The following is a 461,373-nucleotide window of genomic DNA, read 5'->3' on the forward strand; positions in this document are numbered from 1 at the left end:
GCAGTTGCCTCCAACGCCATCTCGGACGTGCCGCGCCAACAATCGGCCTCGACCCCGATGTCAAACAGGGCCGCTTCATCACCGGCACGCGCCGCCCGCCATGCGGCACAAAACAACACCGCATCAATCCGCCCGGCCCCGAATTCCAGAACCCCTTCAACCCAGTTGATCAGGCTATCAGCCGACGTCACCCTGCCATCTTCGACGGCATATTCAACGCCATGCGAATAGGTATAGGCACCAACCGGGAATGACGGGCTTAGCCACGTCATCAACCGCATCAGGCCAGCCGGGTTAAGGGTCAGGTCATCCGTGGTCATGGGAATGCCCGTGGTGATGACTGTGCTTGTGATCATGGTCATGATCATCATGGTCGAAATGATCGTTGCCATGGCTGTGACCATGCGCGCCGCCCAGCCCGTGATAGGCCCCGTTCAGCGGATCAAACGGTGCGATTTCGTTTTCCACCACACCGCCAAGTCCCGTGATCATGTCGCGCATGACATGGTCATCAATGATGCGCAAACGCCCGTCATTGAGAACCTGAACCGGGGTATGCCGGTTGCCGATATGCCAGGCCAGTTTGGCGGTTGCAATCGGACCGGCCGCCGTGATGGTCAGAACCGGCTCCTCGGCTGCGCGGACGACAATCACCCCGCCATCAGCAAGGCGCAACCGATCGCCATCCGCCAAACGCACCGCATGCGGCAGGTCGAGCAGGAACGGCTCCCCCGCGTCATCATGCAGACGAATACGGCGGCGATGCCGGTCGGAAAAGGCTAGGGTCACCGTGCCGCGCACTTCGGACGTGTCGGCACGGTCAACCGGGATATGTTCAATGGCGTGACGCATGGAGTTCGCTACCACCGATATCAGAACAGGAAGTAACGCTGTGCCATCGGCACAACATCAACCGGCTGACAGGTCAGAAGTTCACCATCCGCTGTCACCTGATAAGTTTCCGGATCAACTTCCATCACCGGCAACGCATCATTCAGCTTCATGTCCTTCTTGCCGATATTACGCGTGTTCGACACCGCCAAAAGCTCTTTCGACAGCCCGAATTCGGCGGCAATACCCGCATCAATGCCCGCTTGCGAGACAAACGAGAAGCTCGATTTCGCAAGCGCATTGCCATACGCACCAAACATCGGGCGGTAATGGACCGGCTGCGGGGTCGGGATCGACGCGTTCGGATCGCCCATGGCGGCGGCGGCAATCATGCCGGCCTTGATCACCATGTCGGGCTTGGTGCCAAAGAACATCGGCTTCCAAACCACAAGGTCGGCAATCTTGCCAACTTCGACGGAGCCGACATGCGCCCCAATACCCTGCGCAATCGCCGGGTTGATGGTGTATTTCGCAACGTAGCGCTTGGCACGGAAGTTATCGTTGCCCTTGCCAGAATCCTCGGGCAACGCACCGCGCTGCTTTTTCATCTTGTCGGCGGTCTGCCAGGTCCGGGTGATGACTTCACCAACGCGGCCCATCGCCTGACTGTCTGACGAGATGATCGAAAATGCGCCAAGATCATGCAGGATATCCTCGGCCGCGATGGTTTCACGGCGGATACGGCTTTCGGCAAAGGCGACGTCTTCGGGGATTTTCGGATCAAGGTGATGGCAAACCATCAACATGTCCAGATGCTCGTCAATCGTATTGACCGTAAACGGACGGGTCGGATTGGTCGAGCTTGGCAGAACGTTGGCTTCGCCGCACAGCTTGATGATGTCTGGCGCATGGCCGCCACCGGCACCCTCGGTGTGGAAGGTGTGAATGGTTCGGCCCTTGAACGATGCACGGGTGTGCTCGACAAAGCCGCTTTCATTCAATGTATCGGTATGGATCATGACCTGTACATCAAGGTCGTCGGCAACTGATAAGCAGGTATCAATCGCCGCCGGGGTCGTGCCCCAGTCTTCATGAAGCTTCAGGCCGCACGCACCCGCCTTGACCTGCTCGATCAGCGATCCGGGCAGGGTCGCGTTACCCTTGCCAAAGAAACCGATATTCATCGGAATGCCATCAGCTGCCTGCAACATCCGGGCAATATGCCACGGACCTGGCGTGCAGGTGGTGGCGTTCGTACCCGCCGCCGGGCCAGTGCCACCGCCCAGCATGCTGGTCACGCCGGAATAAAGCGCGTCTTCAACCTGTTGCGGGCAGATCCAGTGAATGTGGGCATCAATACCGCCAGCGGTGATGATGTTGCCTTCACCGGCAATAATCTCGGTGCCCGGACCGATGATGATATCGACACCGGGCTGCACATCCGGGTTTCCGGCCTTGCCGATCCCCGCAATGCGGCCATCGCGAATGCCGATATCGGCCTTGATGATGCCGGTGTAATCCAGGATCAGCGCATTGGTGATCACGGTATCAACCGCACCATCAGCACGCGTTGCCTGCGACTGCCCCATACCATCACGGATCACCTTGCCGCCACCGAATTTGACTTCCTCGCCAAGGGTGGTGAAGTCTTTCTCGACCTCGATGATCAGGTCGGTATCGGCCAGACGGACCTTGTCCCCGACGGTCGGGCCAAACATGGCCGCATAGGACGGACGATCAATTTCATAAGCCATTTATTCCATCCCCCCGCTTAAAGCTTGCCGTTGATTTTGGCGTTAAAGCCATAGACCGTGCCGGTACCGGCATATTTCACCAGATTGACTTCGCGCGACTGGCCCGGCTCAAAACGAACAGCGGTACCGGCCGGGATATCAAGGCGAAAGCCACGTGCGGCTTCACGATCAAAATCAAGGCCCGGATTGGTTTCATAGAAATGATAGTGCGACCCCACCTGCACCGGACGGTCCCCGGTATTGGCAACGGTGATGGTTTTGGTTTCACGCCCCTCGTTCAGGATGAGGCTGCCTTCCTTGGTAATGATTTCACCTGGAATCATAACGCGCTCCTCTTTCCTTAACGGATCGGTTCATGAACGGTCACAAGCTTCGTCCCGTCCGGGAAGGTGGCTTCGACCTGAATTTCGTGGATCATTTCGGCAATGCCATCCATCACCTGATCGCGCGTTATCACGGTTGCCCCGTCGCGCATCAGATCGGCAACAGATTTGCCATCGCGCGCGCCTTCAACGACATAGTCGGTGATGATCGCGATCGCTTCGGGGTAATTAAGCTTCACCCCCCGTGCAAGGCGATTGCGCGCCACCATGGCGGCGACCGAGACCAGCAGTTTGTCCTTCTCGCGTGGCGTCAGATTCATGCCTGCCTACTCCTTGGCTTCATCAATTAAATCTCCCACAAACGCGGCAAGCGTGCGGGAAGCCCCCTTGTTTGATGGCGGAACGTTTTCCACCACGCGCCATACACCCGGCGCAATTTCATCGGATCGCGTGCCATGAAACGCGCTATCACAATCCCCTTCATCGCGGTCGCGGCACATAGCACATCGCGCGCCTCAAGCCCCTCGGTCGCCTGCGCCAGACAATCACGCGCGGCTTCAAGCTGATCTTCCGCGTCCTGCCCGACCAGAATGGCAGTCGCATTGGCACGTGCACCGTCAAAGGCGGCCGCATGATCAAGCATGCGCAACACATCGCCTTCCAGATGCAGCGCATCGCGCCAGATCGGACGTCCATCAATCGACACATCCCACGCATCGCGCGCAAGTCCGGTGGTAAACACCTCGCCGCGTGCAAGGCGGCCAAACACCATCATCTCGCCGGCCATGACCATGCCGCTGCCAGATGCGCATACTGTGGTTTTGCGTTTCAGGCGGGCCTGATCAAACAGGATGCTTTCATGGGGCAACCATTCAAGCCAGCCGCCATCAGCGACATCCAGATCAACCGACATCTCGCAATCCGGTCCGACCGACCGGTAAATCTTTTCTGCTGCCTGTGCAGTAAACAGGGCGGATGCGCCCGCCTCCACCTTGCCGGTAAAGGCCAGCTTATCGCCACCGACCATGCCACCCGATGTCGTGACCAGAACGGCCGTCGCCAGATCCCCCGCAACCGGGCGCGGGAACAGGATTTTCATCGGGTCACGGTAATAAAGATGATCAAGGGCTGCATGCCCGCCCTGATGTGCTGCACCCTTGCCCTGACGAAACGTCACCTCGGCCCGGCCATCGGTAATGATGCGGGCGGGCGTTACTGGCGTTTCCATCTCCGCATTCGAAATTGCGGATGTTGTCGGTTCAAGTTTGCGAAGCTGCACAAAGTCACCTGATTAATGCGGCCCACTGACGGGACCTTAATACCAAGGGTCATTACAGCAAGATGCGGGCCAACCGCCAACACCCTGCCGATACAGGGAGTTTGGCGGCATTTGGCCCGATTGACAGCATCCAGTTTGCGCAAAATTTTGGCAAATGCCGATCAAACAGTCAGATAGGCACGGACTTTTTCACGATCGAGTGTTTCCTTTGCGCCCGACAAAACAACCTCGCCACGTTCAAGTACGACAATCTCGTCGGCCAGTTCATGTGCGAATTCAAAGTACTGCTCCACCAGCAAGATCGCCATATCACCGCGATCGGCCAGCTGTTTGATAACGCGCTGAATGTCCTTGATGATCGATGGCTGAATGCCCTCGGTCGGCTCATCAAGTACCAGCAACCGCGGTCGGGTGACAAGCGCGCGCCCAATTGCAAGCTGCTGTTGCTGCCCACCCGAAAGGTCACCACCGCGACGCCCCAGCATGTCACGCAGCACCGGGAACAGTTCGAAAATCTCGTCCGGGATATGGCGCAGGGCACGCGGCAAGGCGGCAAAGCCGGTCTCAAGATTTTCCTTCACCGTCAGAAGCGGGAAAATCTCGCGCCCCTGCGGGACAATCGCGATCCCATTGGCCGAACGACGATATGACGGATCGCGCGAGATATCCTTGCCTTCCCATTTAATGTTGCCTTCCGTTATCGGGTGCTGACCAACAACGGCGCGCATCAGGGATGTTTTGCCAACCCCGTTACGGCCCAGAACCGCGGTAACCTTGCCGGTTTCAGCACTCAGCGACACCTTGCGCAACGCATGGGACGCCCCGTAAAACAGATCAATATTGCTGACATCAAGCATGTTCAATTCCCCCTAGCGGCCCAGATAGACTTCAATGACCCGCGGGTCTTTCTGCACGTGATCAAGGCGCCCTTCGGCCAGAACCGATCCTTCGTGCAAAACGGTCACCTTGCAATCAAGGTCACGGACGAATTCCATGTCATGCTCAACCACCACGACCGAATATTCCTTGGAAATCGACCGTAAAAGTTTCGCCGTTTCCTCGGTCTCGGAATCGGTCATCCCGGCAACCGGTTCATCGACCAGAAGAAGTTCGGGTTCCTGCATCAAAAGCATGCCGATTTCCAGCCACTGCTTCTGCCCGTGCGAAAGGTTGGCGGCCATCTCATCACGCTTGTCTTCAAGCATGATGGTCACCAACGTCTTTTCGATCTTGATCTTTTCCGCATCACTTAGTCGATGGAACAGGGCCTGAAACACGCCGCGTCCGCCCGAACACGCCAAAAGCAGGTTGTCGAACACCGTATGGCTTTCAAACACCGTCGGCTTCTGGAACTTGCGCCCAATGCCCAGATTGGCAATCTCGGCCTCGTCCAGCTTGGTCAGGTCGATCTCGCTTTTAAACAGGACATCACCGGTATCAGGCCGCGTTTTGCCGGTGATGATATCCATCATGGTTGTCTTGCCCGCCCCGTTCGGGCCGATGATGGCGCGAAGTTCGCCCGGCTCGACATAAAATGACAGGTTATTGAGTGCCCGGAACCCGTCAAAGGTCACCGACACGCCGTCGACATAAAGGATGGTTTCCGACCGCGCGGATTTGACCTGTTCCTCGTCCGAGGCATTCTTTTGAATGGCGGCTGCTTCGCTCATGCCTTGCCTCCTTCATTCGCGCGTCGTTTACGCCAGGTCGTGAACAATGATTGCCGGTCGGCCGATCCGAATGCCGGTACCGCCCCGATCAAACCTTTTGGCAGGAACAGGGTCACCGCAATGAACAACCCGCCCAGGAAGAACAGCCAGAAATCCGGCATCGCCCCGGTAAAGAAGGTCTTGGCATAGTTGACGATAAACGCGCCAAGCACCGCCCCATAAAGCGTGCCACGCCCGCCAACCGCAACCCAGATGACGATTTCAATCGAAAGGGCCGGGGCAAACTCGCCCGGATTGATGATCCCGACCTGCGGCACATAAAGCGCACCGGCGATCCCGGCCATGACGGCCGAAACGGTAAAGACGAACAGCTTGTAATATTCAACCCGGTAGCCTGTGAAACGCACCCGGCTTTCGGCATCGCGAATGGCAATCAACACCTTGCCCAGACGCGACTGGGTAATGCCGCGCGCCACCGTATAGCAGATGCCAAGAAACACACAGGACGCGACAAACAAGCCAGCCCGTGTGCCATCCGATTGCAATGAATAGCCCAGCAGATCCTTGAAATCGGTCAGACCGTTATTGCCGCCAAAGCCCATATCGTTGCGGAAGAAAGCCAGCAAAAGCGCATAGGTCATGGCCTGCGTGATGATCGAAAGATACACACCCGTCACACGCGACCGAAAGGCAAGGAAGCCAAACACAAAGGCCAGAAGCCCTGGCACAAACATCGCCATAACGATGGCAAACCAGAACATGTCAAAGCCATACCAGTACCATGGCAATTCCTGCCAGTTCAGGAAGACCATAAAGTCCGGCAGGATCGGATCACCATAAACGCCACGATCCCCGATCTGACGCATCAGATACATGCCCATGGCATACCCGCCGAGCGCAAAGAACGCCCCGTGGCCCAGCGACAAAATCCCGCAGAACCCCCAGATCAGGTCGACACTAAGTGCCAGCAGCGCATAACAAAGATATTTGCCCAGCAGACTGACCATCCAGGTCGGCACATGGAAGGCGGAGCTTTCGGGCAACAACAAATTGCTTGCCGGCACCAGAATGGCGGCCGCAATCAGGATACCCAAAAGGATCATCCCGCCGCGGTCTTTCAACAGCCAGCCGATAACCGGCGTCATTTGATATTTTTGACGATAATCGGTCATGGATCAGGCCTCCACCGCGCGACCTTTAAGGGCAAACAGCCCCTTGGGTCGTTTCTGGATAAACAGGATCAGCGCAATCAGGACAAAGATTTTGGCCAGAACCGCACCTGCCATCGGCTCAAGGAACTTGTTCACAATGCCAAGGCTGAACGCACCCAATACCGTGCCCCAAAGGTTCCCGACCCCGCCAAACACGACGACCATGAAACTGTCGATAATGTAAGTCTGACCAAGGTTCGGGCTGACGTTTGAAATCTGGCTGAGCGCCACACCAGCGATGCCTGCAATCCCCGACCCCAGGCCAAAGGTCAGCGCATCGACATAACCGGTGCGAATACCAACCGATCCGGCCATGCGCCGGTTCTGGGTCACGGCGCGCATCTGCAAACCAAACGCGGTGTAACGCAGCACGGCTGCAATACCCGCAACAACGATGATGCTAAACAAAATGATCCAAAGCCGGTTATAGGTCAGCACCAGACCGGTCGAAAATTCAATCGCGCCACTCATGAAATCAGGTGCAGTGACCTGCTGGTTGGTCGCCCCGAAAATCGTTCGGATCGCCTGCTGCAAGACAAGGCTGACCCCCCATGTCGCCAACAGGGTTTCAAGCGGCCGGCCATAGAGGAAACGGATCACCGATCGTTCGATCACAACCCCGACCGCCCCCGCGACCAGAAAGGCGGCAGGCACTGAAATCACCAATGACCATGCCGACCCGGATGGCAGAATAGATCCAAGCGCCTGCTGCACCATAAAGGTGGTATAGGCGCCGATCATGATCATTTCGCCATGCGCCATATTAATCACGCCCATCACGCCAAAGGTGATGGCAAGACCAACCGCCGCCAGCAACAAAACCGACCCCAGACTGATACCGCGATAGACATCCCCAATCGTCTGCCAGGTCGACAGGCGCCCCTCGACGGATTCAAGCGCATCCTCTGCGGCGGCAACCACTTCGGGCTCGTAACCTTCTGCCTCGGCACTGGCGACAAATTGCGACAGCACCGCACGGATTTGCGGCGTGGTTTCGCTGGCCAGAACATCAATCGCGCTTAGGCGTTCTTCGGTGGTTTCACCGGCCGCCAGCGCCATGGTGGCCTGCGCCAGTTCCATCCGTGCCAGAAGCGTTTCATCCTCTTCGCGATCAATCGCGCGCAGAAGCAATGGCAACATCGCCGGATCACGGGCATCCATGATCTGCTCGACCGCAGCACTTCGGATATTGAGATCCGGGCTAAACAGGTTCAGCGTCGCCAACGCATCGCGCAGCGCACCCCGCAAACGGTTGTTGATCTTGATCTTGGAGAGTTCCTTGGATGAACTTTCACCGATTTCTTCGCCGCTGACGATGTCGATATGGGTAAAAACCTTGCCCTTTTTGGTGGCGATGACGACATGCTCGTCGCTGTCGCGAACATAAAGGTCACCCTCAAGCATGGCCTTGAGGATCGGGGCGACACGTGGATCACCGTCCGCTGCCATTTCTTCGATCACCGCGACCTTCTTGGTCGCACTTTTATCATTTAACTGTTCGGCGATGTTTCGCAGTTCTTCGTCGCTAAATGCCTGTGCGCTATTGGGTGTCGCGACCACAAGCACGACCAGACACGCGATCAAGGCACCCAGTCGAAGGGCTATGTCACGCGTTTTGGCCAATGAGAACGGAGAACGGCGCAGCACTGAAAACATGTCATTGCGCATGATCACCAAACCTTTGAATTCAATATGGAAAATTGGATAAAGAAACCGCGGACAGCAGGCAGATGCTGATTGCGTTGAAAATGAACAGGCCGGTCGCGTTGCCACGACCGGCCCATCCGAAACCAATTAGTACATCGGTTTTTCACAGTTGCCGCAGACCCACGGATAGGTCCAGTCGGCGGTCAGCTTTGCACTTTCCGGCAGGAAGTCCGACCATGCATCGCCAACGACGGTGCCTTCGGTTTCCCAAACGATGTCAAACTGGCCATCATCCTGGACTTCGCCGATCAGAACCGGCTTGGACAGGTGATGGTTGGTGTTCATGACAGCGGTACCGCCGGTCAGGTTTGCAACTTCCTGGCCATACATTGCCTGACGAACCGCATCGACATCGGTGGTGCCAGCCTGCTCGACAGCCTGTTTCCACATGTTAAAGCCGATATAGGTTGCTTCCATCGGGTCGTTGGTTACGCGCGACTCATCACCGATGAAGGCGTGCCATTTTTCGATGAAGGCCGTGTTGGCATCAGACTCAACCGACTGGAAGTAGTTCCAGGCAGCAAGATGACCAACCAGCGGCGCTGTATCGATACCAGCCAGTTCTTCTTCACCAACCGAGAAGGCAACAACCGGAATGTCTTCGGCTTTGATGCCCTGGTTTGCCAGTTCCTTGTAGAACGGAACGTTCGCGTCACCGTTAATGGTCGAAACCACGGCCGTTTTCTTGCCAGCAGATGCGAATGCTTTCACGTCAGCAACGATCGACTGCCAGTCAGAATGACCGAACGGGGTGTAGTTCTCCATGATGTCTTCATCGGAGATACCCTTGCCGTTCAGATAAGAACGCAGGATCTTGTTGGTGGTACGCGGATAAACATAGTCGGTACCCAGAAGAACGATACGCTCGGCAGAGCCGCCATCTTCGCTCATCAGGTAATCAACAGCCGGAATGGCCTGCTGGTTCGGGGCTGCACCGGTGTAGAACACGTTGCGCGAGCTTTCCTCACCTTCGTACTGAACCGGATAGAACAGCATGCTGTTCAGTTCTTCGAAGACCGGCAGAACCGATTTACGCGAAACCGACGTCCAGCAACCGAAGACAACAGCAACCTGTTCCTGTTCGATCAGTTCGCGGGCTTTTTCAGCAAATAGCGGCCAGTCAGAAGCCGGGTCAACAACAACGGCTTCGACTTGTTTGCCAAGCAGACCACCATTCTTGTTCAGGTCATCAACCAGCATCAGGACAGTGTCCTTCAGCGTGGTTTCGGAAATCGCCATCGTCCCGGAAAGAGAGTGCAGCACACCAACTTTGATGGTTTCTGCTGCTTGTGCGGCTGACATTGCCATTGCAGACACTGCCATGGCCCCGGCGCCAATGAGCGCCTGAAGCTTCTTATTCATTTATAGCCTCCACTGAGTTTTTATTGCACCGCCGTTGCACTTGCTAAAACCGTGCCAGACTCAGAGGCCATATCGAATAAAATCGCGAATCGAGGGATTCTCACGCAATAAGAAACCATTTTACAGCTATTTCGGGGAAAATATTTGCGTAAGCCGTGTTTTGAATGACTATTTTTCAATCATTGATTACATTTTGATTAATTTTTGATCATGTTGACGTCAGGGTTTTCACAGCCTATCTGGAGCACGGAAGTTTCGCCTGCGCTGAGCTTATTGCACCACAATCTGCCCTGTGTCGGCCAGCTTCCCGCCCCGTCGGGAGACCGGCGGGGCGTTTAGATTTCTGGGCGTATTTGGCCGGGATTACTCGGCCGCCTGCAATTCGCGGTCCGGCGCGATCGCGTTAATTGCTGCGCGAATTTGATCCCGCAACCAGATCAAACCAACATCCTTGTCTGTCCAAACAGCCCAGTTCATCCTCACCGGCGGAAACGCCACATCAATCGGCATCGGACAATAAGACAACCCGAATAACGGCGCATATTGGTTGGCAATGCGACATGGCACAGTGGCAATCACGGCACTGTTTCGGGCCGCTGCCAGAAGCGGCATGAAATCAGGTGCCGCCAGAACAACATCAAGCTCGATGCCCATCCCCTGAAGCGCGACGCCAACACACCCGGCGACATTCTCGGTCTGGGACAGAACCGCATGCCGCGATGCCAGATATTGCGCACGCGACATCGGCAGCGGCAAATCCAGAATATCGGGATTAAAACAGCACGCGACTTCCGAGTTGAACAGAACTTCTCCGAAATGGCCTGTGGTGAGTTGGCTTTTGCAGCCAATCGCAAGATCGATCTCGCCGCCATTGATCATTCCATCAACCGTTTCAGATGTGATGGTACGACTCAAAATCTTGATACCCGGTGCCTGCTGCTGCAAATGCTGCATCAAAACCGGCAGCAAAATCATGTCCATTTCACCGGTCACGCCCAACCGGAAAACACGTTGGGCGGTTTGCGGATCAAAAGAATCCGTCGCATGAAGGGCGTTCTGTGCCTGCGAAAGGGCGGTGCGCACCGGCCCGGCCAGCGCACGGGCTTTTGCTGTCGGCTGCATCTTCTGACCGACACGTACAAACAGATCATCGGCCAGCAACATGCGCAAGGTATTGAGATTGTGGCTCATTGCCGACTGCCCGATACGCAGTTTCTCGGCCGCCTTGGTCACGCTCATTTCCTGCATCATGGCGTCAAACGCAATCATCAGGTTGAGGTCAAATGACCTTAAATTGAAATGATCAATATTATCCATGACTGGTATCGATTTGATTACTGACTGATCGCACTATAGCCTTTCCCCATCAGCTTACAACCCGCCGGTGCACACCGGCATGATTTGAGGGAAAAGAAAAATGCTATCACGTCGTGATTTGCTTAAAAGCACACTTGCCGCCGGTGCCGTTGGCGCGATTGGCAGCACCGTCTTTGTGCCACTTGCTGCAAAGGCAAAGGCACCATTGGTTGGCACACAGGCACCGGGCTATTACCGTGTCATGGTCGGCGATGTCGAAGTCACCGCCCTTTCGGATGGTGCGGCCCAGTTCCCCATCGCCGATCTTTATGTCAACACCACACCCGAACAGGCACGCCTGGCCCTTGCCAATGCGTTTCAGGGAACCCCAACCTATCTTTCGGTTAATGCCTATTTGCTGAATTTCGGGGATCGTCTTGTGTTGCTCGATGCGGGCACCAGCGATCTGATGGGACCGGCACTTGGCAAACTTCCGGCCAACATGATTGCCTCGGGCTATCACCCTGATCAGGTCGATGATGTCGTGATTACCCACATCCATCCCGACCATACCGGTGGCCTGACACTGGCTGGCAACAAGGTCTTTGCCAATGCCACGGTGCATGTTCCAGAGGCAGATGCCGCGTTCTGGCTCAGTGCCGAAAACAAGGCAACCGCGCCTGAAGACGCCAAGGCGTTCTTTGATCAGGCGGTTGCGGCCCTGACCCCATATATCGATAGCGGCAAGCTTGCGAAATATGCACCCGATGCCCCGGCCATCGAAGGCATGGTTAACACCACTTTCCGCCCCGGACACACGCCGGGCCACAGCGCGCTTTGGATCGAAAGCAAGGGCGAGAAGTTTGTTTACTGGGGCGACATTACCCATGGCGATGTCGTGCAGTTTGACGATCCGAATATTGCCATCGCCTTTGACGGCGACACCGACATGGCAATCAAATCACGCGAAGCGGCCTTTGCCGAAGCGGTACAGGAAAAATACCTGGTTGCCGGCTGCCACGTCGCCTTCCCGGGATTTGGTCATGTGCGCGAAGATGCCACGATGTATGACTGGGTACCGATGAACTATCGCGCTGACGTTTAGGTTGGAATTGATCCCCCATCCCCGCCGACCTTAAAACAATCCGTCAACGCAAAAGAGCGGTCGTACATTACGACCGCTCTTTCCTTTGGATTTCGTCCCTGTCTGCCTATTCCGGCATGCCTGCCCGGATCCACTGACCAAGCTGCGCGCGTTCCTCGTCGGTCATTTCCGTCATATTGCCAAGCGGCATGGCCCGGCCAATAACCGCCTGTGCCAGAACACGCTGCGCATTGGCTTCGATCTGGGCCAGATCATCAAACATCACGCCTGCCGGGGCTTCGTCAAAGCCCTCGTCACTCGGGTTCGCCGAATGGCAGGTCGAACAACGGGTCTGAACGATGGCCAAGGCATGATTGGCGGTAATCACGTCTTCATCGGCAAGCTTGACCGCATTCGGATCATAGGATGCAAACATCGCAAGGATCGCCATACCGACCGCAGCCGACGGCAGTTGCCAGGCAATCGCCTTGCCGGTGCCGCCAGCATTGCGCGTGTTAAAGAAATGGCGCACCAACCCACCGATGATCAGGATCAGACCGACAATCAGCCACGACTGATCATGGGAAAACAGCATCGAGTAGTGGTTGCTGATCATCATCAGCAACACCGGAAGCGTCAGATAGTTATTGTGCGTTGAACGCTGCTTGGCCTGCAGACCAAGTTTCGGATCGGGCTTTTCCCCGGCCATCAGGCTGGCCACAACCTTTTTCTGGTTGGGAATAATGATGCGAAACACGTTGGCGGCCATGATCGTACCAATCATCGCACCGACATGAATAAACGCACCGCGCCCGCTGAACACATGGGTAAACAGATAACTTGCCGCCATGATCAGGATGAATAGCGCGACCGCCAGCGTATCGGTGCGTTTGCCAATCGCACTTTTGCAAATGATGTCATAGATCACCCAACCGGCAAACAGGCTGCCTAGACCAATCAGGATCGCATCCATCTTGGTCAGCGCCAGAACGCTTGGGTCGATCAGATAGCTCTCGGCACTCCAGTAATACATGGTGACCAAAAGCGCAAAGCCGGTAATCCAGGTGAAATAGGCCTCGTATTTAAACCAGTGCAGTTCGGGCGGCATGGAACTGGGTGCTACCATCCATTTGTTCACATGATAGAACCCGCCACCATGCACCATCCAGGCTTCGCCATAGACACCTTCATCCATGTCCGGGCGCTTGCGCAAACTAAGGTCAAGCCAGACGAAATAGAACGAAGACCCGATCCAGGCGATGCCCGTAATCAAATGCGCCCAGCGCAGGATCAGATTGATCCAGTCCTGAAACAGAATATCCACGGTGCTTGAAACCTCCGTCTCGCCTGTGCGCGGTTTCCGGCGCGCTGGCAGCCCTGCCTTGATGATTGCCCCGGGACGCATGAATGGCTCTGATGGCAGCATTTTGCCCGGATTTAATTCAGTCGATCTGTTTCCTGTCCTAGCACAGTCGCCCGACCGCCTCTATTATTTAGGGGCTGAGCATAATCGAAATGACTTTCAAAATAATCTTTAAAATGGCAGAGTGTGGCCGCTAATCTGCACATATAATGATTTAAAACGCCCACCAGAAATCAAGAAACAGCCCTCAGACATCAGGAGCTTCCCGCGCCATGTCCGACTTTGAGGACATCCAGATTTTTGTCCGTGTTGCCGAACTTGGCAACCTTTCTGCTGCCGGGCGTGAATTGCGCCATTCGGCGGCTGTGGTGTCAAACCGGATTGCCCGCCTTGAAGAACGGCTTGGAGTGCGTTTGCTGAACCGCACAACGCGCCGGGTCAACCTGACGACCGAGGGGGATGTTTATTACCGGCACTGCCTGCGCATTCTTTCGGAAATGCAGGAAGCCGAAAACGCCATCGCCAATCAGAAAAACACCACCCGTGGCCCGGTCACGCTGACCTGCCCGGTGGCATTCGGCAACAAGTTTGTCGCCCCGATCATTCCGAAATTCGTCGAACAAAACCCGGATGTGCAAATCCGCCTGCATCTGTCTGATCGGTTGCTGGATCTGTTGCAAGACAAGGTCGATCTTGCCATCCGCATTGCCGAGCTTAAGGAAAGCTCGCTGATTGTCCGCAAGCTGGCCACCAACAAACGCATGCTGGTCGCAAGCCCGGATTACCTTGCAAAGAACGGCGCGCCCAAGGTGCCCGCAGACCTTTTGAACCACAATTGCCTGCTGCTGCGCTTCCCGGGATCACAGCAATATCAATGGACGCTGCAAGGGCCGAATGATGAACCGCCGGTCACGCTGGCTGTCGCTGGTTCGATGGATTCCGATAACAGCGAAGTCCTGACCCGCTGGTGCCTTGACGGGCATGGTATTTCACTGAAATCGAACTGGGAAGTCGACGAATATCTGCGCGACGGACGCCTTCAACGCGTCCTGCCCGATTACCAGCCACCGTCACATGCCGTCTATACGCTCTATCCAGAAAACCGCTATCTGCCGACGCGTGTCCGCGCCTTTGTCGATTTTCTCGTCGCGGAATTTGGCGGCACACCGCCCTGGGAACGTTGAACAAAGGCAACGCTAAACAAAAACGCCCCGAACAGATGCCGGGGCGTTTTTTAGTATTCGACTTGGGTTAACCTAGTTTTTGGCAAGCGCCAGATACCCGCTTAAAACCGCGGCGACGTTTTGCCCAATCACATCATGGGCATAGCCGCCCTCCATGGTGAACATGGTTTTAAGCCCCATCCGCCCGATCATTTGCCCGATGCGGTTGAAATCGTCGGTCTGGAGTTTGAAGTCGCAAATCGGTTCGGCTTCGTGCGCATCAACACCAAGAGCCACCACCAGCGCATCGGCCTGCCAGGTCAGAAGTTTCTGCATCGCCTTGGCAAAGCCAGCCCCCCAGCCCGCGAAATCCGTACCCGCCGGCAGCGGAATATTCAGGTTGGCTCCCTGCCCGTCATTGCGTCCGGTTTCATTGGCATAGCCCATGAAGAACGGGAACTGATGGGTTGGATCGGCATGGATCGAAATCGTCAGAACATCGCCACGTTCATAGAAAATGTCCTGCGCACCGTTGCCGTGGTGGTAGTCGATATCAAGGATGGCGACCTTTTTCGCCCCCTTGGCAATCATGTGCTGGGCTGCGATGGCGGCATTATTCAAGAAGCAATATCCGCCATAACGGTTGGCATGGGCATGATGCCCCGGCGGACGGGTCAGGGCAAAGGATGCTTCGCCTTCGCTCCAGGTTGCCTCGGCTGCCGATATCACGGTCTGCGCCCCCCAATAGGCCGCCTTCCAGGTCCCTTGCGTGATCGGTGTATCAGATGAAATGGCATACTGCCCCAGACGCGCGCTGATATGTTCGGGCTTGCCACCGGAAAATCCACCCGTCGGCCAGACATAGGGAAAGGCGTCACCGCTTTTCCCTGCCTTGGTCCATTCACTCGAGGCATTTTCCAGAAAATCAATATAGTCCGGCTCATGGATCGCGCGGATCGGACCGAGGCCGTGATCGGTCGGATCGACCAGCTGCGCCTTGATCGCGTGCGCGACGGCATCGCGAATGATCGGAATACGCCGGGCATTCTCGAAACATGGCACCATGCGTCCGTGATGCATTTCGCCTGCCCCGTCATGGGCATCGTGGCGCGAATTGAAGAAAACCCGCATGGCACCGCTCTCCTGACTGAAAATCCTGACCGGGTACCATCATGACGCCCGACGCATCCTGTTGCACGCAGAAAGCGGCTATTTCTTGGCGGTATAAAGCAGCTTTTCGATGGTATCGAGGAACACACCCAACTGATTGCGCAGGCTTTCCGACTGATCGGCAAGACGACTGGCCATGTCGCGTGTGGTGTCGGCCGCCTCCCCGGTACGCCCGGCCATATCGGAAACCACGGTGATATTGTCGGTGACTTCCTGTGCGCCGCTTGATGCCTGTTCGACATTGCGCGTGATGTTGGTCGACAAGTTAGCCTGGGTTTCGACATTACCCGAAATCGTATCCGAACGTGCCGCCAGATCATCGATCACACCTGCAATTTCGCGGATCGAACCGACCGACTGCTCAATCGCGGTCTGAATGTCCTGAACCTTTTCCTCGATGCTTTCGGTCGCCTTGCTGGTCTGGTTGGCAAGTCCCTTGACCTCGTTGGCAACAACGGCAAAGCCCTTGCCGGCTTCACCGGCGCGCGCAGCCTCGATCGTCGCATTCAGTGCAAGCAAGTTGGTCTGAGCCGCAATGTCACGGATAAAGCTGACCACTTCAACGATCTCGCCAGCCGCCGCTTCCAGCTGTCCGATACGACCATCGGTTTCCTGGGCAAGGCCGTTCGCCCGGTTGGCGATCTCAACCGATTCACGTGCCTGTTCGGACACATTGCGGATTGCCTCGTTCAGCTCCTCGGATGCGGCCGAAAGTTCGCTGACATTGGCCGCCGTCTGGCGGGCCGCGGCGGCAACGTTGGTTGAACGTGAACTGGTTTCGTGCGCGATGGAGTTGGCATCGCCGGATGCCTCGGAAAGGGCGGACGCGGCATTGGCAATGTCATCAACCGCGGCAAAGGAACCGCTTTTGAATTCATCAAGAATGTCGGCAAACCCGGACAGTTTCTTTTCGATGGAGGCACTTGCGGCATTAATCCGCTTGGCCGAAGACAGGTAATCCCCGACCAGCCCGGTTTCGACAATGCGTCGATAATAACGGTTTTCGGAAACGGCGCCCATCGATGCCGCACTTTCGCGCAAGAACGCATCATTGCGGTCAATCAGCCGGTTGATCGCAATAAACAGTTCGCGCATGTCAGGATGACTGTCGACATTGGTAATGCGGGCTTCATAATCACCGTCCGCTGCGGCCAGAACCACATCCAGTGCCTTTTTGATACCCGATTTTGAACCACCGAACAGAGACATTAGAACCTCAAACCTTGCATTTTCGGGAACCGCTTTGCGATCCTCTAGAGACTTTGGATAAACTCGTCGTACGACATGCCCATATCAGAAAGCTTCTGTGACAAGGCCTCGGATGCGGCATTCATGCCGTCCTTGCGATTGGGCAGACTGTCCTCGATCTTGCGGAGTTCCGCATAGAGAGGAATGATCGTTTCGCTCAGAACCTTTGGATCGGGCACCCGGCGGTTGGAATGGTATCCAATCACCTTGTGACTGGCATCAAAGGTCGGCGTCACATGGGCATAGACCCAATAATGATCCCCGTTGCTGGCCATATTCACGACATAGGCAAAAATCTCGTGACCGGATGAAATCCGGTCCCACATAAGCTTGAAAACGCTGCGCGGCATATCCGGATGTCGGATCAGCGCATGCGGCTTCCCCAAAACCTCACCTTCCGAATAATCAGAAAGGCGCAAAAACACCTCATTGGCGTAGGTAATATGCCCTTTGAGATCCGTCTTGCTGACGATCAACTCGTCCGGTTTGAAATGACGCTCCCGCCCAGAAGGCTGAATGCCTGAAGGCTTTTCACTCACCTTTAAGACCCCGATACTTTATTTTTATTTCCAAACATGCCCGCAATTTCGGGCTGCGGGCAGGATGAATTACTCGATTATCATGTGAAAATGGTCGTGCGAAGCTAAATATTATTTTTCCACACGTTTCATTCTCAATACCTAACACAGTAATCTGGAATTATTATTGGATAAAGTATTATCCGATTAGTAGATATTCAACCTGCGCTTACCATTTTTCTTTCTGCGCCAATCACGGATTTCCACTATCGGTAATCCACGCGACATGCGCGAAACCGGACACAACCCCCTTCATGAATTAAGCAACTTTGTAACGATTTCATGTATCATCGCTGCAAACGGGAACCGTCAGGGACACACCGATGTCGAAAGATCTTCGGAATTTTCCATATCGTGTCGTTATTCACGAGAAACATTCCGCCCAAGCTGTGCTGGACTGGCTCGACATCAATGTCATGAGCAAGAACTGGACGATGGGTATTCGGAATATCGAACTCCCGCGTGGCGACCAGAATGCCCCGATTGTCGATATGGTGATCTATTTCAGTCGCCGTGAAGATATGGAACGCTTCCGCGACAAGTGGGCCGGTAAAACCCGCGAACACAAGGTCAAGCTGCATGGCTGGCGCGCAGCACTCTATGCCCTACGGCATCCAAAAACCGAAATGATCGCCTATGAAAAGTCAGATGAACCAAGTCGGCCCAATTCCAAGAAGCCATCCTGACAAACCGTCATAAGAAAAGCCCCGCGCAAGCTAATGCACGGGGCTTCGTCATTGAACCGATCCGGATGGATCGGAAATCCGACTTATTTCGGCAGTTCGGCATCGATGCCTTTGATGTACCAGTCCATGCCAAGCAGCATGCCGTCATCAGCAACTTCGCCTTCTGCAACGCGCAGTTCGCCAGCCTGATCATAGATCGGGCCGGTGAACGGGTGGAATTCACCCGAAGCAATCTTGGCAGCGGTTTCTTCTGCCAGTGCTTTCACGTCGTCAGGCATGTTGGTGTACGGTGCCATTTCGACCATACCGGTATCAATGCCACCCCAGGTGTCTTTGGATTCCCAGGTGCCATCGGCAACGGCCTTGGCGCGGGCAACATAGTAGCTGTCCCAGTTATCAACGATCGCGGTCAGCTGTGCCTTCGGTGCGAACTTGATCATGTCAGATGCCTGACCGAAACCAAGAACGCCACGGTTTTCAGCAACCTGAAGCGGTGCCGGGCTGTCGGTGTGCTGAACCATGATGTCTGCACCCTGGTCAATCAGGGCCTTGGCAGCATCGCCTTCCTTGCCCGGATCATACCAGGTGTTGGCCCAAACGATTTTGACCTGCACGTCCGGGTTAACCGACCATGCGCCCATCATGAAGGAGTTGATACCACGGACAACTTCCGGGATCGGGAAGGAACCAACATAACCAACGATGTTCGACTTGGTCATTTTACCGGCGATCACACCAGCAACATAACGGCCTTCATAGAAACGTGCGGCATAGGTCGACAGGTTGTCGGCACGCTTGTAACCGGTTGCATGTTCGAATTTGACATTCGGGAACTGCTTGGCAACTTTTTCGGTCGGGTTCATGAAACCGAACGAGGTGGTGAAGATCAGGTTGTGGCCGGTCTGGGCCATCTGACGGATCACGCGTTCAGCATCGGCACCTTCCGGCACGCTTTCGACATAGCTGGTCGATGCGGCATCGCCGAGTTCAGCTTCGATGGCCTGACGGCCAATGTCATGACGGTAAGACCAGCCGTGGTCACCAATCGGACCGACATAGATAAAACCGGCCTTAACGTCTTCGGCCTGGGCTGCACCCATGCCGGTTGCGAGGGCACCAACAGCCGCAACGGCGGCAAGTGTGCGCTTCACGAGGCTTGCATTCATAGTTTCAGTCTCCCTGTTAGACACTCAATCAGGATTTATACGTAATTCCTGATCGCAATCAATGACGCGTTCCTGCACAAACCAAATCTCAGACAAACCGGCCAAGCCCTGCCCGGTTTGTGTGAGGTTTGGCAAGCACAGTCTTCCTCCCGTCGTCGGGCCGAAACATCATTTAACGTGTTCCGGTCCCGCGGTTAAGGCCACCGAAACCCTATTGGGCGGCCCTGAACGCCTGACCGATACAGGCCGGCGCATTCAGTCTGATTTTCGCACGGTCGCTGGAAATAATCACCAGCACGATTACGGTCGCCAGATACGGCAACATCGACATGAACTGGCTGGGCACATGAATGCCCGCACCTTGCGCATGCAACTGCATCACCGAGATCAGGCCAAACATATAGGCCCCGGCAACCAGACGTCCCGGACGCCACGTGGCAAACACCACCAGCGCCAGCGCAATCCAGCCGCGACCGGCTGTCATGTTTTCCGCCCACATCGGCGTATATGACAGCGACAGATACGCGCCACCAAGGCCCGCCATCGCCCCGCCAAACATGGTGGCCAGATAGCGGATCTTGATCACCGAATAGCCAATCGCATGCGCCGAATGATGGGAATCCCCAACGGCCTTAAGAATGAGGCCAGCACGCGATTTGGACAGGAACCAAGCAATCCCGATCACAGCCGCGATTGACAGATAAACCAGGAAATCCTGCCCAAACAGGATCGGACCAATGATCGGAACGGCACTGATGCCCGGGATCGAAAGGGCTGGCAGCGGATCAATCGCAAAGCCGACAAAGCCCGATCCGACGAGGGCCGAGAAGCCTACCCCGAAAATCGTCAGCGCAAGACCGGTCGCCACCTGATTGGCCATCAGCGTCAGGGTCAAAAATGCAAAGATCAGCGACATCAATGTGCCCGCCACAACAGCGGCCAGAATACCAAGAGAAGCCGATCCGCTTGATGCCGTCACCGCAAAACCGGCAATCGCGCCCACCAGCATCATGCCTTCAACACCAAGGTTAAGCACACCGGATTTCTCGGTAATCAGTTCACCCGATGCCGCCAGCAAAAGCGGGGTCGAGGCGGTGATCACGGTCAGGATAAAGGGAACAATCCATTCCATTATGCGGTTCTCCCTTTTGCCGCGATGGAGCCGAAACGAATGCGGTATTTGGTCAAAACGTCACTGGCCAGCAGGAAGAACAGCAAGATCCCCTGGAAAAGTCCGGTCACAGCATTGGGCAGGCCGAGTGTAATCTGCGCCAGTTCCCCCCCCAAATAGGTCAGTGCCATGATCAAACCGCCAAACAAAATGCCCACCGGATGCAAACGCCCAAGGAACGCCACGATGATCGCGGTAAAGCCATAGCCCGGCGAGATCGATGGCTGAAGCTGCCCGATGGGGCCGGACACCTCAAACAAACCGGCCAGACCGGCCAGCGCACCACCCAGAAGAAGCGTAAACCAGACCATACGTTTTTGACGGAACCCGACATGGCGGGCGGCCTGCGGGGCCTTGCCGACAACGCGCAACTGGAACCCGATCACCGATTTCGACAGCAACAACCAACCGGCGATTACGACAAACACGGCAACGGCCGTACCAAGATGCACACGCGATCCTTCAAAGATGATCGGAAGCAAACCGGCATCCGGGAACGGACGGGATTCCGGGAAGTTGAACCCTTCCGGGTTCCGCCAAGGACCATGCACCAGGAAGCTTAGAAACAGCGTCGCGACATAGGTCAGCATCAGGCTGGTCAGAATTTCATTGGCATTGAACTTTGTCCGCAGCAATGCCGGGATCGCCCCCCAAAACGCACCGCCCAGCGCGCCCAGCACAAACATCGCCGGCAGCAAAAGCACGCTTTCGCTGTCATGGAAATAAAGCGCCAGACCACCGCCGAAAATCGCCCCCATGGTCAACTGGCCTTCCGCCCCGATGTTCCAGACATTGGCCCGGAACCCCATGGCAAGACCGACCGCAATGATGACAAGCGGGGTCGCCTTCACGAACAGCTCGGAAATGCCATAGCTGTTATTGATCGGCAGAATGAAGAACGTATAAAGCGCGTCAAACGGGTTCTTGCCCATAAAGGCAAAGATGATCCCGCCGACGACAAGCGTCATAAGGATTGCCAGAACCGGCGACAGATAAACCATCGCCTGTGAATGCTGGCGGCGGGGTTCAAGCCTGACCAACGCGACCTCCCTCTACTTGCGTGTTGTTCGCCGGGGTCGCGTTGCCTTCAAGATCATGAAGCCCCCCCATCAACAGACCAATTTCCTCGATGCTGACATCGGCCATCGGACGCGGTTTGGACATTTTGCCCTCCGCCATCACCACCACCGAGTCACAGATGGCATAAATCTCGTCCAGATCCTGCGAAATCACCAGAACCGCTGTGCCTTTGGCCGCCAGATCCAGCAATGCCTGATGAATGGCACTGGCCGCCCCGGCATCAACACCCCAGGTCGGCTGGGAAATCACCAGAACCCCCGGGTCCTGCAAAATCTCGCGCCCGACGATAAATTTCTGAAGGTTGCCGCCCGAAAGCGATCCGGCTTCGGCCCCCGAACCAGTGGTGCGCACATCAAAAGTCTTGATGATGTTATCGGCAAAGGACTTGGTCGGGACTTCGCGGATCAACCCACGGGCCGAGAGCGCCATACGGCGGAATGCGGTCAAAAATCCGTTTTCCGACAGGCTCATGTCCGGCACAGCCCCATGACCGTTGCGTTCTTCGGGAACAAACGTCGCGCCAAGTCGACGACGGCGGCGCGGGCCGAAATGCGCAACCGACTTGCCATCGATCTTGATGCTGTCCGGGGCTGCTTGCTGTTCGGTTTCCCCGGCAAGGGCGCGGAACAGTTCGTTCTGACCGTTGCCGGCAACCCCGGCAACGCCCATGATTTCACCACCGCGCACCTCAAGATTAATCCCCTTAAGGTCGGTACCGAACTGTTCATCACTTTCAAGCGACAGATTGGAAACCGCAAGCCGCACATCCCCAAACTCGCGGGATTTACCCCGATCCGGCGCGGTCAGTTTCTGGCCGATCATCATTTCGGCCATCGATTTTGCGGTTTCTTCGCGCGGGTCACAGCCGCCAACAACCTTGCCACCGCGCAGAACGGTCGCCTTCTGGCACAGCGCCTTCACTTCATGCAGCTTGTGGCTGATATAAAGGATCGCGCAGCCTTCATCGGCCAAACGACGCAGCGTCTCAAACAGCTTTTCGACTTCTTGTGGCGTCAGGACCGAGGTCGGCTCGTCCAGGATCAGAAGTTTCGGGTTCTGCAACAGACAACGCACGATCTCGATGCGCTGACGTTCCCCAACCGACAGCGTGTAAACATGACGATCCGGATCAAGCGGCAGGCCATAGGTCTTTTCGACCTCAAGCACCTGCTTGCGCAGCGCATCCATATCGCGCACGTCATTCATCGCCAGCGCAATGTTTTCAAGAACCGTCATGGTTTCAAACAGCGAGAAATGCTGGAACACCAGACCGATCCCCATTTCGCGCGCATCATGCGGGCTTGCAATCGTGACCGGCTTGCCTTCCCAGATCAGCTCGCCCTCATCGGCCTGCAGCACGCCATAGATGATTTTCACAAGCGTACTTTTGCCAGCACCGTTTTCCCCCAACAGCGCATGGATTTCACCAGGCTCGATACGGAAACTGATATCGTCATTGGCCAGACAGCCCGGAAAGGCCTTGGTTACGCCGCGCACTTCCAATTGCGCAGGCCCACCAGCCCCCTTCACGGTATTTGCCCCGGCTTCACCGGTCGTTGACGTCACTGTTGCCACCCCCATTTAGCGATATGTCTTGCATCCAGCACGCGGTTTTACCGCATAACGCATTGCAGTCAAACGGTCTCAATATTCGATCTTGTCGGCTTTGGCATCCCAGGCGGCAAACACTTCGCGCGCTTCGGGCAAATCGACATGCACGATTGGCAATGAACGATCTTTGATCGGCTTTGCCACCTCATCATAAAGAAACTGATCATCAAATCCGATGGCAGCAGCATCTTCGCGGCCATTGGCGTAATAGATCTTGTCAAGGCGGGCCCAATAGATCGCAGACAGGCACATCGGGCAAGGTTCGCAACTGGTATAGATTTCACAGCCCGACAGATTGAACGTCCCAAGCTTGGCACAGGCTGCGCGAATGGCGCTGACCTCGGCATGCGCCGTCGGGTCGTTCTGGGACGTTACATTGTTCCATCCTTCTGCAATCACTTCGCCATTGCGAACGATGATTGCCCCGAACGGACCACCGCATCCCTCATCCATCTTTTGCCGCGACAAATCCACGGCATGGCGCATATGGCCCTTGGCGTCACACACAGCCAAACTCTCCTCTACGAAACCTCTGGTCCGGTTGCCCGAACCGCCTGACAGGCCGTCATTGCGCGGCCCTTTATCATTAATATTGCCCTCAAAGAAGGCTTTAGGGTCAGGACCTACTAATTTGGTTCGAATGGTCGCTCAGATTTGTGCGGATACGCGAAGCAAAACCGCAGGAAGATATTTATCTTTCAAGGTTCTGCGACAAAGTAGTCCGTGCAAATCTGAGTGATCCGAAGGACAGAGCTTATATTTGCAAACTCCTGCGTCAAATCCCTTGAACGGGATGCCGACCCGTTCAGCGGTATCTTCCTTGTATTTCACAAATATAAGCTCTGCCATTCCAATCAAATTAGTAGGTCCTGACCCTAGCCGTCGCCCAACCCGTCTGATGCGGATTTTGGCATTTGCGTTTGCGTCATCTGTGCTTCACGCACCGATAACACCTGTGCGGCAACCGATGCCGCAATCACCACCGGCTGTTTGCCGGTAATGCCTTGAATTCCAATCGGAGTGGTCAGACGACCGATTTCAACCGGGCTCAACCCCCGATCAGAAAGACGTCGGATAAAGCGTGCACGCTTGGTTTGGCTGCCGATCATGCCAACAAAACCAAGATCATCGCGCACCAAAGCCGCCCGGCAGATCTCGAAATCAAGCGCATGGTTGTGCGTTAAGATCAAAACATGCGCCCCGGCCGGTATATCGGCAACCTCAGCTTCGGGCTTATCACTTTGACAGACCTGAACATTTTCGCCTTCAACACCCGCCAGAAACTCTTCACGCGAATCGATCAGGTGAATATCAAACGGCAAAGGTGCCAACGCCTGTACAACCGCCTTGCCAACATGCCCGGCACCAAAAATCCACATCGGCGTGCGCGCGTCATCAAGGCGCAAACAAAGGGTTTCCACCCCGTTTAACGTAACAATCCCGCCACGGGCCGCACCAAAACTGCCTGAGAGCATCTTGGCATGCGCGCCACTTACGCGCCCGATGTCACTGCAATCGGTCGGTATGGTCACCCAATGGCCATCCGCACGGATCGGTGCAGTTTCGATTTCGTGCAAAACCGCGCGCAGCGTTTCTTTGGCAACCCCGCGCAACAGATGAAAACCAACCTCGACCGATCCACCACAACATTGCCCAAGACCGGGACCCAGCGGGAACCGCGCGATCTCGGCAACGGCCATCTTGTCGGCACCCGCGTCAAAACCTTCACGCACCCGGCGTGTGACCTGATGTTCAAGGTTGCCACCACCAATCGTGCCCGAAATTGCATCCGGCGTGATCAGCATAAAGGCACCCACTTCGCGCGGGGTCGATCCGCGAATGGCCGCAACACTGACCAGCATCACCGGACCGGGTTGGGACAACAGCCTGATATGATCGCGCCGCGACAGGGTCATGGCCTATTCCCCCGCCATTGAATGGGCTACATCGGCCGAATGCGCGTTCTCGATCATGCGCTTGGCGCAATCGGCCACGGCATGCAAAACCGCCTCGGGCGTTGCCGGGGTATCAAGGGCCGGGACAACCTTGTGATTGGCAACCGATGCCACCGCATCGGCAATCGCACGATGCACCGAAATTGCCAGCATCAAGGGTGGCTCACCAACCGCCTTGGACCGGTGAATGGTTTTTTCAACGTTTCGTCCGGACGACCATAGCTCCATACGGAAATCTTCCGGTCGATCCGAACATGCCGGGATTTTATAGGTCGACGGCGCATGGGTACGCAGGCTGCCTTTGTCATCCCACCACAGTTCTTCGGACGTCAGCCAGCCCATGCCCTGAATGAAGCCGCCTTCAATCTGGCCAAGGTCAATCGCCGGGTTCAACGACCGGCCGACATCATGAATGATATCAACCCGCGTCACCTTGTATTCGCCGGTCAGTGTGTCGATCAAAACTTCGGAACACGCCATGCCATAGGCAAAGTAATAAAACGGCCGTCCCGATGCGCTTTCGCGGTCATAATGGATTTTCGGCGTGGCGTAATAGCCCGTGGCCGACAGCGACACACGCGCCAGATAGGCCTGCTTGATCAGATCGGCAAAGGCGAGCTCTTCCTTGTCGCCGACAATGACCTTGCCCGGCACAAAGCGCACCGCACTTTCCGCCACACCATATTTCTCGGCGGCAAAGGCAATCAGGCGGTTCTTGATCGTCATCGCCGCATCGCGTGCGGCCATGCCGTTCATGTCCGCCCCGCTTGAGGCCGCGGTTGCCGATGTGTTGGGAACCTTGCCGGTATTGGTGGGCGTGATCTTGATCTGATCGAGATCGATCTGGAATTCCTCGGCCACGACCTGGGCGACCTTGATAAACAGGCCCTGCCCCATTTCCGTCCCACCATGGTTCAGATGCACAGACCCATCCTGATAGACGTGGATCAGCGCGCCCGCCTGATTCAGGAACGTGGTGGTAAAAGAGATCCCGAACTTCACCGGCGTCAGGGAAAGCCCCTTTTTCAAAACCGGGCTTTCGGCATTGAACGCCGTAATCTCTTCCCGGCGCTTGCGATAGTCGCTGGCTTTCAGGATATCGTCGGTCAGTTCCGAAAGGACATTGTCTTCGACCACCATATGGTATGGCGTCGTGTTGCGATCCTTGGTGTCGTAATAGTTGGCAATGCGGACATCCAATGGATCACGCCCGACGGTCATGGCGATTTCATCAATGATGCGTTCAATCGCAACCATGCCCTGCGGCCCGCCAAACCCACGAAACGCCGTGTTGGACACAAGATTGGTTTTGCAGCGGTACGACCGAATTTCGACATCGCCAAGGTAATAGGCATTGTCGGTATGGAACATCGCCCGGTCGGCAATCGCGGCTGACAAATCAGCGGAAAAACCGCAATTGGCAGCGTATTGAAGATCAAGGCCGCAAATCCGCCCGGCATCATCAAAGCCAACATCATAATCGACAATGAAATCATGACGCTTGCCGGTCATGACCATGTCGTCATCGCGATCAAGACGGAACTTGGCCGGACGTCCGGTTTTGGTTGCAACGATGGCGGCCAGCGCTGCCCATTGCATCGCCTGCGTTTCCTTGCCACCAAAGCCCCCGCCCATGCGGCGCACTTCGACCGTGACCGCATTGGCCGGACGGCCCAGCACATTGGCAATATTGTGCTGCACTTCCGATGGATGCTGGGTGGAGCAATGCAGCAACACATCGCCATCCTCGCCCGGAATGGCAAAGCTGATATGGCCTTCAAGGTAAAAATGGTCCTGCCCGCCAATCTCCATCCGCCCGCCATGGCGATGCTTGGCGCGTGCCAATGCCGATTTAGCATCGCCCTGCTTCATCACATGCGGGGGCGCGACAAAAAGCTGCTTTTCTAGGGCCTCGGCAACATCCAGAACCGCGGGCAGTTCTTCATATTCGATTTCTGCCAACTTGGCAGCCGCACGGGCCTGTGCCCGGGTTTCCGCCGCCACACAAAACACCGGCTGGCCATAAAACTGCACGATGCCATCAGGCAGGACCGGCTCATCATAGGTATGCGCTGGTGAAACGTCATTCACACCGGGAATGTCATCGGCGGTCAGAACACACACCACGCCGGGGGCCGAGCGGACCTTGGACAGGTCCATCTTGGTAATCTTGCCATGTGCAATGCTTGATGCACCCGGCGCCAGATGCAGTGTTCCGAACGGCTCATTGATGTCATCAATATAGACCGCCTCGCCCGCCACATGTTTCGGGCCGCTATCATGTTTGGAACTTGATCGAACACCACCGCTCAGTCCTGCGGTCGGTGCAACAACCTCGTCCATATCGGCTTTCAAAGCTTGATCAGACATGGGCCGCCTCCTTGCCAACAAGGCGGGTGGCAACGTCCGGCGCATTGGTTTCAATAAACAGCTTGGTCAAAAGATTCTGCGCCACCAGCATGCGGTATTCCTTCGATGCCCGCATGTCGGTCATCGGGGAAAACTCGCTGGCCAGTGCCATTTGCGCCGCATTCAAATTGGCTTCATTCCAATCCTTGCCAATCAGGGCCGCTTCGCACTTCTTGGCCCGCATCGGGGTGCCCGCCATGCCACCAAAGGCTGCGCGGAATTCAGAAACCTTGCCGTCATCATCAACCTTGATGGCAAAGGCCCCGAGAACGGCCGTGATATCCTGATCAAACCGTTTGGAGATTTTATAAGCCTTGAACACCAATCCGCTGTGCGGTTTGGGCACAATCACGCTTTCAACAAACTCGCCCGCAACCCGGTCCTGCTTGCCATAACTGATAAAGAATTCTTCGAGCGGCACTTCACGACGCACATCGCCCATGCGCAACACAATCTTGGCCCCCAGCGCAATCAAGGCTGGCGGCGTATCGCCAATCGGTGATCCGTTGGCGATATTACCGCCGACAGTCCCGGCATTACGGATTTGCCGTGAGCCAATCCGGCGCACCAATTCACCAACATCGGCGGCCACCCGACCCAGCGCCTCATGCGCCCGGCTATAGGTGACACCGGCCCCGATAATCAGCGCATCTTCGGTTTCATAAACCGATTGGATATCGGCGACATCGCCAATGTAAATGATCGGATCCAGACGCTTCAGCATCTTGGTCACCCAAAGCCCGACATCCGTGCCCCCGGCCAGAACCGTGGCATCCGGGTGCGCCACCAAAAGGGCGGCTAACTCATCAGATGTGCGCGGTGCGAAATAGCGCCCGGCGGGATGTTCAAGCGCCAGCGTGCCTTCGCCTTCGACCATGGCGGTCAGTTTGGCGGCAATATCCGCACGGCGTTTTTGCTCCGCACTGTCGTTGGCTGCCACACCACCCGCCTTGCGCGCGGCTTCGATAATCGGGCCATAGCCAGTGCAACGACACAGGTTCCCGGCCAGCGCATCATTGATCGCACCGCGATCATCCTCGCCACCATCCAGCCACAGCTGATACAGGCTCATGACAAAACCGGGCGTACAGAAACCGCATTGCGATCCGTGGGTATCGACCATCGCCTGCTGCACCGGGTGCAGGGTACCGTCCGTCGATTTAAGATGCTCCACGGTCAAAAGCTGTTTGCCATCAATGGTCGGCACGAACTGGATGCAGGCATTGACCGTGCGATACGCAATGCCGCCCTTGCCATCCGGTTCGCCCAGCAAAACTGTGCAGGCACCACAGTCACCCTCGGCACAGCCTTCCTTGGTTCCGGACTTGCGCTCGGAAAGGCGGAGATATTCAAGAACTGTCATCTGCGGATCAATATCGCGCAGGCTGCGTTCCTCGTCGCCGAGCAAAAAACGGATATCAGAACGGAAGGATCCGGTCGCACTTGCCATGTCTGTCCTCAGCTGCCGCGATAGGTGGAATAGCCGAACGGCGACAGCAACAGCGGCACATGGTAATGCGCCTGCCCATCAGAAATGCCGAACCGGATCACGACCTGATCGAGGAATTTCGGATCGGGAAGTTCCGTACCGCTGGCATCAAAGTAATCACCGGCATGGAAAACAAGCTGATACTGGCCGGGTTTGAAAGAGGCACCCTCAAGCATCGGGCCTTCGGTGCGGCCATCGGCATTGGTCACGGCTTCGGCAACCATGTCGTCATGGCCGTTACCAAAGCGATGCAGCTCAATGCGGATTCCGGCGGCCGGGCAGCCTTTTGCCGTATCCAGTACATGGGTGGTCAGTCGTCCCATGCCGGGCCTCCTCTCTCGTTCTTAAATTTTATGAGCGGTCGCTTCTCCCCGGGAACAGCATTCTGTTTATGAAGTTTTGTGCCGAACCATTTTTAAGCGATCTAAAATCGTCGCATTACACCCCGTCCGGGGGAAAGAGGCGATAACGTGAAACTATATCAACAAATCTTTGAAAAACGAATAGAACCGTTTCAGGCATTATGAACGGAAACACAGGCAAAACGCTGTGAAAGACCGCGAAAAACGTGGCCCCGATCTGATCCCGTCCAGGAACATTATCAAAACAGCCTTGATAGTGCGGCACGTCGTTGGCCTAGCATCCGCAGGTTTCTTTCTTGCTGCGCTGCGGCCGATGGTTAATGCTACACCAAACAGGCCCGACAACAAAGCCGGGCGTACGGGATCAATCCCACAGATTTCAGGAGAAGGTTCGCATGAACGACCAGACATATGCGCGTGATTTGATTGGTTATGGTGAAAACCCGCCCAAGGCCAACTGGCCGAACAAGGCGCGCGTTGCTGTTCAGTTCGTGCTGAATTACGAAGAAGGCGGCGAAAACTGCGTCCTCCATGGCGATCGCGCATCCGAAGCTTTCCTGTCTGAAATCATCGGCGCTGACATGCGCGAAGGTGTCCGCCATATGAGCATGGAGTCGATCTATGAATATGGCTCGCGCGTGGGTGTCTGGCGTATTCTGAACCTGTTCCGTGAACGCCAGATCCCGATCACCATCTTTGCCGTCGCCATGGCGCTGGCCCGCCACCCCAGGGTCGGCGAAGTCGCGATGAAGGATGGTCACGAGATCTGCTCGCACGGCTATCGCTGGATTGATTACCAATACATGCCAGAAGATCAGGAACGCGAACACCTGCATAAGGCGATCGAGATCATCAAGAATGTCACCGGCGAACGTCCGCTGGGCTGGTATACCGGCCGCACCAGCCCCAATACCCGCCGTCTGGTGGCTGAGGAAGGTGGCTTCCTCTATGACGCTGATGATTACAGTGACGAACTCCCGTTCTGGAGCACCCAGACCGAAACCCCGCACCTCATCGTGCCCTACACCCTTGATGCCAACGACATGCGCTTTGCCGCCATGCAGGGCTTCAATTCCGGCGAACAATATTTCCAGTATCTCAAGGACAGCTTCGACACCCTTTACGAAGAAGGGACCGAAACCCCGCGCATGATGTCAATCGGCCTGCATTGCCGCCTGGTCGGGCGTCCGGGCCGGTTCGCGGCCCTCAAGCGCTTTGTTGATTATGTCCAGAGCCACGACAATGTCTGGTTTGCCCGCCGCATTGATATCGCCCGTCACTGGCGCGAAAATCACCCGTTTAGCGGCGAATAAAGAAACACAAGGTCCCAATGACAGAAACCACCCAATCCCTGTTTGAAACCCGCCCGCCCAGCACACTCGCCGAGAGCGCGTTCGTGTCGCTTTATGGCTGGGTTTATGAACATTCACCGTGGGTTGCCCATCAGCTTTATGAACGCGGTATCGCCAAAAACCTCGATAACCCTGCAGCCCTTGCCGATGCCATGGCGGCCATCGTGAATGGTGCTGTTGATGCCGACAAACTCTCGCTTCTGCGCGCCCATCCGGATCTTGCAGGCAAGCTTGCGCTGGCCGATTTGACCGAGTCATCGCAAAGGGAACAAAAGGGTGCCGGGCTTGATCAATGCACCCCGGGTGAACTTGCCCGCTTTACCGAGCTTAATGATCTCTATAAACAGAAGTTCGGCTTTCCGTTCATCTTTGCCGTCAAGGGGTTCCATCGCACCGATATCCTCGAAGCGTTCGAGCGGCGCGTGAAAAACGACCCGGAAACCGAATTCAATGAGGCGATCGCACAGGTTCACCGCATTGCGAAATTGCGGCTCGAAGCGCTGTAGATTTCACCACAGCACCACGAGCAGCAAGCACCTGTGACCGCCAGATAATAAACGACCATTTCAGGATAAAAAGACCATGAGCCATCAGGAAAACACCGACGCGCCGGAATTTGCACGGCGCTTTGTCAATCTGGCCGATGAACGTCTGGGCGCAGAAGCAATCTTTGCGACCGATGATTTCTTCGCCGACAAGCAGCGCATGCTGCAAACCGCTGACGCGGTGTTTTACCCTGACCGGTACGACGATCACGGCAAATGGATGGATGGCTGGGAAAGCCGCCGCAAACGGGTCGAAGGCCATGATTACTGTGTCGTCCGCCTCGCAACTTCGGGCCGTATTTACGGTGTCGATATCGATACCAGCCACTTCACCGGCAACTTCCCGCCGGCCGCATCGCTTGAAGGCTGCTATTGCCCAAGTGGCGATCCGACCGACGACACCAAATGGCATGAAATCGTTGCCCCATTGGGCCTTGGTGCCAGCGCACATCACTATGCAGACGTCACGTCCGAGGCGATCTATACCCATGTGCGCCTGCACATCTATCCCGATGGTGGTGTTGCACGCCTGCGCGTCTATGGTCGCCCGAACCGCGACTGGACGGAAATGGCCGCCAAGGGCGAACAAGTCGATCTCGCCGCGATGATCAATGGCGGCGTCGTTGTTGGCTGGTCGGATGCCCATTACGGCAACCCGAATGCCATTCTGGCCCCGGGTCGCGGGGTCAATATGGGCGATGGCTGGGAAACCCGTCGCCGTCGCGAACCGGGAAATGAATGGCTGATTGTCGAACTGGGTCACCCGGGCGAGATTGAAAAAATCATCGTCGATACCTGCCATTTCAAGGGCAACTATCCCGACCGCGTTTCCATTCAGGGTGCGTTTGTCGACGGCGAAAAGGACAAGTCGCTGCGTGCACGTTCGATGTTCTGGTCGACCATCCTGCCGGAAAGCAAGATGCAGGCGGACCATATCCATGAATTCGATGCATCCGCACTTACCGTCAATGGTCCGGTCAGCCATCTTCGCGTCAACTCGATCCCCGATGGCGGCATCAGCCGTTTGCGCATCCTTGGCAAACCGACGACGTAACGGGGCAGGATGATGCAACTTCCCATCGAACACCTGACGCCAGAGGCCTTCGCACCCTTTGGCGAGGTCATTTCGACCGACACCGCGCGCGATACCTACAAAATCAATCAGGGAACCACCACACGGTTTCACGATATCTCGCGCGTAGATGTCGGGGACGAAGGTGGCGCGCCGATCATCAGTATCTTTCGCGGAACGCCGCGGCCCAAGCCGATTGAAATCAAAATGATGGAACGCCACCCGCTGGGATCGCAGGCCTTCATCCCGCTATCGGGCCAAAAGTTCCTGATTGTCGTCGCGTCAGGCACCGAAACGCCAAAACCCGGAGACCTGCGCGCGTTTCTTTCTGATGGCACACAAGGTGTTACCTACGCCAAAAACGTCTGGCATCACCCGTTGCTCGTGCTTGAAGAAGACAGCGATTTTCTGATCGTGGATCGCGCTGGCCCGGGCAACAACCTCAATGAAGTCGACCTGCCACTGGTCGACGGCGAGGTCATCACGCTGGATTGGGCGTAACCCGCCCTAAGCAGAAATTAGACCAAGACCTTGCAGGTAACGGTGCAACTCGGCGCTGTTACCTGCAACATACTCTGCCCCGGCATCGCGCAGGATGTCGGCATCCGCATCACTGCGATGCGCCCCACCCAAAAACCCGACAGACTGCATGCCTGCTGCCTTGGCTGCCACGATGCCGGATGGACTGTCTTCGATTACCAAACAATGTCCTGGCAGCCAGCCGCACGAACTGGCCGCCAACAGGAAAACGTCCGGTGCCGGTTTGCCCCGCGCCACTTGCTCGGCGGAAAACACCCGATCTTCGAAGAAGTCTGCAAGATTGGTCAGAGCCAGGCATTGATCAAGCCGCGCCAGATCACTGCCCGACGCCAAGGCAATCGGCACTGACAGCTTGGTCAAAAGGTCCAGAATACCGGCAATCGCCCGCAGATCGGTTTGAAAGGTTCGGGCCAGCTCCGCTTCACACCGTTCCTGATAGGAAATCGCATCAATATCGGCAGAAAACCGGGTATTGAGCGCGGCAATCATCTCACCATAGGTCACACCGCCAAAATCACGCGCCAATTCGCTTGCCGTGATCGTGACGCCATAATCTGGCAACAGCTTTTCATCGACAGCAAAAGACAAAATCTCGCTATCGATCAGAACACCGTCACAATCAAAGATGATGTGTTGGATCATGCAAACCTACTGCGCCGGGGCCGCCGCCCCGCCATTCAGGTCCAATGCCAGCAAGCGCTTCTGAATGGTCTGGGACAGAACCGGACCAGCCCCCGCCTCCAACGCGCGCTGATAGGCTGCACGTGCCATTTCAGTCTTGCCCATCGCCAGCGCATTGTCGGCGAAATGCGCGATATGCTCGGCCGTGGGCATTGCCTTGTTGGCACGGATAAACACTTCTTCGGCTTCCTGATAGCGGCCTTGGCGATACAGGATCAATCCATAGGTATCGAGGGCACCGGGATCATCCGGGGCCACCTGCAAGGCCTGCTTTGACAGGCGTTCGGCTTCCTGCAGGTTTTCGCCGCGCACCGCATAATGATAGGCCAGCCAGTTGGCCGCCCCCATATTGCCCTGTCCTGCCGCCTGATAGGCCTCGGCCGTCATGGTATCGCGGTAAGATGTAATCACGCTTTCAATCGCACTTTGATCAAGCCCATCCACCCAGGTCAGCCCGACCCGCACCGCCTTGCAGCCTTGCGCATTGGCCTGCTGGCACATGGCAACCGCTTCCTCGACCGCGCCAATCACCGTGGCGTTCGGCCCGGCGGCATATTCCTTGCCCGCCGCATCGCGCGCCATGGCCTTGAAATCAATCATCGCCCGATAGCGGTCATCAACCTTTTGCTCGGTGGGCGCGGCAAACATATCCTGCGCCTCCCACTTCGGGGCAGTTTCCCCGCAGGCGGCAAGGCCAAGCATCATGCCGGCAACCATTACGAAACGCGTTGATCTGAAATGAAACGGGTGGCGGTCAAACAAGGTTGTCATTCCCATACTGGTGCAGAAAGCCAGACGCCATCATAACGTATTTGGGTAATTGTGGGGTTAACATCATGCGACCAAAAGAAAAAGCCGCCGGGATCAATGATCCTCGGCGGCTTTAGCGTGCTGGCGTTAAACGCCAATATCAGGGCAACAAGCCTGCGGCTTTACGCGCGGCGTTCTGCGATCATCTTTTTGATTTCGGTGATCGCAAGCGCCGGGTTCAGGCCTTTCGGGCAGGTGTTGGTGCAGTTCATGATCGTGTGGCAACGATACAGGCGGAACGGATCTTCGAGCGCGTCGAGACGTTCACCGGTATATTCGTCACGCGAATCTGCCAACCAGCGATATGCCTGCAACAGAACAGCCGGGCCGAGGTAACGGTCGGAGTTCCACCAATAAGACGGGCACGCGGTCGAGCAGGAGAAGCACAGAATGCATTCCCAAAGACCATCAAGCTTGGCACGTTCTTCACGCGACTGCAGACGTTCGCCATCCGGCGGGGTCGGGCTGTCGGCCTTGAGCCACGGCTCGATGGAGGCGAGCTGCGCATAAGGCTGGGACAGATCCGGCACCAGATCCTTGACCACCGGCATATGCGGCAGCGGATAGATCTTTACTTCGCCCTTGATGTCTTCGATCGGCTTGAGACACGCAAGCGTGTTACGGCCATCGATGTTCATCGCGCACGAACCGCAAATGCCTTCACGGCAGGAACGGCGGAAAGTAAGGGTCGCGTCGATCTCGTTCTTGATCTTGATCAGCGCATCGAGAACCATCGGCCCGCACTTGTCGAGGTCGATGTCATAGGTGTCGGTACGCGGGTTGTCGCCACTGTCCGGATCAAAACGGTAAATCTTGAACGCACGGACATTCTTCGCGTCAGCCGGCGCAGAGAACGTTTTGCCCTCTTTGACGACCGAATTGGCGGGAAGATTGAATTCTACCATCTCTCAAATCCTCTCTTGCCGCGCCTTAATAGACGCGCTCTTTCGGCTCGATATACGACACTTCATCGGTCAGGGTGAAGTTGTTGACCGGACGATAGGTCAGATCAACGCCATAGCCCTTCTCGGTGTCGACCGTCGCAATCGTGTGCTTCATCCAGACTTCGTCATCACGCTTCGGGAAATCTTCGTGGGCATGTGCACCACGCGATTCATGACGCGCTTCTGCCGAATTCATGGTTGCAGCGGCACAGGTCATCAGGTTCTCAAGCTCGAGAGTCTCGACCAGGTCCGAGTTCCAGATGAGGGATCGATCCGAAACACCGACGTCGGGAAGCGTCTTGGCGGTTTCAGAAAGCTTGTCCTTGCCTTCTTTAAGGATTTCCGAGGTCCGGAACACGCCGCAGTTACCCTGCATGACGCGCTGCATTTCCAGACGGATATCAGCCGTCGGACGCGAACCTTTTGCCCAACGCAGACGGTCAAAGCGTGCAATCGCCTCGTCGCCATCGGTGGTTTTAAGCTCCTTGAAGGATGCCTTGGAATCGACCACTTCGGCGGCATGCATGCCGCATGCACGGCCAAACACAACAAGGTCAAGCAGCGAGTTCGTACCCAGACGGTTCGCACCGTGGACCGAAACGCAGGCTGCTTCACCGGCCGCCATCAGGCCCGGAACGATTGCGTTCGGGTCTTTGGCGGTCGGGCGCAGAACCTCGCCCTTATAGTTGGTCGGGATACCGCCCATGTTGTAATGGACCGTCGGCAGGACCGGGATCGGTTCCTTGGTCGCATCAACACCGGCAAAGATTTTTGCGGTTTCGGTAATACCCGGCAGACGTTCCCACAGCACTTCCGAACCAAGATGTTCAAGGTGCAGGTGGATGTATTCACCGTGTTCGCCAACACCACGACCATCACGGATTTCCTGTGCCATACCGCGCGACACAACGTCACGCGATGCAAGGTCCTTAACGGTCGGCGCATAACGTTCCATGAAACGCTCGCCTTCGGAGTTGGTCAGATAACCACCTTCACCACGGGCACCCTCGGTAATCAGGCAGCCTGAACCGTAAATGCCGGTCGGGTGGAACTGAACGAATTCCATATCCTGCAGGCCAAGACCCGCGCGGGCCACCATACCATGACCGTCACCGGTGCAAGTATGGGCCGAGGTGCAGCTAAAGAACGCACGGCCATAACCGCCAGATGCCAGAATGACCATCTTGGCGTTAAAGCGATGCAGTTCACCGGTATCGAGATCCCAGGCCACCAGACCTTTGCACGAACCGTCTTCGTCCATGATCAGATCAAGGGCGATATATTCGACAAAGAATTCTGCTTTGTGCTTCAGGCACTGCTGATAGAGGGTGTGCAGCATGGCATGACCGGTACGGTCAGCTGCGGCACATGCACGTTCAACCGGCGCCTTGCCGTGGTCACGGGTGTGGCCACCGAACGGGCGCTGATAGATTTTGCCATCTTCGGTCCGCGAGAACGGCATGCCGTAATGTTCAAGTTCATGAACCGCCGGAACGGCGTTACGGCACATATATTCGATGGCGTCCTGGTCACCGAGCCAGTCCGAACCCTTGACGGTGTCATACATATGCCACTGCCAGTGATCCTCGGACATGTTGCCAAGCGATGCACCAATACCGCCCTGGGCAGCAACGGTGTGCGAACGGGTCGGGAAGACCTTGGTGATACATGCGGTTTTAAGGCCGGCTTCAACCGTACCCAGTGTCGCGCGCAAACCCGCGCCACCCGCACCCATAACAACGACGTCGTAGTTATGATCGATAATTTTATAAGATTCACTCATTGGCTCAGGCTCCGGCAAAAACGATACGCAGGACTGATACGATGGCCGCCACAGACAAGAACGCTGCGACCGCCTTGATCAGCATCAGCGAGATCACTTCTGCTTTACGGTTATGCACATAATCTTCGATCACAACCTGCAGGCCGTGCGTGAAATGCACGGCAACACTGACGATCATCAGGATCATCATGGTTGAATGGAAATACGAGCTCAACCAAGCGTGAACGGCATCGTAATTCGCCGTGTGCCCGGCAAGTATAGAAACAATGAACCAGATGCCGAGCGGAAGGTTTGCAGCAGCCGTAACGCGCTGGGTCCACCAGTGCGACGAGCCACTTTTGGCAGAACCGAGACCGCGGACACGGCCCAGATCGGATTGCATCTTCATGACAAGTTGTCCCCTCTTGCCCGGCCTTAGGCCAGACCGATGATCCAGGTGAGAATGGTCAGCACGACTGCCGCGCCAAGGACGATCGGGTTGCCTTTGGCAGCACCCTCATTCGTCAGGCCGCGACCGGTATCCCAGACAAGGTGACGGATCCCGTTGCAGGCGTGGTAATAAAACGCCGCCGTCCAACCGAACAGCAGCAGCAGACCAAACCACGAGGTGAAAAATCCGTGATAGCCGTTAAAGGCTTCACGACCAGCGCCGGCACCAATCAGCCAGGACGCCAAAAATACGAAACCAATGGCAAGGCCGACACCCATCACGCGGAAGGAGATGGACATCTTTGCCGTCATCGGAAGCCGGTACACCTGCAAGTGCGGAGACAGCGGCCGATTGGCTTTGCTCATAGCGGAATTGCCTCTTCTCAAAGTAGCTGGCGGGAAAGCAGGGTTTATTTACCCATGCAGCGGGTTTGAGTCAATCTGAACCCCTTTGTAAACCAAAGAAATCAGTGACAAAACGCCTCAACTGCCTCCGTTAAACTACGTAGGTTGACCTCTCAGACACCGTAAACACCCTGCGGGAAGGGCGCTGCGAAGGACACGGGTCATTCACTTACGGCGTAACGTGCTTTTAGCAATCGCACAATTAGACCTTCTTACGCAAGGAAACTGCCAGCGGATCGGGTCTTATTTATTGCAAACACATATGAATGCGCCCTCACCCGATCAAGACCGGGTCCAGGCGCGCGGCGAAATTACCCTGGCGCAGCCAAACGAAAAGTTAAGCCACCCCAGGATTTATGACGAGTCAGCGCGGTATCAGCACCGTGTAGTCGAAATCAAGCAACACATCAGACTGATATTTGCCATCCGCGTCTTTGAGCGGGAAGTCACTGGCCTGACGATCGCGGACCGCCACAAGGCGCAGGCGAAGCGCGCCAAGGTCACGACGACCGGGCACCTCGAACTTGCCCAAGACTTCCGACCAGGCAAAAATCGTATCCCCGGCAAAGGCCGGATTGGCATGCGCCCCGGCATTGATCGCGGCAATCCGGAACGCATTGCCAAGCCCGTTGAATGAAAGGGCCCGGCACAGCGAAATGATATGCCCGCCATAAATCAACCGCTTGCCAAACCGTCCGCCATTGGCCGCGACCTGATCGAAATGAACCTTGGCGGTGTTTTGATAAAGCCTTGTTGCGATCTGATGTTCGGCTTCTTCCAGGGTCATGCCATCGACATGGTCGATCTTCTCGCCGACATAATAGTCATCCCAACGATGCGGCGATCCGGAAAGCTCGGTCGAATAGCCCGATACATCAAGGCCAACCGGGATCTGAAACGCCTCGGGCGCGACCACGCCGGGCAATTCCGGCAGGACCGTTTCCGGGGCCGGGGCACTTTCATCGCGTTTGCGCACCATGACCCAGCGATTGTAATCAAGCACCATCTCGCCGCGCTGATTGCGCCCGACGGAATTGACGTAAACAACACCGGTCTTGCCGTTGGAGTTTTCCTTGATCCCGGTGACGGTGGAAACCGAACTCACCGTATCGCCGGGATAAACCGGAACACCAAACACGCCCCCGGCATAGCCAAGATTGGCCACCGCATTGAGCGACACATCGGGCACCGTTTTGCCAAACACCATGTGAAACGCCAACAGGTCATCGACGGGTGCGGCCTTATAGCCGATGCTTTGAGCAAACTCGTCAGACGACTGCACGGCAAAGCGCGGGCCATAAAGCCCGGTATAAAGCGCCACATCCCCGCTTGTGATTGTGCGCGGGGTGGCATGGCGGATTTCCTGTCCGATCTGGAAATCCTCAAAATAATTGCCGGGGTTGGTCTTTGACATTCGATTGCCTCCCTGAAAGGCCGGATTTTCTGTAAAACACCGGTGCGCGCCAGTTTGGCTGTCTTGAATGCAGCCATTTTCATTTTTCGGCGCGACCCGTTTTATCTGATGTTGTTACTGCGCTTAGGCGGCGTCCATTTCCGCGATCAAATCGGCCATCGCGACCAGCTTCTTGGCCGACACCACATGCAGATTTTCAATCAGTTTGCCATCGACCACGACCACACCCTTGCCCGCGGCACTGGCTTCTTCATGGGCAGCTATGATTTTACGCGCCCATTCGATCTCTGCCTCTGCCGGGGCAAAGGCTTCGTTGGCCGCTGCAATCGTTTTGGGATGAATAAGCGTCTTGCCATCAAAGCCAAACTCGCGCCCCTGCTTGCAGGATGCGGCAAACCCGGCATCATCAGACAGATCAAGATGCACACCATCAAGGATCGCAAGCCCATAAGCACGTGCCGCCAACAGACACAGACCAAGGCTGGTCACCATCGGCAGACGGTCCGGGGTATGCGCACATTTCAGATCCTTGGCAAGATCGGACGTCCCCATCACAAACCCGCCCAGACGCGGGTGCGCCCCGGCAATTTCCTTGGCATTGAGCATCGCAAGCGGCGTTTCCATCATGCACCAGATGGTCATGCCCGCATGCGCGCCTTCGGCCTCCATGATATTGGCGACCTGTCGCACCGTGTCGGCACTTTCGACCTTGGGCAGCAGGATGGCATCCGCCGATGTTTTGGATGCCACGACAATATCAGCATACCCCCACGGGGTGTTCAGGCCATTGGTCCTGATCTGGATTTCGCGTTTGCCATAGCCGCCCTCGGAAAGCGCGCTTACAATCTGACCCCGCGCGGCATCCTTGGCGTCGGGGGCCACCGCATCCTCAAGATCGAGAATAAGCCCGTCGGCCGGAAGGCTTCTGCCCTTTTCAAGGGCGCGCGCATTGGAACCCGGCATATACAAAACAGAACGGCGCGGACGTGGGGCAGCAGCCATCAGGATTCTCCCATTTGATAATATTCGTACAATATTTGATATTTATTTTTACGAAAATTACCCAAACTCGCTTTTCACTGCAAGTCACTTTTTGCGGTGCGGCATAGTGAGCCCGCCGCAGGCAGGGAATCATTAGCAACGCAGCGAGGTGGCCCTATTCCGGCTTGCCGAACAAACCGGTCATCAGCATGCTGGTGACTGATGGCACCTCATTGAGCGCCCGGCCATTGGCCAGAAACACCACCACCGTGTCCTGTTCAGGGAACCAGGAAAACTCGGCGGAATAGCCGAAATAGATCCCGTCATGGCCCCAAACCGGGCCCCAATCACTTGAACCGATCATAAGCCCATAGCCATAAGACCCGTCACCGGCAAAAACGGTATCGGTTGTTGCCCGTTCAATGGCGTTCGGGCCCAGTAGCACACCCTCAACAAAAAGCGCACGGGCGAATTTGACCAGATCTTCCGTCGTTGAAATCACCCCGCCATCGGCCAGTTGATCACCAACGTCATAATCCGTGACGTCTTCAAGCTGCCCGTCGCCATTGGCATCATCAAAGCCGCGCGCCAGCGATGCGGGCCGGGGAAACCGGCCAAAGGATGTATTGATCATCTCGGCCGGTTCGAAAATCCGGCGATTGAACACTGCCTCGATATGATCCCCCTCAACCGCCTCGATCATGACGCCAAGCAGGATAAAATTGCTGTTGGACGGCGCATAGTTTGTTCCCGGCGCAAAATAGGCTTCCCGATCGGCAATCAACGGCAACAGCTCGACATTGCGCCAGCCATGCTGCGGGTCGCGCCCGACCAGCTCAAAAAAGAACTCGCCATCAAGGTAATCGGGAATGCCCGAACTGTTGCGCAGCAAATCACGAATGGTCGCACGATCGGCATTGGCAATGCGATCGCGGAAGGCCTCGGGCAGGTATTTGCCAATCGGATCGGCCAGATCAATCCGCTTCTCGGACGCCAGTTGCAGGGTCACAACCGCCGTCATCATCTTGGTCAGCGATCCGATATAAAACTGCCGATCCCGCGTCATGCCGGTTTCGGGCCGGACACTGGCATAACCGGTCGCGGCATAGCGCACATTGCCCTCGCCATAGCCAATCGCCACTACGCCACCCGGCAGACCAGCATGCTCAACATATTGATGCAGGAATTTTTCCAGCGGATCAGATGGCGCTTCCTTGGTGCTTGCGCTTTGCGCCCATGCAGGATGGCTCGCGGACATGACAAACGCCACCGCCAATATCGCCATCGCACATGCGGAAATACGCCAGAATGCCGGGTTCAAATCGTTTTACTCATCCTGTCCAACCATGCCCAGCGTCGGGCAAATTGCTTTCCGCCCGGTTAATCCGGACTTTCCGAGAGCTTTGATATCCAGGCCCTCAGCGCCGCCTCAAGGTCATTGGTGCGGACCGTCACCGGGCTTTCACCCGCTTCGTCATAAACCGGCGCGATCTCGGTTGTGTCCGGCCCGACATTTATGATGTAGGCATTCATCGCCATTTCCCAAGAGGGTTCAAGACCTTGGCGCACCCGGCCAACCTGCAAAAGCACCTCAGCCGCCCATTGGTCCGCACGCCCGATATCCATCACAAGACAAGCCGCAATCCGGTCATGCCCCGGATCGTCAGTCACCTTGCCCGGCCAATCGGGCAGCGGAAAATCACCGGCTGTCATTATAAAAAACTCTCATCACCTGCCGCTTGCCACCCATGATCAATACAATGGAAAGGCCGTGTTGATATTGCCCGCATTCGCCCCATGACTGAGTGTGGCAAAGGCGATGTAAAAACGCACATCTTCCGATGGGCCAACGCAATATCCATTACTCGATCCGCCCTCGGGTCGATTGAACCCGCAAGATGCCCAATGCGGCGCGCCGGTCGAGCAGGCCACCTGATGGTCATAGGCATGAATAATGGATTTCTCGACCTCCGCCTGACTGCATGTATCCGGGTACATGGTCGAAAACTTCGATGGGTTGGTGCCATCGGGATTCACCAGCGTGATGGTCGCGCCATACACGCCACTGGCATTGGGTTCTTGCGTGATCTTCACATCCGCAACGCTTGCCGGATTGATGCCATCCGGGCGGGAATGGAAACCCTTCGCCCGATTGCCATCGACCTCGCCACAAAAGACATGCTCGATATTGATCGGCGGTGTGGTGTTACTCCAATGCGGATTGGCAGGGCAGGCAACCTGTGCCTGCGCAAACGCAATCGCGGGCCAAGCCATCCCGGCAAAAAAGCAGAGGCAAATCCGTAAAAGCCCAGTCATCAAAGACCTCCTTCCCAGCACACCAAATCAAAGCTGCGAAAATTCAAGCCCGATCCGAAGGGCCAACACACTGGCCGGCTCAAAGCGCATCGGCACCCCGCCAAGCTTCCCGCCATGCCATTGCGCCTTGGTCAGGACAAACGCGCCCAGCGGCAGGGCATGACTGCCCCGGAAATTGACCAGGGCTCTGATTTCCTTGGGCTTGCGGATCGCCTCATCGCGCCACAGGCAATGATAGGCAAAAAGCGGCGTACCGGATCGGCGATCAAGGAACACAAACGGCACCTCATATTGTCCCCAGCGCGCGTAATAAAGGCTTTCCATCCCGACACTTGACGTCAGGAACTGGGTCTGGATCGCAGTTTCCGCCAACCGTGTGATCGTCGCACTGTCAGATGCCCGAACGCCTATCAAACCGGTGCGCAAGCCCGGATGGATCAGGTGCACCTTGAACGCCACCGCGCGCTGAAACGGTTTGGCATCCTGATCGACACGTTCAAGACGGCGCACCAGCCAGGCACTTTCAAGATATTCAAGATACCGCCGAAGCGTATTCTTGGCGATATCAAGCTCGCGCGCCAGCCCCTCGATCGAAAATTCCGAACCGGTGTTATAGGCCAGAAGCGCAAACAACCGATGCAGGTCCGACGGGCTTGAAATGCCATGCAGGCCGGGCAAATCCGAATGAAGCGATCGATGAATGGCCCCGGCCTCGCCATTGGCGGCATGAAAGCCGCCTTCATTGATATAGTCCTCAAACAGGTCATTCAGTTCAATCAACCCGTCGGGCACATCGGCGGTATAGCGCCCGACATTTGGCGTTTCCGGCAAAACATCACTGGGCGCGATGCCCTTTTGCTCAAGATATTCGGCAAAGCTGAAAGGCGGTAAAAACAGGCTCTGGATATATTCCGCATTATCCCCGGCCGGCGCCAGCGCACTGACCGCCACCACGCGCAACATCGGATCGGCGGCCAGCAGTTTGATCAGGCTGGCTTCCCAGTCGCGCTGATAGGATACCTCGTCAATAAACAGCCAAAGCGGATGATCGGCCGAAATCCCACGCATGGAGCGCAGCAGCTTCGGCAACCGCGGCAGATCAACCTCAAGAAACAGCGGATGTTCAAGCGAGATATAGCAAACATGGCGTCGCGGCGTGTCGGCATTCAAAAGCTCTGCCACGGCCTGACGCATCATCACGGTCTTGCCCACCCCGCGCGGGCCGGTCAGAACAACCGCCTTCTGGCCGTCATTCTTTTCAATCGCCGCCCAGAACCGCTTGAAAAACGCGCGTTGCGGCAGGCCCTGCACCTGATCATCGGTAACGCCATCCCACCACGGGTTATCAAGCATCAAACGATGCAGAAAATCCTGTTCGCCGGGATGCTCGATCATGGTCGTCATATGGTGCTCCCCAAAAGCTGCCTGCCCTATAGCGCACTATATGGGCAATTTTTCCGACTTTGCCGGAAAAACCTTTAAATTAGGTATAGTGATAAACGCTATTTGGGGGTTTTGCCGCAAGGAACTGCAAACAAAAAGAAAAACCGGACTGCATCTGCAATCCGGTTTAACTGTTTGACGACGGTTCTTCGGGTCAAGACCCGTGCTAACGCGAGGGGGGATTGGGGGGTAGCTGATAAAACCGCCGTCAATCTCGTCAAAATGCTCGGCTCGTGCTTAGGCCTTCGGCCCATCCGTTTTGGTATCGTCCGGCTTGCTGTCTTTATCGGACTTACCGGCTTCGTCATCCTCTTTCATCTTTTTGAATTCGGATGCCATGCGGTAATCGCCAGATGCGACAAAGCCTTCCATCGAACCGGTGCGCCGTTCCAGATCGTCAAACTGCTCGCGCAGGTCTTCCATCCAGCTTTCTTCATAATCAACACCAACCGTCGGGCGCTCGTTTGCGGCATCCGCCGTACTGTTGTTCTGGCGGGCGGCACGTCCGGCCGATGTGCTTTGACCGGCACCGCGTACTTTGCCGCGCAGAGCATCAAACCACTGCGGATGATGCACATAGGCCCATGCCAGACCAAACAGCATCACACCGACCGGGAAGCTGAAGATCAGAACCAGAATGAAGGCAATCAGCACCCCTTTGCGCGGAATGCCAAAGGCTTCTGAAATGCCGCGCGTGGTACGGCCGATCACACCATGACGCCTGGAACCGTCCGGGTTGTGCCGTGAGCCACATCCACAGCGCGAGCGTCTTTTGTGACTGCGCCCAAAACCGTCTCCAGCAGTAGCTTGCTGAGCAGTCATATCCTGTTCCTCCATTCGGCAACCTCGGCATCTAACAGGCGTTCAAGTGTTTCGACACGGGTTTCGAGTCGCTTTGCCCGTTGTTTCAGACCCGCCACCGTTTCCTTTTCGCGGGCTGTCTGTTCCGGGCTTTGCGGGCGTTGCTCGGCCTTCATGCGTTTCCAAACCGTGATGTAATGAAACACCACCCAAACCGGGCCAACAACGGTGATCAAAACGATAAGAGGTACGGCAATCGCCCACATATTCGACATCTCGTTCTTTCAAGCAGATCAACGTATCGAAACACGAAAACCCGTTACTTATTTGTCTTTTTTCGCGTCGCTTTTTACGCGTGCTTTCAGTTCCTTAAGATCATCCTCGATCCCGAGCTCGGCCTCAAGGTCTTCGAACTGTTCCTCAAGGCTCTGTCCGCGACCAAGGTCCCAGGAGTCCGCACTCGCTTCAAGTTCGTCAATCCGGCGTTCCATCTGCTCATAACGCAGAAGTGCTTCGTCAATCTGACCGGAATGCAGCTTTTCTTTCATTTTGACACGCTTTTCAGCCGTCTGCATGCGGATTTCAACCGTACGCTGTTTCGCCTTGGCTTCGTTCAGCTTGTTCTGAAGCTTATTGAGGTCCTCGTCATACTTGCCAAGGGTTTCCTCGATCACTTCCAGCTCCCGCTCAAGCACAAGGCTCTGATCGGCCAGACGACGGCGCGCCATCAGTGCGCCCTTGGCCAGATCATCACGGCCCTTGGAAACTGCAAACTCTGCCTTGGTGTCCCATTCGACCTGACCGTCATGAAGTTTCTTGAGCTTGCGCTCGACTTCTTTCTTGTCGGCAATCGCCTTGACGGCGGCGGAACGCACCTCAACCAGGGTGTCTTCCATTTCCTGGATCATCAACCGCACCATTTTCTCCGGATCTTCGGCACGATCCAGAAGCGAGTTGATGTTGGCATTTACGATATCGGACAAACGCGAAAACACGCCCATTGTCTGATCTCCTTAATTAATCGGGGGACGCTACAAATTCTGCACTCTCTGTTTCAAATGCCGTGCCAGTTTTGAAATCCCATCAAATCAATAACTTAACCAATCATCAGACTTTTTACTTAACTTTTATCGCGACAATAATGACGTTTTTCGATAACGTTTTCCGCGAAATGGATAGCTTGCAACCGATATTGGGCGAAGACCCCGTTTTTCTGGCCGCCCTTGAACATGTTTCACGTCTGGCGCCGATTGAACGCCCCTGTCTGGTGATTGGCGAACGCGGCTCGGGCAAGGAACTGATTGCCGCCCGCCTGCACTATCTTTCGCGCCGTTGGGGTGGACCGCTGATCAAGGTCAATTGCGCCGCCCTGTCTGAAACCCTTCTTGATACCGAACTTTTCGGGCACGAAGCCGGGGCGTTTACCGGCGCGACCAAACGCCATATCGGGCGGTTCGAACGCGCGCACGGGGGCACCATCATTCTTGATGAAATCGCCACCGCCAGCCCCGTGGTGCAGGAAAAGCTTCTGCGTGTTGTTGAGTACGGCGAGATCGAGCGTGTCGGCGGCTCGGAAGTCATCGAAGTCGACACCCGCGTCATTGGTGTGACAAATGAAAACCTGCGCGAACTGGCCAAAACCAACAGGTTCCGCGCCGATCTGCTTGATCGCCTCGCCTTTGACGTGATCGCTGTGCCGCCGCTGCGCCAACGGTCTGATGATATCCTTTTGCTCGCCGAACAGTTCGCGCTTGAGATGACCAAACGCCTGGGCCGCAGCGTCTTTCCCGGTTTCTCGCGCAATGCTGCCGAACAACTTCTCCGCTACCCTTGGCCCGGCAACATCCGCGAACTGCGCAACGCGGTTGAACGCAGCATCTACCTGTCCGAGGACGACGAAACCCCGCTGGCCCACATCACCATCGATCCGTTCGAGGAGATCTGGTCCGAGACCGACCGTGACACGCCCACATCTGCGCCAGAAGTCGACGCCCCGGAACCAGACACAAATATCGACTTCAAATCACAGGTCGCCAATTTCGAAATCAAGCTGCTTGAACAGGCCCTGCGCCAAAACGCCAACAACCAGACCGAGGCTGCAAAGGCGCTTGATCTGAACTATCATCAGTTCCGCAGATTGTTGGAAAAGCACGGGCTTTTAGCCCGCCGCTAGGTTTGCAACCTTTGATATCCTGACGATTTATGACGAGCGCCAATTTTCTTAGTGCTATGATCAACCCGAACGCTTACATTCAGCAAAACTGATCAATTCACTTAAGTCATTAGGATACATGTTAATGTTATCACATTTGCTGCCAGTGAAAGGCTACAGATTAAGACGCGGGCCCGCTGTGGTCGCCACCCTGCTGGCACTTGGTTTTGCCGGATTAAGCAACTCAGCAACCGCGGAGGAATGGCTACTCACCCCATACCTGCGTGCTGACCTTGGCTATTCCATGACCATTGATGATAAAGACGACTTTTTCGACAGCGCTGAGCGCGACACAGTCGAATTGACAAGTTATAAAGGCCAGCGTTACCAGATCGGTGCCGGACTGAACCTTACGGACTATCTACGGACCGATATCACGGTATCGTATGGTGCCCGACTATCCGCAGCAGATGACTATCGTGACGCGGACGGTATTGCGAACAAAACAGCAAATAAGCTAAATGACGGCGCTTTCGAGACGTCCAACTGGTCGACGATGATGAATGTTTATGTCGATCCGTTGAGCATTGCCGGTGTTGATGTCGGCGCCTTTTCCCCCTACTTGCAAGGCGGCATTGGTTGGGCGCGGAACAAAACAGAAAAGCTTTTTTTCCCTGACAGCACTTTCATTCGTGGCGATACGCATAACGACCTTGCCTGGCAGATTGGTGCAGGCGTCGGATACGCGATATCCGATCAGTGGACGCTGGATCTGTCCTACCGCTACCTCGACATGGGAGAAGTGCGCGGCGGTGATACTTATATCAATGGCGCGACCGCGACCAAAGTTGAAGCAACCCGGTTCGACCTGCGGGCGCATGAAATCATGATCGGCCTGCAATACCAGTTCTGAGACCGCCATCCGGCAACATCCTGAAATCATCTAATCTACGCAAATACCCCGGACCACGATATTCTCGTGGTCCGGGGTATTTTGTTTTGGCATGCCCGCAAGCGGACACGCTGCCTCGTCAATCCGCCAAAGCCCGGGCAATCACCATCCGCTGGATATCAGACGTGCCTTCATAGATCTGGCAAACCCGCACATCGCGATAGATGCGCTCGACCGGGAAGTCCTTGAGATAGCCGTATCCGCCATGAATCTGGATGGCGCTTGAGCACACTTCCTCGGCAATTTCAGACGCAAACATTTTCGCCATGCAGGCCTCGGTCAGACACGGCTTGTGATCATCGCGCAAGACAGCGGCGCGATGGACCAGCAACCGGGCGGCATCGATCTTGGTGGCCATATCGGCCAGACGAAACGCCACTGCCTGATGTTCAATGATTTTCTTGCCGAAGGTTTCGCGTTCGTTGGCGTAATCGCGGGCGGCCTCGAACGCCGCACGCGCCATGCCGACCGACTGGGCGGCAATGCCGATGCGTCCGCCTTCAAGGTTGGCAAGCGCGATCTTGTAGCCCTGCCCTTCCTCGCCCAGCATGTTCTCGGCAGGCACCCGGCATTCAACAAAGGTGATCTGGCAGGTGTCCGAGGCATTCTGACCAAGCTTTTCCTCAACCCGGGAAACAACATATCCCGGCGTGTCGGTCGGCACGATAAAGGCGGAAATGCCGCGCTTACCCGCATCCCGGTCGGTGACGGCAAAGACGATGGCGACATCGCCCTCCGACCCCGATGTGATGAATTGCTTGGCGCCATTTAAAACCCAGTGATCTCCATCGCGGACCGCCCGGGTGCGCAGCGCACTGGCATCTGATCCGGCCTGCGGTTCGGTCAGGCAGAACGCCCCGATCTTTTCGCCGCGCGCCATCGGGATCAGAAATTCCTGCTTTTGTGCCTCTGTCCCGAATTTCAGGATCGGCATGCAGCCGACAGAGTTATGCACCGACATGATGGTCGAGGTCGCGCCGTCGCCAGCGGCAATTTCTTCAAGTGCCAAAGCATAGGCGACATGATCCATGCCCGCCCCGCCATACTCGTCAGGCACCAGCATGCCCAAAAAGCCGAGCTCGCCCAGGCCTGCAATCGCCTCGGCCGGGAAGGTATGGTGGATGTCCCATTTTGCGGCATTGGGTTTGAGTTCGTTTTCGGCGAACTCGCGCGCGGTATCGCGCACCATGATCTGATGTTCTTCCAACCGCATGACGGCCACCCTCCCACGTTAGGTTTCATGGGCGATGTCCGGTCCTGCGATCAGAAGATCGTTATCATCAGACCGGGCTTACTCTTCGCCCTGAACAAATTTGTCCTGCGCGGCATCAAAGCGCCACAGGATCCCTTCTTTCATGCCGTACCACCAGCCATGCAGCTTGAGGTCACCGGCCTCGACCCGTTCCTTGATGAACGGGAACGACATCAGGTTTTGCAGCGAGTTACGGATCGAATGACGCGATACCTTGTCGACATCCGGGCCATGTTCGAGACAGCATTTCGAAATGCTGACCCACTCGCCGATAAAGTCGCGGTCCGGCACCTTGCCCGCTTCGCCGTGTTCGACTAGAGCCTCCATGCCACCGCACGCCGAATGGCCCAGAATGACGATGTCCCTGACCTTCAGATCACGCACCGCAAATTCGATCGCCGACGACGTCCCGTGGTAATTCTCATCGGGCTCATAGGGCGGGACAAGGTTTGCCACGTTACGGATGACAAACATCTCACCCGGTTCGGCATTGGTCAGGATGGCGGGATCAACGCGGGAATCAGAACAGGCAATCAGAAGAACTTCCGGTCGCTGGCCCATATTGACCAGGTCCTCGACGCGTTCCGGGCGCTGATCATAATACATCGCCTTAAAGCTCTTGAACCCGGCAAGCATCCGATCAACGGTTGGCTTTGACATCTCGCGAAGTCCCCTATTCTGTCATAACGCTGTCGACAAAATAGGACCAAATTGCCCAAGTTGATAGCCCCCATTCCAACCTTTTGAACCGTTCTAAACGTGCGATCTCCTTTGTTTCGCAGACAACCAAACCCTGACGTTCCTAGAATCGATCCGCGCGCAGCACCTGACAGTCACTGATCGTGACAACACCGATATGACGATCCACCACCTCGAACGCGGCCTCAAGCATCCGGTCAAGCTTCTCAGGGCGGATGATGCAGATCACCTGAACCATGCCGCCGCCCCGCGACACGGTATCATCGCGGCTCCAACTGCCTGACCGCCCCGATCCGCCAAGTACTGGCAGCACGGAAAAGCCGGTAACCCCCGCCCCCTCAAGCGCCTGACGCAGGCGGCTTTCCATAATGGCTTCGATAATGATCGCCACACGTTTGGCATCATGCTTTTCCATGGGATTAACCTCCGTGAACGGCGCTGGCCATCGCAAGATAAAGCGGAATGCCAAGCGTCAGGTTGAAGGGGAACGTCACGCCAAGCGACAGCGTAAGATAGACCGACGGATTGGCTTCTGGCAGGGCAACACGCATGGCCGCAGGCACCGCGATATAACTTGCCGAGGCGGCCAGCACCATCAACAGCACCGCTCCACCAAGCGACAGGCCGATAATCAGCGCAAACGCCAGTCCAAGGCAGGACCCGATCACCGGCATCAACATCCCGAAAACAAGCGGCCCCGGGCGCAGCACCGCACGCCCCTGTTTCAGGCCACGTCCCGCAACCAGCCCCATATCCAGCAGGAACAGGCAAAGAACCCCCTGGAAGGGCGAGACAATCAGGGCTTCGATCTTGGCCATGCCCTCGGCACCGGTGATCCAGCCGATAAAGAAACTGCCAACCAGCAGGACGATGGAACCATTGAGCAGGATTTCACGGATCAACGCGCCATCCATCCGGCCCTTGCCGCCCGATGACACCAGCAACAGGGCCGAAAAGATCGCAGGTGCCTCCATCGCGGCAGCCACCGCAACCATGTAACCCTCTGCCACGATGCCCGAACTTTGCAGGACCGAGGTTGCCGCGACAAACGTCACGATCGAGATCGAGCCATAATGCCCTGCCACCGCAGCGGCATCTGTTCTGCTCAGTTGCGAGATCCAGCGCAAAAGCGCAAAGGCAATGAACGGCAAGACAAAGGACAGGATCACGCCCGCCATCAGGGTCATGCCAAGTGTCAGGTCGATCCCGTTATTTGAGACCGCCACCCCGCCCTTGAAGCCAATGGCAAACAGAAGATAAAGCGAAATGCCTTTGGCGACGGCTTCCGGGATCGTCAGATCCGATCGCGCTAGGGCAGCCCCCACCCCCAGAACAAAGAAAAGAACGATGGGCGACAGAAGATTTTGCGCCGCCAGGCTCAACACATCTTGCATGGCTGTCCCTTGACTATGATACCCCGGTGTTGGTGTCGCGCAAGCAGCCTCGCCCCTGCGCCAAAACCGCAATTCCGATAGCAGGATCGCGGTTTTCTGTCATCAGAAAGCCGACCCCTCCGATCACAGGGGCGTAACTTCGTTCACATAATTTACCAAAAACTTAAAGCAGCTCGATGGCAACCGCCGTGGCCTCACCGCCACCAATGCAAAGCGACGCCACACCCTTGGTCCCGCCATGGGTTTTAAGCGCATGGATCAGGGTGACCAGCAACCGCGCACCAGTCGCACCAATCGGATGGCCGAGTGCACAGGCACCCCCATGGACATTGACCTTACCGTGATCAAGTTCGAGATCACGGATCGCGGCCATCGCCACCACGGCAAAGGCTTCGTTGATTTCCCAAAGATCGACATCGTCCTTGGACCAGCCGGTTTTGCCCAGCACCTTTTTGATCGCATCAATAGGGGCGGTCGTGAACCAGCAGGGTTCTTGCGCGTGGGTCGACTGACCAACGATCTTGGCAAGCGGCTTAAGCCCGCGCTTTTCAGCTTCCGACGCGCGCATCATCACAAGCGCCGCAGCGCCATCGGAAATCGATGCCGAATGGGCGGCAGTGACCGTGCCATCCTTGGCAAAGGCCGGGCGCAGGGTGGGGATTTTTTCTGGTTTGGCCTTGGGCGGCTGTTCGTCGGCGTCAATCGTGACTTCGCCCTTGCGGGTGTTAAAGGTCACCGGGGTAATCTCATCGGCAAAATGGCCGGACGTGGCGGCATTTTGCGCCCGCGTCAGCGAGGTAATGGCATAGTCATCCTGCTCTTTGCGGGTAAAGCCGTATTTTTCGGCGGTCGCCTCGGCAAAGGTGCCCATCGAACGGCCCTTGTCATAGGCATCTTCCAGACCATCGAGTGCCATGTGGTCATAGACCATGTCATGACCATATTTGTGGCCCGACCGCATTTTCGGAAGCAGGAACGGCGCATTGGTCATGCTTTCCATGCCGCCCACCACCATGACATTGGCGCCACCGGCGACCAGCGTATCATGGGCAAACATCACCGCTTTCATGCCCGATCCGCACATCTTGTTGATCGTGGTCGCGCCCGCCGCACGCGGGATGCCGGCATGCCAGGCAGCCTGGCGGGCCGGCGCCTGCCCCTGACCGGCGGGCAACACATTGCCCATGATGACTTCATCAATATCATCGGCGCTAATACCGCCACGCTCAAGCGCTGCCTTGATGGCAACACCGCCCAGTTCGGCGGCGGTCACGCTGGCAAAATCCCCCTGCAGGCCACCCATCGCGGTGCGGGCGCAGGAAACAATGACGATCGGATCAGAAGTGCTCATGGTATGGGTCCGTTTGTTCGTGGGACGAAGTTTCGGGTTTCAGCTCAGAACTCAGGCGGTTTCGCCAAACAGTTCGCGGCCAATCAGCATGCGGCGGATTTCACTGGTGCCGGCACCAATTTCATACAGCTTGGCATCGCGCAGCAAACGGCCGGTTGGATATTCATTGATATAGCCATTGCCGCCCAGCGCCTGAATGGCTTCAAGCGCCATCCAGGTTGCCTTTTCGGCAGCATAGAGGATCACACCGGCCGCATCCTTGCGCGATGTTTCCCCGCGATCACACGCCTTGGCGACTTCGTACACATAGGCACGACACGCATTCATCGTGGTGTACATATCGGCGATCTTGCCCTGCATCAGCTGGAACTCGCCAATTGCCTTACCGAACTGTTTGCGTTCATGAATATAGGGCACGACCACATCCATGCAGGCGCGCATGATGCCCGTCGGGCCTGCGGCCAGAACCGCGCGTTCGTAATCAAGACCGCTCATCAAAACCCGCACACCGCCATTCAGCTGCCCCAGAATGTTTTCCTCGGGCACTTCGCAATCCTGGAATACGAGTTCGCAGGTGTTGGAGCCACGCATCCCCAGTTTGTCGAGCTTTTGCGCGGTCGAGAAACCCTTGAACGTCTTTTCAATGATAAAGGCCGTAATGCCTTTGGGCCCGGCATCGGGATCGGTTTTGGCATAAACCACCAAGGTATTCGCGTCCGGGCCGTTGGTGATCCACATCTTGTTGCCATTGAGGATGTAACGATCCCCCTTTTTCTCGGCCTTAAGCTTCATCGACACGACGTCTGAGCCTGCGCCCGGCTCGCTCATCGCCAGCGCCCCGATATGTTCGCCGCTGATCAGTTTGGGCAGGTATTTGGCCTTCTGTTCGGGCGTGGCGTTGCGTTTGATCTGGTTGACGCACAGGTTGGAATGCGCGCCGTAAGAAAGCGCGACCGAGGCCGAAGCACGGCTGATTTCTTCCATGGCGATCACGTGTTCAAGGTACCCAAGGCCGGTGCCGCCGTCTTCTTCGGACACCGTCATACCCAGCAGGCCAAGATCGCCGAATTTGCGCCACAGATCATTGGGGAACTGGTTGCTGGCATCAATCTCGGCCGCGCGCGGGGCGATTTCGGCCTCGGCAAAAGACGAGACGGTTTCGCGGATGGCCTCCGCGGTTTCGCCAAGATCGAATTTCAGTCCGGGGAAGTCGAAAAATGCCATGTTACTGTTCCTGCCCTGCGCAATTTGGTTATTTGATAAAAGTGAATAATCAGCCCGATTATGCGGCGCTGGTGAGTAATTCCGGCGGCAGCTTCATCACCTTGAGCGTCTGAAGCGATGTGGCGCAAAGGACCGTTTCGGTATTCCTCATACCAAAGACATCGATGCGGGTGACGATGATCGACCGACCGCGTGAAACCACCTCGCCAACCGCGCGCAACTGATCGCCCATACCGGGTGCAACGATGTTGAGTTTGTATTCAATCGTCAGCATGCCCTGATCGGCCCCGACCAAACTCCAGCCGGCAAAACCCCCGGCGATATCGGCAAGACCCGCGATCAAACCGCCATGGAAATAGCCGTTATGCTGCAACAAATCGGGCCGCGTTGGCACAATCACCTCGACCCGGCCCGGTTTGACATCAGAAACCTCTGCCCCGATCGACAGATTGTAGGGCTGCTGCGCGAAACGCCGGCGCACTTCGACGACGTAATCGGGATTTTGCGGTTCAAACGAGGCCATGTCGCGATCCTGTGGTGAAACCGGCGCGATGAGGATCAAACACACCGGGATATGACGCGACTCTGTTGTAGTTGACGTTAACGTTAACGTCAAATTAAATCCGCATAGCTATACCGGTTTTTTGATGCGGCGGGCAGCATAGAGACAAAATCGGCGTGAAGCCGCGGATATTCAATGGGTTTGGATTGCAGTTCGCGCGCCGGGCGCGGAAAAGTCCGATGATTTCAGAGGTATAAATAAAATGTGAGGAACCCTCACATTGCCAGTGCCGCAATTATCGGGAGAGTTCGTCCACGGGTGCGACAGAGGCATCCCGCGTAGGCGCGGCAACAATCCGCAGTCAGTCTGACCTTGGTTAGCCTGACCGCAGTTAGCCTGACCCCAGTGGGTCTGACCCTGGTTGGCTTGGCCCCAGTTGGTCTGACCCCTAGCTTGTCTGACCCCTAGCTTGTCTGGCCTCGGTTGGTCTGGGCTCAGTTGGTCTGGTCGCCCCATTCCTGGATGCTGGCTTCGAGCATTTCGGTCATCACATTGCGGGAGACGAGATCGAAGACGGCACGTGACAGGCGGCCGCGCAGTTCGCCGGTGTTGCATTCCGATTTGTGCGACATGGTCAGATAGAGATTTTCGGTGCTGACCGGGGTGTCGTAGCTGCGGATATTGGTGATGTTTTCATGGGCGGCCACGGCCTTGCCGGGGAATTCTTCGTAAATCAGGTATTCCGCCCGACCAAGCGAGAGCATCTGCAAGCCCTGTTCAAGGCTTGGTACTTCGCTGATGGTCAGATTGTGGCGGGCATAGGTGTCAAACGCCTGTCCGAAACTGTTATTGATCACGGTCAGGCCATCGATCCCGACCAGATCGGACCACTGGCTGTAGCGCAGATCAAGATTGTCATGCGTCCAGATCACGGTGCGCGTCCCCTGAAAGGCCGGATAGAAGTAATCCATATATTCGAGACGCGGCAGGGTCAGGAAGGCACCGGCGATCAGATCGATCGTTCCGTCGCGCATATGTTGCTGCACCCGGCCCCAGTTGCCCGAATAGACGACGTCGACTTCAACACCAGCCAGTTCACCGGCCCGTTTGATGAAGTCGGCAGCAGCACCTTGCAGGGTATGGCCATCCTTGGCCACCCAGAGATAGGGCGGGTAATCCGGATTGCCCGACGCAACCAGACGCGAACAATCGCGCTGCCCGTCGGCATCGGAAACAGATCCGCTTTTGCCCGACTGTGCACGCACAGATCCCGAGCCAACAACGGTCGCCAAAAGCACGGCCAGAAATGCAATTCTGATGCTCATCATTACCACTCTTCCTCTGCCTGCATTTCGGAGCCCTGAGGCACACAGGACAGATACCTTACGCTTAGGTTTAGTAAATTTAGACCAATTCCCCACTTCAGGATAGGTCTAAACAGGTTTACGCAACAAACCCGTGCGCGAAACACAGGCCAAAATAGCAAGGGACCAGCTGTTTCCAGCCGGTCCCCCTTTAACAATGTCCCTGTGAAGTGCTGCGCACCGGCATGACGTAAACGTCTATGCCGTTCCCCGGCGCAGCCCCCATACAGTACCCGCAATACAGCGGGGCAGAATTATGCCGAACGGCGTTTCATGCCCTGGTTGCCACCGCGGCCTTCGCTGCGACCACCTTCGGCACGACGCGGACGGTCGTTGAAGTCACGACGGGCACCGTCGCGCGCACCGGCACCATCACGGCCACCATCGCGACCGCGGAAGTTACCACCACGATCACCACGCGGCTTGTCGGCAAAGCGACGTTCATCACGGTTGCCACCTTCGCCACGACCTTCACCACGGGGACGGAAGTTGCCACCGCGGCCGCCACTGCGCTCTTCACGATCGCCGCGCGGTGCACGGTCATCGTTGTCAAAGCGCGGCTTGCGGTCATTGCGGAAATCACCGCCATCACGACGCGGACGATCATTGAAGTCACGACGTGCGCCATCACGGCCACCATCGCGTGCCTCATCGCGACCACCGAAACCGCGGGCTGCGCGATCACCTTCGGCGCGGGCACCGTCACGCGGGCCGCCGAAACCACGACCGCGACCACCGTCACGATTGTCACCACGGGCACCATCGCGGCCGCCATCACGACCACCGCCGAAGCCACCACGGCCACGACCGCCATCACGGCCGCCATCACGGCCGCCGAAACCACCGCGACCGCCGCCGCCAAAGCCACGACCACCGTCACGGCCACCGCGACCACCACGACCGCCAGCACTCGCACCGGCACCGAACGAACGGGGCGGCGGGGCAGCATGGAATTCGTGATCTTCGTCGATATTAACGTCCTGTTTGATCAGGCGTTCGATGTTGCGAAGCAGGCGAATGTCGCGCGGTTCACAGAATGAAATCGCAATACCTTCGGCACTGCCACGACCGGTACGACCGATACGGTGGACATAGCTTTCGGCATCTTGCGGCAGGTCATAGTTCACAACGTGGGTAATACCCGGAACGTCGATACCACGTGCAGCAACATCGGTCGCAATCAGAACCGGGAAACTGCCATTGCGGAAGTTCCGCAGGATTTTCTGACGGATGCGCTGCTGTTTGTCGCCATGGATGGCATCGCTGTCGATGCCTTCATCGCGCAGCTGGAACGACAGTTCGTCGGCATCTGCCTTGGTTTTGGTAAACACCAGAACGCGTTCGGATTCGTCACGTTTAAGCAGCTGAACCAGAAGCTTGGTCTTGTCGTGACGTTTCACGAACATGCCAACCTGGGTGACACGCTCGGTCACGCTGGACTGCGGTGCGGTTTCAACCTTGACCGGGTCTTTAAGCAGACGGTCGGTCAGGTGTTTGACTTCCGGCGGCATGGTTGCCGAGAACATCACGGTCTGATGCGCGTTCGGAAGCAGTTCAGCAACGGTCAGAACGTCTTCGGAGAAGCCCATGTCAAGCATACGGTCGGCTTCATCAAGGATGAAGACTTCGACATCGTCGAAACGAACCGTGTTGCGCGACATATGATCCAGCAGACGACCCGGGGTCGCAACCAGGATATCAACGCCACGGCGCAGTTCCTGAATCTGCGGGCCCATCGGGGAGCCACCAAAGACAACAGAGGAAAACAGGCGGATGCCTTTTTTGAAATCACGCAGGCACTGGCCGATCTGGGTCGCCAGTTCGCGGGTCGGTGCCAGAATAACCGCGCGCGGCTGACCCGGTTTCGGGCGCTGCGGGTTTTCGGCAAGACGCTGCAGCAACGGCAGGCAGAATGCAGCGGTTTTACCGCCACCCGTATGGGAAATACCCATCAGGTCCTTGCCTTCGAGAAGTGCAGGAATCGTCGCGGCCTGAATTTCGGTCGGCGCGGAGAAACCGGCAGCTTCAACATTGCGCAGCAGGGGCTCGATCAGGTTGAGCCCATTAAAATTCGTCATAAAGGAAAGTCCTTCGTTTATCCGGTCGGCGCCATGTTAACGCCTGTGGGTGCCTGCCCAAACGAAGTCATGACCGGTGCGCGGCAAAGAGCAGCCACTGCGTCGGACCCTGCATGAGAGGCAAATGATGTGAGGCATCGACGTCATCACGCCGAACCCGCCCTCGCCTTTTCATACAGTTCCTGACAGCTCATTCTGTCTTTGCAAGCGAAGGAATGAGCGGGGTGATACAGGGCATTTGACCATAAGTCAATCAATCCCCGCGCCGATCAGCCATGCAAAAACGCATTCCCCCGGTTATTGGGGTTTGTGACCGTCATAACCATGTAACAAATATCGCACGCAATATTAATCATTTGGTTCTCAAATCATGTGCATATAGTGCGATCACTACAATCGCTTGGAAGGGGATAATCATGCGATTTCGGGTCGTCACGGGGATATTTTCCATTCCCGCCATATGCCTTTTGGTGCTGCTGGCAATTATCGCCACAGTCGCCCTGAACTATCAAACCAGTCTTCGAAATGCGAAATTTGAACAGATTTCGAATTTGACCGAGGGTGCGGTCACGATCGTCAATAATTATATCGCCAAGGCCAAAAGCGGCGAGATGACCGAAGACGAAGCCAAGGCTGCGGCCCTGGATGTGCTCAATGCATACCGGTTTGACGGGCAGAACTATATCTATGCCACCGATTATAATTACTGCATGCAGCTTGATCCGCTCAGCCCGGAAGATGTTGGCAAGTGCAATCCCGACAGCAAGGTGCGCAACATGATTGTTGCCGCAGCCAAGGCGGGCGGCGATGTGATCCTGTATGAAACCAAGAAGCCGGGTGAAGGTGACAAACTGATCGAGAAAGCCGCCTATGTGCGCCCGATCAAGGAATGGAACTGGGCCCTTGGCGCTGGCGTCTATATGGATGATGTTCAGGCAGAATTCATTTCTGTCATGCAGCGCATCGCGATCATTTCCGTCATCGCGATCATCATTGCCGGTGTTTTGTCCTGGCTTGTCGGCACGCGCATCACGCGCAGCATCGTAGGCCTGAACAGCAGCATTCGCACGATTGCCGATGGCGATTACAAGGCACCGGTCGAAACCGATTCCCGGTTCGTTGAAATTGGCGACATGGCAGCAGGTGTTCTGGCACTGCGTGACAAGTCGGCACAGGCCCAGCAGCTTGAAGCCGATGCCGCGGTTCAGAAACAGAAGGCCGAAGAAGAACGCCGCAGCAATATCCGGGCAATCGCCGAAAAGCTTGAAAGCGAAGTCGGTGGTATCGCCAAGGCCGTTGATCGTTCGGTTCAACGCAGTGCCGATCTTGCGGTGAGCATGTCACAGAGTGCAGATGGCATTCTGGGCCAAAGCCAGCAGGTGGCATCCGCCGCCGGTGAAGTTTCCCAGAACGTCGATGCGGTTGCCGCCGCGACCGAGGAACTTTCATCCTCTATCACCGAGATCAACGTTCAGATTTCGCAGATGTCGAACACGGTGGAACGGGCAACCGATGAAAGCCAGAGCGCGTCAAATGACGTTGCCGGCCTGTCCGAGACCGTTGAGAAGATCAAGGAAATCATTGGCCTGATCAACGATATTGCCGGTCAGACCAACCTTCTGGCGCTGAACGCCACCATTGAGGCTGCGCGTGCCGGTGAAGCGGGCAAAGGCTTTGCGGTTGTGGCAAACGAGGTCAAAAACCTTGCCACCCAGACGGCCAAGGCGACCGATGAAATCGCCGCCCAGATCAATGACATTGTTGACGGCACAGAACGTGCGGTCACCGGCATTTCGCGGGTTTCGGAAACCATCGAACAGGTCCGAAGCGCATCAACCGCAATTGCGGCGGCCATTGAAGAACAGGGTGCAGCAACGCAGGAAATTTCGGGCAATGCCAACCGCAGTGCGGATGGCGTGAAACAGATTTCCCAAAGCGTTGATGAAACCATGAAGAACGCCCAGGGTACGACCAACGATGCCGATGAACTGAAATCAGCATCGGCTGAGCTTTCTGATCGCTCGGCTGAGCTGAGCCAGATCATTCAGCGTTTCTCGATCGACTTGAAAAACCAGGCCGGGTCGTAAGAACCTGACACCACAAAGGGCCGGACATTGAGTTGTCCGGCCCTTTGTGTTTATTGCGTGTTCTTCGGGAAAACCGAGGTCGCGATCATGCGTTACACCGAACGCGTAATCCCGCCATCGACCCGGATATTCTGACCGGTAATGTATCCGGCACCGTCAGAGGCGAGGAATGCAATGGTAGCGGCAATTTCATCGCTTTTACCATACCGCCCCATCGGCACGCGATTGCGTCGTTCGTCCGTTTCGGGCAGGCTGTCGATGAAGCCGGGAAGCACGTTGTTCATGCGGATATTTTCCGCGGCATATTTATCGGCGAACAGTTTGGTAAATGCCGCAAGTCCCGCCCGGAAAACACCGGATGTCGGGAAGACCGGATCCGGTTCAAAGGCGGCAAATGTTGAAATGTTGATGATCACACCACCACCCTGCTTTTGCATGATCGGTGTTACGAGACGGGTCGGGCGCACCGCGTTCAGGAAATAGACTTCCATCCCCGCATGCCAGTCTTCGTCTGTCAGGTCGAGCACGGGTTTGCGTGGACCATGACCGGCAGAGTTGACCAGAACGTCAATGCGCCCCCATTCTGCCATCGCCAGATCGACCAGTTTCTGAAGGTTATCTTCTGACTGGTTTGAGCCGGTGACACCGATGCCACCGAGCTCCTTTGCCAGTGCTTCACCCTTGCCCGACGAGGACAGGATCGCAACTTTATATCCTTCGCCGACGAGCTTGCGGGCAGCATCCGCACCCATGCCACTGCCACCGGCGGTGATAAGTGCCACTTTTTCTACTGTCATGATGATTCCTTTCCTTGGCATTTTCCGGCCTGATAAACTATGATACTTTCGAAAAATAAAGCCTTACAGCATGCCACACCAATCAGAATTTCATCGTCGAGACTGTAGAAAAACTATTCGATGGATATATCAGAGACACCAACACCGCCCCTGAATGGTCTTCGGGCATTTGATGCCGCAGGACGATATCTGAACTTCAGGCTTGCGGCAGAAGAACTGGGTGTGACGCAAGGCGCGGTTGCCCAGCAGGTTCGCGGACTTGAGGCCTTTTTGGGGATTACCCTTTTGGATCGCCTGCCACGCGGGCTTAGACTGACGGAAAACGGGCTTCGGTTTCACGCCGAAATCAGCCGTGCCTTTGACATCATCCGCAATGCAACGCAAACACTTCAACCGCAATCCAAGCATCTGACGATCAGTGTCACACCGACCTTTGCGGCAAAGTGGCTGATCCCGCGCCTGCCAGATTTCACGGCGAAAAACCCGCATATCGATTTGCGGATTGTTGCGACGGAAAAGACATCCAATTTCCATTCGGATGGTGTTGATCTTGCCGTTCGACAAACAGGTTCGTCGTTTGCAGCGGGACTGTCTGCGGATTTTTTGTTCGCACATGACATCGTTTCGATTTGCAGTCCCGCACTGCAATCAAAATTCGCTCAAACCCCCGGGATCGACGATCTGGATCAGCTTGTACTTATTCATGACTCGCACAATTTGTGGCCGGAATATCTGGAAATGGTTTTCGGGCGGAAAATTTCAGACAAGGCAAAAGCCGTGCGCCTGAACCAGACCAGTCTGGCAATTGATGCGGCCCTGTCGGGCCAAGGCATTGCCCTTGCCAGCCGGTTTCTGGTGGAAAATGATTTAAAGGAAGGCCGGCTTGTCCAGCCCTTTGCCGAGGCCCTGCATGGCGGGTCTGATTTCCATCTTGTTATTCCGCGCCAGAGCAAAAAGGCTGATGCCTGCCGTCAGGTGCGTCAATGGATGCTGAGCCAAGCCGGGCGCAGTTCCCCCGATAGATGACAAAAGGGCCGCCCGTTAAAATGGTCGGCCCTTTGGCATTGGGTATGTGGCTTCGAGTATGTGGCTGCGCGCCTATTCGGCCGGAAGATTATTTTCCTTGCGGAAGGAGTGCGCCGGATAAACACCCAGAATGCGGACTTCGTGCGAGAAAAATTGCAGTTCTTCAAGCGCGTGGCGCAAGCCAAGCTGTTCGGGGTGGGCTTCGACCTCGGCAAAGAACTGGGTCGCGGTGAAGTGGCCTTCGACCATGTAGCTTTCCAGCTTGGTCATGTTGATGCCGTTGGTGGCAAAACCACCGAGTGCCTTATAAAGGGCGGCGGCGACGTTGCGCACGCGGAAGACAAAGCTTGTCACCACCGGAGTGCCGTCATTTGCTATATCAAGCGGTTCGCGGGCCAGGATGATGAAGCGCGTGGTGTTATGTTCGGCGTCTTCGACCTCGGTCCGGAGCACATCAAGACCATAAATCTCGGCGGCCAAAACCGGCGCGATGGCGGCAATCGATTTATCGCCGCGATCAGCGACTTCCTTGGCACAGCCCGCGGTATCCGGGCCGACCACGGCATTCACACCGAGTTCCTTGCGCAATTTGCGGCATTGGCCAAGCGCGTGAACGTGGCTGTGGATTTCCTTGATGTCTTCGATCCTGGTGCCCGGTACGCCAACCAGCGCATGGTTAATGCGCAGGAAGGTTTCACCGATGATATGAACACCCGATTCCGGCAGGATGTGGTGCACGTCGGCCACACGCCCGGCCAAGGTATTGTCAATCGGGATCACGGCCAGATCGACATCGCCGTCTTCGAGTGCGCTAAAGGCGCCTTCAAAGGTCCTGTACGGTACTGTCGTTGCACCCGGAAAGGCGCGACGGGCTGCCTGATCTGAATAGGCACCGTGCATTCCCTGAAAAGCGATCCTTTGTTGCGCAGTCATCTGGCTGTTTCCTGAATGGTCAAATTGTTGTCGTTAAGAACTTAAAGCACTTGATGCCAAGAACCGCAACTATGCACCCAGCACTTCGCGCGCGCGTTCAAGGTCTTCTTGTGTATCGACACCGAGCGGCACGCCATCCACCAGCGCCACCGCAATCACCATGCCGTTTTCAAGCGCGCGCAGCTGTTCAAGCTTTTCACGTTGTTCGAGTTCTGCCGGGGGCAGGGAGACGAACCGATCAAGGGCGGCACGGCGATAGGTATAAAGACCGATGTGATGATAAAGCGGCCCGTCACCATAAGGTGCGGTTGCCCGGGTGAAATAAAGTGCGCGCGCGACACGCCCGGTGCCAAAGGCCGCGACGGCCTTGACCACATTGGGGTTGGTGCGTTCTTCGTCGCGTTTGATTTCAGCGGCCAAAGTCGCGATATCGACATTCGGGTCACTGAGCGGTTCAAACACCGCGCGGATGTCGGCGGCATCAATCGTCGGCAGATCCCCCTGCACATTGACCACCGCATCAAACTTGCCTTCGGGGTCGAAGGTCTGGAGCGCCTGATGCACGCGGTCCGATCCGCTTGGCAGGTCGGGATCGGTCAGAACGGCGATACCCCCGGCAGCCGTGACTGCGTCGGCAATTTTCTGTTCGGCGCAAGCAACCAGAACCGGACCGATTCCGGCCTCGGTTGCGCGACGCCAAACCTGAACGATCATGGGTTCGCCACAGATATCGGCCAGCGGTTTGTTGGGCAAACGCGTGGACGCCATGCGGGCGGGAATTACAACAACAGGATTGCGCGGGGTCGACATTTCTTCACTCCGGCCGGGCATAAGTTATGGGGCACAAATCACCTGTTCTTTGATCTTGCGCAAAGCGTGGTGTGAACAAGCAATGGCAGAACACAGGTTCTTAATCGGCGCGACATTAGCCGGTTTTGGTGCGGCGACGAAAGACGGAATCGCGTTTTGCAGAACACTAGACGAAAGTTCTAAGGCAAGCTTGTTCGCCTTGGTGTTTAAGAAAGGTTGATGCAAATCGCTGAAACGTATAGTTTCCCACCAACCAGTTTTGCCTGCGGTTACACGTGTGTTTCTCTTGATCGAGGATTGCCGGGGACGCATGGGTAGAACATAAAGATAAAACCTGAGAGTGATTAGGCTGTAACGGGGTCCCGTCATGAACACGATGGAAATCAACAAGATCGTCGCCGGCGTTATTTGTGCTGTGCTTCTGGTAGTGGTTGTCGGCAAGGTCGGCAGCGCACTGGTCAGTCCTGAAGAACTGGAAGCACCGGTATATCCGTTCTCCGAAGATGTGATGGCGGGTGCAAATGCCCCTGCTGCTGCACCGGCAGAACCGGCAGGCCCGGAACCGATTCTTGCCATGCTGGCCTCGGCCGACATGGGTGAAGGCGAGAAAGTCTTCAAAAAATGCGCATCCTGCCATGACGCCGAAAAAGGCGGCCCGAACAAAACCGGCCCGAACCTTTATGGCATCGTTGGTGCCGCATTCGCGCACAAGGATGACTTCTCCTATTCTGACGGGATGGCCAACCATGGTGGTTCCTGGGGCTTTGAGGAGCTGAACGAGTTCCTTTACAAGCCGCGCGATTACATCGATGGCACCAAAATGAGCTTTGGCGGTCTGAAAAAGGCCGAAGATCGCGCCGCGGTTATTGCCTGGTTGAAAACCAAGTCTGACAACCCGGTCGCCCTGCCCGATCCGGCAGCGGTTGAAGCCACCCAGGCCGCAGAAGAAGCCGTTGACGAAGCCGCCGAAGCGGTTGAAGAAACTGTTGATGATGCCGCAGCCGCCGTTGAAGGCGCAGCTGAGGAAGCCGGCGACGCTGTTGACGCGGCCACCGCGCAGTAAGCACGCAAGCCAAAGACATCGCCTGACCGAGATTTATGGTCAGCACCAAATACGCAGGGGACAGGAAACTGTCCCCTGTTTGCGTTTGAGGGTTTGTCGTTTGGGACTTTATATATGGCGTCATATATGGCGTCCTTGCCTTCTGGGCCCAAAGCGGAAATAGTACCGGCCATAACCATACCCCGCCGCCAGACATCAACCGCCTGCAGGAATGCCTTTATGGAAAATCTCGATCCGTTTTTGGAAATCGCCCACAAACTGGCCGATGCCGCACGCCCGGTCGTGCGCAAATATTACCGCACCCCGGTCGCGGTCGATGTGAAGGCCGATGACAGCCCGGTGACGATTGCCGACCGCGAGGTCGAACGCACCATGCGCGATATCCTGAATGCCGAACTACCCGATCATGGCATTCTGGGCGAGGAGCATGGCCGGGAAAATACCGATGCGGAATATGTCTGGGTGCTCGATCCGATTGATGGCACCAAATCGTTCATTTCCGGCAAGCCGAGCTTTGCGACCCTGATCGCACTTTGCCACAAGGGCACCCCGGTTCTGGGCATTATTGATCAGGCGATTACCGATGAACGCTGGGTCGGCGTGATGGGGCAGGCCAGCACGATGAATGGCGTTGAGATCAGTGCGCGCGAATGCGAAGACCTTAAGAGTGCGACCTTCTTTACCACCGCGCCCGAGCTGTTCAAGGGCGATGCCGCCAAGGCCTATCAGGCGGTTTCGAAAAACTGCCGGGTGCCGATGTATGGCGTCGATGCCTATGCCTATGGCCTGACAGCACTCGGTCTGGCCGACACGGTGGTTGAGATCGGGCTTCAGGCGTATGATTTTTGTGCGTTGGTGCCGGTTGTCGAGGGTGCAGGCGGTGTGATGACCGACTGGGCCGGCAAGCCGCTTCATATCGATAGTGCAGGTGATGTTGTTGCCAGCGGGGATGCGCGTTGCCATCAGGATGTTCTGGCGACGATCAAGGCCGCGATGGCCTGACAGACTTCATTGCCCAGACGCCCCACCGCAAAATTGACCTTGCCGACACAGGATATCCGATGACCAACAATGCCCCGTTTCTCGATATGGCCCACAAGCTTGCCGATGCAGCGCGCCCGGTGCTGCAAAGCTATTACCGCAAGCCGCTTTCTATCGATGAAAAGGGCGATGCCAGCCTTGTGACCGATGCCGACCGGGCGATCGAGCGCACCATGCGCGATCTGATCAATGCGGAGCTGCCGGATCATGGCATTCTGGGCGAGGAATACGGGCCGGAAAACCTTGATGCCCAATATGTCTGGATCCTTGATCCGATTGACGGCACCAAATCATTCATCACCGGCAAGCCGAGCTTTAATACCCTGATTGCGCTGTGTCGTAATGGCAAGCCGGTACTGGGTGTGATTGATCAGGCGATTTTGGATGAACGCTGGATCGGGGTCGAAGGGCAACCGACGACACTCAATGGCAATGTGGTCACGGCACGTGAATGTGCCCACCTGAAAGATGCCACCATTTTCACCACCGGGCCGGACCTTTTCGTGGAGCCAAAGGCGATTGCCGGATATGAGGCGGTCTTTGGGGCCGCCAAGCAGCCGATTTACGGTATTGATTCTTATGGCTATGGCCTGATTGCCATGGGGTTTGGCGATGTGTTGGTGGAATCGAACCTGCAGCCCTATGATTTCTGTGCCGCCGTGCCGGTGATCGAGGGTGCGGGCGGGATCATTACCGATTGGGCGGGCCAAGCCCTTACGATGCACAGCGGCGATCTGGTGATTGCCAGTGGTGACAGCCGCGCCCATGCCGAGGGGTTGGCGGTTTTGCAAAAGGCCATCGCGTAAGGCCGTGTGATACCTTAAACATTTGGCGATCCGCGACCTTTGGGGCAGACTACCCCGGATCAGGGCAACAGGTTGGGCAGCGCCATGTTTGAATGGGTGATCATTCTTTTTCTCGGCTCCGGGCTGGTGTACGGCCTGCAATCGCGCCGCCTGCAACGCCGCAATATTTCATCACCGATGATGATGGTCCTGACCGGGATGCTGGTCGCCTTGCCGCTGGGCATCTGGCACAGCGCACCGATGGATGCGCTTTCGGGCAGCATTCATTTTGCCACCGGCTTTGCCGAGATGACGCTGGCGATCATTTTGTTTCTCGATGCGGCGGTGCTCGATTACCGCAAGGAAAGTGCGGCGCGCAATATCGCGATCCGCTTGCTTTTGATCGGGTTGCCCCTGACCATCGGGGTGACGTGGGCGTTTATTGTCGGGCTTGATGCCTCTATCGGGTTGGTTCCGGCCCTGATCCTTGCGCTTATTGTCAGCCCGACCGATGCCGCCCTTGGCCGACCCGTCCTTGAAAACAAGGGCGTGCCCGAACCGGTGCGCCAGAGCATCAATATTGAAAGCGGGCTGAATGACGGGTTGGTCCTGCCGGTATTTACCACCGCGGTTTTGCTCGAAGCCAATCTTCTGAGCAACGGACATCAGGGCTGGGTCGCCGAGGCGGTGCTTGAGATTTCAATCGGGGCGGTGATCGGGGTGGTCAGTGGCTATGTCATTGGTCAGGTGGTCAATCACGCGGTCAAGAACAGGACCATCGTTGCACGGTTTGAACGGTTACTCGGCGTTCTGGCAGCCCTTTTCATATTCCTGCTGGCCGAGGAATTGGGCGGCAATGGCTTTGTCGCGGCCTTTGCCGGCGGGCTTGCGCTTAATATTTCGAGCGACAAGGTCAAGGACGCGATCGAAAGCTTTGGCGAGGCCGAGTCAGAGCTTCTGACCATGCTGACATTCTTTGTCTTTGGCCTGATCGTTGTGCCGGCACTTTATGAAAGCTGGACCTGGGCGATGCTGCTGTTTTCGATTGCGAGCCTTGCTGTCCTGCGCCCGCTTTGTGTGTGGATCTGCATGATCGGCAGTCCCTATAGCCTGGGCGAGAAGCTTTATATCGGCTGGTTCGGGCCGCGCGGTATTGCCTCGGTGATTTATATGCTGATTATGGCGACGATGATTGATCCCGGCGCGTTCAAACCACTGTTTGCCGCCGGAACCATGATTGTTTGCATCAGCGTGGTTGCCCATGGCATTACCGCCGCCCCGGCATCGCGGGCATTGGTCACCTATCTGGCGCGGAAATCCTGAGCAAGGCTGATTTTTGCAGGCTATTGCTGGGAAATGGCAAGACGGATGCCAAGGGCGATGAACATGCCGCCAAGGGCGCGGTTCAACCAGGCGCCCAGCTTGCGACTGCCCTTGATCCGGCCCGCAGCCGAGGCCACGGCCAACACCAGCATGCCCTCAACCACAAAGGCGATCAGAAGCACCATCAGGCCGAGTACGAGAAACTGCACCGCGCCATTGCCACGGGTTGGATCAATGAATTGCGGCAGGAAGGCCATGAAGAAAATCGCCACCTTGGGATTGAGCACATCAATCATCACCCCCTGACGCCAGGCGCCAAAGGCAGTCATCGGTTTGGTCGAAATCGGGGCTGCCGGTTCAGCCGATTGCCCATCAGTTTCGGATTTGGCAAAGCTGCTGCGCAGGGCGCCGATACCCAGCCACACCAGATAGGCCACTCCGATCCATTTGACGATGGCAAAGGCCAGCGCCGAGGTGGCAAGAATGGCCGACAAACCAAAGGTGGCCGCCAAAACATGGACAAAGGCACCGGAAATCACGCCAAGCGATGAAAACAGGCCGATCTTGCGGCCATGCACCGCAGTTTGCCCAACAATATAGGCCATGTCCGGCCCCGGAGAGATATTGAGCAACAGGGCGGCAATCAGAAACGGCGTATAGGCAACGAGAAGCTCGATCATCCCAACTGATCCCGGGCGAAAAAGACCAGATCAATCTCAAGCGGGCCCAATCCGGCCTCGATCAGCATATTGGACAGCTGCCCGCGATGATGGGTCTGATGATTGAACATATGCGCCAAAACCAGATCGCGCGGCATGGTGTAGGCATCCCCCGCGACCGAGTGATAGGTCAGATCGGCGGTTACTTCGGCGTCGGTCAGGCCGTTGGTGAACTCAATGATCGCCTGATCTTCGGCCACGCGGGCGCGGCGGAGTTCATCGAACTTTTCATAAAGCACAGTATCAAGCGGCATGGCCACGGGACTGCCGAGCAGGCGGCTCATCCAGATGCGATCAGCCACCAGAATATGATTAAGCGTGCGCAGGATTGAGGGGAAGAAGGCCGTGCGCGGGGCATCCAGTTCGGCCACTGGCAATTTCGCGCAAAGCCCGTAGGCACGCGTGTTGGCCCAGAGATTATATTGCGCCATGCGTTCGAAATAGGCCGCACCGTTCATCTTGTTACTCCGTCTTCAGGTCTGCGATCAGGGCTTCGCTGTCGGGTTTGTTGCGCAAGTTGGCGGTACCGGTGCGACCTGTTCGAGAACCTTGGTCGCCGGTTTGGGAACCCGTTTGGTCAGAATAACCACGTTGCCGACCAATGTCAGCGCCACACCCCAGATTATATTGCCCGTCCAGTGGAAATCCTCAAACCAGGTCGATAGCAACAGCGCAACAATCGGGAACATCACCGAACTATAGGCCGCACGATCCGGCCCGATCTTGCCCAAAAGTGTCAGATAGAAGCCAAAGCCCAGAACCGATCCGAACAGGGCGAGATAAACCAAAGCGGCCAAGAAGCTGGCACTGGTATCAACGGTCACCGGGATCCCGGCAAGGGCGATATAGCCAAACAGCAAGACCGTGCCATAAAGCATGCCGTACGCATTGGCCTGGATGACCGGAACCCCGCGCGCATGGTTGCGTGCGGATGCCATATTGCCAAGCGATGCGATGTAACTGCCCGCAAGGGAGACCAGCAGACCGATGCTGCCGCCTGTGGTCAGATCGAAGGCGGCCAGATCATTGGCAAAGACCATGGCGATCCCGGTAAGGCCGATCCCGGCCCCGATCAAAGTGCGGGTTTCGGGACGGCGTCGGAAAAAGATCACGCCATTAATCATATTCATGATGACGATGGTTGAAAACACCACCGCCAGAAGCCCGGACGTCAGATGGATACTGGCGACATAGATGAGGACATAGTTCAGCGAAAACAGACAGACGCCCAGAACCGCCATGAAGAAATGATCGCGCAGCGTAAAGCGCATCGGCAAGCGGCGCAGGCCACACCAGGCCATCAAAATCAGCGTTGCCAAGGCAAAGCGATAGGCCACGGCCACTTCGGGGGCGACCGAAAGCTGATACTGAATGGCGATCCAGGTCGATCCCCAGATCAAGACAACTGCTGCGTAAAGACCGAACATGGCCCAAGGACTCCAAAAGAATTGAAGCCACAATTTAGGGCAGTTCAGAACCGGCGCCAAACCAGCTTTTTTGATCCTGCCATTAGCTAAACTAATCCAAAGACCGGAAATCTAATGCATAGCCAATCAGGATTTTTTCGACCGGCCTGCTTTGCCGGGCTTTTTGCCGCTGTCTTCTGGTTCGGGGGTTTCGTCGCCGTCTTCGGGGTTGTCACCAGCCGTGTCGTTAACCGCGTCGTCAGCCACATCTTCGATCATGGCATCGGACGTGTCAGGTACGTCGGGTGCCTCCGTCACATCGGCCTCGTCTGAGCCATGTTCGATCTGATTGGCCGTCGATGATGTCTGATCGCTCAGCGCCGCGTTCTTTTCGGCGCGTTTGCGTTTCTGCCAGTCTTTCCAGATTGCCAGCAATTCGCTGCGCGACTGGAAGATCGGAATGCGGCGTTTGGGTTTGGCTTTTTGTTGTTCAACCGCCAAGCCGACCTCGAGCACGTCGTGCTCATCATCGGTGCGACGCACGATCAGCTCCACCGTGCCATAGGGCATGCGATCACCGAGTTCGAGATCGCCGGGCAGATCGCGTTCGAGGATTTCGGCCACGGTGAGTTCGGTGTCATCAGCGTCGACGGCAAAGCCATACAGACGACCAATATCGGCAATTCGGGTATCGGCCGGGAAGCTGAAATCGCCAAACAATTCGACGTCATTGGCCCCCTCGGCCGGACCGGCAAACAGTTGGTCGAGCAGGTCGACATGCTTGGGCGGGGTGATGATATAGACCTGATCACCGCCCTGAACCGGCCCGGCGGAATGCGGACGCAGTGATGCGCCATCACGCAGGATCAGGCTTGGCCGTGCCCAGCGCGGAATACGATGGCCGGTGGCAACCGCACTGGCTTCGTGAACGCGATAGACAACGATTTCCTGATTGGCATTGCCGGGCAGTTCGAGATCAATACGATCCACCGGACCATGGCGGGCTGGCACAATAATGCCCAGCCAATGCGCCATCCGCCGGATCGTCCAGCCCTGCAACAAAAGCGAGGTGATCACGACAATAAAGGCGGTGTTAAACAACAGCTGCCCTTCGGGCACGCCTTCGACCATCGGCACAATGGCAAGCAGGATGGACACCGCCCCGCGCAAACCGACCCATGAAATAAAGGCGGTATCATTGCGCGAGAAGTTAAAGAACATCAGGCACAGCCAGACCGCCACCGGACGGGCGACAAACACCAGAACCAGCGCCAGAATGACGCCCGGAAGGACAACCGTGCCAAATTCGGACGGGGTGGCGAGCAGGCCCAAGGTGACAAACATCGCGATCTGGGCAAGCCAGGTGGTGACATGCTGAAAACGCCGGACGCCGACGCTCATCTTCATGTTGCTGTTCCCGGCATAAAGACCCGCAACATAAACCGCCAAAAAGCCACTGCCGCCGAGAATACTGGTCGCGCCAAACAGGCTGAGGGCAAGCGCCATGGTAATGATCGGCACCAGGCCCGGTTCAAGTTTGACCCGGTTGATCATCCAGACCAGCGCATAGCCACCCGCAAGACCAAAAATCGCGCCAAGTCCGATCTGAAGGATGAAGCGTTGCAGAAGTTCAAGCGCGATATTCTCGCCACCGCCGAGAATGATCAGTTCGACCAGCGAGATGGTCAGAAACACCGCCATCGGGTCGTTTGAGCCAGACTCAACTTCAAGCGTGCTGCGCGTACGATCACGCAGATTGATCCCGCCAACGCGCAGAAGGAAAAACACCGCCGCCGCATCGGTTGAACTGACAATCGCCCCAAACAAAAGGGCGACCAGCCATGGCACATCGAGCACCAGCCAGGTTACGCCGCCAATGACCCCGGTGGTGATCAGAACCCCGAAAGTTGCCAGAACAAGTGATGGACCGGCCGCGATTTTTAAGGTTCGGAGCTGGGTTTCAAAGCCACTGTCAAACAGGATCAGGGCGAGCGCGATGGAGCCGATGAAATAGGCAAGCGGCGCATTGTCGAACATGATGCCGCCAATGCCATCCTCGCCCGCCGCCAGACCGACAAACAGAAACACCAGAAGCAAGGGGGCGCCGACCCGGAAGCTGACCAGACTGGTGAAAACAGCCACCACCACCAGAATCGATGCAATCAGGATCACCAGATTCATCGATTCAATCATTTCGGGGGCTCCTATGTCGGGACATCAGAATGGGTTTGGCGGGTTACGCGCGCAGTACTATCACATAGTGATACTTAGGAAATGATGACCGGCAATGCCATCACCCCCCGATGACTGATCAAAATTATCCTGAAACTGTAAAGTCAGGCACGCCCCCCTATTCGTGATCGGCCTGTGCCGGAACAAATAGGGTTTCCTTGGCCGTGGACAAGGCGATTTCCGGCAGAACTTCGACGACGCCGGGCATTTCCTTGATCGTGTCGGAGATAAACGATTCCAGATGGCCGGTATCGCGCAGGCGCAGTTTGACCAGAAAATCAAAGCGCCCGGTCATGTGATGACATTCCAGCACTTCATCGGCCTTGATCAGGGATTTGACCAGTTTCTTGTTGCCCTTGGCCGGATCGGTACGCAGCCAGACCATTGCGGTCAAGGCACGGCCAATGGCGTGCGGATCGACCGAAATGCGATAGGCCTGAATAATCCCCTGTTCGCGCAGCTTGCGCACACGATCATTCACCGCAGAAACAGACAACCCGACCTTTGTTCCCAGAACCGAATAGGACAGTGATGCGTCTTCCTGCAGGATGTCGATCAGTTTGCGATCAATAGCATCCATTTTATCTTCCCCCTGAATGGATTTTGCTGATTGCCTTGATCTTACACGAAAAACGGGTGTGCGCGAACTGTTCGCCAAATTTGCCGGGTTATGCCCCCGGAAGGCTTAACCATGAAAGTGTGGTTAGACTGGATTTTTTCCAGAGAGCTGCGTAAAGCTAGGTAATAATGAATTCGCCCCGTGTCACGTCTGATAATGCAGCCCTGATGGGCGCCCTGTTGATGATCAGTGCTGCAATGTGTTTTGCGGTAATGGCGGTTTTTATCCGCTATGTCACAGCAGACCTGCATCCGTTCGAGGCATCGTTTTTCCGTAACCTGTTCGGGTTATTGCCGATGGTGCCGTGGATGGTGCGCCATGGCGCGAGCGGATTAAAGACCGAGCGGTTCAAGCTGCATTTCCTGCGCGGGGTGCTTGGTTTCGGGGCGATGTCGTGCATTTTCACTGCCCTTTCGCTGTCACCCGCGGCACAGGTCATTGCGATCAACTTTACCCTGCCGATCCTGACCACGGTGCTGGCCGCCGTGGTGGTACGCGAAACCGTGCGTGCGCGTCGCTGGAGCGCGATTGCGATTGGCTTTGTCGGGGCGATGATTGTGATCCGTCCGTTTGGCCAAAGCTTTGAGACCGGTGCGATCCTAGCACTTGGCGCGACGGTTTTCATGGCGTGCGCGATGACCACGGTTAAAATGCTGTCACGCACCGAAAGTGCCAATGCCATCGTAACCTGGATGGGCCTGATCATGACGCCGCTGTCGCTGATCCCGGCCCTGATATACTGGCAAGGACCGACTGCCTGGCAATTGTTCATCCTGTTGATCATTGCCGTGACCGGAACAGCGGGACAGCAATTGCTGGTGCGCGCCTATCGCACGGCCGATCAGTCCTATGTCATGATCTTTGATTTCCTGCGCCTGCCCTTTGTTGCGGCCTTGGCCTATGTGATGTTTGGCGAGGTGGTCGATTTCTGGACCTGGGCCGGGGCGGCCCTGATCATTGGATCAGCACTTTATATCGCGCGGCGTGAGGCGGTTCTGGCCAAACGGGCCAAGAGGGAAGCCAGCATGCCGACCACAGCACCCGCCGATCCGCAAGCCATCCCGGTGACCCGCGTTGATCGGGATGCCCCCGCAAAGGACAAGCCCGATGCGTAGCTGGTTTAACGGACTTCCGCCCTATTTGCAGGCAACCGCCTTTGGCCTGATGGCATCGATCAGTGCGGCGATCTTTTCGGTGTTTGTCCGCCTTGCGACCGAACATATCGATCCGTTACAGGCAGTGTTTTTGCGCAATTTCTTTGGGCTTTTGTTCATCGCACCGATTGCGTTGCGGGCCGGATTAACGCCGCTTAAGACCAAGCGTTTTCCGATGTTCTGCCTGCGTGCGGTTCTGTCGATGGGAGCGATGAGTTTCTGGTTTTCGGCGATTGCCTATATGCCACTGGCCGAGGCAACGGCGCTTAATTTCACCGTACCGCTATTTGGCACCATCCTTGCCGCGATTTTTTTGGGTGAGAAAGTTCGCAAATACCGGATTGCGGCCTTGTTGGTCGGTTTTGGCGGGGTGCTGGTGATCATCCGGCCGGGCAGCGAAACCGTGCAACTGGCAAGCCTGTTTCCGATTGCCGCCGCGATTTGCATGGCCAGTGCGGGATTGACGATCAAGTCACTGTCGCGAACAGAAAACCCGACTGCCATCATCCTTTACATGATGATGCTGACAACGCCGCTGACCCTGATCCCGGCACTGTTTGTCTGGGAGACACCGAGCCTTGAGGTGCTTGGCCTGATGGTGGCGGGCGCGTTCATGGCCAACATCACCCAGCTTTGTAATACCAACGCCTTTCGGGTTTATGATTACAGCTTTGTGATCGGGTTTAATTACCTGCGCCTGCCCTTTGTTGTCGGCATCGCACTTGTGATGTTTGGCGAGGTTCCAGAAATCTGGCTGGTGCCCGGTGCGGCCCTGATTATCGGGTCAGCGCTTTATATCGCGCGGCGCGAGGCGAAATTGAACCGCGAAGCCAACCGGATCAAGCGCGGGCTTTCAGCCACGGCAAGCGACCTTGACCCGCCGCCTTCCAACAGGAAGTCGTGACAGCATGCGGACATGGTTCAACACCCAATCCGATGTGATGCGGGCAAGCTTTTTTGCGCTGTTTGCGGCCATTCTGGCGGCGTGTTTTACCCTGACCATCCGCTATGCCACCGAGGAATTGCATCCCTATCAGGCGGTGTTTTTACGCTTTGCCTTTGGCCTGATCCTGATTTTGCCAATGGTGATGAAGCGCGGGATTGGCAGCCTTGCCACCAAGCGCCTGCCTTTGTTTGGCTTGCGCGGGGTGTTGTCGGCAGCAGAGATGTGTTTGTGGTTTATGGCGGTGTTGTATTTGCCACTGGCAGAGGCGACGACGCTTAATTTCACGGTACCCCTGTTTGGTACCATTCTGGCCGCGGTGATTTTGCGCGAACAGGTGCGCATTCACCGCTGGCTTGCGATTGTTATCGGGTTTGTCGGTGTGGCGCTGATCATTCAGCCCGGGACAGACACCATGCAAGCGGCCAGCATTTTGCCGATTGCGGCGGCGATCTGCATGGCCAGTGCCGGGTTGATCACAAAGCGGTTGGTGGCAACTGAGTCCACCACATCGCTTTTGTTTTATCTGATGATCATCACCACACCGGTTTCCCTGATCCCGGCATTGTTTGTTTGGCAGACGCCAAGCTGGTCTGCACTTGGCCTGATGGCGGTTGCCGCGTTGATGATGAATGTGATGCAGGTTTGCAATGTCAAAGCCCTGCAACTGGCTGATTACAGTTTCTTTGTCGGGTTTTCCTATTTGCGTTTGCCGATCATTGCCGTGCTGGCGCTGATCCTGTTTGGCGAAGTGCCCGATATCTGGATATTGCCCGGCGGGGCGATGATTATCGGGGCTGCGATCTATGTCGCACTTCGGGAACGCAAGCTTGCCAAAGCCAGATAAGGGTCGACGACGCGTCACCCATCACCCGTCATAACCCCGCAAACTGTTATAGCGTGCGATTTGATCGGGGCTCAGGATTTCCGGGGTCTTGAGGTGGGTCGACAGATGGACAAAGCGCAACCGGCCGAGACTTTGGGTGATGGTGTTTATCAGCCCTTCGAGTTCTTCTGCGCTCAGCCCCCCGGCCCTGAATGCCGCGTCCAAGGCGATTTCAGCCTCGATCAATCTGTTGCCGGCAATGATCGCGTTTTCTTTCATGTCGGCATAAAGGGCGGTGATGGCGGCATGCTGGTCTGTGGATAGCGGGATTTGATCAGAGAGTTCGAGTAAATGGGCCGGCCCCGGCACGCCATTCAGTTCGGCGGCCTTGGCCAATCCCCAGCCGCCGCCCTTTTGCAATTCAGCCATATCCTTGGCCGACAGGCTTTTGATCGGGCGATGCTGTTGGCCGACATAGGGGGATGGCGTGTTTTCATCCTCTGTCCTGTTACCCCCATGCTGAGCATTGTCGGTGCGATGCATGTGGGCATTTCCCTGCGCATGGGCGGTTAACGGGATGGTCGTTCCAAGCAGGATCAACGCGGCAAACGCGGCCCGGCATGCTGTTTGCGACAGGCGGGGGAGAATAAACATGGCAACACCTTTTGGTTTGAATGGACGCCAAGCTTGAAACAGGTCAGTCAATTGCCACATGATAGATATCATGTCGGTATCAATCTTTGATCTTCTCAACCGTTTTCATGGCAGGTTGTATGATTACAGCCCGCCCAAGGTCCTGTTTCGCAAGGGCGACCCGGTCGAGCATCTTTTCCTTGTTCTCAGCGGGGAGGTGCGGCTGGCGCGGTTTTTGGAAAACGGCGACGAGATTGTTTTGCAACGCGCGGGGCCAAACAGTGTTTTGGCAGAGGCATCACTGTTTTCGCATTACTACCATTGCGATGCTGTCTGCCATCAGGATGCGCAGGTTAAAATGATCCGCAAACATGATGTTGAAGCCCATCTTGCCGATAACAATCAGATGGCACTTTCGCTTGCCGCGCATCTGGCGCGCGAGGTGCAGGCAACCCGCCAGCGTGCAGAGATTTTGCGGCTTCGAACTGTGGCTGAACGGCTTGATGCCTGGATCGCCTGGCATGACGGGGTGTTGCCCGAAAAGGGTAATTGGTGGGTGATTGCCCTTGAAATCGGTGTCAGTCCGGAAGCGCTTTATCGCGAGATCGCCCATCGCCGTTAACCCTGATCTGAGGTGTCAATTTCGCACAGCCGACAAGGTTAAATCGACGCTTGCCCGTTAAAGATATAATTTGGTATACAAATACCAAATTAATCAGAAGAACGCGCGTCGGGAGGCTTCACGTCATGCAAATCAAGGGTTCGATTGCCATTGTTACCGGGGCTGCGTCCGGTCTTGGCGCAGCAACCGCCGAGACACTGGCGAGTGCCGGGGCGCGGATTGCGGCATTTGATCTGAACGAAGAGGGTGCCAAGGCCACAGCCGAGAAATTGGGTGGTGTTGGCTATGGCGTTGATGTTTCCAATGCCGAAAGTGTCGAGCAGGCGGTTGCAAAGGTGCAGGCGGATATCGGCACGCCATCGATCCTTGTGAACTGTGCCGGGATCGTACATGGCGAACGGATTGTCGGGCGCGACGGCCCGGCCGATCTGGCCGCGTTTTCCAAGGTGATTACGGTCAATCTGATTGGCACATTCAACATGATGCGGGTTGCCGCCAATGCGATGAGCCAGAATGACCCCAATGATGCCGGCGAACGCGGGGTGATTATCAACACCGCATCGATCGCCGCCTTCGAAGGGCAGATCGGGCAAGCCGCCTATGCGGCGTCCAAGGGTGGGGTGGCATCCCTTACCCTGCCCGCCGCACGTGAGTTGGCCCGCCATGGCATTCGGGTGGTGTCAATCGCACCGGGTCTGTTTGGCACGCCGATGTTAAAGGGCCTGCCTGATGAGGTTCAGGAAAGCCTGGCTGCCAATACGCCGTTCCCGAAACGCCTTGGCGATCCGTATGAATATGGCCGTCTGGCGATGCATATCTGTGAAAATGAAATGATCAATGGCGAGACCATTCGCATAGATGGCGCGGTCCGGCTGGAACCGAAATAGTCCCACACGATTTCGATTCTTTATCCCGCAGCCAATGCGCCCTGCCGTCCCCCAGCGGCAGGGCGCAATTCATTTGGCAGGGCTTATTGACCAGAAGCCTTTTGGCAGAAGGTTGCCAGATCAATGTCCTTTTGCGTCACACCCCTGGCGTCGTGGGTGGTCAGGGTCATTTCGACCTTGTTATAGACATTGAACCATTCGGGATGGTGATCCATCTTGTCGGCCATGAGCGCCACCCGCGTCATGAAGCCAAACGCGGCATTGAAATCGCCAAACTTGTAGACGCGCTTGATCGAAAGCCCGTCATCGGCAAGCGCCCATCCCGAAAGATCGGTCAGCGCCTTTTCGATGGTGGATTTTTCAAGTTTGCTCATATCTTGTGCCTCCTTAATGTTGGCCGCTTGTCTTATGGACGCAGTCTTCTGGGCGCATTGGAACATAAAAACCAGCGCAACCCAAATCGGTCTATGTCAGCAAGCCTTGCACACGTGATTGCAGCACCGGCAAAAGGTCGGCCTCAAACCACGGGTTCTTTTTCATCCAGGCGGTGTTGCGCCAGCTTGGATGGGGCATGGGGAGGATGCCGTCGGGCAGGAAATCGGCAAAGTGATGCACGGTTTCGGTCATGGTTTTGGCCCGGCGCGGACCAAGATAGCGTTCTTGCGCATATTGCCCGATCAAAAGGGTCAGGCCGATATCGGGTAAGTGTTGGCGCAAGGCATCATGCCATGTCGGCGCACATTCCGGACGGGGCGGCAGATCACCACCACGATCAAAGCGGCCGGGATAGCAAAACCCCATCGGCATGATGGCAAGTTTGGCCGGATCATAAAAATCATCGACCGAAAGTCCCAGCCAATCACGCAGCCGATCGCCGGACGCATCATTCCACGGCAGACCGGTTTCATGCACGCGCGTGCCCGGCGCCTGCCCGATCACCAGAATGCGCGCCGATTTTGCCATGCGCACCACCGGGCGCGGCCCAAGTGGCAACTGTTCGGCACAAATCCGGCACGCCCGGACCTCAGACAGCAACCGATCAAGGGCGGCGTCCCCGCCCATTGGATCAATTTCGGGCAGTTTTCCGGGTAAAGCGTTCTGCATTTAATCTGCTCCATTTTGCCGGAGATAACCTTTTGTCCCGCGAGGAAAGGTTCGTAGGACGTAGCGGGGCTACGTTCAAGGACCTTGACGCTGCTTCGTAGGACGTAGCGGGGCTACGTTCAAGGACCTTGACGCTGCGGGGCAGAAGGCTATCCCGGCCCGAAGGGTTTGATTTTGGCGGCGTTTCGCAGCGTTACACCGTTTGACCGATGCGCCGCATCGCTCTGCACGCTGTGCCTTGCCAAACGACACGCCAAAATCAAACATAATGGAACAGATTAAATGCAGAACGCTTTAGCCCGGCATGGGTTATTTCACCTCAGCGTCGTCAATCACCCATTCCTCGGCTGCGGCATCGGCGTACCATTCCTTCATTTCCGGCAGGGCAAGGATGGTTTCCATATAGGCATTGCCGATCGGATCAAGGCTTACGCCATAGGTTTTGAACCGCGTTACCACCGGTGCATACATGGCGTCCGCAATCGAGAAATGCCCAAACAGGAAATCACCGCCCTGCCCGTACTGGGTGCGGCACATTTTGAAGATTTCAGTGATGCGGGTGATGTCCTTGTCCACGCCTTCATTGCGCCCCAGACCGGGCAGGCTTTTGCGGCAATTCATCGGCATGGAGCTTCGCAAAGGTCCAAACCCGCCATGCATTTCAAGCGAGACGGCACGCGCAATCGCCCGCACGTCGATATCAAGCGGCCAGAGCATGGTGTCTGGCTGGCTGTCGGCGATGTATTCAAGAATGCCAAGCGCCTCCCAGATGGTTTTGGTGCCATCAAAGTAGGCCGGGACCTTGGCCGTGGGGGAAAAGATCGGGGCCTTCGCATGCCATTCTTCGCAGCGGAGCGGGACGAGCTTTTCCTCAAACGCCACACCGGCAACCCGCAGACCAAGCCAGGCGCGCAGCGACCAGGAGGAATAGTTTTTATTGCCGATATAAAGCACAGGAAGGTTTTGCATGCTGGGACCTTTGGCGGTTGGCGCGATTGGCACATTTGATGACGGCGGCGAATACTATCTGGCCTTTGGCCGCCGGGTTCAAGCCAGACGTTCAAGCGTGGCTTTAAGCACAAAGCAATGTTCGATGATGTGAATGAGTTTTGACCGCGGGGGATGGCAGCCGTAAGATCGGGTCACATATCTTGTGAACACATATTGCCGGTTCGTTTTGCTTGGGCAGTTGGTCTTTGGCCGCTGCCCTTTCAGTCGACCGTCACCTGTCACCTATCACCCGTCACCAGCAGGGATGCCTTAAATTGTACGACCACATCATCGCCAACGACCCTTCTGCCAATCCGACCCCGATCACCCCGATTGCCGAAAGCGGTTTTGAAAGCTGGCTTGCCCAACAGCCGGACGCGACCAAGTCATGGATTGCCGCCAACAGCTTTGAGGGCAAGCGCGGCACGCAGCTTTTGCTTCCCGGGGCCGATGGCGCGGTTGGCACTGTTGTGGTCGGGTATGTTGATGATGCCAAGGCGATCTGGGATTTTGCCGGTTTGCCAAATGCGCTTCCGGCCGGGACCTATGCGCTTTCCGATGATTTGACGGATAAGGACGATCTTTATGAAAAGGCCGCCCTTGGGCTTTATCTGGGCGGCTATCGGTTTGATCGCTATCGCAAGGATGACGGCAAAAAGGACAAGCGCGCCAAAATCGCCCTGCATGACATTGAGGCCGCCAAGCGGGCCGAAAACATTGCACGCGGCATCGGCCTTGCGCGCGATCTGATCAATGTGCCGGCCAATGACATGGGCCCGGCCGAACTTGAAGAAGCCGCCAGAGGCCTTGGGGCCGAATTTGGTGCCAATGTCAGCGCGATTGTCGGCATGGATCTTTTGGCCCAGAACTACCCGGCCATTCACACGGTTGGCCATGGCAGTGATCGCGACCCGCGCCTGATCGACCTTACATGGGGCGATGAAAGCGCGCCGAAAATCACGCTGGTGGGTAAGGGTGTGTGTTTTGACACCGGCGGCTATGACCTTAAGCCATCAAGCAACATGCTTTTGATGAAAAAGGACATGGGCGGTTCGGCTCAGGTTCTTGGCCTGGCGCGCATGATCATGGCGGCCGACCTCCCGGTACGGTTGCGCGTTCTGATCCCGGCGGTTGAAAACATGGTGTCGGGTCGGGCCTATCGCCCAAGTGACATTCTTAAAACCCGCAAGGGCATTACCGTTGAGGTCGGCAATACCGACGCCGAAGGACGGATCGTTCTTTCTGATGCCCTGACCGAGGCGGCATCGGAAGACCCGGACATGCTGCTTGATTTCGCGACCCTGACCGGGGCGGCACGTGTTGCCCTTGGTCTTGGCCTGCCGGCCCTGTTTTCCAATGATGATGATCTGGCCAACGGATTGATGGAAACCGGGATGGCCGAAAACGATCCGCTGTGGCGTTTGCCACTGTGGGATGATTATCGCAGCCAGCTTGATAGCAAGGCGGCTGACATGAACAACATTTCCGGCAGCCCGTTTGGCGGGGCGATCATTGCCGCCCTGTTCCTAGATCGTTTTGCCGAAGGCGCCAAAAGCTGGGCGCATATCGATCTGATGGCCTGGAACCCGTCTGACCGTCCCGGTCGCCCGACCGGCGGTGAAGCACAGGGCATCCGGGCCGCCTTCAAGCTGATCAAGGATCGTTACGGTAAGTAAACTAACCGTAAATTCAATTTTTTGGTAATTAGGCCTTTGACATCATGGCAGGGGTCAGGTAGAGATTACGTATTCGTAACAAATAAATTGTTGGGCACGAACATGTCGATCGAGATCAAACCGTCTCAGGCGCTTGACCTTTGGCGTATCGCGATTGTTGAGAGTGTGCGTCGGGACTCCCCCGACCTGTCGGCCCGACAGATGGCCTTGTTGCTAAGCGTTTACCTGACCCCGGCGCCGCATACGGTGCGCGGCCTTTCCGAGGCGCTTAATATCTCCAAACCGGCTATTACCCGTGCACTTGATCGCCTGAGCTCGCTTGGCATGGTCAAACGCAAGGTCGATGAAGAAGATCGCCGTTCGGTTCTGGTTCAGCGGACGGTCAAGGGATCGGTCTTCCTGCGCGAATTTGGCGATATCATCGTCGGTGCCGGTCTCGAGAGCGAATAATCCGGCCCCAGAAACAACCAAGAACAAATCGACAAGCGTCTGGTCCCAGACCACAATTAACGCCCAAAGCCCGTTTCCAAGGTCACGTTTCACAAAATCGGCCAATTAGGGCAGCAAAACTTCCCCATTTTAAATGCAGCAAATCTGATATGGCAAAAATTCGCTATATACAGACCAGTTGGTTTGTATCTGCGCCAATTGGCATGTTATGCGATTTCGATTTTCCAAAATGATATCAATGGTTTATCTGAAATTCTAATACAAAAGACCGGGCAAAACGACGTTATGGTGCCGTTGGCTGGTTTATCGCCTGTGCCGGCACCTGGTGGGTGTCAGCCATGGTTTCGGGCACCTCAATCAGCGCCAAAAGCCCCGCAGCAACGATCAAAACGCCACCTGACAGCCGTGCGATGACTTGATTGCCGCCGCGGCGCACCAGCCACGGTATCAGTTTTGCAGCCCCCATCGCGTAAATCATTACGAAACTGTAATCAAGTGTTACGAAGGTGACGCCAAGGATCAACAATTGCGGTGCGAGCGGTTGGGCTGGATCGACAAATTGCGGAAACAAGGCCCCGAAAAAGGCAATCGCCTTGGGATTCCCCGCCGCGACCAGAAAGCCTTCGCGGAACAGGCGTAGTCCGTTTACCGGTTCAAACCGTGCCTGATTATTCGTTTCGATACCGGTCTTGATACTGATTTCCCTGGGCTTGCGAAGGAATGACATCAACCCGATCACCAGAAGAAAACCAACACCGCACCATTTAACAATGGCAAAGGCGGTCGGCGATGTCGCCAGGACAGCCCCCAAACCAAGGGCCGCAATCAGCATCTGGATCATGTTGGCGGTGACATCCCCCAAGGCCGTCATCAAGGTCGGGCGCGCACCATAACGCAGCGCATGTGACATGCCGATCAGGATGCTGGGTCCGGGCGACATTACGACCAGAAAGACAAGCAGGGTGAAACTGAGCCAGATTTCAAACGACATGGTGGGGCAACTTCAGGGGCAACTCTGATGACAACTTTGGTGACGTTGCCCCCCGATATCACAGCAGCAAGGATCGACAAGTGCCCGTTTGACAATGGCCCATGCGCAGGCTGCGACGCATGAGCAGTGATAGGCTTATCCCGGTGGGATTTTGGTTATTTGCGTGGCTTGGCGTCACCCGGCCAGAAGTCATAAAACATGCGGATCTGAACCGAGCGCAGGGTATCAGACGGGAGAACGCCCTGACCGGTACGCAGAAGCTTGTTTTGCAGGGCGGCGAAATAGCGGTTTGAAACCGGCTGGAACGGGCTGAAGGGTGGTTCCTTGGCAATTTCCTCGCCATTTTCTTCTGCCAGTTTGGCGGCTTCGGCCTCGGCGGCGAGTTCTTCCTCGGTCTTTGGGGGTGGTGGCGGCAGAAGGCCGGGGGCTGTATATTTAAAGCCGCGCTTGCCCGGTTCGCGGTTTTCAAAGCGTTGCTCGGTATCGCGATACATCAGGCGTTGCAGATCGACCAGAAAGGCATTGATGACCTTGGGCAGGCGTTGTTCGATAACGTCCACAGCCTGCCTGTTGGTGGCTTCCAGCCAGATGTTGAAAACGATCTGACGAATGGTGCCGCTTTTGCGCAAGACAATCGTCAGCGACACCGGATCAGGGACAACAACCGTATCGGGTATTTCAGGAACGGCAGGTTCTTTGGGTTCTTCGGTGTTGGCTTTGTCCGCAGACGCCGTGCTGGCGCGGGCCGAAGGGATCGCCATTGAAAATACAGCAAAGCACAGAGCCATGATCAGCACATGGCCGCAAAGACGATGTCCGGTTCGATTTTTGATCGCACGTGACAACATATTCAACCTTAAACCTGCCTTTATAGTCCTGTTATTATTGCCTTTTCATATGTTGTACCCGATCTCGATCAGGAATGCTGCCCCTAGTTTCTGACAAATTCCTTACCGGCTGCTTTGAGATCAAGGGCCGCGGCCAGCAGCGCCTTGGTGTAGGGCTGTTGCGGGTTATCAAACACATCGGCAGCCGCCCCGCTTTCGACCAGTTTACCATTCTTCATGACCATGACGCGGTGCGACAATGCACGTACAACGCGCAGGTCATGACTGATGAACAAGTATGCCATCTTATGGCGTGCCTGCAAATCACGCAGCAGTTCGACGATCTGGGCCTGTACCGACATATCAAGGGCCGATGTCGGTTCATCGAGTACGATAAAGCGGGGTTTTAAGACCAGTGCACGGGCAATCGAAATGCGTTGACGCTGCCCGCCGGAAAATTCGTGCGGATAACGATCCATGGCATTTTGCGGCAGGTCGACTTCGTCAAGCGCCTCGGCAATGCGGGCTTCACGTTCGGCCTGGGACAGGTCGGGCGCGTGGATTTCAAGGCCCTCGCCAACGATCTGGGCGATGGACATGCGCGGGCTGAGCGAACCGAACGGGTCCTGAAACACCACCTGCATGTCGCGGCGGAGCTTGCGCAGATCAGCACCGGAAAAATCGCGAATGTCCTGCCCGGCAAAGCGGATGTCGCCGGTTGATTTCAGAAGCCTGAGGATCGCCATGGCGAGCGTGGTTTTACCCGATCCGCTTTCGCCGACGATGCCAAGTGTTTCGCCCTGCTTAAGGGTCAGCGAAATCTGATCAACCGCGTGCAAATAATGATCGGGCCGCCCCAGGATGCCCTTGCGGCCAATCGGGAACTGCACATGGATGTTGCTGGTTTCAAGCAGCTCGGTGGCGTTTTCGGGCAATGCCGGGGCTTCGCCACTCGGAACGGCCGACAGCAGCTTTTTGGTGTAATCGTGTTTGGGATTGTCAAACAGCGCGCGCGCCTGCCCGGCCTCGACGATTTCGCCGTCTTTCATGACACAAACGGTTTGCGCCATTTTCTGAACGATCTGCAGATCATGGGTAATCAAGAGCAGCGCCATGCCAAGCTTGCTTTGCAGATCCTTGAGCAGTTCAAGAATTTGCGCCTGAATGGTGACATCAAGGGCCGTGGTCGGTTCATCGGCAATCAGAAGTTCCGGTTCGTTGGCAAGTGCCATGGCGATCATCACGCGCTGGCGCTGCCCGCCGGAAAGTTCATGCGGCAGGGCTTTCAGCCGAGACGCCGGATCGGGAATGCCGACAAGTTCAAGCAATTCAAGGATGCGGGCACGCGCCTTGGCGCCGCGCAGGCCTTTGTGGAGCAACAATACCTCGCCGACCTGCTTTTCGATATTGTGCAGCGGGTTCAGCGAGGTCATCGGTTCCTGAAAGATCATGGAAATCCGGTTGCCGCGGATCGCACGCAGCGTGCGCTCCTTGGCCCCGACCATTTCCTGCCCGTCAAAGATGATCGATCCTGACGGGTGGCTGGCGCGCGGATAGGGCAGCAATTGCAAAATCGACAGGGCCGTGACCGATTTGCCAGAACCACTTTCCCCGACAAGCGCCATGGTTTCACCGCGATCAAGGGTAAAGGACACATCCTTTACCGCCGTGACGTCGGCGAATTTGACCGAGAGGTCGCGAATAGCAAGGAGCGGCTGATGGGCGGATTGCGCTGTCATTGTCCTACTCCTTAAAACGTTTTACGCGGGTCAAAGGCATCACGCACTGCTTCGCCGATGAAGATCAGAAGGCTGAGCATGGTTGCGATAGCAAAGAAGGCGGTAAAGCCAAGCCAGGGCGCCTGAAGGTTGTTCTTGCCCTGTGACAGCAGCTCGCCCAAGGACGGGGAGCCCGGCGGCATGCCAAGCGACAGGAAGTCGAGGGATGTAAGTGCGACAATCGAGCCATTCAACACGAACGGCAGGAAGGTGATGGTTGCGACCATCGCATTGGGCAGAACATGGCGATACATGATCCGGGTGTCGGTCATGCCAAGGGCGCGCGCAGCCCGGACATATTCGAAATTACGTGCGCGCAGGAACTCGGCACGGACGAGCCCCGTCAAACTCATCCAGCTAAACAGCACCAGAATGAACAGCAACGTCCAGAAACCCGGCGCAAACAGGCTGGCCAGAATGATCAGGATGAAGAGTTGCGGCAGGCCCGACCAGATTTCGATGACACGCTGGAAGCCAAGATCGACCCAGCCGCCGAAATAGCCCTGCACCGCGCCAGCCGCAATGCCGATCACGGAACTGACCGCGGTCAGTGCCAGACCAAACAGGATGGAAATCCGGAAGCCGTAAATCAGGCGTGCGAGAACATCGCGGCCCAGTTCATCCGTGCCCAGCAAATGGCGCATTGAGGGCGGGGCCGGTTGCGGTTCGCGCATTTCAAAATCTATGGTGTCATAGGAAAACGGGATCAAAGGCCAGATGGCAAAGCCGTTTTCGGCGATCTTGCCCTGAATATAGGGATCATAGAAATCCGTCTCGACATCGAAATCGCCGCCATAGGCCGTTTCGGGATGGTCGGAGATGATCGGTACATACCAGTCATCGCCATATTTGACAAAGATCGGTCTGTCATTGGCGACCAGTTCGGCCACCAGGCAAATGACAAACAGGATGGTAAAGATGACAAGCGACCAATAGCCGCGCTTGTTGGATTTGAAGTTCGACAGGCGGCGACGGTTGAGCGGTGAGAGAACAGCATTGAACATGATCAATTCCCCCGCCCTTCGAAGTCGATCCGTGGATCAACCAGATGATAGCTGAGGTCACTGATCAGGTTCATGATCAGGCCAAACAGCGTAAAGAAATAAAGGGTTGCAAACATCACCGGATAATCACGCGTCATCACTGCGTTAAAACCAAGCAGCCCCAAACCATCAAGCGAGAAGATCACCTCGATCAGGACCGAACCGGTAAACAGCATGCCAACCAGCGCACTGGGGAACCCGGCAATGATCAAAAGCATGGCGTTACGGAAAACGTGGCCATAAAGCACACGCTTTTCGGTCAGGCCCTTGGCACGGGCGGTCACGACATATTGCTTATTAATCTCATCAAGGAACGAGTTCTTGGTCAGCATGGTCAGGGTGGCAAAGCCCGAAATCGTGAGTGCAATGATCGGCAGGGTCAGATGCCAGAAATAATCAACGATCTTGCCCCACAGGGACAGCTGTTCCCAATTTGACGATGTCAGCCCGCGTAACGGGAACCAGTCAAGATAGGCCCCACCGGCAAACACCACGATCAACATGACGGCAAACAGGAAACCCGGAATGGCAAACCCGACAATGATGGCGGCTGATGACCAGATATCGAAGTTCGAGCCATCGCGCACCGCCTTGGTAATGCCAAGCGGGATCGAGATGATGTAAATGATCAGCGTTGACCAGATGCCCAGCGAGATCGAAACCGGCATCTTGTCGATCACGAGATCGACCACATCGCGATCCTGAAAATAGCTTTGGCCGAAATCGAAGGTCAGATAGTTCTTCATCATCATCCAGAAGCGTTCATGGGCCGGCTTGTCAAAACCGAACTGTACTTCGAGCTGTCTGATGACTTCGGGATCAAGCCCCTGCGCGCCGCGATAGTTGGACGTCGAGGAGAAATTGTTACCAGATGCCGATGATGAAGCAGTACTTCCGCCGCCGCTATCGCCGCCCTGATTGGTGATGCGTGCGGTTGATGAAACAGCCGTTCCCTGAAGTTGGGCAATCACCTGTTCGACCGGGCCGCCGGGGGCAAACTGAATGATCGCGAAGTTCAACAGCATGATGCCAAACAGCGTGACCGGGATCAGAAGCAAACGCCGAATGATATAGTTCAGCATGGCCTAGAATCCCCCCATCTGCAGTTTGGTGGCCTTTTCAGGGTCAATCCACCAACGCATTATCGACATCCCCTTAAGCGGAACCGTGTCCGGGCGACCAAAGATGTTCCACCAGACCATGCGGTCCCCACCCAGATACCATTGCGGAATGACGTAATTCCCCCACAGAAGTACGCGATCCAGTGCGCGGGTCGCAGCCACCAGTTCTTCCCAGCTGTCGGCAGATGCAACATTTTCGATCATCGCATCGACCACCGGATCCTTGATGCCGGCAAAGTTGCGAGAACCGGGTTGATCAGCGGCCTCGGAACTCCAGAACACGCGCTGTTCGTTGCCCGGTGTCAGGGATTGCGTCCACCAGTGGGTGGTAACTTCGAAATCAAAGGCCTGAATACGATTGACCCACTGGCCGGTATCAATCAGGCGAATATCCATTTCCACGCCAAGCTGTTTGAGGCGCGATTTGACCACCAGCGCGATCTTTTCAAGCCCCGGCTGGCGAATGATCAGCTCGAACCGGAACGGCTGCCCGGTTTCCTTGTTGACCAGAACCTTGTCGCGTACTTCCCAGCCCGCTTCGTTCAGAAGCGTCATGGATTCACGAAGGGCCTCTCGGCGCCCGTTCGGGGCATCAAAGTTTGGCAACTTATAGGGTTCGGTGAACAACCTTTCGGGCAATTGATCGCGATAGGGTTCAAGCAGTGCCAGTTCAGCACCGGTCGGAATACCTGTCGCCGCCAGTTCGGAGTTGGCAAAGAAACTGTCGGTGCGGTGATAGGCCCCATAGAACATTGCACGATTAAGCCACTGGAAATCGAGGCCGTATTGCAGTGCGCGGCGCACGCGCTTGTCGGCAAACAGCGGATTGCGCGCGTTCAGAACATAGGCCTGCATGCCTGTTGGCAAATGATCAGGCATGAATTCCTTCTGGATGTCACCACGCTGAACCGCAGGCGTGTTATAGGCCGTGTTCCAGTCCCGTGATGAATGCTCGGACCGGATCATGTATTCGCCAGCCAGAAATGCCTGACGCTGCACTTCCATATCAAGATAGGTGTCATAGCGGATGGTATTGAAATTGTTCTGCCCGCGATTGACCGGAAGGTCGGCGGCCCAGTAATCCTTGACCCGTTCATAGGTGATGCGTCGGCCAGCTTCGATGCTGGCAACCTTATAGGCCCCACTGCCAACCGGAATTTCAAAGGTGGTTTTGGCGAAGTCCTTACCTTCCCAGAACTTTTTCGGCATGATCGAAATGCCCGCCACCGTCATCGGCGTTTCGCGATTGTTGCCCGGCTTGAAAGTGAATTTGACGGTGAGTTCGTCAATCACCTCGGCCCCTTCGATCTGGGAAAAATACTGGCGGTAGACGGGACTTCCCTTTTCGACCAGCACTTCGTAGGAAAACACCACGTCTTCGGCGGTGATGTCGCTGCCGTCCTGGAAACGCGCACGCGGATCAAGATGGAAGATGGCATAGGACCGGTCGTCCGGCACCTCGATCGAATGGGCAATCAGGCCATACATGGCGTAGGGCTCGTCCGCGCTGGAAACCATCAGGCTGTCATAGATCAGACCAAGGCCCGCAGCCGGATTGCCCTTGAGCGTAAAGGGATTAAGGGTATCAAAGGCAACGATGGAGGATTGCACCAACGTGCCGCCCTTCGGCGCATCGGGGTTCACATAATCGAAATGGTGGAAATCCGGACCGTATTTCAGATCGCCATACAGCGAAATACCGTGTGAGCGGGTGGTCAGCGGCGCCAGATCGGTCTCGTCAACAGCCACCGTCGGTGCCGGGTTCATCACCGGCTTGTCGCCGTCTTGCGCAATTGCGTTATGTAAAGGCAGTGCGACCGAAAGCAGGGTCAGTGCACTGGCAAAAAGGATGGATGTCATGGCGCCCCCGCGCCGCTTCCTGCCCGGCATTGTCATGCTGGCTGCATACGAAATCATGTGATTGTCGTCTTTCCCTGATGCAAGCTGATCACTGTTCCATTATGTGGACTTAGGGTCAGGCCCTACTAATTTGGTTTGAATGGTCGATCATATTTGTGCGGATACGCGAAGCAAAACCGCAGGAAGATAAATATCTTTCAAGGTTTTGCGACAAAGTACCCCGTGCAAATACGATCGATCCAGAGGACAGAGTTTATATTTGCAAACCCCGACGTCAAACCCCTTGTGCGGGATTCCAACCCGCCCAGCGGGCTTTTCCTTGGATTTCACAAATATAAACTCTGCCATTCCAATCAAATTAGTAGGGCCTGACCCTATTCCACGCGGCGCAATCAACGGTCACTTCGCGATGCCCCCTGCCCGCGTTGTCTGTGAATGATGCCACACTAGAACCACCTGATAGTCACCGTTAAATCGTTCAATTTCAAGGCACCATCACGTGAGTTTGGTTTATCGCGCATCTTTTTGCGTCAGTTTTCGCCGCGCAGTTTCAAGCTTGATCTCTGACATCAACCAGTCACGGAACGCCTTGACCTTGCGCCGTTCCAGACGTCCGCGCGGATAACACAGCGAATAGGCATAAGGACTGTCGACCGGCAGATCAAACGGCACGGTCAGGCGATTGGTCACAACATATTCCCCGATCATGGCCGGATCGGACACCACAACGCCAAAGCCACTTGCCGCGGCCTCCATCGCCATATCAAGGGTGGCAAAAACCGGCCCCTTGGTACCATCCACCCCCTTGATACCGGTTCCTTCAAGCCAGATGCGCCAGTCTTCGCGCTGGGCAGAGCAGTGCAGAAGCGTCACACCCGCAAGATCTTCGGGGGTTTTGAGTTGCTTGGCCAGATCGGGATGACAGACCGGCAACAGCCGTTCACCGGTGAGAAATTCGTGCACCAGCTGTTCGTTGCCATGATCGGCAAAGCGGATGGCGATATCGACCTCGTTGAAGTCAACCGATGCCAGATCATCATTGTAGGTGCCCAACTGGACCTGAAAATCGGGATATTCCATCTGAAACCGCCCAAGCCGCGGCACGATCCAGCGCATGGAAAATGTCAGCGGTGCCGAAACAGACAGGTGCGTGTCATCGGCACGGTCTTCGACCTTGGCAACCGCGTCTTCGATGGCGTCAAAGGCCGGGGTGAGGGCTTCAAGAAGGTTGCGACCGGCGCGCGTCAACCGCAGGCTTCTGTGGTGGCGTTCAAAAAGCTGGCGACCCAGAACTTCTTCAAGATGCTGCACCTGTCGACTGACCGCCCCTTGGGTCACGTTAAGCTCATGTGACGCTTTGGTGAAACTTTCGAGACGTCCGGCCACTTCGAAGGCACGGAGCGCATTTAACGGCAATGGACGGCGTTTCATGACAGTGACTTTGCATGATGAAAACTCATGCAATGATGACAAAAGGTGGTTTGAGCGCAAGTATTTTTTCGGGTAACTCTGGGTTTAACGAGATTAGTACAGACGCATCGTGGATGCGCGGGCCGCTGAATCGCTGAGAGCAGGCCTGATTTAAAGAGGATTAGAATCATGGTTGCTATCACCAAAGAAGCTGGCGCATTTGTCGCCACCCGCCGTAACCACACTGCCACCAGCCTTCTGGACTTGGCGCGCACTTGGCTTAAACGCCACGACCTGCGTCAGAAGCTGGCCGACATGGACGCACACATGCTGCGTGATATCGGCTGGACCGTCTATGACGCAAAACGCGAAGCCGCCAAGCCGTTCTGGAAAGCTTAACCCGCGCAACAGCGCACCAACTGAGTATTCTGTCATGCAGAACAACGTATCGCCGCTTCACAGCGCAATTACCTTCCCGCTTCAGGTTCTGATTGAAGCCCTGATGGACGCGTGGAAAGGCATCAGCCTTAAATAAGGCGTTGCACCCAAGATCCCTGAGCGCAATTCCAGCTCCCCCCGCTGGAAAGTGCGTATTTAAATGTCGGTCGCACCCCCTGTGACCGACATTTTTTTTTGCTTTGGGCTATTTCTTTTCCGGGTGGCGCAGATACATCAGGTTTGCGGCATTGAGCACCGAATACATCACGGCAAACTGGGCATTGAATTCGAACTTTTCCGGTTTGGGATCAAACAGTTCGTAGATTTCACCGATCGAGCGTTTGCCATCAATCCGCGACAGGATCGCAGGCGATGCCGAGGGCATGGTGCGGGTCACCGAAAGGCCGGTAAAGGTGATCTTGATATTGCCGGTCTTGGCGACGGATCGCGCGAGTGCCGCACCATCAACACGGGTGAAGGTCGGGATCAGTTCCGGCGACGGGACCGGTGGTTTGATCTTGTTCTTGGCCTTGACGACATAAAAGGTGTGCTTGGTGATGTTGCCCGCCATCAATTCGGCCAGGGCGGCGCGTTCGCGAAATGGTACGTGCATCGCCTTATCAAGCACATCATGGCGCGAACAATAGGTGGTCGGGTCGTAGCGCATCGGTTCGATAAAGTTTTGCAGCCTAAGGCCAGCTGCCTCGACAAAATCAAACACCTCGTCGACGCGATAGGCGCGGTCCTGTTGATGCAACAACAGGTCATAAAACCCGGCATCGCCGCCATGGATGTGATCACCGACAAACGGGTTGCGTTTGAGCCAGTTGGTCCCGGGCAGTGAATTAAACAGCGCCTTGCCGAAATTCAGGCGCTTGGCCCCGCCGGCCTCGGCATTGAGGCGTTCCATCATTTCCTGCATGTGATAGACGCCTTGACGACCCAACTCGCCATAGACCATCAGGCCCATGCCACCATTGGGTTTCAGTGCATCGGCAAGTGCCTTGAGCCCGGCATCCGGATCAGGCAGGTGATGAAGCACCCCGCAGCAATCGATATAGTCAAACGGGCCGTACTCAGATGCCAGATCGACAAAGGATCCGGTCACGAACGTGACGTTCTTTTCCAGACTGCGGCGTTTGATACGCGCCTCGGCAATGGCGCGCGAGCTTTCGGACAGATCGATATAGACGATCTCGGCCTTGGCTTTGCGGTCACGGGCCTGCTGGGCCAGCATGACCAGCGCATCGCCAGTGCCGCCACCCGCGACGAGGATTTTGATTTTGCCACTTTTGGTCTGCGCCGATGGATCGCGCCCGCCAAAGACAAAATGAACGACCTCGTCCCAGTTGCCCGGTGATCCGGTGATCAGGCGCTTGTCCTCATCCTCGGGATTGCGGGCCGGATAGGGATAGGTTTCATACTGATCACGGGTCTTTGCAGAAGACTGGACGTGATCGGGCCTGTTTTTGTCGTCGGGCATTCGGCGATTTCCGGCAGAGAAGTGGTTGGGACGGGGTCATCCTATACCAGCAATGTGCGTATTGAAATCCGCCTATTTACCTGTTTGGACGGCAATCAATCACGAGCTTGCCGGTCACCGTGCGTTCGCGAATGGCCGTCAGGGCATCCATTGCATCTTCAAGCCGATAAACCGCGGAGATCATCGGCCGGATCGCCCCGGATTGCAGGCGTTCCAGAAGCTCTGCCATGCCCGTTTGCGCAATATCGGGATTTTGTTCGAGATAGGCGCCGAAATAAAAACCGATTGCGGTGACATTCTTGACCAGCAGGATATTGGCCGGGATTTGCGGCACGGTGCCGCTGGCAAAGCCAATCAGAAGCATGCGCGCACCGGGCGCAACGCAGCGCAGGCTTTGATCAAAGACATCACCGCCAACCGGATCATAAACAACATCGACACCTTTGGGCTGACCGAGGTTTGCGGTGATTTCGCGCACCCGGTCGCGGATGTTTTCTGATTTATAGTCAATGACATGATCCGCACCATGGTCGCGCGCGATATGGCATTTGTCCGCGCCACCGGCCGTGGCAATGACGGTTGCGCCCAAAAGCTTGGCACATTCGACGGCGGTCAAACCGACGCCACCAGCCGCCCCATGCACCAGAACAACCTCGCCCGACTTGACATCGGCGCGATACTTCAATGCAAACCAGCTTGTGCCATAGGCGATCTGAAAGGCTGCTGCGCTTTTGAAATCAACACCAGCGGGCAATGCGATGACAAGGCGCCCGTCGGCCACGACCTGTTCGGCGTAACCACCCCAATCGGGCATGGCCATCACCGCATCGCCCGGTTTGACATGACTGACATCATCGCCAACCGCACGCACCGTGCCACTGACTTCAAAGCCGGGGGAAAAGGGACCCTCGGGACGTTTTTGATATTTGCCTTGCAGGATCAGGGTATCGGCGAAATTGACCCCGCAGGCGGCAACATCAATCAGGACCTGACCGGGTTGGATGACCGGGTCCGGAGCATCCACCCATTGCGTTACTTCGCCAAATGCGTTGCACACCCATGCCTTCATTCCGGTTTTCCTGCCTGCTGCCATGTTGATTGCTGGCAGTGTGCCGCCTGCACCGCGTGCCGACAAGGCGACAAAGGACTAAACCGGGCAACACCCCGTTAAGTGAAGAGCTCTGGCGAATGGGAGATCAGAAAATGCGCTGACGCTTGCGCTTGCGGGTCAGCAGAAGAAGGATGGCGGATGGCACAAACAAGACAACCAGGGCCGGTGCCAGCAGGATCGGCACAAAGATGGTATCCCATGCCCAAACGGAAATGTAGCGCTGGATCACGGATTGCAACAGGTTCAGGCTGCCGGTATCAAGGCGATACCAGAGCTCGCCGGCGGCGACCAGACGAAAACTTCCTGTTTGAAGCGCGGTAATGGAATCATCGACCAGCACAGCAATGCTGGCAAAAAGCAGTAACCATCCCAACGCCCGGAAAAACCACATTATCCGCTCCAAGCGACCTGTCAGGGTCGGTATATTAGAAAAACAACAACAAGCCCAATGGTTTGCACATAAAGGGTAAAGGGATGCATTTGTATAACAAAACATTACCCATGAGTTGCAAACACCTGACACCAAACCTTACGGATCAGACATCAACAAGAAGTAAAGATGCCGACAACGCCCCGTTTACCAAGGGTTTGCGGCGATTGAATGTCAGAAACACAGGCCATTTTACAGGCCAATCAGTGGGATTTGCGCAAAGTGAAAAAAGAGGCTGATTGGGCCTTGTCAAGCGCGGGCGTCTCGGCTAATGTCCGCCCGCTTTCGCGATATATCAAAGATCGCATGTGGAGAGGTGGCCGAGTGGTTTAAGGCGCACGCCTGGAAAGCGTGTTGGGGTGTAAGCCCCTCAGGGGTTCGAATCCCCTCCTCTCTGCCACTGACATAAAAAGCATTTTTCCAAGACATACAGACAAGATCAACCAGCACATATCCACGTGTCAGGTTCTGATTTGTCGCGTGTTTTGCACGGCTCCTGACAACAGGCTGTCAGGGCGTCTTGATCATAATGTGCTTTTGCAAGGAAGCATGATGATCAAATACCTTTATCCAGACGGCAGCCACTGTTACCGCGCCCTGCATACAGCACATGCGGTCTTTCGCAATGCGGATGGCAAGCTGATCGCCCGCGCCGAGAAGGCGGACGGATCGGGCATGTATGAGTTTGAAATCGCAGGCTTTGAGCTTTTAAGCCCAGGGATCGTTTATGACTGACCTAGCTGTCTTCTGAATTCTCGGCAGAATTCATTGCCGCCAGCCATTTGCGCAGCAGGCCATCAAGCTGCTCGAGTTCCTGTGCGTTTAGTGCTTCGAGCATCTGATGCTGGTTGGCGACATGCTCGGTAACGGCAGCATCAATCAGCTCAAACCCTTTGTCCGTCAGGGCGATGACAAAGCCGCGCCCGTCCTCCGGGTTGCGTTGACGGGTGATCAGCCCGGCCTTTTCCAACCGGTCAAGCCGGTTGGTCATGGTGCCCGATGTCACCATGGTCCAGTCGATGAGCTCCGACGGGCTGAGCGCATAGGGTGGGCCAGACCGGCGCAAGGTCGCCAGAACGTCAAAACTTGCCAGCGACAGATCGTATTTTTTGAAAACACGTTCGTGTGCGGCACTTAGATGACTGCGCAGTCGTCCTATCCGGCCAATGACGCCCATTTGGGTGACATCAAGGTCGGGTCTTTCACGGCGCCACTGCGCAAGAATGCGGTCAACTTTATCCATGGCTCGGATTCTTTTCAGAATTTTATCTTGACGTCAAGATTTCTGAATATATCTTGATGTCAAGATAAATGGAGATGCCACCATGAACCGAACAACCGATTTATGCCTGACTGCTCTTGCCCCGATCATCTGGGGCAGCAGCTATATCGTCACCACGGAAATGCTGCCCGATGGCTTTCCGCTGACCGTGGCCCTTCTGCGTGCCTTGCCTGCCGGCTTGATCCTTTTGCTTGTTGTGCGGCAATTGCCGCCGGCCGGCTGGCGCGCCCGCGTGTTTATTCTGGGCGCGCTGAACTTTGCCGTTTTCTGGTCGATGCTGTTTGTCGCGGCCTATCGCCTGCCGGGCGGGGTGGCAGCGACACTTGGCGCGATCCAGCCGTTGCTGGTGTTGTTTTTGGCGCGCTTTGCGCTGGGATCCGGGATTACGATGCTGGGTATTATTGCCGCCATTTCCGGATTGATCGGGGTCGCGATGCTGGTCCTTGGCCCGACCAGCAGCCTTGATCCGATTGGCATTGCAGCCGCCCTTTTTGGTGCGGCATCCATGGCCGCCGGCACGGTGATGACCCGCAAATGGCAGCCGCCGGTATCCCCGCTGACTTTTACCGCCTGGCAATTAACCGCAGGCGGGATCCTTATGATCCCGGTGGCCCTGATCCTTGAGCCCGGCTTCCCGGTGCCGACCGTAACCAATCTGGCCGGTCTGGTGTGGCTCGGTCTGATCGGGGCGGCCCTGACCTATTACCTGTGGTTCCGGGGCATTGCGCGCCTTGGCCCGACGACGGTGACAAGCTTTGGCTTTTTGAGCCCGACCAGTGCGGTTTTGCTGGGCTGGATCATTCTGGGCGAAGCGCTCAGTCCGCTTCAGATGGCCGGTGTGATTGTTGTGCTGGTCAGTATCTGGCTGGGTCAGCGGGCGGCGCGTCCTGCGCCTGCACCAGTGGCCACACCAGAATCTGCCGCGATCAACCAACCTGCCCCACGCACCACATAAAAACAAACCGCCCCACATATATAAGGAAACGTCCAATGAAGATTGTTCTGTTTGGTGCCACCGGTGATGTCGGTACCGCCACCCTGCACGAAGCCCTAAAACGCGGCCATAGCGTTACAGCGATTGCGCGCAACATCCACAAACTGGCTGATGTGCCAGACAGCGTGGCGCGCGAAAGCGTTGATGTGCTGGCCAAGCCCGATCGCGTTGCCGAGCTGATGGCAAGCCATGACGTGGCGATCAGCGCGCTTCGCCCGATCAGTGGATCAGAAAGTTTGCTGGTTGAGATGAGCCGGGTGTTGCTGGAGGCGGCGCGTCAAACCAAAGCCCCGATTTACCTGACCGGTGGGGCTGCGACCCTGAAACTGGCCGATGACAGCGGACATACCGTCCTGAGCGCGCCAGACTTCCTGCCCGATGCTGTGCGCCCGATTGCCGAAGCCTGTGCGAAGCAGGATGCGCTTTTGGATCAGTACGAGGACGTGCAATGGACCTGCCTGCGCCCGCCCGCGATGCTGTTTGACGGTGCACTGACCGGCCAATATGTGCGCGGCACCGATACGCTGGTACCCGATCATGACGGGATGGCGCGGATCAGCTTTGCCGATTTCGGCTATGCGATGATCGATCTGATTGAAGCCGGCAATGGCGGGCAGCAGCGTCTGACGGTGGGATATCAGAACAAAGCTATTTAACTCACACATCCTTCTCCAAGAGAATGTTCACTCGGTAATCTTGTTGATGTGTGAAACCAGTTGATCTTTATCCATCACCGTTGAAGCGGTTTTAGCCTGATATTGTTGCTTCAACGCGTTATCAACGATCGTGGGGTACTTCTGATGAATGAGAGTCAAATCTTCATGAGAGAGAGCATTTTCCAAGATAGATATCTCTTCATCTTTTTGAGCATTTTCGGCCAGAACTCTTTGATACTGGCCATAAAGATTCTGGTACGCATCCACGGCAGCTACCAGCTTCTTAAAATTCACCTCACTATGATAAAGGGCAGAATCTCTCTCTTTTTCTATTCTTTCAGCCTGCTCCTCAAGTTCTAAATAGGCAGCTTTCACCTCTTCCATCTTGGAGCTAAACAGTTCCGTTTGCTCTGCAAGTGCTTGCTCTAGTTTCTGAGCATGAGCTTTCCAGGATTTGTAGTTACTTCTTAAAGTATTACTATTTTCCCTTTCTCTTTTTAAGGCTTTTGACAAACCATCAGCGGTTCCCCATGCTGCGTATGCATCGCTGTCATATCCTCCATTAAATTCATTCATCTGCTGAAATCCTTATTCTATTTCTATTATTTGTAAGTATATCGCACCTAGAATAGGCTTACCGCTACAAACACGAAACAGCCCTTCATGCAAACTCATCGGCACATTCTCTAACATAGGGAAATGTGCTTTCACTTTAAGGGAATTCTAGTCAAGCTCGAACTATTTTCGACAATAGAACTTGATGATAGAAATCTAGAGTTGAAATTTACTCTGGCAGCTGTTTCCTCAGATGAACAACGACTCAATCACCAACATGCTTTGAAGTGACTAAGACGACGCCTTGATCCGGGCAAAGACTTCATCAAGGGCGGTGTGGATAGCATCCGTGCCCTTTTCGCGGATGAAGGTTTGCGCGACCTGTTCGTTGAGGCCGCCTGCGGTGACGTGGCCTTCATAGAGATCGGTGAAGCTTTGATCCGGCGCCTTGTCGGTATTTTGGGAAAGGCCGGAAAACAGGGCGGCGAGATAACGACGCGCATCGGCATAATCGGAACCCTGTTTGACCATCCACTGGGCGGCACTTTCAAGCACGGTGAAATAGGTCGCCATCAGGGCGCTGCCCGTCGCGTAGCCATCAAAGGCATCGATGGTTTCGGCTGCCACCGCCCCGCCCAGCTTTTCAAACAGGGCCATGACATCGGGTGAGCCCGGGTAAACCGCCGTGACACAGGCATGATGTTCGACTGGTGGTAACGGAATGGCGCGATCACATTGCGCGTTGGTGCCAAGCCAGACTTTGAGATCAGAAATCGGGATGGTTGCGATCAGACTGACAATCTGTTTGTCGTCAGGCACGCGAAGGGCGGACAGCACATCACCGGCAATCTGCGGCAGGACCGCCAGAAAAATCATATCGGATTGGTCAATGATCGCCTGATTGTCGTCTTCGACCCGGACCCGGTCAAAGTCGGCGGCGAGCTTTGTCGAGATATGTTCGCTTCGGCGTGAAACGATGATTTCATCTACGCGATAGTCAGATGTCAAAAGACCACGAATGACCGCATCGCTGATTGCGCCGGTTCCGATAAAGCCAAGTTTCATTGAAAATCCTCTGTGACAAAGGCGTCAGTCAGGTCCGGCTCCTTGATCGGGCCGTCCTTGCCGTCATAGGCGGCGATCACGCGAAATTCGGGACCGTCAACTGTGGAATGGCTTTCATACAAACAGAAACGATCAACGGTGAACACCCGTGATGACAGATCGCCATGATCGACAATCGCCTGTTCGATGGACGCGCGCGCCGCATCGCGGTTACGCCCCAGTGTGATGTGCGGGGTGAATTTGCGCATATCCATATCCGGGCATTCATCAAGCGCAAGAAGCGCGTTTTCCACCCGATTGGCAAGGGTGCGCAAAGCTGGTTGATCCTTTACCCCGGCCCAGAAAATGCGGACCTTGCGGTTGGATGCAAACATATCAAGGCCCGATACCTGCAGATCAAAGGGCTCGAACGCCACTTGTGACAGGGCCTGATCAATTTCGCTGGCAAGGCCGGGATCGACATTGCCGATGAATTTCAGCGTGATGTGCATGTTTTCCGGGGTCTGGGCATCAAGCCCCTTGATCGCACGCCCCAGCGGATAAAGGTCGGTCGCAATATCGTGGGGAATTTCCACACCAACAAACAAACGCATGTCTTCAATCCAATTCTGATGCGGTAATTAGCCGGTCGAACGTTCAGGCAGCGGCAAAGCATCCTCTTCGCCGTCAATCTGCGGGAACTTTCCCGCGGCCCAATCGGATTTGGCCGCCTCGATCCGTTCCTTGGTGCTGGCGACAAAGTTCCACCAGATATAGCGCCGACCGACCGGCAGGCCGCCCAGCAACATCACCCGGCAATCGGTTTTGGCAACGATATCGGGGATTTCTTCGGGCGCGACATAGATAAAGCTTTCAGGCTTATAGCTTTCGCCGTCAATCAGAAGCGTGCCCGATACGACGTAAATCGCCCCTTCCTGATTTTCACCGGGCAGAAGGAGCTGCGCGCCTTCGTCCATTTCGACATCAAGGTAATAAAGCTTGGATTTGACCGGGACCGGGGCGGTTTTGCCAAAGGCCTCACCGGCGATCAGGCGCATGTGAAGTCCGGCATCCTCGATCACCGGCAGGTCATTTTTGGGCACGTGATAAAAGGCGGGATCTGATTCCTCTGCCTCATCGGGCAGCGCGACCCAAAGCTGCAAACCATCGAGTTGATGAACGGAATTGCGGACCTCATCGGTTTCGCGTTCGGAATGGGTAATGCCGCGCCCAGCACTCATCCAATTGAGATCGCCCGGCGTGATTTCCAGATCACTGCCCAAACTGTCGCGATGCAGGATCGCACCCTTGAACAGGTAGGTCACGGTCGCCAAGCACGTATGGGGATGCGGCGGTACATCAATGCCCTGACCGGATTGGAATTCGACCGGCCCCATATGATCGAAGAATACGAACGGACCGACAGAACGCACATCGCGATGGGGTAAAACGCGACGGACAGAAATACCCCCCAGATCGGATTCCTTGCCAAAGATCAGCTTAACCATTTGTCGCCTCCGTTCTGGTGGTGGGAAAAGCGGCGGAATAAACCGCCGCCTTTCATAAGTCTTTGGTCAAATTCTGCGAGCAAAATCTGACCATCCTGTGACCTTACGGGCAGGGATAGGTGTAGACCTGATGGATGTTTTCGATTTCTTCGAGAACGCTGTCCGACAGGGTGATGTTGGCCGACCCGATATTGGATTTCAGCTGTTCCATGCTGGTCGCGCCAATGATGTTGGACGTCAGGAACGGGCGCGAATTGACATAGGCCAGCGCCATCTGGGCCGGATCAAGACCATTGTCCTTGGCAAGCTTCACATAGGCTTCGGTTGCCTTTACGCCGTTTTCGGTCAGGTAGCGGCCAAAATATTGCGGCCAGACTGAGGAACGCGCACCTTCGGGACGCGCACCGCCCAAATATTTGCCCGACAGCGCCCCGCCGCCCAGCGGCGAATAGGCCAGAAGACCGGCATCTTCGCGGATCGAACATTCCGCCAGACCAACTTCATATTGCCGGGTCAGAAGACTATAGGGGTTTTGAACCGAGACCACGCGCGGCCAGCCGTTCTTTTCAGCCAGTTCAAGGAACTTCATCAGGCCCCACGGGCTTTCATTCGAAAGGCCGATATGGCGAACCTTACCGGCCTTGACCAGCTCATCAAGTGCTTCGAGGCTTTCCTCGATCGGGGTGAATTCCTCGTCCGGCTCGTGGGTATAGCCAAGCTTGGAGAAGAAGTTGGAATTCCGATCCGGCCAGTGAAGCTGATAAAGATCGACATAATCGGTTTTAAGGCGACCAAGTGATGCGTCAATCGCCTCAAAGATCTGCCCGCGGGTCAGACGCGGCCCGCCACGCACATACGGGAAACGATCGGCCGGACCGACAATCTTGGTGGCGATCACCAGATCATCGCGTTTTCCGCGCTTTTCAAGCCAGTTGCCGATGATGGTTTCGGTCGCGGTAAAGGTCTCTTCCATCGCCGGGACCGGATACATTTCGGCGGTATCGATGAAATTGACTTCGTTGGCAGTGGCGTAATCAAGCTGTTCAAAAGCTTCTTCCTGGGTGTTCTGCTGGCCCCAGGTCATGGTGCCAAGGCAGATGACGCTGACATCAATGTCTGTACGCCCCAGTCGACGATATTCCATGTGAAATTCCCCTGTCTTATGCCGCCCGCACTGTTGGATCGGGGCGGCACATGATTTTGCAATGGTATGAATATATCCGCTTGGCCGCGCGATGAAACCGTTTGCGGGCAAATTTCTTATGATTTGAAATTTCGCGGCCTTAGATAAACAGGGTCAAAACCCCGGTATAGCCATAGAACCGGTCATTGCAGATTTCGCCATTGCCGTAAAAACCGGTCAGTGGCAAATCACCCAATTCATCACGGATGATCATCATTTCGCGGCTTTCGGTGCCAAACAGATGCGGGCCACGGGCGACACAGCTGCAATAAAGCGCCCCGCGTGGCTTGCCCGGCAGACGTTTTTGCAAATCGCTTAGCATGCGACGCAAATCCTGTTCGGCGGCGGCCCCGTCACGGCGGACAAAACGGATGGCGTCCCCCGCCTGCACATCGCCACTGATCGCGATCATATTGTTATGGGGATCAATCCCCATCAGATTGCGCACGACAAAGTCGCCGGTATCGGACCCGGGCACCATCAGTGCCGCGTGATAGCGCCCGGATGCCATGGATTGTTCACCGCCGTCTGCTTCGAGTTCTTGCTTAAGCACATCAAGGGCGGGGCGATCATCAAGGGTGGAAATGATGCCTTCGCGTCCCTCGGTCACGCGGTGGACCGGGCCGATTGGCGTGCAGGCCTGACTGATGCCGACCTGAACACTGGTTTTGCCATCAAACAAAACGCCCGACAGGCCCCCATTCACAACCCGGTCGGCAATCTGCGGCGCGCCGCGTTCCCCCGATGCGATGCCGCCCACCAGATAGGTCGAGCCCAGTCTTGCCAGCTCGGCCAGTTGGGCAAGGCTTTCGGGGGCAGCGGGATCGCCATGAACAAGGCCAAAGATCGGCTGCAGGCGATCAATCGCGCTTTGCAGATCGCGCGCATCCAGATCGGCCTCGGTCTTGAGCGGCTCAAAAATATGGAATTCATCACGGGCAAAGGGGGCCACCATGACAGAGGCCGCTGGAACGCCGAAATAGGCCCGGCCCGATCCGCAGACGCCAACGCCGGATGTTCCGATCCAGTGTTCAATCGACAGACGGGAGCGCAGGAAGGTCAGGATACTGCCAAGATCATCGGCCAGCGGTTCGGAGACATACAAAAAGGCCAGCGCCTGTTTGGGCAGTGGTTCTTTTTCGAGAAGTTCTGCAAGCTCGGATGCGACCGAAGCCCAGTTTTCGCCGCTGGCATGTGCCGCCCGAAATTCCGCCGTCATGCTGTCTCCCGTTGCTGACTGGTCAGGATGCCCGGGTCTTGTGCCCGGTCGATAACCAGAAATCTGATGCCTACATCCAAGCCCAGATAAATCTAAGCCCAGTTACATCTAAGCATTGGCCCACCCCTTCGACAAGGGCTTGGGCGGCGGTTCGTGATTCGGATCGATCCAACCGATCAGGAAACATGTTTGCGCAGGATCTCCATCGCGGCGTTCAGCTGCGTCATGCGCTGGTGGGAGCCATAATTGCTGTCGGGGTGGTGGATGGCGGCAAGAACGCGGTATTTGGCGCGGATGGCGCGCAAATCGGGCCGCGCACTTGGCGCAAAGCCCATGACATGCAGGGCCTCGTTAAAGGTGGTCACACCGCGATCGAGCGGATCAAAGGCAAGGTTATCAACAATCTGGCGCAGACGTTCGAGTTCTTCACGCGATTGCAGAAGCTCGACAGGTGGCTCTGCCTGACGTTTTTTAAGCGCGCGGGCTTCTTCGAGGGCTGCACGTTCGGCGGCGAGAACGTCGGATTTCTCGACCCTCATATTGACATCGCCCGCATCAAAATCGATCGCCATCTGAAGCGCCTTGCGCACGGTGATCACCGAAAAACCCGGTGGCAGGCGCAATTGCAGCCGGGGTTTGCGCCGCCAGGGGCGTCCCTCGGCCGGGCCGGACTTCAAGACAATGGTTTCGCGATCGCCCTTGGGCGGGTCGCCGGGATCCTGATAATCCTCAATCGCCTTTTCGGGCACAATCAACATGACCGAGCGCGCCAGATCAGCCGCATTCACCCCGCGCCGTTCTGCCAGTTGCAGCACAGCGTCACGAAAGATCGAAGAACAGGGAATGGTGTAGGACTGTTTGACGGTGGAAGAAGACGACACTGAACAATCCCTTTAAGGCATTGAAGTATATAACTTAAATTCGAAATCGCCGGACACACAAAGCGCAGATCAAACGCACCTTTCCGCCCGATGGCATGAAGTGTATCGACGGATTTGGCCCCCTGCAACTGCATTTGCAGTCAAAATTGAATCGCTTCCGATTCATTCACAGGCCTATCGGCGACTCGTTGGGAATCCAAGGAGTCGCCAGAACAATGCCAACACATTGATATGACGGGATATTTGTTTGAAGGCGTGCATTTCAGGCACCCAGGACACCTGTTTGGTTTCCCAAGAGTTATCCACAGACCATAAGTGTCGCCTGATTTAGGGAAATTCGATTAAGTTATTGATATTATGTGATTTATCACATGGTGCACTTGCGATGCCCCACCCCTGCCGGAAAGGCAAAAAAGATCGGAAACCCGATAATTGGATAACAGCCTTGGAAGAGGCGTTTTGAAAAACAACATACGCAGTAGCAGAAACGCTGTTCGAAACAGAACCGAAAGTAAATGAGGTGTTAATTTTACACCAAACCGCGTGTTTTGGTCCTCAAACGAGGGTTTTCAGGCGAAAATCACGGTGCTCGCAAGACACTCGAATCTAACATAACTTATTGATATTTATGATATTTTTATCTTCTAGACGCGTTGACTTCGCCTTCTGAAGATCCGGCAGCTTAATCATTTCGGGTTGTTGACGTTTTCTATCTACATACGTAGTTTTTTATGCGCCACAAGCGTCGAAATTGCGTCAATCTGTGCCTTTGTGAAATTTTATAACCTGTCGGGAAGTTCACAAGCCCTTGGAAAACCGACGGTTTTGCGCCCGAGGTCATGAAGCGCCGGTATATACCCAGGCAGGTGCTTCGCGCTTAGCTGGCGTCAGAGGTTTGCAGCAGGTCGACGACATCAGGCAGGATGCCCTTGACGATCACGTCCACACCATCGGCATTGGGGTGCATGCCATCATCCTGATTAAGCTCCGGCTCGGCGGCGACGCCTTCAAGGAAAAATGGATACAGATCAACCTGATAGCGGCTGGCGAGATCGGGATAAATGCTGTTGAATTCATCGCCGTAGGCCGTCCCCATGTTGGGCGGGGCCATCATACCGGCCAGCAGGACATCAACATCCATGCCGCGCAGCTTTTCAAGGATTTCTGCAAGATTTTCCCGGGTCTGGGATGGCTCCATCCCGCGAAGCGCATCATTGGCACCAAGTTCGAGCAACACGGCATCGGGCTTTTCAACCAGCGCCCAGTCGAGACGCGCCAGTCCGGCCGCCGTGGTATCGCCCGAGACGGAGCTATTGATCACCCGGACATCGTGGCCTGCTTCCTTAAGGGCCGCTTCAAGCTTGGGCGCGAAGCCGTTTTCATGATCAAGGCCATAGCCCGCCATCAGGCTATCGCCAAATAAAACAAGGGTTTTTGGCGTCTGGTCGCCATCCTGTGCCTTGGTTTCATAAGCAAACCCGGCCATCCCAAGGGTTGCAAGGGCAAGCGTGGCAAGGGCCAAACCGGCGGATTTGCGGAGGCGTGGTACCAACTTATGCGTGAACTTGATTACAGTGCGACCTTGCCCAAACGCCAAATTCATTACAAATCTCACCTTTACATGCTGCGAACTTGCCGGAGCGGTTTCCGACCGTTTACCCTTAAAGAAGTTATTCAGATCAAAAGAAGTCTGAACCAGAAACGTCCTGATCCGTAAGCTTATGTAGCCTGCTTTGTTGATCTTGCAACGGACAACCCGATAGGACCCGAAATGAGTGTGACCGAAACCACCACGATACCGGAACAAAATGTCGCCGCATCTGGTGAAGCGCCAAAACAGACAATTGATGTGCAAAACCTGAAGCTGCGGCTCCAGGGTCCGGCCGGGATTGTCGAGATCCTTAAGGGGGTTGATCTTGCGATTGGTGCGGGCGAGCGCGTCTCGCTGGTCGGTCCGTCCGGGTCCGGCAAGACATCGCTTTTGATGGTGATCGCCGGACTGGAACAAGCCCAGGAAGGTGTGGTGAAGGTTTGCGGCAAGGACCTGCGCGCCCTTGATGAAGACGGCTTGGCGCTTTATCGCCGCCATCATGTCGGCATCGTGTTTCAGGACTTCCACCTGATCCCGACCATGAGCGCGCTGGAGAACGTTGCGCTTCCGATGGAGTTCGCCGGACGTGCGGATGCCTTTGAAAAGGCGCGCGAAGAATTGGAACTTGTCGGGCTGGGTCATCGCACCGATCACTATCCCGGCCAGCTATCAGGCGGGGAGCAGCAGCGCGTTGCGCTTGCACGTGCACTTGCCACCGACCCGGAGCTTTTGCTGGCCGATGAGCCGACCGGCAACCTTGATGGCACGACCGGTGAAACGATTATCGAATTGCTGTTTGACCTGACCAAGCGGCGCGGCTCGACCCTGCTTTTGATTACCCATGATCCTGCCCTTGCCAAGCGGTGCGACCGTACGGTGATGCTGCGTGACGGCGAAATCGTTTCGCATCTGGAATCGCAGTCATGAGCACATCTGTTTCCCCCTCTGACGGCGCAGACCGCCTGTGGTCCATTGCCTGGCGGGTCTGCCGGCGCGAGTTGCGCGGCGGGCTTTCGGGCTTTCGTATTTTCCTCGCCTGTCTGGCGCTTGGCGTCGGGTCGATTGCCGCTGTCGGAAACGTTTCGGAATCCGTTCTTTCGGCGCTTGAGCGTGACGGGCGGAAGCTTTTGGGTGGTGATGTTGAACTGCGCTTGACCCATCAGGAAGCCACCGGCGATCAGATCGAGTGGCTAACCGCGAACACTGAACGCGTTGCAGAATTGGCAACCATGCGCACAACGGCCTATGGCCCGGACCAGCGCCGGTTGGTGGAGCTTAAGGCGGTTGATGATGCCTATCCGCTGTTTGGCGAGATGGAGCTTGCCGATGGGGTTCCCTTTGACGGGATCCTTGATCAGAAGGATGGCGTCTGGGGGGCCGTGACCGAGGCCGGATTGCTTGAACGGCTTCGCATCGATGTCGGGGACACGGTTGCCCTTGGCGATATTGATGTTCAGATCCGTGGTGTAATTGCGACCGAGCCCGACAAGGCGGTTGGCTTTTTCAACTTTGGCCCGCGCCTGATGGTGTCGATGGACGGATTGATGGACACCGGGCTGGTGCAGCCGGGCAGTCTGATCCGCTATTATTACGCATTGGATATCAATGATAATGAAACCCCGACCGCGTTTCGCGAACGGCTTGAAGAGCAGTTTGAAGATGCGGGCTGGCGTATTCGTGATACGGCCAATGCCAACCCGGGCCTAAAACGCTTTATCGAGCGCCTGACCCTGTTCCTGACGCTTGTTGGCCTTTCGGCGCTTCTGGTTGGCGGCATCGGGGTGGCCAATGCGGTGCGCAGCCATATCGAAAGCAAAACATCCGTCATCGCCACACTTAAATCGATTGGCGCGTCGCATGGCTTGGTGCTTCGGATTTACTTCCTGCAGATCCTTGTTCTGGCCCTGATCGGGATTGCCATCGGGCTTTTGATCGGTGCAGTGACACCGGCATTGATTGCGCCGGTTCTCGCTGGGCGGTTGCCGATTGATGTGACGCTTGGCCCGGCATTGCCGTCCTTGATCATTGCAACAAGCTTTGGCGTTTTGACCACCCTGGTCTTTGCGCTGCCGTCGCTTCTGCGGGCACGCGAAATTCCAGCAGCGCGATTGTTCCGTGCCAGTGCTGGCCTGTTTAGTGGCAGTCCTGTGCGCAAGCGTGACCTGCCCTATATCGCGGTGCCGCTGGTGCTGTTGCTGATCCTGACGGTGCTGACCGCGACCGATAAGGCGATTGCCCTTGGCTTTATTGGCGGGTCGGCGGCGGCAGTGGTGATTTTCACCTTTGCAGGACAAGGTATCGTATCCCTTTCGAAACGGTTGATTACGGGCCGCAGTGCCTTTTCCAGACTGGCGCTCGCCAACCTGCATCGTCCGGGCGCAAGTACCGTCCCGGTTGCGTTGTCGCTTGGGCTGGGCCTCACACTTCTGGTGACGATTTCCGGGATCGAGGGCAACCTTGATAACGAGATCAACGAGAACCTGCCGGACTCTGCCCCGGCCTTCTTCTTCCTTGATATTCGCCCCGATCAGATCGAGCAGTTCCGAGGCCAGCTTCTGGCACAGGACAACGTTTCGGATATCGAACAAACACCGATGCTGCGTGGCCGGGTAACGGCGGTTGACGGGGTTAATTCCAACGATGTCGGTCCGGGTGATGATCGCTGGTTCCTGCGCGGGGACCGTGGCCTGACCTTTGCCGCCACCCCGCCGCCTGAAACCAAACTGGTCCGCGGCGAATGGTGGCCGGCTGACTACAATGATGCGTCCAAGCCGCTGGTGTCGATCAGTGCGGATATCGGTAATGCCTTTGATCTGGAGCCGGGCGATACATTGACCGTCAATGTGCTGGGCCGTGATATCACGGCCGAGATCGCCAACTGGCGCGAGATTGAATGGCAAAGCCTGCGCATGAATTTCGCGATGGTGTTTTCACCGGGCCTGATCGACAAGGCGCCCTACAGCCTGATCGCCACCGCCCATATGCCGCGCGAAATGGAAGAACCGGTTGATCGCATGATCGGCATGGACTTCCCGAATGTCTCGGCCATCCGGGTACGTGAAGCGCTGGAAGCGGCCAATGCCATTCTGGCGGGGATCGGAACGGCGCTTAATGCGACCAGCATGATTGCGATTGTCGCCGGTGTACTTGTCCTTGGCGGGGCGGTTGCGGCCGGTCGGCGCAAGCGGATCTATGACGCCGTGGTGCTCAAGACCCTTGGCGCGACACGGGCCAACATCCTTTATGCCTATGCGCTGGAATACGGGATCCTTGGCCTTGCCACCGGGGTGATTGCCGCCGTCGTCGGATCGGTTGCCGCCTGGTCGGTGCTGGTGCTGATCATGGAAGCCAACTGGGTACTGTTGCCAATGACCATTCTTGGTCCGATTGCGATTGGCCTGTTTGCCACACTGGCGGCGGGCTTTGTCGGCACCTGGCAGGCATTACGCAGCCCGGCAGCACCGTTGTTGCGCAACGAGTAAGCCCACAACTCCAAAACTTGAAACAGACAAGGCCGGATCCAGATGGACCCGGCCTTGTTTTTTGCAAAAACCGTTTCGAAAACGATCTGAATTGACTGATTGAGGATCAGGCGATGTCGCGCAGTGCCCGCCTGACGACCTTACCGGTGGTTGTCATGGGCAGCTGATCAAGGAAGGCGATCTCGCGCGGGTATTCGTGTGCGGCCAGACGGGTTTTCACGAAGTCCTTGATTTCGCTTTCAAGCGCCGGGCTTTGGGCAAAGCCATCGGCCAGCACGACAAAGGCCTTTACGATCTGGCCGCGCTGTTCGTCGGGTTTGCCAATCACACCGGCCATGCGCACAGCCGGATGACCAATCAGGCAATCCTCGATCTCGCCCGGACCGATGCGATATCCGGCCGAGCTGATCAGATCATCGTCACGCCCGACAAAGCGGATATAGCCATCGGCATCGACACAGCCCATATCGCCGGTCAAAAGCCATTCACCGACAAACTTGTCGCGGGTGGCTTCGGGATTGCGCCAGTATTCCAGGAACATCACCGGATCGGGTGCACGCACAGCAATGCGGCCCATTTCACCGGGTTCAAGCACCTTGCCGCTCAGATCAATCACTGCGACATCATGGCCGGGCACCGGACGGCCCATCACACCGGGTTTGGGTTCCATGATCGACTGACAGGAACTGACCACCATGTTGCATTCGGTCTGGCCATAGAACTCGTTGATGGTCAGGCCGAACACTCGACGCCCCCAATCAAGAAGTTCCGCACCCAATGTTTCGCCACCGCTTGCAATGGAGCGGAGTTTAAAATTGAACCTTTGCGCCATATCATCGCCAGCCGCGCGCATCATCTTGAGCGCCGTTGGCGGCAGGAAGGTATTGCGCACGCCATATTCGGCCATCAGACGAAAGGCATCCTCGGGCGTGAATTTTTCAAACCGGTGGGCGACGACAGGCACGCCGTGATGCCAAGCAGGCAATAGCACATCCAAAAGCCCGCCGATCCAGGCCCAATCGGCCGGAGTCCACATGACATCACCGTCTTCGGGGAAGAAGTCATGCGACATTTCGACACCGGGCAAATGGCCAAGCAACACCCGATGCGCATGCAGCGCGCCTTTTGGCTGACCGGTGGTGCCGGATGTATAAATGATCAGGGCCGGTTCATCGGCACGGGTATTGACCGGTTCGAATTCGTCGCTGGCTTCTGATGACAGGGCCTTGAAATCAAAACATTGATCGGGCGCGCCATCAATCACATAGACATATTCAAGGGCCGGCAGCAGATCGCGGATTTCAGCAATCTTGGCGGCCCCTTCGCGGTCTGTCACCAAGGCCTTGGCCGCGCAGTTGCCGAGCCGGTATTCCAGCGCATCCACCCCAAACAGGGTAAAGAGCGGCACGGCAATGCCGCCCATTTTATAGGTCGCAACGTGGGCAATCGCCGTTTCCGGGCTTTGTGGCAACAGAATCCCGACCCGGTCACCACGCCTTATGCCATGACGGCGCATAACATTGGCAAAGCGGTTCGACAGGCGTTTGATCTGTGCAAATGTGTAGTCGCGGCGCGACCCATCACGCCGGCGATGCATCAATGCCAAACGATCCGGGTCATCTGCCCATTTGTCGCAAACATCGACACCGATATTAAAGTGGGTTGGCACGTTCCAGGCAAAGCGTGAACGTACCGCCGCATAGTCTGAACGACTGCCCAGCATGTTTCCTCCCTGAATTCGCCGCTGTTCTTTGTTTTTGGGTGCGGCAAATGTTGCGGAGCATGCTAGTGGCAATCGGTGGAAATTGGAAGGTCTGTCTGCGCTGCCCCGATGGCAGGTATTTAGCTGCCCGGATCAAGCAGGAAGGCGAAGTTGGCGTTCTGTCCGACGTCGGTCGTTGCACGGGCATGACAGCCAAGGCAGGTGGCATCAGACTGATCCTGCATGAAGCTTTCAAGCGTGCTGTTGGTCAAAAAGCGCGGCACCTCGCCAATACCGAACGGTTCACCACCGGGATTGCCGATCCATTGCGTGCCGAGCAGCATATAATTTGCAAGGACGCTGCCATTCAGCTTGGTCTGCCAGACAAAGTTGCTTTCAGCCGTGCCTGAAAACAGTCGCCAGCAACGCACAATATCGGGCGGGGCAGGATGATCCCCGGAAGCGAGCCGAGCATAGGGTGGGTTATCTGCCCATTTCAGAATCCCGGATATCGGTTGATTGGCCGGGCTGCCGGCTGGCAGTTGGCCGCCGTAAAAGGCGAATTCCCCTTCGACCGCTTCGGGCACGAGACAGCCGTTTTCAAACGGTTGTTTGGTGATGATGCTGTTGGGGCGCCGGGCATTGGCGGCCAAGGGCACGTTGTCGATATGTTCGAAACTCGACCAGATCCAGCGATCCCCATTGCCGCTGGCAACCCGCTGAACAAGATGCATGCCCACCAAGCCGACCGTGACATCAAGACATTTCGCCCGGCCATCAATTGTCTGATCACCCGCAAGCGATATTCGCGCCGGGCGGGTGAAATAACGATCCCGACTTTTCGCATCCGCATTTGGCAGAATACGCCAGGAAAACTTCAGAAGCTGTGCCCCCATCATACCGGGGGCAGAGGCTGGAATGGCCGGGCCAGATGCGTTTGACGCATCATTGGCAGTCGCATCGGCGGACGCGAATTTTACCTTCGTTGCGACATCGGCCTGCAGATGCCCGGTGGGAAAATCGATGTTTTGCCCGGAGGTGGCAAAGGCGGCACGCCCTGCTGGCGTTTGCAGGTTGTTTGCGATGATATAGTCGGCAGCGACCGGATTAATGCGGGTTTCGAAAAGAACGAAATTGCCCGCCTGATCAATCAGCACATCACCGGTAGATTGCAGATAACTTGCCAGCAGCAAATGCCCGTCGGAAAGATCATCAGCACAGGCCGGATTCGGATAGGCCACCTCGGAAAACAGGTCGCGCCGGTTCGGGAACCTTTCCCATAAGGCGGCCTGATCGGGATGATCAAGCGGCGCCATCAGCGATGTGAATGCCTGCCAGGAGAAACGGTCAAACGGGCGCTGGGCGTGATAGGCAAGGAAACGGTAAACAAAGCTGGCGTCAAATTCCGGCACATCGACCGGCGCGATAGCACACGGCCCCGTCTCACTGCCATCGGCACAAAATTCTGCATTGTCATAGGTGTCGGTAAAAACCGGAATATCGCCATCACCGGCCGCACGTTTCAGACTGGCATTTTGCGCATGCCCGACCGTCGCGGCAGTCAGCACACACACAATGACCAGGCCCAGTTTTGCCACGGCATGCGCCAACACCCCGACAGGGGTCAATATGGGCATATCGAGTGCGATGGAACGTGACATGATCCAGGGCCTGTGCAGGTTTCACGACGGTTTTGTTCATCCCGTAAGGGCACCATCATAGACCGGTTTACAGAACGTGTCGCCAATATGCGATTTCACGATAGCGTCACATCCAGGGTGAACAAGTTCACATCTGACGGCGGCCCGGAGTTGCACAATCTGTCAAAACGTTGCTTTTCCCGGAAATCCTGCCATATTTTGATCATCGCAGAATTGTATACCTATGTTCTGCTCACAATTGGATCAAAGAGGGATTTCAATGGCTTTTGAAACGCGTCAACGCGGCTATGACGTCTCGGTTGGCCGGTCGGCGGCCGAGATCGATGAAGGTCTCCGCGCCTATATGCTGCGTGTCTATAACTACATGGCATCCGCACTTGCCCTGACCGGTATCGTGGCAATGGCTGTGTCGACCAGCCCGACCCTGATGCAGGCTATTTTCGGTACCGGACTGCACTGGATTGTCATGCTGGCCCCGATCGGGCTTGTGTTCTTCCTGAGCGCGCGCATCCACAAGATGAGCTTTGGTGCCGCACAGGCGACATTCTGGATCTACGCCGCAATGATGGGTCTGTCCCTTGCGTCGATCTTCCTGGTTTACACCGGTGAGTCGATCGCGCGCACGTTCTTCATCACCGCGGGTACCTTTGGTGCGATGAGCCTGTTTGGCTATACCACCAAGAAAGACCTTTCGGGCTGGGGCAGCTTCCTGTTCATGGGCCTGATCGGTATCATCATCGCAATGGTGGTGAACATCTTCCTTGCCAGCACGATGCTGCAGTTCGTCATTTCGGCGGCTGGTGTTCTGATCTTCACGGGCCTTACCGCCTATGACACCCAGCGCATCAAGGAAGAATATCACGAGCATGACGATGCAACGACCGCAGGCAAAAAGGCCCTGTTCGGTGCGCTGCGTCTGTATCTCGACTTCGTGAACCTGTTCATCATGCTGCTGCACTTCTTTGGCAATCGCGAATAGAAGTTGCCCGGCAGTCGCAGTCAAAACCCCCGCAGCATCCGCTGCGGGGGTTTCTTTTTGTCTTGTCTTTGCTCAGTATGGGCTCAGGACGCGTTTGCAGTGTCTTTGCCAAGGCCACCGGTTGCGTCCATAAGCGTCTTGCGATGCCCAAGCTGCGACAGAAAGTTTTCCGAGCGGGTAAAGCCGCCCGACGCAGCACGCGCAGCCCCCTTTGCACCGGCTTCGTTGAATGCCTCGTAGGCCTGTGAATAGCTCATCCGGGCGTGGGTGAGCATTTCGATATCCTTGTGCAGATTGCCGTTGGTCAGATAGACGGTGGCAAGCGCGAACATGATCCGACCCCAGATATAGGGATGATCGCGCCGTGTGCAGACTTTAAGGGCTGCCTGAAAAACCGGGACAACCTGCGTATCAGGGATGGTCACGTCGCGAATGGTGGCAGACGATACAATCGCATCCGCCAGACCATAGGCGATCAACGCATAAAGTGGGCCGTGAACGCGCGCATTGATCATGCCAAGCGCCCGGCGGTAATGACCAGCGCCCTTGTCGACGATCTGGGCATTTTCCTTGTCCTTCCCAGTCAGGACCATGGCTTCGCCAAGTTTGCAGATCGAAAGTGCACGATCGACCGGCGAACCCATCGAAAGTTCGATCCTGCGTTCCAGCATCCGCCAGATCGCAATCGACAATTCGCCAGAGCGCGCCTTGAGGTTTGCAATCAGTGACCAGTTCACAAGCGATCCATAAAGGGCGAGTGCGGCCGTTGTGCGGGGATCGACCTTGGAAAAATCCGTGACGCGATCAAGCAATTCCGAAAGCTGGCTGGTCGGCGCACCCGGATCATTTTCCGACAGGGCTTCGCCCTTGAGCCCGGTTGGTGCAGCGGTTTTTCCGGTGGCGGCCACCGGTTTTTCGGCAATGTCGGCCACCATCTGGCGGATATAGGGTTCCATGACACGAAGCGCACTTGCGCAATAGGAACGATCACCGGTTTCCGACAGGACAAACGCCCCGAACCCATAGGCCAGCGCCGCACCGGCACCAGCGTGCGAAAAGACTTCTCCGCCCAGAACGCGGTCCTGAAGGTCTTCCATGATCGCCGCCAGACGCGCAATCTGAAGGGCGCGCTGTTCGCCGCCCCGGGATGTCAGGACAAGCTGTGCGTTCAACAGCACCCGCAATGCCTCGGCAACGTCGGAATGGGTCGGCTGACGGAAGATATAGGTCTGGGGCAGCATCAGGTCATAAAGCGACGATGTCAGGGCATCGCTGACCAGATAGAGGTTGAGATACCCGGTGCTGGCATCCTGACGCCCCCAGAAGACCGTATCGGCATCCTTGCGATGCGCCATATTAAGAACGCTTAGCTGTGCTTCGCGTATGGCCTGAAACGGATCGGCTGCATCGGGATTTGGTGTAAAGAACTGATCAATCCGAATCCCTTCGCTTTCGGGGACGGACGAGACAGCAGCTGTCACGATATCTGAAATATCATCAACGGAACTTGCACCGATATGGGCGTTGGTATCGGCAGGCGTGAAGCGGGCGATGGCATATCGGCACAGGACATCATCTGTCGCCAGAATATCTCTGGGAGCACCCCCCGTATCATCGACAGTATCGGCACCTGTGATCAAAGATTTGAACACAAGGCCAACCATTGACCAGAAACCAGCCATTCTTGTCCTTATCTGTTCCCTGCTTCTCGGAGCCTGAACAGCAGGGATCTCAAGACTTTAGTAGGGACATTTTCGTCCTACAAATCAGGTTGGTCAATGGCGTGGGTTGTCATTTCACTCATACCGAAGAATAGGGTGCACGATCCCAAAAAGGGTGAAATGACATCCAACAAAACAGTGTTTTACCGGGTTCAGGACTCCCAGGGCCGTTTGCGCTGTCGCGATGTGTTGGGCGTGGAAGAAGCGGATTTTGATGAATTTCGGCCCCAAGGACCGCGGGATCGTGCCGCCTTGGCAACACCGGCCCCCTGCCCTGCCGGACGGCCCGATGCATTGCTTGCAGACGTGCCTGACATTTCCTTCAGGCGCGCGATGCGGTTGGCCATGTTGGGGTGGGTTGAAAACAAATTATCAACACCTTTGCCCGACAGCGGGTTGGCAATGTACATGTGGGCCATCGCCGGGTTGCGTTCGGCATCCATGTTCGGGATGGCGTGAACACCCTTATCGAGTTTGTTCAGCGCACTGGCCAGCCACATCGGATGGCCACAGATTTCAGCCCCGATCTTGTCGGCTTCATATTCGCGGGTGCGCGAAATTGCCATTTGCACGATCATCGCACCCAAGGGTGCCAGAATGGCAATCAGGATCATTCCGATCCCGCCCAGCGGATTGTTGTTGTCGCGGTTGCCGCCAAACATGCCGGCAAACATTGCGAAGTTGGCCAACGCGGAAATCGCCCCGGCAATGGTCGCGGTGATGGTCATGGTCAGGGTATCGCGGTTTTTGACATGGGCCAGTTCATGGGCCATGACGCCAGCGATTTCGTTGCGATCAAGCAGTTTGAGCAACCCTGTGGTCGCCGCCACCGCTGCGTTTTCCGGGTTACGGCCCGTGGCAAAGGCGTTTGGTTGCGGGTTTTCAATCACATAGACCTTGGGCATCGGCAGATCGGCATTGCGCGCAAGGTCGCGCACCATCGCCACCAGTTCGGGTGCTGTTTTGTCATCGACCTGCCGGGCACTGCGCATGCGCAGCAGCATCGCGTCCGAATTCCAATAGGCGAACACATTCATGGCCGCTGCAAACAGCAGCGCGATAATCATGCCCTGTTGGCCGCCAATCATCATGCCGACCGCGCCAAACAGCGCCGTCAATCCGGCCAGCAACAAACCTGTACGCACATAGTTCATGGTCGAAAACCCTTATCGACAAACATTCCGACCGAAAGATAAGGCGAAGTCCGGCCAAGGCAAGGGCCATCAGACCAAACTGAGATATGGCTCACATCAGAAAAACCAAAACGGGGCCGACTTGCGTCAGCCCCGTTCGGGAATTTAAAACAGCCGGACCGGCGGGGTCGGGGGAAAAAGACGGTCCGGCTGTTTATGCAACGATATCGGTCACTCCGCAGGCTGGTGTGTTTCAGCCTCATCAAGTGAACGAACGTCGTTGCGCCGGCCAATCATGCGTACAAGAACATAAAAGACCGGGGTCAGAATCAGGCCAAATATCGTCACGCCCAGCATGCCCGAGAACACGGCAATACCAATCGCGTGGCGCATCTCGGCACCGGCACCACTGGACAGAACCAGCGGGACGACACCCATGATAAAGGCCAGAGAAGTCATCAGGATCGGGCGCAGACGAAGGCGGCTGGCCTCGATCGCGGCCTGAACGGTGCTGCGGCCCTGATGTTCAAGTTCTCGGGCGAACTCGACAATCAGGATGGCGTTCTTTGATGCCAGTCCGGCCAGCACAAACAGGCTGATCTGGGTGAAGATATTATTGTCACCCCCGAACAGATAGACGCCAAAGATGGCTGACAGGATGCTCATCGGGACGATCAGGATCACCGCCAATGGCATGGTCAGGCTTTCATATTGCGCCGCCAGCACCAGGAACACGAGCAGGATACAGATCGGGAAAACAAAGATCGCTGTATTGCCTGCCAGGATCTGCTGATAGGTCAGCTCCGTCCATTCATAGGACATGCCCGGTGGCAAGGTTTCATCAAGGATCTTGGTGATCGCCGCCTGTGCATCGCCACTGGAATATCCCGGTGCCGCGTTACCATTCAGATCGGCAGAACGGAACGCGTTATAGCGCATTGCCGTATCCGGCCCGAATGTTTCGGAGACCGACAGCACAGAACCAAGCGGCACCATGTCGCCGTCCGCGTTGCGGGTTTGCAGGCGCAGGATGTCATCGGGGCTTGAACGATATGGCTTGTCTGCCTGTGCGATCACCTGATAGGTGCGGCCAAAGGCATTGAAGTCATTAACATACATCGACCCCAGATAGACCTGCATGGTCCGGAAGATTTCATCAACCGGGATGCCAAGCTGCTGGACCTTGGTACGGTCAAGCGTTGCCTGAAGCTGCGGCACGTTGATGTTGTAGCTTGAAAACACACCGGTCAGTTCCGGTGCGGCCCATGCCTTGGCAAGGACCTGTTTCATCGCATCATCAAGCGCACGATAGCCCTGATCGGAGCGATCCTGTACCTGAAGCTTGAACCCGCCAACGGTACCAAGCCCCTGTACCGGCGGTGCCGGGAAGATGGCGACAAAGGCCTCGTCAATCGCGCCAAATTTCTGCTGGAGCTTGCCGGCGATGGCAAGACCCGACAGATCATCGCTTTTGCGTTCGGCAAAATCCGTCAGCGTGACAAAGACGATGCCCGCACTTGAGCTGTTTACAAAGCCGTTAATTGAAAGCCCCGGGAAGGCCACAGCACTTTCAACACCGGGTTCGCGAAGCGCGATGTCAGACATTTCACGAATGACGTCTTCGGTCCGGTCCAGTGTCGCGCCCTGCGGAAGCTGGGCGAAGCTGACAAGATACTGCTTGTCCTGAAGCGGCACGAAGCCTGTCGGCAGGATCTGGAAGCCCTGATAGGTCAATGCCAGAAGACCGACATAAAGCACCATCATAATGGCCTTTACACCCAGCAGGCGTTTCACACCACCGGCGTAAAGATCGGTGCTGCGATTAAAGAATCGGTTGAAGGCGCGGAAGAACCAGCCAAAGACAAAGTCCATACCGCGTGTCAGCCAATCTTTTGGCGCGTCGTGACTGCGCAGAAGCACAGCCGACAAGGCCGGGCTCAGCGTCAGTGAGTTGACGGTGGAAATGATCGTGGCAATCGCGATGGTTAGGGCAAATTGCTGATAGAACTGGCCGGTCAGGCCGGAAATAAAGGCAATCGGCACAAACACACCGGTGATGACAAGCGAGGTCGCAATGATCGGCCCGGTCACTTCGCGCATGGCAGCAACCGTTGCATCGCGCGGCGAAAGACCACGTTCGATGTTTCGTTCAACGTTTTCGACGACGACAATCGCATCATCGACCACGATCCCGATGGCCAGGATCAAGCCAAACAGCGACAGCACGTTGATCGAAAAGCCCATCAAAAGCATCAGCGCAAAGGTACCGATGATCGATACCGGCACGGCCAGCAACGGAATGATCGAGGCACGCCATGTCTGCAAGAACACTGTCACCACGACAACCACAAGGGCGACCGCCTCAAGCAATGTCATGATGACCGACTTGATCGAACCACGGACAAACACGGTCGGGTCATAGACAATCGAGTAATCGAGATCGTCCGGGAAGTTCTGTTTGAGTTCTTCCATGGTGGCGCGGACGTTGCTGGAAATATCAAGTGCGTTCGAGCCCGGCGATGCAAAGATCGGGATCGCCACCGCCGGTTTGTTATCAAGCAGGGAACGCAGCGCATATTGCTGGGCTTCCATTTCGATGCGCGCAACATCGCCCAAACGCGTAATCGTGCCATCAGTTTCGCGTTTGATGATGATGTTTTCGAACTCTTCGGGGCTTTCCAGACGACCGCTGATATTGATCGGCAACTGGAACTGCACACCAGTGTCATAAGGTGCACCACCAATGATGCCGGCTGCGACCTGAACGTTCTGGCTTTGAATGGCCGAAACCACCTCGCCCGCGGTCAGGTTACGTTCGGCAACCTTGTCGGGGTTAAGCCAGACACGCATGGCATAATCGCCCGAGCCAAACAGCCCGACCTGTCCGACACCGGTGATACGCGCCAGACGGTCACGGACATTCAGCGTCGCGTAGTTCCGCAAATACAGCATGTCATAGCGTTCATTGGGTGAACGCAAATGCACGACCATCGTCAAATCCGGCGAACGTTTGGACACTGTAACGCCAAGCTGGCGAACAATATCAGGCAGGCGTGGTTCAGCCTGCGAGACGCGGTTCTGGACTTTCTGCTGGGCAAGATCCGGGTCGGTACCAATTTCAAACGTCACGGTCAGGGACAGATTGCCATCGGTGGTGGCCAGTGAGTTGATGTAAAGCATCCCCTCAACCCCGTTGATCTGCTCTTCAAGCGGGGAGGCAACGGTTTCGGAAATCTCGGCCGGGTTTGCACCGGGGAATTTGGCTTCGACCACGATCGAGGGCGGCACGACTTCCGGATATTCGGAAATCGGCAAACGCCACATGGCAATCAGGCCCGCCAACAAGATCAGGACGGACAGGACGCCAGCAAAGATCGGGCGATCCACAAAAAAGCGGGAAAGATTCTGCATGTTTTTCAGCCTTGCTTTAAAGCGCAGTCACACATCGATTACGATGCGGAGGCCTGCAGAATTTCCGGCGCGACAGGCATACCCGGCCGAACCTTCATGATGCCGTTGACGATCACCAGATCACCTTCGTTCAGACCCGACGTCACAATGCGCATGCCATTGATTTCCGAACCCAGCGTTACCTGACGATAGGCAACCGTATTGTCGGGTTCGACAACATAGACAAACTTGCGGTCCTGATCGGTGCTGACAGCTTCTGGCGAGACCATGATGACGTTGCTTTTGGCCAATGTGCCGACCTCAAGGCTGGCAAAGGTGCCGGGCAGAAGACTGCCATCAAGGTTATCAAACAGCGCACGGGTCCGGATGGTACCGGTCCGCGGATCAATGCGGTTGTCAAAGCTGTGCACGTGACCGGACACATGACGACCATTCGACAGCGTCATATTGACCGGAATGGTTTGGGCAGCAGCATCGACTTTGCCGCTGTCGCCAAGACTTGCAAAGAAGGTCTGCTCATCCAGGTCGAAGTCGGCATAGATTTTACCGGTGGAGACAATCGTGGTCAGGACCGGGGCATTGGGGCCGGCATTGACCTGGTTGCCGACGGTCAGCTCAACCCGGCTGACACGGCCATTGATCGGCGCTTTGACATAGGCGTGATCGAGCTGGATTTCGGCCAGTTCAAGCTTGGCTTTGGCGCGGCTGACGTCACTTTGGGCAACCTGATGGGTGCTGAGACGTTCGTCATAGACGCGCTTGGAAACCGTGCCGTTGGAAACGAGTTTCTCGGCCCGTTCCTTTTCCTTTTTCGCCAGCGACAGGTTCTGCTGGGCAGCCGCCAGTTCGGCGCGGGCTTCGTCGACCGCGGCCTGATAACTGCGCGGGTCAATCACGGCAAGGATATCGCCCTCGTTGACCAATTCACCGTCTTCAAAAAGGATTTCGACAATCGCACCACTGACCTGCGGGCGCAGTTGCACTTCCTCGACCGCACTCAGACGGCCGGAAAAGTTGCTCCAGAGGCGGACAGATTGCGTTTTGACACCCGATACGGTGACCGGGGTTGCCGGAGGGGCTGCTTGTTCGGTTTGAACCGCGACCTCATCAGCGGCGGATCCGGTGATATGCAGACCATATCCACCGGCGGCAGCAACCAGCGCCAAGGCGGCAGCTGGCAGCAAAATTTTGCGTTTTGATCGAGACTGCATCATTCCATCTTCCAAATAGGTTACGCCGCGCACAGGCAGCACGTTTGGAAGAAAAATGGATACCGATCGGTATGTTTGCAAGTGAATTTAGAGAAAAAAGTGAACTATTTTCTCTGGACAACGAAACTTACAGAGGATTTACGCGGCTGTTTCCGCGTCTACATCCCTGTATTTGCACTGCAAATTAAGGATTCGGCAGATGCCGTTGCGAATGTCAGACCGAACGGTATCAAGATCATTGAAAACCTGGCCATAGGTCAGCAAACCGTGAACATACTGGAAAATCAATCGCGCCAAAGTTGTGGCGTCGCCATCTTCACCCAGCATGCCCTCGCCCTTCAGGCCGCGCACCATGGACGCCAGATATTTGATCTGCTCTTCGGCAAGTTCGCGTGAACAGGCCTGGATCGGCTCATCTTCCGGGCCGACCTGGCCACCGGCGGTGAAAATCGGGCAGACACAGACTTCGTTTTCCCCGGGAACGGCATAGCGTTCCTGCTTGTTGCAAATGAGTTCGATATAGCTGTTAAGCTGTTCAAGCGGCGGAACATCCGGGGAAAAGATAGCGCGAAGCTCGTCCTTGCCCTTTTCCCAGTGATGGCGGGCGGCTGCGGCAAACAGCTCCGCCTTGCTGTCAAAGTGATGATAGAACGCACCCTTTGTTACCCCGGCATGCTTGCATACATCACTGACGCCAACGTCGTGGTAACTGCGTGTTGCCAATAGCTCCATCGCCGTTTCAAGCAGCTTGATCCGGGTTTCTGTAGCGTTCCTCATAACATTAACCTGTTTTGTTTATATGTCTCAGATATACATACCGGTTGGTATTTTTCAAGGAATACACCGGCAATATTTTGATCCCATCATATAATAATGGCAGCAGAATGACAGGATTTCCCATTGATTTCCGTGATCTAGCGCAAATCGCGCTGCATCGCCTTTTTTGCCAATCGGCGGTATGTTTTCTCAACGACGCGCTATGAGCACAGGCCATTGATTAAGAATAAAAGAAGGGCGCCCGTTGCAGGCGCCCCTCCAGTTTTTAAAACAAGGTCTTTCGACCTGTCAGACGTCAGGCCCCGATCAGGGCCCGGATCTGACGGTTGGCCACCGTGATCATGGCAAGATCGATCTGACCGGCCGAACGCAGTTCGTTGATCAGATCATCACAGCGGGCACAGCCACGCTGACGATCTTGCACCCAAATATCGACAAGGTCGGAACCGGACGAGCCCTTTTTGCCCGCAGCCAGAACCGAACGGGTCAGTTCGCGCTGATGCCCGAACAGATCGTCGATCACTGCCGCACGTGCCAGTTTCTGCCAATGGGTATCGGCTTCGATCGACTCGGCGGCGGAGCGCATGAGGCCCAACTGGAAACGTGCACCGACTGCGAAATAGGTGGCCGACACTTCGATGACATCGCGACCGGTTGCCTCGGCGATACGAACCACGTCACAGATCGCCACCAACTGGGTCGCAGACGCCACACGCCATGCGAGGTCGTCGGGGACACCTTGGGCGACCAGCGATTTGGCCTTTTGTTCCAGCGCCTTGCGTGCAGCAGCATCCTCGGGGACGATTTCATCAAAGCTTTCAATCACCTTGGAAACCGCGGGACGGAACATCTCGATCTTTTCACCGACATTAAGCTCCTCGCAATTGCGCAGGAACCACTGGGTAACATCGTTCACCATGCGATTGATTTCGCGGAACATGCTGGTCTGAAGCTTCGCCAGCACGACATTATCAAGCGCTTCGATGCCTTCCCACATTTCCCGCAGCCCAAAGACAGACCGCGTGATCAGATAACCGCGTGACACATCAACTGCCGACATGCCGGTGGCTTCCATCATGTCATGGACGAACGTGCCGCCAACCCGATTGACCAGACTGTTGGTCGCAACGGTCGCAATGATTTCGCGTCTCAAGCGGTGGTTTGAAATCGCGTTTGCGTATTTCTTGCGAAGCGGTGTCGGGAAATAGCGCACCAGTTCCTCGACCAGAACCGGATCGTCCGGCAGGTCGGATTCAAGGATTTCGTCATAAAGCCACAGCTTTGCATAAGGCATCAGAACCGAGACTTCCGGGCGGGTCAGGCCTTCATGCGCGTTGGCACGACGGCTGAGTTCCTCGTCATCGGGAAGGTATTCAATCTCGCGGTTCAGGCGCCCTTCGCGTTCGAGCATGCGGATCAAACGGACTTGTGCATCCAGAATATCGGCCTTTTCCGCATCGGCATTCGAGATGGCCTGGCTTTGCAGATAGTTATCGCGCAGCACCAGTTCGCCGACTTCGTCGGTCATGTCGACAAGCAGCTTGTTGCGTTGCTTTTCGGTCATGTCGCCGGCAGCAACCACTTCGCCCACGAGGATCTTGATATTGACCTCGTGGTCCGAGCAGTTGACACCCGCCGCGTTATCGATCGCATCGGTATTCAGGCGACCACCGGCATGGGCGTATTCGATACGGCCCCGCTGGGTCGCACCAAGGTTTGCCCCCTCGCCAATAACCTTTGCGTGGACTTCGCGACCATTGATGCGGATGGCATCGTTGGCACGGTCACCGGCATCGGCATTGGTTTCAAGACTGGATTTGATATAGGTCCCGATCCCGCCAAACCACAAAAGTTCGACATCGGATTTCAGGATGGCCTTCATCATATCAGCCGGGGTGACCTTGCCACTATCCAGCCCCAGAACCTTGCGGACCTCTGGCGACGGATCAAGGGTCTTGGCCTTGCGATCAAAGATGTCACCACCCTTGGACAGGACCTTTTTGTCATAATCGGTCCAGCTTGAACGCGGCATGTCAAACAGGCGTTTGCGTTCCGCAAAGCTTTTGGCCGGGTCCGGGTCAGGATCGACGAAGATGTGCATGTGGTTGAAGGCCGCAACGAGTTTGATCTGCTCTGACAGCAGCATACCGTTGCCAAACACATCCCCCGACATATCGCCGACACCGGCCACGGTAAACGGCGTGGTCTGGATATTCTTGCCCATTTCGCGGAAGTGACGTTTGACCGACTCCCACGCACCCCGGGCGGTAATGCCCATTTTCTTGTGGTCATAGCCCTGTGAGCCGCCCGAAGCGAATGCATCGTCAAGCCAGAAGCCATAATCGCGGGCGACGCCATTGGCGATGTCCGAGAAGGTCGCCGTGCCCTTGTCAGCCGCAACAACCAGATAGGGATCATCGTCATCGAGACGCACCACGCGTTTTGGCGGCACGATTTCACCGGCAACGATATTGTCGGTGATGTCGAGCATCCCGCTCATCAGCGTTTTGTAGCAGGCAATGCCTTCCTCAAGGAACGCTTCACGCGTGCCATCGACCGGCGGACGTTTAACGACAAAACCGCCCTTGGAGCCGACCGGGACAATGACCGCATTCTTGACCATCTGGGCTTTGACCAGACCGAGGATTTCGGTACGGAAATCTTCCTGACGGTCTGACCAGCGAATGCCGCCACGGGCCACCGGACCACCGCGCAAATGGACGGCCTCGACCCGCGGGGAATAGACAAAGATTTCGCGCCACGGACGCGGCAGTGGCAAGTCTTCGATCACGGCCGAATTGAACTTGACCGACAGATAGGACTTTGGATTTCCATCCGCATCATGCTGGAAGAAGTTGGTGCGAAGGGTCGACTGCACCAGATTGAGGAAGGCGCGCAAGATGCGGTCTTCATCCGGGTTCATCACGTCTTCGAGGCGACTGATGATATCAGCTTCTATCGCTGCGACCTCGTCGCCCTTGGCCGGATCGCGATCCGGATCAAAGCGCGCAATAAACAGCGACACCAGGGCGGAGGCCAGCGCCGGATTGTTGGCGAGCGTCTTGGCCATATAAGCCTGCGAGAAAGCTGATCCGGTCTGGCGGGTATAACGCGCATAGGCCCGCAGGATCACCACTTCGCGCCAATTCAGATTGCCCAGCAGCACAAGGCGGTTAAACGCATCGTTTTCAACTTCGCCATGCCAGATACGGACAAACAGTTCCTGGAACTTGTTGCGCACATCATGGAGGCTGAACTCGCCATCAACTTCGACCCCGAAATCATGGATGCGAACATCAATACCGACATCACGCGGACTGACCGTGAAGGGATTTTCGGTAATGACCTTGAGCCCCATGTTTTCCAGCATGGGCAGGACATCCGAAAGCGGTACTGGCGCACCGGGATTGTAGATCTTGAAGCGCAGTTCATTCTCGGCAGCTTCGATCGGGCGATAAAGGTTTACCCGCAGGTCATTGGCATTGATGACCTCCTCGATGCGTTCGATATCAAGCTCTGCACTCTCGACCGTGAAGCGTTCACGATATTCCGTCGAGAAGCTTTCACCATAGCGACGATGCAGCGCAAGACCACGTTCCTCACCCAGTTCACGCACAAGGATCTGACGCAGGGTATCGGACCAGTCACGCGCCACCTCGACCAGTTGGCGCTCGATATCAGCCACACTGTATTCGGGCAATTCACCGGGATTGGTTTTGACCAACAGGTGCAAGCGCGCAAGCGGACTGTCGCCGATCAGGGTGTAGTGCGCCGTGACTTTGCCATCAAAGGCGTTTTCAATCACGGTCTGGAACTTCAGGCGCAGCTTGGTGGTAAAGCGATCACGCGGGCAAAACAGCTGACAGGAGACAAACCGTTCAAACGCATCGCGGCGCACGAACAACGCGATGCGTTGACGTTCCTGCAAATGCAGGATGCCCATGCAGGTGTGATAAAGATCGTCCAGATCGACCTGGAACAGCTCGTCACGCGGATAGGTTTCCAGGATATTTACCAGCGCCTTGCCATCATGACTTGCTGGCGGGAAACCGGCACGCTTGACGGTTTCGGCAAGCTTCATACGCAGAAGTGGGATCAGGCGTGGGGACAGGTTATAGGCGACCGAAGTAAACAGGCCGACGAACAGATGCTGACCAACGACCTTGCCCTTGGCATCGAACTGTTTGACGACAATCGTATCAAGATGCACTGGACGGTGAACCGTCGACTGTTTGTTGGCCTTGGTCACCATCAGAAGGTTCGGTTTGGCAACGAAATCCTGCACCTCGGCTGAAAGGTTGCCAATCTGGCGCAACTCATCAAAGACGTGGGTTCCTTCGCGCGACAGAATGCCGAGCTGATTTTTGACCTCAACATCCACCGGGCCCTTTTTGCCAGCATTCTTAAAGCTGTATTCCCGATATCCCAGGAAGGTGAAGTGGTCATTGTGCAGCCATCCAAGGAAGTCCTGCACCTCGCGGCGGTCCTCGTCTGGCGCGCCTGCCTTGACGTCGCCAATCTCATCAAGAACTTCGGTGACCTTTTTCAGCATCGGCTGCCAGTCGCGCACAGCAAGTGCGACGTCGGTCAGACTGTTTTCAAGTGCTTCATGGACCTTGGCCAGAACGTCCTTGTCGGTCTGCTCGTCGATTTCGACATGCATGACCGATTCACGCGGATCATTGGTTTCTTCAACGCTGGCAACGCTTTGCAATTCACCCTTTTCATCACGGGCAATGCGCATGATCGGGTGGATGACAAGATGAACGGTCAGATCAAGCTCATGCAGGGCGGCTGTCACCGAGTCCACCAGGAACGGCATATCGGTATTGTTGATTTCGATCACCGTGTGATCAGACGTCCAGCCATGTTCTTCGAGATCGGGGTTATAGACCCTGATTTTGGCCGTATCGGCAGAGGGGCGCTTTTGCGCGAATTTGTATAGTGTAAGTGCCGCGCCATAAAGCGAGTCGACCGAGCGACCAGCCATGTCGTCAGGCGGAACATCCTTATAAAAAAGGCGAACGAATGCTTCTGCACCCTTCGCCGTTTCACCAGACATCCGTTGATGGATCTTTTCGACAACCTTGTCGATGACTTCACGCTTTGGGTCGCCGTTTCGGGCTTTCATGACCAATTTCCCTTTTTCCCGGCTCTGTTTACCAGAACCGAAACACCGATCTTTGCGACCGGTGCCACACACCACTGATTCAGGGTCTGAACCCTTTCATTATTTGGGAAGGAAAGCAGGAATTTCCACCATAGACCCACCTGGAAATCCCCTGTGTCCCTTCACGCTTACACATAACGGATCATCTGCCTAAAAACTATGCTTCTGCACAAAAAAAATTCATTTAACCAATAAGCTAGCCTTTGGTTGCCAGATCGTCGGCGGACATGAACTGTCACAGAATTTTGCGCTTTTTTGCGACGCAAAACCCGCTACACTTTGAAATACGCCCCTATTTGAGAATTTCTTCGCACTCGCACATGATCCGGAAGGAACCACGGCATGCTTGAAGGCAAAAAAGGGCTAATCGTCGGAATTGCCAATGAAATGTCCATCGCCTGGGGCTGTGCACGCGTTTTCAAGCGCGAAGGTGCCGACATCGCAGTGACCTATTTGAACGACAAGGCCAAACGCTTTGTCGAACCATTGGCCAACCAAATCAATGCCCCGATCTTCGTACCACTTGATGTCCGCAATGAGGCACAGGCAGACGCTCTGTTCGCCGAAATCGAACAGAAGTGGGGAAAACTTGATTTCGTGCTGCATTCGATCGCCTTTGCCCCGGCAGATGACCTGCACGGTCGGGTAACCGATTGTTCACGAGACGGGTTTCTGGCGGCGATGGATATATCGTGCCATTCGTTTGCGAGACTTGCCAAGCGGGCAGAGCCATTGATGCGGGGTGGCGGTGCGCTTTTGACCGTGACCTATATGGGATCTGAGCGCGTGATTGATCATTACGGGGTCATGGGGCCGGTCAAGGCAGCCCTTGAAAGCACGACTCGCTATATGGCGGCTGAACTGGGCCCGAAAGGCATTCGCTGCCACGCAATTTCACCCGGACCGCTTTTAACCCGCGCGGCTTCCGGGATTGCCGAATTTCAACACCTGATGGACCAGGCCACAGACCGCGCGCCGTCGCGTCGTCTGGTGACAATTGATGAAATTGGCGAATTGGCGGCGTTTTTGGCCAGTGACCGGGCAAAATCATTGACCGGTGATGTGGTGCATATTGATGGTGGCTACAACATCATGGGCTGAGCCACGGGTTAGCAACGCAGGCTAGCGTCGCTTGATTGCATCCTCGGCCCTGGGGGCGACGCGTTTGATCTGGCGCGCCAATGCCAGTTTGGCTTCGGCATCCGGGTCGGGTGCGGCGGCAGCAAACAGATCGGGGACATCCCCACCATTGATTGCGATCATGCGGGCATCGGTTTCCGCCTGGCTTTCGACCCGGCCATCGACCAGATGGCAAAGATCAAACCCGGCATCTTTCAGGGCTGGCGCAATCAGAAGCGTGCGATGACAGTCCAGCGGGTCCTTTTCGGCACACATCAGGCAGATGCGATATTTCTCCGCCCCCGAAACCAGCCGATCAATCCCCGATTTGAAATCAGGCCGATCTGCCATCAGGCCATAATCAAGCTGCCCATCGGGGTAAAGTTCCGGAACTTGCGGTTTTCCGCCCATCACATCGCCCATGAACACATAGGCAATACCGTTTTCCCGAAGGGACGGCCCGAAGCTGTCAGAGTCGAATGCGGTCCAATAACTTGATCGTTTGAAGGTCCGAATATCGGCGACCGCCGTGATGCCGTGGGCCTTGAAAAGCGCAAGCAGGCTTTCACGGTCATGGCCCGCATAGCCGACTGTGTAGATCAGGCGCCCCGATGACGTGGATTTTGTATTATTCGGATCAGACATTACAGAAGCACACGACAATTTGCATTTGCTTGCAAGCGCGAAACAGTCGACAGCCTTGGTCCAAATGCAAAAAGACCGCCCCGAAGGACGGTCTTTTAAAACTTTCATCATGGAGCGGGCGAAGAGATTCGAACTCTCGACCCTAACCTTGGCAAGGTTATGCTCTACCCCTGAGCTACGCCCGCATCATCATGAAAGCGATGATATGTGAAACCGGTCTGATGGAGCGGGCGAAGAGATTCGAACTCTCGACCCTAACCTTGGCAAGGTTATGCTCTACCCCTGAGCTACGCCCGCGTTCATCAGATTGTTTCTGCCCCTGTGGAGCGGCGCGGATAATAGCCCAACAAAGAGCGATTGCAACCCTTTTTTCTTTGAAATCGCGACATCAGGAATTTTGGCGGTTTTCCTTGACTTTAAGCGTCCCAATTGTCGAAATCCGACCCGATTTATGCAAATTTGCGTCCGGTTTTGAACTTGGTTATCTTTTGGCGCACAGCCACAAGGGAAAGAGCATGAGTGATCCATCAACCCCGCTTTTCGATCATCTGGCCAAATTGGGTATCGAAACGAAAACACATGAACACGAACCGTTGTTTACGGTTGAGGATTCGCAGGCACTGCGTGGGGACCTGCCGGGGCTTCATTCCAAGAACCTGTTTGTCAAAGACAAGAAGGGCGCATTGTGGCTGGTGGTTGCCGAGGAAGAGACCGAAATCCGCATGAACCACCTGCACAAGCGGCTGGGATGCGCGCGCCTGTCGTTTGGCAAGCCGGAGCTTCTGATCGAAACGCTTGGCATAAAACCGGGTTCCGTCACCCCCTTTGCATTGCTCAATGATCGGGACCGCAAGGTCAACTTGGCCCTTGATGCCAAGCTTGCCAACGGGGACCTGTTGAACTTTCACCCCTTGCGAAATGACCGCACCACGACAATTTCCTCGGCAGACCTGTTAACCTTCATCGGCTCACTTGGTTATGAGGCGATGATCATTGATTTTGATGCCGAACCCGCCACGGCCAATGATAAATGAACCACGGACATCTGAGGTAAGCCCTTAAATCTTCTTATATTCAAGTATAAGTGACACGCAATATCACATGGCTGCCTCTTGTCGTCCGGGCATGGCGGTATCATCTAGAATTCAGAATTAGCGAGTGAACAATAATGTCGATCATTCTTGATGCGAATGCGCCGGATGGCGCCACCACCCAAAATCAGAATTCTGACCTGATCAAGGACAGCAGTGTCGAAACCTTCGTCCAGGACGTTATCGAACCGTCGATGGAAGTGCCGGTGGTTGTCGATTTCTGGGCGCCATGGTGCGGTCCGTGCAAAAGCCTGACGCCGGTGATCGAAAAAGTCACCCGTGAGGCTGGCGGACGCGTGAAACTGGTCAAGGTCAACATCGACGAAAACCAGGAACTGGCGATGCAGCTTCGCATTCAGTCGGTACCGACGGTGTATGCCTTCAAGGGCGGCCGCCCGGTCGATGGTTTTCAGGGTGCGCAGCCCGAAAGCGAAGTGCGCGCGTTCTATGAAAAACTCGCCGGTGGTCCGATTGAAAGCCCGATTGAGGGACTGCTTGAACAGGCAAGTGCCGCACTTGCAGAGGAAAACTTTGAAGCAGCCCATGGTCTTTATGTCAGCGTACTTGAGCGCGAACAGGACAATGAAACCGCAATTGGCGGCATGATCCGTTGCATGGTGGGCATGGATGAAGTTGAAGAAGCCCGCCACTTCGTTGACAACATGTCCGATGTTGATCGCCTGAAGGCACCGATTGCAGCCGCGATCAGCGCGCTTGAACTGGCCGAGACCGGGGTTTCGGGTGAAGACCTTGAAGCCGCGCGCGCCAAGGCAGAAGCCAACCCGAACGACCCGCAGGCACTTTATGATTACGGCATGGCCTGTTTTGCCAAGAACAAGCGCGAAGAAGCGGTCAATGCCATGATCACCATCATTCGCACCAACCGCGAATGGAACGAGGACGCAGGACGCACCCAGCTCCTGAAGTTTTTTGAAGCCTGGGGTCCGATGGACCCTGCCAGCGTCGCCGGACGCCGTGCATTATCGACGGTATTGTTCTCATGAGCATATGCGGCCCCTTTGATCCTGAACTTTCGGACCTTCCGGAAACCATGCCGGTGTTCCCGCTAAGCGGTGCCCTTTTGCTGCCGCGCGGGCATTTGCCGCTCAATATCTTTGAGCCGCGCTACATGAATATGATCACGGATGCGCTTGGACAGGACCGGATGATCGGGATGATTCAACCCCGACCGGATCAGCGTAACGCCTATTTCATGGACCCGGATCGCCCGGAGATCTTTTCGACAGGATGTGCGGGCCGCATTACCGCCTTTAGCGAAACCGACGATGGACGGTTTCTGATCACGCTCACGGGTGTCTGCCGATTTACCGTGATCGAGGAATTGCCCGAAAATTCCGGTGGATATCGCCGGGTGCGTGGCGATTTCGCGCCGTGGAAAAAGGATCTGACCACACCCAAGGATGACGATACGCCGATCAATCGTGATCGCCTGCGCATGGCGCTTGACGCCTATTTCGCGCAACATTCGCTGCAATCATGCTGGGACACACTGGCAGATAGCGATGATGAAATGCTGATCACCACCATTTCCATGGGCTGTCGCCTCAGTCCGCTTGAAAAACAGGCTTTGCTCGAATGCACAACGCTGTATGATCGCGGTGATATGCTAACGTCGTTGCTTGAAATGGCGGTCCATGCCGATCCCAAGCACGCACACAGCAATGCCAACTGAACATACTTGCCGCCGCACACGGCAAATCCAACCCGAAGGCTGAATTGATGACCGCGACCCATAGCCCGGTAGACCCGAAACTTCTTGAAATCCTTGTCTGTCCGGTGACCAAACAGGCGTTGGAATATGATCGTGAAAATAACGAACTGATCAGCCCAAAGGCCGGTCTTGCCTATCCGATCCGCGACGGCATTCCGATCATGCTGCCCGACGAAGCCCGTGCCATCGAAGACTAAGGCAAAGGTTGCCTGTCACCATGCCCAGCGACGGTTTTACGCCTGCTTTCACCCCGGTTGAAATCAACTATCTGCGTGATGAGCGCATTCTGGAAATCATCTGGGATGACGGTGTTCAAACGCGCCTTGGCGCCGAGCTGCTTCGGGTGGAAAGCCCGTCCGCCGAAGTTCAAGGCCATCATCCGTCAGAAAAGAAGATCATCGCCGGCCGCCGCCACGTTGGCATCATCGATATCGTGCCGGTCGGGAACTATGCCGTGCGCATTACCTTCGACGATTTGCATGATAGCGGCCTGTTTAGCTGGCAATATCTGCGCGAATTGCACGACAATCAGGACAAGCTCTGGAACGACTATCTCGCCGCACTCAAGGCCCGCGGCCTGTCACGCGATCCAACCAAGCGCTGACGCCTCCCTTTTCTTTCCAGAAGTCCCAAAACAAAAACGGCCCTGCCAAAGACAGGACCGTTTTTAGTGTCTTGCTGTCCGGAGAGGTTATCCTCGGACGTACGCTTTATTAGAAGCGATAGCCAATACCAACACCGAACAACCACGGATCAATATTTGCGTCCGCCTTGACCGTACCGTTATCTACAGAAACGTCGGTTTCCAGATAGATTTTCTTGACGTCAACGTTCAGCGACCACGGACCAGAAATCGCATAGTCGAAGCCAGCCTGGAAGGCATAACCAAAGCCGTCATCATAGTCGACGGAGCTAAACTGGCCTGGTTTGGAGTCATAGAAGAAGGTGTAGTTGATACCTGCACCGATATACGGGCTCCAGCGGCTTTCCGGCATGAAGTGATACTGCAGGGTCAGAGTCGGCGGCAGCAGACGGACGCTCCCCAGATCCTTGCCGTCGCTCCAGGTTACATCATGCTTCGACGTACCCGCGATCAGCTCAAGCGCAATGTTGTCCGTCACGAAGTAAGAGAAATCGACTTCCGGAATGACGTCATTGTCAATTTCGCCTTTACCCGGAAGGGTATTGCTATCGACGTCTTCATCAGGAACGACACCAACGACACGGCCACGAATCAAAATATCGCCAGCCTGTTTGGTTTTGAATTCGGCGGTCTGTGCGGAAGCCGGTTTGGCAGCAACAAACGAAGCCGCCATCATGCCACCCAACAATGCGGCACCAAGGAGTTTGGATTTGAATGACATTATCTGTCCCCTGTTAGTTTGATCAACTCGACGGGGACATTGCGCTTTTCTGTTTGCTGACTTGTTGACACAAATCAACAATCACTCACAAAAAACGACATGTTTTTGAATGGTTTTAAATGACCTTTGATCACCTATCGCAATTTTTCGACCGGAAGATCTGGCTATAGTCCCCGGTTGCGGCAAAAGGCAATCCGGTTACAGCCGCTTGCCCTGCATCAGTTTTGGCAAGGTACCGGCATAGCCCATCGCATGCGACATGAAGGTCTTTTTTAGGGGCGGGATTTTCTCGACAATTGCCAATCCGATATCGCGCGCCCAGCGGATGGGTGCAATATCGTTCGAGAACAGGCGCGTGGTGATATCGGTTACTGCCAGCATCACTGTATTATCGAAACGCCGCCATTGTTCATATTCTGCCAGCACATCCGCACTGCCGATATCACGACCGAGACGACGGGCATTGACCAGAATTTCTGCCAGAACCGCAACATCGCGGATCCCCATATTCAGCCCCTGACCGGCAATCGGATGCATGCCGTGCGCCGCATCACCAATCAACGCCAAGCGATCCTGGGTGTAGTGATAGGCGTGCTGCAGCCCAAGCGGATAGCAGAAGCGTGGCCCGATAACTTCAAGATCACCGAGATAGCCGTCAAACCGGCGATGCAATTCATCAAGGAAGGTCTGATCATCAAGATTGACCAGATAATTGGCCTGATCCGTGCCCTCGGTCCAGACAATCGAGCAACGGTTATCGGTCATCGGCAGGATTGCAAACGGGCCTGCCGGCAGGAAATGCTCGACCGCCAGCCCATTGTGGGGCTGCTGGTGCTTGACGGTGCAAACCACCGCACTTTGCTTATAGCTCCAGTTATAGGTCTTGATGCCGGCCCATTCGCGCAACATGGATTTGCGCCCTTCGGCCCCGATGGCAAGTGGTGCACGCACGACTTGCCCGCCGGCCAGCTTGATGGTCATGGCACCCTGATCACGTGCAATCGTTTCGACCTTGGCCGGTGCAATCATTTTGACCAGATCGGTTTTCTCGATGGCACGATAAAGCGCACTTCGGGTCACAAGGTTTTCGACGATATAGCCAAGTGGCTCGTTACCGACATCATGATGGTCGTAATGCAGGAAAAGCGGGCTTTGACCATCGGCAATGCGGATATCAAGGATCGGCTCCGCGCCATCGGCCATGTTTTCCCAGGCACCGATCACTTCCAAAACCGATTTGGAGGCGGCGGCAATCGCACAGGTACGGCCATCGTAATTGGCCGTCAGGATGGTTTTGGGGTCTGCATAATCAATCACCACCGACTTGATGCCGCCATGGGCCAGCGCCAAGGCCATAGAGGCACCGTTCAAGCCGCCCCCAAGAATAATGACATCGGTTTGAAGTGGCTGCTGATCATGCATATCGCAATTTCCTGTGTCGTTTGGCCTTTGCCAGTGATGCCGGTTTACAGTGCAGCTTGGCATCCTGCGTTGACCTGACGCAATAGGGCGTCGTGAAAGCGTTGTTTGCACATCTTTACCCTGCCCGATACGCAGCCACAACCCGCACCGATCATCGACGCGCAGTTATCACGACCTTTGCCAGCACAACATCGGGGCAAAACCATCTTTGAAAGCCGTGAATGCGCCATCGCCACCTGCCAAGGCATATCACCCCTTGGTTGCGACAAGTCCCGCGGAACCAGAATGCCAATTGCCACAGAGCCTTGAGCTGTAAGCGCTTTTCAATTACGCGACAGGTTGATTAAAAAATATGCATATTTTTTGAACAGCCACAGATTTTGTGCAGATTTTAATCCGGTCATGACAGAACGAAGTCATAATTTCGTCGGATCGATTCATCATTTTGTGCAACAAAAACAGTAATTTAAGATTTTTATTCTGAGTCTGGCACGATTCTTGGTTTGGAGACTGCGACTGCGAAATCGTGATTACCACGTTGGTACTCAACGGATATGCCGGGAGGTCGCATTATTATGAAACTTGTTACTGCTGTCATTAAGCCGTTCAAACTGGACGAAGTCCGTGAAGCGCTTAGCGCACTGGGCGTCCAGGGTTTGACGGTCACCGAAGTTAAAGGTTTTGGTCGCCAGAAAGGTCAGACCGAAATTTATCGTGGTGCTGAATACATGGTCAGCTTCCTGCCGAAGGTGAAGCTGGAAGTCGCCATCACGGATAATCTGGTTGATCAGGTTGTCGAAGCCATCACCAAAACTGCTCAAACCGGGAAAATCGGGGACGGTAAGATTTTCGTTCTTGATGTGAATCAGGCGGTTCGTATCCGTACTGGTGAAACCGGCGACGACGCCCTGTAAGTCCAGAGACAAGGGGAGACATTATGACTATTTCCATGAAGAAAACCGGCCTTGCTGCGGCTGCAGCTACCGCCCTTCTGGCAATCGCTTCTCCGGCTTTTGCTCAGGACGCAGGCGTTCCGGCTGAAACCCAGTTCATTCTCAACAGCTTTAGCTTCCTGTTCAGTGGCGCAATCGTCATGTTCATGGCGGCTGGCTTTGCTATGCTTGAGAGCGGCCTGGTTCGTACCAAAAACGTTACCACCATCCTGCTGAAGAACATTTCGCTCTTCGCAATCGCGGGCATCATGTACTACCTCATCGGTTACAACCTGATGTACATGGATGTATCTGGCTGGATCGGCTCGCTGAGCCTGTGGAGCGCAGATGACTCCGCTGCCCTTGGTGGTGATTTCTCTGGCGGTTATTCCGCAACGTCCGACTGGTTCTTCCAGATGGTCTTCGTTGCAACCGCAGCTTCGATCGTATCGGGTACTGTTGCCGAGCGTATCAAACTGTGGCCGTTCCTGATCTTCGTCGTTGTTCTGACTGGCGTTCTGTATCCGATCACCGGTGCATGGACCTGGGGCGGCGGCTGGCTGTCGGAAATGGGCTTCTCTGACTTTGCCGGTTCCACCATTGTTCACTCGGTCGGCGGCTGGGCTGCTCTGACCGGTGCGATCATCCTTGGTGCACGTAAAGGCAAGTACGGCGAAGACGGTTCCGTTCACCCGATGCCGGGTTCGAACCTTCCGCTTGCAACGCTTGGTACCTTCGTCCTGTGGCTCGGCTGGTTCGGCTTCAACGGTGGTTCTCAGCTTGCTATGGGTACCGGTGCTGACGTCATCGCCATTGCCAACATCTATGGCAACACCACCATGGCAGCTGCCGGCGGTGTGGTTGCAGCAATGATCCTGACCCAGATCCTTTACAAAAAGGTCGACCTCACCATGGCACTTAACGGTGCACTGGCTGGTCTGGTTTCGATCACGGCTGCTCCGGACACCCCGACCATTGGCTCGGCGATCATCATCGGTGCCATCGGTGGTATCCTGGTTGTTGTTGCAGTTCCGTTGCTCGACAAACTGAAAATCGACGACGTTGTCGGCGCTGTTTCGGTTCACCTTGTTTGCGGTATCTGGGGCACGCTTGCTGTTCCGTTCACCAATGACGGTGCTTCCTTCGGCACGCAGATCACCGGTATCGTTGCAATGGGTGCCTTCACCATCGTTGCCTCGTCGATCGTGTGGCTGGCTCTGAAGTTCACTGTTGGTATTCGCCTCTCCGAGGAAGAAGAAGCCAACGGTGCGGACGCAACCGAACTTGGCATGGAAGCCTATCCGGAATTCGGTAAGGGTTCCCAGCGCTTCTAAAAATGACTTTCTGACAGGTGCCGTGTTCGCACGGCACCTGATCGATCAGATCAAAAGCCCGTCCGGGGAAAACCGGGCGGGCCTTTTTTTGTTCCATGCTGCCTTTTTGGGCAGCGTTTTGATCACTTGGAAGGCAAAGGCGTTTTTTGCCCCTAAAACCGAATGCCTCACCCCGACAGTCAAATACCGAGCAACAGCCTTGGCATTTTACGCTTTGCTGCCCGGTTTTGCGGCATTGGCACGAAAATTGATCTTGGCTGCCCCGAACCAGAGTCCGGCTGCCCCGACAAGACCGGACCGAGAGGAAACGCTATTTGAAAAGGGGACGCCTTATGGGGGCCTTCCAGACTGCCTCGGACGTATTTTTCGTCCTGATGGGCGCTATTATGGTGCTCGCGATGCACGCCGGTTTTGCCTTTCTTGAAGTCGGCACGGTTCGCAAAAAGAATCAGGTTAACGCACTGGTTAAGATCATTGTTGATTTCGCTGTTTCGACCATTGCCTATTTCCTTGTCGGCTACAGCGTTGCATATGGCGTTGATTTCTTTGCCAATGCTGGCGTTCTGAGCGGTCAGATCACCCCCGAAAACAGCCCAGCCTTTGCTGATAGCGGCTATGATCTGGTCAAATTCTTCTTCCTTTTGACGTTTGCAGCTGCGATCCCGGCCATTATTTCTGGCGGTATTGCAGAACGCGCGCGTTTCTATCCGCAGCTGTTTGCCACCGCTATTCTGGTGGGTGTTTGCTATCCCCTGTTTGAAGGCATGGTCTGGAACAACAATTTCGGTTTCCAGGACATGATCGAAGCCACTTTTGGCGCACCGTTCCATGATTTTGCCGGTTCCATCGTCGTTCATGCCGTTGGCGGCTGGATCGCCCTTGGTGCTGTGATCAATCTCGGCGTTCGTCGCGGGCGATACACCAAAACCGGTGGCCTCGTCGGTATTCCGCCGTCAAACATTCCCTTCCTGGCTTTGGGGTCTTGGGTTCTTTGTGTTGGCTGGTTTGGCTTTAACGTCATGTCCGCACAATCAATAAGCGGTATTACCGGACTGGTTGCGGTTAACTCGCTGATGGCGATGGTCGGCGGCATTCTGACGGCATTGATTGCCGGTCGAAATGATCCCGGTTTTGTCCATAACGGCGCACTTGCCGGACTGGTTGCCGTTTGCGCCGGATCAGATGTCATGCATCCGTTGGGTGCACTTGTGACCGGCGGTCTTGCCGGTGCGCTGTTTGTCTGGGGCTTTAATCAGTGTCAGGCAAAATGGAAAATCGATGATGTCCTCGGCGTTTGGCCGCTGCACGGCATGTGCGGTCTTCTTGGCGGGATTGCCTGTGGCATCTTTGGCCTTGAGGCCCTTGGCGGTATGGGCGGCGTTTCGTTCAGCGCACAGCTGGCAGGGTCGCTGATTGGTGTCGTTTTTGCGACCGTGGTCGGCTTTGTTGTCTATGGCGCCCTAAAAGCCACCATTGGCATCCGTCTGTCCGAAGAAGCCGAGTTTGATGGTGCGGATATCTCGATCCACAACATCGGCGCATATCCAGAGGACGATCTCCGCGCGAGCTAGGTTGCGCGACCAGCAACAGAGTTAATACTCTTTCAAGCCCGGAAAGCGCATCTTTCCGGGCTTTTTGCGTTGGCTTACCCGTGCTCTTAAATGTTTCTTTGCACTTTTGGCATAGGGGTAAAGTCAGGGGATTTTACCCATCTTCCGAATAACGGGACCGCGAACGGCGGACCACAGATCATGCTGGATTGACGACGACCATGTTTAACGCGCGCCTGGATCAATTGCCTGCCTATCCGTTTCCGCGATTGGCAACCCTGCTTGACGGGATCGAACCCGGTCAGCCGCCGCTTGTTATGTCGATCGGCGAGCCACAGCACGAACCGCCCGCCATGATCACCGAGGCAATGGTCAAACATGCCAGCCTTTGGCACAAATACCCGCCCGGCACCGGTACGCCGGAATTGCGCGACGCCATCAAAAACTGGCTTGATCGCCGCTATAACCTGCCCAAAGACATGATCGACCGTGATGATCACGTCCTGCCGGTCGCAGGCACGCGCGAGGCACTTTATCTGATTGCCACCACCGTCATTCCACAGGATCAACCGGGTCCTAAACCCAAGGTCTTGCTGCCCAACCCGTTCTATCAGGTCTATTGCGGCGCAGCGGTTTTGAATGACGCGGAAATGGTGCCGCTGGCAGCAGAGCCGGAAAACGGGTTCCTGCCCGATCTTGATCAGATTGATGCCAAGGATCTTGATGCCTGCGCGCTGTTCTTCCTTTGCTCGCCGGCCAACCCGCAAGGGGCGATTGCATCACGTGCGTACCTCGAACAGATCATTGCATTGGCGCGCAAGCATGACTTCGTGCTGGCCATGGATGAGTGCTATGCCGATATCTATGACAGCACCGCACCGACCGGCGCGCTTGAAATCTGTACCGCACAGGGTGGAAACATGGACAATATTCTTGTCTTCCACAGTCTTTCGAAACGATCCAGTGCGCCGGGTTTGCGTTCAGGCTTCGTTGCCGGTGATGCAAAGATCATCAAACGCTTTACCGCACTGCGCAGCTATTGCTCGGCCACCATTCCGATGCCGGTCATGGCCGCATCCACCGCACTTTGGAACGATGATGCCCATGCGGAGGCCAACCGGGATATCTATCGAGCCAAAATCGACATCGCCGAGGAAGTCTTTGGCAACCGGTTTGGCTTCTATCGCCCGCCCGGCGGATTTTTCCTGTGGCTTGATGTCGGCGATGATGAGGCCGCCACCCGAAAAATCTGGAAAGAATCCGGGGTAAAGGTCATTCCGGGCAGTTACCTGTCATTGACCGATGCCAATGGCGACAATCCGGGCAAACGGTTCATCCGCATTGCCTTGGTGCATGATCTTGAAACCACGCGGGAAGGACTGACCCGCATCGCTAAGGCATTGGAAAGCTAAACCGACGCTTCGCCCGACCAGAACAGCAGGACTTAACCAGAACGGATACCCAGATGAGCAGCCAGTCAAACACTCTTGGAACCGCATTCATGCCCGGCAGTCTCGTGACACTGCTCAAGCGCAGTGGTTTGCGGTTTTGCGGCCTGGGGCTGGTATTGCTGGCCATGGCCCTGTTCATCATGCTGATCGGTTTTCATCCCGGCGACCCATCGTTTAACCATGCCACGGACCGCACGACGATTTTTAATCCGTTGGGGATTGTCGGGGCCTATGGCGCGGATTTGATGCTGCGGACCCTTGGTCTGGCATCCGCACTGATTACCGTTTTGCTTGTCGCCTGGGGCCTGCGCCTGATTGCGGTCAAACCGTTCCGTTGGATGTGGGCACGTTTCCTTGTCTTGCCGCTGGCACTGCTTCTTGTCGCGGTTTCGGCAGCCGCCATTCAGCCGGGCATGCATTGGCCGCTGACGGTTGGTCTGGGCGGCTTTGCCGGTGATTTGCTGCTGGGCAAGCTTCAGGCCGGTTTTGCGATGATTGGGGTTCCCGGCGCACGGGCCCTGATCGCATTGGCATCCATGATGCTTGGTCTGGCACTGACGATCTTTTGTATGGCCTATTCCCTGTCTGAATGGGGACGGTTGGGCACGGCGCTGTCCTTTGCCGGCGGCAAGGTGATTGCAGGCATTCGTGCCATTATCCCGACTGGCAGCAACGATGAGCCGCTTGCCAAGCGTGCCCCGGGCTCGCGTCAGGAACCGTCGATGGACACAGGCAAGTCCAAGCTTGGCACGGCCATTTCAACCCGGAAATCTGAACCGGATGTTGCCGCGGATGATTATGACGAGTTTGACGACGATGACGATCACGAACCGCCGGTTCATATTGTCGCCGCGCCAGCCGCCAAGCTGCAACCAAGCCAGAAGGCCGCAGCGCAGCGTCAGGCATCGTTTGATCTGGGCTCGGATGAGTATCGTTTCCCACCGCTTGATCTGCTTGGTGAACCTGATCCGGCCGATGCCAACCAGATCGATCAGGAAGCCTTGGCACAGAATGCCCGTTTGCTTGAAACCGTGCTTCAGGACTTTGGCGTTAAGGGCGAGATCGTTCAGGTTCGCCCGGGCCCGGTTGTCACCCTTTATGAGCTCGAGCCCGCCGCAGGCGTCAAATCATCGCGCGTGATTGGCCTGGCAGATGATATTGCGCGTTCCATGAGTGCGATTGCCGCCCGTGTTGCCGTGGTGCCCGGACGCAACGTCATCGGGATCGAACTGCCAAACTCGCGCCGTGAAACCGTTCATCTGCATGAAATTCTGGCATCGAGTGATTTTGAAAAGAATACCGGCAAGCTCAATATGAGCCTCGGTAAGGATATCGGCGGCACACCGGTAATTGCCGATCTGTCCAAAATGCCGCACTTGCTGATTGCCGGTACCACCGGTTCGGGTAAATCGGTGGGTGTGAACGCGATGATCCTGTCATTGCTCTATCGCCTAAAGCCTGAAGAATGCCGCTTCATCATGATCGATCCCAAGATGCTTGAATTGTCGATCTATGACGGCATTCCGCATCTTCTGACCCCGGTCGTGACCGACCCGCACAAGGCGGTTGTTGCCCTGAAATGGGCCGTGCGCGAGATGGAAGACCGTTATCGCGCCATGAGCCAGGTCGGTGTGCGTAACATTGCGGGCTATAACAAACGCATCAAGGAAGCCGCCGCCAAGGGCGAACAGCTTACCCGACGTGTTCAGACCGGCTTTGATCCGGAAACCGGCAAACCGATCTTTGAAGATCAGGAACTGCCGATGGAGCCGCTGCCATTTATCGTCATCATCGTCGACGAAATGGCCGACCTGATGCTGGTTGCCGGCAAGGATGTTGAGGCCTCGATCCAGCGATTGGCACAGATGGCCCGTGCGGCTGGTCTGCACCTGATCATGGCGACCCAGCGTCCGTCAGTCGACGTGATCACCGGTACGATCAAGGCCAACTTCCCGACGCGTATTTCCTATTCCGTGACCTCGAAAATCGACTCGCGCACCATTCTGGGTGAAATGGGCGCCGAGCAGCTTTTGGGTCAGGGGGATATGCTTTACATGGGTCAGGGCGGCCGTTTGCAGCGTGTCCACGGCCCGTTTGTTTCCGATGAAGAAGTCGAAAGCATCGTCAAGCATCTGCGCGATCAGGGCGACCCGGCCTATCTTGAAACCGTTACCGAAGAACCCGAAGAAGACCCGGTCGCGGCCTATATGGCCGGTGGCAATGCCGGGGCTGGTGGGGGCGGATCAGATGATGATCTCTACAATCAGGCAGTTGGTATTGTCCTTCGCGAGAAGAAGGCATCGACCAGCTTCATCCAACGCAAGCTTTCAATCGGCTATAACCGCGCAGCCCGCATTATCGAGCAGATGGAAGAAAACGGCGTCGTTTCGGCCGCCAACCATGTCGGCAAGCGTGAAGTGCTTATGGAAAATATGGATGGGACCCCATACGAGTATTAGGGAAGCGTGCTTTAAACCGGGCAAAGAAAAAGGCGGGCTGAAATTCAGCCCGCCTTTTTAATTCAATGATCCGATGAAGATCAGATCGACTGGTTGATCCAGTCGACAAGAGCGCTTTTCGGAAGTGCGCCGACTTTCATCGCAGCGACTTCACCACCCTTGAAGATCATCAGGGTCGGGATGCCACGAACACCGTATTTCGCCGGGGTGTTCGGGTTTTCATCGATATTCACCTTGGCGATCTTGAGCTTGCCGCCCAGTTCACCGGCGATTTCATCGAGATATGGGGCAATCTGTTTGCACGGACCGCACCACTCAGCCCAGAAATCGACCAAAACCGGGTCGTTGGAACCCAGAACGTCGGTATCGAACGAACCGTCGGAAACTTTAATCGTGGTCATACTTTCAGATCCTAGTTGTTACGAGGCAAGGCGGGCGAACCCGCAAACCTCGATCCGCTTTATGAGGCCAAGGTAGGCAGCACTGACGCAAACGTCAAGCGCATTGGGCGATCCGCGCGAAAGCGATCTGCGTCAAAGCAGGCGTTCTGCAGAGTCGGTTCCCTAACCAAATGTCAGAATGTGATCGGGCAACTCTACCATCCACGGTCCATTGGTCCAGAGAATGAAACACCTGACCTTTTTGCCGGGATACATTTGCGCCAAGGCCGCACGATAGATCGACATCTGGCGACGATAGGCACGCGGCGTGTCTTCGACATCGCGGGGCGGCGGACGGTTGGTTTTGTAATCGACAATCATCACTTCATCGTCGCGAACGACAAGCCGGTCAATCTGGGCCGAAACCACATCCCCGCCGACAATGCCGACAAGCGGCACCTCTGCCCGGGATCCGGGCGCAAAGACCGGGGCAAAGGCCGGATTATCGAAAATACCCAGCGTTTCATTGGCGATTTCAACCTGGAGATCGGGATCAAGCGCATGAACCGGTTGGGCAAGGAAGCGTTCGGCTGCCTTCAGGCGGGCCTGCTCCGGCAGATCTGGCAACAGTTCCAAAAGCTTATGGATCAGAAGACCACGTTTGAAGCTTTGTCCCTGATCGCCACCCAGCGGTGATTGAACAGCCGGTTCGTCTTCAAGCGGCCGACTGGGCGCCAGTGGCTTGGGCGGGAAGGATTCTTCTGGCGCAACGGCCCGAATTAACTGGCGTTTTATAGATTGTTTTGAATCCGAAATATCATCGGCGCGGTCCGGTTTGGGCGCCTGACTTTGATCGGTTTCCCAGACCCAGCCTTCCCCTTCCCATCCTGATCCGGAATAGGTCGAAAGATCAATCTGCGCCGGTTTGGCGTAGCCTTCCATCGCTTGGCTACACAGATTGTACCAGCAATGCTCTGGCGCCTTGCGCCGCCCCTGCCAGCCACAAATGTAAAGCCGGTCTTCGGCGCGTGTCAGGGCGACATACAGCAGGCGGTTATATTCCTGATCGCGTTTAAGTGCGATGTCATCGCGCAGGCGGGCAACAAGATCGGTTTCAAGCGCCACACGCGGCAACCAGAACATCAGATTGCGGTCTTCCTGCCAGAACAGGTTCGGGGCCTGTGTCGGCACCTGCATGGTATCGGGCAGGAACACAATGGGGGCCTGAAGCCCCTTGGCACCATGCACGGTCATGATGCGGACTTCATCACGCCCGCTTTGTTCAAGGTCACGCTTGATCTCGGCATCGCCCGCCATCAGCCAGTGCAGGAAGCCCTGAAGCGTCGGAGCATGATCAGCTTCATAGCCCATCGCGAGGTTGAGGAATTCGTCAATGGGGTCGTTGGCCTCGATCCCCAGACGACCAACCAGACGGGCACGGACTCCACGCGCTTCCTCCCCGCGACCGCCCAGCAATTCGGCATAAAGTTCAAACGGGCGTTCGTAATCAACCCGGCCCAGCCACTTGAACAGGAAGGCATAGGCGCGCGCAAACGGTGATCCGTCTTCAACCAAAGCCGCCTTTTCACGCAGCGCATGCCAAAGAGTTCTGGGGCGGTTATGGGCAATTTCAAACAACTGATCGTCATCAAGACCGATCAGCGGACTTTTAAGCACCTCGGCCAGTGTCAGGTCATCTTCGGGCATTAACAGGAACCGCCCGAACGCCACCAGATCCATCACCGCAAGCTGATCGGTGATCTGCATGCGGTCGACCCCGGCGACGGGAACGTTGCGTTCCTTAAGTGCCTTGACGACCTCATCGACAAAGGCGGTACGCCGCCGCACAAGGATCATGAAGTCACCTGCGCGCACCGGACGGCCACGCGATGTCAGGATTTCCTTTTCATCAATCGCATGACGGATGCGCCCGGCAATGACGCGGGCAAGGCGGATTTCCGGATCTTCAAGGCGGACAATGCGGATCGGTGGTGTCCAGGGGTCTTCGGGTGCGCGCTCTTCGGGCTCGACGGCCGGCCAAAGTTCAATCCGCCCGGCCTGCCCGACCCGAAACGGGCTGTGAAGCACATCAGCACCATCATCGCCTACACCCTGCTTGGCGACCGGACCGGCAAAGACACGATCCACCGTGCCCAGAACGGCATCGGTGGATCGGAACGAGATGTTCATCGGTACTTCACGCCAGTCGGCGGCGATTTCACGCGCCCGTTCGCGGAAGTAGCGGCGCATTTCGGCGAATTTTTCGGGATCGGCGCGCTGGAAGCTATAGATCGATTGTTTGGCATCGCCGACGGCAAAGATTGTACGCGGCTTATCGGCATGGCGCCCGGCATCGATAAAGAATTCCTCGGCCAGAATACGCACAACTTCCCACTGTTCGGGGTTGGTATCCTGCGCCTCGTCAATCAGGACGTGATCAAGGCCCTCGTCCAGTTTGAACAACACCCAGCCGGCAATCCCGGCCTGGCGTTGCAAAAGCTGCAAACTGGTCAAGATCAGGTCATCATAATCAAGGCGGGCATGCAGGGCCTTTTTGGTGGCATAGCGATCAAGCATCGCATTGCCGATGGTGATTAGCGCCGATGTCGCCCCGGCCATTGCGGCGGCCTTGCGTTGGCGGTCGACCTCGACCAGACGCGCGCATTCCTGTTCAAGCGCATCGGCCCCCATCGGGTGATTTTCTGCTGCCCCCTTGGTGATCAGTTTGGCGCGCGGTTCACCCGCCGTGGTGAAGAAGACGCTGCGATATTCGCTAAACACCGCCAGACGGTCTTCGACATTCGTCTTTTCAAGAAATTGCGCCAATGCCGGCACGCGTGCGGTATCGGTTTTGGTTCCGGCCTCGAGCGCTGCCAACCCGCGCATCAAGCCATCGCGATCAAAGGCATCATCGGAAAGGGCCTTGGTCAGGATGGTTTCATCATCAAGTCCGACCGGCACACCAAGCGCCTTATAGACCGCATCACGCATGCGATTGGCCCCGCCCAGATTGGCTAGCATGCGCTTCAGGCGACCACGTTCGCGGGCAAGCTCGCTCATGACCTCACCAAAGGCACCTTCGCGGACTTGACCGGTGACGACAGACAGGGCATGGGCGAGATCATCATCGCGTCCGGTTCGGGCGAATGCCAGAACCTCTTCCTGCACATCGGCCATGGTTTCAGCGGCCGTGCGATCATCCATGATTTCAAAATGCGGCGCCAGACCGGCTTCCAGCGGGAAACGGCGCAACAGCGACTGACAGAAGGCATGAATGGTCTGGATCTTCATACCGCCCGGCGCATCCAGCACACGGGCAAAAAGCTGGCGCGCGCGGATGGTTTCATCGGCACTCGGTGCTGCACCGGCAAGGTTGGCGAGATCGGCCTGAAGGTCGCGATCCTCCATGGTGGCCCACAGACCCAATCGTTCATTCACACGGTTGGCCATTTCCGCCGCCGCGGCCTTGGTAAAGGTCAGACACAGGATACGATGTGGCTCGGTGCCCGAAAGCATCAGGCGCAAGACGCGATCTGACAGCACCTTGGTCTTGCCCGCGCCTGCCGAAGCCGACACCCAGACCGATGCTGTCGGATCGGATGCATTGCGTTGCAGGACGTTGGGATCAGTTCCGCGCATGTCGGTCATGATATATCCCCTTCACCAACATCCTGTTTTTCATCGATGTTAGCGCTATCATCCACATCCTCGCTGCCCATCCATTCACGCAGGCGGGCAAGATGGACATAGTCGGAATATTTCGGCGCGTGATCGGGATGCGGCACACTGAGATAGGGCGTTGCAGGATCGGCAAAGGCGGCGGCCAGACCATTCACACCCTCCACCGCCGCATGGGCAAGTTCCGCTGGCGTGGTTTTCATCCGGCCTGTGTTGATTTCAACGATCTCACCTGCCGGGTCCCCGCCCGAAAGCTTCCAAAATGCCATGCTGGCCGGGGGACCTGCGGGCACATCGCCAAAACCGCCCTTTTCGGCGATGGCGGCTTCAAGGGGTAATTGCGGGGCAAAGCCGTTGGCAACATCGCCCTGACTGGGTGGTGCGCCGGTTTTATAATCAATGATCGCAATCCCGCCATCGCGCAGCTGATCAATGCGGTCGGCACGGGCATAGACCTGAAAACCGCTGCTGGTATCAAGGGTTCCGGATTGTTCGGTATAGGATTTGCGCACCGCATCGCGCCGCGCTGCTTCGGTCTGGATGAACCATTTGGCGATGCGCTCGAACCGTGGCCACCAGAAGGCCCAAAGACCGGGACGTGCCGCAAGCGGTTCGAACACTTCGCGACCAATGATCAGCAATTCATGTTCGCCATCCGGTGGCAAATGTTCGGGATGGCGGGCAATGAACTGATCAAGGGCGTCGTGAATCAGGTTGCCGTAATCCGCGGCACCGGGATCTTCGTCGATCCCGTCAAGCTTGCGCAGGCCAAGGATATGACGGGCATAGATAGCGTAAGGATCACGCATCCACGTTTCGATCTGGGTCACCGACAGGCGATCCGGCCTCGCCGATGCAGGCGGTTTGGGGGCCGGGCGTCCGATCTTGATCCGCATGCTTGAGGCCGGTTCATCAATAAGATCAGCCAACGCACGCCACTCGGCCGCATCGGGCTTTTCCATCGACACGCCCGATTTGCGTAGAATGTTTTCAATCCGTAACAACCAGCGTGACGGCACGGTTGGCGTGCCTTCGATACGCAGCGCACGGGTCATCACCACGTCGGGCGAACAAAACAGTTGCTGAAAATCATGGGCCGATTGCCCGACCCGGTGTTCGGGGGCGGGCAAGCCGAAATTACGGCGCATCGGGCGGCTCATCCACGGATCGGCACCGGCTTCGGGCGGCCAGACACCTTCATTAAGCCCGCCAAGTATGGTCAGATCGGCCTGCTGCATCTGGGCTTCGACCGTGCCCCAGATAAACAGGCGCGGATGTTTACCGTAGCGCGGACGCACCGCGCGATCCGCCATAAGGGCATCAAGAAACGCGCTATACCGATTGCCCGGCATCGGCGCAAAATCCGTCAGCGCATTCAGCAATTCATGGACGAAATCCGCCAATGCCTCGCCCGCTTCGCCGCGCCACAGGCGATCCGCGCCGGTTTGGGTATCACTGGCCGCCAGTGCCTCAGCCGCCGTAACATGACTGCGCAGCAGATGAACTGGCGCGTGCGTTTTATCGCTGGTCAGATCATCAATCGGATCAAGGCAGGTTTTAATGCGGGCGACCAGATCACTAAGGCGCGCATGATCATCGCGGATGCGTTCAATCCGGCCAATGGCGCTGTTTGCCCCGGATGTGCTGAGGCGGGCGACCGTATCCTCGCACCAGCCATCAAGAGCCGTTTGCAACCCATCCAGCCCCGGACCCGGACGCGCACCGCGCAGGACTTCCTTTTCCAGAAGGCGGGTCAGGACGCGGAATTTCTCCGGTGACAGACCCGCCGCCGAGAGCGGATGTTTCAGAAGTTCCAGCAATGGGACAGGCGCAAATTCCTCCTGCACGGCACGCACCACAAGGCGCAGATAAATCGCCGGTGCGGTGTCATGCAGCGGGATACCGGCCGAGTCATCAATTTCGACCTCCCACCGACGCAGTTCGGTGGCGACACGCCGGGCAAGGCCGCGATCCGGGGTGACCAGCGCGCAGGTTTTTTCGGGATGCTCCAGCGCCTCGCGCATCATAAGGGCAATCGTGGTTGCCTCTTCACGCGCACCCGAACAATCCACACGCAAAACGCCATCCATCACATCCGGGATAAATCCGGTGATGTGACGCCAGTGATGGGTGGTCTTGGCCGGTCGTAACGCTTCGCGGGCCAGACGTCGGCGCTCAATCGTGGCATCGTTTTCGGGATCAAGGGCGGGCCAAGGCAGAACACTGTCAGCATGACGTCCGATATGGCCGAGAGTCTTGCCCAGAAGATGTTGTGGATGGGCGGCATCATCGGCAATCGCCGCCCAGTCTTCGTGGCTAAGCCCTGTCATAAGGCCGGGCAAAACCACACGGCCCTGCGGCATTCTAAGCACCGCCGCCATCAAATCGCGCAAGGCGGGGAACGGGCCGGTTGAGCCGACAATCAGCACCGGCGTTTCTGGCGGGTTTTCTTCCCATAGATCAATCTGTGCGGCAATCAGGGCATTGCGCCGCATGGCACGGTCACTGACATCCTGAGAAGCCAAAATACCTGGCCAGTGAATGGTCAGGATTTGCAGGAATTCAAGGGTGAGCTGCCAGTGTTCGGCGAATTCTTCGGGGACCAGGCCCTTAAGATCGTCAAAGGCGCAGTTTTCAGTTTGCACCTGATCCAGAAAGCGTGCGAGTTCGCCGGCAAGACGGGCGGCCTGATCGGCAGTTGGTTTTTCACCGCGATGATCGGGGCGGCCCATGATCAGCTGGGTTAACAGCAATTTGCGCTGCAGATCGGGGATGGCGGGCGGCAGATCAAGGGCGGCCTGTTCACCACCCGCACCATAAATCGCCAATTCATCCTCATCCGCCTCGCCCAAGGGACGAATGGTCGGAAGCAGGGTCACCGCGCCTTGCGACTGCCGCAAAAAGGCATCGCGCATCACCTTGGCGGATCGGCGATTGGGCACCATCAGGACATAGTCGGGCAATGTATCTGGCTGATCGGCGGTTTCCGCCATCAGTTGTTTGGCGATCAAATCGGCAAAGGCAACGCCGGGCGGAATGAAAAACAGGTTTGAGGGCGGCGTTGCCTCCCCCGCGAAGGAAGCTTCGTCATATTCGGGCGCGTCCATGTAATCAAACAGGTCGGCCATCAAACTCCCCCGGATGCGGCTTTCTTGGTACGCTCAGTTTCAAGCGCCTTTGCGATGACGGGTTTGGACTTCTTGAGCGCCTCTGGCGTGCCGATATGGAAATATCCGCCATCATGTACCAGACCATAACACCGACCAGCGGCAAGCGCCTTGTCATAAACGACATTCAGTGACCAGGCGCCATCGGGCGTATCTTCAAACAGGTGCGGTGCCAATATTTGCACCCCGGTAAAAAAATACGGGGCCTCGGGTGCTTCACCGCGCCGTTTCAGCCGCCCATCCACCTGCCAAAAGAAATCCCCTGCCCCATCATAGCCATAGCCATCTGCCACCGGATAGAGGGCCAGAAGCGCATCCATGTGATCGGGGTCAAAGGCATTGATCAGGCGATCAAACAGCGGTTCTGCCCCCTCGGTCCAAAAAACATCGGCATTGGCAATCAGGACCGCGTCTTCGGCGAGTTTCGAGAGCGCATTTTTTACCCCGCCGCCGGTTTCAAGCAGGTCTTCCTCGGGCGAGGTGATGATGGTGGGTGCAGTTCTGGTGGCGACATGATCAATGATCTGTTGCCCAAGATAATGGGAATTGACCACCGCCTGCGTGACACCGGCGTTTGCCAGTTTATCAAGCACATGATCAAGCATCGGCTTACCCACGACCGATATCAACGGCTTTGGCATGATATCGGTGATCGGGCGCATGCGTTTGCCAAGCCCAGCTGCCAGAACCATGGCCTGTGCCTTTGCGTTTGGTGCGCTCATGATTGTGCCTCTTTGCCTGACAGGTTCTGGGTTTTGCCGATTGCCGGGGCGCTGCGCGCATCGGACGGAATATGGACATCCACCCAATCCTGAAGGGCTGGCAGTTTTTCTGCCGCCCCGCGCAGGATTATGTCCCAGCAGCGCGGGATGTATTCGAAATAGCGCGTCTTTCCGGCCTTGATCGCAAGCCAGCCAAACCGGCCAAGGATGCGGAAATTGCGTAGCATAGAGGTCGCGATATAAGCCGTTTCGAAATCAGAACGATCGATGTTGGAGAACGCAGCGAGATAGAATTCCTTCATCCGCGCTTCAAGGTCCGGGCCGATATCATGGCGCACATCGCGCAGAAGCGACGCCAGATCATAGGGCCGCGGCGCAATCGCCGCGTCCTGAAAATCAATGATGCCGCAATCATCGCCGCCATCACCATTTTCAACCAGCATCAGGTTATCAACGTGATAATCACGGTGAATGATCACCTCACCCACCTGCCAGCAAAGTGGCAGCACGATTTCAAGAAGCTGATCAAAGGCGATGCTTGCCGCATCACGCTTGGCCGCGTCCGGGATGATGAGTGGCAAGTAATCGGCCTTGAAGCTGGCCAGCATCCGGCGCAGGTTTTCCGGGCCATAGCGCACCAGACCGCAATCATTCATCCCGCCCCCGTCGCAGAAGCGATGCAGGGTGATCAGCTGTTCGATAGCACGCAGATAAAGCGTATCCTGCGTTGTGCCATCCAGCATCGCACTGCCCATGAGCGCCTCGGTAAAGGTGATGTCACCAAAATCCTCGATCAGGACCAAGCCGCGCTTTTCATCCGCCTCATAGATTTCGGGTACCCGCCAACCGGCCTGTTTGAACAGATTTGTGGTTTTCAGAACTGGTGAAACAGAGGCCGGACGTTCGGGATTGTCATAAATGCCATGCGGATCGACATGAATGGCCGTCGGCGGAAAATCCATCAGAAGGGCGGTGTCATGGCGCCGTTCAAGGCGGAAATATTTCCGCGCCGAGGCATCATCGACAAGTGGCATGACCTGCGCGGTCTGCCAGCCACAGGTGACGAGAAAATCCTGCCGTTCAGCGTTGCGGCGTTCCTGATCGGGGCTTGCGCGGTTCATGACGGGCTTACCACCAGATCATTGATCCGTGCATCCCAGTCTTCACCATGCGGCTCAAGCTTGAACACACGGCCATCAGGGCTCGATCCGGGTTCGACATGAATATCAAGACGATTTTCCGGGGTCAGATATTCCAACCGATCCGGCCATTCGATCAGGCTGACGGCATCGGAAAAGGCGTCCTCGATATCAAGTTCGTGGACTTCTTCGGGATCAGACAAGCGATACAGGTCAAAATGCCAGACCGGCACACGATCAAGTTCATAGATCTGAACCAGTGTGAAAGTCGGACTGGGGACTTCTTCGTTCGGGTTATCGGCCACCGCGCGAATGAAGGCACGGCAAAACGCACTTTTGCCCATGCCGAGTGTCCCATGCATCAAAATCACGTCCCCTGCCCTGGCAACAGCGGCAAGTTTGGCGGCAAGGGCTTCGGTCCCGTTCTGATCGCTGACAGTGACTGTCCTGGTCATGATGTCCGTCTTTTGAATGGCTCTTGCCTTCTGTTTTAGGGGGTTGATGCGGCACTTCGCAATGATTTTGCGAAGCCGATTGGGACGTGTGGTTCAAATCACGGCGCAAACCCGGAAAAAGGCCGGTTTACATTGCGATATCGTGTTCCAGATGCTATCTGGCTGCATAAGAAATCCCGCACACCGCCGGGCTTGGGGGCAGCCCCCTACCCAAATTTGATTTTATTTGGATGGAATAAGTATGTCAGACGCATCGCATAGCACAGATATTGCCATTATTGGCGCAGGCCCGGTCGGGCTTTTTGCGGTTTTCGAAGCCGGTATGCTGGGGCTTAAATCCCATGTGATTGACGCGCTTGATATGGTCGGCGGCCAGTGCAGCGCACTTTATCCGGAAAAGCCGATTTTCGACATTCCGGCCCATCCGCAAATTGCCGGTCAGGATCTTATTCACGAGCTTGCCAAACAGGCTGACCCGTTCGAGCCGACCTATCATCTGGGTCAGCAGGTCACCAAGCTTGAGAAACGCGATGATGGCCGTTTCACGCTGGTCACCACGAAGGGCACGGTCATTGATGCTGGTGCGGTTGTGATTGCGGCTGGTTGCGGTGCCTTTGGCCCGAACAAACCGCCGATGGATGGCCTTGAAGAGTATGAAGGATCGGGTGGTGTTCAGTATTACGTCAAACGTCGTGCCGACTTCGCTGGCAAGAACGTCGTGATTGCCGGTGGCGGTGACTCGGCTGTCGACTGGGCCCTGTCGCTTCATGACATCGCCGCGAAGGTGATGGTGGTTCATCGTCGCCCGAAATTCCGTGCGGCCCCTGACAGCAGTGCAAAACTGCAGGCGCTCGCCGAGGCGGGCAAGATCGAGATGGTCATCCCCTATCAGCTTAAGGGGCTTAAGGGTGAAAATGGCATCCTGTCGCACGTGGTTGTCGCGACGCTCAAGGGCGAAGAGCGCGAGCTTGAAGCCGATCACCTTCTGCCGTTCTTTGGCCTTGCCATGGAACTCGGTCCGATTGCCGATTGGGGCCTTAATCTTGAGAAAAACCATATCGGCGTGAAACAGGCGACGATGGAAACATCCGTCCCCGGCATCTTTGCCATCGGCGATATCGCGACCTATGAGCACAAGCTTAAACTGATCCTGTCGGGCTTTGCCGAAGGTGCAAGTGCGATCCATGCTGCACGCGCCTATATGTTCCCGGACAAGGAATTCCATTTCGAATATTCGACCACGACGGGTGTTCCGAACGAATAACCCGACATTTGGTCAAAGTTTTCAAGGAAGCGCACCATGGCCACAAAACATCCCGAACATCCTGGGGGTTGTCTTTGTGGCGCGGTGCGCTTTGTTGCGTCCGGGGAGCCGATTGGCGGCAATCACTGCCATTGCGGCATGTGTCGCAAGGATAGCGGTTCGGGTGTTTCGACCTTTGTCGCGTTCCCGACCAATGCCATCACATGGGATGGCAAGCCGCGCGAATATGAAAGCTCGCCTGGCAAATATCGCGGATTTTGCCCAACATGCGGATCGAGCATCACCTGGTGCAAGGGCGATGATGACAGCTTCATCGATTTCCGATTGGGCACCTTTGATGACCCACGCCCGTTCAAGGCCAAAAAGCATCTTTGGATGAGCTCGGCACTGCCGAGCTTTGCTGTCATTGATCCGGAGATCGAGCATTTCGATTAAGCGCGACGATCCCTGGCCCTTTTTAAAGTACTGAAGCTTGTTCCTGCCAAACTGGTGACATCACAGGTACCGGACAAAAGAAACTTGTCTCTGGCCCTCGGGGCTCAATCATGACAGGCTGCAAAATTCTACCAAGAGTAGAATTCGCACAGATCATCATCAGGGGAACGAAATGAGCGACCAGAATGAGGGCGACCAACCGAACAGCCGCTGAAAGATGAATATGCGCAAACTGATGCTGTTTGGTTCAGGTACGCTTCTGCTTGGCACGTTACTGATGATGGTGACATTCCAAACCACCTTTCAGATGATGATGCATGGACGCTCTGCTGGCAGCTTCATCATTGTCATTGGTACAGCCGTTGCGATCGGCCTTTTGGTCGCCGGTTCGACCATCATATCAAAATGGGTATCCCGCAAGGTTGAGGCTATTCTCGAGGAGTAAGCCTGGCCTCTTGCGCGGCTTCGCCGTTTGACGTCAAGTATCTCACAAATATAGCGTCTAGAAGTTCGGCTGTGTCTTAGAGCTTCACCGACACGCCAAGGTGCTCGGCCAAAACGCTCACGATCATGCCGTGATCTTCGTGCGATGCGAGTCCGGATACTGTAATCGCGCCAATCACGCCGACACCGGCGACACGGACCGGGAAGCTGCCGCCGTGATCGGCATAGTCGGCAAAATCGATCCCATGATCGGCAAGGGTTTTGCCCTTGGCTTTCAGTTCCGCACCAAAAAGCATCGAGCTTTGATGTTCGCGCAGCACCAGATTGCTTTTGCGGCGCGCCCACGCATCATTTGCCGGTTTCGCACCGGCAAGGGATGCGTGAAACAGGGTACGGTCCGGGGTGCGGATATTGACCGCGACCGGGGCATTTTTCGCCTGCGCGACGCCCACCAACTTGGAGCCGATTGACCAGGCGGTGTCTTCATCAAAGCGGTCAAACACCAGAATTTCTTCCTGCTTGGCGAGCAATTCCAGATCCATCGGGGCCTCCTTGGGCAATTGGTTGGGCTGCGTCCATCCATAGCGCAGCAGGTTAGCCTCTGAAAACAGCAAAGAAAAAAGGCTGCATCAACAATGTGATACAGCCTTTGTTTAGAAATCGTAATTTCGACTTACTTGTCGTCGCCCATCTTGAGCGCGTTAATAAAGGCCGATTGCGGAATTTCGACCTTGCCGAACTGACGCATCTTTTTCTTACCGGCCTTCTGTTTTTCAAGAAGCTTACGCTTACGCGAAACGTCACCGCCGTAACATTTTGCCGTCACGTCTTTGCGCAGCGCCGATACGGTTTCACGGGCAATCACCTTGCCACCAATGGCGGCCTGAATGGCGATGCGGAACATCTGGCGCGGGATCAGGTCCTTAAGACGCTTACAAATCTCACGACCGCGATATTCAGCCGCCGAACGGTGCACCATCAGGGCCAGTGCATCGACCGGCTCTTCGTTCACAAGGATGGAAACCTTGACCAGATCGCTTTCATCGTAACCCGCGATCTCGTAATCGAAGCTGGCATAGCCGCGAGAAATCGACTTCAGACGGTCATAGAAATCAAACACCACTTCGTTGAGTGGCAGTTTATAAACCGCCATCGCGCGGTTACCAACATAGGTCAGGTCAAGCTGAACACCACGGCGTTCGGTGCAAAGGGTCAGGATACCGCCAAGATATTCGTCCGGCACCATGATCGATGCCTTGATCCATGGTTCTTCAATGGCCTTGATCTTGGTAACGTCCGGGAAATCAGCCGGGTTATGCAACAGGATTTCTTCGCCCTTGCTCAGCGTGATCTTGTAGGACACCGACGGTGCAGTGGTGATCAGATCAAGCTCGAACTCGCGCTCAAGACGTTCCTGAATGATTTCAAGGTGCAAAAGACCCAGGAAACCACAACGGAAACCAAGACCAAGTGCGGTCGAGTTTTCCGGTTCGAACTGGAAGGACGCGTCATTGAGATGCAGCTTTTCAAGCGCATCGCGCAGCACTTCATATTCACTGGTATCAACCGGGAAAATACCACAGAACACAACCGGGATGGACGGCTTAAAGCCGGCCAGCGGCTTGGCGCAGGGGCGTTTTTCCTCGGTAATCGTGTCACCGACTTCACATTCGGCCACGGTTTTCATACCGCAGTTGATAAAGCCGATTTCACCCGGCCCCATTTCATCAATCGCAAGCGGCTTTGGCGTGAACACACCAACGCGTTCGATCTGATGGGTGACCTTGGCGTTCATGAAGCGGACTTTCTGACCCTTTTTCAGGGTGCCTTCCTTCACGCGGACCAGAATCATCACACCGAGATAGGTGTCATACCAGCTATCAACCAGAAGCACTTCAAGCGGTGCGTTCGCATCACCTGTCGGCGCCGGAAGACGGTGCACCAGTGCTTCAAGCACGTCAGGCACGCCCAAGCCGGTTTTGGCCGAGATCATCACAGCATCAGACGCATCGATGCCAATCACTTCTTCGATCTGTTCCTTGACCTGATCGGGTTCGGCTGCTGGAAGGTCAACCTTGTTCAGGACCGGTACGATTTCGTGATTGTTTTCAATCGCCTGATAGACGTTGGCGAGGGTCTGGGCTTCCACACCCTGTGCGGCATCAACCACCAGAAGCGACCCTTCGCAGGCCGCGAGAGAGCGTGACACTTCATAGGCAAAGTCAACGTGACCCGGCGTGTCCATCAGGTTGAGCGTATATTCCTGCCCATCCTTGGCGGTGTATTTCAGTCGCACGGCCTGGGATTTGATGGTGATGCCACGTTCACGTTCGATATCCATCGAATCGAGAACCTGATCGGCCATTTCACGTTCGGTCAGGCCACCGGTCAACTGGATCAAGCGGTCGGCCAGGGTCGATTTACCGTGGTCGATATGGGCGATGATCGAAAAGTTACGAATGTTCTTAAGGTCAGTCATTTTTGGCTGCTTCTGGCACTAAAATTGGCTGGCATTTCGCCGCGTGGCACATTGTTTCGAAACGGTGTGATCACCAGATACCCGGTTGATACATAACGCGCAAATCGCATTCTTTCCAATATCCCCTGCCCCGTCAGCCAGCCAATTTCGGCAGCGACATCAGGCCTTATCGCATCACGGATGCGAAGGGCATGATCGGAAAAACCTGCATTGCGTGATCATTGCATCGTTCGGGAAATCGGTTCTGATATATCCCGGATCAATCACCAGCGGGTTTATAGGGGTTTTTGCACGGAATTAGAAGCGTTGTGTTATGTTCACGGCGTCTGTGAAGAACCCGCAGTCTGGCACGGCCATCACATGTCGGAACGTGATCACATTAAGGGCCTTGGTCACGAGATGTCGGGTGCATCACAAAACAGGCCTTTAACGCTTACATTCATTTGTTTGCATCCTTTTCAACCGCGCGAAAAGGTCTTAAATTTCAAGGTTGAGGAAACCATAACTCTGTCTGGCAGGGGCACGCCAATAACATGTTCATAATGTCAATCGAGCCATCCCTGTCCCGGCGCAGTCTTGTCAAGCTCCGCAAACGGCTTGCCGCCTTGACGCTGACGGGTGTGTTTGTCCTTCTGTTTTCCTTCTTTTTCATTCAGAAAACGCTTTATGACAGCGCGGTCGAGCACGCCAGTGCCCAACTTGAAGCAACCGCCTTTCGGTTGGGATCGATGTTGTTGCTTCATAATGATGTCGACCTGCAAAAGATCGTGGCGGACAATTCCGACATTACCGTTGGGCTGCTTGATAACCAGCTTAACCAGATCAAGGGCTTTATCCCGCCGCATCTGATCGGCGATCTGGGCGACTATATCAGCACCCAACAAACTGATCGCGATTCCCTGGTCTGTGTTCACAGCAGCGAAGTCATGGTTCTGGCTTATAGCAAACTGCCACAAATCGACCGGATCGTGGTGGCCTATACGCCGCGCAGCGCGCTTTTGAATAACTGGCGCGATGCTTTTATCCTGCATGCGCTGATGTTTGTCATGGCGATGACCATTCTTTGTGGCCTGGCGGTCTGGTTATGGCATCGCCTCAAACGACAGCACATGCGTGCTGCCCATCTTGCCGAACATTTCAGCGACACGGAAAATACCCTGGCGGAATGCGGCTGTGCCGTGATCAGCTGGCCGGTGGAGACCACCGACGGAAAACTGACAGCGCAACTGAACTGGCCGGAAATCCTTGGTCCGACAGCCGAAAACATCGAACCAACCATGACGGATTTTCTTGACCGGTTGTCATCGGAATCCCGCACAAAGCTTCGCGGACCGCTGATTGACAATGTCTGGCAGGATGCCCGGATTGGCACCATGGTCGATATCCACACTGCCAAAAACCAGATGCAGCGTTTCTATCTGATGGCGCATCGCTATAGCGAAGACAATCGGGAATTTATTTCGGTTTTGCTTCTGGAAACTGCGGCCCAACAGGAACTGTGCCATCCGTTTGAAACCTACCTTCGCCATACGCCGGAACCGGCCATTGTGGTCAATCAGGACGGCATCCTTAAGGGGTTTAGCCCTGCCTTGGAAGAGCTGATGGGGTTGCCGGTGCATGACATCGTCAACAAACCTTTCTTTATGCTGTTTGTTCCCGAGGACCAACAAACCGCGATGACGGCGATGCGCCAGAAAAACGGTACTGCGACGATCAGTGATGGCAAATCAATCCTGCGCGTACTCGACCGCAAGGGCAATGTTCGCTGGCTGGCGTGGCATTGCGTGGGCCCGTTTGACGAGATGATCTTTTGCAGCGCGCGTGATGTGACGGAGTTTGTCGAAAATGCCAACAAGCTGCGCGATACACTTGATCAGCTCAAGCGCAGCAACGAAGACCTCGAACAATTTGCCTATGTGGCGTCCCACGATCTGCAGCAGCCGCTGCGCATGGTTGCCAGCTATACGCAACTTCTCAAGCAGCGTTACAGTGGCAGCCTCGATCAGGAAGCCGATGAATATATCGATTTTGCCGTCGATGGTGCCAAGCGCATGCACAAGCTGATCAGCCACCTGCTTGAATATGCCAAGACCGGAACGCGCGAAGATTTCGCACCGATTGACTGCAATCAGGTGCTCAACGAGGCGCAAGCGGACCTCAAGGACGTGATTGGCCGTGAACATGCCACCATCACCCATGACGATCTTCCGACGGTCAAAGGTGACCGGATTGCCCTGTCGCGGCTGTTCCAGAACCTTTTATCCAATGCCATCAAGTATCGCCGACCCGGCGTATCACCGCATATATCCATCACGGTCGAACCAGACCCGGTGATGCGCGACTATTGGCGTTTTTCGGTCCGCGATAACGGCATTGGCATTCACCCCGAGCATGCACAACGGATTTTCCGCCTGTTCCAGCGCCTGCATAAGGACGAGTTTTCCGGAACGGGACTTGGCCTGTCTCTGTGCCGCAAGATCGTTGAACAGCATGGCGGCCGCATCTGGCTTGATACCAGCCGACCGCTCAGTGACCCGGGCACGACCATCATCTTTACGCTTCGGGTTTACCACGCCGAGGCATCACGCATTGGGCAAAACAATCCTTAAACGTCTCAGCACATGGGAGCATGGCAAGCATATTGCTTGAGACTGAGAGTTAGACGGGCAGACAGGTAAAAGCTGCCCTGTGCCTGTTATGGAGCGTTAGATGTTCAAAACCATGATCCTGTCCCGCCCTGTATTCAAATCTGTTCCGGTGATGCTGGGCCTTTTGGCGCTCAGCGCATGTGGATCGGATATGCGCACCATGAATGACAGCCACATGCAGAAACTGGCTTATTACTTCGCCGAACATGAACCGGGCGAACCGCTGCCGCGGGGTTGGCGCCGGCTGGATGGGGCAGAAATCAATTACCGTTTTGCAAACGAAACATATGCCGTCTATTCAATTGACGAGGACGAGCAGATTCTGGTCATGCATCTTTATGACGATGGTACAGGTCGACTGGAAGCCGATGATGATCGTGAACGTTGTGAATGGAACAGCATGGTCGATCAGCTGACCATCGAATGCGACGACACCGATATGGAATGGCATGTCTTTACCAATGGGCCGGATCTGATCGCGCTTGATCTGGATGAGGACGAATACGCCATCCTGCGCAAACGCCCCGGTCGGTAAATTTGACCGATACCCCAAAAACAAAACGGGCTGCACCAATGTTGGGCAGCCCGTTTTTATTTCGTATCTTTGGCGAAAGATCAGGCGCGCAGAGAGCCACCCGTGGCTTTCTCAACCGCTTCGACAACCTTTTTGCAGACCGCTTCAATTTCTTCTTCGGTCAGGGTTGCCTTGGTCGGCTGCAGCGTGATCGAGAAGGCGAGTGACTTCTTGCCATCCTCAATCCCCTTGCCTGCATAAAGGTCAAAGATCGTCACATCCGTGATCAGATTACGATCGGCACCTTTGGCGGCCGTAATGATCGCCTCTGCCTTCACACCTTCATCAAGCAGGAAGGCAAAGTCGCGTTCGACCGACTGGAAGCTTGACGCGTTCAAGGCCGGACGGGCTGTACCCTTTTTCTTGGGGCTAGGAACGTTTTCAACAAACAGTTCAAATGCCACAACGCGGCCTTTGACGCCAAGCGCCTTAAGCACCTTCGGATGCAATTCGCCGAAATAGCCCAGAACATTTTTCGGACCCAGCTGCAGGGCTGCCGAACGGCCCGGGTGATACCATTCCGGTGCACCATCGGTATTGACCTGAACATTGGCGGCACTGGTACCCAGTGCTTCGATCAGGGCTTCGGCATCGGCCTTAACATCAAACACGTCGACATCACGGCGTGAACCGGTCCAGCTGCGCGGGGTTGTTGCACCGGAACGCAAACCTGCGGCCACCAGACGCTGATCGCCCGGCTGATCGCCAAAGAATTCCGGACCAACTTCAAACAGCGCCAGATCGGAAAAACCACGGGCCTGGTTACGACCGGCCGCCGCTATCATATTGATCAGGGCGTTCGGGCGCATGATATCAAGGTCGGAACTGATCGGGTTCGCCAGATACAGACCGTCTTTGAGTTCACCAAACAGTTTGGCCCAACGCGAGTCGGTAAATGACCAAGTCACGGTTTCATAAAGACCGCGCGATGCCAGAACGCGGCGGGTCAGACCAACGCGTTTCTGGAACGGCGACAAGGCCGGAACCGGCAAGCTGGTTTCACGTTCCAGCGGGACAGTCGGGATTTTGTCATAACCGACAATGCGCAGGACTTCCTCGACCAGATCGGCTTCACCGATGATGTCCGGACGCCAGGTCGGTGCGACGGCGTTAATAACCGGTGCAGAACCACTAACCTCGAAGCCCAGAGATTTCAGGATTTCAATCGCACGATCTGCTTCAACTGCAACGCCGCCCAGCTCACGAATACGATCAATGCGCAGATCAAAGGCGTTGCGCGGATTTGGTACTTCGCCCGCCTTGACGACATGGGATACTTCACCCCCGCAGATCTCGGTGATCAGATGGGTGGCAACTTCCATGCCCCAGGCAACCGACTGCGGATCAACGCCACGCTCAAACCGATAGCGCGCATCCGAATTGATCTGAAGCTTACGACCGGTCTTGGCAATGCTGATCGGATCGAACAGCGCGCATTCGACAAACACATTGGTCGTTTCTTCAAGGCAACCAGTTTCTTCGCCACCGATAATACCACCAATGCCCAGTGCCTTTGCCTGATCGGCAATCACCACCATGGAGTCGGAAAGTTCGTACTCCTTGTTATCAAGGGCTGCGATCTTTTCACCACTGGTCGCATAACGCACATTGATATCACCTGACAGTTTGTCGGCATCAAACACATGCAGTGGACGACCAAGGTCATGAGTTACTAGGTTGGTGATATCCACCAGTGCGGAAATCGGACGCAGACCGATGGCTTCCAGACGGGCTTTCAGCCATTCCGGGCTTTCAGCATTTTTCACACCACGGATGTAACGGCCATAGAAGGCCGGAACCGCATTATTGGTGGCAATATCGCTGCTGATCGTAACGCCAATCGGGCTGTCAAACGCACCAGTGACCGGCTCTTGGCGCGGATCGGCCTTAAGCGTTCCGATGCCCGCAGCCGCCAGATCGCGGGCGATCCCGCGAACACCGGTACAATCCGGGCGGTTCGGCGTCAGGCCGATTTCAAGGATCGGATCATCCGCACCAAGGACAGACGCAACCGGCGCACCGATTTCGGCATCTTCAGGCAGTTCGATGATGCCGTCATGGTCTTCACCAAGGCAGAGCTCACGGGTGGAGCACATCATGCCCTGACTTTCGACACCACGGATTTTGCCAGGCTTGAGTTTTGAGCCATCAATCGGAATGATCGCGCCCGGCTGTGCCAGTGCGACCTTAAGTCCCGTACGGGCATTCGGCGCACCACAAACGACCTGAATGATCTTCTCGCCGGTATTAACGCGGCAAAGCTTCAGGCGATCAGCATCGGGATGCTGGCCGGCTTCTTCAATGTGGGCGACACGGATGTCGGCAAGGGCTGCCGCGCGGTCGGTCACGCCTTCGATTTCAAGACCGATATCGGTCAGTTTTTCTGCAACCACCTCAATCGACACATCGGTATCAAGGTGCTGTTTCAGCCAATTCAGTGTGAATTTCATAATCTCAGCCCCTTACCATGTTCGGTACATCCAGCGGCACGAAACCATAATGTTTCAGCCAGCGCAGATCGGTATCGAAGAAGGTGCGAAGATCAGGAATACCGTATTTCAGCATGGCGATACGTTCGATCCCCATACCAAAGGCAAAGCCCTGATATTCTTCGGGGTCAAGGCCACAGGCGCTAAGCACGCGCGGATGAACCATGCCGCAGCCAAGAATTTCCAGCCAGTCGTCGCCTTCACCAATCTTGAGCTCCCCACCTTTGCGCGAACAACCGATATCCATTTCGGCACTCGGCTCGGTGAACGGGAAGAAGCTTGGACGATAGCGGACCGGCACATCATCAAGTTCGAAATAGGTTTTGACGAACTCAAGTAGACAGCCCTTGAGGTGACCCATGTGTGTCTTCTTGTCGATCACCAGACCTTCGACCTGGTGGAACATCGGCGTATGGGTCATATCGCTGTCAGATCGATAGGTACGACCCGGCGCAATGATGCGGATCGGCGGGGTTTTCGACTGCATGGTCCGAATCTGCACCGGCGAGGTGTGCGTTCTCAGCACAAGGCGCGAACCATCTTCCTGTTCGGGCAGATAGAAGGTGTCCTGCATTTCACGCGCGGGATGTTCCGGCGGAATGTTCAGTGCGGTAAAGTTATGGAAGTCGTCTTCAACATCCGGGCCTTCGGCCAGTGCAAATCCCATTTCGCCAAAGATCGAGACGATTTCATCAATCGTCTGGCTGATCGGGTGAATGCGGCCCGCGGTTTCATCCGGACGCGAGGACAGGGTGACGTCAATCCGCTCGCCCGACAGACGCGCCTCGAGGGCATCATCCTCAAGGGCAGTTTTACGGGTTTCGATTGCGCCAGCGACCTGGTCCTTGACGGCATTAAGCGTCTGACCAAATTCACGACGCTGGTCAGGGTCCATCTTGCCAAGGTTTTTCATCAGGCCGGTAATGCGGCCTTTCTTGCCAAGGGCGCTGATGCGGACGTCTTCAAGCGCGGTCAGATCCGCTGCCTTTTCGACTTCCGCCAGAACCTCTTCGCGCAATGCTTCGATGTTTTCCATAACTTCCGACGCTTTGGCTTGGGTTTAAAAATCACAAAAAGAAAAGGGACGGCCAATATGGCCGCCCCTGATCAAATCAGGCAAGTGCCGATGAAACCTTTTTACAAAGGTTTATCAGTCCAGTGCAGCCTGCGCCTGGGTGACAAGAGCTTTGAAAGCTTCCGGCTCACGCACTGCGATGTCGGCAAGAACCTTACGGTCCAGTTCAACACCAGCCTTTTTCAGGCCATTCATGAACTGGGAATAGCTCAGACCGTTCTCACGTGCGCCAGCGTTGATACGCTGAATCCAGAGCGAACGGAACTGGCGTTTCTTAACGCGACGATCGCGGTATGCATACTGCAGACCTTTTTCCACAGCCTGAACGGCGGTGCGGAAAGTATTGTTGCGGCGACCGCGGTAACCCTTGGCAGCCTTAATAACCTTGCGGTGACGAGCGTGTGAAGACACGCCCCCTTTTACACGAGCCATTTAACTCTCCTTCAACCTTAACCGTACGGCAGGAATTTTTTGACGATGCGGGCATCTGCGTCACAGAGGATCTCCGTGCCACGTGCCTGGCGCTTCATCTTGGTCGGTTTCGCAGTCAGAAGGTGGCGCTTGTTTGCCACGTTGTGACGGACTTTCCCGCTGGCGGTCAGGCGAAAGCGTTTTTTCGCACTCGCTTTGGTCTTCATCTTGGGCATTTTTCTATCCTTGCAAAAGCAATGAAAACGAAATCCCCTACGGCGGCTGGGCATGCCCTGAAGGATCTATATAAACCTTCCAGCCTCACCACCTGTTTTGGGGACGGGTGGTTATAGACTCCGACTTTACCTTTTTCAAGGGCCAATTCAGCCCTTTCCCCTTGCTTTTTGGGACATTGAGCCGCCATTGTGCGCAGGCACCACTTTTTCAGACCTAATCCATCATCGCGCATTTTGCCATCTGACTGATCACATGTCGCAAATCACATCAATCATTTTGCCATTCTTTGCACTGATCGGCCTTGGCTGGATTGGCGGTAAGTTCAAGATCGTATCACCCGACGGGATGCGCGGCATCAACGGGTTTGTGTTCTATTTTGCGCTGCCCGCCCTGTTGTTCAAGGCACTTGCAACCCGAAGCCCGTCAGAGATTTGGCAGCCTGACATCATCCTCGCCTATGGCGGTGGTACTCTTGTGGTTTATGGCATTTCGCGGCTCATCGCCTCGCGCGTGTTCCATCTTGATACGGCCAGCCAGACGCTGTTTTCCTTTGCCGGAACCATGGGCAATGTCGGCTTCATGGGGCTTCCGCTGATCATCGGGCTGCTTGGCCCTCTGGCGACTGTGCCGCTGATTGTCGCGCTTGCAGTTGATTTGATTGTGATGTTGCCGCTCTCGCTTTTGTTGCTGGAAGGGACAAAGCACGCCAAGGGCAGCAATCCGACAGGCAAGATCATAAGAGGTACCCTGACGAACCCGGTTGTCCTTGCAATTATCATCGGTGTGCTTGCAAGTTTGCTTGATCTTGATTGGCCCGACGGCGTTGACTACTTGCTGGACTTGTTGGGGCAAAGTGCTGGCCCGGCGGCATTGTTTGCCATTGGCGTTGCGCTGGTTGGGCGACCGATTGCCGAAAAGCGCGCCGAACTTGCCACCATGTCGGTTGCCAAACTGATTGTGCATCCGATTGCGGTATTTATCGGGTTTTGGATTGTTGGCTCAGCAAGCGGACTTGAAACAAAGGCCGTCTTGTTACTGGCAGCTCTTCCGACAGCGGGAAATGTGTTCGTGATAGCAACGACCTATGACCGTTATATCGTGCGAAGTTCCTCGATCGTGCTGGTGACCACCGCACTTGGCGTGGTCAGCTTTTCTATCTTCTCGGTCTATATCGAGACGGTTGTCGGGTGGCTTGGCCATTGAAAGGGCCATAGCGGCCTGAGATCAGAAAGAATGGCCAAAACACAATTAGGCTCTCAGCCGCAGTCAGATTGCTGTCTTGATGGTATGCGCCCGACCGATCCATTTTTCGATTCGGCTCATCAGTTTTTCGCGATTGATCGGTTTCAGGACGAAATCATTGCCGCCGGCGGCAACACCACCCCGCAGATCCTCTTCACCCTGTCGCGCCGTGACATAAATGATTGCACAGGCCAGATCGGGGAACTGGGTCCGGACATTGATCGCGGTCTCGAACCCGTTCATGTCAGGCATCATGATATCCATCAGGATGATGCGCGGACGTTTGGTCTTGAGAAGTTTAAGAAGATCCTTGCCAGAGGAAACACCCTGAAACGTGAACCCGCCGCTTTCGACGATTCGTTTCAGAAGAACCAGACTTTTGGGGTCATCATCGACGCCCACGATCAAAAGATCATTTCCGACTGGCATGGCATTCCCTCTTTGGCTTGAACCTTGGGGTAAAAAGGCAAAACGCCGCGTCTTAACGCGGCGCCAGTACCATAATCATAACACGGCCTTCCATCTTTGGCATCATCTCCGGTTTTGCGAGGTCCTCAAGGTCCCCCGAAAAACGCTGAAGCATGCCAAGACCGAGGTCCTGGTGAGCCATCTCACGTCCGCGGAAACGCAACGTGACTTTCACCTTGTCTCCACCGCCAAGAAACTTCTGCGCAGCACGCAGTTTGACGTTGTAGTCATGGATATCGATGTTCGGACGGAGTTTGATCTCCTTGACCTCGATAACCTTCTGTTTCTTTTTGGCCTCGTTCTGCTTCTTGCTTTGTTCGTATTTGAACTTGCCGTAATCAATCAGCTTGCAAACTGGCGGCTCGGCATTCGGAGCGACTTCGACAAGATCAAGTCCAGCTTCCGCTGCCATTTCAATGCCTTCACGCACCGTCATCGGGTCGGACATGTTGCCTTCAGAGTCAACAACACAGATGGAACGGGCTTTGATATCCTCATTGACGCGCGGACCTTCCTTGGTCGGCTGCATCGGTTTGCGTGGTCGTGCTATGGATAATCTCCTATGGTCATCAAACAAATCGGTTAGAAACAGAAAAACACGCAAGGACGTTCAGGGATGTTTTCCTTGAAACCTGACCTAGCATATCCACGTGCGTTCAGAAAGCAATGATTTTAGGCAATTACAGCGCCCTCAAAGCGCCATTTTCCGCGCCTTTGTCCGAGATCGCCAAATCAAACAAATCCTGCAATCCTAGTCGGTGAGATCAAGGCGCTCACGAATGACATCCATCACCCGGTTTACCGTCAATTCTCGCAGATCACTCTCGCGTATAATACTGACTGCATTAGGAGCGTGCCCGCGGGGTGCACAGCGCTTTGGATCGGACTCACGTGAAAACAAAACCACTGACGGTGCACCGGCCGCGGCGGCGATATGCATCGGACCGGTATCATTGCCGATTGCCAGAACCGAACGCGCTGCAAGCGATGCAATATCAAGAAACCCGGTACGCCCCATCAGATTGCGTGCCTTGGGGCACATCTGATCAATCCGGTTCAGAACATCTGCTTCACTATCGGTTCCGATCAGAACCGGGGTCAACCGATAGTCTGCCAGTTTCTTGGCAAGAAGACCGAACCGCTCAGCCGGCCAGCGTTTCGCCGGACGGTGTGGTGCGCCACCTGGGCAGATCAGAACAAACGGGCTTCGAATGCCAAATCGGTCTAGGTCTATATCGGGCCCTGAAATGTATGGTGCTGGAACATCCTTGATACCGGCATCAGCGAGCTGGTCCGCATGCCGATCAATCGTATGCATATTTGAGCGCTCAGGATTGGCATGTGGATGAGAGCACCCACTCGCAATCCCTGACCATTCCGGCTTGGGTCCTGGCCAAAACAGTTTATAATAAAAGCCGGTCCGGTCGGACGTCTGCAGATCATAAACCCGGTCAAAATTACCGTTCCGAAGAAAGCGTCGCAGCGCCAAGACTTCACGCACTTGAATCAGTTTTGGGCGACGGTCGATAGCGATCGAATCAAAAAATCCGCTGGCCTTCATCAGATCAACATAAGGCCGCGTGGTCAGCACCGTGATATGCGCATCTGGATGGGCGGCACGGATGGCCGCAAACGGACCCATCGCCAAGACAACGTCGCCAAGCGCAGAAAGTTTGATGACAAGTATGCGTTTGCGCTTGGACTCTTCCGTCCCTTCCACAGGCTGTTCATCAACCCAGAAATCATCAGGATTCACGGACATGCTTTCGGTTTTATTGTCGGTCATGCGGCGTTCCCGATGACCCGTTTCAGCGCCTTGGCATAGACATTTAGTGTCCGCTCAGCCATTTGTTCCAAAGAGAATTCTGCAATCACATGATCCCGTCCCTTTATCGCCAACTTGGCGCGCTTTTCAGGTGTCAGGCTAAGAACCTGAACCAAAGCACGGGACAGTTGATCAACCTTGCCTGGACTTACGAGCCAACCAGTTTCGCCGGGCAGTACAGTTTCCATCGCCCCGCCATGCGCCGTAGAAACAACTGGCCGCCCCATTGCCTGCGCTTCAGAGGGGATACGACCAAAAGCCTCCGGCTGAGTTGACGGACAGGCCACGACATCAGCAAGCATGTATGCTGCTGGCATATCGTTGCAGTGGTCTACAATGTGCACAACATCCTCAAGACCCAGCTTATGCGTGATCTGCAAGACCTCTTCGCGATAGCCTGTGCGGCCCTGATCGGATCCAACAATCAAACAGCGAACCTTCCGGTGTCCAAGTGCCTCAAGAACGGCCGGCAGTGCCTTTATCAGGAAACCATGCCCCTTCCAGCGCGTGATACGCCCCGGCAACATGATGACATATTCCTCACCATTCAAACGCCATTGGTTGGAAAGCGCAATCAGGCGTTCCTGACTGACATTTTCCGGATTGAACAAATCAACATTCGTCCCACGCGGGACGATATTGAGACGATCCGGATCGACCTTGTAATATTTGTTGATGTGATTGGCGATGTGCTTGGAAATCGCAATCACCTGATCACCCATGGTCATGATCGCGTTATAGCGACGCTTGAACGGGTTGTTGTATCCTGAATAGGTGCCGTGGAAGGTCGTCACAAACGGAATGCCGGTCTTGCGCGCCGCAAAATACGCACTCCAGGCCGGGGCACGCGATCGGGCATGAATGATATCAACACCCTCTTCACGGATCAGCTTGACCAAAGCATCGATATTCTTGCGCATGGTCAGAATATTCTTTGATTTAAGCGGCAGGGTGATGTGCTTGGCACCAAACCGATCAAGTTCGCGTTCGAGCCGACCGCCTTGGGATGCGACAAGTGCCTTGCCACCGCCATCGACAATAGCGCGCGCGATATCAACCGTGCCGCGCTCCACACCACCTGCATCAAGTTCGGGAAGCACCTGTAAAATAACGGCAGGCCGATAGTCCCCACCTTGCGCTTGGGGCTCTGATCGATAGACTGTTTCTGTCATTACTTCTGACGCGCTCATGCAACTCCAACCATCAACACCCAAGGACATACGCCCCGGATGACCCATGACCTGCCAACGCCACAGCCTGAAAAGCCCGAATATCTCAACCGTCCAGATGGTTTAAAAATCGCATACCATCACGTGCCGGGCAAGCCATCTGACGTACAGGTGCACAATACACCCGGTGTAATGTTTCTCGGCGGGTTCATGTCAGACATGACCGGCACCAAGGCAACCCACCTTGAGGCGCACTGCATTCGGCAGGGGGTGGCTTATACCCGCTTTGATTACACTGGTCACGGACAATCGTCGGGCAAATTTGCCGATGGCACCATCGGTCAGTGGGCACGTGATGCCATTGCAGTTCTTGATGAAATCACCTCCGGCCCACAGATTCTTGTCGGTTCTTCGATGGGCGGCTGGATCATGCTTCTCGCAGCCCTCGCCCGACCGGAACGCATTGCCGGATTGGTTGGCATCGCCGCTGCTCCTGACTTTACCGAAGACCTGATGTGGGCGCAGTTCAGCGAAGAACAGAAAAACACGATTATGGATGAAGGAGCGCTGATCGAACCGACCGAATACGGTGATGATCCTTATACGATCACTCGCGATCTGATTGAGGATGGCCGCAATCAGCTTTTATTGCGCAAGCGGATTGATCTGAAATGCCCGGTCCGGCTGGTTCAGGGTATGCAGGACCCGGATGTGCCATGGCAGACAGCGATCCGCCTGACCGAGGCGCTGGTATCTGAGGATGTCCGCGTGGATTTGATCAAGACCGGCGATCATCGGCTTTCGAAGCCAGATCAGCTTGACGTGATCACCAAGCATATCGACGAAGTGATCGCAAAGACGGTAAGGTAAGTCGCCGTCTTTGCATCAATTTCGGGTACGGCAGACGATCAGGCCAGAACGACCTGATCGCCTTTTATTTTCACCGCAACCGGTTCAAGCGCATCGCCCGTGCACGGACCTGAAACGCATTCGCCATCCTCGATGCGAAAGCGTGCGCCATGAGTTGAACAGATGATTTCATCGCCAAAGTCGCTGATGAATTCATCCGGTTCCATATCCAACGGCACACCGATATGCGGGCAGCTGTTGATATAGCCAAAGACCTCGTCACCACTGCGGACAACGAAAATACCGGTACCACCGAGATTAAGACCCTTGGCACCAGTAGCATCGAGATCGCTGAGCGCACAAAGCACCGTGCCGGGCGCAGGCAAATCACTCATGGATCGACCCCGCCCATCTCGCAGATCGCCGCCCAAGACGCGTCATCAATCGGCATGACAGACAATCGTGATTGTTTGAGCAGGGCGAGATCGGCAAAGCGCGGATCAGCCTTGATATCGGCAAGGGTCACTGGCGTTTTCAACGGTTTGACCGTTTCGAAATCAACCTGAACAAACTTGCCCTTTTCGTCGGTCGGATCCGGGTAATATTCGCGCACCACTTTAACAATCCCGACAATGCGTTTTTCATTCACCGAGTGATAAAAGAACGCCTTGTCGCCGATTTTCATCGCGCGCAGGTTCTTCGCTGCCTGATGGTTACGCACACCATCCCAGCCTTCGACACCCTTCTTGACCTGATCGTCCCACGACCAGCTTCCCGGTTCGGTTTTGACCAGCCAATACGCCATGGATCAGAAGACCTTCTTGAACGGACGAATAACAACGGATTCGAACAGGCCAGCCTTGGAATAAGGATCATTGGCAGCAAATTCGCGCGCATCTTCGATGGCATCAAACTCGATGATAAAGACCGAGCCGTTCATGCCTTCCATGTCGGGATCAAGGGTCGGACCAGCTGCGACAATGCGATCAGCAAAACCGCCTTTGATATAGGCCAGATGGTCTTCGCGATTGGCCTTGCGCACATCAAGGTGGCCGGGCTTGTCAACACAACGGATGTAGAAATGCATGAACGGTTTCCTGCTTCTTTATGGGTTCAATATCCATAAATTGACAGAAGCCCCGCGCATTCTCAAGCCGAACTGCGCGGTCAACAACCACAAGGCCAGAATTTAATCGGCGTTTTCAAGCTCATCACGGAACGGGCGCTGCAACAGGGCATTGATCGTGCTACGCAGATCCGCATCGTGATTGGCGACCTGATCAACCGCCGCACAGATCGGCATTTCCACACCATATTTGCTGGCGACGGCGGTGATGGATGCCGCGGTATGCACGCCTTCGGTCACGGACCGGCGTTCGGCCAGAATGTCCTGTGCCTTGCGGCCTTCGCCCAGCGCAACACCAAAGGTGTAATTGCGTGATAACGTCCCGGTACAGGTCAGGGTCAAGTCACCAAGGCCGGCCAAGCCCAGCATGGTTTCAACCCGGCCACCCATGGCAACCGCCAGACGCGACATTTCGGCAATACCACGGGTAATCAGGGCTGCACGAGCGTTATCACCCAATTTCAGTCCGGCCACCACGCCACTGGCAATCGCCAGAACGTTCTTGATCGCACCAGCCACCTCAACACCAGCGACATCGGTACTGAAATAGGGACGGAATTCCGGCGTGCCGATCAACTCGACCAGGCGTTTACCCAGGGCACGATCTTCACAGGCCAGCGTGATTGCGGCTGGCAGGCCGATTGCAACCTCCTTGGCAAAAGTCGGCCCCGAAAGGACCGCCACCGGCACGTTTCCAAGGGTTTCAGAAACGACCTGTGCCATCAGCGCACCAGTTTCCTTTTCAATCCCCTTGCAGCAAATTACCGCCGGAAGCTGATCTGGCCAATGCGATGACAATTTGATCAGGGTTTCGCGCAAATGCTGCGCAGGTGTCACCAGCAAAACCGCATCAGAATCACGCAGGCCTTCGTAATGTGTGGTTGCGCGCAAGGCTCCCGGAAGCTCGACACCCGGCAGGTAAAGATCGTTCTCACCTTTGGTGTTGATCCGGTCGGCCAGTTCTTCGTTGCGCAAAATCAGTTCAACGTCTTCACCGGCCCGCACAGCCTGAACAGCCAGAGCCGTTCCCCAAGCACCGCCACCCACAACTGTAATGCGCTTTTTCATGATGTTTGTCCGGCAAAAATGAAGTTGTTTCGAGGATCGGCAAATACGTCAAACACGCTGGATGGGCCTTACGCCTTGACCCCGGCACCCGGGCGTTTGGGGGCCTCAGGATCCAGTGGCCAGCGCGGACGCGGCTTGAAATCAAGATCATCGCGCTCACCCAAACGAAACCGCTCCAGACCGGCCCATGCAATCATCGCTGCATTGTCGGTGCAAAGATGAAGCGGCGGTGCGACCAGTTCCATCCCGGCCTGATCGGTCAGTTCCACAAGACGCCCACGCAGATACTTGTTGGCCGCAACCCCACCGGCAAGCACCAGCGTTTTGCCACCGGGGTAATCGCGCATGAATTCAAACACGGCATTGCGCGCGCGATCAATCAGGGTATCACCCACCGCGCGCTGGAAAGATGCGGCAAGGTCGGCTTTGACCTCATCTGTTTGTTGTTCGACCGGAAAGCCATCAAGATAAGTCCGAACAGCTGTCTTTAGACCCGAGAAGGAGAAATCGCACCCCGGCCTTCCACGTAATGGGCGCGGCAAACCGAACCGGTTCGGATCACCCTTGGCGGCAATCTTTTCAAGCGCCGGACCACCGGGATAACCAAGCCCCATCATCTTGGCGGTTTTGTCAAACGCCTCGCCGACCGCGTCATCAATGGTGGTGCCGATGCGCTTGTATTTGCCAACACCCTCGACAATCAGGACCTGACAATGACCACCGGACACCAGCAACAGCAGATAGGGAAATGCGACGTCGTCGGTCAAACGCACAGTCAGCGCGTGACCTTCCAGATGATTGACGGCAAGGAACGGTTTTTGGGCGGCAAAGGCAATCGCCTTGGCCGTCATGGTACCGACCATCACGCCACCGATCAGCCCCGGCCCCCCGGTGCAGGCAACGGCATCAAGATCATCAAAATCAACACCGGCATCATCCATGGCCTCGGCCACCAGACGATCAAGATGTTCAAGATGGGCACGTGCGGCAATTTCCGGCACCACGCCGCCATAGGGTCGATGATCGTCAAGCTGAGACAGCACACGGTTAGCCAGAATTTCGCGCTTGTCGTTCACGACAGCGGCGGCCGTTTCATCACAGCTTGTTTCGATACCCAGAACGATCATGATCCTGATCCGTTTTACCAACTCTGCCGACACGGACGGCAATCGGAATCCTATTACAGGTGTGACGATGATGTAGCGGAAAGTTCCTGCGCTTTCCACCCCCGTGCAGCGCAAGTGCCATATGCAGTTATCGCGCTTCACGAAGGCAGCGAAGATTTTGAACCGCGACCTAAATCAATGCAGCCCAGTTTCGAGCGATTACAATAACCGAAAATTCAGCCTTTTGCCGATGGTAATAGGCTGCCCGCAGACCTTGTTTTTAAACAGTTTTAAGACTAAGACTTCACTCATGACAGATACAGCAAAACTTCGCATCGGTACCCGCGGTTCGCCCCTGGCTTTGGCACAGGCCCACGAGGTTCGTGACAAACTGGCAAATGCCCATCCGGAACTCGCCGAAGAAGGCGCAATTGCCATCACCGTGATCACCACAACTGGCGACAAGATCCTTGATCGAGCCTTGTCGGAAATCGGCGGCAAGGGACTGTTTACCAAGGAAATCGACGATGCCCTTCTGAGTGGCGAGATCGACCTTGCTGTTCACAGCATGAAGGATGTGCCAACTGTTCTGCCCGATGGCATGATCCTGCCAACCATCCTGCCACGCGAAGATGTCCGCGATGCATTTATTTCGCTGAAATATAAAAGCTTTGCCGAAATGCCAGCCGGGTCCGTGATCGGATCGGCCAGCCTTCGTCGGCAGGCCATGATCCTGAATAAATTTCCCGACCTCAAGGTCGTGACATTCCGCGGGAATGTGCAAACCCGTTTGCGCAAACTCAGCGAAGAACAGGTTGATGCCACACTTCTGGCAATGGCGGGCCTGAACCGTTTGGGGCAGCCTGACATCGCCACAGCCCCGATTTCAGAAGACGATATGTTGCCAGCGGTTGCGCAAGGCGCCATTGGTATTACCATCCGCGAAGATGATGCACAGTGCAAAAAATGGCTGGCTGCGCTTCATTGCGAAACCTCTGCCATTCGTGTGGCAGCAGAACGTGCAGCGCTTAAGGCACTTGATGGATCATGCCGCACCCCGATCGCAGCGCTGGCAGAGTTTCAGGATGATGGCGGTCTGCGCCTGCGTGTATCGATTGTGCGTCCGGACGGCAGCGAACGCCTTGATACCGAACGCATGATCGCCAAACCGGATATCGCAACGGCAATGGCGGCTGGCACGGATGCCGGTGAAGAACTCAAGCAACGTGGCGGACCGGACTTCATTTCCGCCTGATCTTGGTAACAGACTGGGACGCAGATGGGACCCTTGGTGCTAAATACCCGGCCCGATACCGACTCTGCCGACCTTTTGGCAGCACTTGATAAGCGCGGCTATCGTCACCTGTCTGCGCCAATGCTGAATATTACCTTTCCGGTGCCGACAGGCCCGCTTGATATCAAGAAATACCAAGCAGTGATTTTCACATCGGCGAACGGGGTCCGGGCATTTGCCAAACTGACCGGGGATCGGTCGCTTCCGGCCTATTGTGTTGGCGACGCGACAGCCAGAACGTGCGCCATATTTGGCTTTGATGATGTTTATTCGGCAAATGGTGACATCAACGATCTGGCAGCCTTAATTCGCAAAAAAGTTGATCCCGCACATGGACTACTTTTCCATCCGGCCGCGCGTAAAACGGCGGGTGATCTTGGCCAGATGCTTTTGGCTGATGGATATGAAGTCGATCGGCAAACCGTCTATGAAGCACAAGAAAGCAAGTCGTTCCCAGAAGACGTTTTAGAGGCGCTTCGTAATCATCATATTGAAGCTGTTTTATTTTTCTCTCCCCGCACTGCGGAAACCTTTGTTAAGCTGGTCCGCAGCTATAAGCTGGAAAGAGACTTGTCCGGAACAAGCGCGATTTGCCTAAGTCCGGCGGTGCAATCGAAGATATCCGATCTTACATGGTATAGAACACGCGTTGCATCACAACCGACACAAGAATACCTTCTTTCCGAGCTAGGGTCCCTGTCGTAATGGCTTCCTGCGCCTGACGCCGTCTTGGGAATAACCGCAAACTGCAATGGTCTGATCGTGAAAACACCAGAAACGCCAAAAACCAATGCTTCCGCAAAATCGGCCGACACCAAAGAGTCGTCCGACACCATTTCCGTAGATAGCAAAGGCAATGCGAAATCGTCGGCCAAAGCGGCCGATACCGGCACAACTGCCAAATCCAGCGTGCCAAACTCAGGCACGGTCAAATCTGGTGACACCACTGCGAAAAAGGACGGCAGCCCTGCGGACAAAACCGCAAGCAGCACAACTACCGCAGCAACCGGCACGTCAAAATCCGACACCAAAGCCGGTGACGATAAAAAGACATCTTCAGCGAAATCGAGTGCGCCCGCAAAACAGAAAAGCGGTGGCGGCAAAGCGCTGTTTTTGTTTGTGATCATTATCGTCGGTGCCCTGGCAGCAGGCTGGCTGACACGCGCAATCTGGTGGCGCGATGCAGAACCGGTTCTGACCCAGTATGTACCAAGCGATATTCTTGCCGAAATCGCACCTGAGGGCTACGGCCCGGATGCGACCAATGGCAGCGAGATTACAGTCACCAACACCCCGTCAGACAATGGTTCATCTGATGGTACAACGCCTCCGGCCCCCAACGAAGATGCCGCCATGGCCGAAAAGGATGACGGCGTGTTGGCGACCGAGGGGATGCTTCCGACTGTTACGGATGAAAGCGCCTCGACCGCGAACTCCAACCCCATCCCGGATGGATCCGTTGTCATCGACCCAGACCTGACCGAACGCCTTTCGCGTTTGGAAGGCACGATTGATGCCCTTCGCGAACGTCTGAACAATGAACGTGGCGATACACTGAACAACACGGTTGCACGCCGCATGGCAGAGATCGAAACCCGTACTGCCCCGATTGAGGAACTGGCACGGGTCGAGAGCGAACTGGCTGGTGTCGCCAATGAAATGCGCGAGCTGTCTGCCCGCCTGTCGACCATGGAGGAAGAAATCCGCGCGACCAGCGGTCTGCGGGTTGAAAGCCGCGGTCAGGCCATTGCCATGGCTGTTACCATTCTGCGTGATGCCCTTCAGCGTGGCGGGCCGTTTGTCATTGCGCTGAACCAGCTTGAACGCAGTGCAGGCGATGACGAAGTTATTGCAGAACAGATCGCAACCCTGAAACCATTGGCAGATCAAGGTGCACCGACCCTTGAAAAACTGCGTCAGTCTTTCCCGGTGATGGCACAGGAAGCAGTTGCTGCTGCCACGGATGATCATTCGGGCAGTGTCCTTGATGCGACTTGGGCGAACATCAAAAAGCTGGTCCCGATCCGGCGTGTTGATGCCGCAGGCGAAGAGTCGCTTGAAGGCCGTCTGGTTCTGGCGGAAAACGCGTTGGCGCAGGATGATCTTGATGCCGCCGTTGCCGCCCTTCAGGGTATAGAAGGCGATCACGCCGCAGCCGCGGTAAGTGATTGGCTTGAGGCTGCCGAAAACCGTCAGACCCTTAACCAGGCAATTGCGACGCTGAGTTCACACGCGATTACCATTCTGACCAGTACCAGTTCGGAGGGCAGTCAATGATCCGCCTTCTGATCTTTATCCTGATTACAGCAGCACTGGTTTTCTGCACCGTCTGGTTTGCCGATAATCCGGGCCGCATGACGATTGTCTGGCTGGGATATCGCTTTGACGGATCGATTGGCATGGTCGCCTTGGGCCTCTTGGCGCTAACCGCTGTGCTCGTCCTGCTGTGGCGCGGCTGGACAATCATTGCCAATTCCCCGGGCTGGCTTGGCCGCCTGCTGGGCAGCCGCCGCCGCAAGAAAGGTCAGCAAGCCCTGACCATGGGATTGCTGGAACTGGCGTCAGGCGATGTGCGCCAGGCGCTGAAACATACGCGTGCGGTCGACCGGTATCTTGAAGACGATACCTTGACCCGGCTTTTGACAGCGCAGGCGGCAGAATTGGACGGCAATAATGACGCCGCCAAGCGCCAGTTCGAAGCCATGCTGGAAAAACCCGACTCCGCATTCTTTGGCCTGCGCGGCCTTTTACAATTGGCGTTGAAGTCTAATGACCGCGAAGCCGCCCTTGATTATGCCGAACGGGCACACCGTCTGCGTCCACGCAATCCGGCGGTCATCGTGACACTGTTTGACTTGCTGCTGACCTCAAGACGCTGGGACCGGGCGCTTAGCCTGTTGGTCGATGCAGAAAAGGCCGCCGTCTTTAGTGAAACCGAACTGATCCATCGCCGTGCGCTTTTGATCACGGCCAAGGCAGAAGACGCGATTGCCGAGGGCGAAAATGCAGAAGCCACCAAGCTTTTGCGCAAGGCGCTGAATTCTGCACCCGATTTTACCGGTGCGGCTGTGCTTCTGGCCGGGCTCTATCGTGATCTGAAACAGGATAGCAAGGCACGCGACGTTGTGATGCAAAGCTGGCGCACAGCCCCGTCGGCAGCACTAGGTGCGATTTTCCGCGAAACGCTGACCGGCGATCCGTTGGCAAAAGTCAAAGCGGTCGAAAAACTCGTCGCGACCAACCCCGGTCATGTCGAAAGCCAGATCGTTCTGGCCGAAGCAGCGCTTGAAGCCGATCTTTGGGGGATTGCGCGCGGCAACCTTGAAAAGGCCATGGCAACCAAGGCCGAAGCCCGGCATTACCGGCTGTTGGCCGATCTTGAACTGCGTGAAAATCAGGATGGCGCGAAGGCCCGTGAATTGCTGATCAAGGCAAGCCATGCCAACCCGGACCCGGATTGGCGTTGCGGGGCCTGCGGGGCCGAAACTGACCGCTGGGTTGTTTCCTGCCCGTCCTGTCATTCATTTGGCAGTGTCGACTGGCGCGCACCGCTTCGTGTTCATCAGGATGACGCCGCCAAGAAAAACGCAGAAGCGGAAACTGCAAAACCGTCTGCGATTACCCAGACTGGCGTCGTTATTGATCAGGATACAGATTCGGATGGCGCCAAAGATGGCAAGGCAACCGTCCGAGGCTGATGTTTCGTTCTGATGCAATCAACACAAAACCCCGCAAGGCAGCCTTGCGGGGTTTTGCTTTTAGAGTCCAAAGCGCCTAGTGGCGGAAATGACGCATGCCGGTAAAGACCATGGCAATGTCATTTTCATCGGCTGCGGCGATGACTTCTTCGTCACGCATAGAACCACCTGGCTGGATCACTGCGGTCGCACCCGCCTTGACCGCGGCCAGAAGGCCATCGGCAAACGGGAAGAACGCGTCCGACGATACCACTGATCCCTGTGTGCGCAGATCGCTCTCACCGGCATTCTTGCCAGCTTCTTCGGCTTTCCACGCGGCAATGCGCGAGCTGTCGACACGGCTCATCTGACCGGCACCGATACCGACGGTCTTGCCGTCTTTGACATAGACAATGGCGTTTGATTTGACGTGCTTGCCAACGCGGAAGGCAAACAGAAGGTCATCAAGCTCTGCCTCGGACGGCTTGCGCTTGGTCACGACCTTAAGCTCTTCGCGTTTCACACGACCCGCATCGCGGTTCTGAAGCAGGTAACCGCCTGCCAGCGAACGCAGGGTCATGTCTTCACCTTCCGGATCGGCCATGCCACCGGTGACCAGAAGACGCAGGTTTTTCTTCGCTGCCAGAACTTCCTTCGCCGCGTCATCGGCATCCGGGCAAATCACGACTTCGGCAAACAGTTTGGCGATTTCTTCGGCCGTCTGTTTATCAAGGGTACGGTTGACCGCAATGATGCCGCCAAATGCCGATACCGGATCACAGGACAGTGCCTTGTGATAGGCATCAATAAGGCTGTCACCCTCGGCAACGCCGCACGGGTTGGCATGCTTGATGATCGCAACAGCCGGCTTTTCATCGAACTCGGATACCAGTTCGAACGCGGCGTCGGTGTCGTTCAGGTTGTTAAACGACAGTTCCTTGCCCTGAAGCTGGGTTGCGGTTGCTACACCCGGGCGGTTTTTGCCGTTGGTATAGAACGCAGCCTGCTGATGCGGGTTTTCACCGTAACGCAGCGTCTGTTTCAGTTCGGCAGAAACATTCAGGCGCTGCGGGAAGGTTTCACCAAGTTCACCAGCAAACCAGCTGGAAATTGCCGAGTCATAAGCACCGGTGCGGGCGAACGCCTTGGCGGCGAGAACGCGGCGGGTTTCAGCCGTGGTGGCACCACCATTATCATTCATCTCGGCAACGACGCGGTCATAATCGAACGGATCAACAACCACAGTCACGGACTCGTGGTTCTTGGCCGCAGAGCGGATCATGCTTGGGCCACCGATATCGATGTTTTCGATGCAGGTGTCGAAATCGGCACCCTTGGCAACGGTTTCTTCGAACGGATAAAGGTTCACACAGACCAGATCGATCGGGGAAATGTCGTTATCTTCCATTGCCTGCATATGGCTGGAAAGAGAACGGCGACCCAGAAGGCCGCCGTGAATCTTCGGATGAAGAGTCTTGACACGACCGTCCATGATTTCGGGAAAACCGGTGTGATCGGCAACTTCCTTGACCGGTACGCCAGCGGCTTCAATCGCCTTGGCAGAGCCACCGGTTGACAGGATTTCAACACCCTGTGCGTGGAGGGATTTGGCAAATTCGACCAGACCGGTCTTGTCGGAAACGGAAATAAGCGCGCGCGCAATACGAGCAGTCATTGGGTTCGCTTTCATGCATCAATGTGATGAAGGTTGCGGACCCATTGATGATATATCGGCCCACAAAATCAGGAATTCGCATGGCTGCTCGTGCATGCGAAATGACAGTGTGCGGGCAAACCGGCCTTCGAACGGGACCGGACAACAATGCATCCGATCCGGGCCGACACATGATCAATGAGTCCGAACCATGTTTCGCGCGGAGCTTTAGCATGTGCGACGCAAAATGTGGACCCCGAATTCTTGCATGGCGGGTTTTAACAATCAGGCCAGCAAACCTTATCGCCCAGCAAAAAACGGGGCGGCATCGCTGCCACCCCGTTCCGGTTTTACCAAGTGTCGGATCAGGCAACGTTTTTACGCACACCCAGTGTTTTGAGCGCCTCATTAAGTGAGGCCTGCTCGAGCCCGGCATAAAGTGCAAGTTCGTCACGAACCGGCGCACCAAGGCATTGTTCGAACACGTCCTGGTTGGATTGTTCTGAATAGTTTTTCTGCTCGTCACTACCAAGATTCGATTGGAAAATCCCTGCAGCACTGACCGGCAGGAAGTCCTCGTAGATGATCGGATCGGCGCGCAGATAGCCCTGATCGACCAGTTCATTGATCGCAGTTACCGGATCAAGATCGCCTTTCTTGGCCGCATTCAGACCAGCCTTGGTCGGGCTATAGCGGAAGAAGGCCAGCTTTTCGACGCGCAAGGTCTCATAATCATCCGGGAAAGCGCGGAAACGCTCTGCCAGTTCTGTTTCGTAATCACGTGCGTTGGATCCACCGGCATTGATCTGCACCGCATGACGGGTCGCGGCCAAGAGCGTGTCATAAAGCTTGCGACCCTCGGCGGTCAGGGCAATCCCGCGCTGCTCGATCTCGCCAAAGCGGGCGGTATGGGTGCCAACCGTTTCATCATGACGATCACCGATAAAGTTCACCCGTTCTTCAAGCGCCTTGAAGCTGGTCTGGCGCAGCAAGATCGGGCAAGACCGCGCGGGCGGGCCTTCGACAATTGCCTTTGGCGTGATGCCGCGTTTGGGCATGTCTTGCTGCACCGCATCGATATCCAGGGTGCGCGGCGTCAGGTGATTGATATGCGGCCCCTTGAAGCAGACCACATCGGCAATCAGGCGATGGGCGTCATGAAGCTTCTGGTAGGTTTCAAGCGTGACGGTCGCATCGCTATGCCAACGGAAAGTTTCCAGTGCCTCGGCAACGAACTGTTCGGCCTGTATACGGGTCAGGCCGCCGTTTTTCTCTGCCAGATAAATCAGCTTAGTGGCATCCGCGGTAAAGATGTTGCGCTTGGCAAGGATGCTTTCGGCTTGATGACGCAAATCCTCGTCCTCGATCAATTCAAGACGCAGGAGCGAGGTAAAGACACGGAACGGATTGCGTTTAAGCGCTTCCTCGTCTATCGGGCGGAAGGCCGTTGAATGTACCGGCACACCGGCAACAGACAGATCATAATAGCCCACCGGATGCATGCCCATGACCGCAAACAGGCGGCGCATATTAAAAAGCTCTTCTGGTTTGCCGAGCCGGATCGCGCCGTGGCGTTCAAGGTCGATACGCTCAAGCTCGCCATTATATTCAAGGCTGTCGGCAAGTTTGGGATTGGCTTCCAGTTTGTTCTGATTGATCTCGTAAACCAGCTCCATCAGGGTGCCGTATTGTGGCACTTCACTGCGATACATGTCGGACATCGCGCTTGAAAACATCGAACGGATTTCATCGGGATGGACAAAGGCGTCTGTCGACATGGGGCCTCCAAAAGACGGAATCACATTGAACCTGTGGAATGGCCTTACTCGGCAAAATCATTCCCATTCATCATCAGGATGGCAAAATATGATCCGGTTTCGGGCATGACAAACGACAATTTGGCACGAATTCATTCCATCAAAGAATGAACGTGCAGATCATTGAAACAACAATTGGAAATGCAGTGAGAAGCAGCTTTTAAGAGGCTGCCTCGGTTTCACTGCCGTTGCTACCTGCAAAGATCGACTTCACACCGATCTCGGGCGGCTGGAATTCCGGCACCAATTGGCTGATCAGCTCCAGCGTTTTGGAAGTGTTGCGGTTGGTGGCACTGTCTTCCAAAGCATCAAAGACCTGCTTGATCAGGCCATAATCCACCACACGCGGGGCAGCCAAAAGCACCCCATCGGTCTCGGTCTGGACAGGCGGTTCGGAATCGTGGAAAAGCTCTTCATAAAGCTTCTCACCCGGGCGCAAACCGGTGACCTTGATTTCCACGTCCTTGTCCGGCTGTAAGCCAGACAGCAGGATCATCTGTCGCGCCAGATCGATGATTTTGACCGGGCGGCCCATATCAAGGACGAAGATCTTCCCGCCCTCGGTCACCCCGTGGCGCCCAAGTTCAGCTGATTGCAAAACAAGTTCCACCGCCTCGGCAATGGTCATGAAGTATCGGGTGATGCCTTCATGCGTGACAGTCAGCGGCCCACCCGCCTCAAGCTGGCGCTTGAACAGGGGCACCACAGACCCGGTAGAACCCAGAACGTTGCCAAAGCGCACGGTGACAAACCGGGTCGACCCGCGCTGATCAAGCGGCAGGGTCTCCAGCGCCTGACAATAACATTCCGCCAGCCGCTTTGATGCGCCCATGACATTGGCGGGGTTCACCGCCTTGTCGGTTGAAATCAGAACCATTGTGCCCACACCGGCGGCACGACAGGCCTCAGCCACATTACGCGTGCCCAGCGTGTTGGTCAGAATGCCTTCATTGGGGTTGTGTTCGACCAGCGGCACATGCTTGTAAGCCGCCGCATGGAACACTATTTCGGGCTTGTAGAGATCAAAAACCTGACCGATGCGGGTTTGATCGCGGACATCCCCTAGGATGCTCTCACGCGGCAAATCCGGATATTTTTCCGCCATTTCCATATCGATGGCGTAAAGCTGGAATTCCCCGGCATCCAATAAGGTCAGGCTGTCCGGGCCATAAGATGCGATCTGACGCACCAGTTCCGAACCAATTGATCCGCCGGCACCAGTCACCAATACCCGCTTACCAGCAATCATTTCTCGCACACGATCGCGATCCAGTCGCGCCTGCGGGCGACCGAGCAAATCTTCAATCGCCACCGGGCGGATTTGCAGCGGATCGGCCAAGCCTTCACGCAGATCGCCCAGCTTGGGCAAACGGGCCAGGGTCATGCCATAGCGATCAGCAATCTCGACCCACTTGGCATTGTCTTCATGACGCAGTGCATCACCACTCAGCACCAATCGGCGCGGCAAGCCATGCCTGCCCTTTTGTAATTTCTGAATGACATCTTCAAGCTGATCGACAGTCGCCAGAACGTCAACACCATGCATGTTGCGACCAACCCGGCCCTGAGTCAGCGAAACGATACCAATGACCTTGAACGGAGTATTAGCAGATCGTTCGGTTTCACGGATGAAGGCTTCTGCCTCATCGCCCGCGCCGATCAACAAGACCGAAACACGTGCTGTTCCCTGACGCACCAGTGCGCGTGCGGTCGATTTGTCCTTGGTAATCCGATAGGTCAGGCGTGCCCCGCCAAGCAAGGCCATCAGAAGGAACCACTGAATGATTGGCGCCGAACGTGGCATCCAGTCCAGACGTGTGGTCAGAAACAGAACAATAAAAAGAACCGCGACAGCAACCGATACGGCCTTGGCAATACGGATCACATCGTTGAGCGATGCATAGCGCCAAATGCCACGATACAGACCGAAATACCAGAAGGACACGGCTGCGATCAGCGTGAAAATGCCAGACGAAAACAGAATATTTTGCGTCGCATAGTAGACCACACCGTCCCCCACCCGAAGATAGAGCGCCAACGGGAAGGAAAGTGCCGCCATGATGATGTCATGGACAAAGGCAATATGGCTTCGCTGAAATAATCGCAGCATGCGGTCCCTTACCGGCAGATTTCTGTTTTTATAAGGATATACCCGCTTGGCGACAGACGGATAAGGGTTTCTTTTCGCGCTCTGCTCACATCAAGTCAAGCAATGCACGTAATAGTCTGATCGATCAGGTGCCGGGTGTTTCGCGAACCGGCATTCTCACCATCATACCGACAAGCCCCAACACAACGATCAGTGCTGCAATCACCCGCATCCAGTCCGGCGTATCACTTTGGGCAAAGCAAACAGCAATCAGAATAAGGTTGCTGGCAAGGATCATGATCGACACCCGGGCATGCGAAAACCCACGCTGGGTGGCTTTCTGATAGAAATGTTCGCGATGCGCTTGCCAGATTTTCTCGCGCCGCAAGGCGCGTTTGATCAGGGTAAATGTTGCATCAAACAGATAATAGGATGGCAAGATCAGTGCGATGGCCCATGCCCCTTCGGAGGCGACCTTTAACAACAGCCATCCCAGAATAAAGCCAAGCGGGATTGATCCGACATCTCCGAGAAACAGCTTCGCCGGATGCCAGTTCCAGATCAGGAACCCGATCATGATCGCAAGAATGCCAAGCCCGATATAGCCAAGCCCGATGAATTGCGGCAACGGCACAAAAAGCGCGAGCACAAAAATCCCAAGGCCGATTGACCCGGCCTCGACCCCGGTAATCCCGTCAATCCCGTCCATGAAATTGAACAGATTAATGAACCACACCCAAGCCAACACCACCAACACGTGATCCAGCCAGATCGGCACCAGTCCACCCAGAACCGGCTTATCAAGGGCCAATATGCCAATGATCACCGCAATAAATTGCACAGCAAAACGCTTGGCCGCGGAGAGGTCATGACGATCATCAAGCCAACTGAGCAACGCGAGCCCGGCACAGGCCCCCAGCATCAGCCATTCACCAATAGCCGAAACACCGGTAAAGGCAAAAACGACCGCAACCAGCACAATCAAAAGCGGCGTCACCGCAAGCCCGCCGCCACGCGGGGTCGGTACAGCGTGACTGGAACGGTGATTTGGCATATCAAGGATCGCCTTGCGCCGCAGATAGTTCAGAACCACCCACGTCAGCAACATCGAGCCGATCAGAAAGATGCTTGCAAAGGTCGCAAGTCCGGCAAAAGTCATCGTTGGATCGCCCTTGTCCCTGTCCCCATCAGATTGATCCGTCTGGATTAGCCGGACCCATTCCCTATCGCAAGGCTTTTCACCCTGCCCCGCACCATCCTGCCACCATTCCCGACACAGCCGCACAGAGCAGCCATGCCACGCAAAACCATGGTTGATGCTTTACAGTTTGCCATGCTGCGCTTAACTACAGCACATAAACTAAAACCGGAGATATCCCTTTGGCAGAACGTCGTTCCCGTCCATCCCAGCGCAATGCCCCCCGCAAACAGGCGGTTGAGGCACCCGATCCGCGTATGCTTGCGCTTAAAACCCTGCAGGAATTGCGCGGCGGTGAAGTGACGTTGGACGAACTTCTGTCAAAGCATGGCTATGGCCTGCCGTCGCTTGATCGCAATTTCCTGCGTCAATTGCTTGGCACCACGCTGCGCCATCTGGGCGAAATTGATGCCGTACTTGCCCCGCGTTATCAACCACCACAGGACCGGGTCGCAGCACGCTTGACCAACATCCTGCGGCTTGGTGTAGCGCAGCTGTTCTTTATGGATACGCCTGACTACGGTGCGGTCGACAGTACGGTCAATCTGGCGCGTGATGCGGGTTTGCATAAATACACCAAACTGATCAATGCCATTCTGCGTGGCTTGCAGCGTGATGGCTTTGAATGGCCGGAAGGCGTTGAGGACTGGCAGCTCAACATCCCGGCATGGCTGCGCGGATCCTGGAAAAAGGCCTATGGCGCCGAGATCGCCCAAGGCATTGCCGAAGCAAGCCTTGGCCACGCGATGCTGGATCTGTCGATCAAGGATCGCAGCCAGACCGCCGAGTGGGCCGAAAAGATGGATGGCATTGTCCTGCCGACCGGATCGGTGCGACTTGAACCGGGTCGCCGTATCCGTGATCTTCCGGGTTACAAGGATGGCGACTGGTGGGTGCAGGACGCAGCAGCAGCCATTCCGGCAACGCTGTTTTCGGCTTACAAGGACAAAACCATCTATGACCTGTGCGCGGCACCGGGTGGCAAGACCATGCAGCTTGCATCCCTTGGTGCGAGTGCAATTGCGGTCGATAAATCCGAAGGTCGCCTGAAACGCGTGTTTGAAAACCTAGAGCGTGTATCGCTTGGTGCGGCTGTCGTAACCGGCGATGCCACCGATCTTGCGCCTGATACGCCGCGCGCCGATGCGGTTCTTTTGGACGCACCCTGTTCAGCCACAGGCACCATTCGCCGCCATCCGGACATTCTGCTGCGTCAGAATGACAAGCTGATGCAATCGCTTCTGCCGATTCAGACCAAGCTGCTTAATCAGGCGGACAAGCTTTTGAATGTCGGTGGCGAGCTGATCTATTGCACCTGTTCGCTGCAACCCGAAGAAGGTGAATATCAGGTCAAATCGTTCCTGGCGGATCATCCGAACTATGAACGCAAAGCCATCACCGCCGACGAACTGGGTGGCTGGGATGAGGCAATCAACGATGCGGGTGAATTGCGCATTCTGCCCATTCACATGGCCGATTTTGGCGGCATGGATGGCTTTTTCTGTGCGCGACTTGTCAAAAAATCCTGATTTCCGGACAGAAGACTCGGGTTTGGCGCACACAGAGCTGCCATGAGTCCCATTCGGGTGACATGTGGGGTAATCTGGGGTATGAGAAGCCCGAATTTCCCGTATCCCATATCGCTTCAGGACCTGTGACGCATGACCACGTCAAATATTAAAATCGCACCTTCGATCCTTTCGGCTGATTTCGCCCAGCTTGGCGTTGACGTCCGCGCTGTTGACGAAGCCGGTGCTGACTATATCCATATCGATGTGATGGATGGCCACTATGTACCGAACATCACAATTGGCCCGGACGTGGTCAAGGCTCTGCGCCCGCACAGCGACAAGGTCTTTGACGTGCATCTGATGATCGCGCCGGTCGATCCTTATATCGAGGCATTTGCCAATGCCGGTTCTGACATCATCACCATCCACGCCGAGGCCGGCCCGCACCTGCATCGCTCGCTTCAGTTGATCAAGTCACTGGGCAAGAAAGCCGGTGTCTCGCTCAACCCGTCGACCCCGGAAAGTGTCATTGAGTATGTCATGGACATGGTTGATCTGGTTCTGGTCATGACCGTGAACCCGGGCTTTGGTGGCCAGAAATTCATCCCGAGCCAGCTTGAGAAAATCAAACGCATCCGCAAGATGATTGATGCCACCGGCCGTGATATCGACCTTGAAGTCGATGGTGGCGTAAACCCGGAAATCGCCCCACAGGTAATCAAAGCCGGTGCGAACGTCCTGGTGGCTGGTTCCGCCACCTTCAAGGGTGGCCCGTCTGAATATGCCAACAACATCAAGGCCATCCGCAGCGCGTAACGCGCTGCCTTGCTGATCGCAAAAACAAAAAAGGCCGGGGCACAATGCTCCGGCCTTTTTCGTATCTGCTTTAAGCGCGCTCAGATCAGAAATCGATGCAGCGGCCCTTGTTTTCCCAATCGCCAAAACGGGTCGGCTCAGGGCCCTTGGGACCACCAATCTCGCGGGCCTTGGCGGCAGCTTCGTTGGCGGCCTTGGCTTCGGCAAGCGCATTGATCGCGTCCTGAGAAAGTTGTGGAGCGGCTTCTGCCCCCGCAATCTCGTCAGATGCCGTATTTGTTTCGGGCTGCGGCTCTGCCTTTTCCTTGGGAACTTCGTGGATGACGGTTTCGCGGAATTTTCCAGCCATCTTTCCTTATCCTGCAATGCTTCTGAGTTTGGAGTTTAGTGCAGCCAGTCTGTTCTGCACACCATACGGAAGCAATTTCACGATAGACTTCCGGAGCTTGAAGATCGGAGGTGCAATATCCGGAATTTTAGCATTCGCATCGACCTTGGTTGCCTTGATGGCTTCCGGCAATTTGTTAGCAACTGTCTGCTTCACATATAGAACGATGTTGTAGCGATACCAAAATGAAACATCGTGAAAGCCCTTCAATTTCGGGCGGATACAATCATATGCTTCATAGCCTTCGTCACGGAAGAACGAGCGCCACTCGTCATACTCCCGCTCGTTCATATGAAATTCCCCTCCCTGCCCAGGGGGAGCGGCCGAGAAAATCACAACATCGGAGTGGCGGGTCAGGGATTGCACGAATTGGCGAGAGCTCTCAGGGCTGAGATGCTCAGCAACCTCCAGACTGCACGCCACATCGAAACGGCGCCCAAGATCAACTGCTTCATCCAGATTGCGTGCAAAAAACGCCTCTTTGGAAATGTGAAGAGCCTCAGTATTGACGTAATCACCATCAACACCGACAACATCTTCAACACCATTTAGTAACCAGCATTTCAGCCAAACGCCCTCAGCACAGCCAAAATCGGCAACACTTTTACAAAACGGCAGAAGTTCTCTGAAAACCGGAACAACCTTTTGTGCTGATTTCCATGAGATCCCTGATGTATAGGCGAAGAAATCATCGTCATATACGTTTTTGTAGTTCTCGGTGCCCGACATTAACTGTTCACCTTATTTTTGGCGTTAGTGCAAAGCACAGGAATAGCGCCCCGATGCAAAATCGGCAAGCTTCAAGCTGATCAGTACGACATGCGCAAACCCACATGATTTCAGGCCTTTGGAATCAAACAGTGGATGCGGACAAAAATTTGGGAAAAACAGACTCTTTCCCGGCGCGCCCAAAGCCGCTATTCCAAGCGTACGAGCAAAACAAGGAGAAACCATGCGTCCAATTCCCCAGCGTATCGCCGAAGAACTTTCGGTCCGTCCGGAACAGGTCATTGCCACCATCGAGATGCTTAATGAAGGCTCCACCGTTCCGTTCATCGCCCGTTACCGTAAAGAAAAAACCGGCGGGCTTGATGACACCCAACTTCGTACGCTGGAAGAACGCCTGCGCTATCTGACCGAGCTTGAAGAACGCCGCGCATCCGTGCTTGAGAGCATCCGCGAACAGGAAAAGCTGACGCCGGAACTTGAGGCCGCAATCAACGAGGCAGACACCAAGACTCGCCTTGAAGATCTTTACCTGCCTTACAAGAAAAAGCGCCGCACCAAGGCCCAGATTGCCCGCGAAGCTGGGTTGGAGCCGCTGGCCGATAGCCTGTTTAACGACCCGACGCTTGATCCGGAAACCGAAGCCGCCAAATTCGTTGATGCCGAAAAAGGCGTTGAGGACACCAAGGCTGCCCTTGATGGTGCGCGCCAGATCCTGATGGAACGCTTTGCCGAAGATGCCGACCTTGTCGCCAAGCTGCGTGACCACTTGTGGAATGAAGGTGAAATCACCGCATCGGTGATCGAGGGCAAACAGGCAGAAGGTGCCAAGTTCTCGGACTATTTCGAGCATTCCGAAAAAATCAAAACCTGCCCCTCACACCGTGCGCTGGCCCTTTTCCGGGGTCGCAACGAGGATATCCTTCAGCTTAAACTGACCCTTGGCAAAGAAGACGAAGACCGTCCGCGCAGCCAGCCGGGTCGGGCCGAGGTGATGATTGCCGCCCATGTCGGTATTGCCGACAAGGGACGGGCAGCGGATAAATGGCTGATGGATACCGTGCGCTGGACCTGGCGCGTCAAACTGTCTTTGTCGATTGAGCTTGATCTGTTTGGCACCCTTCGTGACTCCGCCGAGGAAGGTGCGATCAAGGTCTTTGCCGACAACCTGAAAGACCTGTTGCTGGCGGCCCCTGCGGGGCAAAAAGCGACCATGGGTCTTGATCCGGGTGTACGTACCGGGGTCAAGGTCGCGGTGGTTGATGCCACCGGAAAGCTGGTCGATACCGCAACGGTTTATCCCTTCCAGCCGCGCAATGACGTCGAAGGCGCGATCAACACCATGGCCGCGCTTGCGGCCCGCCATCAGATCGAACTGATCGCGATTGGCAACGGGACGTTTTCACGTGAAACCGACGAACTTGCCGGTCAGATGCTTAAACGCTTCCCGGCGCTTAAGGCGACCAAGGTGATCGTCAACGAAGCCGGTGCGTCTGTTTATTCCGCATCGCAGTTCGCAGCCGAAGAATTCCCCGATCTTGATGTGTCGCTCCGTGGGGCGGCATCAATTGCGCGCCGCCTGCAAGACCCGCTGGCAGAACTGGTGAAGATCGAACCGAAATCCATCGGTGTCGGACAGTACCAGCATGATGTATCGGAAACCAAACTGGCCCGGTCGCTTGATGCCGTGGTTGAGGATTGCGTGAACGGTGTTGGGGTTGACCTTAACACCGCCTCCATCCCGCTTTTGACCCGTGTGGCAGGCCTGACCGAGACGCTGGCGCGCAATATCGTTGGGTATCGCGACTCCAACGGGGCGTTCCAGTCCCGTGCGGATCTTAAAAAGGTCGAGCGTCTTGGACCAAAGGCGTTCGAGCAATGCGCGGGCTTCTTGCGTATTCGCGGTGCCAACAATCCTCTTGATGCATCGGCCGTGCACCCGGAAGCCTATCCGCTGGTCGAAAAAATCAGCGCCAAGGCCGCCAAGCCGTTGGCAGAACTGATCGGCGATTCGGCCTTTATCAAGACACTCCGCCCCGAAGATTTCGCCGATGACACATTTGGTGTCCCGACCATCCGCGACATCATCGCCGAGCTCGATAAGCCCGGCCGTGACCCGCGCCCGGAATTCAAGACCGCCAAATTCACCGAAGGTGTGAATGAGATCAAGGATCTGCGCACCGGCATGAAGCTTGAAGGCACGGTCACCAACGTCACCAACTTTGGGGCGTTCGTTGATATCGGCGTGCATCAGGATGGCCTGGTTCATATTTCCCAGCTTGCTGACAAGTTCGTCGAAGATCCCCGTCAGGTGGTCAAGGCCGGTCAAATCGTTTCCGTTACCGTGATGGAAGTCGACGCACCGCGCAAACGTATCGGCCTTTCGATGAAATCCGCACCGGATTACGAAGCCACGCGTGAAAAGCGTGCCGAAAATCACGGCGATGCACCGCGCGGCAACCGTCCGCAGCATTCATCAGGCCCGCGCCATCAGGGCGGCCAAGGTCGTGGCAATGCCGGTGGTAACGCTGGCGGCGATGGCGGTGCGATGGCTGCCGCACTCAAGGCCGCGATGGAACGTCGCAAGTAACCTATCGCAAAAAGGCTTCGAAACGGCGGGATGGCATATACCATTCCGCCGTTTTTCTTTTGCCCAATCATGCCGATCGGATGAATTGACAGAAGACAGTTTAAAACCCATGTTGAGCACTCACCAAGGGGAGCCCCGACAAGGGGGCTGAGAAACTGCCGCGCAGTGACCCTTTGAACCTGATCCAGTTCATACTGGCGTAGGGACGGTGCGAACGCGGATTACGACGTTCTCCATCATTCCGACTTCGAACTGGGTCTCCATACGCAAAGTTTCTGCATTGGAGCCTCGACATGACGACCGAAATTTCCCGGACCGCGACTGATCTTTTTGAACGCATGCGTGCGACCAATCCGTTGGTCCAGTGCATCACCAACTATGTTGCGATGAACTATGCCGCCAATGTTTTACTGGCCGCTGGCGCCTCACCAGCGATGGTTCACACACCAGAAGAATCCGGTGAATTTGCCGCGATTGCCGGTGCGCTGACGGTCAATATCGGCACCCTTTCGCCCAACTGGGTCGAAGGCATGATTGCCGCGGCCAAGTCGGCCAATGCTGCGGGCAAACCTTGGGTGCTTGATCCAGTGGCGCATTTTGCCACCGGGTATCGCCGCGATGCCGTGGCAGCGCTTTTGAAATTCAAACCCACCGTCATTCGCGGCAACGCATCGGAAATCATTGCGCTTGGTGGCGGTCAAAGTGCCGGTCAGGGTGTTGATAGCGGCGATCCGGTCGAACAGGCCGAAGAGGCCGCACGCGGCCTTGCCATCGCACAAGGTGCCATTGTTGCCGTTACAGGCGAGGTTGATTTTGTCACCGATGGCAAACGATCCGTGCGCATTGCCGGTGGATCGGACCTGATGCCGAAAGTCACCGCCACAGGCTGTTCGCTGACGGCGCTTGTTGGCGGCTATCTTGCGGTTGCACCGGATCAGGCGTTTGAAGCCACCGTTGCCGCCCTTGGCAATTTTGCCGTGGCGGGCGAAATCGCCGCCAATACGGCAAACGGCCCGGCATCCTTCATGACAGCCTTTATCGATGGCCTGCATCGCCTTGATGCCACGACTTATGCCAAGAACCTTCGGATCAATGTTCTATGAAGTCGTTTGATCTGTCGCTTTATCTCGTGCTTGATCCCGATCTGTGTCGCGACCATTCGATGGTGGAAACCACGATGGCCGCGATTGCAGGCGGTGCCACCCTCATTCAGCTGCGCGATAAAAAGGCCGGGACCGAGGGCCTCATTCGCGTTGGTCGGGAATTGATGAAGGCGATGGAAGGCACAAACGTGCCACTGATCGTGAATGACGACATTGATGCCGCCATTGCCATTGGCGCACATGGCCTGCATGTCGGTCAGGATGATCTGCCTTCGCAGATTGCCCGCGACCGCCTTGGCCCGGACAAGATCATCGGCCTGTCGATTGAAAGCGAAGATGTCGCGCAAAAGGTGGACCGCACGATTGTCGATTATGTCGGCATCGGCCCGATATTTGCCACCGCGACCAAGCCCGACCATAAACCGGCAATCGGATTTGACGGGCTTGAAAAGCTGGTGCGGATGGTCGGATTGCCATCGGTTGCGATTGGCGGGCTTAAGGGTGAACACGCCTTGCCGGCACTTGAAAGCGGTGCGAACGGTATTGCCGTTGTCTCGGCGATTTGTGGTCAGCCCGATCCAAAACAGGCCACCGCATATATCGCCCAAAAACTCAAATCAGCGCGGGCTTATCTGTCGCAGTAACCTTGGGCTTTCGCGGTTCCGATCTGCAATGATCAGGGCTGTTATAGGGCGCAAAACGCATGGCTGTTGCGCCCAAACAACAATGACCGGCACGGAAATGCCCCATTTGCGCCGTTAATTTTTCGGCTTCGTAGCGCAAGTTATCAGACATCAACCAAGAACAACCGCGCGAGGAAGCCATGCTGAGATCTCTGCGTAGTAAGCCGGTTGCCATTGCCCTGATTGGGCTTATGACGATCACGACAGCCGGGCTGGCTGCAATCAAGGTCGCACCCAAACCGACCACCGACAGCGTTACTATCCATTCCGAAATGGTTCGCGGTGAAGTGACGCTGCGCCACCCGGATGGCACCATCGCCATCAGGCGTGATTGCGTCCGGTTCCCGTGCAAGATTGACATCTCGTCGCTTAAACGCGGGGACTACGATGTCACACTGACAAATGGCGACGAAAGCCAGAAGATGGTAGGACTCTACAAAGAGTAGGCATCCCGCCTGCCCCACGACCCAAACCGTTCAAATTTTTCCGGAAAATCCGGGAACGTTTTGATGGCCTGAATGTTCATCATATATCGAACCATTCAAAGGTAATGTGGCGATGCGTTGCATAAACGCTCGTGCGTGCTAGATAAAGTAGCACGGGTAACGACCCGGATGCGCCAGTCGGCCCGGCAACAAAGGTTTCCAAGATGTTGCACGGGATTTTCACTTTTATCGACGGCGCAAAAAGGGATATGTTGCGTTACCGCACAGATTAATAATGAAAGTCGAGGAACTGTATCATGGCATTTGAACTCCCAGCACTTCCGTATGCATATGACGCGCTTGCGCCGGTCATGTCCGCTGAAACCCTTGAGTTTCACCATGACAAACATCACAACGCCTATGTTGTGAACGGCAACAAGCTGCTCGAAGGTTCGGGCCTTGAAGGCAAGTCGCTTGAAGAAGTTGTTGTTGCATCTTACGGCGACGCTTCCAAAGCAGGCCTGTTCAACAACGCTGCTCAGCACTGGAACCACATTGAGTTCTGGCAGATGATGAAGGGCAATGGCGGCGGCGCCATCCCGGGTGAACTCGAAAAGAAAATCGTTGAAGATTTCGGCTCTGTCGATGCCTTCAAAGAAGCCTTCATTCAGGCTGGCGTAACCCAGTTCGGTTCTGGCTGGTGCTGGCTTGCGATGGACAAGTCCGGTAAACTGGTTGTCACCAAGACCCCGAACGCGGAAAACCCGCTTGTTCACGGTCAGACCCCGCTGCTCGGTTGTGATGTTTGGGAACACTCCTACTACATCGATTACCGCAACGCGCGTCCGGACTATGTCAAAGCCTTCCTCGACAGCCTGGTTAACTGGGAATATGTTGCAGAGCGTTTCTCCAAAGCTGGCTAATCAGCCGACGCTTTGAGACTTAATTACAAAAGCGGCTCCTTCGGGGGCCGCTTTTTTGTGCGCGCAACACAAACAAAGAAAAACCCCGCCAGCGAGCCGGCGGGGTTTGGATCGAAACCGATCAGACGCGTGATCAGATGTCGAATTTGATGCCCTGAGCGAGCGGCAGCTCGCGGGAATAGTTGATGGTGTTGGTTGCGCGGCGCATGTAGCCTTTCCATGCATCCGAACCGGATTCTCGACCGCCACCGGTTTCTTTTTCACCACCGAAGGCACCACCGATTTCCGCACCGGACGGACCGATATTGACGTTGGCAATACCGCAATCGGACCCAACCGAGGACAGGAACAGTTCGGTTTCGCGCAGATCGGTCGAGAAGATGCACGATGACAGACCCTGCGGGACGTCATTCTGAAGCGCGATGGCTTCTTCAAGGGTCTCGTAGGTCATGACGTACAGGATCGGTGCGAAGGTCTCGTGCTTCACGGTCTCGGTCTGGCCCGGCATTTCAACCACTGACGGGGTAACATAGAACGCATTCGGGTATTCCGGTTCCAGGGTACGTTCTCCGCCATGCACAGTGCCGCCGTCTTTCTTGGCATTGGCAAGGGCGGCCTGCATGTTGGTAAAGGCTTCTTCGTCGATCAGCGGACCAACCAGAACACCATCGGCCAGCGGATCGCCAATTTTCACAGACTTGTAAGCCGCAATGATTTTCGGCAGCAGCTGATCCTTGACGTCCTTGTGAACGATCAGGCGACGAAGCGACGTGCAACGCTGACCACAGGTGCCAACAGCGGAGAACACAACCGCACGCACGGTCATGTCCAGATCGGCCGACGGGGTGACGATCATGGCGTTGTTGCCGCCAAGCTCAAGAATGGTGCGGCCAAAGCGCTGCGCAACACGCGGGGCAACTTCGCGGCCCATGCGGGTAGAACCGGTGGCTGAAATCAGCGCGACGTCACGGCTGTCGGTCATGATTTCACCGATGGCGCGATCACCCACAACGACCTGATGCAGGTTGGCCGGTGCATCACCGAATTTGGCAATCGCCTTTTCGAGGATCTTCTGGCAGGCAAGGGCAGTGACCGGCGTTTTTTCCGACGGTTTCCAGATCACGGCATTGCCGCAAGCCAGTGCAAGCGCTGTGTTCCATGCCCACGGCGCAACCGGGAAGTTAAAGGCGGTGATCAGGCCAACAACACCCAGCGGATGCCAGTTTTCCATCATCTTGTGGCCTGGACGTTCGGACGCGATGGTCAGACCGTAAAGCTGGCGCGACAGACCGACTGCGAAGTCGCAGATGTCGATCATTTCCTGAACTTCGCCAAGACCTTCCTGATAGATCTTGCCGCATTCAAGCGACACCAGACGGCCCAGCGGTTCCTTGGCTGCGCGCAGTTCTTCACCCAGAAGACGGACCAGTTCGCCACGACGCGGACCGGGAACCTGACGCCATGCGCCAAATGCCTTTTTGGCGTTGCCGATAACATCGGTCATCTCGGCCGGGGTGGTTTCGGTGACACTTGCGAATTCCGAACCGTCAACCGGGGTCTGGACACTGAGGGTGCCATTGGCAATCTCTGCTTCGGACAGACCAAGTTCGGTCAGAATGGATTTGTAGCTCACAGTAAAACTCCCTTCGTTTTAAACTTTCCGGCGCGGATCACCGGCAAATTCGATCTCTGTTCAATCCCTGATATCCGCCACCTTGGGCAGCTGTTTGGCGATGATGGCAAAGGCCTCATCAACCTGATCAAACGGAATGGTCAAAGGTGCCAGCAGGCGCACCACATTGGCGTGCTCACCACTTGGCATTAACAATAGCCCGTCATCACGGGCCAGTTGCAACAAGCATTGCAGACGTTTGGGTGACGGCTTGCCGTCATCTGCAATCAATTCAAAGGCACGCATTGCCCCGATCCCGCGCATGTTGCCGATCACATGCCCGCCGGGCAGATCGCGCAGCCATGCGATATGGGTGGCGTATTTTTCACCAAGCTGTTTGGCACGGGCGGTCAGCTTGTCGGCCTCGAGCACCTCAAATACGCCGGTTGCCGCGGCACAGGCTACAGGATTGCCGGAATAGGTGCCGCCAAGCCCGCCCGGCGCCAGCGCATTCATGACATCCTCGGCACCGGTGATTGCGGCCAACGGAAAGCCCCCGCCAATGCCTTTGCCCATAACAAGGATATCGGGCGCAATACCGGCATGCTCAATGGCAAACATCTTACCGGTCCGGGCAAAGCCCGACTGGATTTCATCGGCAATCAGAACCAAGCCGTTTTCATCACACAGGCGACGCAGGGCGACAAGAAATTCCCCATCCGCGGCACGAAAACCGCCTTCGCCCTGAACAGGTTCAATCACCACCGCCCCGACCGACGCCGGATCGGCGGAAACAGCAAACAGCTTGGCGATGGCGGCCATCGCATCATCAACCGATACACCGGTTTCGGGGCAAGGATATGGCAGATGCCATACAGGCCCCGGCAATGGGCCGAGCCCGGTTTTATAGGGTTTGGTTTTGCCCGTCAGCGCAAGGGTTGCAAGCGTCCTGCCATGGAAACCACCGTCAAAGGCGATCACCCCGGTGCGGCCGGTAAAGGCGCGCGCAAGCTTCAGCGCGTTTTCCATCGCCTCGGCCCCGGAATTGGTCAGCATTGATTTCGCCGGACCTTCAATCGGGCAATTTGCTGCCAGCCACTCCGTTACCGCGACATAGGGCTCGTGGGGCAACGCATTATAACAGCTGTGGGTAAATCGTTCGCACTGGGCGGCGACGCGTTCCATCACCACCGGGTTGCGATGCCCGACATTCAAAACACCGATCCCGCCAATGAAATCGATATAGCGTTTGCCTTCGACGTCCCATGCCTCGGCATTGAGTGCGCGATCAAGATAGACCGGATGCACATTGCGCGCCCCGGCCGATACCGACGCAATTGCGCGCTCACGCATCTGCGTGCTGTCCTGGGCTGGTTTGGTGTTTTCGTCACGGGGCATGTGGGGCTGCTCCGACCTTTTTATTGATGATTTAAATGACGTTCAGTTCAAGCACCGGCGCATTATCGCGAATGCGCTCATAGCCAAACACCGACAGATCAAGGGTTTCATAGCCGTTTGTCGCGATCAGTTCGGCAATGCCACGACCGACCGCCGGGCTTTGTTGCAGGCCATGGCCCGAGAACCCGTTGGCAAAGATGAAGTTTTTAACATCCGTGTGACGGCCCAAAATCGCGTTCTGATCGAGCAGGTTATAGGAATAATGACCCGCCCAGGCATTGACGACCTTGATCGCCTCAAACCGTTCACACCGCTCATACAGGCCCGGCCAGATGATGTCGTCAAACAGGCTATGATCGACGTCGAAATCCCAGCATTCCGGGTCGCGATCCTTGGGCGGTGCGATACCGGTAATAAAGAACTCGCCTTCCGGACGGACATAAAGGCCGCTTGGATCAATCAGCATCGGGCAGGATGCGCTGATGTCTTCCGCGTCCCGGCAGTTGAATACAAAGATGCAGCGTTTGCGTGGCTCGACCGGAATTTCAAGGCCGGCCATCCGGGCGACCTTTGATCCGCCGGTGCCCGCCGCATTGACAAGCTGGCCACAGCCGAACCGACGACCGTCCTTTAGAACCACACCGGTGACCTGATCACCATTACGCAGGACCTCGACCACTTCGCCGTCAATGTAATCGGCACCACGACGGCGGGCCTGTTTGCGAAACGACTGCATCAGGCAATAGGCATCAAACCAGCCTTCGCCCGTGCGTCCCCAGCAACCAGCCGCCAGATCGGATGTATTCATCCATGGGTATTTCTGGGCCAAGTCATCGGGCTCCATCCAGATGATGTCGCCGCCAAATTCGGTTTGCGTCGCATGGTTCTGACGCAGGATATCGCGCCCCTGATCGGTGGCCAGAATGAGATAGCCCTTTTCATGCAGGGCAATGTCGACGTCGGGATCAAGGTCGCGGTTCAGATTACGCAGGAACTGAATGCCATAGGCCGACATTTCAATATTGATCGGGGTCGAGAATTGCTGGCGGATCGACGCCGCCGAAAGTGCGGTCGAGCAGAACTCGTAGGTCGAGTCTTTCTCGATCACCAGAACCCGGCCCTTGAAATCATCACGGCCCGTCAAATGCCATGCGATGGAACTGCCGATAACCGCACCACCGACGATGATCACATCATAATTTTCGTCAACAGAACCCATTCTTGCCTTCTACCCGATGCAAATTGTTACTTTCCGGCCATTGATGAACCGGCATTTTGCGGTGGTGCGCTGGAAACCGTTACCCGAATGAAGGGGGAGCCTTCCTTCCAAAACATTCCAAAGTAACAGCATTCCAGCGCGGTTGGCTTTCAGCCCAAACGCTTCTTGGGGTGGCGCGAGGGGGCTTTGAACCGTTTAAAACCGTACGCCTTGGCTGCAAAGCAAACAAACGATATATTCGCACCATATCATTCCGTTTTGTTATGAACTGGTTTTGCCATGCGTCGCGTCCTGCCATCCCTTACTGCCCTGCAATTCTTTGAAAGTTCGGCCCGTCATCTGTCTTTCACCCGCGCGGCAGAGGAACTGAATGTCACGCAAAGCGCAATCAGCCGTCAGATCCGTGCGCTTGAGGAATATCTCGGACGAGATCTTTTTCGCCGCGTGAAGAAACGCCTGAAACTGACCGCGGCCGGTGAAGCCTATGCCGCACAGGTCCGTGACCTTCTGGATCGGGCAGAGGCCGCCACACTTCAGGTCATGGCTTATTCCGATGCGGGCGGGATGCTTAATGTCGGGACGCTACCAACTTTTGGCGCGCGCTGGCTTGTGCCGCGCCTTGGTGATTTCAAGGCAACCTGGCCGGACATTCAGCTCAATCTCATTACCCAGACGCGGGAATTTAATTTCGACCGCGAAGGTATTGATATTGCCATTCACTTTGGTGAAGACAACCTGCCGGGCTGCGTGACGCACCGTTTGATGGGGGAAACCTTGATTGCAGTCTGTGCGCCCAAGCTGCTTAAGGAAAATGACGATCTGCCGATTGCCCGCGAACGCGTGCGCAACTGTACTTTGTTGCAGCATTCCACCCGCCCGCGTGCCTGGCAGGACTGGCTGGCGGCCACCGGCGTTGCCGTGGTCGATGAACTGGCTGGTCCCCGGTTTGAGCATTTCCACATGGTCATTCAGGCCGCTGTCGCAGGCCTTGGGCTGGCACTTCTGCCGGAATTTCTGGTACGTGAAGAGCTTGAAAACGGGCGTCTGGTCGCACCCTTTGATGTATCGATCCCCAACCAGCACGCCTATTACGTGGTTTATCCCAAGGAAAAGGAAAACAACTTTGCAGTCCGCGCATTTCGCGACTGGCTGATTGCGACCTGTCGCACCGAACAGGATGACCGTGCCATCCCGTCGGGCACCGCTGCCTGACCCTTACCGAATTTAGTTAAACGGTTGGCGACCTAGTCCGCGCCAATCTTTGCGGACGATCCTGCACGCATCGCTGCACAAAGTTGCACCGCCACAACAACAAACAGGAAGTAGAGTGCCACTTGCCAGTCGCCCAGAAGGTCATGCAAGGCCCCGAACAAAACTGGCCCAATGGCCGCAAACAGATAGCCCACCGATTGCGCCATGCCCGACAGTCGTGCCGACGTTTGCGGATCTGCTCCGCGCATGCCGACAAGGGTCAGGGCAATACTGATCATGCTGCCTTGTCCAAGCCCCATGCATACTGCCCAGACATACGGCAATTCGGTGGTGGCAAAGACGAAGCCCGGAATGGCGATGATCAACGGAATATGCAGCACCAGCATCGCCAGTTTCTTGTTGGCAATCCTCGAATAAATCAGCGGCGCACCAAAGGCGGCCGGAATGCCAAATACGTTAAACAGGGTCAGAAGGGTCGCGGCTTCGGCCTCGGAAATGCCGTGATCAATGAACACTTTGGCGACCCAGGCCGTGCCGGTATAGAACATCAGCGACTGACAACCAAAGAACAGCGCCAGCCACCAGGCTTCGACGTTTTTCCAAAGCGAAATGTGCGCAACCGGTGTCGGCGCCGCTCCGACATGGCGATAACGCAACATCGGCAGCCAGCAGACAAAGGCAATCGCGGCAAACACCGCCCAAACACCAAGCGACCAGCGCCAATCGCCGTCCGCCGCATTTCGGATCGGGATCGAAACAAATGCCGCAGTCGTCGCGCCACTGGACATGGTAAAGGTGTAAAGGGCAGTCACCAATGCCACATGGGTCGGAAAACTGCGCCGTACCAGTGATGGGGTCAAAACATTCAGAACCGCAATTGCCGCCCCCAAAATGATGGTCCCGACCACCATGATGTCATAGGCCCCGCTGGCGCGAAGCCCCTGCCCGATGGCGATGAACAGCAACATCGTCAGAAGGGTCGCTTCGAGACCGAATTTCTGCCCCAGACGCGGTGCAAACATTGAAAGCACGCCAAAGCTCAGCACTGGCAGCGTTGTCAACAAACCAAGCTGGGTCCCTGAAAGCGACAGATCTGTACCAATGATTTCCGCCAACGGCCCCAAACCGACAATGCTGCCGCGCATGTTCGCCGCCAAAAGCAAGATCGCCAGCAAAAATCCGATATGCGCCCCCAAATGATGGAAGCCACGCCCGGCATTAGATGCCGCATTCTTTCCCGGCGTTGTCTTCTCGGAAGGATTGGTGTGTGGGGCCGTCTTGTCAGTCATCTGGATGATCCATGTTGTGTCGCGATGGTGGCGCGGACAGAAATTTAGGTGAGCATAAATTCAAAAATCGGGCTTTCAGACCGCAACAACACCCCACAATACCCGGAGCGCAACCAGCACAAACAGGATGGCAATGATCCGCTCAATCCAGGCAGCGTGATCGCGCAACCATGGCAACACCGCCCCGTGCGACAATCCAACGGCGACAAGGCAATACCACGCCCCGTCGATTACAGCGGCGGTGAACGCCAGAAGGAACTTGCCGCCCCATTCAAACTCGGGCGAAACAAACTGGCTGAAAAGGGCCAGGAAAAACAGGGCGATCTTGGGATTGAGAAACGCAATCATGAACCCGTCGCGGGCGGCCTGCAGGATCGATCCTGATACCTTGCCTGCACTATCGACATCAAACTTCGCACCCGCCTTGGAACCGCGCCACGCCTTGATTGCAAGCCAGATCAGATAAAGCGCACCCAGGATACTGACCGCATTGTGAAAGACCGGTACCGTCTGAAACAGAATGCCAAGTCCGGTCATGGTGATCACAGCATAAAAGCCGATACCCAGTGCATGCGCCAAGGCGCAGGCAAATCCGGCCTGGCGGGAATGACCAACGGAATAGCGCAATACAACGGCCAGACTTGGACCCGGTGTCATTGCGCCAAGTACACAGATGGTTGCAACCGACAACCAGGCGGCGAAGCTCATAACGTTTCCTTTGGGTGACGCAGGTTTATTCCCGCTTGGTTTTATCGAAAGCTATCTGCTTGCCAGAACCGTTTCAACGGAAATGAACTGTCGCTATGATGCGCATCCGCGCCAACCCGCCACCTGAACACAGCATTTCGTAAAATACGGTTTTAAAACATGTTTCTGTTGCTCAAGAATGCCAACGTCTTCGCCCCGACGCCGCTTGGCATCAATGATATCCTGATCTGTGACGAGAAAATCGTCGCCATTGCCCCGGATCTGGTGGTTTCTGTTCCGGCCGAAATCAAGACCATCGACCTTGGCGGCAAGATGACCGTACCAGGCTTTATCGACGGACATGTCCATCTGATCGGGGGCGGTGGCGAAGGCGGATTTGCCACGCGTACGCCAGAAGTTGCGGTCGGCAAACTGATCGAAGCTGGCATTACATCCGTTTGTGGATTGTTGGGCACAGACGCCGCAACACGGCACATCGCATCGCTGTATGCCAAGACCAAGGCGCTTCGAACCGAAGGTATCTCTGCATGGTTCTTCACAGGTGGTTATCGCGTACCGTCACCAACCCTGACCGGCAACATCGGGGATGACGTGACGTTTCTGGATGCCTGTATCGGTTTGAAAACGGCGATTTCAGATCACCGCAGCAGCCAAAGCACGGTTGAGGAGCTGGCCCGCATCGCATCCCAATCGCGCATTGGCGGCATGACATCGGGCAAGGCCGGATCGGTTGTCGTGCATCTGGGCGATGGTGACGGGCACTTTGATCCCCTGATTGCTGTGATCGAGCAGACCGAAATCCCGATCGGCCAGTTCATCCCGACCCACGTCAACCGCAAGCGCGCCTTGCTTGATGCGGCCAAGCTCTGGGCAAAGCGTGGCGGCAATATCGATTTCACCACCGGGATTGATGCCGAACCCGATCCCAAGGAGGCCACCAAAACATCGACCAGCATTGCCGAATGCCTGGCCGATGGCGTTCCGCTAGACCGCATTTCAATGACATCGGATGGCAACGGGTCACTGCCGGATTTTGATACTGATGGCAATATGATCGGGCTTTCAGTGGCTGGCTTTGAGACCGTACCGCGCGAATTTGCCGATCTGGTCGAAGTTGAAAAGCTTGATATCCCGACCGCCTTGGCCCCGATTACGATCAATCCGGCACGCATGCTGGGCCTTGTGGCACGCAAAGGGCAGCTCAAAGTCGGTTATGATGCCGATATCCTGGTTTTCGATGATGCTTTAACCCCCGATAGCGTCATTGCCCGCGGAAAACCGGCCATGATTGGCAAGGAACGACTGCTCCGCGGCACTTTCGAAGATTAATCTGGTCTTTGGACCGGAATGCGGCAGGTAAAAAGGCACCAGAAACCAATAATTTGCGGATTTGGTGCCTTTTTATCGTCATATCTGCCCCAAAGAGCCCCCAATACAGCCAAACCTCGTGCCTATTTCCCCGGCAAGCTTTGCGATCAGACACAGGTCCACGAATGACCTGTGCCCAAAAACCTTGGAAAGGACACGAGAGATGCGACAGACAGCCATGATTTTGGCCGTTGCAAGCGCATTGGGGCTTTCGGCTTGTAGCGGATTGAATGACCGAGACCAAAAAATGCTGAGTGGCGGCGCGATTGGTGCCGGTGTGGGTGCTGTTGGCACCGTGATCACCGGTGGCTGTGTTACCTGTGGCGCGGTAATTGGCGGCGCGGTGGGTACCGGTGCGGGCTATATCATGCACGAGAATGAGAAGGCCCGGAAATGATGAAACGGATCATTCTTCTGGTCGCTGCATTTGGCCTAACCCTGCCTTTCGCGGCACCTGCGCCGGTTAAGGCCGACCCGCCGTCATGGGCACCTGCCCATGGCTATCGTGCCAAGCAGCACAAAGGGCACAAACGCAATTATAGCCGCCACGGTAACGAGCTTTTTGTCTCCGACGGTGGTTTCCTGCGCTGTAACCGTGATGTGGTTGGCGCCATCATTGGTGGTGGCACAGGCGCGGTTCTTGGTTCAACCATCGGCAAGGGAAGAGGCCGGGATGCGGCCATGATTGGTGGTGCCATTCTTGGCATGCTCAGTGGCTACTCGATTGGCCAGAGCCTTGATCAGGGTGATCTGGCTTGTACCGGCTATGCCTTGCAGCGCGCCCCTGATGGGCAGGCCGTCCGGTGGCAGAACCCCGATTCGGGCCGCAGCTATAATGTTGTTCCGACCAACAGTTGGCAGAACGCCGACGGACGCTATTGCCGCGAATATAGCGCAACAGCCCGTATTGGTGGAGAACTGCGGAAAACATACGGTACGGCATGCCGCCAGGCTGATGGTTCCTGGCAGATCGTGTCCTGAGAACCAAAACGCGCCAAGCATATTTCAATCTGGGGCCATGCCCCGCAAAAGGCCCGGCACTGCCGGGCTTTTTTTGTGCGTTATCTGATACGCAGCGCATCTTAAATTATTTCAATTCAATGTCTTATAGGTGGCTATACTCTCGCATCCGTTATTTGTTTTACGTTAACGTCACTTTGGGTTACAGTCCTGTCATAATCAAAACAAAATACCTGCTGACTGAGGGAGGCCTTCGTGGATGACATCCTCGAAACCGTAAAAGAAAAACTGCCGCAACTGCGCGGTCTGAATGCTGTCGTCGCCTTCGACTGTGGCGATGATGGACACATCGTGATTGATGCTACCGGCGATGAGCCGGAAATCAGTGATGATGATCTGTCCGATGCCGATTGCATTCTCAAGATCAAGAAAGCCAACCTCGAAAAGCTGATCGCCGGAAAGCTTGACCCGATGCTTGCCTTTACCATGGGCAAACTGAAGATCAAGGGCTCAATGGGTGTGGCAGCAAAGCTGTCATCAATGCTCGACTAGCTTTGTTGGTATGGTCTGTTTGACGAGGGAAACATGCGTAATCGCATCGCAAAAGGCAGCATATCGGCCCTGATTGCCGGCTTTACGATTCAATATGCCACCGCGTCGCTGGCATCCGGATCGGAAATGCTCAATTTTCGCGTCCTCAAGGACGGGGAGCCGATCGGTTATGAAACCGTCGAAATTACACCAACAGCAACCGGTCAAACCGTCACGGTCAAAACCCTGACCGATGTGCGGGTTTTGTTTTTGAAGTTCCATTACGACCATCAGCGCACCGAACAATGGCAGGACGGAAAGCTGGTCTCGGTCGAAACCACCACCAATGATGACGGCACACACTACACCTGGCAGGCCAGCTATGACGAAGATTGTTATGCGCTGGCGGGCAAAGGTGTCGGGAAACGCGACGCCTGTGATGCGGCCTGGCCGCTGACCCTGTGGCATGAGGATGTCACGGGTAAAACCGATCTCTTTAGCGTCATCAATGCCGAACCCTACACTGTGCACACGCAATGGGTTGGCGAAGAAAGCGTCATGGTCGAAAGCCGGGAAACGCCGGCAGTCCATTACGAAATGTCTGGCGATGTCGAACGGCACCTCTGGTACGGCACCGACGGAAAACTGCTTAAAACGAGTTTTAAAAGGAAGGGTTACGACATCGATTTTATCAGGGTCGATGCGATAAACCCTCAGCAATAAAAGCGGGCGTTTTAAATCAAAGATTTGAAACGTTTAAAGATTAGGGAGAAACAGATGTCCTACTTCAAGAAGAGCTGCCTTTGGGGTGCAGCTTCGGGTACTGCACTTCTATGCGCACTCGCTAGTGTTGGCACCGCGCAAGCGTCCGGTTTTCAAGTCCGTGAAACCAGCGGCACCCTTCAGGGTTCAAGCTTTGCCGGCATGACCACACTGTCAACCGACGCATCGACGATGTCCTACAACCCAGGCACAGTTGGGCAGTACAAAGAAACCAGCTATAGCGCAGGTATTACGGTCATTCGCCCGGTGGCGAAAGCGACCAACACCGTTGCAACCAATGGCGCACGAACGGTGATCGCACAAACCGGCGGTGGCTACAAGGATATGGCACAGGATGCTGCGGTACCAAACGCACATGCTGTCTGGAAGCTAAACGATCAGATCAATCTCGGTGTTTCGATTACGGCACCTTGGGGTCTCGTGACCGACAACGATTCAGATTTCGCCGGACGCTTTTTTGGTACGACATCAAAAATCAAGACAGTAAATATCAAACCAGTTGTTGCCTATCGTTTCGACAATGGGCTGAGCATTGGTGCGGGACCGCAGGTTCAAAGATTCGAGGCCGCCCTTAGTAAAGCCGTTCCGTCGCTTGGTGGCGCCGTTGCAGAGGGTAACTCTACGATTGAAGGCGACGACATCGGCTACGGCTGGACAGCCGGGATGAACTGGGAAGTCACGAAAACCACCCGTGTTGGTCTTTCTTATATCTCCGAGGTTGAACATAAACTCAAAGGCGATATCACCTTCGACAATGCCGCAAAAAACTTGGCCACGCCCTACACGGACCGAGATGCAAATGCCAAGATCACCACGCCGGAGTCTATTGCTTTCGGTATTTCTCACGACCTGTCTGATAAGTGGACTGTCATGGGTGACGTGCAATGGACCAACTGGAACTCAGTTGGCGATCTAGTCTTTAACTACAGCGGCCTGATTAACTCCGCCTCGACTGCCACTGGTAGTACAACTGAAAATTATCAGTGGGGAACGTCGTGGTTTGGTGCCCTCGGTGCACGTTACCAGTATGACGAAAAATGGTCGTTTACCGGTGGCGTGGCCTATGATGAGACCCCGATCCAAACCCGTAACCGCAATGTGCGCTTGCCGGATTCAGATCGATACTGGGTCTCATTTGGCGCAACATACAAGGCTGCTGATTGGGCTGATGTGACACTGGGTTATACTCATATCTTTGCTGATGAAGCACGCGTAGATCACGCGTCTTCGCTCGTTGGTAATTATGCTGCCGACTACGAAGCCAAAGTCGACATCATCGCGTTGCAGGCGAATTTCAAGTTCTGATTTGCTATACTGTCCGATGCGAGGTGCTATGGCGCACCGCATCGGGCTCCCTTTTTTTGCCCGCAAAGTGACGTTAACGTAATGGAGTTAACGCAAGTGAACAAAGTAAACGTCCAAGAATCCCCGATCCTGCGCGATGGCGTTGATATCAGCTCGCCGGTAAGAACCTGCCCGGTCCATGAGATTTTCGACAAAGCGGCGGCACGGTTTCCGTTGCGCCCGTGTCTGGATTTCCTCGGTAGGGTCTATGATTACAAGACAATTTCCGAGCAAATCGACCGTGCTGCCGAAGGCTTCAAACAGCTTGGCGTGCGCAAGGGTGACAAGGTCGGGCTGTGCCTGCCCAATACGCCCTATTACGTGGTTTGCTATTACGCGATCCTGAAATGTGGCGGTGTGGTTGTGAATTTCAATCCGCTCTATGCCAAGCGCGAGATCGCCTATCAGATCGAAGATTCAGGCTGTCGCCTGATGGTGACGCTGAACCTCAAACAGATCTATCCAAAGGTCGCGGCATGCCTTGATGAAACCTGCCTCAAGCGGATCGTGGTCTGCGAAATGAGCGGCATCTTGCCGCCGGTTAAAAGCGTTCTGTTTTCGCTGTTCAAGCGCAGCGAACTGGCCGATGTGCCAACAGATCTGCGTCACATCCCCTATTCCCGCGTCATCGGATGCAAACCGATTGATCGCGTGCTGGATATCGACGTGAACGATCTGGCGGTTCTGCAATATACCGGCGGCACGACCGGGCGCCCGAAGGGTGCGATGCTGACCCATGCCAATCTGAGTGCAAACGTTGATCAGCTAACCCGCTGGATGCCAGACGCCAAACCGGGCCACGAAGTGACCCTGTGCGTTTTGCCATTCTTCCATGTTTTTGCGATGACCGTGGCGCTCAACACATCGGTCAACCTTGGTGCGGAAATGGTGTTGCAGCCCCGCTTTGAGTTAGGTTCCCTGATCAAGGCGCTGGACAAGAAAAAGGCCACCATCTTCCCGGGTGTTCCGACGATCTATACGGCGATCAACAATTCGCCGGAAACACTCAAATACGACCTGTCACACATCCGTTGCTGCATTTCGGGCGGTGCGCCGCTGCCGGTTGAAGTCAAACACCGGTTCGAAGAGATTACCGGCTCCAAGGTGGTTGAGGGATATGGCCTGTCAGAGGCCAGCCCGGTCTGTACTTGCAACCCGCTTAAGGGTGAGAACAAGGAAGGCTCGATCGGGCGGCCGTTGCCCGGAACCAAGATCGAAATCAGGTCTCTTGATCGGCCGGATACGGTCGTAGCGCTTGGCGAAAAGGGTGAGGTCTGTATTCGTGGCCCGCAAGTCATGCCTTGCTACTGGCAAAACGAAACGGCCACCAACGAGACATTTGTCGATGGTTGGTTGCGGACCGGTGATGTCGGTTATCAGGATGAGGATGGCTACACCTTCCTGGTTGATCGTCTTAAGGATGTCATCCTGTGCAGTGGTTACAACGTTTATCCGCGTGCCATCGAAGAGGCACTTTATCTGCATGACAAGGTTGCCGAGGTCACCTGCATCGGGATCCCCGATCAATATCGTGGTCAGGCGCCAAAGGCGTTTGTTCGCCTGAAAGACGGTGTCACCGATGTGACCGCCGAAGATCTGCGGGCATTTCTGGATGACAAGATTTCAAGAATCGAAATGCCGCGCGAAATCGAAATTCGCGAAGAACTTCCCAAAACCATGGTCGGCAAGCTGTCGAAAAAGGAGCTGGTCGAAGAAGAACGACAAAAGAGAGAAGGAAATACGGTTTAGTTACAATGCGTTGGCGTCACCATACACACACTGAAAAAACTTAAGTGACGTTAACGTAAACTAATTGACGTATACTGAAAAATAGATACCATAAGGGGCGAACAATGACAAAAATTGACGAACGGTTTTATACCGTTCCCGAACTGGCCGACGATCTTGGCATCACGCCGCGCACCATCCGGTTTTACGAGCAAAAGGGGCTTTTGAACCCGCAGCGTGCCGGCACCACCCGGGTCTATACCCGACAAGATCGCGCCAAACTGCTCCTCATTTTACGGGGCAAGCGACTGGGCTTCAGCTTAAGAGAGATCGCGGACTACCTTGATCTTTACGGCGCAGACCCAACCCAGGCAGAGCAGATCAAAATGCTGCTGGAACGCGTTCGGGAACGGATTACTGACCTGGAAGAACAGCGTCAGGCACTGGACGTCACTTTGGATGAACTGCGTGATATCGAACAGCAATCGGTTGATGCACTTAAAGAAAAGGGACTCGATCCGGTATCGTAACAAGTTGCCCGGATCAGAGGACAGCTCAGGAAGGAAGACATAGCCATGACCAACGCCGTAATTGCCGGATATGTCCGGTCGCCCTTTACCCCGGCCCGCAAAGGGGCTCTCGCAAAGGTCCGCGCTGACGACCTTGCGGCACAGGTCGTCAAAGGTCTGGTCGAAAAGACCGGCATTGATCCCAACGCGATCGAGGACCTGATCCTTGGTTGTGCCTTCCCGGAAGGCGAACAGGGCTTGAACGTTGCCCGCCTGATCACCTTTATCGCCGGTCTGCCGCGTTCTGTTGGTGGCGTGACGGTCAACCGTTTCTGCGGTTCTTCGATGCAGTCGATCCATCAGGCGGCTGGTGCAATTGCGATCGGGGCTGGTGATGTCTTTATCTGTGCCGGCGTCGAAAGCATGACCCGGGTTCCGATGATGGGCTTTAACCCCCTGCCCAACCCAGAACTTTATAAAGTCATGCCCGAAGCCTATATGGGCATGGGCGATACGGCCGAAAATGTTGCTGCCAAATACAGCCTGACCCGTGCCGATCAGGAAGCCTTTGCAGTTGAAAGCCACAAACGCGCCGCAAGCGCACAAGCCGCTGGCAAGTTCACCGATGAAATCATTCCGATCCAGACCAAGGATGGTGTTGTTTCCGAAGATGGCTGCATCCGCGCAGAAACAACTGCCGAAGGCCTGGCCGACCTCAAACCCGCCTTCAAGGCAGACGGTGTTGTTACTGCGGGGACCTCTTCCCCGCTGACCGATGGTGCGTCGGCTGTTCTGGTCTGTTCCGAAGACTATGCCGCCAAAAACGGCCTGACACCGATTGCACGTATCAAGTCGGTTGCAGTTGATGGCTGTCTCCCGGAAATCATGGGCATTGGCCCGATTGGCGCTTCGAAAAAGGCGCTTTCGCGGGCAGGCCTGACCTCGGCCGATATTGATGTCACCGAACTTAACGAGGCCTTCTCGTCCCAGGCCATGGCAAGCATTTCCGATCTGGGTCTGGATGGTACCAAGGTCAATATCGATGGTGGCGCGTTGGCGATTGGTCACCCGCTTGGCGCGACAGGTGCGCGTATCGTTGGCAAGGCCGCAAGCATCCTCAAACGTGATGGCGGCAAATATGCGCTAGCATCCCAGTGCATTGGCGGGGGTCAGGGGATCGCGACCATTCTGGAGGCGATGTAATGACCACCATTAAACAGGTCGCCGTTATTGGCGCCGGTGTTATGGGGGCTGCGATCGCGGCCCATATCGCCAACTCCGGGACACCCGTCCTGCTGCTTGATATTGTGCCCGAAGGTGCGAAAAACCGTAATTCGGTTGCCGAGGGTGCGGTTGCCAAGATGCTGAAAACCGACCCGGCACCGTTCATGTCCAAACGGGTCGCCAAGTTGATCACGTGTGGCAATATCGAGGATGACCTTGATAAAATCGCCAAATGTGACTGGGTGATCGAGGCCGTTATTGAACGCCTTGATATCAAGCAGGATCTGTATCGCAAGATTGATGCGGTCCGTGCCAAGGGATCGGTGGTGTCATCAAACACATCGACCATTCCGCTCGCCACCCTGATTGACGGGATGGACGAAAGCTTCGCACAGGACTTCATCATTACCCACTTCTTCAACCCGCCACGCTATATGCGCCTGCTGGAGCTGGTTGGATCGGGTGTTACCCGCGATGGTGTGATTGATGGGGTTGCCGATTTTGCTGATCGCAAACTGGGCAAGACCTGTGTCACCTGTCATGACGAACCGGGCTTTATCGCCAACCGTCTGGGTGTCTACTGGATTCAGGCCGCCATGGTTGAGGCCATGGACCGCAAACTGACTGTCGAAGAAGCCGACAGCGTCATTGGCCGGCCGTTCGGTATTCCCAAAACGGGGGTATTTGGCCTGATGGATCTGGTGGGTCTTGATCTGATGCCCCATGTGCAATCAAGCATGGCTGGTCTTCTGGACAAATCCGATCCGTTCCACGCGATCTACCGCGAAAGCGATCTGGTCAGCAAACTGATTGCCGATGGCTATACCGGACGCAAGGGCAAGGGTGGTTTCTATCGCCTGAACCGTGATGGCGGCCAGAAAGTTAAGGAATCGGTGGATCTGCAAACTGGTAAATTTGCCAAATCCGAAAAGGCCCGTTTGGGCAGTGTCCGGGCCGCAGGCAAAGATCCGCGCAAGATGATGGAAGCGTCTGACAAGGGTGGCCAATATGGCCGCGCTGTCATGGGCAAGACACTGGCCTATGCGGCCTTTATTGCCGAGGCGGCTTCGAATTCCATTGTCGATGTCGATGATGCGATGAAGCTGGGTTATGCTTGGAAAACCGGGCCGTTTGAGCTGATTGATGCCATTGGCGTCGATGTCCTGATTTCGATGCTCGAAGAAGACGGCGTTGAAGTCCCGGCATTGCTGAAAAAGGCCGCAGGCAAGTCGTTCTACAAGGTCGAAGACGGTGATCTTTATTACCTTGGCTTTGATGGCGAATATGCCAAGGTCACCCGCCCGGATGGCGTCATCCTGCTTGAAGATATCAAACGCATATCCGAACGGATTGCCGGCAACCGCGCCGCATCGCTTTGGGATATCGGTGATGGCGTTGCCTGCCTTGAATTCCATACCAAGATGAATGCGCTTGATGCCGATGTGCTTGGTGCGATCAAGACATCCATCCGGACTGTCAAAAAGCAGTTCAAGGCGATGGTCATCTATAACGAAGCAAGCAACTTCTCAGCCGGGGCAAACCTTGGACTGGCGCTGTTTGCCGCCAATATCGCGGCATGGTCCGAGATCGAAAACCTCGTTGAAACCGGTCAGGAAACCTACAAGGCGCTTAAATACTCGCCGTTCCCGGTCGTCGGTGCCCCAAGTGGCCTTGCCCTTGGTGGCGGCTGTGAAGTTCTGCTGCATTGTGATGCGGTTCAGGCGCACGGGGAAACCTATATCGGGCTGGTTGAACCCGGTGTGGGTCTGATTCCGGCCTGGGGCGGATGTAAGGAAATGATCCGTCGCTGGGCGGAAAATCCGAAGTTTGTCAAAGGCCCGATGGCCCCAAGTGCCAAGGCGTTTGAGATCATCTCGGTCGCGACCGTCGCCAAATCGGCGATGGAGGCCAAGGAAAACCTGTTCTTCCGCGAAACTGACGGCATCACCATGAACCGCAACCGTTTGCTGGCCGATGCCAAGGAACGCGCGCTTTCGATGGTCGATGGTTACGAAGCACCCGAAGAATTTACCTATCGACTGCCGGGCGAAGCGGCCCGGGTTGCCTTTGAAATGGCGGTCGATGGTTTCCATCGCCTTGGCAAGGCCACAGATTATGACCGCGTGGTCGCCGGTGAATTGGCAAAGGTTCTGGCCGGTGGCGATACCGACGTGACCGAGGAACTTTCCGAAGACGATATTCTTGAACTGGAACGCGAAGGCTTCATGCGTCTGGTCCGCAATGAAGGCACCATGGCCCGGGTTGAGCATATGCTGCTGACCGGCAAGCCGCTGCGCAACTGACCGGTCCGGGAGGAAAAGTAAAATGGCTGAATATAAAGCACCCCTGCGCGACATGCGCTTCGTCCTGACCGAGCTGTTTGATTTCAACGATATCAATCAGATGCCCGGTTGCGAGGATTTTACCCCCGATGTGGTCGATGCGGTTCTCGAAGAAGCTGCCAAAGTCTGCGAAGAAGTCCTGTTCCCGATCAACCGGTCGGGCGACGAGGAAGGCTGCGCTTGGGATGACGGGGTTGTCACAACCCCCAAAGGTTTCAAGGAAGCCTACCAGACCTTTGCCGAAGGTGGCTGGACCGGGATTGCCTGTGACCCGAAATATGGCGGTCAGGGCGCGCCGAAATCCATCAATGCCCTGGTCGAGGAAATGATTTGTTCGACCAACCTTTCCTTTGGCATGTATCCGGGCCTGTCCTTTGGCGCCTATGCCGCCCTTCACAGCCACGCATCGGACGAACTCAAGGACAAATTCCTGCCCAAGATGGTCGAAGGCACCTGGTCAGGGACCATGTGCCTGACCGAACCGCATTGCGGTACCGATCTTGGCATCATCAAGACCAAGGCCGAACCCCTTGACGACGGGTCCTATGCGATTTCCGGTACCAAGATCTTTATCTCGGCCGGGGAACATGACCTGACGGAAAACATCATCCACCTGGTTCTGGCCAAACTGCCTGACGCCCCAAGCGGCACCAAGGGCATTTCACTGTTCCTTGTGCCAAAATTCATGGTCAGTGATGACGGATCACTTGCGGATCGCAACGCGGTCAAATGCGGTTCCATCGAACACAAGATGGGCATCAAGGCATCATCGACCTGTGTCATGAACTTTGATGGCGCGGTCGGTTATCTGGTGGGTGAACCCCATCAGGGCATGCCCGCCATGTTCACCATGATGAACCAGGAACGCCTTTCGGTTGGCATTCAGGGTCTTGGCCTTGGCGAAGCGGCCTATCAGGGTGCGCGGGCCTATGCCAAGGATCGCCTGCAGGGCCGCGCCCTGACCGGTGCGAAATCCCCCAACCAACCCGCCGATTCCATCATCGTGCATCCCGATGTGCGCCGCATGTTACTGACTGCCAAGGCGACCAACGAAGGCTGCCGGGCGATGGGCATGTGGGTGGCACGCGCACTTGATACCGCCAAACACCACGCAGATCCGGTCAAACGCGAAGAGGCCGACGAGTTCGTTCAACTGATGACCCCGATCGTCAAGGCGCTGTTCACTGACTGGGGCTTTGATAACACCAACCTTGGTGTTCAGGTCTTTGGCGGGCATGGCTATATCCGCGAATGGGGCATGGAGCAGTATGTTCGTGATGCCCGTATTGCCCAGATTTACGAAGGCACCAACGGCATTCAGGCGCTTGACCTTGTCGGGCGCAAAATGCCGAGCAAAGCCGGTCGTTACCTGCGTCGTTTCTTCCATCCTGTGAAGGAATATATCGATGCCAATGTCTCGAACGGCGAGCTTGGTGAGTTTGTTCAGCCGCTGGCGAAGGCCTTCATGCGCCTGCAACAGGCGACCGGCGAACTTGCTCAGCGGGGCATGAAAAACCCCGATGAAGCCGGGGCCGCCGCCACCGAATTCCTGCATCTGTTTGGTCTGGTTGCCGTCGGCTTCATGTGGGCCCGGATGGCGGAAATCGCACTCGCCAAACAGGGTGATGACGAAGACGGTTTCTACAAGGGCAAGCTGATCACGGCCAAGTTCTATATGGAACGTGTTCTTCCGCAATCAGGTGCCCTGTTCAGCCAGATCATGTCGGGGTCTTCGACCATGATGGCGCTTGACGAGGAGCTGTTCTGATCATGGCTGTGGGCCGCATGCATAAAGACCTGTCACCCGGATACGGAGCCTTGTCGTGAACCTGATTTTCCGACTGATCCGTGTGGTGATCCTGTCCTTGTTGCGGCCCCGCCTGCACCCGCTTGATCCATCGACCCTGCATTTCCGGGCATGGCCGCTGGATATTGATATCAATGTGCACATGACCAATTCACGCTATTTCGCGCTGATGGATCTGGGCCGAACCGAACTGATCATGCGCAATGGCATTGCCAAGCAGATGCTGAAACGCAAATGGCAGCCGGTGGTGTCCGGATCGACCATGCGGTTCAAACGCGCGATCAAACCGTTTCAGAAATTCGCACTCGAAACGCAGGCTTTGTATTGGGATGAAAAGGGCTTCTATCTTGAGCAACGCTTTGTGGCCAAAGGAAAGACGCTGGCCCTTGGCGTGGTAAAGGCGGTTTTCGTCGGCCCGGATGGCATTGTTGCGCCTGAGGAAGTCTGTCGGATGGTCGGCGCAGATGAGACGTCGCCATCCATGCCCGACTGGCTTTCTGGGTGGCCCGATATGGAAACCGCGATTGAAGCGCGACTGGCGATTTAACACACACGAACAACCGGAAAACCGGGAGAATTGCGGAAAAACACCGCGCAGGAGGAAACATCATGGCATCCGATGACGCCGTATTGCTCAACATCACTGATGCGGTCGCAACGATTACGCTGAACCGCCCGGATCGCATGAACGCCCTTGATCAGGCGATGGTCAGTGGCTTGGCAGCTGCCATGGACAAGATCGAAGCCAACCTTCCCGATATCGGAGCCGTCATCATCGAAGGATCGGGCGGTACTTTCATGGCCGGTGGCGATGTAAAATTCTTCCATCAGGTATCAAAAGGCCCGGTCGAAGACGCCCGCTCCTCAATCGAAGCATTGATTGATCGGGTTCACGAAATTGTTTTGCGCATCAACGCTCTGCCCCGCCCGGTCATCGCCAAACTTGAAGGCGCGGTTGCCGGATTTGGCATTAGTCTGATGAATGCCTGCGACCTTGCCATTGCGGCTGAGGAAACCGTTTTCACCCTGGCCTATATCCATATCGGCACTTCGCCCGATGGCGGGGCGACGCATTCTTTGACTCGGTTGGTCGGCATGAAAAAGGCCAAGGAAATCGCCCTGCTTGGCGATCGGTTCGGGGCCGATGAAGCCCATGATTGCGGCCTGATCAACAAGGTCGTCCCGGCAGATCTGCTGGCATCTGCAACCGCGAAATACGCCACCCGTTTGTCAAACGGGCCCCGCGATGCGATCGCCCGTACCAAGGCGTTGCTGAATGCCGCCCCAGAGGCCGATCTGCAAACACAACTGAAGGCCGAGGCCAAATCATTCGCTGATTGCACCGTAAGTGCCGATTTCCGCGAGGGCGTTACTGCTTTTGTGGAAAAACGCACGCCGCGTTTTGGCAAATCATAAAAAGAATTCAGGGAAGAATTTGATGACGAGTCTTAAAGGCAAAACACTGTTCATCACCGGCGCATCGCGCGGCATCGGAAAGGAAATTGCCCTGCGTGCAGCGCGCGATGGGGCCAATGTTGCGATCATTGCCAAAACCGATGAACCACACCCGAAGCTGCCCGGCACCATCCATAGTGCCGCCGCCGAGATCGAGGAAGTTGGTGGCAAGGCACTGGCCCTTAAGACTGATATCCGCGACGAAGACCAGATTGCCGAGGCTGTCGCAAAGACCGTCAAAACCTTTGGCGGGATCGACATCCTGATCAACAATGCCAGCGCAATCAATCTGACCCCAACGTTGCAAACACCGATGAAGCGGTTTGACCTGATGCATCAGGTCAATACGCGTGCGAGCTTTGCCTGTGCACAGGCCTGCCTGCCGCATCTTCTGAAGTCGGACAACCCACATATCCTGACCATGTCACCACCGCCCAACCTGTCGCCGCAGTGGTTTGCCAATCATACGGCCTATACGATTTCAAAATACGGCATGAGCCTGATCACGCTTGGTCTGGCCGCCGAGTTTGCCGATGAAGGGGTGGCCGTCAATTCGCTTTGGCCGGTCACGGTGATTGAAACTGCCGCGCTCAACATGATCCCCGGTCTGGAGCAGGGCCGTGCACGCACACCGCAAATTCTGGCCGATGCGGCGCATGCCATCCTGACAGCACCATCGCGCGAAATTACCGGGGGCTTCTTTACCGATGAAAGTGTGCTTGAGGCCATCGGTGTCACCGATTTCGAACAATACAACCTGACCCCGGGCAAGCCGCCCTATCCGGACTTCTTCCTGGAGCTTGATCGCAACGGCAAGAACGACCCGCAGGTTGCAAAACTTCTTACGAAACTGGGCCGCTTTCACAAAGCAGCCTGACCGTTATGGCGCCGGGGAAGTGTGTGCCTCGGCGTCTCGTAGGGGCCTGATTTTACGGCTGTGGATGATCTGCACTGGAAATCGGGCTCTCTCGCCCGCTGAACTAAACCCGCCCTTTGTGGCGGGTTCTTTTTTGTGACATACGCACATAAAGGCACCGCCACGGGGAGAATGGCGGTGCCGCCTTCGCATTAAACGCTAGACGTTGAGGGATATGATGAAAAAGCGTGAAGCGAAGGAGTAGTTATAAGTAAGCTTCAGGAAGCGCGGCGTTCCAGTGACTGACGCGGCATTTCACAAGCAACAAGACCTGGTGTTGGCAACATCATCTGTACCGAAAGTGCCATGCCAAGGTCGCGGTGATCGCGTTTGGCATCGAGGAAATGCTCCGACCAGATGCCGTCACGGTTGGCTGACAGAAACGCACAACGCAGCATCGAAAAACGGCTTGATCCATGACAGTTATGCTCCCCCGTCACCTGTGCAAGCCAGTCGGCGATTGCATCATGGGCAGCCTGATCAAGGATATCCTGCATGCTGGCCCGATCACTGGCTGCAATGCTGTCTTCGGCCAGCGCATCGCGAAGGGCGTTGATCATACGCTGACTGGCCTGCGGAGAGTTGACACCGAATGAACGCAACCACGCACGTGCCGTATCTTCGATCAAACGCGTCATCGCAGCCGATTCAAACGCGGCGTAGGTGAAACCCTTTGATGCAATGGTCATGTCAGTCATTCGTCTGGCCCTCCGGGCGGTGAACAATCAGCGGGACTTAACGCTTCGTTAAGGATGAATATCGCTGAAAAAACGCGGGATAATTTGCTCGAATCTGGGCGTTTTTGTGGCGTCGAGAATCTTTTGAAAACAAACCACTAACTTGCTGGCTTCGGACCTTCGGCCGTGATGTGATCGCGCCCTGCCATGATCTGATCAAGCGGTTTGACCGGCCAAGACAGAATTAGAAGCTTTTCATCGCGCGTCAGGCTTTCAACACCAAGCCGGGCAAGCTTTTCATAGATGATCCCGATTTCTATCGCGGTACGCGCATCAGGCTTGCGCACCGGCAACAAGGCCGAATGCAGTGCATTGGCGTAAGGATCTTCGATCAGGCGCAGCAACCCGTCTTTGACATCATCATCACCGCTCTCGGCATTGATCCGTGCCAACGCGCGAAGCTCTTCGGGGCTGTCATATTCTTCGGGGGTCACAAAAAGCTTCATCCGGCGCGCAGCCTTTCCGATGGCAAGGCTGCTGGAATAATGGGTCAGCCAAGGCGAAAGCACCAAACCGGCCAGAATGGGCGACAACCACCAGAAGAATGCCGTATCCACAAAGACAGCAATCGCGCCCCAGACAACACCAATCACAATAATCGTGCGATGGGTTTTAAGGGCGGCCTTGAACGGTACCCCGGCATCGTCGCGTTCCTGCGCGTCCCAACCCACCTGATTACCGGTCAGGACCGAAAACACGAACTGGGAATGGAGCATCATCATGATCGGGGCCTGCAAGGCAGAATACAGGGTTTCAAGAAGGCCACTGGCCAATACCATTACCCCGCCATACTGTTTGCGGTCGCGGCCAAGACAGACCATCAGGATCGAGATGATCTTGGGCAGCACCAGCATGCCGATGGTAAAGATCAGCAACACCAGCATTTCAAACGACCGATCCACCGGCCATTGCGGAAACATGGTGAACTGACCGGGGAAGAAGCTATAGGTCAGCTGGGTGTTCTGAAGGGTCGCAATCGTCGAGCTCAGCAACAGCAAAAGCCACAGTGGCGATGACACAAAGCTCATCACCCCCATAAAGAAATGCAGACGGCTTAGCGGTTTAAAGCCCGGCGCAACCATCAGCCGCGCATGCTGCATATTGCCCTGACACCAGCGCCGGTCACGGATGGCAAAATCAATCAGGTTGGGCGGCAATTCTTCCCAACTGCCTTCAAGCTGCGGGATCAACCAGCACCGCCAGCCTGCCTTGCGCATAAAGGCGGCTTCAACGAAATCGTGACTGAGGATATGACCACCCATCGGCGGTTTGCCCGACAGAACCGGCAGGCCACAGCATTCGATAAACGCCTTGGTGCGAATGATCGCGTTATGGCCCCAATAGTTCGAACTGCCCATGCACCAGAATGACAGACCCGCCGACATGGTCGGGCCATGCACGCGCGAAATGAATTGCAGGATACGGGCAAAAAGGGTCTGGCGGCCGGTCGGTTGCGGCGGGCTTTGAATGATCCCGGCATCCGGGTTGTTTTCCATCAGATAGGCCATATTGACCATGGCCTCGCCGGACATGACGCTATCGGCGTCAAAGACGATCATGTGATCGTAATTGGCGGCATAGGTCTCGCAGAATTCCTTGAGGTTGCCGGACTTGCGTTCGGTGTTCTCTGCCCGGCGGCGGAAGAAAATCTTGCCACGTGCATTCAGATCCGAGCAAGCCTTGGCCCATGCCATTTCCTCGGCAATCCAGATATCGGGATCGCGGGTATCAGACAGCACAAAGAAATGAAACGCATCAAGTTCGCCGGTCGCAGCGAGGCTTTCATAGCTCGCGCGCAAGCCCGCAAAGACACGGTTGGGGTCTTCGTTATAAACCGGGATCACCACCACATTCTTGGATCGCAGCCGGCCTTTGCGCACAATCGGCTTCAGGCGTTTGAGCGTGATGGCATCAAGTTTCAGCCCGCGCAAAACCAGCCCGACAATCCCGGTAAAGAACGACAACGAAATCCAGGCAAAGTTGATGGTAAAGAACGCCACAACCACCATTTCCATGATGGTCAGCTGATCCGCGCCCAGAACATCGGTCATCAGCCACGCCGCATAGGCAGTCGCCGCAATCGATGCCCCAAACAGGAAAATCCGCCGCGATCCGACACCGGGCCCGCGCAGTTTGACCGTCGGATCACAAAATGCGTCCTCTGATCGCTCTGCGGGTATGGTCCCTTTTCTGGGTGTGTTGGCGGCTTCTGTCATCTGGCTCTTCTGGGGTTATCTGTTTCTGGCAATTGAGGCGCTTGATCCCAGAGGATCAGAAGGCCCACGGCATGGTCCAGGTCTCGCTCAGGACCTTGTTTTGATACAGCAAGAAGACCCTGAGATTGCTTGATGTCGCATCCCCGGCATTGACCAGGTCAAAGAACACACGCACACCTCCATTTTCCGGATCGGGCAGGATGCGGATGTTACGGACCTCGCCCTTTGATGCGCTGATATCAGCCTGCAAATTATTGGCATCCTTGATGAAATAATCCAGATCGCCACCGGCAAAGTTCAGCACAAAACGCGTACCGGTCCGATCTTCATCACCTTGGCTGGCCAAACGCTGGATACGGGTATCGGTTGCTTGCGCCATGCCATGCAAACCTGTGCCATCGCGGGTCGCGGTAACACTGAATTCGACCTGCATTTCACCGCCGGCCGCCGGCTTGGTTTCCGGCACCCAATAAGCAACGATATTGTCGTTTGTTTCCGACGGACTCGGGATTTCGACCAGTTCGATATGGCCCTTGCCCCATTTGCCCTTCGGCGTCACCCAATAGCCCGGCTGCTGGTCAAAGCGTTTTTCCAGATCCTGATAGTGATCGAAATTGCGGTCACGCTGCAAAAGACCGAAACCGATGGGGTTTTCATCCAGAAACGAGCTCATCTGCAGGTGCTGGGGATTGTCCAGCGGACGCCACAACCATTCACCGCGGCCATTATTGATCAAAAGCCCGTCGCTTGAATGGACTTCACCGCGATAATCATCAAAGAACCGGCGGCGCTGTTCGCCAAACAGGAACATACCATTCAGCGGCGCAATGCCAATCTTCTCCACCCCATCGCGGAAGAACAGGTGGGCCTTGATGTCGGCCTGGCTCCGGTTGCCAGGCGTAATATCAAACTGATAGGCACCGGTTATCCGTTCACTGTCGAGCAACGCGAACACCGTGATGGTATTTGCGCCATCCTTTGGCTCGACAATCCAGAATTCACGAAAGACCGGGATTTCCTCGCCGGTCGGACCGGCAAGATCCACCGCAAGGCCCCGCGCCATCTGACCGATTGACTGGCCCTGACCCTGAAGGCGGAAATAGGACGCGCCCAGAAAACGGGTCAGCTCATCATTGCTGGTGACATCAGAAAGCGGATAGCGCAGGCGGAACCCGGCATAGTTCTGCGTCGAAAAATCGTTGCCCGACAGGCCAGTCTTGCCGAAATCAAACAGTCCGGCCGAGTAAGGAATGACCTGAACTTCACCGTCGCGCACCAGATTGATGGTTACCGGCACGTCATACATGGTGCCCGGATGAAACAGCTCCAGACTGAAATCCGTCTCGGCCGGATTAAAGAAGGCACGCTGCGACTTGAAGCGGATCTGTGCGTAATCTTCTGCGCTCAGGGCTGAAAGTGCCTCGGGCAGTTCGCGATGCGGATTAACGAACGGCTGTTTGGCCAGATTGCGCGCAAGGTTGGTCACCATTGCCGGATCGAACATCACCGGTTTGGAGACGTTTGGCTGTTTTTCGGCATCAGACACCGCATTCTCAACCGTATCTTCCGGTTGTGCTGCGGTGTCGGCTGTCTGTTCGGCCGGTGCAGTTTGCCCGGAAGCTGGAACTGGTGCTGAAACTGGCGCAGACGCATTTTCCTCGGCACTCTGTGGGACAGGTGCCGGATCACTTTCCTGTGCATGGATGGCCGCAGGCCCGCCGATCATGATCATCGCGGACGCGGCAGCCCCCAAAAGAACACGTCTGAGGGGCAGCTTGCTATGCTGCTGAAAATGTTGCGTCATGCTCTTATATGCTACCAACCGTTGGATTTTTCCGAATTTATTGGTTGCTGTTGTGCACAGAAAACAGGGCAGGAATGTGTCGTCATCAGGGTAAGAATCCGCAAAGCCACAACCGATCTGCTGCCCGAAAGGATTGCTTTAATCCCGGACATGTCATTGGCAAAGCGTCATTTTTGCATGGGCAGCAACGGAAAAACGCTGCAAAGAACCGCTTGACGGAAACGCAAAACCGTTTGTCAAACCGCTGATTGAAACGCGCTGTTTTCCGCGCTGGAATCGGCGTGCAATTCACGGGGTGAAATGTTGTGGCGCTGCTGGATGGCACGTGCCAGTGCCGTTGTGCTGCGATAACCGACTTGCCCTGCCACCGCCTGCAGCCTTTTGCCATCGCGCAACAACCCAAACGCCAGATCAAGGCGAATGGTTTGCAGGAAATCACCGGGCGATGTGCCCAGCAAATCGCGAAACCGGGCTGCAAAACTCGCCCGCGACATACCGGCAATTTCGGCCTGTCGTTCAACCGACCAGTTTTCGCCGGGTTTCTGATGAAGTTCACCCACCACGCGCGCAATCCGCGGATCACGCATGGCGGCCAGAATGCCCGGACGGACAAGGTTCTTGGCCTGACAATGGCGCAACACCATCAACAACAGCAGATCAACCAGAAGATTGATTGCCGTGCGTTGCCCGGGCTGCCCGCCCTTTGATTCCAAGAACAGCTGATCGGTGATGGCCTCAAGCCCGGGAAGCTCTTCAAAAGGCAAGAAAAGATATTCCGGCAAACCCAGTTTAGCGGGGCTTAGACCAATATCGGGGAAATCGAGATTGGCACAGACCATTGCAGCGCCACCTATGGGCGTCTCGATATCATGGGGAACCGGACATCCGAAAAGCACCACGCCGGGGCGATCCAGTATCGCCTTTTCGCGGCCGTCAAAAAGGACCCGCATCGTGCCACTTTGCAAAACATGCAGCATGCCTTGCTGTTGCGATGGAAGATCCGCTCGCCCCTGGTGATGGCTGCTGCCGCAATGGGTTCCGGCAAAAATCACATCACCACGCGGATGGTTTCCGGCAAACAGATCGGACAGGACATCCTTCTCAGACGAATTGCGCGCTTCCTCAGACAACAAGTCACTTCTCCGACGATAGGCTGTTTTCAGATTTCAAGACGCCCTCTTGATGAACCAGTTCCGTGATCGCCTGCCAGTAAAGACCCGGTGATCACCCCGTGAAGGAGATGAAAAAGATGACCAAACGTTCCAGTTTCATGCGTTCCGCAGCCCTCGCCGCCGTCCTGGGTATTTCTGCAGTTGGCAGCATTGTCGCCATCAGCGCACCGGCATCAGCCGCACAGGAAGTCCACATTGTTGAAGGCTACGCCCTGCAGGGTTTTGACCCGGTTGCATACTTCACCGTAGGTGCCCCGACCCCGGGCAACTCCGAGTTCAAGGCCGAGCACGGCGGCGCGACCTATCGCTTTGCCAGCGCTGAAAACCGTGACCTGTTCAATGCTAACCCGGAAAAATACGCACCGCAGTATGGCGGGTTCTGTGCCTTTGGTGCGGCAATGGGTCGTAAATTCGGTGCCGATCCGCAGGCATGGCGCATCGTTGACGACAAACTTTATCTGAACCTGAACAAGGAAATCCAGCAGCGCTGGGTTGCCGATATCCCCGGCTTCATTCGCGGTGCTGATCACAATTGGGAAATCATCGAAACGATCGAAGACGCCAAACTCGCTGATGAGAAAATGGCCCCCAAAGGCCTGACCATCGGCGCACAATAATCCCGGGCGCGGAATGCCCTGATCCGGGTTCCTCCCTGGCTCCCTGTTGCCCGGTATGACAATGGCCGGCCCGAATGAACGGGCCGGCCATTTGTTTTTTTTTGATCTGTAAATGGTGCGATCAGTATCCGACCGCACAACCATCCTTGCGCGGATCCGAACCCGCAACGTACCCGGCATCGGTCTTGGCAATCAGCTGCGCGCCGCCAAATCCGAAATTGGTGCTGTCGGGCGTTTCGACCTTGATGACATGGCCCTTGGCCTTAAGCGCATCAATCACCTCAGCACCGACAGATGTTTCCACGGCAACATTCAGCCCCGAAAGCGCCTGCCAACGCGGCGCATCGACCGCGGTTTGCGGGTCCTGCCCCCAAAGCTGGGTACGGAGCGTCATCTGCAAATGGCCCTGTGCCTGCATCGGGCCGCCCATGACGCCAAAGCTCATGACCGGATTGCCATCAAGGCCCATCAGGAAGGCCGGAATGATCGTCTGGAACGGACGCTTGCCGCCCTTGACCAGATTGGGATGACCGTCTTTGAGGCTAAAGCCGTGACCACGGTTCTGCAGGCTGATCGAGGTGCCCGGCACCACGACACCAGACCCAAAGCCCATATAGTTCGACTGGATGAACGACACCATCATGCCGTTTTCATCAGCCGTAGTGACATAAACCGTGCCACCATGTTTGGGGGCACCTGCCTTGAAATCCTGTGCCTTGTTGGCATCAATCAATGCCGCCCGCGATTTCAGGTAATCATCGGACAAAAGATGTTCGACCGTAACATCGGTCATATAATCAAGGTCGGCAACGAATTCGCGCATATCGGCAAAGGCCAGTTTCATGGCCTCGATCTCAAGATGAAGCGCCTCGACCGAGTCCGGCTCATAATCGGTAATGTTGGTATGGCGCAAAATGCCCAGCGCGATCAGGGCCGAAATCCCCTGCCCGTTTGGCGGGATTTCATGCAGCTTCACATTGCCAAAGCTTTGCGAAATCGTACCAACCCAATCGGCCTTGTGATTGCCAAGGTCTTCCTCAGACAGGGCCGCACCATGTTCCTTGGCAAAGGCGGCAATCTTGCTGGCCAGTTTGCCGCGATAGAAACTCTCGCCCTTGGTTTCGGCGATATCAATCAGGCTTTCGGCCGCGTCCTTGTTGACAAACAGCTCGCCCGCCTTGGGGGCCTTGCCACCCGGCAGGAACGCCTCGGCAAAGCCAGGCTGCTTGCCAAGCAAATCGCCGCCCTTTTCCCACAGGGTGGCGATGATTGGCGATACGGCAAAGCCGCGGGTCGCGTATTCAATCGCTGGCTCGAACAGTTTTTCGAACGGCAGCTTGCCGAACTTCTCTGAAATTTCACGCCAAGACGATACCGCACCCGGTGTGGTGACCGATTCCCAGCCGCGCTGTGGCATGGTGTCAGAACCGGCAAAGCGTTCCGGGTTCCAAGCCGCAGGCGCACGGCCCGATGCATTCAGACCATGCAGTTCCTTGCCATCCCAGATAATGGCATAGGCATCCGATCCAAGGCCGTTACCGGTCGGTTCAACCACGGCAAGCGCAATCGCGGATGCAAGTGCGGCATCGGCGGCATTACCACCGGCCCACAGCATGCGCAAACCGGCCTGGGCTGCAAGCGGCTGGGATGTTGAAACCATATTGCGCGCCAGCACCGGGGACCGGCGTGAAGCATAAAGCGCGTCGTGACGAAGTTTCATGGAAGTCTCCTAATCCTTAATCGCCGTCTTGTTCATCGGTGGCAGGACGGACTTTTTTGCGCATCTTCAGAACCGAACGGACACTGAAGATGACTGAAAGAAGGGCCGCCGCCAGCAGGACTGCGGAAATCGGACGGGTAAAGAACACCGTCCAGTCGGCATCACTCATCAGCGCGCGGCGCAGGTTGGTCTCGGCAATCGGCCCCAGAATGACACCCAGCACCAGCGGCGCCAGCGGATAATCAAGCGACTTCAATCCATAGCCGACAAGTCCAATCGCGCCGAGCAGATAAAGATCCGTCACCCGGTTATTGAGCGCAAAGGCCCCGATCACGCAACAGATCATGACAGTCGGCACGATGAACTGTTTGGGAATGTCGGTCACGCGCAGGAACAGGCGCATCGACAACACACAGACCACCAGCATCATGAGCGACGCCACAACCATGGCAACGAACATGCCATAGGCCAGATCGGCATTGTCCATGATCAGGCGCGGGCCAACCGAAATGCCATGCACCATCAAAGCCGCCATCAGGATGGCATCGACTGCCGATCCCGGAATACCCAGTGCAATCATCGGAATAAGGCCACCACCGGCCGTGGCAGAGTTCCCGGCTTCGGACGCAATCACGCCATCGGGGTTGCCCTTGCCGAATTCATCGGGATTTTTGGAACTGCGCTTGGCCTGATCATAGGCCAGAAGGTTCGCGATCGAGCCGCCTGCACCCGGAAGTGCGCCGATAAACACACCAATAAGCGAGGAACGCACCAGATTAACCGGATGCATCAGAACTTCACGCATCACAGCCCAGGTCTTGAATTCGATGACATCGGGAATAAGCGCATCACTGCTTGGGCCTTTGCCATGATCCTCGAGCTCGCCCATCAGCTGACTGATGGCAAAGATCCCGATCAAAACCACAAGGAACGGCAGACCGGGCATCAGGACCGACGACTCAAATGTCAGACGCGGCTGGCCCATCATCGGATCCGGGCCAATGGTCGCAAGTCCAAGGCCAATCACCCCGGCAATCAGACCGCGCATCAACGAATTGCCCACAAGGCTTGCGACAATGGTCAACGCAAAGACGATCAGCGAGAAATATTCCCAAGGGCCAAGCTTGACCGCAATCATCGCAAGCGGCGGGGCCGCAATGATCAGAACGATGGTCGAAATAACAGTCCCGAAGAAGGACGACCAGACACCAAGCGAAAGGGCGCGTCCCGGTTCACCACCGCGCGCCATCGGATAGGCATCAAAGGTGGTTGCGACTGAACTTGGCGTGCCCGGAATCCCCAGAAGGGCGGCACTGATCAGGCCACCGGTGTAACCACCGACATAAACCGACAGCATCACCGAAACGCCCTGCAACGGACCCATGGTAAAGGTCAGCGGCAAGGTCAGAATGATCGCCATGGTCACGGTGAAGCCCGGAATTGCGGCTGCGACGATCCCGGCAACGGAACCGATCAGCATGTAAATCAGGGTATCGAATGCGAAAACCTGATGTGCACCGGCAAGAAATGCATCCAACATCATCGTAAAACTTTATCTAGCCCGCAAACAGCACGCCGCGCGGGAGGAACACGTTAAAGACTTCTGCAAACAGCATGTTCAAGCCGACCGAGAAAATCACGGCGGCGATCAGCGACTGGAAGAGGGTCTTTTTGGAAATACCTGCGATCATCAATTGCGCGATCAACAGAAACACAAAGGTGGTCAGCGAAAAGCCACCAAGCGGCAGCAACAGCAGATAGACCACCAGAAGCCCGAACAGCGCAAAGGAATAGCGCCGGGCAACAAGCCATGCACCCAATGACGACCCAAGACGGTTTGCACCCCCGGCCTTGCGGATATCAATCACCGCACGCACCGCTGCGATCAGGCATAAAACCGCAAGCACGCCGAAAACCAGTTCCGGGAAGGAACCCGCCCCAAGCGGCTCCCAGCGCGAGGTCGGCAACGTGCTGGCGCGCAGGCTCAGAAACGCAGCACCCAAACCGATAGCGATATAGGAAATCAGCCGTGCGACTTCAGTTCTTGCACGAAGAGCAGCGGACGCACTTGCGTCCGCTGCTGCTGCTTTCGCAGTCGACTGACTCATCCCTGAAGTTTGCCGACAACTTTGTCGACTTCACCGTCAAGTTTATCGAGATAGGCTTTGTATGCCTCGCGACCGAGATAGATGTCAGCCGAACCGGCATTGGTCATCTTTTCGCGGATATCAGGCAGGGACATTGCCTTTTCAAGCGCAGCATCAAGAGCCTCGACGATCTCGTCCGGGGTACCGGCCGGAAGAACAACACCACGGGTCACCGCCATCGAAAGATCATAACCCTGTTCGGCCATGGTCGGGACGTCCGGCTCTTCGGAGGTACGTTCTTCGGTGCCGACACCGGCAAAGATCAGGTCGCCGTTTTTCACAAACTCGCTGGCCGATGCAACGTCACCGATCACGATGTCAACGTTGCCGCCAACAGCCGCACGGATACGTTCGCCAGTGTCACGGAAACCGACATAGCTGAACTGAACGCCAAGGGCTTCTTCGATCATTGCCATGTGAAGATGCGGAACACCGCCAAGGGTCACACCGGCGCGCACGGCCCCCGGGTTTGCTGCGGCATATACCTTGAGCTCTTCCAGGTTGGAGAAGTTGTCATTCTTCGACAGCACCAGATACTGCGGCGACGACGTCACCAGAGCCACCGGAATGAAGTTTTTGTAGCTGAGCTCGGTGATGCCAAGCTTGTTGGCGGTGTAAAGGCCTTCGTGGATCTGCGAAATGGTATAGCCATCTGCCGGACGTTTGGCGAACTCGGCCAGACCAACGGTACCACCAACACCCGGCATATTGACGATCGGCACGGCCTGACCAGTGACTTCCGACAGACCCATGGCGACGATGCGCATCAGCGTGTCACTGCCGCCACCCGGGCCCCAAGGCACGATGAATTCGATCGGTTTTTCTGGATAGTCCTGCGCCTGCGCCGGACCTGCGATGGCTGCGGCCAACAAACCGGCAGCGACTGCAATCTTGCGGAACATGTATCTTGCCTCCTGATATCTCGCCTGAAATGTGTGAACCATTACTACTTTGGTTCAATCTATTTGTCAGGACATTGTTGGCAGCAACAAACCAATTTCGCAAGCGCAAAAATAATATTTGGCTTTAAACAAGGATTATGTTGCAGATTTTTGCCAAAGATGGATAGTACCACTTATTAATTGATATCATAATTGGTACGGATTGGTTCGAATGTTTGAAATGGATGGCGCCATGAGCCTCTATCTCGTCTGGGGCGCGGCCATGCTGTTTGCTGGCGTCCTTGGCGGGATCATGGCCGGGCTTCTCGGTGTTGGCGGCGGGATTGTGATTGTCCCGGTGCTTTATCATTTTCTGACCACCATGGGTGTCGATGAAAGCCTTCGCATGCAGGTCGCAGTTGCCACATCGCTGACCACAATCATTGCCACGGCAATCTCATCAACGCACAGCCACTATAAAAAGGGCTCGGTCGATATTGCGCTTCTCAAACATTGGGGCCCGGCGATCATCGTCGGCGTGATCCTGGGCACCGCGATTGGTGGACTGGCCGATGGCCGTGTTCTGACCATCGTGTTTGCCGTCGTCGCCCTGATCGTGGCTGGCAACATGATCCTTGTGAAAGACCGTGAAACCAACGAGACCAAAAACCCGCCAAAATCCGTCTGGGCGGTACTTGGGGTGATTGCCGGAAGCCTTTCCGCGATGATGGGAATTGGCGGCGGCACCATTTGCGTGCCGGTCCTGAATTTCCTGGGTTATGACATCCGCCGCGCGGTTGGCACCTCGGCCGCGATTGGCCTCATCATCGCCCTTCCCGGTACCATCGGCTATGCGATGTCGGGCATTGGCGTCGATGGTCGCCCGCCATTTTCAATTGGCTATGTCAATGTTCTGGCGGCGGCCCTGCTTATACCGATGACGGTACTGTGTGCACCAATCGGGGCACGCATAGCCCACACCATTCCGCGCCGGGCATTGCGCATGTGCTTTGGCCTGTTTCTGGCGATCACGTCTGCGCGGATGTTCTATGACCTTCTGAGCTAGGCATCCTTGCAAACATCTGGGAACAAACAGGAATTGTATATGCTTGTTCTTAGATAAACCAATGGCTTAGAATGATAGGTGCGCATTGGTTCGCCAATAGAAACGCATTTGGAAACGTCGATAGAAACGCCATAAAAAATGACCAAAAACCATGACTGAATTCGCGACCCAGGCGCTGGCAGAAAAGCTCAAGACCGGCTTTGCACAGGGGGACTTTGTCAAGGACGGGCGTGTGATCGCCGAACGCACCCTTGCCGAACAGCTTGATGTCGGTCGAAGGGCGCTTCGCAAGGCGCTTGATCAGCTTGAATCCGAAGGCCTGATCTGGCGCCGTCAGGGTCAGGGCACCTTTGTTGGGACCCCGCCAACCCCGCGCCTGCGCAAACTTGAAGGACTGGCCACCAAAACCAGCCCGTTTGAAATCATGGAAGTCCGTCAGGAAATCGAACCATCGATGGCCCGGTTCGCCGCCCTTCGCGCCTCACAAGGTGATATCGACGCCATGCGCAGCATGGTCGAAAAGGCCGCCTGCGCGACCACACAGGCCGAATACGAAAAATGGGATGCCGCCTTTCATCAGCGCCTGGCCGAATCGGTCAAGAACACTCTGTTTCTCGCGGTGTTTGAGGCCGTCAATGCGGTCCGCCGCGAAGCGGCATGGGCTCGCCTGCGTGAAAGCAGCCATTCAGACACATTGATCGAAGAACTCAGCGCCCAGCATCGCGACATCATCAACGCGATTGAGCAACGCGACCCCAAACGCGCCGAAGACGCCATGCGCCGCCACCTGTCCGAGGTGGAACACGCACTGAAACAAACCTGATCTGATAACGATTTTTTTGCGGTCAGCCCTGCGGCGTAAAGTCCGCAAACATCCCGTGATAGGCCTTAAGCGGCGGCTTGGCATAGGCACCTGCCTTGCTGGTGCGAAGCCCCAGAAACGCCATGGCCTCGATCATCTTGACCGCTGCACTGACCCCGTCAATCACCGGCACGCCTAGCTCCTCGGTCAGGCGATCGGCGATATCGGTCATTCCCGCACAGCCCAGAACAATCGCCTCGGCATAATCATCAGCAAGGCAAATCTCCGCCTGCTTTTTAAGGGCAGAGTATGCTGCCTTGGCGTTGGCCCCTTCGAAATCCAGCGTCCGCACACCGGCCGCCCGGACGACACATTGCGATGACGCCCCGTATTTCGACACCAGATGTTCAAGCGGCCGGACAGAAACCGGCATCGGGGTGACAATCGCAAAGCGCGATGACACGGCAGCAGCCATACGCAATGCCGCCTCGCACAGCCCTAGAACCGGCGCACCGGTCAGACAGCGCGCAGCATCGACCCCGGTATCATCAAAGCACGCCACCACATAGCCGCCAATTGGATCAGATTCCTGTTCGGGTGCGGCTTCGAGTTCGCGAATAACCGAAAGCAATCCGACACTGGCAAAGGCCTCGTCGTAATAGCCCTCAATACTATCCGGTCCGAAAGTCGGATTGAGTGCCAAAACCTGTGTTGTCGGCCCAACAATCCTTTGCGCCTGTTCGCCGACCTTTTTGGTAAAGCCGGTCGACAAGTTGGGATTGATAACGGCAATGCGGCTCATGCTTTTTGTCCTTTGCGTCGGCGCATGATGGCAACCGTGCCCAATGCCAGTGCAATCACCAGGAAGGAGAATCCGGTGGTCACCGTGCCCAGCGCATAAAGCACCGGTGTGGTAACATTGGTCGTCATGCCATAGATCTCAAGCGGCAGGGTATTGAGCGCGCCAGCCGTCATCAGGGTGCGGGCAAATTCATCGTAGGACAGGGTGAACGAGAACATCGCAACCCCGATCAGGCTTGGCCCCACCATCGGCAAAACAACATATTGAATGGTTTGCCAGTTGCTTGCACCCAGATCGCGCGCGGCTTCCTCGTAGGACGGATCGAACCGGTTAAACACCGCAAACATGATCAGAAGACCGAACGGGAACGTCCATGTCAGATGCGCACCAAGGGCCGAGGTAAACCATTGCGGTTGCCATTCAACAATATTGAACAGCAAACCAATGCCCAGCGAAATCAGGATCGACGGTACAATCAGGCTGGCAATCGCAAGATAAAAAATCACGCTGTCGCCCCGGAACCGCTTGCGGAACGCAAGACCGGCCATGAAGGACACTACAACCGTTACAACCATGACAATCAGGCCAAGCTTAAGGGATCTGCTGAACGATCCACCAAAATCACCAACGGCCTGTTGTTCAAAAAGATTGCCAAACCAGTGGAACGAAAAGCCGTTCATCGGGAAGGTCAGACCACCATTCTCCCCCTGGAAGGACAGAATGAAAATCGTCAGCATCGGACCATATAGAAACAGCACGAATAGCGTAAAAAATGCCGCAAGGAAATAGAAGCTGGTCGGGCGGCGTTCACGGGTTTTGGTGAGTAATGCCATGATCACAGCTCCTTGCGGATATCAACAAGACGAAGAAGTGCGGTCACGATCAGCAACACCGTGATCAGAAGCACCACCGCACTGGCGGCTGCAGCCGGATATTGCAGAAGCCCGATCTCGTTGGAAATCTGCAACCCGACCGAGGCACTCTGCCCGCCGCTCATCAGACGGACCGTGATGAAATCACCCATCACCACCGTAATGACAAAGATCGATCCAATGGCAATGCCCGGCTTGGACAGCGGGACGATGACGGATTTTAGGGTCTCGAACCCGCTGGCACCTGCATCGCGCGCCGCCTCGATCAAGGACCGGTCAATGCGCATCATGGAATTGAAGATCGGCACCACCATGAACAGGGTGTAAAGGTGGACATCTGCCAACACGACTGCGAAATCGGAAAACAGAAGGAATTCAAGCGGCTGATCGACAATCCCGAGATTGATCAGGGCAGAGTTCAAAAGCCCGTTACGCCCAAGGAACGGGATCCACGAAATCATGCGAATGATGTTCGAGGTCCAGAACGGAATGGTGCACAGCATGAACAAAACGATCTGCCAGGTCAGACTGCGCACATGAAACGCTAGGAAATAGGCCACCGTAAACCCGATCAGCAGGGTAAAGACCCAGGTCAGAGCAGCATATTTCAGGGTATTGAGATAGATGCTCCACGTTACCGAGGAGCCCAGCAGGTACTTGTAGTTCTCTAAAATGAAGTCCGGCAGGATGCGATATTCGTCATAGTCCCAGAAACTGACCACAACAATGGTCAGAAGCGGGATGACAAGAAACACCGCAAAGATCAGCGCCATCGGCGAGATCAGGAAATAGGACGATCTTTTTGACGTATCAGAAGCCATGCTCTGTCCTTGAAACCCTGCCAGAAAACCAAAAAGTAAAAACGAATAAATGGGCCCGACATGCTGTCGGAAAATTGAAAACGTAAAATCAGAAACTCGAGGTGACGGGCGCGACCAAAGCCGCGCCCACCAGATATCTGTCGCAGATTATGCTGCGATGAATTCGTTCCACTTGCGGACCATGTGCTTGTTCTCGTCCATGACGGAGTTCCAGCACGCGACCGAGCCCATACGCTCTTCGTAGGAACCGCCATCGCGAACCGCACCAGCTTTTTCCATGACCTTGCCTTCCGGGCTAAGGATGTCGCCTTCGGCGGCTTTGCCTTCCATCCAGAAGCCCCACTCGTCTTCGGACATGAACTTCTTCGCGGTTTCCGGTGCTGCGCTGTAGTAACCCTGACGGTTAAGATACGCACCAACCCAGCCCGACAGGTACCAGTCGATATATTCGTAGGCTGCTTCAAGCTCGAGACCCGAAAGGTGCTTGGCAAGACCGATGCCGCCACCCCATGCACGATACCCTTCCTTAAGCGGCTGGTATTTGCAGGCGATGCCTTTGGAACGTACAGCAGCAACGGCTGGCGACCACATGGACTGAATGACAACTTCGCCAGACGCCATAAGGTTGACCGACTCATCGAAGCTCTTCCAGAAGGCGCGGAACTGACCGGCTTTCTTGGCATCGATCATGACCGCGATGGTCTTGTCGATTTCTTCCTGGGTCATGTTGCCCTTATCGCCATAGGTGACTTCGCCCATGGCTTCGCACACCATCGCCGCATCCATGATACCGATCGACGGAATGTTCAGGATCGATGCCTTGCCCTTGAATGCCGGATCAAGCAGATCGGCCCAGCTGGTGATTTCGCGATCAATCAGGTCGGGGCGAATACCAAGGGTATCTGCGTTATAAATGGTCGGGATCAGGGTCATCCACTGGGTCGGGGCAGACGCAAACTCGACACTGTCGGCACCTTCAACGAAGCCAACCGTATGCGGCGCGGTACCTTGCGCGATTTCTGAATCCGGGGTCAGTTTGCCATCAATGAACAGCTTGGAGATGTACTGATAGTTTTTCAGCTTGGTGGTATCCATCGGCTGCATGGTGCCGGCCGGGAAGACCTTCTTACAGATCCAGTATTCGATATCGGCAATATCAAACGAGTTCGGCTGGGTCACGGCGCGCTGGGCAACCGCATCAGAATCAAGGGCAGTCATCTGCAGGGTAAAGCCAAGATCTTCTTTGACCTTGTCGGCAACGGCGTTGATGTTCGAAACACCGGTACCGAACTGACGCAGGGTAACGTCCTTGATGTTCTGTGCCCAGATGGTCGGGAAGCCGGTGATGGCACCCGAACCGATGGCAGCACCGGTTACAACCGCTGCACCCTTAACGAAACCACGGCGTGAAACGCCCGTTTCCGTCTCGATTGTTTTCTTTGAAATTTTCTTTTCGATCGTCATGTGAAGCACTCCTGATAGCTTGTTGGTTTATTTCATTCAGGCCAGAACATGGGCATGTTCCGGCTTCCAATAGGCGATGAATTTGTCCAGTCGCCTGACAGGTGCCTGCCGAAATTCGCTTTCGGTCTTCATTAGGGTTATTTCCTTGCCGTCGGCTGTCGTTGCGACAATCCGAACCCACAGGCCGAGATACTCGACCGTGGTAATTTCGACAGGGATCTGACCGTTCTTGCTGTCTTCTGGTGGCGTTTCGTCCAGACCGATCAGGTCGGTACGAATGGTGAATTCGATGTCCTCGCCCGCCTTGCCATCAGCAAATCCGGGCAGGAAGAAACTGTCCGGACCGCGCGCAAGCAACGTGCCGGCCGGGCCGGATTCCGAAACGGTACCTTTGAAGATGTTCTGACCGCCCATGAAGTTCGCGATAAAGCGCGATTTGGGCTGGTTAAAGATTTCGTGCGGGGTGCCTTTCTGGCGAATGATCCCGTCTTCCATCACGACCACCATGTCTGATAAGGCCAATGCCTCGTCCTGTGCGTGGGTGACGTGAACAAAGGTAATGCCCAGTTCCTGCTGCAGGCGGCGCAACTCATCACGCATGCGCGCCCGCAGGAACGGATCAAGGGCCGAAAGCGGTTCATCAAGCAACAGCACGGATGGTTCGGTAATCAGGGAACGCGCCAAAGCAATACGCTGTTGCTGCCCGCCAGAGAGCTGGTCGGGCTTGCGATCTGCAAATTGCTCCATATGGACCCGGGCCAGCATCTCTTTGGCCCGATCTTTACGATCCGATGGGGAGACACCTTGCATCTTGAGGCCAAAGGCAACGTTCTCCGCACAGGTCATGTGCGGGAAAAGTGCGTAATTCTGAAACATCATTGCCGTGCCGCGCTTGACAGGCGGCAGTTCGGTCACATTACGATCCCCGATCAGAAGATCGCCCTCGCTGATCACTTCATGACCGGCAATCATGCGCAGCGTGGTTGACTTGCCGCACCCCGACGGACCAATCAAACAGCAATACGCCCCTGCCGGAATTTGCAGATCAATCGATTTCACTGCCTGTGTGCTGCCATAAAATTTACTGACAGCAATCAATTCAATGGCCCCGTTGCCCGTCATCCGCTCACCCGTCGCTGCATGCAAAATTGTTAACAATCATGTCAGCGATCTAAGGCAAGATGCGTGCCACTTGATTTCATTGGCAGTTTTTCAACGAGTCCCGCCAAGCTATCAAAACTGGTGCGTTTGTTAGGCTTCTCATTCTGCCCGTTTTATGTCCACTTTATGCATATTTATTAATCATCGTGATTTATGTGCGAAAATTATAATCATCTTTGTCTCTGCACGGAAAATAAAGAACCATTTTATGTTGTGCAAATCGTCAACAATTTTGTAGAAATAGAGAACCACCCAACGAACATGAACGATGGAAAGTATCGTCACGATGGCCAAGGCCGAACAGACCGGCAGCTATAAAGGCAGCGAAAAGCTGCGCCCGGAGGAAATGATCTATCACGAGATGCTCGACGCGATCCTGGATCGCCGCCTGGAGCCGGGCATGAAGCTCATCGAGGAAGATCTTGCCAAAACCTTCGGGGTCAGCCGTGCACGCATCCGTGCGACTTTCCTGCAGCTCGCCCATGACAAGCTGATCAATCTGGTGCCCAATCGCGGCGCCTTTGTCGCTGAACCGACCATTGACGAAGCCATAGAAGTCTTTTCCGCCCGCCGCATGATCGAGGATGGCGTTGCGCGCAAGGTGGCCACCAGCATGACCCCCGAACGCGCCGAACAGATCAAGGCGCATCTGGATCGCGAACATGACGCCCATCATCGCGGGGATCATCGCGCTGCCATCATTTTGTCGGGTGAATTCCACCTGTTACTGGCACGGCTTAGCGGCAATCTGGTGATCGAGGAATTCCTTGAACGCCTGATCCTGCGCACGTCGCTGATTATTGCCATGTATGAAAGCCCGCAACCGGTCGATTGCTCCCACACGGAACACGACCAGTTACTCAATGCTCTGCTTAGTGGCGATCCCGATGTCGCGGCGGCTGAAATGTCACGCCACCTTGATGCCATCCGCGATCGCCTGCAATTGCAGCGCCCCAAACCGGGCAAAACCGATTTTGCCAGCATCTTTGGCCGCATCCCGACCTCGGAAGCCAGCTAATCCTCCTGGCGAGTTCCGGTAACGACCGCCATGCGCTTAGCGCGCATATTCCGTTCAAGCATCACGCGGAACCCCGCTCGGATCCTCGCTACCGCGGTGATATTTGAACGTGCCCGTTGATGTGCCGATCACATTACCATCCGCGTCAAAGGCAGTTGCCTCGGTAAACACCACCTTGCGTCCGCCGCCCTGCTTGCGGGCAACAACCCGGACCACACCATCCCTCGCCATCCCCAGGAAATTGGTGGTCAATGACAGGGTCAGGGATTTGCGCACATTGCCCGGCACCGGACAGAAACACACAGCATAGCCAGACGCTGTATCCATCAGGGTTGTCAGCACGCCACCATGCAGGATACCAGCCCGATTACAGTGATGGTTTTGCACGTCAAGTTCGACCACCGCGTGGTCTTCTGCCCATTCCACCAGTCGGTAGCCAAGATGATCCTGCAATCCGCTGCCATGGGCCTGTTCATAAGCCAGATTATCGTGTGTGCCGGTCATGCATAAACCATCCCTGTCGTAAAATTCCCCAAGCTATAGCAGATATCGATAAGTGCCGAAAACCGCGATGAGTCGCATGCCTTGGCCGGCCCCGAGACAGCTCCCAACACGGTGCAAAATCGTCTGAAAAACCGCATCCCTTAATCGATGTTAGGCGATGCAACATGAAATAATGTTTTTATTTCAATGTGATAGCCACACCGTTCTCCAACCAAGAACGGGATAGCGGTGAAACGAGAATAGTCGTTCGAACCGGCTGTCGGTATATCTGTAGTCACACCAAACACAAACGGTTCTACAAGGATCAAAGCCATGACGACGATTGCTTACAAAGACACCACCAGCATCGAACGCGAAGTCCGTATCGGTTGGTTCACCAGCTTTGTTCGTGCCCTTCAGGTTGCCGTGATCATGAAAGCATCCCAGGCCAAAAACCACGCAGAACTGACTGCGGATTGGAACAAGGCATGGCGTCAGGTTGAAGGCTAAGGCACCCGCCTTTCCGTATCGTTTGAGGATGGTGCGACGGTCCTTACATCATCGCACCCTCAAACTTCTTGACGCTTCGGGTTGAACCACCGACAACGGTTCCATGCAAAAGTTTGATATCGTGACCATCCGGCTTTTTGTCGCCATCGTGCGCGCCGGAAGTATCAATGAAGCTGCCCGGCGCGAACATATCGCGACTTCGGCAGTTTCGCGCCGCATTGGCGAACTTGAAGCCATGTTGGGCGTCAATCTTTTGCGCCGCCTGCCACGCGGGGTCGAACCGACCGAAGAAGGCACGATCTTTGCCCGCTACGGCGAAAAGCTTCTGGGCGATCTGAACCATCTTTCCAACGAACTGCGCGATTTCAACGCCGGTGAAAAGGGCAAGATCTATCTTGCCGCGGTCACTTCGGCGATTTTGACCGGCCTGCCATCGTTCTTGGCCGATTTTGAACGTGATTTCCCGCACATTACGGTCGATGTCCGTGAACTGACGTCACGCGAAAGTGCCGAGGCCGCCCGCGAAGGTCGCGCTGATCTGGCAATTCTGGCCGATAACAGCCCGCTCGGCGATCTGTCCCATGATGTGTTCTGTGATGATCCGATCTGGGTTGTAACGCCCAAGGGGCATCCGTTGATCCCAAATGCCGATAATCCAAAACCGGTGAAATTTTCCGAAGCCGCCAAATACGACATCATCTCACTGCATGAAGGCGGCGTGATTGATGATCTGATTTCCGAGGCCGCATCGAAAATCAAACTCGACATGCATCCACATATCAAGGTCGTGCGATTTGGCTCTTTGCGGCAAATGATTGCGGCGGGTCTCGGGATTGGTTTCCTGCGCAAAAGCTCGGTCGCGGGCTATATCGGGCACATGAACATCGCTGGCGCGCCGATTGCCGATGACTGGGCCAAACGCCAATTACTGATCGCCCACGAAGGCAACGCCAATCTGACCAGTGCCGCACGCCTGTTTCGTGATTATCTTCTGCGCAAATCGGCGGAAACTCAGTTCAAACCGGTTTTGGGCTGATCCTGCTCGTCAGGCAGAACGCTGTGCGCGTTCCGCCCAAAGGTCCTGTCCACTCGGGCCCAACGGCACTGCCATGCCGCCAAAACGCGCCACATGACGTTCGGCTTCTGCCAGAACAAGACCGGGCAATTCAGACCACTGACCGATCGGTGCCAGCACCTCGACACGTTCATCTGATTTAACATCAAGCAGTTCAGGCAGATCTTCACGCGCGTGCGTTCCACCACCTGCAAGCATAGGCACAATAATCGCCTGCCTGTGGGCGGCGATGTCGCGCCAATCGCCAAGCGATGGCGATCCTTCGATATTGCCAATGCAGATTTCAGCACCAACGCAAATCCGCCCCAGACGATCTGCAAGTTTGACTGTTTCGGGAAGCGGATCGGTCAGGGTTTTCAAGCCGTGCGGAACAAGAAAGACAGATGTTTCAGAAAGGCTCCAGCCACGATTGCGTGCTGATGCATGAACATGCGCCGCAATCATTTCACAAAAACCCGGAAGGTTGATGGCCGGTGGCAGGATGACAGCATCGCCGAGCCCCGCCTCGTGCAATTTGGCTGGCAGTTCTTCGAACACCAGATAGCCTTCACTGAAGAATAGCGGGAAAACAATCAGACGATTGGCATCAGCCGTTTCCTTTAGGTTTTCAAGCTGATCACTGACAGAGGGTTGGCTTCGCATATATCCGTGGCTGACACGGCCATTCCAGTCAGGTGCAATTGTCCGCGCAAGGTCCCCTGCCGGATCACCGCCATTACCGCTGTTGCCATGGGACACCATCATGAGTGTCGGCATTTCGAAATGTGGCATGCATCTCACCATAGTCTGCATTGTCTAAAGCGTAGTTTCATATACGCATCATGCAACCATCTGGATCGCCGGACGGGCAAAAACCCCTGTTTTGGCGCGAAAATTTCATTGCACCAGATCCCATCGCGGCTGATCGCCAAAGCGGTCCTGGATGAATTCAACCAGCAACCTGATACGCGCAGCAAGCTGACGGCTGGGCGGATACAAAAGATACAGGGACAAAGGACCCGGCGCATAATCGCAAAGAACACTGACCAGTCGCCCGGTCTGCAATTCCGGCCCGGCGATAAATGTCGGTAATTCGGCAATGCCCAGCCCGGCAAGGGCCGCATCACGCAACACTTCCGCGTTGTTGCAGCAAAACACGCCATTGACCTGTACCGCGACCGGCCCGTCCGGACCGGTCATTTTCCAGCGCGCCCCGGATGGCAGGTTGCCGTAATGCAGACAGGGTAACCGCGCCAGATCACGAATGTCGGCCGGTTCCCCATGCATTCGAATAAACTCGGGCGACGCGCACAGCACGCGACGCATCGGCACGATTTCATGATCGATCAGGGCAAGGGTTTCTGTCGGGCGGCTGATACGCACGGTCATGTCAAAGCCATCTGCCACCGGATCAATAAAGTGATCATCAAGCGACAGTTCGACCCGGATATCAGGATAGGTCCGGGCAAAATCGACCAATGCCGGCCCCAGATGCAACGTGCCAAAAGACATTGGCGCATTGATCCGGATATCCCCGGAAGGGTGATCGCGATGTTCGCGGATGGAGTCTTCTGCGTCCCCCAGATCGGACAGAATGGCTTTGGCCCGCTGATAAAAGGCCTGTCCGCTTGGCGTGACCGAAACTTTGCGCGTTGTCCGGTTCAGCAATTGAACGCCAAGATCATCTTCAAGTGCCGCCACCGCACGGTTGACCTGCGAACGTGATTGTCCGATCGCACGCGCGGCAGAAGCAAAACTTCCTTCTTCAACCACGCGCACGAAACTCTTGAGGCTGGCCAGTTTGTCCATGGTGCGTCTTCCTGTTTATCGCCCCGGTTGGTTCAGATTGTCGCATAATATGCAACACAATGGCGATAATTACACGAATTGTCTCCTCAGTTGAAAAGGGTATTCTGCCTTCAACAACAGACAACCTCATGGAGGTAGAAGATGCTTATTAAAGTTGATGCTAATACCCGCGGCCGTGCCCAGTTTGGCTGGCTTGATTCCAATCACACATTCTCGTTCGGGCACTACTACGATCCGAACCGCATGGGTTGGGGTCCGCTTCGCGTGATCAACGAAGACCGGGTTATTCCCGGTGCCGGTTTTGACACGCATGGTCACAAGGATATGGAAATCATTTCCTATGTTCTTGATGGTGCCCTTGAACACAAGGACAGCATCGGCACCGGATCTGTCATCCGTCCGGGCCGCCTGCAACGCATGACCGCCGGGACCGGCATTCGCCATTCGGAATACAACCATTCCAAAACCGATCCGGTGCATTTCCTGCAAATCTGGATCATCCCCGAAGCGGCCGGTCTGGAACCGGGTTACGAGGAAAAGGAAATCGCACGCCGCGATACCGGCTCTGGCCTGACCCTGATCGGCAGCCGCGATGGCCGCGAAGACTCGATCACCATTCATCAGAATGTCGATCTTTATGTCGCCCATCTCAGTGATGGCGAAAGTGCCCAGCACAAGATCGGCAAAGGTCGCATTGCCTGGGTACAGGTCGCGCGCGGCAGCCTGACGGTGAACGGTGAAACCCTTAATGCTGGTGATGGCGCTGCGATCAAGGATGAAGACGAACTTGTCTTCTCGGACGCGGACAACGCCGAAGCCCTTGTTTTTGACATGGCGGCCTGAAGCGCGAAACCCGCGTGCCCCATGGTTAGGAGAACGACCATGACTTCGTATAACGCAAACACCCGTTCGATCATCCCTGCCCTTGGCAATGTATGGTCAACCCTGCAACCGCTTTCGCCTGTCATTGTCCGTGTGACCACCGGCATTCTGTTGGTCCCGCACGGTGCCCAGAAACTGTTTGGTGCCTTTGGTGGTTATGGCCTCGAAGGAACCGCAGGCTGGCTGGAAAGCATCGGCTTTGTTCCGGGCTTCCTGTTTGCGCTTGCTATTGGCCTTCTGGAATTTGTCGGCGGCCTTATGCTGACGATTGGCCTTTTGACCCGTCCGGTGGCAGCGGCAGTTCTTGTTTTCATGGCGATTGCTGTTTCAACCCATCTTCCAGCTGGTTATTTCTGGAACGAGGGTGGTTTTGAAATGCCTCTGATGTGGGGGCTTCTTGCCCTGTCGGTGCTTATTCAGGGCGGGGGAAAATTCTCTGTCGATCACAAGATCGGCCGTGAATTCTGATCATACCGCCAAATTCGCGCGTGTTTTCAACGGGCTGCCATAAGTGCAGCCCGTTTTTCGTTTGCTCCCCAAATGGGGATATTGCCCGCCCCGGAAAATGGCGAAGATGGTGACCAAGCTACTGATCCAACCATTGCAAAGTGATCCGGAACGAAGCCATGAACATCGCGTCGCCCAAAAACAGTCAGAATGATATCGAAATCGCCGACGGTTTGCGCCGCTGCAAAGGGGATAACGCATACCGCAAACCGAATGCCGAAAAGCGTTTCCTGCTGGTCGATGACAGTATCGAAGTGCGCTTCTCCGTTCGCCGTGTCCTGCGCAGTGCCGGTGCCACTCACATAGACGTCGCTGAAAACGGCGAAATCGCGTTGCAGATGCTGGCCCAGGCGGGCCGCAAACAAACGCCTTATGACGTGGTGATTCTTGATTATATGATGCCCGGAATGTCAGGCATCGAATTGCTTTATGAGATCGAGCGCCGTGAAATCAAGAATGCCGAAGGTACACGCAAAATCATGTTGACCGGTTTCTATGACGCCAAGGTCAATGAAGAAGCCAAATCTGTCGGCGCGACCTTCGTTCTGAGCAAACCCTGTGATGCCGCCAGCCTGTCTGCAGCAATCGCTTAGAGAGCCATACAAGCAATGCCGCATAATGCCTCGATCATATTTGTTGATGATGACCTCAACGTTCTCAGAGGTTTACGGCGGCGTATGTTATCAATGCGTCCGAACTGGAAGATGCGCTTTTACGAAGGTGCGGAACAGGCGTTGATCGGACTGGAAGAACAGCCTGCAGACGTCGTCATTTCCGACATGCGCATGCCGTCCATGGACGGGGCGGAGTTCCTTCGGATCGTTGCAACACGCTGGCCGCAAACATCCCGCATTCTGTTGTCCGGCTATGCCGATGAAATCGCCATCCAGAATGGTGCTGCCGCCACCCATCATTTTTTGGCCAAACCCTGCACCGATAGCGACATCATCCACGCAGCCGAGCGCGGCCTGATCATGAACAGATATCTGCGCGACCCGTTTCTGGTTGATTTGCTTTCCATCGTTCCGGGCGATCTGATGTGGCCAATAACCTTTCGTCGCCTGCATTCCATACTGCAATTCAGCGGTCCCAGTAGCCATGCCGAACTTACTGATTTCGCAAACGATCACCCGGCGTTAACGAACCTTGTCCATGAGCTTGCCCTGCGTGAGCAACTCATACCCGGGGACTGTCATCCTGACTTCATCAAGCTTCTTAAAATCTTGGGTATCGAGACCATCAAAGCACTGTGCGTGCTTTGGTGCGAACTGGGACAACCCAGCCAGTTTGATGGCGAGCGGATCAGTGTCGACCTTCATCGTCCCCTTGTCCTGGGTCAGATGGCGGCCGAGATCGCACGACTTCGCAACCTTGAACCGGAATCTGTCGATCAGATCCGTGCCGCTGCTCTTCTGTGTCACATCGGCGATATTTTCACTGCTCGCGTTGTGCCTGAAAAACATGCAGCCAGCCGCCATCGTGCAGACGTAGATAATTGCGACATCATATCAGCTGAAATCAGTGAAATGGGCTTTGCTCATCCGGCTGTATCAGCGTGCCTGTGTGCCTGCTGGGGTTTTTCCCATCAGATCATTGAAAACATCGCATTTCATCATCGTCCGGAATCCGCACCAACCGACAGGTCGGAAAGCTTGCTGATTGTCTATGCAGCACAGCATTTTGCGCGCAAGGCAGGTGTTGATGGTGTGACACGCGCAGAAAAATATGACCTCGCGCGTGGATTTATCACCCGATGTGGTGCTGCGGCTGATTGGCAGATTTGGGAACGCGCCTGCATTGGCAAGCACATCCCGCTGGAAGCAACCAAGCCTCATAATTTCTGAAACACTGCCTTCTGATCAAAGACCTGCCTGATTACCGAAGCAAACTGTTAAGGTCACTTGGCCCTTCAAGGAGATCCGCATTGGTGTCAGTGGCGGCGTTTTGATCGGGTTTCGGCAACCGGATCACAAATTCCGCCCCGTCGATATAGTCCGCGGACAAGGTCAGGTCCCCGTTGAAATCATCCTGAATAAGTTTGCGACAGATCGGCAATCCCTGACCGGTGCCAACACCCCGTTCCTTGGTGGTAAAGAAGTAATCAAAGATGCGTTCGCGAATATTTTCGGGAACGCCCGCGCCATTATCACGCAAGCGGATATAGACATTGTCTTCATCAGACGTCACCAGAAGATCAATGCGCCCGCGGCGCTGACCTGTTTCACGGATGGCTTGTGACGCATTGACGATCAGGTTGATCAGCGCTTGCGACAAGTGGTTTCTGCGCCCACTGACTTCGGTGACATCGGACTGCATGACAACGTCCAGATCGGCGATATGTTTGACCTGGTTGCGCGCCAGGGTAACGGCGGTATCGATTTCCTCGGTAATCGAAATCGGCTCCACGGCATCGGTTGTCGGATGGGCGAATTTGCGAATACCACGGACAATCTCGGCAATCCGGTTCAAGCCCTGAATACTCTCGTCAATCGCCATCGGGACTTCTTCGGTAATGAAGTCGATCTTGGGTTTATCAAGATTGAGCCGAGCCGGTTCATCGGGATTCTTGCGGTCAATCGCGCCAACCAGATCGGCGAAGCTGTCGGACAAGAATTCAAGATTGTTCTGGATATATTGTGCCGGCGTGTTGATTTCATGCGCAACCCCGCCGGCCAAGGTGCCAAGCGCATGCATCTTGGCGTAATCGGCGGCTTCCTCGATCACTTCCTGTTCCTGGCGCGCTTTTTGGGCGGCCATATCGGCGGCAAAAATCTTTTGGCGCTGGCGGATCATGAAAGTACCAAGAACTGCCATGACAATCACACCGACGAAAAACAGATAGGACAGGATCTGAATATCGGTTTTCACGACCGAGATATTGTTGGCGTTGTAAATCGAAACAAAGTTCGTTGTACGCACCACCGCCTGTTGCAAAGATTCGTTCATCGGCTCAAGCAAGCGATACAACGCGCTCAGCTTTTCCTCAGGATCGGTGATGGTCGCCAACGCCGCATCGATCTTCTCGATCTGAAGTTCAAGCTGTTTGATTGTTTCGGCGACTTCCGGCACCGTGAACAACACCTCGAACCCGTCACCATCACGCAGCAGGTAGACACGGCTGACCAGAATTTCATATTCCAGCAGGACGCGGTCGACCACATCGTCGGACAAACCAAACCGGCCGATTGCAGCCTCTATGTCACGCTGCACGACAAGAAACTGACGCTGCACCTGAAAAACCGCCCAGACGAAATTTTCGCGGTACTTGAACCGCTCATCGTCAAGCTGGTGGACAATCGCTGCTGACAGAAATCCGTAAAGCACGACAAACAGGACCAATGCGATAAACATGGCCCTGCCTGACTGCTTGAACAGGAATGACTTAATTTGCTGCATCAACAGACTTTACCTGCCAGACGGAATAAGCCCAATAGGTATCAGTCTGAAACCGCGCGTCGGCGTCATAGGGGAAAATGACCCAGAAAGGCCCCTTTTCACGCACCGACATTTCGGCATCGTTGAGGTGATAGGCCAGAATGGCACCATCGTTGCGCAGAACATCTGCAGGCACCATCACGTTATAGTCATTGAGTGCTGAAACACGCACGGTTTCCGCTTTCAGACCATAGGTGTCAAACAACGTATCAAAGGCAACACCACGGAACTTCTGTACCCCGTCAGTCCACTGGGTCGACGTACTGATTTCGGTGGCCTGCAGCTTCATCAGTTCCTCAAGCGAAACATGGACAGTTTCACCATCAACCCTGGTCATGGACAATGTGCCATCCGCCAAAGACGGGGCGACATGAAATCCAATCAGTGCGATCACCATCGCAAACAGTTTAAGGGCGCTTTTCATCATTTTTTTCATGCTCCATCACACGATTATACACAGTGGTTGCCAGCAATTGTTTTTCAATGCCTGCACCGGGAATTTTGACGCGATATCAATCAACCAGATGCCTGAAAGGGTGTAATTGCGGTTTCTTCCCATTCTTCGAGTGATACCGGTACACCTAGGTGGAAACCTTGCAGTTCTGTAATCCCGTATACCCGCAGCCTTTCGACCACACCGGGGTTTTCGATACCCTTGGCGGAAATCGAAAGACCCATTTTCGAGCAGACCTGTGCAATCCATTCAACAAAGGCATCATCGAGAAAATCTGTCATGGTGCCGCGCACCAGATCGCGGTCAAGCTTGATACCGGCAAAGACTTCCTGACGCAGCAGATCAAGCGAATTGTTCCCCGATCCGAAATCATCAATCAGAAGCGCAATACCGCGTTCGCGCAAACGCGTGGCATTGGCCAGCATCTCAAGATCGTTGGACAGCAATTGGCGTTCGGGAATTTCATAGGACACGGTCACCCCGCGCATCCGCATCTTTTCATAGAAGCGAATGAGCAGCTCAAAGAATTGCGGTGTCTTCAGAGAGAACAGTGACAGATTGACCGCAAGGTTGGCCTGATCACCCATAAGTGCACGATAGCGCGGTGCCTGATCAATCATGATGGCCATCAATTGACTGCCAAGGCGGTTGATCACCGGATTGTCCTGAGAGGCTTCGATGATCTCGTCGATGCCAAATTCCTTTTCAAGAGATGGCATGCGACACAGGACCTCTGCCCCGCACAGGCCAAGGTCGCTTGCACGAAAACGCGGCTGCAGGACGGTGTGGAAGTCTGCCCGGTCAATGGCGTTATTGACCATCAGGGCCGTTGGACCCGAAGAAACCTTTTTAACCACCACGCCGGTATTGAGAATACGGTCAATCGCTTCCTTAAGGACGGCGACCGACACCGGTTTTGCCAGAACACGCGTCACCATGGCCTGATTGATCGCCTCACGCAGCGACAGGCTGGAAACGTTACCAGACAACAACATCCGGTTGATTCCGGGTGCCATGCGTGCTGACTGTTTGAGAAAGGAAATGCCGTCAATGTTCGGCATCACCAGATCGGCGATGATCAGGTCTGTCCGGTCGCGGTTTTGCGCCAGCCAATCCAGTGCAGCCTGCCCGTCTGTATGGGTGACGAATTCAAAGCAGCCCGACAGGGTACGACGTACCGCCGCCAGCAACTTTTCATCATCATCGACCATCAGAATGACGGGCCGTTGTTTATCAACCTGATCCATAAATGGACATCTCCGGAACGCGATCACCGCGGTAATCTTCTCAAGACAGCCCCGCCTAAATGCGTGCTATACAAATAGCGGAGCTTTGAACGTTCGCAGATTAGTGTCAGACTACCTTTCTCCAATATCCCCATTTGTGGAGGGCGCTTTTGATGACGGCCAAAAAGACGGTCCGGATTGCCTTTGTCGATGATGACGAAAATCTTCTGTCGTCTCATCGCCGCAATTTTGCCCGCCTGCGCCCGGACTGGGAGGGGGTCTTTGTCAATGACCCGATTGCCGCGCGTGATGCCATCATCGCCGATCCGGATGTTTCGGCAGTCATCCTTGATATCCATATGCCGGGCATGACCGGCCTTGAACTCGCCGCCGAACTGCGCAAGGCCCGCAAGGAATTGATCATTGTGATGCTGACGGGTTATGCCGATCTGCAATCAGCACTGCTGGCGGTCAATGAAATCGGCGTCTTTCGCTTCTATCCCAAACCAACCATGCTTGAGACGATGCTTGATGACATCGAAACCGAGATCAAAAGCCGCCTTGGCCAAAGCGAAGATACCCTGCCGACCGAGTTTCTCGACCTGTTTGAGCTGGGCGTGATTGCGGTTGACGAGACCCTGACCATCCTGCATCTCAATTCACAGGGTGCCGAGGTTCTCAGGCGGTCCTCACTGGTGCGCTCCGGCCCACAGGGACGCCTGATCATTGACCCAAGCCCGGAAGGTCTGACGAAATTTCTTGTGCCGCCGGGCAAAACCGTTCCCCGCAGCCATCAGAGCTTCTCGCTTGAACGTGACGGTGAAAAGCTGTCGCTTCTCATTCGCCGGGTCCCCAAAAAAGCTGATAGCAAACAAAGCTTCATGATCATTCTGGTCGACCCGGCCCAGCAGCGCCCGCCAGCGGTCGACGATCTGATGGATCTGTTTGGCCTGACCCGATCCGAAGCCAAATTGACCCAAAAGCTGGCAGAGGGGCTGGCCCTTGATCAGGCCGCAGAACTGGTTGGAATCTCGCATTCTTCGGCACGGACGTATCTTAAGACCATCTTCTCGAAAACCGGTGTGAACCGGCAGCCGCAACTGATGAAAACGGTACTTTCAAGTATTCCGTCCTTGCGCTAACGCACTGTAAATTAGTGCTTAAACAACGTCATCCGACCAAAGACCCACACCATAAAAACTTGAAAACGCCGCCAATACATCTACCCTGAGTTAAGAAACATCAGGGTCTTGAATGCTGGGGTGGGGCACAGGAGTTGACTGGACATAGCGACACATCAGAACCGTCGTCAAAACCGTCCTGGGCCTGTCATCGGTCGATGTCCGACCATAACCGATCTGTCAAACGGGCATACGATATTCTGTTTGCCGGGATCGGGTTGCTGGTGCTTTTCCCTGTTCTGATGATCATTGCGGTCTTGCTGTTTGGATCTGGCTTTCACAATCCGCTGTTTTTGCAAAAACGGATTGGTCTTGACGGTCGGATCTTTGTCATTTTCAAGTTCCGAACTTTACGTGATCGAACCTGCCGCCCGCTTTCTCCACGCGGCCTGCGATTTGCAGAAACGCTCAGTTCGATTTTGCGTATCACCGGACTTGATGAATTGCCGCAATTCATCAATGTGCTGCGCGGCGACATGTCACTGGTCGGGCCGCGCCCGCACAGCCTTGCCGATCACCATCGATTTGCCAAACATATTCCCGACTATACCGCCCGGCTTGCGATAAAACCGGGCATGACCGGATGGGCGCAAATTCAGGGCTGGCGCGGCCCGGTCTGCAGCACTGATCACTTGAAGGCGCGTATTGCCTGCGATCTTGAATATATCCGCCGCCAGACCCCTTTGTTTGATTGCGCCATTCTGATCCGCACGGTTGCCCTGCCCTTCAGGACGCTTACGCGATATCGGCCGCAACGCCAGCCCCAACGCGCGCTCAAACCCTGTCTTGGTCGCGACCGGCGGCTGGTGTAATGCGTAAATTCGTGATGTCCACCGCACTGCTCTTTGCAAATGTCGTGGCCCCCGCCGCCGCAATGGAAAATCCCGATGACGCTGGTGGCATTCGTCTCGGCCGAATTCTGGCAACCCCGTTGGTTGAATTCGGCACGCGATATGACAGCAACATATTTCAAAGCGATGCCAATCCAACCGGCGACGTCATCACAACTCTAACCCCGCGCCTGACCCTGCAGGGCGATTGGCGGGTTTTTCGCCTGCATCTCGCCGCCGGCGGCGAGCTTGGCTTTTTTGCCGACTCATCTAGCGATGATTATCAGGACCTTGAACTCAGCACTGCGGGCAGCCTTGATCTCGGTGCGACATCCGTTGAAGGCGGGGTTCAGCTTAAGCGCGCCCACGACCCGCGCGGCAGCAACGATGTCCCAACCAGTGCCACAGAGCCCGTTATTTACCGTGATGTCAGCGCCCAGATTGGCGGCCGCCATATTACCAACGGCCTGCATTACGAATCACAGTTTGCACTTCGCCGTCTTGATTTTGACGACAGCACCGCGCGCAACGGATCACTCATCCGCAATGATGATCGTGATCGCCTTGAACTGCGCGAGACGCTCCGTATTCTGTGGCCGCTTGATCTTGGGCGTGAGGCTTACGGCGAAGTCACGTTTAACCAGCGACAATATGACCGCACCCCCGATGATGGTGGTCGCATCCGCGATTCAGCGGGCTATCAGATGCTGGGCGGCATTCGCCTTGATCTGACCGATCTGATTACGGCCGATCTGGCGGCGGGCTGGATGAACCAGACTTATGCCGACCCGGCCTTTGGCAATATCGGGGATTATACCTTGCGCGGCGATTTCGACTGGTCGGTCACCCGCCTGACCAATATCGCGTTCAATGCCGCGCGTACCGTGCGCGAAACGACGCAGACCGGTGCCAGTGGCATTCTGGCTTTTGAAGCAGGAGCAGGTATTTCCCATGAACTGCGCCGGCGACTGACCGTTTCACTCAGTGCTGACTACAGCGCAGAAACCTTCCAACAAACCACGCGGCGTGACAACACCAGTCGGTTCGGGGTTGGCGTTCGCTATGAGCTTAATCGCCTTGCCCGGATCGAGGGTGGCCTCGCTTATGACCAGCGAAACTCAAATAGCGCGGGTGAGGATTATGAACGCCTGCAAAGCCACATCCGCCTCAAGCTGGAGATGTAAATGACAACACCAAAGCCACGCTTGTTCAATGGCTTGCGCACGGTCCTGATCACGCTGCTCGCCTTGATCGTGATGACGATGACGGCAAAAGCCCAGACCATCTATGTCATGGATAGTGGCGATACGGTGCGGGTCACGGTGTTTGGTGAACCGGACCTGTCAGGCGAATTCAAGGTCGATGCCATGGGCAGGCTGAACCTTGCGCTGATCGGGCCGGTAAGCGTGCGCAACCTCACCACAGATCAGGCGCGCCAGAAAATCCATGACGCCTATCTGGATGGTTATTTGCGGCACCCCGATATTGCGGTCGAAATCATCGCCTTTCGCCCGTTCTTCATCATGGGGGAGGTCAATCAACCCGGATCCTATGATTATGTGCCGGGAATGAATGTGCTCAATGCCATCGCAGTCGGCGGCGGGCTGACCTATCGCGGGGATGAGGATGACATCGAAATCCTGCGTGGTCATGATGCATCGCGCGTCATTATCCCGGCAACGCTCGCCACCATCGTTATGCCCGGCGACATCGTGCGCGTGGCCGAAAGGTACTTCTAAATCACTGCAAAATAGCGGATTTCCAGCACAATCCACTATACATTTTCGATCAGAACGCTGGGGTTTTAGAACTGCTCCACATATCGTCGGATTTTCCGCTGTTTTCTGGATCAACCATCTTTACCTGCGCCCGTTTTCCATGATGAAATCGCGCTCACGCCATCACCAGATGGCAAACAGATAAAAACTAAAACGATTTTGCCCCACGCAACGGAGTTCACGAAACATGTCCGGGAAAACAGAAACGCGCCATGGCGGACGCATTCTGGTCGATCAACTGGCCCTGCACGGGGCTGAACGCGTCTTTCTTGTCCCGGGCGAAAGCTATCTCGCCGTGCTTGATGGCCTTGTCGATCATCCGGGCATCGATCCGATCATTTGCCGTCAGGAAGGCGGGGCCGCCATCATGGCAGAGGCCTATGGCAAGCTGACCAATAAACCCGGCATCTGCATGGTCACCCGTGGTCCCGGTGCCACCAACGCATCGGCCGGCGTTCATGTCGCCCATCAGGACAGCACACCAATGATCCTGCTGGTCGGGCAGATCGGGCGTGACATGGTTGATCGCGAAGCGTTTCAGGAAGTCGATTACCGCAAAATGTTCGACCCATTGGCAAAGTGGGTCGGGCAGATTGATGACATCAACCGCATTCCGGAATATATCAGCCACGCCTATCACATCGCGACATCCGGTCGCCCCGGCCCTGTGGTTCTGGCGCTTCCCGAAGACATGCTGTCTTCAAGCACAGATGTTGCCGATGCCAAACCCTACGTCCCGGTTGAGGCCAAAACAGCGCCTGAAGATGTCTCTCGCTTCCGTGACGCTCTTGCGAAATCCGCAAAGCCGGTCATGATCGTTGGTGGGGGTGGCTGGACCCGCGAAGCGACTGAAAACCTTAAATCGTTTGCAGTTCGTAACAATGTGCCGATTGCGACAAGCTTCCGCTGTCAGGACTATATCCCCAACACGCACAGCCACTTCATTGGTGATGTCGGGATCGGCATCAACCCGAAGCTGGCCGAGCTCATCAAGGACAGTGATCTTGTGATCCTTGTCGGATCGCGCATGGGGGAAATGACCAGCAGCGGCTATAGCCTGCTTGATATCCCCTGCCCGAAACAGAAACTGGTCCATGTTTACAGCGGCCCGGATGAGTTGGGCCGGGTTTATCGCCCCGATGTTGCAATCAATGCGTCCCAGCGATCTTTCCTGCGCGCCATCGCCATGATGGAGCCGGTGGATGGATCGGCCCGCGATGACATGATCGAAACCGCACACGCCAACTACATCGCCTTTTCCACCCCGGTTGAAACCCCGGGCGATGTCAAAATGGCCCATGTGGTGGCGGAACTGCGTGAAAAACTGCCCGACAATGCGATTGTCACCAATGGGGCGGGCAACTACGCCGCCTTTTTGCATCGTTTCTTCCGCTACCGGGAATACCGCACCGAACTGGCCCCGACATCGGGCTCGATGGGGTATGGGCTTCCGGCCTCGGTCTCGGCCAAGCTCGCTCATCCGGATCGCCCGGTCGTCTGTCTTGCCGGCGACGGATGCTTTTTGATGCACGGACAGGAATTTGCCACCGCCGTGCAATATGGCGCGAATATCATCACGCTGGTGGTCAATAACGGTATGTTTGGCACCATCCGCATGCATCAGGAACGCAACTATCCCGGCCGTGTGTCTGGCACCGAACTGCATAACCCGGATTTCGCCGCCTACGCCAAGGCCTTTGGCGGATACGGTGAAACCGTCACAAGGACCGAGGATTTCGGCCCGGCCTTCGACCGCGCAGTTGCCTCCGGCAAACCGGCCATCCTTGAAATCCAGGTGGACCCACAAGCGCTTACCCCGATCAAAACCCTTGATCAGATCCGTGCGGGCACCTAAGTCGACTTAATTGTTTCGAAAATGCAATAAGCGGGATCAGCGTCTGGGAATGCTGATCTCGCCGCTTTCAAGGCCAGCTTTCAGCGCATCGACCGCAACGGCAAGTTTCTCATCAACCACATGCAGATAGGCCGTCCAGTCCGACAGCTTGGAAAGCTCTTCCTTGCCGTCGGAAATGCCGCGCAAACCAATCAGCGGCACGCCAAACTTGTGGCACGCACGCAGGATGGCAAAGCTTTCCATATCGACCATGTCGGCATCAATCACGTCATAGGCCGCACCCGACACCACATTGGCCCCGGTCGACAAACGCGCTTCGGGGATACCGGGAATGCGTAACGCCATCTCGATCTCGGCAGGCAGATCAACAAACGGCGTGCAGCCCTTCTCAAAGCCCAGAACCGATGCATCCATATCCCGATACGATACCGAAACGGCCTGATAAACCTCGGCCTGTTCCAGCGTACGCGATCCGGCTGATCCCAATGTCACGACAAGATCGGGCAAATCATCCGACAGCTTCAATTCGGTCAATGCCGCGGTCAGATTGATCGCAGCCTCCACCGGCCCAACCCCGATCATCAAGGGCGTAAACCGCTCCTTGAGGTGGTCGCCATATTCCGCCGGTGCCGCCATTGCGAACAACACGTTATGGCCTGCGACATCATGAAGGTATCCGCGCATCTTTGACTTTCCACATTCTTGAAATCAGAACCCGCAGCATAAAGGCCGGGCAACATTTCCGCAGCCCCAAAATCACGGCATCACTGTCAGTGTAACGTGATCGCATCAGGCGGCGACAGAACGGGTCGGAGCGAACAGTTTGGCGAGATAACCAAAGCCCACAACAAGCGCGATCACGTCAAACAAAGCCATGGTCGATACGCCAATCGCGGCAAACCCGGTATTTTCAAGCAGTGGCTCGAAGCACTGGTCATTGATTTCCATAAACAGCCCGATGATGAGCAGGTAGGCGCCATAACGCTCTGAAAGTTCGTTGAGATCATGCTGTTTCTCGGCAATCTCTTCGCCATAAGCTCGTTTCGCCAACATTTCGCGCATCTCAAGGAACACGCCAAAGGCAACCAGAATGACGGCGACATCTTCTTCAAGCGTCACATCAGCATCGAATATGCCAGCCTCAAACGCAAAGGTCAGCGTGGCAAGGTGTGCCCAGCCGGTCATCACCACCATTGCCATCACAACAAAGGTCCAGATCGCCAACGAAACCGGATGAATGGTGAAAAGGAAAAACAGCTTTGTCATTGGTTCGCCCCAACAAATGCAAAAACGCACCCCTGCCGGTTTCGGCATGGTAAAAATCATCCTTACGCGCACTATCCGCGGATGCCAACTGACAAAGCAATTTTGGGAGAAAATTGGCGCACCCGACAGGATTCGAACCTGTGGCCTTTGCCTTCGGAGGGCAACGCTCTATCCAGCTGAGCTACGGGTGCGCAATATGTCGGACCGTGACTGGAATATGTGGCCCGAGTGCGATGGGTGATACAGGTTTTGGCCTGAACGGGCAAGGGTTTTCGAACCCCGATACCCGCTCAATCATCCCCGATACCGGTTAAGGTAACCTTGGCAGGTTGTGGCTGCAATCAGCTTTCGACATCACGGCGTTCATACGGGTCACGCACCACCCAGGTGCCATCCCATTCGCGGTCCTGTTCGCGCCGCTCAAGGCGCTCCATGCGGTTCATCATCAGCTGTGCGGCAAAGTCGCTGTCATCAAACGCGATGACTTCTTCATAAAGCGGCCGGGCCGCATCGAAATTGCCATCGCGGTAATGCGCCATGGCGGTTTCGTACTTGCTGCGCCATTCACGCCGTTCTTCAGAAAGCTGTCCGCCTTGCGCCAGAACTTCGTAAAGGAAGACGACCTTTTCAGTACCCAGCAGCACCACATGATCAAGGTCGCGCATTTCGACCTCACCCGACGCCATGCTGGCCGTTTCGTGCGAAGCCAGAATTTGCGTGCCATAGACCCGGTTGGCCTTTTCCAGACGGTTGGCATAGTTCACGCAATCGCCAACCACGGTATAGGCGCGTGATTTGTCCGTACCAATGGACCCGACAACGACCTCGCCGGTCGCAATGCCAACACGGATTTCAAGACCATGATCGCCAATCAGTTCGGCATATTTGGTCTTAAGCGCGTTAAAGCGCGCAACCTGTTCAAGGGCCGCCTGACAGGCATGTTTGGCATGGGCCCCTTCGCCGCAGAAGGGAGGGCCCCAGAAGCCGATCACCCGGTCACCAACAAAGTTGTCGATAATCCCGCTTTGATTGGCAATCGGTTCAGTCATCGCTGTCAGATAGTCATTCAGGAAGTCGACAAGCTTTTCTGGCGGCGTATGTTCCGCCAGCCAGTCAAACCCGGTCAGGTTGACGACACTAACGGTCATCACGCGCTTTTCGGAGTTCTCAAGCGCGGTTTCCTGATTGATCAGATTATTGATGACTTTCGGATCGACATATTTGCCAAACCGTTCGCGCATCCGAAACCGCACGCGGAGTTCGCGCGTCATGCGGTTAAAGGCATCTGCCAACCGGCCAAAGTCACCCTTGGAGCTGAATTCAAGCTTGGTATCAAGCTTGCCCGACTGAATGGAATTCAATGCACTCGTGGTTTTGCGCACAGCAACCACCACCGCATGCGCCATATAATAGGCCAGCGAAATGCCGATAATGACGGCGGCCAGCATCATGATGAATTCGGCCTGAATCAGGAAATCTTCGCGCTTGGAAACGTTTTCAACCGTTTGGGCCGCGTAGTCTTCGAGAAGCCGGATTTCATTGCGCAGGTTCAGCACGATAATCCGATGCAGGCCGCGCACGGTGTTTTCCTGTGACCGGGCATCGGCAAGATTTCCTGCCCGCACCTGATCAAGCAACCGTTCAACGCCCAAGGAAAACTGTGCCGATACATCGGCAAATTCCCGCATGCGCACATCAAGATCAAACAGCACACCCTCGTCAAAGTGACCGGATGCCTGCGCCCGACCAAGGGCAGCAAAGGTAAAGGATTTGCGGAAGGCCTGTTCGATCTGGGTTTGTTTGGCTTCGATTTCGATCTCGATGCCATTTAGAAGCGATGTCTGCGGTCCGTCACTTTCGACCACCCGCATGTAACGATCAATCAGCGAAATCTGTTCAAGCTGGCGCGCACGCACGTCCGAAAGCGAGTCCTTAACCGGCGTGACGTAGCGCGACACCGCCTCAAGATCACCATTGATGCCAAGGGACTGGATCACGGAGAACCCGGTGGCCACAACGAGCCACACGACAAAAAAGGCCGCGACACCCAGGAACTTCGCCCGAATGGTCCTTAGCATGCCGGTCCTGATCCTCCGGTTAAGTGATGTTGCATCATCAATTGCTGCTTGGCATATCGGAACGAAACAGCGGTTCGACAACCTGCATAATGCCTTGCAACTATTTAAAAAAGGCTACCTGATCATTGATTGAGGGTCAAAAAGCAATCAGTTGTTGGTGCAGGAATAATTTTTCCGATCTGTGCGATCCGTGACCCAGCGCCGGATATCCTCGATCACCACCGGCCCGTTCAGATCCCGCAACAACATGTGATACCCCTCCGAATAAAGGCAGCGGTGATAGTCGGGCAAACCAAGACTGGACAGTTGATCATCAAGCGCCGCAACTGCCTTGGGCGGGATCACCTGATCTTGCATCCCCGACAGCAAAAGTGTTGGCACAGATATATCCCCGGCCCGAACGCGCGCCAGATCCATGATATCGGCAACACCGGCAAGCAAATCGACCCGGACTGAAGACATCATATGCGGGTCACGCGACAGCCGACGCAGCATTTCGATATTGTCCGACGGCCAGATATCAAGTCCCCGCCCGGTCAGCGGCAACCATGGCAGGCTGTACGACAGGATCGAAAGCGGTGCGGTCTGGTACCACGGCATCATGTTCCGGTTCCAAACTGCCGGTGCCACCAAAACCAAGCCATCCATCAGATGCCCGCGCGTGGCAGCGGTGATGATCGCCACCGCCCCGCCCATCGAATTCCCCAGAAGGTAAATCGGTGTGTCAGGATAGCGGGCGCGCAACAGCGTCAATGCGTCACTAGCATCATTGACCAGACTGCCCGTGCCGGCCCAGAATGGACGTGTAGCCGTACGGCCAAAGCCACGCTGATCATAAGCATAGATCGCGATGCCCTTCGGGCCGACCTGTTCACCCAGTTCCATGAAGGCATTGGCATAATCACCCATCCCGTGCAGACCAAGGATCACTGCATCGGGATCTTCAAGATTGCCCCAGCTTTGCAACGGTAGCGCAGTACCATCGGCCGCAACAAAAACGTCTGGCCCAAGCACGGTCTGGGCAATCGGCAGCCCCGCCGGGCGAACAGTTGGCGCACAGGCGCTTACCATCCCGGCAAACAACAACATCGCACAAAGGCGGACAACGGGGCGCAATAAACACGGTGACAAAGTGGTGACCAACCCTACGCAGGAAACAGAGACACTCAATGAAGATTATAATGCGTTCGCCCGCAAGGTATTGTCACACATTACATATTCCAAGCGGGCAGTCGGGTTATTGAGGAAATTCTGGTTTAAGGTTTAACCAATCGGCCCAATCTAGTAGAACTACAGCAGGTTCAGCGGGTTTTTTAATCCAATGACAGACGCAGACATTGGGTATTTTGCCTTGTTGCCATATCGATCGTTCCACACGTTTTCCAACGAAAGGATACGACCATGAGCATGAAAGAAGCTTACGAGAAAAAACTGGAAGCCCAACTCAATGAGTGGAGTGCCCAGATTGACAAGCTTAAGGCGCAGGCTGAGTTGGCAGAAGCCGATGCACAAATACAGTATCAGAAACAAGTCAAAGAGCTCCGCGCCATGCAAGACGAGGCCGAGCAGAAGCTTAGAGAATTGCAAAAATCAAGCGATACCGCCTGGCAGGACCTGAAAGCTGGCATGGATAACGCTTGGGACTCGATTGAAGCTGCGATGAAAATGGCTACCAGCAGATTCAAGTGATCGAGCGGATCAAAACGCAATAACACAAAACCCCGCAAGAAAACTTGCGGGGTTTTGTACATGATTACGAAAACGCAACGAATTAGGCAGCCTTGCCGGCACCTGCGCGTTGCTTGTTATTATCGCGGGTCAGCATCAAGAAGATGTCTTCAAGATCGCCTTCCTCGGTCGACAGATCCTTGATCGCAAGACCACAGCCATGGATCGCCTCAAGGATTTCCGCCATCTGGGTGTTGCTTGGGCGGTAATGAAGCGCGATCTGGTTTTCCGATTTAAGCTCTGCCCCCCAGGGCGACAGGGCATCGGGTACTGCGTTCAGTTCGTTGTTCACGGTCAGAACCAGCGTCTTGTGATCAATCCGGCGCAGCAAGCTGCGCTTGTCTTCATGGGCAATGACATTGCCCTGATTGATGATCGCGATCTCGTCACAAAGTTCTTCGGCTTCTTCAAGGTAATGCGTGGTCAGAACAATCGTGACGCCCGCTTTGTTCAACTCCTTGACGTAAGCCCAAAGCTGCTGACGCAGTTCGATATCCACACCGGCGGTCGGTTCATCAAGAACCAGAACGGGCGGCGTATGGACCATCGCCTTGCCGACCAGAAGACGGCGACGCATCCCGCCCGAAAGCGACCTTGCATACGAGTCTGCCTTGTCGGCGAGTCCGATGGCGGCAAGAATCTCGTCCGTGCGGCGTTCGGATTTCGGCACGCCATAGAGGCCCGCCTGCAATTCCATCACCTGACGCGGGGTGAAAAATGCATCCAGATTGAGTTCCTGGGGCACGATCCCGATGGAGCAGCGTGCGGCCCGCATCTGGGCTTCGATATCGTTGCCCCAGATTTTTGCCGTACCGCTGGTCTTGGTAACAAGACCGGCCAAGATGTTGATAAATGTAGACTTTCCGGCGCCGTTCGGGCCCAGCAGGGCAAAAAACGAGCCGCGCGGAATCTTGAGCGAAACGTTATCAAGGGCGAGTTTTTCGCCGTTTGATCCCTTATAGACCTTTGTCAGCCCCTCGACTTCGATGGCATAGTCGGGCATTGCAGTCATATGTCCGTGATCTCCACTCTTTTCCGCGTCGCTTGTTTGCGCTAAGACCATGAGGCGCCATGAGCACGCGGAAGTATTGATTGAATATGCCCAATCGGTATCATTCCCGGGAAACCGGGGTCAATGCTGTCCACAGTGCGCGGCCAATCCCGATGGTCATACAAGCCTGAAAAAGGCAAACTTGGAACTGGATATATGAAGATCACCGAAGAAATCAAAGTCGGCACGCTAAATGTTGCCTGCGACGGCGGAAAAGGTCACCTTGGGCACCCGACCGTTTACCTTAATCTTGAGGAAAAAGGCGAGGTGGTCTGCCCGTATTGCTCGAAAAAATATATCTTCGACAAATCCTTGGCCGAGCACGCAGCCCACTAATCCAATACGCACCTTTTTAGGTACAGTATGGGGCCAGACCCTGCCGGTGCTTGCGCACAGATGGTCTGGCAGACCATATATTGTCACCTGCCTATGCTGTCGTGACCGCCATCACGGCCAATCCACGGGGAACTTCCATGACGTCTTCTGCACCTAACAGCTTCCGCGCTCTGCCCGATCCGGACGGGCATTTCGGCAATTTCGGCGGACGCTTTGTCGCCGAAACCCTGATGCCGCTGATCCTTGAGCTGGAACAGGCCTACAAGGACGCCAAGGCAGACCCCGCGTTTAAAAAAGAGATGGATTACTATCTCCGTCACTATGTTGGCCGTGAAAACCCGCTTTATTTCGCCGAACGCCTGACCGAGGAACTTGGCGGTGCAAAGATCTATTTCAAGCGCGAAGACCTCAACCATACCGGCGCGCACAAGATCAATAACTGCATCGGCCAGATCCTGTTGGCCAAGCGCATGGGCAAAACCCGTATCATCGCCGAAACCGGCGCCGGTCAGCATGGCGTTGCGACCGCGACTGTTTGTGCACGCTTTGGCCTGCCCTGCACGGTCTATATGGGTTCCAAGGATATCGAACGTCAGTCGCCCAACGTGTTCCGCATGCGCCTTCTCGGTGCAGAGGTCAAACCGGTCGTTTCCGGTTCGAACTCGCTGAAAGATGCGATGAACGAAGCCCTGCGTGACTGGGTCACCAACGTCGAAGATACCTTCTACATCATCGGCACGGCTGCTGGCCCGCACCCTTATCCGGAAATGGTCCGTGATTTCCAGTCGGTCATCGGCAATGAAGCACGCCGACAGATCATGGAAGCTGAAAATCGCCTGCCCGATCAGGTGATCGCATCGGTTGGCGGCGGGTCCAACGCCATTGGTCTGTTCCACCCATTCCTTGATGACAAGGGTGTCGAAGTTGTCGGTGTTGAGGCCGCCGGTCACGGCGTTCATACCGGCAAACATGCCGCAAGCCTTTCGGCAGGCAAGCCGGGCGTTCTGCACGGCAACCGCACCTATCTGCTGATGGATGATGACGGCCAGATCAAGGAAGCCGATTCGATTTCGGCCGGTCTGGATTATCCCGGCATCGGGCCAGAGCACAGCTGGCTTAAGGATATCGGTCGCGCGCGTTATGAACCAATCACCGACAAGGAAGCCCTTGCCGCCTTCAAACTCTGTTCGGAACTCGAAGGCATCATTCCCGCACTGGAATGCAGCCACGCGATCGCGCAGATCATGAAAGAAGCCCCGAAAATGGGCAAGGACAAGATCATCCTCATGTGTCTGAGTGGCCGGGGTGACAAGGACATCTTTACCGTGGCCGAAGCACTGGGAGTAGAATTGTGAGCGACGCTATCATCGGCGGCCAGGACCGCATCGCCAAACGTTTTGCCAAGCTCAAGGAAGAAGGCCGTGCCGGTCTGGTAACCTTTATCACCGCAGGCGATCCCGACCCGGAAACCTCGTTTGAAATCCTCAAACAGCTGCCAGAAGCCGGTGCCGACATCATCGAACTGGGCATGCCGTTTACCGATCCGATGGCCGATGGCCCCGCCATTCAGGAAGCATCGCTGCGCGCGCTTGCCGCTGGCATGCATATGCGCAAGACGCTGTCGATTGTGCGCGGTTTCCGCGATCAGGATCATGATACGCCGATCATCCTGATGGGCTATTACAATCCGATCTATATCTATGGCGTTGCCGAATTCCTTGAAGATGCGCGCAATGCCGGGGTTGATGGCCTGATCGTTGTTGATCTGCCGCCCGAAGAAGATGCAGAGCTTTGCATTCCGACCTTGGAAAAAGGCCTGTCCTTCATTCGTCTGACCACGCCGACCTCTGATGACAAGCGTCTTCCGAAACTTGTTCAGAATACCTCGGGCTTTGTTTATTATGTCTCGGTTGCCGGTGTGACCGGTGCCGGATCTGCCAGCAATGAGCAGATTATTGAGGCAATGGGACGCCTGCGTCGCCATACCGATTTGCCGATTGCGGTCGGGTTTGGCATCAAGACCGCAGCCCAGGCAGCCGACGTGGCAAAACAGGCCGATGCCGCTGTCGTCGGATCGGCTATCGTATCAAAAATTGCCGAAAGTCTTGACGAAAACGGCAAGGCCACCGATAAGACCGCCTCTATGGTTACCGGCCTTGTGCGTGAACTTGCAAACGGGGTCCGAAACGCGCGCAAATAGATGGCGCTGCGTTTGAAAGAACCGATATAGACAGAACCAAGGATCAGTATCCGATATGTCGTGGCTGACTGAATTCGTCCGTCCAAAGATTCAGAAACTTGTTCGCCGCACTGATGTGCCCGAAAACCTCTGGCACAAATGCAAATCCTGCGAACAGATGATCTTCCATCGCGATCTGGCAAAGAACAATCATGTTTGCCAGCATTGCGGTCATCACATGCGCATTTCCGCCAAGGAACGTCTCGAAACCCTGTTTGATGGTGGCAAGTACCAGACCATCGAACTGCCGAATGTTCCGGTCGATCCGCTGAAATTCCGCGATCAGAAGAAATATACCGACCGCCTCAAGGCGGCCCAGGCCAAAGCAACCTTCAAGGATGCGCTGGCTGTGGCCCATGGCGAAGTCGGTGGTCACCCGACCGTGATTGCCGTTTTCGATTTCTCCTTCATGGGTGGATCGATGGGCATCGCCGTTGGCGAAGGCATCGTTGCAGCGGCCGAGCTTGCCTGTGTGCAGGATGCGGCCCTGATCGTCGTTCCGGCATCGGGTGGTGCGCGTATGCAGGAAGGCATTCTCAGCCTGATGCAGATGGCACGTACCACGGCCGCGATCGAAAAGGTCAAGGAAAAGGGCCTGCCCTATTTCGTGCTCCTGACCGATCCGACCACTGGCGGTGTTTCGGCATCCTTTGCCATGCTGGGTGATATCCAGATCGCAGAACCGGGCGCACAGATCGGCTTTGCCGGGCGCCGCGTGATCGAAAGCACCATCCGCGAAAAACTGCCCGATGACTTCCAGACGGCCGAATACCTTCTGGAACATGGCATGGTGGATATGGTCGTGCCGCGTTCGGAACTGAATGCGACCTTTGGCCGCCTGATCGATATGATCCGTCGCACCAAACCGGGTGCGGCTGTGGTTCCGATCAAGGACGCCAAGGCCAAATCGACCAAATCCAAAACTCCGAGTGCGGATAAATAACTTGGCGGGCAGCGACGCAATCCTTGCTCGCCTTGGCAAGCTGCACCCGAAAGTCATCGATCTTTCGTTAGGGCGGATTACCCGGCTGCTTGAAAAGCTGGGCAATCCGCACCTTTCACTCCCCCCCGTCATTCATATCGCCGGCACCAATGGCAAGGGATCGACCTTGGCCTATCTGCGCGCGATCTATGAGGCGGCGGGACTTCGGGTGCATTGCTCCACATCCCCGCATCTGGTGCGTTTTCATGAACGCATCACCCTTGCCGGCCAGATGATCTCCGAAGAAGCCCTTTGTGATCTTCTGGAAGAGGTTGAGGCGATCAATGCCGGGGAATCGATTACCTTCTTTGAGATTACCCAGGCCGCGGCGTTCCTGGCGTTTTCGCGGGTTCCGGCCGATGTCCTGTTGCTTGAAACCGGGCTGGGTGGCCGTGTCGATGCATCCAACGTCATCGATAAACCTGCCGCGACCGTGATCACGCCAATCTCGCTTGATCATCAGGGCTTCCTTGGTGACACGATTGCCAAAATCGCGTTCGAGAAGGCCGGGATCATGAAAACCGTCGTTCCGTGCATCACCGCACCACAAAGCCTTGAGGCGTTTAATACACTGGCCTGTCACGCCAACCGCATTTCGGCCCCGATCTTCAACGATTTCGAGGTGACTGAGGAACGCGAAGACGGCTTCACGATCCGCATCGGGACCGAGCAGATCAATCTACCGCACCCGGCCCTGCCCGGACGCCATCAATATACCAATGCCGCCACCGCGATTGCGACGGTACGCAAGGCCGGAATTCCCGGATGTGACGGCAAGGATACCAATATCCTAGCCCGTGGTCTTGAAACCGCAAGCTGGCCCGCACGGCTACAGAAACTTACCAAAGGCCCGCTGAGCGATGCCTTGCCCGATGGCTGCGATCTGATTTTGGATGGTGGCCACAACATTGCCGCGGCCGAGGCAATTGCCGACTGGCTATCGCGCCAACCCGCTGGCGACACCGTTGTCATCATGGGCATGCTTGATAACCGCGATGCGGAAGCGTTTCTGAAACCGTTGGCGACGCATATCGCCGCGTTGGCCGGCGTTCCGATCCCCGGCGAACATCAGGCACATCTACCAGAAACCCTGCGCGATGCGGCAATTGCCAGTGGCATTTCCCCGGCATTTTCCTGTGACGGGTTCGAAGCGGCCATTACCCCGCTTCTTGATGCCTGCCGCACCCCGAAACGGGTGCTGATTTTGGGATCGCTCTATCTTGCGGGTCTGGTTCTGGAAAAACACGCCTGATCAAGCGTATATGCGTATTTTCTCAATCAATGCTGTAATATCGCCGTCTGACAAGGCGTGCCCGGTATCATTCAACGCGATCTGATCTGTCTGCGGGAAGTGCTGTAAATAGGTTTCGCAATGCGCAAACCCGACAATCTTGTCGTCTTTGCTGTGACAGAAATGCATTGGTCGACACCCGGCGAGCACAGCCAGCTCATCCTCCGTCAACGAAAAATCCATTACTTCCCAGTCTTGCAGACCCCAAAATGGGGCAGCAATGCTAAAGACCGATGCAAAGCGATTGTTATCACGCCAGATTTGCGGATTTCGTGCCAGATATTGCAAGATGGACGACCCGCCAAGTGAATGGCCCATCAATACGGCCCCTGATCGTGCTTGTGAAACCGTCTTTGCGATCTCGGCCAACCACGCATCTATGTCCGGGCGTTCCGGGTCGGGCATCAAAGGGGCGATGATGTGAAACTCGTCACCAAGGGCTTCTTCCAGCCGCGCAATCAGGCCGGTACTGCCGTTCTTGCCGCCTTGCGGACCGGCACTGTGGATAAAAACCAGATCACGTAGAACAGCCATGATGCCTCCGTCGTTTAGAAAGCGGTCATCAAAACACAGGCAATCAGACGTCGGGCAATCAAACGTCAGGCAGTTCGATCTTGCGCCGTGCTGAGCCCCTTGCCGGACCATCACCGCCATCTGTACGGCGCAGACGCAGATTGCCCGCGGTATTCTGGCGACGACGATCGCCCTGGACAAGTGGTGGCAAACCTCTGTCACCCTTAGCATCGCCATCATTTCCAACCTGGGCCGGATCACCGTGTTTGGCAGCTTCGCGTTTGACCTTCCGCCCGGTAATCCAGGTATAGCCCAGAATATAGAGCAAAAATCCACCCACCCCGACGGTCAGGGTCAGGAACTGCAACACCGGCAGGAAACTGCCAAAAATCATCCCGCCGCCATAGATCATGAAGATACAAAGGGCGGCCACGGGTGCCAAAGCCAGAAAGAAGATGCCGCGTACCTTGTGGCGGATCGGGCCGTAATGCATCAGCATCGCGTAGAACAGGTACATCAGCGCGACAAACACCACGAGTTTGATCAACAAGACGAAGTGATCAAAGTTGGCAAGGCGTTGATTGCGTTCATAAATGCCAAAAACAACGAACAGGCCATGGACGATCAGGCCAAAAGTGCCAAAGGTCAGGATAAAGCGCAGCCATGCAGTGACGCTAAAAAAGCTGCGCCATCCACCACCGTTCGCGTTGCGACGGTCTTTCTGCTTTTTGCCTTTCCGGGTGGCGAGCTTCATGTCATCTGAAAGCTCACGCGCCGGACCTGCAGTTTCGACGCCGATGCCTTTTGGCAAGAATTCCGGCTTGCTCGTTTTCCGGGCCACGAACCCGCTCTCCCATGTCCCTTGGGATGAAGTAATCCGCTACCATAGCAATCCCGGGGCAAGCTGATAAGCACAAAGAAGAATGATGCCAAAAAACCCGGAAAATGAGGGTTTTAGCGATATTGTTATGGTTTCGAAATGATATCTGGGCCGCGCAAGCTTAGCCTTTGCATTCGCAAGCGCAAAACTGTCAGCAGCCTTGGTTGTTTTTGCCTCTTTAAGGCAGGCGGCACTCGACTTACAGGCCGGGATCGGGCATTCTTCCGGCCCAATCTTTTAACGAGTATAAGAGCACGAGACGCATGACAGATTCCGCCCCGTCCAGCACCGGTTCGTCCGCCGACAAATCCCCGCGTCGCGTCGTTCTGGTTGACGGTTCCGGCTTTATTTTCCGCGCCTTCCACGCCCTGCCACCGATGACGAGCCCCGATGGCACGCCGGTGAATGCGGTCTATGGCTTCTGCACCATGTTGATGAAGCTGCGCGAAGATACCAAACCAGACCATATGGCGGTGATCTTTGACACCAAAGGCAAGTCGTTCCGCAACGACTTCTATCCTGACTACAAGGCCCATCGTCCGCCGCCCCCCGAAGAACTGGTACCGCAGTTCGGCCTGATCCGTGATGCGACCCGTGCGTTTAACCTGCCATCGATCGAACTTGAAGGTTTTGAGGCTGACGATCTGATCGCGACCTATGCCCGCCAGGCCGAGGCAGAAGGTTCTGACGTGATTATCGTGTCTTCGGACAAGGATCTCATGCAGCTTGTCACCGATCGGGTGCAAATGTTTGATGCGATGAAGAATCGTACCATCGGTGCTGCCGAAGTTCTGGAAAAATTCGGTGTTTCCCCGGACAAGGTCATTGATATTCAGGCACTTGCAGGCGATTCTGTCGATAACGTGCCGGGTGTGCCCGGCATCGGCATTAAAACCGCTGCCCAACTTATTGATGAATATGGCGATCTTGATTCTCTACTTGAGCGCGCCGGCGAAATCAAACAGCCCAAGCGCCGTGAAAAGCTGATTGAGAATGCCGAGCTTGCGCGTATTTCGCGCGATCTGGTGACGCTGAAAACCGATGTGCCGGTGGTCGAACCACTCGGTGACTTCGAATTGCGTGAACCCGATCCCGAAGTTCTCTTAAGCTTTATCGCAAGTCACGGCTTTAAATCATTGCTTTCTAAAGTAAAGTCGAAATTCGGCGGCGATGTTGAATTTGAAAGCCCGACGGCGGCCGGTGTTGGCGTCAATGATATCAAGGTCGAAAAGGCCGAATATGAACTGGTGCAGAATGAAGACCGCCTAAAGCACTGGATTTCCGAGGCCGAATATCTTGGCACCGTCGCGGTTGATACCGAAACCACATCGCTTGATGCCCATACGGCCAAGCTGGTCGGCGTTTCGCTTTCGACCGAGCCGGGCAATGGCTGTTACATCCCGCTTGGTCATGTCAGTGGCGCGGCACAAGGCGGCTTTGATTTTGGCGACAATCCCGCCGACAGCCCAAACAACAGCAAGGACGCGCCGAAGCAAATCAAGCTTGAGCGCGCGATTGAGCTGCTCAAACCGCTGTTGGAAGACCCCGGTGTTCTTAAGGTCGGTCAGAACCTGAAATACGATATGATCGTTCTGGCCCGCCATGGCATCAAGGTTGCCCCGATGGATGACACCATGGTGCTGTCCTATGTGCTTGATGGCACCAGCCACGGGCATGGCATGGATGAACTGGCCGAGTTGCATCTGGACTACAAACCGATTTCCTTCAAAGATGTCTGTGGCAGTGGCAAGACCCAGATCACCTTCGATCAGGTCCCGCTCGACAAGGCGCTTGATTACGCGGCCGAGGATGCCGATATCACGCTGCGCTTGCATCGGTTGCTCAAACCCCGCATCGCGCAGGAACATATGGCCAGCGTCTATGAGACGCTTGATCGTCCGCTGGTGCCGGTTCTGGCCGAAATGGAAGGCCTTGGGGTCAAGGTCGATGCCGAAATCCTTAAAAGCCTGTCCGAAGACTTCGCCAAACGCATGGCCGCCCTTGAAGAGACCATTCACGAAATGGCGGGCGAGCCGTTTAACCTTGGCAGCCCCAAGCAGTTGGGCGAAATCCTGTTTGATAAAATGAGCCTGCCCGGCGGCAAAAAGACCAAAACCGGTGCCTGGCAGACCGGGGCGGACGTGCTTGAAGCCCTTGCGGCCCAGGGCCATGACCTTCCGGCCAAACTTCTGGAATGGCGTCAGCTTTCCAAGCTTAAAAGCACCTATACAGATGCCCTTGCCCATCACATCAACCCCAATACGGGCCGCGTGCACACCAGTTACGGGCAAACCAACGTCAATACCGGGCGTTTGTCATCGAATGACCCGAACCTGCAAAACATCCCGATCCGAAGCGAAGAAGGTCGTAAAATCCGTACAGCCTTTATCGCCGAGCCGGGTCACAAACTGATTTCTGCCGACTATTCGCAGATCGAATTGCGCCTTCTGGCCCACGTTGCCGAGATCGACGCCCTGCGCGAGGCGTTTAAAAACGGCGAGGACATCCACGCCGCAACCGCATCGAAGGTGTTTGGCATCCCTATCGAAGGCATGGACCCGATGGTCCGCCGCAAGGCCAAGGCGATCAACTTCGGCATCATTTACGGCATCTCGGCCTTTGGTCTGGCCAACCAGCTCGGCATTGCCCAGAAGGAAGCCAAGGAATTCATCGAAGCCTATTTCGAGATTTATCCAGGCATCCGCGATTATATGGACGAGGCCAAGGAATTCGCCAAAAAGCACGGCTTTGTCCGCACCCTGTTTGGCCGCCATATCCATATCAACGGCATCAACGACAAAAACGGCATGCGCCGAAGCTTTGGGGAACGTGCCGCGATCAACGCGCCGATTCAGGGCGGTGCGGCTGACATCATCAAACGCGCGATGATTGCAGTCCCGAACGCGTTGCTTGATGCCGGGCTTAAAACCCGCATGCTGCTTCAGGTCCACGATGAATTGATCTTTGAGGCCCCGGAAGACGAAGCCGAAAAGGCCATCAAGACCATCCGCGAAGTCATGGAAAACGCCGCCCACCTGTCGGTGCCGCTGATTGCCGACGCCGGCATTGGCGATAGCTGGGCCGACGCCCACTAGTACCCAGACGCATATCAAAGCAAAAAGCCCCCGCTGCAACATTCTGCAGCGGGGGCTTTTTTTAAAAAAATCAGCTTTGACGTTCTGGGCGATTAAAGTCCCAAAACTTCACGCATGGAATAAAGCCCCGGTGCCTTGCCTTCGGCCCATTTGGCGGCTCGAACCGCGCCCTTGGCAAAGACTTCGCGTGAGGATGCCTTATGGGTGATCTCGATGCGCTCGCCTTCACAGGCAAAGACAACGGTGTGATCGCCGACCACATCGCCACCGCGCAGGGTTGCAAAGCCGATGGTGCCGTCTTCACGCGCACCTGTGTGGCCATCGCGGGAACGGACCGCAACATCATCCAGATTAACCCCACGCCCCTTGGCTGCGGCTTCACCCAAGCCAAGCGCGGTACCCGACGGCGCATCGACCTTGTGTTTGTGGTGCATCTCAACGATTTCGATGTCGGCGACATCCTTATGAAGGACGCTTGCCACCTTTTCGACCAGGGCGAAGGCCAGATTCACACCGACACTCATATTGGGCGCAAAGATGATCGGGGCTTTTTTGGCAGCAGCCTTGAGCTCATCTTTCTGATCGTTCGATAGGCCAGTGGTGCCAATCACAAGGATGGTGCCGGTTTCTGCCGCCAGTTTCGCGTGCTTCATGGTCGCCGCCGGGGCGGTGAAATCAATCACCGCATCAACCGATTCAAACAGTGCCTTGGGATCATCGCCAATCACAACGCCGCTTTCTTCCAGACCGGCGATCAGGGTGACGTCCTTGCCGATGAACGGGCTCCCGGGCAGGTCGGTGCCGCCACCAACCTCACAGCCCTTGGTCTTGGCCGTTTCATTGACCAACATTCGCCCCATACGGCCAGCACATCCAACAATCCCGATCTTCATTTCCGGTCTCCTCCGGGCAAGCAAATTCAAACTCGTAATTGCTTTAACACACGGCTCCGACAGCGCAAAACAAAACCCCCGGCAAAGCGGCCGGGGGTTTGGGATATTGATCTGTAAAGCGCAAGCCGATCAGTCGGTCAGGTCTTTCCAGATTTCCTTCATCTTGGAAAAGAACCCTTCGCTTTCCGGGCTGGACCCCTGTTCGCGCGAAATCTCGTCGAATTCCTCAAGCAGTTCTTTCTGACGGTCTGTCAGATTAACCGGAGTTTCGACGCTGACTTCGACAAACATGTCACCGCGCGCCTGCGAGCGCAGGATGCTCATCCCCTTGCCGCGCAGACGAAGCTGCTGACCGGACTGGGTACCGGCCGGGATATTGATCCGGGTGCGCGTGCCTTCGATGGTCGGCACCTCGATGGTGCCACCAAGGGCGGCTTTGCCCATCGGGATCGGAATCCGGCAATACAGGTTGGCCCCTTCGCGCTGGAAGAAGCGGTGATGCCCGATATCGAGGAAGATATACAAATCCCCGGGAGGCGCACCATTGGTGCCTGCCTCGCCCTCGCCCGCCAGGCGAATGCGCGTGCCATCTTCGACACCGGCCGGAATGGTGACCTGAAGGGTCTTTTCCTTTTCGAGGCGACCAACACCGTGGCAGGATTTGCACGGGTTCTTGATGATCTTGCCTTTGCCATGGCAGCTCGGGCAGGTGCGTTCAATGGTAAAGAAGCCCTGCTGCGCGCGGACCTTGCCGTGACCATTACAGGTCGGGCAATTGACCGGCTGCGAACCGGCTTCGGCACCGGTGCCATCACAGCTGTCGCACGATACGGACCCCGGAATGGTAATTTCGGCCTTTTTGCCTTCGAACGCTTCTTCAAGCGTGATCGCCATGTTGTAGCGCAGATCCGCCCCACGGGACGATCCACCGCCACCGCGGCGTCCGCCGCCCATGGCGCCAAAGATCTCGTCAAAGACGTCGGCAAAACCACCGCCGCCAAATCCACCGCCGAAGCCACCACCAAAGCCGCCACCACCGGGGCCGCCCTGTTCAAAGGCAGCATGGCCAAAACGGTCATAGGCCGCGCGCTTTTCCTGATCCTTCAGGACCTCGTAAGCTTCGCTGACCTGTTTGAATTTGACTTCAGCTTCGGTATCGCCCGGATTTTTGTCCGGGTGGTATTTCATCGCTTGCTTGCGATAGGCGCTTTTCAGCTCGGCTGCACTGGCATCTTTACTGACACCCAACAGCTCGTAATAATCTTCTTTCGCCATCTGTAACTCCGAAATACGGTCGGGCCGTTCCAGCAAATTCTTGCGTCCGGAACGGCCCGATTTTTCTTTACAGGGCGTCGTTCAAGACGACCTCTGCGGTCGCCTTACTTGTCTTTTTTGTTGTCATCGACTTCTTCGAAGTCGGCGTCAACAACACCGTCGTCGGCCTGTGCAGAGGCATCAGCGTCCGCCGCGTCACCAGCGCCAGCTTCTTCCTGCTGGGCCTGATACATGGCTTCGCCAAGTTTCATCGAGGCCTGCTGCAGTTCGTTCAGCTTGGTGGTGATGGCTTCGGCATCTTCACCGTCCTTGGCTTCTTTCAAAGCCGACAGGGCGTTTTCGATTTCCGACTTGGTCGCGTCGTCAACCTTGTCACCATGCTCCGAAAGGTTCTTTTCGGTGGCGTGGATGATGGCTTCTGCCTGGTTGCGGGCTTCGACAAGGGCCTTACGCTTTTTATCAGCTTCGGCATTGCTTTCCGCATCCTTGACCATGTTTTCGATCTCGTCATCGGAAAGACCACCAGATGCCTGGATACGGATCTGCTGTTCCTTGTTGGTCGCCTTGTCTTTGGCAGACACGTTGACGATACCGTTGGCGTCGATGTCAAAAGTCACTTCAATCTGCGGAACACCGCGCGGTGCCGGCGGGATACCAACCAGATCGAACTGGCCAAGCATCTTGTTGTCAGCCGCCATTTCACGTTCACCCTGGAAGACGCGGATGGTCACGGCCGTCTGATTGTCTTCAGCGGTCGAGAAGGTCTGCGACTTACGGGTCGGGATCGTGGTGTTACGGTCGATCAGGCGGGTGAAGACACCACCAAGCGTCTCGATACCAAGCGACAGCGGGGTCACATCCAGCAGAAGAACGTCTTTGACGTCACCCTGCAGAACACCACCCTGAATCGCGGCACCAAGGGCAACAACCTCATCCGGGTTCACACCTTTGTGCGGGTCACGGCCAAAGAACTCTTTAACGCGTTCCTGAACCTTCGGCATACGGGTCATGCCGCCGACCAGGATAACGTCATCGATTTCACCAGCGGTGATGCCGGCATCTTTCAGCGCTGCCTTGCACGGGGTCATGGTGCGTTCGATCAGATCGCCAACCAGACCTTCAAGCTTCGCACGCGACAGCTTGATGTTAAGGTGTTTCGGACCAGAGGCGTCTGCGGTGATGAACGGCAGGTTGACATCGGTCTGCATCGACGAGGAAAGCTCGATCTTGGCTTTCTCGGCAGCTTCTTTCAGACGCTGCAGGGCCAGACGGTCTTTACGCAGGTCGATCTGCTGTTCTTTTTTGAACTCGTCAGCAAGGTAATCGATGATCTGTTTGTCGAAGTCTTCACCACCAAGGAAGGTATCACCGTTGGTCGATTTAACTTCGAAAACGCCATCGCCGATTTCCAGAACCGACACGTCAAAGGTGCCACCACCAAGGTCATAAACGACCACGGTGCCGCCGTCTTTCTTGTCCAGACCATAGGCCAGTGCTGCTGCGGTCGGCTCGTTGATGATACGTTTGACTTCAAGACCCGCAATCTTGCCGGCGTCTTTGGTTGCCTGGCGCTGGGAGTCGTTGAAGTATGCCGGAACGGTAATCACGGCTTCGGTTACCGGCTCACCCAGATGGGCTTCTGCAGTTTCCTTCATTTTCTGAAGCACCATGGCTGCGATCTGGCTCGGGGCCATTTTCTCGCCATTGACTTCAACCCATGCATCGCCGTTTTCGCCCGATACGATTTTGTACGGAACGAGATCCTTGTCCTTTTCGACTTCCGGATCGCCGTAACGACGACCGATCAGACGTTTAATGGCAAACAGGGTGTTTTCCGGGTTGGTGACTGCCTGGCGTTTCGCCGGCTGACCGACAAGGCGTTCACCATCATCGGTGAAAGCGACCATTGACGGAGTGGTACGAGCACCTTCGCTGTTTTCAATCACACGGCCTTCTTTGCCGTCCATGACTGCTACGCACGAGTTGGTGGTGCCAAGGTCGATACCAATAATCTTACCCATAGTAAGTTCCTCTTTTAGCGGCCGGTCCGTCCCGCAGCCTCCAAAATGAAGCGCCGCGCAGGACCTCCTGGGACCAATGGTTGTAATACACGTAATTTTTCTGGGGCTTCTTCGTTACCCCGCGAACCTATATATGAAAGTCGCCACAAAGTCGCAAGCGGTCAAAGTGGGGAATCTTGGCTGTTTTTTGCCTTCAAACCGCATTTTTGATCCGATCAACCGCATTTCAGGCCCGATAAACCGGCGCAATGGGCAAGAAAAGCCGGTTTTTAAGGCACAAAACCCGGCTTTCGAATTGCTTCATAACCGGGTTGCAAAACACTCAGATCACGGGCCTCAGATCGGAATATCGGCAGGATTGCAGCGGGTTTGGCGCAAAACGGTCTCAAGCCTGTGCGCCAGATTTTCCTTTTCATCTGCGCCCAGAAAACGCGCAATTTCCAGACTTTTGCCATGCGTGCGCAAAAACAGCGCGGCTTGTTCATCCTCGCCGCGTTCCAACACCACGCGCAGCCAATAGGGTTGAAAATCAAATTCCTCGCGTTCACCACGCACCGAAATCCGTGTCACCCGAAGGTTGCCGTGCGCAAGCTCGATCCGTTCTTCCTGACGGGCGGACCGAAAACTGAAATAAAACGCCAGGGACAGCAAGATAACATCAAGGCCCAAAAACCCGATCACCGGCCACGCGCCCACCGACCAGAAGATAAACCCGATGGTCGTTGTGAGTGCGGCTATAAACAGCACAATATTGCGGGCAGCCCGGCGCGACAGCGATCGCGGCGGAAACAGATCCACCCGAAAGATCGGTTTGGCTGAACGCGGCACGTTTGGCATGTAAGTTACCTGTTGCTGGATATCCGATTGTGCGCTGGTGTACAGGACAGCTGCAATCAAAATTCGATTTTTCACCCCTCACAGTTTATATAGTTTGCAACACGTAAATCGGATCAGGGGATGCGTATTAACGACACTCCCCACCCCAAATATCGATACATAAAAAGAGATCGCAGCCCATGGCCCGCCCGATGAACAAAGCCGCCATCGAAGAGTTTTTCCAGCGCCTGTCCGATGCGGACCCGGAACCGAAAGGGGAGCTGGATTACACCAATCCCTATACCCTTCTGGTCGCGGTTGCCCTCTCGGCACAGGCGACAGATGTCGGGGTGAACAAGGCGACCAAAAAGCTGTTTCAGATCGTCTCGACCCCGCAAGACATGCTTGATCTTGGCGAAGAAGCATTGATCGAGCACATCAAGACCATCGGGCTTTATCGTGGCAAGGCCAAGAACGTGATGGCGGCGGCCAAAATTCTTGTGGAAAAGCATGGCGGCATTGTCCCCAACGATCAGGAAGCGCTCGAAGAACTGCCCGGTGTCGGCCGCAAAACCGCCAATGTGGTACGCAACATCGCCTGGGGCGAGCATACGATGGCGGTCGATACCCATATTTTCCGGCTCGGCAACCGTACCGGCATGGCCAATGGCAAGACGGTTTTGGCGGTTGAAAAGGCGCTGCTGAAAAAGGTTCCGGCCCGCTTCATGACCCATGCCCATCACTGGCTGATCCTGCACGGGCGTTATATCTGCAAGGCGCGCAAGCCGCGCTGTGGTGACTGCATCGTCAATGATCTGTGCAATTACAAAGACAAAACGCCTGCCGGGGCTTGATCCGACAGGCGTTTAAAAGTTTCAGCAGTTAACAAGATCCAGATCAGAAAACCTGATCGAAGCTTGCCGGGGCGGGTGCAATTACCTTTGCACCATCGGGCTGGACTTGCATGATGGCATAGCCACGTTCCGACTGACCATCCGGGGTCAGACGAAAGATACCGTCCACACCGACAAATCCGCTTGGATTGGTCAGGGTCTGTTGGCTCATGTTGTTTTCATCACGCGCCATCAGGGCCGCCAGTGCCGTGCTGTCATAGGCAAGGCTTGAAATGCGGGGCGGCTGGCTGCCAAAGGTACGTTCGAAACGCGCCGCAAACAGTTCCCAGTTTTCCGGGTTAGGTGCGGCAAATATTCCGCCCTTAAGCGCCGGTTCGGCAAACAGGCCCGGATCGTTCCAGCCAAACGTTCCGATAAACTGCACCACCGATGGATCAACATCGAAATAGGCCAGAAGCGAGGAAACCTGACGCAACTCGCCACCGGTAGCCGGCAGGATCAGGGCATCAAAATCAAGCTCGCCAAAGGTATCGACCCCTTCAAGACGATTTAGCGCACGTCTAGCCCCGGCACTGCCATCGGCTTCAAGCTGTGCCTTGTGGGCGCGCAGGTTCGCACGCCGCGCGTCATAATTGGCAAAGTCCCGAATGGTTTGCTGCAAATCTTCCGAACCGGGCTGATAGAACGCGACCCGGCCAAGGGTCCCGCCAACGCGCGAGACAACGGTATTAAGTCCGCTTGCGATCTGGCGGCCGTAATCGTTTTGCGGCAGAAGGGCTGCAAAACGGTAACGCCCTTGCGTCGTGGCGTAGCCAGCCGCACGCGCGATCTGGTCTTCGGGGATCAGGCCATTGACCCAAACCCCGCTTTCCGCCACCCGGCGATTGTTGGAAAAGGCCACCACCGGCACATTCGCCGATTTGGCAACTTCGCTCGCCCCACTGACCGATTCGGCAAATAGTGGGCCAAGGATCATCTTGGCACCGGCATCAACGGCCTCTCGTGCGGCATTCTGCCCGCCCTGATAAGTGCCAGCGGTATCGATCGGCATCAGGATGAAGTCATCGCCGGCAATGTCAAACATGGCGAGTTCTGCGGCATGGCGCATCGCCCGGCCCAGTTCGCCGTGCTGCCCTGACAGCGGCAACAACAACGCAACCCGCTTTTCAAAAACAGCCGCATCGTCATTATAAAGCAACGGCAGCTCAGCGCCCTCGCCCTCGGGCAAGGCAGCATCGCTTGGCCACGGGCTGGCATCGGGGATCAGGCCCTGATTGGGGGCACTGTTCGGATCAACGGTATTGCCGCCCGGCTGATTGGCACTTTCAACCGGCGCCCCATCACGTTGCATGCCGAAAAGGTCCGTGATACTCGTGGTCGCATTACAAGCGGTCAGCCCGAAAGAGAGGACAACCACAGATGCCGTCCGGCGCGCAATCCGGCCCCAAGCCGGCAATAGATCCGAAAACCGATCCCGATCTGACAACGCCTGACACGGCAGCGCCTCTTTCTGCATCCGATCCTGTGACGGATGACGTTTCGGACAACCCACTCTCACCTCCACATAAGTCGTTTCGTCCGCAGGGTAATGCGGGCGAGGGTGCAAGTAAACATGATGAAAGCCATTTGCCGCTTTCAGCCGGTCTTTATCTTGTCGCTACTCCAATCGGAAATTTGGGCGATATTACGTTCAGAGCGCTTGAAATCCTCAAACGTGCCGATGTCATCCTGTGTGAAGACACCAGAACGTCGGGGAAATTGCTGTCGCGATATGGCGTGAAAACCAAGCGAATCGCCTATCACGAACATAACGCGGCCAAGATGCGCCCCGAAATCATGGATCGTCTGGGCAAGGGGCAGGGCCTTGCCCTTATTTCCGATGCCGGAACACCCTTGATCAATGATCCGGGCTACAAACTTGTACGCGACTGCAAGGCAGAAGGGTTCACTGTGACCGCCGCCCCGGGTGCCGCGTCGCCGATTGTTGCCTTGATCCTGTCTGGCCTGCCGAGCGATCATTTCTTTTATGCCGGCTTCCTGCCGCCCAAATCGATGGCGCGCAAAAAGGAACTGGCACGCTTTGCCCCGATCCCGGGCAGCCTGATCTTTCTTGAAAGTCCCAAGCGACTGGCCGCAAGCCTAACCGATATGGCCGAGATGCTGGGGGGCACACGCGAAGCCGCCGTGACCCGCGAGCTAACCAAAATGTTTGAAGAAGTCCGCAATGGCACACTTGCCGATCTGGCGGCGCATTATAATGAGGCCGGCGCCCCCAAAGGCGAGATCGTGGTGATTGTTGGCCCGGCCGATGCCAGCGAAAACGAACCAAGTGCCGAAGACATCGACGCGCGCCTAAGCGAGCTGATCAAAACCCACCGCACCAAGGATGCCGCCGATATTCTGGCCCGCGAAACCGGTCTTAAGAAGCGCGACCTTTATAATCGTGCCCTTGAACTTGCCAAGTCGGACCCGGATTGACCATGGCCCGATCCCGTCCTGTGCATGATGAAACATCAAGCCGCAAGCGGGCGGAAAAGGCCGGACGCCGGGCGGAAAAACTTTGTGAATTCTGGTTACGCCTGAAGGGCTATCGCATTCTGGCCATCCGCCACAAAAGCCCGGTCGGTGAAATCGACATCATTGCCAGACGCGGAAATGTCATGGTCGCGATTGAGGTCAAAAATCGCACCGATCGCGCAACCGCCCTGCATGCCATTACCCCAAGGCAACAAAGCCGCATCGCCCGTGCCCTTGAATCTTACGCAGGCAAGATCGGCCATACGGGTGATCTTCGCCTTGATCTGATGATTGTTCGAAATTGGGGCAGGATCGAGCATCTCAGGAATGCCTGGCAGGTTTCATAGCAGGCATTCCCGCAGTTTGTTGGGCTTAGGGATGCATTTTCGCACCCTTGGTGATCTTATCGACACTGCGTTTATCGGCATGAATGCCAATACCAACAAACTTTGCCGTTTCAGGATCCGCGTTGGCAAATACATCCCGATTGGCCGCATCGTGGCCAGTGGCAAACATTTCCTCGATATAGGCCGATACCCGGACACCGCGATTTAAGGCGCGCTGATGGATTTTCGCGATGGTATCGCCATCGGCGGCCAGAACGATGGCGGGCTGGCGCGACAGCGGGTTATAGATATTCTGGTTGGCGTCGATATAGGGCTCACCGATGATATCGGGGGTTTGGGCAACAATGCCGCTCATCAGGAAGGCCGTCACATTCAGGGATTGCCAAGTTTCAAGGTCATTGCGCAAAATCAGGGCGACTTTGGTATCAAACATTCACTTCCTCCAATCGGTCGGATGATCCGGTAATGAAAGAAGCAATAGAACAGGCAGATGATCGCGGTATTGAACGTTTGTGCAAAAAGCGCGAACGCTTCGTTGCGGCCCCGACTGCACCGGGGATCGAGCGGATCGAAGCCCTGTTCTATGGCAATATGTTCACCCCGCATCGCCACGATACCTATGCGCTGGGCATCACCTTGAAAGGTGTCCAGACTTTTAATTATCGCGGGGAATTTCGCGCCAGTAATCCGGGCAATATCATCATCCTGCATCCTGACGAGCTGCATGATGGCGGCGCTGGAACCGAGGACGGTTTGCAATATCGCATGCTGTATCTGGAACCGGCCCTGTTGCGATCGGGCCTTGATCACGAAGCCGATCCCCTGCCCTTTGTCGGTGAACCGGTTATTCAGGACCCAGTTTTGTGGTCGATCATGGCATCGGCTTTGGGGGAACTTGAAAGCGACATGGATCCGCTTTTGCGCGATCAGTTTGTCAGCGACATCGCCCGACGCCTGTCATTGCATGCCAAGGCACCACTGAAGCGCCCGCGCTTTACGGCCAGCCAAAGCATGGATCAGGTGCGCGCCTTTCTGGAAGATAACTTTGACCGTCCGGTTCAATCTAACGAGCTTGAACAGGTTGCCGGTATGGACCGTTTTCGCCTGATCCGGCATTTCCGTGCGCGGTTCGGAACCACACCCTATCGATATTTGATGATACGTCGCCTGCAAAAGGCGCGGGCATTGATGATGATTGGGCAACCCCTGGCCGGAATTGCCGCCGAAACCGGTTTTGCCGATCAAAGCCATTTCAACCGCCATTTCCGCCAGACTTATGGTGTGTCACCCGGGCGTTGGGCGGAATTATTCGCCAGCAACACCCTGTGATCGTTGCCCTGTTACATCGATTTCAGGCACGAATTTGCAGAAAAATGCATTTTTACTGATAAACCGGTCAGTATTTTAAGTCTCTTTAACCCCCGCGGGCCATAATGGGCGTTGTAAGACTTGGGGGAACTGGACGAGACATCCGTTAATGTCACCAATAAGAATGGTCAATCGGCCACTTGGCTTTGCCAGGGCACTTCTGCTGACGGGTATGTGCATTTTGCCGCTTTCCGGATGCACGCCCACATCCGTTGTGCTCGGCGCTGGCGCAACCGCCGGTGTTGCCGCCTTTCAGGAACGCGGCTTTAACGGTGCTGTCAGTGATACGGCGATCACCGCCCAGATCTGGCAGAAGTTTCTGGCACAGGACGAAAAACTGTTTCTCGATATCGAGATTGAAGTGGTTGAAGGCGAAGTTCTTTTGGCCGGTCAGGTGCCCACCGTGGCTGATCAACTTGAAGCTGTGCGGTTAAGCTGGCAGGTTAGCGGGGTCAAAAGTGTTCATAACGAGATTGAAATTGGTGATGGCCTGACGCTTGTTGATAGTGCAAGCGATCTGTTGATCACCACCAAGATCAAGACTGCATTGATGTTTGATGGTGATGTTTTCGCCATCAATTATAGCGTCGAGACAGTCAATGGCACCGTCCATCTGATGGGAATTGCCCAGGACGACCATGAACGCAGTCGCGTGATTTCACATGCCCGGGACACCAGTTATGTCAAACGGGTTGTCAGTCATATCCGTCTGAAAGACGATGCCATCCGACAAGGAACCTGAGCCATCAGTACCGTAAGCCACATAACAGCACCGACCGATCCGGATCGCCAATGGCTTGTCGATTATGGCAAGGGCCTGAAACCTGACGCCAGCGTGGCCGAGGCAGCCCTGCATTTTGCCCGTCTGAATCAATCGAACGGCACCCATAAACGCGATGTCGTGCCGTTCATTGCGATTTTGGATGATCTCGCCGATCAGGTCCGCGCCGAGTTGGCCGGTCTGACCTTGCAGCCCGATCTTGCCACCGACGGCACGGATCAGCAGGCCCTGCCGGTTGATGACAAGGAAGCCGAGCCGACCATTGATCAGGTCGTGCGCGCCCTGCAGACCGTGATTGCCGAACGCAATGGCTTTCAGGGGGATGCGGAAAACTATGATGACATTGCCAATGCCGATCTGATGCAGGTGATCGAGCGCAAGCGCGGCCTGCCGGTTGCCCTTGGCATGCTCTATATCCACGCGGCCATGCGGTGCGGCATTGCCGTCACCGGCATTGATTTTCCCGGTCATTTCCTGCTGCGTGTGCAGGCCAATGGCAAACGCAAGATGATCGACCCGTTCCATGGCGCGATCAGTCTCGGCCCGGCAGAATTACGTGAATTGCTGAAGTCATTTAGCGGCCTTGATGCCGAACTGGCCCCCCATCATTACCGGCCGTCATCCGATATCGATATTTTGTTACGACTTCAAAACAACATAAAGGTACGGGCGCTTCGCGCCGGTGAGCTGGAGCTCGCAACCCGTGTTGTCGAACACAGTTTGCTGATCGCGCCGGACCATGAAGGGCTTTGGCATCAGCTTGGCGCGCTCTATGCCCGCCTTGACCAGGACCATATGGCGCTTGGTGCGTTTGAACAGTTCGTCAAACGCTGCGAAGACCCGCTTCATCGCGCCCGGATCGAAGCGGTGATCGAAGAATTGTATGAAAGGGTCCGTCATGAAGCGGGCCCCGGAACGGCACATACAGAAAAGAACAAGGTCGTTGCGGATTACACCGACAAGGACGACACCGGATCGGCAGACGACAATGCGCCGATCCCGCTTTTCCCCGATAAATAACCCCGAAATAGCACCCAAAAATCCTGTGCTGCGTGCCAGAAATGTCGCATTTGGCGAGATGTGCCAGATCAACATCGCGCCAACCCTTATGGCTACAAAATAGCGATTTTCCGCACCTAGGATTAATTAAAGTTATTTATAAAGCGCATTATAGCATTTTTTATTTGCATCTATCCAAAGACAAACCGGTTTGTCTTGAAACCTCTCCGTTGCAAAACCGGGCGAATTGGCCCTTCAAAATCATATAAATCTTCTTGTTTCGATATTTTTGCGGGCTTTTCGCACCATTTGCGCGCTGTTACCTTCGAAAAACCTAAACAAAGCCCGAACCGTTGATTTCCGGGGCTTTGCGCCCGGCCGTTCTTGGCAGTGCGCATTCAAAATCAATTTTTGCAGTCCTGGCCCGTAAATTCGAACCGGATCCAGATCGAATTTCATCGATCAACACCTAAAAAAACATCTTTTGCAGTTTTTTGGCGAAGTTAAGGACAGGTTAAACGACCGGGCACGAAACAGTTGCAAAGCTTGCACCGAAAATCCCATTCCCTATACTCCGCAACAGTCAGTATCAGGCACACTGAAAATGATCAGGCCAACGCACGCGCGGCGTGGCTTGCCGGTTTTTTACTGTGCCGTATACATCAGGGTCTGAGCCCACATAACCGCAGGAATTTACTATATGAACGACACCAAATTCGACGTCGTCGGGATCGGCAACGCCATTGTCGACGTCCTTGCCCACTGCAAGGAAGAAGACCTTGCGCGTCTTGAGCTTGTCAAAAACGCCATGACCCTGATTGATGCCGACCGGGCCGATGCGCTTTATGACCAGATGGGTCCGGGCCTTGAGATGTCGGGCGGATCAGCTGGCAATACCATGGCTGGCATCGCAGCCCTTGGCGGCAAGGGTGCCTATATCGGCAAGGTGCGTGATGATCAGCTGGGCCAGGTTTTCCGCCATGACATCCGTGCGATTGGTGTCGCGTTTGATTCTGCGGCCGCGACCGAGGGTTCACCGACCGCACGTTGCCTGATCTTTGTCACCCCGGATGGTCACCGTACCATGAACACCTTCCTGGGTGCCTGCACCGAGCTTGGCCCGGATGATATTGATGAAGATCTGATCAAATCAGCCAAGGTCACCTACATGGAAGGCTATCTGTGGGATCGCCCCGAAGCCAAGGATGCCTTCGTTAAGGCCGCCAAGGTTGCCCATGATGCTGGTCGTCAAGTTTCGATCAGCCTGTCTGATTCCTTCTGCGTTGATCGCCACCGCGAATCCTTCCGCGAACTGGTCGACGACCATATCGACGTCCTGTTTGCCAATGAGGAAGAAATCAAGTCGCTTTACGAGGTCGAGACCTTTGAAGAAGCGCTGGCTGAAGTCCGCAAGCATTGCCGTGTTGCTGCCCTGACCCGCAGTGAAAAGGGTGCGGTCATCGTAAGCCAGGACGAACTTTATGAAATCAGCGCCGAACCGGTCGCCAAAGTGGTCGATACCACGGGTGCTGGCGATCTGTTCGCGTCGGGCTTCCTGTATGGCTACACCCAGGGTCACACCCTTGAGATCTGTGGTCAGCTTGGTGCGATCTGTGCTGCCGAGGTGATTTCGCATATGGGTGCGCGCCCGGATGCGGATCTCAAGGAACTGATCGCAAAGGCACTCTGATCGCTCTTTTATATAAAGAGTGCGGATGTTTGAAAGATTTCACGGGACGGCAACATTTCGTTGCCGTCCCGTTTTTTCTGTCGCAAAGGCCGGGTTTGCATGGCGCTGCAGCGCAACACAATCATTGACTTTGTCCAGAGTTTGGCGCAAACAGCCCGCATTGCAGAATAATCAACCCGACATGGCGCTTACAACGCTGGCCTTTCGCCTTAACATTGGCTATGACAGGGCGGCCTTCGGGTATATCTGCACGATTACGATCCGGGCCAGTAAACATTCAGCACATACGTTGATGTGGGTTTCCCACCGGTGATACCGGCGGCAACCATCGCGCTTGTTGCTGAATATCTACTGGCCTTGAAACACTTACTTACTGACCGATGCGCATGGGCATGACCCGGCGCGCGGCATTTTTATTTCTGGAGTCCGCGCCCATGAGCTTGCGCAATATCGCCATCATCGCCCACGTTGACCACGGCAAAACCACGCTGGTCGATTCCATGTTCCGCCAGTCCGGTGTCTATCGTGACAACCAGCGTGTTGACGAACGCGCCATGGACAGCAACGACCTGGAACGTGAACGTGGCATCACCATCGTCGCGAAACCGACGGCCGTTCAGTGGGGCGAAACCCGTGTAAACATCGTCGATACCCCGGGCCACGCCGATTTCGGTGGTGAGGTCGAACGTATCCTGTCCATGGTTGAAGGTGTTGTCCTGCTGGTTGACTCGGCCGAAGGCCCGATGCCGCAGACCAAATTCGTTCTGGGCAAGGCGCTTAAACTCGGTCTGAAGCCGATTGTTATCATCAACAAGATCGACCGTCCGGACCAGCGCGCCGAGGAAGTCCTCGACGAGATTTTCGATCTGTTCGTATCGCTCGAAGCATCCGAAGAACAGCTCGACTTCCCGGTTCTCTACGCATCCGGCCGTGACGGCTGGGCAGCTGAAAATCCGGAAGGCCCGAAAGAAAACCTGACCCCGCTGATGGAACTGGTTCTGAGCCACGTTCCGGCACCGGACGTTGATGAAAAAGCACCGTTTGCCATGCTGGCAACCATGCTGCATGCCGATAACTTCCTTGGTCGTATTCTGACCGGCCGTGTTTATCAGGGCCGTGCGAAACTCAACATGCCGGTGAAGGTTATTCGCGGCGATGGCACGGTTGAAACCGGTCGTCTGTCGAAACTGATGGGTTTCCGCGGTCTGGAACGTGTCCCCCAGGAAGAAGCCGTTGCCGGTGACATCATCGCGATTGCCGGTCTGACCGAAGCAACCGTGGCTGACACCATCTGCTCCACCGAAGTTACCACCGCAATCGAAAGCCAGCCGATCGATCCGCCGACCCTGGCGATGACCTTCTCGGTCAACAACTCGCCGCTGGCCGGTCAGGAAGGCGACAAGGTTACCTCGCGCATGATCCGTGCCCGTCTGGAACGCGAAGCCGAAGGCAACATCGCGATCAAGATCGGTGAAACCGAAGACAAGGACGCATTCGAGGTTGCCGGTCGTGGCGAACTTCAGCTGGGCGTTCTGGTGGAAACCATGCGTCGCGAAGGCTTCGAACTGTCGATCTCGCGTCCACGCGTTCTGTTCAAGGAAATCGACGGCGTTCTGTCCGAACCGTTCGAAGAAGTCCAGGTTGACGTTGACGAAGAATATTCCGGCGTCGTGGTCGAGAAAATGAGCCTGCGCAAGGCTGAAATGACCGACATGCGTTCTTCCGGTGGTGGCAAGACCCGTATCATCTTTATTGCGCCGTCGCGTGGCCTGATCGGGTATCACGGTGAATTCCTGACCGATACCCGCGGTACCGGCGTTATGAACCGCGTGTTCCATTCCTATGGCCCGGTCAAGGGCTCTATCGCCGGCCGTCGTAACGGTGCGCTGATCTCCAACGATCAGGGCGAAGCAGTGGCCTATGCCCTGTTTAACCTTGAAGATCGTGGCATCATGTTCATCGAACATGGCGAACGCGTCTATCAGGGCATGATCATCGGTGAACACAACCGTGACAACGACCTTGAAGTCAACGTGCTCAAGGGCAAGAAGCTGACCAACGTGCGTGCATCGGGCAAGGACGAAGCTGTTACCCTGACCCCGCCGCGTCGTATGTCGCTTGAAGAAGCGCTGTCTTACATTCAGGACGATGAACTGGTCGAAGTGACCCCGAAAAGCGTTCGTATCCGTAAGCTGCACCTTGATCCGAACGTGCGTAAGCGCGAAAGCCGCAAGAAAGAAGGCTAAGCCCTTCTCTTGCCAAGCCGAATTCAAAAAGGCCGGTCCATATGGATCGGCCTTTTTGCTGTTCGCGTTTTCGCCACACAGCCCGATGTTTCGGCTTTCCTTAACCTGTTTGCCCTAGCTTCATGACAGCATGCTTCAAGTTGGGGGAAATCGATGCACAGCGCAGAAAAACGAAGCTGGGGCGAGGCCTTTGGGGCCTTTATTCATCCGCGCGTGATCACGATGCTGTTTCTGGGACTGTCGGCCGGCATTCCCATCCTTCTGATTTTCTCCACCCTGTCGATATGGCTGCGCGAAGCAGGTGTGGATCGTTCCACTGTTACCTATTTCAGTTGGGCGGCACTTGGCTATTCCTTCAAGTTTGTCTGGGCGCCACTGATTGACCGTCTGCCCTTGCCAGTTTTGCACGGCATTCTGGGCCGTCGGCGCAGCTGGCTGATCATTGCCCAGGGCGGCATCATCGCCGCCATCCTGTGGATGGGACTGACCGACCCGGCAGAAAACCTGACCATGATGGCCTTTGCCGCGGTTGCCCTTGGTTTTGCCTCGGCCACCCAGGACATTGTTATTGACGCCTATCGCATCGAGGCCGCCGATGCCGACCTTCAGGCGATGATGAGCTCGGCCTATATCGGCGGTTATCGCATTGGCATGATCGTCGCTGGTGCCGGGGCCCTGACCATTGCCGGATTGTTTGAAGCCGAAGGTACCTATCAACACCATGCATGGACGGTAGCCTATGCCTGCATGGCGCTTGCGATGTGTGTGGGTGTGATCACCACCTTACTTGTCAGCGAGCCCAAGGTCGTAAAGCTCGACAGCAAATATTTCCACGAAACATCGGACTATGTCCGGTTTCTGGCGATGTTCGCGCTTACCGTGGTCGCCTTCATCCTTGCCAATGTCTATGCCGGGGAGATCACCAATCCGCTGAAAACCGCCCTGACTGACGGCGGCATGATCAGCGAGCTGTCAGGCTTCATTGCCGGTACCGTCAAACTGGCCATTTCGGTCGGATTTGCCATCCTTGTTGCCTGGCTCACCACCCGGGTTGGCCTGACACCGACCGGCATGGTTCAGGAAACCTACATCTCGCCGGTCAAGGACTTCATTGACCGCTATGGCAAGGCGGCCATCGTCATCCTGGCCCTGATCGGGGTGTATCGCATCGCCGATATCGTCATGGGCGTGATGGCCAACGTGTTTTACACCGACCTTGGTTATTCCAAGGAAGAAATCGCCGCCGTTTCCAAGACATTCGGCCTGTTCATGACCATTGGTGGCAGTTTCCTGGGTGGGGTTCTGTCGGTCCGCTATGGCGTGGTGCGGATCCTGTTTCTTGGCGCGTTGTTATCGGCGATCACCAATGTCCTGTTTGCCTTCATGGCACAGCTTGGCCCCGACACCACGATGTTTGTCGTTGTCATCATGGCCGATAACCTGTCGGGTGGTCTCGCAACGGCGGCCTTCATCGCCTATCTGTCGGGCTTGACCAATATCTCGTTCACCGCGATGCAGTACGCGATCTTCAGTTCGATCATGACCCTGTTCCCGAAAATCCTTGCCGGCTTCTCGGGCACGGTGGTTGATGCGGTCGGATATAGCTGGTTCTTTATCGGCACAGCTGTGATCGGCATTCCGGTGCTTTATCTCGTTGTTCTGGCCGCCCGCCTGACAGACGTAAAGGACCCCGAAGAACCCAAGACTGCCGAAGCCTGATCAGATCAGAAACCAAATCCGGCCCACCGACGGGTCCACTATTCCAAAACAAAACCGGACGCCAATCAGGCGTCCGGTTTTTTAAATCTTGTGTCTGTTACGGGGGTTACCCGCCACTCACTGACCTTTTCAGGCGGCCTGTTCGGCCTCGTCCTGGGTCAGCAATGCGTAGATCGCATCTGCAGATCCGGCACCGCGGAGCTTGTCGCACATGCCCTGATTGCGCAGCAGACGGGAAATCCGTGCCAGTGCCTTCAGGTGATCAGCACCGGCTTCTTCGGGCGCAATCAGCATGCAGAAAAGGTCGACCGGGTGTTCATCAACCGCGTCAAACTCGATCGGATTGCCTGCACGGGCAAAAACCATATACAGGCGGTCCAGATCATTGAGCTTGCCATGCGGAATCGCGACACCGCCACCGACACCGGTACTGCCAAGCTTTTCACGGTCAAGCAGGACAGAGAAAATCTCGCTTGCAGGGCGGCCGGTAACTTCGGCGGCCTTTTCGGCAAGTTCCTCAAGCACAGCCTTCTTCGCACCGGCACGCAGTGCCGGAATAACTCCGGACGGAGTAAGAATAGATGATATGTCCATTTTTCGCGTTGCGTTGTTTGGCTCGGAATCTGTTTCTGTCACGCGCCACTCGCTTCATTATCGTTTGGGTCCAACCAGCCGATATTTCCGTCCGAGCGACGGTAGACAACGTTCAGTCCGCCATGTTTGCCATTCCGGAACATCAGTGCCGGAATGTCCCCCAAGTCGAGCCGCATGACAGCTTCCCCAACGGAAAGCGTATCGATGCGATCGGGTGTCTCGGCAACAATCACAGGCTCGAAGCCATTTGTGTGATTATCGTCCGTTTGATCTTCATCTTCCTGTGCGATCACATAGTGGATCGCCTCCAGGCGAGCCTCCTCATAGTGGTCACGGGTTGCGTGATGATCACGCAGGCGCCGTTTATAACGCCGCAACTGTTTGGCCACTCTGTCACAGGCGGCATCAAACGCGGGATAAACCTCGTTCGCTGATGCCTTGGCCTGAACCATCATGCCCTTGCCGACATGGACCGAAATCTGCGCGTGATAGAGATGTGCCTGTTTGGTGACGGTCACCGTGGCTTCAATCGCGTGATCGAAATACTTCTCTACTGCAGGGTCCAAGGTCTCGACGACGTGCTGGCGAAAAGCATCGCCAACGTCAAGTTGCTTACCGATAACCGTAATTTGCATGGATCGCCTATCCCCGGTTGAGTGACATACCAGTTTGGTGCCCCTCTCGTAGGTGGGCGCACCATATTCCCTCGTCATTACCAAGTCAAGATATGGGTATGTTCCCTTGAATTACAGCACCTTAAGGTGCGTTTTTTCGATAAATTCGTGCTAGGAAGCACGTGATTTTTTCTCGCGCCGACGCTGCACTGACGATGGGATGCGCATCGCTTCGCGGTATTTTGCCACTGTTCGACGCGCGATGTCGATCCCTTCCTTGCCCAGAAGCTCAACCAGTTTGTCATCCGACAAAATCTTCTTGGGTTCTTCGTTGTCGATCAAGGACTTGATCCGGTGACGCACCGCTTCGGACGAATAGGCATCGCCACCATCTGAAGATGAAATTGCCGTGGTGAAGAAATATTTCAGCTCGAACATGCCGCGCGGCGTCGACATGAACTTGCCGTTGGTCACACGTGAAACCGTACTTTCATGCATGCCAATTGCTTCGGCGATGTCGCGCAGGATCAGTGGCCGCAGATGCGCAACCCCGTGGGTAAAGAACCCGTCCTGCTGACGCACGATTTCGCTGGCGACCTTCATGATGGTGGTCGCACGCTGATGCAGCGCCTTGACCAGCCAGTTGGCACTTTGCAGCTTCTCACTCATGAAACCGCGCTCTTCGCGATCGCGCAGGCCCGACCCAATCTGGGCGACATAGTCTTCATTGACCAGAACCCGCGGCAGGGCTTCGGAATTCAGTTCCAGATGCCAGTTGCCATTGCCCGCCGCACGCATCAAAACGTCCGGGATCACCGGAGTTGCGATTTCGCCATCGGCGGTCTTGCCTGGGCGCGGATCAAGGGTTTTGATCTCGGCGATCATGTCATGGAGATCATCCGAATCGACACCACACACCCGACGCAGGCGGTCAAAGTCCCGCTTGGCCAGCAAATCAAGATTGGCCAGAAGGGCTGCCATCGCCGGATCAAACCGGTTGAGTTCGCGCAGTTGCAATTCCAGACATTCCGCCAGATCGCGGGCAAAAATGCCAACCGGGTCAAAGCCCTGCATGACCTTCAGAACGCGTTCGACATCCGCGATATCGCATTCAAGGGATTCGGAAACTTCATCAAGATCGCCGCTGATATAGCCGTTTTCATCAAGCATATCGATCAGGTAACTGCCGATCATACGCGACATGGCATCGGCGAAGGCGATATTGAGCTGATCATCAAGGGTCTGGCGCAATGTCGCTTCATCAGCCAGCGTCTGTTCCAGCCCCGGAAGGTCATCCCCACCCGCGGCCGAACCGCCAGCACCGCCAGCACCGCCACCCGCACCGCCGCTATAGGGCGCGGAATAATCGTGACTGCCTGAAACCGGTTCACCGTTGCGGGTGATTTCACCTTCACCGCCATAAAGCGCGTCACTTGAAACATCCAGCGGGCCGTCATCACTGCCCATCGTTTCGCTGGACGTCAGGCGATCGGTGCCGAACCGGTCATCGCGGTCAGTGAAATTGTCGTTTGATCGGCTATCAAGGCCTTCATCGCCATTGCCAACCGCACCATCACCGGCCTCGGCATAGGTCTGGCCGGGATCGGCCCGCTCCAACAGCGGGTTTTCCATCAGTTCACTGTCGATGAAATTGGAAAGCTCAATATTATTGAATTGCAGCAGTTTGATTGCCTGCTGCAGCTGGGGAGTCATGACAAGTGACTGGGACTGGCGTAGATCCAGACGCGCCTTCAGGGCCATTTATGCACTACCCCGTGTCAATCCGAACTCCCCCTAGACTTGGTTGACGGTCTGGTGGGTGTTATCAAAGGCTGAAACGATCGCCCAGATAAACCCTTCGTACATCGTCGTTTCTGACGATTTCCTCAGGACCACCTTCCATCAAAACCCGACCATCATGCAAGATATATGCCCGGTCGATAATGTCTAGAGTCTCGCGCACATTGTGGTCAGTAATCAAGACCCCAATGCCACGATCTTTCAGATGACGTACAAGATCGCGAATATCACCCACTGCAATCGGGTCAATCCCGGCAAGTGGTTCATCAAGCAGAACAAAGTTCGGATGGGCTGCCAAGGCACGCGCGATCTCGCAACGCCTGCGTTCCCCGCCCGAAAGCGCCAGGGCCGGTGTGCGGCGCAAATGTTCGATAGCAAATTCTGCCAAAAGGTCTTCAAGCGACTGTTCGCGCTTGATGCGATCATCCTCGACCACTTCAAGCACGGCCATGATGTTCTGTTCAACCGTCATGCCCCGGAAGATTGAGGCTTCCTGAGGCAAATAGCCGATTCCCATGCGCGCACGCTGATACATCGGCATCATGGTGATATCGCGCCCATCAAGAGAAATAGTTCCGCGGTCTGCGGCAATAAGCCCGGTAATGATATAAAAACTGGTGGTCTTGCCAGCCCCGTTCGGACCCAGAAGGCCAACCGCCTCGCCACGCTGCACCGAAACCGAGACATCTTTCAGCACCGGGCGCTTTTTAAAGCTTTTGCCCAGATTATGCGCCACAAGACCCTTGTTGGTGGTGATCAGGCGCGGGCCACTTGCCCCGCCGTCAGTTGGCTGTGCGCTGCCAGATACAGCTGTCGCCTTTGCGTTGTCGGATTTTACGCTTTTGCGCGACCAGAACAAATGACCGACCTTTCTCAGTTACCGGTCCCGGCATCGGCCGGGCTGTTGTTTTCGTCTTTTTGCGGAACCAGAAGGCCCCGAACGCGGGTTTTGCCATCGCCATTACCGTCAGCCGTCAGACGACTGATGCCGGTATTCAGATCGACCACGGCACGATCCCCGTTCAACTGGTTTTCCCCGCGGGTGATCTTAACCGATCCGATAAGGGTGGCGATACCAGTTTTCGCATCATAAACACCCTGATCGCCAACAACAAACTCTGTTGCTGTGCGAATATTCACATTGCCCTGCCCGTCGATGCGGCGCAATTCGTTTGCGCCATCCGAACCGGCCTCAAAGCGCGCGGTCAAAACATCCCCGCGCAGCGTGCGATCCTCGGACACCGCAACCGCGTCCCCGCGTGCAACCGCAACACGCTCCGTCTCCCAATATTCAAGGCTGTCGCGCGCCGTCAGGGTTTCATTGGGCGTGCTGTATTTAAGATTATCACCGGTCAGAACAACCACCGCCTCGTCAATGTCATAGACAGCGCGATCACCGACCGCGACATCTGTATCGGACGACAATTTGACATTGCCAACCGCGATGATGCGGTAAATCTCGCTATTGCCGTCGCGATCACGATAGAGCGCCTGCAACTCGTCGGCATCGACGCGCGAGGAACCACGCTTGGCCACCGCATTGCCGCGGGCAATCAAGATCTGTTCATTGCGGCGCCATTCGATGCCGTTATCAGACTCGACTTCAAGCCCGCCGCTGCCATTCTGGGCCAAACCCAACGGATTGGCCGCAGCATCCTTTGCCATGGCCAACAGGCCAAGCGCGGCCGCACCCAGCATAAGGCCTCCTAGCATAAGGGGTGTCAGCAGCGTTCCAGTCTTGCGGGCGAGATGCGGCATCGCAATCATGACTTCCCTCTCATTGCTCCGTCGAATTCAATGCACTGTCGAAAATCACCAGCCGGGATTTCCCCAAAAAGCGGATCACCGCCCCCTTGTCTTCAAGCTCAAACCCGGAATCCGATGCAATGGTGCCAAACGGCCCCTGCCCGTCAACCGGTACATCGCCGCTGGCACTGCCGGAATTCATGGCGATTTCTGCTTCCTCGGTGTGAATTTCAAAACCGTTATCGTGGTACATATTGACCGTCCCCACCAGATCAAGCATCCCGTCGGTTTCGGTATAGAAGCCTTCATTGGCGGTCATCGCAATCCACGATCCGTCATTCAGCGTAATATCGGCCTGCGGACCGGACAGATAGACATGATCGGGCCGTGTTTCGGTTGCGTCGGTTTCAACGGCCTCGCTGGCGGTCACCGTAAAGGGCTGACGATTGCCATCCACGCCAAAGAAGCGCGGATTGCTCATCGCGACATTTTCCATCAGATCCTCGGGCGAGGTCGAAAAGCCAAGCCGAAAACCGCTATCCTGAACCTGTTCAATCTGCGGCCATAGGACGACCAGCGCCATGATCGTCATCGCGATCAGCGGCAGCACGAATTTCAGCATATTGACGATGACACGGCGGAACGGATTGATCCGCACATTGCGCCGGGCCGAGGGCATGCGATCACGCGAAAAGCCACGCTCATGGCGCGCCTGACGTTCGTCATGCGCTGCTGCCTTCTGGCTTTTTTCGCGGTCTTCGACCTGTGGCGTGCCCTCTGTGCTCATGCGTTATGCCACCCCGACGCGCAACAGATCATGGATATGCACAAGCCCCACCGGCACACCACCGTCATCCAAGACAAACAGGGATGTGATCGAACGGTCATTCATGATGGCTAGTGCCTCAACCGCCAGGGCATCGGCACTGGTTACTTTCGGCCCAGTGGTCATGACATCACCCACCTTCATCGCCACCAGATTATCGGCCATGTGACGGCGCAAATCGCCGTCGGTCACGATCCCGGCCAGAACACCGGTATCATCAACCACACCGACACAGCCAAACGAATGGCTGGTCATGGTGACAAGCGCCTCGGCCATCAGGGCATCGGGCGAAATCAGCGGCAGGGTATCAACCCCGTGCATGACATCATGGACATGCAGCAACCGCTGACCCAGCTTGCCGCCGGGGTGAAAGGTGCGGAAATCCTCGGATGTAAAGCCGCGCCGCTCCATCAACGTCACCGCCAGCGCATCGGCAAGGGCCAACATGGCGGTGGTTGATGTCGTCGGTGCCTGCTTGTTCGGGCAGGCTTCCGGGCTTGCTGGCAGGACCAGCGGACAATCGGACTGCTTGGCAAGCGAGCTTTCCGGTTTGCGGGTCATACCGATCAGTGGCACGTTAAAACGCCGGGTAAAGGCAATAATGTCAGACAGTTCCGGGGTTTCGCCGGAATTGGACAGGGCCAGAACCGCATCATCCTTGCCAATCATGCCCAGATCACCGTGGCTGGCCTCGGCCGGATGCACAAAAAAGGACGGGGTGCCGGTCGAGGCAAAGGTCGCGGCGATTTTCTTGGCAATATGGCCGCTTTTGCCCATGCCGGTAACAACCAGACGGCCTTTCAGGCCCTCGATCAGGTTGATGACGTTGCAGAACTCGCCATTAAGCGAGTCTGCAAGCTCGCGCAGCGCATTGGCCTCGATATCAAGAACACGGCGCGCGATGGCAAGATCGGCGTCACTCGCCGGTGCTGGCACTTTGGGGGACTCGTTTGAGACGTCTTTTGAGACTGGGGTCACTGTCATCTGTTTCTTGTTAGCGTTTCCCGCCCGGAGATAGGCTATTTGACCCATCTTGCAAGATCATTGGGCCAAAACTATGAACCCAGTTGGCGTGGGGGTCAATTCTATTGCACCCCCATACACCGCCAATCTTCACAGACGGTTAACCGGCCTTATGCCGACCTTATGAATGGGCAAAAATATCGGTTTCTTCCCAGCCCGCCAGATCAAGCGTCGCGCGGGTCGGCAGGAAGTCAAAACAGGCCTGCGCGATCTCGGTACGCCCTTCGCGCGCCAGACGACGATCAAGCTCTTCCTTGGCCTTGTGCAAATACAGCACGTCCGAGGCCGCATAATCGATCTGTTCCTTGGAAAGCTCGGCTGCACCCCAGTCGGAGCTCTGCTGCTGCTTGGAAATCTCGACCCCGACGGTCTCGCGCAGCACATCCTTCAGACCATGACGGTCGGTGTAGGTGCGCACCAGTTTGGAGGCAATCTTGGTGCAATAAACCGGCGCGCAACGCACACCGAGATATTTGTCCATCACTGCGATGTCAAAACGCCCGAAATGAAACAGCTTCAACACCGACGGATCAGCCAGAAGCTTTTTCAGGTTCGGCGCGCTGTAATCTTCCCCATCAAACTTGACCAGATGGGCGTTGCCATCCCCACTTGAAAGCTGCACGACACACAAACGGTCGCGGTGCGGGTTAAGGCCCATGGTCTCACTGTCAATGGCCACGACCTTTCCAAGGTCAAGGTCACCCGGCAGATCTCCGAGATGGAGGAAATTGGTCATCGCGGTTCTCCAAATGTCAAAATTTGCCTGTTCTTAACACAGCAAACCGCGCATCGCACCGCAAAAGTCAGAGTACAGTTGGGCTTTTTGCAGCTCTTAATTCGCTTCTACAGAAACGACATAAAAGCTCTACATAAATTCAGCCGCGATCAATATAGTTGATTTGAAACTATAGATTTAAAACAAAGGTAGACATAAACGTATGCCAAAAAGAGCAAGAGAGGACCTGTTAGAAGCACTTGAAGAACAGATCGATTTTCTCCGTAGGTCATCGGCAATTTTCGACACCGGCTACAAAAGTGAAGCAAAAAGACTAGCCAATCATGTGATGATTCTGTTGCATGACAGCAAAAAGAGCTTCTCCCTCCTCAGTCAACTCGGTGTCAAAAATCAATTTAAGTTCATTGATACTGGAGCGCTGAGCGATTCAGTTCTTGAACTGATCCGCGCCGACCTTAAAGCGCGTGGCATCGACCCAAATACTAAAATGTATCATCAGAGTGCAAGGCTACTCTGTCTTGCCAAAAACCACCCTAAGCCGACACTTTACGAGCCGCTTTACGATAGCTCGCTTAAGGACAGTAAGTGGCTCTCCTTCAATGAATGGTGGCACCAAGACGTGATCCTTGACCACGATGACCGAAACCTCTCAAGGAATAAGCTCACCGCATATTTACGAGACAAAGATGGTGGGGCACACATTGATCCTAAACTGGGCGGTAACTATCACCGCCTAACACGTGGCAAAGCTCAAAATATGAAGCTCAGTGTTGGAGGTAAGCTGCTATTTGATGAAGGACCCATACTTCCGACAATGAGACAAATAGCGTTCGAGCTTTTACACAGCATCACACAGCAATTGGAGAGCATTAAACGAGTATAGCCCCAAAACGACAATACCCCAGCACATCGGAAATGTGCTGGGGTATGGTGCCCAGGAGAAGATCGTCTGCAACACCCACCCTACAAGGGTTGATTTGCAAGGATTCCAGAGTTTCCAAGGGCTTGACAGGTCGAATCAGGTAGTACATCTGGGTAGCACAAAAGCATCAATACCTGAGTATCGACGAATGGGCAAACCCGTTAAGCGACCCGGCAAGAATAACTACGAAATTCAATATCCGCTTCCTCAGAAACTCCGCCAAGTCATGCGCACATCTGCCATATATCGCAGCTTGGGCACAGCAGACCTGTCTACCGCCAAAAAGCTCTATCCCGTTCGCCTGGCAGAAGTTCAAGCAGAGGTTACCCGCCTACTTGCAAAACACTTCCCAGACGATCAGAACGTTCTGCAAGAGCTTCAAGAGCTTATTGCCGCTTACAAAAACGCGGATGACCACGCGGAGCCCGACAACTTTTCCGAAAAAGACATTTTGCTGGACTTGGTTTCCGAATGGGGCACCAAACAGCGCCTAAAGCGTATTGAAGCCTTCAGAGCATCACCACAGCACAAGTCAGGCGAACCCATCCCGGTCGCGATTCGGCAAGCTGCCAATGAGATACAGGTTCAGGCAGAGAACTTTACCAACGATGCGTTAAACCCACGTACCAAAATTGACACGATCACCGAAAGCTGGCGCAAAGCAAATGGCCCAAAGCTCTCCGTAAGCACCAGGGACGAATACGAACGGGCTATAAAGCGCTTCTCGGATTGGTGTGCTCTGCAGCAGATCGAGTATTATGATCAAATCACCCGCAGAAAGGTCCGTGAGTTTGTTGAAGAAACCTATCATGGCAAGATGGGGAAGACCGCCAATTTGGCTCTGAGCGGGCTCCGTGGCGTGTGGAAGCACGCGATGACGGGTGGCTTTGTCGAGGAAAAGAGCACTGTTTGGGACGATCACGAATACCCGGACCACATCCGTATCGGAACGGGCGAAGCAAAGGAGGAGGCAGATGAAGAAGCACCGTTCTCGTTCGAAGACATTGAAACGCTCCTAACCAAGCTCGACCCACCGTTATTCGCTGACGTTCTTCGACTCTCGCTTATAACGGGGGGCCGGAGTGCCGAAATTACTGCTCTTGAATGGAAACACATTACCAAAGAAGAAGATGGTTATTGGGTCAGCTTGCCAGGAACAAAAACTAAAAGCGCAAGACGTCGCGTTCCAATCCCACAAGCATTCGCGCCACTCATGGAACGCTTAACAAACGAACCAAGTGGACGGTGGGTGTTCCCATTTTATCCAAATCTTGTCTTTGAGACTGACAGAAAGCGCCACAGCTACATCAACAAAGAGTTCAACAGAAAACGTCGAAACCTTAACCTGCCGAACAGTAAGCGACAGGGACTTCACTCTGCGCGCAGGACCTATATCGAGCTACTGGAAGGCGCAGAAGTTCCAGTTGGGACGATTAAGTTGCTTGTAGGACACAAACGCCATGACATCACAATCGGTCGCTACACCAAAGGTCAATACGTCAACTTACGCTCTGCAGTAGAAAAGTTGCATTATGCGGACAAGCCAATGAAATTGATTAACTCTTGAAGTGCTTTAACCACCTGAGGGTCTGAAATGGTTTTTGGAACAATCTAAGTAAGCATCATTGCAATTAGTGTTTAGCCGCACCCCCCCTCTGGGGGGCTCCGCATATGAATAGCTCCTGCGAAGAAGCGGAGCAATTGCAGGCTCACTCCGCTTCTTTCAAAAGTTAACAAATAGAGCTGTGAACATTCAGACCTCAAGGTGACTAACGAACCAAGCGCTTCACGCTCTTATAAAGAAGCTCCTTCAATTGGCTTATACGGTCGCCTTTGTGAATTTCGCTGTGGCAATTCGGACAACATGCTATCGCGTTATCAATCGTATCGGGCCCGCCGTCTGCTAGCGTTTTCACGTGATGAACTTCGAGATACGGAGTGCCATCTGGGCGCATAAATGGAGCCGGTTGCTTACATAATTCACAGATACCGTTCGCATTTTCCAATACCCATGCTCGGACTAATGGGTCCCTGCGGATAGCCGTCGTAGTGATCGTGGTCACCTCAGGTTTACGAACACCAGTGGGTCCCTCTTGCATAGGCTTTCGGCGAAGACGTTTCCTGAGTTGCTCTGATCGTTCTTCCAATTTTTGGCGATCAGCTACAGGCGATAAGTCTATCTGAGCCTCTACGCCGTTCTCCTCCAACAACGTGCGGATTTCTTTTTTGACGTTTGATCCAACATTGCGCGCCGGAGCATATCCCTTCACTGGTTCAAGCCCCATCTCCATTACCACCGCAGATATATTCTGCATTCGATATTCAATAGAGGCTCTTGTTCGTCCACTGAGTTCTTTCTCTCGCAGACCCTTAATCTGGTCAGACTTATTAAAGTCAATTCCTTGGTCTGCTGCACTCATTAGATCACAATAAGCACGCACAGCCGCTGCCAGTTCTTCCCGTGTCCAACGTGAACGCTCCTCAACAACCCCCTCGAACAGTGCAAAGACTTCGTCCCCTAATTCCGAAGCCATTTCCCCCAACACATCTGACTTCGGTATACTGTCACCGCTTTCCATTCGGCTAATTTGCACCTTTGAAACACCAGCCACGTCGGCGAGCTGTTGCTGGGTAAGTCCATGTTTTAACCTAAGTTCCTTCAATTTATTGCTCATGTTCAATTCCTTCTTTATTAGTTGAAACTTAACTTAACATGAAACAAATTTGAACGCAAGTTATTTATGAAACTTTTTGGTATTAATTTTTTCATGAAACTTTTAAGCCATTGCTTTTTCTCCGAATAGGGTTGCTCCTGACTAGTTACCCTTAAATGTTACGCCCACAACGAACGTTGACATTTGTTACACGCTGCCGTATCTGCCAATTAAGAACTCCCCTTCAAGGCAGGCAAACATGCAGCGTTACGTGATCTATAAACGTGTCAGTACGGTTGAGCAGGGCAAGAGCGGCCTGGGTTTGGAAGCCCAGTCACGCGACATCGCCATTTACCTGGATACCTACAGCCCGGAACCATTCGAGGTGGTGGGTGAATACGTTGATGTGCAATCGGGCAAGAATGACGACCGCCCAGAGCTCATCAAGGCGATTGACCAAGCAAAGCGGGATAAGGCCACGTTGTTGGTGGCGAAGCTGGACCGCCTAAGCCGCAAGGTCTCCTTTATCTCCCACCTTATGGACGACCCGAAGCTAGCCTTACGTGTCGCTTCCATGCCCTATGCGGACAAGTTCCAACTCCACATTTATGCAGCACTCGCTGAACAGGAACGCGAATTCATATCCCAGCGCACGAAAGCCGCGCTCAGGCAAGCAAAGGAACGTGGGCAGAAGTTGGGCGGACTTCGGGACAAGACCATGAAGCGCAACATCGCAATCCAGGAGCAGGCTCAGAAACGCGCCAGCAATCTGGAAAGCATCGTTGTCCCGTTGCGTGATCGTGGCGACAGCCTGAGAGATATCGCATCAGCACTCAATAAGGCCGGTATCAAAACCGCACGCGGGGCGGAGTGGCAAGCCCCCCAGGTGAAGCGGGTGCTCGATAGGTTGGCATCCTAGGAAGCTGTTTTGCGGACTCTGGGGAGTCATTGGCCATCTGATGGCTGGGGTTGTAGCCAAACACCCTCAAGGACTCTCCAGCCACCAAAAAACACCCTCTATAATTAGCCCGCACCCTTGGATAAATCAGCCGAACCAACTTCCCTATGCGTCTTTCGATTGGCTCGCGTGAATGTGGGTTTGGGGTGTCAACTTGGCTACAAACACCACTTACAACACCAATCAAAAACCTGACGGTTTCTGCGGGTTTGGGAATTACACCGCACCCTTGGATAAGTCGATAGTATTCAATTCCCTTAATCAGTTCATTTTAGGTGTTTCACCCTTAAACACATAAAACACTTAAATTGACTGAGTGTCTGAGATAGCGACCGAGGTCGAGGATGTGATGCGCGCTTGATCATCCTCCCTCGGGCGCTTGCATCCCTATAAACCCCTGATCACCAAATCTGACATCTTTCAGCCGTTTGTGCGTAGGGGAGTATCTGTCTTTTTGGGCGTCGGCTTACAACCAGCATTGCCTCAACGCACCCCCAACAGCCCTTAAGACAACCCGACGGCATCACCCCAAGAACCGCAGAAAACCTCTAGCAATTGATTACAACGCACCCCTGGCAAGGGCAGCCATCCTTTGTGCTGCGTGCCTTCTCATCAACACCTTGGAGAACGACTGAGTGCCCACTGAAAATCAACCTGTCACGATTCATACCGGTGCAGCATGTCGGGGAAACCCCGGGCCTGGTGGCTGGTCCGCAATCCTTCGCAAAGGGGCGCGAGAGAAAATCATCACCGGCTTTGAAGGCATCACCACAAACCAACGCATGGAACTCACCGCCGCGATCTCCGGCTTAAATGCCTTAAAGCGGCCAACGCACGTTGTGCTTATCACGGACAGTAAATCCCTGGCCGATGGCATCACCCAATGGATTGAAACCTGGCAAAGGAACGATTGGCAGAATTCATCGGGTAATCCAGTCGCCAATACGGACCTTTGGAAGAGCTTGCTGGTACTCAACCAAAACCATCAAACCATCTGGGAATGGGTTTCAGCCCGCAGCGGTGACACAGAAAACAACCGCGCCGACCGACATGCACGTCAAGCGCTTCTGAAAAACATTCGCTAACCGCACCTTACCGTTCAGCCCCCCAAGCAACCCTACCATCCAAACAACCGCTAAAGCACTCAAACAGGCTTCTACCGATCTTGGTTAGAAGCCTTTTGTCGTTTGGGTATCCATACACATAGGAAACAACCATCATGAACCACACTTACCAAGAAGCCCTTAGCAAAGCCGCACACGACCTCATGGCCATGACCAAAGACTGTCAGTGCGGAGAACTTACAGCCTACGAATTTGTCACATCTGGAATTTTCGACGCTCTCCCAGAGGGTAGTGATTTCTTGCGGGCCACTAATGAGTTTCTAACGAACATGGTGTGGAGCGAGGTAGCTGCTGGTGTAGTGCTTGATCATTACGACGACGTGGACAGCACTGAAGCAACTGCCGAGGAGCTGCGCTTTGAACTTGCATGCGCATTGGACGCCCTTCGCGCCTTCAATAGCCCGGTAATGCCCAGCGCGTTCCTGCCATACCTGCATGAGGTGGAGGATGAAGAGTTCTTCGAAGACGTTTTGAAGGGCATTTACCCTGCCAGAATGAAACAACAGGAAATGGACAAGCTAAAGCAATACGCAAAAGAATATTGCGAGGCCAAAAAACTCTCCTTCGAAATGCTTCAGGGCATAATCAGGTCTGTTCGTTCTTACATCGAAGACAACCCGTCCTTCATAAAGTTCTCACATGTCATGGCGATGGAGCACATCCGAAACTGGCATGAAATGCGTCTGGAGTTCGGGGCAGACCTGAGCTAAGCGATTGGAGTATTTCCGCAAAGTTACCGGTCTTGAAACCGGGAACGTCTACAAGATCAGTATCGGCGAACATCGTACCTTCACCGATACCGCCGCTCACTTCCAGGTGGCCCGGTCATCCCTGATCAAAGTCCTGCTCGAACTTGGTGTATGCCAGAAAGAGTATGATGCTGTTATCAGGGAATACCGCTACCGCCTTCACCCTGACGCCGCGAAGAAGGGTCTTGGATACCGTATTATGGGCCCCAAAGGCCCGTTTGACGTCCTATCGCCAACCGCCATCGAGTGGATTAGGGAAGAACTCCAAGACCTTCTTAAATCCACCAGCATCAGCCCCGAGACAACGCACGCACTCAGCAAGCTTCAACTATTTGATGCCCAATACCGTGAGAGAATGAACTTGGAAGGTAGGGTTCGTTGGCTGTTCTATCATTTTCCAGACCTCAATCGGACTGAGGTGGCCAAAGCCCTATGCGTTAGCAGGGCAATTGTTCAGCGTTACATCAAGATACAACAAGACCAATTACGGAGAGCCCACCAAGCAAAGGCACAAGCATTGTCGTAAGGAGATATCATATGCAGGGTATCGATCAGGGTACCCTGCAGCTCAGAACCAAACCCAACTCGCTGACCTGTAGCTATTACAGTCGGTGTCAACCTCCGTAAGGATTTCGCAACGTTACTCTGTAGAGCTCACCTAGAAATCACCTCGAAAAAGACGTTGTGAGGATGCCTCAAAGAATTGGTCTGAATACACACAAGCGTTCGCCATTTGAACCTTCAAACCCTCAATTTTTTGCACTATCGAAGAAAACTCAAGAAGCTGTTCTTTTGGAGGCAAACAAATTGGTAATAAACGAATATCACTAAGGGCAATAAACTTTTGCGTTCCGCCTCGACTTGATTTTAAAATTGCATGAGAGAGATAATGCCCCTTCAACAATTCAAGCAAAAATACTGTCAAAGGGTCAGCACCATCAGTCCTCAAAAGAGCAACATTCTTGATTGCAAACTGCCGATCTGTATCAACAATAATAGGCTTACCTATCGTGCCGATCATGGGCATTAAGATGTTGCCTTTTTCTACAGACGAGCGCTTCCCTATTTCAATAAAATCTCTCTCGCTTATATTTCGAGCCGTAGAAAAATCGAGCCGTCCTCCCGTGACATTCTTCGATGTAATGAGCGGATAGCCCTCGTCAACATACTTAGGAGAGTCATGTGTTCCGTCTCTCACATCAACTAGATTTCCTAATGAATGCTCAGGATATCCCTTAGGATTTACGACCGGGTCACCAAACATCTCCAAAAAGGTCGAACGAAGGAAATCATCGGCGAGGGTCAGGGCCTGTTGCCGCTTCCGGCGGATTACGTCCGCCTTGTCCAAGATTGCGGCAATGCGGCGTTGCTCTTCAATAGGCGGCAGAGCAATTAACTGGTCAGCTACATCCTTTGGATAAAGGTGAATACCCTTCACAATCTTCTTGAATTTGAAACGGGTCTGAGGCGATTGAAACCAATGCCACAAATACCTTTGGTTAAGGTCCTCAGATTTACTGCGCGCTATCAGCCACTCTCCGGTCGCTAAGGAGCCTTCAACTGAGTGCTCAGCTAAGTATTGTTTACTGCCAACATAGTCAGCATTGTGAGCAGCGTTTAGAACGAGAATATCATTAGTTCGCAAACACTTCTTTTTGTGCCTTTGGGCAAACCGATCATCGACGAAAGATTGAAATTCACCAGAGAATTGACCTTGGGCGTTTACATCTTTGATCTTGAGGACAGGAAAGCCTGATACTCTCTGATCTGCTTTGGCGGGTGTTTTTCCATTGAAAACATCCGCTATGTCCCCGACCCGGCGCGTAACAGTCATCCCAACATCTCCCCAAGTTCAGCGATATCCTTGGCAAGGTCATCGTGCAGGTCTTGCATTTGCTTCAGAATGACTTTGGGAGACTCATAGGCCTCTTCTTCATAAGTCGTTTCCTTATAGCGGCTGAGAGACAGGTCGTACTTGTTAGCCTTAATCTCTTTGGCTGACACAAAGAAAGCCTTTCCAGACTTGTCTGTGTCCTTCTTGGGGTCGCGTTCTTGCCAACGCTTTAGCACATCCGGCAGATCGTTAGTGTCGATCTTCGTGCGTTTATCGTCCAGAGAGAAGCCATCCGCCTCGACATCGTAGAAGAAAATGTTTTCCGTGCTCCCGCCTTTGGTAAACACCAGGATTGCAGTCGACACACCGGCATACGGCTTAAATACACCCGATGGCAGCGAAATAACCGCCTCAAGCTGGTTTTCCTCGATCAGTATCTTTCGCAACGCCTGGTGCGCCTTTGACGAGCCAAACAGTACGCCATCGGGCACGACCGTCGCCGACTGGCCGCCAAGCTTCAGCATCTTCAAAATCAGAACGATGAACAGCAGCTCTGTCTTTTTCGTTTTAACGTCAGACAGCAGGCTTGGATGCACGTCTTCAAAATCCAAGCTCCCTTTAAACGGCGGGTTTGCAAGTATGATATCAAGGCTGTCGCTGGCATGACCCGGATAGTTCTCTGGGAAGCTGTTTGCTAGCGTGTCCTGATAATGCACATCTGGGGAATCAACCCCATGCAACAACAGGTTCATCGCCGCAATACGCAACATCGTCGAATCGAAATCAAAGCCGTGGAACATGCCTTTGCGGATGTGATCGCGATATGGTTCCAGCAGATCACCAGAATAGGTTTTCTGACCCGTTTCTTCATCCACCCAAACGCCTTCGGGCGAAGTATATTTCTGCTGTAAATACTCGGCAACGCTTACCAGAAAGCCAGCGGTCCCGCATGCCGGGTCACCCACCGTCATGTCTGGCTTTGGGTCAAGCAATTCGACCATCAGACGGATGATATGGCGGGGCGTTCTGAACTGCCCATTGATGCCTGCCGTAGTCAGTTTGCTTAGAAGGTATTCATACAGATCACCCTTGGTATCTGCATCACCCAAAGGCAGATCGTCGATCATTTCCACAGCAGAGACGAGAAGGCTTGGCTTCTGAATCATCAGCTGGGCATCTTTCATGTATTCGCCGAAAGCAGCCCCGTCGCCCGATACCTTTTTGAAGTGTGGAAAGACCTTGTCACGGACCAAGGGCAGCATTTCAACCGCACCCAAGTTGCGATATTGCGACCACCGCAGTTCTTGCTCATCCGGCCCAAAAAGCGGCTTAAAGTCCTTGCCTGACAATCCCGCCTTTCTCTCATTCCTCGTCTCTGTCATATCCAAAAGACGGGAGAACATCAGGAAAGTGATCTGTTCGATCACAGTCAGTGGATTGGCGATACCGCCCGTCCAGAACTCGGTCCAGAGGGTATCAACCCGGTTACGCAACGCGCCGGTCAGCATTATGGTTTGGCCTCATTGGTGGTTTTCTCGAAGCGATCAGTATTGAAGCTTCGAATGATCGTCAACAGGTCATCCTGTAGGTCGGAATCAGGGAAAACACCGTAAATCCCGTCCTGATCGATCTTGGTGAAAGGAGCGTCAACCAAACGCTCAAGCTCGATACCACCAGTCTGGGCGATAAGGCTTTGGAGCAAGCGCAAGAAATGCGTCTGTTTGGCTGTCAGTGATGGGTGGCGTGTGACGAATTCCTGGAAACGACCCCGAACTGCTTCTTCGTCCATCCCCACGATATTGCGCAAGATATCATCGAGGTGGTCCGCAAGGTCTGGATAGAATTCCCGCAGTAGGCTCAGGTCAACATCTGGGTTCTCTGTCAGAACCAAGGACGTCAGTGTATCCAAGTCATCGCGGCTGACAGGTTCACCGCGCCTGATTTTGGCCAGTATCGGGTTCTTATCGAACAGGTCACGCAGGGCTGCTTCTACACGTTTACGGTATGCTGCCAAGTCGATGGAAACAATGCCTGACTTTCGATGCCCGTATTCAATTTCTGCAGCGTCTTCTTCGATATCAACCACTGGAATGGTGATTTCCGGGCCGCCACTTCCACCTTCAACATATTGCATGATGCTGCGGAGCTCGTGACGCACCCTTTCAAGAGACGCAAAATCAACATTCGCCCAAAAGGTGGCAGAGCGTACTTCTTTGATCGTCTCTGCCTTTGCCTTTACCTGATTGAGGTTGGGGCGAAGCCTATTGACCGCATTTAGAAGGTCGCCTTTGAGGTCCTCGAACAGGCCAGATTTCTTGAAAAGTGCAAGCTGCAACTGAGAGATTAGCAAATCAAACGCATAGGCATCGCTGTGCCCGCGAATATTAATCCATTGGGTAAGCGGACTAATTTCGTTCTTGAGCAATGTGACCGTTGCAGGTGTGAATTCTTCAATCACACCAACAGCCCGGACAGTTTGAATTTCAAGCCACTTTTCTTTGACCGAAATACTGTCATCCGGCAAGGAAGCCACATCCAAGGAAATCAGGTTGGTAACGGTCTTGAAGGTTTCTAGGTCAAGTGCTTGCAAGGCCGTTGCCGCCAGATCAAGACGGGCATTAAAGACACGTTGCATAAGTGACGTAGGTGGGCTTGGTTCGGCCTCGGGCTTATTTTGTTCAAAGAACTCAAAGTTCGACCAGTGATCGAAAATCCGAAAGACCGCTTTGTCACGCCCAGGGCCAAACAAACCAGGGCAGAGGCGTGTGCCCCTCCCAATCATTTGCCAGAACTTGACCTTGGATTTCACCGGCTTTGCAAAGACAAGATTAACGATCTCCGGCACGTCAATACCAGTATCAAGCATGTCGACTGATATCGCGATGGTCAGATCATCGTTGGTTCCCTGCCCTTTAAAATCATCAATCAACTGTTCCGCACGCGGGTCGTGGTTATCGATGATCTGACAGAACTTGCCGCCGTATTGCGGATACATCTCATCAAACAGCTTTTGCAGCACAACTGCATGCTTGTGGCTACGCGCAAAGATGATGGATTTACCTGGAAGCTGACCACTCGCCTCCTTGATACCGTTCTCCATCAAATTACGGATAATCCGACGATTGGTATCCTTGTTGAAAATCTGCTTATCAATCTGTTCAGCTTCGTGATTGAGCTGCTCTGGGTCTTTACCATCCTCTTCAAGCTGCCGCTTCTGTTCCTCGCTAAGGTTCTCGTATTTAATTCCCTCGCGCAGGAACTTGGTGGTGTGGCTATAGACCTCATAAGGCACCAGGAAGCCGTCCTTGACCCCGTCCTCTATCGAATAGAACGCAGTTGGGTCCTGGTTACGGCATTGGAACAAGTCGTATGTATTGCGTGAAATGAACTCGACCGGTGTGGCCGTGAGCCCCACTTGCAGACTGTCGAAGTATCGGAACAGATCGCGATAGCGGTTATAGATGCTGCGGTGGCTTTCATCGGCAATGATCAGGTCAAAGAACCCGGTATCAAAAGCCTGGAAAACAGACATCATCGACGGATAAGTAGAAACGAAAATCCGGCTTTTGTTGTCATTCACCGTGTGCCGCGAAACAACCGTAAGCGGTTCGCTCATGTGGTCGTTAAAGGCGTTTTTGGCTTGCTTAACCAACTCGCGCCGATCACACAGGAACAGCACACGTTTCGCCCAATTCGCCCGAACAAGAAGCTCTGTCAGCGAAATGGCGACGCGGGTTTTCCCGGTCCCTGTGGCCTGAACAATAAGGGCCTTTCGCCGGTTGTTCGAGAACGCCTCACACACACGCTTGATCGTCTCAACCTGATAAATGCGACCCGCGATTTCAGATTTCGGCGCAATGCTGTTAAGGGCCTTTTTATTGACCCTCTGGAACGTTACCAGGTTTTGCAGGCTGCGCTTTGAATAGAACCCGAACAGCCTCCGTGGCGGGTAATTCTGGGCGTCATCCCATATCCATGTGTTGTAGCCGTTCGTGTAGAAGATGACCGGGCGCTGCCCATGTTTCTTTTCAAGGCCATCCGCATACAGTTGCGCTTGCTTACGCCCACGCTCTTCGGACTGTGCTGTGCGCTTGGCTTCGATCACGGCCAATGGCTTACCGTTATCATCCCACAAGACATAATCGGCATATCCGATGCCTGAGTCTGTCGGCTGAAAACCGACCTCTTCCTCAAGTGTTACGTCGTCAGGCTTGTTTACATCCCAACCAACCTCGGCAAGCGCAACGTCAATCAGTCTTTTTCGGGTTGTGGCTTCGTTGAACGATAGCGCGTCGGCAACCTGCTGCCCCTTTGCCTGTTTCTCCGGTGTTACGGTTTCAGCGGCATAGGTGGCTTTGACTTTTGCAAGCTCATCAAGCGCCGTATCCAGCTTCTTCTTGAGTTTGTCTTTGGCAGCTTCAAGCTCAGATTCCCTGCCTTCATTTGGTGAAGGCTTCTGAAATTCGGCAATATCGGACGGGGTAGCGGTCAAGCAGCGGACAGCAAACCAAGCCGACACCGCGTATGCCTCTTCGAGTATCCAAAGGGCAGTCTTGATCTCGACACTTCCGCCATGAGCAGCACGGTTGCCCTCTTTGCGGATTGCATGAAATTTGGTGCGGATGACCTCGGGGACGGCTGCGGCGAATGCAGGCGCATTCAACAACTGGAAAAAGTCATCATCTTGCGGCTTTTCGAGGCGCAGCACCCAATAAACCGACTTGGTTAGCTGTTCTCCAAGATTGCGGAGCTTCACCAGTGCACTAGAAGGGTCTGAATAGACGTACTGCTCTGCAAACCCGCCATGGTCTGCCAGAATAGGCCGCTCTTTTCGGAGCATTTCAAAATTCACCGACTCCAGCGATCAATCCCCTCGCACTATCTGACGTTTCACATCAGTCTTTTTTCACAACTTCCCAACGTTAGCAGCGCGTTGAAGTCAAAGAAAGACGAAATAGCCACGTTTTCACATTTGTAAGAATCGATTGAGCTCAATACCAAGAGCCCACGATCTGAGGGACCGAGCACAGGACGATTTCGAAACCGTCTTTGAATTTTTTTTTAGGGGAGTTTTTAGGGGCTGTTGAGGTAGTACAACCCGGTAGTACAAAGACAATACCCCTGCAAGCTAAGTGTTTGAAAACATTAACTTGCAGGGGTATGGTGCCCAGGAGAAGACTCGAACTTCCACGGCCTAATGGCCACTGGCACCTGAAGCCAGCGCGTCTACCAATTCCGCCACCTGGGCATAGGGGCTTGTGGTATTGTCCGGGGTTACCCGCCGGAACGGGGCGGAATATACGCGGTCAGGCTTAAGTGTCAACCAACTTTTTGATGGTTTGGTGAAACTAAATCAGGCACCTGCACCATCGCCGCCAATTGGGCGGTTTTTCTGGGTGTTTTGCGGGTTTTGGGCTTACACCGCATGGTCGAACAAATAGGCGAGAACTCCGTTCAAACGGTTCCTGCCCTGATCGGTGGCGCGAAGCCCCGCAGAATCACAAATCAGATCACCGGACTCGATCAGGGTTTCGAGACGATCCTGCGTGAGAACATCACGCGGCCCCTTGCCGATGATGCGGTTAAACCTTGCCGTCGGAATGGTTTCATTCAGCCTTAAGCCCATCATCACCATTTCAAGCAGGCGTTCATCGGCCTCAAGAACAGTTTCTTCTTGCGTGCCGTGCCCATGCTTTTCCACGCGATCAAGCCAGATATCGGGCGCACGGTGACGACGCACCGCCATCGGCGTGGTGTTGCCATCGGCACCAATCACCGCCTCGCGGCCATGCGCGCCCGGCCCGATGCCCAGATAATCGCCATAGCGCCAATACACCAGGTTATGGCGGCTTTCCTGCCCCGGTTTGGCGTGGTTGGACACCTCGTAACATCGATAGCCGGCACGTTCGGTCTCTTCCTGGGTGATCTCGTAAAGTTCGGTCGCAAGGTCTTCGTCCGGCACGACCAGATCGCCGCGCTGATGCAGGGTATAGAACTGTGTGCCCGGCTCGATGGTCAGCTGATAAAGCGAGATATGTCCATTGGCGATGCCAAGCCCTTCGCGCAGTTCCGCGCGCCAGGCCTTGGGATCGTGTTCTGGGCGGGCGTAAATCAGATCAAACGAAAAACGATCAAACACCGAGGTCGCAACATCGAGGGCCCGCATGGCTTCCTCGGCACTGTGCAGGCGACCAAGGAATTTCAGGTCGCGGTCATTCAGCGCCTGAATGCCAATCGACACCCGGTTAATCCCGTTGGCGGCAAAGGCCGAAAACCGGTCAATTTCGACCGTACCGGGGTTGGCTTCGAGCGTGATTTCAAGATCATCCGTTACCGGCCAGAAAGATTTGATGTCCTCGATCAAGGCCCCGGCGGTTTCCGGATACATCAAGGATGGCGTGCCGCCGCCAAAGAACACCGATCCCACTGTCCGTCCCGGATGACGAGCCGCACCGTGTGCAAGCTCCGCCCGGAGCGCTTTGCGCCAGCGCGCGTGATCAACACTGTTCGCAACATGACTGTTGAAATCGCAATACGGGCATTTCGACAGGCAGAATGGCCAGTGGATGTAAATGCCAAACGGCACGGTTTCACTTGAGGCTGCGGACACGCGGGACTCTTTTCAATCGCGGAAATGTTGGCCGATAAACTAACACGCACCGCCGATGATGACATCCGCGATGCGTGCATAAGTTCAATGCAGGTGGATAAAACCTGAAATCAGTCTTCGAAGCAGGCTTTGACCAACTGGCGGAAGGCATCGGCCCGGTGGCTCATTTCATGCTTTTTCGCCGGGTCCATTTCGCCAAAGGTTTCCTCGTAGCCCTTGGGCTGGAAAATCGGGTCATAGCCAAAGCCGTGCGAGCCACGTTTGGGCCAGACGATTTCGCCTTCAACCCGGCCTTCGAAATTCTCGACATGCCCGTCCGGCCAGGCCAGCGACAGGGCACAGATGAACGATGCCCGGCGGTCCGGATGATCACCAATACCGTTCTTGACCTTTTCCATCGCCATATCGAAATCCTTGTCCGGACCGGCCCAGCGCGCGGAATAAATCCCCGGTGCGCCATCAAGGGCCGAAACCGCCAAACCGCTGTCATCGGCAAGGGCCGGAAGATTGGCCCCATTGGCCGCGGCCGTTGATTTCAGCTGCGCATTGCCAATGAAGGTTTTTTCGGTTTCTTCGGGTTCGGGCAGATCAAGTTCACCGGCCGAGAAGACCTCGATGCCAAACGGTTCAAGAAGTTCGGCGATTTCCTTGATCTTGCCTTTGTTGTGGCTGGCGATGACGAGTTTTTTTTCCGTGAAACGACGGGCCATGGTCTTGCCTGAAACTGCGATATCCAACTGATGCGAAAAAACGGCAGGCCCGATGCCCGCCGTTAAAATTAAGGTGCCTTAAAGCCCAAGCGCCTCACGCTGCTTGGCGAACAATTCCTTGCAGCCTTTTTCCGCCAACGCGAACATCTGATCATAGGATGCGCGATCAAACGGCACGTCTTCGGCGGTTGCCTGCACTTCGACAATGCCGCCATTGCCGGCCAGCACGAAGTTGGCATCGGCCCCGGCATTGCTGTCTTCGGCGTAATCAAGATCAAGCACCGCTTCACCTTCATAGATACCACATGAAATCGCTGCGACCGGCTGGGTCAGCGGAATTTCCTTGATCAGGCCAAGGCGGCGCACGCCCTGAAACGCCAGATGGGCCGCAACATACGCGCCGGTGATCGATGCGGTGCGCGTACCGCCATCGGCCTGAATGACATCGCAATCAAGGCGCATCTGCATTTCGCCCATGGCTTTCATATCGGCAACCGCACGGATCGAACGGCCAATCAGGCGCTGGATTTCCTGGGTGCGGCCGGACTGACCACCACGGGCGGCTTCGCGCTGCATGCGGCTATCGGTTGCGCGCGGCAGCATGCCGTATTCAGCGGTGATCCAGCCCTTGCCGGAATTGCGCATCCAGCCTGGTACCTTGTCTTCGACCGTGGCGGTACAGATCACATGCGTGTCGCCGAATTTGATCAGACACGAGCCTTCAGCATATTTGGAAACGCCGGTTGCAATCGTTACATCGCGAAGCTGATCGGGGGTACGGCCGGAAGGGCGCATGAGAAGGAACCTCTTGGTTGTCTGGGCTTGCGTTCGTGGCGACTTGAATGCCCGCGCACGAAGCGAAACTGTCCTGAAAAATTTGGCCCAAAGTAAGATGTGACCCACCAAACGTCCAGCAGTTTCCCCGGATGTTTTTATCTGTTCTGGTGCAATCCTGGCGCAAAGCAGTTAAACCAACAACTTCGACCAAATTTACAAGCTCGGCTTAGCAATAGGCCGTGCAATTGACGCAATGCGTTTGCCTGACTAAATTCTCCTCACGTTTTACGCTTCATCCATCTGGATCAATTGGCACGCAACACATGGCGCATTTTGACGATACATTGCTGGGCGACATGAATGCGCGGTCACGTGAAGTGTTCCGCCAGATTGTCGATGCCTATGTCGAAACCGGTGAACCGATCGGATCGCGGTCAATTGCGCGTCGCATGTCGGAAAACCTTTCGGCGGCGACCATTCGCAATGTCATGTCCGATCTTGAAGAAATGGGTCTTCTGGTCGCGCCGCACATTTCGGCGGGACGCCTGCCCAGTGAAAAGGGCCTGCGCCTGTTTGTGAATGCCCTGATGGAAGTTGGTGACCTTCCAAATGCCGAGCGCGACCAACTGACCAAAAATTGTGAACAGGCGGGCTATTCACTTGATCAGATGCTGGGCGAAGCAACCACGATGTTGTCAGGCCTGTCGCGCTGTGCTGGGCTTGTGGTGGCCCCCAAGACCGATGGCATTCGCTTAAAACAGATCGAATTCGTGGCCCTCTCGCCGGGCAAGGTTCTGGCCGTTTTGGTGGCCCATAATGGCAGTGTCGAGAACCGAATCCTTGATGTTCCGCCTGATTTGCCCGCCTCGGCATTGACAGAAGCGGCAAACTATCTAAATACCCGGTTGGCTGGAAAGACGCTTGATGATGCGCGCCTTTTGATGACGAAGGAGCGTGATCGTCTCAAGCAGGAGCTTGATGAACTTTCCGCCAATCTGATTGATGCGGGCCTTGCAACATGGGCCGGCGGGGTCAAGGGATCGTCCCTGATTGTGAAGGGGCAATCCCAGCTGTTGGAAAATATCGATACGATTGAACAGCTTGAGACCGTGCGCCGCCTGTTTAACGTGCTCGAAGCCCGCGATCAGATGATTGAATTGCTCGATGTGACGACGGATGCCCAGGGCGTTCAGATTTTCATCGGGTCGGAGAATAAACTGTTCGGCGGATCGGGTCTTTCGATGGTGATTTCGCCCTATCAGAATGCTGAAGGCAGCATTGTGGGTGCAATCGGGGTTGTCGGACCGACCCGGATCAATTATGCCCGGATCATTCCGCTGGTCGATTACACCGCCAAGCTGGTCGGTCGACTTATTGGATAAATCGCGGCGCTGCGTGTCAGGCCGCATAACGTGAAAGTAGCAAGGTTAGCCATGTCGGAAACCGCAAAGAACACTCCGGAAGATCTGCAGGACGTCAATGCAGAGGAAACCGCTTCTGAAGAGGTCGCAGCAGAGGCGACTGAGGAAGTTGTTGAGGACGCCGCACCCCAGGACCCGATCGCCGCACTTGAAGCCGAAGTCGCGGAACTGAAAGACCGTCTGCTACGCCAGGCCGCCGAGGTGGAAAACACCCGCCGCCGCGCGAAAAAAGACGTCGAGGATGCCGGTAACTACGCCATCACCAAATTTGCCCGCGACCTTTTGGATGTCAGCGACAACCTGCGCCGCGCGCTTGATGCCGCGGGCGATACATCCAATGCCGATCCGGCGATGAAAACCCTGTTTGACGGGGTTGAAATGACCGAACAGGCATTGCAAAAGGCGCTTGAAAAGAACGGCATCGAAAAGCTTGAACCGCTGGGCGAAAAGCTTGACCCGAACAAACATCAGGCCGTGTTTGAACTGCCGCATCCGGAATATCCGGACGGCCACGTCGCACAGGTCATGCAGGCCGGTTACGTGCTTAAGGGCCGTTTGCTGCGCCCCGCCATGGTTGGCGTGACCAAAAATCCGGGTGGTGAAAAACCAAGCCAGACCGACACCCCGGGCGGCAACGTCGATACCTCCGCCTGAGGACATTAAAGACGATAAATCGGTTTTAGCGGATCGGGTTTAAATACAGCCTCGCCAGACATACTTGGCGAGGCTGTTTTATTTGCATTAGGCTACCGGTACTGATCACCAGCACAGGACCGCACACCATGCCGCTTCGCCCCGACCTGATCGACATCCTGCGCGATGAAAAAGCCACGATTGTCATTCTGACCGGGGCTGGCATTTCCAAGGAAAGCGGACTTCATACCTTTCGCGATCCCGATGGCATCTGGGCAAGATACGATATTTCCGAGGTCGCAACGCCCGAGGCCTTCGTGAGTAATCCCAATCTGGTGCATCATTTCTACAACGACCGCCGCGCTGGCTTGCATGACCAGACGGTTCAACCCAATGCCGCCCATCTGGCCCTGGCAAGGCTAGAGGCCGAATGGCCCGGTGACGTGTTGCTGGTCACCCAGAACATTGATGATCTGCATGGTCGGGCCGGGTCCAAAAACCTCATCCACATGCATGGCGAGCTTTTGAAAATCCGCTGTAATTACTGTGATCTGCTCACCGATTGGCCGGGTGACCTTGCCAAGGAAACCCCGTGCCCAAGTTGCGGCAAGGCTGGTGGATTGCGCCCGCATGTGGTGTGGTTTGGCGAAATGCCGCTTGAGATGGAACGCATTTATGCTGCCCTTGGCGATTGCGGGCTTTTCATCTCGATTGGGACATCGGGCAATGTCTATCCGGCGGCCGGATTTGTGCAAGTCGCCCACGAGGAAGCCGGGGCTGAAACGGTCGAGCTCAATCTCGAACCCAGTTCGGGTGCCACACTGTTTGATCACAGCCGCTATGGCCCTGCCACCGAACTGGTTCCGGCCTTTGTTGAGGCACTTCTTACACAATAAAAAGTTTATTGCATATAAACAAAAAACTACCGAAGGTAAGCAGTTAATAATTCAGTGCGTTGCGAGACTTAGATGGAATACTCCTACGTCGCTTATATCGATGAGGCAGGTGACGACGGTCTTAGAGTTGTTAAACCTAACCATCCAAATGGCTCTAGTGAATGGCTGATAATTTCAGCTGTAGTGGTACGAGCAAAGAATGAGAAATCTGTGCCAGTTTGGGTCAGAGATATTCGAGATGGACTTTGGCGACATAATCGACCTGATATCCACTTCGCGAAGTTGACACCAAACAAGAAGAAATTTGTTTGCGAAGAAACAGCGAAACTAGATGCACGCTTTTTCGTTGTAGCCTCGAATAAAAGAAACATGCAGGGCTACAGAAACCCAATGGCTGAGAAGATTCCCTCAAAAAATTGGTTCTACTGCTGGATGACTCGAGTATTGCTTGAAAGAGTTACGGATTTTGTCTTTTGGCATGCAAAGAAGACTGCCAATCCGAACTGCAAACTGAGAATTGAATACAGCGAGCGAGGCGGTCTCTCATACTCACAAATGAAAGCCTACTATTCGTGGCTAAAGTGGAAGAGCGATGCCAGCGCAAACTTCCTGTCTTTGGGAGATTTGAAATGGCCCGTCATGGATGCTGGACTGCTTAAAGTATACAACCACAAACAAAGAGCGGGCTTACAACTCGCAGACATCGTTGCGAGCTCTTTCTTTAAAGCAATGGACGTATACGACACCAAAGAGTGCGATCCACAGTTCGCAAAAGCACTGAAGCCACGAATGGCACATTACAGAGACACAAAAGATGGCTTAATTTCGGGATACGGGCTGAAGCTACTGCCTGGTTTTAAAAGGCTTGAACTGCTACCCGAGCAATCTGAGATTTTCAGATATTACGGCTACCCAAAAGAATGGTGGGACCCGGACCCGTCTAATCCAAGAGCTTATAGGTCATTTTCAAATCGTAACAACCGTCCACATGAACGCCATCGTAATTGATTACGACAACCCGAGCTAACCGGCGCCCCACTTTTTAGAATGTAGCACAAATAAGTGATTCACGCAATTGAATCAGTAACTTAACGAAATCGCTACTAATCACTTGAAAAGAATCGACTAATTCGGATTAACCCGAAAACTGCGAGAACAAGTCATCCTTACTTTTCACTCGTGAGTATTCTTCGGAATGATTTCTCGCCCGCATCACTAAATCGCACAATCCGCGACTCCGGCATCCGTCGGGCCCAACCCAAATCATAGAACCGGTCGAGCAAGGCCGCCCCGAATGATCCGGCCAGATGCGATTGCCGGGCACTCCAATCAAGGCATTCCCGGCATAACGGCCGACGCTTGGCCCGCAAGCCATCCAAATCAATGCCAAACGTGTTGGCAAAATCGATCCCGGCCGGGGTCAGGGCAACACCATTGATGTTGCTTTCAATCAGTTTGCGTTTGGCAAGGCCGTCAAACAGCGCAACCCCCATGTCACCCGCCAGATGGTCATAACAAACGCGTGCCTTGCGCAGTTCCGGATCCTTGGGCCCGGTGCGCACGCGGTTATGCCCGACCCGGTTGGCAATCCCCATCAGGACTTCCAGTGCCTCGACAATATCAGGGCCGCTGAGCGTGAAATAACGATGTCGCCCCTGTTTGCGCGGCACAACAATCTGACCGGCTTCAAGCTTTGCCAGATGAGAGCTTGCCGTTTGTGGCGTCACACCGGCTTCTTGCGCCAATTCGGCCGCAGTTAACGCACGGCCACTCATAAGTGCTGTCAGCATATTTGCGCGCGCCGGATCGCCAAGCAATGCGGCCACGCGGGCGATATCGGGTCCTTCTTTCATAGTTCGATGCTAATCGAAGCATTAATGCGCAGCAATCAGGATAATAGGTCGCGTCACCCAACAAGATGTTTCTCCTGAAAGGACGCTGTCATGATCACCTGCTTCATTCGCTATGAAATCGACCCGTACAAGAAAGACGCCTTCATGGAATATGCCCGAAACTGGGGGCAGGCTATTCCGCGTTGCGGGGCGGACCTTGTCGGCTATTTCGCCCCGCATGAAGGATCGGTCTCGACCGCCTATGGTATCTATCATTTGCCCGATTTGGCATCCTATGAAGCCTATCGTGCGCGGTTGAAAGATGATCACTTGGGCCGCGAGAACTACGAATTTTCCCGGCGCGAGAAATTCATCCTGCGCGAAAAACGCCAGTTTCTCAAAATTGCCTCCACCCCGCATACGGAGCTGATCAAACCATGATTGCCGTCATTTTCGAGGTCACACCGCACGATGGACGCTATGACGATTACCTTGCGATTGCCGGTGATCTCAAACCCGTGCTTGAAACCATGGATGGCTTTATTTCAATCGAACGGTTTCAAAGCCTGACCAATCCCGGCAAGGTTCTATCGCTGTCCTTCTGGCGCGATGAGGACGCAATTGCCGCCTGGCGCAATCTGGGCGACCACCGCACCGCCCAGATCAAGGGACGTCACCAGATTTTTGAAGATTACCGTTTACGCGTGGCTGGCGTGATCCGTGATTACGGCCTTCATAACCGCGATCAGGCCCCGGATGACTCCCGCGCACAACATGATCGCTGATCTGTAACGTCGATTATCGGGGCTCAGGCCTTTGCAGGTTTCGGGGATGCTTCTTCATCCCCGATTTCGCTACTCTCGGCAAATTCGGCAAATTCTTCTTCGACAGCATCTTCGACCGCTTTGGCACCGCCCTTGTAATCAAGCAACATCACGGCCAGCACGACAATGCCTGCCCCGATGAAAATCACCGGCATCGGCAGCATGTCAAAGAAGATCAAATCCATTGCGACCGAAAATGGCAGGGCGGTGTATGCCGCAGGCGACACCACACTGGCATCCGCAACCCGGACAGCACGCAACACCATATAGTTGGTCAGCATGGCAAAGAAACCGGCACCCGACGCATAAAGCCAATCGGCCAATGACGCCGGATACCAGGTGATCATCGCAATCGGCACCCAGATCGCAACCGCGATGATCTGAGGCCAGAACAGCATGGAAAAATTGGTTTCGGTCCGGGTCAGCACCTTGGCAAACAGGGTCTGGGCCGAAAAGCAGAACGCCCCGATCAGGGCCGCGGCGACACCCAGCGGCACACCAAAGCCATCCATGCGCGGGAAACACATCACCCACACGCCAACGAGGCCCAGAAGGGTTGCGATGATTTTGCGCGGGGTCAGTTTCTCGCCCAGAATCACCACCGCCAACATGACGGTCAGCAATGCCTCAATAAACAGATAGGCGTTGACCTCGGCGATGCTCATCTGGCGGAGCGCGAAGAACACAAAGAACAGCGACCCGTACCACAAAACGCCACGCGCAATATGCGCCACCGGGCGGCGCGTTCGGATCTGGCGCGTGCCGATAAACATGGTGATGACCAAGAACACCGCAACGGTGGTCAGAGCACGCATCGCAAGAATCTGCGAGGTTGGCACATCATGCGAGACGAGCTTGGCACAAACATCGACAAAAACGCCCGATGCCATGGCAGCCGTCATCCACAGGACACCGCGGAAATTTCCGCTCAGTCGCGTTGCGGTCATGGTCAATCCCGGTTTCGAGGAATATTGGGGTTTCCGGCAGTTGGGGGGAGGCTGCTTACGTGGTGGCGCAAGGAGGCATAAGTCATTACGGCCGGAAACCCTGTATGACGATGATATTGCCTGCTTGTTTGGAAAAATACGAATGAAGCTTTTTCAGCCATTGTTGAGATTTTTTTGGCCCACTTTTCGATCAGGCCTGATAGACAGAATAAAAGACAGTAATGCTCTCCGGATGGAAACCCACGATGCGCAGAAAGCTCCCACCGTTGCGCGCCCTTGTCGCCTTTGAAGCCACTGCACGCCACCAAAGCGTGAAGGGGGCCGCAGAAGAATTGCATGTCACGCAAAGTGCGATAAGTCATCAGCTCCGCCAGCTTGAAGAAAACCTTGGCGTGGTGCTGTTTACCCGCAAGGGCCGTGGATTGACCCTGACCAAGTCGGCAGAGCTGCTTTTGCCCCGCCTGACAGAGGCGCTTGATGGCATTGCCGATATCACCGGCGAAGTCGGCCCGGACAAGGGCAAGGCAATCCGCATCGGGGCGCTGGCGACCCCGGCCCTCACTGTGCTGTTGTATGAGCTTGATAACCTGCGCGACCGGCTGCCCGCCGATATTCCGGTACAATTTCGCAAGATCGAATTTGATGACGGTCTTGATCCGCTTGAAATTGATCTCGCCCTTCAGATCGCGCCAAAGGACCTGCCCGGTCCCGAAGACTGGATTACCGAGCTTCTCACACCCGAAGTCTATACCGCCTTTGCCGCCCCGGAATGGCTGGCAAAGCGCGGCTATGATGCCAGCAATGTTGACGTCGCGACACTCGGCCCGCGCGATATCCTGTTGATCGACAGTGACAGCGAACAGTTCTCCCAGATCGAACAATGGTTCAAGGATGCCAGCTTCTCGCTCGCGGATTGCTGGACCTTTAGCCACCATATCTGGGCGCTTGAGGCCGCACGTGCCGGTCAGGGCATCGTTGCCAGCACCGATGTTGTTGCCCGCAATTACGTTGAGCGCGGTGAACTGGTGCCGCTTAATTTCCCGGATTTCATTTCGCACTGGTGGTATCGCCTGCTGATCCGCCCGGCCCGCGAAAAAGACCCGATTGTGATCGAAGCCGCCAACTGGATCCGCGAACTCATCAACCCGAAAACCGCATCACTTGCGCGCAAAAAGGTGATGTGAGCATATTTTTTGCTGCGCGTTCTCTAACTCGGCTCAGGAACAAAGTAGTAATTCCATTTCATGCAAAACATTTTGATAACAGGCGGTGCGGGATATATCGGATCGCACATTTGCATCAAGCTTCGCGAAAGTGGCTACCAACCGGTTGTGTTTGATAACCTTTCAAATGGTCACCGCGATGCTGTTTCCTCAGATGTTCCGTTTATCCACGCCGATATTCGCGACAGTGCCGCCTTGAATAAGGCCTTTGACGATTTCAAGCCTGCTGCCGTCATTCACATGGCCGCTCTGATTGAAGCTGGCGCTTCGATGGTCGAACCGGCCAGGTTTTATGAAGTCAACACTGCCGGGGCGCTGAACCTGCTCGAAGCGATGCGACGCAATGGCTGCAACCACATTGTTTTTTCGTCAACGGCTGCGGTCTATGGAAATCGGGATGATGGGCTGCTGTCCGAGACGCTCGAGGTCCGGGCGGAAAACCCCTATGGCCGCTCAAAAGCAATGGTCGAAACCATGCTGAGGGACTATGCCGATATTTACGGCTTTCACGCCATTGCCCTTCGCTACTTCAATGCTGCGGGCGCCGACCCGGAAGGCCGCACAGGCGAAAGGCATGATCCAGAAACCCATCTTATCCCGCTGGTTTTACAAACTGCTGCCGGTCAACGCGACCATATCAAGATTTATGGCACGGACTATGACACGCCCGATGGAACCTGCATTCGCGACTATATTCACGTTGATGATCTTGCCAGCGCCCACGTCAAGGCGCTTTCGCATGTCATCGCGTCCGAGAATGCTGCTTTCGATGCCGTCAATATCGGCACAGGCGAAGGCTGTTCCGTCAAAGAGATCATCGAACTTTGCAAAGAGATCACCGGTCAGGATTTCAGCGTGATAGAAGATGCGCGTCGCCCCGGAGACCCTGCCAAACTGGTTGCAAACCCGGCCAAGGCGCAAGACATGCTTGGTTGGTGCGCCAACTATCCGTCCCCACGCCAGATCATCGCGCATGCCTGGGCCTATCATCAGAAAAACATGGCGAAAACCCGGTAAACCAGACGCTCAGTGATCTTTACAGGCGCGTGAAAGTATCAATTCTGTATTGATCGTCAGAGCAGTCGGAAATACTGTCTGCTCACACTGATTTGGTGCTTCCTGAAGCGGACACCACAAGCAACATTTAGGGGTATTTTAGTGCATAAGGTCTCAGTCATCGTTTCGACCTATAATTGGCCGGAGGCGCTGGAAATGGTTTTGCAATCACTGATCGACCAGAAGGACGATAACTTCGAGGTGATCGTTGCCGATGATGGCTCAGGGCCGGAAACCGCGCAGACAATTGCCAAGATGCAAAAAAAATCCCCGGTGCCGATCAAACATTTCTGGCAGGAAGATCAGGGATACCGGCTGTCGCGCGTGCGCAACGGCGCAATCGCAATGTCCGAAGGCGATATTATTGTGTTTACCGACGGTGATTGCTGCCTGATGTCGAACTTTGTTTCAAGCCACCGCGAAGCGGCCGAAGCAAACTGCTTTGTCACAGGCAAACGTGTCTTCCTAAAGGAACGCTTTACCAAGCTTGCGATGAAGAAACGTCTCCGGTTCCACAAATGGCCACGTGCGATCCTCTTCATGCTGGGCCTGACGGGAAACTGCAATCGCCCATTTCAGTTCATTCCGATCCCGCAAAGCCAGAAAAGTCTTTGGGAGCACGCCAATTGCTGGAAGAAAGCACAGGGGTGCAATATTGCGGCCTTCAAGGATGATATCTTAAAGATTGGTGGCTTCGACGAAGCCTATGAAGGCCATGGGTTGGAAGATTCAGATTTCGTACTCCGCATGATCCGGGCGGGTATCCGTCGCAAAAATGTTGAATATACCTCTCCTGTCTTGCATCTCTTCCACGGTCGTTCGATACCCAGCCGTCATGCAAACGCATCAAAGAACCCGGGTTATTTCAATAATCTTGAGGCAGAAGCAGACCGCTTCACGCCTGTGAAAAGCTCTTTGCTGCCGGTTGCCGAAACCGCCTAGGGTTTCTGATCAAAAGTATCATTTCCTGCCCCCTTGGAAGCGACGACGTTTCGCGATAAAAGGTCGGCATCATTTTCCTTCGGATGCGTCTTTGCATCTTAGAAGCTCATATCAGCCGCCCTGGTGATCGGGGCATGCGTTCAAAAAGCGAAAGGGATTTTCCCAGATGGATCTCAGCAAGATTGCCGTTGGCAAGGATGTTCCGTGGGACGTAAACGTCGTCATCGAAATTCCGCAGGGCGGACCGGTCAAGTATGAAGTCGATAAAGACTCCGGTGCTGTGTTTGTCGATCGTTTCCTGCACACCTCGATGTATTACCCGGTCAACTATGGCTTCATCCCCAACACGCTGGGCGAAGATGGTGACCCGGTTGATGCCATGGTCATGTTCCGCGAGCCGGTCGTGGCCGGTTCCGTCATCCGCGCGCGTCCGATCGGTGTTCTGATCATGGAAGACGAAGCCGGTCAGGACGAAAAACTGATCTGCGTGCCGCATGACAAGATTGACCCGTACTACACCGACATCAAATCCCACGAAGATCTGCCGCAGATCCTGCGCGATCAGATCCAGCACTTCTTCGAGCGTTACAAAGACCTCGAAAAAGGCAAATGGGTTAAGGTCACCGGTTGGGAAGGCGCTGAAAAAGCCGCCAAACTGATCGAAGAAGGTGTGACCCGCCTCGGCAAATAAGCTGCATTCAACCCGTCTTCGGACAAGCATCGGATTTAAAATGCAACGCTCCGTCAGATTTGGCGGAGCGTTGTTTTTTGACTTATCGGTTGCGCAACACTACTTTGGTGCAGGGGCGCCATCCTTACAGGTTGGTATTGAGGGAGGAATTCACGTTTCAGGATACTATTCGTGACCCACAAAAACGCGCCCGACAAAACCCATGCCATCAAAATTACCCTCAGTGACATCACCACACTTGATGTCGATGCCATCGTCAATGCCGCCAACGAGGCCCTGTTGCCCGGCGGTGGCGTTTGCGGTGCGATCCATCATGCGGCGGGTCCTGAACTGGCAAACGCCTGCCGGTCGCTTGCCCCCTGCCCGACGGGTGAGGCCCGAATCACACCCGGATTTAAACTGAAGGCAAAATACGTCATCCACACCGTCGGCCCGGTCTGGCATGGCGGCACACAGGGTGAGGCCGATTTGTTGGCAAGCTGTTATCGCCAATCAATCTTGCTGGCGGTCGAGAACAATCTGGCCTCTGTGGCGTTTCCTGCCATATCCACCGGGATATTTGGCTATCCGGAAGACCAGGCGGCCAAAATCGCCGTATCAACCATTTGTGAGCTGACTGGCGAATTGGCGCAAATGCCACAAATTTACCTTTGTTGTTTCTCACCATTAGCGCGTCAGCATATTGAAGCTGCGTGCCACGATAAGGTCCATCAATAGAATGCAAAGCGACGCTGCTGCACCTTCGCCGTCCCAACCGCTTGAACTGTTTGCTTCGCCAGACGGTGTGCTGAGCGTGGGTGAACACACATTTCGCTGTGCCCTTGGGATCAATGGCGTGATTGATGCCGACCAGAAAACCGAAGGCGACGGTAAAACGCCGGCCGGTCGCTGGCAGCTGCGCTATGTGATGTATCGTGCCGATCGCAGGCCCAGCCCACGCACCAAGCTTCCAGTCACCACCATTTCATTTTCCGACGGCTGGTGTGATGATCCCGGTCATCCAGACTATAACTGCCCGGTCCGCCTGCCGTTTGATGCCAGCCATGAAAAGCTGTTTCGCAAGGATGATCTCTATAACATCATCGTTGTTCTGGGCCATAATGATGACCCGCCCGTGCCCGGAAAGGGATCGGCGATCTTCATGCATATCGCCAAACCCGATTATGCTGGCACCGAAGGCTGTGTTGCCTTGGCCGAGAAGGATCTTGAGCAACTGCTTGGACTGGCGACCTTTGAAACGTTCATCACCATCACTGCGTAAAATCATGGACTTGCCGTTTGGGTGCACAGCGCCTAGGTTCAATTGCCGGATCAATTCACAGGACAAGTCATGATTGAAGACGATTATCTCTATAAAAAAGGCGGCGTTGCAGGATTTGGTTCCCGACTGAAAGCTATTTTCGGTTCGGGCAAGTTCTGGGTGCGCAGCCTTGGTGTGATCGTTCTGATTGCCGTGATCTATTATCCGGCAGGCATGGCGATTGTGCATCGTATCGATGACAACCCCGACTTTATCGGCAATTACAAGGGCGGCAGTCACGCGGTGAACACCGCCGCAGCCCTGATTGATCGCGAGGTCAACCAGAACCGCTGGACCGCCAACGATCCGTTCTTCCTGCCAAGTGCAGCCCTTGATAACATGCCGAACTTCCAGACCGGGATTGTCTATGCCCTGTCGCGCTTTGCGATCGAGCTTTCCGATCAGATCGGGCGCGCCCGTGGGTCAAGTCAGGTTGACCCGGATCTGGATGACGCCGCCGGCCTTTTGAAATTCCGTGGCGACAAATGGGTGTTTGATCCCAGCGTTTCGCTGCTGCCCGGTGTCACGTCCGAACAACAATACCGTCAGGCAATCCGGTCCCTGCAAAACTACAATACCCGTCTGACCAACGGGAATGCGGTTTTTGAACGCCGTGCCGACAACCTTCAGGAAACACTGAACCGCATTGCCAATGACCTTGGCTCGGCCTCTGCCCTGATTGATGATAAGGTGGAAAATCCGTCGATCTTTGATCGCACGGCCGATGACGTTTTCTATGCCACCAAGGGTCGCCTTTATGCCTATAGCCTGATCTTGCGCGATCTTGGCACCGACTTCGAACAGATCATCAATGAACGCCAGATCGCATCGGTCTGGGCAGAAATGATCGGATCCCTGCAAGCGGCGGCCGCACTTGACCCGATGGTGGTTGTGAACGGCTCGGCCGATGGCATCGTCTTCCCTAACCATCTGGCGGGGCTTGGTTTCTATCTTTTGCGGGCCCGTACCCAGATGCGCGAAATCAGCAGCATTCTGCAACGTTGACGTCAATGTGATGACGAAACACGTCATCCGGAATACCTGAGTTGCGCGCTGCGACTTGATCTTTTGTGGTTTTTGCCCCATTTAGGGCCTAACCAAATGAAATAGAGATTGTTGAGTGGGCGTTGGGGTCCAGATCCTGAAGTCCCGACAATCAGAGTGAGAGGACAAGCCGAAAATGTTCATTCAGACCGAACCGACCCCGAATCCGGCGACACTCAAATTCCTTCCGGGCGAAGAAGTCATGGGCCGTCTTGGCACCGCCAACTTCGTTAAGGGTGACGAAGCCATCAAATCGCCGCTTGCCCGCAAGCTGTTTGAAATTGATGGCATTGCCGGTGTTTTCCTCGGCGGTGATTTCATCACCATCACCAAGGATGACTCCAAGGATTGGCAAACCCTGAAACCGCAGATTCTTGGCGGGATCATGGAACATTATACGTCCGGTCAGCCGGTTCTCGATCAGGACTCCAACGCCGCCACCGGTACCAGCTCTGCTGCCGAAGGCGATGATGAACTGGTCAGCCAGATCAAGGAACTGCTTGATACCCGCGTGCGCCCGGCCGTGGCACAGGATGGTGGTGACATCGTCTTCCACCGTTTCGAAGATGGCGTGGTCTTCCTTGAAATGCACGGTGCATGCGCCGGCTGCCCAAGCAGCACCGCGACGCTCAAGATGGGCATCGAAAACATGCTGCGTTATTACGTGCCCGAAGTTCAGGCCGTCGAACCGGTCATGGCTGACTGAGCCTGACCCGGTTTTCAGACACCTCACCGACAAGATGGCGTCCGACCATCCGGTGAACTGACCGTGCACGGATTTACGAGTCGTTAACAAATTCAGACGCCCGGCGTGAACTTTAACCCGCGCCGGGCGTAAAAATTATGCGCTGAACGAAAAGGTTTTCTTGGCGTTTTCAACTCTCGGAGATATTGCCCGTTGCGATCATCGCGCGCGGCAGGCATAGATAACCTCCACTTGGGATGGACAGTTCGACTGATCCTGGAGATTCAACAATGACTAGCGCAAAAACAAACAGTTACAGGAATGTTGCGCTCGCTTCGATTTTTGGAGCGATTTTTTTCCTGTATATTGGGCTTTTCGCCGGAATTGATCTTTCTCCAACTCCGGAAGGTTTCGAGACAGAAACCGTCGAAGTCACGGCAGATGAAGCCGTTATCAAAAAGAAGAAAACGGTTTATCGCCGCGGCCCTGAAGTCATCGCACTCAGCCAGTATTTCAAAAGCATTGGCTATCACCTCAATGAGGTGGGCGAAGTCCCGCGCGTCTATATCAAGCGCGTGCCCGAAGGCCTTGGCGAACTGGCATCGGTTGAAGAGCGCAAACAGCTTTTCCTGAAAATCATGCTGCCGCTGGCCATGCGCGTGAACGAAGAAATCACCGCGCGCCGCGAACGTCTGATGGCCATTCAGGCCAAGGGCATTTCCGGCACCCCGGTCAGCCAGGCCGATCAGCAATGGGTCAATCAGCTGATGAAGCGCTATCGCGTGACCGATGGCGGCATCAACGCCCTGCTTGAACGCATTGATGTGATCCCGACCTCCCTGATCCTTGCCCAGTCGGCAGAGGAAAGTGGCTGGGGCACGTCACGCTTTGTACGCAAAGGCAACGCCCTGTTTGGTCAATGGGCCTGGGGCGATGACGAAGGCATCGTGCCGAAGGATCGCGAAGATGGCAAAACCCACGTCATCAAGGCCTTTGGCAGCCTGATGGACAGTGTGCGCGCCTATGCACGCAACATCAATTCGCACCCGGCCTATCAGGAATTGCGCGAACGTCGCGCAACCCTTCGCGCCGAAGGCAAGTTTATCAGTGGCTGGGAACTGGCCGAGACCCTGACCAAATATTCCGAGCGCGGCGAGGAATATGTCGACAGCCTGCATGCCATCATGAGTGTGAACGGGCTGAACGAGCTTGATGGTCTTGATTTTGCGGCAGGGGACGTCCCGCCGCCGCCAAAGGTGCTCGCCGCCCTTGAGGAATAATCCCAAGGGTCATCAGGCACCAAGCCAGATCAAATAAAAAGGGACCCGCTCGGGTCCCTTTTTTGGTTCGGATATCAGAAGACCCGTTTACGGCCGTCCGCGATAAATCCAGCCCTTTTCCGATTTCAGCAACCGGATTTCATCCTCGACCACCCGACGGTCGCCCACCTTGTATTCACCTTCCTTGAGCGTCAGCATCTTGGTCTTCACCAGATCAAGCGCATCACGCACCGTGCTGCCGACATCATCCATCGTCCCGGCCGCCTTGCCCTTTTCGGTGACGTCATCGGCAAAATCCGCAACCGTGCGATCAAACACCAGCTCATAACGCACCATGACAAGCACTTCGTCATCGTCTTCGGAAATGCTGTTGGTTTTGGTCACGTTTTCAACATGCCCGACCTTGGCATAGGGATCATCGCGAAACCGTTCGATCACCGCCGTGGTGATTTCATCGGCTGTCGGTCCGCTGACCTGTTCATCTTCGCAGGCGGCAAGCAGCGGCAAAAACATGATAACGGCGAAAAACCGGGTCAACTGGCCCATGAGCGATTCCTGTTTTCTGGTCGTTTTGCGATTTGCCTGACTTCTGCCGCCATGATGTGGCAAAAATCAGGTCATCTGTCACATCCTGCCAACAATAACGTCGACAACGGGATATCTATGCCAAACAGGTTACCATTCATCCCGCTGAAGACTGCAGGCTGATTTTATTCGTGGGATCCCTGATGGCAACGATACAGACACCATCTGATATGCTAATCGACACCAACCAGCTTACAGTCCTTGAAAATCAGGACGCCACCACCCGAAAGTCCGAGCAAGAAACGTGATATTCGATTTGATCATTGCCATCGCAACTATCAGCATTGCGATTGTGCTATCCATGCCCCGCGTTTCGCGGTCGACCACGTGGCGTGCTGTTGTGACGCCGCTGGCCTCGATCATCGGCAGTGGCTTTTTGCTGCTCGGACCGGTGCTGAATGTCGGATACGGCGGTTATGCACCGCTGGTCATGCTTGCCCTTTGTCTGGTGGCCTATCTCTATGGCGCGGTGATCCGCGCCAATATTGCGGCTGGCGAAGATGCCATCATTGACGGTTCATATGGCAAACTGGCCCAACGGGTCGAAACCCTGTCTTCCTGGGCGCTGGCCTTTGCCTATATCATTTCGGTGACCTATTACCTCAATCTGCTGGGCGCCTTTTCGCTTAGCCTGACACCATTTGATTCCGCCCTTGATGCCAAGCTGATGACCAGCGGTGTTTTTGCCATCATCATTGTGGTTGGCTGGTCACACGGGTTCAAAAGCCTTGAGCAGATGGAATATGTTTCGGTCGGCTTGAAACTCGCGATCATTGCCGGTCTGTTGGTCGGGTTGATGGCCCATTTCGGCGAACAGGCCATCGACGAGAAGCTGGTTTTCAATCCCCAAAACGTCACGGGCTGGCCTGCCATCACCATGGCCTTTGGTCTTCTGATCACAGTTCAGGGGTTCGAAACATCGCGCTATCTGGGATCAAGCTATGATGCCAAAACCCGCATCCGTTCAATGCGCCTTGCCCAATGGCTGTCGACCCTGATCTATCTGATTTACATCCTTCTGATTTCCTATGTCTTCGCGCCAGATCAAATCACATCGTCGGAAACCGGTATTATCGACATGATGGGGATCGTCGCCCCGATCCTGCCCTTCATGCTGGTGGCGGCTGCCATGGCATCGCAATTCAGTGCCGCAATTGCCGATACCAGCGGATCGGGCGGACTGTTTGCCCAACTATCGCAAAACCGCATTACCGAAGCCCAAGCCTATCTGGCGCTGGGGATTATCGGTATTGCACTGACATGGTCGGCGGACATCTTTGCGATTGTCAGTTACGCATCGCGCGCCTTTGCCATTTATTACGGCCTGCAGGCGGCCTTGGCGGCCATCATTTCCATCCGCCGTAGCAACCGGGGCAAGGTCGCGTTCTTTGCCCTGCTGGCCGCCTTGGGGGCTGCTATCGCCATTCTGGGACAGCCGGTCGAGTAAGCCCCAACCCCGAACAGAAAAAAGGCGGAGCCTGAAAAATCAGCCCCGCCTTTTTGATCTTTGATTTTAGAACGGCTTAGCCGTGCTCTGCCTCGTGGGCGGCAAGGGCGGCAAGGTTCACCAGATCGTTCACGGTTGCCCCCATCTGGGCGATCTGGGCCGGTTTTTCCAGACCGATCATCACCGGACCAACCACCGTGCCACCGCCAAGCTTATCCAGCAGTTTGGAGGCTGTGGTTGCCGCGTGCAGTGCCGGCATCACCAGAACGTTGGCCGGACCCGACAGACGGCAGAACGGATAAAGCTTCAGAAGCTCGGTATCGAGTGCCACATCAACCGCCATGTCGCCATCGAACTCGAAATCGACATTGCTGCTTTCAAGGATGCCCACGGCTTCGCGGATACGGTCGGTATCCTCGCTATACGGGTTGCCGAAGGTCGAGTGCGAAACCATTGCCACACGCGGCTCATGCCCCATCTGACGGGCCTTGGCGGCCGCCTGGATGGCGATCTCGGCCAGTTCTTCGGCATTGGGCAGGTTGTGCACACGGGTATCGGCGATGAACACCGTCCGGCCCTTGGCAATCGCAATCGAAAGCCCCATCGGGATTTCACCCGGCTTGGCATCGATCACACCGGCAACATCGGCAAAGCTTCGATTGAAGTTCCGGGTAAGACCGGTGATCAAACCATCGGCATGACCCTGTGCGACCATGACAGAGGCAAAGACGTTACGCTTCTGGTTGACCATGCGCTGGCAATCACGCCACAGGAAGCCCTTGCGCTGCAGGCGCTGATAGAGGAACTCGGCATATTCCGCATTATGCTTGGAAAGGGCCGCGTTGCTGATTTCAACACCATCAAGGCTTTCAATACCAAGCTTCTTGGCACTTTCATGGATGCGGTCTTCGCGCCCGATCAGGATCGGCGTGCCGTAGCCCGAATTGCGATACGCCACCGCTGCGCGGATCACGGTTTCTTCCTCGCCTTCGGCAAAGGCGATGCGTTTCGGGTGCGCACGGACGTAATCGGAAATCAGCTGCAAATGGGCTGCCGTCGGGTCAAGACGACCGCGCAGCTGATTTTCATATTCTTCCATATCAATGATCGGACGACGCGCCACACCGCTATCCATCGCGGCTTGGGCAACCGCCTTGGGCACGGCGGTAATCAGGCGCGGGTCAAACGGGGCCGGGATGATGTATTCCGGACCATATTGCAAACGACGCCCGGAATAGGCCGCGGCCACTTCATCGGGCACGTCTTCACGGGCAAGCGATGCCACTGCATGGGCTGCGGCAATCTTCATGTCTTCGTTGATCGTGGATGCCTGAACATCAAGCGCACCGCGGAAGATATACGGGAAGCCCAGAACGTTGTTGATCTGGTTCGGATAGTCCGAACGCCCGGTGGCGCAAATCGCGTCATCACGAATAGCAGCAACTTCTTCCGGGGAAATTTCCGGATCCGGGTTGGCCATGGCAAAGATGATCGGCTGTTTGGCCATGCTTTTGACCATGGCGGACGTTACCGCCCCCTTGACCGACAGGCCAAAGAACGCATCAGCACCCTTCATCGCATCGTCAAGCGACCGTGCATCGGTATCGGCCGCATGGGCCGATTTCCACTGGTTCATGCCGTCTTCACGGCCCTTGTAGATCACCCCGCGCGAGTCACACATGATCACGTTGTCATGGGCAACACCCATGCTTTTGACCAGTTCGCAACAGGCAATCGCGGCCGCACCGGCCCCGTTGATGACAAGCTTGATGTCTTCAAGTTTGCGACCCGTCAGGTCACAGGCATTGATCAGGCCCGATGCCGCAATGATCGCCGTGCCATGCTGGTCGTCATGAAACACCGGAATGTCCATAACCTCGCGCAGGCGCTGTTCGATGATGAAGCATTCCGGCGCCTTGATGTCTTCAAGGTTGATCCCGCCGAATGATGCGCCGAGGAAACGTACGCAATTGACGAACTCGTCAACATCCTCGGTCGACACTTCAAGATCGAACCCATCCACATCGGCAAAGCGTTTGAACAGAACCGCCTTGCCTTCCATCACCGGCTTGGAGGCCAGTGCACCAAGGTTGCCAAGGCCAAGCACGGCGGTGCCGTTGGAAATGACCGCAACGATGTTGCCCTTGGAGGTGTAATCATAGGCCGTCGCCGGGTTCTTGGCGATTTCAAGACACGGCACCGCAACACCCGGTGAATAGGCGAGCGAGAGGTCGCGCTGAGTGGTCAGCGGTTTGGATGCGGTGATTTCGATTTTGCCGGGGCGGCCGCTGGAATGAAACAGCAGCGCTTCACGGTCACGAACCTTGATTTCTGTATCTGACATTGTGTTTTTCACTGACGCTTGCGTGGTGAGATGGAAAGCAACCTGTACGGTCTGTTTTGTTCTTAAGTTCTGATTTTCCTGATCGACAAGTTTGCGGCGTGGGACCGTCTTGTCGGACCGCCCAATAAATCAGGCTTCGCGCCCCGGGTCAAAGGCGACGTTAACGGCAACCGCAAAATTACGTAGCGTTTTCCGTATGTTGCGGCGCAACATTGACCTCTGATCCGGCCCGTTTCATATGCGCAAACGCAATGGCGGATACCCCCGCCCCATCGACCCGGCCGCCATGACCGTCAGTAAGTGCTGGTTTTTCAGAGATGTAATCGCGCACGCGCAACTGGCACTTGGGATTGCGGTTTTTATTGCGCCGCGCAAACCGACCCGCCGATTGGTACCGATATGAACTTTCCACGATACGAAAAACGGGGGCCAATGCCCCCGTGTTCCCGTTGCCTTACCGGCAAAATCAATCGTTCTCGGCGGACTCTGTCATGCAGCTGCCCGCCACGCCAAAACGTGCGGATTACTTCGGCGAATGCAGATGGATGTTGGTCGCACCATTCTGTTCAAGAATGGCACGTGCCTTGGCCTCGGCACCTTCGTGGTCCGGGTCGATCCGCACCCACAGGATGACCGATCCGGCATCGACCGCGCGGGCGAAATCCTCGGTATGCGGGGTGGAGGTCACTTCTTCGATAAATTCACGAAGTGCGACTGCGCCAACACCGGCCCCGACCGCAATGGCGGCGGCCGCCGTCGCAGCGCCCCCAAACAAGGCAATCGCGCCGGATGCCACCAGCGGCACTTCATATTTGGTTTCACCCACCAGCGCGGTCAGTACATCGGACCAGGACCGACCATCCTTGCCTGCCACATCGATGGATTCGTGGGAGCTTAGAACCGACAGATCGGTGCGTTCAAACCCGGCATCGCGGAGCGCACGCAGAGCCGCATCGAAACCGTCCTTGGTATCAAACAGTCCGACCAGTTCCGGGGCCTGCGGGATGGTCTGTTCTTCTGCCATTTTGTACGCTCCTTGCTCACTGTTATTCTGTCGCGGAAAACGACAGTTGGTTGTTGGTCACGATCTTTATATATTCGCAGAAATTCAGGCGTTGCAATGGCATAGATCAAGTTTTATCACCCCGCCAGTTTCCTGCTCTCGTCTTTGCCTTCAGGGTTTGCTATCAAGTCATCATGAACCAGATCGCCGATAAATCCGATACCACACCGACCGCACCTTCTTTTTCCAGAGACGGCGCGACGCCAATGATGATGCAGTTCCTTGAAATCAAGGAACAGTATCAGGACTGCCTGCTGTTCTATCGGATGGGCGATTTCTACGAGCTGTTCTTTGACGATGCGGTCAAAGCCGCCGAAGCCCTTGATATTGCCCTGACAAAACGCGGCAAGCATCAAGGTAACGAAATTCCCATGGCCGGTGTTCCCGTCCATAGTCACGAAACCTATCTGCAACGTCTGATCCGCAAGGGCTTTCGGGTGGCCGTCTGTGAACAGATGGAAGACCCGGCAGAGGCCAAAAAACGCGGTGCTAAATCCGTGGTCAAACGCGGTGTTGTCCGCCTGATCACGCCGGGCACCCTTACCGAAGACAGCCTGCTGGATGCCCGGCGCCACAATTATCTGGCCGCCGTGTCCGAAGTGCGCGGCAAGATCGGGCTTGCCTGGCTTGATATGTCGACCGGTGATTTCTTTGTGCAGCCCTGCGAGATGGCCGGTCTTGGTGCCGCCCTTGCCCGCCTTGATCCGGGTGAAATCCTGTTTTCGGAAAAGATGCTGAACCGCTCTGAAGTGTTCGACATCTATGCCGAATATAAAAACATCATCACCCCGCAACCGACCGCACGCTTTGATGCTGAAAATGCCCAGCTTAGGCTCAAAAAGCTTTATGAGGTCGAAGCCCTTGATGCCTTTGGCGGGTTTGAGATCGCCGAGCTGTCGGCTGCCGGTGCGCTGATTGATTATGTCGAACTGACCCAAAAGGGCCAGATGCCCCGCCTTGCCCCGCCGACCCGCGTGGCAGAGGGGGCAGCGATGGAAATCGACGCCGCCACCCGTCGGTCGCTGGAGCTGATCCAGACCCAATCGGGCGAGCGCAAGGGATCGTTGCTGTCCGTCATTGACCGCACCCGCACCGGTGCCGGTGCACGTTTGTTGGCGGCGCGTCTGTCCGCCCCGCTGACCAACGCGGACGAGGTCAACAAACGCCTTGATCTGGTGGAATATTTCCATGATCGCGATGGGTTGCGATCTGATCTGCGCGCCGCCCTTGGCGAATGCCCCGATATCGAACGCGCACTTTCGCGCCTGTCGGTCGGGCGCGGTGGCCCGCGTGATCTGGCGGCGATGCGTGATGGGCTGTCCTGCGCCTTTGCGATTGGCAATCTTCTGAATAAGCCCGATGGCGGCAATGATGGCCTGACTGCCCAGCCCGAAGCCCTTTCTGATCATTTGACCATGATGGGACATCACGGCGATCTGATTGATCTGTTGCGCCGGGCAATCGCCGAAAGCCTGCCGCTTCTCGCCCGCGATGGTGGCTTTATCGCCGGGGGCTATCACCCGCCGCTTGATGAGCTGCGCATGCTATCGAGTGAAAGCAAGAAGCTGATCGCCAACCTGCAGGCCCGCTATACCGAGCAAACCGGCATTTCCAACCTTAAGGTCAAGCACAACAACGTACTTGGCTATTTCATCGAAGTATCGGCCAAGACCGCCGACAAGATGATGGAGATGGATGAGTTTATCCACCGCCAGACCATGGCCAATGCGGTGCGCTTTACCACCGTCGAGCTGTCCGAGCTTGAAAGCAAGGTCTCCAAGGCAGGCGACCAGGCGCTTGCCCTTGAACTGGAACTGTTTGACGAACTGGTGGCCGCCGTTCTGGCCAAGGCCGATGACATCGCCAAATGTGCGAGTGCGCTGGCTGGCCTTGATGTGTCCGCCGCACTGGCCGAACTCGCCCGCGATCAGGGCTGCATTCGCCCGAACATCGATAACAGCCTTGCCTTTGACATCACCGCTGGTCGCCATCCGGTGGTTGAGGCCGCCTTGCGTGAAAATGGCGACGCACCCTTTGTTGCCAATGATTGCCGCCTTGAAGACGAACAAAGCCTGTGGCTGATCACCGGTCCGAACATGGCCGGTAAATCGACCTTCCTGCGCCAGAATGCCCTGATTGCCGTACTCGCCCAGATCGGGGCGTTCGTTCCGGCGGCCAAGGCGCATATCGGAGTGATTGACCGGCTGTTTTCGCGCGTCGGTGCGGCCGACGATCTGGCGCGCGGCCGATCGACCTTCATGGTCGAAATGGTTGAAACCGCATCGATCCTTAATCAGGCAACCGACCGGTCGCTTGTGATTTTGGATGAAATCGGCCGTGGCACGGCGACCTTTGATGGTCTGTCGATTGCCTGGGCGGTGGTTGAGAACCTGCATGAAATCAATCAGTGCCGTGGTCTTTTCGCCACCCACTATCACGAACTGACTGCCCTCGCGGCCAAGCTCAAGCACCTGTCTTGCCACACCATGCTGATCAAGGAATGGCAGGGCGAGGTCGTCTTCCTTCATGAAGTCGGCGCAGGCAGTGCGGATCGGTCATATGGCATTCACGTCGCCCAGCTGGCGGGTCTGCCAAAGCCCGTGATCAAGCGCGCCGAACAGGTGCTCAAGACGCTTGAAAAGGGCGAACAGGGGGGTGCTGTGTCCAAGCTTGCCGATGACCTGCCGCTGTTTGCGGTTGCCATCGAACAGGCCGCCAAGGAGGAACGCACAAGCGCCCCGGCCCTGTCGGACGCGCAAAAGGCGCTGCTTGATGCGGTTGCCGATCTTGATCCTGACAACATGACCCCGCGCGAAGCCCTTGATGCGCTGTATCGTCTTCAGTCGCTGAAGGGCTGATCACCTGCAAAACAGGCGGCCTATCCCCATATCAGGTGCGTGCTTGCTGATCGGAGTTGCGCACGCATTTGATGCGGATAGATGAAATTGGCGCTATGGTGCGGCAACTGTTAAGAAAATTGATATATAAACCCTGTCGCCAACAGACCGCACGCCAGGGCCGAGGAAACCGACCAACGTGACCTACAAGATCAAGAAGCAGCGCGAAATCATCGACCGCAAAAAGGTCTTTGCCGAGCTTGAGGCCATCGCCAACGATCCGGCACTCAAAAGCTTCAAACAGCGCACCGCCGTTCTCAACAAGCTGAAATCAGTACTTGAGGCCGGGCGATCTGTGATCCGCGCACGCTTTGAAGAAAGCAATTCCGGGCAGGACACCGTCTTTTCCAACAGTTTCCTGATGGATCAGATCGTCCGCCTGATCCATGATTTTGCCACCACGTTCGTCTATCCGCTGCACAATCCGACAAATGAACAACGCATGTCGGTGGTCGCCGTCGGCGGCTATGGCCGCGGTGACATGGCGCCGCATTCCGATGTCGATATCCTGTTTCTGTTTCCCTACAAACAGACCGCACATGGCGAACAGGTCGTTGAATTCATTCTTTATATGCTGTGGGATCTGGGGCTTAAGGTCGGTCATGCGACGCGATCCGTCGATGATTGCCTGCGCATGGGCAAACAGGACATCACCATTCGCACCAACCTGCTTGAAAGCCGGTTTGTCTGGGGCGATGAGGAAACCTATAAACTGTTTCGCACCCGCTTCATGGAAGAGCTCGTCAAGGGCAGTGGCATCGAGTTCATCGAAAAGAAGCTTGGCGAACGTGACGAACGCCATACCCGCATGGGCGATTCACGCTATGTGGTCGAACCCAACGTCAAGGACGGCAAGGGCGGGCTTCGCGATCTCCACACCCTGTTCTGGATTGGCAAATACCTTTATCGCGTCAATTCCCCGATGGAACTGGTCGATCTCAAGGTCCTGACCCGCAAGGAAGCACGCGGCTTCTTGAAGGCACAGAACTTCCTGTGGGCGGTACGCTGCTGGTTGCATTATCTGTCTGATCGCGAAGAAGACCGTCTGACGTTCGATATGCAGCGCGATATTGCCGAACGGCTTGGCTATACCGATCATGCCGGGGCATCGGGCGTCGAACGCTTCATGAAGCACTATTATCTGATGGTGAAGCATGTCGGGAACCTGACCCGCATCTTCTGTGCTGCCCTTGAAGAAAGCCATCAGCGCCGCCCGCTGATCCGTTTTCCGGGCAAGCTGTTTGGCACCAAGGAAATTGACGGCTTTGAGCTGCGCAATGAACGCCTGACGGTCGAAAGCCTTGAAGTCTTCAAGAACGACCCGATCAAGATTTTGCGCCTGTTTCTGGTTGCCCACCAAAACCGGGTTGGCATTCATCCCGAAACGCTGCGCTGGATCACGCAAAGCCTGAAATATGTTGATCACAAGCTGCAAAACGATCCGGACGCCAACGAGGTTTTCCTTGAAATCCTCACCCAGCGCGACAGCCCGGATGTGACGCTCCGCAAGATGAACGAGGCCGGTGTACTGGGGCGTTTCATCCCCGATTTCGGCCGTGTCGTTGCCCAGATGCAGTACGACATGTACCACACCTACACCGTGGACGAGCACACCATCAGGGCGATTGGCGTGCTTAATCAAATCGAGTCCGGCGAACTTGCCGAAGACGCCCCGGTTGCAACCCGCATCATGGGTCAGGTGATTTCGCGTCGTGTGCTGTATGTCGCGGTATTGCTCCATGACATCGCCAAGGGCCGTGGCGGCGATCATTCCGAGCTTGGCGCCGAAGTCGCCGAAAAGCTCTGCCCGCGGCTGGGTCTGTCGCCGGCCGATACCGAGGCGGTCGCCTGGCTGGTCAAGGCGCATCTGTGGATGAGCCTGACCGCGTTCAAGCGTGATCTCAATGATCCCAGTACCATTCGCGCCTTTGCCGATCTGGTGCAATCGCAGGAACGCCTGCGCCTGTTGCTGTGCCTGACGGTGGCTGACATCCGCGCGGTGGGTCCCAATGTCTGGAACGGCTGGAAGGCCACCCTGCTGCGTGAACTTTACTATGCCACCGATGATATGCTGTCAGGCGGTCTTAATGCCGATAGCCGCGATTCGCGCGTCGAAAATGCGCAAAACGCGCTGCGTGACGCGCTCAAGGACTGGCCCGAACAGGATATCGAGGACTTTATCGAACGCGGCTATCCGTCCTATTGGCTGAGCTTTGATACCGACATCCACGTCCATCACGCCCATCTGACCCGGGACGCCCGAAATTCCGGGGCCGAGATCACGGTCGATGTCCGCATCGATACCGAAATTGATGCCACCGAAATTACCGTCCACACCACGGACCATCCCGGCCTGTTTTCCCAGATTGCAGGCGCAATGGCGCTGTGCGGGGCCAACGTGGTCGATGCAAAGATCCTGACTCTTGCCGATGGCATGGCACTTGATACCTTTTTCGTGCAGGACACCAATGGCGAGGCGTTTAACGACTCCACCAAACTTGATCGCCTGCGCGACACACTGGAAAAGGTCATTTCCGGGCAGATCCGCCCCAGTCAGGAAATCGAACGCCGCCAGACCAAGGACAACAAGCACCGCACCGCGGTGTTCAAGGTCGAACCGAATGTCATTATCGACAACAAGGCCAGCCGCACCCACACGGTGATTGAAATCACCGCCCGCGACCGGCTGGGCCTGCTTTATGACATCACGCGCGCGCTCCGCGATCTTTCGATGCAGATTGCCTCTGCGCGCATTTCCACCTTTGGCGAACGCGCGGTTGACGTCTTCTATGTCAAGGATGTGTTCGGGCTCAAGATCGACAGCCGTACCAAGTTTGTCCAGGTCAAGGAAACCCTGACCCAGGCGATTCGCAACGACTAGCGCGTTTTACAATCGCCGCAAAAAAACAAACCGGATCGATCCAATACCCATGCGCTACCCTAGGCAACGCCACGGTATGGATCAGATCCGGATGTACCGGCCGATAGGGCCAGTAAACTGTTCGAATTATATTTCTTTGGAAATTGTGACGGACGAGGAAGGGTAAAACCAAACCCGACAGCGTGACCTGTTATTCACGGTGCCGAAATCCTCGGAGTGCAGCAGGTTGAGGTGGATACCGTATTTCCCCGCCCGTCCAATATGAGGCTCGCGTCCCAACGAACCCTCAGCGAATGTGAATATGCGGGTGTTGCAACTGTTTTTCTGTGACGGCTGTCACAGGGACCTCAAAAAAATCACCTAATTCAATCACTTTCACAAAAATGCGATATACGCCGCGGTTTTCGGCCTCAAAAATTACGACTATTTTCACCTTCGACTGTCAGATTTCTGTGCATCAAACGTGAAAATACCGCAATCGCACGTCATCACCGGCAGAATCGCGCCCTTTGGTGACGCATAAATACGGAACGCTCTCGAATGTCGCTTGTCCGCTCTATCGCCACGGTGAGTGGCTTTACGCTGTTGTCCCGCCTTCTGGGATTTTGCCGCGATATTCTGATTGCCGGGATGCTTGGGGCGGGCGGCATGGCCGATGCGTTCTTTGTCGCGTTCAAGTTTCCCAACCTGTTTCGTCGCCTGTTTGGCGAAGGCGCGTTTTCCGCAGCCTTCATCCCGCTTCTGGCCGGTGACATTGAAAAACGTGGTATGGACGCGGCCCGCGAATTTGCTGCGCGCGCCATGTCGATGCTGATCCTGATCACCGGTTTTCTGGTGGCGATTATCGAAATCCTGATGCCCTGGGCGATGTATGTGTTTGCGCCGGGCTTTGCCGAAAATCCCGAAAAGTTCGAACTTGCTGTCGAACTGTCGCGCATCACGTTTCCCTATCTTGCCTTTATTTCCGCCGTCGCGCTGATGTCGGGCGTGATGAATACGCTTCATCGCTATGCCGCCGCCGCCGCCGCCCCGATCATTCTCAATATCTGCCTGATTGCGGCCTTGCTCGGCTTGGCACCGGTGACCGAAACCCCGGCCCATGCCTTGGCTTGGGGGGTGGCGATTGCCGGTGTGGCACAGTTCCTGATGCTGGTGATTGCGTGTAAACGGGTCGGTTTCGCCATAAAATGGCAGATGCCGCGTGTTGATGACCGCATCAAGCTTCTGGGCAAACGCATGATCCCGGGCATGATTGGCGCCGGCGTCTATCAGATCAATCTTCTGATCGACACCATGCTGGCCTCCCTCGTCTCGGATGGCGCGGTCTCCTGGCTTTATTATGCCGATCGCGTGCAACAATTGCCGCTGGGTGTGATTGGCATTGCGATTGGCACCGCCCTTTTGCCGACATTGTCGCGCCAATTGCAGGGTGATGATGCCAAAACCGCGATGTATAGCCAGAATCGCGGCATCGAAATTGCCCTTCTTCTGACCCTTCCGGCCGCCATAGCCCTTGGTGTCATGGGCCTGCCGGTGATCAATGTCCTGTTTGAACGCGGGGCATTTGGCGCGGAAGAAACCCTCATGACCGGCATGGCGCTCACGGTCTTTGCCTTTGGCCTGCCGGCCTCGGTTCTGGTCAAGGTCCTCGCACCCGGCTTCTTTGCGCGCGAAGACACCAAAACACCGATCCGTATCGGCATTTCCTGCATGGTGCTCAACATCGTTCTGATCGTGGTACTGATGCCATGGTTCGGGCATCTTGGCATTGCGGCGGCAACGTCTGTTTCGGTCTGGGTCAATGCGACCTCGCTTGGTCTTATTTTGCATCGGCGGGGCGACCTGACCTTTGATGCCCGCCTTGCCCGACGCATCCCGCGCATTCTTGTTGCATCAGCACTGATGGGATCGGCACTCTGGTTTGCGATTGATGCCTTCTGGCAAAATGATGCGCTTTCGATCACACGCATCATCACCATGGCGGTGATTGTAACCGGTGGCATGGCCGTCTATGCGATTACGGCCCAACTGCTTGGTGCGACCAGCTTTTCCGAGCTCAAGGCGACGCTCAAACGCGGAAAACCCGCCTGATCCGAATATTTCCGGGCATTTCCCGAAAGCAGCTTGACCAAATCGGGCCAGACCCTAAACTCGCGCGCTGTTTGCTTGCATGCTCGTCCGCCGGCGGGTGTCCAAAACCTGGCGGAGTATGCAGGCCCTGTTAAACTTAAATTGAAATGGACGACGACGTTATGGAACGTGTGTTTTCGGGCGCTCAGCCCACCGGTAACCTTCACCTTGGCAACTATCTTGGCGCGATCCGCAACTGGGTCGAACTGCAGAAGAAATATGAATGCATCTTCTGCGTGGTCGATATGCATGCCATCACGGTCTGGCAAGACCCCAAGGAACTGCGTTCCAACATTCGCGAACTGGCGGCCAGCATGATTGCTTCGGGCATTGATCCGGAAAATCAGGTGCTGTTTAACCAAAGCCAGGTTTCCGCCCATGCCGAACTGGCCTGGATCTTTAACTGTGTCGCGCGCATCGGCTGGATGAACCGCATGACCCAGTTCAAGGAAAAGGCGGGCAAACATCGTGAAAACGCGTCGCTCGGCCTTTATGCCTATCCGAGCCTGATGGCGGCTGACATTCTGGCCTATAAGGCGACCCATGTACCGGTCGGCGAAGACCAGAAACAGCATCTTGAGCTGGCACGCGATATCGCGTTGAAATTCAACACCGATTACGAGGTCGAAGGCTTCTTCCCGCAGCCGGAACCGCTGATCCTGGGTCCGGCAACGCGTGTGATGTCGTTGCGTGACGGCTCGAAAAAGATGTCAAAGTCCGATGCGTCCGATATGTCGCGCATCAACATGACCGACGATGCCGAAACGCTTGCCAAAAAAATCCGCAAGGCAAAAACCGATCCGGAACCGTTACCATCCGAGGTCGCCGGTATTGAAGGCCGCCCGGAAGCCAAAAACCTGATCACCATCTATGCAGCGCTGACCGACAGCACGGTCGATGCAGTTCTGGCAGAACATGGCGGCACCCAGTTCTCTGGCTTCAAACAGGCGCTGACCGACGTGGTTGTCGAAAATCTGGCACCGATCACCGAAGAAATGGCACGGCTCAAGGCCGATCCGGCCTATATCGATTCCGTTCTGGCCAAGGGTGCCGAGCGTGCCAACGCCATCGCCCAGCCGATCCTCAAAGAGGTCAAGGAAATCGTCGGTTTCCTCAATAGCTGATCGCACCAGACCATCTGAACATCAAAAAGCCCGCCGGTTTAAACCAGGCGGGCTTTTTTGTTTTGATTTCGAAACATGCCTTATCAGATCGCATTTCCAGACGGTGAAGGCTTCTGCTGCATCGCCTGATATTTCTTCAGACCATCCATCATCGTCTGGCTGAACCAAGCACCCACCGGCGCATCGCCATTCAGGTTATCAGACGCCTGCTGCAACAGCGGGTGATCAGCTGGCGCGTCAGCAGCCGGTGCATTGGCGGGAATGGCCGATCCACCCTGATCTTTGTTGGCGACATCGTATCCGTCATAGGCGGTTTCCGGGCGATCATCGGCCACCGCATTGCTGCTGGCGACGGCATCTGCCGCCATGGTTTGTGCCTTGTCACGGCCAAGGGCAGCGTTAAAGCGGGCCGCCATTTCGGCCGCCGACAGTGGCGTGCCATCTGGCGACGTCGTCTGTATTTCGCTGGCCTTGCGTTCTGCGGTCTCGGCCTTCACGGCATTCAGTTTGGCGTATTTGGCTTCATGGGCGGCCATTTCAGCGGAAATGGCCATGCCGTTGGTCTGGCGGCTAAGCCGGCCGCTGCTGGCGGCACGCGCCCATACGGTATTGGCATCACCGGTGCTGGTGACCGGGCGACGCGCGGTCTCGGTTGCCGTCGAATTGGATGCGACGGTCCGGTTGAAGGCAGATACCGGGTTCGCCGTTCCTGCCGATGCCATGGCAACGGTCAGTTCTGCCGGATCGGTTGAGGGCGGGACAGATGCCGAAGCAAGTTCTGCCTCAGGCTGCGTTGTTGGCTGGGTTTGGCTGGCTTGTGCAACCTGTGCAGCCACTGTCTGAGGCATTTGCGCACCTTGTGCCCACGGCACATTCAAATCAGAGGCCCGAACGCCCGTGCTGCCAGCTGCGGCATTCGATGCCAGCATCGCCTGATCAACCGGGGCCGTTGGCGCAGACTGTACAATGGTGGCCTGTTCGGCCGGGCTGACGGATTGTGATTGCGCGCCGGTCATCCAGGGCAGAACCAGATCGCCCTGATAGGCGCTGTTTTGCGCAACCGTGGTTGCCTGATTGGTAGCCGCGTTCGCATTGCCTGCATCGGCCACCGCCGTGCCATCATCAATGCCGCTGCCTCCAAACCCGTCTTCGACCATCGCCATGAAGTGGGTGCCGGTATCGTCGCCGGTGACCGCATCGACCACGGCATCAATCGCCGCCCCGGCAAGGCCAAACACCCCGCCAAACAGGCCGCCGCCCGCAACGCGCGCGCCATTGCCGATCTCATCGCCGGTCAAGGAACGATAAATCATCCCGACACCGGGAATATGTTGCAAGGGATTGATCACATCGAGGAAATCGGTGAATTCAAAGCCATCCTCGCCAAACATATATTGCGAGAATGTCCGGCCTTCGGATGTGCCAGAAAGCTGGTCGGCAGCATTGGACTGGGCAAACTTGCCGTTTGCCGCCCCATTTGTGCCACCTGCACCGCCCGCGCTACCGGATAGGCTACCGGGCGAAATTTGCCGCCAATTTTCACCAATCGACATGTCTGTCCTCCTCTTGCCATCTGTTTTGCAAAAGGAGTGCCAGTTTTAACGCAGTCTAACGCTTTGAATTATCGATATTTTCTTGGGAAATAATTTCGCCAGACTTGCCTGTCGGAATCTTCTGCCGGGTAGCATCGGCATCTTCAAGACCCGTAAGCTTATAAGAGCGGCTTAGAATAAATGCCCCGCCCGGTCCTTTTTGGTCTGCAGATAAAACTCGTTATGACCATTGGACGGGAATTTATGCGGGACACGCTCGGAAACTGTAACACCCCAGCTTTCAAGCCCGGTCAGCTTTTCGGGGTTATTGGTGAGCAAACGCACGCTTTCAAAGCCCATCTGACGCAGCATTTCGGCCGCCGGGCGATAAACGCGTTCATCGGCGTCAAAGCCAAGCTCCTCGTTGGCATCAAGGGTGTCAAATCCACGATCCTGCAGGGCATAGGCGCGCAGCTTGTTCACAAGCCCGATGCCACGCCCTTCCTGACGCAGGTAAAGCACAATACCACCCTGCCCGCTTTTGGCGATTTCCGAAATCGCACCACGCAACTGCGGCCCGCAGTCACAGCGCAAAGATCCGATAAGATCGCCGGTAAAGCATTCCGAATGCAGGCGAATAAGCACCGGTTTGTCCTTGACCGGTTCATCAATGACGATGGCCAGATGTTCCTGCCCGCCATCTTCCGGGCGAAACGCAATCACAGTCACGTTTTCGGCATCTTCAAGCGGCACACGCGCTTCGCTGACCTGGCGCAAGGATGCGGCCGAGGCATTTTCATAGCCATTGATGCTTTCAGACTGCAAAACCAGCAGGTTCTGTGCGCGGGCAAGGGTTTCAAGCTGATCGGCACTGACCGGCACCGTCACAACCGCGGGCAACAAACGGGCAAGTTTCGCCAACCGAATGGCGGCATTTTCCGCCATGCTGACCGGTCGCCAATCGCCCGCAGGCAACGCATCAAGATCAAGCAACGGATTGGCTATTTCACCCAGACGATTGGCATCAACAGCCGATTGGTCGGCTGAAACAAAGGCGACAAACGGATCATCCTTGGCCGTCTGACCAAGCGATTTGGCCCGCACACGCGGCAGGACAATTGCCGGTGAGGTGTCGCTTCCGGCGATGTCACACAGACGTTGCAGACCATGTTGTGACAGTGGCTCGGCGGCAATCACCGCAACGCTGTGGGCTTCGCCATTATCATGCCCCTGAACCAGGACGATCTCGCCACGGCGCAAATCTGCCACGGCGCGGGAAACCGTTACCAGATCGGTTGCCGGGATCAGATTGCTGTCATTTTGGGCCGTCACGGCAGAGCTTTGGGTCATCGGCATCTTGTCTTTGTGATCACAACATCGCGATCCGGTGGCTATGGGGCTGGATAAAGACCCGGTTTAATTCATATAAGCGCATCAGGCGATGCGAACCTGCTTGGTCGGTGATGCGCAAAATCGCAGGAAGAAGCACATCTTTCAAGATTTTACGACATCACGTTTTAGACAAATCGCCCCTACTACCTAATCCGGTTGGGCCGGGAGTTAAAGGACCAAACAGAAAACAGTTTGTTCTTGAAAATACAACTTAAGATGCTGATCCTATGGTTCAGCGCGGAATACGTAATGCATATATGGCGGGCCGGACCCGAAAGCGCCACAAAAACAAGCCGGTAAAATCAACATCAGGCGCAGACCCCGGATATGACGGCGGATCTGACAAGCAGCAAGGGATGGTGAATGTCGACAGGTAAACAGGTTCTGGTGGTTGAGGACGATGCAGCGCTCAGCCAGTCTTTGACGGAACAGCTCAGACTTCATGAAGATTTCGAATGCGTGGTTGCCAACAGTGGCAAGGAAGCACTCGATCTTGCCAAGGATTCCTATTTTGATGTGATCCTGCTTGATGTTGGCCTGCCGGATATGGATGGCCGCGATGTCTGCAAACTGATGCGGCGCGCCAATGTGAAATCACCGATCATCATGCTCACCGGCGCCAATAGTGACTCTGACACCATTCTGGGTCTGGAATCGGGCGCCAATGACTATGTCACCAAGCCGTTTCGCCTCAATGTGCTTTTGGCCCGCATCCGTGCGCATATCCGCCAGCATGAACAAAGCGAGGATGCCGTCTTTGTTATTGGCCCCTACAGCTTCCAGCCCAGTGCCAAGATCCTGATTGAAACCGCGACCGAGAAAAAAGTCCGCCTGACGGAAAAGGAAACCTCGATCCTGAAATTCCTGTTCCGGGCTGGTGACAAACCGGTCAGCCGTGAAACATTGCTGGACGAAGTCTGGGGCTATAACGCTGGCGTTACCACCCATACGCTTGAAACCCATGTGTATCGCCTGCGTCAGAAAATCGAGAAAGATCCGTCAAACGCGGCGATCCTGATCACCGAACCAGGCGGTTACAAGCTAATCCCCTGATCAGACACTGGTTTTAGAACCCACCAAAAGAAAATCCCGCTGATGCGGGATTTTTTTGTCACAGATGTCGGGTTACGGCGTCTATGTTATCGCCCTGATTATCCACAGAACAGCCCAGTTCATGCAATCTGGCGTTAAATACACAAAACCGACCTAAAATATGGCCTTTTTCACAGGTTTTCGCCCCGAATATCGATTTAGATACCGAAATTTAGGCCTTTTAAGGCCAATCAATAGCCCCGGGAGCCAAAAAGTGCTGTCCCAACCCGCACATGGGTGGCGCCAAACCGGATTGCAGCCTCGTAATCGCCGCTCATGCCCATGCTTTTGATTTTAAGACCATGGCGATCGGCAATCTTGCCAAGCAGAGTGAAATGCGGAGCGGGTTCCTCATCGACCGGGGGAATGCACATCAGGCCAATGATCGGAAGTTTAAGCTCTTCGCGGCACATCTTGATGAAATCATCGGCATCCTTTGGCGCGATGCCGGCCTTTTGCTCTTCCTCGCCAGTATTGATCTGAATGAACAGATCCGGGCAGGCACCGGTTTTATCGCGGTGTTTGGCCAATGCATTGGCCAGCTTCGGGCGGTCCACCGTTTCAATCACGTCAAACAGGGCAACCGCATCCTTGACCTTGTTGGTCTGAAGCGGCCCGATCAGATGCAGCTCGATATCAGGAAACTCGGCACGCAATTCCGGCCATTTCCCTGCGGCTTCCTGCACGCGGTTTTCACCAAACACACGCCTGCCATCCACCAATGCCTTGCGCACATGATCGGCATCATGGTTCTTGCTGACACAGACCAGCGTCACATCACCCGGATCACGACCGGCGGCGTCACATGCCGCATTGATATTGCTCTGGATTTCGGCAAGGTTGTCGGCAACGTCGGTTTTGCCAGATGACAGATCATGATGGCTCATGGAGGGTGGTCCTTCATCGGTAACGCATTCAGGAACGGCAGGTATAGCTGCCAAGTCGGGAGTGTATCAATGGATAAGGCCCTGTTAAAGCAGGCACGCAGGCTCAACCTGCGCAATGGCGGCCCGAATTGCCCGATTCCGCCGATTGTCCTGATGACCGATGATCAAAGATTACCCAACCCGGAACCCGCCATCCGCGCCCTGCCCCGCGACAGCATGGTCATTTTCCGCCATTACGATCATCCAATGCGCGCAAAGCTCGGCGCAAAGCTCCGCACAATCTGCCGCGCAAAGGGCATTCCCTTTCTTGTGGCAAATGACGTTGGGCTCGCACTCCGGCTCGATGCCGACGGTCTACATTTCCCTGAATACCGTGCCCTGGCCGATCCCGGTATTTATCAGCGAATTCCGGTACACTTTATGCGCACATCTGCCTGCCACGCCCCAAAAACGGTTCAATGTCTTGGCCTTCTTCCGGAAACAGCGCGTCCCGACGGTGTCCTGATTTCCCCGATCTTCCCCACCCAAAGTCATCCGGGCGCAAATCTGATGTCACGCGCCGATATCCGCCAGATTTCAAGGATGTGCCACATGCTCGGCATCACACCGATTGGGTTGGGTGGCATAACTGCACAAACAATCGGAAACCTGCGGACTTCCGCACTTGCCTCCATCGCCGGGATCGGGTTTTCTGTTGCCACCACCCCATCCACCCGTTGACCGGAGTTCTCCCGCAAAATGCCCCGGGCCCCGCACCCATCGCGCAAGACATTCACCCGTTTTGCTTCCAAACAGCCGTTTCAGTTTGGCCTGCCCAATGTCAGTTCCGAACTTAGCCAGAGCTCAGACAACAGCCCGATCTATTTCACTCGGGCAACATCGCTGCTGCGGCGGCAGGTTCTGGCAACGGCGTCCGGGGTCAAGATCAAATCTGACAATTATCGGTTTCAGGTTCTGCCGCGTGATGGCTGGGGCGAACGGGATTTTTCCGGAAAATCAGTGCTGTTTCTGATCCCCGATGACGCGCTGGGCGACTGTGTCGGCATGGCGCTGTTTTTCCGGGCGCTCAAACAACGGTTTGGCGATATCCGGATTGGCGTTCTTAACGCTGGCAGCGCATCGGACATCTTTGCGCTGGTGCAGGGAATCGAGATTTTTCAGCTGTTTATCTCGAGCGCACAGCTCAAAAACTTCGATCACGTCATTGATCTCAGTGAAATGGAAGGCTGGCGGGATATCGCCACCATGCCGGTCAATCCGGAAGAAGCACTCTGCGAGGCCTTTGGCCTCCCCCCGGTCCCACTCGAGAAACGACAGCTACCAAAGGGAACGCGACTTAAAGTCGGGATTGTGCCCATGGCATCCTCACCGTTACGAACCCTGCCCCCCAAGCTCGTCAGTGAAATTACAGCCATGCTGGCCAAACGGGATTGTGACATCACCCTCGTGCTCAATGCCTATCAGGGCGTGATGAAAGCCTACAAGGCCGCACTTGGTCCCCTTGCAGGAAACAGTATTCGGGTTGTCGATGGCTTCAAAACGATTGGCGATCTGGTCTCGTTTGTCGCACAGCAGGATTATCTTGTCGTCGCCGACAGCGGCCCCGCCCACATCTCCAAACTGTTCCAGACCCCAGGAACTGGCATTTACAGTTCGGCCGACGCCAAAACGCTCCAGGGCCGACATACGAATTTACGCGCCTGGCAAAGTGATTTCACGGGACCACATTGCAGCGCCCCCTGCGGGCTGGCAAAACTGCGCGCAACACCTGATGGTAAAATTGGCTGTATGGGAAGTCTTGGTCTCCCCATCACGGCACTGCCAGACACACCCGAAAAAAGTGATCCCGAATTGGCCCGGGCATTGGTCACAAACAAACCGGTGCCCTGCGTTGCCCGTTTGGAAACGGACATTCCAGCAATCAGCGACTTGATATCCCAAGACCTCGCCAAAGCTTGAACCCTCCAAAAGCGTAATCCGTTCGCGCTAATCACATCGACAAAGATCCAAACAAACAAAAAGAAAGGGCGGCCGAAGCCACCCTTTCAAAGCCCTGCATAATTCCGAAGAATTAGAAGGTAAGCGCGATACCGGTAACCGCACCGTAACCGTCGTTGTCGGCGATCGCTGCGTTATCGGATTCGTCATCGAACCAGAAGATTGACGATTTCCAGGCAACGCCTGCGCCAAGCGCATAGGACATCCCGAGGTCAACCGTGCTGACTTCACCGGTACCGGACAGATCAACGCCATCAGAGGAGCTGTCGATGTCGCGGTTGCCGTATTCCGCATAACCATAGGTCAAAGAGACGGTTGCTGCATCCATCGCATAGGAGACGCCAACGTCAAATGCGTCGGTGTCGTCACCGGTGCGGGAGTTTTCACCCTGTGCATAATCGTCTTCGATGTGACCCCAGGAGGTACCGACTACGAAGTTGCCGAAACCAACGGTCGCACCAAGGCCATACCAATTGCCTTCGCCCTGGTTTTCACCAGTTGCAGAGAACCCGAGCGCGATACCATCGAATTCGCCCTGGTAGTTGATGCCAGCCGAGAGGATGTTATCGCCATCGGTTGCGGTGTCGTTGTTGTTCGAACCGCTATCATCAGCATAAGAGAAACCAAGCTGGAAGCCGCTGATGTTCGGGCTGTAGTAGGTGAAGCGTTTCTGGTCGCCGCTCGACGGAACGGTATCGATCAGGTATGCATCAACCCAGTTGGTCAGGTCGCCATCGTTGACGCCTACCGGACCAACGGACGGTGCAGTGAAGCCCATCGAGTCAGCAGCGCTGTCGTCTTTGCCGAGGCGTACTTCACCGAAGCCACCATTGATGTACAGGTACTGTTCATCAATCTGGTCAGACGAGGTTTCGCCTTCGAGTTCGATTTTCGCACCAACTTCGATGCCGTTATCAAGCGTGGTTTTGCCCGAGAAGTGAACTTCGGTGTCGGACTGGAAGGCGTTCTTGGATTCGCCAACATCCTGGTCAGCTACACCAGCCCACTGTTCCATGTAACCACCAACCGAAAGCTTGATCGGCTCGGAAGCCTGCGCGGTACCTGCGGCTGCGACAGCGACGAGTGCGCTGGAAGCAAAAAGAATCTTTTTCATCATAACCCTCAATAGAATGACGTTTTGGGACGAAGGGGTGTGAACCGGACGGCCCTTCGTTCTGTCGAGAGTGATATGGCCATTGAAATGAATAAGGGTCAATTATAATAAATGGATTGTGGTCAGTTAAACGACGGTGTGTTGTATTTTTGCAACTTTTGTGTGCCGTTTCTGTTGGGAAATCCGTAACTCGTTGGGTATATATCAGTCAGTTACCTAGTACGTCGCTCGACATTACTCTCTGTAATCACGCATAATTAACTTATGGTCATTTAATGATAACGTTTCGATTCTCTCACAAATCTGAGTCTTGATATCGATTGATAAGGTGAACCTTGGACGGAGACAAGACGAACGACGTCTTTGACATCACCCCGCGTTTTTGATCACGACCGAGTTTTTAACGCTGTTACGTAGCGTCCCAACTGTGCTCGATGGAGACACGCGTTCGTCTCTGAATTGGCAGGCGAGAAAACAAAAAAAAGAAGGGGGTGGAAAATCCACCCCCTTCAATCTGTCGTCTAATCTTAGGAAAGATTAGAAGCCAAGACGGAAGCCGGTAACAACACCGTAACCTTCGTTGTCGTCTGCAGCACCCGGGTTTTCGCCCTGATCGTCGAACCAGAAGATCGACGAACGCCAGCTAACGCCTGCACCGAGGGTGTAGTCGAGACCTGCATGAACAGTGTTGATTTCGTCAACACCCGAAACGGTCGCGGAACCATCGTTCTCACCATATGCATAGGTAAGGGAAACGGTAGCTGCGTCCATCGCATAAGATACGCCGATATCGAAATCGGTGGTATCTTCCAGCTTGTTAGCACCTGCAGCCGGCTCGCCAGCGCCGAATTCGCCATCGGTTTCAGATACAGAAGCACCAACGGTGAAGTTGCCGAAACCAACGGTTGCGCCTACGCCGTACCATTCGCCTTCCTGGAAGCTCTCACCAACGAGGGAAACGCCAACGGAAACACCGTCGAAGTCGCCACGATACTCAAGACCACCAGAAACGCGGCTATCGCCGGTTGCAACGGTGTTGCTGTTTTCGGAGGAGTCGTCGTCTGCGTAGGAGATACCAGCTTTGAAGCCACCAAGGGTCGGGGTGTAGTAGGTAACGCGTTTGGAGTCACCACCAGCCGGAACGGTGTCCGGAATTGCGTTGGTGGTTACCCAGTTGCCAAGGTCGCCGTCGTTCGCGCCAACCGGACCAACGGACGGAGCGGTGATGCCCATGTCAGCTGCTGCGCCGTCTTCCGCGCCGAGACGAACTTCACCGAAGCCGCCGCTGACATACATCCACGATTCGTCAATGTTGGTTGCGCCAGACGAACCATCGTCAGCCGAATTACGAACGTTGCTGTTGTTGCCTTCGAGTTCGATGGAAGCACCAACTTCAATACCGTTATCAAGGGTGGTCGAACCCGAGAAGTGGATTTCGGTGTCAGACTGAATTTTGTTTTTGGCTTCGAAGCGGTTTTCTTCAGATGCAGCGCCTACCCACTGCTCCATGTAACCACCTACGGACAGGCTGATCGGCTCAGAAGCCTGAGCTGCGCCTGCGAAACCAACAGCGACAAGTGCGCTGGAAGCTACCAGAATCTTTTTCATCTTTTCCCTCAACGTCTTTGAATGCGTTTTACGCAATACAAATATTTTGGACAGCTTTTGCCGCCCGGTTCGACGCTATGGAGCCAGCATTTGGCTGCCCCGTCAATCATAGTGTGATCAAAATGCGACATTTGTTTAAAAATGTTGCACAAAAACCACACATGTTTTTATTTGCCGTTTGGCCCAACCGCCTTATAGTGCGGTCACGTATTAGAAAGGCACTCTTGAATAAGGTTCGCAACGTGCACACTTATCTCGCGAAATCACTGGGCATTTTATCTATTTTAGCCGTCGTGTCCGGCTGTGCGGGTAAATCGGACCACGCAAACATGCCCGGTTCCGCACCAGGTGATCAACGTGTCAATGGCAGAAGTGCTACAGTCAACGATATTAGGGAACAAGGCTCACTGTTCGGATCGGACGGACTGAATATTTTCGGCGGTGAAGAGAAGCAAGAAGGCTCCGGTTCCGGCATCGGTGTGAACAGTTTCCTGTGGCGTGCGACACTTGATACCCTCTCCTTCATGCCCTTGAATTCTGCTGATCCGTTTGGTGGTGTAATTATTACCGACTGGTACACGCCGCCGGAATCTTCAGATGAACGCTTCAAACTGACAGCCTACATCCTTGGCACAGCCCTGCGCTCGGATGCCATTAAGGTTTCCGTCTTCCGCCAGGTCAATGTCGGGCCTAACCAGTGGCAGGATGCGGTTGTTGAACCGGGAACTGTCACCTCGATGGAAGACGCTATCCTGACCCGCGCCCGTCAACTGCGCATTGACAGTGCGAATTCTCAATAAGGCTGATGTCGCAAGACACACTTTACATATCGTCTGAATACAACCCCCATTCGCTGCAATGCGACTGGGGGTTTGTTGTATCGGCAGAACGACGTGATGTTTTTGAGGTGATACCAGACAGTCTTGCGACGATTCGCACTGCACTCTATTTCTCAGTTCTTAAGGCATCACCACCGGATTTTTCGCCGCCCCCGTCTCAGCGCGATCATCCTGCCAAGGTAACAACCGACGAAACAGTGGGCAATGGCGCACAGCTCTATCATGAAGTCGGGTTCGATATCATGTCACTCGCTTTGCTAGCCGATGTGCCAGCCCACCGACCCTTACACCTGACACAAAACAGCCTGATTGGTCATTGGCGTTGGTTACGTGACGTCTGGCGTGTGGGATACTCGCGCCCACAGTTTACGGCTACCATGGATACTCGGAACGCGGTGACAGAGGTATTACGAAACGGCAAAAACAATCTTGCCATCGCCGAGCTGCGTAATCTGTTCAAAAAGGTGCAGCAGGAGCCCGACAATTCCAAGCTGTACATTTCTTTTCTGAACAGCCTATCTCTGTTTTGCCCTTTCATCGCAACCGAACTATTGTGGCGCCAGGGCCGGATTGAACAGGATCCAGTCAGCCGGTCCCGGACCAATGATAAAGAAGGTATAGTTGAATGACATTGCGCGCGGTTTTTCCGATTCTCGCACTCTTGGCCGTGACAACGCTCAGCGCCTGCGGATTTCGCCCGCTCTATGCCACAGCGGGTGATGACTACAACACCGCAGCCAATATGGCCCAGGTGAAAGTCGCGCTGATCAACGACCGCGTCGGTCAACTGACCCGCAATGCCCTGCTAGAGACGCTGACCCCGCGCGGGCAAAGTGCCAACCCGCTCTATGACCTACAGTTGACCCTGAGCGAATCGACAAGCGAGCAAGGCTTTACCAAGGAAAACGAGGCAACGATTGCCGATTTCCTGATTAACGCACAATACGAACTGGTCCGCCGAACCGATACCAAGGTCCTCCGCAAAGGATCGGTTCGCGCCCGCACCAGCTACAACATCGTCGATTCGGATTTTGCCAGCATCGAGGCCAAAAATGCCGCGCGCAGAGATGCCGCACGCAACCTCGCCCAGCAGCTGGCCAACCAAGTCGCGATTGGCCTGCGGTCACAATAACGCCTTTCTCCGAACCCTTTACACGTCACGCCCACTCCCCAACGAACCACAAGGCGCATCATGAAGCTCAAGGCAGCACAGGTTGAAAACTTCTTGCGCGCCCCGGATGCGAAGGCGCAGCTGGTCCTGATCTATGGCGAGGACGAAGGCCTTGTGCGTGAACGTGCGACCAAACTGGCCAAAACCGTGGTCGAGGATCTCAAGGATCCCTTCCGCGTTATCGAGCTTGGCGCCGCCCAACTCAAGGAAGATCCCAGCCGCCTGCGCGACGAGGCCGCCGCCATGAGCTTTGGCGGCGGGCGCCGTGTGATCCGGCTCCGCGATATCGGTGATGCACAGGCGCCTGTGATCGCAGATTTCCTGGGTGATCCGGCCGGCGATGCCCTGATTGTCATTGAGGCCGGAAGCCTTCCGACTCGCTCCAAACTGCGTCAGGCAGTCGAAAAGGCCGGCAATGGCATGGCCCTGCCCTGCTATGCCGATGGCGCGCGCGACATCGAAAGCCTGATCCAGTCGATCATGGAAGAACACAAACTGCGCATTGACCGCGACGCGACAAGCTATCTGGTCGCCAATCTCGGGTCTGACCGCATGATTTCACGAAGCGAGCTTGAAAAACTCGCCCTCTATGCGCTGAAGGACGGCCAGGTCACACTGGCGGACGCCATGGCCTGCGTCGGCGACAGTTCCGCCCGCCACTATGACGATGTCATTCAGGCCGTCTCACAGGGCAATGTCGTCAATCTTGATGCCGCCCTGACCCGCCTGGTCGAAGAAGGCCTCAACCCGGTCGGCGCATTGCGCATGATGATCAGCTATTTTCAGAAGCTTCATCTGGTCAAGGGACAGGTGTCCCAGGGTGCCAGCGCCGATCAGGCGATGAAGTCGCTCCGCCCGCCGCTGTTTTTCAAGGCCGCCGATCAGTTTCGCGCCAATCTGAATTACTGGGCGGTCAATAACCTGCAGCGTGCGTTGCAAATCCTGCTGGAAGCCGAAAAGGACTGCAAAAGCGGCCTGGCCATCCCCGAAACCATTGCGCACCGCGCCATGATCAAGGTCGCGGTTGCCCGCCAGAAACAGGTCAGACGCTAACCGCCAACCCGATTCGCCAGTCTTCAGCGCCATCAAGGTAATTGGTAATTAAGGCCAATGCCGTATTGGCGTACCCGACTGGAATGCGTCCAAAACGCACCAAAACGCAAAAACGCGGTCCGGGATATAAGACCCGCACCGCGTTAAATATCTAAAGGATCCGCTTCACCTCAACCGTTCCCCGGCGGGATTTTGCTTCTTCTTCTTTAAGCTTCTTAAGCTGATCGATCTTGTCGCGATTAAGATCCTTCATGCTGGTTTTGGTTACGGCTTTTTTCCCGTGCCATCTGCAACCTCCTCCAGCACATCCTCGTCGACTTCTTCCTGCGCGATTGGCATATCGCCCTCGGGCTCATCGTCGATCATCAGGCTGTCGTCATCGATCCCGTCAAGATCACGGCCGCCGTCAACCGCATCGGCAATCGATTCGAGCTCGCTGGTCAGCGCATCCTCGTCTTCGTTTTCCGCGTCATCGACCGATTCGGCTTCAAACTCGTCATCTTCGATAAACATCGAATCGAACTCGTTTTCATCCGGGCCGGGCGCAGCATCAGCATCGGCATCATCAGAAATGTCGGCGGCCTTGCCATGCGTCAGGCGCTGCAGGATGTCATCAAGCTGCTCAAGCGTTTCATAGCGGATCGAGATTTTACCCGCCGATCCGTCGAAGTCGATATTGACCGCCAACCCCAACATGTTGCTAAGGTCACGCTCCAGAGACACCGTATCTGGGTCTTTCTCGATCGAAGACCGGCCCGATGATTTCTTCGGACGCGCAGACTTGCCGCCGTCGGTCTTGACCAGTTTCTCCGCCTGACGGACATTCAGGCCCTTCTTGACGATCTGGGCCGCAAGCTCGACAGCATTGTCCGCACCCAGCAATGCACGGGCATGGCCGGAGCTTAGAACCTTGTCTGAGAGCATCTGTTTGATCGGGGCTGGCAGGCCCAGCAAACGCAGGCTGTTGGCAATGTGGCTGCGGCTTTTACCCAGGGCCTGGCCAAGCGCTTCCTGCGTGTGGGAAAACTCGCTCATCAGGCGATTATAGCCCTCCGCCTCTTCAAGCGGCGACAGATCCTGACGCTGCAGGTTTTCAATCAGGGCAATTTCGGCGGTTTCGCGATCATCAAACTCGCGTACCAGAACCGGCACTTCATGAAGCTGTGCCCGCTGGGCCGCGCGCCAGCGACGTTCGCCAGCGATGATTTCATATTTGGTTTCGCCCGTCGAAGAGGCACGCACCAGAATCGGCTGAATAATGCCCTTTTGGCGGATTGAGGCCGCCAGATCATCAATCGCGTCATCATCAAAATTGCTACGCGGCTGAAACGGTGACGGTTTCAGATCGGTGATCGCAATATGCTGCGTCGTCCCGCCCGGTCCCGGATGGGCCGCCTCGGCGCTATCGCCACTGGTGGCAACCGCAACTTCTTCGTCCTCTTCACCCAGAAGTGCAGATAGTCCCCTGCCCAACCCGCGTTTTTTTGCTTCGCTCATGCTTTCACCCCTTCGCGTTTCAGGACTTCGCTCGCAAGATTCAGATAGGCCCGTGAACCCGGGCACTTCATGTCATAGACCAGCACCGGTGTTCCGTGGCTGGGGGCTTCGGAAACGCGGACATTGCGCGGAATCACCGTGCGATACACCACATCTCCGAAATAATCGCGCACATCGTTGGCCACCTGGGCCGACAGGTTGTTGCGCTTGTCATACATGGTGAGCACAATGCCCTGGATTTCAAGGTTCGGATTGAACGCCTTCTTGACCCGCTTGATGGTGCGGACCAGATGGCTGACCCCTTCAAGGGCAAAGAATTCACATTGCAACGGCACCAGAACCGCATCGGATGCCACCAGCGCATTCAGGGTCAAAAGACCCAGCGACGGCGGGCAATCGATCAGGACGTAATCAACATCGTGCGGCAGTTTGCCAAGCGATTCCTTAAGCTGCATCTCGCGACGGTCGAAATCGACCAGCTCGATCTCCGCCCCCGACAGATCCATGCCCGACGGCACGATGCTCAGCCGCGGGATCGAGGTTTCCTTACGTGCCTCTTCCAAGGTATTGCCGTTGATCAGCACGTCATAGGAACTGATTTCGCGGTCGGACGGACGCAGGCCCAAGCCGGTACTGGCGTTGCCCTGCGGATCAAGATCGACAATCAGAACCCGCTGGTTCACAGCGGCCAGTGCAGTTGCCAGATTGATCGTCGTCGTGGTCTTGCCCACACCGCCCTTCTGGTTGGCCACGGCGATGATGCGCGGACGATGCGCGGCACCATCAGATTTCGTCGAAAGCGGCAAATCAATAACATCCGTCACCGGCCCACTCCTTTTAAGATCATCACGACACCGTCCGGATCGACCAGGCTGGCATGCGTGGTTACATCAAATGTCCAACCGGCGTCGCGTGCGTCCGCCAGCTCATCCTCAAAGGCACGTCCCTTCAGCAGCACATAATGGCCACCGTCTTTCAAATGGCGCTGCCCCAATTCAAGTAGCTTCGGCAATGGGGCAAAGGCGCGCGCCGTAATCACATCGGCCTGCCGCGGGGCAGCCGCCTCAATCCGTTCGCGGGCAATCTCGGTCTTATCCAGCACACCGCAAACCCGGGCGGCTTCCATCAGGAAGACGGTCTTTTTGGTGTTGGATTCCATCAGGGTGACGTTATTGGCGCCAAGGATCGCCAGAACGATGCCCGGGAACCCGGCACCAGATCCAAAATCAACGATTTTGCCGGTTGTCGCGATGTCCTGAACATAGGGCCAAAGCTGCGCAGAATCCTGTAAATGACGTCCCCAAACGTCTTCGGCCGTGCTGGCGCCAACGATATTAATCCGTGGCTGCCACTTCACGACAAGGTCTGCATACTGGCTGAGGCGATCCAATGTTTCACGTGAAACATTCAAATCCTGCTCAAACCATGTTTTTACGGGTGTGGAAATTGTCTGCATAGTTGAGTTATAGGCCGAGCCCAAAAAACACACCAGTCTTGATTTTCGTGCTTTTGTGTTTTTGGTCGCGTCGGATGCGATAAAATCGGAATAAAACACATTGAATGTTTCACGTGAAACATTCGCACGTCCAAAACGCATCATTCCAGACCCAAAACACCGCACATTCGATGAAGTTTACCTGCCCACCGACCCCGCATGGGCGACTCCACCACCCTACCCGGCCAAAATCCCCTGCGACTCGGCAGAAGCCGGTGATGACCAGCCACACTTCCACATGACCCGGCTGTCTCATCCGCCTGCCCTTACATCCGACGCGCCAGCCAAAACAAAACGCCCGGCCAGTGAATTTGGCCGGGCGTTGTAACTGGATAAGAAGCGTCCAGATCGGACACTATATATCTGGTCTGTGTGGACGAAGACCGATCAGGCGGTTTTGCTGACGGCGGCCGTCTGGTGCTTGTGGCTTTTGATATGGCCCAGAAGCGCTGTCACCGCCGCCGGGGTAACCCCCGGAATACGCGACGCGGCACCGATGGTTTCCGGCTGGATTTCTTTAAGCTTCAACCGGATCTCTGCCGACAGCCCGCCGACCTTATCGAAATCAAGCCCCCGCGGTAGGCGCAATTCCTCGTCCCGGCGGAAGGCCGCAATGTCGGCTGCCTGGCGGTCGAGATAACCTTTATACTGGGCATCAATCGACACCTGTTCCTTGATCGCCGGATCAAGTTCACCCAGCTGCGGCCAGACCTTGGTCAGGGTATCGAAATCAATATCGGGATAGGCCAGCAGGTCATAGGCCGACCGGCGCACACCATCCTGATTGATCTTGATATCGAACTTGGCCAAACCATTCGGGGTTTCGGTCAGCTCGGATACTTCAGCCTTGGCGGCATTCAATGCTGATTTCTTGGCACCCCATGCCTGTTCACGGGTCGATGCGATGCAGCCAATATCAAGACCGCGATCCGTCAGACGCTGATCGGCGTTATCGGCGCGTAGCATCAGGCGATACTCGGCGCGCGAGGTGAACATGCGATATGGCTCGCGCGTGCCAAGGGTCACCAGATCATCGATCATTACACCGATATAGGCGTCAGCCCGATCGAGAACGAATTCGCGCTCAGCACCCCCGGCAATCAGGGCGGCATTCACACCGGCAATAAGCCCCTGCCCAGCGGCTTCTTCGTAGCCGGTGGTGCCATTGATCTGACCGGCAAAGAACAGGGCCGCGACCTTTTTGGTTTCCAGCGTATGACGCAGCTCGCGCGGATCAACAAAGTCATATTCCACCGCATAGCCGGGACGGAAGATCTCGACCTTTTCCAGACCCGGAATGGTGGCGAGCATGGCAAGCTGGACGTCTTCGGGCAGCGAGGTCGAAATGCCGTTCGGATAGATGGTCGGATCGTCGAGCCCTTCGGGTTCGAGGAAAATCTGATGCTGATTTTTCTCGGCGAAGCGGACGACCTTGTCTTCGATGGACGGGCAATAGCGCGGACCGCTGCTTTTGATTTTGCCGCTATACATCGGCGCACGGTCGAGATTGGCGCGAATGATTTCGTGGGTCGCCTCGGTCGTCCAGGTCATATGACACGGAATCTGCGGCACGGTAATTTCGCCGGTCAGGAACGAAAACGGCTCTGGCGGCGTGTCGCCCGGCTGTTCCTGCAAACTTGCCCAATCAATGGTCCGGCCATCAAGGCGGGCCGGCGTTCCGGTTTTCAAACGGCCTAATCGGAAATCATATTTTGCCAGCGTCTCAGAAAGTCCGGTTGCCGGGGCGTCGCCCATGCGACCTGCCGGTTCGGATTTCTCGCCAATATGGATCAAACCATTAAGGAACGTGCCCGTGGTCAGCACCACCGCACCGGCAAGGTATTCGGTGCCATCGCCAGTGACGACGCCCTTAACACGATTATTGTCATCAATGATCAGGTCCTCGACACCGCCTTCAAGAATGGTGAGGTTTTCCTGTTCAGCCAAGATATCCTGCACCGCCTGGCGATACAGCTTGCGATCTGCCTGCGCACGCGGCCCACGGACTGCGGGGCCCTTGGAACGATTGAGCATACGGAACTGGATACCCGCGCGGTCAATCGCGCGGCCCATCACGCCGTCAAGCGCATCAACTTCGCGCACCATATGCCCCTTGCCCAGACCACCGATGGCCGGGTTGCACGACATTTCCCCGATGCGATCCGCACGGTGGGTGACCAGTGCCGTGGATGCGCCCATGCGCGCGGCGGCAGCAGCGGCTTCGCATCCGGCATGGCCACCGCCGACCACGATCACGTCAAAGCGGTTATTTGGCACGTTCTGTGACATCGACTTCCTCACTCAATCCCCACTGCTTGTCACGCGGCGGGTGTGAACCCTGTTTGGTTCGAATAGGTGTATATGGTCAACCTTGTGACGAATGTTTCACGTGAAACATTCTCGGGAGACAAGTCTAACGACTCTTCCCTAACTCTATTTGCCGATACAGAAATCCCCGAAGATAATATCGAGCAAATCTTCCACATCGACACGTCCGGTAATCTTGCCGATTTCGCGGACAGCGAGGCGTACATCCTCGGCCGCCAGTTCTGCGATATCGGTCTGCAATCCGCGATCCAGATGATCGCTGGCACTTTCAAGTGCCCGCCGATGGCGCAGCCGTGTCAGCGGCACGGGCCCGGCAAAATCGAGCCCCTCTTTTACGCGAGTCTCCAGCAGTTGCAAGAGGCTTTCCATCCCCTGCCCGGTCATGGCCGATATGGGTAAAACGGGAAGCTCCAGCGCCCGACCATCGACCGACGTTCCCTGCCAGCTTGCCGGAATGGCGCTGCTATCGGTCGCATCGACCTTGTTGATCAGGATCAGCGTCTTGTCATCTATCAGGCGGGCAGCCTCCGGATCAATCTTCGGCCAGTCATTGCGATCAATCACCACCAGACGCAGATCGGCATTTTCCGCCCGCTCGGTCGCACGGCGCACACCCTCGGACTCAATCACATCGCCGCTTTCGCGCAGGCCCGCGGTATCGACCATGGTGACCGGAAAGCCCCCCAGATCGAGATGAACCTCGATCATGTCGCGCGTGGTCCCCGCGATCTCGGACACAATGGCGGCATCTCGCTGAGCCAGCCGGTTAAGCAGGCTCGATTTGCCGGCATTGGGCGCGCCCAAAATGACAATCTGGAACCCTTCGCGCAGGCGCTCACCACGGCGGTTATCGGCCAGATGGCGTTTGACCTCGTCATTCACCGCGCGCAAATCGCCATGCACCACCGGCACGATGCCATCGGGCAAATCTTCGTCGGGGAAATCAATATCGGCCTCGATATGGGCCAAGGCCTTCATCAGGCGCGCACGCCAGCCTTCATACAGCGTGCCCAGCTCGCCTGCCATCTGGCGCACCGCCTGGCGGCGCTGGGCGGCGGTTTCGGCGTCAATCAGATCGGCGATCCCCTCGGCCGAGGTCAGATCCATCTTGCCGTTTTCAAACGCACGCCGTGTGTATTCACCCGGGTCCGCCACGCGCAGACCGTCCTGACGCGACAGGCAATCCAGAACCCCTTCGATCACGGCCCGCCCACCATGGACATGCAGTTCAACCACGTCTTCACCGGTAAAGCTTGCCGGACCCTGGAAATAGATCGCCACCGCATCATCAAGCCGCTCACCCGATTGCGGATCGCGGATCGGGGCATAGATCGCATGGCGCGGCTTGGGCATTGTATCGCGGCCCAATAACGCACACAGCACCGCCCCCGAACGCGGCCCGGATAATCGGATCACGGCAACACCGGCACGCCCCGCGCCGGAGGACAGGGCAAAAATGGTTTCTCGGCTGGCAATCATGGCGGATCCGTCAGTTCTGAAAATGCGGTTGCGTGGCAGAGGAGGATATCGTCCAGACAGGCGCAAAGGTCAACATATGGCAGAAAATAACCAACAGGGGTTTAATGACCTTTGTGTTGGTGGCGCGGATCATCGGGTGCGCGTTGGCAGCCGCCCTCGCCCCGTCATGGACCCCCCGCCTGCGCGGGGGTGACGGGATTGCAGACGGCAGCTAGATATCGTTTCTGCTGCGGGCATCCAGCCTCATCTTGGGCCACAATGCCCAAAAGACCCATCATGCCCGCACAGAGTCTGTGCGCGCGGCGGCGGGTACGGGCATCCCTTGCAGTAGGGCACAAAAAAACAGGCCACACATATATTGCGGGCCGGTTTGATTACGCAAGGTCACGCAGGGGCGCTTATTGATCGGGATTAAGCTTTAAGCGTTCAACGATCTTGCCACCGATCAGATGATCATTGAGGATCGCCTCGATGTCTTCCATCGTCTCATAGCGATACCAGGTGCCTTCGGGATAGACCACCATCACCGGGCCCAGTTCGCAGCGATCGAGACAGCCGGCGGTATTGATCCGGGTCTGCGGCAGGCCAAGTTCCTTGGCACGCACCTTCATGTAATTGCGAAGCTTGGTCGCCCCCTTGGAATTGCAGCATCCGCGTTCATGGCCGGCGGGGCGTTCGTTCTGGCACACGAAGACATGTGCCTGATAGTAGTGTTCACGCATGATATCGGGTCTGCCTAGCCTTTGTCCTTGTCACCGGTACCGCCGGTACCCGCATTGAACTGGCCCCAGAAGGCTTTCTGAAGCTGTTCCCAGTTCTGAATGCCCTGCGGCAGCCAGGTGTTGAGCATGGTTTCAGGATCCATCGCCGCCAGATTGGCTTTCATGCGGTCTTCGATATCTTGCATCATCGCCTTTTGCATCGGCTGAACATCAGGAAGACCAAAGAAGGTCCGTGCCTCTTCCGGCGTGCAATCAATGTTCACGGTTACTTTCATCGCCCTGGTCTCCTGATCTGTTTTGTTTTTTGGTCTCTGTCACTTTACGTGATTTGCGTGACTGGCTGTTTGCATGGCTGGCCCATTATCCCCACCAGAACCGCCTTCGCAATCACAATAACGCCAACCTGCCCCTACCATATGGGAAGCAAGTGGATGCGGCGACCGCAACTTTCACAATATTGCGATAAAAGATTTCGGCCATTTTCCTTTATGAATGAGGCCATAACCCTTAGAATCACGCAGACAGCCTTATAAAGCATTGCCAGCACTGATGACTGGCGCGTGATTGCAGATCGCGCTACCGCAAACGATAAAGCCATCGGCTTAATGGATGGCACAGGACACAAAATGGAACTCGCACGCAATAATCTTGGTTCGGAAACCAGCCCCTATCTTGTTCAGCATCGCGACAACCCGGTGCATTGGCAGCCCTGGAGTACCGAAATTCTTGCCAAAGCCAAGGAATTGAACAAGCCGATCCTGCTGTCGGTCGGGTATGCGGCGTGCCATTGGTGCCATGTCATGGCCCATGAAAGCTTTGAGGATGAGGGTATTGCGGCCCTGATGAACGATCTGTTCATCAATATCAAGCTCGACCGCGAAGAACGCCCGGACCTTGATGCGCTTTATCAGAATGCGCTGGCCCTTCTGGGCCAACAGGGCGGCTGGCCACTGACGATGTTTTTGACCCCGGATGGCGAGCCGTTCTGGGGCGGGACCTATTTCCCCAAGGAAGCGCGCTATGGCCGGCCGGGATTTGGCGATGTGCTTAAGACCGTTGCCAAGATTTATGCCGAAAAACCCGATGATGTCCGCCACAATGTCAGCCAGATTTCCAACGCGCTGATCAAAATGAACAGTGCGGCGGTTGGCGCGGTCCCCAGCCTTGAGATGATTGATCGCTGCGGCCATGGCTGCTTGCAGATCATGGATGGGGAAAATGGTGGTACATCAGGCGCGCCGAAATTCCCGCAGCCAAGCCTTTTGTCCTATATCTGGCGGACCGGTGTGCGCACCGAGGATGACGGGCTGAAACGCATTGTCAAACACAGCCTGGATCGCATGTGCCAGGGCGGCATTTATGATCATCTGGGCGGCGGTTTTGCAAGATATGCGGTTGATGACCAGTGGCTGGTGCCGCATTTCGAAAAGATGCTGTATGACAATGCCCAGCTGATTGATCTTCTGTGCGATGTCTGGCGGGTTGATCCCAATCCGCTTTATGCCAAGCGGGTCGAGGAAACCATCGGCTGGATCCTGCGCGAAATGCGTATTCCGGGCGGCGCCTTTACCGCAAGCCTTGATGCCGACAGCGAAGGGGTCGAAGGCAAGTTCTATGTCTGGTCCGAAGATGAAATTGACCAGATCCTTGGCGCGGATGCCGAACTATTCAAGAAATTCTATGACGTTTCCAAAGACGGCAACTGGGAAGGCCATAATATCCTTAACCGCACCGCATCGGGGCTCGAGCTTACCGATGCTACGACCGAGGAAAAGCTGGCCGAGCTTCGCGCCAAGCTATTGACCGAGCGCGCAAAACGCATTCGCCCGGGCTGGGATGACAAGGCGCTGACCGACTGGAACGCCATGACAATTGCCGCCTTTGCCGAGGCCGCGATGACCTTCCACCGGGCCGACTGGCTGGATTATGCCAAGCTTGCCTATGGCTTTGTGATCAACACCCTGATGAAGGATGACCGCTTCCTGCACAGCTATCGCGATGGCCGCGTGCAGCATGCCGGGATGCTTGAGGATTATGCGCATATGATCCGTGCGGCCTTGAGGCTTTATGAATGCTTTGGCGAGGACGCCTATCTTAATGAAGCCATCCGGTGGTCGGCCGCGGTCGAAACCCTGTTTGCCGATGCCAAGGGCGGCTATTTCCAGTCGGCATCGGATGCCAGCGACCTTGTCGTGCGTCAGAAACCCTTCATGGATAATGCCGTGCCGTCAGGTAATGCGATCATGGCGCAGAATCTGGCCAAACTTTATGCCCTGACCGGCGATACGCAATACCGTGATCAGGCGGAAATCACCCTTGCGGCCTTTGGCGGGCGGATCAGCGAGCAATTCCCGAATATGCCGGGGCTTATGATGGCCGCCGAAATGCTGCAAAACCCTGTGCAGATCGTGCTGATCGCCAAGGAGCGCAGCCAGACCTATCTTGATATGCGCCGCGCTATTTTTGGCGCGTATCTGCCCAACCGGGCGATCACGATCCTGTCTGATGGTGATCCCCTGCCCGATGGCCATCCGGCCCAGGGCAAGACCGCAATCGACGGCAAGGAAACCGCCTATATCTGTCAGGGGCCGGTATGTTCGGCGCCCGTCACAGGCGTCGAAGAACTGACCGAAATGCTGGCAGATTTGCCCGCCAAGGCGGCCTAGCCCGATGCCGCAAATCTCGCTCAACAGCCCCGTCGGCGCGCTCACGGTTTTCGCGTTTGAAGATCAAATCGTTGCGCTTGACTGGGGATTTGTTGAAGAAGTTGAAAGCTGCGCGGTGCTTGATGAAGCCCAAAAGCAGCTGACCGCCTATTTCGCAGGGCGCTTGCACAGCTTTGATTTGCCACTGGCACCTGACGGGACAGATTTCCAGAACCGTCTGGCAGGCGATGTGTAAAATCCCGATGGGCAAGACCGCGACCTACAAGGAACTGGCGACCATGGCCGGATCGCCCAAGGCATTTCAATCGGTTGGCACGGCATGCGGCCTTAACCCGATCCCGATCCTTATTCCCTGCCATCGCGTTCTGGCAACCGGCGACAAGCCGGGCGGCTATTCCGGCCATGGCGGGCTTGAAACCAAGCGCGCGCTTTTAAAGATCGAAGGTGTGGATTTGCCGCTGCCGAGTGATCAGGGAAATCTTCCGCTTTAGTCATATTTTTCAATGGCTTAGAATTATTCTTCGGCGTAGCACACCGCTTGCAGCTTGTTGCCATCCGGATCACGGACATAGGCGGCATAGTAGTTTGGCCCGTAATGCGCGCGCAGGCCGGGTTGGCCTTCATCCATGCCACCATATTTGAGCGCCGCTGCGTGAAAAGCGTCTACCATGTCACGTTGGTCTGCCTGAAACGCGATATGAGTACCATTGCCCCACGTTGCCGGGCGTCCATCTGCCGGGCTGTAGATGTAAATGGTTGGCATCTGTCCATCCCGCTCATAGGCCAGCGGCTTTTCCGGCGGTTTTGGCAATCGTTCAAATCCAAGCGGGCCCAGAACGGCATCATAAAAACGTGCGGAACGGGCCTTGTCATTGGTCCCGAGGGTGATGTGGCTGATAACTGACATGGGGCAATCCGGGTTATGGGCATTGGGCTTTTTGGTCTGTTCACTATTGCATTAATCCGTGCAGCTGCATAGAACATAAAGTGAACAACCGGAGAACCATGATGGACAGCCTGCAGGGATACACCGCCAAATCCGGGACACTTGTGCCGGTTTTCACCATCGAAGTGCAGACATTGCCCGAAGATACGGATCGCATTCTTGACGAAGTTATGAAGGTCCATCCGCTTGGCTTTGGGCGGTATCAGCGCAATGCGAGCATTTCGGCAGTGGGAAAAGAAACCGCGCAGCCAGAACCGGGATCGACCACCACAACACATGTTGACGGATTTGCGGCCGGTTCGACTGAGACCTACCCGATGGTCGAGCTCAAAATCTCGATTGATCGCGACCAGAAGGCGCTCGCCAAAGTCATGGACGCGATCATCTATGCGCATCACTACGAGGAACCGGTGATCTTTGTCCGTGAGGACTGGGCAAGTCGCGCCGCCTACAATCCGCAAAGTGACAACCCCAATCGCTGGTGGAACAACGGCAAAGGGTTGCCCGATCGGATTGATTAATCACGTCGTTTCGGATGGAATTCTTCCAATCCTGTGCTGCAAAGCAATCGCGATTAACCTACACTCCTCCCATTAACGAAACAGGCGTTGGAAAACGCAAAGATGGGAGGTCTTCTATGACCAAAGCATTCCGATTTTACGAGACCGGCGGCAGTGATGTCCTGAAATTTGAAGATGTCGACGTCGGCAGCCCGGGCGAAGGCGAAGTGCGCCTGGCGCAAAAGGCTGTTGGCCTGAACTATATCGATATTTATTTCCGCTCCGGCGTTTATCCCGCACCGAGCATGCCATCGGGCCTTGGTCTTGAGGGTGCAGGCATCATTGAAGAAGTTGGTCCGGGTGTGACCGATCTGGCTGCGGGCGATCGCGTGGCGTATGCCGCACAGCCGCTTGGTGCCTATGCCGAGGCGCGTGTGATGCCGGCAAAGGGACTGGTCAAAATCCCCGATGATGTCAGTTTCGAGCTGGCCGCGGCCGCGATGCTTCAGGGCATGACCGCGCAATATCTTCTGCGCCGGACTTATAACGTCAAAAAGGGCGACACCATCCTGATCCATGCGGCGGCAGGTGGCGTTGGCCAGATTGTTTGCCAGTGGGCCAAGCATCTGGGAGCCACGGTGATCGGCACAGTCGGGTCCAAGGAAAAGGCCGAAATCGCCAAGGCCAAGGGCTGTGACTATCCGATCCTGTATCGCGACGAGGTCGTCTCCGAACGGGTCAAGGAAATCACCAATGGCCAAGGCGTTGAAGTTGTTTACGATTCGGTTGGTAAAGACACGTTCGAGGATTCGCTTAAATGCCTCAAACGGCTTGGCATGATGGTGAGTTTTGGTCAGTCATCGGGTGCGGTTCCGCCGGTATCGCTGGCCCAGCTTGCCCCGGGGGCCTATTTCCTGACCCGACCGAGCATCTTCCAATACAACGCCACCCGCGAAGAGCTTCTGGCCAGTGCGAATGAGCTGTTTGACGTTTTGAAATCGGGCATTGTCACGATTGATATCACCGCGACCTACCCGCTTGCCGATGCTGCCAAGGCGCATGACGACCTTGAAAGCCGCAAAACCAACGGGTCGATCGTCTTTACAGTCTGATAAGGCATCAATCCTGACGCGAAAAGTATAGGACACTTGATAAAAAGCCGATACATTGCGCGATCGGCTTTTTTCTTGTGCCTTCGCATATCGGAACCTCTGCAATGTCTGTTTCAAAAGTACAACAATCTGTCATCGCCGCCTTCAAATCGGCAAAAACCTATCAGGACCCTTATCAGCACTGGTTCCTTGAAGACGTCTTGCCAGAAGGCATGGCAGAGGCCGTTTGCGCCCTTCCGATTGATGCGCCGTTTCTTGAAGTTGATGATGCCGGCACGCGCGAAGCCAACAATTCAAGCCGCCGCTACTTCGATCAAGAAAACATTGCGAAATTCGAGGCCGCCAATGATATCGCGCAGGCCTTCCATTCCCGCGAAGTTGTCGATACGGTCGAGGAAGTGTTTGGTGCCGATCTGAGTGATTCCCGCATTCGACTGGAATTTGCCCAGGATCGCGACGGTTTCTGGCTGCAGCCGCATACCGATATCGGCGTAAAGCGCTTTACCATGTTGCTCTATCTTTCCGACGAGCCGGGTCACGAAAAGCTGGGTACGGATATCTACAAGGACGCCGATACCCATGTCGGCGCATCACCGTTCAAGCCGAACTCGGCCCTGATTTTTGTGCCATCCAACAATACCTGGCACGGCTTTGAAAAACGGACCATTCCGGGCATCCGGAAATCGCTGATTATCAACTATGTCACGCCGGACTGGCGGGCTGTTGAACAGCTGCCCTTCCCCGATAGCTACGTCAAATAACGTTCAAAGCGACATCAAGTCAGGCTTGGAAACCCGGTAATTCAACATTTACCGGGTTTTTAGTTGCCGTGGGTGATCCGCACATCACGCGCGATGGCGTCAAAGCGCTCTGAAAGGCCTTCGCTGACTTCGCGGCACGGGGCGATGACGGCTTCGGCCCAGTCGACATAGGCCAGTATCTGCCTTTCATCCCAGCCAACCGGCGTGTCGGTCAGCATCGCACCGACATTGGCGACCTTGTCGGCCAGTCGGACCAGCTTGGCACCGTTGGTCAGGCTTGGGGCGGTTTCGATCTGTTTTGCCTTGCGCTCATCCCTTGGCAGGGCCTTGTCATCACTGACTTCGAGCACGATATCGGCGATGATGTCGTTAAAACAGGCGGCGATTTCATCGCGGGTTGCGCCGCAATCCTCGATTACGTCATGCAGAACGGCGGCGCAGAGGATGTCCTCGTCCGTTCCCGGTTCGCATTCGACAATCAGGCGGGAAACCTCGATCGGGTGATTGATATAGGGTTCCTGTGCAGCACCTTTGCGACGCTGGTCGCGATGGGCACGGGCGGCGAAATCAACGGATTTGAGTAGAAGCTGCATAAAGCGAGATATGATCGTGAACGGGTTGCCCAGAGTCCCACGGCTTTTGCGTGGTTTCAAGCCTTCATGCAGCCAACGCGCCTGAAAATTGCGCAAGGGCATGAAAAACAGCGGCAAACAGGATAGACTGATTTCTCTACCATCAAGCGGGAGACGCCAAAAATGTCACAGGAAATGCGCCTGAAACTGACCTTGTGGAATGAAAACGCTGAGACCCCGCTGCATCTGAGTGCCCTTGCCCCCAAGGATGGCTGGCAAAGCGCCCCACCCAACCGGATCGAGGCCGGTGAAACGGTGGTGTGCGAGATCACGGCTGCCAACACACTGGCGATTACGCTCAATTACGGCACGCATCATATCGGCATTCATCTGAGCGACGAAAATTTTTCCATCGAGCCAGGTGATGCCCGTGTGGATCGGCAGAAACTGGGGAGCGACCTGGCCGAAGTGGTGCTGGCCCTTGGATAGAGACTTTTCAAGGGTTATATCACTATCGAAATAAAAAACGGGACCCAACCGGGCCCCGTTCATCATTTGACGATCCCTGTCACAGGCCCAAGCAGGCCCGTGCGGCATTAGCCGTTCATGGAATCGAAGAAATCGTCGTTGTTCTTGGTGCCCTTGAGCTTGCCAAGCAGGAATTCCATCGCGTCCTGCGGACCCATCGGGTTGAGGATACGACGCAGCACCCACATCTTGGACAGAACGCTCTTGTCGACCAGAAGCTCTTCCTTACGGGTACCCGATTTGAGGATATCAATCGCCGGGAAGATACGTTTGTCAGACAGTTTGCGATCCAGGATAAGCTCGGAGTTACCGGTACCCTTGAATTCTTCAAAGATGACCTCGTCCATGCGCGAACCGGTATCGATCAGGGCGGTCGCGATGATGGTCAGAGAGCCACCCTCTTCGATGTTACGAGCCGCACCGAAGAAACGTTTCGGACGTTGCAACGCGTTGGCATCAACACCACCGGTCAGGACCTTGCCCGAGCTCGGAACCACGGTGTTGTAAGCACGTGCCAGACGGGTGATCGAGTCTAGCAGGATGACAACATCATGCTTGTGTTCGACCAGACGTTTGGCCTTTTCCAGAACCATTTCGGTGACTTGAACGTGACGCTGGGCCGGTTCATCGAAGGTCGAGGAAATGACTTCGCCCTTCACCGAACGGTCCATGTCGGTCACTTCTTCCGGGCGTTCGTCAATCAGAAGAACGATCAGATAGGCTTCCGGGTGGTTTTCCTCGATCGCGTGCGCAATGTTTTGCAGCATCACGGTTTTACCGGTGCGCGGCGGTGCGACGATCAGGGCGCGCTGACCTTTACCAAGCGGCGAAACCAGTTCGATCACGCGGTTGGTGGTGTCCTTGTTGGCACCTTCCTGATCGGATTGACGCTCCATCTTGAGCGGCTCATCAGGATAGAGCGGGGTCAGGTTATCGAAATTAACGCGCTGACGGACTTTTTCCGGCGCATCGAAATTGACCTTGTCGACCTTGAGCAGGGCGAAATACCGTTCGCCTTCTTTCGGCGAGCGGATCTGGCCTTCAACGGTGTCGCCAGTTCGCAAGCTAAAACGCCGCACCTGGCTCGGACTGACATAAATGTCGTCAGGGCCGGCAAGGTAGTTTGCCTCGGGGCTGCGCAGGAAGCCGAAACCATCGGGCAGAACTTCAAGAACGCCTTCGCCAAAGATGGCGTGGTCGTTCTCGGCCAACTGCTTGAGGATCGCGAACATCAGCTCCTGCTTGCGGAGCGTGCTGGCGTTTTCGATTTCGAGTTCATCAGACAGAGCAAGCAGCTCGGTCGGAGATTTCTTTTTAAGGTCCTGAAGATGCATATGTGCGTTTAATGATCTGTGGTTGCCGAAAGGGCGAAGATTTTATGGAGATAGAAAAGAGAATGTGCGGTTGACCGTCAGGCAAGGCGCTCAGGCTTTTGCTGGGGCGTGCGGACGGTTCGAAACCTTGGAGTTGCAAGAAAGGCAGGTCTTTTCATGTTTCTGGATCGAAACACCCCCGATTGATACCCTTGAAAATCGCAATAGTCAAACCGTGATTCGAAAGAACCGGGCAATTTTACAGCCATTGATACGAAAATATCACATCTCGCCCCCGCTAACCGACCGCATTCCGCTGGTCGAAGCCTGGTTTGAGCCAAAATTCCGTGTCCATCGTCATCGGTAATTTTGCATCAAACTGTCTGGGCCTCACGCACGGACTGAAGGAAATCGGCCACTTCCTTGCGCAGGCTGGTCGCGACATTGGCAACCTGATCACAGGCAACGATAACGTGATCGGCGGCCTCGCCAGCATTGTCGGTCGCCTCGCGGATACCGGCAACATTGCCCGAAACCTCGGTCGTGCCTTGCGATGCACGATCAATATTATTGGCAATTTCCGACGTTGCGGCTTCCTGTTCATTGACCGCGGCTGCCAACGAGGACGAGGTCGCGTCAATCTGGCCGATTTTTTCGCCAATCCGCGAAAACGCATCAACCGCGCGTTCTGTCGCGTCCTGCAGATTGCCCATCTGTTCGGAAATTTCGTCGGTTGCGCGCGATGTCTGGGTCGCAAGGTTTTTGACCTCGTTGGCGACGACGGCAAATCCCTTGCCGGCCTCACCAGCACGGGCGGCTTCGATTGTCGCATTAAGCGCCAAAAGATTGGTCTGTTCGGCAATATCGCGGATCAGACCGATCACCTCGCCGATCTTTTCAGCGCCTTCTTTCAGGGCCGTTGCAATGACTTCGGCCTCGCGGGCCTCGTCGGCGGCGGCGGTCGCATTGTCCGACGACGCAGAGATCTGCCGGGAAATCTCAAGGATCGAATTGGCCAGCTGTTCGGTTGCCGATGAAACCGCAGACACATTTTCGGACGCAGATTTGGCGTCATCTGCCACCAGGCGGGCCTTGTCGCGGGTTTTGTTGATGGCCGATGTCATGTCTGAAGACGTGGTGCGCAAACCATCAGTCGACTGGCCGATATCACCCAGCAAGTCGTTGATCCTGGCCTCAAACCGTTCGGCCAGCCGGCTGACTTTTTCGGCACGGGCAAATCGGGCGGCCTGTTCCTTTTCACTTTGGGCGGCCATTTCCCTATTCTCGACAAGGCTGTCGCGGAAAAACTGCACCGATCGGGCCATGGCCCCGACCTCATCCCCGCGCGCGGCCCCGGATACCTTGACCGACAGGTCACCTGCGGTCAGATCACTCATGGTTTTGGTCATGGCGCGGATCGGCGCAGAAATATCGCGACCAACGATGACAACCAATGTGCATGCAAGTGCGATAATGATCAGCAAACCGGCCAATGTGCCATAAAAATAAAGCTGCGCTTCAGAGAGCTTTTGCGCCGAGAGGGTGACCAGGCTTTGGGCAATATGGTCTTCTATCATCTTGTAAATATTAATCTTTACCGTGATGGTCGCAAACCAGTCCGTCCCCGCAATGCCATCGGTGGTTCCGGTTACCGGGTAACTGAGCGCCACATCACGCAGCTTGTTGACCGCAGCAACCGCCGGGTCCTGCATCGCGCGGTCGTAAAATTCCCTGATCTCTGGTGCGGCCATTTCCTCGAACACAGAGAGATAAGCGTTTTGAAGGGTGATCAGCTCGACAAATCGACGATAAAGGTTGGGTTCGAACTTGCCCATGCCAAACCCGGCCGCACCTGTGGCGCGCTCAAGCCCGCCACGTTCCTTAGCCTGCATGAAATCATTAAAGGCCGCGATCGAGCGGACAAGTTCGGGATCGTTGCTGATTGTGCTCATGACATTGACGGTCGAGAGCATGCCGGAAATGATCGAGGTATAGAACCGAACCGCCTCGCCAAGTTCGATATCCAGCGCATAGACCTTGGCACGTGTCTGGGGCACGGTATCAAGCAGCCCGACAAAGACGCCAACCTGCTCTGCCAGACCCGGGTCATAGGCGGAAAGATCAAAGTCGTTTAACGCATTGCGCAAAGACTGGATGCGCGCATCCGACAAGTTGCGCTGATCGGCAAGTTGCGGTCCGAACTGTTCACCTTTGGAGCCGATAAAGCCCGCCGATGCGCCGCGTTCCTTTTGCAATTCGTGTACGGTCGCACCGATCTGAACCGCAAGTTCGGTCAAGCCGCCAATTTTGCCAAGTTCATCCATTTCCCGATAACGGTCGGAAATAATGACGCCGGACAGAACAACAAGTCCCAACAAAGGTGGGATCAGAGAAATCGCAAGTTTCTTGCCAATCTGAATATTCGCAAACATGTAAAGCCCCGTGCATTGTGGAATGCGAGGCCGCCAAATATGCGTTCTTCCAACTCCCGGGGCGCGCAGGTTTTATATTGATACGATATCGTATCAATTGCCTTTTATTGTTGGTGTGGTGACGCGCCTAGACTTTGTGCGGCGCAAAATAATCAGCGCGGCACATTTGGATATTGTAACCCTTGGATTAAATTCAATGGTTACGTTTCAACTTAAAAGGCGTTCAGGAAATCCTGTTTCACGAAGAGCGATGCTGTTCGCGCACAATTTCAAGCATCCGGTTGAGCTGATCCTCGCTCAGGCCGGCGATGCGTTCTGACAGCAGGTTGGCCAGTTCGGTGGCTTGGGGTTCCAGTCCGGCGGTATCGACGGTGATTTTCGGGTGCGAGAGCTGGGCCAGACGTTTGACGTCATCGACCTCGTCCCAGACCAGATTGAAATAACCGCAGATTTGCTGCACCAGCCCGGGGCTGGGCCGCCCGCGATGACCGTGTTCAAGCGCGGACAGATAGGCCGGTGACAACTGCAAGGCGGTTGCCATATCGGTCAGCGTCACGTTGTTGCGCGCACGGAGTTCCCGGATGCGATTGCCAAAAGGTGTCACGGGCGTCTCCGTTTCAACAAGACATAAAAGGCCCCGGCGCCACCGTGCTGGATCTGGGCCTGATGAATGGCAAGGATGCGATTGCGCAGGTTTGGCGCACTCAGCCATTGCGGGGTGCGTTCGCGCAAAAGACCGGTGCGACCATATTCATCCGCGCGCGATCCCTTGCCAGTGATTACGAGAACGCAACGTTTTCCGGCCCGCCAGCTATCCTCGATAAAGGCATTGAGCGCATTATGGGCGACTTCCTGGGTCATGCCATGCAGGTCAATGCGACCGTCAATCGACATCTTGCCCTTTTGGAATTTGTTGGCAGTTGATCGATCAATCCCGTCGGTGACACCGGGTTTCAATTCGGAAAGGTTCTGTTTTTTGATCTTTGGGCCACGGTCAGCATGGCGGGCCGAGGGCAGATTGCGCGCAGCCCGGCTTTGTTCGGACTGTTCAAGTTTTTCTCCAAGATTATCGGGCAAGGTAATCGCGGTATCGCTGGTGTGGATGTCATCATCAGACGCGACTACGTCATCGCCGGCCTTGCGCCTTTTCTTGCGCAAAGGTTTGACGTCACGGGTAAAGACCTCCCACAGGGTCTTTTCGTCATCCGTGACGGTGCGGCGTCGCTTATTTGGTTTCTTCTGACTCATCGACCAAGACAATATGCAAGCGGCGCGGTCCATATACGCAAGGCTTTATCGTCTATTCGATATCACCTGTTTGCAACAGCCCGGTCACCCAAAGGAATGTTCGCGGCATATTGCCGTGTCATTGCTTTTCGCGCAACCGCGCCCGTCGCGCATTTCGCCTTCGCCGCAACAATATGTTTGCAGGAAAAGCAGGCCAGACCGGGAAAGGTAACCCGACGGAGTTGTGTTTCAGGTATCGATGTCGGTCAGATCGACACAGGTGACCCCGTTATTATCAAGATCAAGCATCGCCTTGAGAAACGCACTGTCGAGATTGGTCGAAAGCCCGTGCATCCGGCGGTTTTCAATAAAAAAGCCGTTGGTTTTGAAGCGGTCAAGCTGGGTTTGCAGCCTTGTGATATCGCTTTGCGGCACATCACCACTGATCGCGATATAGAGATAACAGGTGCGATAGGGCTTGAAACCAGTCACATCAGGAATGCTAACTTCGGGATATTCGGCACGGACCTTATCAAGATAATGGCGCAGGATATTGCCCCCGATGGCGATCAGATCGACGCGATCAGCCATCATCATCGGCAACAGAAGCTCTTCACGCGGCACCATAACCAGTTGTTTCGCGCCGCGATCACGAAGATACCCCTCGCGCGCCGATCCCATCAGAACCCCGATCCGGGCATCGCGCAAAAGTGTGTCAAACGCCATCTCCGACCAACCGGTATCGACAAAGCCAAACAGGTTCCAGAAGGTCCGGCTGACCGGACCCACCCATTGGAAGACATCTTCGCGATGATCAATTCGGGTGGTGGGGTAAATCACGTGGCCGACTTCGCGTCCGGCCAATTCCATCTGCCGTTTCCAGGGCATCTGCGGCACGATTTCAACAGCCAAACCGGCCTTGGTAAACAGTTCGATGGCAAGCGTATCGAAGTAGCCTGGCTCCGGCCGGCCAGATGACTGAACCCGCGTACTTTCAGACAGATGGATGATGTAGGTGCCATCAAACGTGGAGTTTTCTGGAGCTTTTTCGTCAGTGAGTGTCTGGGCGCGAAGATTACCTAAAGCCGTGATCAGCGCACAGACCAAAACCAGCATCGCAAGGAGGCGATTGGCGTATTGAGAAACTGTAAGTTCGGAAAACCGCAATGATGGACACCGCCGTTTTCCCATCTTATGCCTCTTGCTTTATAAGCCAGAGCGCGTCTTTGACTTTGGCCTCGATATAGGCGCGGTGAGCAGCAAGTTCTTCGTCGCTGATCACATGCGGCCTTGGTTCCAGCCGGTTGCCCCGCGGGCCCAGAACCCGACGCCCACCGTTATCTTCATCCTGATCACCGTTTAGCGCATTGGGATCAAGCGACAGGCCGTGCTGACGGCCGCCCAGAAGTTCCAGATAGACCTGGGCAAGAAGGTCGGAGTCAAGCAGTGCGCCGTGAAGGGTACGGTTGGAGTTATCGATCTTGAACCGGCGACACAGCGCATCGAGGCTGACCGGGGATCCGGGGAATTTCTTGCGCGCCATCTGAACGGTATCAAGGGCGCGTTCCATGGCAATGCGCGGCTTGTTCAGCCATTCAAGCTCCGCATTGAGGAACTTCATATCAAAGCTGGCATTGTGAATGACCAGAACCGAATCCTCGCCAATGAATTCGATGAACTCATCGGCAACCTCGGCAAAGACCGGCTGGTCTTTGAGGAAGTCATCGCCCAGACCATGAACGTCGAATGCCTCCTTTGGCATCGGGCGCTGGGGATTGATATACTGGTGATACTGCCGCCCGGTGGGCATGTGATTGATCAGTTCGATACAGCCAATTTCAACCAGTCTGTGGTCAGCATAGGGATCAAGGCCGGTGGTCTCGGTATCAAGAACAATCTCACGCATGTAGTCGTTATCCAGTCATCAACTGAGTTGGTCGATAATACCCTGAATATATTGAAAAGTGACGGCACGCCCCAACCCGGTCGGGATGATGAAATCAGCGCGCTTTCGCTTTTCGATATCTGGCATCTGTTTGGACAGAATGGCGGAAAATTTTGTCTCCGTCATCCCTTCTCGCGAAAGAACACGCTGGCGTTGTATGAACCCCGGGGCCGATACAACCGCAACATGATCACAGCGCTTTTCACCGGATGTTTCATATAAAAGCGGGATGTCGAGAACGACCAGCTTGCGCCCCAAACGACGTTGGGCGGCAAGAAACCGGTTTTCGGCTGCGCGCACCAGTGGATGCAGGATGGTTTCAAGCGTTTTTAGAACATCCGGATTGGCAAAGGCGATCTTGCCCAATGCCTGTCGGTCAATCCGGCCATTAACGATCACATCGGGAAAGGCCTTGGTGATCGGGTCAAAGGCAAGGCCATCTGGCGTCATCAATTCATGGGTCGTGGCATCGGCATCATGGACCGGCACACCAAGGTGACGAAACATCGCCGCCGCAGTTGACTTGCCCATACCGATAGAGCCGGTTAACCCAAGAATTTTCATAATAAGATTACCCTTCGGATCTTAATCGGGCGAAAGAACGAAATCGCGCAGTTCCTGGGTGACTTCGGGATCGATCCCGAACCAGCGATGGAAACCCGGTCTTGCCTGATGGAGCAACATGCCAAGCCCATCAACAATCGGATTGCCGCGGGCCTTGGCCTGCACCAGCAAATCGGTCATCAGCGGCGCATAGACAATATCGGTGACAAGGGCAGTTTGCGGCAGACCGGACAGATCGATCTCAAGCTTGGGCTGGCCGACCATGCCAAGGCTTGTGGTATTGACGACAAGCGACGCGTCCTCAAGGGCATCAGGTGCAACCGGCCAGTCAATCACCTTGATCCGCGGGTCCTTGATTTCGTCCGCGACGTCTTCGGCGCGTTTGCGGGTCCGGTTGGCCAGACGAATTTCCGGGCAGCCTTCATCAAGCAAGGCGACCAAAACCGCACGGCACGCCCCGCCTGCCCCCAGCACCACCGCCGGACCGCTGGCAAAGGCGATATCAGGTGCTTCCTGGCGCAGGTTTTCAAGGAAGCCAAACCCGTCGGTATTATCGCCCAAAAGACGACCATCCTTGGCAAAGGTCACGGTATTGACCGCCCCGATGCGACGCGCGCGATCGGACAGTTCATCACATTCGGGCATCGCCATTTCCTTTTGCGGAATGGTGACATTGACCCCGGAAAATCCCAGATTGCGCAAGGAAATCAAGGCGGCCTGAAAGTTTTCCGGCTCCACGGGCAGTGGCATATAACAGCCATCAATGCCGTATTTCGCCAGCCAATAGCCATGCAGGCGCGGCGATTTCGAATGCGATACCGGCCAGCCCATCACGCCGGCAAGGCGCGATGTGCCCGATAGGGTGCGATAAGGATTTCGCGAGGTCATTGCGTGCTGTTTCCTGCCAGATGAGGTTTTGATGCGTTTTTGTGATTATGCCTTTAGAACACCGTGATCGCGCAAGAAGCCAATCAGCGGCAAAAGCGGCATGCCCAGAACGGTGAAGTAATCGCCGCGCACCTCGGTAAACAGCTGCGCACCGAGGCCTTCAAGCTGATAGCCGCCCACACAGTGATAAATCTCTTCGCCGGCGGCATCGAGATATTCTTCGAGCCATTCATCGGTGAAGTTGCGCACGGTCAGATGGGCGGTATCAATCGTGCCCCAGATGCGCGAGCCTTCCTTATATATAACAGCGGCCGAGACCAGCTTGTGACTTTTGCCCCGCAGAGCCAGAAGCTGTGCCCGGGTATTGTCACGGTCCATCGGCTTGTCAAACCAGATGCCATTGCATTCCAGCATCTGATCAGCGGCAATCACAATCGCATCGGGTTGCTGGCGATACATGCGCAGCGCCTTCATTTCGGCCAGGGTTTCCGCGGCCTCGGCCGCCGTCGCACCCTCGGCCTTCATCGCCTGTTTATAGCCATCCTCGTCAATCATCGAGGCGACGGCTTCGCAATTGACACCAGCATTGGTCAGCATGGCATGGCGGGCCTTGCTGCTGGATGCGAGAATAAGACGATGGGTGCTGGGCATATGTTTATCCTGTTGGTGCAGCTTAATGACCGCGGCGGTCATACATGGTCGATAAAATGATGGCGGCGGTTTCTTCGATGGATCGGCGGGTCACATTAATGATCTTCCAGCCGCGTTCGGTAAAGTATCGCCGTGCCTGATGAACCTCATCACGGACTGCGACCGGATCAACGTAATCGCCGCCCTCGCCGCGTTCGATCTGGCGCAGGCGGTTTTTACGGATCGAGACCAGCTGATCAACATCCTTGATCAGGCCAACCACCAGCGGTTTTTTGAGCTGATCAAGTTCCGGCGGCAACGGGCAGCCCGGTACAAAGGGAATATTGGCAGTCTTGATGCCGCGATTGGCCAGATAAACCGATGTCGGGGTTTTGGACGTGCGCGAGACACCAACAATCACCACATCGGCGTCTTCCAGATCCCAGCCCGATTGCCCGTCATCATGGGTCAAGGTGTAATCGATCGCCTCGATCCGGTTGAAATATTCCTCGTCCATTTTATGGAGCGCACCGGTCCGGCCGTGCGATTGCTGCCCCAGATAACCGGCCATCATGGTCACCGTATTATCAAGCACGTGGCTGTGCGGGACCTGCAGGCGGCGACAGCCTTCTTCGAGCTTGCGGCGGATGTCGCTGTCAAAGACGGTGTAAAGAACGATGCCGGGATTGCGTTCGATATCGGCCAAGACACGCGCCAGCTGGGCATCGGTCCGGATCAGTGACCAGACATGTTCATGGGCACGCACATCGGGAAATTGCGCAACACAGGCGCGCGCAATGCCATCGACCGTCTCGCCGGTTGAGTCCGAGACCAGATGAAGATGGAAAATTTTGTCCGTCCCGACCATGCCTGTCCGTTTCTTTGGTCAATTTTTGATCACCAAGAGGAATCTTATCCACTTTTTGCCGACCAAACGATTTTTCTAACTTTATTCAAACAACGTTACGGCTGTTCAAAATACCGATCACTAACCGGATGGATAAGAGTTTTATCGCAACCCGAAGTTAGCGGATCGGAGTCGGCCCTGTGGATAAATGTGGATAACGGGTGCGACTCCGGTCCGATTTTTTCCACAGGAATTATCCTCCCGCTCATACAAAGTTTCTCAAGTGCTCTGTCCCGAGCGGGATAAGTGCCAAATTTTTCCCGTAATAACAGGGATAAGAATGCAAAAACCAGACTTATTCACCTTATCCCCATTATTCAAAAACGTCTTTTCCCAAGGCAGAGTCCGGGAGTCGTTCGGAGTCGTACACAGTTTTCCCCAAGGCCGGTTGAGATGAATCATTTTTCCCGAGTCGGAATGTGAATAAACTGTGCGTGAAATTTAATCCCTGTTATCCACAGGGAACCACTCACAAACAACATCCTTTTTTATTAAATAAGGTTTTGTTAGGCAGAACGTGGAAAACGTCTTGGCAAAGGCCCCAGGGCACATTTCACGAAATAACAAAGCCGGTTCTGACAGGTGGCCGAACGCCATGTGTCAGGCCAAAGATCAAAAAAGCGATCGGGACAGAGAAACAGGAAACCAGATGCCTAACACCCAAAAGACCTTCTTGCGTGCCCTTGCCGGTGAAACTCTTCCGGTACCGCCGATCTGGCTGATGCGCCAAGCTGGCCGCTATTTGCCAGAATACCGCGCAACCCGCGCAGAAGCAGGCTCTTTCCTTGATCTTTGCTATAATCCTGATCTTGCTTGCGAAGTTACGTTGCAGCCGCTGCGGCGCTTTGACTTCGATGCGGCAATATTGTTCTCCGATATCCTCGTTATACCGCAGGCACTTGGACAGCATTTGGCCTTCAAGCAGGGAGAAGGTCCACAGCTTGAGGCCATCCGCGATGCTTCAGGCCTGGGCAAGCTTTCAGTTGAAGGCATTCATGACACGCTTGGTCCGATCTATGAGACGGTTTCAAAGCTTTCACACGCCATTCCATCGAGCACAGCACTGATCGGCTTTGCCGGTGCGCCCTGGACCGTTGCGACCTACATGGTCGAGGGCAAGGGTTCCAAGGACTTCCCGAATATCCGCCGCTTTGCCTATGGCGATCCCGATGGCTTTGCCAAACTGATCGACATTCTGGTCGAGGCAACCACGCAATATTTGCTGAAACAGGTTGAGGCTGGCGCAGAATGCATTCAGCTGTTTGAAACCTGGGGCGGGGTTCTGTCCGAGACCGGCTTTAATCGCTGGGTGATCGAGCCGACCAAACAGATCGTTGCCAATTTGCGCGCCGTCCACCCGGATCTGCCGATAATCGGCTTCCCGCGCGGCTGTGGCTTGCATCTGGTTGATTTCAAACAGAAAACCGGTGTGACCGCGGTGGGCCTTGATAGTGGGGTGAAACTCGACTGGGTGGCGGAAAACCTTCAGAAACTGGGGCCCGTGCAGGGCAATCTGGATCCGATGTTGCTGATCACCGGTGGCGATCCGATGTTTGATGAAACCAAACGCATCCTTGATACGCTGGGCAAGGGGCCGTTCATCTTTAACCTTGGCCATGGCATCACGCCGGAAACCCCGCCGGAACATGTTGGCCAGCTGGTGAACTTCATTCGGGATTACAAAGGGTAAATGTCGGCAATTGCTGCATTTTATTTTGTGATTTTTGAAATCAATCAAATCGATTGAAAAATTCAATGCGTATGATGGGCGTTGCCTGTTGCGCTTGGGTCCGGTTTGACCAAAATAGGCGCCGGAGCGCGACGGGTTTACATCATTCCCGGTTTGTCGGGAACCGGTCCAGACACGATCTGACATGAAGGATAACCAAATGTCCGAGACGACGCGCAAGAAACGCGCCATTGTTCTTTTCAATCTGGGGGGGCCGGACAGTCCGGCAGCTGTTGAGCCGTTTCTGTTCAACCTGTTTAACGATCCGGCGATCATCAGCCTGCCCAATCCGTTCCGCTTTTTGCTGGCAAAGCTGATTTCACGTCGCCGCGCACCGATCGCGCGCGAGATTTATGATCATATCGGCGGCAAATCGCCGCTTCTGGAACTGACCCAGGAGCAGGCAGATGCGCTTCAGATTGCACTGAATGCCGAAGATGACGGCTATGAAAACCGTTGCTTTATCGCCATGCGCTATTGGAAACCGTTTGCCGATGATACCGCGGCCGAGGTCAAGGCATGGGGCGCGGATGAACAGATCCTGCTTCCGCTTTATCCGCAGTTTTCAACCACCACCAGCGGATCGTCGGTCAAGGACTGGAAACGGGCCTGTGCCAAGGTTGGCCTGACATCCCCGATCAAAACCGCATGCTGCTATCCGACCAATCCGGGCTTTGTCGAAGCATCGGCCGAGATGATCAAGGCGGGCTACGAGCGCGCCCTGGCCAAGGCCACCGAACTTGGCATTGATAAGCCGCGCATCCTGTTTTCCGCCCATGGTGTGCCCAAAGCCGTGATTACCAAGCGCGGTGATCCCTATCAGTCGCAGATCGAGAAAACATCGGCCGCCGTGGTCGAGAAAATGGCGATCAAAGGATTGGACTGGAACGTTTGTTATCAAAGCCGGGTCGGCCCGATGGAATGGATTGGCCCATCGACCGAGGACGAGATCGCGCGTGCTGGCAAGGAAAACAAGGGCATCGTCGTGGTGCCGATTGCCTTTGTCACCGAGCATTCGGAAACCCTGGTCGAGCTTGATATCGAATATGGTGAACTGGCGCATGAAAAACACGTGCCGATTTATGAGCGCGTGCGCACGGTCTGTTCCCATCCGAAGTTTATTGCCGGACTTGTTTCGGTTGTAAAACAAACTCAAGACGAGCTCGATGAAAAAGGCCCGGATGACTACACGGTCGAAACGCGCGGCTGGTGGTGCCCGGATGAACATTCCTGTGCGGTCGCCAAGCAGCCCTCGCTGAAACCTGCCGGGGCCTGAATTGGCCTAAAGCGCGACGCGCTTTAGATCACAGTTATAACGCCAATCGGGCCGGTTCTGTTTTTGGATCGGCCTGATTGCTGTTATGGTCGGAAAAATTCAAAAAATTCCCGCTTGCGCGGGCTTTAACCTGCCGACCCTGACCGTCACATCCAGAGAAGAGAGAGATGGATAGCTACAGCATTATCAAATCCCTGCATGTCATTAGCGTGATCGCCTGGATGGCGGGTCTTCTTTATCTGCCAAGGCTTTATGTCTATCACTGCGAAGTCGCTCCGGGCTCGGAAGCCAGCGAGAAGTTCAAGGTGATGGAGCGCCGTCTTTTGCGCGCCATCATGAACCCGGCAATGATCGCGACCTGGATTTTTGGCGGCTATCTGATCCATGCAGCCGGTGTCATGACCGAAGGCTGGTTCCACGTCAAACTGCTGTGTGTGGTTCTGATGACCATCGCGCACATGATGATGGCGCGTTACCGCCGGGCGTTCGAGGCGGATGCCAATATGAAATCGCAGAAATTCTATCGTATTTTCAATGAAGTACCGACGATCCTGATGATCATTGTCGTCTTCATGGTGATCGCCCGTCCCTTCTGATCGGATCTGTTTGACGGCCCATCAGTAAAAACGTTTCGATTTTAAAATAAAAAGGCCGCCAAACTGGCGGCCTTTATTGTGTCATCGTTTTGGTATCGAACCAAAAGCCGATGGATGGGGTCAATCAGGCGTTGCCAGCCGGCTGACCTTCCATCTTGGATGCGAATTTCTTGCGGAAAAGATCAGCAAAATCAATCTGCTGCATCATCAGCGGCGGGAAGCCACCATCTGCGGTCAGGTCTGCGACGATCTTGCGGACATACGGGAACAACAGTCGCGGAACTTCGATCATCAGAACCGGCAGGCGGTGTTCGTCAGAAACATTCAGCGTCACAACGCAGCCATACTGCAGTTCGGCAATGAAGGCCACCTTGTCGCCAACGTCGGCTTTGACGTTGATCTTGATGGTGACTTCGTGAAGTTTCTGGTCCTGGGTGGTGCGGGCCTCAACATCAACATCGATATTGATTTTCGGCTGCTGCTGCAGGGCAACGCTTTCCGGCGCGTTCGGGTTTTCGAACGACAGATCCTTGATGTACTGGGTGTGGATCGTGATCGGATTTGCGGCCGGCTGCTGCTTCTGTTCTGCTGCGCCTTCTGCACCGGTGGTATTCTCGGCCATTAAAGTCTAGCTCCCTTAGAGGTCATTTCGTCTTGATCAGAAAAAAGCTTTCGGCTTGAAGGCTTTGCCTTGGCTGAAATGCTTATTACTGACGCCGCCCCGTTGCGGCAGATAAATTGGACTTGTTGGCCTAGCACGTCTGGCCTGCACGGGCAAGCCAATCAGAGCGGGTCAAAGCCCTTATCAAAGCCCGCGTTTCCGGGGGTTTGGTTGTCCTGATTCTTGCCAAAGGCCTTTGAATCAAAGAAGGCTGACCGGGGGTGTCGGCCAACCTTCTGATTTTGTGATTTTCGGATGAATTCAGCGCGTCTCGTCACGCGGGGGCAGATTGCGCGGTGTTTCGGGATTGTCGCCCGGATCGTTGCTGCTATCGGTGTCGTTTGACGGATCGTTCGGGCTGACATCTTCGAAATCGCCATCAATGATCGGCCCGGCACCGCGCGGCCGTGTTCCGCTAGGTCCACCGGTGCCATGTCCGCCGGGTCCATTCGGTCCGCGCCCGTTTGGTCCGCCTTGCGCACCGCTGGAATAGGTCGCACCGCGGAAGTTTGTCCGGATATTGCCCGACTGGACCAGCTTCATGATGACCTTGGCCCCGATCAGCTGGCGCAGCGGCGGGACAAGCAACAGGAAGCCAAAGGTATCTGTGACAAAGCCAGGCGTCAGCAACAAGACACCAGCGATCAGAATGCAAATGCCGTCAAACAGGGCGCCAATGGGCATTTCGCCCTGATCCATCTGGCTTTGTGCCTTGGCCAGGGTTTGCAACCCCTGGGCACGCATCAGGGACGTGCCGATGATGGCTGTTAGAACAACCACGCCAATGGTCGGCCATAGCCCGATCAGTTCGCCGGCCTGAATGAAGACCGCGATTTCGATGATTGGCATGGCGACGAATATCGCGAGAAAGTAAAAGCCCATTGTTTCTCCGTTTACTGGCGATCGATTGCCTGTATGCGCCGCAAATGTCGTATTATCACATGCATTTTACGGCCAAAGCTGATGTCTTGCTGAAACTATTGCAGAAAACAACTTGGTTTTCAGCGATTTCTCATTAATCTGCACACTTAAGTTCGTTGGTTAGTTGGTGGGAACGCTAATGTGACAACGCGACAAAAATGCGGCAGATCGTCATCTTGGCCTTGCCCCGGCGCATATCGCATCGGTGAAGGGTGAAGATGATCACATCTTGCCGGGTAATCGGCAGTTGCCCTTGCATTTGGTTAAGTTCATACCATCTCTCCACCACGGTTGTGATATACAGACAACCAGTTTGAAACCATTAGGATCACGAGACCGTCTTGCAGTATTTCGATATATTCTTATTCGCTCTGATTGCGGTTTTCCTTGTGCTGCGTTTGCGTGGCGTGCTTGGCCGTCGCACCGGCAATGAAAAGCAGGGGCCGTCCGATATCTTTGGCCGTCAGACTCATGACAATGAAGGCCAGAAAGACGCCGCAGCTCAGACCGATAATGTTTATCGCCTGCCGGACTCCGGTAACGATCAGGATGCGGCAGATGTTCCTTCGGGCACGTTTGCAACCCTGCAGGAGATCCAGAAGCACGATCCGAACTTCACCCAGCAGGACTTCCTGAATGGCGCGCGCATGGCGTTCGAAATGATCGTCGAATACTTTGCCAAGGGCGACAAGGATGGCCTGAACCCGTTGCTTTCGGCCGAGGTTTACAAGAACTTTGCCGCTGCAATCGATGCCCGCGCTGAAAAGGGCGAGCACGAGGAAACCACCCTGGTCGGTATCAAGAGCGCGTCCATCCATGACGCCAGCCTTGAAGGCCGCACCGCCTATGTCACGGTCAAGTTCGTGTCCGAGGAAGTCTCGGTCATTCGCAATGCCGAGGGCGATGTTGTGGATGGCGACCCCAACAAGGTGGTCGAGGCCGAAGACCTTTGGACATTCGCGCGCAACATCGAAAGCCGCGATCCGAACTGGCAGCTGGTTGCGACCGAAACCCCGGAAGAAGAAACCGCCGATTAACGCGGGTTTCGCAAAGACCAAACATATCAAAGGCGATCCGATAAACCGGGTCGCCTTTTTTCATGTCCGCATGGTAACGAGCCCGCGCAATTATCGGCTTGTTAAGCATGTCAGGGGCAAAATCGGGTTTTCGTAGAACCGTTGCAAAAACGGTGACGTTCGAATTGGCTAATTACGGGTTTCCATCTTGAAAAGACGACTGGTTTTATCGCGCAGCCTGTCCCTTGTTTCTGTGCTGGTCGGTGCGGCTGCCGCCCTGATCTGGATGTTTTGGCCACAAATCACCGGACAGATCGAACCCCCTGCCGAGGTGGAAGACAAACTGACCCTGCGTCCGGCGACTTTCGCCGATCTTGATGGCTGGCAGACCGATGATATGCGCGGCACTGTGCGGGCCTTTGCCCGGTCGTGCCAGGCGATGCTAAGACGCAGTGATGACAAACCCGTCGGGCCTGATCCGCGCATGGGGACCATCGGCCAGTGGCGCGATCGTTGCGAAACCGCGGTTTCCCTTGATGTTGAGAGCCTTCGCAAGGAAGACGCGCGTGCGTTCTTTGAAAGCGGTTTCAGACCCTATCTCAGTGCCAATCGCGATACGGCCGAGGGCCTTTTTACCGGCTATTACGAGCCGGAATTGCAAGGCCAGCTGACCCGTGGCGGGGCATATCAGACGCCGCTTTATCTTAAGCCCAATGACATGGTCTCGATCGATCTTGGCGATTTCCGCGAGGATCTGAAAGGCACCAAGCTGGTCGGGCGGATCGTGGGTGATGCCATCAAACCCTATTACGACCGCGAAGCGATCGAGGAAGGGGCGTTATCGGACCGCGATCTTGAACTGGTGTGGGTCGATGATGCGGTGGATGCCTTTTTCCTGCAAATTCAGGGGTCTGGTCGGGTAGTACTGCCCGATGAAAGTGTGCTTCGGGTGGGCTATGCCGCGACCAACGGCCATCCTTATTTTGCCATCGGGCGGGAATTGATTGCGCGCGGGGTGCTGACGCGCGAAACCGTATCGCTGCAGTCGATCCGCAAATGGCTGCATGACAATCCGGGCGAAGCCGATGCGGTGATGAATACCAACGCATCTTACGTGTTTTTCCAGCCGCTGAAGGTTGATCCGAACGACCCCGAAGCAGGCCCGCTGGGATCACAGGGCGTGCCGTTGGAACCGGGCCGGTCATTGGCGGTGGATCGCAGGTTCCACGCCATGGGGGTGCCGGTCTGGCTTGAAACCAGCGATCCGATGAATGCCGACCGTACATTCCGCCGCCTGATGGTGGCCCAGGATACCGGTGGGGCCATTCGCGGGCCGGTGCGCGGTGACATCTTCTTTGGCCCGGGCGAGGACGCGGCCCTTTATGCCGGCCACATGAACCGGCAGGGCCGCAAATATGTCCTGTTGCCCAACAGCATCGATCCGGCAAACTGGCAGGATGCGGATGCTCAGACAGGGGGCACTTCATGATCCGTCATATTGTGTTGCTACAGATCCCAAGCCATATCGCGCAAAGCGACATCGACACCATGATCGGCGAACTTGAAAAAGTTGCCTTTTCAGTGCCGGGCGCATTGGCCTTTAGCGGCGGACCAAAGATGACCGGAAGCGGCCTTAGTCAGGGATTTACCCATGCCATCACCATTGATTTTACTGATCTGGCCGCACGCGACACCTATGTCCGCGGCCTTGATCAGGACTGGATCGGCATTCGATTGTCGGAAATGACCGAAGGCGGCCTTGGCGGTATTCTTGCCATAAGCGTCAATGTTGATGACATCCATACGCCTGACAAGGGATCGGACAAGAAGCCGGAATTACGCTGGATCTGAACTAGATCACGTCAAATGATCTTATAATTAAGATCAAAATACCGACCAAGATCAAAGAGGCGATCTAAATTTCGTTTTTTGGACATTTCGGCGCAGGGACCTGAAACAGGGACAGCGCAAAGAAAAACACCGGACGGCAAGGCCATCCGGTGTTGATCGATTTTGGGACGTCGTTGGTGCCTGACTTACTGTGCGGCAACGATGCCTTCATTGCCGGCATCCGATTTGCCGCAACCACCTGCGTCACCGTTGCCACCAACGCGTGATTTGCGCTGACGCTGGCTTTCGGATTTGAGCTGACCACAGGCGGCCAGAATATCACGGCCGCGCGGCCAGCGGATCGGCGCTTCGTAGCCGTTATCAAGCAGGATTTGCGCGAACTTCTTGATATCGTTGGTCGGCGTGCATTCGTAATCCGAACCCGGCCATTTGTTGAACGGGATCAGGTTGAACTTGCAGTGAACGCCTTTGACCAGCTTGGCCAGCGCGCGCGCATGTTCCGGTTTGTCGTTCACGCCTTTCAGCATGACATATTCCATGGTGATCGGACGGGCATTGGACATGCCCGGATAGTTCCGACACGCATCCATCAGTTCTTTGAGCGGGTATTTCTTGTTGATCGGCATGATTTCGTTGCGCAGATCATCATCAGGCGCATGCAGCGAGATCGCCAGACCAACGCCAAGGTCTTCGCCACAGCGCACGATTTCCGGTACCACGCCCGAGGTCGAAAGCGTGATCCGGCGGCGCGAGATCGAAATACCTTCGCCGTCCATGGCAATGCGCAGGGCATCGCGAACGTTTTCATAGTTAAACAGCGGCTCTCCCATGCCCATCATGACGATGTTGGACAGGCGGCGGATGCCATTGGCCGGGGTCGGCCATTCGCCGTAGCTATCGCGTGCGACCATGAACTGGCTGACGATTTCACCCGGTGTCAGGTTACGCACCAGAAGCTGGGTACCGGTGTGGCAGAATTTGCAGGTCAGCGTACAGCCCACCTGAGATGAAATGCAGACAGCGCCGCGATCTTCGTTGCGATCGGGGATATAGACCGTCTCGGCCTCGTTGCCGTCATGGAACTTCATCAGCCATTTGTGGGTGTCGTCAGTGCTTTTCTGATCTGCTGTCAGAACCGGACGCCCGACATAGAAATCCTGAGCCAGGCGATCGCGCAGCTTTTTGGAAATGTTGGTCATGTCCTCGATGTCGGTGACACCGCGGTTATAGATCCAGTTCCAAAGCTGTTTGACGCGGAACTTGCTTTCGCCCATGCCAGCCATGAGTTCGGTCAGTTCTTCGCGGGTGATGCCGACCAGATCACGACGCCCGTCGGCAGCCTGCCCATTGGCGGCGCGCGAAACGAAGTCGGACAGCGACGGCCCATCCTGCTTGGCAGGGGCATTGGTCTGGGGTGCGTTTTCGGTCAGGACGTCGGTCATCCCGGGCTCTCTCTTTGTCTGGTGGTCTGGTTATTGCGTCGTCAGGCCGTTTACGTGCGGCATTTCGGGTTTTCCGATGCGGCGGACTATACCAGAAAAAATGCCAGATGGCTTGGGCGCATAAATACTTGGCCCCGCATATAGCGGGGCCGGGTCGATTTAGAAACGATAAATTTCACATTGCAGCTATCACAGCACTGCAATCGCGGTTGCAAAGCAGTCTGTGACGGCCCCACCAACCGGTTTGATCTGGTATGATCAGTTGACCGGCTTGGTGTTGCAGGCCTTTGAAATCGCGTTATAGGCGTTGGTAAAGCCCGACAGCGAATAGGTATCGGTGGTCTTGGTATCGCGTGACGAATAACCAACCACAACCATGGTCGATCCGGCTTTCATCGCGCTGACCAGTTTGCGGTCTTCTTCGCTGTTTACCGCCCAGGCGGAGTCATCATGGGTGAACAGCTTGAAACTTTTGGAATCGATTCGAAGATCGACCTCGCTGCCCGACTTGTAGGTATAGCCGGTGATGAAGCTGACTTCATTAAGCAGCTTGAGTGCCGGGCGATGGGTGACCATGACATAGATTTTGCCACGCTGGGTGTAATCGCCTTTGGCCGAGGTCGGCTGGCTGCCCATATAGCAGACTTTCTGGCCATCCTCGGAATAGGTATAGGCTTCCCACTTGCCGTAAACATCAATCAGCTGCGGGGAGTTCTGGGCCTGTGCCACGTTGGTCGCAAAACCAAGCGCAAGTAGACAGGCAACCGCGCCAAAAGCGGCGGCAAACGAATTTCTGACGAGACGATGGGCGTGTTTTTTCATGAGGTCGCGTATCGTGTCTGAAGTTTCGGGATCGGTCCGACCGGACCACGTTAGGACGCATAAAATCCAAAGGATATGGCAAATTTATGAGGTTCGTTTTCCGAGATTGCCGCCAAAAGGTAAAGATTAAACCAAGGAATGCGTCCAACCGGGTGCCAACAGGCAAATTTTACAAATTATTCTGTGGATGGCGCCGGATGTCAGCCATGGCTGGTGATGCCTTTTTTGGCTGGATTACCGGTAAACCGTTGTCACAACACTAAAATTGATCGACAGGTGTCAGCCGCGAGCGAGATTCTTTTTGACCACCTGATCGAGGCAATCCTGAACCGTGATCGGCTGATTTCCGCGCCGCATGCGCGCCAGCATGTGACGGAGTTCACGGGGAGCGCCTTCGGTTGCCGGGGCAAAGAAGGCATCAAACGAACATTGATCGGATCTGTATTGCCAGACGCGGATGTCACCTTCGCCGCGGATCATTTCCGGTTCGCCGATTTTGGCTTCGACTTCCGGTTCTGACAGCCCCTTGAGCGATGCGTTGGGCACCGGCTTGAACGGGATGGCGGCGGTGGTGGTACGTGATTTTGAATTTTCCGGCCGCCTGCGGGCTTCGGGCTGGGTCGTGGTGACGTTGCCCTTGGTATTAAGCTCGCCGTAATTGGTGTTTGTCGAACCCGGTGGCACTGACGACCCGCCACCACAGGCCGAAAGACCCATGGCAATGAGCGCCAGAAGCAAAATCACCCCGAATGGACGGGTGACGTCTGTTCGGGGTGAGGTTTGGGTCAGGGCAATCATGCGCGCTAAAAATCAGGAATCGTCAGATTTGCGCGGGATGGTGATTGCGCCGGTGCTGCCGCCGCGGCTTATACCGGTGTCAGCGCCTTCGACATATTCCAGCTCGCCCTTGATGCGTGCACCATTTTCGATCTGAAGCGCACCATAGGTGATTTTGCCGCTGATTTCAGCCGAATGGACGACAACCACACGGCCAGCCGTCAGTTCACCTTCGAACTTGCCGCTGATTTCGGCCTCATCCACCTGGGCAGAACCGATGAAGCTGCCGCCATCGGAAACTTCGAGGCGCGAGCATTCCTTGATCTGGGCTTCGACAACGCCTTCGACGACCAGAACGTCACAGGAACCGATTTCACCTTTAAGCGTGATGTCGCGACCAACTGTCAGTTTCTTGCCCTCGGAGGAGTGGCTACCCGATCCTCCCGGGCGACCGGAACTGCCGCGGGTCGGGATTTCAAGCGGGCGCTTCGGGATTTCCGGGCGGAAGTTGGTGGAGTGCGGTTTGCTGGACATTTGCGGTTCATCCTTTGTGCGCGGTTGGGTGAAGAGCCGCGGCTCTGTTCGTTTTTCTGTTTTTTCGAACGTGCGGGTTTCGCTGGCTTTGTCAGATGCAGCATCAGAGGCCGAGGTCATCGTCCCGGAAAGCTTGTCTGATCCATCCAGGCGAGATGTATCTGACGAAGTCGCACTTCTGTCGACTGTTTTGTTGGCTTTTTTCTTTCCAAACATGGGATGACCAGATCCTTAGAGTTGCAGTTTCGGTGTTGGTCTAGGTGTATCGGCCTTGCGGTTACCGGTCAGGCAGTCTCGGGCACATAGGTGCCAAGACGCACAGAATAGTGGACCATAAAGGCGGTGGCGATGATCGGTGCGACCAGATTGACCAAGGGAATGGTCATCAGGAAGGTCAAACCGACCCCGGCAATCCAAAGCTTTTTCTGGCGACTTTTGCGAATGGCCTCAACCGTCCGCGCATCATAGCGGCGTGCGGCAACCAGTTCAAAATATTCACGCGACAAAAGATAGCCATTCATCCCGTAAAACGCGATGACATAGAGCGGGCCGGCCAGAAGAAGCGGCAAAATCAAAATGTTAAGCGCCAAAGCCGTCAGGGCGAATTTAAGACCGCTGATCAGCGCATCAATAATCGGCTGCGGACGGGTATCGGGCAGGGTCGGATAGTGCTTGTCTTCGACCGCGTCGGCAATCTGATCGAGCAGAAGGCTCGAGATCAGGACCGTGGCGGCGGGAAACAGCAACAGCACAAGAAGGGTCAGACCGATGCCCAGAAGCCAGTCCACGGCGGTTTCAAGCCAGCCACCATCGGTAAAGAAGGTGATGGAATTCAGGCCGAACCAGATCAGGACCCACAACCCGACAATGGTTGCCAGCGCACCGGCAACACCGATCAGCACAACTTTGCGAAAACGCGGGTCGGAAAACTGCGCAACGGATTTCAGAAAGTCATTGATCATGGAAGATGTCGGTCCTGTCCTGTCATGTGTCGAGTGTGCGGAATATATCCGCAAGGGAATCATGCATCAGTTTAGTAGGCAATTAAAATTAACAGCCTGTGAAATCAGGGGGTGGCTTTGCAGATTTCCCAAGAATGCGACATCTATCGCAGGCATCAGGCAAAAAAAAGGCGTCCGGCCAGGGGGGAGAACCGGACGCCAGCGCTCCGATAATCTGGAGCGTGAGGAAAGGTAGGGGAGACCTTTTCCTCACACCGGGTTCCCGTCGTTTAGGGGAACCTTGTGACAGACTCACATATAGGAAGCACAGGGCGTCCATGCCATGGGTTTGGGCCCGAAAAAGCCGACAAATTTTGAAACTTTTCGCTGATTCCAATCCGCGGTGATTTCGTTACGAAATCACAATTACATTCACCACTTGGCCAAGCAGTTGAATCAGAAAATATTCTTGATCCGGCACCGGTTTACGGGCGGTTCAAAGACATCAAAATCGGCTGGGAAATTTTTTTGGGCTAGTTGCGCTGATTTGGCCAGATGCGTTCAAATTTGAACAGTTCCGGGTCAAGCTGCATGCCCTCTTCGGTATTGAACAGGGTGACCGTGGTCTCGACCCCGGTCGGGTCCTTGACGCTCCACTGACGCAGTTGCATCGGCTTTTCGGTAAACACCAGGGTTACACTTCCGGCACCCGGATCGGATTTGCGCACCAGCTCAACGCGCACAGTTTCGGCCGTGCGACGATAATCGACAATCTTGACCTTGTCGGTCAGCGAGATGTTTTCCGCCAGGATGATCCCGGCCGGGGTTTCATCAATGTCGAAATAGGTCGGTGCGTTGATTTCCTTGTCATAATAGATGAAATCATGACCGGTCGAGACCAGCAGGATCTGGGCTGGCGGATTATATTCAAACCGCATCTTGCCCGGGCGTTCCATATAAAGATCGCCTTCGGCCGCACCGCCATCCGATGAAATCTGAACGAACTCGGCCTTGAGCGTCGTGATCCCGGCCAGATAGTTTTCGATTTTTTCGATCATCTCAGGCGTGATCTGATCGCTTGCTTGCGCGTGGGCTGTGCTTGGCAACAGGGTCAGACTGGTGACGGCACCAAGACCGATGGCGGACGCAATGACACTTGCCGCAAGAACGGCGCGGCCTTTCTTGCCAAACAATTTCCAGCGAGTCTTCGGTTCTTGGGTCAAACGGGTCATGTGTCTTACCGGTGTTCGTAACAATTCGTTGATCGCAATCATGGCGATTGCAGAAGGTGAATGGCGGATGATAAAAATCGTGCCAAATAGTAACCACTCACTGCGAGTAACATATCGCATCATTTGGCCGGGAAGGCCAGCCGGGTCAAGCCATGCCCGCAAATGACCTTAATTGGCCGTTTTGAGCCTTAATTGCAGGTCATTTGACCACCGGCAAGCAGGAGAACACGTTTAATGAGCCGTATCGTCGCCATCCAGATGGACCCGATCGAGAGCATCGATATCAAGGGGGATTCGACCTTTGTCATGGGCCTTGAAGCCCAGGCGCGGGGATATGACCTTTTGCACTATCATCCCGATGACATGTTCTATGACCGGGGCCGGATCAAGGCGGAAGTCCGCCCGATGACGTTGCGCTACGAACATGGCAACCACCATGATCTGGGCGAAGCACGGGTGATTGATCTGGCGCGCGAAACCGATGTGATCCTGATGCGTCAGGACCCGCCGTTTGACATGAACTATATCACCGCAAGCCATTTGCTTGAATCTATCCACCCGGAAACCTTTGTGGTCAACCATCCGGGCCATGTCCGCAATGCGCCGGAAAAGATCTTTGTCACCGAATTTCCTGATCTGATGCCGCCGACCCTGATCACGCGGTCGGCAGCCCGCATCAAGGAATTCCGCGAAGAATTCAAGGACATCATCGTCAAGCCGCTGTTTGGCAATGGCGGGGCGGGTGTATTCCACCTCAAACCCGGTGACGAGAACCTGAATTCGCTGCTGGAACTGTTTGCCGCCCAGTCGCGTGAACCGCTGATGGTACAGGCCTATTTGCCCGATGTGCGCAAGGGTGACAAACGCATCATTCTGGTTGATGGCGAACCGGTGGGCGCGATCAACCGCGTTCCGGCCGAGGGTGAGGCACGTTCGAACATGCATGTCGGCGGTGTGGCCGAGAAATCGATGCTGACCCCGCGCGAACGCGAGATTTGCGATCGCATCGGGCCGGAGCTTAAGAAGCGCGATCTGATCTTTGTCGGGATTGACGTGATCGGCGATTACATGACGGAAATCAACGTCACCTCGCCGACCGGTCTTCAGGAGATCAACCGCTTTGACGGCTCCAAACTGGAAAGCCTGATCTGGGATGCGATTGAAACGCGGCTTGGCTAGGCCATCCCCATATCGCTAAAACGAAATCGGGCAGGTGATCATCACCTGCCCTTTTTGTTGGGTGATTTTGTGGGGCTTGAGGCGGGCTTTGATCAGCGCGCCTTGACCTCGACCTCGACAAAGGTGATGGCAAAGTCATTGTTGTTGATCACGTTATGGGACACGCCGGTCTTGCGGGCATAGGATTTCCCGGCGGTCATGTCGGACGGAAACGTTGTGCCGTCATCGTTCACAATGGTCAGGGTGCCGGTCGTCATTGGCACAACGACATAATCCATGCCGTGAACATGATCACCGGTTTCAGAACCGGGCGGGAAGTGCCATTCGGTCACCTTGACGGCATCGTCATCGACCTGGACGGTGGGAATGGCTTTGGGGCGCTGTGCAGTCACTGGGTTTCTCCAATTTTTGCGGTTAACCCGTTGATGATAGCGACAAGTCCCTTATGCTGCTTGCCTTTTTTATGTCGGTCTGATGTGTGACTTTGACGATGCCGTCGCCGTCCGGTTCCGCTAAGCTGGAACTAACGCGGCGATCAAACGTATGTTTCAAGGGTCAAGTTCACATCATTTTGGCAGGTAGTAACAGCGCATGACCAGCTCCGAGGCGACAAAAATCACCGATCAGGATCTTTATGGGCCGTTCCTGTTTGCCCGGGGTGCTAATGCCAAGACGGCAAAGATCGCCGCCCTTGTGGTCGCCGATGATGGTGCAGAAATCCCGGAATTTCGGGCTAATGACCGTGATGTCATTGCGCCGTCAAAGCTTGCCAGCCTGTTTGGCCGAAGCTATTGGCGGTTTGATTTTGAACTGCCGTCAAACCGGTCCGCATCATATAGTTTCGGAAACAAAACATACGAGGTTTGCACCGATCTTGGGGGTGATCTTCGCATCGGGTTTGTATCGTGCAATGGTCAGGAAGACGGCGATCTGGACCGGCCGCTTGAAGACCGCAATGCGCTTTGGACGGATTTGGGCAAAGAACACGCAAAGCAGCCCTTCTCGCTTTTGCTGCATGGTGGTGATCAGATTTACGCTGACGGCGTCTGGGAATGTGACGAGGATATCATTGCCTGGGACAAGGCCGGGCGAAGCGAACGGTTGGCGACCGCCTTTTCCGATGTCATGCGCGACGCCGTTTTGAAATTCTATCTTGATCATTATCTGGCGATTTATGGCCAACCGCAGATCCGCCATATGTTGGCGCGCGTGCCGTCGCTGATGATGTGGGATGACCATGACATTTTTGATGGCTGGGGCAGTCACAAGAAGTGGTTTCAGGGCAGTGCCGTTGCCAAGGGCATGTTTGACTGCGCAAGACAGGCCTTTTGTCTGATGCAGCTTTGCTGCACACCCGATGATTTGCCCGATATGGTCAGGGATCGTGAGGGCATCAGCCTTGGCTGGCGCACCGATTTTCCGGAGGTCAGTATTGTTGCGCCCGATTTGCGATCCGAACGGACACCAAATGACGTGATGGGGGCGCATGGCTGGCGCGATTTGCCCGAGATGCTCAAAACCGTGCCGGATGGCAACCGTATTCTCCTGATGTCGAGCGTGCCGGTGATCGGGCCGCGATTGTCATTGATCGAGATGGTGTTGCATCTTTCGCCCCGTGCCCAGAAATACGAGGATGACCTGCGCGATCAGTGGCAAAGCCGCTGGCACCGGCGCGAATGGTGCCGTTTCCTTGAACTGATCGAAGAAATCGCCAACGAGCATGACCATGAGATCACCCTGCTTTCGGGGGAAATCCATGTCGCAACCCGGGGCACCTTTGAAACCAAGGGTAAAACCATCCATCAACTGGTGGCATCGGGCATTTCGCACACCGCACCACCCCCGACCTTCGCCAGGGTTTTAGGCCTTTTGGCATGGATCGGGGAGAACCCGCTTCCGGGTCGGCCGACAGAGTTAAAACCGCTGCCGGAACGCAAAGGTACCTATTGTGCGGCGCGAAATTACCTTACACTGTTACGTAAAGACACCAACTGGCATGCCAAATGGCATCTCGAAGGAATTGGCTGGACGCCGGATTTGCGCGTTTGACCGCGAAGCGTAGCCGACGGAAATGTGCCAATGGCAAGGGGCTTTGGATCATGATGCAGCTTTATTACGCGCCGACTTCACCCTTTTCGCGCAAGGTGCGCGTTGTCTTGCGTGAGTTGGGTCTGGAAAAACAGATCAGCGAGATCCTGATTGATCCGTGGACGGATGAGGCGCTGCGTGCCCATAACCCGCTTGCGAAAGTGCCGACCCTGATCCTTGAAGACGGCATGGCGGTTTTTGAATCGGCCGTGATCTGTGATTATCTTGATCAGCTTGCCAAATCCCAGGGCATTTCAAAGGGTGTGATCCCCGAAAGCGGCCCGGCCCGCCTCAGTGCATTGAAATGGCAGGGTTTGGCCGATGGCATGATGGCGGCAACCGCCCGGCTTTATGCCGACTCCCAACGCGAAGACGGTGATCGTTCCGAAGACGTAATGGAGCGACAGGCGCAGGCGATTACATCGGGCATCGAGGCGATCCTCGATGGCCTGCCGGCGCTTCGCACCGAGGAGCCACATCTTGGTACATGGTCTGTGCTGATTGCGCTTTATTACATTGATTTCCGCTGGCCGGACCGGCGGTTTGATATCCCGGTGCGGGTGCGCGACTGGATGGCGATCATGTCAGAACGTGAATCCTTTACCGAGACCACCTTCCACCTGCCCCATGACGGTGATTGATCAGAAAATCCTTCGATTACCTGCGACAAACGCCGCCAGACATGCTATCGCCGCCTTTTGAAGATTGAATTGCGAAAAGCCGATGACCGAACCGACCATTACCAAAGCCATGCGTGAACGCGCCTGGGTCCGCGCTGAACGGATTGAGGGCGAAGACCCCAAGGAAGTGCGCAAGCACAAGGAAAGCGGCATCACCATGAAAAAGGCCAGTTTCGGCAAGTTCCGTAATTTCGGCTGGACCGTGGTTGATGAGGTTGCCGTGCCGTGCCGCAAGGAATTCCTTCCGCCGCGCGAAACGGATGACGAATCCTCGGACTAGGCCGCTATCGCAAATGTGATGGCCGATGCCGGTGGGCTTGATTGACAAAGTGGCCGATGAAGGGCGCTATGAACCGATGGTTCTTGCGCCTTTTTCTTTGCCTGAGTTTGGTCTTGCCTGATGACAACCCGATCCGATGCGATTTCGTTTGGTTCGCTTGACGATATCGCGCCCGAAACCCTGATTGCCCATATGTCCGATCCGCGAATGGCGGACCATATGCCGTTACTAAACGGTCCGTGGGATCAGGATGACGTCGCCCGGTTCATGGTGGCTAAGAAAGCCTATTGGCAACGCGATGGCCTGGGGCATTGGGCGATCTTTTATGATGGCACCTATGTCGGCTGGGGCGGGTTCCAGAAAGAGGGCGATGACTGGGATTATGGGCTGGTGCTGCGCCCGGAATGCTTCGGTCTTGGCATGGCGATCACGCACAAGGCGCTCGCGTTTGCCCGATCCGATCCGCGTATTTCGTCGCTGACCTTCCTGTTGCCGCCGACCCGCACCAAGCTTGGGGTGCTAAGGCGCCTTGGTGCCGTGTTTGAAGGAACGGTTTCCCATGACGGGGCCTGCTTTCAAAAATTCCGGCTTGAGATCGGCTGATCCCGCGTGGCTTTGCCAAAGCCGGGCTTAGTTGCCGGGTTCCTGAGACAGGTTGATTAACGCTGCCAGAAGCTGCTTTGGATCAGTGTCGGCGACCTGATTTTCCAGCTGTTGTTGGGTTTCCTGCCAGATCGGGAAGGCGCGACTGAGAAGGTGTAAGCCGTCCTTGGTCAAAGCCAGCAGGCGGCCGCGCTTGTCCTTGGGGTCGGGTGTAATTTCAATCAGTCCACGCCGTTCAAGCGGTTTGAGATTGGCCGTCAAGGTGGTGCGATCCATCGCCAGAAGGTCGGCGACATCTTTCATGTGCGGCGGATATGGCCGGTTTAACGACATCAACAGCGAATATTGTCCGCTTGTCAGATCAAGGGGGCGAAAGGCGTCATCAAACCGTCTTGCGACGGTGCGTGCCGCACGCCGGACATGCAGGCAAAGGCACGAGTCCCTTACCATTATGGTATCGGCATAGGGGACGATCTGATCGCTATGGTTGAAATCTTTTTTTGACATGGATAAATTATGTTGATATCAACGTATTTGTCAAATGGGAAAACAAGAAAATTCTGATAAATCGCCCGTTTTGATCGTCACCGCGTTAAATCCGTTCTGCCCGGCAAGGAGAATGCCCCATGCAGAAGATTAGTCCTTTTTTATGGTTTGATCAGACCGCTGAAGAAGCCGTGAATTTCTATGTTTCGGTGTTTGCCGATGCCAAAGTCGGTGAAACCATGCGCGGAAGTTCTGCCTTCGCCGATCGGGAGGGCAGCATTCTGACCATCCGCTTTGAACTTTTCGGTCAACAGTTTGTCGCGCTTAACTTTCCGTCTGACTTCAAATTTACCGAAGCCGTTTCCTTCGTCGTCGACTGCAAGGATCAGGCAGAGGTCGATTATTACTGGGATTGCCTGTCCGACGGCGGGGAGCCACGCGATTGCGGCTGGGTGAAAGACCGGTTTGGCGTTTTCTGGCAAATCACCCCGACCCGCCTGATTGAACTGATGAGCGATCCGAACCCGGCCATCGCCGCACGCGCGGCAACCGCAATGATGACAATGCAAAAGATTGATATCGCGGCACTTGAACGTGCCGTCGCCGACGGCTGATCGGGCCTGAGCACTCATGAAGCCAAACCCCTCGTACCACCAACGCAAGGATGTGTCTGATGTCAGAAAAACAAGCCAAGGATCACCAGGAGATTGCCGATCTGTTTGATCGTTGGGCGAATGCCAATCGCAACAAGGATATCGATGCGATCATGGCGCTTTATCACCCCGATATCTGTTCCTATGACGCGGTTGGACCGCTGCAATTCAATGGTGCCGTCGATTACCGTGCCCATTGGGAAAAATGCCTGCCCAAGGAAGCCGAAATGATTGTTGAGATGCAGACACCAACCATTCGCGTCTCAGGCCATCTTGGTGTTGCGCATTTCCTGATCCGCTGTGGCATGCGCGATCCGGATGGTACCGAACATTCAAGCTGGATGCGCTCAAGCACTCAGCTTGAAAAGCGCGACGGCCAATGGCGCATCGCGCACGAACATTTTTCCGTGCCGTTTGATTTCGAAAATTGTCAGGCCCAGTTCGGGCTTGAGCCTTAAGCCGTGCCCATCAACGCAATCTTACAAAGGAAGCCCCGATGAAAGTGATCAGCTATTTGAATTTTGATGGTAATTGCCGCCCGGCAATGGAGTTTTATCAGTCTGTACTGGGGGGTGAGCTTATCACCATGTCCTATGGCGAAACCCCGATGGCCGAAGAAATGGCCGCCATGGCCGACAAAATGGCCCATGCCTGCCTTGTCGGTGATGGCTGGAACATCATGGCGTCTGACAGCCCATCCGAACATTTCGAGGCGATGAAAGGCATGAACATTTCCATTCATGCCCCGACTGCCGAGAAGGCACGGGCGTATTTCGACGGGCTTGCGGTGGGTGGCACAGTCATTATGCCGTTCGAAGAAACGTTTTGGTCAAAGGGCTTTGGTCTGGTGACGGACAAGTTCGGCACGCCCTGGATGGTCAATACCGACATGGAACCGGCATAGGCATCGAGATCTGCCAACACCTTGTGCTTGAACGATATGTTGCCTTGATCCCCGTTTCCCGTCAAAGTGATGCAACTTGGGGTTATGGGGGTCAGGCAAATTGACAGCGCGGGTTACCACAGTTGCCTTTGCCGGGATTGAAACGATCCCTGTTGACGTGCAGGTGCAAATGGCAAGTGGCCTTCCGGCCTTTACGGTGGTTGGCCTGCCCGACAAGGCGGTGTCCGAGGCCCGTGAACGGGTGCGTTCCGCGCTTTCGGCCATGGGATTGGCCCTGCCGCCCAAACGCATCACGATCAATCTGGCCCCGGCGGATTTGCTGAAGGAAGGGTCGCATTTCGACCTGCCGATTGCGCTGGGCATTCTGGCCGAGATGGATGTTATCGGCCATGACGATATCGAACGGTTTCTGGTGCTGGGTGAATTGGGGCTTGATGGCAGCATCACCAAGGTTGGCGGTGTCTTGCCCGCCGCGATGGAAGCCGGAATGCAGGAATGCGGCATCATTTGCCCGGAGGCCAATGGGGCCGAGGCGCTTTGGGCCGGGGACCTTGAAATCCTTGCCGCACCCAGCCTTGTCGCCCTGATCAATCATTTCAAAGGCACGCAAATTCTTCCCCGCCCGATCCGGCGTGATGCAGACGAGATCAATGATTTCCATGGCGATCTGCGCGATATCAAGGGACAGGAAAGTGCCAAACGCGCGCTTGAGATCGCAGCGGCAGGCGGCCATAACCTTTTGATGTCCGGTCCGCCGGGATCGGGAAAATCGATGCTGGCGGCCCGCTTGCCGGGCATTTTGCCCGATCTTGATGCCAGACAGGCACTGGAAACCACGGTCATCCATTCCGTATCCGGAATGTTACCCGAAGGTGGCCTGATCCGAACCCGACCGTTCCGCCAGCCCCATCACTCTGCCTCCATGCCCGCTCTTGTCGGTGGCGGCCATCGGGTCAAGCCGGGAGAGATTTCACTGGCCCATAATGGCGTTCTGTTTTTGGATGAATTGCCGGAATTTCAGCGCAATGTATTGGATGCGCTGCGTCAGCCGCTTGAAACCGGGCAGGTATCGGTTGCACGCGCCAATGCGCATGTGACTTATCCGGCGCGCGTGCAATTGGTCGCCGCGATGAACCCGTGCCGGTGTGGTTATCTTGGGGATAATGAACTTGCCTGCACCCGCGCCCCGCGCTGTGGCGAGGAATATCAGGCACGGCTTTCAGGGCCGCTTCTGGACCGGTTTGATATCCAGATTGAAGTACCGGCAGTCAAACCCGAAGACCTTGATTTACCGGCCAAAGGCGAAACCAGTCAGGCGGTGCGCGAAAGGGTATTTCTGGCGCGTGAATTGCAAATGTTGCGATATAAAAACGAAAACATATCGACCAATGCGCTGGCCGATGGTGAAGTCCTGCAAGAAGCCGCCGCGCTTGATGCCGAGGGCCGCGGATTGTTGCAGGATGCGGCGCGCCAGATGAAGTTATCGGCCCGCGGATATCATCGGATACTGCGGGTGGCGCGCACCATTGCCGATCTTGCCGGAAGTGTGGCCGTCAAGCGCGGCCATATTGCCGAGGCGCTGAATTACCGCCAGATGGTCTATCGGCGTTAGAAATATTACAGTGAATCAGATAGATAGCCATAATTGGGGTGGATCATGAGTGCAGGAAAAATATCAGAAATAAGCGCAACACTTATTGTGGAAGCACTTCTCGGAAAATCTGATGGACTCGCAAGTCTCTGGAAGAAGGATTCTAAGTCTATCGAAGAGAAAAAGGTTCAACTAATAAAAGAGTTGACCGATTCTGGAATCGATCCGGATGCCTTTGATGTACTGATTTCGAAAGAAATTGATCGAAGATTAAAGGTTCAATTCGGTATTACATTTCTAATATTTACATTTATATTTACAGCTATGTCTTACGGAATTGTAATAACGGATGGATTGCTGGGTCTTGGAATATCTGAGATCGCAGTTACCGCATTGGTTATTGAAACACCGATTCAATTCATTGGCTTGCTATATATTATTGCGCGAAACCTGTTTCCCAATCATTGAAAAAAGTGGCAGTCGATAAATCATTCCGAGGCGCTTAATCACCGGAAGATGATTTATAGGTACTAAGTTTCTGCCCTGTCTCACGAGAGAGCGAAACCTTATTGATTTTCCGACCAGCGTGAAGAATCAGGTAATTCCATATCAAGATCATTCGGGGCGCCGATGAGTGGCGTGACGAGGCAACAGGATTTGCCTTCGCTGCCTACGACACAGTAATCGAACAGGTTCTTTCCAGGAATGGTTTGAAACGGGGAATTTGCCAACACTCGCTTGCGTCATCGCCTTGGCTCCCACGTCCCTGGCTGCAATGTGGGCTTCTTTTTGAGTCGTATGGGCAGCAAAGAAATGCCATCATTGAAGAACTTCCCCGACGTAATCCGTGATCATATGCGCGACAGGCCATTCTGTTTGCGGATGATGTTGATCAGGCCGCGCAAGCCCGGATGATTGTTGTGACGGCTGCTGTAATACATATGGAAGGGATCATCGGATGATGCATGGTCTTCTAGCACGATTTCAAGCTGTCCGCTGGCAATCTCATCGGCAATGCGCGATTCCAGCAAATAGGCCAGTCCAAGCCCGGCCTTGGCGGCGGAAATCGTCGTTGCCGTGTCCTGAATGGTGATATGGCCCGGCACGCGGTAGCTTTTCTGATCGGGGCCGGTACCAAGTTCCCAGGGAAAAGGTGAATTGTCGCCCAGAAGAAGCTGCAGGCATGTGTGATTGCGCAGATCTTCGGGGGTATCGGGTTTTCCGTGCTGGGCAAGGTAATCCGGTGCGCCAGCCACGACCCAGCGCTGGGGTCCGCTGAGTGCGACGGCAACCATGTCTTCGGGGACAAGATGGCCAAACCGGATGCCGGCATCATATCCCTCGGCGACGATATCAATCGGCCGGTTTTCAACAATAATGCTGAGGCTGACGTCGGGGAAGGTTTTGGCAAATTCCGGCAATGCCGGGGCGATCAGAAGGTGCGCGGCATCGGAAAAGGCGTTGATGCGGACCTCGCCAAAGCTGGCGGCACCGGGGGCATCAAGCGTCTGGAGTGCTTCATCAAGTTTGTCAAAACCCTCGGCAAGCTTGGTTGCAAGGTCCTGACCCAGTTCGGTTGCTACGATCGACCGTGTCGTTCGGTTGATCAGCTTTACGCCAAGGCGGCTTTCGAGGCGGCGGATCGCGTGACTTGCGGCCGACGGCGAAAGTCCAAATTCAATCGCCGCGGCCTTGAAGCTCTGGCGGCGGACAATTGCCAGAAACAGGCGTAGATCGGCAAACTCTGCGCGGTCGATTCCAGACAAGTTGAACTCTATTCACTTTGTGGATGATTTCAATTCATGAAAAACCACACTACACGGGGCGGTGCAACCAGTAATCTGGCCAAAAGTCAGACAATTTAGCCGGAGGAATACGATGAGTGATATTCAGGCAATCAGGATTCCAGACCTGATGTCGCGCCGTGTTTTGGTAACCGGGGGCTCAACCGGGATCGGGGCCGAGATTGTCAGGGGGTTTGCCGCACAGGGTGCCAAGGTTGCCCTTCATTATAATGAAAGCGGTGATGCAGCACGCGCCCTTCAGGCAGAGTTTCCCGAGCATGTCGTTGCTGTTCAGGGCGATATGAGTGAAACGGGTACACCGACGAAAGTTGTCAGGGAAGCCGCCCGGATGCTTGGCGGGCTGGATGGCCTGATCAACAATGCCGGTGGCATGCTTGGCCGTGTGCCGACGACCGAGGTCGAACCCGAGCATCTTGACCGTGTCTTTGCGCTCAATGGCAAATCGGTCTGGGAAGCCACGGTGGCGGCGTATCCTTACCTCAAAGCGTCGGAAAACGGTTTTGTGGTCAATACAACATCGATTGCCGCGCGCAATGGCGGCGGTGGTGGTGCTGTGCTGTATGCGGCGGCAAAATCCTTTGTCAGCAGCCTGACACGCGGACAGGCAAAGGAATTTGTGGCGGACGGCATTCGCGTGAACGCCGTTTCGCCGGGTCTTATCCAGACGCCATTTCATGACCGCTATACACCGGCCGATGTTCTTGCCGCGCAAAGCGCAACAGTACCGATGGGTCGCGTGGGCCGCCCGGATGAATGTGTCGGGGCGTTCCTGTTTCTCGCCTCGAACGCCATGGCGGGCTACATCACAGGCCAGATCATCGAGGTCAATGGCGGCCAGTTAATGCCTTAGGAGCAACGATATATGAACTACAGAAAATTTGGGAAGACAGGACGCACAGTGTCGGAAGTCGGTTTTGGTGCATGGGCCATTGGTGGTGCCTGGGGCGATGTTTCAGAGGCTGACGCGCGTGCAGCCCTGCATGCCGCCCTTGATAACGGCACGACTTTTATCGATACCGCCGACGTTTACGGTGATGGCCGGTCGGAAAAAATCATCGCCGATGTCATGAAAGAACGCGGTGGCGAACGTCCGTTCATCGCAACCAAGGCCGGACGTCGCCTCGATCCGCATGTGTCCGAGGGATACAACAAACAGAATCTGACAGCCTTTGTGGAACGGAGCCTTAAGAACCTTGCGACGGATTGTCTTGATCTGGTGCAGCTTCATTGCCCGCCGACCGAGGTGTTCTATCGCCCGGATGTGTTCGAGGTGATGGAGGAAATGGTCACGGCCGGGAAAATCCGCAATTACGGTGTTTCGGTCGAGAAGGTCGAAGAAGGCCTCAAAGCCATCGAATATCCCGGGGTTGCGTCGGTTCAGATCATTTACAACATCTTCCGCCAACGCCCGTCGGGTCTTTTCTTCCGCGAGGCAAAAGCAAAGAATGTCGGGGTGATTGTCCGTGTGCCGCTGGCATCCGGCCTTTTGACCGGCAAGATGACCAAGGATACCGCCTTTGCCGCTGATGACCATCGTGCGTTTAACCGCAACGGCGAGGCGTTTGATAAAGGCGAAACATTCGCCGGTGTGCCGTTTGATGTTGCGCTTGAAGCTGTTGAGGAAATCCGTCGGCTGGTTCCCGAAAATATCACCATGGCGCAGTTTGCCCTGCGCTGGATTTTGATGGAAGAAGCCGTTGGTGTTGTGATTCCGGGGGCAAAGAATGCAGCCCAGGCCGCGGCGAATGCGGCGGCAAGTGATGTGGCACCGCTGCCCTCAGAGGTGATCGGTGAATTGCGCAACATCTATGAGCAGCGCATCGCCCCGCACGTCCATCATTTGTGGTGATCAGACGTTTCCATCGGCTTTAAAGGCCGATGATATAGAAAAAGGGGCACCATGCAGTTGGTGCCCCTTTATGCGTTTCAGGCGGATTTGCGGACTTCGCTGAGCATTTCCGGGCGGCTTTTGCGTTCGATCTTATAGACTGACGAGGGCGGGACATTGCGTACCGTGGTGCCGATGCGCGTTGCCTGCAAATCAAGCCGGGCCAGAATGGCGTCCGGCACCGGGCAGCGCGGGCCATAGGTGAACTGGTAAAATGCGCCGTCGTCGCGCAGATATTCAAAACTGCCCGACAAGATGCCCATGATCTGGCGCGGTGACATCGACAGAAGCGGTAGGCCGCTAATCGCGCTTGCCAGTTCGCCAGCGGCAAACAGGCCCTTTTTGCCCAAGCGGCAGGCATCCATTTGCAGGATGCGGGCCCTGGGATAGCGTTCGGAAAGCAGGCGGGAGAAATCCGGTCCGGCTTCGATCAATGTCAGGTCATCTTCACGCAAACCGCGATCAAGAAGTGCACGGGTAAACACACCTGTCCCCGGTCCGAGTTCCAGAACCGGGGTGCTTTGGGTGTTGATTTCGGATGTGATCAGCCGCGCCAGCGCCGGGCTTGAGGGCGAAATGGCGGATATTTTTCTGGGATCGGTGACCCAGGCGCGAATGAATGGCAAAAAGTCCGACATCGAATGAAATGCCCCACTTGGTAAAGGGAGAGCGCATAAACTGCCTACCCTTTATGTCGCTTCGGGCGCTTATTTGTGTTCATTTTGCGAAATGCCACCCGGCAACGTATCCATTTGGGAATGTGGGAACGTGCGAGGTGGCGTGCAACGCAATTGATTACGCAGCCCGATTACGGCGCAGAACATCAATGATTTCGGCCTTATGCGGATCGGCATGAAATGCATCGGCCATGATCATCACACCCTTGGTGCCGTCATTGGCCTCGATCATGAACAGCGTTGCCTCGTCACCCGGATCGGTGCCTTGGTCGGTGCTGTTGGAATGGACAAGGCGCAGCTCGTCCGGGGTATAAAGCTTGCCGGTGCCGTCACTGCGTACACCGCCTTCCTCGGCCATGAAATGATGTTCAAAACCGTGTTCTTTGGCGTTTGCCTGAAGATCAGCCAAGGTCATTGCGGGCCTCCTCGATCAAAAATTGTCTGATAAAGGCAAAACGCAAATCCTGGCTGCTTGTTCCGAAATCAGCTGTGCTTGCGGCGAAGACTGTCGATCAGGTCGGCCTTGTTGCGGTCGGTATCAAAGCTGTTGGGCACAATCAGCATACCGCGCGTGCCGTCGCTGGCCTCGATCATGTAAAGGGTGGCGTCATCCCCCGGGTCGGTTCCGGCATCGACAGAACGGGAATCGATGATGGTCAAATCATCGGCGCTATATTTCGCCTGTTTGCCATCGCATGTGACATGATTTTCCGATGCGCTGAAAACATGCGAAAAGCCGCGTTCACGGGCCAGATCTTGTAATTCGCTCAAGTTCATGATGGTCCTCCGTTCGATGGATGCAGCCGTAAGGCCAACAATCATCAGACCCTATCACGAAATGCGCCCGGCGTATTTGCGTGTGCGCAATCTGGCAGAAAACAAGGCCTATTTCGGATCAAGAGCCATCTTCATGCCCTCGTGGCTGGCGACAAATCCAAGCCGTTCATAAAACCGATGGGCATCCTTGCGGGTTTTATCCGTTGTGAACTGTATCAACGCCGCGCCAAGTGATTTCGAAATCGAAATGGATTGCTTGATCAGTTTTTCGCCGATCTTCTGACCGCGGGCGGTACTTGCCACCCGCACCCCTTCGATCTGGGCGCGCAGTTGCCCGCGCCGCGACAAACCGGCGATCAGGGTCAACTGCAAACATCCGACAATATCCGTGCCCTTGATGGCCAGAAGATATTTGTTGGGCAGCGCATCGGTTGACTGGGACGCCATGGCATCAAACGCGGCGTAATAGGCATCTGGAAGCGGATCGCCAAGTTCCTCGCGGGTTCTGCCTTTTTCATCATCGGCCAGAAGGGCAACGATGGCAGGCAAATCATCGCGGGTGGCATAGCGAAACGTGATGTCATCGGATTTTGTGGTGGTGCTGGTGGTGGTGGTGGCGTTTGACATTGCGGGATCCCTTTGCTGATGGCGGGCCATCATGGGCAAAGCCGGGGACCAAGGCAATATGGCAATGACGCTGCCTGTTTGTGCATCAGGCGGCGTCATTGCCGGTAATGCGGGGCCCAGGGCAAAGACCGGCACGGGGATGGGGGAAATCATGCCGATATCAGATCAGGGACCCCGGCAAACGAGGTTTGTGGAGGTCAGGCAAGACCACCATTGGCACGGATGGTCTGACCATCCACCCAGCCGGAATCCGGCCCGGCGAGGAAGGCCACCACACCGGCGATGTCATCAGGTTCACCAAGCCGTTCAAGCGGTGGCATCTTTGCGAAATTGGCAATCTGTTCGTCGGTCTTGCCATTGAGGAACAGTTCGGTTGCCACCGGGCCCGGCGCAACGGCATTGACCGTAATCTGGCGACCGCGCAGTTCCTTGGCGAAAACGCCCGTCATCGCCTCAACCGCGGCCTTGGTGGCGTTATAAACGGCATAGCCCGGCAGTTTGAGGTGCAGGGCAGTGGTCGAGAAATTGATCACCCGGCCATGATCGCGCAGATGTTTTGCCCCTTCGCGCAACATGTTGAAGGTGCCACGCACATTGATATCCATCATCGCGTCATAGGTGGCATCATCCATGTCGGCAATCGGGGTGGTCGTCATGACACCGGCGTTATTGACGATGACATCAACGCCGCCAAACTCGGCGATGGTTTTGTCAAACAGGGCCTTAACCGCATCCGGCCGGGCAATATCCGCCTTGATCGCGATGGCCTTGTGGCCTTGCGATTTAAGCGAATCAGCCAGTTCTTCTGCCGGGGCGGCAGAGCTGGCATAGTTGATGACAACGTTAAAGCCATCCGCTGCCAGACGTTTGGCAAGCGCCACGCCAATGCCGCGCGATGCGCCGGTGATGATGGCGGTTTTGTTTTGATTGGCAGACATCAAAAGTCTCCTTGGTGGTTACGGGGGCCTCAAGGGCATGGGTCCACTATGCCCAAGATGACTTTTTGGATAATTAGGTTATATTCGACATCATTATTCGAAATTAAATAACAATCAGGATGACGAATGGACCGGTTTGAGGAAATGCGCAATTTCGTGCGCGTGGTAGAGCGCAAAAGCTTTACCAAGGCGGCGAGTGATCTTTTGATCCCGCGTGCGACCATGACCAATTCCATTCAGCGGTTGGAAGAACGGCTGGGCACCCGGTTGCTGGAACGCACGACGCGCACCGTCAACCCGACCCGCGACGGGGATGCGTATTACCAACGCTGTGTAAGGATTCTGGCCGACCTCGAAGAGGCCGATGGCAGCTTTACCAATGCCGACCCCAAAGGGTTGCTTAGGGTTAATCTGCAAGGCACGCTGGCGCGAACCTTTATCATCCCGGCCCTTGGCGATTTTTGGGGTCGCTATCCGGGGATCGATCTGGTGCTGGCCGATGGCGATCGTTTTGTTGATCTGGTGCATGAAGGCTTTGATTGCGTATTGCGCAGTGGCGATCTGGCCAGTTCATCGATGATCGGGCGCAGGCTTGCCCTTTTGCACGAGGCGACCGTTGCCAGCTCCGATTACATTGCCCGCATCGGCATGCCCGAAACCCTTGCCGACCTGAAAAGTCAGGGCCATCAGATGGTTTGTTTTTTATCGGGAGCCGATGACAAGCCGATCCCGCTTGATTTCAGGGTAGATGGCAAGCTTTGCGAGATCATGCTGCCGGCCAGTATCTCCGTGACCGGGGCGGACAGCTATGCCGCCTGTGCAGCCGCCGGATTGGGAATTGTGCAGGTGCCGCGTTATCGCGTTGCCGATGACCTTAAATCCGGCAAACTGATTGAAATCCTGCCCGATTGCCCGCCCGATCCGATGCCGGTTTCGGTGCTGTATCCGCAAAATCGGCAGCTTTCGGCGCGTGTGCGGGTATTTGTCGATTGGCTGACTGAATTGCTGGCGGGGCTTGATTTTGCCGGGTCAGGCCGGGTTTGAGCGGCTTGAAAGCAGTTTGATCCGGTTTCGCAATGAAACCAGATGCGCCTGCCAGTAATGGGTCATCATCGGCTTGAAACGGTTGTCATTCAGGCCATTGCGCCCGGGATGGGCCATCGAAAGCTTTTCAAGGCCCAGATGTTCCAGCGTGATACGGGTGTAATCGCCAAGCGCGCTAAATCGGATATCGACCAATGTCCCTGGTTCCTTGGGATCGGCCATCGGCCAGTTCCATTCAAAGGCAAGGCGCTTGGCGGGCTCCCACTTGGTGACCTTACCGGCGCGGACGATGAAATCGGGGCGGCGTTTATCGACTTCCTGCAAATAGCGTGTGCCGTTTTCTTCGCCAAATTCCATGATGCCCGGACGATTGCCAAGCAGGCGGTTGCGCGGCCCCTGTTTCCACCAGTGATCAATCCCGCCTGTGAAGTGTTCAAAGGCGGTGGCAGCGTCACAGTCAACGCGAAGCGCAACAAAGGTTTTGGCTGACATCGAAAATCCCGTTTAACAGCAATGGCGCCGACTGCGTGTGCGGCTGTTCCTGTTTTGCAGAAAGCCTGTGGGCGGACAAGCAAAACCCGATCTGGCAGGCATAATGCGCCGGATCGGGTTTGAAGGGTGTGTGGTTTGAGCGGTAGCGGCTTAGTAGCCGACCTCGCGGTTCACAAGCCCGCGCGGGGTTTCGCCGCGGGCCAGGCGATCAAGGTTTTCGGCAATCTGATCGACGGATTCTTCAAACCGGGTCGCGGCCGCAATATGCGGGGTGATGCGGATTTTCGCGTGATCCCAGAACGGATGGCTTTCGGGCAGCGGTTCGGTCGCGGCAACATCCAAAAACGCGCCACGCAGATGGCCGGTATCAATCGCGCGCAGCAAGTCGGCTTCGTTGATCATCGCCCCCCGGGCGGCATTAATGATCGCAGCGCCCTTGGGCAGGAAGGAAAGCGTGCTGCTGTTAAGGACGTTTTCGGTTTCGGATGTGCGCGGCAGAAGGCAGATCAGGATATCGGACTGACCGAGGAACTCAGCCAGCGTTTCCTTGCCGGCATAGGTTGAAATGCCTTCAATCGCCTTCATCGAGCGGCTCCAGCCCGAAACAGAAAAGCCCAGATTTGAAAGCGACGAGGCAACGGCAGAGCCCAGCGCACCCAGCCCCATGACACCGACCCGGCATTGCGAAATGCGTGCGACGTCATGCTGGGTCCAGTCGGCCTTGGCCTGCTGGGCGCTATAAACATCAAAGTCGCGCATGAAATGCAGGGCGGCATAAAGGTGATATTGCACCATCTGATCAGCCATCCCGGCATCTTCCAGACGAATGACCGGCAATTCCTTGGGCAGGCTGGGCGAGGAAACAACGTGATCGACCCCTGCACCGAGAGAGAAGATGGCTTTCAGCTTCGGCAGCGTCTTGATCAGGCCCTGTGGCTGTTTCCAGAACAGGGCATAGTCAATCGTTTCAGGATCGTAATCGTCTTCCTCGATCACGATATTGGCGTCCGGCAGGCGGTCAACCATCACGCTTTTCCACTTTTGATCATCGCCGGCAGCGGAAATCAGAATGTTGAGCGGGGCGTTGGTGGTTGCCATCGGGGTCTCCTGGTCAATGCTTGGAAAGTCGGGACGATAAAAGGTTCTGTACATATCAAACGCGCCAGAGCGCAAAGCGTTCCGGCGCGTCAGTTGGCGCGTCAGTTGGCGCGTCAATTACAGTCTGTCATGGACCGGCCCGCTTTCACAAGGCCGGTTACGTGCTATTAAACGTCCAAATCAGTGGGCAAAGATCATGGCCGGGTCACGGAAGGTCTTGAATTCAAGACCATTTCCTGCTGGGTCTTCGACAAAGAAGGTGCCCTGCTCGCCCGGTTCACCCTTAAAGCGGATCTTGGGTTCCAGCAGGAATTTGACATTGGCCGCCTTAAGCTTGTCGGCCAGTTCGTGCCATTTTTCCCATTCCAGAATCGCCCCGAAATGCGGGATTGGCACCGCATCGCCATCGACATCACCGGCCCCCTTGTTCTGGCCGGCTTCGGGGCGGACATGGGCAGAAAGCTGATGACCAAAGAAATCAAAATCAATCCAGGCTTCGGTCGAGCGGCCTTCATCACAGCCGAGGATATCGATATAGAACGCGCGGGTGTCAGATATTGATTTGATCGGGAAGGCCAGATGGAACGGTGGCAGGGATGGCGAAGACATGGTCAACCTCAAAGATTATCCAGATTATCTAACGATGTGTTGTTGGAACTACTCTAATACGTCAGAATGTGGCGGGTAAAATCAGAAGTTCTGGACTTATCAATAGGAAAACTATTGCTATGGCGCTGCGCCCGACCACCCCGCCTCTCAATGCCCTGCGCGCGTTCGAAGCCGCCGCCCGGCTTGGCAGCTTTGCCCGCGCGGCTGCGGAACTTTCCGTCACCTCCGGCGCGATCAGCCAGCAGGTCGCCAATCTGGAAGCCAGCCTTGGCATGAGCTTGTTTGAGCGTAATGGCCCGAAACTGGCCCTGCGTGAAGCCGGTCGGGCCTATCTGCCCAGTCTGCGCCGGGCGCTCGACGAGATCGAGGCCGCCACCCTTGATCTGGTGACCCATGGCGCGGGAGAGCGGAAACTGGTTATCGGTGCGCTGCATACCCTGGCCAGCAGCTGGCTTATTCCAAGATTAAATCGATTTCAAAACGAAAACCCCGATATCCGCCCGGTGATCGAAACCTTGGCACTTAATTTCGCCACCCCGGAACGCAGCCCGGACCTTGGCGCACGCCAGATGGATGTCGGGCTTTATTTCGGCGATGGTCGCTGGCCCGGGATGATCTGCGACAATCTTTTTGATGAAATTCAAGTGGTTGTTGCCAAACCCGGATATGTTGCTTCAGGTGCCATGACGGACGAAAACAGCCCCAGAGACCCGGCAGATCTGCTCGGACACTATCCGCGACTGGTCCACACCACCCGGCCCAAGGCATGGCATGACTGGGCGCAGGCCAACGGGATTGCGATTACCGGGGCGCCCGGACCGGCGTTTGAGCATTTCTTCATGCTGATCGAAGCCGCCAAGGCAGGCATGGGAATCGCCCTGTTACCAAGGGTTTTGATCGATGGACCACTTGCCCAGGGCAGTCTTGAAATCGTCAGCGCGGCCAGCTTGAAATCCAGCGGCGCATACTATCTGATCACGCCGGAAAGCCGTCAGGACGTGCCGGAAGTGTGCGCCTTTCGGGATTGGGTACTCGGTTTGGCAAGTCAATCCGGTTTGTCAGAATAAAGTGGCAAGTATTTGAAATTATGGACGGGTGTCTCGTATTTCGGGATACTAGGCGCGTCGATAGATGCTGTGCAGCAGGTGATCTTTCTTCGGACCGGTGATTTTTATTTTTGTTTCGAAATGATCTGACCCGTTCCAGATCATGCAATGGTGGTAGAAGTCCTCCCCGCAGGGGTGAATGTCGTGGGCACAAACCCCCTCTTCACCCTCTTCACCCTCTTCACCCTCTTCGCCAAATTGCAGCAACACATAGCGATTGCCGAAACTCAAAGGGTCGCGAAACAGAAGCTCAATCGCCGCCGGGTCCTCGTGCAGGACAAAATCATACTCCCGATAGCCATCAAACCGCTTGCCGTCCGGGCGGGTCAGAAACCCTTCCTCACGATAGCGCAGCACATTGGGTTGGGCCGGATCGGCAGCATGAAACCTGACATCGCCGGTAAACTGCCCGGCTTCGCCCAAATCGCGCACAAGCGTCCAGTTGCCCGGAAGGGCTTCGAAAATCTCGGCGGCGGTGGGGATGTTGGGTGCCATAGATGATTTCAGGTTCATGTTAGGACAAAAAAGGCAGGGCGCGCGATGCGGAACCCTGCCTTTTTAATGGGTTTCCAGTCGCTTAGGCGCCGGGCAGCATCCGCGGGAGCTTCTCACCGCCCAGGATATGCACATGCAGGTGCGGGACGTCCTGGCGGCCGTGTTCGCGGGTGTTGGCGATCAGGCGGTAGCCGTCTTCAACCACGCCAGCTTCCTTGGAGATTTTGCCAATTGCGCGGGTATAGGCGATGATTTCGGCGTCCGATGCATTGAGCGCAAAGTCATCATAGCTGGTGTAAGCACCCTTCGGGATGACCAGCACATGGGTCGGGGCCTGTGGCGCGATATCGTTAAACGCCAGCACATGGTCATCTTCATAGACCTTGGTGCACGGGATTTCGCCGCGCAGGATTTTGGCAAAGATGTTTTCCGGATCGTAGGGCTGAACGGCCATGGTGATGCTCCTGATACCTTAGTCGGGACATTGCCCGGATAGTTGAGGCTTTATGCCTTAATCTTTGCTGCGCGATGCCTTTTCGGCAATACCTGAAATGCCCTGACGTTCGGCCAGGATCTTCCAGACATCATCAGGCGTGACCCCCTGATCAGCCCAAAGCACGGTCAGGTGATAAAGCAGATCCGCACTTTCCGATGCGACCTTTTCCGGGGTTTCGGCAAGGGCGGCAATCACGGTTTCAACGCCCTCTTCGCCGACTTTCTGGGCGATTTTGGCAGTGCCCTTGGCAAACAGCTTGGCGGTATAGCTGGTTTCCGGGTCTGCACCCTTGCGGGCAGAAACGGTTGCGTAAAGCGCATCAAGGATGTGTTGATTGGCCATGCTCTCAGTCCTCACGTACCGGAATACCGGCGGCTTTCATGTGTTCCTTGACCTCGCGAATGCGATAGGTGCCGAAATGGAAGATCGAGGCGGCCAGAACCGCCGATGCATGGGCATCGCGCACGCCTTCGACCATGTGATCCAGCGTCCCCACACCGCCCGAAGCAATGACCGGCACATGGACGGCATCGGCAATGGTACGGGTCAGCGGGATGTTAAAGCCCGACTGGGTGCCATCGCGATCCATCGAGGTGACCAGAAGTTCGCCCGCACCGTATTCGACCATTTGTTTTGCAAACGAAACGGCATCGACCCCGGTCGGTTCACGCCCGCCATGGGTAAAGATCTCAAACTTGTCCGGGCCGGTTGATTTGGCGTCAATCGAGACCACAATGCATTGCGATCCGAACTTGCGCGCGGCTTCGCGGACGAAATCGGGGTTTTTGACCGCAGCGGTATTGATCGAAACCTTGTCCGCGCCGGCCAGAAGCAGCTTTCGGATGTCTTCAAGGGTGCGCACCCCGCCACCCACGGTGACCGGCATAAAGCAGGCCTCGGCCGTGCGGGCAACGACATCGAAGATGGTATCGCGGTTATCACTTGATGCCGTGATATCAAGGAAGCAGAGTTCATCCGCACCCTCGGCATCGTAGATGCGCGCCTGTTCGACCGGATCACCGGCATCGACCAGATCAACGAAATTGACCCCTTTGACGACGCGGCCGTCCTTGACGTCAAGACAGGGAATGACACGGGTTTTCAGCATGGTCTGTTTCCTGTTGGGTCGGTTACGAAAGGGCCGCGATGGCCTCTGCCAGATCGATGCGGCCATCATAAAGCGCACGACCGGAAATCGCGCCATCAATGCCGGCATCTGTGTGTTTCTTGACCGCGATCAGATCATCCAGCGATGAAACCCCGCCCGATACGATCACAGGCGTCGAGATTTCCGATGCCAGGGCCACGGTGCTTTCGATATTCGGACCACCCATCGCGCCATCCCGGTCGATATCGGTAAAGATGATCGCCGCCACACCGCAATCCTCAAATTTCTTGGCGAGTTCGAGGGCCGTGACCTCAGACGTTTCCGCCCAGCCTTCAACCGCGACATAGCCATCGCGGGCATCAATGCCGACAGCCACCCGGCCCGGCCATTTGGCACAGGCTTCCTTAACAAAATCGGGATTGCGAAGGGCAACGGTACCAAGGATCACGCGGGTGATGCCTTTATTGAGCCAATAATCAACCGTTTCCATGGTGCGGATGCCGCCACCAAGCTGCGTCTGGGCCTTGCCCGATACAGCGGCAAGGATGGAGTCCACTGCTGCGCCATTGACCGGTTCACCGGCAAAGGCACCGTTCAGATCAACGATATGAACCCAATGGCAACCGGCTTGCACAAATTCACCGGCCTGTGCGCCCGGATCGTCGTTAAACACGGTTGCCTTGTCCATGTCGCCGCGCAGCAAGCGCACACATGCACCATCTTTCAGGTCAATTGCGGGATAAAGGTTCACTGATCGGTGTCCTGTATTTTCTTGGTGTAGTAATAGCCTTCGACCATCTTGCCATCGACCATCGCGTAATAGGGATTGATGCCCCAACGGACATATCCAAGCCCGTTATACAGTGCGATGGCGGCTTCCTGGGTTTCGCGAAGGTCGAGTTTCAAAACGCTATAGCCCGCTTCACGGGCGAAATATTCAATCGAACGCACGATCGCCTTGCCGTTGCCGCGCCCGCGCGCCCAAGGAGCGACGAAATGGCCGGAAATCTGGGCGGAATGGCGCTGTGCTTCGAGGTTGGCCGGTGTTTCGATCAACTGGGCGGCACCGGAAATGATGCCATCTACGCGCGACACAAACAGATGGCGACCAGGCATCAGCAACACACCGCGCCAGTATTTTTCCATGTCCGGACGGTCCGGCGGTGTCAACCAGCCAAAGCCGCCACCTTCGACAATTGCCTGGGTACAGGCATCGACGATATCGGAAATGTCGCCTGCGGTCAGTTCGGTCACGCGTTCGGCAATGACGCCCGGCTGAATGGTATCAGATGGTGCGATCATGGCTTCCACCCCAGGAAGTTCCCGATGATGGTAAGCCCGGTTTTCTGGCTTTTTTCCGGGTGGAACTGGGTGCCGATCATGTTGTCACGCCCGATCATGGCCGTGATGCTCCCGCCATAGGAAACCGATGCCAGTCGCTGATCCGGGTTGGTGACATGCATGTGATAGCTGTGCACGAAATAGGCGTGATCGCCATCGGAAATGCCTTTAAGGACCGGGTGCGCCTTGCCCGCCGGATCAAGCACCAGCTCGTTCCAGCCCATATGCGGGATTTTAAGGCTTGGGTCGCTGGGCTCGATGGCCACGACTTCGCCAGAAATCCAGTCAAGGCCGTCAGTGACGACAAATTCGCGACCGACGGTCGACATCAACTGCATGCCAACACAGATGCCAAAGAACGGCTTGCCGCCCTTAATCACCTGCTCGGTAAGGACATCAACCATGCCCGTCACGGCATCAAGGCCCGCACGGCAATCGGCATAGGCGCCAACGCCCGGAAGCACGATATGGCTGGCGTTGCGGACCTTTTCCGGGTCATCGGTGACAATGATCTCGTCAGAAAAGCCGGTTTCACGTGCAGCACGCTCGAACGCCTTGGCGCACGAACGCAAATTGCCGGAACCGTAATCAATAATCGCAACACTCATGGGTAGGATGGGCTCCCGGTTGAGGGGGTGGAGGTAAGGGCAGCTGCGGAGTGTGGGACGCGCAGCCGGGAATTTTTTGAACGCTCAAAGCAGCGATGTTCGGCCTCGGTTTCATCATGGCCAGCGACGATATCGACCATCTTCCAGCCTTTTGCGGCCAGTTTGCGCCGACGCAAATCATTGGCGATCAGGCCAAAGCCGATCCCGGTCACAAGTGCCAGGGCAAAGTCCATTTCAGGCCCGCCGTCAAACAGCTCGACCGCAAAGGTGCAGAGAAATGAAACCGCGACAAGACCGAAAAAGCCCAGCCACAGGCGATGGTACAACGCCCAAAGGCCTGAAAGCAGAAAGGCCCAGAAATTGAAGCCTTCGCGGATCAGGATGGCGTTTTCCATCGGGTCGGCATCGCCGGGATGGGTATGGACTGTGTAAACCTTCATCGAAAACCGGTTCTCTGGACCGGTGGCAGAGTGTTGTCTGCTGTGCCACCGGTGTATTTTCGATCAGATCGAACTGACCTGCTTACAAGGAGCCGCCAAGCGTGCCCTTGGTCGAGGGGATGGCATCGGACTTGCGCGGATCAATTTCGATTGCCACGCGCAGCGACCGTGCAAGCGCCTTAAAGGCACTTTCGATGATATGGTGATTGTTCTCACCATACAGGTTCTCGACATGCAGCGTGATGCCAGCCGCCTGGGAAAAGCCCTGGAACCATTCCCGGAACAGCTCGGTATCCATATCGCCCAGCTTGTCGCGGGTAAATTCGACATTCCAGATCAGATAGGGACGGCTTGAAATATCCAGTGCGACACGGGTCAGCGCCTCGTCCATCGGCAGCAGGCAGCTGCCATAACGCGTGATGCCCTTTTTATCGCCAAGCGCCTTGGCAAAGGCTTCGCCGATCGCGATGCCGCTATCTTCGGTGGTGTGGTGGAAATCAATATGCAGGTCGCCCTTGGCCCGGACTTTAAGGTCCATCAGGCTGTGACGCGAAAGCTGTTCGAGCATGTGATCAAGGAACCCGACCCCGGTCTCGACGTCATAAACGCCGGTCCCGTCAAGGTTCAGTTCGACCATGATCTGGGTTTCGTTTGTGTTACGCTCAACGCGGGCCTTGCGCATGCAAAGCTCCTTTCCTGCAGGTATTGATGCATATGACGGGTCGTATGTAGCAATAAAGTCCGACAAAAGCCAGTTCTAGGTGGCTACGCAATGGCCGCAAATAGTGGTTTTCGCGCCCGGATCAGGCCGCCAATCGGGCTGTGCGGTGATATTGGGGCTATTTACGGGTCATGTGATTGACTTCATCCCAGTTTTTTTCGGGCGGATGATCGATAAATTCCCGGCATCTTTCGATATAGATTTCAACCAGCTTTGGTGTGGTTGCAGCTTCCAGATGCGCCTTGAAGGCGTCATGTGCTTCGGCCCATTTCTGGTCGTGATAAAGGTCCATACAGGCATCCCATGCCGCGATCTCGGTTTGCTGCGCGGTGATATCAACAAGGGCGTTGGTGGTATCGTCGCGATCCCCGATCAGCTCAAAGATATCAATCGGCACGCTTGTACCAAGGGGAACGACCCGGTCGACATATCTGAGCAGGAAGTTATCGGATGCGCGTTTTTCAATGGCCTCACTGACAAGGATGCGTGTGCCATAGATCTTGTTAAGTCCCTCGATCCGCGAGGCAAGGTTCACCGCCTCGCCAAGGGCCGTGTATTGCAGGCGATGTTCGGAGCCTACATTTCCGACAACCACCTGATCGGTGTGCAGGCCAAATCGCGTGTAGAGTGGAAACAGGCGTGAATCCTGTGAGATGGAATTCAGCCGTCGACCGGCCAACCGGCAGGCCAATGCAGCCTTGCAGGCATGGTCCACATGGTTGGGATCGTCGGTCGGCGCATTCCAGAACGCCATGATGGCATCACCGATATATTTGTCGATGGTGCCATTTCCGTTGATGGTGATCTGCTGTTCCATCGCGGCAAAATAGTTCGAAAGCTCAAGCGCCAGATCGGTCGGCGAATAGTTTTCGGTCTTCGCAGTAAAGCCCTCGATATCGGTAAACATGATCGATAATTCGCGGGCCTCACCGCCAATTTCGACTGGATTGCCAGCTGACATGATTGATTTCACCACATCTGCCGGAACGTAGGCGCCAAAGCTTTTGAGGCTGAGCTTCATGTTCGCCACGGCCTTGGACAGGGCATCGACCTCGTAGATGTGGGATTCCATATCGAAATCACCGCCGAGATCAAATTGACCGATCTTTTCGGCTTCTTCGGCGACGGCATTGATCTGGCGGCTTAACATCCGCGAGATGATGGCGATCAGGATGACGGTAAAGACAAGGATCGCGGTTGCGATCTGAAGCACATTGCGGGTTGTTGCCTTGATGTCGCCAACAAATTCATCTTCGGGCACGATCAGACCCAGAACCGGCGCGACGCCAAAGATTTCCGGTATCGGTGCCGCCGAGCCGAGATATTTTTTCCCGTCGGTTTCATCAAGGAATTCAAAGAAGGTGTCGGGGTTATTGGTCCAGCTTACGATGGCGCGGCTGACAATCGGGTCGCTGATGGTTCGATTGTCGATCTTGAAAAGTGTCTCATTCTCATTGCCACCATAGGGGCCGTTATAGGCCAGAACCCGCTGTTGCGCATCGAGCATAAAGACCCGGCCCTGTTCGCCAATCCGGATATCGCCAAGGATCTTGTTGACGCTTTCCAGTGTCAGATCCGCACCGACTACCCCCATCAGGCTGCGATCCGGGTTCAGGACGCGCTTTGCAAAGGTTACGCCGGGCTTGTTTGTGCTGTTGAAGGTATAGAACGGACTGACAAAAATACCGTCCTTGTCCTTTGCGCCTTCGTACCAGGCTCGGGTTCTGGGGTCATAGGTGGCAGCACTTTCTTCCTTGCCGGTAACGGTGCCCCAGCCCGATTGATAGAGATAGCTGTCAGTTTTTTCGCCCGACAGGGCGTCATCAATCGTGCGATAGATGATTTTGCTGTCTTTGGGGATGGGCGCATTGCGGGGGCCAAAGGTTGTCAGGCCATCGGGAATTTTGATCACCTGAAAGAACCGACCATCGTCTTCGAACCCGAAAAACAGGCCATAGATTTGCGGTAATCCCTTGATCTGGCTGGCCATCACTGAACCGCCGGTGGGCTCGGATATCGCACCGGGAAAAGACGTGATCATGTCGGCGGTGGTGGTAACAACCTGCCCGACTGGCAGGATTACGTTGATCAGGCCATCGACCGATTTCTGCCGGGCGCTTTCCATTTCGGCACGGGCGGTTTGCAAGGCAAGATTGCGGTTGCTGTTGTACAGAAACGCAACCGTCACCCCCAGCATCACGACCGCAATCGTTGTAAACGCAGCGGTAACGCCAATCTGAAGCCTGATTTTCACCTGATCGTATATCCATCATGCCAGGCGACAGAGTGCCGCCTGTTCACAGAGCGATACTTGAAAGATTAAGTCGCGGCTGATGAAAAACAACAATACGTTGAGTGATCAGGTTAAAAAAATCGCAATGGTTACTCAGAGTTATTCTAAACGAAGTCGAATTTATCGACGTCAAACAGGCCGCGATCGGTCATTTTTAGGTGCGGGATCACCGGCAGGGCCAGGAAGGCGACTTGCAGGAACGGTTCGGGTAAAACACATCCCAGATCCTTGGCTGCCTTGCGAAGATCAATCAGGTGCTCCTCGACAGTTTCGAACGGCTCAAGGCTCATAAGCCCCGCAACCGGCAGGGCCAGTTCGGCCGTGACTTTGCCGCCATCGGCCACCGCAAAGCCGCCGCCCATTTCAATCAGGCGATTGACGGCTGCTGCCATGTCGGCATCGCTTGCCCCGACCACGGTGATATTGTGGCTGTCATGCCCGACGGAGGAGGCAATCGCCCCGCGTTTCAGGCCAAAGCCGCGCACGAAGCTGCGCCCGATATTGCCATTGATGCCGTGGCGTTCAACGACGGCGACCTTGATCACATCATTGTCCAGATCGGGTTTGAGGCCATTATCGCCGATTTCAAGCGTCGCTTCATCGCGGAAGGTCAGGATAAGGCCCGGTTTGACCTTGATCACCGGGGTCTGGTTCTGACCCGGTTTGGGATCGCAGGCAAAGGCCTCTGCTGAAACCGGGGTTGCCTTCATCGACGTCAAACCGACTGGCTCGATGGTTTTGCGTTTTGCAAACAGATCCTTGGTGACAAGGCGACCACCGGCAATGACATCGGTGACGTGGCAGGCTTCAAGATCATCAAGGATGGCGATATCGGCCCGCCAGCCCGGTCCGATCAAACCGCGATCACGCAGGCCGAAAATGCGGGCCGCGGAATGGGACGCGGCGCGATAGGCATGATGGATCTGGCAATTACGTGCCTTCAAATGACCGATTAATCGCGAAACAAGACTATCAAGATGACCTTCTTCGCCGATATCAAGCGGGTTGCGGTCATCAGTGCATAGCGCGACGAAGCTTGAGCTGTTTTCATCGAGAATTTCGGCCAGTGCCTCCAGATCCTTGGACACCGATCCTTCGCGGATCAAGATCGCCATGCCCTTGGCAAGCTTTTCGCGGGCTTCCTCGGCCGAGGTGGCTTCGTGATCGGTACGAATGCCAGCGGCCATGTAGCCATTAAGATCCAATCCGCGGACCAGCGGCGCGTGCCCGTCGATATGGCCATCCTGAAAAGCTTCGAGCTTGGCCATGATGCCCGGATCAAGGTTGAGCACGCCGGGATAGTTCATCATTTCCGCTAGCCCGACGACCTTTTCATGCGACCGGAACGGCAGAAGGTCTTCGATCTCAAGCCGTGCGCCAGCGGTTTCAAAGGCGGTGGCCGGTACGCAGGATGACAGATTAACCCGCACATCCATCACGGTCTGCTCGGCGCAATCCAGGAAGTATTTGATGCCCTCAGACCCCAGAACATTGGCGATTTCGTGCGGGTCGCACAGGACCGTGGTGACACCATGCGGCAGTACACAACGATCAAACTCGAGTGGAGTGACGAGCGAGCTTTCAATATGCAGGTGGGTATCGATAAAGCCCGGCACTGCGAACTTGCCGGTGCAATCAATTTCGGTCTCGCCAGCATAGCTGTCATGGGTGCCGACAATCCGGTCGCCGACAATGGCGATATCGGTTTCGGTGATCTTGCCGGTGATGACGTCAAGCAAGCCGATATTCCGCAGCACCAGATCGGCCTTGATTTTGCCCTGACCGGCAAGAATGCATTTGCCAAGATGGGTTTGGGTAAGATCGCTGCTCATGGTGCCTGGTCCTGTCTTCTTGAAATTCTTTTGCCTCCCCAAGGGTAAAGCATGTCGGGCGGGGATGCCTTGAATTTTTTGGGTATCTCAGCGTTGAAACTGTGTTTTGGTCGACATGAAGGTCGCGCGGTCAGCGGAAGCGGCAGTTGCGGGTGGCTTCTGCCCTTGACCGGGGCGTCTGCCGTGCTAACTCTTGGGCGAAGCAATCGATGAGATTCAAGGATAATTCATGAGCGAACAACAAAGCTGGCATGGCACGACAATTCTGTCCGTGCGCAAGGGCAATGAAGTCGTGGTGGCCGGTGATGGTCAGGTCTCGCTTGGTCCGACGGTGATCAAGGGCAATGCCCGCAAGGTGCGCCGGATCGGCCAGAAGGGCGAGATTATGGTGGGCTTTGCCGGGGCAACGGCGGATGCCTTTACCCTGCTGGAACGGCTTGAAGCCAAGCTTGATCGTCATCCGGGCCAGACGATGCGCGCCTGTGTCGAATTGGCCAAGGACTGGCGAACCGATCGTTACCTTCGCAAGCTCGAAGCCATGATGGCGGTGGCCGACAAGGACGTGTCACTGGTTCTGACCGGCCAGGGCGATGTTCTTGAACCTGAAGATGGCATCATTGCCATTGGCTCGGGTGGCAACTATGCGCTTGCTGCGGCAAGGGCCCTGCTTGATCAGGACCTCAGTGCCGAGGAAATTGCCCGCAAGGCCATGGCGATTGCCGGTGAGATTTGCGTCTACACCAACGGCAATGTCTTATTAGAGAAAATTGATCTTGAGGATGCGAAATAATCAAGGCGCCAAACCGGGCCTTGTTACGGCATTCGTCGCAAAAAGATACGGAATAAATCATGACCCAACATTACAGCCCGCGCGAAATTGTTTCCGAACTGGACCGTCACATCATCGGTCAGAAGGATGCCAAGCGCGCGGTCGCCATTGCGCTGCGTAACCGCTGGCGCCGTCAGCAGCTTGACGAAACCATGCGCAATGAGGTGCTTCCGAAAAACATCCTGATGATCGGGCCGACCGGTGTCGGTAAAACCGAAATCGCGCGTCGCCTTGCCAAACTGGCCGAGGCCCCGTTCATCAAGATCGAAGCGACCAAATTCACCGAGGTTGGTTATGTCGGGCGCGATGTCGAACAGATCGTGCGTGATCTGGTGGAAGTTTCGATCGATCTGACCCGCGAAAGCATGCGCAAGAAAGTCCGCGCCAAGGCCGAAATGCAGGCCGAGGAACGCATTCTGGATGGTCTGGTCGGTGAAAATGCATCGTCTGATACCCGCCAGAAGTTCCGCAAGATGCTGCGCGAAGGTGAACTTCAGCACAAGGAAATCGAAATTAACGTGCAGGAAAGCAGTGCTGCTTCGATGCCGACCATCGATATTCCGGGCATGCCCGGTGCACAGATGGGGATGCTGAACCTCAATGACATGTTCGGCAAGGCGTTTGGTGGCAATACCAAGCCCAAGCGCATGACGGTCGAAGAAGCCTTTGAGCGCCTGATCGATGAAGAAGGTGACAAGCTTCTCGATAATGACAAGGTCACTGCCGAGGCGATTGAAAATGTCGAACAGAACGGCATTGTGTTCCTGGATGAAATCGACAAGATCACCGCGCGGTCCGAACGTGGTGGCGATGTGTCGCGCGAGGGTGTTCAGCGCGATCTGTTGCCGCTGATCGAAGGGACCAACGTTTCAACCAAGCATGGCACGGTCAAAACCGACCATATCCTGTTCATCTGTTCTGGTGCGTTCCACCTTGCAAAGCCGTCCGACCTTCTGCCGGAATTGCAGGGCCGCCTGCCGATCCGCGTTGAGCTTAAGGCGCTGACCGAGGGCGACTTCCGCCGCATCCTGATGGAGCCGGAAGCATCCCTGATCAAACAGTATATCGCGCTTATGAAGACCGAGGACGTGACACTCGACTTCACCGAAGATGCGGTCGATGAAATTGCCCGCATTTCGGCCAATGTGAACGAATCGGTCGAAAATATCGGGGCGCGTCGCCTGCATACGGTGCTCGAAAAGCTGCTGGATGACATCAGCTTTACCGCCACCGACCGTGGCGGCGAGACGTTTAAGGTCGATGCCAATTATGTCCGCGAACAGGTCGAAGACCTTGCCAAGGATACCGACCTTTCGAAGTTTATTCTGTAATCGAAATGTTCGACCAGACCAGATATGCAAAAGGCCAGCACGATGTTGCTGGCCTTTTTGTTTTTGCATGTCTTCCAGACGCTTAGGCGGAATGCAATTTCCGGACATTGTCGCCGGTTTTGGCCGGGAGATAGACCGTAAAGACCGAGCCAACACCCTGTTCACTTTCGATCTGCATGGTGCCGCGGTGGCGTTGCACGAGGTGTTTGACGATGGCCAGCCCAAGGCCGGTGCCGCCAACCGCGCGGGAGCGTGCAGTATCAACGCGGTAGAAACGCTCCGTCAGGCGCGGCAGGTGTTCACGGGCGATGCCATCGGAATGATCGCGGATGGCAACGGCCATAATGCGGTCATGGCGGAAACGCGCCAGTGCGCCCGGCGGGTTTTTCGCCAGACTGATGGAGACTTCGACATCGGTATTGGCGTGACCGTATTTGATGGCGTTTTCGACCAGATTGACAAAGACCTGGGTCAGTTCCTTTTCCTCGCCAACCATTTCGGTGTCATCAAGCGTGCTGGTGACACGAATGTTCATGCCCTTGGCTTCGGCCTTCAGGGCGAGGCTTTTGGCGACCTTGCCGATGATCTTGCCGACATCGCAGTCCTCGGACGGCGGGGTATGTTCATTAAGCTCGATCCGGGCAAGCGACAGAAGGTCTTCGATCAGATGCTGCATGCGTTGTGCCTGATCGCGCATCACCGGCAGGAACTGGTTGAGCGCATCGGGATCATCCTTGGCCGGGCCTTCAAGCGTTTCGATAAAGCCCAGCAGCACCGAAAGCGGGGTACGCAGTTCGTGCCCGGCATCGGTCGCGAAGTCGGCGCGCATCTGTTCAAGTTTGCGAAGCTCGGTCAGATCGGAGAATGTCAGAACGAAGTTCCGATCACCTGCGGCAGCAGGCAGGCGTGCGGTCAGTACGTCGAAGTGACGGTGCGCGTCAGCCGCCAGCACGAATTCCGCATGCTTCATGGTTTCGCGCGCGCTTGCGACATCGTCAAAGGCATCCAGCAGGATCGGGTCACGGATAAAACGCGTCAGATCACGGCCGGTTTCAAGGTTGTGAAACAGGCCCTTGGCCGCCCGGTTAAAGCCGGTGACCACGCGATGGCGATTGACCATCACCACCGGGTTTGGCAGGTGATCAAGGATTTCGGCATCGGTGCTGGTTTGTGCTTCAAGCAGCGCGATGCGATCACGAAAGGCTGCGGCAATCTGGGTATAGAGCGATGAAAGCTCGGACGCGGCGGCAAAGCTGATATGTTGCGGCGGGGTGCCTTTATAGCGGTCGCGCAGATCGGTCGCATAGCGTGCCACCCGGCGCAGATCGCCAAAATAGATGCGCAAGATCGCCGCAGCCCCGAGCCACGCGGCGGTCGCAGACAGGATCGCTGTGCCCCAGCCAAGCTGCTCCATCGCCGCAAGGACGACAAAGACAACACCTGCCGGAAAGGCAACGGCCAAAGCCGTAAGTATCAATTGGCGGAAACCCAATTAACGCTCCTGTTTAAACGGGGTGACGGCGGTTTACCATGCGTGTGATCAAAAGTGGACCTAAAATGGTTATGGGCCAGTAAAGATCAAATAAAACTTTGATGACAGTTTTCTAAGCACTGAAGTGATTGAAAATATCTGTCGGGTGCGTGGTGATGCCATCTTCTGCCCAACGCCTTTGGGCAGGATGTGTCATGTGGGGAGCGTATCGGTTTGCGCCAACCGGCGGGCGGATGTTTTAACGCCCGCCGGTCAGGTTCTTGTTTGGTGTGATCAGATGATTTCAGCACCTTGGTCGAAGCTCAGGCGCGGCTGGCGTTCAAACAGCTTGCTGCCATCGCCATAGCCGATATTGAGCAGGAAGTTGCTTTTATACGGGGTGCCAGCAAAGAATTCGGCATCGACCTTGGCGTTATCGAAGCCCGACATCCCGCCACAATCAAGGCCAACGGCCCGAAGGGCGAGGATGAAATAGCCTGCCTGCAGCGTGCCATTACGGAATGCGGTGGTTTTGATGGCCTCTTCCTTGCCGGCAAACCATGAGCGGGCATCGGTATGCGGGAACAGATCGGGCAGCTTTTCGTAAAATTCCATGTCATGGGCGATGATGGCTGTCACCGGTGCCGTCATGGTTTTTTCGATATTGCCCTCTGCCAGGCAGGGTTTAAGGCGTGCACGGGCCTCATCGGTGGTGACAAATGTAATGCGCATCGGTTCGCAATTGGCACTTGTCGGGCCCAGTACCGTCAGGTCCCAGGCCTTTTTGAGAAGTGCCGGGTCAACCGGTTTGTCGTGCCAGACATTGTGGGTGCGGCCATTGTGAAAAAGAAGGTCAAGTCCATCAGAATTAAGCATGCATCCTCGTCAATCAGAAGTGGTTGCCAAAAGTTCGATATGGTTACCATTAGATTTGTAATGTGGCGGACAATTGGCAAGAGCTGATATGAACTGTGGAAAAACAATCGGTTCACTGGTATTTTCGAAGTCAAAATGACCCTGCAAAACGCATTGCGTGGGGCAGGAGCCGGGTTTTCTACTGGGGGGAGATCCGAGGGCGCGAATGAGTTGCGCCCCGGCGTGGGTGGATCGCAAGATACTGGAAACAGATATGGCAGTTGAGACCAAAGGGCACAGCGCAATTTCGGCAGTGATGCGGGTGAAACCGCCGCGCAGGATGCACGGCCTTATTGTCGGTGTCTCCTTCGCGGTTGGACTTACTTTTGGCGCTACGGTCGGCTTTGCCCAGATCGCGTCGGATAGCGCACCTGCAACCGATGAAACGGTTGAGGCGACGGCGGCTGAGCCTGCGGTAACGGATGTAGATGGTGGCGAAACCCCGGAAACTCCGGGAGCCCCGACGACCGAGGCAACAGCACAGGACGCGGCCCCATCTGATGCGCCGCAAAGTGCGGATCAGGAAGTGGTCACGCAAAGCGGAGACGCGACATCGGCCGTGGTGTTTATGTATCATCGCTTTGGCGAGGGCGAATATCCTTCGACCAACATCACGATGGAACAGTTCGACCAGCACGTCAAAGAACTGACCAGCGGTCCTTATACCGTCATGGGCGTTCCGCAGATCGTCAGTGCGCTTGCCGATGGCAAGGGGCTTCCGGATCGCACCATCGGCATTACGGTCGATGATGCCTATCGTTCGGTTTACGAAAAGGCCTGGCCGGTATTTCGTGAACACAACCTGCCCTTCACCGTGTTTGTTTCCACCGAACAACTTGATTCGGGCTATGCCAACTACATGACCTGGGACATGGTGCGCGAATTGTCCAAGGCCGGTGTGACGATTGGTGGTCACAGCCAGAACCATGCCCATTTGCCTGATTTCGACATTGATCGCGTCAAGGCAGAGCTTGCCAATTCTGCCGCCCGGTTTGAGGAAGAACTCGGCTATGTGCCGGAAATCTTTGCTTATCCCTATGGGGAGGCCAATGGCGAGGTGATCGCTGCGGTCAAGGAAGCTGGCTATCGCGCGGCCTTTGGCCAGCAAAGCGGTGCGATGCATACCGAATCTGATTTTATGTATCTGCCGCGTTATGCCCTGAACGAACATTACGGTGCGATGGATCGGTTTAATCTGGCGGCAAATTCCCTGCCGCTTGTGGTCAGCGATGTCACACCGGCTGATTACACCCTGACCCGCAATCCGCCGGCCTTTGGCTTTACGCTGGCAGAATCGGCCCCGTCGATGAACTGTTATCCATCCGAAGGGGAGCCGACCATGTCGCGCCTTGGCGAAGAACGGGTTGAAATCCGCCTCGATGGTCCGGTTTCAAGCGGGCGCTGGCGGATCAACTGCACCGCCATGGGGCCAGATTCACGCTGGCGCTGGTTCGGGATGCTTTATACCGTTCCATAAGCAACCGCTTGATGGCGCTAAACCCGATATTCAGCGTCGGGATCTGAAATCCAAATAAAATCAACGCCATGTCCAGATGCCGGGCATGGCGTTTTTCAAACAATCCTGTGGCTTTTATCGTGTTCTTGATTGGGTTCTTGCGCCCGATTGGGGGACAATGTAGGTTAACCACACTTCTTAACCGTAATTAATTGGTAATCACAGTGCCAAGTGACTTAAATCGAAAGAGTGTCCTTCTGATCATCTCGGGCGGCATTGCCGCCTATAAGGTGCTTGAGGTGATCCGTCGGTTACGTGATCGCGGGATCGATATCCGCGCCATCCTGACCAAGGGCGGGGCCGAGTTCGTGACACCGCTTTCGGTTGCGGCACTGACCGAAAGCAAGGTCTATCAGGATCTGTTTTCCCTGACCGACGAAGCGGAAATGGGCCATATCCGCCTGTCGCGTGAGGCGGACCTTGTTCTGGTCGCCCCGGCAAGTGCGGATATTCTGGCCAAGATGGCCACCGGACAGGCCGGTGATCTGGCGACAACCGCGTTACTTGCGACCAACAAGCCGGTAATGATTGCCCCCGCAATGAATGTCGAGATGTGGAACCATCCGGCGACGCAAGCCAATATCGCCACCCTTGAAAGCCGCGGCGTGTTGCGCGTCGGCCCAGCGTCTGGCGACCTTGCCTGTGGTGAATTTGGATCGGGCCGTTTGGCCGAACCGGCCGAGATTATCGCAAGTGTTGTTGATTTCCTGGAACAGCAAGACGCGCCCAAACCCCTTGCCGGTAAAAAGGCAGTGGTCACCAGCGGCCCGACGCACGAGCCGATTGATCCGGTGCGTTATATCGCCAACCGATCCTCGGGCAAGCAGGGCCACGCGATTGCCGAGGCGCTTGCAGCGGGGGGGGCAGAAGTGACGCTGGTGACGGGTCCGGTGACCCTGCCCGATCCCGCAGGGGTGAAGGTCGTGCGGATCGAAACCGCACGCGAGATGCTGGGTGCCGTGCAGGCCGCCCTTCCCGCTGATATTGCCGTTTGTGCCGCGGCGGTCGCCGATTGGCGCACGGCTGATGAAGCCGGTCAGAAGCTTAAGAAAGATGGATCGGGGGTGATCCCGGACCTGAAGCTTTCGGAAAATCCGGACATTCTGGCGACCATCAGCAAGGCCGGGCCAATGCGACCGGGACTTGTGATCGGATTTGCCGCCGAGACGGAAAATGTAACCGACCATGCCCGCGCCAAAAGGGCACGCAAGGGGTGTGACTGGATCCTCGCCAATGATGTGGCGCCCGCGACCGGGACCTTTGGCGGTGATGATAACGAGATTTGCCTGATTTCAGGCGATGACGAAACCAGTGATGAACGGTGGGAACGCCAAAGCAAGACCGGGGTTGCCCGTGCGTTAAGTGCGCGCATCATCAAACATTTTTCCTGACGGGCGTATCCCGGAAGGCAGACAGAACGATTAGACCGGCAGATGATCCTGCCGGGACAAGACAAGGATAGACGATGTCGCTTTTAAGCGTTGATTTAAAGCAGCTTCCGCACGGGGCGGATTTGCCATTACCGGAATACGCAACCGCGCAGTCAGCCGCGGTTGATTTGCAGGCCGCGATTGACGGGACGCTTGTTCTGGCACCGGGCAAACGTGCCATGGTCGAAACCGGTATTGCTATCGCCCTGCCCGCCGGGTTTGAGGCACAGGTGCGTCCGCGGTCAGGCTTGGCGGCGAAAAACGGGGTCACGGTCCTTAATAGCCCCGGCACGATTGATGCCGATTATCGCGGCGAGATCAAAGTCATCCTGATCAATCATGGTGACGAAGCCTTTGAAATCGAACGCGGCATGCGCATTGCACAGCTGGTCGTCGCACCGGTGACGCAAGTGCAGTGGAACGCCGTAGAAGACTTGAATGAAACCGCGCGCGGTGCGGGTGGTTTCGGTTCGACCGGAACAGCCGGCCCGGCCCGATAGGCCTGGAAAAGCATGCTGGTCGATCCGGTTTGACGCTATCTGGTTATGCCGTCTGGGGGGATGGCTGAACCGCAAGGGGAGTTGAGTGAAAAGATGCTGAAGCTTTCTAAGAAGATGCTGTTTGCGATCGAGGCGGTCGTGGACATTGCCTATAACGCGGCGGGTGAGCCGGTCCAGAGCCGGGATATCACCGCGCGTCAGGGCATTCCGAAACGTTACCTTGAACAGACGTTGCAACAGTTGGTGCGTGCCGACATTCTGGTCGGCGTGCGTGGCCCGCGCGGGGGATATCGGTTGGCGCGTGAACGCCGTCGCATCACGCTTGCCGATATCGTGTCGGTGATCCGGTCGATGGAAACATCCGATGACCCGATCGAGGATCCGGCAGGATCGCCACTGGGCAAGGAAGTCGTCCGTCCGCTGTGGCGGGAATTGCAGGACGAAATGATGAAGCAGCTTGAGAAAATCACGGTCGAAGACCTGTGCAACCGGGCACGGGATGCGGGCCTGCGCAGCGGGATTGAAGAGTCCCCGGATTTCATCATTTGATCTTATCGGGGTGCAGCGCTTTGGTGTATCGTCATTGCACAAGAAACTGCTGCTATTGAAGGTAAAACTACAAGTTTATGGAACGTTGCCCGGCACAGGATCTGTAAAAAATCTTTCAATCCGTTTGACCCGGATAAATAGCGAGATAAATACAGATCAAAGATGTGCTTGATGGCAAAAATACAGAAACGTGCGAGGAAAACATGACTGAGTTTCGCGGCAAGATTTACGACAGCATCATCGACACCATTGGCGCAACGCCGCTGGTGCGCCTTTCGCGACTGGCAGAGGCCGAAGGTGTCAAAGCCGATCTGATCGGCAAGCTTGAATTCTTTAACCCGCTGGCCTCGGTCAAGGACCGTATTGGTCTGGCGATGATCGAAAATGCCGAGAAATCCGGCAAGATCAAGCCGGGCGCAACCCTGGTGGAGCCAACCTCGGGCAATACCGGTATTGCCCTGGCCTTTGTGGCGGCAGCCAAGGGTTACAAGCTGATCCTGACCATGCCCGAAAGCATGTCGCTGGAACGTCGCAAGATGCTGATGCTTCTGGGTGCGCAGATTGATCTGACCCCGGCGGCCAAGGGCATGAAGGGTGCGGTTGCCCGTGCCGAGGAACTGGTTTCGGAAATTGACGGTGCCGTCATGCTTCAGCAGTTTGACAACCCGGCCAACCCGGAAATCCACCGCAACACCACGGCCGAGGAAATCATCAAGGATACCGCCGGAAAGGTGGATATCTTTGTCGCCGGTGTCGGGACTGGCGGGACCCTGACCGGGGTGGGTGAAGTGCTTAAAAAGCATAACCCGAACATTCAGATCGTTGCTGTTGAGCCCGAAGACAGCCCGGTCATTTCCGGTGGCGCGCCTGGCCCGCATAAAATTCAGGGCATTGGTGCGGGCTTCATTCCGGGCAACCTCAATATCGACGTCATCGACAAGGTGATGACCATCGGCAACGAGACCGCCTTTGCCACCGCCCGCAAGCTTGCCAGCATCGAAGGCCTTCCGACCGGTATTTCATCCGGTGCGGCGGTTGCGGCCGGGATCGAGCTTGGCCAGCTGCCGGAAAACGAAGGCAAGCGCATTGTTGTGATCATACCGAGCTTTGCTGAACGGTATCTTTCGACCCCGTTGTTCGAAGGCCTGCAATAAGCAGCCTGAAAGACCAAAGATTTCAAAGGGTCCGACACGATGTGCCGGGCCTTTTTCATTGGCGGAATGCAGGGCTTTGGCTTGGTTGATTGAGCAAGCAAATCATTTCGTTTCGATATGAATATGAAATCTTTGCTTGAGGCCACTGTTCCATGGGCTATATGCAAAAGCCTGATGGATTACCATGTGATTTGATGACCGACGTTCTGACAGGAAGCCCACCCGCGTGAGTGATTTCGATTTCAGCGAAAATGAAGTGCAACGCTATGCCCGCCACATCGTCCTTAAGGAGGTTGGCGGCACGGGGCAGATGAAGCTCAAGCGCGGTCGGGTTCTGATCGTTGGGGCGGGGGGGCTTGGATCGCCGCTTGCGATGTATCTGGCCGCCGCCGGGGTTGGGACGATTGGCATTGTCGATGCTGACACGGTCGAACTTTCAAACCTGCAACGCCAGATCGCGCATGGCATGAAGGATATCGGAACGCCCAAGGTCGACAGTGCCAAGGCGACCATGACCGATATGAACCCCGAAGTCACTGTGCAGGCCCTTAACACCCGGCTTGATGCCAGCAACGTCATGGATCTGATTGCCGATTATGATGTGATTGCCGACGGTTCGGATAATTTCGATACGCGCTTTTTACTTAACGATGCCTGCTACCACGCGGGCAAGACGCTGGTTTCCGGTGCCGCGCTTCGCTTTGACGGGCAGGTATCGACCTTCAAGGCCCATCTGGGTGCCCCGCATCCCTGTTATCGCTGCATTTATCATGCTCCGCCGCCTGAAGACGCCATTCCGTCCTGTGCGCAGGGCGGCGTTTTGGGATCGGTTGTCGGCATGATCGGCGGCATTCAGGCGACAGAGGTGCTTAAGGAACTGATGGGCATTGGTGATGGCCTTTCCGGGCAGCTTCTGATTATCGATGCCCTGTCCGCCTCGTTCCGCAAGATCAAGGTGCCCCGCGATCCGGGCTGCCCGACCTGTTCAGAAAACGCCACAATCAAGGACCTGTCTATTCATGAGCACTGAGTCTGATACGCCCAAAAAGCTCTCCCTGGTGGTGTTTTCCGGGACCTATGAAAAGGTTCATTACGCCCTCGTAATGGCGTCGGCCGCCTTGGCATCGGGCCGTGAAGTGACGCTGTTCTTCACGATGGATGCCAGCCGGGCGCTGTTTGCGCCGTCGGGTTGGCGTCATCTGCGCACCGAGGTTGACGGGGCCACGGCGACATCGATTGATCTTAGTTATTCGACGCGTGGCATCGGCACTTTCGAAGAATTGTTGTCGGCCTGTGCCAGCCTCAATGCCAAATTCATGATCTGCGAGATGGGTCTGCGCGCCCTTGGCCTTGAAAATCAGGCAAAGCGTGAAGAACTGGCAATCGAGACCGGCGGTGTTGTTACGTTCCTGAACGATGCCAAACAGAATGGCGAGATGCTGTTTATCTGATCTTTGAGGTCGGTGTTCACTCTAGCTTGCCAGAAGTTTGACACCCAGGCCGGCAAGGCAGATGCCAACACCGCGTTCGATCCATGATTTGATTGCAGCAATGCGCGCCTGCACCGATGGCAGGGTCAGGGCTGTTGCGACAAGCGCAAACCAGATCATGTGGCAGGCTGCGATATAAACACCATACGCGACTTCCTGTGCTACCGCGGTGTCTGGTGAAATCACCTGACTGAACAGCGATACGATAAACAACATGGTTTTGGGGTTCAGCGCATTACAGGCAAAACCGATCCAAAACGCTGATCCGCTGTTCTGTGCCGGACTGGTTTGGTTTTGATCCGGTTGATCAGAGTTTGTGACGCTCGACGCACTTTTGCTGTGATCCGGCCTGCCCAGCAGGCGTCGAATATCCGGCCAAAGCGCCGATACGCCAAGCCAAATCAGATAAGCCGCCCCAAGGTAGCGCAAAGCTGACAAAACCCAGATATTACTGGCAAAAACAACACCAAGCCCGATCAGCGTGTAGCCGAGATGCACCGAAACGCCAGTACCAATCCCGATGGCGCAGAGCACGCCTGCCCGCCGTCCGCGTGCAAGGGCGATCCGGGTCACCATCGCAAAGTCCGGGCCGGGGCTGATCACGGCGAGAATGGTGATGATGCCAACGGCAATGATTTCCATCGATAAGATATCGCCTGTCCATTCCGCCATGATGTGATCCCTTGTGAATGATGAATTCATTTGATGTGTGAGTGAATTCAGTATCAAACTGTTCAGGTCGCCGGAAAATCGAAAAATACTGGTATTTATTGTGAGTAATATTCACAGAAAACGCAGTTTGCCGCCCTTGGTGGCCCTGCCCGCCTTTGAGGCCGCAGCCCGCCATCAAAGCTTTTCGCGTGCGGCGGATGAGCTTAATCTGACGCACGGTGCGATCAGTCGCGCGGTTGCACAAATCGAGGAACGTCTGGGTGTTAAGCTGTTTGTTCGGCGCAATCGGCGTGTCTGGCTGACTGCCGCAGGCGAGCGGTTGTTGAAGGCAACAACGGGTGCGCTCGATGGGCTTGATCAGGCGATTGAGGATATCCACCGCCATGACAAGTCATCCCCGATATTGACCGTATCGTGCGAGCCCAGCCTTGCGATGCGTTGGTTGATGCCGCGACTTGGCGATTTTCGCGAGGCCAACCCGGATCTGAATATTGATCTGAGACTGGCGGGCGGGCCGGTGGATTTGTTGGCGGATGGCTGTGATGTTGCCATCCGTCGTGCGGATTACGGCATTTCCGAGCATTACATCACCACCCGACTTTGGCCGGAATATGCGGGGCCGGTTTGCGATCCGGAATGCTGGGAAACCATCCTTTCAAGGGATTTGTCCAACGCCCGCTGGCTTCATACGAGAACGCGTCCCGATGCCTGGGATGACTGGAAACGCAGCAGCGGCAGCACGGCAACCCCGGCAAGCGAGCAGTATTTCGATCATTTCTTTTTCGCCCTGCAGGCAGCCGTTAACCGGCTTGGTACAGCGATCGGTCCCTTGCCGCTTGTGGCTGATGATCTGGCGTCCGGGCGGCTGATCGCACCGCATGGCATGGCCCCGACGGGCTTTGATTATGTCCTGATCACGCTTGATCCGCCCAAGCGTGATCCTCGAATTGCGCTGTTTTTTGACTGGTTGATGGCCAAGGCAACTGACATGGAGCATGCGATTTCACCAGCCTGACTGTGATCAACGAAGTGGTTGGCCGTGCACCAGCTCGGAACATTGATTGCGTGCCAAGCGTTTGGGGATAGTTTGAATGGCAAGGGTTTATCGCATGCTGACCGACCTTCCCTATTTCGCCACGGCGGAAAAATACTTCGATATTGGCGTGATCGATATGATTGCGCGTCTGGTGGCGGCAACAGTCATCGGCATGCTGATCGGGTTGAACCGTGATGTGAATGGCAAGCCAACCGGCATGCGTACGCTTGCCCTTGTGTCACTTGGTGCGGCGGTGGTGTCGGTCGTGGCGGTCCATTTTCAGGATCTGATTGATCATCCCGATGCGCTTTCACGTGTGGTTCAGGGGATTTTGCAAGGTGTTCTGACCGGGATTGGTTTCATTGGTGCCGGTGTTATTTTGCGCGAGCCAAAAAACATGTCGGTCACGGGGCTTACCACTGCTGCGACCGTCTGGATGACGGCGGCGCTTGGCATCGCCTGTGCGCTTGCGGCCTGGCATATCGTGATTATTGCAACCGTCTTGACCTTTATTATCCTGGTCGCGCTGAAACCGGTCGAGCTCATGCTGGTGCGCTGGGTCGGTAATTCAGAGGCCGCCAAGGACGCCAAGGAGAGCTAGCGGGCAGTTGGGGTAATCCGCCTTGGCGGGTTTGCGCTTAAAAATCCTCGCCCTCGCGAAAAGCGGCAAGGTCGTCAATGCGGTGATAGGGCAGAAGCGTCTGAAGATTTTCGGGCGGTGTGCCGTTCATCAGGTCATGCAGGTGGCGGGCAAGAACTTCGCCGACATGGCGCTGCGGTTGGTAGTAATAGGCAAGTTTTTGTTTCGAAAGCATGCGAAACGGCATGCCGCCAAAACCGACAACACCAATCCCGTCGCGGATGGTGTCCATGCCAAGTTCCATCAATGCCTCAAGCGCGCCGATCATGGTCATCTGACTTGCGCAGACGACAGCCGTGACATCGCGCTGATTGGCAAAAAGCCGTGTTGTTGATTCGCGTGCGGCCCGTACGGAAATTTCCGACGGCATCCAGATCAGGCTATCGGGATCAAGGCCGGCATCAACCATGGCCCGGCGGGCCCCCTGTTTGCGATATCCGAAAAAGGTCAGGGCTTCGGGCGGGTCGATCATGCCGATATTGCGGTGACCATCATCAAGCAACCGTTTTACCGCGTCATAGGCAGCCTGTTCGTCATCGTGGTCGACAAAGGCATGCGGGGTCAGAAGTTCTGTACGGCCAAAGCTGACAAATGGAAAGTCATGTTGCAGACAGTATTTCGCGCGACTGTCTTGCAAGGTTGTGCGTGAAAACACCACGGCATCGGCAAGGCGTTGGGTATGAACCTTGCGCACCGGATCAAGCGGATCTTCGCCGCGGGTCTGGGCCAGCACCAACAGGGAATAGTTATCGGCTTCAAGACCCTGGGTCAGGCTTTCAACCTGTGCCAGAAATCCCGGGTCGCCGTAATCACCGACTTCGGGGGAATAAAGAATGGAACAGACCTGCATGGTTTTGCCGGTTCGAAGCATGACACCACGGGCATCTGGCTGATAACCGATTTCTGCTGCGGCTGCCTTTACGCGGGCGACGGTGTCGGGTTTGACTTCCGGCCCGTCTTTAAGCGCACGCGATACCGTCGTGATCGATAGACCAAGGCGATCGGCAATCGTACGCAAATTGGGGCGAGCAGCAGGCATATACAGGTCCGTTCCATTCAAATTTCGGACAATCTAAGCGCCCGGTTGGCCTAAGGCAATGCGTTCTGTGAAATCACCTTGCGCATGAAATCATAGGATGCCTTGGGGGTACGCTTCTGGGTGGTGTAGTCAACATGCACCAGACCGAAACGCTTTTCATAGCCATATGCCCACTCGAAATTATCCAGAAGCGACCAGGGCATGTAGCCCCGAATGTCGGCACCCTCGGACTTCGCGCGAAGCAGGGCTTCGAGATATTCGGTGTAATAGGCGATGCGGTCCTGATCATCGATCTGGCCGTTTGCCTTAGGGATATCGGTAAAGGCGCCACCGTTTTCGGTAATGAAAACAGGCGGGTTACCGTAATCATCCTGAAGGATCTTCATGGTCTGATAGAAGCAATCCCCGTCAATCGCCCAGCCCATTTCGGTGCGGCGGAAATAGTTTGGCGGCTGGGCATGTTTGAACGGCCATGCAGCCCCTTCGGCGGCCTGAATGTAGCTTGGGAAATACTGGTTTAGCCCCTGGAAATCGACCTTGGTCTTGATGGCTTCAAGGTCGCCATCCTGAATATGGGGCTCCATCCGGTCGATAATCAGTTCCGGATAGCGGCCGTAATATACGGGGTCCAAGAAGATGCCGTTCCATTTGGCTTCGAACAGATCAATCAGATGCGCATCCTGTTCACGACGGTGCGGAAGCGTATAGCCCTTGTGCATCGGCAACACGAAACCGACCGGCACATCCGGATAATGGTTCTTGATCACCCGGGTTGCACGCGCATGACACAGGTTAAGGTGGTGGGCAACGCGCATTGCGGCACGCGGATCGGTAATCCCCGGCGCATGGCGGCCTTCTTCGTGGCCGACCCAGGCAACGACATTCGGCTCGTTGAAGGTGACCCATGATTTCACCCGGTCGCCAAGTCGGGTGACCAGAAGTTCGGTATAGTCGCCAAACCAGTCAACGATGTCACGGTTGGTCCAGCCACCACGATCCTGAAGCGCCTGCGGCAGATCCCAGTGATAAAGGCACAGCCAAGGATCCAGCCCACGTTCAAGCATGCCGTCAATCAGGCGACTGTAAAAATCAATGCCGGTTTCGTTGACTTTGCCGGTGCCTTCGGGCATCACGCGCGGCCACATCACCGAAAACCGGTAATGGGTTGCGCCCAATCCTTTGATCAGATCAAGGTCTTCGGCCCAGCGATGGTAATGGTCGCACGCGACACTGCCATCATCGCCATTGGCAACGCGGCCCGGTGTTGCGCAATACGTGTCCCAGATGCTGGCACCGCGTCCGTCATCTTTTGTGCCGCCTTCGATCTGATAACTTGATGTCGAGACTCCCCAGCGGAAACCGTCAGGAAATGATTTGGTCATGTTCGCTTCCTTGCCCTAGCTTTGGATGTCTTTTATTGAACGCATCCAAAATCGTAACGTTTCGAAAAGCACAGCAAAAAAGCTTCCGTACTTTTATCTGGACCTATTATGGTAAGGTTTTCGTGATTGACAAGGGTGAATAAAGCGCTTATCAAAAAAATCGTAACGTTACGATTTTCCGGTCATATCACTTAATAAGAAACCGGGCGTGATCGTGTCCATTAGGGAGGAACATCCGTTATGATGAAATTTTCAAAGATTGCCGCAAGCGTGGCATTTCTGAGCGTCGGTGTATCTGCCGGTGCACTTCATGCCCAGACTGCCGAAGTCCTGCACTGGTGGACTTCGGGAAGTGAACAGGCGGCCCTTGGCGAAATCCGCAAGGCGTTCGAGGCCAAAGGCGGCACCTGGGTCGATACCCCGATTGCCGGTGGCGGCAACGCACGTGCCGCGGCCGTGAACCGTATGCTGGGTGGTGACCCGGCCGCCGTATTCCAGTTTTCCATTGGTCAGCAACTTCGTGAACTGGCTGATCAGGGGCTTCTGGCCAATGTCGGCGACGTTGCCACGGCAGAAAACTGGGATGAAAAGCTGCCGCCGCTGATTGTCAAAGCCGCGAAATATGATGGCAACTACATTGCCGCACCGATCAACATCCATGGCGAAAACTGGATGTTCTATAACACGGCGGTTCTTGAAGAGGCCGGGATCGAGGTTCCGAAAACCTGGGATGATTTCATTGCTGCGGCAGAAAAGCTCAAGGCCGCCGGTGTGATTCCGATTGGCCTTGGTGGTCAGCCCTGGCAGGAACGCATCATGTTCAACAGCGTCCTTTTGGGTGTTGCCGGTCGTGAGTTTTATGCCGAGCTTTACAGCACGCTTGATGATGACCTTCTGAAATCTGACACCATGCGCAAGGTGTTTGAAACCTTTGCCGCGCTCAAGCCGTTTGTCGACGAAGCAAGCCCGGGCCGTAACTGGAACGAAGCGACCAACATGGTCGCCAAGGGCGAAGCCGCCTTCCAGTTCATGGGTGACTGGGCCAAGGGTGAAATCATCGCAGCCGGGATTGAGCCCGGCACGACAGTCGGATGTGCCTTCGCCCCGGCGATTGATACCGCCTATATCATGACTGTGGATGCCTTTGCCTTCTCGGCCATGGATGGTGAAGACGCAACGCCTGCACAGACCTTGATGGCGCAGGTGATGCTTGAGCCGGACGTCCAGATTGCCTTTAACAAGAAAAAGGGATCAATCCCTGCCCGTCTTGATGTGCCTGCTGACAGTTTTGATGTCTGTGCCCAAACCGCCATCAAAACCCTTCAGGACAAGAAAACCCATCTTGTCAGCACCGGTTTGTTTGGTGTGCCAAGTGCGGTTTCGGGTGCGATTGATGACACCATCTCCAATTTCTGGAACAGTGCAGATATGAGCCCCGAAGAGGGTCAGGCACAATTCCAGCAAGCGATTTCCTACGCAAAATAACGATTTTGCGAGTTCTGGAGATTGCGGAAAAGCGCCGCTGAAACCATGAATATGGGTGCAGCGGCGCCTCCATAAATAGGCGAGAATGTCATGGCCGAACCGGCACCGGACGTGTTGCAGCGTTCCGAAGATCGAAAATTCACACTCAAGTCTGGAAAAAAGCGTTGGCGGCCGCAATGGAGTGCGGGGATGGCGCTTATCCCGGCGATGACAATCACGATTGTCTGCTTTTACGGGTTCATCATCTGGACTTTCGTCATTTCATTGACCCGTTCACGGCTTTTACCCGTCTATAAATTCACCGGTTTTGAGCAGTATGTCCGGCTGTTTGCCAATGAACGCTGGTGGACGGCGATGCAGAACCTGGCGATTCACGGGTTCCTGTTTATCGGCGGCTGCGTTGTTTTTGGCTATTTTCTGGCGATTCTGATTGATCGTGGTGTCAAGGCAGAGGGGATGTTTCGAACGCTCTTTATGTTGCCGCTTTCGATGTCGTTCATTGTCACCGGTGTGATTTGGCAATGGGTGATGAATCCGGGGCTTGGCCTGCAAGAGGCCGTGCGCGCCCTTGGCTGGACTGGGTTTGAATTCAACTGGATCGTACGCCCCGACAGATCGATTTATACGCTGGCGATTGCCGGCATCTGGCAACAGGTCGGGCTGTGCATGGCGCTGTTTCTCGCCGGTCTTCGCAACATTGATCCCAATATCTGGAAAGCATCGCGCGTCGATGGCATTCCGGTATGGCGGGTTTATTTGCACATCATTACACCAATGATGCGCACCGTTTTCTTCACGGTCTTTATTCTGATGAGTGCGATTGTGATGAAGGCGTTTGACCTGGTCGTCGCCCTTACCGGTGGTGGACCGGGCTTCTCATCGGATCTGCCAGCCCGGTTTGTTGTCGATCATATCCTCAACCGTCAGGAACTTGGTCTGGGGGCTGCCGGTGCGTTTGTCTTGCTGTGCACCGTGATTGCCGTGATTTCCCCTTATATCTATTTCGAGCTCAAAAAAGAGCGCGGCGGGCGGGGGCATTGATCATGCGATATAATCGATGGGCCCTTTACGGATTGCTTTGCCTGGCGGCCATTATGATCATGGCCCCTGTTTTCATCATGATTTCGACATCACTGAAATCAATGGATGAAATCAGGAATGGCAGCATCTTTACCCTGCCAGCCGACCCAAGCTTTGCCGCATGGAGCAAAGCCTGGTTTGGTGACTGCACCCAGACACTTGGCGAAAAATGCGGTGGGTTGTCATCTTCGTTCATGACCTCGGTACAGATCGTCATTCCGGCCTTGTTCCTGTCGGTCGGGCTTGGGGCGGTGACGGGCTATTCGCTGGCGGTGTGGAAGATGAAGGGGGCGAATGTGATGTTTGCAGCCCTTCTGGTGGGCATGTTCATTCCCCCGCAAGTAACGCTTTATCCCCTGATCATCATGATCCGGGAACTGGGCATCTTCGGATCCATTCCGGGTCTTATTCTGGTGCATGTCATCTGGGGTGTCGCATTTACCACGATGATGTTCAGAAACTTTTTCAAAACCGTTCCGCAGGATCTTTTAAAGGCGGCCCGCATTGACGGGGCCGGGTTCTGGCGATTGTTCTGGCATGTGATGTTGCCATTGTCGCTGCCGATCCTGGGTGTCGCGATGATTTTGCAGTTCACCTACATCTGGAACGACTTCCTGTTGGGGCTGACATTTGGCGGGCGATCTGGCCAGCCGATGACGGTGGCACTGAACAACCTTGTCGGATCCCAGTTCGGCGAGAAGGAATACAATGTTGATATGGCTGCAACCATGCTGACGGCCTTGCCCACACTGGCGGTTTATCTGCTGTCCGGGCGGTTGTTTGTGCGCGGCATTGCCGCAGGTGCAGTGAAAGGATAACGGGAATGAATGGCGTCGAACTGCGCAATGTGACCAAGGCCTATGCCGGGATCACGGTGATGGAAAACATCAATCTGGAAATTGCCGACGGGGATTTTCTGGTGCTATTGGGGCCATCGGGGTGCGGCAAATCAACATTGCTGAACATGATTGCCGGTCTGGAACCTGTGACGGGGGGCGCGATTGATATTAACGGGCGCGATGTAACAGCACTTGAGCCTGACGAACGCGATATCGCGATGGTGTTTCAATCCTACGCCCTCTATCCAACGATGTCGGTGCGCAAGAATATCGGCTTTGGCCTTAAGATGGCGGGCATGCCTAAGCCCGAGATCGAAGAACGGGTGAACGAAGTGGCCGAACTTTTGCAAATCACGCCGCTTCTGGATCGCAAGCCATCGCAGCTTTCGGGCGGGCAGCAGCAACGTGTTGCCATTGGCCGTGCGCTGGTGCGCGAGCCCGCGGTCTTCCTGTTTGACGAGCCACTCTCGAACCTTGATGCCAAACTGCGCGCTGATATGAGGATCGAGCTTAAGCGTCTGCATGAACGTCTTGGCCGCACGATTGTCTATGTCACCCACGATCAGATCGAGGCAATGACACTGGCCACCAAGGTTGTCGTGCTTGATCGTGGCAGCATCCAGCAGGCCGACACACCGGAAAATGTATATCGTCGGCCGGCAAACCGGTTTGTCGCAAGCTTCGTCGGGGCGCCGACGATGAATTTCGTCGACGGCACCCTTGTTCGCGATGGTGATCAGGTCTTTTTCGACACTGGTAACGGGAAATTGCCGCTGGTTGATGTTCCCGCCGAGGCCAGCGATCTGGTCGGGCGTTCGATGACGCTGGGCGCACGTCCGGAACATTTGATGTTTGATGATGCCGGAATTTCGGCGCGCGTCGTATTGGCAGAGCCGACCGGCCCCGATCAGTATGTTCGACTTGCGGTCGCCGGTGCGGAAATGACCGCCCGAAGCGGGCCGGAACAGGCCTTCAAGTCGGGATCAGACATCGGGGTCGTGATTGATGGTGCGCGGATGTCGTTGTTTGATGTGGAAAACGGCAAGGCGCTTTTGCACGGCTGAGTTTGTGCATTTGCGGGCCTTGGATTTGAAAAATGGCGGTGCATTGCGGCACCGCCATTTTGTTTATTTGACCATCATTGGTTCGGGCAGCGAACTGTCGGAAAACAGCGGATAGCGCGCCCGTGCATTGGGCAACTGATAGTGCCACCATTCGTGATCGTAATATTCGAAGCCTGCGCTGACCATGATGCCGAGCAGCAGGAAGCGGTTGGTTTCGGCCTCTTTGGAGATCAAATCAGAGCCATGATAGGACCGGATATGCATTTCATCAAACCCTGCCCCCATATCCAGTTCCTTGCCGTTTTGATCAATCAGCGTTAGATCAATGGCCACACCACGACCGTGTGGCGATCCGAAATCCGGATTGGCGACGAAATCGGGGTTGGGTGAATGGTTCCAAAGGGCCCGTTGGGCTTCCTGGGGACGAAACGCATCAAGAATGCGCAATTTCACCCCCTGACGACGCGCCATGGCGGCGGCCTTTTTCAAACAGGCAGCGGCATCCGCGTGAAGATAGCAGGCAGGTCGTGTATAAATCGGTGCCCCGGTGAAATTGCGATCCGTGGCATAGACGATATCAATTTCGACATCATATTCGTAAGGCGTAATTTCGACCAGCGCCATCGCCGGAGGCTCCCTGTTCTTGTCGTTCACCGATTACATAAAGAAGATGCTGACTGGACAGTCGCGCATATCAGATGGCGCCGACCATAGCGCATCGGACGCCGCAAAGACAAAGGCGGAAAAGTCCGGTCCGACAATTTTGGCGATTGATACGGCATCAACGTCGCTGTCGACGGCCGTCTTGATAAATGGCGAGGTCAAAGGCGAACTTTATGAAGATATGGAACGCGGTCAGGCAGAGCACCTGATGGGTTTCATTGCCAAGACGCTTGAGACCGCGAAAGTCGACCTTGCCGATCTTGACGGGATTGCGGTGACGGTTGGTCCGGGGGCCTTTACCGGCATGCGGATCGGCCTTTCGACGGCGCGTGCGCTTGGTCTGGCGCGCAAGATCCCGGTGGTTGGCGTCAGTTCGCTCGAAGCCGTCGCCTATGGCGTGACCGAGCGTGATCATCAGGGCCGCAATATTCTGGTTGCCCTTGATAGCAAACGAAACGAGATCTTTGCCCAAGCTTTTGATGGCAAAAAACGCCCGCTTAGCAATGCTGAATGTGTCGCCCCGCGTCAGGCCCTGATGATGGCCCCGCCCGGTGATACCTTGCTTGCCGGGGATGCCACCCCGCGCCTTTTGACCGCAGCCGCCCATGCGCCGGACGCCTTTTATGATTGCACGGCACCCGGCCTTCCGCGGGCGGGCAATGTGGCAAGGATCGCGGCCGCGCGTTGGGAAACCGGTGAAAACCTGGCGCCGGTGCCGCTTTACCTGCGCGCGCCCGATGCAAGACGCATCGAAGATCAGGGACCGCAGAAAAAGAAATGAGCCCGGCCAAATCCAACGATGGCAGTTCTGGTTATGACGCCTCGCAGATTGTGCTGGTGCCCTTGACGGCGGCCTTTGCGACGGTGGCAAGTGCGCTACATGCAGAGGGATTTGATGATGCCTGGAATGAGGATGCAATTATCCGGTTGCTTGATGTGCCCGGTGCGTTTGGCATTTTGGCTTATCGACCCGGTGATCAGGCCAAAAATGCAAAGGATCAGCCACTTGGCTTTGTTCTGATGCAGACTGTGCTCGATGAGGCGGAGATCAATACCATCACGGTTGCCCCGGATGCCCGGCGCATGGGGGTGGGACGGGCATTGCTTGATGCGGTCAAGGATCGCCTCGTGGCGGCAGGTGTTACCCGTATTTTGCTGGAAGTGGCAGTCGATAATGATGGCGCGATTGCGCTTTATCGTCAGAACGGCTTTGCCGAAATTGGGCGTCGCAAGGGCTACTATGCCCGGCCCGATGGCCGAAAAGTTGATGCCTTGGTCCTCGAACGACTGATCTAGATAATTTTTTCGATGTCGGTGACCTTTTCGATCCATGGCAGGAATTTTTGTTTGCCAATAGGGTGTTAGGCAATCTGGAACAATTTTAATCGATTATACCCACATAATGAGTGTGGTTTTGAGCGCCAACCTGTTGTAGTGTAAGCCTGCATCGGAACTGGCGGTTTTATGATCCCTTGCGGATTATGAGTCGGTAGGTTCCCGGTGTATCAGTGATTTCGGCCAGTTCGACGACTTCGTCGCCCATCTCGGTTACCGAGCGCGGAACGTTTTTCAACGGTTCACCAGCGCCGAGGGTAACCTCCAGAACCTGACCAGGTGTCATGGTTTCGAGTTTGAGGCGGGTGCGCACAAATGTCATCGGGCAGACGTCATCTGTGATGTCTATTTTATGGTCGGGGGTTGCGGTGGCCATGTTGGTCTCCTGCCTTGATGCGTAACTTTGAAGTAGCGCCCTTCATCGCAGGTAGCAAGTGGCCAGAAGAATGCCGATATGATTGTGATTGCAGGGTGTTAGTACCGGCGATCTACAGGAAGCGGAATTTATCGCGAATTCAACCTTGCGATATGTGGCGGATTTTTCAATATTGAGCCACAAGAGATCGACGCCAGAGACACGTCTCGGCTGGGGACAGGTGGAACCGGAAACGGAAACGAGAAACAAGACAATGCTTGCAGAATCAACTATCGAGCAGAAATGCATCGACGCGGGCCTGAAAATGACGGGCCAACGCCGGGTGATTGCCCGTGTGCTCTCTGAGTCCGAAGACCACCCGGACGTTGAACTGGTTTATCGTCGGGCGACCGACATTGATCCGAAGATTTCGATTGCGACCGTATATCGTACCGTGCGCCTGTTCGAAGAGGCGGACATCCTTGAGAAACACGATTTCGGCGATGGCCGTGCGCGTTACGAGGAACTGACCGAAGAACATCACGATCACCTGATCGACATGCGTTCGGGCGAGGTGATCGAGTTTTCGAACGAAAAAATCGAAAACCTTCAGGAAGAGATCGCCAAGGAACTGGGCTTCCGTCTGGTGGGGCATCGTCTTGAGCTTTACGGTGTTCCTTTGAAAGACGGCAAGTAATTCCAGCGTTCAATCGCGCACTGAACTTACAGTTTTCAAGGCCACTTGCTGAAACAGGCAAGTGGCCTTCATAATTTTGTTACCTGTTCTTCACAAAGCCTTCACTCGCTCTTCACGCCGTTCTTGCGCAAAATCCGTGCAGTTGAACGAAAGGGTGTTGTCATGCGTGACGAAAAACAGCTTCAGCGGCTTGAGGTTCGCCTTGCCGAGAATGAAAACGAAATTCTCGCCAGCCAGAAGCTTCGCTACAAAGTGTTCTATGAAGAACGCGGCGCCAAACCGACCGAGGAAATGGCAGCCGAAAAGCGCGACTTCGATCACTATGATCCGCTCTGCGATCATCTGCTTGTTCTTGATCACAATCGCGGTGCCGGTGCAGATGCGGTTGTTGGCACCTATCGCCTGCTGCGCCAGTCAGTAGCCAACGAGCATGGCGGCTTTTACAGTGCTGATGAATACCATATCGAAAGCATGCTTAATGCGGTGAAAGATACCGGCGAGATCATGGAGCTGGGTCGATCCTGTGTCGAAGCCGAATACCGCACCATGCCGACCTTGCAGCTTTTGTGGCAGGGGATCGCGGCCTATGTTTTCAAATACGACATCAAACTGATGTTTGGTTGCGCATCCTTCCATGGCACCGATCCGGATGCCTTCAAGGATGTTCTGACCTATCTGCATCACAATCACCTTGCCCCCGAAGACATGCGTCCGCGTGCGATTGCTGATCGTTACGAGCCAATGATGCGTGCCGAGATTGATGGCATTGATCAGCGCCAAGCACTTCGTGATCTGCCGCCGCTGATCAAGGGCTATCTGCGTCTGGGTGGTTTTGTCGGTGACGGGGCAGTGATCGACCATCAGTTCAACACCACCGACATTTGCATCGTGTTGCCGACCGAAAAGGTAACCGATCGCTATTACAAGCATTACGAACGCACCGCGAGGGTATCGTGAACTGCCATGTGTGCGCTGCCATCCGCCTGATGGCTTATGTGCTTTTGACACTGGTTTTGTTGCCGGTGCAAATGGTGGCAATTGCCGCACGATTGAAGCTGGCTGAAGAATTGCCGCGTTTCTATCACGCCCTTTGCCTGCGCATCCTGCATATCGAAGTCCGGGTTTCGGGTGTTGATATGATGGACGGGCCGGGTGTGATCGTTGCCAACCACGCATCCTATCTTGATATCCCGGTGCTGGGCGCTTTGACCCGTGGCAGCTTTATCGCCAAGACCGAAGTCGCCGATTGGCCGGTGTTTGGTTTGCTTGCCAAACTTTCACGCACCACCTTTATCGAACGCCGTGCGGCGCGATCCCGTGAACAGAACGATCAACTAAGTCAGCGTCTGGGCAATGGTGACAAGCTGATCCTGTTCCCGGAAGGGACAAGCAACGACGGCAACCGTGTGTTGCCATTTAAGTCGACCCTGTTTGCCGCGGCAGAGCGGGTGATGCCGGATGGGTCGCCGGTCAAATTCCAGCCGATTTCGATTGCCGCCACCCGTCTTGACGGTGCGCCGATCGGTCGCGATTTGCGGGCATTTTATTCCTGGTACGGGGATATGGACTTGGCCCCGCATTTGTGGCAGTTTCTCGCGCTCGGCAAGGTGACGGTTGAGATTGTTGTCCATCCGCCTGTGACGCTGGCAGATGCAGCCGGATCACGCAAGGAACTTGCCCGGATGTGTGAAGCCCGTGTTGCCCAGGGACATCAGGCAGCGTTGCGAGGCCTGCATCAGGGTGTGCCGGTTCAGTTGATTGACAGCGATCTGTCGGGCGAGCTGATCGGTTTTTCGCCGCTTGCGATCATTTCGGAAGATTTTCGACTGTTTGGTCCGGATCGACAGTTCGGCTCCTGACCGTTTTGCCGTATAATGCCCCGGTTGATGTGAAATTCGGTTTCACCTGACCGGGATTTCAGATAACGAGATGTCCGAGGAGTTCCGATCACCGATTGTTCGGAACTCAGGCGCGGTGTGAGTGATCACACCGCTTTTCGGCGTTTTGAGAGAGCGAAACGGATCTGGCGTGACTGAACCGAAGAAACTTTTTGTAAAAACATATGGCTGTCAGATGAATGTCTATGACAGCCTGCGCATGCAGGATGTTCTGGCGCCGCTGGGTTACCAGCCGGTCGACAGCGCCGAGGGGGCCGATATGGTTATCCTCAATACCTGCCATATCCGCGAAAAGGCCGCCGAAAAGGTATTTTCTGATTTGGGCCGCGTGCGCAAGCACAAGGAAGCCAAGGAAGCCAATGGCGGCGACAAGATGATTGTCGCGGTTGCCGGCTGCGTCGCGCAGGCCGAAGGGGCCGAATTGATGAAGCGCGAACCGATGGTCGATATGGTGTTTGGTCCGCAGACCTACCATCGCCTGCCGGAAATGGTTGCGCGCGCCAATCGCGCAGTTGGCCGCAATCGCATCGTCGATACCGATTTCCCGGCCGAAGAAAAGTTTGATCATCTGCCAGAACAGGTTTCAAAACAGGGCTATTCAGCGTTTCTGGCCATTCAGGAAGGCTGTGACAAGTTCTGCACGTTCTGTGTTGTGCCTTATACCCGCGGGGCGGAATATTCGCGCCCCGGTGCCGATGTCATCCGCGAAGCCAAGCAACTTGTCGCCCATGGCACGCGCGAACTGACCCTTTTGGGGCAGAATGTGAATGCCTATCACGGCGAAGCACCAAATGGCGGGGAATGGACACTTGGCCGGTTACTGCGCGAGCTGGCTGAAATCGACGGGCTTGATCGCATTCGTTACACCACGTCGCATCCGCGCGATGTTGATGAGGATCTGATTTCGGCGCATCGCGATCTTAAGAAGCTGATGCCGTTCCTGCATTTGCCGGTACAGGCCGGGGGCGACCGCGTTTTGCAGGCGATGAACCGCAAACATACCAATGCGGATTACCGTGATATCGCAGCACGGCTTAAGGATGCCTGCCCTGATCTTGCGCTGTCTTCGGACTTTATCGTCGGCTTCCCCGGTGAATCCGACAAGGATTTCGAAGACACGATGGAAATCGTGCGCGACATCACTTTCATTCAGGCGTTTAGCTTCAAATACAGCCCGCGGCCGGGAACCCCGGCATCGGCGATGGAGCTGCAGGTGCCTGAAAGAGTCAAAACCGAACGGATCATGCGCCTGCAGGCGCTGCTGGCGGAACAGCAGTTGGTGTTCAACCAGAACAGTGTCGGCAAGGAGATGGATGTTCTTTTGGAACGCAGGGGCAAGTATGATGGCCAGTTGGTGGGCAAAAGCCCCTATATGCAGCCGGTTCATGTCAGCGGTTTGCCGGAATCAGCCCTAGGACAGATCGTTCGCTTGAAAATCACCGAAGCGCTGCCTAATTCCCTTGGCGGCGAACTGGTCGACGCCACCCGAAACGACCAGAAATCTGAAAGGAACGTTGCGTGAGCGGCACCCCCACGAAAAGCAAGACCAACACCAAAACCAAACACGCCCCCAAGGATTCCGATCAGATCGAGTTTCAGGACAACGCGATTGCGCAAGTGTTGTACGGCCCGCAGGCCGAAAACCTGACGCGTTTGTCTGAACGGACCGGTGTTCAGGTTTCAAGCCGCGGCCTTGTGGTGATGCTGGCCGGTGATCCGGCCAAGGTTGCACAGGCCAAAAAGGTTCTTGCGCAGCTTTATGCGCGCCTGCGTGATAAGGAAATCGATCATATCGATGTCGAAACGGTAGAAGGTGCGGTGCGTCTTTCCGAACCGGACGACACAGATCCCTGGAGCGGCCAGACCAAGGATATGTTTGGTGGATCGCGTCTGACGATCCAGACCAAAAAGCGTCGTATTTCGCCGCGCTCCAAACGCCAGAAGGACTATGTCGAGGCGATCCTTGATAACGAGCTGATCTTTGGCATCGGCCCGGCCGGTACCGGTAAGACCTATCTTGCGGTCGCGATGGCGGTGCAGGCGTTTATTTTGGGTCAGGTGGATCGTATTATTCTGTCGCGACCGGCGGTCGAAGCCGGTGAACGCCTTGGCTTCTTGCCGGGTGATCTGAAAGACAAGGTCGATCCGTATCTTCGCCCGCTTTATGACGCGCTGCATGACACGCTTCCGGGGGATGTGGTGATCAAGCGCATGGAAAGTGGCGAGATCGAAGTCGCCCCGCTGGCTTTCATGCGTGGTCGTACCCTTTCGCACGCCTTTGTCATTCTGGACGAGGCGCAAAACACCACCCCGATGCAGATGAAAATGTTCCTGACCCGTTTGGGCGAAGGGTCGCGCATGGTGGTGACCGGCGACATGACACAGATCGATTTGCCCGATGGCACGAAATCAGGTTTGCGAGATGCACTTGAAACCATTGGCGATGTCAAAGGCGTTGCCACGATCAAGTTCGATCAGCGCGATGTGGTGCGCCATCACCTTGTGACCAAGATTGTCCAGGCCTATGACGCGGCGGATGCCCTGCGTGATCGCCTGAAAAAGGGCTATCGCGGTGACAAGGACAGCGCAGCCAAGGATACGGGTGATGACGGCACCGCTTGAACTGGACCTTGAGGTCGAAGCGGGCGACTGGCATCAGGACGAGATCGCGGCCATCGAAGCGGCCGTGATCGCGGCCCTTGATGGTGCGCTTAGCGATGGTGCCCTTTGGGATGACAACGCGGTGCCGACCGACGGGACCGAAGATGAAGGCGATGGTGCATCGCTTTTATCGGTTGCCCCGGTGATCGAGATCGGGGTGCGTTTGTCAGATGATGCATCGGTTCAGATCCTCAACCGTGATTATCGCGACAAGGACAAACCAACCAATGTGTTGTCCTTTGCCGCCCTTGAAAGTGCCGAGGATGCCGATGCATTTATGATGGCGCCAGATATGCCCTTGATGCTGGGTGATATCGTGATTGCGCGCGAAACATGTGCGCTCGAAGCCATCGAACAGCAAAAGCCATTGAAAAATCATCTTGTTCATCTTGCCGTTCATGGCACGCTACATCTTGTCGGCTACGATCATATGGTTGATGATGAAGCCGAAGAGATGGAAGAGCTTGAACGTCAAATTCTTGCCGGACTTGGGATTGATGATCCCTACGAACCGATTGAAGATGAACCGGTTTAGTAGACCTGCACACGGTTTGTTTGAATTATAGGATGTCGAAACCGACCCATGAACGACTCTAGTCAACGCGACGACGACCACGAGAGTATGCGCCCTCGCACTGGCGAGGATACAATTCAGGACGCTGAAAACGGCTCCTTATGGGATAACGTGGCCTCGGCCCTGGGGTTCAAGCGGGGTAAGTCCCGCAACGGCGAAGCTTCGCTCAGCGATACGCTTGAAGAGCTCGCCGAGCGGACCGAACAGGATGAAGAGCCGGTCTCGCTGCACGAACGTTCCCTGTTTGAAAACATCATTGCACTTCGCGACATGACGGCAGAAGACGTCATGATTCCGCGCGCCGATATTGTGGCGGTTCCCAAGACCATCGCACTTGAAGAACTGGTCGAAGTGATGGTCAAGAAGGCCCATTCGCGGCTTCCGGTGTATGGCGATACCCTTGATGACATTGCCGGCATGGTGCACATCAAGGACGTGCTTGGCTGTGTTGCTGCTGGTCGGGAATTCAGCCTGCAGTCACTGTTGCGTCGGGTTTTGTTCGTGTCGCCGGCCATTCGGGTTCTTGATCTTCTGTCGGAAATGCGGCTGTCGCGTACGCATATGGCGCTTGTTGTTGATGAATTCGGCGGGATTGATGGCCTGATCACCATCGAGGATCTGGTGGAAGAAATCGTCGGCGAGATTGATGATGAGCACGATATCGACCAGACTCCCAAACTGATCCGCCTCTCGGATGGTTGTTATATCGCTGATGCCCGGTTCGAGGTCGAAGACCTTGAAGAAAAGCTGTCCTTCGGATTGCTTGACGAGGATGAAGACGAAGACATTGATACACTTGGTGGGCTTGTCTTCTCGTTGGCCGGGCGCGTTCCGGCGCGTGGGGAATTGATTGAACATCCAAGCGGTATTCAGTTCGAAGTTCTTGATGCCGATCCAAGGCGCATCCGTCGCCTGCGTATTCATATGATACGCCGGGAGGATGAAGGTCCCGCCGCAGCCATCGAAAATCAGGAAAAAGCGGATGATTGAGGCCATGGCGCGCCGACTTGCCGGTCTTTCGGGCTGGCGCAGGCGTCTTGTGTGGTTGTTGTCCGGTGCGGTGGCGGTTTTGGCGCTGCCGCCTTTCTTTATAATCCCTGTTTTACCAATTTGCTTTGCGGTTTTGCTCTGGAGCCTTGAGGGTGTCCGCTGCAACAAGGGGGCGCTTTCGGCGGGCTGGTGGTTTGGCACCGGCCATTTTGCCGCAGGATTTTATTGGGTCAGTCACGCCTTTCTGGTGCAGCCCGAAATCTATGGCTGGATGATTCCGTTTGCCCTTTTGGGGCTTGGCGGCGGATTGGCGGTTTTTCCGATGCTGGCCGTTTGGGCGAGCTGGCGTTTGGGGAGTGGCGTGATCCGGCATGCAGTGTTGCTGGCCGTTTTCTGGGCGGTGGTGGAATATCTGCGCGGTCATATCCTGACAGGCTTTCCATGGAACCTTTTGGGCCATGTTTGGGCCATTGATGCGGCCCCCATGCAGTTTGCCTCGGTTGTCGGGGTTTATGGCCTTTCCCTTGTCACAGCCCTTTTTGCAACCTTGCCTGCGGCCTTTGTTGCCGGAAGATCCGGCAAGATAGCAGCCCTTGGCGGGATCATGATTGCGGTGGCCCTTTGGGGTGGCGGTGCGGTGCGCCTGATGATGGTCGGGCCCGCAGAGACCGAAGTTGCCCTTTCAGAGTTGCCAGCCGATGTGCCGATTTTGCAAATTGTTCAGCCCAATATCCCCCAACGGGAAAAATGGCTGCCCGAACTGCAAAACCAGCATTTCTCGCTGCTGCTTGATATGTCGCGCCGACCGGAAACCCTGCGTCCGGATCAAAAACGCATCGTGATCTGGCCGGAAACGGCCGCGACCTTTTTTGTTGAGACCCAGACAGAGGCCCGTATGCAAATGGCCGGTGTGTTGGGGCCTGAAGACATCCTGATTACCGGGGCACCTCGGACCTATCCGCGTGACACGGATGAATACAAGGTCTGGAACGCCATTCAGGTAATCGATGCCACCGGTCATATTGTCGCCAGCTTTGACAAGTTTCATCTGGTGCCATTTGGTGAATATGTACCGTTCAGATCCATCCTGCCATTCCCGAAACTGACAGCAGGCCGGACCGATTTCTCTGCCGGACCGGGGCCGCAGACCTTGTCTGTCAACGGGATGCCGGGTTTCTCTCCGCTGATTTGCTATGAGGTTATCTTCCCGGGAGCGGTGATTGATGACGATCATCAACCCGACTGGCTCTTAAATGTCACCAATGACGGGTGGTTTGGGCGCAGCGCAGGCCCATATCAACATATGGCCGCAGCCCGTTTTCGCACCATCGAGGAGGGTCGCCCCCTCGTAAGGGCAGCCTATACCGGGGTATCGGTTGTCTTCGATGCCTACGGGCGCAAGCTTACAGACTTGGGTTTAGGAGAGAGGGGAATCTTGGTGCACCCCCTTTCGAGTAACAAAAACCATACAACAGTATATTATTTGTGGCGTGACTTGCTATTTTACGGTATTGTTACCTTCTTTGCCGTTCTCGCTATGGGATATAAACGCAACGCAAAATCCCTCTAGGCGGCTGAAAATTTTGCCAAACCGTCCAGAAATTGTCCCTCAAAACAAGGACGGATAGGCCGGAGTGAGAGAAGGAACTGCCATAAAATGTCGCCTAAGGATGAAACTAAGATGGTAAAGAACACACGCGGTCGGGGCCGTGGCCGGACCGCAAGTGGTGCTCCAAATCCTGTCGATATTCACGTTGGTGCGCGTGTTCGCTTGCGCAGGACTCTTCTTGGCATGAGCCAGGAGAAGCTTGGTGAAGCGATCGGCCTGACATTCCAGCAAGTACAGAAGTATGAGCGTGGTGCCAACCGCGTTGGTGCATCGCGTCTGTACGACCTGTCGCGGGTTCTTGAAGTGCCTGTATCATTCTTCTTTGACGACATGCCCGACGAGATTTCGTCGAAATCGGTGCATGAACGTCGGGAAATGTCGGAAAGTCCGGACCCGTTTGACAACGATCCGATGAACCGTCGCGAGACGCTTGAACTGGTGCGTGCCTACTACCGGATTACCGATCCGAACCAGCGCAAGAAAATCTTTGAACTCGTCAAATCGATGGGTGCATTGCAGGGCACTGATTCCGATCAGAAATAGTCGGTTTGACCGATGGTTTTGGGCAAAAGACGTATTTCACAGACCGTGAATTACGTCTTTGTCTTTTGAGCACGACCGCCCCGGATGCACTGCCATCGGGATTACGGTTTTGCGTCAATGATGCTTGACCTTCAAATAGCGATCGGGCACAACCGACGAGACAGTTCGACCCGGACTGACATTGTGGACGGATTTGGACCGCTTGCCACCACACAAAAAAAGGCTAAGTGGGCGCTATCGATACGGCCTCGTATCGGGAGCCCTCCGGTCCAGTTTTGGAAACCCATTACCGGAGAAGGTCTTATATGTCTCTTTCCGATTATCTATTTACCAGTGAATCCGTCTCGGAAGGTCATCCGGACAAAGTCTGTGACCGCATTTCCGATTCCATCGTTGATGCTTTTCTTGCTGCGGATGAAGATTCGCGCGTTGCCGTCGAAACCCTTGCCACCACCAACCGTGTGGTTCTGGCAGGCGAAGTTCGCGGTCCTGAAAGCGTGACCAAAGAGGTCATGATCGAAAAGGCCCGTCAGGCAATCCGTGAAATCGGTTACGAGCAGGATGGCTTCCACTGGAAGACGGCCGAGATCGAATGCCATGTGCATGAACAGTCTTCTGATATCGCGCAGGGCGTTGACTCCGCTGGTGAAAAAGACCTTGGCGCTGGTGACCAGGGCATCATGTTTGGTTACGCTTGTAACGAAACCGATGAACTGATGCCGGCCCCGATCCAGTTTTCGCATCGTATCCTGCGCGCCATGGCCGCTGACCGCCACTCCGGCAAGGTGCCGCAGTTCGGCCCGGATGCCAAAAGCCAGGTAACCCTGCGCTATGCTGCAGGCAAGCCGGTTGCGGCAACTTCGGTTGTTGTATCAACCCAGCATGCCGACGGCCTTTCGCAGCGCGATGTTCATGAGCTGGTTATGCCCTATATCGAAGCAGCCCTTCCGCAAGGTTGGATGCCGCCGGCTGATGAAATCTACATCAACCCGACAGGCCGTTTCGTGATTGGTGGTCCTGATGGTGATGCCGGCCTTACCGGTCGTAAGATCATCGTCGATACCTATGGTGGTGCGGCCCCGCATGGCGGCGGCGCGTTTTCGGGTAAGGATCCAACCAAGGTTGACCGTTCGGCTGCCTATGCTGCGCGTTATCTTGCGAAAAACGTTGTTGCGGCTGGTCTTGCCGAGAAATGCACCATTCAGCTTGCCTATGCGATTGGCGTTTCCAAGCCGCTGGCGCTGTACGTTAACAACCATGACACCGGCAATGTTGACGAACTGAAGCTTGGTGACGTTCTGCGTCAGCTGATGGATCTCAGCCCGCGTGGCATTCGTGAGCATCTGTCGCTGTGCCGTCCGATCTACACGCCGTCTTCTGCTTATGGTCACTTTGGCCGTCAGCCGACCGACGATGGTGGCTTCTCCTGGGAGCGCACCGATCTGGTCAGCGACCTGAAATCGGCATTTGGTGCCTGATTGACAGAAAGCGCGTTAAAAAGTGCGATTTGCCAAAATCGCATGACGTGATAAGAGGCGGGCGGCCCGGACATTTCGGGCCGCCCGTTTTGATTTTCAGTTCGCCTGACCCGCAAATTCCGACCCTGATCGACAGAAACGACCATGCGCAACAAAGACCGTCCGCTTCCGACCCCTGATCGACCGAATTTCTATGGCCGACGCGGCAGCCGTCCGCTTAAGGATTCTCGCAAGGCTCTTGTGGATGCCATGCTGCCAAAGATCGGGATTACCTATCCCGAGGCAGCTGGGGTCGATCCCAACAGCTATTTCGATGGCACGCCCGAACAGCTGTGGCTTGAAATCGGCTTTGGCGGCGGGGAGCATCTGGCAGGTCAGGCCGAGGCCAATCCGACGGTGGGGATTATTGGTGCTGAGCCGTTTATGGACGGGGTTGGTAGCCTGCTGCGCCATCTTGATGAGCGTAATCTGACCAATGTGCGCGTGGTGGCCGATGATTCGCGCCCGCTGCTTTATAAGCTGATTGATGCCTGTTTTGATCGGGCCTTTTTGCTGTTTCCCGATCCCTGGCCGAAGAAGCGCCACGCCGAGCGCCGCTTTATCGGGCCCAAGAATCTTGCGCTGCTTGCCCGTCTTCTGAAAGACGGGGCCGAGTTCCGGGTCGCCAGTGACGATATGCAGTATATTTCCTGGACGTTGCAGCACATGCATAACCATCCGGACTTCGAATGGCTGGCCGAAGGCCCGGATGATTGGCGTACGCCGCCAAGCGATTGGGTCAAAACCCGCTATGAGCAAAAGGCGCTACGTCAGGGCAAGAAGTGCAACTATCTCCGGTTCCGCCGTAAGCCACGTCAGTCCTGATCCTTGCCTGCTTTGGATTCTGTCTGACGGGAGTCGGCAGGTTCAGGGCAGAGCTGCGATTCCGGCATGACCGGGTGATCACGGCGTCCTGACTTTACTGTTTCATGAAGATAGGCAAAGCATGTTCGTCCCGACGGTTTGGATGTGTATGAGGTATCTATGCGCCCCAAACATGTTTTGTCCGGTGCCTTCGAACGAGACAAAAGTCAGGCTGTGCAGGCGTTTGCCGGGTTGGCAGCGCACAGTGTCCGCCGGGCTATCGGGTGCGGGTGTTTTGATGTCGTCTGTGATGCATGTCCGCGGTTTGCTGTCACGGGCGGAATCCTTAGGTTGAATGGCATCGGCAGCCGGTATCCTGACTTGATTTTTGCGTAAACCGGCTGTATAAGGCCGCCAAGCTTTTTGTAAATTCTGACAAAGAGTGGGCCCTGCGCCCGCTCTTTTGTGCTTTTTGGGGTATGGCATCGCTTTATGGCTGAGCTGATTGGACAACAGTTAAAAGACCCGTTGATGGCGAAAATCGTTGAGATTATCGAGCCGTCAATCAACGCGCTGGGCTTTGAGCTGGTTCGGGTTTCGATGACAGGTCAGGACCATAACATCCTGCAGATCATGGCAGATCGCCCGGGTGCGAAAGGCAGCATCAACGTTGAAGATTGCGCCCAAATCAGCCGTACGGTTTCTGCCCTGATGGATGTCGAGGACCCGATTTCAGGTGCCTATCACCTTGAAGTCAGTTCCCCGGGTATCGACCGCCCGCTGACCCGTGCCGCGCATTTCGACGTGTGGAAGGGATTTGAGGCAAAGGTCGAACTGGTGATGGCCAAGGATGGTCGTCGCCGTTTCAGCGGTGTGCTGGATGGGATTGAAGATAATGCGGTCGCCCTGATTGTAGATGGCGAACGTGTCTTGTTGCCGTTGGCCGATATCGCAAAAGCGAAATTGGTCCTGACAGATGAATTGATCGCGCACGTCACCGGCGACCGCCGGAATGACGATAACGCAGAATAGAGGTTGGATATGGAAGCAACTTCGGGAATGCCGCGGCCGGAACTTTTGCAGGTCGCAGATGCCGTTGCCCGTGAAAAGGGCATTGATCGTGACGAGGTTCTCGGTGCTATGGAGCAGGCCATCCAGAAGGCCGGCCGTTCCAGATATGGTCACGAGCATGACATTCGTGCCCATATCGACCGCAAAACCGGCGAAATCAAACTCGCTCGTTACATCGAAGTCACCGATGAAATCGAAAACGATTTCACCCAGATGTCGCTCGAACAGGCACGTATTCGTGACGAGAACATCAATCTTGGTGAATTCCTGATTGATCCGCTGCCGCCGATTGATTTTGGTCGTATTGCTGCCCAGACCGCGAAACAGGTCATCGTGCAGAAAGTGCGCGACGCAGAACGCGAACGCCAGTACGAGGAATACAAGGACCGTGCCGACGAAGTTATCAACGGCGTCGTCAAGCGTGTCGAGTTTGGCAACGTTCTTGTTGATATCGGTCGTGCCGAAGCCATCCTGCGCCGCGAAGAACTGATCCCGCGTGAGACGGTTCGTCAGGGTGACCGGGTACGTGCCCTTATCCTTGATGTCCGTCGTGAACAGCGTGGTCCGCAGATCTTCCTGTCGCGTACCCACCCGACCTTCATGGCAAAACTGTTTGCCCAGGAAGTACCGGAAATCTACGACGGCATTATCGAAATCAAATCGGTTGCCCGTGACCCGGGTTCGCGCGCGAAAATTTCGGTTCTGTCTTCGGACAGCTCGATTGACCCGGTCGGTGCCTGCGTTGGTATGCGCGGTTCGCGCGTCCAGGCCGTTGTTGCCGAACTTCAGGGCGAAAAAATCGACATCATCCAGTGGTCGGAAGATCCGGCAACCTTTGTTGTGAACGCTTTGGCCCCGGCCGAAGTCACCAAGGTTGTGATTGATGAAGAAACCAACCGTATCGAAGTCGTCGTTCCGGACGATCAGCTGAGTCTTGCCATTGGCCGTCGTGGTCAGAATGTGCGTCTGGCGTCCCAGCTGACCGGTTGGGATATCGATATTCTGACCGAGGAAGACGAAAGCGAACGTCGTCAGGAAGAAGCACGCAAGCGTGCGGAAATGTTCATCAAGGCGCTTGATGTTGACGAAGTTATCGCCCATCTCCTGGTCGCCGAAGGCTTCACCTCGATCGAGGAAGTCGGTTACGTGCCGCTGGCAGAACTGGCCGAGATCGAAGGTTTCGAAGAAGAAATCGCCGAAGAGCTGCGCAACCGCGCACGCACCTTCCTTGCCGAAGAGGCCGAGCGTCTTCAGAAACGTCGCGAAGAGCTTAAGGTTGCCGATGATCTGGTTGAATTCCCGGGTCTGTCGCTGGCTGTTGTTGTTCGCCTTGGTGAAAACGACGTCAAAAACCTTGAAGATTTCGCGGATCTCGCCAGTGACGAGCTGATCGAATATGTCGGGGATGCCGATTCCATTACCATGGATCAGGCCAACGACATGATCATGGAAGCCCGTCGCAAGCTTGGCTGGTTCGAAGGTCTTGAAGAAGAGACCGAAGAATCCGCGGAAAGCGAAGAGGCCTAAGGCCGATCGGAGGATGCCATGTCGCATCGTAAAGGCGGCAAGGTAGCCGAGGTTCCGGAACGCCGGTGCATTGTCACCGGCGAAGTCCGGCACAAGGAAGATCTTCTCAGGGTTGTGATCGGGCCGGATGGTTCGGTTGTTCCCGACCTTGAGGAACGGCTGCCGGGACGGGGATTATGGTTGTGCCCGTCGCGGGATGTGGTAAATACCGCCTGTGCAAAGAACGCCTTTGCCCGGGCGGCCCGACAAAAAGTCGTGGTCGACACCGCACTTGCAGACCGGATCGAAGAGCTGCTGACGCGCAAATGCATCGATCTGTTGTCGCTGGCGCGGCGTGCAGGACAGGCTGTTGCAGGATTTGAAAAGGCCCGTGCCCAGATTGCCGAGGGCGCAGCCTTAGTATTGGCGGCACGCGATGGTGCCGCAGACGGAAAATCAAAGATCGAGGCCAAGGCCCGGGATCTGCCGATTTATTCCGTTCTGGATGCTGCTGAAATCGGCGCGGCCTTTGGTCGCGAAAAAGCAGTACATGTGGCCGTTGCGCCAGGAGGCCTTGCCAATCGGTTGGGGCGTTCGTGCAAACGGCTTGAAGGATTTCGCGCTGTCTGAGATCAGATGAGCGCCAGACGGACAGGACAGGATCGGCGTATGTGCCCGATCCCGCAGGAAATGAGGAAGTTGAACGGATTATGAGTGATCGCGATCAGGAGAAGAAACCGCTGAGCCTCAACAGATCGAAGCTTGAATTGAGCAAGACGGTCGAGGCAGGGCAGGTTCGTCAAAACTTCTCGCATGGACGGTCAAAATCTGTGACCGTCGAAGTGCGCAAGAAGCGTACATTCGAAAAGAACGAATCCGGTCGCTTCCGTGAGGTGAAGAAGGATCTCGTTGAAGAACAGTCCCCGGCAGCAGAAAAGCCGGCACCGGAAGCAAAAAAAGAGCCGGTTGAAGAGCCGAAACCGCGTCCGGCGGTTGATGATCATGGCAATCTGACCGACAGCGAACGCGCTGCCCGTATGGCTGCTTTGAAGGCTGCTGAAGAGCGCCGCAAGCAGGATGAGGCGGATGCGGAAATCCGCGCCCGCGAAGAAGCTGCGCGCAAGGCCGAGGAAGAAGCACGCAAGGCAGAAGAAGCCAAGGCTGCTGCCGAAGCCAAACAGGAAGAAGCACCTGCTGCGTCTGAAAACGACTCTCCTTCGGTGGAAGAAGTCGAACAGCGCCTTGCCGCTTCGACGGCAAAAGGCAAGACTTCCAAGCCGAAACCGGCTGCCAAACCGAAGGCCGAAGAAACCGTTATTCAGGGCGAACCCGCAGAGCCGCTGGTCCCCGAAGAACGTCGTCGTTCCGCGCCGGCAGATGGCAAATCCAAAAGCCGCAAGGAAATTGACGAGGAAAATGCCCGCGTGGCAGCCCGCAAACGTGCCGAAGAAGAAGCCGGCCGTGCGGCGCGCACCAAGGGTGACGAAGGCCGTCGTCGTGGCAAACTTTCGATCAATAATGCAATGAGCGGTGACGAAGGTGGTCGCCGTCGTTCCATGGCATCGATCAAACGCCAGCAGGCCAAAGCCAAAGCGCGTGCCCAGGGCCCGCAAAAACCGAAGGAAAAAGTCGTGCGTGATGTGGTAATCCCGGACGTTATTACTGTCCAGGAACTGGCCAACCGTATGGCTGAACGTGCCGCAGACGTGATCAAGACCCTGATGAGTCTTGGCGTCATGGCAACGATTAACCAGTCGCTTGATCCGGATACCGCACAGCTCGTGGTCGAAGAATTCGGTCACAACGTCAAACGTGTATCTGATGCCGACGTTGAAGAGTCACTGGTCAGCGTAGATGACAATGACGCGAAGCTCGTTGGTCGTCCGCCGGTCGTGACCGTGATGGGCCACGTTGACCACGGTAAAACCTCGTTGCTTGATGCGCTGCGCTCCACCGATGTTGCCGGTGGCGAGGCTGGCGGTATTACCCAGCATATCGGTGCATATCAGGTCACCATGGCAACCGGTGCTAAGATCACCTTCATCGATACTCCGGGCCACGCCGCATTCACCGAAATGCGTTCGCGCGGTGCGAAAGTTACCGATATCGTGGTTCTGGTTGTTGCAGCCGATGACTCGGTCATGCCGCAGACCATCGAGGCAATCAGCCACGCGAAAGCGGCTGGCGTTCCGATGATTGTTGCCATCAACAAAATCGACAAGCCGGGTGCAAATCCGAGCAAGGTGAAAACCGAACTTCTTCAGCACGAAGTTGTGGTCGAGGAAATGGGTGGTGACGTTCAGGCCGTTGAAGTATCGGCCAAACAGCGCACCGGTCTGACCGAACTTGAAGAAGCCATTCTGCTGCAGTCCGAGGTTCTTGACCTTAAAGCCAACCCGGAACGCGTTGCCGATGGTGTTGTTGTTGAAGCCCGTATGGAAAAAGGTCGCGGTCCGGTTGCGACCGTTCTGGTCCAGCGTGGCACCCTGCGTACCGGTGACATCTTTGTCACGGGTCCGGAATGGGGTCGTGTCCGTGCCCTGATCGATGATCACGGCAACCGTGTCGCAGAAGCCATTCCGGGTATGCCGGTCGAGGTGAACGGTCTGAACGGGGTACCGTCTGCCGGTGACGACTTTGTGGTTGTTGAAAACGAAGCCAAGGCACGTGAAGTTTCTGACTTCCGTCAGCGCCGTATTCGTGAAACCCAGGCCGCTGCAATGAAGAAATCAGCGCTTGAGAACATGTTCTCGCAGAGCGGTGACCTCAAAGAACTGCCGATCGTCATCAAGGGTGACGTGCAGGGTTCTGTCGAAGCACTTATCGGCACCTTGCAGAAACTTGGTAACGAGGAAGTCTCGGTCCGCGTTCTGCATAGCGGTGTTGGTGGTATCAACGAATCCGACGTCACACTGGCGCGTGCATCCAATGCACTGATCATCGGCTTTAACGTGCGTGCAAACCAGCAGGCCCGTGAACAGTCGCGCCGTGACAACGTTGATATTCGTTACTATTCGATCATTTACGATGTTGCAGATGACATCAAAAAGATGCTGTCGGGCATGCTGTCTCCGGAAGTTCGCGAGAAGTTCCTGGGCTATGCGGAAATCCGCGACGTCTTTACGATTTCCGGCAACAAGATCGCCGGTTGCATGGTCACCGAGGGTATCGTCAAACGTGGCGCAGGCGTCCGCCTGCTGCGCGACAACGTTGTCATTCACTCTGGCGAACTTTCGACGCTCCGTCGCTTCAAGGACGAAGTCAAGGAAGTCCGCGAGGGCTATGAATGCGGCATGTCGTTCGCCAAATATAACGATATCCAGTCGGGCGATGTGATCGAGTGCTTCGAGAACGAGGAAATTGCCGTCGAACTGTAAGACGGTGAGGAACTGAAATGGCGAAGCAACCAGCCAAAGCACCAAGTCAGCGACAGCTCCGCGTGGCGGAAGAAATCCGCCAGGCGCTGTCGCAGGCATTGGAGCGTGGAGACATTTACGATCCGGATCTGACACGGCGCCCGGTAACCATTACGGGTGTCAATCTTTCACCGGATATGCGCAATGCCATGGTATCTTTCACCCCGCTTGGCGGCGGAGAGGCAGAAACGTCGATGAAGGCGTTGATGCGTCAGAAAGGTCACCTGCGCAGTCATGTGGCCAACACGGTGCACATGAAATATGTGCCTGCATTGCGATTTGTCGAAGACAAGAGTTTTGATGTCGCTGACCATATTGGTGCCCTGCTGCGCGACCCGCATGTTGCGCAGGATCTTGTGGATGACCGGTCGGGCGACCCGGAAGATGAGGACGACTGATGGCGCGTCGCCGTCGCGGTAAAAGCATTAATGGCTGGCTGGCGGTGGACAAGCCCCTGGAGATCACGTCATCAACCGTGGTCAATCAGGTGCGTCGTCTGCTTGATGCCAACAAGGCCGGACATGGCGGGACACTTGACCCGCTGGCGTCTGGCGTTCTGCCAATTGCCTTTGGCGAAGCAACCAAAACGGTTGCATATGTCATGGATGGCAGCAAAAGTTATCGCGTAACGTTGAAATTCGGCGAAGCGCGCAGTACGGACGATGCCGAAGGCGAGGTTATTGAAACCTCCGACCATCGTCCGACGGAAGACGAAATCAAGGCTGTGCTGGGTGAATTCATCGGTGAAATCCAGCAGGTGCCGCCAAAATTTTCGGCGATCAAGGTCAATGGCAAGCGTGCCTATGACCTTGCGCGCCGCGATGAAGATGTGGTGTTGCAGCCACGTCCGATTCTGATCAAGGATCTTCGACTGGTCGACATGCCAGATCGCGATCACGCCGTGTTTGACGTTGTGTCAGGCAAGGGCGCGTATATGCGATCTTTGGCGCGCGATATCGCGCTGCGCCTAGGCACTGTGGGCTATATCGCCGCGCTTCGCCGGACTTCGGCGGGGCCGTTTTCGGAAGGGAACGCCATTCCCCTGCAGGAACTGCTGGATATGGACCCGGACGAGGTGATGAAGAAACTGCTTCCGGTTGAGACCGCGCTGGACGACATCCCGGCGCTGGCCCTGACCGAAGTCGAGGCGCAACGCCTTTCCTCTGGCCAGCCTGTCGGGCTGTTGCCGGTGGCAAAGCGCAATGCCCTTGAAAACCCCGTCGTGCAGGACGAAATCGTCTGTGCCATGCTCCATGACCGCGCTGTTGCGTTGGCTGAGATCACTGGTGGCGAAATTCGACCTGTGCGTGTTTTTAATCTCTAAAGGCGAAAGGATGCCTGATGTCGATTACTGCTGAACGCAAAGCTGAGCTGATCAAGGAATACGGTCAGAAAGACGGTGACACCGGTTCCCCCGAAGTCCAGGTTGCTATCCTGACTGAACGGATCAAGAACCTCACCGAGCACATGAAAGAACATAACCACGACTTCCACAGCCGTCGTGGTCTTCTCATGATGGTTGGTCAGCGTCGTCGTCTGCTGAAGTACCTGCAGCGCAAAGACCAGTCGCGTTACGAGAGCGTCATTGAACGCCTCGGTATTCGCCGCTGATATCGAACTGCGGCGGAGGGTGACCTCCGCCGTCGTTTTTTTTATTGTTCCGGCGGATCGGAACACGAGAAGCAGGGTCGGATGGGCCGACCCGATGCTTACGCCGGACCCATTACTCATGGCGCTGTCATGTAAGCCTCATGAGTAATGTGTTCGGAACTCGTGTACACTTTCGGGTCCGCCAGAGGTTTGTAAGAGGAAGAGAAAATAATGTTTAATGTCGTCCGTAAGGAAATGCAGTGGGGCAATGCCAAACTGGTTCTCGAAACCGGTAAAATCGCCCGTCAGGCAGATGGTGCCGTCAAGGTTACCTACGGTGAAACCGTTGTCCTGTGTACTGCTGTTGGCGCCAAACAGCCGCGCCCGGATGTCGACTTTTTCCCGCTGACGGTTAACTACCAGGAAAAAGCATTTGCCGCTGGCAAAATCCCGGGTGGCTTCTTCAAACGTGAAGGCCGCCCGTCTGAGAAAGAAACCCTTGTTTCGCGTCTGATCGACCGTCCGATCCGTCCGTTGTTCCACCCGCAGTACCGCAACGACACCCAGATCGTTTGTACCGTTCTGTCGCACGATATGGAAAACGATCCGGACGTGGTTGCCATGATCGGTACCTCGGCGGCCCTGACCATTTCCGGTCTGCCGTTCCTCGGCCCGATCGGCGCTGCCCGCGTTGGTTACAAGGATGGTGAATACCTGCTCAACCCGTCGACCGAAGCGGTCAAGGAAAGCGATCTGGATCTGGTTGTTGCCGGTACCCGTGATGGCGTGATGATGGTTGAATCCGAAGCATCCGAGCTGTCCGAAGAAATCATGCTTGGCGCCGTGAAGTTCGGTCACGAACAGTTCCAGGGCGTTCTCGACCTGATCATTGATCTGGCCGAAGAAGCAGCCAAAGAGCCGCGTGACGTTGCAGAACTTCCGGAAGGCTACGACGCACTGGTCGAAAAAGTTGCTGCGCTGGGCACCGAAAGCCTGACCGCTGCTTATGCACATGTTGTCAAACAGGAGCGTTCGGCTGCTGTTTCTGCTGCCAAGGCAGACATCGTCGAGAAACTTGGCGACGAAGTTCCCGATGCGCTGAAAGGCAAAGTTTCCTCGATCATCAAGGATCTGGAAAAAGACATCGTTCGCGGTGCGATCCTGAAAACCGGCAAGCGTATCGATGGTCGTACCGGTGCCGACGTTCGTCCGATCATGGGCGAAGTTTCGGTTCTGCCGCGTTCGCACGGCTCCTCGATCTTCACCCGTGGTGAAACCCAGGCACTGGCTGTTGTTACCCTTGGTACCGGTCAGGACGAGCAGATCGTTGACGCGCTGGACGGTGAATACCGTGAAAGCTTCATGCTGCATTACAACTTCCCGCCCTACTCGGTTGGTGAAGCTGGCCGCATGGGTTCGCCGGGCCGTCGTGAAATCGGTCACGGTAAACTGGCATGGCGTGCCCTGCACCCGCTGATGCCGGGCAAGGATGCCTTCCCGTACACCACCCGTATCGTTTCCGAAGTCACCGAATCAAACGGTTCTTCCTCGATGGCAACCGTTTGCGCAAGCTCGCTTGCGATGATGGATGCCGGTGTTCCGCTGGCACGCCCGGTTGCGGGTATCGCCATGGGCCTGATCAAGGAAGCCGAAGATTTCGCAGTTCTGTCCGACATCATGGGTGATGAAGATCACCTTGGTGACATGGACTTCAAGGTTGCTGGTACCGAAAACGGCATTACCTCGCTGCAGATGGACATCAAGATCACCTCGGTAACCCCGGACATCATGCAGATCGCCCTGAAGCAGGCCCGCGATGGTCGTCTGCACATTCTTGGTGAAATGGCCAAAGCCCTTCCGGAAGCACGTGGTGAAGTTTCGGGTAACGCCCCGACCATCACCCAGTTCTCGATCCCGAAAGACAAAATTCGTGATGTCATCGGTTCGGGCGGTAAGGTCATTCGCGAAATCTGCGAAGAGACCGGTGCAAAGGTTGATATTGAAGATGATGGTTCGATCACTGTCGCACATACCGACGGTGCAAAAGGCAAGCAGGCCGTGGATTGGATCAAATCCATCGTTGCGGAACCTGAATTGAATCATATCTATGATGGTAAGGTCGTTAAGGCTGTCGATTTCGGCGCATTCGTGAACTTCTTTGGTGCGCGTGACGGTCTGGTTCACATTTCCGAACTGGCACCTGAGCGTGTCAAACAGGTTTCGGACATCGTGAAAGAAGGCGACCAGGTTAAGGTCAAAGTCATCGGTTTCGATGATCGCGGCAAAATCAAACTGTCGATGAAACGTGTTGACCAGGAAACCGGTGCCGACCTCGACGCAGGCGACGCCGAATAAAGCAAACGGGATGCCGGACGACGATAAAAACGCGACGTCGTCCGGCACTCTGCGCGATGCCATAGCATCGCGGGCAAAGGCCGAATGGGAGAGACGAATTTGAAAGCCCTTAAACCGCTCGTCATGTCGGGTAAAGAAGTCTTGCCAGTTATCGAAGGTGGCAAAGGCGTTGCTGTATCGACGGGTAAAAGTTCCGGCGCATGGGCTGCTGCCGGTGGTATCG

General features: G+C 55.4%; 438 protein-coding genes, 5 tRNA genes and 1 riboswitch (2 of these 444 cut by a window edge). Of the genes, 203 read left to right on the forward strand and 240 right to left on the reverse strand.

Going from position 1 to position 461,373, the window contains the following annotated elements:
• The 12 genes from IT893_RS17495 to IT893_RS17550 form a co-directional block, all read right to left on the reverse strand.
• A protein-coding gene (locus IT893_RS17495) for an urease accessory protein UreF (RefSeq protein ID WP_371810680.1) crosses the window boundary here: on the reverse strand, positions 1-392 show its 5' portion. Its footprint begins 391 nt before the window's first position; only the first 392 of its 783 coding nucleotides appear in the window; its start codon is at positions 390-392; its stop codon lies off the left edge, out of view.
• Positions 307-852, reverse strand: a complete 546-nt coding sequence (locus IT893_RS17500) for an urease accessory protein UreE (protein ID WP_197146119.1) — start codon at positions 850-852, stop codon at positions 307-309. The genes IT893_RS17495 and IT893_RS17500 overlap by 86 nt, the downstream gene beginning before the upstream one ends.
• A gap of 20 nt (positions 853-872) precedes the next feature.
• Positions 873-2,585 (reverse strand): urease subunit alpha, encoded by a 1,713-nt coding sequence (gene ureC, locus IT893_RS17505; protein ID WP_197146120.1) that lies wholly within the window; start codon positions 2,583-2,585, stop codon positions 873-875.
• Between the two features lie 17 nt (positions 2,586-2,602).
• On the reverse strand, positions 2,603-2,908 hold the full coding sequence (locus IT893_RS17510; RefSeq protein WP_008888419.1) for an urease subunit beta: 306 nt from the start codon (positions 2,906-2,908) through the stop codon (positions 2,603-2,605).
• A gap of 17 nt (positions 2,909-2,925) precedes the next feature.
• The gene (locus IT893_RS17515) at positions 2,926-3,228 is read right to left on the reverse strand and encodes an urease subunit gamma (protein WP_044829632.1); all 303 of its coding nucleotides are present in this window, start codon (positions 3,226-3,228) and stop codon (positions 2,926-2,928) included.
• A gap of 26 nt (positions 3,229-3,254) precedes the next feature.
• Positions 3,255-4,187, reverse strand: coding sequence for an urease accessory protein UreD (locus tag IT893_RS17520; protein ID WP_197146121.1), 933 nt, complete (start codon positions 4,185-4,187; stop codon positions 3,255-3,257).
• A gap of 161 nt (positions 4,188-4,348) precedes the next feature.
• Positions 4,349-5,044 carry an urea ABC transporter ATP-binding subunit UrtE gene (gene urtE, locus IT893_RS17525; protein WP_008888422.1) on the reverse strand — a complete coding sequence of 232 codons (696 nt, stop codon included), beginning with the start codon at positions 5,042-5,044 and terminating at the stop codon, positions 4,349-4,351.
• 12 nt (positions 5,045-5,056) lie between these two features.
• Positions 5,057-5,857, reverse strand: a complete 801-nt coding sequence (urtD, locus tag IT893_RS17530) for an urea ABC transporter ATP-binding protein UrtD (RefSeq protein WP_063086766.1) — start codon at positions 5,855-5,857, stop codon at positions 5,057-5,059.
• Positions 5,854-7,029, reverse strand: coding sequence for an urea ABC transporter permease subunit UrtC (gene urtC, locus IT893_RS17535; protein ID WP_197146122.1), 1,176 nt, complete (start codon positions 7,027-7,029; stop codon positions 5,854-5,856). Before urtC ends, urtD begins: the two co-directional genes overlap by 4 nt.
• Positions 7,030-7,032: 3 nt before the next feature.
• A complete protein-coding gene (gene urtB, locus IT893_RS17540) occupies positions 7,033-8,736 on the reverse strand; it encodes an urea ABC transporter permease subunit UrtB (protein WP_252723990.1) in 1,704 nt (567 codons plus the stop codon).
• 126 nt (positions 8,737-8,862) lie between these two features.
• Positions 8,863-10,137 (reverse strand): urea ABC transporter substrate-binding protein, encoded by a 1,275-nt coding sequence (gene urtA, locus IT893_RS17545; protein ID WP_008888426.1) that lies wholly within the window; start codon positions 10,135-10,137, stop codon positions 8,863-8,865.
• Positions 10,138-10,500: 363 nt separating this feature from the next.
• Entirely contained in the window at positions 10,501-11,454 is a 954-nt protein-coding gene (locus IT893_RS17550) for a LysR family transcriptional regulator (protein ID WP_252723991.1), read from the reverse strand.
• Between the two features lie 100 nt (positions 11,455-11,554).
• Between IT893_RS17550 and IT893_RS17555 the strand changes: the two genes are divergently transcribed.
• Positions 11,555-12,538 carry an MBL fold metallo-hydrolase gene (locus IT893_RS17555; RefSeq protein WP_197146124.1) on the forward strand — a complete coding sequence of 328 codons (984 nt, stop codon included), beginning with the start codon at positions 11,555-11,557 and terminating at the stop codon, positions 12,536-12,538.
• 106 nt (positions 12,539-12,644) lie between these two features.
• Here IT893_RS17555 and IT893_RS17560 read toward each other — a convergent pair whose 3' ends face one another.
• Complete coding sequence (locus IT893_RS17560) at positions 12,645-13,922, reverse strand: urate hydroxylase PuuD (protein ID WP_252723992.1); 1,278 nt, start codon at positions 13,920-13,922, stop codon at positions 12,645-12,647.
• A 230-nt stretch (positions 13,923-14,152) separates the two neighbouring features.
• On the opposite strand from IT893_RS17560, the gene IT893_RS17565 reads away from it, so the two are divergent.
• Complete coding sequence (locus IT893_RS17565) at positions 14,153-15,064, forward strand: LysR family transcriptional regulator (RefSeq protein ID WP_197146125.1); 912 nt, start codon at positions 14,153-14,155, stop codon at positions 15,062-15,064.
• 72 nt (positions 15,065-15,136) lie between these two features.
• On the opposite strand, the gene IT893_RS17570 is transcribed toward IT893_RS17565, so the two are convergent.
• From IT893_RS17570 to IT893_RS17580, 3 genes are all read right to left on the reverse strand, one after another.
• Positions 15,137-16,174: a histone deacetylase family protein gene (locus IT893_RS17570; RefSeq protein WP_197146126.1), complete on the reverse strand. Its 1,038-nt coding sequence runs from the start codon at positions 16,172-16,174 to the stop codon at positions 15,137-15,139.
• Positions 16,175-16,252: 78 nt separating this feature from the next.
• Positions 16,253-17,422: a methyl-accepting chemotaxis protein gene (locus tag IT893_RS17575; protein ID WP_008888431.1), complete on the reverse strand. Its 1,170-nt coding sequence runs from the start codon at positions 17,420-17,422 to the stop codon at positions 16,253-16,255.
• Between the two features lie 44 nt (positions 17,423-17,466).
• Positions 17,467-18,000 (reverse strand): PAS domain-containing protein, encoded by a 534-nt coding sequence (locus tag IT893_RS17580; protein WP_008888432.1) that lies wholly within the window; start codon positions 17,998-18,000, stop codon positions 17,467-17,469.
• 362 nt (positions 18,001-18,362) lie between these two features.
• Between IT893_RS17580 and IT893_RS17585 the strand changes: the two genes are divergently transcribed.
• On the forward strand, positions 18,363-18,725 hold the full coding sequence (locus IT893_RS17585) for a hypothetical protein (protein ID WP_197146127.1): 363 nt from the start codon (positions 18,363-18,365) through the stop codon (positions 18,723-18,725).
• Between the two features lie 83 nt (positions 18,726-18,808).
• On the opposite strand, the gene IT893_RS17590 is transcribed toward IT893_RS17585, so the two are convergent.
• The 9 genes from IT893_RS17590 to uraH all read right to left on the reverse strand — a co-directional run bounded on the left by IT893_RS17590 (position 18,809) and on the right by uraH (position 29,929).
• On the reverse strand, positions 18,809-19,891 hold the full coding sequence (locus IT893_RS17590) for a BMP family ABC transporter substrate-binding protein (protein WP_063086755.1): 1,083 nt from the start codon (positions 19,889-19,891) through the stop codon (positions 18,809-18,811).
• Between the two features lie 211 nt (positions 19,892-20,102).
• Positions 20,103-21,023 carry an ABC transporter permease gene (locus IT893_RS17595; protein ID WP_197146128.1) on the reverse strand — a complete coding sequence of 307 codons (921 nt, stop codon included), beginning with the start codon at positions 21,021-21,023 and terminating at the stop codon, positions 20,103-20,105.
• Entirely contained in the window at positions 21,023-22,102 is a 1,080-nt protein-coding gene (locus IT893_RS17600; RefSeq protein ID WP_197146129.1) for an ABC transporter permease, read from the reverse strand. Before IT893_RS17600 ends, IT893_RS17595 begins: the two co-directional genes overlap by 1 nt.
• Entirely contained in the window at positions 22,089-23,723 is a 1,635-nt protein-coding gene (locus tag IT893_RS17605; RefSeq protein WP_064779943.1) for an ABC transporter ATP-binding protein, read from the reverse strand. Before IT893_RS17605 ends, IT893_RS17600 begins: the two co-directional genes overlap by 14 nt.
• Before the next feature lie 63 nt (positions 23,724-23,786).
• Complete coding sequence (locus IT893_RS17610; protein ID WP_197146130.1) at positions 23,787-24,260, reverse strand: nucleoside deaminase; 474 nt, start codon at positions 24,258-24,260, stop codon at positions 23,787-23,789.
• 368 nt (positions 24,261-24,628) lie between these two features.
• Positions 24,629-25,669, reverse strand: a complete 1,041-nt coding sequence (xdhC, locus tag IT893_RS17615; protein WP_197146131.1) for a xanthine dehydrogenase accessory protein XdhC — start codon at positions 25,667-25,669, stop codon at positions 24,629-24,631.
• Positions 25,670-25,672: 3 nt separating this feature from the next.
• Complete coding sequence (xdhB, locus tag IT893_RS17620; RefSeq protein ID WP_197146132.1) at positions 25,673-28,078, reverse strand: xanthine dehydrogenase molybdopterin binding subunit; 2,406 nt, start codon at positions 28,076-28,078, stop codon at positions 25,673-25,675.
• Positions 28,071-29,567 (reverse strand): xanthine dehydrogenase small subunit, encoded by a 1,497-nt coding sequence (gene xdhA / locus IT893_RS17625; protein ID WP_197146133.1) that lies wholly within the window; start codon positions 29,565-29,567, stop codon positions 28,071-28,073. The genes xdhB and xdhA overlap by 8 nt, the downstream gene beginning before the upstream one ends.
• Positions 29,568-29,575: 8 nt before the next feature.
• Positions 29,576-29,929, reverse strand: a complete 354-nt coding sequence (gene uraH, locus IT893_RS17630; RefSeq protein ID WP_064779948.1) for a hydroxyisourate hydrolase — start codon at positions 29,927-29,929, stop codon at positions 29,576-29,578.
• Positions 29,930-30,363: 434 nt separating this feature from the next.
• Here uraH and puuE point away from each other — a divergent pair, with 434 nt between their 5' ends.
• The 4 genes from puuE to IT893_RS17650 all read left to right on the forward strand — a co-directional run bounded on the left by puuE (position 30,364) and on the right by IT893_RS17650 (position 33,438).
• The gene (puuE, locus tag IT893_RS17635; RefSeq protein ID WP_197146134.1) at positions 30,364-31,281 is read left to right on the forward strand and encodes an allantoinase PuuE; all 918 of its coding nucleotides are present in this window, start codon (positions 30,364-30,366) and stop codon (positions 31,279-31,281) included.
• Between the two features lie 17 nt (positions 31,282-31,298).
• Positions 31,299-31,826 carry a 2-oxo-4-hydroxy-4-carboxy-5-ureidoimidazoline decarboxylase gene (gene uraD, locus IT893_RS17640; protein ID WP_197146135.1) on the forward strand — a complete coding sequence of 176 codons (528 nt, stop codon included), beginning with the start codon at positions 31,299-31,301 and terminating at the stop codon, positions 31,824-31,826.
• A 76-nt stretch (positions 31,827-31,902) separates the two neighbouring features.
• Positions 31,903-32,919 (forward strand): allantoicase, encoded by a 1,017-nt coding sequence (alc, locus tag IT893_RS17645; protein WP_197146136.1) that lies wholly within the window; start codon positions 31,903-31,905, stop codon positions 32,917-32,919.
• 9 nt (positions 32,920-32,928) lie between these two features.
• Entirely contained in the window at positions 32,929-33,438 is a 510-nt protein-coding gene (locus tag IT893_RS17650) for an ureidoglycolate lyase (protein WP_252723993.1), read from the forward strand.
• A gap of 6 nt (positions 33,439-33,444) precedes the next feature.
• On the opposite strand, the gene IT893_RS17655 is transcribed toward IT893_RS17650, so the two are convergent.
• The 15 genes from IT893_RS17655 to pspA all read right to left on the reverse strand — a co-directional run bounded on the left by IT893_RS17655 (position 33,445) and on the right by pspA (position 46,485).
• Entirely contained in the window at positions 33,445-34,119 is a 675-nt protein-coding gene (locus IT893_RS17655) for an HAD family phosphatase (RefSeq protein WP_197146137.1), read from the reverse strand.
• A gap of 6 nt (positions 34,120-34,125) precedes the next feature.
• Complete coding sequence (locus tag IT893_RS17660; RefSeq protein ID WP_252723994.1) at positions 34,126-34,920, reverse strand: tetratricopeptide repeat protein; 795 nt, start codon at positions 34,918-34,920, stop codon at positions 34,126-34,128.
• 170 nt (positions 34,921-35,090) lie between these two features.
• Positions 35,091-35,873 carry a succinate dehydrogenase iron-sulfur subunit gene (locus IT893_RS17665; RefSeq protein ID WP_008888450.1) on the reverse strand — a complete coding sequence of 261 codons (783 nt, stop codon included), beginning with the start codon at positions 35,871-35,873 and terminating at the stop codon, positions 35,091-35,093.
• Positions 35,874-35,898: 25 nt separating this feature from the next.
• Positions 35,899-37,695, reverse strand: coding sequence for a succinate dehydrogenase flavoprotein subunit (gene sdhA, locus IT893_RS17670; protein ID WP_197146138.1), 1,797 nt, complete (start codon positions 37,693-37,695; stop codon positions 35,899-35,901).
• A 4-nt stretch (positions 37,696-37,699) separates the two neighbouring features.
• A complete protein-coding gene (sdhD, locus tag IT893_RS17675) occupies positions 37,700-38,083 on the reverse strand; it encodes a succinate dehydrogenase, hydrophobic membrane anchor protein (protein ID WP_008888452.1) in 384 nt (127 codons plus the stop codon).
• A gap of 26 nt (positions 38,084-38,109) precedes the next feature.
• Positions 38,110-38,490 (reverse strand): succinate dehydrogenase, cytochrome b556 subunit, encoded by a 381-nt coding sequence (gene sdhC, locus IT893_RS17680; protein ID WP_008888453.1) that lies wholly within the window; start codon positions 38,488-38,490, stop codon positions 38,110-38,112.
• 403 nt (positions 38,491-38,893) lie between these two features.
• The gene (locus tag IT893_RS17685) at positions 38,894-39,943 is read right to left on the reverse strand and encodes a MaoC family dehydratase (protein WP_197146139.1); all 1,050 of its coding nucleotides are present in this window, start codon (positions 39,941-39,943) and stop codon (positions 38,894-38,896) included.
• Positions 39,944-40,066: 123 nt separating this feature from the next.
• Entirely contained in the window at positions 40,067-40,945 is an 879-nt protein-coding gene (locus tag IT893_RS17690; protein WP_197146140.1) for a CoA ester lyase, read from the reverse strand.
• Positions 40,946-41,099: 154 nt separating this feature from the next.
• Positions 41,100-42,182 (reverse strand): serine hydrolase, encoded by a 1,083-nt coding sequence (locus IT893_RS17695; protein WP_252723995.1) that lies wholly within the window; start codon positions 42,180-42,182, stop codon positions 41,100-41,102.
• A 122-nt stretch (positions 42,183-42,304) separates the two neighbouring features.
• The gene (locus IT893_RS17700) at positions 42,305-42,637 is read right to left on the reverse strand and encodes a hypothetical protein (protein WP_197146141.1); all 333 of its coding nucleotides are present in this window, start codon (positions 42,635-42,637) and stop codon (positions 42,305-42,307) included.
• 39 nt (positions 42,638-42,676) lie between these two features.
• Positions 42,677-43,240 (reverse strand): EndoU domain-containing protein, encoded by a 564-nt coding sequence (locus tag IT893_RS17705; protein ID WP_197146142.1) that lies wholly within the window; start codon positions 43,238-43,240, stop codon positions 42,677-42,679.
• A gap of 27 nt (positions 43,241-43,267) precedes the next feature.
• Positions 43,268-44,644, reverse strand: a complete 1,377-nt coding sequence (locus IT893_RS17710) for an ATP-binding protein (protein ID WP_008888466.1) — start codon at positions 44,642-44,644, stop codon at positions 43,268-43,270.
• Between the two features lie 276 nt (positions 44,645-44,920).
• Positions 44,921-45,394 carry a PspC domain-containing protein gene (locus IT893_RS17715; RefSeq protein ID WP_197146143.1) on the reverse strand — a complete coding sequence of 158 codons (474 nt, stop codon included), beginning with the start codon at positions 45,392-45,394 and terminating at the stop codon, positions 44,921-44,923.
• A gap of 107 nt (positions 45,395-45,501) precedes the next feature.
• Positions 45,502-45,759, reverse strand: coding sequence for an envelope stress response membrane protein PspB (gene pspB / locus IT893_RS17720; protein ID WP_252723996.1), 258 nt, complete (start codon positions 45,757-45,759; stop codon positions 45,502-45,504).
• A 48-nt stretch (positions 45,760-45,807) separates the two neighbouring features.
• Positions 45,808-46,485 (reverse strand): phage shock protein PspA, encoded by a 678-nt coding sequence (gene pspA / locus IT893_RS17725; protein WP_008888471.1) that lies wholly within the window; start codon positions 46,483-46,485, stop codon positions 45,808-45,810.
• Positions 46,486-46,625: 140 nt separating this feature from the next.
• Here pspA and pspF point away from each other — a divergent pair, with 140 nt between their 5' ends.
• Both pspF and IT893_RS17735 read left to right on the forward strand, forming a co-directional pair.
• A complete protein-coding gene (gene pspF, locus IT893_RS17730) occupies positions 46,626-47,657 on the forward strand; it encodes a phage shock protein operon transcriptional activator (RefSeq protein WP_197146144.1) in 1,032 nt (343 codons plus the stop codon).
• A gap of 178 nt (positions 47,658-47,835) precedes the next feature.
• Positions 47,836-48,549 carry an outer membrane protein gene (locus tag IT893_RS17735; protein ID WP_197146145.1) on the forward strand — a complete coding sequence of 238 codons (714 nt, stop codon included), beginning with the start codon at positions 47,836-47,838 and terminating at the stop codon, positions 48,547-48,549.
• Between the two features lie 118 nt (positions 48,550-48,667).
• On the opposite strand, the gene IT893_RS17740 is transcribed toward IT893_RS17735, so the two are convergent.
• The 9 genes from IT893_RS17740 to IT893_RS17780 form a co-directional block, all read right to left on the reverse strand.
• Entirely contained in the window at positions 48,668-49,801 is a 1,134-nt protein-coding gene (locus IT893_RS17740; RefSeq protein WP_197146146.1) for an acyl-CoA dehydrogenase, read from the reverse strand.
• Positions 49,802-49,879: 78 nt separating this feature from the next.
• The gene (locus IT893_RS17745) at positions 49,880-50,500 is read right to left on the reverse strand and encodes a carbonic anhydrase (protein ID WP_008888479.1); all 621 of its coding nucleotides are present in this window, start codon (positions 50,498-50,500) and stop codon (positions 49,880-49,882) included.
• Positions 50,501-50,642: 142 nt separating this feature from the next.
• Complete coding sequence (locus tag IT893_RS17750; protein ID WP_007088811.1) at positions 50,643-50,954, reverse strand: P-II family nitrogen regulator; 312 nt, start codon at positions 50,952-50,954, stop codon at positions 50,643-50,645.
• Positions 50,955-50,958: 4 nt separating this feature from the next.
• Positions 50,959-51,933, reverse strand: a complete 975-nt coding sequence (locus tag IT893_RS17755; RefSeq protein WP_064779965.1) for a sodium-dependent bicarbonate transport family permease — start codon at positions 51,931-51,933, stop codon at positions 50,959-50,961.
• Between the two features lie 163 nt (positions 51,934-52,096).
• Positions 52,097-53,284 (reverse strand): acetyl-CoA C-acyltransferase, encoded by a 1,188-nt coding sequence (locus IT893_RS17760; protein WP_197146147.1) that lies wholly within the window; start codon positions 53,282-53,284, stop codon positions 52,097-52,099.
• A 51-nt stretch (positions 53,285-53,335) separates the two neighbouring features.
• Complete coding sequence (locus tag IT893_RS17765) at positions 53,336-54,508, reverse strand: isovaleryl-CoA dehydrogenase (RefSeq protein WP_197146148.1); 1,173 nt, start codon at positions 54,506-54,508, stop codon at positions 53,336-53,338.
• Between the two features lie 58 nt (positions 54,509-54,566).
• Positions 54,567-55,031: a PaaI family thioesterase gene (locus tag IT893_RS17770; RefSeq protein ID WP_197146149.1), complete on the reverse strand. Its 465-nt coding sequence runs from the start codon at positions 55,029-55,031 to the stop codon at positions 54,567-54,569.
• Between the two features lie 473 nt (positions 55,032-55,504).
• Positions 55,505-56,338, reverse strand: a complete 834-nt coding sequence (locus IT893_RS17775) for an ABC transporter substrate-binding protein (protein WP_197146150.1) — start codon at positions 56,336-56,338, stop codon at positions 55,505-55,507.
• Positions 56,339-56,628: 290 nt separating this feature from the next.
• A complete protein-coding gene (locus IT893_RS17780) occupies positions 56,629-58,452 on the reverse strand; it encodes a DEAD/DEAH box helicase (RefSeq protein WP_197146151.1) in 1,824 nt (607 codons plus the stop codon).
• Between the two features lie 416 nt (positions 58,453-58,868).
• On the opposite strand from IT893_RS17780, the gene IT893_RS17785 reads away from it, so the two are divergent.
• Complete coding sequence (locus IT893_RS17785; RefSeq protein WP_197146152.1) at positions 58,869-60,539, forward strand: methyl-accepting chemotaxis protein; 1,671 nt, start codon at positions 58,869-58,871, stop codon at positions 60,537-60,539.
• A gap of 92 nt (positions 60,540-60,631) precedes the next feature.
• Here IT893_RS17785 and IT893_RS17790 read toward each other — a convergent pair whose 3' ends face one another.
• A complete protein-coding gene (locus tag IT893_RS17790) occupies positions 60,632-61,336 on the reverse strand; it encodes an SDR family oxidoreductase (RefSeq protein WP_197146153.1) in 705 nt (234 codons plus the stop codon).
• A gap of 120 nt (positions 61,337-61,456) precedes the next feature.
• On the opposite strand from IT893_RS17790, the gene IT893_RS17795 reads away from it, so the two are divergent.
• On the forward strand, positions 61,457-62,362 hold the full coding sequence (locus IT893_RS17795) for a LysR substrate-binding domain-containing protein (protein WP_197146154.1): 906 nt from the start codon (positions 61,457-61,459) through the stop codon (positions 62,360-62,362).
• A 72-nt stretch (positions 62,363-62,434) separates the two neighbouring features.
• Here IT893_RS17795 and IT893_RS17800 read toward each other — a convergent pair whose 3' ends face one another.
• Both IT893_RS17800 and IT893_RS17805 read right to left on the reverse strand, forming a co-directional pair.
• Positions 62,435-63,295, reverse strand: a complete 861-nt coding sequence (locus tag IT893_RS17800; protein WP_197146155.1) for a prephenate dehydratase — start codon at positions 63,293-63,295, stop codon at positions 62,435-62,437.
• 69 nt (positions 63,296-63,364) lie between these two features.
• Positions 63,365-64,105 (reverse strand): 3-deoxy-manno-octulosonate cytidylyltransferase, encoded by a 741-nt coding sequence (locus IT893_RS17805; protein WP_197146156.1) that lies wholly within the window; start codon positions 64,103-64,105, stop codon positions 63,365-63,367.
• A 367-nt stretch (positions 64,106-64,472) separates the two neighbouring features.
• Here IT893_RS17805 and IT893_RS17810 point away from each other — a divergent pair, with 367 nt between their 5' ends.
• The 4 genes from IT893_RS17810 (at position 64,473) to IT893_RS17825 (ending at position 68,317) form a co-directional block, all read left to right on the forward strand.
• A complete protein-coding gene (locus IT893_RS17810; RefSeq protein WP_197146157.1) occupies positions 64,473-65,168 on the forward strand; it encodes a cytochrome c family protein in 696 nt (231 codons plus the stop codon).
• Between the two features lie 219 nt (positions 65,169-65,387).
• Positions 65,388-66,170: a histidinol-phosphatase gene (hisN, locus tag IT893_RS17815; RefSeq protein WP_197146158.1), complete on the forward strand. Its 783-nt coding sequence runs from the start codon at positions 65,388-65,390 to the stop codon at positions 66,168-66,170.
• A 59-nt stretch (positions 66,171-66,229) separates the two neighbouring features.
• Positions 66,230-67,015, forward strand: coding sequence for an inositol monophosphatase family protein (locus IT893_RS17820; protein ID WP_197146159.1), 786 nt, complete (start codon positions 66,230-66,232; stop codon positions 67,013-67,015).
• Positions 67,016-67,099: 84 nt separating this feature from the next.
• The gene (locus IT893_RS17825; RefSeq protein ID WP_197146160.1) at positions 67,100-68,317 is read left to right on the forward strand and encodes a sodium:proton antiporter; all 1,218 of its coding nucleotides are present in this window, start codon (positions 67,100-67,102) and stop codon (positions 68,315-68,317) included.
• 20 nt (positions 68,318-68,337) lie between these two features.
• On the opposite strand, the gene IT893_RS17830 is transcribed toward IT893_RS17825, so the two are convergent.
• From IT893_RS17830 to IT893_RS17850, 5 genes are all read right to left on the reverse strand, one after another.
• Entirely contained in the window at positions 68,338-68,997 is a 660-nt protein-coding gene (locus tag IT893_RS17830) for a LysE family translocator (RefSeq protein ID WP_197146161.1), read from the reverse strand.
• Positions 68,994-69,494 carry a DinB family protein gene (locus tag IT893_RS17835; protein ID WP_197146162.1) on the reverse strand — a complete coding sequence of 167 codons (501 nt, stop codon included), beginning with the start codon at positions 69,492-69,494 and terminating at the stop codon, positions 68,994-68,996. Before IT893_RS17835 ends, IT893_RS17830 begins: the two co-directional genes overlap by 4 nt.
• 27 nt (positions 69,495-69,521) lie before the next feature.
• Positions 69,522-70,463: a DMT family transporter gene (locus IT893_RS17840; RefSeq protein ID WP_197146163.1), complete on the reverse strand. Its 942-nt coding sequence runs from the start codon at positions 70,461-70,463 to the stop codon at positions 69,522-69,524.
• Positions 70,464-70,589: 126 nt separating this feature from the next.
• Positions 70,590-72,635 (reverse strand): potassium/proton antiporter, encoded by a 2,046-nt coding sequence (locus IT893_RS17845; protein WP_197146164.1) that lies wholly within the window; start codon positions 72,633-72,635, stop codon positions 70,590-70,592.
• A 157-nt stretch (positions 72,636-72,792) separates the two neighbouring features.
• Complete coding sequence (locus IT893_RS17850) at positions 72,793-73,254, reverse strand: Lrp/AsnC family transcriptional regulator (RefSeq protein WP_008888499.1); 462 nt, start codon at positions 73,252-73,254, stop codon at positions 72,793-72,795.
• Positions 73,255-73,421: 167 nt separating this feature from the next.
• Between IT893_RS17850 and IT893_RS17855 the strand changes: the two genes are divergently transcribed.
• The 3 genes from IT893_RS17855 to IT893_RS17865 are packed head-to-tail and all read left to right on the forward strand — an operon-like array spanning position 73,422 to position 76,237.
• Positions 73,422-74,408, forward strand: coding sequence for a DMT family transporter (locus IT893_RS17855; protein ID WP_197146165.1), 987 nt, complete (start codon positions 73,422-73,424; stop codon positions 74,406-74,408).
• Entirely contained in the window at positions 74,401-75,351 is a 951-nt protein-coding gene (locus IT893_RS17860; protein ID WP_197146166.1) for a DMT family transporter, read from the forward strand. The genes IT893_RS17855 and IT893_RS17860 overlap by 8 nt, the downstream gene beginning before the upstream one ends.
• 4 nt (positions 75,352-75,355) lie before the next feature.
• Positions 75,356-76,237 (forward strand): DMT family transporter, encoded by an 882-nt coding sequence (locus IT893_RS17865; RefSeq protein ID WP_120224064.1) that lies wholly within the window; start codon positions 75,356-75,358, stop codon positions 76,235-76,237.
• A gap of 21 nt (positions 76,238-76,258) precedes the next feature.
• Here the strand turns inward: IT893_RS17865 and IT893_RS20210 are convergent, their stop codons facing one another.
• Entirely contained in the window at positions 76,259-76,870 is a 612-nt protein-coding gene (locus IT893_RS20210; RefSeq protein WP_252723997.1) for a hypothetical protein, read from the reverse strand.
• A 70-nt stretch (positions 76,871-76,940) separates the two neighbouring features.
• Here IT893_RS20210 and IT893_RS17875 point away from each other — a divergent pair, with 70 nt between their 5' ends.
• Together IT893_RS17875 and IT893_RS17880 are read left to right on the forward strand one after the other, a co-directional pair.
• On the forward strand, positions 76,941-77,471 hold the full coding sequence (locus IT893_RS17875; RefSeq protein WP_197146167.1) for a Crp/Fnr family transcriptional regulator: 531 nt from the start codon (positions 76,941-76,943) through the stop codon (positions 77,469-77,471).
• Positions 77,472-77,596: 125 nt separating this feature from the next.
• Positions 77,597-78,358, forward strand: coding sequence for an SDR family NAD(P)-dependent oxidoreductase (locus IT893_RS17880; protein WP_197146168.1), 762 nt, complete (start codon positions 77,597-77,599; stop codon positions 78,356-78,358).
• 83 nt (positions 78,359-78,441) lie between these two features.
• On the opposite strand, the gene IT893_RS17885 is transcribed toward IT893_RS17880, so the two are convergent.
• The 3 genes from IT893_RS17885 to IT893_RS17895 form a co-directional block, all read right to left on the reverse strand.
• Positions 78,442-78,732: a 4a-hydroxytetrahydrobiopterin dehydratase gene (locus IT893_RS17885; protein ID WP_197146169.1), complete on the reverse strand. Its 291-nt coding sequence runs from the start codon at positions 78,730-78,732 to the stop codon at positions 78,442-78,444.
• Between the two features lie 91 nt (positions 78,733-78,823).
• Positions 78,824-79,462, reverse strand: coding sequence for a uracil-DNA glycosylase family protein (locus IT893_RS17890; protein ID WP_252723998.1), 639 nt, complete (start codon positions 79,460-79,462; stop codon positions 78,824-78,826).
• A gap of 309 nt (positions 79,463-79,771) precedes the next feature.
• Positions 79,772-80,431 carry a glutathione S-transferase family protein gene (locus tag IT893_RS17895; protein WP_197146170.1) on the reverse strand — a complete coding sequence of 220 codons (660 nt, stop codon included), beginning with the start codon at positions 80,429-80,431 and terminating at the stop codon, positions 79,772-79,774.
• Between IT893_RS17895 and IT893_RS20260 the strand changes: the two genes are divergently transcribed.
• The 3 genes from IT893_RS20260 to IT893_RS17905 all read left to right on the forward strand — a co-directional run bounded on the left by IT893_RS20260 (position 80,430) and on the right by IT893_RS17905 (position 82,578).
• On the forward strand, positions 80,430-80,564 hold the full coding sequence (locus IT893_RS20260) for a hypothetical protein (RefSeq protein WP_256430670.1): 135 nt from the start codon (positions 80,430-80,432) through the stop codon (positions 80,562-80,564). The two genes, IT893_RS17895 and IT893_RS20260, sit on opposite strands and share 2 nt — an antisense overlap.
• 163 nt (positions 80,565-80,727) lie before the next feature.
• Positions 80,728-82,128 carry a M17 family metallopeptidase gene (locus IT893_RS17900; RefSeq protein WP_197146171.1) on the forward strand — a complete coding sequence of 467 codons (1,401 nt, stop codon included), beginning with the start codon at positions 80,728-80,730 and terminating at the stop codon, positions 82,126-82,128.
• Positions 82,129-82,230: 102 nt separating this feature from the next.
• The gene (locus tag IT893_RS17905) at positions 82,231-82,578 is read left to right on the forward strand and encodes a MarR family transcriptional regulator (protein ID WP_064787729.1); all 348 of its coding nucleotides are present in this window, start codon (positions 82,231-82,233) and stop codon (positions 82,576-82,578) included.
• 283 nt (positions 82,579-82,861) lie between these two features.
• On the opposite strand, the gene IT893_RS17910 is transcribed toward IT893_RS17905, so the two are convergent.
• The 7 genes from IT893_RS17910 to IT893_RS17940 all read right to left on the reverse strand — a co-directional run bounded on the left by IT893_RS17910 (position 82,862) and on the right by IT893_RS17940 (position 91,629).
• On the reverse strand, positions 82,862-83,569 hold the full coding sequence (locus IT893_RS17910) for a LysE family translocator (RefSeq protein ID WP_197146172.1): 708 nt from the start codon (positions 83,567-83,569) through the stop codon (positions 82,862-82,864).
• Between the two features lie 155 nt (positions 83,570-83,724).
• Entirely contained in the window at positions 83,725-84,330 is a 606-nt protein-coding gene (locus tag IT893_RS17915; RefSeq protein WP_252723999.1) for a hypothetical protein, read from the reverse strand.
• 170 nt (positions 84,331-84,500) lie between these two features.
• Positions 84,501-86,135, reverse strand: coding sequence for an ABC transporter ATP-binding protein (locus IT893_RS17920; protein WP_197146173.1), 1,635 nt, complete (start codon positions 86,133-86,135; stop codon positions 84,501-84,503).
• A gap of 11 nt (positions 86,136-86,146) precedes the next feature.
• Entirely contained in the window at positions 86,147-87,178 is a 1,032-nt protein-coding gene (locus IT893_RS17925; protein WP_008888513.1) for an ABC transporter permease, read from the reverse strand.
• 2 nt (positions 87,179-87,180) lie between these two features.
• Positions 87,181-88,299 carry a microcin C ABC transporter permease YejB gene (locus tag IT893_RS17930; RefSeq protein ID WP_008888514.1) on the reverse strand — a complete coding sequence of 373 codons (1,119 nt, stop codon included), beginning with the start codon at positions 88,297-88,299 and terminating at the stop codon, positions 87,181-87,183.
• Positions 88,300-88,302: 3 nt separating this feature from the next.
• Positions 88,303-90,198, reverse strand: a complete 1,896-nt coding sequence (locus IT893_RS17935; RefSeq protein WP_197146174.1) for an extracellular solute-binding protein — start codon at positions 90,196-90,198, stop codon at positions 88,303-88,305.
• A 510-nt stretch (positions 90,199-90,708) separates the two neighbouring features.
• Positions 90,709-91,629 carry a LysR substrate-binding domain-containing protein gene (locus tag IT893_RS17940; protein ID WP_008888516.1) on the reverse strand — a complete coding sequence of 307 codons (921 nt, stop codon included), beginning with the start codon at positions 91,627-91,629 and terminating at the stop codon, positions 90,709-90,711.
• A 168-nt stretch (positions 91,630-91,797) separates the two neighbouring features.
• Between IT893_RS17940 and IT893_RS17945 the strand changes: the two genes are divergently transcribed.
• Entirely contained in the window at positions 91,798-92,007 is a 210-nt protein-coding gene (locus IT893_RS17945; RefSeq protein ID WP_008888517.1) for a DUF1127 domain-containing protein, read from the forward strand.
• Between the two features lie 244 nt (positions 92,008-92,251).
• Here the strand turns inward: IT893_RS17945 and IT893_RS17950 are convergent, their stop codons facing one another.
• The 3 genes from IT893_RS17950 to IT893_RS17960 all read right to left on the reverse strand — a co-directional run bounded on the left by IT893_RS17950 (position 92,252) and on the right by IT893_RS17960 (position 95,031).
• Positions 92,252-93,529 carry a bifunctional 2-polyprenyl-6-hydroxyphenol methylase/3-demethylubiquinol 3-O-methyltransferase UbiG gene (locus IT893_RS17950; RefSeq protein ID WP_120224054.1) on the reverse strand — a complete coding sequence of 426 codons (1,278 nt, stop codon included), beginning with the start codon at positions 93,527-93,529 and terminating at the stop codon, positions 92,252-92,254.
• A gap of 76 nt (positions 93,530-93,605) precedes the next feature.
• Positions 93,606-94,598: an NADPH:quinone oxidoreductase family protein gene (locus IT893_RS17955; protein ID WP_197146175.1), complete on the reverse strand. Its 993-nt coding sequence runs from the start codon at positions 94,596-94,598 to the stop codon at positions 93,606-93,608.
• 127 nt (positions 94,599-94,725) lie between these two features.
• Positions 94,726-95,031 (reverse strand): hypothetical protein, encoded by a 306-nt coding sequence (locus tag IT893_RS17960; protein WP_008888520.1) that lies wholly within the window; start codon positions 95,029-95,031, stop codon positions 94,726-94,728.
• Positions 95,032-95,380: 349 nt separating this feature from the next.
• On the opposite strand from IT893_RS17960, the gene IT893_RS17965 reads away from it, so the two are divergent.
• Both IT893_RS17965 and IT893_RS17970 read left to right on the forward strand, forming a co-directional pair.
• Positions 95,381-95,470, forward strand: a tRNA-Ser gene (locus tag IT893_RS17965).
• Positions 95,471-95,619: 149 nt separating this feature from the next.
• Entirely contained in the window at positions 95,620-95,805 is a 186-nt protein-coding gene (locus IT893_RS17970) for a hypothetical protein (protein ID WP_249742216.1), read from the forward strand.
• A 1-nt stretch (position 95,806) separates the two neighbouring features.
• On the opposite strand, the gene IT893_RS17975 is transcribed toward IT893_RS17970, so the two are convergent.
• Positions 95,807-96,313, reverse strand: a complete 507-nt coding sequence (locus IT893_RS17975) for a MarR family winged helix-turn-helix transcriptional regulator (RefSeq protein WP_197146176.1) — start codon at positions 96,311-96,313, stop codon at positions 95,807-95,809.
• Positions 96,314-96,395: 82 nt separating this feature from the next.
• Between IT893_RS17975 and IT893_RS17980 the strand changes: the two genes are divergently transcribed.
• Together IT893_RS17980 and IT893_RS17985 are read left to right on the forward strand one after the other, a co-directional pair.
• Positions 96,396-97,307 carry an EamA family transporter gene (locus IT893_RS17980; protein WP_197146177.1) on the forward strand — a complete coding sequence of 304 codons (912 nt, stop codon included), beginning with the start codon at positions 96,396-96,398 and terminating at the stop codon, positions 97,305-97,307.
• A 35-nt stretch (positions 97,308-97,342) separates the two neighbouring features.
• Positions 97,343-98,002, forward strand: coding sequence for an NAD(P)-dependent oxidoreductase (locus IT893_RS17985; protein ID WP_197146178.1), 660 nt, complete (start codon positions 97,343-97,345; stop codon positions 98,000-98,002).
• Positions 98,003-98,029: 27 nt separating this feature from the next.
• Here IT893_RS17985 and IT893_RS17990 read toward each other — a convergent pair whose 3' ends face one another.
• The 8 genes from IT893_RS17990 to IT893_RS18025 all read right to left on the reverse strand — a co-directional run bounded on the left by IT893_RS17990 (position 98,030) and on the right by IT893_RS18025 (position 105,944).
• Positions 98,030-98,578 carry a hypothetical protein gene (locus IT893_RS17990; protein WP_197146179.1) on the reverse strand — a complete coding sequence of 183 codons (549 nt, stop codon included), beginning with the start codon at positions 98,576-98,578 and terminating at the stop codon, positions 98,030-98,032.
• Positions 98,579-98,848: 270 nt separating this feature from the next.
• Positions 98,849-99,622 (reverse strand): pyrroline-5-carboxylate reductase, encoded by a 774-nt coding sequence (locus tag IT893_RS17995; protein ID WP_197146180.1) that lies wholly within the window; start codon positions 99,620-99,622, stop codon positions 98,849-98,851.
• Positions 99,619-100,215: an RNA 2',3'-cyclic phosphodiesterase gene (thpR, locus tag IT893_RS18000; RefSeq protein ID WP_197146181.1), complete on the reverse strand. Its 597-nt coding sequence runs from the start codon at positions 100,213-100,215 to the stop codon at positions 99,619-99,621. The genes IT893_RS17995 and thpR overlap by 4 nt, the downstream gene beginning before the upstream one ends.
• 27 nt (positions 100,216-100,242) lie before the next feature.
• Positions 100,243-101,109, reverse strand: coding sequence for a pirin family protein (locus IT893_RS18005; protein ID WP_197146182.1), 867 nt, complete (start codon positions 101,107-101,109; stop codon positions 100,243-100,245).
• A 103-nt stretch (positions 101,110-101,212) separates the two neighbouring features.
• Positions 101,213-102,253 (reverse strand): NADP(H)-dependent aldo-keto reductase, encoded by a 1,041-nt coding sequence (locus IT893_RS18010; RefSeq protein WP_197146183.1) that lies wholly within the window; start codon positions 102,251-102,253, stop codon positions 101,213-101,215.
• Positions 102,254-102,392: 139 nt separating this feature from the next.
• A complete protein-coding gene (locus IT893_RS18015; protein WP_197146184.1) occupies positions 102,393-103,511 on the reverse strand; it encodes an FIST C-terminal domain-containing protein in 1,119 nt (372 codons plus the stop codon).
• A gap of 176 nt (positions 103,512-103,687) precedes the next feature.
• Positions 103,688-104,392 carry a J domain-containing protein gene (locus IT893_RS18020; protein ID WP_008888530.1) on the reverse strand — a complete coding sequence of 235 codons (705 nt, stop codon included), beginning with the start codon at positions 104,390-104,392 and terminating at the stop codon, positions 103,688-103,690.
• 877 nt (positions 104,393-105,269) lie between these two features.
• Positions 105,270-105,944: an arylesterase gene (locus tag IT893_RS18025; RefSeq protein WP_371810681.1), complete on the reverse strand. Its 675-nt coding sequence runs from the start codon at positions 105,942-105,944 to the stop codon at positions 105,270-105,272.
• A 219-nt stretch (positions 105,945-106,163) separates the two neighbouring features.
• Between IT893_RS18025 and IT893_RS18030 the strand changes: the two genes are divergently transcribed.
• Together IT893_RS18030 and IT893_RS18035 are read left to right on the forward strand one after the other, a co-directional pair.
• Positions 106,164-106,910, forward strand: a complete 747-nt coding sequence (locus IT893_RS18030) for an ABC transporter ATP-binding protein (RefSeq protein ID WP_008888532.1) — start codon at positions 106,164-106,166, stop codon at positions 106,908-106,910.
• Positions 106,907-109,465: an ABC transporter permease gene (locus IT893_RS18035; RefSeq protein ID WP_197146186.1), complete on the forward strand. Its 2,559-nt coding sequence runs from the start codon at positions 106,907-106,909 to the stop codon at positions 109,463-109,465. The genes IT893_RS18030 and IT893_RS18035 overlap by 4 nt, the downstream gene beginning before the upstream one ends.
• Before the next feature lie 106 nt (positions 109,466-109,571).
• Here IT893_RS18035 and IT893_RS18040 read toward each other — a convergent pair whose 3' ends face one another.
• Both IT893_RS18040 and IT893_RS18045 read right to left on the reverse strand, forming a co-directional pair.
• Positions 109,572-111,188 carry an acyl-CoA synthetase gene (locus IT893_RS18040; RefSeq protein ID WP_063086626.1) on the reverse strand — a complete coding sequence of 539 codons (1,617 nt, stop codon included), beginning with the start codon at positions 111,186-111,188 and terminating at the stop codon, positions 109,572-109,574.
• A 119-nt stretch (positions 111,189-111,307) separates the two neighbouring features.
• A complete protein-coding gene (locus IT893_RS18045; protein ID WP_252724000.1) occupies positions 111,308-112,828 on the reverse strand; it encodes a hypothetical protein in 1,521 nt (506 codons plus the stop codon).
• Positions 112,829-113,087: 259 nt separating this feature from the next.
• Between IT893_RS18045 and IT893_RS18050 the strand changes: the two genes are divergently transcribed.
• Entirely contained in the window at positions 113,088-113,807 is a 720-nt protein-coding gene (locus tag IT893_RS18050; protein WP_008888536.1) for a Bax inhibitor-1/YccA family protein, read from the forward strand.
• A gap of 83 nt (positions 113,808-113,890) precedes the next feature.
• On the opposite strand, the gene IT893_RS18055 is transcribed toward IT893_RS18050, so the two are convergent.
• The 6 genes from IT893_RS18055 to IT893_RS18080 all read right to left on the reverse strand — a co-directional run bounded on the left by IT893_RS18055 (position 113,891) and on the right by IT893_RS18080 (position 127,191).
• Positions 113,891-115,489, reverse strand: a complete 1,599-nt coding sequence (locus IT893_RS18055; RefSeq protein ID WP_197146187.1) for a hypothetical protein — start codon at positions 115,487-115,489, stop codon at positions 113,891-113,893.
• A 191-nt stretch (positions 115,490-115,680) separates the two neighbouring features.
• Positions 115,681-116,682, reverse strand: coding sequence for a zinc metalloprotease HtpX (gene htpX, locus IT893_RS18060; protein WP_197146188.1), 1,002 nt, complete (start codon positions 116,680-116,682; stop codon positions 115,681-115,683).
• Between the two features lie 210 nt (positions 116,683-116,892).
• On the reverse strand, positions 116,893-120,072 hold the full coding sequence (locus IT893_RS18065) for an efflux RND transporter permease subunit (RefSeq protein WP_063086620.1): 3,180 nt from the start codon (positions 120,070-120,072) through the stop codon (positions 116,893-116,895).
• A 38-nt stretch (positions 120,073-120,110) separates the two neighbouring features.
• Positions 120,111-121,286 carry an efflux RND transporter periplasmic adaptor subunit gene (locus IT893_RS18070; protein WP_252724001.1) on the reverse strand — a complete coding sequence of 392 codons (1,176 nt, stop codon included), beginning with the start codon at positions 121,284-121,286 and terminating at the stop codon, positions 120,111-120,113.
• 135 nt (positions 121,287-121,421) lie between these two features.
• Positions 121,422-122,060, reverse strand: a complete 639-nt coding sequence (locus IT893_RS18075) for a TetR/AcrR family transcriptional regulator (protein ID WP_008888541.1) — start codon at positions 122,058-122,060, stop codon at positions 121,422-121,424.
• A gap of 295 nt (positions 122,061-122,355) precedes the next feature.
• Positions 122,356-127,191 carry an NAD-glutamate dehydrogenase gene (locus IT893_RS18080; protein ID WP_197146189.1) on the reverse strand — a complete coding sequence of 1,612 codons (4,836 nt, stop codon included), beginning with the start codon at positions 127,189-127,191 and terminating at the stop codon, positions 122,356-122,358.
• 381 nt (positions 127,192-127,572) lie between these two features.
• Between IT893_RS18080 and fabI the strand changes: the two genes are divergently transcribed.
• The gene (fabI, locus tag IT893_RS18085) at positions 127,573-128,331 is read left to right on the forward strand and encodes an enoyl-ACP reductase FabI (protein ID WP_197146190.1); all 759 of its coding nucleotides are present in this window, start codon (positions 127,573-127,575) and stop codon (positions 128,329-128,331) included.
• Between the two features lie 21 nt (positions 128,332-128,352).
• Here fabI and IT893_RS18090 read toward each other — a convergent pair whose 3' ends face one another.
• From IT893_RS18090 to IT893_RS18100, 3 genes are all read right to left on the reverse strand, one after another.
• Complete coding sequence (locus IT893_RS18090; protein ID WP_252724002.1) at positions 128,353-128,994, reverse strand: DUF488 family protein; 642 nt, start codon at positions 128,992-128,994, stop codon at positions 128,353-128,355.
• A gap of 110 nt (positions 128,995-129,104) precedes the next feature.
• Positions 129,105-129,179: transfer RNA gene (locus tag IT893_RS18095), tRNA-Gly, on the reverse strand.
• Positions 129,180-129,216: 37 nt separating this feature from the next.
• A tRNA-Gly gene (locus tag IT893_RS18100) sits at positions 129,217-129,291 on the reverse strand.
• 218 nt (positions 129,292-129,509) lie between these two features.
• Here IT893_RS18100 and IT893_RS18105 point away from each other — a divergent pair.
• The 5 genes from IT893_RS18105 to IT893_RS18125 all read left to right on the forward strand — a co-directional run bounded on the left by IT893_RS18105 (position 129,510) and on the right by IT893_RS18125 (position 132,421).
• Positions 129,510-130,028, forward strand: coding sequence for a prolyl-tRNA synthetase associated domain-containing protein (locus IT893_RS18105; RefSeq protein ID WP_197146192.1), 519 nt, complete (start codon positions 129,510-129,512; stop codon positions 130,026-130,028).
• Between the two features lie 134 nt (positions 130,029-130,162).
• On the forward strand, positions 130,163-131,089 hold the full coding sequence (gene trxA, locus IT893_RS18110; RefSeq protein WP_197146193.1) for a thioredoxin: 927 nt from the start codon (positions 130,163-130,165) through the stop codon (positions 131,087-131,089).
• Positions 131,086-131,778, forward strand: a complete 693-nt coding sequence (locus IT893_RS18115) for an LON peptidase substrate-binding domain-containing protein (RefSeq protein ID WP_063086610.1) — start codon at positions 131,086-131,088, stop codon at positions 131,776-131,778. The genes trxA (IT893_RS18110) and IT893_RS18115 overlap by 4 nt, the downstream gene beginning before the upstream one ends.
• Positions 131,779-131,825: 47 nt before the next feature.
• Entirely contained in the window at positions 131,826-132,014 is a 189-nt protein-coding gene (locus IT893_RS18120; protein ID WP_008888548.1) for a Trm112 family protein, read from the forward strand.
• A 20-nt stretch (positions 132,015-132,034) separates the two neighbouring features.
• Positions 132,035-132,421 (forward strand): gamma-butyrobetaine hydroxylase-like domain-containing protein, encoded by a 387-nt coding sequence (locus IT893_RS18125; RefSeq protein ID WP_197146194.1) that lies wholly within the window; start codon positions 132,035-132,037, stop codon positions 132,419-132,421.
• A 109-nt stretch (positions 132,422-132,530) separates the two neighbouring features.
• Here IT893_RS18125 and IT893_RS18130 read toward each other — a convergent pair whose 3' ends face one another.
• A complete protein-coding gene (locus tag IT893_RS18130; protein WP_197146195.1) occupies positions 132,531-133,181 on the reverse strand; it encodes an OmpW family protein in 651 nt (216 codons plus the stop codon).
• Between the two features lie 198 nt (positions 133,182-133,379).
• Positions 133,380-134,603, reverse strand: a complete 1,224-nt coding sequence (ubiH, locus tag IT893_RS18135; RefSeq protein ID WP_197146196.1) for a 2-octaprenyl-6-methoxyphenyl hydroxylase — start codon at positions 134,601-134,603, stop codon at positions 133,380-133,382.
• A gap of 575 nt (positions 134,604-135,178) precedes the next feature.
• On the opposite strand from ubiH, the gene glnK reads away from it, so the two are divergent.
• From glnK to IT893_RS18160, 5 genes are all read left to right on the forward strand, one after another.
• Complete coding sequence (gene glnK, locus IT893_RS18140; RefSeq protein WP_008888552.1) at positions 135,179-135,517, forward strand: P-II family nitrogen regulator; 339 nt, start codon at positions 135,179-135,181, stop codon at positions 135,515-135,517.
• A gap of 23 nt (positions 135,518-135,540) precedes the next feature.
• Positions 135,541-136,869: an ammonium transporter gene (amt, locus tag IT893_RS18145; RefSeq protein ID WP_120224021.1), complete on the forward strand. Its 1,329-nt coding sequence runs from the start codon at positions 135,541-135,543 to the stop codon at positions 136,867-136,869.
• 332 nt (positions 136,870-137,201) lie between these two features.
• Positions 137,202-138,440 (forward strand): ammonium transporter, encoded by a 1,239-nt coding sequence (locus IT893_RS18150; RefSeq protein ID WP_197147744.1) that lies wholly within the window; start codon positions 137,202-137,204, stop codon positions 138,438-138,440.
• A 200-nt stretch (positions 138,441-138,640) separates the two neighbouring features.
• Positions 138,641-139,831: an aminotransferase class I/II-fold pyridoxal phosphate-dependent enzyme gene (locus IT893_RS18155; protein ID WP_197146197.1), complete on the forward strand. Its 1,191-nt coding sequence runs from the start codon at positions 138,641-138,643 to the stop codon at positions 139,829-139,831.
• Positions 139,832-139,884: 53 nt separating this feature from the next.
• A complete protein-coding gene (locus tag IT893_RS18160) occupies positions 139,885-142,329 on the forward strand; it encodes a DNA translocase FtsK (RefSeq protein ID WP_197146198.1) in 2,445 nt (814 codons plus the stop codon).
• Positions 142,330-142,409: 80 nt separating this feature from the next.
• On the opposite strand, the gene trxA (IT893_RS18165) is transcribed toward IT893_RS18160, so the two are convergent.
• The 6 genes from trxA (IT893_RS18165) to tsaE all read right to left on the reverse strand — a co-directional run bounded on the left by trxA (IT893_RS18165) (position 142,410) and on the right by tsaE (position 151,870).
• Positions 142,410-142,730 carry a thioredoxin TrxA gene (gene trxA / locus IT893_RS18165; protein ID WP_008888557.1) on the reverse strand — a complete coding sequence of 107 codons (321 nt, stop codon included), beginning with the start codon at positions 142,728-142,730 and terminating at the stop codon, positions 142,410-142,412.
• A 162-nt stretch (positions 142,731-142,892) separates the two neighbouring features.
• A complete protein-coding gene (gene addA / locus IT893_RS18170; RefSeq protein WP_197146199.1) occupies positions 142,893-146,357 on the reverse strand; it encodes a double-strand break repair helicase AddA in 3,465 nt (1,154 codons plus the stop codon).
• Positions 146,354-149,515: a double-strand break repair protein AddB gene (addB, locus tag IT893_RS18175; protein ID WP_197146200.1), complete on the reverse strand. Its 3,162-nt coding sequence runs from the start codon at positions 149,513-149,515 to the stop codon at positions 146,354-146,356. The genes addA and addB overlap by 4 nt, the downstream gene beginning before the upstream one ends.
• Positions 149,515-150,276, reverse strand: coding sequence for a nucleotidyltransferase family protein (locus IT893_RS18180; RefSeq protein ID WP_197146201.1), 762 nt, complete (start codon positions 150,274-150,276; stop codon positions 149,515-149,517). Before IT893_RS18180 ends, addB begins: the two co-directional genes overlap by 1 nt.
• A complete protein-coding gene (locus tag IT893_RS18185) occupies positions 150,273-151,397 on the reverse strand; it encodes an aminoglycoside phosphotransferase family protein (protein WP_197146202.1) in 1,125 nt (374 codons plus the stop codon). Before IT893_RS18185 ends, IT893_RS18180 begins: the two co-directional genes overlap by 4 nt.
• Positions 151,394-151,870 (reverse strand): tRNA (adenosine(37)-N6)-threonylcarbamoyltransferase complex ATPase subunit type 1 TsaE, encoded by a 477-nt coding sequence (gene tsaE / locus IT893_RS18190; protein ID WP_197146203.1) that lies wholly within the window; start codon positions 151,868-151,870, stop codon positions 151,394-151,396. The genes IT893_RS18185 and tsaE overlap by 4 nt, the downstream gene beginning before the upstream one ends.
• Before the next feature lie 241 nt (positions 151,871-152,111).
• Between tsaE and IT893_RS18195 the strand changes: the two genes are divergently transcribed.
• The 3 genes from IT893_RS18195 to IT893_RS18205 all read left to right on the forward strand — a co-directional run bounded on the left by IT893_RS18195 (position 152,112) and on the right by IT893_RS18205 (position 154,014).
• Entirely contained in the window at positions 152,112-153,134 is a 1,023-nt protein-coding gene (locus IT893_RS18195; RefSeq protein WP_008888563.1) for an NAD(P)/FAD-dependent oxidoreductase, read from the forward strand.
• A 36-nt stretch (positions 153,135-153,170) separates the two neighbouring features.
• Entirely contained in the window at positions 153,171-153,569 is a 399-nt protein-coding gene (locus IT893_RS18200) for a GFA family protein (protein ID WP_197146204.1), read from the forward strand.
• A gap of 217 nt (positions 153,570-153,786) precedes the next feature.
• Positions 153,787-154,014 (forward strand): hypothetical protein, encoded by a 228-nt coding sequence (locus IT893_RS18205; RefSeq protein ID WP_197146205.1) that lies wholly within the window; start codon positions 153,787-153,789, stop codon positions 154,012-154,014.
• A gap of 76 nt (positions 154,015-154,090) precedes the next feature.
• Here the strand turns inward: IT893_RS18205 and IT893_RS18210 are convergent, their stop codons facing one another.
• Positions 154,091-154,555, reverse strand: coding sequence for a heme-degrading domain-containing protein (locus tag IT893_RS18210; protein ID WP_197146206.1), 465 nt, complete (start codon positions 154,553-154,555; stop codon positions 154,091-154,093).
• Positions 154,556-154,686: 131 nt separating this feature from the next.
• Complete coding sequence (gene lepA, locus IT893_RS18215) at positions 154,687-156,492, reverse strand: translation elongation factor 4 (protein ID WP_064780089.1); 1,806 nt, start codon at positions 156,490-156,492, stop codon at positions 154,687-154,689.
• A 533-nt stretch (positions 156,493-157,025) separates the two neighbouring features.
• Between lepA and IT893_RS18220 the strand changes: the two genes are divergently transcribed.
• Together IT893_RS18220 and IT893_RS18225 are read left to right on the forward strand one after the other, a co-directional pair.
• Positions 157,026-159,101 (forward strand): ATP-binding protein, encoded by a 2,076-nt coding sequence (locus tag IT893_RS18220; RefSeq protein WP_197146207.1) that lies wholly within the window; start codon positions 157,026-157,028, stop codon positions 159,099-159,101.
• 100 nt (positions 159,102-159,201) lie between these two features.
• Positions 159,202-159,675 (forward strand): hypothetical protein, encoded by a 474-nt coding sequence (locus IT893_RS18225; protein WP_197146208.1) that lies wholly within the window; start codon positions 159,202-159,204, stop codon positions 159,673-159,675.
• Between the two features lie 80 nt (positions 159,676-159,755).
• On the opposite strand, the gene pheT is transcribed toward IT893_RS18225, so the two are convergent.
• From pheT to rpmI, 4 genes are all read right to left on the reverse strand, one after another.
• The gene (pheT, locus tag IT893_RS18230; RefSeq protein WP_197146209.1) at positions 159,756-162,164 is read right to left on the reverse strand and encodes a phenylalanine--tRNA ligase subunit beta; all 2,409 of its coding nucleotides are present in this window, start codon (positions 162,162-162,164) and stop codon (positions 159,756-159,758) included.
• A gap of 4 nt (positions 162,165-162,168) precedes the next feature.
• Entirely contained in the window at positions 162,169-163,239 is a 1,071-nt protein-coding gene (gene pheS / locus IT893_RS18235; RefSeq protein ID WP_197146210.1) for a phenylalanine--tRNA ligase subunit alpha, read from the reverse strand.
• Positions 163,240-163,353: 114 nt separating this feature from the next.
• Positions 163,354-163,710, reverse strand: a complete 357-nt coding sequence (rplT, locus tag IT893_RS18240; RefSeq protein ID WP_008888574.1) for a 50S ribosomal protein L20 — start codon at positions 163,708-163,710, stop codon at positions 163,354-163,356.
• Positions 163,711-163,727: 17 nt separating this feature from the next.
• Positions 163,728-163,925 (reverse strand): 50S ribosomal protein L35, encoded by a 198-nt coding sequence (gene rpmI / locus IT893_RS18245; protein ID WP_008888575.1) that lies wholly within the window; start codon positions 163,923-163,925, stop codon positions 163,728-163,730.
• Positions 163,926-164,178: 253 nt separating this feature from the next.
• Here rpmI and IT893_RS18250 point away from each other — a divergent pair, with 253 nt between their 5' ends.
• Positions 164,179-165,129 (forward strand): AEC family transporter, encoded by a 951-nt coding sequence (locus IT893_RS18250; RefSeq protein WP_197146211.1) that lies wholly within the window; start codon positions 164,179-164,181, stop codon positions 165,127-165,129.
• 63 nt (positions 165,130-165,192) lie between these two features.
• On the opposite strand, the gene IT893_RS18255 is transcribed toward IT893_RS18250, so the two are convergent.
• From IT893_RS18255 to IT893_RS18270, 4 genes are all read right to left on the reverse strand, one after another.
• A complete protein-coding gene (locus IT893_RS18255) occupies positions 165,193-165,597 on the reverse strand; it encodes a response regulator (protein WP_008888577.1) in 405 nt (134 codons plus the stop codon).
• Positions 165,598-165,649: 52 nt separating this feature from the next.
• Positions 165,650-166,165 carry a translation initiation factor IF-3 gene (gene infC / locus IT893_RS18260; RefSeq protein WP_008888578.1) on the reverse strand — a complete coding sequence of 172 codons (516 nt, stop codon included), beginning with the start codon at positions 166,163-166,165 and terminating at the stop codon, positions 165,650-165,652.
• Positions 166,166-166,387: 222 nt separating this feature from the next.
• Entirely contained in the window at positions 166,388-167,422 is a 1,035-nt protein-coding gene (locus IT893_RS18265) for a glycosyltransferase family 9 protein (RefSeq protein ID WP_371810682.1), read from the reverse strand.
• A complete protein-coding gene (locus tag IT893_RS18270) occupies positions 167,419-168,651 on the reverse strand; it encodes a glycosyltransferase family 4 protein (protein WP_252724003.1) in 1,233 nt (410 codons plus the stop codon). Before IT893_RS18270 ends, IT893_RS18265 begins: the two co-directional genes overlap by 4 nt.
• A gap of 39 nt (positions 168,652-168,690) precedes the next feature.
• Here IT893_RS18270 and IT893_RS18275 point away from each other — a divergent pair, with 39 nt between their 5' ends.
• Complete coding sequence (locus IT893_RS18275; protein WP_252724004.1) at positions 168,691-169,500, forward strand: carboxylesterase; 810 nt, start codon at positions 168,691-168,693, stop codon at positions 169,498-169,500.
• Positions 169,501-169,538: 38 nt separating this feature from the next.
• On the opposite strand, the gene IT893_RS18280 is transcribed toward IT893_RS18275, so the two are convergent.
• The 5 genes from IT893_RS18280 to tsaD all read right to left on the reverse strand — a co-directional run bounded on the left by IT893_RS18280 (position 169,539) and on the right by tsaD (position 172,800).
• The gene (locus tag IT893_RS18280; RefSeq protein ID WP_197146212.1) at positions 169,539-169,874 is read right to left on the reverse strand and encodes a Rieske (2Fe-2S) protein; all 336 of its coding nucleotides are present in this window, start codon (positions 169,872-169,874) and stop codon (positions 169,539-169,541) included.
• Entirely contained in the window at positions 169,871-170,284 is a 414-nt protein-coding gene (locus IT893_RS18285) for an EVE domain-containing protein (RefSeq protein ID WP_197146213.1), read from the reverse strand. The genes IT893_RS18280 and IT893_RS18285 overlap by 4 nt, the downstream gene beginning before the upstream one ends.
• A 3-nt stretch (positions 170,285-170,287) precedes the next feature.
• Complete coding sequence (locus IT893_RS18290) at positions 170,288-170,566, reverse strand: YciI family protein (protein ID WP_197146214.1); 279 nt, start codon at positions 170,564-170,566, stop codon at positions 170,288-170,290.
• Between the two features lie 102 nt (positions 170,567-170,668).
• A complete protein-coding gene (locus IT893_RS18295) occupies positions 170,669-171,673 on the reverse strand; it encodes an NAD(P)H-dependent glycerol-3-phosphate dehydrogenase (protein ID WP_197146215.1) in 1,005 nt (334 codons plus the stop codon).
• A 68-nt stretch (positions 171,674-171,741) separates the two neighbouring features.
• Positions 171,742-172,800: a tRNA (adenosine(37)-N6)-threonylcarbamoyltransferase complex transferase subunit TsaD gene (gene tsaD, locus IT893_RS18300; RefSeq protein WP_008888586.1), complete on the reverse strand. Its 1,059-nt coding sequence runs from the start codon at positions 172,798-172,800 to the stop codon at positions 171,742-171,744.
• 289 nt (positions 172,801-173,089) lie between these two features.
• Here tsaD and hemC point away from each other — a divergent pair, with 289 nt between their 5' ends.
• The 4 genes from hemC to IT893_RS18320 are packed head-to-tail and all read left to right on the forward strand — an operon-like array spanning position 173,090 to position 177,771.
• Positions 173,090-174,034, forward strand: coding sequence for a hydroxymethylbilane synthase (gene hemC / locus IT893_RS18305; RefSeq protein ID WP_197146216.1), 945 nt, complete (start codon positions 173,090-173,092; stop codon positions 174,032-174,034).
• Between the two features lie 36 nt (positions 174,035-174,070).
• Complete coding sequence (locus IT893_RS18310) at positions 174,071-174,778, forward strand: uroporphyrinogen-III synthase (protein ID WP_252724005.1); 708 nt, start codon at positions 174,071-174,073, stop codon at positions 174,776-174,778.
• A gap of 57 nt (positions 174,779-174,835) precedes the next feature.
• Positions 174,836-176,350: a COG4223 family protein gene (locus tag IT893_RS18315; RefSeq protein ID WP_197146218.1), complete on the forward strand. Its 1,515-nt coding sequence runs from the start codon at positions 174,836-174,838 to the stop codon at positions 176,348-176,350.
• Positions 176,347-177,771 (forward strand): heme biosynthesis protein HemY, encoded by a 1,425-nt coding sequence (locus IT893_RS18320; RefSeq protein WP_197146219.1) that lies wholly within the window; start codon positions 176,347-176,349, stop codon positions 177,769-177,771. The genes IT893_RS18315 and IT893_RS18320 overlap by 4 nt, the downstream gene beginning before the upstream one ends.
• Positions 177,772-177,847: 76 nt before the next feature.
• Here IT893_RS18320 and purH read toward each other — a convergent pair whose 3' ends face one another.
• The 4 genes from purH to IT893_RS18340 form a co-directional block, all read right to left on the reverse strand.
• Complete coding sequence (purH, locus tag IT893_RS18325) at positions 177,848-179,425, reverse strand: bifunctional phosphoribosylaminoimidazolecarboxamide formyltransferase/IMP cyclohydrolase (protein ID WP_197146220.1); 1,578 nt, start codon at positions 179,423-179,425, stop codon at positions 177,848-177,850.
• Positions 179,426-179,769: 344 nt separating this feature from the next.
• Positions 179,770-181,182: a VOC family protein gene (locus IT893_RS18330; protein ID WP_197146221.1), complete on the reverse strand. Its 1,413-nt coding sequence runs from the start codon at positions 181,180-181,182 to the stop codon at positions 179,770-179,772.
• A 199-nt stretch (positions 181,183-181,381) separates the two neighbouring features.
• Positions 181,382-183,331, reverse strand: a complete 1,950-nt coding sequence (locus IT893_RS18335; RefSeq protein WP_064780115.1) for a nucleoside-diphosphate sugar epimerase/dehydratase — start codon at positions 183,329-183,331, stop codon at positions 181,382-181,384.
• A gap of 124 nt (positions 183,332-183,455) precedes the next feature.
• Positions 183,456-184,469 carry a glycosyltransferase family 4 protein gene (locus tag IT893_RS18340; RefSeq protein WP_064780116.1) on the reverse strand — a complete coding sequence of 338 codons (1,014 nt, stop codon included), beginning with the start codon at positions 184,467-184,469 and terminating at the stop codon, positions 183,456-183,458.
• 221 nt (positions 184,470-184,690) lie between these two features.
• On the opposite strand from IT893_RS18340, the gene IT893_RS18345 reads away from it, so the two are divergent.
• Together IT893_RS18345 and rpe are read left to right on the forward strand one after the other, a co-directional pair.
• A complete protein-coding gene (locus IT893_RS18345) occupies positions 184,691-186,037 on the forward strand; it encodes an RsmB/NOP family class I SAM-dependent RNA methyltransferase (protein WP_197146222.1) in 1,347 nt (448 codons plus the stop codon).
• A gap of 132 nt (positions 186,038-186,169) precedes the next feature.
• On the forward strand, positions 186,170-186,835 hold the full coding sequence (gene rpe, locus IT893_RS18350) for a ribulose-phosphate 3-epimerase (protein ID WP_197146223.1): 666 nt from the start codon (positions 186,170-186,172) through the stop codon (positions 186,833-186,835).
• 85 nt (positions 186,836-186,920) lie between these two features.
• Here the strand turns inward: rpe and IT893_RS18355 are convergent, their stop codons facing one another.
• Positions 186,921-187,184, reverse strand: coding sequence for a DUF1674 domain-containing protein (locus tag IT893_RS18355; RefSeq protein WP_197146224.1), 264 nt, complete (start codon positions 187,182-187,184; stop codon positions 186,921-186,923).
• A 6-nt stretch (positions 187,185-187,190) separates the two neighbouring features.
• Complete coding sequence (locus IT893_RS18360) at positions 187,191-187,952, reverse strand: bifunctional 2-polyprenyl-6-hydroxyphenol methylase/3-demethylubiquinol 3-O-methyltransferase UbiG (protein WP_197146225.1); 762 nt, start codon at positions 187,950-187,952, stop codon at positions 187,191-187,193.
• Positions 187,953-188,175: 223 nt separating this feature from the next.
• Here IT893_RS18360 and IT893_RS18365 point away from each other — a divergent pair, with 223 nt between their 5' ends.
• The 5 genes from IT893_RS18365 to IT893_RS18385 all read left to right on the forward strand — a co-directional run bounded on the left by IT893_RS18365 (position 188,176) and on the right by IT893_RS18385 (position 193,673).
• Positions 188,176-190,539: a Tex family protein gene (locus IT893_RS18365; RefSeq protein ID WP_197146226.1), complete on the forward strand. Its 2,364-nt coding sequence runs from the start codon at positions 188,176-188,178 to the stop codon at positions 190,537-190,539.
• A 116-nt stretch (positions 190,540-190,655) separates the two neighbouring features.
• Positions 190,656-190,762, forward strand: a riboswitch (TPP riboswitch).
• Between the two features lie 70 nt (positions 190,763-190,832).
• Positions 190,833-191,642: a hydroxyethylthiazole kinase gene (gene thiM / locus IT893_RS18370; protein WP_197146227.1), complete on the forward strand. Its 810-nt coding sequence runs from the start codon at positions 190,833-190,835 to the stop codon at positions 191,640-191,642.
• The gene (thiE, locus tag IT893_RS18375) at positions 191,639-192,286 is read left to right on the forward strand and encodes a thiamine phosphate synthase (protein ID WP_197146228.1); all 648 of its coding nucleotides are present in this window, start codon (positions 191,639-191,641) and stop codon (positions 192,284-192,286) included. Before thiM ends, thiE begins: the two co-directional genes overlap by 4 nt.
• Positions 192,287-192,465: 179 nt before the next feature.
• Positions 192,466-192,771, forward strand: a complete 306-nt coding sequence (locus IT893_RS18380; RefSeq protein ID WP_064780124.1) for a hypothetical protein — start codon at positions 192,466-192,468, stop codon at positions 192,769-192,771.
• Positions 192,772-193,067: 296 nt separating this feature from the next.
• Complete coding sequence (locus IT893_RS18385; RefSeq protein WP_008888603.1) at positions 193,068-193,673, forward strand: superoxide dismutase; 606 nt, start codon at positions 193,068-193,070, stop codon at positions 193,671-193,673.
• A gap of 133 nt (positions 193,674-193,806) precedes the next feature.
• On the opposite strand, the gene IT893_RS18390 is transcribed toward IT893_RS18385, so the two are convergent.
• From IT893_RS18390 to IT893_RS18400, 3 genes are read right to left on the reverse strand one after another with little or no spacing between them, the layout of a single operon-like run.
• Positions 193,807-195,306 carry an aldehyde dehydrogenase family protein gene (locus IT893_RS18390; protein WP_197146229.1) on the reverse strand — a complete coding sequence of 500 codons (1,500 nt, stop codon included), beginning with the start codon at positions 195,304-195,306 and terminating at the stop codon, positions 193,807-193,809.
• Positions 195,307-195,366: 60 nt separating this feature from the next.
• Positions 195,367-196,683 (reverse strand): aspartate aminotransferase family protein, encoded by a 1,317-nt coding sequence (locus IT893_RS18395; protein WP_197146230.1) that lies wholly within the window; start codon positions 196,681-196,683, stop codon positions 195,367-195,369.
• Positions 196,684-196,714: 31 nt separating this feature from the next.
• A complete protein-coding gene (locus IT893_RS18400; protein WP_197146231.1) occupies positions 196,715-197,902 on the reverse strand; it encodes an FAD-binding oxidoreductase in 1,188 nt (395 codons plus the stop codon).
• A gap of 279 nt (positions 197,903-198,181) precedes the next feature.
• Between IT893_RS18400 and gcvA the strand changes: the two genes are divergently transcribed.
• A complete protein-coding gene (gcvA, locus tag IT893_RS18405; protein WP_120223983.1) occupies positions 198,182-199,114 on the forward strand; it encodes a transcriptional regulator GcvA in 933 nt (310 codons plus the stop codon).
• Positions 199,115-199,146: 32 nt separating this feature from the next.
• Here the strand turns inward: gcvA and IT893_RS18410 are convergent, their stop codons facing one another.
• Positions 199,147-200,403 (reverse strand): MFS transporter, encoded by a 1,257-nt coding sequence (locus IT893_RS18410; RefSeq protein WP_197146232.1) that lies wholly within the window; start codon positions 200,401-200,403, stop codon positions 199,147-199,149.
• A gap of 75 nt (positions 200,404-200,478) precedes the next feature.
• Complete coding sequence (locus tag IT893_RS18415; protein WP_197146233.1) at positions 200,479-201,111, reverse strand: LysE family translocator; 633 nt, start codon at positions 201,109-201,111, stop codon at positions 200,479-200,481.
• Between the two features lie 159 nt (positions 201,112-201,270).
• Between IT893_RS18415 and iadA the strand changes: the two genes are divergently transcribed.
• From iadA to IT893_RS18485, 14 genes are all read left to right on the forward strand, one after another.
• Positions 201,271-202,440, forward strand: a complete 1,170-nt coding sequence (iadA, locus tag IT893_RS18420; RefSeq protein ID WP_197146234.1) for a beta-aspartyl-peptidase — start codon at positions 201,271-201,273, stop codon at positions 202,438-202,440.
• A 202-nt stretch (positions 202,441-202,642) separates the two neighbouring features.
• Complete coding sequence (locus tag IT893_RS18425) at positions 202,643-202,876, forward strand: hypothetical protein (protein ID WP_008888617.1); 234 nt, start codon at positions 202,643-202,645, stop codon at positions 202,874-202,876.
• Positions 202,873-203,460 carry an RT0821/Lpp0805 family surface protein gene (locus tag IT893_RS18430; protein WP_197146235.1) on the forward strand — a complete coding sequence of 196 codons (588 nt, stop codon included), beginning with the start codon at positions 202,873-202,875 and terminating at the stop codon, positions 203,458-203,460. Before IT893_RS18425 ends, IT893_RS18430 begins: the two co-directional genes overlap by 4 nt.
• A gap of 234 nt (positions 203,461-203,694) precedes the next feature.
• Positions 203,695-203,991, forward strand: coding sequence for an SCP2 sterol-binding domain-containing protein (locus IT893_RS18435; RefSeq protein ID WP_063086516.1), 297 nt, complete (start codon positions 203,695-203,697; stop codon positions 203,989-203,991).
• A 33-nt stretch (positions 203,992-204,024) separates the two neighbouring features.
• On the forward strand, positions 204,025-204,693 hold the full coding sequence (locus IT893_RS18440; RefSeq protein WP_197146236.1) for a DUF6134 family protein: 669 nt from the start codon (positions 204,025-204,027) through the stop codon (positions 204,691-204,693).
• A gap of 54 nt (positions 204,694-204,747) precedes the next feature.
• Complete coding sequence (locus IT893_RS18445) at positions 204,748-206,058, forward strand: OmpP1/FadL family transporter (RefSeq protein ID WP_063086512.1); 1,311 nt, start codon at positions 204,748-204,750, stop codon at positions 206,056-206,058.
• A gap of 96 nt (positions 206,059-206,154) precedes the next feature.
• On the forward strand, positions 206,155-207,846 hold the full coding sequence (locus IT893_RS18450) for a long-chain fatty acid--CoA ligase (RefSeq protein WP_064780456.1): 1,692 nt from the start codon (positions 206,155-206,157) through the stop codon (positions 207,844-207,846).
• Positions 207,847-207,950: 104 nt separating this feature from the next.
• The gene (locus IT893_RS18455) at positions 207,951-208,355 is read left to right on the forward strand and encodes a MerR family DNA-binding transcriptional regulator (protein ID WP_063086508.1); all 405 of its coding nucleotides are present in this window, start codon (positions 207,951-207,953) and stop codon (positions 208,353-208,355) included.
• Between the two features lie 45 nt (positions 208,356-208,400).
• Positions 208,401-209,537, forward strand: coding sequence for a thiolase family protein (locus IT893_RS18460; RefSeq protein ID WP_197146237.1), 1,137 nt, complete (start codon positions 208,401-208,403; stop codon positions 209,535-209,537).
• Positions 209,537-211,861: a 3-hydroxyacyl-CoA dehydrogenase/enoyl-CoA hydratase family protein gene (locus tag IT893_RS18465; protein WP_197146238.1), complete on the forward strand. Its 2,325-nt coding sequence runs from the start codon at positions 209,537-209,539 to the stop codon at positions 211,859-211,861. The genes IT893_RS18460 and IT893_RS18465 overlap by 1 nt, the downstream gene beginning before the upstream one ends.
• Before the next feature lie 22 nt (positions 211,862-211,883).
• The gene (locus tag IT893_RS18470; protein WP_197146239.1) at positions 211,884-213,668 is read left to right on the forward strand and encodes an acyl-CoA dehydrogenase C-terminal domain-containing protein; all 1,785 of its coding nucleotides are present in this window, start codon (positions 211,884-211,886) and stop codon (positions 213,666-213,668) included.
• A gap of 55 nt (positions 213,669-213,723) precedes the next feature.
• The gene (locus tag IT893_RS18475) at positions 213,724-214,254 is read left to right on the forward strand and encodes an acyl-CoA thioesterase (protein WP_197146240.1); all 531 of its coding nucleotides are present in this window, start codon (positions 213,724-213,726) and stop codon (positions 214,252-214,254) included.
• Positions 214,255-214,316: 62 nt separating this feature from the next.
• Positions 214,317-215,123 carry an enoyl-CoA hydratase/isomerase family protein gene (locus IT893_RS18480; RefSeq protein WP_197146241.1) on the forward strand — a complete coding sequence of 269 codons (807 nt, stop codon included), beginning with the start codon at positions 214,317-214,319 and terminating at the stop codon, positions 215,121-215,123.
• A gap of 22 nt (positions 215,124-215,145) precedes the next feature.
• Positions 215,146-216,039 (forward strand): NAD(P)-dependent oxidoreductase, encoded by an 894-nt coding sequence (locus IT893_RS18485; RefSeq protein ID WP_197146242.1) that lies wholly within the window; start codon positions 215,146-215,148, stop codon positions 216,037-216,039.
• 257 nt (positions 216,040-216,296) lie between these two features.
• On the opposite strand, the gene IT893_RS18490 is transcribed toward IT893_RS18485, so the two are convergent.
• From IT893_RS18490 to IT893_RS18505, 4 genes are all read right to left on the reverse strand, one after another.
• Positions 216,297-216,776 carry a hypothetical protein gene (locus IT893_RS18490; protein ID WP_197146243.1) on the reverse strand — a complete coding sequence of 160 codons (480 nt, stop codon included), beginning with the start codon at positions 216,774-216,776 and terminating at the stop codon, positions 216,297-216,299.
• A 137-nt stretch (positions 216,777-216,913) separates the two neighbouring features.
• A complete protein-coding gene (mdoH, locus tag IT893_RS18495; protein WP_197146244.1) occupies positions 216,914-219,031 on the reverse strand; it encodes a glucans biosynthesis glucosyltransferase MdoH in 2,118 nt (705 codons plus the stop codon).
• Between the two features lie 55 nt (positions 219,032-219,086).
• Entirely contained in the window at positions 219,087-220,835 is a 1,749-nt protein-coding gene (locus IT893_RS18500) for a glucan biosynthesis protein (protein ID WP_197146245.1), read from the reverse strand.
• Between the two features lie 236 nt (positions 220,836-221,071).
• Positions 221,072-221,965 carry an AraC family transcriptional regulator gene (locus IT893_RS18505; RefSeq protein WP_197146246.1) on the reverse strand — a complete coding sequence of 298 codons (894 nt, stop codon included), beginning with the start codon at positions 221,963-221,965 and terminating at the stop codon, positions 221,072-221,074.
• A gap of 119 nt (positions 221,966-222,084) precedes the next feature.
• Between IT893_RS18505 and IT893_RS18510 the strand changes: the two genes are divergently transcribed.
• On the forward strand, positions 222,085-222,624 hold the full coding sequence (locus IT893_RS18510) for a YHS domain-containing (seleno)protein (RefSeq protein WP_063086486.1): 540 nt from the start codon (positions 222,085-222,087) through the stop codon (positions 222,622-222,624).
• A 121-nt stretch (positions 222,625-222,745) separates the two neighbouring features.
• Here the strand turns inward: IT893_RS18510 and IT893_RS18515 are convergent, their stop codons facing one another.
• From IT893_RS18515 to IT893_RS18530, 4 genes are read right to left on the reverse strand one after another with little or no spacing between them, the layout of a single operon-like run.
• Positions 222,746-224,344 (reverse strand): gamma-glutamyltransferase family protein, encoded by a 1,599-nt coding sequence (locus IT893_RS18515; RefSeq protein ID WP_197146247.1) that lies wholly within the window; start codon positions 224,342-224,344, stop codon positions 222,746-222,748.
• A 16-nt stretch (positions 224,345-224,360) separates the two neighbouring features.
• Positions 224,361-225,887, reverse strand: a complete 1,527-nt coding sequence (locus tag IT893_RS18520) for a tripartite tricarboxylate transporter permease (protein ID WP_197146248.1) — start codon at positions 225,885-225,887, stop codon at positions 224,361-224,363.
• A gap of 13 nt (positions 225,888-225,900) precedes the next feature.
• Positions 225,901-226,452 (reverse strand): tripartite tricarboxylate transporter TctB family protein, encoded by a 552-nt coding sequence (locus IT893_RS18525; protein ID WP_063086482.1) that lies wholly within the window; start codon positions 226,450-226,452, stop codon positions 225,901-225,903.
• On the reverse strand, positions 226,449-227,393 hold the full coding sequence (locus tag IT893_RS18530; protein ID WP_197146249.1) for a tripartite tricarboxylate transporter substrate binding protein: 945 nt from the start codon (positions 227,391-227,393) through the stop codon (positions 226,449-226,451). The genes IT893_RS18525 and IT893_RS18530 overlap by 4 nt, the downstream gene beginning before the upstream one ends.
• Before the next feature lie 211 nt (positions 227,394-227,604).
• On the opposite strand from IT893_RS18530, the gene IT893_RS18535 reads away from it, so the two are divergent.
• Both IT893_RS18535 and IT893_RS18540 read left to right on the forward strand, forming a co-directional pair.
• Positions 227,605-228,438, forward strand: a complete 834-nt coding sequence (locus IT893_RS18535; RefSeq protein WP_197146250.1) for a sulfite exporter TauE/SafE family protein — start codon at positions 227,605-227,607, stop codon at positions 228,436-228,438.
• Positions 228,439-228,589: 151 nt separating this feature from the next.
• Positions 228,590-229,261 (forward strand): FadR/GntR family transcriptional regulator, encoded by a 672-nt coding sequence (locus IT893_RS18540; protein WP_197146251.1) that lies wholly within the window; start codon positions 228,590-228,592, stop codon positions 229,259-229,261.
• Positions 229,262-229,283: 22 nt separating this feature from the next.
• Here IT893_RS18540 and IT893_RS18545 read toward each other — a convergent pair whose 3' ends face one another.
• From IT893_RS18545 to IT893_RS18565, 5 genes are all read right to left on the reverse strand, one after another.
• The gene (locus IT893_RS18545) at positions 229,284-230,042 is read right to left on the reverse strand and encodes an aspartate/glutamate racemase family protein (RefSeq protein ID WP_197146252.1); all 759 of its coding nucleotides are present in this window, start codon (positions 230,040-230,042) and stop codon (positions 229,284-229,286) included.
• Positions 230,039-230,875, reverse strand: coding sequence for an ABC transporter permease (locus IT893_RS18550; RefSeq protein ID WP_063086472.1), 837 nt, complete (start codon positions 230,873-230,875; stop codon positions 230,039-230,041). The genes IT893_RS18545 and IT893_RS18550 overlap by 4 nt, the downstream gene beginning before the upstream one ends.
• A 2-nt stretch (positions 230,876-230,877) precedes the next feature.
• Positions 230,878-231,735, reverse strand: coding sequence for an ABC transporter permease (locus IT893_RS18555; protein ID WP_120223961.1), 858 nt, complete (start codon positions 231,733-231,735; stop codon positions 230,878-230,880).
• Between the two features lie 147 nt (positions 231,736-231,882).
• The gene (locus tag IT893_RS18560) at positions 231,883-233,199 is read right to left on the reverse strand and encodes a PotD/PotF family extracellular solute-binding protein (RefSeq protein ID WP_008888644.1); all 1,317 of its coding nucleotides are present in this window, start codon (positions 233,197-233,199) and stop codon (positions 231,883-231,885) included.
• A 36-nt stretch (positions 233,200-233,235) separates the two neighbouring features.
• On the reverse strand, positions 233,236-234,321 hold the full coding sequence (locus IT893_RS18565; RefSeq protein ID WP_008888645.1) for an ABC transporter ATP-binding protein: 1,086 nt from the start codon (positions 234,319-234,321) through the stop codon (positions 233,236-233,238).
• Positions 234,322-234,628: 307 nt separating this feature from the next.
• Here IT893_RS18565 and IT893_RS18570 point away from each other — a divergent pair, with 307 nt between their 5' ends.
• Positions 234,629-235,378 (forward strand): GntR family transcriptional regulator, encoded by a 750-nt coding sequence (locus tag IT893_RS18570; protein ID WP_008888646.1) that lies wholly within the window; start codon positions 234,629-234,631, stop codon positions 235,376-235,378.
• A 54-nt stretch (positions 235,379-235,432) separates the two neighbouring features.
• On the opposite strand, the gene IT893_RS18575 is transcribed toward IT893_RS18570, so the two are convergent.
• The gene (locus tag IT893_RS18575; RefSeq protein WP_197146253.1) at positions 235,433-235,882 is read right to left on the reverse strand and encodes a PaaI family thioesterase; all 450 of its coding nucleotides are present in this window, start codon (positions 235,880-235,882) and stop codon (positions 235,433-235,435) included.
• A gap of 312 nt (positions 235,883-236,194) precedes the next feature.
• On the opposite strand from IT893_RS18575, the gene IT893_RS18580 reads away from it, so the two are divergent.
• Together IT893_RS18580 and IT893_RS18585 are read left to right on the forward strand one after the other, a co-directional pair.
• Positions 236,195-236,371 (forward strand): hypothetical protein, encoded by a 177-nt coding sequence (locus tag IT893_RS18580; RefSeq protein ID WP_156518938.1) that lies wholly within the window; start codon positions 236,195-236,197, stop codon positions 236,369-236,371.
• 103 nt (positions 236,372-236,474) lie between these two features.
• On the forward strand, positions 236,475-237,407 hold the full coding sequence (locus IT893_RS18585) for a LysR family transcriptional regulator (RefSeq protein ID WP_197146254.1): 933 nt from the start codon (positions 236,475-236,477) through the stop codon (positions 237,405-237,407).
• A 9-nt stretch (positions 237,408-237,416) separates the two neighbouring features.
• Here IT893_RS18585 and IT893_RS18590 read toward each other — a convergent pair whose 3' ends face one another.
• Positions 237,417-238,217 (reverse strand): CbiX/SirB N-terminal domain-containing protein, encoded by an 801-nt coding sequence (locus tag IT893_RS18590; protein WP_197146255.1) that lies wholly within the window; start codon positions 238,215-238,217, stop codon positions 237,417-237,419.
• Positions 238,218-238,322: 105 nt separating this feature from the next.
• On the reverse strand, positions 238,323-239,234 hold the full coding sequence (locus tag IT893_RS18595; protein WP_197146256.1) for a LysR family transcriptional regulator: 912 nt from the start codon (positions 239,232-239,234) through the stop codon (positions 238,323-238,325).
• Positions 239,235-239,375: 141 nt separating this feature from the next.
• Between IT893_RS18595 and IT893_RS18600 the strand changes: the two genes are divergently transcribed.
• The 4 genes from IT893_RS18600 (at position 239,376) to IT893_RS18615 (ending at position 242,467) form a co-directional block, all read left to right on the forward strand.
• Positions 239,376-240,077 (forward strand): pirin family protein, encoded by a 702-nt coding sequence (locus IT893_RS18600; protein ID WP_197146257.1) that lies wholly within the window; start codon positions 239,376-239,378, stop codon positions 240,075-240,077.
• Positions 240,078-240,116: 39 nt separating this feature from the next.
• Positions 240,117-240,584 (forward strand): DoxX family protein, encoded by a 468-nt coding sequence (locus IT893_RS18605; protein ID WP_197146258.1) that lies wholly within the window; start codon positions 240,117-240,119, stop codon positions 240,582-240,584.
• A 158-nt stretch (positions 240,585-240,742) separates the two neighbouring features.
• Entirely contained in the window at positions 240,743-241,216 is a 474-nt protein-coding gene (locus IT893_RS18610) for a response regulator (RefSeq protein WP_197146259.1), read from the forward strand.
• A gap of 15 nt (positions 241,217-241,231) precedes the next feature.
• Complete coding sequence (locus IT893_RS18615; protein ID WP_256430677.1) at positions 241,232-242,467, forward strand: response regulator; 1,236 nt, start codon at positions 241,232-241,234, stop codon at positions 242,465-242,467.
• A gap of 31 nt (positions 242,468-242,498) precedes the next feature.
• Here the strand turns inward: IT893_RS18615 and IT893_RS18620 are convergent, their stop codons facing one another.
• From IT893_RS18620 to IT893_RS18630, 3 genes are all read right to left on the reverse strand, one after another.
• Complete coding sequence (locus IT893_RS18620; RefSeq protein WP_252724006.1) at positions 242,499-244,019, reverse strand: sensor histidine kinase; 1,521 nt, start codon at positions 244,017-244,019, stop codon at positions 242,499-242,501.
• Positions 244,006-244,485 (reverse strand): molybdopterin-dependent oxidoreductase, encoded by a 480-nt coding sequence (locus IT893_RS18625; protein ID WP_252724007.1) that lies wholly within the window; start codon positions 244,483-244,485, stop codon positions 244,006-244,008. The genes IT893_RS18620 and IT893_RS18625 overlap by 14 nt, the downstream gene beginning before the upstream one ends.
• An 89-nt stretch (positions 244,486-244,574) precedes the next feature.
• Positions 244,575-245,759, reverse strand: coding sequence for an EAL domain-containing protein (locus tag IT893_RS18630; RefSeq protein WP_197146262.1), 1,185 nt, complete (start codon positions 245,757-245,759; stop codon positions 244,575-244,577).
• Between the two features lie 152 nt (positions 245,760-245,911).
• On the opposite strand from IT893_RS18630, the gene IT893_RS18635 reads away from it, so the two are divergent.
• The 5 genes from IT893_RS18635 to IT893_RS18655 all read left to right on the forward strand — a co-directional run bounded on the left by IT893_RS18635 (position 245,912) and on the right by IT893_RS18655 (position 251,382).
• Positions 245,912-246,880 (forward strand): response regulator, encoded by a 969-nt coding sequence (locus IT893_RS18635; protein WP_197146263.1) that lies wholly within the window; start codon positions 245,912-245,914, stop codon positions 246,878-246,880.
• A gap of 197 nt (positions 246,881-247,077) precedes the next feature.
• Positions 247,078-247,731: a sugar transferase gene (locus IT893_RS18640; protein WP_197146264.1), complete on the forward strand. Its 654-nt coding sequence runs from the start codon at positions 247,078-247,080 to the stop codon at positions 247,729-247,731.
• Entirely contained in the window at positions 247,731-248,933 is a 1,203-nt protein-coding gene (locus IT893_RS18645; RefSeq protein ID WP_197146265.1) for an outer membrane beta-barrel protein, read from the forward strand. Before IT893_RS18640 ends, IT893_RS18645 begins: the two co-directional genes overlap by 1 nt.
• Positions 248,934-249,488, forward strand: a complete 555-nt coding sequence (locus tag IT893_RS18650) for a polysaccharide biosynthesis/export family protein (protein WP_197146266.1) — start codon at positions 248,934-248,936, stop codon at positions 249,486-249,488.
• Positions 249,489-249,714: 226 nt separating this feature from the next.
• Positions 249,715-251,382, forward strand: a complete 1,668-nt coding sequence (locus tag IT893_RS18655) for a thiamine pyrophosphate-binding protein (RefSeq protein WP_197146267.1) — start codon at positions 249,715-249,717, stop codon at positions 251,380-251,382.
• A 36-nt stretch (positions 251,383-251,418) separates the two neighbouring features.
• On the opposite strand, the gene IT893_RS18660 is transcribed toward IT893_RS18655, so the two are convergent.
• From IT893_RS18660 to IT893_RS18680, 5 genes are all read right to left on the reverse strand, one after another.
• Positions 251,419-252,066, reverse strand: a complete 648-nt coding sequence (locus IT893_RS18660; protein ID WP_197146268.1) for a 5'-methylthioadenosine/S-adenosylhomocysteine nucleosidase — start codon at positions 252,064-252,066, stop codon at positions 251,419-251,421.
• Between the two features lie 105 nt (positions 252,067-252,171).
• A complete protein-coding gene (locus IT893_RS18665; protein WP_063086430.1) occupies positions 252,172-252,648 on the reverse strand; it encodes a hypothetical protein in 477 nt (158 codons plus the stop codon).
• 114 nt (positions 252,649-252,762) lie between these two features.
• Positions 252,763-252,839: transfer RNA gene (locus tag IT893_RS18670), tRNA-Arg, on the reverse strand.
• 150 nt (positions 252,840-252,989) lie between these two features.
• Positions 252,990-254,726, reverse strand: coding sequence for an adenylate/guanylate cyclase domain-containing protein (locus IT893_RS18675; RefSeq protein ID WP_008888665.1), 1,737 nt, complete (start codon positions 254,724-254,726; stop codon positions 252,990-252,992).
• Between the two features lie 147 nt (positions 254,727-254,873).
• A complete protein-coding gene (locus IT893_RS18680) occupies positions 254,874-255,857 on the reverse strand; it encodes an alpha/beta hydrolase (RefSeq protein ID WP_252724008.1) in 984 nt (327 codons plus the stop codon).
• A gap of 270 nt (positions 255,858-256,127) precedes the next feature.
• Here IT893_RS18680 and IT893_RS18685 point away from each other — a divergent pair, with 270 nt between their 5' ends.
• The gene (locus IT893_RS18685; RefSeq protein ID WP_197146269.1) at positions 256,128-256,415 is read left to right on the forward strand and encodes a coiled coil domain-containing protein; all 288 of its coding nucleotides are present in this window, start codon (positions 256,128-256,130) and stop codon (positions 256,413-256,415) included.
• An 82-nt stretch (positions 256,416-256,497) separates the two neighbouring features.
• Here IT893_RS18685 and IT893_RS18690 read toward each other — a convergent pair whose 3' ends face one another.
• On the reverse strand, positions 256,498-257,466 hold the full coding sequence (locus IT893_RS18690) for an ABC transporter ATP-binding protein (protein WP_008888668.1): 969 nt from the start codon (positions 257,464-257,466) through the stop codon (positions 256,498-256,500).
• Between the two features lie 195 nt (positions 257,467-257,661).
• Between IT893_RS18690 and IT893_RS18695 the strand changes: the two genes are divergently transcribed.
• The 5 genes from IT893_RS18695 (at position 257,662) to IT893_RS18715 (ending at position 262,314) form a co-directional block, all read left to right on the forward strand.
• Positions 257,662-257,841 carry a zinc-finger domain-containing protein gene (locus tag IT893_RS18695; RefSeq protein WP_040822460.1) on the forward strand — a complete coding sequence of 60 codons (180 nt, stop codon included), beginning with the start codon at positions 257,662-257,664 and terminating at the stop codon, positions 257,839-257,841.
• Positions 257,842-257,978: 137 nt separating this feature from the next.
• On the forward strand, positions 257,979-259,196 hold the full coding sequence (gene trpB / locus IT893_RS18700) for a tryptophan synthase subunit beta (RefSeq protein WP_008888670.1): 1,218 nt from the start codon (positions 257,979-257,981) through the stop codon (positions 259,194-259,196).
• Positions 259,193-260,041: a tryptophan synthase subunit alpha gene (trpA, locus tag IT893_RS18705; protein ID WP_197146270.1), complete on the forward strand. Its 849-nt coding sequence runs from the start codon at positions 259,193-259,195 to the stop codon at positions 260,039-260,041. Before trpB ends, trpA begins: the two co-directional genes overlap by 4 nt.
• A 55-nt stretch (positions 260,042-260,096) precedes the next feature.
• On the forward strand, positions 260,097-261,023 hold the full coding sequence (accD, locus tag IT893_RS18710; protein ID WP_008888672.1) for an acetyl-CoA carboxylase, carboxyltransferase subunit beta: 927 nt from the start codon (positions 260,097-260,099) through the stop codon (positions 261,021-261,023).
• Between the two features lies 1 nt (position 261,024).
• A complete protein-coding gene (locus IT893_RS18715; protein WP_197146271.1) occupies positions 261,025-262,314 on the forward strand; it encodes a folylpolyglutamate synthase/dihydrofolate synthase family protein in 1,290 nt (429 codons plus the stop codon).
• Here IT893_RS18715 and IT893_RS18720 read toward each other — a convergent pair whose 3' ends face one another.
• Positions 262,315-262,887 carry an alpha/beta hydrolase gene (locus IT893_RS18720; RefSeq protein WP_197146272.1) on the reverse strand — a complete coding sequence of 191 codons (573 nt, stop codon included), beginning with the start codon at positions 262,885-262,887 and terminating at the stop codon, positions 262,315-262,317.
• 58 nt (positions 262,888-262,945) lie between these two features.
• Positions 262,946-263,707: a hypothetical protein gene (locus tag IT893_RS18725; RefSeq protein WP_197146273.1), complete on the reverse strand. Its 762-nt coding sequence runs from the start codon at positions 263,705-263,707 to the stop codon at positions 262,946-262,948.
• Between the two features lie 302 nt (positions 263,708-264,009).
• Here IT893_RS18725 and polA point away from each other — a divergent pair, with 302 nt between their 5' ends.
• Positions 264,010-266,841: a DNA polymerase I gene (gene polA / locus IT893_RS18730; RefSeq protein ID WP_197146274.1), complete on the forward strand. Its 2,832-nt coding sequence runs from the start codon at positions 264,010-264,012 to the stop codon at positions 266,839-266,841.
• Positions 266,842-266,933: 92 nt separating this feature from the next.
• Here polA and dapB read toward each other — a convergent pair whose 3' ends face one another.
• From dapB to IT893_RS18750, 4 genes are all read right to left on the reverse strand, one after another.
• On the reverse strand, positions 266,934-267,734 hold the full coding sequence (gene dapB / locus IT893_RS18735; protein WP_197146275.1) for a 4-hydroxy-tetrahydrodipicolinate reductase: 801 nt from the start codon (positions 267,732-267,734) through the stop codon (positions 266,934-266,936).
• 129 nt (positions 267,735-267,863) lie between these two features.
• Positions 267,864-269,009, reverse strand: a complete 1,146-nt coding sequence (gene dnaJ / locus IT893_RS18740) for a molecular chaperone DnaJ (protein ID WP_197146276.1) — start codon at positions 269,007-269,009, stop codon at positions 267,864-267,866.
• Between the two features lie 104 nt (positions 269,010-269,113).
• Positions 269,114-271,030, reverse strand: a complete 1,917-nt coding sequence (dnaK, locus tag IT893_RS18745; RefSeq protein WP_008888681.1) for a molecular chaperone DnaK — start codon at positions 271,028-271,030, stop codon at positions 269,114-269,116.
• A gap of 336 nt (positions 271,031-271,366) precedes the next feature.
• Entirely contained in the window at positions 271,367-271,867 is a 501-nt protein-coding gene (locus tag IT893_RS18750) for a DUF2244 domain-containing protein (RefSeq protein WP_064780179.1), read from the reverse strand.
• A gap of 191 nt (positions 271,868-272,058) precedes the next feature.
• On the opposite strand from IT893_RS18750, the gene nth reads away from it, so the two are divergent.
• On the forward strand, positions 272,059-272,700 hold the full coding sequence (nth, locus tag IT893_RS18755) for an endonuclease III (RefSeq protein ID WP_063086839.1): 642 nt from the start codon (positions 272,059-272,061) through the stop codon (positions 272,698-272,700).
• A 43-nt stretch (positions 272,701-272,743) separates the two neighbouring features.
• Here the strand turns inward: nth and IT893_RS18760 are convergent, their stop codons facing one another.
• Complete coding sequence (locus IT893_RS18760; protein ID WP_197146277.1) at positions 272,744-274,051, reverse strand: penicillin-binding protein activator; 1,308 nt, start codon at positions 274,049-274,051, stop codon at positions 272,744-272,746.
• Positions 274,052-274,119: 68 nt separating this feature from the next.
• Here IT893_RS18760 and rsmI point away from each other — a divergent pair, with 68 nt between their 5' ends.
• Entirely contained in the window at positions 274,120-275,178 is a 1,059-nt protein-coding gene (gene rsmI / locus IT893_RS18765) for a 16S rRNA (cytidine(1402)-2'-O)-methyltransferase (protein WP_197146278.1), read from the forward strand.
• 2 nt (positions 275,179-275,180) lie between these two features.
• The gene (locus IT893_RS18770) at positions 275,181-275,564 is read left to right on the forward strand and encodes a YraN family protein (RefSeq protein WP_197146279.1); all 384 of its coding nucleotides are present in this window, start codon (positions 275,181-275,183) and stop codon (positions 275,562-275,564) included.
• Positions 275,565-275,589: 25 nt separating this feature from the next.
• Here the strand turns inward: IT893_RS18770 and IT893_RS18775 are convergent, their stop codons facing one another.
• A complete protein-coding gene (locus IT893_RS18775) occupies positions 275,590-275,997 on the reverse strand; it encodes a DUF2000 family protein (protein WP_197146280.1) in 408 nt (135 codons plus the stop codon).
• A 32-nt stretch (positions 275,998-276,029) separates the two neighbouring features.
• Here IT893_RS18775 and IT893_RS18780 point away from each other — a divergent pair, with 32 nt between their 5' ends.
• From IT893_RS18780 to IT893_RS18805, 6 genes are all read left to right on the forward strand, one after another.
• Positions 276,030-276,893, forward strand: a complete 864-nt coding sequence (locus tag IT893_RS18780; RefSeq protein ID WP_197146281.1) for an AraC family transcriptional regulator — start codon at positions 276,030-276,032, stop codon at positions 276,891-276,893.
• A 148-nt stretch (positions 276,894-277,041) separates the two neighbouring features.
• Positions 277,042-277,674 (forward strand): BON domain-containing protein, encoded by a 633-nt coding sequence (locus IT893_RS18785; protein ID WP_143588679.1) that lies wholly within the window; start codon positions 277,042-277,044, stop codon positions 277,672-277,674.
• A 93-nt stretch (positions 277,675-277,767) separates the two neighbouring features.
• Positions 277,768-278,733 carry a SirB1 family protein gene (locus IT893_RS18790; protein WP_197146282.1) on the forward strand — a complete coding sequence of 322 codons (966 nt, stop codon included), beginning with the start codon at positions 277,768-277,770 and terminating at the stop codon, positions 278,731-278,733.
• A gap of 679 nt (positions 278,734-279,412) precedes the next feature.
• Positions 279,413-280,402 (forward strand): adenosine kinase, encoded by a 990-nt coding sequence (locus IT893_RS18795; protein WP_008888691.1) that lies wholly within the window; start codon positions 279,413-279,415, stop codon positions 280,400-280,402.
• A 434-nt stretch (positions 280,403-280,836) separates the two neighbouring features.
• Positions 280,837-282,648, forward strand: coding sequence for a translational GTPase TypA (gene typA, locus IT893_RS18800; protein WP_063086392.1), 1,812 nt, complete (start codon positions 280,837-280,839; stop codon positions 282,646-282,648).
• Positions 282,649-282,801: 153 nt separating this feature from the next.
• Positions 282,802-284,367 (forward strand): MFS transporter, encoded by a 1,566-nt coding sequence (locus IT893_RS18805; protein WP_197146283.1) that lies wholly within the window; start codon positions 282,802-282,804, stop codon positions 284,365-284,367.
• 129 nt (positions 284,368-284,496) lie between these two features.
• On the opposite strand, the gene ptsN is transcribed toward IT893_RS18805, so the two are convergent.
• The 8 genes from ptsN to IT893_RS18845 all read right to left on the reverse strand — a co-directional run bounded on the left by ptsN (position 284,497) and on the right by IT893_RS18845 (position 291,706).
• A complete protein-coding gene (ptsN, locus tag IT893_RS18810; protein ID WP_008888694.1) occupies positions 284,497-284,961 on the reverse strand; it encodes a PTS IIA-like nitrogen regulatory protein PtsN in 465 nt (154 codons plus the stop codon).
• A 38-nt stretch (positions 284,962-284,999) separates the two neighbouring features.
• Positions 285,000-285,596 carry a ribosome hibernation-promoting factor, HPF/YfiA family gene (gene hpf / locus IT893_RS18815; protein ID WP_008888695.1) on the reverse strand — a complete coding sequence of 199 codons (597 nt, stop codon included), beginning with the start codon at positions 285,594-285,596 and terminating at the stop codon, positions 285,000-285,002.
• Positions 285,597-285,746: 150 nt separating this feature from the next.
• Positions 285,747-287,336: an RNA polymerase factor sigma-54 gene (gene rpoN, locus IT893_RS18820; RefSeq protein ID WP_197146284.1), complete on the reverse strand. Its 1,590-nt coding sequence runs from the start codon at positions 287,334-287,336 to the stop codon at positions 285,747-285,749.
• A gap of 64 nt (positions 287,337-287,400) precedes the next feature.
• The gene (lptB, locus tag IT893_RS18825; protein WP_008888697.1) at positions 287,401-288,234 is read right to left on the reverse strand and encodes an LPS export ABC transporter ATP-binding protein; all 834 of its coding nucleotides are present in this window, start codon (positions 288,232-288,234) and stop codon (positions 287,401-287,403) included.
• 14 nt (positions 288,235-288,248) lie between these two features.
• A complete protein-coding gene (locus tag IT893_RS18830) occupies positions 288,249-289,142 on the reverse strand; it encodes an LptA/OstA family protein (RefSeq protein ID WP_197146285.1) in 894 nt (297 codons plus the stop codon).
• Between the two features lie 10 nt (positions 289,143-289,152).
• Positions 289,153-289,908 carry an LPS export ABC transporter periplasmic protein LptC gene (gene lptC, locus IT893_RS18835; protein ID WP_197146286.1) on the reverse strand — a complete coding sequence of 252 codons (756 nt, stop codon included), beginning with the start codon at positions 289,906-289,908 and terminating at the stop codon, positions 289,153-289,155.
• 3 nt (positions 289,909-289,911) lie between these two features.
• A complete protein-coding gene (locus IT893_RS18840; protein ID WP_246878907.1) occupies positions 289,912-290,931 on the reverse strand; it encodes an SIS domain-containing protein in 1,020 nt (339 codons plus the stop codon).
• Between the two features lie 160 nt (positions 290,932-291,091).
• Entirely contained in the window at positions 291,092-291,706 is a 615-nt protein-coding gene (locus tag IT893_RS18845) for a ribonuclease D (RefSeq protein ID WP_008888701.1), read from the reverse strand.
• A gap of 202 nt (positions 291,707-291,908) precedes the next feature.
• On the opposite strand from IT893_RS18845, the gene IT893_RS18850 reads away from it, so the two are divergent.
• Both IT893_RS18850 and IT893_RS18855 read left to right on the forward strand, forming a co-directional pair.
• Positions 291,909-292,589 carry a hypothetical protein gene (locus tag IT893_RS18850; RefSeq protein WP_197146287.1) on the forward strand — a complete coding sequence of 227 codons (681 nt, stop codon included), beginning with the start codon at positions 291,909-291,911 and terminating at the stop codon, positions 292,587-292,589.
• A gap of 187 nt (positions 292,590-292,776) precedes the next feature.
• A complete protein-coding gene (locus IT893_RS18855) occupies positions 292,777-294,195 on the forward strand; it encodes a tyrosine-type recombinase/integrase (RefSeq protein WP_197146288.1) in 1,419 nt (472 codons plus the stop codon).
• Positions 294,196-294,397: 202 nt separating this feature from the next.
• On the opposite strand, the gene IT893_RS20280 is transcribed toward IT893_RS18855, so the two are convergent.
• On the reverse strand, positions 294,398-295,303 hold the full coding sequence (locus tag IT893_RS20280; RefSeq protein ID WP_305791407.1) for a helix-turn-helix domain-containing protein: 906 nt from the start codon (positions 295,301-295,303) through the stop codon (positions 294,398-294,400).
• A 238-nt stretch (positions 295,304-295,541) separates the two neighbouring features.
• Here IT893_RS20280 and IT893_RS18865 point away from each other — a divergent pair, with 238 nt between their 5' ends.
• From IT893_RS18865 to IT893_RS18880, 4 genes are all read left to right on the forward strand, one after another.
• Positions 295,542-296,201: a recombinase family protein gene (locus tag IT893_RS18865; protein ID WP_197146289.1), complete on the forward strand. Its 660-nt coding sequence runs from the start codon at positions 295,542-295,544 to the stop codon at positions 296,199-296,201.
• Between the two features lie 674 nt (positions 296,202-296,875).
• Complete coding sequence (gene rnhA / locus IT893_RS18870) at positions 296,876-297,325, forward strand: ribonuclease HI (protein ID WP_197146290.1); 450 nt, start codon at positions 296,876-296,878, stop codon at positions 297,323-297,325.
• A 134-nt stretch (positions 297,326-297,459) separates the two neighbouring features.
• A complete protein-coding gene (locus tag IT893_RS18875) occupies positions 297,460-298,074 on the forward strand; it encodes a hypothetical protein (RefSeq protein WP_197146291.1) in 615 nt (204 codons plus the stop codon).
• A 4-nt stretch (positions 298,075-298,078) separates the two neighbouring features.
• Positions 298,079-298,639 (forward strand): hypothetical protein, encoded by a 561-nt coding sequence (locus IT893_RS18880; protein ID WP_197146292.1) that lies wholly within the window; start codon positions 298,079-298,081, stop codon positions 298,637-298,639.
• A 132-nt stretch (positions 298,640-298,771) separates the two neighbouring features.
• Here IT893_RS18880 and IT893_RS18885 read toward each other — a convergent pair whose 3' ends face one another.
• The 7 genes from IT893_RS18885 to rph form a co-directional block, all read right to left on the reverse strand.
• A complete protein-coding gene (locus tag IT893_RS18885) occupies positions 298,772-299,947 on the reverse strand; it encodes a restriction endonuclease subunit S (protein WP_197146293.1) in 1,176 nt (391 codons plus the stop codon).
• Positions 299,944-301,455, reverse strand: a complete 1,512-nt coding sequence (locus IT893_RS18890; RefSeq protein ID WP_197146294.1) for a class I SAM-dependent DNA methyltransferase — start codon at positions 301,453-301,455, stop codon at positions 299,944-299,946. The genes IT893_RS18885 and IT893_RS18890 overlap by 4 nt, the downstream gene beginning before the upstream one ends.
• Positions 301,455-304,799, reverse strand: a complete 3,345-nt coding sequence (locus IT893_RS18895) for a DEAD/DEAH box helicase family protein (protein WP_252724009.1) — start codon at positions 304,797-304,799, stop codon at positions 301,455-301,457. Before IT893_RS18895 ends, IT893_RS18890 begins: the two co-directional genes overlap by 1 nt.
• 309 nt (positions 304,800-305,108) lie before the next feature.
• Positions 305,109-305,195, reverse strand: a tRNA-Leu gene (locus IT893_RS18900).
• A gap of 168 nt (positions 305,196-305,363) precedes the next feature.
• Positions 305,364-306,557, reverse strand: a complete 1,194-nt coding sequence (hemW, locus tag IT893_RS18905; protein ID WP_197146295.1) for a radical SAM family heme chaperone HemW — start codon at positions 306,555-306,557, stop codon at positions 305,364-305,366.
• A gap of 110 nt (positions 306,558-306,667) precedes the next feature.
• Complete coding sequence (rdgB, locus tag IT893_RS18910) at positions 306,668-307,267, reverse strand: RdgB/HAM1 family non-canonical purine NTP pyrophosphatase (protein ID WP_197146296.1); 600 nt, start codon at positions 307,265-307,267, stop codon at positions 306,668-306,670.
• Between the two features lie 78 nt (positions 307,268-307,345).
• Positions 307,346-308,062 (reverse strand): ribonuclease PH, encoded by a 717-nt coding sequence (gene rph / locus IT893_RS18915; RefSeq protein ID WP_197146297.1) that lies wholly within the window; start codon positions 308,060-308,062, stop codon positions 307,346-307,348.
• Positions 308,063-308,367: 305 nt separating this feature from the next.
• Between rph and hrcA the strand changes: the two genes are divergently transcribed.
• From hrcA to IT893_RS18935, 4 genes are all read left to right on the forward strand, one after another.
• A complete protein-coding gene (gene hrcA, locus IT893_RS18920; RefSeq protein WP_008888710.1) occupies positions 308,368-309,426 on the forward strand; it encodes a heat-inducible transcriptional repressor HrcA in 1,059 nt (352 codons plus the stop codon).
• Positions 309,427-309,477: 51 nt separating this feature from the next.
• Positions 309,478-310,119 (forward strand): nucleotide exchange factor GrpE, encoded by a 642-nt coding sequence (gene grpE / locus IT893_RS18925; protein ID WP_008888711.1) that lies wholly within the window; start codon positions 309,478-309,480, stop codon positions 310,117-310,119.
• A 128-nt stretch (positions 310,120-310,247) separates the two neighbouring features.
• A complete protein-coding gene (locus tag IT893_RS18930) occupies positions 310,248-310,994 on the forward strand; it encodes an NAD-dependent deacylase (RefSeq protein ID WP_197146298.1) in 747 nt (248 codons plus the stop codon).
• Between the two features lie 72 nt (positions 310,995-311,066).
• Positions 311,067-312,002, forward strand: a complete 936-nt coding sequence (locus tag IT893_RS18935) for a DUF3800 domain-containing protein (RefSeq protein WP_197146299.1) — start codon at positions 311,067-311,069, stop codon at positions 312,000-312,002.
• A gap of 158 nt (positions 312,003-312,160) precedes the next feature.
• On the opposite strand, the gene IT893_RS18940 is transcribed toward IT893_RS18935, so the two are convergent.
• Positions 312,161-312,847, reverse strand: coding sequence for a helix-turn-helix transcriptional regulator (locus tag IT893_RS18940; RefSeq protein ID WP_197146300.1), 687 nt, complete (start codon positions 312,845-312,847; stop codon positions 312,161-312,163).
• A 90-nt stretch (positions 312,848-312,937) separates the two neighbouring features.
• Between IT893_RS18940 and IT893_RS18945 the strand changes: the two genes are divergently transcribed.
• Both IT893_RS18945 and IT893_RS18950 read left to right on the forward strand, forming a co-directional pair.
• Positions 312,938-313,267, forward strand: a complete 330-nt coding sequence (locus IT893_RS18945; protein WP_197146301.1) for an NIPSNAP family protein — start codon at positions 312,938-312,940, stop codon at positions 313,265-313,267.
• Complete coding sequence (locus IT893_RS18950; RefSeq protein WP_197146302.1) at positions 313,264-313,611, forward strand: antibiotic biosynthesis monooxygenase; 348 nt, start codon at positions 313,264-313,266, stop codon at positions 313,609-313,611. The genes IT893_RS18945 and IT893_RS18950 overlap by 4 nt, the downstream gene beginning before the upstream one ends.
• A gap of 23 nt (positions 313,612-313,634) precedes the next feature.
• Here IT893_RS18950 and IT893_RS18955 read toward each other — a convergent pair whose 3' ends face one another.
• Entirely contained in the window at positions 313,635-314,597 is a 963-nt protein-coding gene (locus IT893_RS18955; RefSeq protein ID WP_197146303.1) for a DMT family transporter, read from the reverse strand.
• A 245-nt stretch (positions 314,598-314,842) separates the two neighbouring features.
• On the opposite strand from IT893_RS18955, the gene IT893_RS18960 reads away from it, so the two are divergent.
• The 9 genes from IT893_RS18960 (at position 314,843) to IT893_RS19000 (ending at position 322,818) form a co-directional block, all read left to right on the forward strand.
• Positions 314,843-315,781: a LysR family transcriptional regulator gene (locus IT893_RS18960; RefSeq protein ID WP_008888717.1), complete on the forward strand. Its 939-nt coding sequence runs from the start codon at positions 314,843-314,845 to the stop codon at positions 315,779-315,781.
• Positions 315,782-315,841: 60 nt separating this feature from the next.
• Positions 315,842-316,837 carry a UDP-glucose 4-epimerase GalE gene (gene galE, locus IT893_RS18965; protein ID WP_197146304.1) on the forward strand — a complete coding sequence of 332 codons (996 nt, stop codon included), beginning with the start codon at positions 315,842-315,844 and terminating at the stop codon, positions 316,835-316,837.
• Between the two features lie 141 nt (positions 316,838-316,978).
• Positions 316,979-317,818 (forward strand): glycosyltransferase family 2 protein, encoded by an 840-nt coding sequence (locus IT893_RS18970; protein WP_197146305.1) that lies wholly within the window; start codon positions 316,979-316,981, stop codon positions 317,816-317,818.
• A 166-nt stretch (positions 317,819-317,984) separates the two neighbouring features.
• Positions 317,985-318,509 (forward strand): inorganic diphosphatase, encoded by a 525-nt coding sequence (gene ppa / locus IT893_RS18975; protein ID WP_008888719.1) that lies wholly within the window; start codon positions 317,985-317,987, stop codon positions 318,507-318,509.
• A 171-nt stretch (positions 318,510-318,680) separates the two neighbouring features.
• Positions 318,681-319,226, forward strand: a complete 546-nt coding sequence (locus IT893_RS18980) for an O-acetyl-ADP-ribose deacetylase (RefSeq protein ID WP_197146306.1) — start codon at positions 318,681-318,683, stop codon at positions 319,224-319,226.
• 1 nt (position 319,227) lies between these two features.
• Positions 319,228-319,770 carry a L,D-transpeptidase gene (locus IT893_RS18985; RefSeq protein WP_197146307.1) on the forward strand — a complete coding sequence of 181 codons (543 nt, stop codon included), beginning with the start codon at positions 319,228-319,230 and terminating at the stop codon, positions 319,768-319,770.
• A 69-nt stretch (positions 319,771-319,839) separates the two neighbouring features.
• On the forward strand, positions 319,840-320,814 hold the full coding sequence (locus IT893_RS18990; RefSeq protein WP_008888722.1) for a DUF2333 family protein: 975 nt from the start codon (positions 319,840-319,842) through the stop codon (positions 320,812-320,814).
• A 175-nt stretch (positions 320,815-320,989) separates the two neighbouring features.
• Positions 320,990-321,559, forward strand: a complete 570-nt coding sequence (locus tag IT893_RS18995; RefSeq protein ID WP_008888723.1) for a NifU family protein — start codon at positions 320,990-320,992, stop codon at positions 321,557-321,559.
• A gap of 269 nt (positions 321,560-321,828) precedes the next feature.
• A complete protein-coding gene (locus IT893_RS19000) occupies positions 321,829-322,818 on the forward strand; it encodes a glucosaminidase domain-containing protein (protein ID WP_197146308.1) in 990 nt (329 codons plus the stop codon).
• Positions 322,819-322,905: 87 nt separating this feature from the next.
• On the opposite strand, the gene IT893_RS19005 is transcribed toward IT893_RS19000, so the two are convergent.
• On the reverse strand, positions 322,906-323,364 hold the full coding sequence (locus IT893_RS19005; RefSeq protein ID WP_008888725.1) for a hypothetical protein: 459 nt from the start codon (positions 323,362-323,364) through the stop codon (positions 322,906-322,908).
• Between the two features lie 283 nt (positions 323,365-323,647).
• Between IT893_RS19005 and IT893_RS19010 the strand changes: the two genes are divergently transcribed.
• Complete coding sequence (locus tag IT893_RS19010) at positions 323,648-324,850, forward strand: hypothetical protein (RefSeq protein WP_197146309.1); 1,203 nt, start codon at positions 323,648-323,650, stop codon at positions 324,848-324,850.
• A gap of 76 nt (positions 324,851-324,926) precedes the next feature.
• Here the strand turns inward: IT893_RS19010 and IT893_RS19015 are convergent, their stop codons facing one another.
• Both IT893_RS19015 and IT893_RS19020 read right to left on the reverse strand, forming a co-directional pair.
• The gene (locus IT893_RS19015; RefSeq protein WP_008888727.1) at positions 324,927-327,194 is read right to left on the reverse strand and encodes an NADP-dependent malic enzyme; all 2,268 of its coding nucleotides are present in this window, start codon (positions 327,192-327,194) and stop codon (positions 324,927-324,929) included.
• A 523-nt stretch (positions 327,195-327,717) separates the two neighbouring features.
• On the reverse strand, positions 327,718-328,218 hold the full coding sequence (locus IT893_RS19020; protein WP_063086338.1) for a hypothetical protein: 501 nt from the start codon (positions 328,216-328,218) through the stop codon (positions 327,718-327,720).
• Between the two features lie 173 nt (positions 328,219-328,391).
• On the opposite strand from IT893_RS19020, the gene mutS reads away from it, so the two are divergent.
• The 4 genes from mutS to trpS all read left to right on the forward strand — a co-directional run bounded on the left by mutS (position 328,392) and on the right by trpS (position 337,289).
• Positions 328,392-331,115, forward strand: coding sequence for a DNA mismatch repair protein MutS (gene mutS / locus IT893_RS19025; RefSeq protein ID WP_063086336.1), 2,724 nt, complete (start codon positions 328,392-328,394; stop codon positions 331,113-331,115).
• A 178-nt stretch (positions 331,116-331,293) separates the two neighbouring features.
• Complete coding sequence (locus IT893_RS19030) at positions 331,294-334,035, forward strand: [protein-PII] uridylyltransferase (RefSeq protein WP_197146310.1); 2,742 nt, start codon at positions 331,294-331,296, stop codon at positions 334,033-334,035.
• 540 nt (positions 334,036-334,575) lie between these two features.
• On the forward strand, positions 334,576-336,126 hold the full coding sequence (gene murJ, locus IT893_RS19035) for a murein biosynthesis integral membrane protein MurJ (protein WP_197146311.1): 1,551 nt from the start codon (positions 334,576-334,578) through the stop codon (positions 336,124-336,126).
• A gap of 161 nt (positions 336,127-336,287) precedes the next feature.
• Positions 336,288-337,289 carry a tryptophan--tRNA ligase gene (trpS, locus tag IT893_RS19040; RefSeq protein WP_197147753.1) on the forward strand — a complete coding sequence of 334 codons (1,002 nt, stop codon included), beginning with the start codon at positions 336,288-336,290 and terminating at the stop codon, positions 337,287-337,289.
• An 83-nt stretch (positions 337,290-337,372) separates the two neighbouring features.
• Here the strand turns inward: trpS and IT893_RS19045 are convergent, their stop codons facing one another.
• The gene (locus IT893_RS19045) at positions 337,373-338,842 is read right to left on the reverse strand and encodes a hypothetical protein (protein ID WP_197146312.1); all 1,470 of its coding nucleotides are present in this window, start codon (positions 338,840-338,842) and stop codon (positions 337,373-337,375) included.
• 171 nt (positions 338,843-339,013) lie between these two features.
• On the reverse strand, positions 339,014-340,171 hold the full coding sequence (gene ribA, locus IT893_RS19050; RefSeq protein ID WP_063086835.1) for a GTP cyclohydrolase II: 1,158 nt from the start codon (positions 340,169-340,171) through the stop codon (positions 339,014-339,016).
• A gap of 405 nt (positions 340,172-340,576) precedes the next feature.
• On the opposite strand from ribA, the gene IT893_RS19055 reads away from it, so the two are divergent.
• Positions 340,577-341,266 carry a response regulator transcription factor gene (locus IT893_RS19055; RefSeq protein WP_008888737.1) on the forward strand — a complete coding sequence of 230 codons (690 nt, stop codon included), beginning with the start codon at positions 340,577-340,579 and terminating at the stop codon, positions 341,264-341,266.
• A 230-nt stretch (positions 341,267-341,496) separates the two neighbouring features.
• Here the strand turns inward: IT893_RS19055 and IT893_RS19060 are convergent, their stop codons facing one another.
• Complete coding sequence (locus tag IT893_RS19060; protein WP_197146313.1) at positions 341,497-342,192, reverse strand: YggS family pyridoxal phosphate-dependent enzyme; 696 nt, start codon at positions 342,190-342,192, stop codon at positions 341,497-341,499.
• 69 nt (positions 342,193-342,261) lie between these two features.
• On the opposite strand from IT893_RS19060, the gene IT893_RS19065 reads away from it, so the two are divergent.
• Positions 342,262-342,912, forward strand: a complete 651-nt coding sequence (locus IT893_RS19065; RefSeq protein WP_197146314.1) for a thiamine phosphate synthase — start codon at positions 342,262-342,264, stop codon at positions 342,910-342,912.
• Positions 342,913-342,930: 18 nt separating this feature from the next.
• Positions 342,931-344,151 carry a glycosyltransferase family 9 protein gene (locus IT893_RS19070; protein WP_197146315.1) on the forward strand — a complete coding sequence of 407 codons (1,221 nt, stop codon included), beginning with the start codon at positions 342,931-342,933 and terminating at the stop codon, positions 344,149-344,151.
• 112 nt (positions 344,152-344,263) lie between these two features.
• On the opposite strand, the gene IT893_RS19075 is transcribed toward IT893_RS19070, so the two are convergent.
• A complete protein-coding gene (locus IT893_RS19075; protein ID WP_064780465.1) occupies positions 344,264-345,304 on the reverse strand; it encodes a porin in 1,041 nt (346 codons plus the stop codon).
• A 537-nt stretch (positions 345,305-345,841) separates the two neighbouring features.
• A complete protein-coding gene (locus IT893_RS19080) occupies positions 345,842-346,912 on the reverse strand; it encodes a porin (protein WP_064780211.1) in 1,071 nt (356 codons plus the stop codon).
• A gap of 329 nt (positions 346,913-347,241) precedes the next feature.
• Between IT893_RS19080 and IT893_RS19085 the strand changes: the two genes are divergently transcribed.
• Genes IT893_RS19085 through holA form a run of 4 tightly spaced genes read left to right on the forward strand, consistent with a single transcriptional unit; the run spans position 347,242 to position 349,975 of the window.
• Positions 347,242-347,712 carry a DUF3576 domain-containing protein gene (locus tag IT893_RS19085; protein WP_083997000.1) on the forward strand — a complete coding sequence of 157 codons (471 nt, stop codon included), beginning with the start codon at positions 347,242-347,244 and terminating at the stop codon, positions 347,710-347,712.
• A gap of 5 nt (positions 347,713-347,717) precedes the next feature.
• Entirely contained in the window at positions 347,718-348,380 is a 663-nt protein-coding gene (locus tag IT893_RS19090) for a hypothetical protein (RefSeq protein ID WP_064780212.1), read from the forward strand.
• Entirely contained in the window at positions 348,377-348,883 is a 507-nt protein-coding gene (locus IT893_RS19095) for an LPS assembly lipoprotein LptE (protein WP_064780213.1), read from the forward strand. The genes IT893_RS19090 and IT893_RS19095 overlap by 4 nt, the downstream gene beginning before the upstream one ends.
• A gap of 60 nt (positions 348,884-348,943) precedes the next feature.
• Positions 348,944-349,975, forward strand: coding sequence for a DNA polymerase III subunit delta (gene holA, locus IT893_RS19100; RefSeq protein WP_064780214.1), 1,032 nt, complete (start codon positions 348,944-348,946; stop codon positions 349,973-349,975).
• A 264-nt stretch (positions 349,976-350,239) separates the two neighbouring features.
• Here holA and IT893_RS19105 read toward each other — a convergent pair whose 3' ends face one another.
• The 7 genes from IT893_RS19105 to IT893_RS19135 form a co-directional block, all read right to left on the reverse strand.
• Entirely contained in the window at positions 350,240-351,472 is a 1,233-nt protein-coding gene (locus IT893_RS19105) for a ParB/RepB/Spo0J family partition protein (RefSeq protein WP_197146316.1), read from the reverse strand.
• Positions 351,469-352,296 (reverse strand): ParA family protein, encoded by an 828-nt coding sequence (locus tag IT893_RS19110; protein WP_008888748.1) that lies wholly within the window; start codon positions 352,294-352,296, stop codon positions 351,469-351,471. The genes IT893_RS19105 and IT893_RS19110 overlap by 4 nt, the downstream gene beginning before the upstream one ends.
• Positions 352,293-352,883: a 16S rRNA (guanine(527)-N(7))-methyltransferase RsmG gene (rsmG, locus tag IT893_RS19115; RefSeq protein ID WP_245227746.1), complete on the reverse strand. Its 591-nt coding sequence runs from the start codon at positions 352,881-352,883 to the stop codon at positions 352,293-352,295. The genes IT893_RS19110 and rsmG overlap by 4 nt, the downstream gene beginning before the upstream one ends.
• A gap of 471 nt (positions 352,884-353,354) precedes the next feature.
• Positions 353,355-355,256 carry a tRNA uridine-5-carboxymethylaminomethyl(34) synthesis enzyme MnmG gene (gene mnmG / locus IT893_RS19120; protein WP_197146317.1) on the reverse strand — a complete coding sequence of 634 codons (1,902 nt, stop codon included), beginning with the start codon at positions 355,254-355,256 and terminating at the stop codon, positions 353,355-353,357.
• A 144-nt stretch (positions 355,257-355,400) separates the two neighbouring features.
• Complete coding sequence (mnmE, locus tag IT893_RS19125) at positions 355,401-356,774, reverse strand: tRNA uridine-5-carboxymethylaminomethyl(34) synthesis GTPase MnmE (protein ID WP_197146318.1); 1,374 nt, start codon at positions 356,772-356,774, stop codon at positions 355,401-355,403.
• Positions 356,775-357,172: 398 nt separating this feature from the next.
• Positions 357,173-357,496, reverse strand: coding sequence for a ferredoxin (locus IT893_RS19130; RefSeq protein ID WP_197146319.1), 324 nt, complete (start codon positions 357,494-357,496; stop codon positions 357,173-357,175).
• Between the two features lie 14 nt (positions 357,497-357,510).
• Entirely contained in the window at positions 357,511-357,771 is a 261-nt protein-coding gene (locus IT893_RS19135) for a DUF6489 family protein (RefSeq protein WP_008888754.1), read from the reverse strand.
• 351 nt (positions 357,772-358,122) lie between these two features.
• On the opposite strand from IT893_RS19135, the gene IT893_RS19140 reads away from it, so the two are divergent.
• From IT893_RS19140 to IT893_RS20330, 3 genes are read left to right on the forward strand one after another with little or no spacing between them, the layout of a single operon-like run.
• Positions 358,123-360,162, forward strand: coding sequence for a thioredoxin domain-containing protein (locus tag IT893_RS19140; protein ID WP_197146320.1), 2,040 nt, complete (start codon positions 358,123-358,125; stop codon positions 360,160-360,162).
• Between the two features lie 4 nt (positions 360,163-360,166).
• The gene (locus IT893_RS20325; RefSeq protein ID WP_371810683.1) at positions 360,167-360,397 is read left to right on the forward strand and encodes a hypothetical protein; all 231 of its coding nucleotides are present in this window, start codon (positions 360,167-360,169) and stop codon (positions 360,395-360,397) included.
• Positions 360,390-360,653, forward strand: coding sequence for a methylated-DNA--[protein]-cysteine S-methyltransferase (locus tag IT893_RS20330; protein WP_371810684.1), 264 nt, complete (start codon positions 360,390-360,392; stop codon positions 360,651-360,653). The genes IT893_RS20325 and IT893_RS20330 overlap by 8 nt, the downstream gene beginning before the upstream one ends.
• Before the next feature lie 23 nt (positions 360,654-360,676).
• Here IT893_RS20330 and IT893_RS19150 read toward each other — a convergent pair whose 3' ends face one another.
• Positions 360,677-361,069 (reverse strand): VOC family protein, encoded by a 393-nt coding sequence (locus tag IT893_RS19150; RefSeq protein ID WP_197146321.1) that lies wholly within the window; start codon positions 361,067-361,069, stop codon positions 360,677-360,679.
• A gap of 98 nt (positions 361,070-361,167) precedes the next feature.
• Here IT893_RS19150 and IT893_RS19155 point away from each other — a divergent pair, with 98 nt between their 5' ends.
• The 3 genes from IT893_RS19155 to IT893_RS19165 all read left to right on the forward strand — a co-directional run bounded on the left by IT893_RS19155 (position 361,168) and on the right by IT893_RS19165 (position 363,481).
• Entirely contained in the window at positions 361,168-361,629 is a 462-nt protein-coding gene (locus IT893_RS19155) for a hypothetical protein (protein ID WP_197146322.1), read from the forward strand.
• Positions 361,630-361,745: 116 nt separating this feature from the next.
• Positions 361,746-362,720 (forward strand): quinone oxidoreductase, encoded by a 975-nt coding sequence (locus IT893_RS19160; RefSeq protein ID WP_197146323.1) that lies wholly within the window; start codon positions 361,746-361,748, stop codon positions 362,718-362,720.
• Between the two features lie 104 nt (positions 362,721-362,824).
• Positions 362,825-363,481 (forward strand): 2OG-Fe(II) oxygenase, encoded by a 657-nt coding sequence (locus IT893_RS19165; RefSeq protein WP_064780222.1) that lies wholly within the window; start codon positions 362,825-362,827, stop codon positions 363,479-363,481.
• Between the two features lie 59 nt (positions 363,482-363,540).
• Here IT893_RS19165 and IT893_RS19170 read toward each other — a convergent pair whose 3' ends face one another.
• Complete coding sequence (locus tag IT893_RS19170; RefSeq protein WP_120224652.1) at positions 363,541-364,074, reverse strand: HD domain-containing protein; 534 nt, start codon at positions 364,072-364,074, stop codon at positions 363,541-363,543.
• A 162-nt stretch (positions 364,075-364,236) separates the two neighbouring features.
• Here IT893_RS19170 and IT893_RS19175 point away from each other — a divergent pair, with 162 nt between their 5' ends.
• Entirely contained in the window at positions 364,237-364,542 is a 306-nt protein-coding gene (locus tag IT893_RS19175; RefSeq protein WP_197146324.1) for a hypothetical protein, read from the forward strand.
• 107 nt (positions 364,543-364,649) lie between these two features.
• Here IT893_RS19175 and rho read toward each other — a convergent pair whose 3' ends face one another.
• The 10 genes from rho to IT893_RS19225 all read right to left on the reverse strand — a co-directional run bounded on the left by rho (position 364,650) and on the right by IT893_RS19225 (position 374,448).
• Positions 364,650-365,915: a transcription termination factor Rho gene (gene rho / locus IT893_RS19180; RefSeq protein ID WP_008888761.1), complete on the reverse strand. Its 1,266-nt coding sequence runs from the start codon at positions 365,913-365,915 to the stop codon at positions 364,650-364,652.
• Between the two features lie 353 nt (positions 365,916-366,268).
• Positions 366,269-368,326 carry a methyl-accepting chemotaxis protein gene (locus tag IT893_RS19185; RefSeq protein WP_197146325.1) on the reverse strand — a complete coding sequence of 686 codons (2,058 nt, stop codon included), beginning with the start codon at positions 368,324-368,326 and terminating at the stop codon, positions 366,269-366,271.
• A gap of 238 nt (positions 368,327-368,564) precedes the next feature.
• Positions 368,565-368,930: a helix-turn-helix domain-containing protein gene (locus IT893_RS19190; protein WP_008888763.1), complete on the reverse strand. Its 366-nt coding sequence runs from the start codon at positions 368,928-368,930 to the stop codon at positions 368,565-368,567.
• Positions 368,927-369,574 (reverse strand): Smr/MutS family protein, encoded by a 648-nt coding sequence (locus tag IT893_RS19195; protein ID WP_063086289.1) that lies wholly within the window; start codon positions 369,572-369,574, stop codon positions 368,927-368,929. The genes IT893_RS19190 and IT893_RS19195 overlap by 4 nt, the downstream gene beginning before the upstream one ends.
• Before the next feature lie 228 nt (positions 369,575-369,802).
• Positions 369,803-370,720, reverse strand: a complete 918-nt coding sequence (locus IT893_RS19200; RefSeq protein ID WP_252724010.1) for a transporter substrate-binding domain-containing protein — start codon at positions 370,718-370,720, stop codon at positions 369,803-369,805.
• 25 nt (positions 370,721-370,745) lie between these two features.
• Positions 370,746-371,459, reverse strand: coding sequence for a DNA polymerase III subunit epsilon (gene dnaQ, locus IT893_RS19205; protein ID WP_197146327.1), 714 nt, complete (start codon positions 371,457-371,459; stop codon positions 370,746-370,748).
• 18 nt (positions 371,460-371,477) lie between these two features.
• The gene (gene coaE / locus IT893_RS19210; RefSeq protein WP_197146328.1) at positions 371,478-372,062 is read right to left on the reverse strand and encodes a dephospho-CoA kinase; all 585 of its coding nucleotides are present in this window, start codon (positions 372,060-372,062) and stop codon (positions 371,478-371,480) included.
• Between the two features lie 21 nt (positions 372,063-372,083).
• Positions 372,084-372,950 (reverse strand): shikimate dehydrogenase, encoded by an 867-nt coding sequence (locus tag IT893_RS19215; protein WP_197146329.1) that lies wholly within the window; start codon positions 372,948-372,950, stop codon positions 372,084-372,086.
• A gap of 45 nt (positions 372,951-372,995) precedes the next feature.
• Complete coding sequence (locus IT893_RS19220; RefSeq protein WP_063086279.1) at positions 372,996-373,601, reverse strand: nucleoside triphosphate pyrophosphatase; 606 nt, start codon at positions 373,599-373,601, stop codon at positions 372,996-372,998.
• A gap of 22 nt (positions 373,602-373,623) precedes the next feature.
• Positions 373,624-374,448, reverse strand: a complete 825-nt coding sequence (locus tag IT893_RS19225) for a pyruvate, water dikinase regulatory protein (RefSeq protein ID WP_008888770.1) — start codon at positions 374,446-374,448, stop codon at positions 373,624-373,626.
• A gap of 688 nt (positions 374,449-375,136) precedes the next feature.
• On the opposite strand from IT893_RS19225, the gene hemE reads away from it, so the two are divergent.
• From hemE to hemJ, 3 genes are all read left to right on the forward strand, one after another.
• Positions 375,137-376,177: a uroporphyrinogen decarboxylase gene (gene hemE, locus IT893_RS19230; RefSeq protein ID WP_197146330.1), complete on the forward strand. Its 1,041-nt coding sequence runs from the start codon at positions 375,137-375,139 to the stop codon at positions 376,175-376,177.
• A 199-nt stretch (positions 376,178-376,376) separates the two neighbouring features.
• Complete coding sequence (hemH, locus tag IT893_RS19235) at positions 376,377-377,492, forward strand: ferrochelatase (protein WP_197146331.1); 1,116 nt, start codon at positions 376,377-376,379, stop codon at positions 377,490-377,492.
• Between the two features lie 167 nt (positions 377,493-377,659).
• A complete protein-coding gene (gene hemJ / locus IT893_RS19240) occupies positions 377,660-378,088 on the forward strand; it encodes a protoporphyrinogen oxidase HemJ (protein ID WP_197146332.1) in 429 nt (142 codons plus the stop codon).
• A 124-nt stretch (positions 378,089-378,212) separates the two neighbouring features.
• On the opposite strand, the gene secB is transcribed toward hemJ, so the two are convergent.
• Positions 378,213-378,710, reverse strand: a complete 498-nt coding sequence (gene secB / locus IT893_RS19245) for a protein-export chaperone SecB (protein ID WP_008888774.1) — start codon at positions 378,708-378,710, stop codon at positions 378,213-378,215.
• 300 nt (positions 378,711-379,010) lie between these two features.
• On the reverse strand, positions 379,011-379,631 hold the full coding sequence (locus tag IT893_RS19250; protein WP_197146333.1) for an FxsA family protein: 621 nt from the start codon (positions 379,629-379,631) through the stop codon (positions 379,011-379,013).
• Positions 379,632-380,011: 380 nt separating this feature from the next.
• Between IT893_RS19250 and IT893_RS19255 the strand changes: the two genes are divergently transcribed.
• From IT893_RS19255 to IT893_RS19265, 3 genes are all read left to right on the forward strand, one after another.
• Entirely contained in the window at positions 380,012-380,707 is a 696-nt protein-coding gene (locus tag IT893_RS19255) for a Tim44/TimA family putative adaptor protein (protein ID WP_008888776.1), read from the forward strand.
• Between the two features lie 187 nt (positions 380,708-380,894).
• On the forward strand, positions 380,895-382,175 hold the full coding sequence (locus tag IT893_RS19260; protein ID WP_197146334.1) for a murein transglycosylase A: 1,281 nt from the start codon (positions 380,895-380,897) through the stop codon (positions 382,173-382,175).
• Positions 382,172-382,537, forward strand: coding sequence for a Dabb family protein (locus IT893_RS19265; protein WP_120223867.1), 366 nt, complete (start codon positions 382,172-382,174; stop codon positions 382,535-382,537). The genes IT893_RS19260 and IT893_RS19265 overlap by 4 nt, the downstream gene beginning before the upstream one ends.
• A gap of 185 nt (positions 382,538-382,722) precedes the next feature.
• On the opposite strand, the gene rlmN is transcribed toward IT893_RS19265, so the two are convergent.
• The 6 genes from rlmN to IT893_RS19295 all read right to left on the reverse strand — a co-directional run bounded on the left by rlmN (position 382,723) and on the right by IT893_RS19295 (position 388,285).
• Positions 382,723-383,979 (reverse strand): 23S rRNA (adenine(2503)-C(2))-methyltransferase RlmN, encoded by a 1,257-nt coding sequence (gene rlmN / locus IT893_RS19270; RefSeq protein ID WP_120223866.1) that lies wholly within the window; start codon positions 383,977-383,979, stop codon positions 382,723-382,725.
• A gap of 258 nt (positions 383,980-384,237) precedes the next feature.
• Positions 384,238-384,801, reverse strand: a complete 564-nt coding sequence (locus IT893_RS19275; RefSeq protein ID WP_008888780.1) for an invasion associated locus B family protein — start codon at positions 384,799-384,801, stop codon at positions 384,238-384,240.
• A gap of 279 nt (positions 384,802-385,080) precedes the next feature.
• Positions 385,081-385,599 (reverse strand): hypothetical protein, encoded by a 519-nt coding sequence (locus tag IT893_RS19280; protein WP_008888781.1) that lies wholly within the window; start codon positions 385,597-385,599, stop codon positions 385,081-385,083.
• A gap of 12 nt (positions 385,600-385,611) precedes the next feature.
• Complete coding sequence (locus IT893_RS19285) at positions 385,612-386,112, reverse strand: polymer-forming cytoskeletal protein (RefSeq protein WP_246878909.1); 501 nt, start codon at positions 386,110-386,112, stop codon at positions 385,612-385,614.
• A gap of 284 nt (positions 386,113-386,396) precedes the next feature.
• Complete coding sequence (locus IT893_RS19290) at positions 386,397-387,074, reverse strand: EI24 domain-containing protein (protein WP_008888783.1); 678 nt, start codon at positions 387,072-387,074, stop codon at positions 386,397-386,399.
• A gap of 512 nt (positions 387,075-387,586) precedes the next feature.
• A complete protein-coding gene (locus IT893_RS19295) occupies positions 387,587-388,285 on the reverse strand; it encodes an outer membrane lipoprotein carrier protein LolA (protein WP_197146336.1) in 699 nt (232 codons plus the stop codon).
• A 234-nt stretch (positions 388,286-388,519) separates the two neighbouring features.
• Between IT893_RS19295 and gshB the strand changes: the two genes are divergently transcribed.
• Entirely contained in the window at positions 388,520-389,464 is a 945-nt protein-coding gene (gshB, locus tag IT893_RS19300; protein WP_120223864.1) for a glutathione synthase, read from the forward strand.
• Positions 389,465-389,556: 92 nt separating this feature from the next.
• Here gshB and IT893_RS19305 read toward each other — a convergent pair whose 3' ends face one another.
• Positions 389,557-389,856: a cupin domain-containing protein gene (locus IT893_RS19305; protein ID WP_008888786.1), complete on the reverse strand. Its 300-nt coding sequence runs from the start codon at positions 389,854-389,856 to the stop codon at positions 389,557-389,559.
• A gap of 199 nt (positions 389,857-390,055) precedes the next feature.
• On the opposite strand from IT893_RS19305, the gene IT893_RS19310 reads away from it, so the two are divergent.
• The 4 genes from IT893_RS19310 to IT893_RS19325 all read left to right on the forward strand — a co-directional run bounded on the left by IT893_RS19310 (position 390,056) and on the right by IT893_RS19325 (position 393,115).
• Positions 390,056-391,513 (forward strand): alkaline phosphatase D family protein, encoded by a 1,458-nt coding sequence (locus IT893_RS19310; RefSeq protein ID WP_197146337.1) that lies wholly within the window; start codon positions 390,056-390,058, stop codon positions 391,511-391,513.
• A 50-nt stretch (positions 391,514-391,563) separates the two neighbouring features.
• A complete protein-coding gene (locus IT893_RS19315) occupies positions 391,564-392,193 on the forward strand; it encodes a glutathione S-transferase N-terminal domain-containing protein (RefSeq protein ID WP_168173389.1) in 630 nt (209 codons plus the stop codon).
• A gap of 82 nt (positions 392,194-392,275) precedes the next feature.
• The gene (locus IT893_RS19320) at positions 392,276-392,512 is read left to right on the forward strand and encodes a hypothetical protein (protein WP_064787945.1); all 237 of its coding nucleotides are present in this window, start codon (positions 392,276-392,278) and stop codon (positions 392,510-392,512) included.
• 120 nt (positions 392,513-392,632) lie between these two features.
• The gene (locus tag IT893_RS19325) at positions 392,633-393,115 is read left to right on the forward strand and encodes a GNAT family N-acetyltransferase (RefSeq protein WP_197146338.1); all 483 of its coding nucleotides are present in this window, start codon (positions 392,633-392,635) and stop codon (positions 393,113-393,115) included.
• A gap of 27 nt (positions 393,116-393,142) precedes the next feature.
• On the opposite strand, the gene IT893_RS19330 is transcribed toward IT893_RS19325, so the two are convergent.
• Positions 393,143-393,622, reverse strand: a complete 480-nt coding sequence (locus IT893_RS19330) for a MarR family winged helix-turn-helix transcriptional regulator (RefSeq protein WP_197146339.1) — start codon at positions 393,620-393,622, stop codon at positions 393,143-393,145.
• Positions 393,623-393,741: 119 nt separating this feature from the next.
• Here IT893_RS19330 and IT893_RS19335 point away from each other — a divergent pair, with 119 nt between their 5' ends.
• From IT893_RS19335 to IT893_RS19355, 5 genes are all read left to right on the forward strand, one after another.
• Positions 393,742-394,215 carry a VOC family protein gene (locus IT893_RS19335; RefSeq protein ID WP_197146340.1) on the forward strand — a complete coding sequence of 158 codons (474 nt, stop codon included), beginning with the start codon at positions 393,742-393,744 and terminating at the stop codon, positions 394,213-394,215.
• Positions 394,216-394,274: 59 nt separating this feature from the next.
• A complete protein-coding gene (locus tag IT893_RS19340) occupies positions 394,275-394,712 on the forward strand; it encodes an SgcJ/EcaC family oxidoreductase (RefSeq protein ID WP_197146341.1) in 438 nt (145 codons plus the stop codon).
• Positions 394,713-394,750: 38 nt separating this feature from the next.
• The gene (locus IT893_RS19345; protein ID WP_197146342.1) at positions 394,751-395,158 is read left to right on the forward strand and encodes a VOC family protein; all 408 of its coding nucleotides are present in this window, start codon (positions 394,751-394,753) and stop codon (positions 395,156-395,158) included.
• 100 nt (positions 395,159-395,258) lie between these two features.
• Positions 395,259-396,770: a YifB family Mg chelatase-like AAA ATPase gene (locus IT893_RS19350; RefSeq protein WP_197146343.1), complete on the forward strand. Its 1,512-nt coding sequence runs from the start codon at positions 395,259-395,261 to the stop codon at positions 396,768-396,770.
• Positions 396,771-396,815: 45 nt separating this feature from the next.
• Positions 396,816-397,217: a hypothetical protein gene (locus IT893_RS19355; protein ID WP_197146344.1), complete on the forward strand. Its 402-nt coding sequence runs from the start codon at positions 396,816-396,818 to the stop codon at positions 397,215-397,217.
• A gap of 383 nt (positions 397,218-397,600) precedes the next feature.
• Here the strand turns inward: IT893_RS19355 and IT893_RS19360 are convergent, their stop codons facing one another.
• The gene (locus IT893_RS19360; protein ID WP_252724011.1) at positions 397,601-398,515 is read right to left on the reverse strand and encodes a LysR family transcriptional regulator; all 915 of its coding nucleotides are present in this window, start codon (positions 398,513-398,515) and stop codon (positions 397,601-397,603) included.
• A 112-nt stretch (positions 398,516-398,627) separates the two neighbouring features.
• Here IT893_RS19360 and IT893_RS19365 point away from each other — a divergent pair, with 112 nt between their 5' ends.
• Entirely contained in the window at positions 398,628-399,404 is a 777-nt protein-coding gene (locus IT893_RS19365) for an SDR family NAD(P)-dependent oxidoreductase (protein WP_197146345.1), read from the forward strand.
• 12 nt (positions 399,405-399,416) lie between these two features.
• Positions 399,417-400,403, forward strand: coding sequence for an aldo/keto reductase (locus tag IT893_RS19370; protein ID WP_197146346.1), 987 nt, complete (start codon positions 399,417-399,419; stop codon positions 400,401-400,403).
• Between the two features lie 77 nt (positions 400,404-400,480).
• On the opposite strand, the gene IT893_RS19375 is transcribed toward IT893_RS19370, so the two are convergent.
• The 5 genes from IT893_RS19375 to IT893_RS19395 all read right to left on the reverse strand — a co-directional run bounded on the left by IT893_RS19375 (position 400,481) and on the right by IT893_RS19395 (position 403,461).
• The gene (locus IT893_RS19375; protein WP_197146347.1) at positions 400,481-401,080 is read right to left on the reverse strand and encodes a class I SAM-dependent methyltransferase; all 600 of its coding nucleotides are present in this window, start codon (positions 401,078-401,080) and stop codon (positions 400,481-400,483) included.
• A 157-nt stretch (positions 401,081-401,237) separates the two neighbouring features.
• Entirely contained in the window at positions 401,238-401,534 is a 297-nt protein-coding gene (locus IT893_RS19380; RefSeq protein ID WP_008888804.1) for a hypothetical protein, read from the reverse strand.
• A 68-nt stretch (positions 401,535-401,602) separates the two neighbouring features.
• Positions 401,603-401,896: a hypothetical protein gene (locus IT893_RS19385; RefSeq protein WP_008888805.1), complete on the reverse strand. Its 294-nt coding sequence runs from the start codon at positions 401,894-401,896 to the stop codon at positions 401,603-401,605.
• Between the two features lie 108 nt (positions 401,897-402,004).
• On the reverse strand, positions 402,005-402,523 hold the full coding sequence (locus tag IT893_RS19390) for a GNAT family N-acetyltransferase (protein WP_197146348.1): 519 nt from the start codon (positions 402,521-402,523) through the stop codon (positions 402,005-402,007).
• A 197-nt stretch (positions 402,524-402,720) separates the two neighbouring features.
• Positions 402,721-403,461: an SDR family oxidoreductase gene (locus IT893_RS19395; protein WP_197146349.1), complete on the reverse strand. Its 741-nt coding sequence runs from the start codon at positions 403,459-403,461 to the stop codon at positions 402,721-402,723.
• Positions 403,462-403,587: 126 nt separating this feature from the next.
• Between IT893_RS19395 and IT893_RS19400 the strand changes: the two genes are divergently transcribed.
• Complete coding sequence (locus IT893_RS19400; RefSeq protein ID WP_197146350.1) at positions 403,588-404,505, forward strand: LysR family transcriptional regulator; 918 nt, start codon at positions 403,588-403,590, stop codon at positions 404,503-404,505.
• On the opposite strand, the gene IT893_RS19405 is transcribed toward IT893_RS19400, so the two are convergent.
• From IT893_RS19405 to IT893_RS19415, 3 genes are all read right to left on the reverse strand, one after another.
• Positions 404,491-404,997 carry an SRPBCC domain-containing protein gene (locus tag IT893_RS19405; RefSeq protein WP_197146351.1) on the reverse strand — a complete coding sequence of 169 codons (507 nt, stop codon included), beginning with the start codon at positions 404,995-404,997 and terminating at the stop codon, positions 404,491-404,493. The two genes, IT893_RS19400 and IT893_RS19405, sit on opposite strands and share 15 nt — an antisense overlap.
• 150 nt (positions 404,998-405,147) lie before the next feature.
• On the reverse strand, positions 405,148-406,095 hold the full coding sequence (locus tag IT893_RS19410) for a glyoxylate/hydroxypyruvate reductase A (RefSeq protein WP_197146352.1): 948 nt from the start codon (positions 406,093-406,095) through the stop codon (positions 405,148-405,150).
• 180 nt (positions 406,096-406,275) lie between these two features.
• Positions 406,276-406,704 carry a VOC family protein gene (locus IT893_RS19415; protein ID WP_197146353.1) on the reverse strand — a complete coding sequence of 143 codons (429 nt, stop codon included), beginning with the start codon at positions 406,702-406,704 and terminating at the stop codon, positions 406,276-406,278.
• Between the two features lie 119 nt (positions 406,705-406,823).
• Between IT893_RS19415 and IT893_RS19420 the strand changes: the two genes are divergently transcribed.
• Positions 406,824-407,771: a LysR substrate-binding domain-containing protein gene (locus tag IT893_RS19420; RefSeq protein WP_197146354.1), complete on the forward strand. Its 948-nt coding sequence runs from the start codon at positions 406,824-406,826 to the stop codon at positions 407,769-407,771.
• 48 nt (positions 407,772-407,819) lie between these two features.
• On the opposite strand, the gene IT893_RS19425 is transcribed toward IT893_RS19420, so the two are convergent.
• From IT893_RS19425 to ade, 11 genes are all read right to left on the reverse strand, one after another.
• Positions 407,820-408,305 carry a DUF6314 family protein gene (locus IT893_RS19425; protein ID WP_252724012.1) on the reverse strand — a complete coding sequence of 162 codons (486 nt, stop codon included), beginning with the start codon at positions 408,303-408,305 and terminating at the stop codon, positions 407,820-407,822.
• Positions 408,306-408,387: 82 nt separating this feature from the next.
• Complete coding sequence (locus tag IT893_RS19430; RefSeq protein WP_044830002.1) at positions 408,388-408,759, reverse strand: histidine triad nucleotide-binding protein; 372 nt, start codon at positions 408,757-408,759, stop codon at positions 408,388-408,390.
• 57 nt (positions 408,760-408,816) lie between these two features.
• Positions 408,817-409,143 carry a phosphoribosyl-ATP diphosphatase gene (locus tag IT893_RS19435; RefSeq protein WP_197146355.1) on the reverse strand — a complete coding sequence of 109 codons (327 nt, stop codon included), beginning with the start codon at positions 409,141-409,143 and terminating at the stop codon, positions 408,817-408,819.
• A 4-nt stretch (positions 409,144-409,147) separates the two neighbouring features.
• Positions 409,148-409,909 (reverse strand): imidazole glycerol phosphate synthase subunit HisF, encoded by a 762-nt coding sequence (hisF, locus tag IT893_RS19440; protein WP_197146356.1) that lies wholly within the window; start codon positions 409,907-409,909, stop codon positions 409,148-409,150.
• A gap of 22 nt (positions 409,910-409,931) precedes the next feature.
• The gene (hisA, locus tag IT893_RS19445; RefSeq protein ID WP_064787961.1) at positions 409,932-410,660 is read right to left on the reverse strand and encodes a 1-(5-phosphoribosyl)-5-[(5-phosphoribosylamino)methylideneamino]imidazole-4-carboxamide isomerase; all 729 of its coding nucleotides are present in this window, start codon (positions 410,658-410,660) and stop codon (positions 409,932-409,934) included.
• Positions 410,657-411,211 carry a GNAT family N-acetyltransferase gene (locus tag IT893_RS19450; RefSeq protein WP_040822270.1) on the reverse strand — a complete coding sequence of 185 codons (555 nt, stop codon included), beginning with the start codon at positions 411,209-411,211 and terminating at the stop codon, positions 410,657-410,659. Before IT893_RS19450 ends, hisA begins: the two co-directional genes overlap by 4 nt.
• On the reverse strand, positions 411,208-411,858 hold the full coding sequence (gene hisH / locus IT893_RS19455) for an imidazole glycerol phosphate synthase subunit HisH (protein ID WP_197146357.1): 651 nt from the start codon (positions 411,856-411,858) through the stop codon (positions 411,208-411,210). The genes IT893_RS19450 and hisH overlap by 4 nt, the downstream gene beginning before the upstream one ends.
• Entirely contained in the window at positions 411,855-412,298 is a 444-nt protein-coding gene (locus IT893_RS19460; protein WP_197146358.1) for a DUF2628 domain-containing protein, read from the reverse strand. The genes hisH and IT893_RS19460 overlap by 4 nt, the downstream gene beginning before the upstream one ends.
• An 82-nt stretch (positions 412,299-412,380) precedes the next feature.
• Complete coding sequence (hisB, locus tag IT893_RS19465; RefSeq protein ID WP_197146359.1) at positions 412,381-412,980, reverse strand: imidazoleglycerol-phosphate dehydratase HisB; 600 nt, start codon at positions 412,978-412,980, stop codon at positions 412,381-412,383.
• Between the two features lie 157 nt (positions 412,981-413,137).
• Positions 413,138-415,273 (reverse strand): cache domain-containing protein, encoded by a 2,136-nt coding sequence (locus tag IT893_RS19470; protein WP_197146360.1) that lies wholly within the window; start codon positions 415,271-415,273, stop codon positions 413,138-413,140.
• 143 nt (positions 415,274-415,416) lie between these two features.
• Entirely contained in the window at positions 415,417-417,144 is a 1,728-nt protein-coding gene (gene ade / locus IT893_RS19475) for an adenine deaminase (RefSeq protein WP_197146361.1), read from the reverse strand.
• Between the two features lie 229 nt (positions 417,145-417,373).
• On the opposite strand from ade, the gene hslV reads away from it, so the two are divergent.
• Together hslV and hslU are read left to right on the forward strand one after the other, a co-directional pair.
• Positions 417,374-417,934 (forward strand): ATP-dependent protease subunit HslV, encoded by a 561-nt coding sequence (gene hslV / locus IT893_RS19480; protein WP_008888827.1) that lies wholly within the window; start codon positions 417,374-417,376, stop codon positions 417,932-417,934.
• Between the two features lie 59 nt (positions 417,935-417,993).
• Entirely contained in the window at positions 417,994-419,304 is a 1,311-nt protein-coding gene (hslU, locus tag IT893_RS19485) for an ATP-dependent protease ATPase subunit HslU (RefSeq protein WP_063086156.1), read from the forward strand.
• A gap of 82 nt (positions 419,305-419,386) precedes the next feature.
• Here hslU and IT893_RS19490 read toward each other — a convergent pair whose 3' ends face one another.
• Positions 419,387-420,796 carry an ATP-binding protein gene (locus IT893_RS19490; protein WP_008888829.1) on the reverse strand — a complete coding sequence of 470 codons (1,410 nt, stop codon included), beginning with the start codon at positions 420,794-420,796 and terminating at the stop codon, positions 419,387-419,389.
• A gap of 273 nt (positions 420,797-421,069) precedes the next feature.
• The gene (locus tag IT893_RS19495; RefSeq protein WP_063086152.1) at positions 421,070-421,651 is read right to left on the reverse strand and encodes a malonic semialdehyde reductase; all 582 of its coding nucleotides are present in this window, start codon (positions 421,649-421,651) and stop codon (positions 421,070-421,072) included.
• 253 nt (positions 421,652-421,904) lie between these two features.
• Here IT893_RS19495 and IT893_RS19500 point away from each other — a divergent pair, with 253 nt between their 5' ends.
• The 7 genes from IT893_RS19500 (at position 421,905) to IT893_RS19530 (ending at position 428,290) form a co-directional block, all read left to right on the forward strand.
• The gene (locus IT893_RS19500) at positions 421,905-423,167 is read left to right on the forward strand and encodes a polysaccharide deacetylase family protein (protein ID WP_197146362.1); all 1,263 of its coding nucleotides are present in this window, start codon (positions 421,905-421,907) and stop codon (positions 423,165-423,167) included.
• Between the two features lie 203 nt (positions 423,168-423,370).
• Positions 423,371-424,597: a bifunctional phosphopantothenoylcysteine decarboxylase/phosphopantothenate--cysteine ligase CoaBC gene (coaBC, locus tag IT893_RS19505; RefSeq protein ID WP_197146363.1), complete on the forward strand. Its 1,227-nt coding sequence runs from the start codon at positions 423,371-423,373 to the stop codon at positions 424,595-424,597.
• A 74-nt stretch (positions 424,598-424,671) separates the two neighbouring features.
• Positions 424,672-425,136 (forward strand): dUTP diphosphatase, encoded by a 465-nt coding sequence (gene dut, locus IT893_RS19510; protein ID WP_197146364.1) that lies wholly within the window; start codon positions 424,672-424,674, stop codon positions 425,134-425,136.
• 93 nt (positions 425,137-425,229) lie between these two features.
• The gene (locus IT893_RS19515; RefSeq protein ID WP_008888834.1) at positions 425,230-425,685 is read left to right on the forward strand and encodes an Rrf2 family transcriptional regulator; all 456 of its coding nucleotides are present in this window, start codon (positions 425,230-425,232) and stop codon (positions 425,683-425,685) included.
• A gap of 203 nt (positions 425,686-425,888) precedes the next feature.
• A complete protein-coding gene (cysK, locus tag IT893_RS19520) occupies positions 425,889-426,839 on the forward strand; it encodes a cysteine synthase A (protein WP_040822518.1) in 951 nt (316 codons plus the stop codon).
• Between the two features lie 226 nt (positions 426,840-427,065).
• Positions 427,066-427,869, forward strand: a complete 804-nt coding sequence (locus IT893_RS19525; RefSeq protein ID WP_197146365.1) for a molybdopterin-synthase adenylyltransferase MoeB — start codon at positions 427,066-427,068, stop codon at positions 427,867-427,869.
• Complete coding sequence (locus IT893_RS19530; protein WP_008888837.1) at positions 427,859-428,290, forward strand: DsrE family protein; 432 nt, start codon at positions 427,859-427,861, stop codon at positions 428,288-428,290. The genes IT893_RS19525 and IT893_RS19530 overlap by 11 nt, the downstream gene beginning before the upstream one ends.
• A 21-nt stretch (positions 428,291-428,311) precedes the next feature.
• Here the strand turns inward: IT893_RS19530 and IT893_RS19535 are convergent, their stop codons facing one another.
• Complete coding sequence (locus tag IT893_RS19535; protein ID WP_197146366.1) at positions 428,312-429,001, reverse strand: LysE family translocator; 690 nt, start codon at positions 428,999-429,001, stop codon at positions 428,312-428,314.
• Between the two features lie 100 nt (positions 429,002-429,101).
• Between IT893_RS19535 and IT893_RS19540 the strand changes: the two genes are divergently transcribed.
• Together IT893_RS19540 and IT893_RS19545 are read left to right on the forward strand one after the other, a co-directional pair.
• The gene (locus IT893_RS19540; RefSeq protein WP_252724013.1) at positions 429,102-430,016 is read left to right on the forward strand and encodes a LysR substrate-binding domain-containing protein; all 915 of its coding nucleotides are present in this window, start codon (positions 429,102-429,104) and stop codon (positions 430,014-430,016) included.
• A 76-nt stretch (positions 430,017-430,092) separates the two neighbouring features.
• Positions 430,093-430,638 (forward strand): MgtC/SapB family protein, encoded by a 546-nt coding sequence (locus IT893_RS19545; RefSeq protein WP_008888840.1) that lies wholly within the window; start codon positions 430,093-430,095, stop codon positions 430,636-430,638.
• 37 nt (positions 430,639-430,675) lie between these two features.
• Here the strand turns inward: IT893_RS19545 and IT893_RS19550 are convergent, their stop codons facing one another.
• Positions 430,676-431,716, reverse strand: a complete 1,041-nt coding sequence (locus IT893_RS19550) for a LacI family DNA-binding transcriptional regulator (RefSeq protein WP_063086132.1) — start codon at positions 431,714-431,716, stop codon at positions 430,676-430,678.
• A gap of 50 nt (positions 431,717-431,766) precedes the next feature.
• Positions 431,767-433,098, reverse strand: a complete 1,332-nt coding sequence (locus IT893_RS19555; protein ID WP_197146367.1) for a GH1 family beta-glucosidase — start codon at positions 433,096-433,098, stop codon at positions 431,767-431,769.
• A gap of 240 nt (positions 433,099-433,338) precedes the next feature.
• Here IT893_RS19555 and IT893_RS19560 point away from each other — a divergent pair, with 240 nt between their 5' ends.
• The 4 genes from IT893_RS19560 (at position 433,339) to IT893_RS19575 (ending at position 437,566) form a co-directional block, all read left to right on the forward strand.
• The gene (locus tag IT893_RS19560; RefSeq protein ID WP_197146368.1) at positions 433,339-434,583 is read left to right on the forward strand and encodes an ABC transporter substrate-binding protein; all 1,245 of its coding nucleotides are present in this window, start codon (positions 433,339-433,341) and stop codon (positions 434,581-434,583) included.
• Positions 434,584-434,673: 90 nt separating this feature from the next.
• On the forward strand, positions 434,674-435,624 hold the full coding sequence (locus tag IT893_RS19565; protein WP_008888844.1) for a carbohydrate ABC transporter permease: 951 nt from the start codon (positions 434,674-434,676) through the stop codon (positions 435,622-435,624).
• A gap of 2 nt (positions 435,625-435,626) precedes the next feature.
• Positions 435,627-436,481, forward strand: coding sequence for a carbohydrate ABC transporter permease (locus IT893_RS19570; RefSeq protein WP_063086125.1), 855 nt, complete (start codon positions 435,627-435,629; stop codon positions 436,479-436,481).
• A 5-nt stretch (positions 436,482-436,486) separates the two neighbouring features.
• Positions 436,487-437,566: an ABC transporter ATP-binding protein gene (locus tag IT893_RS19575; RefSeq protein ID WP_064787978.1), complete on the forward strand. Its 1,080-nt coding sequence runs from the start codon at positions 436,487-436,489 to the stop codon at positions 437,564-437,566.
• 63 nt (positions 437,567-437,629) lie between these two features.
• On the opposite strand, the gene ddpX is transcribed toward IT893_RS19575, so the two are convergent.
• Entirely contained in the window at positions 437,630-438,190 is a 561-nt protein-coding gene (gene ddpX, locus IT893_RS19580) for a D-alanyl-D-alanine dipeptidase (RefSeq protein ID WP_197146369.1), read from the reverse strand.
• Between the two features lie 19 nt (positions 438,191-438,209).
• On the opposite strand from ddpX, the gene tsaB reads away from it, so the two are divergent.
• Positions 438,210-439,010 carry a tRNA (adenosine(37)-N6)-threonylcarbamoyltransferase complex dimerization subunit type 1 TsaB gene (tsaB, locus tag IT893_RS19585; protein WP_063086118.1) on the forward strand — a complete coding sequence of 267 codons (801 nt, stop codon included), beginning with the start codon at positions 438,210-438,212 and terminating at the stop codon, positions 439,008-439,010.
• Complete coding sequence (rimI, locus tag IT893_RS19590; RefSeq protein WP_197146370.1) at positions 439,007-439,525, forward strand: ribosomal protein S18-alanine N-acetyltransferase; 519 nt, start codon at positions 439,007-439,009, stop codon at positions 439,523-439,525. The genes tsaB and rimI overlap by 4 nt, the downstream gene beginning before the upstream one ends.
• A 166-nt stretch (positions 439,526-439,691) precedes the next feature.
• Here the strand turns inward: rimI and IT893_RS19595 are convergent, their stop codons facing one another.
• A complete protein-coding gene (locus IT893_RS19595; RefSeq protein ID WP_120223826.1) occupies positions 439,692-439,940 on the reverse strand; it encodes a sulfurtransferase TusA family protein in 249 nt (82 codons plus the stop codon).
• A gap of 253 nt (positions 439,941-440,193) precedes the next feature.
• On the opposite strand from IT893_RS19595, the gene IT893_RS19600 reads away from it, so the two are divergent.
• The 20 genes from IT893_RS19600 to IT893_RS19695 all read left to right on the forward strand — a co-directional run.
• Complete coding sequence (locus IT893_RS19600) at positions 440,194-440,616, forward strand: Fur family transcriptional regulator (protein WP_063086109.1); 423 nt, start codon at positions 440,194-440,196, stop codon at positions 440,614-440,616.
• A 162-nt stretch (positions 440,617-440,778) separates the two neighbouring features.
• Positions 440,779-441,573 carry a GNAT family N-acetyltransferase gene (locus IT893_RS19605; RefSeq protein ID WP_197146371.1) on the forward strand — a complete coding sequence of 265 codons (795 nt, stop codon included), beginning with the start codon at positions 440,779-440,781 and terminating at the stop codon, positions 441,571-441,573.
• Positions 441,570-442,475 (forward strand): 1-acyl-sn-glycerol-3-phosphate acyltransferase, encoded by a 906-nt coding sequence (locus IT893_RS19610; RefSeq protein ID WP_197146372.1) that lies wholly within the window; start codon positions 441,570-441,572, stop codon positions 442,473-442,475. The genes IT893_RS19605 and IT893_RS19610 overlap by 4 nt, the downstream gene beginning before the upstream one ends.
• A gap of 169 nt (positions 442,476-442,644) precedes the next feature.
• A complete protein-coding gene (gene miaB / locus IT893_RS19615; RefSeq protein WP_197146373.1) occupies positions 442,645-444,036 on the forward strand; it encodes a tRNA (N6-isopentenyl adenosine(37)-C2)-methylthiotransferase MiaB in 1,392 nt (463 codons plus the stop codon).
• Positions 444,033-445,136 carry a PhoH family protein gene (locus tag IT893_RS19620; protein ID WP_197146374.1) on the forward strand — a complete coding sequence of 368 codons (1,104 nt, stop codon included), beginning with the start codon at positions 444,033-444,035 and terminating at the stop codon, positions 445,134-445,136. The genes miaB and IT893_RS19620 overlap by 4 nt, the downstream gene beginning before the upstream one ends.
• A complete protein-coding gene (gene ybeY, locus IT893_RS19625; protein ID WP_197146375.1) occupies positions 445,120-445,710 on the forward strand; it encodes an rRNA maturation RNase YbeY in 591 nt (196 codons plus the stop codon). Before IT893_RS19620 ends, ybeY begins: the two co-directional genes overlap by 17 nt.
• A gap of 87 nt (positions 445,711-445,797) precedes the next feature.
• Positions 445,798-446,739 (forward strand): hemolysin family protein, encoded by a 942-nt coding sequence (locus IT893_RS19630; protein WP_197147758.1) that lies wholly within the window; start codon positions 445,798-445,800, stop codon positions 446,737-446,739.
• Positions 446,732-448,309 carry an apolipoprotein N-acyltransferase gene (lnt, locus tag IT893_RS19635; protein WP_197146376.1) on the forward strand — a complete coding sequence of 526 codons (1,578 nt, stop codon included), beginning with the start codon at positions 446,732-446,734 and terminating at the stop codon, positions 448,307-448,309. Before IT893_RS19630 ends, lnt begins: the two co-directional genes overlap by 8 nt.
• 111 nt (positions 448,310-448,420) lie before the next feature.
• Positions 448,421-448,891 (forward strand): helix-turn-helix domain-containing protein, encoded by a 471-nt coding sequence (locus tag IT893_RS19640; RefSeq protein ID WP_008888859.1) that lies wholly within the window; start codon positions 448,421-448,423, stop codon positions 448,889-448,891.
• 305 nt (positions 448,892-449,196) lie between these two features.
• Positions 449,197-450,369 (forward strand): methionine adenosyltransferase, encoded by a 1,173-nt coding sequence (gene metK, locus IT893_RS19645; RefSeq protein ID WP_197146377.1) that lies wholly within the window; start codon positions 449,197-449,199, stop codon positions 450,367-450,369.
• A 144-nt stretch (positions 450,370-450,513) separates the two neighbouring features.
• On the forward strand, positions 450,514-451,233 hold the full coding sequence (locus tag IT893_RS19650; RefSeq protein ID WP_197146378.1) for a tRNA (guanosine(46)-N(7))-methyltransferase TrmB: 720 nt from the start codon (positions 450,514-450,516) through the stop codon (positions 451,231-451,233).
• 471 nt (positions 451,234-451,704) lie between these two features.
• Positions 451,705-452,244 carry a ribosome maturation factor RimP gene (gene rimP / locus IT893_RS19655; RefSeq protein WP_120223817.1) on the forward strand — a complete coding sequence of 180 codons (540 nt, stop codon included), beginning with the start codon at positions 451,705-451,707 and terminating at the stop codon, positions 452,242-452,244.
• Positions 452,245-452,253: 9 nt separating this feature from the next.
• Positions 452,254-453,810: a transcription termination factor NusA gene (gene nusA / locus IT893_RS19660; protein WP_063086093.1), complete on the forward strand. Its 1,557-nt coding sequence runs from the start codon at positions 452,254-452,256 to the stop codon at positions 453,808-453,810.
• Positions 453,811-453,828: 18 nt separating this feature from the next.
• A complete protein-coding gene (locus IT893_RS19665; RefSeq protein ID WP_008888871.1) occupies positions 453,829-454,419 on the forward strand; it encodes an RNA-binding protein in 591 nt (196 codons plus the stop codon).
• 80 nt (positions 454,420-454,499) lie between these two features.
• Positions 454,500-457,166: a translation initiation factor IF-2 gene (infB, locus tag IT893_RS19670; RefSeq protein WP_063086823.1), complete on the forward strand. Its 2,667-nt coding sequence runs from the start codon at positions 454,500-454,502 to the stop codon at positions 457,164-457,166.
• Between the two features lie 17 nt (positions 457,167-457,183).
• Positions 457,184-457,603 carry a 30S ribosome-binding factor RbfA gene (gene rbfA / locus IT893_RS19675; protein WP_064780278.1) on the forward strand — a complete coding sequence of 140 codons (420 nt, stop codon included), beginning with the start codon at positions 457,184-457,186 and terminating at the stop codon, positions 457,601-457,603.
• Positions 457,603-458,529 carry a tRNA pseudouridine(55) synthase TruB gene (gene truB / locus IT893_RS19680; RefSeq protein WP_064780279.1) on the forward strand — a complete coding sequence of 309 codons (927 nt, stop codon included), beginning with the start codon at positions 457,603-457,605 and terminating at the stop codon, positions 458,527-458,529. Before rbfA ends, truB begins: the two co-directional genes overlap by 1 nt.
• Positions 458,530-458,546: 17 nt before the next feature.
• Positions 458,547-458,816, forward strand: coding sequence for a 30S ribosomal protein S15 (gene rpsO / locus IT893_RS19685; RefSeq protein ID WP_008888875.1), 270 nt, complete (start codon positions 458,547-458,549; stop codon positions 458,814-458,816).
• Positions 458,817-459,026: 210 nt separating this feature from the next.
• Positions 459,027-461,150 (forward strand): polyribonucleotide nucleotidyltransferase, encoded by a 2,124-nt coding sequence (gene pnp / locus IT893_RS19690; RefSeq protein ID WP_197146379.1) that lies wholly within the window; start codon positions 459,027-459,029, stop codon positions 461,148-461,150.
• A gap of 99 nt (positions 461,151-461,249) precedes the next feature.
• Positions 461,250-461,373, forward strand: the start of a protein-coding gene (locus IT893_RS19695) for a nitronate monooxygenase family protein (RefSeq protein ID WP_008888877.1). The gene runs 1,271 nt beyond the window's last position; the window shows 124 of its 1,395 coding nt (coding positions 1-124); the start codon lies at positions 461,250-461,252; its stop codon lies off the right edge, out of view.

Source organism: Thalassospira sp. A40-3 (assembly GCF_015871485.1).
GTDB lineage: Bacteria > Pseudomonadota > Alphaproteobacteria > Rhodospirillales > Thalassospiraceae > Thalassospira > Thalassospira tepidiphila.

What these genes read in the sequence shown, in the direction of transcription:
- IT893_RS17500 (WP_197146119.1), bottom strand. Translation starts at nt 852, where the DNA reads ATGCGTCACGCCATTGAACATATCCCGGTTGACCGTGCCGACACGTCC.
- ureC (WP_197146120.1), bottom strand. Translation starts at nt 2,585, where the DNA reads ATGGCTTATGAAATTGATCGTCCGTCCTATGCGGCCATGTTTGGCCCG.
- IT893_RS17510 (WP_008888419.1), bottom strand. Translation starts at nt 2,908, where the DNA reads ATGATTCCAGGTGAAATCATTACCAAGGAAGGCAGCCTCATCCTGAAC.
- IT893_RS17515 (WP_044829632.1), bottom strand. Translation starts at nt 3,228, where the DNA reads ATGAATCTGACGCCACGCGAGAAGGACAAACTGCTGGTCTCGGTCGCC.
- urtE (WP_008888422.1), bottom strand. Translation starts at nt 5,044, where the DNA reads ATGCTTGATGTCAGCAATATTGATCTGTTTTACGGGGCGTCCCATGCG.
- urtD (WP_063086766.1), bottom strand. Translation starts at nt 5,857, where the DNA reads ATGAGCGAAGCAGCCGCCATTCAAAAGAATGCCTCGGACGAGGAACAG.
- urtC (WP_197146122.1), bottom strand. Translation starts at nt 7,029, where the DNA reads ATGACCGATTATCGTCAAAAATATCAAATGACGCCGGTTATCGGCTGG.
- urtB (WP_252723990.1), bottom strand. Translation starts at nt 8,736, where the DNA reads ATGCGCAATGACATGTTTTCAGTGCTGCGCCGTTCTCCGTTCTCATTG.
- urtA (WP_008888426.1), bottom strand. Translation starts at nt 10,137, where the DNA reads ATGAATAAGAAGCTTCAGGCGCTCATTGGCGCCGGGGCCATGGCAGTG.
- IT893_RS17550 (WP_252723991.1), bottom strand. Translation starts at nt 11,454, where the DNA reads ATGGATAATATTGATCATTTCAATTTAAGGTCATTTGACCTCAACCTG.
- IT893_RS17555 (WP_197146124.1), top strand. Translation starts at nt 11,555, where the DNA reads ATGCTATCACGTCGTGATTTGCTTAAAAGCACACTTGCCGCCGGTGCC.
- IT893_RS17560 (WP_252723992.1), bottom strand. Translation starts at nt 13,922, where the DNA reads ATGCGTCCCGGGGCAATCATCAAGGCAGGGCTGCCAGCGCGCCGGAAA.
- IT893_RS17565 (WP_197146125.1), top strand. Translation starts at nt 14,153, where the DNA reads ATGTCCGACTTTGAGGACATCCAGATTTTTGTCCGTGTTGCCGAACTT.
- IT893_RS17570 (WP_197146126.1), bottom strand. Translation starts at nt 16,174, where the DNA reads ATGCGGGTTTTCTTCAATTCGCGCCACGATGCCCATGACGGGGCAGGC.
- IT893_RS17575 (WP_008888431.1), bottom strand. Translation starts at nt 17,422, where the DNA reads ATGTCTCTGTTCGGTGGTTCAAAATCGGGTATCAAAAAGGCACTGGAT.
- IT893_RS17585 (WP_197146127.1), top strand. Translation starts at nt 18,363, where the DNA reads ATGTCGAAAGATCTTCGGAATTTTCCATATCGTGTCGTTATTCACGAG.
- IT893_RS17590 (WP_063086755.1), bottom strand. Translation starts at nt 19,891, where the DNA reads ATGAATGCAAGCCTCGTGAAGCGCACACTTGCCGCCGTTGCGGCTGTT.
- IT893_RS17595 (WP_197146128.1), bottom strand. Translation starts at nt 21,023, where the DNA reads ATGGAATGGATTGTTCCCTTTATCCTGACCGTGATCACCGCCTCGACC.
- IT893_RS17605 (WP_064779943.1), bottom strand. Translation starts at nt 23,723, where the DNA reads ATGGGGGTGGCAACAGTGACGTCAACGACCGGTGAAGCCGGGGCAAAT.
- xdhC (WP_197146131.1), bottom strand. Translation starts at nt 25,669, where the DNA reads ATGACCCTGTCGCGGCGCGATCATATCAGGCTGTTGTCCCAACCCGGT.
- xdhB (WP_197146132.1), bottom strand. Translation starts at nt 28,078, where the DNA reads ATGTCTGATCAAGCTTTGAAAGCCGATATGGACGAGGTTGTTGCACCG.
- xdhA (WP_197146133.1), bottom strand. Translation starts at nt 29,567, where the DNA reads ATGGCAAGTGCGACCGGATCCTTCCGTTCTGATATCCGTTTTTTGCTC.
- uraH (WP_064779948.1), bottom strand. Translation starts at nt 29,929, where the DNA reads ATGGGACGACTGACCACCCATGTACTGGATACGGCAAAAGGCTGCCCG.
- puuE (WP_197146134.1), top strand. Translation starts at nt 30,364, where the DNA reads ATGAACGACCAGACATATGCGCGTGATTTGATTGGTTATGGTGAAAAC.
- uraD (WP_197146135.1), top strand. Translation starts at nt 31,299, where the DNA reads ATGACAGAAACCACCCAATCCCTGTTTGAAACCCGCCCGCCCAGCACA.
- alc (WP_197146136.1), top strand. Translation starts at nt 31,903, where the DNA reads ATGAGCCATCAGGAAAACACCGACGCGCCGGAATTTGCACGGCGCTTT.
- IT893_RS17650 (WP_252723993.1), top strand. Translation starts at nt 32,929, where the DNA reads ATGATGCAACTTCCCATCGAACACCTGACGCCAGAGGCCTTCGCACCC.
- IT893_RS17655 (WP_197146137.1), bottom strand. Translation starts at nt 34,119, where the DNA reads ATGATCCAACACATCATCTTTGATTGTGACGGTGTTCTGATCGATAGC.
- IT893_RS17665 (WP_008888450.1), bottom strand. Translation starts at nt 35,873, where the DNA reads ATGGTAGAATTCAATCTTCCCGCCAATTCGGTCGTCAAAGAGGGCAAA.
- sdhA (WP_197146138.1), bottom strand. Translation starts at nt 37,695, where the DNA reads ATGAGTGAATCTTATAAAATTATCGATCATAACTACGACGTCGTTGTT.
- sdhD (WP_008888452.1), bottom strand. Translation starts at nt 38,083, where the DNA reads ATGAAGATGCAATCCGATCTGGGCCGTGTCCGCGGTCTCGGTTCTGCC.
- sdhC (WP_008888453.1), bottom strand. Translation starts at nt 38,490, where the DNA reads ATGAGCAAAGCCAATCGGCCGCTGTCTCCGCACTTGCAGGTGTACCGG.
- IT893_RS17685 (WP_197146139.1), bottom strand. Translation starts at nt 39,943, where the DNA reads ATGTCAAAGACCAACCCCGGCAATTATTTTGAGGATTTCCAGATCGGA.
- IT893_RS17690 (WP_197146140.1), bottom strand. Translation starts at nt 40,945, where the DNA reads ATGGCTGCTGCCCCACGTCCGCGCCGTTCTGTTTTGTATATGCCGGGT.
- IT893_RS17695 (WP_252723995.1), bottom strand. Translation starts at nt 42,182, where the DNA reads ATGTCCGCGAGCCATCCTGCATGGGCGCAAAGCGCAAGCACCAAGGAA.
- IT893_RS17700 (WP_197146141.1), bottom strand. Translation starts at nt 42,637, where the DNA reads ATGACAGCCGGTGATTTTCCGCTGCCCGATTGGCCGGGCAAGGTGACT.
- IT893_RS17705 (WP_197146142.1), bottom strand. Translation starts at nt 43,240, where the DNA reads ATGACTGGGCTTTTACGGATTTGCCTCTGCTTTTTTGCCGGGATGGCT.
- IT893_RS17710 (WP_008888466.1), bottom strand. Translation starts at nt 44,644, where the DNA reads ATGACGACCATGATCGAGCATCCCGGCGAACAGGATTTTCTGCATCGT.
- pspB (WP_252723996.1), bottom strand. Translation starts at nt 45,759, where the DNA reads ATGTCGAATATGTGGGCGATTGCCGTACCTCTTATCGTTTTGATCACC.
- pspA (WP_008888471.1), bottom strand. Translation starts at nt 46,485, where the DNA reads ATGGGCGTGTTTTCGCGTTTGTCCGATATCGTAAATGCCAACATCAAC.
- pspF (WP_197146144.1), top strand. Translation starts at nt 46,626, where the DNA reads ATGACGTTTTTCGATAACGTTTTCCGCGAAATGGATAGCTTGCAACCG.
- IT893_RS17740 (WP_197146146.1), bottom strand. Translation starts at nt 49,801, where the DNA reads ATGCGGTTGGAAGAACATCAGATCATGGTGCGCGATACCGCGCGCGAG.
- IT893_RS17745 (WP_008888479.1), bottom strand. Translation starts at nt 50,500, where the DNA reads ATGTCAAAGCCAACCGTTGATCGGATGCTTGCCGGGTTCAAGAGCTTT.
- IT893_RS17750 (WP_007088811.1), bottom strand. Translation starts at nt 50,954, where the DNA reads ATGGAAAAGCATGATGCCAAACGTGTGGCGATCATTATCGAAGCCATT.
- IT893_RS17755 (WP_064779965.1), bottom strand. Translation starts at nt 51,933, where the DNA reads ATGCAAGATGTGTTGAGCCTGGCGGCGCAAAATCTTCTGTCGCCCATC.
- IT893_RS17760 (WP_197146147.1), bottom strand. Translation starts at nt 53,284, where the DNA reads ATGAGCACTTCTGATCCGATCGTCATTGTTTCCTGCGCCCGCACCGCG.
- IT893_RS17765 (WP_197146148.1), bottom strand. Translation starts at nt 54,508, where the DNA reads ATGGCATTTTTCGACTTCCCCGGACTGAAATTCGATCTTGGCGAAACC.
- IT893_RS17770 (WP_197146149.1), bottom strand. Translation starts at nt 55,031, where the DNA reads ATGGCCTCGTTTGAACCGCAAAATCCCGATTACGTCGTCGAAGTGCGC.
- IT893_RS17775 (WP_197146150.1), bottom strand. Translation starts at nt 56,338, where the DNA reads ATGATGAGCATCAGAATTGCATTTCTGGCCGTGCTTTTGGCGACCGTT.
- IT893_RS17780 (WP_197146151.1), bottom strand. Translation starts at nt 58,452, where the DNA reads ATGACGAATTTTAATGGGCTCAACCTGATCGAGCCCCTGCTGCGCAAT.
- IT893_RS17785 (WP_197146152.1), top strand. Translation starts at nt 58,869, where the DNA reads ATGCGATTTCGGGTCGTCACGGGGATATTTTCCATTCCCGCCATATGC.
- IT893_RS17790 (WP_197146153.1), bottom strand. Translation starts at nt 61,336, where the DNA reads ATGACAGTAGAAAAAGTGGCACTTATCACCGCCGGTGGCAGTGGCATG.
- IT893_RS17795 (WP_197146154.1), top strand. Translation starts at nt 61,457, where the DNA reads ATGGATATATCAGAGACACCAACACCGCCCCTGAATGGTCTTCGGGCA.
- IT893_RS17800 (WP_197146155.1), bottom strand. Translation starts at nt 63,295, where the DNA reads ATGACTGCGCAACAAAGGATCGCTTTTCAGGGAATGCACGGTGCCTAT.
- IT893_RS17805 (WP_197146156.1), bottom strand. Translation starts at nt 64,105, where the DNA reads ATGTCGACCCCGCGCAATCCTGTTGTTGTAATTCCCGCCCGCATGGCG.
- IT893_RS17810 (WP_197146157.1), top strand. Translation starts at nt 64,473, where the DNA reads ATGAACACGATGGAAATCAACAAGATCGTCGCCGGCGTTATTTGTGCT.
- hisN (WP_197146158.1), top strand. Translation starts at nt 65,388, where the DNA reads ATGGAAAATCTCGATCCGTTTTTGGAAATCGCCCACAAACTGGCCGAT.
- IT893_RS17820 (WP_197146159.1), top strand. Translation starts at nt 66,230, where the DNA reads ATGACCAACAATGCCCCGTTTCTCGATATGGCCCACAAGCTTGCCGAT.
- IT893_RS17825 (WP_197146160.1), top strand. Translation starts at nt 67,100, where the DNA reads ATGTTTGAATGGGTGATCATTCTTTTTCTCGGCTCCGGGCTGGTGTAC.
- IT893_RS17830 (WP_197146161.1), bottom strand. Translation starts at nt 68,997, where the DNA reads ATGATCGAGCTTCTCGTTGCCTATACGCCGTTTCTGATTGCCGCCCTG.
- IT893_RS17835 (WP_197146162.1), bottom strand. Translation starts at nt 69,494, where the DNA reads ATGAACGGTGCGGCCTATTTCGAACGCATGGCGCAATATAATCTCTGG.
- IT893_RS17840 (WP_197146163.1), bottom strand. Translation starts at nt 70,463, where the DNA reads ATGTTCGGTCTTTACGCAGCAGTTGTCTTGATCTGGGGATCGACCTGG.
- IT893_RS17845 (WP_197146164.1), bottom strand. Translation starts at nt 72,635, where the DNA reads ATGATTGAATCGATGAATCTGGTGATCCTGATTGCATCGATTCTGGTG.
- IT893_RS17850 (WP_008888499.1), bottom strand. Translation starts at nt 73,254, where the DNA reads ATGGATGCTATTGATCGCAAACTGATCGACATCCTGCAGGAAGACGCA.
- IT893_RS17855 (WP_197146165.1), top strand. Translation starts at nt 73,422, where the DNA reads ATGAATTCGCCCCGTGTCACGTCTGATAATGCAGCCCTGATGGGCGCC.
- IT893_RS17860 (WP_197146166.1), top strand. Translation starts at nt 74,401, where the DNA reads ATGCGTAGCTGGTTTAACGGACTTCCGCCCTATTTGCAGGCAACCGCC.
- IT893_RS17865 (WP_120224064.1), top strand. Translation starts at nt 75,356, where the DNA reads ATGCGGACATGGTTCAACACCCAATCCGATGTGATGCGGGCAAGCTTT.
- IT893_RS20210 (WP_252723997.1), bottom strand. Translation starts at nt 76,870, where the DNA reads ATGTTTATTCTCCCCCGCCTGTCGCAAACAGCATGCCGGGCCGCGTTT.
- IT893_RS17875 (WP_197146167.1), top strand. Translation starts at nt 76,941, where the DNA reads ATGTCGGTATCAATCTTTGATCTTCTCAACCGTTTTCATGGCAGGTTG.
- IT893_RS17880 (WP_197146168.1), top strand. Translation starts at nt 77,597, where the DNA reads ATGCAAATCAAGGGTTCGATTGCCATTGTTACCGGGGCTGCGTCCGGT.
- IT893_RS17885 (WP_197146169.1), bottom strand. Translation starts at nt 78,732, where the DNA reads ATGAGCAAACTTGAAAAATCCACCATCGAAAAGGCGCTGACCGATCTT.
- IT893_RS17890 (WP_252723998.1), bottom strand. Translation starts at nt 79,462, where the DNA reads ATGCAGAACGCTTTACCCGGAAAACTGCCCGAAATTGATCCAATGGGC.
- IT893_RS20260 (WP_256430670.1), top strand. Translation starts at nt 80,430, where the DNA reads ATGCTGGGACCTTTGGCGGTTGGCGCGATTGGCACATTTGATGACGGC.
- IT893_RS17895 (WP_197146170.1), bottom strand. Translation starts at nt 80,431, where the DNA reads ATGCAAAACCTTCCTGTGCTTTATATCGGCAATAAAAACTATTCCTCC.
- IT893_RS17905 (WP_064787729.1), top strand. Translation starts at nt 82,231, where the DNA reads ATGTCGATCGAGATCAAACCGTCTCAGGCGCTTGACCTTTGGCGTATC.
- IT893_RS17910 (WP_197146172.1), bottom strand. Translation starts at nt 83,569, where the DNA reads ATGTCGTTTGAAATCTGGCTCAGTTTCACCCTGCTTGTCTTTCTGGTC.
- IT893_RS17915 (WP_252723999.1), bottom strand. Translation starts at nt 84,330, where the DNA reads ATGGCGATCCCTTCGGCCCGCGCCAGCACGGCGTCTGCGGACAAAGCC.
- IT893_RS17920 (WP_197146173.1), bottom strand. Translation starts at nt 86,135, where the DNA reads ATGACAGCGCAATCCGCCCATCAGCCGCTCCTTGCTATTCGCGACCTC.
- IT893_RS17925 (WP_008888513.1), bottom strand. Translation starts at nt 87,178, where the DNA reads ATGTTCAATGCTGTTCTCTCACCGCTCAACCGTCGCCGCCTGTCGAAC.
- IT893_RS17930 (WP_008888514.1), bottom strand. Translation starts at nt 88,299, where the DNA reads ATGCTGAACTATATCATTCGGCGTTTGCTTCTGATCCCGGTCACGCTG.
- IT893_RS17935 (WP_197146174.1), bottom strand. Translation starts at nt 90,198, where the DNA reads ATGACATCCATCCTTTTTGCCAGTGCACTGACCCTGCTTTCGGTCGCA.
- IT893_RS17940 (WP_008888516.1), bottom strand. Translation starts at nt 91,629, where the DNA reads ATGAAACGCCGTCCATTGCCGTTAAATGCGCTCCGTGCCTTCGAAGTG.
- IT893_RS17945 (WP_008888517.1), top strand. Translation starts at nt 91,798, where the DNA reads ATGGTTGCTATCACCAAAGAAGCTGGCGCATTTGTCGCCACCCGCCGT.
- IT893_RS17950 (WP_120224054.1), bottom strand. Translation starts at nt 93,529, where the DNA reads ATGCCCGACGACAAAAACAGGCCCGATCACGTCCAGTCTTCTGCAAAG.
- IT893_RS17955 (WP_197146175.1), bottom strand. Translation starts at nt 94,598, where the DNA reads ATGAAGGCATGGGTGTGCAACGCATTTGGCGAAGTAACGCAATGGGTG.
- IT893_RS17960 (WP_008888520.1), bottom strand. Translation starts at nt 95,031, where the DNA reads ATGTGGTTTTTCCGGGCGTTGGGATGGTTACTGCTTTTTGCCAGCATT.
- IT893_RS17970 (WP_249742216.1), top strand. Translation starts at nt 95,620, where the DNA reads ATGATGATCAAATACCTTTATCCAGACGGCAGCCACTGTTACCGCGCC.
- IT893_RS17975 (WP_197146176.1), bottom strand. Translation starts at nt 96,313, where the DNA reads ATGGATAAAGTTGACCGCATTCTTGCGCAGTGGCGCCGTGAAAGACCC.
- IT893_RS17980 (WP_197146177.1), top strand. Translation starts at nt 96,396, where the DNA reads ATGAACCGAACAACCGATTTATGCCTGACTGCTCTTGCCCCGATCATC.
- IT893_RS17985 (WP_197146178.1), top strand. Translation starts at nt 97,343, where the DNA reads ATGAAGATTGTTCTGTTTGGTGCCACCGGTGATGTCGGTACCGCCACC.
- IT893_RS17990 (WP_197146179.1), bottom strand. Translation starts at nt 98,578, where the DNA reads ATGAATGAATTTAATGGAGGATATGACAGCGATGCATACGCAGCATGG.
- IT893_RS17995 (WP_197146180.1), bottom strand. Translation starts at nt 99,622, where the DNA reads ATGAAACTTGGCTTTATCGGAACCGGCGCAATCAGCGATGCGGTCATT.
- thpR (WP_197146181.1), bottom strand. Translation starts at nt 100,215, where the DNA reads ATGCGTTTGTTTGTTGGTGTGGAAATTCCCCACGATATTGCGACCGAC.
- IT893_RS18005 (WP_197146182.1), bottom strand. Translation starts at nt 101,109, where the DNA reads ATGGTTAAGCTGATCTTTGGCAAGGAATCCGATCTGGGGGGTATTTCT.
- IT893_RS18010 (WP_197146183.1), bottom strand. Translation starts at nt 102,253, where the DNA reads ATGGAATATCGTCGACTGGGGCGTACAGACATTGATGTCAGCGTCATC.
- IT893_RS18015 (WP_197146184.1), bottom strand. Translation starts at nt 103,511, where the DNA reads ATGACGGCGGAATTTCGGGCGGCACATGCCAGCGGCGAAAACTGGGCT.
- IT893_RS18030 (WP_008888532.1), top strand. Translation starts at nt 106,164, where the DNA reads ATGAGTGTGACCGAAACCACCACGATACCGGAACAAAATGTCGCCGCA.
- IT893_RS18035 (WP_197146186.1), top strand. Translation starts at nt 106,907, where the DNA reads ATGAGCACATCTGTTTCCCCCTCTGACGGCGCAGACCGCCTGTGGTCC.
- IT893_RS18040 (WP_063086626.1), bottom strand. Translation starts at nt 111,188, where the DNA reads ATGCTGGGCAGTCGTTCAGACTATGCGGCGGTACGTTCACGCTTTGCC.
- IT893_RS18045 (WP_252724000.1), bottom strand. Translation starts at nt 112,828, where the DNA reads ATGTCACGTTCCATCGCACTCGATATGCCCATATTGACCCCTGTCGGG.
- IT893_RS18050 (WP_008888536.1), top strand. Translation starts at nt 113,088, where the DNA reads ATGGCTTTTGAAACGCGTCAACGCGGCTATGACGTCTCGGTTGGCCGG.
- IT893_RS18055 (WP_197146187.1), bottom strand. Translation starts at nt 115,489, where the DNA reads ATGGCTGGTTTCTGGTCAATGGTTGGCCTTGTGTTCAAATCTTTGATC.
- htpX (WP_197146188.1), bottom strand. Translation starts at nt 116,682, where the DNA reads ATGAACTATGTGCGTACAGGTTTGTTGCTGGCCGGATTGACGGCGCTG.
- IT893_RS18065 (WP_063086620.1), bottom strand. Translation starts at nt 120,072, where the DNA reads ATGCAGAATCTTTCCCGCTTTTTTGTGGATCGCCCGATCTTTGCTGGC.
- IT893_RS18070 (WP_252724001.1), bottom strand. Translation starts at nt 121,286, where the DNA reads ATGATGCAGTCTCGATCAAAACGCAAAATTTTGCTGCCAGCTGCCGCC.
- IT893_RS18075 (WP_008888541.1), bottom strand. Translation starts at nt 122,060, where the DNA reads ATGAGGAACGCTACAGAAACCCGGATCAAGCTGCTTGAAACGGCGATG.
- IT893_RS18080 (WP_197146189.1), bottom strand. Translation starts at nt 127,191, where the DNA reads ATGAAAGCCCGAAACGGCGACCCAAAGCGTGAAGTCATCGACAAGGTT.
- fabI (WP_197146190.1), top strand. Translation starts at nt 127,573, where the DNA reads ATGCTTGAAGGCAAAAAAGGGCTAATCGTCGGAATTGCCAATGAAATG.
- IT893_RS18090 (WP_252724002.1), bottom strand. Translation starts at nt 128,994, where the DNA reads ATGTCTGATCCGAATAATACAAAATCCACGTCATCGGGGCGCCTGATC.
- IT893_RS18105 (WP_197146192.1), top strand. Translation starts at nt 129,510, where the DNA reads ATGAGTGATCCATCAACCCCGCTTTTCGATCATCTGGCCAAATTGGGT.
- trxA (WP_197146193.1), top strand. Translation starts at nt 130,163, where the DNA reads ATGTCGATCATTCTTGATGCGAATGCGCCGGATGGCGCCACCACCCAA.
- IT893_RS18115 (WP_063086610.1), top strand. Translation starts at nt 131,086, where the DNA reads ATGAGCATATGCGGCCCCTTTGATCCTGAACTTTCGGACCTTCCGGAA.
- IT893_RS18120 (WP_008888548.1), top strand. Translation starts at nt 131,826, where the DNA reads ATGACCGCGACCCATAGCCCGGTAGACCCGAAACTTCTTGAAATCCTT.
- IT893_RS18125 (WP_197146194.1), top strand. Translation starts at nt 132,035, where the DNA reads ATGCCCAGCGACGGTTTTACGCCTGCTTTCACCCCGGTTGAAATCAAC.
- IT893_RS18130 (WP_197146195.1), bottom strand. Translation starts at nt 133,181, where the DNA reads ATGTCATTCAAATCCAAACTCCTTGGTGCCGCATTGTTGGGTGGCATG.
- ubiH (WP_197146196.1), bottom strand. Translation starts at nt 134,603, where the DNA reads ATGCATGATCAGCAGCCACTTCAAACCGATGTCATTATTCTTGGGGGC.
- glnK (WP_008888552.1), top strand. Translation starts at nt 135,179, where the DNA reads ATGAAACTTGTTACTGCTGTCATTAAGCCGTTCAAACTGGACGAAGTC.
- amt (WP_120224021.1), top strand. Translation starts at nt 135,541, where the DNA reads ATGACTATTTCCATGAAGAAAACCGGCCTTGCTGCGGCTGCAGCTACC.
- IT893_RS18150 (WP_197147744.1), top strand. Translation starts at nt 137,202, where the DNA reads ATGGGGGCCTTCCAGACTGCCTCGGACGTATTTTTCGTCCTGATGGGC.
- IT893_RS18155 (WP_197146197.1), top strand. Translation starts at nt 138,641, where the DNA reads ATGTTTAACGCGCGCCTGGATCAATTGCCTGCCTATCCGTTTCCGCGA.
- IT893_RS18160 (WP_197146198.1), top strand. Translation starts at nt 139,885, where the DNA reads ATGAGCAGCCAGTCAAACACTCTTGGAACCGCATTCATGCCCGGCAGT.
- trxA (WP_008888557.1), bottom strand. Translation starts at nt 142,730, where the DNA reads ATGACCACGATTAAAGTTTCCGACGGTTCGTTCGATACCGACGTTCTG.
- addA (WP_197146199.1), bottom strand. Translation starts at nt 146,357, where the DNA reads ATGACCGACATGCGCGGAACTGATCCCAACGTCCTGCAACGCAATGCA.
- addB (WP_197146200.1), bottom strand. Translation starts at nt 149,515, where the DNA reads ATGGCCGACCTGTTTGATTACATGGACGCGCCCGAATATGACGAAGCT.
- IT893_RS18180 (WP_197146201.1), bottom strand. Translation starts at nt 150,276, where the DNA reads ATGAGCGCACCAAACGCAAAGGCACAGGCCATGGTTCTGGCAGCTGGG.
- IT893_RS18185 (WP_197146202.1), bottom strand. Translation starts at nt 151,397, where the DNA reads ATGAACCGCGCAAGCCCCGATCAGGAACGCCGCAACGCTGAACGGCAG.
- tsaE (WP_197146203.1), bottom strand. Translation starts at nt 151,870, where the DNA reads ATGACCAGGACAGTCACTGTCAGCGATCAGAACGGGACCGAAGCCCTT.
- IT893_RS18195 (WP_008888563.1), top strand. Translation starts at nt 152,112, where the DNA reads ATGTCAGACGCATCGCATAGCACAGATATTGCCATTATTGGCGCAGGC.
- IT893_RS18200 (WP_197146204.1), top strand. Translation starts at nt 153,171, where the DNA reads ATGGCCACAAAACATCCCGAACATCCTGGGGGTTGTCTTTGTGGCGCG.
- IT893_RS18205 (WP_197146205.1), top strand. Translation starts at nt 153,787, where the DNA reads ATGAATATGCGCAAACTGATGCTGTTTGGTTCAGGTACGCTTCTGCTT.
- IT893_RS18210 (WP_197146206.1), bottom strand. Translation starts at nt 154,555, where the DNA reads ATGGATCTGGAATTGCTCGCCAAGCAGGAAGAAATTCTGGTGTTTGAC.
- lepA (WP_064780089.1), bottom strand. Translation starts at nt 156,492, where the DNA reads ATGACTGACCTTAAGAACATTCGTAACTTTTCGATCATCGCCCATATC.
- IT893_RS18220 (WP_197146207.1), top strand. Translation starts at nt 157,026, where the DNA reads ATGTTCATAATGTCAATCGAGCCATCCCTGTCCCGGCGCAGTCTTGTC.
- IT893_RS18225 (WP_197146208.1), top strand. Translation starts at nt 159,202, where the DNA reads ATGTTCAAAACCATGATCCTGTCCCGCCCTGTATTCAAATCTGTTCCG.
- pheT (WP_197146209.1), bottom strand. Translation starts at nt 162,164, where the DNA reads ATGAAATTCACACTGAATTGGCTGAAACAGCACCTTGATACCGATGTG.
- pheS (WP_197146210.1), bottom strand. Translation starts at nt 163,239, where the DNA reads ATGGAAAACATCGAAGCATTGCGCGAAGAGGTTCTGGCGGAAGTCGAA.
- rplT (WP_008888574.1), bottom strand. Translation starts at nt 163,710, where the DNA reads ATGGCTCGTGTAAAAGGGGGCGTGTCTTCACACGCTCGTCACCGCAAG.
- rpmI (WP_008888575.1), bottom strand. Translation starts at nt 163,925, where the DNA reads ATGCCCAAGATGAAGACCAAAGCGAGTGCGAAAAAACGCTTTCGCCTG.
- IT893_RS18250 (WP_197146211.1), top strand. Translation starts at nt 164,179, where the DNA reads ATGTCGCAAATCACATCAATCATTTTGCCATTCTTTGCACTGATCGGC.
- IT893_RS18255 (WP_008888577.1), bottom strand. Translation starts at nt 165,597, where the DNA reads ATGCCAGTCGGAAATGATCTTTTGATCGTGGGCGTCGATGATGACCCC.
- infC (WP_008888578.1), bottom strand. Translation starts at nt 166,165, where the DNA reads ATGCAGCCGACCAAGGAAGGTCCGCGCGTCAATGAGGATATCAAAGCC.
- IT893_RS18265 (WP_371810682.1), bottom strand. Translation starts at nt 167,422, where the DNA reads ATGACCGACAATAAAACCGAAAGCATGTCCGTGAATCCTGATGATTTC.
- IT893_RS18270 (WP_252724003.1), bottom strand. Translation starts at nt 168,651, where the DNA reads ATGAGCGCGTCAGAAGTAATGACAGAAACAGTCTATCGATCAGAGCCC.
- IT893_RS18275 (WP_252724004.1), top strand. Translation starts at nt 168,691, where the DNA reads ATGACCCATGACCTGCCAACGCCACAGCCTGAAAAGCCCGAATATCTC.
- IT893_RS18280 (WP_197146212.1), bottom strand. Translation starts at nt 169,874, where the DNA reads ATGAGTGATTTGCCTGCGCCCGGCACGGTGCTTTGTGCGCTCAGCGAT.
- IT893_RS18285 (WP_197146213.1), bottom strand. Translation starts at nt 170,284, where the DNA reads ATGGCGTATTGGCTGGTCAAAACCGAACCGGGAAGCTGGTCGTGGGAC.
- IT893_RS18290 (WP_197146214.1), bottom strand. Translation starts at nt 170,566, where the DNA reads ATGCATTTCTACATCCGTTGTGTTGACAAGCCCGGCCACCTTGATGTG.
- IT893_RS18295 (WP_197146215.1), bottom strand. Translation starts at nt 171,673, where the DNA reads ATGAAAAAGCGCATTACAGTTGTGGGTGGCGGTGCTTGGGGAACGGCT.
- tsaD (WP_008888586.1), bottom strand. Translation starts at nt 172,800, where the DNA reads ATGATCGTTCTGGGTATCGAAACAAGCTGTGATGAAACGGCCGCCGCT.
- hemC (WP_197146216.1), top strand. Translation starts at nt 173,090, where the DNA reads ATGACAGATACAGCAAAACTTCGCATCGGTACCCGCGGTTCGCCCCTG.
- IT893_RS18320 (WP_197146219.1), top strand. Translation starts at nt 176,347, where the DNA reads ATGATCCGCCTTCTGATCTTTATCCTGATTACAGCAGCACTGGTTTTC.
- purH (WP_197146220.1), bottom strand. Translation starts at nt 179,425, where the DNA reads ATGACTGCTCGTATTGCGCGCGCGCTTATTTCCGTTTCCGACAAGACC.
- IT893_RS18330 (WP_197146221.1), bottom strand. Translation starts at nt 181,182, where the DNA reads ATGTCGACAGACGCCTTTGTCCATCCCGATGAAATCCGTTCGATGTTT.
- IT893_RS18335 (WP_064780115.1), bottom strand. Translation starts at nt 183,331, where the DNA reads ATGCTGCGATTATTTCAGCGAAGCCATATTGCCTTTGTCCATGACATC.
- IT893_RS18340 (WP_064780116.1), bottom strand. Translation starts at nt 184,469, where the DNA reads ATGACTTTTGCCGGACTTGCGACCTTTGCAAGCATCTTTCTGATCGGC.
- rpe (WP_197146223.1), top strand. Translation starts at nt 186,170, where the DNA reads ATGACCACGTCAAATATTAAAATCGCACCTTCGATCCTTTCGGCTGAT.
- IT893_RS18355 (WP_197146224.1), bottom strand. Translation starts at nt 187,184, where the DNA reads ATGGCTGGAAAATTCCGCGAAACCGTCATCCACGAAGTTCCCAAGGAA.
- IT893_RS18360 (WP_197146225.1), bottom strand. Translation starts at nt 187,952, where the DNA reads ATGTCGGGCACCGAGAACTACAAAAACGTATATGACGATGATTTCTTC.
- IT893_RS18365 (WP_197146226.1), top strand. Translation starts at nt 188,176, where the DNA reads ATGCGTCCAATTCCCCAGCGTATCGCCGAAGAACTTTCGGTCCGTCCG.
- thiM (WP_197146227.1), top strand. Translation starts at nt 190,833, where the DNA reads ATGACGACCGAAATTTCCCGGACCGCGACTGATCTTTTTGAACGCATG.
- thiE (WP_197146228.1), top strand. Translation starts at nt 191,639, where the DNA reads ATGAAGTCGTTTGATCTGTCGCTTTATCTCGTGCTTGATCCCGATCTG.
- IT893_RS18380 (WP_064780124.1), top strand. Translation starts at nt 192,466, where the DNA reads ATGCTGAGATCTCTGCGTAGTAAGCCGGTTGCCATTGCCCTGATTGGG.
- IT893_RS18385 (WP_008888603.1), top strand. Translation starts at nt 193,068, where the DNA reads ATGGCATTTGAACTCCCAGCACTTCCGTATGCATATGACGCGCTTGCG.
- IT893_RS18395 (WP_197146230.1), bottom strand. Translation starts at nt 196,683, where the DNA reads ATGCCCCGTGACGAAAACACCAAACCAGCCCAGGACAGCACGCAGATG.
- IT893_RS18400 (WP_197146231.1), bottom strand. Translation starts at nt 197,902, where the DNA reads ATGGGTTCTGTTGACGAAAATTATGATGTGATCATCGTCGGTGGTGCG.
- gcvA (WP_120223983.1), top strand. Translation starts at nt 198,182, where the DNA reads ATGCGTCGCGTCCTGCCATCCCTTACTGCCCTGCAATTCTTTGAAAGT.
- IT893_RS18410 (WP_197146232.1), bottom strand. Translation starts at nt 200,403, where the DNA reads ATGACTGACAAGACGGCCCCACACACCAATCCTTCCGAGAAGACAACG.
- IT893_RS18415 (WP_197146233.1), bottom strand. Translation starts at nt 201,111, where the DNA reads ATGAGCTTCGCCGCCTGGTTGTCGGTTGCAACCATCTGTGTACTTGGC.
- iadA (WP_197146234.1), top strand. Translation starts at nt 201,271, where the DNA reads ATGTTTCTGTTGCTCAAGAATGCCAACGTCTTCGCCCCGACGCCGCTT.
- IT893_RS18425 (WP_008888617.1), top strand. Translation starts at nt 202,643, where the DNA reads ATGCGACAGACAGCCATGATTTTGGCCGTTGCAAGCGCATTGGGGCTT.
- IT893_RS18430 (WP_197146235.1), top strand. Translation starts at nt 202,873, where the DNA reads ATGATGAAACGGATCATTCTTCTGGTCGCTGCATTTGGCCTAACCCTG.
- IT893_RS18440 (WP_197146236.1), top strand. Translation starts at nt 204,025, where the DNA reads ATGCGTAATCGCATCGCAAAAGGCAGCATATCGGCCCTGATTGCCGGC.
- IT893_RS18445 (WP_063086512.1), top strand. Translation starts at nt 204,748, where the DNA reads ATGTCCTACTTCAAGAAGAGCTGCCTTTGGGGTGCAGCTTCGGGTACT.
- IT893_RS18455 (WP_063086508.1), top strand. Translation starts at nt 207,951, where the DNA reads ATGACAAAAATTGACGAACGGTTTTATACCGTTCCCGAACTGGCCGAC.
- IT893_RS18460 (WP_197146237.1), top strand. Translation starts at nt 208,401, where the DNA reads ATGACCAACGCCGTAATTGCCGGATATGTCCGGTCGCCCTTTACCCCG.
- IT893_RS18465 (WP_197146238.1), top strand. Translation starts at nt 209,537, where the DNA reads ATGACCACCATTAAACAGGTCGCCGTTATTGGCGCCGGTGTTATGGGG.
- IT893_RS18470 (WP_197146239.1), top strand. Translation starts at nt 211,884, where the DNA reads ATGGCTGAATATAAAGCACCCCTGCGCGACATGCGCTTCGTCCTGACC.
- IT893_RS18480 (WP_197146241.1), top strand. Translation starts at nt 214,317, where the DNA reads ATGGCATCCGATGACGCCGTATTGCTCAACATCACTGATGCGGTCGCA.
- IT893_RS18485 (WP_197146242.1), top strand. Translation starts at nt 215,146, where the DNA reads ATGACGAGTCTTAAAGGCAAAACACTGTTCATCACCGGCGCATCGCGC.
- IT893_RS18490 (WP_197146243.1), bottom strand. Translation starts at nt 216,776, where the DNA reads ATGACTGACATGACCATTGCATCAAAGGGTTTCACCTACGCCGCGTTT.
- mdoH (WP_197146244.1), bottom strand. Translation starts at nt 219,031, where the DNA reads ATGACAGAAGCCGCCAACACACCCAGAAAAGGGACCATACCCGCAGAG.
- IT893_RS18500 (WP_197146245.1), bottom strand. Translation starts at nt 220,835, where the DNA reads ATGACGCAACATTTTCAGCAGCATAGCAAGCTGCCCCTCAGACGTGTT.
- IT893_RS18510 (WP_063086486.1), top strand. Translation starts at nt 222,085, where the DNA reads ATGACCAAACGTTCCAGTTTCATGCGTTCCGCAGCCCTCGCCGCCGTC.
- IT893_RS18515 (WP_197146247.1), bottom strand. Translation starts at nt 224,344, where the DNA reads ATGAAACTTCGTCACGACGCGCTTTATGCTTCACGCCGGTCCCCGGTG.
- IT893_RS18520 (WP_197146248.1), bottom strand. Translation starts at nt 225,887, where the DNA reads ATGATGTTGGATGCATTTCTTGCCGGTGCACATCAGGTTTTCGCATTC.
- IT893_RS18525 (WP_063086482.1), bottom strand. Translation starts at nt 226,452, where the DNA reads ATGAGTCAGTCGACTGCGAAAGCAGCAGCAGCGGACGCAAGTGCGTCC.
- IT893_RS18530 (WP_197146249.1), bottom strand. Translation starts at nt 227,393, where the DNA reads ATGTTCCGCAAGATTGCAGTCGCTGCCGGTTTGTTGGCCGCAGCCATC.
- IT893_RS18535 (WP_197146250.1), top strand. Translation starts at nt 227,605, where the DNA reads ATGTTTGAAATGGATGGCGCCATGAGCCTCTATCTCGTCTGGGGCGCG.
- IT893_RS18540 (WP_197146251.1), top strand. Translation starts at nt 228,590, where the DNA reads ATGACTGAATTCGCGACCCAGGCGCTGGCAGAAAAGCTCAAGACCGGC.
- IT893_RS18545 (WP_197146252.1), bottom strand. Translation starts at nt 230,042, where the DNA reads ATGAGCCGCATTGCCGTTATCAATCCCAACTTGTCGACCGGCTTTACC.
- IT893_RS18550 (WP_063086472.1), bottom strand. Translation starts at nt 230,875, where the DNA reads ATGGCATTACTCACCAAAACCCGTGAACGCCGCCCGACCAGCTTCTAT.
- IT893_RS18555 (WP_120223961.1), bottom strand. Translation starts at nt 231,735, where the DNA reads ATGGCTTCTGATACGTCAAAAAGATCGTCCTATTTCCTGATCTCGCCG.
- IT893_RS18560 (WP_008888644.1), bottom strand. Translation starts at nt 233,199, where the DNA reads ATGACGATCGAAAAGAAAATTTCAAAGAAAACAATCGAGACGGAAACG.
- IT893_RS18565 (WP_008888645.1), bottom strand. Translation starts at nt 234,321, where the DNA reads ATGACGGGCAACGGGGCCATTGAATTGATTGCTGTCAGTAAATTTTAT.
- IT893_RS18570 (WP_008888646.1), top strand. Translation starts at nt 234,629, where the DNA reads ATGGAAAGTATCGTCACGATGGCCAAGGCCGAACAGACCGGCAGCTAT.
- IT893_RS18575 (WP_197146253.1), bottom strand. Translation starts at nt 235,882, where the DNA reads ATGACCGGCACACACGATAATCTGGCTTATGAACAGGCCCATGGCAGC.
- IT893_RS18580 (WP_156518938.1), top strand. Translation starts at nt 236,195, where the DNA reads ATGACGACGATTGCTTACAAAGACACCACCAGCATCGAACGCGAAGTC.
- IT893_RS18585 (WP_197146254.1), top strand. Translation starts at nt 236,475, where the DNA reads ATGCAAAAGTTTGATATCGTGACCATCCGGCTTTTTGTCGCCATCGTG.
- IT893_RS18590 (WP_197146255.1), bottom strand. Translation starts at nt 238,217, where the DNA reads ATGCCACATTTCGAAATGCCGACACTCATGATGGTGTCCCATGGCAAC.
- IT893_RS18595 (WP_197146256.1), bottom strand. Translation starts at nt 239,234, where the DNA reads ATGGACAAACTGGCCAGCCTCAAGAGTTTCGTGCGCGTGGTTGAAGAA.
- IT893_RS18600 (WP_197146257.1), top strand. Translation starts at nt 239,376, where the DNA reads ATGCTTATTAAAGTTGATGCTAATACCCGCGGCCGTGCCCAGTTTGGC.
- IT893_RS18605 (WP_197146258.1), top strand. Translation starts at nt 240,117, where the DNA reads ATGACTTCGTATAACGCAAACACCCGTTCGATCATCCCTGCCCTTGGC.
- IT893_RS18610 (WP_197146259.1), top strand. Translation starts at nt 240,743, where the DNA reads ATGAACATCGCGTCGCCCAAAAACAGTCAGAATGATATCGAAATCGCC.
- IT893_RS18615 (WP_256430677.1), top strand. Translation starts at nt 241,232, where the DNA reads ATGCCGCATAATGCCTCGATCATATTTGTTGATGATGACCTCAACGTT.
- IT893_RS18620 (WP_252724006.1), bottom strand. Translation starts at nt 244,019, where the DNA reads ATGCAGCAAATTAAGTCATTCCTGTTCAAGCAGTCAGGCAGGGCCATG.
- IT893_RS18625 (WP_252724007.1), bottom strand. Translation starts at nt 244,485, where the DNA reads ATGATGAAAAGCGCCCTTAAACTGTTTGCGATGGTGATCGCACTGATT.
- IT893_RS18630 (WP_197146262.1), bottom strand. Translation starts at nt 245,759, where the DNA reads ATGGATCAGGTTGATAAACAACGGCCCGTCATTCTGATGGTCGATGAT.
- IT893_RS18635 (WP_197146263.1), top strand. Translation starts at nt 245,912, where the DNA reads ATGACGGCCAAAAAGACGGTCCGGATTGCCTTTGTCGATGATGACGAA.
- IT893_RS18640 (WP_197146264.1), top strand. Translation starts at nt 247,078, where the DNA reads ATGTCCGACCATAACCGATCTGTCAAACGGGCATACGATATTCTGTTT.
- IT893_RS18645 (WP_197146265.1), top strand. Translation starts at nt 247,731, where the DNA reads ATGCGTAAATTCGTGATGTCCACCGCACTGCTCTTTGCAAATGTCGTG.
- IT893_RS18650 (WP_197146266.1), top strand. Translation starts at nt 248,934, where the DNA reads ATGACAACACCAAAGCCACGCTTGTTCAATGGCTTGCGCACGGTCCTG.
- IT893_RS18655 (WP_197146267.1), top strand. Translation starts at nt 249,715, where the DNA reads ATGTCCGGGAAAACAGAAACGCGCCATGGCGGACGCATTCTGGTCGAT.
- IT893_RS18660 (WP_197146268.1), bottom strand. Translation starts at nt 252,066, where the DNA reads ATGCGCGGATACCTTCATGATGTCGCAGGCCATAACGTGTTGTTCGCA.
- IT893_RS18665 (WP_063086430.1), bottom strand. Translation starts at nt 252,648, where the DNA reads ATGACAAAGCTGTTTTTCCTTTTCACCATTCATCCGGTTTCGTTGGCG.
- IT893_RS18675 (WP_008888665.1), bottom strand. Translation starts at nt 254,726, where the DNA reads ATGCTAAGGACCATTCGGGCGAAGTTCCTGGGTGTCGCGGCCTTTTTT.
- IT893_RS18685 (WP_197146269.1), top strand. Translation starts at nt 256,128, where the DNA reads ATGAGCATGAAAGAAGCTTACGAGAAAAAACTGGAAGCCCAACTCAAT.
- IT893_RS18690 (WP_008888668.1), bottom strand. Translation starts at nt 257,466, where the DNA reads ATGACTGCAATGCCCGACTATGCCATCGAAGTCGAGGGGCTGACAAAG.
- IT893_RS18695 (WP_040822460.1), top strand. Translation starts at nt 257,662, where the DNA reads ATGAAGATCACCGAAGAAATCAAAGTCGGCACGCTAAATGTTGCCTGC.
- trpB (WP_008888670.1), top strand. Translation starts at nt 257,979, where the DNA reads ATGACGTCTTCTGCACCTAACAGCTTCCGCGCTCTGCCCGATCCGGAC.
- accD (WP_008888672.1), top strand. Translation starts at nt 260,097, where the DNA reads ATGTCGTGGCTGACTGAATTCGTCCGTCCAAAGATTCAGAAACTTGTT.
- IT893_RS18720 (WP_197146272.1), bottom strand. Translation starts at nt 262,887, where the DNA reads ATGGCTGTTCTACGTGATCTGGTTTTTATCCACAGTGCCGGTCCGCAA.
- polA (WP_197146274.1), top strand. Translation starts at nt 264,010, where the DNA reads ATGACAGATTCCGCCCCGTCCAGCACCGGTTCGTCCGCCGACAAATCC.
- dapB (WP_197146275.1), bottom strand. Translation starts at nt 267,734, where the DNA reads ATGAAGATCGGGATTGTTGGATGTGCTGGCCGTATGGGGCGAATGTTG.
- dnaJ (WP_197146276.1), bottom strand. Translation starts at nt 269,009, where the DNA reads ATGGCGAAAGAAGATTATTACGAGCTGTTGGGTGTCAGTAAAGATGCC.
- dnaK (WP_008888681.1), bottom strand. Translation starts at nt 271,030, where the DNA reads ATGGGTAAGATTATTGGTATCGACCTTGGCACCACCAACTCGTGCGTA.
- IT893_RS18750 (WP_064780179.1), bottom strand. Translation starts at nt 271,867, where the DNA reads ATGCCAAACGTGCCGCGTTCAGCCAAACCGATCTTTCGGGTGGATCTG.
- nth (WP_063086839.1), top strand. Translation starts at nt 272,059, where the DNA reads ATGAACAAAGCCGCCATCGAAGAGTTTTTCCAGCGCCTGTCCGATGCG.
- IT893_RS18760 (WP_197146277.1), bottom strand. Translation starts at nt 274,051, where the DNA reads ATGCAACGTGATGGGGCGCCGGTTGAAAGTGCCAATCAGCCGGGCGGC.
- rsmI (WP_197146278.1), top strand. Translation starts at nt 274,120, where the DNA reads ATGCCGTCCGGCGCGCAATCCGGCCCCAAGCCGGCAATAGATCCGAAA.
- IT893_RS18770 (WP_197146279.1), top strand. Translation starts at nt 275,181, where the DNA reads ATGGCCCGATCCCGTCCTGTGCATGATGAAACATCAAGCCGCAAGCGG.
- IT893_RS18775 (WP_197146280.1), bottom strand. Translation starts at nt 275,997, where the DNA reads ATGTTTGATACCAAAGTCGCCCTGATTTTGCGCAATGACCTTGAAACT.
- IT893_RS18780 (WP_197146281.1), top strand. Translation starts at nt 276,030, where the DNA reads ATGAAAGAAGCAATAGAACAGGCAGATGATCGCGGTATTGAACGTTTG.
- IT893_RS18785 (WP_143588679.1), top strand. Translation starts at nt 277,042, where the DNA reads ATGTCACCAATAAGAATGGTCAATCGGCCACTTGGCTTTGCCAGGGCA.
- IT893_RS18795 (WP_008888691.1), top strand. Translation starts at nt 279,413, where the DNA reads ATGAACGACACCAAATTCGACGTCGTCGGGATCGGCAACGCCATTGTC.
- typA (WP_063086392.1), top strand. Translation starts at nt 280,837, where the DNA reads ATGAGCTTGCGCAATATCGCCATCATCGCCCACGTTGACCACGGCAAA.
- IT893_RS18805 (WP_197146283.1), top strand. Translation starts at nt 282,802, where the DNA reads ATGCACAGCGCAGAAAAACGAAGCTGGGGCGAGGCCTTTGGGGCCTTT.
- ptsN (WP_008888694.1), bottom strand. Translation starts at nt 284,961, where the DNA reads ATGGACATATCATCTATTCTTACTCCGTCCGGAGTTATTCCGGCACTG.
- hpf (WP_008888695.1), bottom strand. Translation starts at nt 285,596, where the DNA reads ATGCAAATTACGGTTATCGGTAAGCAACTTGACGTTGGCGATGCTTTT.
- rpoN (WP_197146284.1), bottom strand. Translation starts at nt 287,336, where the DNA reads ATGGCCCTGAAGGCGCGTCTGGATCTACGCCAGTCCCAGTCACTTGTC.
- IT893_RS18830 (WP_197146285.1), bottom strand. Translation starts at nt 289,142, where the DNA reads ATGATTGCGATGCCGCATCTCGCCCGCAAGACTGGAACGCTGCTGACA.
- lptC (WP_197146286.1), bottom strand. Translation starts at nt 289,908, where the DNA reads ATGAGCACAGAGGGCACGCCACAGGTCGAAGACCGCGAAAAAAGCCAG.
- IT893_RS18840 (WP_246878907.1), bottom strand. Translation starts at nt 290,931, where the DNA reads ATGACAGTGACCCCAGTCTCAAAAGACGTCTCAAACGAGTCCCCCAAA.
- IT893_RS18845 (WP_008888701.1), bottom strand. Translation starts at nt 291,706, where the DNA reads ATGACCAATTTCCTCCATCTCGGAGATCTGCCGGGTGACCTTGACCTT.
- IT893_RS18850 (WP_197146287.1), top strand. Translation starts at nt 291,909, where the DNA reads ATGCCAAAAAGAGCAAGAGAGGACCTGTTAGAAGCACTTGAAGAACAG.
- IT893_RS18855 (WP_197146288.1), top strand. Translation starts at nt 292,777, where the DNA reads ATGGGCAAACCCGTTAAGCGACCCGGCAAGAATAACTACGAAATTCAA.
- IT893_RS20280 (WP_305791407.1), bottom strand. Translation starts at nt 295,303, where the DNA reads ATGAGCAATAAATTGAAGGAACTTAGGTTAAAACATGGACTTACCCAG.
- IT893_RS18865 (WP_197146289.1), top strand. Translation starts at nt 295,542, where the DNA reads ATGCAGCGTTACGTGATCTATAAACGTGTCAGTACGGTTGAGCAGGGC.
- IT893_RS18875 (WP_197146291.1), top strand. Translation starts at nt 297,460, where the DNA reads ATGAACCACACTTACCAAGAAGCCCTTAGCAAAGCCGCACACGACCTC.
- IT893_RS18885 (WP_197146293.1), bottom strand. Translation starts at nt 299,947, where the DNA reads ATGACTGTTACGCGCCGGGTCGGGGACATAGCGGATGTTTTCAATGGA.
- IT893_RS18890 (WP_197146294.1), bottom strand. Translation starts at nt 301,455, where the DNA reads ATGCTGACCGGCGCGTTGCGTAACCGGGTTGATACCCTCTGGACCGAG.
- rdgB (WP_197146296.1), bottom strand. Translation starts at nt 307,267, where the DNA reads ATGGCCCGTCGTTTCACGGAAAAAAAACTCGTCATCGCCAGCCACAAC.
- rph (WP_197146297.1), bottom strand. Translation starts at nt 308,062, where the DNA reads ATGCGCCCTTCCGGCCGTACCCCCGATCAGCTTCGCGATGTAACGATT.
- hrcA (WP_008888710.1), top strand. Translation starts at nt 308,368, where the DNA reads ATGGCGCATTTTGACGATACATTGCTGGGCGACATGAATGCGCGGTCA.
- grpE (WP_008888711.1), top strand. Translation starts at nt 309,478, where the DNA reads ATGTCGGAAACCGCAAAGAACACTCCGGAAGATCTGCAGGACGTCAAT.
- IT893_RS18930 (WP_197146298.1), top strand. Translation starts at nt 310,248, where the DNA reads ATGCCGCTTCGCCCCGACCTGATCGACATCCTGCGCGATGAAAAAGCC.
- IT893_RS18935 (WP_197146299.1), top strand. Translation starts at nt 311,067, where the DNA reads ATGGAATACTCCTACGTCGCTTATATCGATGAGGCAGGTGACGACGGT.
- IT893_RS18940 (WP_197146300.1), bottom strand. Translation starts at nt 312,847, where the DNA reads ATGAAAGAAGGACCCGATATCGCCCGCGTGGCCGCATTGCTTGGCGAT.
- IT893_RS18945 (WP_197146301.1), top strand. Translation starts at nt 312,938, where the DNA reads ATGATCACCTGCTTCATTCGCTATGAAATCGACCCGTACAAGAAAGAC.
- IT893_RS18950 (WP_197146302.1), top strand. Translation starts at nt 313,264, where the DNA reads ATGATTGCCGTCATTTTCGAGGTCACACCGCACGATGGACGCTATGAC.
- IT893_RS18955 (WP_197146303.1), bottom strand. Translation starts at nt 314,597, where the DNA reads ATGACCGCAACGCGACTGAGCGGAAATTTCCGCGGTGTCCTGTGGATG.
- IT893_RS18960 (WP_008888717.1), top strand. Translation starts at nt 314,843, where the DNA reads ATGCGCAGAAAGCTCCCACCGTTGCGCGCCCTTGTCGCCTTTGAAGCC.
- galE (WP_197146304.1), top strand. Translation starts at nt 315,842, where the DNA reads ATGCAAAACATTTTGATAACAGGCGGTGCGGGATATATCGGATCGCAC.
- ppa (WP_008888719.1), top strand. Translation starts at nt 317,985, where the DNA reads ATGGATCTCAGCAAGATTGCCGTTGGCAAGGATGTTCCGTGGGACGTA.
- IT893_RS18985 (WP_197146307.1), top strand. Translation starts at nt 319,228, where the DNA reads ATGCAAAGCGACGCTGCTGCACCTTCGCCGTCCCAACCGCTTGAACTG.
- IT893_RS18990 (WP_008888722.1), top strand. Translation starts at nt 319,840, where the DNA reads ATGATTGAAGACGATTATCTCTATAAAAAAGGCGGCGTTGCAGGATTT.
- IT893_RS18995 (WP_008888723.1), top strand. Translation starts at nt 320,990, where the DNA reads ATGTTCATTCAGACCGAACCGACCCCGAATCCGGCGACACTCAAATTC.
- IT893_RS19000 (WP_197146308.1), top strand. Translation starts at nt 321,829, where the DNA reads ATGACTAGCGCAAAAACAAACAGTTACAGGAATGTTGCGCTCGCTTCG.
- IT893_RS19005 (WP_008888725.1), bottom strand. Translation starts at nt 323,364, where the DNA reads ATGGGCCAGTTGACCCGGTTTTTCGCCGTTATCATGTTTTTGCCGCTG.
- IT893_RS19015 (WP_008888727.1), bottom strand. Translation starts at nt 327,194, where the DNA reads ATGTCAGATACAGAAATCAAGGTTCGTGACCGTGAAGCGCTGCTGTTT.
- IT893_RS19020 (WP_063086338.1), bottom strand. Translation starts at nt 328,218, where the DNA reads ATGGCAGAAGAACAGACCATCCCGCAGGCCCCGGAACTGGTCGGACTG.
- mutS (WP_063086336.1), top strand. Translation starts at nt 328,392, where the DNA reads ATGAACCAGATCGCCGATAAATCCGATACCACACCGACCGCACCTTCT.
- murJ (WP_197146311.1), top strand. Translation starts at nt 334,576, where the DNA reads ATGTCGCTTGTCCGCTCTATCGCCACGGTGAGTGGCTTTACGCTGTTG.
- trpS (WP_197147753.1), top strand. Translation starts at nt 336,288, where the DNA reads ATGGAACGTGTGTTTTCGGGCGCTCAGCCCACCGGTAACCTTCACCTT.
- IT893_RS19045 (WP_197146312.1), bottom strand. Translation starts at nt 338,842, where the DNA reads ATGTCGATTGGTGAAAATTGGCGGCAAATTTCGCCCGGTAGCCTATCC.
- ribA (WP_063086835.1), bottom strand. Translation starts at nt 340,171, where the DNA reads ATGACCCAAAGCTCTGCCGTGACGGCCCAAAATGACAGCAATCTGATC.
- IT893_RS19055 (WP_008888737.1), top strand. Translation starts at nt 340,577, where the DNA reads ATGTCGACAGGTAAACAGGTTCTGGTGGTTGAGGACGATGCAGCGCTC.
- IT893_RS19060 (WP_197146313.1), bottom strand. Translation starts at nt 342,192, where the DNA reads ATGAGCCATCATGATCTGTCATCTGGCAAAACCGACGTTGCCGACAAC.
- IT893_RS19065 (WP_197146314.1), top strand. Translation starts at nt 342,262, where the DNA reads ATGGATAAGGCCCTGTTAAAGCAGGCACGCAGGCTCAACCTGCGCAAT.
- IT893_RS19070 (WP_197146315.1), top strand. Translation starts at nt 342,931, where the DNA reads ATGCCCCGGGCCCCGCACCCATCGCGCAAGACATTCACCCGTTTTGCT.
- IT893_RS19075 (WP_064780465.1), bottom strand. Translation starts at nt 345,304, where the DNA reads ATGAAAAAGATTCTTTTTGCTTCCAGCGCACTCGTCGCTGTCGCAGCC.
- IT893_RS19080 (WP_064780211.1), bottom strand. Translation starts at nt 346,912, where the DNA reads ATGAAAAAGATTCTGGTAGCTTCCAGCGCACTTGTCGCTGTTGGTTTC.
- IT893_RS19085 (WP_083997000.1), top strand. Translation starts at nt 347,242, where the DNA reads ATGCCCGGTTCCGCACCAGGTGATCAACGTGTCAATGGCAGAAGTGCT.
- IT893_RS19090 (WP_064780212.1), top strand. Translation starts at nt 347,718, where the DNA reads ATGTCGCAAGACACACTTTACATATCGTCTGAATACAACCCCCATTCG.
- IT893_RS19095 (WP_064780213.1), top strand. Translation starts at nt 348,377, where the DNA reads ATGACATTGCGCGCGGTTTTTCCGATTCTCGCACTCTTGGCCGTGACA.
- holA (WP_064780214.1), top strand. Translation starts at nt 348,944, where the DNA reads ATGAAGCTCAAGGCAGCACAGGTTGAAAACTTCTTGCGCGCCCCGGAT.
- IT893_RS19105 (WP_197146316.1), bottom strand. Translation starts at nt 351,472, where the DNA reads ATGAGCGAAGCAAAAAAACGCGGGTTGGGCAGGGGACTATCTGCACTT.
- mnmG (WP_197146317.1), bottom strand. Translation starts at nt 355,256, where the DNA reads ATGTCACAGAACGTGCCAAATAACCGCTTTGACGTGATCGTGGTCGGC.
- mnmE (WP_197146318.1), bottom strand. Translation starts at nt 356,774, where the DNA reads ATGATTGCCAGCCGAGAAACCATTTTTGCCCTGTCCTCCGGCGCGGGG.
- IT893_RS19130 (WP_197146319.1), bottom strand. Translation starts at nt 357,496, where the DNA reads ATGCGTGAACACTACTATCAGGCACATGTCTTCGTGTGCCAGAACGAA.
- IT893_RS19135 (WP_008888754.1), bottom strand. Translation starts at nt 357,771, where the DNA reads ATGAAAGTAACCGTGAACATTGATTGCACGCCGGAAGAGGCACGGACC.
- IT893_RS19140 (WP_197146320.1), top strand. Translation starts at nt 358,123, where the DNA reads ATGGAACTCGCACGCAATAATCTTGGTTCGGAAACCAGCCCCTATCTT.
- IT893_RS20325 (WP_371810683.1), top strand. Translation starts at nt 360,167, where the DNA reads ATGCCGCAAATCTCGCTCAACAGCCCCGTCGGCGCGCTCACGGTTTTC.
- IT893_RS20330 (WP_371810684.1), top strand. Translation starts at nt 360,390, where the DNA reads ATGTGTAAAATCCCGATGGGCAAGACCGCGACCTACAAGGAACTGGCG.
- IT893_RS19150 (WP_197146321.1), bottom strand. Translation starts at nt 361,069, where the DNA reads ATGTCAGTTATCAGCCACATCACCCTCGGGACCAATGACAAGGCCCGT.
- IT893_RS19155 (WP_197146322.1), top strand. Translation starts at nt 361,168, where the DNA reads ATGATGGACAGCCTGCAGGGATACACCGCCAAATCCGGGACACTTGTG.
- IT893_RS19160 (WP_197146323.1), top strand. Translation starts at nt 361,746, where the DNA reads ATGACCAAAGCATTCCGATTTTACGAGACCGGCGGCAGTGATGTCCTG.
- IT893_RS19165 (WP_064780222.1), top strand. Translation starts at nt 362,825, where the DNA reads ATGTCTGTTTCAAAAGTACAACAATCTGTCATCGCCGCCTTCAAATCG.
- IT893_RS19170 (WP_120224652.1), bottom strand. Translation starts at nt 364,074, where the DNA reads ATGCAGCTTCTACTCAAATCCGTTGATTTCGCCGCCCGTGCCCATCGC.
- IT893_RS19175 (WP_197146324.1), top strand. Translation starts at nt 364,237, where the DNA reads ATGTCACAGGAAATGCGCCTGAAACTGACCTTGTGGAATGAAAACGCT.
- rho (WP_008888761.1), bottom strand. Translation starts at nt 365,915, where the DNA reads ATGCATCTTCAGGACCTTAAAAAGAAATCTCCGACCGAGCTGCTTGCT.
- IT893_RS19185 (WP_197146325.1), bottom strand. Translation starts at nt 368,326, where the DNA reads ATGTTTGCGAATATTCAGATTGGCAAGAAACTTGCGATTTCTCTGATC.
- IT893_RS19195 (WP_063086289.1), bottom strand. Translation starts at nt 369,574, where the DNA reads ATGAGTCAGAAGAAACCAAATAAGCGACGCCGCACCGTCACGGATGAC.
- dnaQ (WP_197146327.1), bottom strand. Translation starts at nt 371,459, where the DNA reads ATGCGTGAGATTGTTCTTGATACCGAGACCACCGGCCTTGATCCCTAT.
- coaE (WP_197146328.1), bottom strand. Translation starts at nt 372,062, where the DNA reads ATGAAAATTCTTGGGTTAACCGGCTCTATCGGTATGGGCAAGTCAACT.
- IT893_RS19215 (WP_197146329.1), bottom strand. Translation starts at nt 372,950, where the DNA reads ATGACCTCGCGAAATCCTTATCGCACCCTATCGGGCACATCGCGCCTT.
- IT893_RS19220 (WP_063086279.1), bottom strand. Translation starts at nt 373,601, where the DNA reads ATGCCCAGCACCCATCGTCTTATTCTCGCATCCAGCAGCAAGGCCCGC.
- IT893_RS19225 (WP_008888770.1), bottom strand. Translation starts at nt 374,448, where the DNA reads ATGGTCGGGACGGACAAAATTTTCCATCTTCATCTGGTCTCGGACTCA.
- hemE (WP_197146330.1), top strand. Translation starts at nt 375,137, where the DNA reads ATGCCTAACACCCAAAAGACCTTCTTGCGTGCCCTTGCCGGTGAAACT.
- hemH (WP_197146331.1), top strand. Translation starts at nt 376,377, where the DNA reads ATGTCCGAGACGACGCGCAAGAAACGCGCCATTGTTCTTTTCAATCTG.
- hemJ (WP_197146332.1), top strand. Translation starts at nt 377,660, where the DNA reads ATGGATAGCTACAGCATTATCAAATCCCTGCATGTCATTAGCGTGATC.
- secB (WP_008888774.1), bottom strand. Translation starts at nt 378,710, where the DNA reads ATGGCCGAGAATACCACCGGTGCAGAAGGCGCAGCAGAACAGAAGCAG.
- IT893_RS19250 (WP_197146333.1), bottom strand. Translation starts at nt 379,631, where the DNA reads ATGGGCTTTTACTTTCTCGCGATATTCGTCGCCATGCCAATCATCGAA.
- IT893_RS19265 (WP_120223867.1), top strand. Translation starts at nt 382,172, where the DNA reads ATGATCCGTCATATTGTGTTGCTACAGATCCCAAGCCATATCGCGCAA.
- rlmN (WP_120223866.1), bottom strand. Translation starts at nt 383,979, where the DNA reads ATGACCGACGTCCTGACCGAAAACGCACCCCAGACCAATGCCCCTGCC.
- IT893_RS19275 (WP_008888780.1), bottom strand. Translation starts at nt 384,801, where the DNA reads ATGAAAAAACACGCCCATCGTCTCGTCAGAAATTCGTTTGCCGCCGCT.
- IT893_RS19280 (WP_008888781.1), bottom strand. Translation starts at nt 385,599, where the DNA reads ATGATTGCCCTGACCCAAACCTCACCCCGAACAGACGTCACCCGTCCA.
- IT893_RS19285 (WP_246878909.1), bottom strand. Translation starts at nt 386,112, where the DNA reads ATGTCCAGCAAACCGCACTCCACCAACTTCCGCCCGGAAATCCCGAAG.
- IT893_RS19290 (WP_008888783.1), bottom strand. Translation starts at nt 387,074, where the DNA reads ATGATCAATGACTTTCTGAAATCCGTTGCGCAGTTTTCCGACCCGCGT.
- IT893_RS19295 (WP_197146336.1), bottom strand. Translation starts at nt 388,285, where the DNA reads ATGACCCGTTTGACCCAAGAACCGAAGACTCGCTGGAAATTGTTTGGC.
- gshB (WP_120223864.1), top strand. Translation starts at nt 388,520, where the DNA reads ATGAGCCGTATCGTCGCCATCCAGATGGACCCGATCGAGAGCATCGAT.
- IT893_RS19310 (WP_197146337.1), top strand. Translation starts at nt 390,056, where the DNA reads ATGACCAGCTCCGAGGCGACAAAAATCACCGATCAGGATCTTTATGGG.
- IT893_RS19315 (WP_168173389.1), top strand. Translation starts at nt 391,564, where the DNA reads ATGATGCAGCTTTATTACGCGCCGACTTCACCCTTTTCGCGCAAGGTG.
- IT893_RS19320 (WP_064787945.1), top strand. Translation starts at nt 392,276, where the DNA reads ATGACCGAACCGACCATTACCAAAGCCATGCGTGAACGCGCCTGGGTC.
- IT893_RS19325 (WP_197146338.1), top strand. Translation starts at nt 392,633, where the DNA reads ATGACAACCCGATCCGATGCGATTTCGTTTGGTTCGCTTGACGATATC.
- IT893_RS19330 (WP_197146339.1), bottom strand. Translation starts at nt 393,622, where the DNA reads ATGTCAAAAAAAGATTTCAACCATAGCGATCAGATCGTCCCCTATGCC.
- IT893_RS19335 (WP_197146340.1), top strand. Translation starts at nt 393,742, where the DNA reads ATGCAGAAGATTAGTCCTTTTTTATGGTTTGATCAGACCGCTGAAGAA.
- IT893_RS19340 (WP_197146341.1), top strand. Translation starts at nt 394,275, where the DNA reads ATGTCAGAAAAACAAGCCAAGGATCACCAGGAGATTGCCGATCTGTTT.
- IT893_RS19345 (WP_197146342.1), top strand. Translation starts at nt 394,751, where the DNA reads ATGAAAGTGATCAGCTATTTGAATTTTGATGGTAATTGCCGCCCGGCA.
- IT893_RS19355 (WP_197146344.1), top strand. Translation starts at nt 396,816, where the DNA reads ATGAGTGCAGGAAAAATATCAGAAATAAGCGCAACACTTATTGTGGAA.
- IT893_RS19365 (WP_197146345.1), top strand. Translation starts at nt 398,628, where the DNA reads ATGAGTGATATTCAGGCAATCAGGATTCCAGACCTGATGTCGCGCCGT.
- IT893_RS19370 (WP_197146346.1), top strand. Translation starts at nt 399,417, where the DNA reads ATGAACTACAGAAAATTTGGGAAGACAGGACGCACAGTGTCGGAAGTC.
- IT893_RS19375 (WP_197146347.1), bottom strand. Translation starts at nt 401,080, where the DNA reads ATGTCGGACTTTTTGCCATTCATTCGCGCCTGGGTCACCGATCCCAGA.
- IT893_RS19380 (WP_008888804.1), bottom strand. Translation starts at nt 401,534, where the DNA reads ATGACCTTGGCTGATCTTCAGGCAAACGCCAAAGAACACGGTTTTGAA.
- IT893_RS19385 (WP_008888805.1), bottom strand. Translation starts at nt 401,896, where the DNA reads ATGAACTTGAGCGAATTACAAGATCTGGCCCGTGAACGCGGCTTTTCG.
- IT893_RS19390 (WP_197146348.1), bottom strand. Translation starts at nt 402,523, where the DNA reads ATGTCAAACGCCACCACCACCACCAGCACCACCACAAAATCCGATGAC.
- IT893_RS19395 (WP_197146349.1), bottom strand. Translation starts at nt 403,461, where the DNA reads ATGTCTGCCAATCAAAACAAAACCGCCATCATCACCGGCGCATCGCGC.
- IT893_RS19400 (WP_197146350.1), top strand. Translation starts at nt 403,588, where the DNA reads ATGGACCGGTTTGAGGAAATGCGCAATTTCGTGCGCGTGGTAGAGCGC.
- IT893_RS19405 (WP_197146351.1), bottom strand. Translation starts at nt 404,997, where the DNA reads ATGTCAGCCAAAACCTTTGTTGCGCTTCGCGTTGACTGTGACGCTGCC.
- IT893_RS19410 (WP_197146352.1), bottom strand. Translation starts at nt 406,095, where the DNA reads ATGGCAACCACCAACGCCCCGCTCAACATTCTGATTTCCGCTGCCGGC.
- IT893_RS19415 (WP_197146353.1), bottom strand. Translation starts at nt 406,704, where the DNA reads ATGTCTTCGCCATCCCTGCCACCGTTCCATCTGGCCTTCCCGATCAAA.
- IT893_RS19420 (WP_197146354.1), top strand. Translation starts at nt 406,824, where the DNA reads ATGGCGCTGCGCCCGACCACCCCGCCTCTCAATGCCCTGCGCGCGTTC.
- IT893_RS19425 (WP_252724012.1), bottom strand. Translation starts at nt 408,305, where the DNA reads ATGGCACCCAACATCCCCACCGCCGCCGAGATTTTCGAAGCCCTTCCG.
- IT893_RS19430 (WP_044830002.1), bottom strand. Translation starts at nt 408,759, where the DNA reads ATGGCCGTTCAGCCCTACGATCCGGAAAACATCTTTGCCAAAATCCTG.
- IT893_RS19435 (WP_197146355.1), bottom strand. Translation starts at nt 409,143, where the DNA reads ATGGCCAATCAACACATCCTTGATGCGCTTTACGCAACCGTTTCTGCC.
- hisF (WP_197146356.1), bottom strand. Translation starts at nt 409,909, where the DNA reads ATGCTGAAAACCCGTGTCATTCCCTGTCTTGACGTCAAGGACGGCCGC.
- IT893_RS19450 (WP_040822270.1), bottom strand. Translation starts at nt 411,211, where the DNA reads ATGATCGCACCATCTGATACCATTCAGCCGGGCGTCATTGCCGAACGC.
- hisH (WP_197146357.1), bottom strand. Translation starts at nt 411,858, where the DNA reads ATGAGTGTTGCGATTATTGATTACGGTTCCGGCAATTTGCGTTCGTGC.
- IT893_RS19460 (WP_197146358.1), bottom strand. Translation starts at nt 412,298, where the DNA reads ATGAAGGTTTACACAGTCCATACCCATCCCGGCGATGCCGACCCGATG.
- hisB (WP_197146359.1), bottom strand. Translation starts at nt 412,980, where the DNA reads ATGCGCAAGGCCCGCGTTGAGCGTAACACAAACGAAACCCAGATCATG.
- ade (WP_197146361.1), bottom strand. Translation starts at nt 417,144, where the DNA reads ATGAGCAGCGATCTTACCCAAACCCATCTTGGCAAATGCATTCTTGCC.
- hslV (WP_008888827.1), top strand. Translation starts at nt 417,374, where the DNA reads ATGAGCGAACAACAAAGCTGGCATGGCACGACAATTCTGTCCGTGCGC.
- hslU (WP_063086156.1), top strand. Translation starts at nt 417,994, where the DNA reads ATGACCCAACATTACAGCCCGCGCGAAATTGTTTCCGAACTGGACCGT.
- IT893_RS19495 (WP_063086152.1), bottom strand. Translation starts at nt 421,651, where the DNA reads ATGCTTAATTCTGATGGACTTGACCTTCTTTTTCACAATGGCCGCACC.
- IT893_RS19500 (WP_197146362.1), top strand. Translation starts at nt 421,905, where the DNA reads ATGGCAGTTGAGACCAAAGGGCACAGCGCAATTTCGGCAGTGATGCGG.
- dut (WP_197146364.1), top strand. Translation starts at nt 424,672, where the DNA reads ATGTCGCTTTTAAGCGTTGATTTAAAGCAGCTTCCGCACGGGGCGGAT.
- IT893_RS19515 (WP_008888834.1), top strand. Translation starts at nt 425,230, where the DNA reads ATGCTGAAGCTTTCTAAGAAGATGCTGTTTGCGATCGAGGCGGTCGTG.
- cysK (WP_040822518.1), top strand. Translation starts at nt 425,889, where the DNA reads ATGACTGAGTTTCGCGGCAAGATTTACGACAGCATCATCGACACCATT.
- IT893_RS19530 (WP_008888837.1), top strand. Translation starts at nt 427,859, where the DNA reads ATGAGCACTGAGTCTGATACGCCCAAAAAGCTCTCCCTGGTGGTGTTT.
- IT893_RS19535 (WP_197146366.1), bottom strand. Translation starts at nt 429,001, where the DNA reads ATGGCGGAATGGACAGGCGATATCTTATCGATGGAAATCATTGCCGTT.
- IT893_RS19545 (WP_008888840.1), top strand. Translation starts at nt 430,093, where the DNA reads ATGGCAAGGGTTTATCGCATGCTGACCGACCTTCCCTATTTCGCCACG.
- IT893_RS19550 (WP_063086132.1), bottom strand. Translation starts at nt 431,716, where the DNA reads ATGCCTGCTGCTCGCCCCAATTTGCGTACGATTGCCGATCGCCTTGGT.
- IT893_RS19555 (WP_197146367.1), bottom strand. Translation starts at nt 433,098, where the DNA reads ATGACCAAATCATTTCCTGACGGTTTCCGCTGGGGAGTCTCGACATCA.
- IT893_RS19560 (WP_197146368.1), top strand. Translation starts at nt 433,339, where the DNA reads ATGATGAAATTTTCAAAGATTGCCGCAAGCGTGGCATTTCTGAGCGTC.
- IT893_RS19565 (WP_008888844.1), top strand. Translation starts at nt 434,674, where the DNA reads ATGGCCGAACCGGCACCGGACGTGTTGCAGCGTTCCGAAGATCGAAAA.
- IT893_RS19570 (WP_063086125.1), top strand. Translation starts at nt 435,627, where the DNA reads ATGCGATATAATCGATGGGCCCTTTACGGATTGCTTTGCCTGGCGGCC.
- IT893_RS19575 (WP_064787978.1), top strand. Translation starts at nt 436,487, where the DNA reads ATGAATGGCGTCGAACTGCGCAATGTGACCAAGGCCTATGCCGGGATC.
- ddpX (WP_197146369.1), bottom strand. Translation starts at nt 438,190, where the DNA reads ATGGCGCTGGTCGAAATTACGCCTTACGAATATGATGTCGAAATTGAT.
- rimI (WP_197146370.1), top strand. Translation starts at nt 439,007, where the DNA reads ATGAGCCCGGCCAAATCCAACGATGGCAGTTCTGGTTATGACGCCTCG.
- IT893_RS19595 (WP_120223826.1), bottom strand. Translation starts at nt 439,940, where the DNA reads ATGGCCACCGCAACCCCCGACCATAAAATAGACATCACAGATGACGTC.
- IT893_RS19600 (WP_063086109.1), top strand. Translation starts at nt 440,194, where the DNA reads ATGCTTGCAGAATCAACTATCGAGCAGAAATGCATCGACGCGGGCCTG.
- IT893_RS19605 (WP_197146371.1), top strand. Translation starts at nt 440,779, where the DNA reads ATGCGTGACGAAAAACAGCTTCAGCGGCTTGAGGTTCGCCTTGCCGAG.
- ybeY (WP_197146375.1), top strand. Translation starts at nt 445,120, where the DNA reads ATGACGGCACCGCTTGAACTGGACCTTGAGGTCGAAGCGGGCGACTGG.
- IT893_RS19630 (WP_197147758.1), top strand. Translation starts at nt 445,798, where the DNA reads ATGCGCCCTCGCACTGGCGAGGATACAATTCAGGACGCTGAAAACGGC.
- lnt (WP_197146376.1), top strand. Translation starts at nt 446,732, where the DNA reads ATGATTGAGGCCATGGCGCGCCGACTTGCCGGTCTTTCGGGCTGGCGC.
- IT893_RS19640 (WP_008888859.1), top strand. Translation starts at nt 448,421, where the DNA reads ATGGTAAAGAACACACGCGGTCGGGGCCGTGGCCGGACCGCAAGTGGT.
- metK (WP_197146377.1), top strand. Translation starts at nt 449,197, where the DNA reads ATGTCTCTTTCCGATTATCTATTTACCAGTGAATCCGTCTCGGAAGGT.
- IT893_RS19650 (WP_197146378.1), top strand. Translation starts at nt 450,514, where the DNA reads ATGCGCAACAAAGACCGTCCGCTTCCGACCCCTGATCGACCGAATTTC.
- rimP (WP_120223817.1), top strand. Translation starts at nt 451,705, where the DNA reads ATGGCTGAGCTGATTGGACAACAGTTAAAAGACCCGTTGATGGCGAAA.
- nusA (WP_063086093.1), top strand. Translation starts at nt 452,254, where the DNA reads ATGGAAGCAACTTCGGGAATGCCGCGGCCGGAACTTTTGCAGGTCGCA.
- IT893_RS19665 (WP_008888871.1), top strand. Translation starts at nt 453,829, where the DNA reads ATGTCGCATCGTAAAGGCGGCAAGGTAGCCGAGGTTCCGGAACGCCGG.
- infB (WP_063086823.1), top strand. Translation starts at nt 454,500, where the DNA reads ATGAGTGATCGCGATCAGGAGAAGAAACCGCTGAGCCTCAACAGATCG.
- rbfA (WP_064780278.1), top strand. Translation starts at nt 457,184, where the DNA reads ATGGCGAAGCAACCAGCCAAAGCACCAAGTCAGCGACAGCTCCGCGTG.
- truB (WP_064780279.1), top strand. Translation starts at nt 457,603, where the DNA reads ATGGCGCGTCGCCGTCGCGGTAAAAGCATTAATGGCTGGCTGGCGGTG.
- rpsO (WP_008888875.1), top strand. Translation starts at nt 458,547, where the DNA reads ATGTCGATTACTGCTGAACGCAAAGCTGAGCTGATCAAGGAATACGGT.
- pnp (WP_197146379.1), top strand. Translation starts at nt 459,027, where the DNA reads ATGTTTAATGTCGTCCGTAAGGAAATGCAGTGGGGCAATGCCAAACTG.